This is a genomic window from Paenibacillus liaoningensis, from assembly GCF_059609455.1.
Map to the genome: position 1 here is coordinate 57,672 of NZ_JCAALU010000006.1, position 325,342 is coordinate 383,013.

293 protein-coding genes, 1 tRNA gene, 1 pseudogene, 3 riboswitches and 1 other annotated feature (1 of these 299 running past the window's edge) are annotated in these 325,342 nt (G+C 49.2%); of the genes and pseudogenes, 80 read left to right on the plus strand and 215 right to left on the minus strand.

The window, feature by feature from the left end; genetic code table 11:
• On the minus strand, positions 1-538 hold the start of the coding sequence (locus AC6B99_RS09830; RefSeq protein WP_056039945.1) for an ABC transporter substrate-binding protein. 1,037 nt of this gene lie to the left of the window's left edge; the window shows 538 of its 1,575 coding nt (coding positions 1-538); the start codon lies at positions 536-538; its stop codon lies off the left edge, out of view.
• A gap of 282 nt (positions 539-820) precedes the next feature.
• Positions 821-1,083, minus strand: a riboswitch (cobalamin riboswitch).
• 225 nt (positions 1,084-1,308) lie between these two features.
• Here AC6B99_RS09830 and AC6B99_RS09835 point away from each other — a divergent pair.
• A complete protein-coding gene (locus tag AC6B99_RS09835) occupies positions 1,309-2,340 on the plus strand; it encodes a hypothetical protein (protein WP_494865647.1) in 1,032 nt (343 codons plus the stop codon).
• 78 nt (positions 2,341-2,418) lie between these two features.
• On the opposite strand, the gene AC6B99_RS09840 is transcribed toward AC6B99_RS09835, so the two are convergent.
• From AC6B99_RS09840 to rplU, 12 genes are all read right to left on the minus strand, one after another.
• Positions 2,419-4,347: a LysM peptidoglycan-binding domain-containing protein gene (locus tag AC6B99_RS09840; protein WP_496663278.1), complete on the minus strand. Its 1,929-nt coding sequence runs from the start codon at positions 4,345-4,347 to the stop codon at positions 2,419-2,421.
• Between the two features lie 261 nt (positions 4,348-4,608).
• Positions 4,609-5,502, minus strand: a complete 894-nt coding sequence (gene pheA, locus AC6B99_RS09845; protein WP_056039941.1) for a prephenate dehydratase — start codon at positions 5,500-5,502, stop codon at positions 4,609-4,611.
• Positions 5,499-6,479, minus strand: a complete 981-nt coding sequence (gene thrB, locus AC6B99_RS09850) for a homoserine kinase (RefSeq protein WP_494864022.1) — start codon at positions 6,477-6,479, stop codon at positions 5,499-5,501. The genes pheA and thrB overlap by 4 nt, the downstream gene beginning before the upstream one ends.
• Before the next feature lie 35 nt (positions 6,480-6,514).
• Positions 6,515-7,801, minus strand: coding sequence for a homoserine dehydrogenase (locus tag AC6B99_RS09855; RefSeq protein WP_494882789.1), 1,287 nt, complete (start codon positions 7,799-7,801; stop codon positions 6,515-6,517).
• Positions 7,802-7,846: 45 nt separating this feature from the next.
• On the minus strand, positions 7,847-8,284 hold the full coding sequence (locus AC6B99_RS09860; protein ID WP_056039935.1) for an ACT domain-containing protein: 438 nt from the start codon (positions 8,282-8,284) through the stop codon (positions 7,847-7,849).
• 217 nt (positions 8,285-8,501) lie between these two features.
• Positions 8,502-9,068: a hypothetical protein gene (locus AC6B99_RS09865; protein WP_494882787.1), complete on the minus strand. Its 567-nt coding sequence runs from the start codon at positions 9,066-9,068 to the stop codon at positions 8,502-8,504.
• Between the two features lie 208 nt (positions 9,069-9,276).
• The gene (locus AC6B99_RS09870; RefSeq protein WP_496663279.1) at positions 9,277-9,804 is read right to left on the minus strand and encodes a hypothetical protein; all 528 of its coding nucleotides are present in this window, start codon (positions 9,802-9,804) and stop codon (positions 9,277-9,279) included.
• Positions 9,805-10,067: 263 nt separating this feature from the next.
• Positions 10,068-11,387 carry a GTPase ObgE gene (obgE, locus tag AC6B99_RS09875; protein ID WP_496663280.1) on the minus strand — a complete coding sequence of 440 codons (1,320 nt, stop codon included), beginning with the start codon at positions 11,385-11,387 and terminating at the stop codon, positions 10,068-10,070.
• Between the two features lie 13 nt (positions 11,388-11,400).
• Positions 11,401-12,138 carry a Spo0B domain-containing protein gene (locus AC6B99_RS09880; protein ID WP_494882783.1) on the minus strand — a complete coding sequence of 246 codons (738 nt, stop codon included), beginning with the start codon at positions 12,136-12,138 and terminating at the stop codon, positions 11,401-11,403.
• Positions 12,139-12,264: 126 nt separating this feature from the next.
• Positions 12,265-12,576: a 50S ribosomal protein L27 gene (gene rpmA / locus AC6B99_RS09885; RefSeq protein ID WP_046229372.1), complete on the minus strand. Its 312-nt coding sequence runs from the start codon at positions 12,574-12,576 to the stop codon at positions 12,265-12,267.
• Positions 12,577-12,590: 14 nt separating this feature from the next.
• Complete coding sequence (locus AC6B99_RS09890; protein WP_494864027.1) at positions 12,591-12,926, minus strand: ribosomal-processing cysteine protease Prp; 336 nt, start codon at positions 12,924-12,926, stop codon at positions 12,591-12,593.
• 10 nt (positions 12,927-12,936) lie between these two features.
• A complete protein-coding gene (rplU, locus tag AC6B99_RS09895; RefSeq protein ID WP_056039921.1) occupies positions 12,937-13,248 on the minus strand; it encodes a 50S ribosomal protein L21 in 312 nt (103 codons plus the stop codon).
• A 357-nt stretch (positions 13,249-13,605) separates the two neighbouring features.
• On the opposite strand from rplU, the gene AC6B99_RS09900 reads away from it, so the two are divergent.
• Positions 13,606-14,469, plus strand: a complete 864-nt coding sequence (locus AC6B99_RS09900; RefSeq protein WP_496663281.1) for an AraC family transcriptional regulator — start codon at positions 13,606-13,608, stop codon at positions 14,467-14,469.
• Positions 14,470-14,653: 184 nt separating this feature from the next.
• Here the strand turns inward: AC6B99_RS09900 and AC6B99_RS09905 are convergent, their stop codons facing one another.
• The 36 genes from AC6B99_RS09905 to AC6B99_RS10080 all read right to left on the minus strand — a co-directional run bounded on the left by AC6B99_RS09905 (position 14,654) and on the right by AC6B99_RS10080 (position 56,453).
• A complete protein-coding gene (locus AC6B99_RS09905; RefSeq protein ID WP_496663282.1) occupies positions 14,654-15,895 on the minus strand; it encodes an Rne/Rng family ribonuclease in 1,242 nt (413 codons plus the stop codon).
• An 86-nt stretch (positions 15,896-15,981) separates the two neighbouring features.
• On the minus strand, positions 15,982-16,863 hold the full coding sequence (locus AC6B99_RS09910) for a M50 family metallopeptidase (RefSeq protein ID WP_056039915.1): 882 nt from the start codon (positions 16,861-16,863) through the stop codon (positions 15,982-15,984).
• On the minus strand, positions 16,856-17,794 hold the full coding sequence (locus AC6B99_RS09915) for a peptidoglycan DD-metalloendopeptidase family protein (protein ID WP_496663283.1): 939 nt from the start codon (positions 17,792-17,794) through the stop codon (positions 16,856-16,858). The genes AC6B99_RS09910 and AC6B99_RS09915 overlap by 8 nt, the downstream gene beginning before the upstream one ends.
• A 158-nt stretch (positions 17,795-17,952) precedes the next feature.
• The gene (locus tag AC6B99_RS09920) at positions 17,953-19,098 is read right to left on the minus strand and encodes an FtsW/RodA/SpoVE family cell cycle protein (protein ID WP_056039911.1); all 1,146 of its coding nucleotides are present in this window, start codon (positions 19,096-19,098) and stop codon (positions 17,953-17,955) included.
• Positions 19,099-19,105: 7 nt separating this feature from the next.
• A complete protein-coding gene (gene minD / locus AC6B99_RS09925) occupies positions 19,106-19,897 on the minus strand; it encodes a septum site-determining protein MinD (RefSeq protein WP_046229380.1) in 792 nt (263 codons plus the stop codon).
• A gap of 3 nt (positions 19,898-19,900) precedes the next feature.
• Positions 19,901-20,566 (minus strand): septum site-determining protein MinC, encoded by a 666-nt coding sequence (locus tag AC6B99_RS09930; RefSeq protein ID WP_442952551.1) that lies wholly within the window; start codon positions 20,564-20,566, stop codon positions 19,901-19,903.
• Positions 20,567-20,628: 62 nt separating this feature from the next.
• Positions 20,629-21,162: a rod shape-determining protein MreD gene (mreD, locus tag AC6B99_RS09935; RefSeq protein ID WP_081418971.1), complete on the minus strand. Its 534-nt coding sequence runs from the start codon at positions 21,160-21,162 to the stop codon at positions 20,629-20,631.
• A complete protein-coding gene (gene mreC, locus AC6B99_RS09940; RefSeq protein ID WP_235533255.1) occupies positions 21,159-21,992 on the minus strand; it encodes a rod shape-determining protein MreC in 834 nt (277 codons plus the stop codon). The genes mreD and mreC overlap by 4 nt, the downstream gene beginning before the upstream one ends.
• Positions 21,993-22,091: 99 nt before the next feature.
• On the minus strand, positions 22,092-23,126 hold the full coding sequence (locus tag AC6B99_RS09945; protein WP_056039909.1) for a rod shape-determining protein: 1,035 nt from the start codon (positions 23,124-23,126) through the stop codon (positions 22,092-22,094).
• A gap of 42 nt (positions 23,127-23,168) precedes the next feature.
• Positions 23,169-23,858 carry a RadC family protein gene (radC, locus tag AC6B99_RS09950; RefSeq protein WP_056039907.1) on the minus strand — a complete coding sequence of 230 codons (690 nt, stop codon included), beginning with the start codon at positions 23,856-23,858 and terminating at the stop codon, positions 23,169-23,171.
• Positions 23,859-23,898: 40 nt separating this feature from the next.
• Positions 23,899-24,507: a Maf family protein gene (locus tag AC6B99_RS09955; protein WP_056039905.1), complete on the minus strand. Its 609-nt coding sequence runs from the start codon at positions 24,505-24,507 to the stop codon at positions 23,899-23,901.
• 25 nt (positions 24,508-24,532) lie between these two features.
• Positions 24,533-24,775 (minus strand): DUF4321 domain-containing protein, encoded by a 243-nt coding sequence (locus AC6B99_RS09960; RefSeq protein WP_056039903.1) that lies wholly within the window; start codon positions 24,773-24,775, stop codon positions 24,533-24,535.
• Positions 24,776-24,838: 63 nt separating this feature from the next.
• The gene (locus tag AC6B99_RS09965; RefSeq protein ID WP_496663284.1) at positions 24,839-26,302 is read right to left on the minus strand and encodes a hypothetical protein; all 1,464 of its coding nucleotides are present in this window, start codon (positions 26,300-26,302) and stop codon (positions 24,839-24,841) included.
• A 330-nt stretch (positions 26,303-26,632) separates the two neighbouring features.
• Positions 26,633-28,033 carry a UDP-N-acetylmuramate--L-alanine ligase gene (gene murC, locus AC6B99_RS09970; protein WP_056039899.1) on the minus strand — a complete coding sequence of 467 codons (1,401 nt, stop codon included), beginning with the start codon at positions 28,031-28,033 and terminating at the stop codon, positions 26,633-26,635.
• 7 nt (positions 28,034-28,040) lie between these two features.
• The gene (locus AC6B99_RS09975; RefSeq protein ID WP_494864033.1) at positions 28,041-29,414 is read right to left on the minus strand and encodes a glutamate ligase domain-containing protein; all 1,374 of its coding nucleotides are present in this window, start codon (positions 29,412-29,414) and stop codon (positions 28,041-28,043) included.
• Between the two features lie 29 nt (positions 29,415-29,443).
• Complete coding sequence (locus AC6B99_RS09980) at positions 29,444-32,104, minus strand: valine--tRNA ligase (protein WP_056039896.1); 2,661 nt, start codon at positions 32,102-32,104, stop codon at positions 29,444-29,446.
• Positions 32,105-32,180: 76 nt separating this feature from the next.
• Positions 32,181-32,413: a binding site (T-box leader), on the minus strand.
• A 156-nt stretch (positions 32,414-32,569) separates the two neighbouring features.
• Positions 32,570-34,132 carry a LysM peptidoglycan-binding domain-containing protein gene (locus AC6B99_RS09985; protein WP_496663285.1) on the minus strand — a complete coding sequence of 521 codons (1,563 nt, stop codon included), beginning with the start codon at positions 34,130-34,132 and terminating at the stop codon, positions 32,570-32,572.
• 131 nt (positions 34,133-34,263) lie between these two features.
• On the minus strand, positions 34,264-35,238 hold the full coding sequence (locus AC6B99_RS09990) for an RluA family pseudouridine synthase (protein WP_056039892.1): 975 nt from the start codon (positions 35,236-35,238) through the stop codon (positions 34,264-34,266).
• Positions 35,239-35,292: 54 nt separating this feature from the next.
• Positions 35,293-36,594: a glutamate-1-semialdehyde 2,1-aminomutase gene (gene hemL / locus AC6B99_RS09995; RefSeq protein WP_496663286.1), complete on the minus strand. Its 1,302-nt coding sequence runs from the start codon at positions 36,592-36,594 to the stop codon at positions 35,293-35,295.
• A 3-nt stretch (positions 36,595-36,597) separates the two neighbouring features.
• On the minus strand, positions 36,598-37,596 hold the full coding sequence (gene hemB / locus AC6B99_RS10000; RefSeq protein ID WP_056039889.1) for a porphobilinogen synthase: 999 nt from the start codon (positions 37,594-37,596) through the stop codon (positions 36,598-36,600).
• A gap of 102 nt (positions 37,597-37,698) precedes the next feature.
• Positions 37,699-39,246 (minus strand): uroporphyrinogen-III C-methyltransferase, encoded by a 1,548-nt coding sequence (gene cobA, locus AC6B99_RS10005; protein ID WP_200931659.1) that lies wholly within the window; start codon positions 39,244-39,246, stop codon positions 37,699-37,701.
• 2 nt (positions 39,247-39,248) lie between these two features.
• The gene (hemC, locus tag AC6B99_RS10010; protein ID WP_496663287.1) at positions 39,249-40,223 is read right to left on the minus strand and encodes a hydroxymethylbilane synthase; all 975 of its coding nucleotides are present in this window, start codon (positions 40,221-40,223) and stop codon (positions 39,249-39,251) included.
• A complete protein-coding gene (locus AC6B99_RS10015; protein WP_494864039.1) occupies positions 40,224-40,868 on the minus strand; it encodes an NAD(P)-dependent oxidoreductase in 645 nt (214 codons plus the stop codon).
• 16 nt (positions 40,869-40,884) lie between these two features.
• Positions 40,885-41,697, minus strand: coding sequence for a cytochrome c biogenesis protein CcsA (gene ccsA / locus AC6B99_RS10020; RefSeq protein ID WP_056039882.1), 813 nt, complete (start codon positions 41,695-41,697; stop codon positions 40,885-40,887).
• A gap of 46 nt (positions 41,698-41,743) precedes the next feature.
• A complete protein-coding gene (gene hemA / locus AC6B99_RS10025; RefSeq protein ID WP_056039880.1) occupies positions 41,744-43,126 on the minus strand; it encodes a glutamyl-tRNA reductase in 1,383 nt (460 codons plus the stop codon).
• A 189-nt stretch (positions 43,127-43,315) separates the two neighbouring features.
• The gene (speD, locus tag AC6B99_RS10030) at positions 43,316-43,714 is read right to left on the minus strand and encodes an adenosylmethionine decarboxylase (RefSeq protein WP_056039878.1); all 399 of its coding nucleotides are present in this window, start codon (positions 43,712-43,714) and stop codon (positions 43,316-43,318) included.
• 197 nt (positions 43,715-43,911) lie between these two features.
• A complete protein-coding gene (locus AC6B99_RS10035; RefSeq protein WP_494882768.1) occupies positions 43,912-44,604 on the minus strand; it encodes a DUF4309 domain-containing protein in 693 nt (230 codons plus the stop codon).
• 228 nt (positions 44,605-44,832) lie between these two features.
• Entirely contained in the window at positions 44,833-45,423 is a 591-nt protein-coding gene (locus AC6B99_RS10040) for a hypothetical protein (RefSeq protein WP_056039874.1), read from the minus strand.
• Between the two features lie 278 nt (positions 45,424-45,701).
• Positions 45,702-46,289, minus strand: coding sequence for a ribosome biogenesis GTP-binding protein YihA/YsxC (gene yihA, locus AC6B99_RS10045; RefSeq protein ID WP_046229401.1), 588 nt, complete (start codon positions 46,287-46,289; stop codon positions 45,702-45,704).
• Positions 46,286-48,817, minus strand: a complete 2,532-nt coding sequence (gene lon / locus AC6B99_RS10050) for an endopeptidase La (RefSeq protein WP_496663288.1) — start codon at positions 48,815-48,817, stop codon at positions 46,286-46,288. Before lon ends, yihA begins: the two co-directional genes overlap by 4 nt.
• 37 nt (positions 48,818-48,854) lie before the next feature.
• Positions 48,855-50,558, minus strand: a complete 1,704-nt coding sequence (gene lonB / locus AC6B99_RS10055) for an ATP-dependent protease LonB (RefSeq protein WP_056039871.1) — start codon at positions 50,556-50,558, stop codon at positions 48,855-48,857.
• Positions 50,559-50,859: 301 nt separating this feature from the next.
• Entirely contained in the window at positions 50,860-51,972 is a 1,113-nt protein-coding gene (gene ispG / locus AC6B99_RS10060) for a flavodoxin-dependent (E)-4-hydroxy-3-methylbut-2-enyl-diphosphate synthase (RefSeq protein ID WP_056039869.1), read from the minus strand.
• 94 nt (positions 51,973-52,066) lie between these two features.
• The gene (gene clpX / locus AC6B99_RS10065; RefSeq protein WP_046229405.1) at positions 52,067-53,323 is read right to left on the minus strand and encodes an ATP-dependent protease ATP-binding subunit ClpX; all 1,257 of its coding nucleotides are present in this window, start codon (positions 53,321-53,323) and stop codon (positions 52,067-52,069) included.
• Positions 53,324-53,346: 23 nt separating this feature from the next.
• Positions 53,347-53,931 carry an ATP-dependent Clp endopeptidase proteolytic subunit ClpP gene (clpP, locus tag AC6B99_RS10070; RefSeq protein WP_056039867.1) on the minus strand — a complete coding sequence of 195 codons (585 nt, stop codon included), beginning with the start codon at positions 53,929-53,931 and terminating at the stop codon, positions 53,347-53,349.
• A gap of 217 nt (positions 53,932-54,148) precedes the next feature.
• A complete protein-coding gene (gene tig, locus AC6B99_RS10075; RefSeq protein WP_056039866.1) occupies positions 54,149-55,456 on the minus strand; it encodes a trigger factor in 1,308 nt (435 codons plus the stop codon).
• Between the two features lie 88 nt (positions 55,457-55,544).
• A complete protein-coding gene (locus AC6B99_RS10080; protein ID WP_442952548.1) occupies positions 55,545-56,453 on the minus strand; it encodes a hypothetical protein in 909 nt (302 codons plus the stop codon).
• A gap of 292 nt (positions 56,454-56,745) precedes the next feature.
• Between AC6B99_RS10080 and AC6B99_RS10085 the strand changes: the two genes are divergently transcribed.
• A tRNA-Arg gene (locus AC6B99_RS10085) sits at positions 56,746-56,819 on the plus strand.
• Between the two features lie 165 nt (positions 56,820-56,984).
• Here the strand turns inward: AC6B99_RS10085 and AC6B99_RS10090 are convergent.
• From AC6B99_RS10090 to AC6B99_RS10105, 4 genes are all read right to left on the minus strand, one after another.
• Positions 56,985-58,571, minus strand: a complete 1,587-nt coding sequence (locus AC6B99_RS10090; RefSeq protein ID WP_494882761.1) for a trypsin-like peptidase domain-containing protein — start codon at positions 58,569-58,571, stop codon at positions 56,985-56,987.
• 214 nt (positions 58,572-58,785) lie between these two features.
• Positions 58,786-60,045: a TraB/GumN family protein gene (locus AC6B99_RS10095; RefSeq protein ID WP_496663289.1), complete on the minus strand. Its 1,260-nt coding sequence runs from the start codon at positions 60,043-60,045 to the stop codon at positions 58,786-58,788.
• A gap of 337 nt (positions 60,046-60,382) precedes the next feature.
• A complete protein-coding gene (locus AC6B99_RS10100; RefSeq protein ID WP_257790761.1) occupies positions 60,383-60,517 on the minus strand; it encodes a hypothetical protein in 135 nt (44 codons plus the stop codon).
• Positions 60,501-60,881: a hypothetical protein gene (locus tag AC6B99_RS10105; protein ID WP_056039857.1), complete on the minus strand. Its 381-nt coding sequence runs from the start codon at positions 60,879-60,881 to the stop codon at positions 60,501-60,503. Before AC6B99_RS10105 ends, AC6B99_RS10100 begins: the two co-directional genes overlap by 17 nt.
• A 160-nt stretch (positions 60,882-61,041) precedes the next feature.
• Here AC6B99_RS10105 and asnB point away from each other — a divergent pair, with 160 nt between their 5' ends.
• Together asnB and AC6B99_RS10115 are read left to right on the plus strand one after the other, a co-directional pair.
• Complete coding sequence (gene asnB, locus AC6B99_RS10110; protein ID WP_496663290.1) at positions 61,042-62,889, plus strand: asparagine synthase (glutamine-hydrolyzing); 1,848 nt, start codon at positions 61,042-61,044, stop codon at positions 62,887-62,889.
• Between the two features lie 117 nt (positions 62,890-63,006).
• Positions 63,007-63,747, plus strand: coding sequence for a glycosyltransferase (locus AC6B99_RS10115; RefSeq protein WP_494882759.1), 741 nt, complete (start codon positions 63,007-63,009; stop codon positions 63,745-63,747).
• 70 nt (positions 63,748-63,817) lie between these two features.
• On the opposite strand, the gene rdgB is transcribed toward AC6B99_RS10115, so the two are convergent.
• The 3 genes from rdgB to AC6B99_RS10130 all read right to left on the minus strand — a co-directional run bounded on the left by rdgB (position 63,818) and on the right by AC6B99_RS10130 (position 66,424).
• Positions 63,818-64,453, minus strand: coding sequence for an RdgB/HAM1 family non-canonical purine NTP pyrophosphatase (rdgB, locus tag AC6B99_RS10120; RefSeq protein WP_494882754.1), 636 nt, complete (start codon positions 64,451-64,453; stop codon positions 63,818-63,820).
• Positions 64,453-65,202 (minus strand): ribonuclease PH, encoded by a 750-nt coding sequence (gene rph / locus AC6B99_RS10125; protein ID WP_056039848.1) that lies wholly within the window; start codon positions 65,200-65,202, stop codon positions 64,453-64,455. Before rph ends, rdgB begins: the two co-directional genes overlap by 1 nt.
• Before the next feature lie 160 nt (positions 65,203-65,362).
• Positions 65,363-66,424 (minus strand): GerMN domain-containing protein, encoded by a 1,062-nt coding sequence (locus tag AC6B99_RS10130; protein ID WP_494882749.1) that lies wholly within the window; start codon positions 66,422-66,424, stop codon positions 65,363-65,365.
• A 139-nt stretch (positions 66,425-66,563) separates the two neighbouring features.
• On the opposite strand from AC6B99_RS10130, the gene AC6B99_RS10135 reads away from it, so the two are divergent.
• Positions 66,564-67,103, plus strand: a complete 540-nt coding sequence (locus tag AC6B99_RS10135; protein WP_056039845.1) for a phosphatidylglycerophosphatase A family protein — start codon at positions 66,564-66,566, stop codon at positions 67,101-67,103.
• 590 nt (positions 67,104-67,693) lie between these two features.
• Positions 67,694-69,520 carry an APC family permease gene (locus tag AC6B99_RS10140; protein WP_056039843.1) on the plus strand — a complete coding sequence of 609 codons (1,827 nt, stop codon included), beginning with the start codon at positions 67,694-67,696 and terminating at the stop codon, positions 69,518-69,520.
• On the opposite strand, the gene AC6B99_RS10145 is transcribed toward AC6B99_RS10140, so the two are convergent.
• Positions 69,505-70,494: an MBL fold metallo-hydrolase gene (locus AC6B99_RS10145; RefSeq protein WP_494864046.1), complete on the minus strand. Its 990-nt coding sequence runs from the start codon at positions 70,492-70,494 to the stop codon at positions 69,505-69,507. The two genes, AC6B99_RS10140 and AC6B99_RS10145, sit on opposite strands and share 16 nt — an antisense overlap.
• Positions 70,494-71,243 carry a class I SAM-dependent methyltransferase gene (locus AC6B99_RS10150; protein WP_056039838.1) on the minus strand — a complete coding sequence of 250 codons (750 nt, stop codon included), beginning with the start codon at positions 71,241-71,243 and terminating at the stop codon, positions 70,494-70,496. Before AC6B99_RS10150 ends, AC6B99_RS10145 begins: the two co-directional genes overlap by 1 nt.
• A gap of 194 nt (positions 71,244-71,437) precedes the next feature.
• On the opposite strand from AC6B99_RS10150, the gene AC6B99_RS10155 reads away from it, so the two are divergent.
• Genes AC6B99_RS10155 through AC6B99_RS10165 form a run of 3 tightly spaced genes read left to right on the plus strand, consistent with a single transcriptional unit; the run spans position 71,438 to position 74,969 of the window.
• Entirely contained in the window at positions 71,438-72,769 is a 1,332-nt protein-coding gene (locus AC6B99_RS10155) for a spore germination protein (protein WP_056039836.1), read from the plus strand.
• Positions 72,766-73,866, plus strand: coding sequence for a GerAB/ArcD/ProY family transporter (locus AC6B99_RS10160; RefSeq protein ID WP_056039834.1), 1,101 nt, complete (start codon positions 72,766-72,768; stop codon positions 73,864-73,866). The genes AC6B99_RS10155 and AC6B99_RS10160 overlap by 4 nt, the downstream gene beginning before the upstream one ends.
• Positions 73,863-74,969, plus strand: a complete 1,107-nt coding sequence (locus AC6B99_RS10165; RefSeq protein ID WP_494882741.1) for a Ger(x)C family spore germination protein — start codon at positions 73,863-73,865, stop codon at positions 74,967-74,969. The genes AC6B99_RS10160 and AC6B99_RS10165 overlap by 4 nt, the downstream gene beginning before the upstream one ends.
• A gap of 39 nt (positions 74,970-75,008) precedes the next feature.
• On the opposite strand, the gene fni is transcribed toward AC6B99_RS10165, so the two are convergent.
• On the minus strand, positions 75,009-76,088 hold the full coding sequence (gene fni, locus AC6B99_RS10170) for a type 2 isopentenyl-diphosphate Delta-isomerase (protein ID WP_496663291.1): 1,080 nt from the start codon (positions 76,086-76,088) through the stop codon (positions 75,009-75,011).
• 166 nt (positions 76,089-76,254) lie between these two features.
• Here fni and nagB point away from each other — a divergent pair, with 166 nt between their 5' ends.
• From nagB to AC6B99_RS10185, 3 genes are all read left to right on the plus strand, one after another.
• On the plus strand, positions 76,255-76,980 hold the full coding sequence (gene nagB / locus AC6B99_RS10175) for a glucosamine-6-phosphate deaminase (protein ID WP_056040131.1): 726 nt from the start codon (positions 76,255-76,257) through the stop codon (positions 76,978-76,980).
• Position 76,981: 1 nt separating this feature from the next.
• Entirely contained in the window at positions 76,982-78,175 is a 1,194-nt protein-coding gene (nagA, locus tag AC6B99_RS10180) for an N-acetylglucosamine-6-phosphate deacetylase (protein WP_496663292.1), read from the plus strand.
• 297 nt (positions 78,176-78,472) lie between these two features.
• Positions 78,473-79,870, plus strand: a complete 1,398-nt coding sequence (locus AC6B99_RS10185) for an ArnT family glycosyltransferase (RefSeq protein WP_496663293.1) — start codon at positions 78,473-78,475, stop codon at positions 79,868-79,870.
• A gap of 133 nt (positions 79,871-80,003) precedes the next feature.
• Here AC6B99_RS10185 and AC6B99_RS10190 read toward each other — a convergent pair whose 3' ends face one another.
• The 9 genes from AC6B99_RS10190 to AC6B99_RS10230 all read right to left on the minus strand — a co-directional run bounded on the left by AC6B99_RS10190 (position 80,004) and on the right by AC6B99_RS10230 (position 89,833).
• A complete protein-coding gene (locus AC6B99_RS10190; protein ID WP_056039824.1) occupies positions 80,004-80,576 on the minus strand; it encodes a TetR/AcrR family transcriptional regulator in 573 nt (190 codons plus the stop codon).
• Positions 80,577-80,720: 144 nt separating this feature from the next.
• Positions 80,721-81,518 (minus strand): DeoR/GlpR family DNA-binding transcription regulator, encoded by a 798-nt coding sequence (locus AC6B99_RS10195; protein ID WP_056039822.1) that lies wholly within the window; start codon positions 81,516-81,518, stop codon positions 80,721-80,723.
• A 2-nt stretch (positions 81,519-81,520) separates the two neighbouring features.
• The gene (locus tag AC6B99_RS10200; RefSeq protein WP_056039820.1) at positions 81,521-82,477 is read right to left on the minus strand and encodes a sugar kinase; all 957 of its coding nucleotides are present in this window, start codon (positions 82,475-82,477) and stop codon (positions 81,521-81,523) included.
• An 80-nt stretch (positions 82,478-82,557) separates the two neighbouring features.
• Positions 82,558-82,989 (minus strand): hypothetical protein, encoded by a 432-nt coding sequence (locus AC6B99_RS10205; protein ID WP_056039818.1) that lies wholly within the window; start codon positions 82,987-82,989, stop codon positions 82,558-82,560.
• Between the two features lie 239 nt (positions 82,990-83,228).
• Positions 83,229-85,433, minus strand: a complete 2,205-nt coding sequence (recQ, locus tag AC6B99_RS10210) for a DNA helicase RecQ (RefSeq protein ID WP_496663294.1) — start codon at positions 85,431-85,433, stop codon at positions 83,229-83,231.
• Positions 85,434-85,616: 183 nt separating this feature from the next.
• A complete protein-coding gene (gene mdh / locus AC6B99_RS10215; RefSeq protein WP_496663295.1) occupies positions 85,617-86,558 on the minus strand; it encodes a malate dehydrogenase in 942 nt (313 codons plus the stop codon).
• 29 nt (positions 86,559-86,587) lie between these two features.
• Complete coding sequence (gene icd / locus AC6B99_RS10220; protein ID WP_496663296.1) at positions 86,588-87,883, minus strand: NADP-dependent isocitrate dehydrogenase; 1,296 nt, start codon at positions 87,881-87,883, stop codon at positions 86,588-86,590.
• Between the two features lie 48 nt (positions 87,884-87,931).
• Entirely contained in the window at positions 87,932-89,044 is a 1,113-nt protein-coding gene (gene citZ, locus AC6B99_RS10225) for a citrate synthase (protein ID WP_046229430.1), read from the minus strand.
• A gap of 450 nt (positions 89,045-89,494) precedes the next feature.
• A complete protein-coding gene (locus AC6B99_RS10230) occupies positions 89,495-89,833 on the minus strand; it encodes a hypothetical protein (RefSeq protein WP_056039810.1) in 339 nt (112 codons plus the stop codon).
• A gap of 198 nt (positions 89,834-90,031) precedes the next feature.
• Between AC6B99_RS10230 and ppx the strand changes: the two genes are divergently transcribed.
• The gene (gene ppx, locus AC6B99_RS10235) at positions 90,032-91,567 is read left to right on the plus strand and encodes an exopolyphosphatase (RefSeq protein ID WP_056039809.1); all 1,536 of its coding nucleotides are present in this window, start codon (positions 90,032-90,034) and stop codon (positions 91,565-91,567) included.
• 88 nt (positions 91,568-91,655) lie between these two features.
• On the opposite strand, the gene ppk1 is transcribed toward ppx, so the two are convergent.
• The 9 genes from ppk1 to AC6B99_RS10280 all read right to left on the minus strand — a co-directional run bounded on the left by ppk1 (position 91,656) and on the right by AC6B99_RS10280 (position 103,835).
• A complete protein-coding gene (gene ppk1 / locus AC6B99_RS10240) occupies positions 91,656-93,716 on the minus strand; it encodes a polyphosphate kinase 1 (RefSeq protein WP_155973388.1) in 2,061 nt (686 codons plus the stop codon).
• 86 nt (positions 93,717-93,802) lie between these two features.
• Positions 93,803-94,195: an FxsA family protein gene (locus AC6B99_RS10245; RefSeq protein ID WP_496663297.1), complete on the minus strand. Its 393-nt coding sequence runs from the start codon at positions 94,193-94,195 to the stop codon at positions 93,803-93,805.
• 46 nt (positions 94,196-94,241) lie between these two features.
• A complete protein-coding gene (locus AC6B99_RS10250; RefSeq protein WP_056039803.1) occupies positions 94,242-94,718 on the minus strand; it encodes an acyl-CoA thioesterase in 477 nt (158 codons plus the stop codon).
• 197 nt (positions 94,719-94,915) lie between these two features.
• Complete coding sequence (pyk, locus tag AC6B99_RS10255; protein WP_056039801.1) at positions 94,916-96,670, minus strand: pyruvate kinase; 1,755 nt, start codon at positions 96,668-96,670, stop codon at positions 94,916-94,918.
• Positions 96,671-96,893: 223 nt separating this feature from the next.
• Positions 96,894-97,970, minus strand: a complete 1,077-nt coding sequence (locus tag AC6B99_RS10260) for an acetyl-CoA carboxylase carboxyltransferase subunit alpha (RefSeq protein ID WP_056039799.1) — start codon at positions 97,968-97,970, stop codon at positions 96,894-96,896.
• On the minus strand, positions 97,960-98,832 hold the full coding sequence (gene accD / locus AC6B99_RS10265; RefSeq protein WP_496663298.1) for an acetyl-CoA carboxylase, carboxyltransferase subunit beta: 873 nt from the start codon (positions 98,830-98,832) through the stop codon (positions 97,960-97,962). Before accD ends, AC6B99_RS10260 begins: the two co-directional genes overlap by 11 nt.
• Before the next feature lie 40 nt (positions 98,833-98,872).
• Complete coding sequence (locus AC6B99_RS10270) at positions 98,873-99,061, minus strand: hypothetical protein (RefSeq protein ID WP_046229439.1); 189 nt, start codon at positions 99,059-99,061, stop codon at positions 98,873-98,875.
• A 98-nt stretch (positions 99,062-99,159) separates the two neighbouring features.
• Entirely contained in the window at positions 99,160-99,660 is a 501-nt protein-coding gene (locus tag AC6B99_RS10275; RefSeq protein ID WP_081418968.1) for a phosphatidylglycerophosphatase A family protein, read from the minus strand.
• A gap of 512 nt (positions 99,661-100,172) precedes the next feature.
• Complete coding sequence (locus AC6B99_RS10280) at positions 100,173-103,835, minus strand: DNA polymerase III subunit alpha (RefSeq protein ID WP_496663299.1); 3,663 nt, start codon at positions 103,833-103,835, stop codon at positions 100,173-100,175.
• Positions 103,836-103,961: 126 nt separating this feature from the next.
• Between AC6B99_RS10280 and AC6B99_RS10285 the strand changes: the two genes are divergently transcribed.
• The 3 genes from AC6B99_RS10285 to AC6B99_RS10295 all read left to right on the plus strand — a co-directional run bounded on the left by AC6B99_RS10285 (position 103,962) and on the right by AC6B99_RS10295 (position 105,219).
• The gene (locus AC6B99_RS10285) at positions 103,962-104,288 is read left to right on the plus strand and encodes a YtrH family sporulation protein (protein ID WP_056040129.1); all 327 of its coding nucleotides are present in this window, start codon (positions 103,962-103,964) and stop codon (positions 104,286-104,288) included.
• Between the two features lie 3 nt (positions 104,289-104,291).
• A complete protein-coding gene (locus AC6B99_RS10290) occupies positions 104,292-104,807 on the plus strand; it encodes a sporulation membrane protein YtrI (protein WP_056039790.1) in 516 nt (171 codons plus the stop codon).
• 115 nt (positions 104,808-104,922) lie between these two features.
• Positions 104,923-105,219: a YtpI family protein gene (locus tag AC6B99_RS10295; RefSeq protein WP_056039788.1), complete on the plus strand. Its 297-nt coding sequence runs from the start codon at positions 104,923-104,925 to the stop codon at positions 105,217-105,219.
• A 93-nt stretch (positions 105,220-105,312) separates the two neighbouring features.
• On the opposite strand, the gene AC6B99_RS10300 is transcribed toward AC6B99_RS10295, so the two are convergent.
• Together AC6B99_RS10300 and AC6B99_RS10305 are read right to left on the minus strand one after the other, a co-directional pair.
• The gene (locus AC6B99_RS10300) at positions 105,313-106,653 is read right to left on the minus strand and encodes a DRTGG domain-containing protein (protein ID WP_056039787.1); all 1,341 of its coding nucleotides are present in this window, start codon (positions 106,651-106,653) and stop codon (positions 105,313-105,315) included.
• A gap of 34 nt (positions 106,654-106,687) precedes the next feature.
• Complete coding sequence (locus AC6B99_RS10305) at positions 106,688-107,176, minus strand: hypothetical protein (RefSeq protein WP_056039785.1); 489 nt, start codon at positions 107,174-107,176, stop codon at positions 106,688-106,690.
• 180 nt (positions 107,177-107,356) lie between these two features.
• Between AC6B99_RS10305 and AC6B99_RS10310 the strand changes: the two genes are divergently transcribed.
• Positions 107,357-107,704 (plus strand): helix-turn-helix domain-containing protein, encoded by a 348-nt coding sequence (locus tag AC6B99_RS10310; RefSeq protein WP_046228758.1) that lies wholly within the window; start codon positions 107,357-107,359, stop codon positions 107,702-107,704.
• 69 nt (positions 107,705-107,773) lie between these two features.
• On the opposite strand, the gene AC6B99_RS10315 is transcribed toward AC6B99_RS10310, so the two are convergent.
• Together AC6B99_RS10315 and AC6B99_RS10320 are read right to left on the minus strand one after the other, a co-directional pair.
• The gene (locus AC6B99_RS10315) at positions 107,774-108,055 is read right to left on the minus strand and encodes a hypothetical protein (protein ID WP_056039781.1); all 282 of its coding nucleotides are present in this window, start codon (positions 108,053-108,055) and stop codon (positions 107,774-107,776) included.
• Between the two features lie 70 nt (positions 108,056-108,125).
• On the minus strand, positions 108,126-108,461 hold the full coding sequence (locus AC6B99_RS10320; protein ID WP_496663300.1) for a YlbF/YmcA family competence regulator: 336 nt from the start codon (positions 108,459-108,461) through the stop codon (positions 108,126-108,128).
• Positions 108,462-108,609: 148 nt separating this feature from the next.
• Between AC6B99_RS10320 and AC6B99_RS10325 the strand changes: the two genes are divergently transcribed.
• Genes AC6B99_RS10325 through AC6B99_RS10350 form a run of 6 tightly spaced genes read left to right on the plus strand, consistent with a single transcriptional unit; the run spans position 108,610 to position 115,353 of the window.
• Positions 108,610-109,974 carry a YheC/YheD family endospore coat-associated protein gene (locus AC6B99_RS10325; protein WP_056039777.1) on the plus strand — a complete coding sequence of 455 codons (1,365 nt, stop codon included), beginning with the start codon at positions 108,610-108,612 and terminating at the stop codon, positions 109,972-109,974.
• A gap of 11 nt (positions 109,975-109,985) precedes the next feature.
• Positions 109,986-111,173: a YheC/YheD family endospore coat-associated protein gene (locus tag AC6B99_RS10330; protein ID WP_496663301.1), complete on the plus strand. Its 1,188-nt coding sequence runs from the start codon at positions 109,986-109,988 to the stop codon at positions 111,171-111,173.
• The gene (locus AC6B99_RS10335) at positions 111,170-112,546 is read left to right on the plus strand and encodes a YheC/YheD family endospore coat-associated protein (protein WP_056039773.1); all 1,377 of its coding nucleotides are present in this window, start codon (positions 111,170-111,172) and stop codon (positions 112,544-112,546) included. The genes AC6B99_RS10330 and AC6B99_RS10335 overlap by 4 nt, the downstream gene beginning before the upstream one ends.
• Positions 112,546-113,700, plus strand: coding sequence for a YheC/YheD family endospore coat-associated protein (locus AC6B99_RS10340; RefSeq protein ID WP_056039771.1), 1,155 nt, complete (start codon positions 112,546-112,548; stop codon positions 113,698-113,700). The genes AC6B99_RS10335 and AC6B99_RS10340 overlap by 1 nt, the downstream gene beginning before the upstream one ends.
• Positions 113,700-114,203: a GNAT family N-acetyltransferase gene (locus AC6B99_RS10345; protein WP_155973386.1), complete on the plus strand. Its 504-nt coding sequence runs from the start codon at positions 113,700-113,702 to the stop codon at positions 114,201-114,203. Before AC6B99_RS10340 ends, AC6B99_RS10345 begins: the two co-directional genes overlap by 1 nt.
• Entirely contained in the window at positions 114,160-115,353 is a 1,194-nt protein-coding gene (locus AC6B99_RS10350) for a YheC/YheD family endospore coat-associated protein (protein ID WP_063892628.1), read from the plus strand. Before AC6B99_RS10345 ends, AC6B99_RS10350 begins: the two co-directional genes overlap by 44 nt.
• An 82-nt stretch (positions 115,354-115,435) precedes the next feature.
• Here AC6B99_RS10350 and AC6B99_RS10355 read toward each other — a convergent pair whose 3' ends face one another.
• Entirely contained in the window at positions 115,436-116,116 is a 681-nt protein-coding gene (locus tag AC6B99_RS10355) for an HAD family hydrolase (RefSeq protein ID WP_496663302.1), read from the minus strand.
• Between the two features lie 350 nt (positions 116,117-116,466).
• Between AC6B99_RS10355 and AC6B99_RS10360 the strand changes: the two are divergent.
• Positions 116,467-116,643: pseudogene (locus AC6B99_RS10360) on the plus strand (transposase family protein); the annotation flags it as partial.
• Positions 116,644-116,679: 36 nt separating this feature from the next.
• Positions 116,680-117,342: a hypothetical protein gene (locus tag AC6B99_RS10365; protein WP_496663372.1), complete on the plus strand. Its 663-nt coding sequence runs from the start codon at positions 116,680-116,682 to the stop codon at positions 117,340-117,342.
• 1,279 nt (positions 117,343-118,621) lie between these two features.
• Here AC6B99_RS10365 and yfkAB read toward each other — a convergent pair.
• The 3 genes from yfkAB to AC6B99_RS10380 form a co-directional block, all read right to left on the minus strand.
• The gene (gene yfkAB / locus AC6B99_RS10370) at positions 118,622-119,785 is read right to left on the minus strand and encodes a radical SAM/CxCxxxxC motif protein YfkAB (protein WP_081418966.1); all 1,164 of its coding nucleotides are present in this window, start codon (positions 119,783-119,785) and stop codon (positions 118,622-118,624) included.
• Between the two features lie 132 nt (positions 119,786-119,917).
• On the minus strand, positions 119,918-121,042 hold the full coding sequence (locus AC6B99_RS10375) for an HD-GYP domain-containing protein (protein WP_056039766.1): 1,125 nt from the start codon (positions 121,040-121,042) through the stop codon (positions 119,918-119,920).
• A 68-nt stretch (positions 121,043-121,110) separates the two neighbouring features.
• On the minus strand, positions 121,111-122,565 hold the full coding sequence (locus AC6B99_RS10380; RefSeq protein WP_494882709.1) for a 5'-nucleotidase C-terminal domain-containing protein: 1,455 nt from the start codon (positions 122,563-122,565) through the stop codon (positions 121,111-121,113).
• A 134-nt stretch (positions 122,566-122,699) separates the two neighbouring features.
• On the opposite strand from AC6B99_RS10380, the gene AC6B99_RS10385 reads away from it, so the two are divergent.
• A complete protein-coding gene (locus AC6B99_RS10385) occupies positions 122,700-123,458 on the plus strand; it encodes a molybdenum cofactor biosynthesis protein (protein ID WP_099516517.1) in 759 nt (252 codons plus the stop codon).
• A gap of 206 nt (positions 123,459-123,664) precedes the next feature.
• Positions 123,665-124,720, plus strand: a complete 1,056-nt coding sequence (locus AC6B99_RS10390; protein WP_056039761.1) for an HD-GYP domain-containing protein — start codon at positions 123,665-123,667, stop codon at positions 124,718-124,720.
• A 92-nt stretch (positions 124,721-124,812) separates the two neighbouring features.
• On the opposite strand, the gene sufB is transcribed toward AC6B99_RS10390, so the two are convergent.
• From sufB to AC6B99_RS10420, 6 genes are all read right to left on the minus strand, one after another.
• Entirely contained in the window at positions 124,813-126,210 is a 1,398-nt protein-coding gene (gene sufB / locus AC6B99_RS10395) for a Fe-S cluster assembly protein SufB (RefSeq protein ID WP_056039758.1), read from the minus strand.
• Between the two features lie 29 nt (positions 126,211-126,239).
• Complete coding sequence (sufU, locus tag AC6B99_RS10400) at positions 126,240-126,665, minus strand: Fe-S cluster assembly sulfur transfer protein SufU (RefSeq protein ID WP_056039756.1); 426 nt, start codon at positions 126,663-126,665, stop codon at positions 126,240-126,242.
• On the minus strand, positions 126,652-127,878 hold the full coding sequence (locus tag AC6B99_RS10405) for a cysteine desulfurase (RefSeq protein WP_496663303.1): 1,227 nt from the start codon (positions 127,876-127,878) through the stop codon (positions 126,652-126,654). Before AC6B99_RS10405 ends, sufU begins: the two co-directional genes overlap by 14 nt.
• Positions 127,875-129,182: a Fe-S cluster assembly protein SufD gene (gene sufD, locus AC6B99_RS10410; protein WP_494882706.1), complete on the minus strand. Its 1,308-nt coding sequence runs from the start codon at positions 129,180-129,182 to the stop codon at positions 127,875-127,877. The genes AC6B99_RS10405 and sufD overlap by 4 nt, the downstream gene beginning before the upstream one ends.
• A 21-nt stretch (positions 129,183-129,203) precedes the next feature.
• The gene (sufC, locus tag AC6B99_RS10415; protein ID WP_056039751.1) at positions 129,204-129,983 is read right to left on the minus strand and encodes a Fe-S cluster assembly ATPase SufC; all 780 of its coding nucleotides are present in this window, start codon (positions 129,981-129,983) and stop codon (positions 129,204-129,206) included.
• Positions 129,984-130,169: 186 nt separating this feature from the next.
• Complete coding sequence (locus tag AC6B99_RS10420) at positions 130,170-130,757, minus strand: DUF1802 family protein (protein ID WP_496663304.1); 588 nt, start codon at positions 130,755-130,757, stop codon at positions 130,170-130,172.
• Between the two features lie 239 nt (positions 130,758-130,996).
• On the opposite strand from AC6B99_RS10420, the gene mtnK reads away from it, so the two are divergent.
• Together mtnK and mtnA are read left to right on the plus strand one after the other, a co-directional pair.
• Complete coding sequence (gene mtnK, locus AC6B99_RS10425; protein WP_494864144.1) at positions 130,997-132,214, plus strand: S-methyl-5-thioribose kinase; 1,218 nt, start codon at positions 130,997-130,999, stop codon at positions 132,212-132,214.
• A 39-nt stretch (positions 132,215-132,253) separates the two neighbouring features.
• Positions 132,254-133,309, plus strand: coding sequence for an S-methyl-5-thioribose-1-phosphate isomerase (gene mtnA / locus AC6B99_RS10430; protein ID WP_056039749.1), 1,056 nt, complete (start codon positions 132,254-132,256; stop codon positions 133,307-133,309).
• A gap of 60 nt (positions 133,310-133,369) precedes the next feature.
• On the opposite strand, the gene AC6B99_RS10435 is transcribed toward mtnA, so the two are convergent.
• Positions 133,370-133,675: a YunC family protein gene (locus AC6B99_RS10435; protein ID WP_056039747.1), complete on the minus strand. Its 306-nt coding sequence runs from the start codon at positions 133,673-133,675 to the stop codon at positions 133,370-133,372.
• Positions 133,676-133,840: 165 nt separating this feature from the next.
• Between AC6B99_RS10435 and AC6B99_RS10440 the strand changes: the two genes are divergently transcribed.
• Positions 133,841-134,395 (plus strand): hypothetical protein, encoded by a 555-nt coding sequence (locus AC6B99_RS10440; protein ID WP_494882702.1) that lies wholly within the window; start codon positions 133,841-133,843, stop codon positions 134,393-134,395.
• Between the two features lie 77 nt (positions 134,396-134,472).
• Here AC6B99_RS10440 and AC6B99_RS10445 read toward each other — a convergent pair whose 3' ends face one another.
• Positions 134,473-136,386, minus strand: a complete 1,914-nt coding sequence (locus AC6B99_RS10445; RefSeq protein ID WP_056039742.1) for a putative bifunctional diguanylate cyclase/phosphodiesterase — start codon at positions 136,384-136,386, stop codon at positions 134,473-134,475.
• A gap of 89 nt (positions 136,387-136,475) precedes the next feature.
• Positions 136,476-136,862 carry a DUF423 domain-containing protein gene (locus AC6B99_RS10450; protein ID WP_494864062.1) on the minus strand — a complete coding sequence of 129 codons (387 nt, stop codon included), beginning with the start codon at positions 136,860-136,862 and terminating at the stop codon, positions 136,476-136,478.
• 85 nt (positions 136,863-136,947) lie between these two features.
• On the opposite strand from AC6B99_RS10450, the gene AC6B99_RS10455 reads away from it, so the two are divergent.
• Positions 136,948-137,487 (plus strand): hypothetical protein, encoded by a 540-nt coding sequence (locus AC6B99_RS10455; RefSeq protein WP_496663305.1) that lies wholly within the window; start codon positions 136,948-136,950, stop codon positions 137,485-137,487.
• A 54-nt stretch (positions 137,488-137,541) separates the two neighbouring features.
• On the opposite strand, the gene AC6B99_RS10460 is transcribed toward AC6B99_RS10455, so the two are convergent.
• Positions 137,542-140,634 carry an AAA family ATPase gene (locus tag AC6B99_RS10460; RefSeq protein WP_496663306.1) on the minus strand — a complete coding sequence of 1,031 codons (3,093 nt, stop codon included), beginning with the start codon at positions 140,632-140,634 and terminating at the stop codon, positions 137,542-137,544.
• Positions 140,631-141,806 carry an exonuclease SbcCD subunit D C-terminal domain-containing protein gene (locus tag AC6B99_RS10465; RefSeq protein WP_494882696.1) on the minus strand — a complete coding sequence of 392 codons (1,176 nt, stop codon included), beginning with the start codon at positions 141,804-141,806 and terminating at the stop codon, positions 140,631-140,633. Before AC6B99_RS10465 ends, AC6B99_RS10460 begins: the two co-directional genes overlap by 4 nt.
• A gap of 83 nt (positions 141,807-141,889) precedes the next feature.
• Between AC6B99_RS10465 and AC6B99_RS10470 the strand changes: the two genes are divergently transcribed.
• The gene (locus AC6B99_RS10470) at positions 141,890-143,188 is read left to right on the plus strand and encodes an amidohydrolase (protein ID WP_496663307.1); all 1,299 of its coding nucleotides are present in this window, start codon (positions 141,890-141,892) and stop codon (positions 143,186-143,188) included.
• Between the two features lie 375 nt (positions 143,189-143,563).
• Here AC6B99_RS10470 and AC6B99_RS10475 read toward each other — a convergent pair whose 3' ends face one another.
• Positions 143,564-145,726 carry a rhamnogalacturonan lyase gene (locus tag AC6B99_RS10475; RefSeq protein ID WP_162241925.1) on the minus strand — a complete coding sequence of 721 codons (2,163 nt, stop codon included), beginning with the start codon at positions 145,724-145,726 and terminating at the stop codon, positions 143,564-143,566.
• Between the two features lie 516 nt (positions 145,727-146,242).
• Here AC6B99_RS10475 and yhbH point away from each other — a divergent pair.
• Positions 146,243-147,394 carry a sporulation protein YhbH gene (gene yhbH, locus AC6B99_RS10480; RefSeq protein ID WP_056039733.1) on the plus strand — a complete coding sequence of 384 codons (1,152 nt, stop codon included), beginning with the start codon at positions 146,243-146,245 and terminating at the stop codon, positions 147,392-147,394.
• Between the two features lie 123 nt (positions 147,395-147,517).
• Here the strand turns inward: yhbH and cysC are convergent, their stop codons facing one another.
• From cysC to AC6B99_RS10495, 3 genes are all read right to left on the minus strand, one after another.
• Complete coding sequence (cysC, locus tag AC6B99_RS10485; RefSeq protein WP_056039732.1) at positions 147,518-148,132, minus strand: adenylyl-sulfate kinase; 615 nt, start codon at positions 148,130-148,132, stop codon at positions 147,518-147,520.
• 10 nt (positions 148,133-148,142) lie between these two features.
• Positions 148,143-148,982: an alpha/beta hydrolase family protein gene (locus AC6B99_RS10490; RefSeq protein ID WP_496663308.1), complete on the minus strand. Its 840-nt coding sequence runs from the start codon at positions 148,980-148,982 to the stop codon at positions 148,143-148,145.
• A 99-nt stretch (positions 148,983-149,081) separates the two neighbouring features.
• Entirely contained in the window at positions 149,082-150,119 is a 1,038-nt protein-coding gene (locus AC6B99_RS10495) for a glycoside hydrolase family 53 protein (RefSeq protein WP_496663309.1), read from the minus strand.
• A 422-nt stretch (positions 150,120-150,541) separates the two neighbouring features.
• On the opposite strand from AC6B99_RS10495, the gene glsA reads away from it, so the two are divergent.
• The 11 genes from glsA to AC6B99_RS10550 all read left to right on the plus strand — a co-directional run bounded on the left by glsA (position 150,542) and on the right by AC6B99_RS10550 (position 160,957).
• The gene (glsA, locus tag AC6B99_RS10500) at positions 150,542-151,459 is read left to right on the plus strand and encodes a glutaminase A (protein WP_494882793.1); all 918 of its coding nucleotides are present in this window, start codon (positions 150,542-150,544) and stop codon (positions 151,457-151,459) included.
• A 17-nt stretch (positions 151,460-151,476) separates the two neighbouring features.
• Positions 151,477-151,878 (plus strand): DUF4265 domain-containing protein, encoded by a 402-nt coding sequence (locus AC6B99_RS10505; protein ID WP_056039724.1) that lies wholly within the window; start codon positions 151,477-151,479, stop codon positions 151,876-151,878.
• A gap of 275 nt (positions 151,879-152,153) precedes the next feature.
• A complete protein-coding gene (locus tag AC6B99_RS10510) occupies positions 152,154-152,819 on the plus strand; it encodes an RraA family protein (protein ID WP_496663310.1) in 666 nt (221 codons plus the stop codon).
• Positions 152,820-154,424 carry an ABC transporter substrate-binding protein gene (locus AC6B99_RS10515; RefSeq protein WP_496663311.1) on the plus strand — a complete coding sequence of 535 codons (1,605 nt, stop codon included), beginning with the start codon at positions 152,820-152,822 and terminating at the stop codon, positions 154,422-154,424.
• Positions 154,425-154,506: 82 nt separating this feature from the next.
• Complete coding sequence (locus AC6B99_RS10520) at positions 154,507-155,316, plus strand: carbon-nitrogen hydrolase family protein (RefSeq protein ID WP_496663312.1); 810 nt, start codon at positions 154,507-154,509, stop codon at positions 155,314-155,316.
• Positions 155,317-155,360: 44 nt separating this feature from the next.
• Positions 155,361-156,293: an ABC transporter permease gene (locus AC6B99_RS10525; protein ID WP_496663313.1), complete on the plus strand. Its 933-nt coding sequence runs from the start codon at positions 155,361-155,363 to the stop codon at positions 156,291-156,293.
• A 2-nt stretch (positions 156,294-156,295) separates the two neighbouring features.
• Positions 156,296-157,210 carry a nickel transporter permease gene (nikC, locus tag AC6B99_RS10530; protein WP_081418965.1) on the plus strand — a complete coding sequence of 305 codons (915 nt, stop codon included), beginning with the start codon at positions 156,296-156,298 and terminating at the stop codon, positions 157,208-157,210.
• A 16-nt stretch (positions 157,211-157,226) separates the two neighbouring features.
• On the plus strand, positions 157,227-158,210 hold the full coding sequence (locus tag AC6B99_RS10535) for an ABC transporter ATP-binding protein (protein WP_496663314.1): 984 nt from the start codon (positions 157,227-157,229) through the stop codon (positions 158,208-158,210).
• A complete protein-coding gene (locus AC6B99_RS10540) occupies positions 158,207-159,178 on the plus strand; it encodes an ABC transporter ATP-binding protein (RefSeq protein WP_056039715.1) in 972 nt (323 codons plus the stop codon). The genes AC6B99_RS10535 and AC6B99_RS10540 overlap by 4 nt, the downstream gene beginning before the upstream one ends.
• Positions 159,179-159,249: 71 nt before the next feature.
• Entirely contained in the window at positions 159,250-159,999 is a 750-nt protein-coding gene (locus AC6B99_RS10545) for a creatininase family protein (RefSeq protein WP_056039714.1), read from the plus strand.
• Between the two features lie 22 nt (positions 160,000-160,021).
• A complete protein-coding gene (locus AC6B99_RS10550) occupies positions 160,022-160,957 on the plus strand; it encodes a dipeptidase (RefSeq protein ID WP_496663315.1) in 936 nt (311 codons plus the stop codon).
• 460 nt (positions 160,958-161,417) lie between these two features.
• Here the strand turns inward: AC6B99_RS10550 and AC6B99_RS10555 are convergent, their stop codons facing one another.
• The 5 genes from AC6B99_RS10555 to AC6B99_RS10575 form a co-directional block, all read right to left on the minus strand.
• The gene (locus AC6B99_RS10555; protein ID WP_496663316.1) at positions 161,418-162,587 is read right to left on the minus strand and encodes a stalk domain-containing protein; all 1,170 of its coding nucleotides are present in this window, start codon (positions 162,585-162,587) and stop codon (positions 161,418-161,420) included.
• Between the two features lie 38 nt (positions 162,588-162,625).
• A complete protein-coding gene (locus tag AC6B99_RS10560; protein ID WP_235533251.1) occupies positions 162,626-163,291 on the minus strand; it encodes a hypothetical protein in 666 nt (221 codons plus the stop codon).
• A gap of 283 nt (positions 163,292-163,574) precedes the next feature.
• Positions 163,575-164,810: a hypothetical protein gene (locus AC6B99_RS10565; RefSeq protein WP_496663317.1), complete on the minus strand. Its 1,236-nt coding sequence runs from the start codon at positions 164,808-164,810 to the stop codon at positions 163,575-163,577.
• A gap of 57 nt (positions 164,811-164,867) precedes the next feature.
• Positions 164,868-165,425: an SLOG family protein gene (locus AC6B99_RS10570; RefSeq protein WP_056039706.1), complete on the minus strand. Its 558-nt coding sequence runs from the start codon at positions 165,423-165,425 to the stop codon at positions 164,868-164,870.
• Complete coding sequence (locus AC6B99_RS10575) at positions 165,422-166,204, minus strand: RNA ligase family protein (RefSeq protein ID WP_056039704.1); 783 nt, start codon at positions 166,202-166,204, stop codon at positions 165,422-165,424. Before AC6B99_RS10575 ends, AC6B99_RS10570 begins: the two co-directional genes overlap by 4 nt.
• 119 nt (positions 166,205-166,323) lie before the next feature.
• Between AC6B99_RS10575 and AC6B99_RS10580 the strand changes: the two genes are divergently transcribed.
• Positions 166,324-166,533, plus strand: a complete 210-nt coding sequence (locus AC6B99_RS10580; RefSeq protein WP_494864075.1) for a hypothetical protein — start codon at positions 166,324-166,326, stop codon at positions 166,531-166,533.
• 226 nt (positions 166,534-166,759) lie between these two features.
• Here AC6B99_RS10580 and AC6B99_RS10585 read toward each other — a convergent pair whose 3' ends face one another.
• The 3 genes from AC6B99_RS10585 to AC6B99_RS10595 all read right to left on the minus strand — a co-directional run bounded on the left by AC6B99_RS10585 (position 166,760) and on the right by AC6B99_RS10595 (position 169,121).
• Entirely contained in the window at positions 166,760-166,948 is a 189-nt protein-coding gene (locus tag AC6B99_RS10585; protein WP_056039699.1) for a CsbD family protein, read from the minus strand.
• An 88-nt stretch (positions 166,949-167,036) separates the two neighbouring features.
• Entirely contained in the window at positions 167,037-167,621 is a 585-nt protein-coding gene (locus AC6B99_RS10590; RefSeq protein WP_496663318.1) for a GerMN domain-containing protein, read from the minus strand.
• Positions 167,622-167,663: 42 nt separating this feature from the next.
• Positions 167,664-169,121 (minus strand): N-acetylmuramoyl-L-alanine amidase family protein, encoded by a 1,458-nt coding sequence (locus AC6B99_RS10595; protein ID WP_235533250.1) that lies wholly within the window; start codon positions 169,119-169,121, stop codon positions 167,664-167,666.
• A gap of 810 nt (positions 169,122-169,931) precedes the next feature.
• Here AC6B99_RS10595 and AC6B99_RS10600 point away from each other — a divergent pair.
• Positions 169,932-170,792 carry an IS3 family transposase gene (locus AC6B99_RS10600; RefSeq protein WP_494883715.1) on the plus strand — a complete coding sequence of 287 codons (861 nt, stop codon included), beginning with the start codon at positions 169,932-169,934 and terminating at the stop codon, positions 170,790-170,792.
• Between the two features lie 419 nt (positions 170,793-171,211).
• On the opposite strand, the gene AC6B99_RS10605 is transcribed toward AC6B99_RS10600, so the two are convergent.
• Genes AC6B99_RS10605 through AC6B99_RS10615 form a run of 3 tightly spaced genes read right to left on the minus strand, consistent with a single transcriptional unit; the run spans position 171,212 to position 174,059 of the window.
• Positions 171,212-171,787 (minus strand): RNA 2'-phosphotransferase, encoded by a 576-nt coding sequence (locus tag AC6B99_RS10605; RefSeq protein ID WP_496663319.1) that lies wholly within the window; start codon positions 171,785-171,787, stop codon positions 171,212-171,214.
• 3 nt (positions 171,788-171,790) lie between these two features.
• Entirely contained in the window at positions 171,791-173,209 is a 1,419-nt protein-coding gene (locus AC6B99_RS10610) for an RtcB family protein (RefSeq protein WP_496663369.1), read from the minus strand.
• Between the two features lie 58 nt (positions 173,210-173,267).
• Positions 173,268-174,059 carry a nucleotidyltransferase domain-containing protein gene (locus AC6B99_RS10615; protein ID WP_496663320.1) on the minus strand — a complete coding sequence of 264 codons (792 nt, stop codon included), beginning with the start codon at positions 174,057-174,059 and terminating at the stop codon, positions 173,268-173,270.
• Between the two features lie 395 nt (positions 174,060-174,454).
• Between AC6B99_RS10615 and cysK the strand changes: the two genes are divergently transcribed.
• Positions 174,455-175,393: a cysteine synthase A gene (gene cysK / locus AC6B99_RS10620; protein WP_056039682.1), complete on the plus strand. Its 939-nt coding sequence runs from the start codon at positions 174,455-174,457 to the stop codon at positions 175,391-175,393.
• Between the two features lie 18 nt (positions 175,394-175,411).
• Here the strand turns inward: cysK and AC6B99_RS10625 are convergent, their stop codons facing one another.
• The 3 genes from AC6B99_RS10625 to AC6B99_RS10635 all read right to left on the minus strand — a co-directional run bounded on the left by AC6B99_RS10625 (position 175,412) and on the right by AC6B99_RS10635 (position 178,590).
• A complete protein-coding gene (locus tag AC6B99_RS10625; protein ID WP_056039679.1) occupies positions 175,412-176,530 on the minus strand; it encodes a slipin family protein in 1,119 nt (372 codons plus the stop codon).
• A 19-nt stretch (positions 176,531-176,549) separates the two neighbouring features.
• Positions 176,550-176,780, minus strand: a complete 231-nt coding sequence (locus tag AC6B99_RS10630; protein WP_496663321.1) for a hypothetical protein — start codon at positions 176,778-176,780, stop codon at positions 176,550-176,552.
• Positions 176,781-177,135: 355 nt separating this feature from the next.
• Complete coding sequence (locus AC6B99_RS10635; protein WP_496663322.1) at positions 177,136-178,590, minus strand: RtcB family protein; 1,455 nt, start codon at positions 178,588-178,590, stop codon at positions 177,136-177,138.
• Between the two features lie 221 nt (positions 178,591-178,811).
• On the opposite strand from AC6B99_RS10635, the gene AC6B99_RS10640 reads away from it, so the two are divergent.
• The 3 genes from AC6B99_RS10640 (at position 178,812) to AC6B99_RS10650 (ending at position 181,452) form a co-directional block, all read left to right on the plus strand.
• On the plus strand, positions 178,812-180,131 hold the full coding sequence (locus tag AC6B99_RS10640) for a WCX domain-containing protein (RefSeq protein ID WP_494864083.1): 1,320 nt from the start codon (positions 178,812-178,814) through the stop codon (positions 180,129-180,131).
• Complete coding sequence (locus AC6B99_RS10645) at positions 180,118-180,927, plus strand: WYL domain-containing protein (RefSeq protein ID WP_056039671.1); 810 nt, start codon at positions 180,118-180,120, stop codon at positions 180,925-180,927. The genes AC6B99_RS10640 and AC6B99_RS10645 overlap by 14 nt, the downstream gene beginning before the upstream one ends.
• A 144-nt stretch (positions 180,928-181,071) precedes the next feature.
• Complete coding sequence (locus tag AC6B99_RS10650; protein ID WP_494864084.1) at positions 181,072-181,452, plus strand: DUF4190 domain-containing protein; 381 nt, start codon at positions 181,072-181,074, stop codon at positions 181,450-181,452.
• Between the two features lie 98 nt (positions 181,453-181,550).
• Here AC6B99_RS10650 and AC6B99_RS10655 read toward each other — a convergent pair whose 3' ends face one another.
• The 4 genes from AC6B99_RS10655 to AC6B99_RS10670 all read right to left on the minus strand — a co-directional run bounded on the left by AC6B99_RS10655 (position 181,551) and on the right by AC6B99_RS10670 (position 185,089).
• Positions 181,551-182,477: an HNH endonuclease gene (locus AC6B99_RS10655; protein WP_235533248.1), complete on the minus strand. Its 927-nt coding sequence runs from the start codon at positions 182,475-182,477 to the stop codon at positions 181,551-181,553.
• Between the two features lie 97 nt (positions 182,478-182,574).
• Positions 182,575-183,531: a 3'-5' exoribonuclease YhaM family protein gene (locus AC6B99_RS10660; RefSeq protein WP_056039667.1), complete on the minus strand. Its 957-nt coding sequence runs from the start codon at positions 183,529-183,531 to the stop codon at positions 182,575-182,577.
• Positions 183,531-184,091 (minus strand): HD domain-containing protein, encoded by a 561-nt coding sequence (locus tag AC6B99_RS10665; protein ID WP_056039663.1) that lies wholly within the window; start codon positions 184,089-184,091, stop codon positions 183,531-183,533. Before AC6B99_RS10665 ends, AC6B99_RS10660 begins: the two co-directional genes overlap by 1 nt.
• Before the next feature lie 287 nt (positions 184,092-184,378).
• A complete protein-coding gene (locus AC6B99_RS10670; protein WP_056039660.1) occupies positions 184,379-185,089 on the minus strand; it encodes an S-layer homology domain-containing protein in 711 nt (236 codons plus the stop codon).
• Between the two features lie 567 nt (positions 185,090-185,656).
• Here AC6B99_RS10670 and AC6B99_RS10675 point away from each other — a divergent pair.
• From AC6B99_RS10675 to AC6B99_RS10685, 3 genes are all read left to right on the plus strand, one after another.
• Complete coding sequence (locus tag AC6B99_RS10675) at positions 185,657-188,533, plus strand: 2-oxoglutarate dehydrogenase E1 component (protein WP_496663323.1); 2,877 nt, start codon at positions 185,657-185,659, stop codon at positions 188,531-188,533.
• Positions 188,534-188,538: 5 nt separating this feature from the next.
• Positions 188,539-189,792, plus strand: coding sequence for a 2-oxoglutarate dehydrogenase complex dihydrolipoyllysine-residue succinyltransferase (gene odhB, locus AC6B99_RS10680; RefSeq protein WP_496663324.1), 1,254 nt, complete (start codon positions 188,539-188,541; stop codon positions 189,790-189,792).
• A gap of 305 nt (positions 189,793-190,097) precedes the next feature.
• Complete coding sequence (locus AC6B99_RS10685; protein WP_056039652.1) at positions 190,098-190,571, plus strand: C40 family peptidase; 474 nt, start codon at positions 190,098-190,100, stop codon at positions 190,569-190,571.
• A gap of 105 nt (positions 190,572-190,676) precedes the next feature.
• On the opposite strand, the gene AC6B99_RS10690 is transcribed toward AC6B99_RS10685, so the two are convergent.
• The 6 genes from AC6B99_RS10690 to AC6B99_RS10715 form a co-directional block, all read right to left on the minus strand.
• Entirely contained in the window at positions 190,677-191,585 is a 909-nt protein-coding gene (locus AC6B99_RS10690) for an ArsR family transcriptional regulator (protein ID WP_494864088.1), read from the minus strand.
• A gap of 110 nt (positions 191,586-191,695) precedes the next feature.
• Positions 191,696-193,204: an arabinosylfuranosidase ArfA gene (gene arfA, locus AC6B99_RS10695; RefSeq protein WP_494864089.1), complete on the minus strand. Its 1,509-nt coding sequence runs from the start codon at positions 193,202-193,204 to the stop codon at positions 191,696-191,698.
• Positions 193,205-193,423: 219 nt separating this feature from the next.
• A complete protein-coding gene (locus tag AC6B99_RS10700; RefSeq protein WP_496663325.1) occupies positions 193,424-194,686 on the minus strand; it encodes an ATP-binding protein in 1,263 nt (420 codons plus the stop codon).
• A gap of 206 nt (positions 194,687-194,892) precedes the next feature.
• Positions 194,893-195,804, minus strand: a complete 912-nt coding sequence (locus tag AC6B99_RS10705; protein WP_496663326.1) for an ornithine carbamoyltransferase — start codon at positions 195,802-195,804, stop codon at positions 194,893-194,895.
• A 131-nt stretch (positions 195,805-195,935) separates the two neighbouring features.
• The gene (locus AC6B99_RS10710; protein ID WP_496663327.1) at positions 195,936-197,114 is read right to left on the minus strand and encodes an oxalate decarboxylase family bicupin; all 1,179 of its coding nucleotides are present in this window, start codon (positions 197,112-197,114) and stop codon (positions 195,936-195,938) included.
• 151 nt (positions 197,115-197,265) lie between these two features.
• Positions 197,266-197,862, minus strand: coding sequence for a Uma2 family endonuclease (locus AC6B99_RS10715; RefSeq protein ID WP_056039637.1), 597 nt, complete (start codon positions 197,860-197,862; stop codon positions 197,266-197,268).
• Positions 197,863-198,009: 147 nt separating this feature from the next.
• On the opposite strand from AC6B99_RS10715, the gene AC6B99_RS10720 reads away from it, so the two are divergent.
• On the plus strand, positions 198,010-199,446 hold the full coding sequence (locus AC6B99_RS10720; RefSeq protein ID WP_056039635.1) for a SpoVR family protein: 1,437 nt from the start codon (positions 198,010-198,012) through the stop codon (positions 199,444-199,446).
• 666 nt (positions 199,447-200,112) lie between these two features.
• Positions 200,113-200,511: a RidA family protein gene (locus tag AC6B99_RS10725; protein WP_056039632.1), complete on the plus strand. Its 399-nt coding sequence runs from the start codon at positions 200,113-200,115 to the stop codon at positions 200,509-200,511.
• Positions 200,512-200,568: 57 nt separating this feature from the next.
• Here AC6B99_RS10725 and AC6B99_RS10730 read toward each other — a convergent pair whose 3' ends face one another.
• Positions 200,569-201,024 (minus strand): hypothetical protein, encoded by a 456-nt coding sequence (locus tag AC6B99_RS10730; RefSeq protein ID WP_494864094.1) that lies wholly within the window; start codon positions 201,022-201,024, stop codon positions 200,569-200,571.
• Positions 201,025-201,264: 240 nt separating this feature from the next.
• On the opposite strand from AC6B99_RS10730, the gene AC6B99_RS10735 reads away from it, so the two are divergent.
• Complete coding sequence (locus AC6B99_RS10735) at positions 201,265-201,978, plus strand: AAA family ATPase (RefSeq protein ID WP_056039628.1); 714 nt, start codon at positions 201,265-201,267, stop codon at positions 201,976-201,978.
• Between the two features lie 157 nt (positions 201,979-202,135).
• Positions 202,136-203,782 carry an Ig domain protein group 2 domain protein gene (locus tag AC6B99_RS10740; protein WP_496663328.1) on the plus strand — a complete coding sequence of 549 codons (1,647 nt, stop codon included), beginning with the start codon at positions 202,136-202,138 and terminating at the stop codon, positions 203,780-203,782.
• Positions 203,783-203,932: 150 nt separating this feature from the next.
• Here the strand turns inward: AC6B99_RS10740 and AC6B99_RS10745 are convergent, their stop codons facing one another.
• From AC6B99_RS10745 to AC6B99_RS10765, 5 genes are all read right to left on the minus strand, one after another.
• Positions 203,933-204,823, minus strand: a complete 891-nt coding sequence (locus AC6B99_RS10745) for a transglutaminase family protein (protein ID WP_496663329.1) — start codon at positions 204,821-204,823, stop codon at positions 203,933-203,935.
• Entirely contained in the window at positions 204,820-205,824 is a 1,005-nt protein-coding gene (locus AC6B99_RS10750; protein WP_056039625.1) for an alpha-E domain-containing protein, read from the minus strand. The genes AC6B99_RS10745 and AC6B99_RS10750 overlap by 4 nt, the downstream gene beginning before the upstream one ends.
• Before the next feature lie 97 nt (positions 205,825-205,921).
• Positions 205,922-207,379 carry a circularly permuted type 2 ATP-grasp protein gene (locus AC6B99_RS10755; RefSeq protein ID WP_056039623.1) on the minus strand — a complete coding sequence of 486 codons (1,458 nt, stop codon included), beginning with the start codon at positions 207,377-207,379 and terminating at the stop codon, positions 205,922-205,924.
• A gap of 248 nt (positions 207,380-207,627) precedes the next feature.
• Complete coding sequence (locus AC6B99_RS10760) at positions 207,628-208,638, minus strand: globin-coupled sensor protein (RefSeq protein WP_056039620.1); 1,011 nt, start codon at positions 208,636-208,638, stop codon at positions 207,628-207,630.
• A gap of 270 nt (positions 208,639-208,908) precedes the next feature.
• Complete coding sequence (locus AC6B99_RS10765; protein ID WP_056039617.1) at positions 208,909-210,804, minus strand: PrkA family serine protein kinase; 1,896 nt, start codon at positions 210,802-210,804, stop codon at positions 208,909-208,911.
• A gap of 269 nt (positions 210,805-211,073) precedes the next feature.
• Between AC6B99_RS10765 and AC6B99_RS10770 the strand changes: the two genes are divergently transcribed.
• Positions 211,074-211,898 (plus strand): DUF2161 domain-containing phosphodiesterase, encoded by an 825-nt coding sequence (locus AC6B99_RS10770; protein ID WP_496663330.1) that lies wholly within the window; start codon positions 211,074-211,076, stop codon positions 211,896-211,898.
• A gap of 84 nt (positions 211,899-211,982) precedes the next feature.
• On the opposite strand, the gene AC6B99_RS10775 is transcribed toward AC6B99_RS10770, so the two are convergent.
• From AC6B99_RS10775 to trmL, 3 genes are all read right to left on the minus strand, one after another.
• Positions 211,983-213,182, minus strand: a complete 1,200-nt coding sequence (locus AC6B99_RS10775) for an aminotransferase-like domain-containing protein (RefSeq protein WP_496663331.1) — start codon at positions 213,180-213,182, stop codon at positions 211,983-211,985.
• A 344-nt stretch (positions 213,183-213,526) separates the two neighbouring features.
• Positions 213,527-213,775, minus strand: a complete 249-nt coding sequence (locus AC6B99_RS10780) for an AbrB/MazE/SpoVT family DNA-binding domain-containing protein (RefSeq protein ID WP_046228684.1) — start codon at positions 213,773-213,775, stop codon at positions 213,527-213,529.
• A gap of 214 nt (positions 213,776-213,989) precedes the next feature.
• Positions 213,990-214,454, minus strand: a complete 465-nt coding sequence (trmL, locus tag AC6B99_RS10785) for a tRNA (uridine(34)/cytosine(34)/5-carboxymethylaminomethyluridine(34)-2'-O)-methyltransferase TrmL (RefSeq protein WP_056039608.1) — start codon at positions 214,452-214,454, stop codon at positions 213,990-213,992.
• 177 nt (positions 214,455-214,631) lie between these two features.
• Here trmL and AC6B99_RS10790 point away from each other — a divergent pair, with 177 nt between their 5' ends.
• Entirely contained in the window at positions 214,632-215,351 is a 720-nt protein-coding gene (locus AC6B99_RS10790) for a response regulator (RefSeq protein ID WP_046228682.1), read from the plus strand.
• An 81-nt stretch (positions 215,352-215,432) separates the two neighbouring features.
• On the opposite strand, the gene serC is transcribed toward AC6B99_RS10790, so the two are convergent.
• The 11 genes from serC to liaF all read right to left on the minus strand — a co-directional run bounded on the left by serC (position 215,433) and on the right by liaF (position 228,212).
• Complete coding sequence (gene serC / locus AC6B99_RS10795; protein WP_056039606.1) at positions 215,433-216,518, minus strand: 3-phosphoserine/phosphohydroxythreonine transaminase; 1,086 nt, start codon at positions 216,516-216,518, stop codon at positions 215,433-215,435.
• Positions 216,519-216,790: 272 nt separating this feature from the next.
• Positions 216,791-218,215, minus strand: a complete 1,425-nt coding sequence (glnA, locus tag AC6B99_RS10800; RefSeq protein WP_056039603.1) for a type I glutamate--ammonia ligase — start codon at positions 218,213-218,215, stop codon at positions 216,791-216,793.
• Positions 218,216-218,461: 246 nt separating this feature from the next.
• A complete protein-coding gene (gene aroF, locus AC6B99_RS10805; RefSeq protein ID WP_056039600.1) occupies positions 218,462-219,523 on the minus strand; it encodes a 3-deoxy-7-phosphoheptulonate synthase in 1,062 nt (353 codons plus the stop codon).
• Between the two features lie 205 nt (positions 219,524-219,728).
• Positions 219,729-220,706 carry a 4-hydroxy-3-methylbut-2-enyl diphosphate reductase gene (locus AC6B99_RS10810; RefSeq protein ID WP_056039596.1) on the minus strand — a complete coding sequence of 326 codons (978 nt, stop codon included), beginning with the start codon at positions 220,704-220,706 and terminating at the stop codon, positions 219,729-219,731.
• 31 nt (positions 220,707-220,737) lie between these two features.
• Positions 220,738-222,246: a sensor histidine kinase gene (locus tag AC6B99_RS10815; RefSeq protein WP_056039593.1), complete on the minus strand. Its 1,509-nt coding sequence runs from the start codon at positions 222,244-222,246 to the stop codon at positions 220,738-220,740.
• 6 nt (positions 222,247-222,252) lie between these two features.
• Positions 222,253-222,942 (minus strand): response regulator transcription factor, encoded by a 690-nt coding sequence (locus AC6B99_RS10820; protein WP_496663332.1) that lies wholly within the window; start codon positions 222,940-222,942, stop codon positions 222,253-222,255.
• Between the two features lie 113 nt (positions 222,943-223,055).
• On the minus strand, positions 223,056-224,681 hold the full coding sequence (locus AC6B99_RS10825; RefSeq protein WP_494879982.1) for a trypsin-like peptidase domain-containing protein: 1,626 nt from the start codon (positions 224,679-224,681) through the stop codon (positions 223,056-223,058).
• A gap of 201 nt (positions 224,682-224,882) precedes the next feature.
• Entirely contained in the window at positions 224,883-225,293 is a 411-nt protein-coding gene (locus tag AC6B99_RS10830; protein ID WP_056039584.1) for a YugN family protein, read from the minus strand.
• A gap of 121 nt (positions 225,294-225,414) precedes the next feature.
• Positions 225,415-226,080 (minus strand): response regulator, encoded by a 666-nt coding sequence (locus tag AC6B99_RS10835; protein WP_056039581.1) that lies wholly within the window; start codon positions 226,078-226,080, stop codon positions 225,415-225,417.
• Positions 226,077-227,111 carry a sensor histidine kinase gene (locus tag AC6B99_RS10840; RefSeq protein ID WP_056039579.1) on the minus strand — a complete coding sequence of 345 codons (1,035 nt, stop codon included), beginning with the start codon at positions 227,109-227,111 and terminating at the stop codon, positions 226,077-226,079. Before AC6B99_RS10840 ends, AC6B99_RS10835 begins: the two co-directional genes overlap by 4 nt.
• A 6-nt stretch (positions 227,112-227,117) precedes the next feature.
• Positions 227,118-228,212, minus strand: coding sequence for a cell wall-active antibiotics response protein LiaF (gene liaF / locus AC6B99_RS10845; protein WP_496663333.1), 1,095 nt, complete (start codon positions 228,210-228,212; stop codon positions 227,118-227,120).
• Between the two features lie 267 nt (positions 228,213-228,479).
• Here liaF and AC6B99_RS10850 point away from each other — a divergent pair, with 267 nt between their 5' ends.
• Positions 228,480-229,778 (plus strand): ammonium transporter, encoded by a 1,299-nt coding sequence (locus AC6B99_RS10850; RefSeq protein WP_496663334.1) that lies wholly within the window; start codon positions 228,480-228,482, stop codon positions 229,776-229,778.
• 104 nt (positions 229,779-229,882) lie between these two features.
• On the opposite strand, the gene AC6B99_RS10855 is transcribed toward AC6B99_RS10850, so the two are convergent.
• The 14 genes from AC6B99_RS10855 to AC6B99_RS10920 form a co-directional block, all read right to left on the minus strand.
• Positions 229,883-230,260, minus strand: a complete 378-nt coding sequence (locus AC6B99_RS10855) for a hypothetical protein (RefSeq protein ID WP_056039570.1) — start codon at positions 230,258-230,260, stop codon at positions 229,883-229,885.
• Between the two features lie 168 nt (positions 230,261-230,428).
• Positions 230,429-230,560 carry a hypothetical protein gene (locus tag AC6B99_RS10860; protein WP_268795458.1) on the minus strand — a complete coding sequence of 44 codons (132 nt, stop codon included), beginning with the start codon at positions 230,558-230,560 and terminating at the stop codon, positions 230,429-230,431.
• A gap of 65 nt (positions 230,561-230,625) precedes the next feature.
• Positions 230,626-231,261: a 3D domain-containing protein gene (locus AC6B99_RS10865; protein WP_056039567.1), complete on the minus strand. Its 636-nt coding sequence runs from the start codon at positions 231,259-231,261 to the stop codon at positions 230,626-230,628.
• A 75-nt stretch (positions 231,262-231,336) separates the two neighbouring features.
• Entirely contained in the window at positions 231,337-233,274 is a 1,938-nt protein-coding gene (gene thrS, locus AC6B99_RS10870) for a threonine--tRNA ligase (RefSeq protein WP_056039563.1), read from the minus strand.
• A gap of 437 nt (positions 233,275-233,711) precedes the next feature.
• Entirely contained in the window at positions 233,712-233,915 is a 204-nt protein-coding gene (locus AC6B99_RS10875; RefSeq protein WP_496663335.1) for a hypothetical protein, read from the minus strand.
• Positions 233,916-233,940: 25 nt separating this feature from the next.
• Positions 233,941-237,192, minus strand: coding sequence for an efflux RND transporter permease subunit (locus tag AC6B99_RS10880; RefSeq protein WP_056039554.1), 3,252 nt, complete (start codon positions 237,190-237,192; stop codon positions 233,941-233,943).
• Positions 237,193-237,275: 83 nt separating this feature from the next.
• Positions 237,276-238,652 carry a HAMP domain-containing sensor histidine kinase gene (locus AC6B99_RS10885; protein ID WP_496663336.1) on the minus strand — a complete coding sequence of 459 codons (1,377 nt, stop codon included), beginning with the start codon at positions 238,650-238,652 and terminating at the stop codon, positions 237,276-237,278.
• On the minus strand, positions 238,645-239,328 hold the full coding sequence (locus AC6B99_RS10890) for a response regulator transcription factor (RefSeq protein ID WP_496663337.1): 684 nt from the start codon (positions 239,326-239,328) through the stop codon (positions 238,645-238,647). Before AC6B99_RS10890 ends, AC6B99_RS10885 begins: the two co-directional genes overlap by 8 nt.
• A 163-nt stretch (positions 239,329-239,491) precedes the next feature.
• Positions 239,492-240,433 (minus strand): putative sporulation protein YtxC, encoded by a 942-nt coding sequence (locus AC6B99_RS10895; protein ID WP_496663338.1) that lies wholly within the window; start codon positions 240,431-240,433, stop codon positions 239,492-239,494.
• Between the two features lie 105 nt (positions 240,434-240,538).
• Positions 240,539-241,528 (minus strand): DMT family transporter, encoded by a 990-nt coding sequence (locus AC6B99_RS10900; RefSeq protein ID WP_496663339.1) that lies wholly within the window; start codon positions 241,526-241,528, stop codon positions 240,539-240,541.
• 132 nt (positions 241,529-241,660) lie between these two features.
• Positions 241,661-241,809: riboswitch (FMN riboswitch) on the minus strand.
• Positions 241,810-241,882: 73 nt separating this feature from the next.
• Positions 241,883-242,455: a hypothetical protein gene (locus AC6B99_RS10905; RefSeq protein ID WP_496663340.1), complete on the minus strand. Its 573-nt coding sequence runs from the start codon at positions 242,453-242,455 to the stop codon at positions 241,883-241,885.
• Between the two features lie 39 nt (positions 242,456-242,494).
• Positions 242,495-243,031, minus strand: coding sequence for a 3'-5' exonuclease (locus tag AC6B99_RS10910; RefSeq protein ID WP_496663341.1), 537 nt, complete (start codon positions 243,029-243,031; stop codon positions 242,495-242,497).
• Positions 243,032-243,278: 247 nt separating this feature from the next.
• On the minus strand, positions 243,279-243,434 hold the full coding sequence (locus AC6B99_RS10915) for a hypothetical protein (RefSeq protein WP_496663342.1): 156 nt from the start codon (positions 243,432-243,434) through the stop codon (positions 243,279-243,281).
• A gap of 54 nt (positions 243,435-243,488) precedes the next feature.
• The gene (locus tag AC6B99_RS10920; protein WP_496663343.1) at positions 243,489-244,988 is read right to left on the minus strand and encodes an MFS transporter; all 1,500 of its coding nucleotides are present in this window, start codon (positions 244,986-244,988) and stop codon (positions 243,489-243,491) included.
• Between the two features lie 131 nt (positions 244,989-245,119).
• Here AC6B99_RS10920 and AC6B99_RS10925 point away from each other — a divergent pair, with 131 nt between their 5' ends.
• Positions 245,120-245,944, plus strand: a complete 825-nt coding sequence (locus AC6B99_RS10925) for a MerR family transcriptional regulator (RefSeq protein ID WP_496663344.1) — start codon at positions 245,120-245,122, stop codon at positions 245,942-245,944.
• Between the two features lie 128 nt (positions 245,945-246,072).
• Here AC6B99_RS10925 and mqnC read toward each other — a convergent pair whose 3' ends face one another.
• From mqnC to metA, 4 genes are all read right to left on the minus strand, one after another.
• Positions 246,073-247,209: a cyclic dehypoxanthinyl futalosine synthase gene (gene mqnC / locus AC6B99_RS10930; protein ID WP_496663345.1), complete on the minus strand. Its 1,137-nt coding sequence runs from the start codon at positions 247,207-247,209 to the stop codon at positions 246,073-246,075.
• Between the two features lie 194 nt (positions 247,210-247,403).
• Positions 247,404-248,576 (minus strand): aminotransferase class I/II-fold pyridoxal phosphate-dependent enzyme, encoded by a 1,173-nt coding sequence (locus tag AC6B99_RS10935; RefSeq protein ID WP_494879975.1) that lies wholly within the window; start codon positions 248,574-248,576, stop codon positions 247,404-247,406.
• A 4-nt stretch (positions 248,577-248,580) separates the two neighbouring features.
• Positions 248,581-249,744, minus strand: coding sequence for a PLP-dependent transferase (locus AC6B99_RS10940; protein WP_496663346.1), 1,164 nt, complete (start codon positions 249,742-249,744; stop codon positions 248,581-248,583).
• 26 nt (positions 249,745-249,770) lie between these two features.
• Positions 249,771-250,688 (minus strand): homoserine O-acetyltransferase MetA, encoded by a 918-nt coding sequence (metA, locus tag AC6B99_RS10945; protein WP_496663347.1) that lies wholly within the window; start codon positions 250,686-250,688, stop codon positions 249,771-249,773.
• A gap of 101 nt (positions 250,689-250,789) precedes the next feature.
• Positions 250,790-250,896, minus strand: a riboswitch (SAM riboswitch).
• 387 nt (positions 250,897-251,283) lie between these two features.
• On the opposite strand from metA, the gene corA reads away from it, so the two are divergent.
• Positions 251,284-252,219, plus strand: coding sequence for a magnesium/cobalt transporter CorA (gene corA / locus AC6B99_RS10950; RefSeq protein WP_494864112.1), 936 nt, complete (start codon positions 251,284-251,286; stop codon positions 252,217-252,219).
• A gap of 493 nt (positions 252,220-252,712) precedes the next feature.
• Here corA and AC6B99_RS10955 read toward each other — a convergent pair whose 3' ends face one another.
• Entirely contained in the window at positions 252,713-253,966 is a 1,254-nt protein-coding gene (locus AC6B99_RS10955) for an MFS transporter (RefSeq protein WP_496663348.1), read from the minus strand.
• Between the two features lie 249 nt (positions 253,967-254,215).
• Here AC6B99_RS10955 and AC6B99_RS10960 point away from each other — a divergent pair, with 249 nt between their 5' ends.
• From AC6B99_RS10960 to AC6B99_RS10970, 3 genes are all read left to right on the plus strand, one after another.
• Positions 254,216-255,118, plus strand: coding sequence for a LysR family transcriptional regulator (locus tag AC6B99_RS10960; RefSeq protein WP_430154855.1), 903 nt, complete (start codon positions 254,216-254,218; stop codon positions 255,116-255,118).
• 37 nt (positions 255,119-255,155) lie between these two features.
• Positions 255,156-255,965, plus strand: a complete 810-nt coding sequence (locus AC6B99_RS10965) for a histidinol-phosphatase HisJ family protein (RefSeq protein WP_494864115.1) — start codon at positions 255,156-255,158, stop codon at positions 255,963-255,965.
• Between the two features lie 273 nt (positions 255,966-256,238).
• The gene (locus tag AC6B99_RS10970) at positions 256,239-257,093 is read left to right on the plus strand and encodes an EamA family transporter (RefSeq protein WP_494864116.1); all 855 of its coding nucleotides are present in this window, start codon (positions 256,239-256,241) and stop codon (positions 257,091-257,093) included.
• Positions 257,094-257,235: 142 nt separating this feature from the next.
• Here the strand turns inward: AC6B99_RS10970 and AC6B99_RS10975 are convergent, their stop codons facing one another.
• Positions 257,236-257,634 carry a DoxX family protein gene (locus tag AC6B99_RS10975; protein ID WP_496663349.1) on the minus strand — a complete coding sequence of 133 codons (399 nt, stop codon included), beginning with the start codon at positions 257,632-257,634 and terminating at the stop codon, positions 257,236-257,238.
• 201 nt (positions 257,635-257,835) lie between these two features.
• On the opposite strand from AC6B99_RS10975, the gene AC6B99_RS10980 reads away from it, so the two are divergent.
• Entirely contained in the window at positions 257,836-258,144 is a 309-nt protein-coding gene (locus AC6B99_RS10980; RefSeq protein ID WP_056040108.1) for a winged helix-turn-helix transcriptional regulator, read from the plus strand.
• 297 nt (positions 258,145-258,441) lie between these two features.
• On the opposite strand, the gene sdhB is transcribed toward AC6B99_RS10980, so the two are convergent.
• The 3 genes from sdhB to AC6B99_RS10995 are packed head-to-tail and all read right to left on the minus strand — an operon-like array spanning position 258,442 to position 261,662.
• Positions 258,442-259,206, minus strand: coding sequence for a succinate dehydrogenase iron-sulfur subunit (sdhB, locus tag AC6B99_RS10985; protein ID WP_056039506.1), 765 nt, complete (start codon positions 259,204-259,206; stop codon positions 258,442-258,444).
• 2 nt (positions 259,207-259,208) lie between these two features.
• Positions 259,209-260,966 (minus strand): succinate dehydrogenase flavoprotein subunit, encoded by a 1,758-nt coding sequence (gene sdhA, locus AC6B99_RS10990; protein ID WP_056039503.1) that lies wholly within the window; start codon positions 260,964-260,966, stop codon positions 259,209-259,211.
• Between the two features lie 24 nt (positions 260,967-260,990).
• Positions 260,991-261,662: a succinate dehydrogenase cytochrome b558 subunit gene (locus tag AC6B99_RS10995; RefSeq protein ID WP_056039501.1), complete on the minus strand. Its 672-nt coding sequence runs from the start codon at positions 261,660-261,662 to the stop codon at positions 260,991-260,993.
• A 216-nt stretch (positions 261,663-261,878) separates the two neighbouring features.
• On the opposite strand from AC6B99_RS10995, the gene AC6B99_RS11000 reads away from it, so the two are divergent.
• Complete coding sequence (locus AC6B99_RS11000) at positions 261,879-262,769, plus strand: LysR substrate-binding domain-containing protein (RefSeq protein WP_494879971.1); 891 nt, start codon at positions 261,879-261,881, stop codon at positions 262,767-262,769.
• Between the two features lie 65 nt (positions 262,770-262,834).
• Here AC6B99_RS11000 and AC6B99_RS11005 read toward each other — a convergent pair whose 3' ends face one another.
• On the minus strand, positions 262,835-263,497 hold the full coding sequence (locus tag AC6B99_RS11005; RefSeq protein ID WP_056039495.1) for a potassium channel family protein: 663 nt from the start codon (positions 263,495-263,497) through the stop codon (positions 262,835-262,837).
• Positions 263,498-263,515: 18 nt separating this feature from the next.
• Positions 263,516-264,859 (minus strand): TrkH family potassium uptake protein, encoded by a 1,344-nt coding sequence (locus AC6B99_RS11010; RefSeq protein WP_056039493.1) that lies wholly within the window; start codon positions 264,857-264,859, stop codon positions 263,516-263,518.
• Between the two features lie 341 nt (positions 264,860-265,200).
• On the opposite strand from AC6B99_RS11010, the gene AC6B99_RS11015 reads away from it, so the two are divergent.
• A complete protein-coding gene (locus tag AC6B99_RS11015; protein ID WP_496663350.1) occupies positions 265,201-266,823 on the plus strand; it encodes a CPBP family intramembrane glutamic endopeptidase in 1,623 nt (540 codons plus the stop codon).
• 90 nt (positions 266,824-266,913) lie between these two features.
• Here the strand turns inward: AC6B99_RS11015 and uvrC are convergent, their stop codons facing one another.
• Positions 266,914-268,947 carry an excinuclease ABC subunit UvrC gene (uvrC, locus tag AC6B99_RS11020; protein ID WP_496663351.1) on the minus strand — a complete coding sequence of 678 codons (2,034 nt, stop codon included), beginning with the start codon at positions 268,945-268,947 and terminating at the stop codon, positions 266,914-266,916.
• 169 nt (positions 268,948-269,116) lie between these two features.
• Here uvrC and AC6B99_RS11025 point away from each other — a divergent pair, with 169 nt between their 5' ends.
• Complete coding sequence (locus AC6B99_RS11025; protein WP_099516602.1) at positions 269,117-269,263, plus strand: YqzM family protein; 147 nt, start codon at positions 269,117-269,119, stop codon at positions 269,261-269,263.
• A 283-nt stretch (positions 269,264-269,546) separates the two neighbouring features.
• Here the strand turns inward: AC6B99_RS11025 and AC6B99_RS11030 are convergent, their stop codons facing one another.
• From AC6B99_RS11030 to AC6B99_RS11085, 12 genes are all read right to left on the minus strand, one after another.
• Complete coding sequence (locus AC6B99_RS11030; RefSeq protein ID WP_056039485.1) at positions 269,547-269,792, minus strand: YezD family protein; 246 nt, start codon at positions 269,790-269,792, stop codon at positions 269,547-269,549.
• Between the two features lie 40 nt (positions 269,793-269,832).
• Positions 269,833-270,714 carry a sulfate ABC transporter permease subunit CysW gene (gene cysW / locus AC6B99_RS11035; protein WP_494864121.1) on the minus strand — a complete coding sequence of 294 codons (882 nt, stop codon included), beginning with the start codon at positions 270,712-270,714 and terminating at the stop codon, positions 269,833-269,835.
• 5 nt (positions 270,715-270,719) lie between these two features.
• Positions 270,720-271,586: a sulfate ABC transporter permease subunit CysT gene (gene cysT, locus AC6B99_RS11040; RefSeq protein ID WP_056039478.1), complete on the minus strand. Its 867-nt coding sequence runs from the start codon at positions 271,584-271,586 to the stop codon at positions 270,720-270,722.
• 43 nt (positions 271,587-271,629) lie between these two features.
• Entirely contained in the window at positions 271,630-272,724 is a 1,095-nt protein-coding gene (locus AC6B99_RS11045; RefSeq protein WP_056039475.1) for a sulfate ABC transporter substrate-binding protein, read from the minus strand.
• 401 nt (positions 272,725-273,125) lie between these two features.
• Positions 273,126-274,055: an ABC transporter ATP-binding protein gene (locus AC6B99_RS11050; RefSeq protein WP_056039472.1), complete on the minus strand. Its 930-nt coding sequence runs from the start codon at positions 274,053-274,055 to the stop codon at positions 273,126-273,128.
• Positions 274,056-275,123, minus strand: a complete 1,068-nt coding sequence (locus tag AC6B99_RS11055; RefSeq protein WP_056039469.1) for an ABC transporter ATP-binding protein — start codon at positions 275,121-275,123, stop codon at positions 274,056-274,058. It abuts the gene before it with no gap.
• A 16-nt stretch (positions 275,124-275,139) separates the two neighbouring features.
• Positions 275,140-276,057, minus strand: coding sequence for an ABC transporter permease (locus AC6B99_RS11060; RefSeq protein WP_056039466.1), 918 nt, complete (start codon positions 276,055-276,057; stop codon positions 275,140-275,142).
• Positions 276,058-276,059: 2 nt separating this feature from the next.
• Positions 276,060-276,995 (minus strand): ABC transporter permease, encoded by a 936-nt coding sequence (locus AC6B99_RS11065; RefSeq protein WP_046228634.1) that lies wholly within the window; start codon positions 276,993-276,995, stop codon positions 276,060-276,062.
• 178 nt (positions 276,996-277,173) lie between these two features.
• The gene (locus AC6B99_RS11070; protein ID WP_056039463.1) at positions 277,174-278,844 is read right to left on the minus strand and encodes a peptide ABC transporter substrate-binding protein; all 1,671 of its coding nucleotides are present in this window, start codon (positions 278,842-278,844) and stop codon (positions 277,174-277,176) included.
• 630 nt (positions 278,845-279,474) lie between these two features.
• The gene (dnaI, locus tag AC6B99_RS11075; RefSeq protein WP_056039460.1) at positions 279,475-280,431 is read right to left on the minus strand and encodes a primosomal protein DnaI; all 957 of its coding nucleotides are present in this window, start codon (positions 280,429-280,431) and stop codon (positions 279,475-279,477) included.
• A 19-nt stretch (positions 280,432-280,450) separates the two neighbouring features.
• Entirely contained in the window at positions 280,451-281,959 is a 1,509-nt protein-coding gene (locus AC6B99_RS11080; protein WP_056039456.1) for a replication initiation and membrane attachment family protein, read from the minus strand.
• A 345-nt stretch (positions 281,960-282,304) separates the two neighbouring features.
• On the minus strand, positions 282,305-282,592 hold the full coding sequence (locus tag AC6B99_RS11085; RefSeq protein WP_056039452.1) for a YuiB family protein: 288 nt from the start codon (positions 282,590-282,592) through the stop codon (positions 282,305-282,307).
• 162 nt (positions 282,593-282,754) lie between these two features.
• Here AC6B99_RS11085 and hemQ point away from each other — a divergent pair, with 162 nt between their 5' ends.
• Positions 282,755-283,501 (plus strand): hydrogen peroxide-dependent heme synthase, encoded by a 747-nt coding sequence (gene hemQ, locus AC6B99_RS11090; protein WP_494864122.1) that lies wholly within the window; start codon positions 282,755-282,757, stop codon positions 283,499-283,501.
• Positions 283,502-283,599: 98 nt separating this feature from the next.
• On the opposite strand, the gene AC6B99_RS11095 is transcribed toward hemQ, so the two are convergent.
• Both AC6B99_RS11095 and AC6B99_RS11100 read right to left on the minus strand, forming a co-directional pair.
• Positions 283,600-283,866: a hypothetical protein gene (locus tag AC6B99_RS11095; RefSeq protein ID WP_056039445.1), complete on the minus strand. Its 267-nt coding sequence runs from the start codon at positions 283,864-283,866 to the stop codon at positions 283,600-283,602.
• Complete coding sequence (locus AC6B99_RS11100) at positions 283,866-285,059, minus strand: NAD(P)/FAD-dependent oxidoreductase (protein ID WP_056039442.1); 1,194 nt, start codon at positions 285,057-285,059, stop codon at positions 283,866-283,868. The genes AC6B99_RS11095 and AC6B99_RS11100 overlap by 1 nt, the downstream gene beginning before the upstream one ends.
• Before the next feature lie 279 nt (positions 285,060-285,338).
• Here AC6B99_RS11100 and AC6B99_RS11105 point away from each other — a divergent pair, with 279 nt between their 5' ends.
• Positions 285,339-286,355: an NAD(P)/FAD-dependent oxidoreductase gene (locus tag AC6B99_RS11105; RefSeq protein ID WP_081418961.1), complete on the plus strand. Its 1,017-nt coding sequence runs from the start codon at positions 285,339-285,341 to the stop codon at positions 286,353-286,355.
• A 116-nt stretch (positions 286,356-286,471) separates the two neighbouring features.
• On the plus strand, positions 286,472-286,711 hold the full coding sequence (locus AC6B99_RS11110; protein WP_150131491.1) for a hypothetical protein: 240 nt from the start codon (positions 286,472-286,474) through the stop codon (positions 286,709-286,711).
• A gap of 4 nt (positions 286,712-286,715) precedes the next feature.
• Here AC6B99_RS11110 and sda read toward each other — a convergent pair whose 3' ends face one another.
• The 3 genes from sda to AC6B99_RS11125 all read right to left on the minus strand — a co-directional run bounded on the left by sda (position 286,716) and on the right by AC6B99_RS11125 (position 289,882).
• Positions 286,716-286,859: a sporulation histidine kinase inhibitor Sda gene (gene sda / locus AC6B99_RS11115; protein ID WP_056039437.1), complete on the minus strand. Its 144-nt coding sequence runs from the start codon at positions 286,857-286,859 to the stop codon at positions 286,716-286,718.
• Positions 286,860-287,173: 314 nt separating this feature from the next.
• Positions 287,174-287,848, minus strand: coding sequence for a YheC/YheD family protein (locus tag AC6B99_RS11120; protein WP_056039434.1), 675 nt, complete (start codon positions 287,846-287,848; stop codon positions 287,174-287,176).
• 126 nt (positions 287,849-287,974) lie between these two features.
• The gene (locus tag AC6B99_RS11125) at positions 287,975-289,882 is read right to left on the minus strand and encodes a beta-L-arabinofuranosidase domain-containing protein (RefSeq protein WP_235533245.1); all 1,908 of its coding nucleotides are present in this window, start codon (positions 289,880-289,882) and stop codon (positions 287,975-287,977) included.
• A 139-nt stretch (positions 289,883-290,021) separates the two neighbouring features.
• Here AC6B99_RS11125 and AC6B99_RS11130 point away from each other — a divergent pair, with 139 nt between their 5' ends.
• On the plus strand, positions 290,022-290,891 hold the full coding sequence (locus AC6B99_RS11130) for a helix-turn-helix domain-containing protein (RefSeq protein WP_494879963.1): 870 nt from the start codon (positions 290,022-290,024) through the stop codon (positions 290,889-290,891).
• A gap of 214 nt (positions 290,892-291,105) precedes the next feature.
• Here the strand turns inward: AC6B99_RS11130 and AC6B99_RS11135 are convergent, their stop codons facing one another.
• The 3 genes from AC6B99_RS11135 to AC6B99_RS11145 form a co-directional block, all read right to left on the minus strand.
• Entirely contained in the window at positions 291,106-292,131 is a 1,026-nt protein-coding gene (locus AC6B99_RS11135; protein ID WP_496663352.1) for a dienelactone hydrolase family protein, read from the minus strand.
• Between the two features lie 254 nt (positions 292,132-292,385).
• Positions 292,386-294,551, minus strand: a complete 2,166-nt coding sequence (locus tag AC6B99_RS11140; RefSeq protein ID WP_496663353.1) for a DNA topoisomerase III — start codon at positions 294,549-294,551, stop codon at positions 292,386-292,388.
• 96 nt (positions 294,552-294,647) lie between these two features.
• Positions 294,648-294,968 (minus strand): YnfA family protein, encoded by a 321-nt coding sequence (locus AC6B99_RS11145; protein ID WP_099521380.1) that lies wholly within the window; start codon positions 294,966-294,968, stop codon positions 294,648-294,650.
• A 152-nt stretch (positions 294,969-295,120) separates the two neighbouring features.
• Between AC6B99_RS11145 and AC6B99_RS11150 the strand changes: the two genes are divergently transcribed.
• Positions 295,121-296,272: a metallophosphoesterase gene (locus AC6B99_RS11150; RefSeq protein WP_494879960.1), complete on the plus strand. Its 1,152-nt coding sequence runs from the start codon at positions 295,121-295,123 to the stop codon at positions 296,270-296,272.
• A 183-nt stretch (positions 296,273-296,455) separates the two neighbouring features.
• Here the strand turns inward: AC6B99_RS11150 and AC6B99_RS11155 are convergent, their stop codons facing one another.
• The 4 genes from AC6B99_RS11155 to AC6B99_RS11170 form a co-directional block, all read right to left on the minus strand.
• On the minus strand, positions 296,456-297,004 hold the full coding sequence (locus tag AC6B99_RS11155; RefSeq protein ID WP_496663354.1) for a hypothetical protein: 549 nt from the start codon (positions 297,002-297,004) through the stop codon (positions 296,456-296,458).
• Positions 297,005-297,029: 25 nt separating this feature from the next.
• Complete coding sequence (locus AC6B99_RS11160; protein WP_056039422.1) at positions 297,030-297,848, minus strand: substrate-binding periplasmic protein; 819 nt, start codon at positions 297,846-297,848, stop codon at positions 297,030-297,032.
• A gap of 37 nt (positions 297,849-297,885) precedes the next feature.
• Positions 297,886-298,749, minus strand: a complete 864-nt coding sequence (locus AC6B99_RS11165; RefSeq protein ID WP_235533244.1) for an SDR family oxidoreductase — start codon at positions 298,747-298,749, stop codon at positions 297,886-297,888.
• 244 nt (positions 298,750-298,993) lie between these two features.
• Positions 298,994-299,797: an alpha/beta hydrolase gene (locus tag AC6B99_RS11170; RefSeq protein ID WP_056039418.1), complete on the minus strand. Its 804-nt coding sequence runs from the start codon at positions 299,795-299,797 to the stop codon at positions 298,994-298,996.
• A 226-nt stretch (positions 299,798-300,023) separates the two neighbouring features.
• On the opposite strand from AC6B99_RS11170, the gene AC6B99_RS11175 reads away from it, so the two are divergent.
• Entirely contained in the window at positions 300,024-301,220 is a 1,197-nt protein-coding gene (locus AC6B99_RS11175) for a copper amine oxidase N-terminal domain-containing protein (RefSeq protein ID WP_056039415.1), read from the plus strand.
• A gap of 123 nt (positions 301,221-301,343) precedes the next feature.
• On the opposite strand, the gene AC6B99_RS11180 is transcribed toward AC6B99_RS11175, so the two are convergent.
• The 7 genes from AC6B99_RS11180 to AC6B99_RS11210 all read right to left on the minus strand — a co-directional run bounded on the left by AC6B99_RS11180 (position 301,344) and on the right by AC6B99_RS11210 (position 309,653).
• Positions 301,344-302,816, minus strand: coding sequence for a gluconokinase (locus tag AC6B99_RS11180; protein ID WP_496663355.1), 1,473 nt, complete (start codon positions 302,814-302,816; stop codon positions 301,344-301,346).
• A gap of 111 nt (positions 302,817-302,927) precedes the next feature.
• The gene (locus AC6B99_RS11185) at positions 302,928-303,692 is read right to left on the minus strand and encodes an ABC transporter permease (RefSeq protein WP_056039409.1); all 765 of its coding nucleotides are present in this window, start codon (positions 303,690-303,692) and stop codon (positions 302,928-302,930) included.
• Between the two features lie 38 nt (positions 303,693-303,730).
• Positions 303,731-304,501: an ABC transporter ATP-binding protein gene (locus AC6B99_RS11190; RefSeq protein ID WP_496663356.1), complete on the minus strand. Its 771-nt coding sequence runs from the start codon at positions 304,499-304,501 to the stop codon at positions 303,731-303,733.
• Entirely contained in the window at positions 304,498-305,847 is a 1,350-nt protein-coding gene (locus AC6B99_RS11195; protein ID WP_496663357.1) for an LLM class flavin-dependent oxidoreductase, read from the minus strand. Before AC6B99_RS11195 ends, AC6B99_RS11190 begins: the two co-directional genes overlap by 4 nt.
• Before the next feature lie 6 nt (positions 305,848-305,853).
• Entirely contained in the window at positions 305,854-307,197 is a 1,344-nt protein-coding gene (locus AC6B99_RS11200) for an LLM class flavin-dependent oxidoreductase (RefSeq protein ID WP_056040097.1), read from the minus strand.
• A gap of 23 nt (positions 307,198-307,220) precedes the next feature.
• Positions 307,221-308,330, minus strand: coding sequence for an aliphatic sulfonate ABC transporter substrate-binding protein (locus AC6B99_RS11205; protein WP_496663358.1), 1,110 nt, complete (start codon positions 308,328-308,330; stop codon positions 307,221-307,223).
• Between the two features lie 102 nt (positions 308,331-308,432).
• The gene (locus AC6B99_RS11210; RefSeq protein WP_496663359.1) at positions 308,433-309,653 is read right to left on the minus strand and encodes an aminotransferase-like domain-containing protein; all 1,221 of its coding nucleotides are present in this window, start codon (positions 309,651-309,653) and stop codon (positions 308,433-308,435) included.
• A 220-nt stretch (positions 309,654-309,873) separates the two neighbouring features.
• Between AC6B99_RS11210 and AC6B99_RS11215 the strand changes: the two genes are divergently transcribed.
• Positions 309,874-310,764 (plus strand): LysR family transcriptional regulator, encoded by an 891-nt coding sequence (locus tag AC6B99_RS11215; RefSeq protein ID WP_056039393.1) that lies wholly within the window; start codon positions 309,874-309,876, stop codon positions 310,762-310,764.
• 134 nt (positions 310,765-310,898) lie between these two features.
• Here the strand turns inward: AC6B99_RS11215 and fabF are convergent, their stop codons facing one another.
• A complete protein-coding gene (gene fabF, locus AC6B99_RS11220) occupies positions 310,899-312,143 on the minus strand; it encodes a beta-ketoacyl-ACP synthase II (protein WP_494864146.1) in 1,245 nt (414 codons plus the stop codon).
• A 149-nt stretch (positions 312,144-312,292) separates the two neighbouring features.
• Here fabF and AC6B99_RS11225 point away from each other — a divergent pair, with 149 nt between their 5' ends.
• Together AC6B99_RS11225 and AC6B99_RS11230 are read left to right on the plus strand one after the other, a co-directional pair.
• Positions 312,293-313,144, plus strand: coding sequence for a helix-turn-helix transcriptional regulator (locus AC6B99_RS11225; protein ID WP_496663360.1), 852 nt, complete (start codon positions 312,293-312,295; stop codon positions 313,142-313,144).
• Between the two features lie 44 nt (positions 313,145-313,188).
• Positions 313,189-314,256, plus strand: a complete 1,068-nt coding sequence (locus AC6B99_RS11230) for an outer membrane protein assembly factor BamB family protein (protein ID WP_496663361.1) — start codon at positions 313,189-313,191, stop codon at positions 314,254-314,256.
• Between the two features lie 57 nt (positions 314,257-314,313).
• Here the strand turns inward: AC6B99_RS11230 and AC6B99_RS11235 are convergent, their stop codons facing one another.
• From AC6B99_RS11235 to AC6B99_RS11290, 12 genes are all read right to left on the minus strand, one after another.
• Positions 314,314-314,802, minus strand: coding sequence for a hypothetical protein (locus tag AC6B99_RS11235; protein WP_056039382.1), 489 nt, complete (start codon positions 314,800-314,802; stop codon positions 314,314-314,316).
• A gap of 401 nt (positions 314,803-315,203) precedes the next feature.
• On the minus strand, positions 315,204-316,358 hold the full coding sequence (locus AC6B99_RS11240; protein WP_496663362.1) for a suppressor of fused domain protein: 1,155 nt from the start codon (positions 316,356-316,358) through the stop codon (positions 315,204-315,206).
• A gap of 75 nt (positions 316,359-316,433) precedes the next feature.
• Positions 316,434-316,880, minus strand: coding sequence for an SUKH-3 domain-containing protein (locus AC6B99_RS11245; protein WP_056039377.1), 447 nt, complete (start codon positions 316,878-316,880; stop codon positions 316,434-316,436).
• Positions 316,881-316,931: 51 nt separating this feature from the next.
• Positions 316,932-317,399 (minus strand): Imm30 family immunity protein, encoded by a 468-nt coding sequence (locus tag AC6B99_RS11250; RefSeq protein WP_056039373.1) that lies wholly within the window; start codon positions 317,397-317,399, stop codon positions 316,932-316,934.
• A 136-nt stretch (positions 317,400-317,535) separates the two neighbouring features.
• Positions 317,536-318,852: a group II intron reverse transcriptase/maturase gene (gene ltrA / locus AC6B99_RS11255; protein ID WP_496663363.1), complete on the minus strand. Its 1,317-nt coding sequence runs from the start codon at positions 318,850-318,852 to the stop codon at positions 317,536-317,538.
• Between the two features lie 527 nt (positions 318,853-319,379).
• The gene (locus AC6B99_RS11260) at positions 319,380-319,847 is read right to left on the minus strand and encodes a DUF6985 domain-containing protein (protein WP_496663364.1); all 468 of its coding nucleotides are present in this window, start codon (positions 319,845-319,847) and stop codon (positions 319,380-319,382) included.
• 13 nt (positions 319,848-319,860) lie between these two features.
• The gene (locus tag AC6B99_RS11265; protein WP_496663365.1) at positions 319,861-320,130 is read right to left on the minus strand and encodes a hypothetical protein; all 270 of its coding nucleotides are present in this window, start codon (positions 320,128-320,130) and stop codon (positions 319,861-319,863) included.
• Between the two features lie 261 nt (positions 320,131-320,391).
• Positions 320,392-321,177: a hypothetical protein gene (locus AC6B99_RS11270; protein ID WP_496663366.1), complete on the minus strand. Its 786-nt coding sequence runs from the start codon at positions 321,175-321,177 to the stop codon at positions 320,392-320,394.
• A 4-nt stretch (positions 321,178-321,181) separates the two neighbouring features.
• The gene (locus tag AC6B99_RS11275) at positions 321,182-321,580 is read right to left on the minus strand and encodes a hypothetical protein (protein ID WP_496663367.1); all 399 of its coding nucleotides are present in this window, start codon (positions 321,578-321,580) and stop codon (positions 321,182-321,184) included.
• A gap of 148 nt (positions 321,581-321,728) precedes the next feature.
• Positions 321,729-322,133 carry a hypothetical protein gene (locus AC6B99_RS11280; RefSeq protein WP_056039363.1) on the minus strand — a complete coding sequence of 135 codons (405 nt, stop codon included), beginning with the start codon at positions 322,131-322,133 and terminating at the stop codon, positions 321,729-321,731.
• 119 nt (positions 322,134-322,252) lie between these two features.
• Positions 322,253-322,852, minus strand: coding sequence for a hypothetical protein (locus AC6B99_RS11285; protein WP_056039360.1), 600 nt, complete (start codon positions 322,850-322,852; stop codon positions 322,253-322,255).
• A 382-nt stretch (positions 322,853-323,234) separates the two neighbouring features.
• Positions 323,235-323,600 carry a hypothetical protein gene (locus tag AC6B99_RS11290; RefSeq protein ID WP_056039357.1) on the minus strand — a complete coding sequence of 122 codons (366 nt, stop codon included), beginning with the start codon at positions 323,598-323,600 and terminating at the stop codon, positions 323,235-323,237.
• A gap of 413 nt (positions 323,601-324,013) precedes the next feature.
• Here AC6B99_RS11290 and AC6B99_RS11295 point away from each other — a divergent pair, with 413 nt between their 5' ends.
• Entirely contained in the window at positions 324,014-324,973 is a 960-nt protein-coding gene (locus tag AC6B99_RS11295; RefSeq protein ID WP_496663368.1) for an IS30 family transposase, read from the plus strand.
• Between the two features lie 276 nt (positions 324,974-325,249).
• Here the strand turns inward: AC6B99_RS11295 and AC6B99_RS11300 are convergent.
• Positions 325,250-325,342, minus strand: a 93-nt coding sequence (locus AC6B99_RS11300; protein WP_496663370.1) for an IS3 family transposase, incomplete at its 5' end; no start/stop codon positions are given.

The following is a 325,342-nucleotide window of genomic DNA, read 5'->3' on the forward strand; positions in this document are numbered from 1 at the left end:
TGCTTGGATCAGCCAAGCTGGAAATGATCGCCGAGTTCGGCTGTGTCGTAATCATTTTCAGCTCGTCAGGCGCAAGCACTTCAATATCTTTAACCAGAAGCAAATCCTTCGCCAAATGGCTGTTCGCAATGGAACGCAGCAGCGATGCTTTTACGCTTTCAGCATCCATTTTTTTGCCGTTGTGGAACGTTACGCCCGTTTCCAGCTTGAACGTCCACGTATTAGCATCCTCCTGCTTCCATTCCTTCGCGAGCCAAGCGGATGGCTGCAGCTGCTCATTCAATTTAATCAGCGTTTCCCCTGCGCCCGAGCGCATAACATCCCAGCTATCGTCGCCATGCGGATCAACGCCTGCAGGGTTCCAAGTGTACGCCATTGTTAGTGTTTTTTTAGCGGCAGCAGCGTTGTTTCCCGAGGCAGCATCCGTGCCCTGCTCTGCGTTTTGGCCAGCATTCGTGCTGCATCCTGCAAGGACCAGCATCAAGCAAACGATCATCATTCCAAGTGACAAGCTAAGTGGCTTCTTCGTGTGGTTCATTTTTCTTTTGTCTCCCCTTCTAGTAAGCGTAAACGGCCGAAAGCCGTCCTGTGGCGGCAAAGCTACCGTTTCGCGTAGAAATATAGAGAAAGGATAGAAAAATCATATCTTTTCTCTATATTTAAAAAAAGCATCCCCGACCCTTAAAAAGCAGTCAGAAATGCTTTTATGTTAAATAACTAAACCTTATCTGCGTCTGCTCGCCATGAAGCAACAAATAATCGTTAGACATTTTGCAATAAATGGGCATAACCAACCACCTCCCTAAGCACCGTAGGTCAAACAGTGATGTTAAAACAGGCAGGTCTCCTGACTTGGGGCCTCCCTCTCTTCCCTTCCCAGCTAGGGTAAGCATCTGCTATTCGTCTTGCGACGAAAAGAAGCTCATCAGCCAGTGGCTTATTTGTGAGGGGAGCGCAGCCTGTGTAAGCTGCTGCCCTTTACAGTGGCGGGTCCGTGTCGGCCTTTAACCGAACTTCCCTTTTAAGCGAACGAAGACGTATAAGTTCCAGCCAACATTTCGCACCTATTTTCATTCAAGTATGAAGTTTTGCAGGCTCATAAGCCCGTCCTGTCCGTAATCCATTCTTAATCATAGGGAGGAAGCGGGAATCTGTCAATGGCTTTAATTCGAAAATGAAAGTGTTTTCAACATAAAACTTTCATATTTTTTCCAGTAATGTTATATTGAAATTACTTCACGCATGATGAGCTTATTTATTAAATTAATCCAATAGATAACCTAATCAAATAGAAAAGGAATGATCACAGTGACGGTGAAAATCCTTCCAGTTGAAGAAAAGCAAATTATTGATTCATATTGGTTTTACAGTGATTTTTATTCTATTATCTCGCGTGTGGACTCGAAAAAATTATGGTTTATGAATAATTATATTAATTTATTCGATATTCCTGATCCAAACCAATTATATACCTTTTTCTTCAACGGTTATTATAGAGATAAAATGGTTGAGTTTTATGACTGCCCTTTTATTGATTTTCAGCGGATAGCGTTAGACAGGCAAAGCTCAACGATTTTAAATAACGAGCTGTTTGATTTTATTAAAGCATCGATTGATGGCGGCTATTATGTAATCGTTATGATCGATCGTTTTCATATTAAAGAGTATGAAATTTCGGCAAAATCCCCACATGAAGTCATGATAAATGGGTATGATGATGCAAATAAAAAGCTGTACTTTTGTGACAATAATGCCAACGGAAAATATTCAACGAATATCACCTGTGATTACGAAGCTTTTCATAGAGCATTTCATATATTAGAAATCGATGCCCATGATTTTAAAGACCATCTTTATTTATTGAAGCCGCTCGAAAATACCGATTATACTTTTTCTCTAACCTATGTGAAAAATACGATGAATGCCTACCTCTTGTCTAAGGCACATACGGATGAACATTATAACCAAGCTTTAGGCACACCCGGGCTAACCTTCGGTATTAATGTTTACGACAAGGCCTCCGAGTATTTAAAATATTTGGCTCAAGAAGAGGTAGTATTTGATATTAGATCGTTCCACCTGCTTTACGACCATAAGAAATGCATGACCATGCGATTAAACTACATGATTAATAACCATCATTTGATTGATGATAATCAAATTTTAAGCAGATGGAAAAATCTGGAGGCTGCTGCGCTGGCTGTAAGAAATTCCATCTTAAAATATTGGCTTACTCGAAGCTCGGATACGTTGTACAAGCAAATGGAGCAGCTGCAAAAATTGAAGGAGACGGAAAAGATTTTGCTGCAGGAGATTGTAGATCAGTTGAAGGATGGTTAGATTTATTAACAAATCAGAGAGCACCTCTTCTCCGTTATGAAGAAAAGGTGCTTTGCTATTAACTTATTAATTTAAAAACTAGCGGCTAATCCAAGGGCTGCTGTTTTGCTTGCTCGTTCTAGAACGAGGGGCAACGGTGCGAATTACCGCTTTTTTATTGGATTTGCGCTGCGCATTGTTTTTGCCGTTTTTCACATTGATTGTCGTTGTTTCTTTTACTTGCTCATCCTCTTCGCGCTTATCCTTGCAGCCGCAATTGCATGGCTTTTGTGACTCAACTCCTGCGGTTTGCATAGGATAATATCCGTAAGGCGGGAACGGAGGAAATGCTGAGACGGGATAGCCGTTGCAGTTGTTGCCGATTGGCGACACCATTCCGCCATAACCGTAGCCTTGTGTGTTTGCTGGCGATACGGCTCCACCATAGCCGTAGCCTTGCGTTTCTGCCGGCGATACCATTCCGCCATAGCCTTGCGTGCTTGCTGGCGATACGGCTCCACCATAGCCGTAGCCTTGTGTTTCTGCCGGCGATACGGCTCCACCATAGCCGTAGCCTTGTGTTTCTGCCGGCGATACGGCTCCACCATAGCCGTAGCCTTGCGTTTCTGCCGGCGATACGGCTCCACCATAGCCGTAGCCTTGTGTTTCTGCCGGCGATACGGCTCCACCATAGCCGTAGCCTTGCGTTTCTGCTGGCGATACCATTCCGCCATAGCCTTGCGTGCTTGCCGGCGATACGGCTCCACCATAGCCGTAGCCTTGCGTTTCTGCTGGCGATACCATTCCGCCATAGCCTTGCGTGCTTGCTGGCGATACGGCTCCACCATAGCCGTAGCCTTGCGTCTCTGCTGGCGATACCATTCCGCCATAGCCGTAGCCTTGCGTCTCTGCCGGCGATACCATTCCGCCATAGCCGTAGCCTTGCGTCTCTGCCGGCGATACCATTCCGCCATAGCCGTAGCCTTGCGTCTCTGCCGGCGATACCATTCCGCCGTAGCCGTAGCCTTGCGTTTCTGCTGGCGATACCATTCCGCCATAGCCGTAGCCACTGCTCATACCGCCTATCGGATACATCCCAGGAGGACACGGATTATAGCCTCCTCCTTGGCTCACAGGGCTGACCATAGTTGGCTGCTGCCAATGACCGTAACCGCCTGTTTGTGCAGGTGATACCGTTGTAGGCATGCTGTAGCCTCCGTATTGCGGCAAAGAAGGAGCCGTTGCAGCGGGCGATACAACTGTTGTCGGGTAAGTCGATGAAGCTTCTACCGCAGGTGTACCGTATTGCATAAACAAGTCAACGCTTTGCTGATGATGGGAATAAACCGGGTACGTCTTTTTCTCCACTGGCTTCTCAATCGGCAGCGGTTTTGGCTGCGGTACAGGTTTTGCCTCCGGTATCGTAGGTGTCACAATAGGAGCAGTTGGTGTCTTCGTTATTGGCGCAGTTGGCGTCTTCGGAATCGGAGCGGTTGGCGTTTTTTCGGTTACTGGCGCAGTTGGCGTTTTGCCAGGAATTTGCCCTGTCGGCTTTTTACCGCCAACCCATTGCTGCACGCCTTGCATAACCGACAGCGGATGAAGAGCATGATGTCCTGTATGACCGCCTGTTCCCGCTGCCGTCGTCCCCATTCCTGCTGCAGTTCCCGTTCCTGTAGACGGTGTAGTCGTCATATGGCCCGCTTTAGGCACATTGACGATTTCGCCCGTCATGAGCACATTGGGATTTTTAAGTTGAGGATTCGCTTTGATCATATCTGCGAGTGGAACTCCCCATGCTTTGGACAGCTTCCACAGCGTATCCCCCTGCTTCACCACGTATTGGTGCATAATGTCCATTCCACCCGTTTCATGGGAAGAAGACGGGATTTTAATTTTCATCCCCACCTCAATGACGTCTGGATTCGTAATGGAAGGATTAAGCTTCAAAATCTCCTCAACCGTAACATGGTGCTTCTGACCGATTAAGTAGAGGGAATCGCCTTTCTTCACTACATAAATTTTCACTTGCCGACAACCTCCTGTCACGTTCTTTAAATAACTAGCATGATTGCTGCCGTGCATGCATGCTTGCTATCAATCTTTATATTCTATGCAGCACATGGGCAGGTGTCCCCAACTTTGAAAAAAAAATAGCGAGCCGCAGCCAGCTTACCAGAAGCTGTGCGTCTCGCTATTAGCAAAATACAATACCATCGGCCTAATCCTGCCGTTTAAACTAACCTTACAATCAGTATGACATGTGTTAATTTGCCGCATATCCATTAGTTACCCATTCGACTGCTGAAGCTGCTCGTACGTAAAGCTTGGATAACAACCAAGCACGCGCACCTGACAACCGATCGCTTCAATTTCAGCAATCGCTGCCGGCAGCAGCACCGTATCAAGCGACATCTCAATGTCGATATAAAAATAAGAATTGCCCAGCTTCTTCTTCGTCGGGCGCGATTCAATCCGCGACAGATTGATGCGGCGCCATGCGAACGCTGACAACACCTGATGCAGCGCACCTGGATAGTCATCCGGCAAATTCACCAAAATACTCGTCTTCTTGAAATCAGAATGCCGCGCGGTATAAGGCTGCTCGCCAACGAGCAAAAACCGCGTATAGTTGTTGCTGTGGTCGGTAATGCTCGCCTGCAAAATATCCAGCTCATTGTTCGCCGCCGCTCTTGAAGTACCTATTGCCAGCCAGCCTGCTCCCGGGTTGTCGCGTACGATACGCACCGCTTCAGACGTACTGCCGACATGCTCCGTCTCAGCATGAGGGATTTCGCTTCTAAGAAACTGCAAGCACTGCGCCATAGCAACGGGATGGCTGATTACTTTTTTCACACGGGAATAATCTACGGTGCCATACTCATTCGTCAGCTCCGAACGCCGGCCGATTAAATTTTGTATCGAAGGATATACCCATTCGGCCTGAATCGGCAAGTCCACTTCATGAACCATCCAGTCCATATGCAGGCTAACCGAGCCTTCAATGGTGTTCTCGATCGGGATAATGCTATAGCCGCTTTCCCCTTTAACCGTCGATAGGAACACATCGGCAATGAGCCGATGATGCTTCCACACTACTTCTTCTCCTGCAAAAAGCTGCCGTGCCGCTTCATCTGATACAGAGCCTGCCGGCAGCAAAGCAACTGATTTTGTCGTACTCATACGGCCTCTCCTCTAATCCGCTCAAGCAAACCTAGCGATTTTGTGCCAGCCTTTGCCTGCTCTATAGTCACGCTCGGTCCTTCCGCACATGGCTTCAGCCATAGCGTCTGGGCCTCAATTCCTTCCTGCTTCAACGTCTCCAGCAGAAAATGCTCCAGCTCCTGCTTGCGAGGGCTGTCCGACTCTACAAAAGCGATCAGCGTCGGGCCTGCGCCGCTTAAAGCGGCCCCCAGCGCGCCATAATCGGCTGCTTTGTCCAAAATCTCAGCCATGCCGGGAATAAGCGCTGCCCGGTAGGGCTGATGCAGGCGATCCCGCATCGCATGGCGAATGAGCCCAAGCTCGCCGCTGGCAAGAGCCGCAACGAGCAGCGAGCTGCGGCTCACGTTAAAGACCGCATCCTGCATGCTGATTTGTTTCGGCAGCGCATGGCGCGCCTTCTCCGTAGACAGCTGGAAGGAAGGAATCGCAACGAGCGCCTCCAGCTTCTCATGCGGCTCCAGACGAACATAATCTGCCCGCTCTCCATCCCGCCAAGCGGATACGACAATGCCGCCGAACAGCGACGCGCCTACATTGTCCGGATGGCCCTCCAGCGCTGTTGCCATCTGAAACAGCTTATCATCCGACAGCGGACTGCCGATTAACGCATTGGCGGCAACCAGCGCACCAACGATAGCTGAAGCGCTGCTGCCAAGTCCGCGTGTAAGCGGAATATTGCTGTACATCGCAATGTCCAGTTCTGGTACTTGTACGCCCGCTTCCTTGAATACAAGCTGCGCCACTTTATAAATCAAGTTTGACTTATCCTCAGGGATACCTGTCATTTCGTCTCCGTACAAGCGAAAAACCGTATGCTCAGCAACCGACATTTCAACCCAAGCATACAGGGAAAGCGCCATGCCCAGCGTATCGAAGCCTGGACCCAAATTAGCAGTGCTCGCAGGCACCTTTACGATTACACGACGGTTATTCATAACGTTATAAAGCTCCTTCGATTGCTAGTGTTGGCTTAACCTTCAACGCGATACACGCTTTTCACCTTGCGGATAACATCCAGCTCTTCAAAGGTTTGCAATACCTTCTGCATCGCTGCTTTATTCGCATCATGCGTAATGACGATAATTTCCGCCTCTGGATTGACAGGATTCGGCTGTTGCAGAACCGATTCCAAGCTTACCTCAAAGTCTGCAAATACTTGAGTAATGCGCGCTAGCACGCCTGCGCGATCTGCTACATGGAGAAGCAGGAAATATTTTGAGGAGATTTGCTCATCGGTTTTGAGCTTCTTCTCCTTATAGGTCATAATATTTTGCTTGCCGTTAACGCCAAGCTTCAAGTTTTTCACAACGGCAACGAGATCGGCAACAATCGAGGTAGCCGTAGGCATGCCGCCAGCGCCCGGACCATAAAACATCGTTTCTCCAACCGCTTCGCCATGAACATATACGGCGTTGAATACGCCATTGACTGACGCGATAGGATGCGAATGCTTAACCATCGTTGGCTGTACGCTAATGCTGAATTCGTCATCTTGACGCTCTGCGATGCCAAGCAGCTTAAGCTCATAGCCCAGGCGCTTCGCATATTGGATGTCTTCACGGCTGACCGATGAAATCCCTTGAACGGATACATCATCCAAGGCCACATTGGCACGGAAGCCAAGCGTCGCCAAAATCGTCATTTTGCGCGCAGCATCCAGTCCCTCAACGTCAGAGGTCGGATCGGACTCCGCATAGCCGAGCGCTTGGGCTTCCTTAAGCACATCGGAGTACGAAGCGCCTTCCTGGCTCATCTTCGTCAAAATATAGTTCGTCGTGCCGTTAACGATACCCATAATTTTAGTTATCCGGTCGGAGGAGAAGCCTTCGATTAAAGTGCGGATAATCGGAATGCCGCCAGCTACGCTCGCTTCATAAAGCACATCGCAGCCGTACTCCTGAGCAACAGCCAGTATTTCCGTTCCATGCAGCGCCATCAAATCTTTATTGGCAGTCACTACATGCTTGCCGCGCGATAAAGCTTCAATAATATATTGCTTCGTCTGTTCAATTCCACCCATTACTTCGACGATCACATCAATGTCCGGATTGTGGATAATTTCCCAAGGGTCCTCTGTCAGCTTGGACGGGTCGATCGAAATGTCGCGCGCTTTGCTTTTGTTGCTGACCAGCACCTTCGCAATTTCAATTGCCGAACCGGTCTGGCTTTGCAGATCCTCCTGATGTCCTTCCACGATGCGGACGACACCTGTTCCTACTGTTCCAAGCCCTAACAAACCTACTTTAATTGGTTTCATATGATTCCCTCCATTTATCCTTCAATAATATAACGTTCTATTTCATCAGCCTTGCCCGATTACGGCGGCTTTACGTACGCCCTGCTGGCTGCGAATAACATCCATTAAAGAGTCCAAATCCCCGCTGAGCTGGGAAACGTCAACTGAAATGACCACATGGGCAAGTCCTTGCAGGGGAATGCTTTGGTTCATAGTCAGCACATTGCCTTCATGCGTCGCCACGAGCGACAGCACCTTTGACAGCACGCCCGAACGATGCTCCAGCTCCATAGAAATCGTCACCAGCCGCTCACGGTTAATCTGATGCATCGCATAAACGCCATCCTTATACTTATAAAAAGCGCTCCTGCTCAGGTTCGCCTTCTCGGCTGCCTCATGCACCGTTGCCGCTTCGCCTCTGGCAAGCATTTCCTTTACCTGCAATGTCTTGAGAATGGCTTCCGGCAGCATATCCTCCCGTACAGCAAAATACCGCTGCGTCACTTCCGTCCCCCCTAAAAAGACATTTGTTCTTCTATAAAGGACATTATAGCGGAATCATAAGGCTGGGGCAATAGGTTTAAATGATAATCCGCTTTTAAACGGGAATAGTATTCAAAAAAAAACGTTCCCTGCAAAGACAAGCTTCGCAGGGAACGGATTCAATTACATATAACGGGCCGTTATCACGGCAAAGCGTCTGGCTCGCATGCAGCGCGGTCTACTGCTCTGTCCAACTTACAGTCAGCTCGGAAACTCCTTCTTCTGAAGCTAGTTTACCGCCGATGATTGAAATAAATTCGGAGCCGGAAATCGTTCCTTGAATAATAATATTTTTATCATCGATCGTCTGGGCGCCGTCCTCCAGCCCTTTTTCATTTACATAATCTTTATAGGATTGGCCTAGCTTGGCGAAGTCTTCCTTCGTCTTGAAAACAAGCAAAACCGATTTTTTGCCGTTATCGATATTTTCAGTCGAATTTGTAATAACCGCATCATCGGGAATCGGGAAATCGGCAGGCAAATAATCGGGTCTTGCACTTGCAGACGATTCTCCGTCACCCTTTGTTTCTGTCTTTCCCTCATCTGAAGGAGCTGGTGATGCAGCAGCATCGCTTGGCGTCGCTTCCGCTCCAGGGCTTGCGCTTTCCGCTGTATTTCCCGGCGCTACGCTCGCTGTTTCCTGTGGAGCTGTATTGGTTCCACCAGCAGCATTATTGCCGCAGGCGCTTACGACACCCGCTATAATAACAACAGACAATAAAGAAAACCATCTATTTTTTTTCATGTTTTAACATCCTCTCATTTCATATGAAAATCTTCATGACAGCAGCAGCTTCCTGTTTAAAATAAGCATGACAATAAAATCGTTAAGCTCATTAATGGCGAGCAAAAGCAATATTACCACATAAAGCAGGAGACGGCCAGCATTCACCATTTCCAAATATATCAATGACGCGGTTTCAGCCAGTCCTCGTAGCTGAGGCTCAACGCAGTCAATTTTCCGACCAGGTCACCGTAATTTGTGAAACGCCGGCTTCTGAAAGTGTCGTACCCAACAGCCAAATGGAATCTGTTTTATCGATTGAGCCCTCAATCATAAGCTTCGAATCTGCAAACGTCACACTGCCGTCTTCCAGCTTTTTATCTATCGCATAAGCTTGATAAAGGTCAGCTAGCTCATCCATCGACTTTTTCGTCGTAAAATTGAACAATATCACTTTTTTGCCCTCATTTACCGATTTCGAGGAAGTCATGAAAACAGCATCATCGGGAATCGGAAAATCGCTTGGCAGATCAGCCGGTCTCGCAATAGCCGATGACGGTTCACTGCTCTCTGGCAGCTCGTCTGCCTCCGGCTCCGAAAGCGCTTCTTGCGGATCGGCTGCTGCCATCTCGGGCCATGTCTGGTCCACTGAAGCTGGGGCACTGCTCCCTCCATCCCCCGCCTCCTCGCTGCAAGCTCCAAGCCATACGGAAATACTCACCATTGTAATTAAGGAGAGTACTTTGCTTCTTTTCATTACGTTTAACATCCCTTCAACTGCTATTTTCCTTGGCATCGCAGCTTCTGCTGCCTAAGCCATGCATTCTACTGATTCAGCATACCTCCCAACACTTTTCTCTACTTGCATATGCCTCATTTACGCCGAATCAATATGTTGCTCTGTATAGCTATTACACCTTTTTGAGCAGGTTGTAACAGCTTTAGCGCCAATTTCTGAAAATACAGCTCAATGTGCACAAAAAAAGACGGCTTGCGCCGTCTCCTTGTGCCAATATTCGATTAAGCCATATAGTCGCTGCCTTCGAAAAATTCAAAGGTGAAATCGCCGATTTGCACCGTGTCGCCATCTTTGGCGCCATGCTTGCGCAGCGCTGCATCCACACCCATTTTCCGCATAATTTGGGCAAAACGCATGACCGAGTCATACGAAGTAACCTTCATACGCTTCAAATATTTCTCGATGCTTTCGCTCTCGACAACGTACAGCTCGTTCTCCTTGCGAATCGTATAGCTGGATTCCTCGCGTTTCTCGAACGTAAACACCTTACGCTCGGTAACATCCTTCACTTCTTCGATTTCCAAATCATCTGGAACCGACTCCAGCGTATCCATCGCCTTGTACAACAGCTCCTGAACACCCTGCTTCGTCAAAGAAGACATCGGCACAATAAGGTATTCCTTCTCGCCGCGCACTTCCTCCAGCTGCTGCTTGAACATCTCCAAATGCTCGGCCGCTTCCGGCATATCCATCTTGTTAGCCGCAATAATTTGCGGACGGTCGGCCAGCTTCTCATTGTAGAGCACCAGCTCTTCATTGATTTGCAGCCAATCCTCAAACGGATCGCGCCCCTCAGAGCCGGACATATCCAGCACGTGGATGATTACGCGAGTACGCTCGACATGGCGTAAAAACTCATGCCCCAGACCTACGCCCTCATGCGCGCCTTCGATTAATCCCGGTAAATCCGCCATTACGAAGCTGCGGTCATCGCCAACGTCTACAACCCCTAAATTCGGCGTTAGCGTTGTAAAATGATACGCGCCGATTTTCGGCTTGGCCCCGGATACGACCGACAGCAAGGTGGACTTGCCTACGCTTGGGAATCCGACTAGACCTACGTCTGCCATTACCTTAAGCTCAAGCACAATCCAGCGCTCTTGGCCTTCTTCACCCGTCTCGGCAATATCCGGAGCCGGGTTGTTAATCGTTGCAAACCTTGTATTGCCGCGTCCGCCGCGTCCGCCCTTTGCTACAATAATTTCCTGGCCATGGCGTGTCATGTCGGCAATGATTTCCTGCGAGTCATCGTCAATAATGATCGTGCCGGGAGGAATGCGTACGATCATATCATCCGCACCTGCACCATGCATGCTCTTCACTTTGCCGCGCTCGCCGCGCTCGCCTTTAAAATGCTTCTGATAGCGGAAATCCATCAGCGTGCGCAAGCCTTCATCTACACGGAAAATAATATTTCCGCCTTTACCGCCATCGCCACCGGCAGGTCCGCCCTCCGGTACGTATTTCTCACGACGATAGGAGACGATGCCGTCGCCGCCGTTGCCGCCTTTTACAAATATTTTCGCTTTATCGACAAACATGTTGTGCCCCCGTTCAAGCGCGCTTTTCCGCCTTAAGCCGTATTTCCTCCTGCGGATGTTCAATATCGACCGCCTGCAGAGTCGCGCCTTTCAACTGCTGTTTTATTTGATCCTTCAATTGTTGCTCGTCAATTAGCTCGCCTTCCAGATCGAAAGCAACGTGGAGCTGCTGCCCGTCCCAATCCAGTGCCAGCGTAAGTACGGCGACTTCGCCAAAACCAGGCTTAACCGCCAGACGATAGCCATTCATTATGCCAATTAATGCTTCGGAGATTTCGGTGCTGGCAAGCGGCAGCTCAACTAAATTCAAATCCTGCTCAATGTCCACCTTCAGCTCAAGCGAGCTTGTCAGTGTACGAAAGCCCTGGATGTAGCTGACGAGCGCTGGCTCCCCAAGCTTTGAAATTTGGCTCTCCGTAAGCATCTTTGCCCTTATTTTCTCCACATATTCCACCGTTTTATCCGGTTTCTGCATCCGTGTGTAGCCATATAGCACTTGCAGGTCGTTCATCCAGTCATGCCGATGATGGTTAAGCGTCCTCATCCCCGCGGCCTGCAGGCTGTGTATCGTAAGCGCGAGCTGCTTCGCGTGCTCACGCCGCTCCGAGCGAATCCAGATGGCTGCAACAGCCGCAAACCAAAGCATGAAAAGCACAAGCAGCCAGACTGACGAAGGCCATACAAGCATAGCCACAGCCGGAAGCACAATAGAAAAAGCCGCGATGTGCTTTGCCGATTTAATGCGATCCATTCATTGATCCCACTTTCTTCCGCATGTTTCCCAGCTAATTCAGTATAACATGTCGCTGCATTAGCCGATAGGTCTTTAAGCAGCAAATGCCCCGGCCTACACGCGAGGCCGGGGCATTTGCTGCTATTATGCTTCTACTGCTGCGGCTACTGGAGCCAGGTCCACTGGATACACGCTCACTTTTTTGCGATCGCGTCCCCAACGCTCAAACTTCACAACGCCTTCGACTTTCGCATAAAGCGTATCGTCTTTGCCGATGCCTACGTTAGTTCCTGGGTGAATTTTTGTTCCGCGTTGGCGGAACAAGATGCTTCCAGCAGATACGGTTTGACCGTCAGCACGTTTAGCGCCAAGACGCTTCGATTGACTGTCACGTCCGTTCTTTGTGGAACCTACACCTTTCTTCGAAGCGAAAAGCTGAAGATTCAGTTTCAACATGAGATTTCCCTCCCTCATTCAAGAGATTGTTGTTTAATCACAACATATTTTCCGTAGGACTCTGCAATCGTATTAAGCATCACGATCATCGACTCCAGCAGCAGCTGCACCTTAAGAGCGGTTTCCTGATCAGCTAAAACCGGAATATCCGATGATAACCATCCATTGTCCATTGCATAAGGAAGCTTCACCTCTGCCAGAGCTTCAATCGAATTGACCGTACCGACTGATACAGCCGATACGCCAGCGCAGACAATGTCTTTGCCGAGCTTCGCATACTTTGCATGACCTTTAATCTTAAACGATGTAATCCGCTTGTCAGCATTTCGTACAATCGTAACCGTGATCATAATAATCCTCTTACGCTTGGATTTTGCCGATCGTTACTTTTGTGTACGGTTGACGATGACCTTGCTTACGACGGTAGTTCTTTTTGGCTTTGTATTTGTAAACGATGATCTTTTGGCCTCTGCCTTGTTTTTCAACAGTAGCAGAAACAGTAGCGCCGGAAATAACTGGAGTACCAGTTACAAGACCGTCAGCACCGGATACAGCCAACACGCGATCAAACGTTACGCTTTCGCCTGCATTGGCGTTCAGTTTTTCGATGAAAAGCACATCGCCTTCCTGAACTTTGTATTGCTTGCCGCCAGTTTCGATAATTGCGAACATTGTGAGTGCACCTCCTTATTGTCGAAGACTCGCCTAATCCAGGTGAATGGCAGCATGGGCTGCTATTGCTTGTACCCGATCGGAGCGGTATCTGCAAGTCCGCTGTATACAACAATCAGACATACTTGAACATTTTAGCATACAAAATAGAATCAAGCAACCTCCTTTCTCCGCAAATGTCTAGCAATAAAACGATTTCTCCCGCTTCATTGTCCCAATAATTTTAATTTTGTATAATGAGGCCAGTCTTATCGAACGCTTTTTATGCAAAAGCATCTGTCTGAGGCGAGCACGCAATGACAGGCAGACGGCTCATCGTTCATGCTACCATTTAAAAGCAAAGGAAGGTTTTGCGGCATGGATGCCATACTTCGAATGAAAGATGCGCTCGACCTCATGGAGCAAAAAATGGAGGAGCGCCTCGACATCACCGAAATCGCCAAAGCCGCCTATGTATCGCCATTCCATTTTCAGCGGATGTTCCACATGCTGACGGGAATGACGGTAGCGGAATATATTCGCAGGCGCAAGCTAACACTCGCGGCACAGGAGCTGACGTCAAGCGCCATTAAAGTCGTAGATGTTGCTTTAAAATACGGCTATGATTCCCCAGAATCATTTTCCAAGGCGTTTCGCCGCATTCATGGCATTTCGCCGTCGGAAGCGAGAGCACTAGGCGTTTCATTGAAAGCCTTCCCCCGCATTTCATTCCAGCTATCATTGAAAGGAGACAAGGACATGGATTATCGGATCGTGGAAAAAGAAGCTTTTCAAATTGTCGGCTTGTCCTATGAAGTAAGCTGTAAGAACGGACAAAATTTCATCGACATCCCTAAACTATGGGAGGCATTCAACCATAGCGACGCGCCCGCCGAGCTGTACTCCAAAGGAGACGGGGCTATTATCGGTGTCTGCCTGGACGGCCAGCCCGATAAAGAAACCTTTACCTATATGATTGCCACTAAAGTGACGCCTGATGAAGCTGATTCTGAAAAGAAATATACTGCCCGCACCGTTCCTGCGGCTACATGGGCCATATTCACTTCGACCGGTCCTCTGCCGGATTCGCTTCAAAACGTATTCCGCCGGATATTCCAGGAATGGTTTCCCGCAACTGGCTATGAGCATTCTGGAGGCCCGGAGCTGGAGGTTTATTTCGAAGGCGATACTTGCGCTGAGGACTACCACTGCGAAGTGTGGATTCCGATTATGAAAAAATGATCCGCTCACAATGATGCGAATCACTAGTCACCGCGCGAACTAGTCATTGCGCGTTATACTTGCAGGTGAACAACCAAATTAGCTTCAGCCTGCTGAAATCAACAAAAGCGACCACTGGAGGGGAGGCCCTTCAGTGGTCGCTTTCTTCATTTGCACATACCATCTTCATAATGTTATTTCATGCTTAAGCCTGCGACTTCCTGCCGCTTCCTCCGCAGCACGGGCAGCGCTCTGTCAGCTGGCCCGCCGCACCCTCCCGCGCCTTTTTGCGGGTCACTTCCATAAGCCCTAGCCTTGTCCAGCCAACGACCGAGCATTTTGTCCGGTCCCGCCTCGCCCATTCATTCAGGCGCGCCATAATCCGCTCGCGGTTTGGTTCGTTTTCCATATCGATAAAATCGATAATAATGATGCCGCCCACATCACGCAGCCGCAGCAGCCGGGCAATCTCATCAGCCGCCTCTAAATTCGTGCGGAAAACCGTATCTTCTAAATTCGTAGCACCTGTAAATTTGCCCGTATTCACATCAATAACAGTTAAAGCTTCCGTCTCTCCCCATATGAGAGAGCCGCCGCTTGCGAGCCGAATATTCGGCTGGAATGCTTCATGGACCTGCCTAGTGACGTCAAAAACGTCAAAAAGCGCAAGCGAGGCATTCTTGTCATACAGCTTGAGCCGTTTCTCGAGCTGGGGTGTCATTTCCCTCAGCAGCGCAGCTGCTTCCTGCAGACGGGATGCATCATCAATCCATACCTCTTCCACTTCCATATCCAGCGTATCGCGGACAATTCGCCGCAGCAGCCCGGCTTCCATATGAAGGCCCATTGGTGCTTTGGCTACCTCTGCCTGGGTTATTATACGTTCCCAGTTAGCGCGAAGCTGGGCAACATCAGCGGCAAGCGACTGCTCGGTTTCTCCCGAGGCCGCTGTCCTAAGGATGATGCCTTCCTCGCCTTGCAGCAGCTGTTCGCCAACATTGCGCAGTCTGGCACGCTCGCTGTCGGCAGCAATTTTTCTCGAAACGCCTACATATCCAGCCTGCGGCATGAGTACCAGCCAGCGCCCCGGCAATGTAAAATGGGTCGTCACCCTGGCCCCCTTGCCGCCAAGCGGCTCCTTCATCACCTGTACAATAAGCTCTTGACCTGGCCGAACGAGCTCTTCAATCGAGGGTTTCGTTTCTGGCTGCTTTTCCAAATTGGGATGCAATAAATCATCTATATAAAGAAAAGCATTTTTGCCAAGGCCAATATCTACGAATGCCGCCTGCATGCCAGGCAATACGTTAATGACACGCCCTTTGTAGACATTGCCTACGAGGCCGCTTTTCTCCGACCGTTCCATAAAAAATTCCATGAGCCGGCCATCCTGCAAAACAGCTGTTTGAAGCATTTCTCCATCACTGTGCATCAACATTTGCTTCATCTCTCAAACATCACCCGCCAGCTCTCACGTTTTCTTTTATATTAACACAAGTCGCGGCGACAGTTCCTTATCTGTTTTTGGATTCCTTAAGGCAGCAGCTCAATAACAGGCCGGTTCGGGTTGCGCTCAAGCAAATAACGGTCCACAATACGCTGCTCCGGAGCCACCCTGGCTATGCTGGAGCCGCGCTCCATTATATAAAACAGGTGATACCGCTCGCGCCACAGCAAACGAACGGCATAAACCGCAGAGTGCCTGCCATCCACCACGATAGGGCTGGCAAGCACGCCTTGCGCCATTTTACGGATGGCTACCTGGTCGCGATGCATGAGAAAGCGAAGGAATAAATACGGGATGCTCCGATTATAGGTCCAGTTCGTCATAAACAGAAACGTTCCAATGACGAGCAGATTCATTTGAATACCGCCGCCGGGACGCAGCAGCCCCAGCAGTGAAACGCTGATCATCAAGCTGCTGAGCACAAGGCTGATGCGTGCCGTCCAGCGCATGACGCTGTAAAAGCTCAAGCTATAGCTAAGGGCAGCCTGCAGCAGCTTCCCGCCATCAAGCGGATAAATCGGCAATAAATTGAATAAGCCAATCATCATATTGGCATTAACGACATAGGCCGACCATTCGGAATCCCACAGCCCCAACTGGCCGAAACCCCAGGCAGCTAGTCCCATCCATACATTTTGCAGCGGTCCGGCTATCGCTACGAGTGCATCCTCTCCTGCTGGCAGGCTGCCCGCATCCTCCACTTCAGCCACACCGCCGAAAGGCAGCAGCTTAACTTCACGAATATGCCAGCCGAAATAACGCGCTACCAGCACATGACCAGCTTCATGGACAATAACGATTGAAAACAAGGTAAACAGCTCGACAAAATAACCTGTTAATACCGAGGCCGCCATTACCAGCACAAACAACGGATGCACCGACCAGCGAATGCCCCTCCATTTAACCAAGCGGGATCACGCTTACCGGATCAATATAGCGGTCGTTTTGCTTAATTGCAAAATAAAGCAGGCTCGGCTCCTCGCCGCTTGCTCTGCGCAGGCTCCCGATCTGGTCGCCCGCTTCCACCCAATCATTCACGCCAACCGATGCATATCCTAGCTTGCCATATACGCTGACTCGTTCATCCGCATGCTGAACTACGACGGTTACTCCATCATCCGATGGCTCCGAGACTACAAGCACTCTGCCCGTTTCCACCGCATTTACCGCTTCCTCCGATGACCCTGCAAGCTCAACACCATTCAGCAGCTCGGCAAATGTACGTACGATAGCACCGCCCTCAAGCGGAGCAACGATAGGCAGCTTGACAGTCCCTTCGGCAGCCGTTGCCTCCTTCTGCTCCTCTTGAAAAATCGGAATAAACGTCGGCGCTCCTGCAAACGTTTCTTTATACCATTTGGCCGCACTTGCAAAATCCAGCTCATCATGAAGCGCCTGTGCCACATATGTTCGGCTCTCCAATGACCACTCCTCATCGGTCTGGTATAAGCCCCATATGCCGGCGAACAATACAGCAGCCGCAATCATTTTCCAGCGCAGCTCACGAAAAAATGGATGTGGTCGTCCCCCTTTTGGCGGTTCCGCATACGGCGGTTCTCCCGGCTCATTTCTGTATCGATAATCGATACGGCTCGTCCGGCTTCGCTGATCATCCTGTATCTGCGTCCAGCCATCCCAAGGATTTGGGCTCTCTTTCCACAATTTCTCCGGATCCCTCTCCTCCTCATCCAACACGGGATAGGACGGCGGCACAGCCGGCACACTGTATTCCACTCTTGAAAGCCGCTCTTGCATGAATCCATCCCGAACGGGCTGCTCCATCAATCGTCTAATTTTCTCTTCTCGGCGCTTACGCACCGCTTCCTTCGTATCCATCATCCGTTCCTCCCCCTCTCGCTTGTCAGAGAGCTTGTTTCCTTCTACATCCTTATGAGGAAACACGGACAAGTATGCAAATCCAGCAGGCAAAAAGAAAAAGAACGCCGCCTTCTCTTCACAGAGAATGGCAGCGCCCTTCCAAGCAGCAGCTTATGTGGTTATTCAGCCAGCTCATACACTTCCTGATGGGCCTTTATACTGAATACGATACCAATACAAATCATATTCAGCAGCAGTGAAGTGCCGCCGTAACTGATGAATGGCAGCGTGATGCCGGTAATCGGCATTAGGCCGATCATCATGCCGATGTTTTGGAAAATCTGGAATACGAACATCGATGCGATGCCTATCGTCATATAGGATGCCCGTAAATCATGACATTTGAAGGCGATTATTATAATTCGATAAATGAGCAGGAAATACAGCAGCAATAATACAGCTGCCCCCTGAAACCCAAACTCCTCGCCGATGACAGCAAAAATGGAATCCGAATACGGGTAAGGAATGAACTTCCCATTTTTCATCTCGCCCTGAAGATAACCATCCCCCGTAAGCCCGCCGGAGCCTATTGCAATTTTAGCATTTTGGGATTGATAGCTTGCATCAGCAGATGCTTCCTCAGGATGCATAAACGTATTAATCCGATTATACCAGTGCGTTAATTCTTTTTCTTTCAAATAAGTATATATTTCCGTATTGAACATATTAAACAGCGTCATGAACAAGATCAAACCGCCGACAACGACAGCAAGCCCTACAAGAACATGCTTATATTTAACATTTCCAATCCAAAGCATTCCGAGCACAATAACCAAATAAATAATCGCATTTCCTAAATCGGGCTGCATCATTACAAGCGCAAACGGCAATAGGGAAAAGGCTGCTATCGGTAATAAATCTTGAGAAAAGCCTAATCTATCGCCTTTTCTTCTTCCCATAATGTAGGCAATACCGATAATCAAAAAGATTTTCATGATCTCTGCCGGTTGAAAGGAAAAACTGCCGAGCTTAAACCAGCCTTTCGCTCCATTGATGACAGAGCCGAAGAAATATACCATTATGAGCAATGTAACACCAAATCCGTACAATATATGCCAGGTTTTCAGTAAAATACGATAATCAAACAATGCGGCAAAAATAGCAATAAAAAAGCCTACTGCATAAAATATCATCATTTTATTTTCTGAACCAGCATAATTCGTATCATGAAAAGTTGCACTATGGATAACAAACAAACTAATAACCATCAGACAAACCAGGATTGCAATAATACCCCAGTCAATTTTTTTGAATTTATTTAGCACAAGGCAATCATCCTATTCCCAAAAACTTGCGGAACCGTTTGAAGGCGCCTGCCTTCTCGTCTAGCAGCATGAGCGGAACCATATCACCCAAAATGCGGCGGGCAATGTTGCGGTAAGCAATCGCCGCGCGCGAGGAAGGGTCCATTACGGTTGGCTCCCCCGTATTTGCGGATTTAATAACCTTCTCATCGTCCGGCACGATACCGAGCAAATCAACGGCAAGCACCTGACAAATTTCATCAATATCGAGCATTTCGCCGCTCTTCACCATGTTCTGGCGAATGCGGTTAATGATGATTTTGGCGGCAATGCCTTCTTTTTCAAGCAGACCAATTACCCGGTCTGCATCGCGAACGGCAGCATTTTCTGGTGTTGTAATGACAATAGCGCGATCCGCACCAGCAATCGCATTACGGAAGCCCTGTTCAATTCCGGCTGGGCAATCAATAATGACATAGTCAAATTCCTTCTTTAGCTCCAGCACCATGTCTTTGACCTGTTCGGGCGATACATCATTTTTGTCCTTCGTTTGGGCAGCTGGCAGCATGTACAGCTCGTCAAAGCGCTTGTCCTTGATCAGCGCTTGATTCAAGCGGCAGCGGCCTTCTGCCACATCGATAAGATCATAAATAATGCGGTTTTCCAGTCCCATAACCACATCCAAATTACGCAGTCCGATGTCGGTGTCAACCATACATACCTTCTTGCCAAGCAGAGCCAGTGCCGTTCCCAGATTAGCGGACGTAGTCGTCTTGCCAACGCCGCCTTTTCCAGATGTGACAACAATCGCTTCTCCCATAAGTTACACCCCTCTTAACATAATCGGATTATTGCGTAAACGGTATAATTGCGAAATTTTATCCATTTGCATCGTTCCCTCATTCAAAAAAGCAAATTCCATCGCCGGATCGCCCGACATCCATTCCTCCGGTGGCCTGCTAATGATATCTGCTATGCGCAATTGCGTCGGCCGCATCAGCGATGCCGCAATAATAACGTCCGTTCGGCCGTTCACACCCGCATGAGCAACGCCGCGCAGCGCGCCCATCACATAAATATCGCCGGTGCTTATAATCGTTCCTCCCGGGTTTACATCCCCCGTCAGCAGCAAATCGCCTTCACGCTCCATCGTTTGGCCCGATCGAATAATTCCGCTAATGAGCTGAATGCCCGGCGGCGGCGGCGGCAAGCTGCCTTCCGCGGACTCCGATTCCACCGATTGTACAATCAGATTGCCCTGCGCGCGAATGACCGATCGAATCCGTTCTTTATCCTCATCGCCGAGCTGCCTAGTTCCCAGCTTGACATGGACGTGTACGAGCGGGCCGGTGAGCAGCTGCTGATGGGTTTTCTCAAGCTTGTAGTGCAGCTCATCAAGTAATAAATCAAGCTCACAACTATCGTCGAGAAGGAACACGAGACCTTCCTTGACGCCTTTAATCATAATATGCTGCTTTTCGGCCACGATTGTCCCTCCCCAACGTATTGCATTCTTTTCGAAACAATCGAATTCCTGCTTTTTCCGCCAATTTATTCCTCATCCTGGTCCTGATTAAGCTTCGCATCCTGCTCATACAGCTTTCGAACAGGCACATAAATAATCAAGGCAAAGGCAAGCTGCAAAAATAAGCTAGGCAAAATATGATCCAGCAGCGCGTATGCATACGACTCCTCCGTCAACCGGAAAAGCGAATAAATGAAATAAACGGCTGAATCGTATGCGATGCATGCAAAGCCAATGACGGACAGGCAAGTGAGCAGCGTGCTGCGGCGGCGATCGAACAGCAGTCCGGCAAAATAGCCAATCAGCCCCATCATAAACGTATGAACGCCGAGCAAATGACCGTAATAGACGATATCCTGAATAAGTCCGATACCTAAACCAAACAGCAATGCGCGATGGCGACCGCTATACAGAGCAGCATATAAGATAAAGACAAAACTGAAATGCGGGATAATTTTACTCGAATAATCCGCCGGAATGATCCAGGGCATAACGCTGCCTTCTATAATAAAAAGCAGAAACAACAGCAGGATAAGCCGATTTGTGCTCATCATACTCATTTGCCCGCATCCTCCGATGCAGTGACCTCGACGACAAACACCTCTTTAAGCTGGTTCAAATTAGCTGCCATCTCAATAGAAGCCGTATATGTCAAGCCAAAGTTGCCTTCTTCCTTCGTCTCTACTGTTCCAATTACAAGACCACGCGGATAAACGCTGTCGCTCCCTGAAGTAACAACCAGGTCACCCACAATCATTTTGTCGTTCTCGGCGATTCTCGTCATAATTAACCGCTGCGTCTCATCATCATAGCTGGTAACCATGCCGAAAGAGTCGCTTTTGCCGAGAATAGTCGCCGCAATCGCATTGGAAGTCGGCGACTTGTCATCCAGCTCCGTAATCGGCATGACGGTTGCCGTATTCGGCCTTACTTGGCTGATGATACCGATAATGCCGTCAATTGTCGTAACCGCCATATTCTGCTTAATGCCACTCAGCGAGCCTAGATTGATTTCCAGCGTCTTGCTGTACGGATTATTGTCAATAGCAATGACATGGGCAATCCGGTAGTTGTAATTGTTAATTTTTTTCTGCTGCTCGGTAAAATTCAGCTCTTTCTGCAAACGCTCATTTTCTTCCTGCAAAAAGTTATAGCCGATTTTGTCGCGGGCATAAGCCGCTGCTGTCAGTCTAAGGTACTCATTCTCCTCATAAATCGACCGGAGTTTGCCAATATCCTCAAAGAAACCCGCTATTGAAGCAGCGGGCACATAAAACCATTGCTGAACGAATCCGACTGAATCTCCGATAAACTTCTCCGGCATACTCAGCTCCTTACGGTCACTTAGCGAGAAGCCGATGACCACAATGAACAGAATAAACCCGAACATAAGCATAAACATGCGCTTATTTCTAAACAGCTTAAACAGCTCGATCACCTGCCTGTTCTAATCACATTTTCATTTTTGCCTAATGGACGGAAAGCTCTCCTAGCGTCTCGAACGACCGCCTGAGCCGCCTCTGCTCTTGAACAAATGAATATGGTCAAGCGAACGGCCGGTACCTATAGCTACGCAGTCAAGCGGGTTGTCCGCAACAATGACCGGCATGCCTGTCTCGCGCTGCAGCAGCTTGTCCAGATTGCGAAGCAGCGCTCCGCCGCCCGTCAGTACAATGCCGCGATCCATAATATCCGCAGATAGCTCTGGCGGGCATTTTTCAAGTGTAATTTTAACAGCATCCACGATAGCTGTCACCGTATCCGCAAGCGCTTCGCTTACTTCATCCGATGTTATCGCAAGCGTCTTAGGCAGGCCGGATACGAGATCACGACCTCTAATTTCCACCGATTCCGGCGGATCAAGCGGCATTGCTGTACCCAGATCCATCTTAAGCTGCTCCGCCGTACGCTCCCCAATCATCAAATTGTAAAAGCGTTTAATATATTGGATAATCGACTCATCCATTTCATCCCCAGCGACGCGAATCGAACGGCTTGTTACAATGCCGCCAAGCGAGATTACTGCAACCTCTGTCGTTCCGCCTCCAATATCAACGACCATGCTGCCCGTCGGTTCCCAAACTGGCAGATCAGCGCCAATCGCTGCAGCGAACGGCTCTTCAATCGTATAGGCTTCGCGGGCGCCTGCTTGCTTCGCAGCATCTTCAACAGCACGCTTCTCAACTGCAGTAATGCCAGACGGCACGCAAATCATGACGTTCGGATGGCGCGGAAACAAAGATTTCTGCTTTTGCGCTGAACGGATAAAATATTTAATCATCGTTGCTGTCGTTTCAAAGTCGGCAATTACGCCATCTTTCATTGGACGTACTGCGCGAATATTGCCCGGCGTTCTGCCGATCATTTTTTTCGCTTGCTCGCCAACTGCTTCTATCGTTTTCGTATCGGTACGCAGGGCTACCACAGACGGCTCCCTCACGACAATTCCTTTTCCTTTTACGTATACAAGAGTATTAGCTGTTCCCAAGTCAATGCCAAGATCTTTCGATAAACCACCAAACATGTTAGTGCTCCCTTCTGAAATGCCACAATCCTTCTTATTATATTACATGTAGCCTTGTTCCTTCAAACTAATAAACCTTCCATCACCAATCACCAAATGATCCAGCACTTCAATGCCTACCAGCTCGCCAGCAGAGACGAGCCGCTTCGTCAGCGCAATGTCTTCAGCACTGGGCGTAGGATCGCCGCTCGGATGGTTATGCACGCAAATGAGCGAGGCGCTGCTGCATTTAATAGCCGCACGAAATACTTCTCGCGGATGAACGAGCGACGCATTCAGCGTCCCCATCGATAGCGTCTCTTGGGCGATAATGTGATTTTTCGTATTTAGAAAAAGACAGACGAAATGCTCCTTTTTCAAATGACGAAGCTCATCCATGACATAATTCGCCGCATCCTCTGGCCTCCGCACCGTAACAACGTCGCCATTGCCTGTACGAGACACTCTGCGTCCGAGCTCAAGTCCTGCGCGCAATTGAATCGCTTTCGCCGGGCCAATGCCGCGAATCGCTGTCAGCTCTTCCAGACTCATATCCATCAAGTTGCGCAAATTGCCACATTCCTTCATGATATTACCCGCAAGATGGACAACTGATTCCTTTTTTGTACCCGTTCGCAAAAGAATGGCCAATAATTCCGTGTGACTGAGCGCTTCGGCCCCATATTTAATTAATCGCTCTCTTGGACGTTCTTCCTGTGGGACATCACGAATAAATTGGCGCTGCGACTCCATGCCCATCCCTGCTTTCGTAAGTTAGCTTGAAGTACGTGGATCAAAATACATATATGCGATACGCCGCCAGCATATCTGACAGCAGTGACAACGGCAACCCGACAACGTTGAAATAACAGCCCTCGATCCGCTCAACAAGCGTAGCCCCATAACCTTGAATACCATAAGAACCGGCTTTGTCATGCGGCTCTCCAGTAGCTATATACCGATTAATCTGGTCTTCCTTAAGGGGCCTCATATGCACCTTCGTCATGCGATGAGCCGAGGATTGTTCACCATTATGCGTTAAAACACAAGCTACACCTGTATATACTTCATGAGCTCTGCCTTGTAGGCTGCTCAACATCGCAAAAGCATCTGCCTCATCTGCTGGCTTGCCCAGCACATGGCCATCCACAACGACAATCGTGTCCGCGCCAACGACGATAGAGGGTTCCGTATTCCCCTGCATCCGCAAAAGCTCAGCCGTTGCCCGCGCCTTGCGCAAGGAAAGCTGTTCTACAATTTGCTCGGGGCTCCAATCGGAGGGCACACTTTCGTCCGCTTCCGAGGACAAAATATAAACCGGCAAGGAAAGGTCAAGAGAGGCGACCAGTTCCTTCCGGCGCGGAGACGACGATGCCAGCACGAACTGGCTGATCGGATTCATAGGTATAGCGCTCCTTCGTTTAAACTTACAGTTTGCGATAAAGCCATATAGCCACTATAACACCAATAATACTGAATAAGCTAATTTGGAAGTTAATCGTCATTGTAAAGCTCAGTACATACAAATCAACGGCAGGAGACCACGAAGCCTCAATCGCTTTGGTCAAGAAAGTTATTCCCGGTATCGACTCCAGCCAGCGTGCCACCAAGGCCCCCGCAAGCAGACCGAGCACTAGGAAAAGCAATAACATCCAGCCGTTTTTCTTCATTGTTCAACGCCTCTCGCCAAGTAATGACAACTGCTCTCTATTATACCTTAGTATGATTTCCGTTTACAATGCGCGTATAGTCTCAAACCACGATTTTTGTGTCAGGATCGCTTCCATTAGAGCTCGCTGCACCGACCACAAGTGCGCCTGAGAAGGATTTTTATCATATTCCGTAAGCGACGAAGCCGCTGTATTTACCGCTTGAACAACCGCACCCATCGACGCTTTACCCGCCTCGTCTTGAATCCCAGACTCCATCGCCTTTATGCTGAGCGTCCATTTTTGATGCTCCGTCCGCCAAGCCTTCGCCGCATTTTCGCCAAGCGGCGCAAGAACCGGCTGCTCCAGTTGGGCCAGCGCCAAATCATCCAGCATGCTTATCAAGGCATTCGTCTGCTCAAAAAAACTGCTTGCAGCTGCCGCCTTCCCCGTAAAAGGAAACTGCTCTGGTGCCTGAACAATAAGCTCTTTCACATATACCTCGGTACCAGGCAGCATTTTGCTCAGCGCAATTGCCCTGCTGCGATCGCCCGCCATCCCCGCATATACCCGAAAGTCGTCTGCTGTTGTCGCAGCAGCAGAAGCAAGTCCCCTGCTAGCCAGCTCCTCCATTGCGGCATCTCTGCCCTCTGAGTTGCTAAATACGCCATATTGCAGCAAATGGTAGGCCTGTGGCTGAATGGCCAGTTCCACCGTTTCAAGCGGCGCAGCTGAGCTTCCGCTATTTCCCGCACCTGCTCCCGTGCCCAAGCCATTTCCCGCATTTTGGGATGCTGGATTCCCGCTGACCGCGCTCGACTGCCCGCCCGCTGGATTAGAAGAGCTAAGCGAGGAGGAATCCAAAAATAAAGACAACAGCAAATAACCGAATAAGGCTCCCGTTGCCAGCGCCCCTGCTACCGATAAAAAAACATTGATCCAAGATGGCGAATGTCCAAGCCTGCGTATCGAGCGAACCGGACGGTTGCCTAAATCAAGCTCAGGCGAATGCCGCTGGCCGTCATCAGCCCATCCATAGCGGGTATTTTCTGGCCCATGCTCCATTGCATCGCTATTGCGTTTTGAGCCGCCGAAAGAAGGAGCCTGCTGTTGAAGGTCATTAAATACTCCCTTCTCCTCCACTCTTTGCTGCTCTTCAGAAACGAAAGCAGGCGGCTCATTGTCTGCGACATGTCTGGATGTTTTCGATGCTATGGACGAATCGGCAGGCGAATAGGTACGATTAACAGTCACTGTATTAGATTCGTCAGGCAAGTGATGATCCGACTCGCGAATCAACTGCTCCAGCTGATCCATCTCCTCATCGACCTGGGTGCTCCATGGACTGAACTGCGCATCTGAATAAGAGGCTGTATTTTTATATAAGGGGATGACTCTCGCAAAATCTCCCTGCTTCGAAGCACTAGGCTGCGCAGCAGCAGCTGGAACTTCCACAGCTGGCTCCGCTGCGGCCATCTGCTTGTTTTCGGAGCGCGAAGCTTGTCCGGCTTGGTCGAAACGGTACGTAATGCGGTTTTTTGAGTTCATGTCATTCTCTCCTTGTCTCATTCTTCTATTCCTACTCTATGAGACAATTAAGAGATTTATGATTATGAACAAACGGATACGTAAATAACATTCGCAGCTTACCTCAAGTTTCGTACAGTCGACAACCTTTTTTGCTATAAAAATCTAAGGGAATTGTATCCAGCCCCTCAATGCTGCGCTAGCTCATTGGAAAACTTTATTTAAATGGCGTCAAAGACATTGCCATCGTTTGGGTGCAGCTCCTTCTTATTACGCAACAAAAAACGCTGGAAAACGATTTTCACGTTTTCCAGCGTTTAATGGAGCTGCCTCATGCAGTGGATACCTGCTTTATTTACGGCCTGCCTTTAACCATTTAGCCAAAGCATCCGCTGTTTTCCAAATATCGCCGGCTCCCATCGTGATGACCAGATCGCCAGCCGAAGCAGCTGTCTTCAAATACTCCAGCACTTCTTCCTTTGTTGCAATAAAAGTCGTATTCGCATTGCTGTTCGTCTTAATAAGCTCAACCAGCTTCTGCGAGTTGACGCCCTCAATTTGCTGCTCGCCAGCTGGCGAATAAATGTCGGTAATGATGACCTCGTCCGCTTCCGGAAACGCCCGGCTGAACTGGTCGAGAAGGAAATAGGTACGCGTGTAGCGCTGCGGCTGGAACACAGCTACAATCCGTTTGCCCGTCGCTTTGGCAGCACTGATCGTCGCGCTGATCTCGGTTGGATGATGGGCATAGTCGTCAATAACGAGAATGTCCTCTACTTCGCCGAGCACTTGGAAACGACGCTTGGCCCCAATGAATTCACGAATAGCGCCCGCAATTTGTGCAAATGGCAGCCCTGCTTCCAGACAGGTAATAATAGTAGCCATCGCATTATATACATTATGTTTACCTGGTACAGACAGTTCAACCTCGCCCAAGAGCTTCCCTAGATGGGTTAATTGGAACGATACTTTACGGTCACCCAGTACGACTTGCTCCGCTTTGTATTGGGCCTCGCCATCAATGCCGTAAGTAACGAGCTGAGATGGATCGAGCGATTGACTTGCATACAGCTTGCTAATGATCTCGTCAATATTGTCATCGTCAGCACATACGATAGCTTTGCCATCCGGCTTTACCTGCGACAGAAATTGAACGTAGGCATCTTTCAGCTTGCCAAAATCACCGTCATAATTTTCCAGATGATCCGGCTCAATATTGGTTACAATCGCAATCGACGGATGGTAATGCAGGAAAGAGCCATCGCTCTCATCTGCCTCCGCTACTACGTATTCGCCGCTTCCGGCTTTTGCATTCGTACCCACGTTTACGATCTCGCCGCCAATAATGTAGGTTGGATCCGTTCCGCAGTTTTCCATCACAAGGGCAATCATCGACGAGGTCGTCGTCTTGCCATGAGCGCCTGCAACGGCAACGCCTTTGCCTTCATTCATCAGCTGGGCAAGCATTTGGGAGCGATGCAGCACCGGAATATTTAGCGCCTCCGCTGCGCACCGCTCTACATTGTCTTTGGTCAGTGCTGTGGAGTAAACAACAAGCTCCGCACCTTTAATATTTTCCGGTTCATGACCGATATAGATTTTTGCGCCTTTCGCCACCAGCTTCTCTGTGAGTTCCTGACGAGCGACATCAGAACCAGTTACCGTATAGCCCTTCTCCAGCATGACGCGGGCGATAGCACTCATCCCGTAACCGCCTATTCCGATGAAATGAACATGTTTTGCTGTATTCAAAGACGGTTCACCAACCTTTTTCAGAATCCGAGTTGTACAATAAGCGGGCGCGAACGTCCGCTATTAAATAAAGCGTTCCGGTCACAACCCCAAGGTCTGTTTCCCCGGTCAAATGCTGCAGCTGCTGAAGCGCCGCTTTCCAGTCAGGCTCTACAATCAGCTCAAAAGCCTCTTTCCCCTGCACAGAACGTATGAGATCAGCCAGCGCCTGCGCATCTTTTTTGTTGCGAAAATCAGGCTCGGTCACAATTAGCGTATCTACTATTGGCAGTATATGCTTCATAACCTCACGATGATTCTTATTATCCAGCATACCCATCATTAGGATTAAACGATCATAGCGATAGGTTGTTTTTAGCGCAGCAGCAAGCGTCTCCGCCCCTTCAGGATTATGCGCTCCATCAATGAGAATACGCGGGGAATGCGACACCATTTCCAGACGTCCAGGCCATGCCGCAAGGCGCAGCCCCTCCTCCAGCGCATCATCCTCCACGATGAGAGCCGCATATTGGCGAAGCACCTCAAGCGCCATCACTGCAACCGCTGCATTCGTGCGCTGATGGGCGCCGTTCAGCGTGATCGTCAGCGGATGGATAGGGCGGAAAAGCCCATCGAAACGGAACGTTTGCTCATCCTCGCGAACCGAAAGCGCCGTCTCGCTGAACTGCTCGCCTAATAAATACAGCGAGCTTTTGCTATCAATCGCCTTTTGCCGAATAACTTCGATCACTTCTGGCTGCGTAACCGCACTCACGACAGGAACGCCAGGCTTAATAATGCCCGCCTTTTCCGCCGCTACCTTCTCCAGCGTATCGCCAAGGCGATCCATATGGTCATGCCCGACATTGGTAATGATGGAGAGAACGGGCGTCACAATATTTGTAACGTCCATTCGTCCGCCGAGCCCCGTTTCCCATACGACATAATCGGGATACGTTACCTTCGCGAAATACAAGATGGCCAGCGCCGTAGACACCTCGAACATCGTCGGAGAGCCCTGCTCGGTTGCCGCAATTTCCTCAACGACAGGCTTTAGCACATTCGACAGTTCAAGCAGTGTCTGCTCTTCAATATCAGCGTTATTATATTGAAAACGATTCGTAAACTTCGTAATGTATGGCGATGTAAACGTACCTACATCATAACCGCATTTAATAAGCGTGCTCGTCAAAAAAGCACAGGTAGAGCCTTTGCCGTTCGTTCCAGCCACATGGATAAATTTCAGTCTGCGATGTGGATTACCCAGCCGCTCCATTAAGAGCAGGACTCGCTCAAGACCAGGCCTTATCCCGAAAGGAATAAGACCATTTATCCAATCTACTGCTTCCTGGTACGACTGCAGCCCGCCGCTTTCCGGCTGGCCCGAGAGCTGATTCGTCATCGTAGAAACGCCTTCTTTCTTCCCGGTGTCTATCCGCGTAAATCCGCGATTCTTGCTTGAACCTTATCGCGTTTGTCCGCATAATCCTTCATTTTGGAGCGTTCCTCTTCGATGACCTTCGCAGGAGCCTTCGCTACAAAGCCCTCATTGCCGAGCTTCTTCTCAATGCGGGTTACTTCGCCGTTCAGCGTCGCAAGCTCTTTCTCAAGGCGGGCAATTTCCTGCGAAATATCAATCAGCCCTGCTAGCGGGAAGTACAGCTCTGCGCCCGTAACAATACTGCTCATCGCCTTATCCGGAGCTGCTAACGCAAGACCTGCCTCCAGCTTCGAGGTTCCGCAGAACCGGCGGACAAACTCATCATTGCGGGTCAAAATGATCGCCTCGGCTTCGCTCGTCGGCTTAATCATCAGTTCGATTTTTTTGCTCATCGGCACGTTTACTTCCGCGCGAACGTTACGCACCGAACGGATAATATCCATCAGCAGCTCCATTTCCTTCACCGCTTCAGGCGCTTCCAGCGCAGCATCGTATTCCGGCCATGCTGCAAGCGTAATCGTCTCGCCTTCATGCGGCAGATGCTGCCAAATTTCCTCACTGATGTAAGGCATAAACGGATGAATCAGACGCTGCGTGCGATCAAGCACATAAGCGAGTACCGATTTAGTCGCTTGTTTCGCTTCTTCATCGCTGCCATAAAGGTTAAGCTTCGCAAACTCGATGTACCAGTCGCATAGGTCATCCCAAATGAAGTTGTACAACTGGCGGCCCGTTTCTCCGAACTCGTAGTTGTCCATCAAGCGGGTTACTTCGCGAACGGTTTCGTTAAGACGGTGCAAAATCCAGCGATCCGCCGTACCCAGCTTGCCGGTAATATTAATGTCGCTTGCGGTGAAGCCTTCCAAATTCATCAGTGCAAAGCGCGACGCATTCCAAATTTTATTGGCAAAGTTGCGCGACTGCTCCACCTTTTCAAAGCGGAAGCGCAAATCCTGCCCCGGTGTACTGCCTGTCGATAGCATATAACGCATCGCATCTGCGCCGTACTGTTCAATGACTTCGAGCGGATCGACGCCGTTGCCAAGCGACTTGGACATTTTATTGCCGTTCGCATCGCGTACAAGACCATGAATCAGCACGTCCTTAAACGGCTTTTGATCTGTGAACTCCAGTGCAGTAAATATCATTCGAGATACCCAGAAAAAGATAATGTCATAGCCCGTCACCAAAACATTCGTCGGATAGAAGCGTTTTAAGTCCTCGGTTTGCTCTGGCCAGCCAAGCGTCGAGAATGGCCATAGACCCGAGCTGAACCATGTATCCAAAACATCCTCGTCCTGGCGCAGCTCCGTGCTGCCACAAGAAGAACAGCTCGTTACATCTTCGTCGGAAACATGCATTTCACCGCAAGCGTCGCAATACCAAGCAGGGATACGGTGTCCCCACCACAGCTGGCGGGAAATACACCAGTCATGTACATTTTCAATCCATTGCAAATAAATTTTCTCAAAACGGTCTGGAACGAAGTTTACGCCTTCGCCGGATTTTTGCGCATTAATCGCCTGCTCCGCGAGCGGCTTCATTTCAACGAACCATTGCGTGGACAAATACGGCTCAACGACCGCACCGCTGCGCTCGCTGTGGCCAACCTGATGCACGTGATCCTCGATTTGAACGCACACGCCCTGCTCCTGCAAATCCTTCACGAGCTGCTTGCGGCAGTCGAAACGGTCCAGTCCCGCATAAGGGCCAGCTTCCGCATTCATCTTGCCGGACTCGTCCATAACGATAATTTGCGGCAAATCATGACGAAGGCCAACCTCGAAGTCATTCGGATCATGGGCAGGCGTAATTTTTACAGCGCCGGAGCCAAATTCCTTGTCAACGTATTCGTCGCCAATAATCGGAATCTCGCGTCCAATGACCGGCAATACGATCATTTGACCAATGAGGTGCTGGTATCGCTCATCTTCAGGATGAACGGCAACCGCGCTATCGCCCAGCATCGTTTCCGGACGCGTTGTCGCAACCGTAATATGCCCTGAGCCGTCCTTCAAAGGATATTGCAAATGATACAAATGACCGTTCAGCTCTTTATGCTCAACCTCAATATCGGACAAAGCCGTTCTAGCAGCCGGATCCCAGTTGATGATTTTTTTGCCGCGGTAAATGAGGCCCTTCTTGTAAAGCTGTACAAACACCTCGCGCACAGCCTTCGACAGCCCCTCATCAAGCGTGAATCGTTCGCGCGAATAATCAAGCGACAGCCCCATTTTTGCCCATTGGCCGCGAATCGTTCCCGCATATTGCTCCTTCCAATCCCAGACCTGCTCCAAAAAAGCCTCGCGTCCCAGATCGTAGCGGGATTGTCCTTGCTCGCGGAGCTTCTGCTCCACTTTCGTCTGTGTCGCAATGCCTGCGTGGTCCGTTCCTGGCAGCCACAAAGCATCAAAGCCCTGCATCCGCTTAAAGCGAATGAGAATATCCTGCAAAGTGAAATCGAGCGCATGCCCAATGTGCAAAATTCCCGTTACATTCGGCGGGGGAATAACGATCGTATAGGTCTTGGCTTCCGGGCGCTTGCCCGCTTCAAAAAATTTTCCATCCATCCAGAAGTCATACCACTTCAGTTCAGCGGCTTTCGGGTCGTAGGTCGTCGGCATCGCCGGCGTCGTTTGATTTTCAGACATAAGCTCCATCCTCCACATATCGCATAATGGCATCATTACTTTAATTTTGAATACAAAAAAACCTTCCGCCCTTATAGCAAAGGACGAAAGGTTAGCTTCCGTGGTACCACCTTTGTTCCGCGCGTCTTGCAGCTGCACGGCACTCAAACAGATAACGGCTGTGGCCGGCTTGAATTAACGAATAACAATCCGCTTGATTCAAGCAACTCCAGGGCGACTTGTACGAGTAAAATCCTGCGGAACTCTCAGCACTAACGGCTCCGCTCTCTGAAGGCTTGGCTGCGTACTCTTCCCCTTCAACGTCGTTCGTTGACTTTAAGACATATTTATTTAATAATACCCTCTTTGTGAAAAAAAGTCAAACAACAAGGCACATTCAAGCTCTTTTATACTTGCTGGGCACATAAAAAAGAGCTTTGACTGTTATTTCACAGGTCAAAGCTCCTTTTATTTAACAGCCTGCTGCTACGGAATATAAAGCAGCTGCCCTTCCGATACCGCCGACTCATTCAAGCCGTTGTACAGCAAAATCTCACGCGGGTTCAAGCTGTAGCGCACTGCAATGGACTCCAGCGTCTCGTCGCGCTGCACGATGCATACCCGGATTTTACGGAATTCATGCTCATCGGATTGCTTCAAAAATAAATTGCGCCACTCGATTTCATCGCCTGCCGGCTGCTGAGCCTTCGTCTGCTCAAGCGCATAATCCGCCGCCTCCTGCTCAGCCTGCCGCGCTAATTGCTCGCGCTTGCTCGTTTGCAGCAGCGTCACAAGCCCGACGCCTGATGCAGGAGCTCCAGTTGCTTCCGGCGCCTTGCTGCCAAAGGCAATGCGCATCTCCTGCTTCTCCGGCTCCGCTTGCTGCTCCGCACCAGCTTCCTCCCCCTCCTGCCATTCGTTCAAACGCTCCAGCTCGCTATCCTGCCACGGGGATGTGTCGTAGCTGCTTTGCTCTGCCCCCGCCGGAATGTAAGTTTCCTCTGCCTGCTGCGGTTGTCCCCCTGGGCTCCAGCCAAAGTCCTCCGCCTGTTGATAGGCAGAAGCTCCCTGCTGCCTTTCCTGCGCAATGCCATGACCAAGCCCAGTTACGACTGGCTGCTGTGCAAAAGCAGGCGGTGGATTGAAATTAGCGTTAAAGTTCGGCTGTGCCCCGGAATGATCCTGCCCCTGAAACCACTCTGCTGCTGACAAGCCTGCGTCACGCGGCGAAGGCGAGATCGTAACGCCAGCCTTCGGCCCTTCTGCTTCCGCGCTTTCATCAGCCGCTTCATACGTCCGCTCATTATATGCATTACTAGCATTGTAAGCCTCAATCTCGGATTCAGACTCAGCGAACTGTTGAGCCCCAATAAACACTTGAGCCTCATTATACTCTTGTGCCTCATTATACCCTTGTGCCTCATTATACTCTTGTGCCTCATTATAACCTTGATTCTGTTCCTGCTCCCCCCTGAAAGGCAATTGTCCTTCCTGTCCAGCAAAATAGGGTTCAGCTTGCAGCCCATAAGCGGCCTGGTCCGCCACCTGCGCCTCGTCAGCAGCAAATGGTTCGCCGCCGCTACGCTGAAGCTCCTCATCGTACGAAGCCTGGCTCGTATCTACGCGATCATGGACGACGGTGAATGGCTCCTCGCGCCACGCTTCCTCCACTTCCTGCTGCGGCTCCACAAGAATGCCGCGCAGCGACAACACACCGGTAATGTTAAGCGTTCGCGAGGAAAGCAAATCCACGTCAAAATTATCAATTTCCACCGTCACATCGTCCAGCCGTGAAATCCGGTTCATCGGCATCGTAATTTCGACGGGAATGAAATGCTCCAATGCCTGAAGCGGAGCGGCTTCGTTCGTACTGCGATATACCCCGCTTAGTAGCAGCTGGCCTTTCAAAACCGCATGGTCCCCCTGCTCAACAACCTGAATGCGAGGCACAAGCTCAATTTCTTCCAGTTCATCGATATCGGCAACTTCATCCGACAGATGCACGCGTTCATACACGTCAAAGCGCAAGCCTTTCGTTTGATCCGTCACGCTCAAGTCCTCCCTCCCTATACTGACCCATTTCGTCGCAGTCTCTTAGACAATGCTTGGGCTAAAAATGCTACTCTCACTAATTATCTATATGGGCAAAGGGGGGAGAGCATGACTATCTTTTGCAGAGGCTATAATTTAGCTCGCAATTCGGGAAGCCAAGCGGGCTCTGGCGCCGCAACTTCCACAGGCGAATCTGTCCACGGGTGGGCAAAAATAAGGCGTTCGCCATGCAGCGCCTGCGTCTTCAGCAGCTGCACAGAGCCGCCATAAAGCGAATCCCCAATCAGGGGATGGCCCAAGTGGCTCATATGGACGCGTATTTGATGCGTACGTCCCGTCTCCAGCTGCAAACGGACCAGCGTCGCTCCGGCATACATCTCGGCCGTTTCATAATGGGTAACAGCGGCATCGCCGCCCTGGGTCACACGCCGTCTGGAGCGATGATGGCGGTCCTTGCCAATCGGAGCGTCAACGGTTCCCGCAGGCGGACGCAGCCGTCCTTGAACAAACGCCATATAGCGGCGGTCGATCGCCTTGCGGCGCATCGCTTCGTCCAGCTTCCACTGGGCGAAATCATTTTTGGAATAAAGCACGGGGCCCGATGTATCATCATCGAGACGATGGATATGACGGACAGGCAGCGGATCTCCTTGCAGTAGCATATGACGAGCCGCCGCTTCATCCAGCGTTCCCGCCTGATTGGCACCTGTGCCATGCACAGGCATCCCTGCCTCCTTATAAAGCACGAGGCAAAAATCATCCTCGAAAAGAACGGTTGGAACGGGATTGCCTTGCGACAGCCTCGCTTGACGATACAAGGGATCGCTAAGCGGGTCCGCAGCGGGAAAGGCGAGCAAGCCCAGACGCTGCCCATCAAAGCGGATGCCGCCAACGGAGAACAGCCGATTGATCCATTTTTCTGGAAAAAGAGAACGGGCCAGCAGCCACTGCCGCACTTGATGCGGATGACTGCCGGCCTCTAATGTTCCGGTGCGTTCTCCAGGTTGCCCGTCATAATTTGGTGCAGACCATGAGCCTTCTGACAGCTGCTGCCAATCGAGCTCAAGCCACTCCCCCGCCCGCTTATAGTGAAGCATTGGCATGGAATGAAACCTCCTATTTTCGAATGCAATCGCCTAAATTGCTGCTTGCTAGAACTACAACCTGCTCAAAGCAGCCCTGTTTGCAGCAATCGTTGCATCAATATCTTCATCGGTATGGACAGCTGACACAAACATGCCTTCGAACTGCGATGGAGCGACGCTCACGCCAAGCTCCAGCATAGCGGCAAAATACACCTTGAAGCGCTCTAAATCCGCTGTTTTGGCTGTATCGTAATTAATGACATGCGTTTCGGTGAAAAACGGGCAAACCATCGAGCCGACACGGTTGATCGTGGAAGCAATGCCAGCCGCCTGCGCATTCGCTTCAAAGCCGCGCTGCAATCGGACCGCTTGGCGCTCCAGCAGCTCATACGTTTCCGGTGTCAGCAGCTTGAGCGTCGTATAACCAGCAGCCATCGCCAGCGGGTTGCCTGACAGCGTGCCCGCCTGATAAATCGGACCGCTCGGCGCCATAAGCTCCATCAGATCGCGTCTGCCGCCGTATGCGCCGACAGGCAGTCCGCCCCCAATCACCTTGCCGAAGCAAGTGATATCCGGCTTAATGCCATACAGACCTTGCGCACTGCTGTAGTGGACACGAAAGCCCGTCATCACTTCATCAAAAATAAGCAGGCTGCCGTATTGCTCCGTAATGTCGCGCAGTCCTTGCAGAAAGCCCGGAAGCGGCGGGACAACGCCCATGTTTCCGGCAATCGGCTCGACGATGACACAGGCAATTTCCTCGCCGTACTTTTCAAATACGAGCTTAATCGACTCGATATCATTGTAAGGCACCGTAATCGTCTGGGAGGCAATGCTTTCCGGAACGCCGGGACTGTCCGGCAAGCCAAGCGTCGCCACACCGGAACCCGCTTTAATGAGCAGGCTGTCGGCATGTCCGTGGTATGAGCCTTCAAACTTGACGATTTTGCTGCGCTTCGTAAACCCGCGAGCGAGACGCAAGGCGCTCATTGTCGCTTCCGTGCCGGAGTTGACCATCCGGACCACATCTACCGAAGGCACACGCTCGCACACAAGCTCCGCCATCAGCGTCTCCAGTTCCGTTGGCGCCCCAAAGCTGGTGCCTTTTTCCGCGGTACGCTTGATCGCTTCAACGACCTCTGGATGCGCATGGCCCATAATGAGTGGTCCCCATGAAGCAACGTAATCGATGTAGCTGTTGCCGTCGATATCAAATACGCGGCTGCCTTGGCCGCGCTCCATATAAACCGGGTTCAATCCTACGGATTTAAAAGCGCGAACCGGACTGTTCACGCCGCCCGGAATCACTTGCTTGGCCCGCGCAAATGCCTCGCGTGAGCGAATATCGCTTCTGCCTGAAGATGAATGACTCATCAACTATTCAGCCCCTTTCAACCAACGTGCAGCATCCTTCGCATGGTACGTAATCAAAATGTCCGCGCCCGCGCGCTTCATTCCGGTCAACGTCTCCAATACGACAGCGCGCTCGTCAATCCAGCCATTTGCCGCTGCCGCTTTTACCATTGCATATTCGCCGCTCACATTGTACGCCGCCACTGGCAGATCAAAATGCTCCTTCAGCAGGCGAATAACGTCCATATACGCAAGCGCTGGCTTAACCATCAGCATATCCGCTCCTTCAACGACGTCGGACTCCGCTTCCCGCAGCGCTTCGCGCGCATTGGCAGGGTCCATCTGATACGTCTTGCGGTCGCCGAATTGCGGCGTTGAATGTGCCGCTTCGCGGAACGGGCCATAAAAAGCTGAAGCATATTTGACCGAGTAGGACAAAATCGGAATATGAGTAAAGCCCGCTTCATCCAAACCTTCGCGAATAGCGCCAACGAAGCCGTCCATCATGTTGGACGGAGCGATCATATCCGCGCCTGCCTCAGCTTGTGAAACCGCTGTGCGAACGAGCTGTACCAGCGAAGCATCGTTATCGACCTCTGCATTGCCTGTACGCTCATGCACATGGATAAGGCCGCAATGACCATGATCTGTAAATTGGCATAGGCAAGTATCTGCTACAACGAGCAGCTCAGGCGCCCAGCCCTTTACAGCACGAATAGCCTCTTGCACAATACCGTCAGGAGCAAATGCGGAAGTGCCTTCGCTATCCTTCGCAGCAGGAACGCCAAACAGCATGACGGATGGAATGCCTAGAGCAACAACTTCCCTGATCTCCTCTTCCAAGCGGTCTAATGAAAAATGATAAACGCCCGGCATCGATGTGATCTCTTCCTTCACGTTCGTGCCCACCGTCACAAAAATCGGATAAATAAAATCATTAGCAGAAAGCGCCGTTTCCCTCACCATACTGCGAAGAGCGGCGGATTGCCGCAATCTCCGATGTCTTACGACAGGAAATGCCATCTTCCATTCCTCCTCCAACTGTTTTGTGAAGCTTGTGTCGCGCCAATTACAGCTTGTGCCCTTGCCTCAACTTATAAATGCTTATATTAAAATAATAATGCCTTATCCCCGTTCCGCGCTGCGGAACTTAATCATCGCATCGATAAGCGATGGTATAGTCGCCTGCTCGGCCTCTGCGGCTACACGCAAGCCTGCTTCCTTCATCGTAGCTGACGTCAGCGGCCCTATGCTGATCGCCGGAATGTCCAATATCGCCTGTACAGGATCGCTAATGCCGCTGCGGCGCAGCTTCTCCAGCAGATTCGTTACGGTCGAGGAACTGGTGAACGTAATCATATGAATCTGCTTCTCGTCGATCCATTCCAGCACCTGATCATCCTGCGTATCGGCAAGTACCGTCTCGTACACGTCGATTTCCGTTGGCAGCAGCCCCTTGGCCGCCAATTCGCGCGGCAGCACCTCGCGTGCCAAATCACCGCGCGGCAGCAGTACCCGCTCGCCAGCTTGCAGCTCTCCTGCAAGCTGCTCCAGCAGCCCTTCTGCCTGAAACTTGGCCGGCAGCAGCTCGGCAGTCAGCCCGCGATTTTCCAGCGCTTCGGCTGTTCTCGGGCCAACGGCCGCGATTCTAGCCTTATGGAAGCGCCGAATATCGATTCCGAAACGCCGCAGCCAACGATAGAAATAGTCCACGCCGTTTACGCTCGTGAACATCAGCCAGCTATATTGCTCCGCTTCCGAAAGCGCAGCGCGCAGCGTAGCGACCGCTGCGGCCTCCTCAGGCTCGCGGATATCAATGACAGGGTATTCGCATGGCTCACCGCCCAGCTCATCTACCAGGTCAGCCAACTCGCTTGCCTGTGCTCTCGCTCTCGTCACCAGTACGCGCGTACCGAACAGCGGCTTGCTTTCGTACCACTGCAATTGCTCGCGCTGCAGCACGACATCGCCAACGACAATGACAGCCGGCGGCTGAAAATTCGCCTCGCGCACAATTTGCTCGATCGTAGCAAGCGTGCCGACAACCGTCTGCTGCTCGACCCTCGTTCCCCAGCGCACCAGTGCAACTGGCGTTGTGTCAGGCTTGCCATGCTTCATGAGCTGATCGGCAATATAACCAATCTTGGCTACGCCCATCAGAAAAATAAGCGTTCCTGTCGCATTCGTTACCTTGTCCCAATAAATCGAGCGATCCAGCTTATCGGGGCTTTCGTGTCCCGTTATGATCGAAAGGGAGGATGCAAAATCACGATGCGTAACCGGAATGCCAGCATAAGCAGGCACAGCGATCGCCGAAGTAATGCCCGGCACGATTTCAAAACCTATGCCGTTTTCCTTAAGCAGTCCCGCTTCCTCGCCTACGCGGCCAAAAATCGTCGGATCGCCGCCCTTAAGCCGCGTCACCACCTTGCCTTGCAAAGCAAGGTCCACAAGCAGCTGGTTAATTTCCTCCTGCTTCATCGTGTGGCGGTCGGGAAGCTTGCCTACGTATACTTTCTCGGCACCCGGCTTCATATGCGCAAGCAGCCTTGGGCTTGCCAAGCGGTCATAGACGACAACATCGCTTTTCTTCAAATATTCCAAGCCGCGCAGCGTAATCAGCTTGGCGTCACCCGGACCCGCCCCAACCAAATAAACGATACCTTTCCCCATCACTACGATCCCCCGATTTCCGCTAAAATGCGGTCCGCTCCTCTTGCTATGAGCGCTGCGGCCACTTCCTTGCCCAGCACCTCTGGATCGCTGCCTGTCTTGATTTCCTTCAGCAGCACTGCTCCATCCGCCGATCCTACAATTCCCGTCAGCTCCAGCTCAGCGCCTTCCAGCGTGCCGTCTGCCCCTTTATGCACAACCGCATGGGCGCCAATCGGAATTTGGCAGCCGCCATTGAGCGCGCCGAGAAAGCTCCGCTCGGCCCGAACCGCATAAGCGGTTTCGCTGTCATTAAATAAATCAAGCAGCTCACGAATCTGCCCGTCATTCCCCCGGCATTCAATGCCAAGCGCGCCTTGCCCAACAGCTGGCACAGACACCTTTTCCGGCAAAAAGGCAGATATGCGGTTTCCCCAGCCCATTCTGCTAAGCCCGGCTGCAGCTAGAACGATCGCATCGAAGCCTTCCGTTTCCAGCTTGCGAATCCGGGAATCAATGTTGCCTCTAATGGATTCCACGACTAGGTCAGGGCGCAAGTTTTTGAGCTGAGAGGAACGGCGCAGACTGCTCGTCCCAACCTTTGCGCCTTGCGGCAAATCAGCGAGACTTTCGCCCTGCTTCATAATGAGGCAATCCCGCGGATCCACGCGTTTCGGAATCGCACCATTCATTAATCCCTCAGGCAGCTCGTACGGCATATCCTTCATGCTGTGAACCGCCATATCGATTTCGCCATCCAGCAGCGCTTGCTCGATTTCCTTGACGAATAATCCTTTACCGCCAACCTTCGATAAGGTCACATCAAGAATTTGATCGCCTTTTGTGACGATTTTTCGAATTTCAAACGAATAGTTAAAGCCATGCTGCTCGCTGATTCGTTTCAGCTCGTCAATCACTTGTCCCGTTTGCGTAAGCGCGAGTGCGCTTTGGCGGGTTCCGACAATAATGGTACGCTTATCCTTATTGTTTGCTGCCATTTATGTATTCCTCCTGTCAGTTGCTGCGATGAGCCGCTCAATCCATACGTCTATATCGCCGTCTTCCTCGCTTTGTCTTGGAGCTTCGCACGCCGCAAGCTTCAGTACTTCGCTGCGCAGCCTGCGGTCGCCAATGGTGAGCTTCACCCGTTCACGAAGCTCTTTCAGCCTAGCTGTGCTGCCGATATATTCCGGACCATACTGCCGCGCCAGCTCCTCCCGAATACGTGAGGACAATGCCGGGCTAGCCCCGGATGCCGACACGGCAACGACCAGCTCGCCGCGCCGCACAACCGACGGATTAATAAAAGTTCCAGCCGAGGCCTCATCTGCCCGATTAACCCAAATGCCCGCCTGCTCGCCATCCAGCGCTATTTGGCGATTCAGCTCCGCCTGATCAGTAGCGGCAAACAGCAGCCGCGCCGCCTTCGCGTCCCCGCTCGCATAAGCTCTTGCTTTTGTCTCGATGTGGCCGCCACGTGCAAGCTCCTCCAGCTGAGGAGTGAAATCAAGCGCAATGACCGTCACCTGATCGGCTCCCGCTTCAAGCAGTCCTAGCACCTTGCGCTCGGCAATCGGGCCGCCGCCGACCACGATGCAGCGGCACCCCTGAAGCTTTAGCATGACCGGATAGTAGCCGTTCATAAACCTCACCTAACTTCTAATGAAAATTAGATACGTAGCTTGCCAGCAAATTGAGAACTAGAAAGCTGAACGCCACAATATGCAGCTTTGCAAGCTGTGTGCTCGTGCGATTAAGCAACGACCGATTTACAACAAAAATAATATATACAATTAGAGCGAGGAAAGAAGTAATAACTTTCCAATCCAGCAGCAGCATCGAACGCCCCTCAATGAGCAGCAGCGTCACTGCAAGCGACAGCGACAAAGCAAGCAGCGGAACGCCGATAATGACAGCGCGATCAGAATATCGCTCAATTTTATCAAGGCTGGGGAGCCTTCTTACATATTTGGACCAGCGTTTCTCCTTCAGCTCCCGATGCAGGAAAATGTACATCCCGGCGAAAAGAACGCCTATCGTCAGCGACACATAGGAAACAAGCACGAGGCTAATATGCACAATCAGCAGCTCTCTTGCTGTTGTGGAAATCGCGAACATCGCCTCATTGCCCGGCTTGCTGTAAAGATTAAGCGCCAGCACGGAAAATCCAATGACGTTTACGAGAAATACAATAAACTCTATTTTGAAAAAACGGCTGATTACAAGCGATATAGAGACCAAGAGCCAGCAAAAACCCAGCCAATATTCAAAGGTTGATATCGTCGCCACTTCAAAATGCGACACAATTCGCGAAATGAGAAACAACGTCTGTAATATCCATACAAAAATAAGTAGCCCTGTACCCATCCGTTTCGCTCTCCGGCTTGCGTCCATAAAATCGGAGAAATAAAACAGAAGGCTCAGGGCGTATACATAAAGTATCGCGTCATACAACCAGTTTAGCGTTGCCATAAATGCCTCCACATCGCCGCCCTATGCGTCTGTCAAGAGCGTGCTTCTACCGAAGGGCAGAAGCCAATGCTGCCGTAGCTGCAGGTGATTGCACATTTTTCATTTTTGCTGCAGCCGCCTCGGCAGCTTCCGCTTTAAGCTCAGCTTGCTGCGACTTGTCCAATTGCTCTTCCAGTGCAAAAAGCTTTACAAACATGTCCATCGCTTCTTCAGCACGTCTTTCTCCGGCCATTTCCTTAATCCGCAAAATAGGGTCCTGCATCATTTGATTGACAATGCTCTTCGTCAGCTTTCTGATTACTTTAAGCTCATGCTCGTCCAGATCCGGGAGCTTGTTCGTCAAGCTGTTGAACGTCTCCTCATGAATCTCTGCCGCTTTCGTCTGAAGCGCCCGAATAAGCGGCACGACTCCCAGCGTTTTGTACCATTGCTCAAACAGATCCATTTCCTGAGCGATCATTGTTTCGATTTTGGCGGCTTCCTTGCGGCGCTGTTCCAAGTTACTTTCCACAATGCCCTCCAAGTCGTCGATGTCATACAAAAAGACGTTGTCCACCGCAGCAATCGTTGGATCAAGATCCCTAGGAACCGCGATATCAATCATGAACAGCGGCTTTGATCTCCGGCGCTGCATGGCGCTTGCGACAACCTGACGCGTAAGCACGAAGTTGTCAGCTCCCGTCGAGCTGATGACAATATCAGCTTCATGCAGCCTATTCGCCGCTTCGTCCATCGAGCAAGCTATTCCGTTAAACTTGTCCGCTAATTGAACGGCACGTTCATACGTCCGGTTCACGACGATAACCCGGTCAGCCCCATTCGCATACAGATGCTTCGCTGTCAGCTCGCCGGTCTCGCCAGCCCCAATCAGCATGACCGTCTTTTTGGAAAATTGGCCGAATATACGCTTGCCCAGCTCAACGGCAGCATAGCTGACCGATACGGCAGATTCGCCAATCGTTGTCTCCGAATGCGCCCGCTTCGCCATCGTAATCGCCTGCTTAAACAGCGTATTGAAAAGCGTTCCCGTCGTTCTTTGCTGCTGGGCTAGTGCGAAAGCATCCTTCACTTGTCCGAGAATTTGCGTCTCGCCGATAATCATGGAATCCAAACCGCTTGCAACGCGGAATAGATGCTCAATCGCCTTCTCATCCTCGTACATATATAAATGATTCGTAAATTCTTTCCTTGGCAGGTTGAACCACTGCTCCATAAAGCTGCGGATATAATGCCCGCACAAATGATGCCTGTCCACCACCGCATACAATTCTGTCCGATTGCAGGTCGCTACAATGACACATTCCATAATGCTGTCTGTATTCATAAGCTGTTTGACAGCTTCTGGCAGCTCTTTTTCCGAAAACGCAAAACGTTCTCTCACTTCTACTGGAGCTGTACGGTAGTTAAGACCTACTGTAATAATGTGCATATGTGTCACCTGCCTCCCTTATCAAATTGCCGCGTCTCATTCTTTCTACGCCATTATAGCACAGTTCGACATTCATACTTCCTTCATTTATGAATAAAGTTTGAACCACAAATCCATTATTCCCTAATCATACAAAGAAATAACCATGGAAGCTTCCATGGTTATTTCTGTATCATACATGTGAGAGCTTTAAACGAGCTCGATTTGTTTCATTTTCGGTTCTTCAACTTGCAATTCGCCCATACCGCGTATCAGCTTCTTTGCATGAGTTGTTGTTGGCTTCAGCACAGCAATCATATAATCGATAGCCACCTGTGGATCCACGGTTTCACCGCAAGTATAACAATCAAGCGCGGCGAATCCTCTCTCAGGATACGTGTGAATAGAGAGGTGACTCTCTGACAGCAACACGAGTACGGTTGCTCCTTGAGGCTCAAATTGTTTGGATTGCACCGACATTACAGTAGCGCCACAGCTTTCAGCAGCCTCCACCATTTGGGCTTGCAAAAATTCAGCGTTGTTCAGTAGATCGAAATCTACTCCCCAAGTATCAACAGCAACGTGTCTTCCGAAAGTTGAGTATTCCATCTTCCGGTTCCCCCTTCCTAGGAATAAAATGTTTAAAAATTTCATCCGCTAGGACCTACGTCATTCACTTCCCGAGGGAATAATCTCTCGCAACATAACCATGTCCTGAGTGAATCCTGGTTCCTATTATTGTGTTAAACGATGTTTTCAACGAGATTAAAAATAACATCTATCCGTCAGAATTGCAACCTTTTTTTTCAGCCGGCCATATTATTTTTTGCATCCTGCGGACTGAATACGGAAATATGGTCGACCTTTCCGGTTGCTTTCGGGATAATGAATTTGAGCTGGTATTGATCATTCACCTTGTACACATAAATCTGATCGTCGCCATTCGTCGCTGTTTCATCGGCTTTGCCCAGTGACTTCTCAATATCAACGTAAGACAACTGCTGCAAATTGGCCGCGTAGGAACGCATATCGAACACCTTCATGCCTTTGTTGAAGCCGATCGTAACGCCCCGTTTTGTATAGGCTGCGTAAATCCCTTTTCCCGCAGCCTCCGTGCTGTCAGCCTTACCCCAATCCTGCTCAATCTCGTCGAACAGCGCAATATGCGCTGCGTATTTCACCTCGGGAATTTTACCTTCCTTCGCCAAATCAACAAGCTGGCCTATGCTGGGTGTTTCGCTCGCTTGCCCTGCATGTGCCGTCTGACCTGCTTGTCCAGCATCAGACGAGCTTGCTGGCGCTGTTTCCTGACCGTTAGCGGATGTTTCCTGGCTATCTGATGTTTGTCCAGCCTGTTGCTGGCCATCAGGCGTGCTGCTTTGAACGGCAGAGGTAGCAGTCGGTGCAGTATTCCCCGCTCCGCTGCAAGCAGCCAGCAGCAGCATAGTTGCGGCTGCCGCCATACAGGCAAACGATTTGAATGCCGTTGTTTTTATCATGCTGTATACCTCCAGATTCACGTGAAGCTCCTGCTTCTTTTACTCGTAAAAGATTGTCCTTCGTTATTATGGACTGCTTCTATCCTCTAAATGTTGCAGTATGCAATCAAAACCAAAAATTACCACTTCATAGTTCTGCCTCAAGCAGCCCTTCCTGAAAATAAAAAAAAGAAACCGCAGCAGCGATTCCTATAAGCTTATGTTTACTGTCTGCAAGCCATGGCATCATTACGCCTCAAGCACAAACAGCTTCTGCGTATGCGAGGCCAAACGCTCATCAATTGCGGCGATTTCCGTCTGATTTTTCGTCTGATTCCGAAGATCAAGCAGCTCGTTAATGGCATTATTCACCATCGAAATCTCGCGTTCAATCAAACGGCTGCGGAATACCCGCTCCAGTTGCCCGATCGTATCCTTGTATTCGAACACAACACGTGCGCCGCTCTTCGTTGTTTCAACGATTTTACGAACGGCTCCCTGTATATAGTGGTAGGTCATTGTATAATGGCTGTAAATGCGATTAACAACGGCGTCCCCATGGAAAGCTGAAACAGCTTTGCGCATAGCATTGGTTAGCTTCTGGTGAACAAGGCGGCAGGTGAGCACACAAACGTAACGGTCTTGTTGACGCTCAAAGATCAGTCTGATCTCTTCCCTCCCTGCTACGTCTTCGAGAACCAGCTCCTGATTGCCGTTATCGAGCACCATCACTTGTAGGTGAAGCTGCTGATCATCAAAAAAACGGACAAATTGGGTCATCTCTTCATTCGTTAACTGCAGTTTGGCATTTACATACTCTGTGGCTAGCCGCTGAGCCATAAAAATCTCCTCAATTCTTTAAACTTGCAATTGGATGCTACAATCAATTCTATTCTTCTATACCCGCTTTGCGTAAATTTGAAACGAATCCGTCGTCCAATGACCATTCGCCCTTTCACGCTTGCTTACCTATATTATACGTGATTGCATCCATTTATTCCTGCCGCTCAGTGCCGAAATTCTCGCATATTTCAGAAAAAACGGGAAAATTATGCGAGGAGACCCACATATCTTCCTGTATTCTCTTTCTTATGTGAAAAGTTGCCGCACTTGCTCCCTTATGTGGATATCGTCTCCGTAATAACGCTCCATAATTCATCGCGGCCTTGGCCGGTCTCCGAGGAATAGAGCACTACTTTATCACGAGGGTCTGCTTGCAGCGTCGTCTTGATCATTTTAATATGCTTGTCCCATTTGCCTTTAGGGATTTTGTCCGCTTTCGTTGCAACAATGCAGGTTGGAATATTGTAATGCTTGAGCCAATTGTACATAAGCTGGTCATCCTTCGATGGCTCATGGCGAATATCGATAATAAGCAGTTGCAGCTTAAGCTCCTTGCGATCGCGAATGTATCTTTCAATCATTTGACCAAAAGCTTCGCGCTGGGTTTTGGAAACTTTGGCATAGCCATAACCGGGAAAATCGACAAAATAGATGCTGTCATTGACGCGGTAATAGTTAAGCTGCTGGGTTTTACCAGGCTGCGAGCTTGTTCTTGCCAAGTTTTTACGCATAATCATTTTATTAATTAATGAGGACTTCCCGACATTCGAACGCCCTGCCAGAGCAATCTCTGGCAAGGCATCCTCCGGGTATTGGTGCGGCTGAACCGCGCTTATAATAAAATCTGCTTGTGTAATCTTCATAATATAGGTGTTCCTGCTTTCTCTTCTGTGTTGGCCGGAAGCAGCGCATGCAGGAGGACTTCATCAATATGCCCAACCGGGACAAACGTTATCTCGCTCCGCACACTGTCTGGAATGTCGCGCAGATCGCGTTCATTATCCTTCGGCAGCAATATTTTCTTAATGCCTGCGCGGTGGGCGGCAAGCGATTTCTCCTTGAGTCCGCCGATTGGCAGTACGCGTCCGCGAAGCGTGATTTCCCCTGTCATCGCGACCTCTTTGGACACATAACGTCCAGTCAAAGCCGATATCAGCGCAGTGGCTATCGTGATGCCTGCAGACGGTCCATCCTTCGGAATCGCACCTTCCGGAATATGAATATGAATATCATTTTTCTCATGAAACTGCGGGTCAATGCCAAGCTCCAGCGCCTTCGAACGCGTATAGCTGAACGCAGCCTGCGCCGATTCCTTCATGACATCTCCGAGCTGCCCCGTGAGTGTCAGCTTTCCGCTGCCCGGCATAACGGTAACCTCAATAACGAGCGTATCGCCGCCAACCTCCGTCCAGGCCAGGCCTGTAACGGCACCGATCTGATTTTCAGCCTCAGCCATGCCGTAGCGGAACTTCGCAGGTCCAAGCCACTCCTTAAGCAGCTCCAGATCAACGTTGAGCGTCTTCACCTCAGCAGGCTGCTCTTTCTCTGATTGCGGCTCAGACTGCAAGGCAGCCTCTTGCTGCTTCTCTAGACGCCCAGATAGGGATGCAGCTTCTCCGCCCTCGCCAAATGCCGCTTCCAGCACATTCAGAGCAGGCTCATCCTGCTCAGCAGCTTCCTCTGCCTTGATCGGAACCGTGCCCGATGCGACAATTTGCTTCGCTGCCTTGCGGCAAATCGCAGCCATTTGCTGCTCCAAATTCCGCACGCCGGATTCGCGCGTGTAATCGCGAATAAGCTGAAGCAGCGTTTCTTCGCTCACATGCAGCTGCTCATCAGTAAGGCCATGCTCCCGCTTCTGCTTCGGCAGCAAATAACGCTCAGCGATTTTCAGCTTCTCAAGCTCGGTATATCCGGGAATGTATAGCACTTCCATCCGGTCCAGAAGGGGACGCGGAATGTTATGCATGGCATTCGCCGTCGTTACGAACATGACGCTCGACAAGTCGAATGGAACCTCAACAAAATGATCGCTAAACGTATTATTTTGCTCCGGATCCAGCACCTCAAGCAATGCAGAGGCCGGATCGCCGCGGAAATCCATTGCCATCTTGTCGATTTCATCGAGCAGAAATACCGGGTTGCTTGAACCGGCCGTCTTCATGCCTTGAATAATGCGCCCTGGCATAGCACCCACGTATGTACGGCGATGCCCGCGAATTTCTGCCTCGTCCCGCACCCCGCCAAGCGATATGCGAACGAATTTGCGCCCGAGCGACTTCGCAATGGACCGAGCGAGCGACGTTTTACCAACGCCTGGAGGGCCGACTAGACACAGAATCGGTCCTTTAAGCTTTTTCACAAGCTGCTGGACCGCAAGGTATTCCAGTACCCGCTCCTTCGGCTTTTCAAGCCCGTAATGATCCTGATTGAGAATGTCTTCCGCCTTGGATAGACTGAGATCATCTTCAGTCTCCTTGTTCCATGGCAACGATAAAAGCCAATCGATATAATTGCGTATAACGCCGCCTTCAGCCGAGGTGGTCGGCATTTTTTCCAGACGGTCAATTTCTTTCTCAATCTTTTCTTTCACTTGGTCAGGAACGCCTGCCTGCTCCAGCTGGCTGCGCAGCTCCTCAACCTCGCCGGCGCGTCCTTCCTTCTCGCCAAGCTCCTTCTGGATCGCTTTCATCTGCTCACGCAAATAATATTCCTTCTGCGTTTTCTCCATCTGCTTCTTGACGCGCTGGCTGATTTTGCGCTCCAGCTCCAGCACTTCCCGCTCATTGTTCAAAATATCGAGCAGACGCTCAAGCCGCTGACGGACATCGATCGTCTCCAAAATATCCTGCTTGTCTTTAATCTTGAGCGACAGATGGCTCGTAATGACATCGGCCAGACGCCCTGGATCATCGATATCCGAGACCGCAGCATGCGTCTCTGGCGTAATTTTTTTGGACAAGGAAGTATAATGCTCGAATTGGCTGAGCACCGAGCGCATGAGCGCATCAACCTCAGGGTCGGTTGTTTCCTCTTCCGGGAATTCCTTAACCATAACCTCATAAAATTCTTCTGTCGGCAAATAATCCATAATTTCCGCGCGCAGGACGCCTTCCACCAGCACGCGGATCGTTCCGTTAGGCAGCTTAAGCATCTGCCGTACCTTCGCAATCGTACCGACTCTGTAAATATCTTCCTCGGTCGGCTCCTCTATGTTCACTTCCGATTGCGAGCAAAGCAATATCATATGATCGTCAACCATCGCGCGCTCTAGCGCGCGAACCGATTTATCCCTACCCACATCAAGGTGTAGCACCATGCTGGGATATACCAGTAGCCCCCTGAGCGGAAGCAAGGGCAGCCGACGGTTTTTCGTTTTTCCGGGTCCCACACCAGCACCTCCAAAAGTTCAAGTCTCCCTTATTTTATCATTCTGCGGAATCAGCCTGCAAATAGGGAACAGCCGCCCCCATATACCGTTCGTTTGGAACGTGGTTTTCCACTTCGTTTACGATCGTATTTCCTAGAGGGAACACCAGATTAAATACTTCATCTACACGTTCCACAGGAATGACCTTCAAACCTTTCAGATCAGCAAAAATGGCCTGCCAGTTTTCACGCGGAATAATGACCGTATCTGCCCCTGCCTGAAAAGCAGCCTCAACCTTCGCCAGCACGCCGCCTACAGGCTTGACGTCGCCATGGATGCCAACTTCCCCGGTCATCGCCAGCTTGTTGTCGATGGTCTCGTTTTTGATCGCTGAAGCAATTGCCGTCGCCATTGCAACCCCAGCAGACGGGCCATCAATCGGCGTTCCGCCAGGGAAGTTGATATGCAAGTCATAATCCTGCGGATTGAGACCATACCGGCGCAGCATCGTCAGAACGTTTTCGACAGAGCCTTTCGCCATGCTTTTGCGGCGCAGCGTACGCGAGCCTCCGCCAAGCTCTTCCTCCTCGACCACTCCAGTAATCGTATATTGCCCTTTGCCGCTGGCAGCTGGAATAGCACTGACCTCCACTTCGAGCAGCATGCCCATATTCGGGCCATAGACGGCAAGACCGTTGACAACGCCCACTTGCGGCGCCTCCGGCACCTTGCGCTCTGGACGCGGCGGAATTTGGCTGCTGTTCACAACCCATTCTACATCGGCTGCTGTAATGCGATCTCGTTTCTCGGACAAAGCAACGCCTGCGGCCAGCTGAATGACGTTTACCGCTTCACGGCCATTTGTCGCATAGCGCTGCACGACCTCTACTGCTTCAGGGCATGGGGAAAATCCAATTTTCCGAATCGCATTTTCGGCAATGGAGGAAATTTCACCAGCAAGCAGCGGACGAAAGAAAATTTCCATGCAGCGCGAGCGAATCGCGGGCGGCAGCTCCTGCGGCGAACGTGTCGTTGCACCGACAAGACGGAAATCGGCAGGCAGGCCATTTTGAAAAATATCATGGATATACGAAGGAATGTTAACGTCCTCGGAATTATAATAGGCGCTCTCCAAATACACTTTGCGATCTTCGAGCACTTTTAACAGCTTATTCATTTGGACGGGATGCAATTCTCCGATTTCGTCAATGAACAAAATACCGCCATGCGCCTTCGTTACAGCGCCAGCCTTCGGCTGAGGGATACCAGCAACGCCCATTGCCCCCGCGCCTTGATATATCGGATCGTGAACGGAACCAATCAAAGGATCTGCAATGCCGCGCTCATCAAATCTCGCAGTAGTTGCATCGATTTCCGTAAACTTCGCTTCAGGCAAAAACGGCGAGGACGCATTTTTCTTCGCTTCCTCCAGCACAACGCGAGCTGCCGCTGTTTTCCCGACGCCCGGCGGTCCATAAATAATGACATGCTGCGGATTTGCGCTGCACAGCGCGGCTTTGAGCGCGCGCAGGCCATCCAGCTGGCCAACGATATCCTGCATCGCCTGCGGCCTTGTCTTCTCGGCAAGCGGCTTCGTCAGCGAGATGGAACGCAGCTTGCGCAGCTTATCCATTTCCTTGCGGGACTCACGGTCAACCGCAGACCGATTCGTTTTTTGATTGCGCAGCAAATTCCAGAAATACAAACCGATAACCACTGCAAAAAACACTTGAATCAACATCAAAATAATACTTAAATTCATTTGTTACCCGCTCCTCTCAAAGGCACACTCCGGCAATAAAGTTCATAACTGGTAGTATTGCCTCATCAGGAGAAAAATAACCATCTATATAAGCGTAAACGGCGTTGCCTTCCGTTGGCGGCAACGCCCGTTTTGCACAGATATAGAAGCTGATTCAAGATGAAACGGCTGTCGCCATCCTTTGGCGGCGCGGCGAGTTTCATTCCGAGAAATTAAGAGAAGGTATCGCGCAATGCTATACTTTCCTTTATTTTCAAAAAAAACCGTGCCGTCGTTCACATGAACAACAGCACGGCCATGTTTATAAGGCAGGCGTATGATGCTTGCGGCCAGGAATTTCTCCTGTTTCTTCAAAAGCGTGAACGATAATATCAATTTCCTTCTTCAGCTCATTCAGCAGCTCAGCTTCCGGAACTTTGCGAACCAGCTCTCCGTAACGGAACAGCATCCCTTCGCCTCTAGCTCCTGCAATACCGATATCTGCTTCACGCGCTTCACCAGGACCATTGACGGCACAGCCAAGCACTGACACCTTGATCGGCACCTTGATTTTCGAAATATATTCCTCGACCTCATTGGCGATCGTGAACAAGTCAATATCAAGCCGTCCGCAAGTTGGACAGGAGACGAGCGTTGCCGCATTCGTAATAAGTCCAAATGTTTTCAGCAGCTCGCGAGCTACCTTTACTTCTTCCACAGGATCAGCACTTAGACTAATACGCAGCGTATTGCCGATGCCAAGCGTCAGCAGCGCGCCAATGCCAGCAGCACTTTTGATCGTGCCCGTATGCAGTGTGCCTGCTTCCGTAATGCCAAGGTGAAGCGGGTAACGGATCTTCTCCGCAGCCATCTTGTAAGCAGCAATAGCCATCGGAACGTCAGAAGCTTTGAGCGACACAATAATATCGTGGAAATCCAGCTCCTCCAAAATGCCAATGTGGAACAAAGCGCTCTCCACCATTGCTTCAGGCGTCGGATAGCCGTATTTCTCCAGCAAATGATTTTCTAAGGAGCCTGCATTTACACCGATACGAATCGGAATGCCTTTTTCCTTGCAAGCTTTCACGACCGCTTCAACACGCTCGCGGCGGCCGATATTGCCGGGATTGATTCTAACCTTGTCAATGCCGTTTTCAATTGCAGCAAGCGCGAGCCTATAATCAAAATGGATATCGGCAACAAGAGGAATATGAATCCGCTTCTTTATTTCCTTAATCGCTTCCGCCGCTTCCTTATTGTTGACGGTCACGCGAACGACCTGACAGCCCGCTTCCTCGAGCCGAAGTATTTCCGCAACAGTTGCCTCTACGTCTGCCGTTTTGGTCGTGCACATACTTTGAATGATGACTTCGTCGCTGCCGCCAATCGTCAAGTTGCCGACTTTGACAGGCACCGTATCTTTACGTGTGTACATACAGTGATCTCTCCCATGAACGTCAAAGTCCACCCTCTTGATGCGAGCTATGAAGCCGCCCAGCGGGTGGAACAGTGACGGTGATGAATATTATTTAGGCGCTTTCTTCCTTCTTCTTGCCCTTCTTCGCAGTCAGCTCAGGCATAATTTTGTCCCGAACAGCCTGCTCCGTAACGAGGCAAGTGTTGACATCATCGCGCGATGGAATTTCATACATCACATCAAGCATAATGCCCTCAATAATGGCACGAAGGCCGCGGGCACCTGTATTGCGCTTGATTGCTTCCTTAGCGATCGCTTCCAAAGCGCCTTCTTCGAAGTCCAATTTTACATTGTCCATCTCCAGCAGCTTCTGGTATTGCTTAACGAGCGCATTTTTAGGTTCGGACAAAATCCGTACCAAAGCCGGCTCATCAAGCGGCTCCAAAGTCGAGATAACAGGCAGACGGCCGACAAACTCGGGGATAAGACCGAATTTGAGCAAATCTTCCGGCAGTACCATCGACAAGTATTCGCCTGCTTTCAAATCCTTCTGTACTTCGCCAGTAGAATTGAAGCCGATCACTTTTTTGCCGATACGACGTTTGATTAGCTGCTCCAGCCCATCGAAGGCACCGCCGCAAATAAACAAAATGTTCGTCGTATCAATTTGGATGAACTCTTGATGTGGATGCTTGCGTCCGCCTTGTGGCGGTACAGAGGCTACCGTGCCTTCAAGAATTTTCAGCAGGGCTTGCTGAACGCCTTCACCCGATACATCGCGTGTAATTGAAGGGTTCTCGGATTTACGAGCAACCTTATCAATTTCATCGATATAAATAATGCCGCGCTCCGCTTTCTCAACGTCATAGTCTGCCGCCTGAATAAGCTTGAGCAAAATGTTCTCAACGTCCTCGCCCACATAACCCGCTTCAGTAAGCGAGGTTGCATCAGCAATTGCGAATGGAACGTTCAAAATTTTAGCCATTGTCTGCGCCAGCAGCGTTTTACCCGAGCCTGTAGGGCCAACGAGCAAAATGTTACTCTTTTGCAGTTCAACGTCTTCGATTTTGCTTTGAGAATTTACGCGCTTGTAGTGGTTGTAAACAGCAACTGCAAGCGACTTCTTAGCAAATTCCTGTCCGATCACATAGGAATCAAGAATACCGCGAATATCTTGCGGCTTCGGAATGTCTTTCAGGTCCAGCTCTTCTTCATGACCTAGCTCTTCCTCTACAATCTCCGTGCAGAGCTCGATACATTCATCGCATATATAGACGCCGGGACCGGCAACCAATTTACGCACTTGCTCCTGCGATTTGCCGCAGAATGAGCATTTCAACTGGCCCTTCTCATCGTTGAATTTAAACATGGAATCACCCCTTCATCAAAATCTTATATCGGCGTGGTAATAACCTTGTCGATCAAGCCGTATTCCAACGCTTCCTGCGCACTAAGAAAATAATCGCGATCTGTATCGCGGTCGATTTTATCATAGGGCTGACCGGTACGCTCCACATAAATATTATTCAGCTTATGCTTCGTTTTAAGAATCCAGTCGGCATGAATTTTAATATCCGTAGCCTGACCTCTTACGCCGCCAAGCGGCTGATGAATCATAACTTCGCTGTTAGGCAGCGCAAAACGCTTGCCCTTGGCTCCCGCTGTCAGCAGAAGGGAACCCATGCTCGCAGCCATACCTACACAAATCGTAGACACGTCCGGCTTAATATATTGCATCGTATCAAAAATGCCCATGCCAGCCGTTACAGAACCGCCAGGGGAATTGATGTACAGATGGATGTCTTTCTCAGGATCGTCGGCCGTTAGAAAAAGCAGCTGTGCAATGATGGAGTTTGCAACATCGTCATCAATCGCACTTCCGAGAAAAATAATTCTGTCCTTGAGCAAACGCGAGTAAATATCGTAAGACCTCTCCCCGCGATTCGTTTGTTCGACTACGATAGGTACCAGATTCATCCGACCAACCTCTTTTCGTTTATGGCTTAATTTCCAACTTTATTGTAACACGCCAAAAGCTCACTGTCATTTTTCACTACTACCTTATGCGAACGGCGATGCTTGATATGTACGGAGAACTGCCCCGCGCTTGGTTGTACCATTATGTAGTTTGAAAATAAGGCACGTGGGTAGACGTGCCTTATTCTCAAGTTAATGCTTATATTCAGTTGATTGATTAAGCTTCCTGAGCCGCTTCAACAATCTTGCTGTTGTCATTCAGGAACTTGATTGTTTTGCGAAGTTGAACATCTTGCTTCAGGCTGTCAATGTTGCCGTTCTTCGTGAAAAGTTCACGAAGCTCTTCAACTGGACGGTTGTAAGAAGTCGACAGCGTTTCAAGCTCAGCTGTCAAATCCTCGTCTGTAATCTCGATGTTTTCTGCTTTAGCAATCGCTTCAAGAACCAGGTTGTTGCGAACGCGTTTAGCTGCATCGCCTGCCATTTGCTCACGAAGCACGGACTCGTCTTGGCCAGAGAACTGGTAGTACAGGTCCAGCGTCATGCCTTGCATGCGAAGACGGTTTTCGAAATCGCGAAGCATGAAATCCACTTCCGTATCAACCATTGGCTGTGGAATTTCCACTTGCGCAGCTTCGCTTGCTTTTTCAACGAGTTGAACTTCAAGCAATTGCTCTGCATCTTTAGCTTTCTTTTCTTTCAGCTTGCCAGCAAGATCTTGCTTGTACTCTTCAAGCGTATCAAATTCGCTGACATCTTTAGCGAACTCATCGTCAAGAGCAGGCAGGCTTTTGCGTTTGATTTCGTGCAGCTTCACTTTGAAAATCGCTTGCTTACCAGCAAGGTTCTCAGCGTGGTACGCTTCCGGGAAAGTCACTTCAACATCTTTAAAGTCGCCGATTTGCATGCCAACGACTTGATCTTCAAAGCCTGGAATGAACGAATTCGAGCCTAGCTCAAGCGAATAGCCTTCGCTTTTGCCGCCTTCGAACTGCTCGCCATCTACATAACCATCAAAATCAATGACAGTTGTATCGCCGTTCTCAGCTGGACCTTCTTCAAGAACAGTCAGCTCAGCATGACGTTGCTGCAGGCGCTCCAGTTCAGCAGCGATTTCTTCTTCGCTAACTTCTGTGCTTGCAGCTGTAACTTCAAGGCCTTTGTACTCGCCAAGCTCAACTTCTGGCTTAACGATAACTTTAGCTTTGAATTTGAACGTTTGGCCTTTGCCAAATTGTTCAACATCGATTTCAGGACGGTCAACCGGCTGAAGATCGTTTTCTTCGATTGCGTTTGTGTAAGCTTCAGGCAGCAAAATGTCGATTGCATCCTGATAAAGGCTCTCTACGCCAAAGCGCGATTCGAACATGCCCCGTGGAACTTTACCTTTACGGAATCCAGGAACGTTAACCTTTTGAACGACTTTCTTAAACGCCTCATCCAGTGCTACTGCTACTTTCTCAGCACCAACCTCAACATCGATGGATACGATGTTCTTGTCTATTTTTTCCCAAGTTGCTTTCATTTTATGCTTTCCCCTCCAAAAATACGCATACATCCGTAGATTTCACGTTTCATAAACCATTCTATTATAATAGTATTGAGCTTTTTTATCAAGGCTCGGGATCTTCATCCCCTGGCTGCGGTACAACGGCTACCTGACGAAGCGTCCGGCAAGCCTGTTCGTAACGGAATCTAAGTGCTTCTGTAATGCCGTATGTATCTCGAATATCATCATCATTGACGGTGCCATATACGGTAATTAACAAAGTCTGGTGCAGCGCTCCTGCGTAGCAATCCACCGTCTCCTCATCATCCCGCAGCATCCAAGTGTAAGCGGTCGTGCCGTATAAAAATTGCAAGCTATCTTTCCACAACTCTCTTGCAAAATGTGGAAGCGATGGATCATCCGCCTCCGTAATGCTTTCCACGCGCTCCAAAATGCGATTGACAGGCTGCGGGAAATCATCCATTGCAAGCGGCGTTGCCTCAATCTCAAGCTCTACTTGCTCGCCTAGCCTGTCCATAACAAGCCGTCCGGTCGCTCCTCGCTTGCGCAAGCATTGCAGCGCCTTGAACTGCACGATAGGATGAACGTCTGACGCCGTAGTGAGCCACTGTGAAATGATGTCATCCACCTCGGTTGCCCGAATGAATACCGCCCGCTCCAGCGCCAAAATCTGCTGATCAATCATCGGGTGATGCTTCATAATGTAGAGCACCTGTTTCACATAGCCTTCATCCTGCTCAGCAGGATTGAGCAGATCTTCACGTATCGCTTGCTCATCCGCTTCCTGCTCTGCTGGATTCATCGCGTCCTCTTCACCTGGCACGCGATATTCCGGAAAAGCCATGTCTAGCCAGGAAAGCAAGCTTTCCCATTCCTCATAGTGGCGCTCGTCCTCACCTTTGCAGGAAAGCAGGAACTGCAGCAGCCGCTTGGCTTCACCGTATTGCTCGGCTTCAAGCATCCGGGTCAATTGAATTTGATACTGATCCAACATTCGCGGGAACAAATACACGTTTTTTCCTGTGCCTTCATTATGCGAGTCATTGGGAGTTGTAATGGTACCACCACCTTGTCGGTCAAACTCCAGCTTCGTCTGTCCATTGCTTGCGATAGATTATACCATGGAAGCGAGCAATATAAAAATATACGTTTATCCGGCAGCATAATTTCAAAAAAAGCTTGCCCTGCTCATTGAAAATGTGTATATTAATTCATGTGGCTTTTTTACCCAACTGATTTCAAACAGAAACATGAAATTGCCTATTGCGTAAATGCAGGCCGCCATGCTATACTCATTCTTACGTGTCCCAGTAGCTCAGCTGGATAGAGCAACGCCCTTCTAAGGCGTCGGTCGGGAGTTCGAATCTCTCCTGGGACGTACTTCAATTCCATTTATTTCAATTAGATAAAGCAACGAAAGCACACCGTTTTTCAAAAATGTGCGCTTTCGCTGCTTTTTTATTTGGAATTTAAACAAAAGAGTGGCTTCTCAATTTGAGAAGCCACTCTTTTGTTTTTAATACTTGTAGCTCTTACGAATACATTAAATCCGAATGCTTTCTAGATCTTCATCCCCGTAAATATCTAATGAGTAATACATTCTCTTTTCTTTATAATCGAACATTCCGAAAATAAAATTATGGAATACGCGGTACCCCGTTCCTTCTCTTTCAATGGATTCGACAGGGTAAGCGCTAGGATAGGTTTTTGAATACGTATCGAGGTATAAACCGACGGCTGCTTTTTCAACATTTAAGTTATCGTGCAGTTCTTCCGCAATATAATACATCAGATCCGGTATAACCATATCATCCTTTTTTTGCATTTTCATCAGGCTGGAATAATCAGCAGCATCCGTAATGATTCCACCAATTACAATGCCCTTGGTATCCTCAGAATACGAAACAAACCAAGTGAACTCAAGATCTAAACCATCCTGGGTCAAGTAGCTATACTCATCATTCAGAAAATTTTCAATTTGCTTTACCGTTGCAGCTTGAGCACTTCCAGACGTTGTTTCTCCTGGTGCTGCCGCAGTATAAGATTTAGATTGCTGAGGCTTCTTCAAAAATGTGCTTACATCAGTAGATGGAATTGCTAAATTAATGGCCGCAGAGCTTTCTACAAGCGCAGTTGTAATGCCCACCAGCTCGCCTCTCAAATTAAATAAAGCCCCGCCGCTGCTGCCATGATCGATAGGCGTAGAAATTTGAATATAATTTTGACCGTCGACCGTTCTGCTCTTCGAACTAACCACGCCGGAAGTAAGAGAATTAGTAAAGCCTAGCGGCGATCCGATCGCCACGACCGATTCGCCCAGTTTCAGCTTGGAGGAATCACCAATCGTAACGGTTGGCAAGTTCAAATTAGACGAATCTATTTTAATCAAAGCCAGATCTCTATCCTTATCAGCATTCAAAACAGTGCTGGATACATATTTTGCTTCATCACTTGTATAAATGACCGCTTTATGAGCACCTTCGATAACATGATAATTCGTTATAATTTCACCTTTTGCACCGACAATTACGCCGCTGCCGCTTGCGATTGCTTGATTATTTTGATCGACTACCTCAATATACACAACCCGGTCGGACAGCTCGCCTATTTGCTCAATCGTCATATCCCCCGTTTTCGCAGGATCGGTTGGGGTTGGGGTAGGTGCCGGCGTAGTGGTCGGAGCAGGCGTTTCCGTCGTTGGCGCCGTTGCATTTCCAGCATTCAAATATATTTTTTTGCTTTTCACTTCAATGCCATAGCCTAACGTTTCACTTACAAAACGAAGCGGCACATACGTTACACCCGATATCGCCTTAGGTGCCACATTTAATTTAAAGGATGCCCCATTTGAATAAGCTATCGGATTATTGATCGTTAAAATAATTTCTGTGCTATCTTTTTTGGCATTGATCGTTTTGGTTTTGCCATTGTAGCTAATCGTTGCCCCTAAAGCTTCAAATAAATTGCGGAAGGGCACTAGCGTCGTGCCTTCACTAACAAATGGAGAATTGCTGAATGTCAGCTCTGTACCATCCAAATATACTTTCCATTTCCCTTCTGCTGCATAACTTGTTGTAGCACTTGGAATAAATAACGAAATCATAAGGATAAAAAATACTATTTTCTTCACTTCAAACATCCCTTCAGTTTATATGCTTCCTGCTTATTGAAGTATATTACAACATAGCTATGTAAGTAAAAGATTAATTTTTAAAATAAAAATATTTTTACGAAATTATAGCATTCATTATCCACACGGAAAAAGAAAAGACACCACTTCTTCCCCAATTAACAGGAGAAATGGCGTCTTTAATTCCTAATCATTCAATTATAGCAACGATTTACTACTGTCTTTCAACGGTAAAGCCATCTTTCTCAAGCACCGTCACGATACCGTCAGGGCCCAACATATGCAATGCTCCTACTACTACAAAATAGGTCGATTTATCAGTGCCGTTCAAAAACCCTTTTACTTGATCCGTCATGCCTTTATTGCGGTCTTTAATCAAAGCATTGTAATATTCAGGCTCTTTGGCAACTTCTTCTGTCATTGAAACGAGTACATCATCGCTGCCGCTTACCCACATATCCGTTAAAGCATCAATGCCTGTAGGCTCCGAAGGTGCTTGCTGGCTTACTGCATCTAGAGCTTCAACCAGCTGCTTCTCCTGCAATGCATCAGAAAAACGATCAAACATCGACAACTGGCCTTCTGCTGTCTCAAGGGAAATGACAGGGACATTCGCTTTATTCGCTTTTTCTGTAAAATAAAGATCTATGCCATTGCTAGTCTCATAGCCAGTACCCTGCATTTGCAGCGCAGCAATAGTTTGTGTTACTGCCCAAGGCTTATAAGGATCAAATGCATTTTCCTTTAATTTATTAGCCTTCAACAAGGCAACGATTTTCGCATACGTTTCAGCCGAGACATGATCCTTCAGCGTCGTGCCATCGGAGTAAGTACCCAGTTTGTTTGCATAAGTTTGCAATGCAGTTGCATCCAGCTTAGTCAAGTCTACTTCTACTGCGAGATGCTGTGCGGTTTTGAATGCCTCTTCAATTTCCGGGCGAAGCGGATACATGCTGTCTTTCGCCACGTGAATCGAACCAAGCAAGTAAACGGTATTGCCGTTCTTTTCTACTTTCCACAGGAAGCCTTTGCTGCCTTCGGCATTGACCTTAACTGTGAACGTAATCGTGCGAAGCGCTTTGCTCCAGTCTACTTGATAGCCAGCTGCCTCACCAATGAAACGAAGCGGAATGTACGTTACATTTTTGATTGTTTTTGGAGCCACTTCAAGCTGTTTTTTCTCGCCGTTGACCGTAGCCGTTTTGTTGCCAATTTGCAGCGACAGGTCTACGCCCTCTTTGGTAGCGGTTACCGTTTGGGTGCTTTTATTCCACACGACCTTCGCATCAAGCTCTTCCAAAATCGGACGCATTGGCACGAGCGTGCTGCCCTTCTCAATAACAGGCTCGAAATTGTCAAATTTGACTTCGTTGCCATTAATAACGACGCTTATTGGCTTCTCAGCCGCATGTACAGGAGTAAACAGGGAAAAAGCTACAAATAATGACATGATTAAAGCACTAATTTTTTTCATTTGGACTCCTTATAAAACCGTATTGGTAGAGAAGAATGCTGCTTGCCCGTTGTAAAAGCCTAAAAGCCCCCTTTCACACTTTTACATTCCATCCCTCTTGGTAAGTTTACCCTCTTCACCCACAGGTTTCAATACCCGCCACCGCTGCGTTTTTCAATTAAATCCATATTTAAAGCCTATGGTTTTCTTGAAAAATAAAAAGCGAATGCTTACCGCATTGTACACGCCTTAACCATTCGCTTATTGGCGAATCCGTAAGGCGAAGCAGTAAAGCATTCGCTATCAGGTTATTAAAATGTTCGCATACAGCTTTTGGCTAGCTAACGTCAAAAATAGCTTATCTTTGATTGCCGCGACGTTTGCCAGTCGGATTATTTTGCGCATCATGCTTAGGATTTTTATCGACGACCTGCTCGGCAAACTTTGGGTTTACGTCAAATTTCAAGCTTTTATCCTTAGGTGATTGACTCATCTTCTGCTCCCCCTCCCATTGTCGCCTCATGAAGCGGCAGTCCCATCTGCTCGATATGACGTTTCGTTGATTCTGTGCCATACTCATGCAGAAGCTGATAAATTTGGACAATTAAAGAATCGTAGCCGTAGTTCATTTCTTCATCACTAGCTGGGCTGAACGGCGTTTTGGCAAAATGGAACGTCTGCAATTCATCCATGCTCGAAAGCTCCTCAAATAGCTCCTGCAAGCGGATAAACTCCCGTTCGTTCGCCATAATCTCCAGCTCGTAGGCTGCTGCGCCTTGATCCTCAAGAATTTGCCCAGCCTGGACGGATACATAATATTTTCGGCGGGTTTGATCCAATCCATCGCCTTGTCTCATTTGCAAGCTGACACTCCCTTCCGAATTTATGCCGCAAACACAGCTGCTTGCCGCGCCGCCATCCCTAGCTTCCCCAGATGGACAGACATTTTATGCCTTTTTTCAGCATATGACTATTATTATCGCGACTGGAGTCCTGCAGAAGAGAGGGATGAGGGCAATGTGTGGAATAACCGGCTGGATTGATTGGACGCGCGATCTAACCCATGACAGCAGCACTTTGGAAAAAATGACAAAAACATTGGAGCTTCGCGGGCCTGACGCCTCAGGCACTTGGATATCAGCGCATTGTGCGCTTGGACACCGGCGGCTTAGTGTCATCGATCCGGAAAATGGCGCCCAGCCAATGATTCGGCGCACTGAAGACGATGATCTATTTGTCATCGTCTATAATGGCGAATTATACAACGCAGGTGAGCTGCGCAAGGAATTGGAGGCTGCTGGAAGCAAATTTACAACGACCTGCGATACAGAGGTGCTGCTCCTTGCTTTTATGCATTGGGGCAAAGCTTGCGTCGAACGGTTTAATGGCATATTCGCCTTCGCAATATGGAATGTGGAAGAGCAGGAGCTTTTTTTGGCTCGCGACAGACTTGGCGTCAAGCCCTTGTTCATTAGTCAAGCCAGCGGGCTGTTTTTATTCGGCTCAGAACCAAAGGCCATTTTAGCACATCCTGACGTGCTGCCGGAGGTCGGTGCAGAAGGGCTTGCTGAGCTGTTTATACTTGGTCCTGCACGGACGCCAGGCCATGGCGTCTATAAGCATATTACCGAGCTGCTGCCAGCCGAGTGCATGACCGTGTCACAGGCGGGCATCCGCAAAGCGAAATATTGGAGCCTTGAAAGCTCCCCACATACGGAAAACGTTCAAGAAACGGCCGAGCATGTCCGCGACCTGCTCCGTGATACGACCGAGCGCCAGCTCGTATCGGATGTACCGGTGTGCACACTGCTGTCTGGCGGGCTGGATTCCAGCGCCTTGACGACGCTTGCCGTGCAATATTACGAGCAGACCGGGCAAGGGAACGTTCATACGTTTTCGGTCGATTATGCGGATAATGCCAAGCATTTTAAAGCTCATGCGTTTCAGCCAAACAGCGACGCCCCTTGGATCGAGCGTATGACCACCTACCTCGATACCGTCCATCATTCGGTGCAGTTTGATACGCCGGAGCTGGTAGCCGCTTTGCGGGATGCCACCTTCGCCCGTGACCTGCCAGGCATGGCAGACGTCGATGCTTCGCTGCTTTTGTTTTGCCGTGAAATTAAAAAAGAAGCGACCGTCGCCATTTCTGGTGAGGCGGCCGATGAAATTTTTGGCGGCTATCCATGGTTCCACCGCGAGGATGCGCTGAACGCGTCCACCTTCCCATGGTCGCTCGCCTCAGATATGCGCTCCAGCCTGCTCGCCCCGGATGTAGAAAAATGGATTAAACCGCTCGATTATATCGGCGACCGCTACGCCCAAGCGGTAGCAGAGGTGCCCCATCTGGACGGCGAAAGTGAGGCTGTACGCAAAATGCGGCAAATGTCTTACCTCAACATTACCCGCTTTATGCCAACGCTGCTGGATCGGAAGGATCGGATGAGCATGGCTGCCGGACTGGAAGTCCGGGTGCCATTTTGCGACCATCGCCTCGTACAGTATGTATGGAACATTCCCTGGGATATTAAAACATCTGGGGACCGTGAAAAAGGCATTTTACGCAAGGCGCTCCGCGGCGTATTGCCAGATGATGTGCTCACTCGCAAAAAAAGTCCGTATCCGAAGACGCATAATCCGAATTATTTGGCCGCTGTCAAAGGGCTGCTGCTTGACCTATTAAACGACTCCTCCTCCCCGTTGCTCCCGCTCATTGATGTCAAAAAAGTGCGCGAGCTCGCCGAGTCTGCTGACGCCAGCTCCAATATCCCCTGGTTCGGCCAATTAATGTCTGGCCCCCAGTTGTTCGCTTACTTGTATCAAATGAATCTGTGGCTGAAGGAGTACAGCATTCGTATTAAATGATGCTACCATTGTCGAATGGCTGGTTTATTGTATAATTAGAGCAGCGAATGTTACAAAATGTGGAACCATTGTTGGCTGCATCCTTTCATTCGTGAATTCAAGCTGGAGGATTAATTCATGGGCGTATCGGCCGCAATGATCGTGAAAAACGGAGAAAGATCAATAGAACGTGCAATAAACAGCATTATGGATGCAGTAGATGAAATTATAGTCGTTGATACGGGTTCAACAGACGAAACTCTTCCCATTCTCAATCGGCTGGCTGGGGAACATGAAAAAGTACAGCTGCACCATTTTACGTGGATAAATGATTTTTCGGCGGCCCGAAACTACTCGCTTTCTCTCGTCATGCATAAATGGACATTCGTTGTAGATGATGATGATGTACTGCCGCTTGATCAAATTCATAAACTAAGACAATATACTTCTGAAATGGATCAGCAGGGACGCGAGGTCGGCATGTACGTCCGTTATAATAATACTGTAGATGGTGTCGTTAATACCGTTCATGAAAAAGCATATTTACGACTATTTCCAAGCAGATTGCGCTATAAAGATATGATTCATGAAATTGTTGATACACAGGGCATGGAGCTGCTGCAATCCGATATTGATATTTTGCATGACGGGTATGATAACAATGTAGTCGATATGAAGCAAAAGGCCGTTCGCAATCTCACCTTGCTGCAGCAAAATTTAAAAGTAGATCAAGGAAATGCCCGCCTCTGGATGCAGCTTGGAAGGGAAATGAAATCGTTTGACCCCGCCAAGGCGCTTCATTTTTTAAATCGCGCAGAGTCGCTTACAACAAATGAAGGTCTGCTGAAATGGATACGTGAAAGCAAGAACGGTCTATAAAAAAAGGAAGCGACACGCCGCGCAGCGTGCTCGCTTCCTTTTTAGTTATGAGTAGCCCTATATGTGCCACTTAGACCAGCTTCGGCAAAAGCTCCTTAAGCGCATGGCCGCGATGGCTGATCTGCTGCTTCTCTTCCTTGGACAGCTGCGCCATGCCGCGATTAAGCGTTGACAGCCAAAACAATGGATCGTAGCCGAAGCCGCCATCGCCGCGCGGCTTGTCCATAATAAAGCCGTCAACGGTTCCTTCGGCTTCCATAAACTCGCCCGTCGCTGGATCATACAGCGCCAGCACGCATACAAACTGCGCACGGCTCAGCAGCTTCGTGCCATCCTCCAGTGCCTCCGCCGCTTCAGGCAACGCCAAGCGGTTCAGCTCCGCAAGCAGCTTCGCATTATTCGAGCTGTCCGTAGCTCCTTCGCCAGAATATCTGGCCGAATATACGCCCGGAGCACCGGCAAGCGCTGCTACGCTCAAGCCGGAATCATCGGCGAGCACCGGCACCTGAAAGGCATCGCCCGCCGCCTTCGCTTTAATTCGCGCATTTGCCGAGAATGTATCGCCATCCTCCACAATATCCGCAAACTCTGGGTATGCGTTCAGGCTGACTACACGCTTTCCAAGCTTCGCGAAAGCGTGGGCAAATTCCTTGACCTTGCCCTCATTTTTCGTAGCAATCAGAATGATCTCGCTGCTTAGCTCCATTATTTCTCTGCTCCTCGTCCGATCAGACCTGCTGCTTCCCCAAGCACCTCGCGCTGCTTTGCAATCAGCTCAGCAATGCCGCCCTCCGCCAGTTCCAGAAGCTCATTCAGCTCCTTGCGGGAAAATGGCGCGTCCTCGCCTGTACCTTGAAGCTCCACAAATTGGCCGCTCCCTGTCATTACGACGTTCATGTCCACCTTGGCCTTGGAGTCCTCGTCATAGGCAAGGTCCAGCATCGGCTGATCTTGAATAACGCCCACGCTCACCGAAGCCAAATAATCCGTAATCGGATATTTCGTAAAGGTGACGTTCGTCGACAGCTTGTTCACTGCCAGACAAAGCGCGAGAAAAGCGCCAGTTATCGAGGTCGTGCGCGTACCTCCATCCGCTTGAATGACATCGCAATCGAGCGTAATCGTTCTTTCTCCAAGCGCCTGCAAATCTACGACAGACCGCAAAGCTCTGCCAATGAGACGTTGGATTTCCATCGTACGGCCCGTCAGCTTGCCCTTAGCCGCCTCCCGATGATTGCGCGAATGGGTTGCTCTGGGCAGCATCGAATATTCCGCTGTAATCCAGCCTTTGCCCTGATTTTTCATAAAAGGAGGCACACGCTCCTCCACGCTTGCTGTACAAATGACCTTTGTTTCTCCGACCTCAATTAGGACGGATCCTTCCGCATATTTATTTACGCCCGCCGTAATTGTAACCGGTCGCAGCTCATTGGTTTGACGTCCATCTGTTCTCATCGTAATGCAGCCTCCTAGCCTATGTTTCAACACAATACTACCCATTTTACCAAAGTAAAACTAGAAAAGCATCCGTAACCGCAAAAAGAGAGCGCCCATGCGCCCTCTCCCTGCCTCGAAGCCATCACGTTTGGCTCCATGCCTTGCTTAAATTTTACTTTTATGACTTCATCGCATTCACATGATGCGGTCTGCCGACTGGCTCGTTGTAAGAAGTATTTTGATCATCTACAACGTTCGCTTCACCGTTCAACCGGATTTGAACTTTCGCTGCTCCTGTATTTTCCGTCACAGATAAGACGACGGCCTGCAGCATTTCAGCAGGAGCATTTTGACCGCTCTCATAGGCGGTATCTTGAAGATCTACCGTTACGGTATCATCCTTCTGCTCAATACTTGTAACCTGAACATCATTGGTCATCACGCCATTCAGCTGCTTGCGGTTAAGCGGGCCGGCAATCAGCTCCTCCACCGCTGCCTTCACCGTCGACTCAGGCCTTGCGATCAGCCTTGTAACGGGAACATAATATTGCTCTTCATTGGATGTTTGGGAGGAGAAATACAGCGTAACTGGTGTTGAGTAAGCCGAGCTGACGCCATCCGCTGTTTCCAGGTTGATGCCGACTGAGCGAGTAAGCGGACGGTCCAGTGGGAAACCATCTACCGGCATTTCGCTCAGCTTGCTGCCCTCGTACCATAGCTCCACCTTTTCAATTCCGGTCATCGCCGTCAGCGTCCACGTAATGGCTTCAACGATTTCCCGCTCTTTCGTTGCTGTATAATCTGCAAAAGGAGCGGAAAACTCTACTGTAGCCATCTTCAACTGTGGATCAACATGGTAGGATTTAATTTGAGTACCTTGTGGAATCACAGCCTGAAAATCTTCCGGAAGCTGGCTCGCATAAGCGCCGCCATCGACCATCATTTCCAGCGCCTTCTGCCCGGCAGCTTCTTTGCCGCCAAGCGTCGTAAGCAGCGAGATTGGTGCAAGGTATCCATTTTTGTCCTCTAAGTATACGGTCAACTGCGTTTCTTCTCCCTGTGGATTTACGCTGCTTGTCTGTCCTGTATTCGTACCGTCAATGACGTTGGTTGATTCCGTCTGAGGCGGGTCAATCTCCTTGCTTGTCTCCGTTGAGAACAGCCCGCACCCTGCGGTCAGCAGAGGCACAACCATAACACCGCTTATCGCGGCAAGGCGAATCCATTTCGTTTGAACCATTTTGTTTTTTCCTCCTCTAGTGATTTTTGCCGCATGCGGCTTTGTACAACTCTCATTTTGTAGTAATATGTATACGAGCCCTTCCCCGTTTTAGACCAGTTTTGTCCACAAAATTACATCCAATAAGGGGGACACCAAGATGACAACACCACAACCATACAGCTTGAACAGCCGCAAGGTTGCCGAAGCGACGGAGGAGTGGCTTGTAAAGCGCGGCATTACGAAAATCGCCGTAGCCCAGCTCGTGCATTTTTTGCAAAAGGATTATTTCCCAGAGCTAACAATCGATGAATGCATCGTAAATGTTGACGCTGTTTTATCCAAGCGCGAGGTGCAAAATGCAGTGCTCACCGGCATCCAGCTCGACATGCTCGCCGAAGAAGGTAAGCTGCTGCCGCCGCTTCAGGAAATGATTAAAAACGATGAAGGGCTGTACGGCTGCGATGAAATTCTCGCCTTGTCCATCGTCAATGTATATGGAAGCATCGGCTTCACAAACTTCGGCTATATTGACAAGCTGAAGCCCGGCATTTTGAAAAAGCTTAACGATAAATCGAGCGGCGATGTACACACTTTCCTCGATGATATTATCGGTGCTATTGCAGCCTCAGCTGCAAGCCGCATTGCTCATCGAAAGCAAGCGGAGCGTGAAGGAGCAACTAATCCCCCGCTCGATTAAAAGTCGGATAGATAACGAACAGGCGCCGCGTCTTGCTAAAGATGCGGCGCCTGTTTGATGTCTAAACAAATGCTTTGTGCTTTGTGCTTTGTGCTTTTTGATTTCTCGTTTGGCCATGCAAATTAGACACTATAATTTTTGCTTTATGCTGTTATCCCCTTAGCTCAGAAACCAGGTTTTCATTTGCAATTCCCCTTTTCTGAGCTAAGGGGATAACTCCCCAAAGCGAACAAAAGACAATATTTATTTCCCCTTCACGCTCAGCCATTCCTCACGCTTTCATTGCCCGGAATAGGCAATAATCATTCCTACCGCAAGCTACACCTCGCGCTGCTAAACAGCGTTCATTTGTAATCGCTTACATGATCAAAAGAGAACCTTTCCGCCTCTTTTCAGCTGAAAACGAGATTTTACAAAAAGCATGCCTGGGGACTATGATCATTGCACCTGCCTCAAACCGAGTCGCCTGCGGAGAGATCAAGTAGCTTTTTTTTCCATGGTGAAAAAACTTATAACAGGAGATAGTAGCAATAACGTGCTCTGCAAAAATGCTTTTCACTCTTACAACTAACTGCTGGCGGTGACCTGAAATGATGACTTTTTTAAAACGGCTTGTAATCGGACGGCCGCTCAAATCCAATGAACTTGGCGACCAGAAGCTGATCAAGCTGAAAGCGCTGGCCATTCTTTCGTCGGATGCTCTATCCTCCGTTGCCTATGGACCGGAACAAATTTTGATTGTATTAATAACGGTAAGTGCTGCTGCATTCTGGTATTCCGTACCGATTGCCGCGTTCGTGCTCATTTTGCTGCTGGCGCTTATTCTGTCTTATCGGCAAATTATTTTCGCCTATCCGCACGGCGGGGGCGCATATGTCGTATCCAAAGAAAATCTCGGCATTTTCCCCGGATTAATTTCAGGCGGCTCCTTGCTAGTGGACTACATATTGACGGTAGCGGTCAGCGTCTCCGCGGGAACCGACGCCATTACGTCGGCTTTTCCCAGCCTCCATGAGCATAATGTGTTGATTGCTGTTATTTTCGTCATTTTGATTACGATATTGAATTTGCGTGGCGTGACCGAGTCGGCATCCATTCTCGCCTACCCGGTGTATTTGTTCGTTCTTGCGCTGTTTATTTTAATCGGAGCAGGTATTTACAATATTGCAACCGGCCATGTGCCGCCTGAGCTGCATACGCCGATTGGGACGCCAGTTGCAGGCATCAGCTTGTTCCTGCTGCTGCGCGCCTTTGCTTCTGGCAGCTCCGCGCTCACAGGGGTAGAAGCCATTTCCAATGCGATACCAAACTTTCGCGACCCGGCTCCCCGAAATGCTGCGAAGACGCTCTCATCAATGGGCATTTTGCTGGCTATTCTCTTCTCTGGCATTGTGTTCCTGGCCTATTATTACGGCATTAAACCGGCGGTAGAAGTAACCGTCGTTTCCCAAATTGCTGAGCATACGTTTGGACGGCATTTTATGTATTTCTTCATTCAGGGCACTACGGCGCTGATTTTGATATTGGCAGCTAATACAGGCTATTCGGCTTTTCCGCTGCTCGCGGTGAATTTGGCTAAAGACAAGTTTATTCCGCGGATGTTTACGGTCAGGGGCGACCGCCTTGGCTATTCCAATGGCATTATCAGCCTTGGCGTGCTATCCATCCTGTTGATTATTGCTTTTGGCGGTCAGACCGAGCATTTGATTCCGCTTTATGCGGTCGGGGTATTCATTCCATTTACCTTGTCCCAGACGGGGATGATTGTGAAATGGGTCCGCCAGAAGCCGAAGGGCTGGGTCGTGAAGCTGCTTATAAACTCGGCAGGGGCGCTCATCAGCTTGATCGTCACAATGATGTTCTTTTTGACGAAGTTCGCGCAAGTATGGCCTGTGCTTGTGTTTCTGCCGATTATTATTTATGTGTTTCACCGGATTAAAAAGCATTACAACGCCGTCGGCGAACAGCTGCGGCTCACAACGTGCGAGCCTGCGATGCCCATCGAAGGCAATGTGCTGATTTTGCCTGTGGCCGGAATGACACATGTTGTTGATAATTCCATTGCCTATGCCAAGTCATTGTCCGTGAATCAAATTATTGCGGTGTATGTGCCATTTGAGCGAGAGGAAGGCGAGGCGTTCGAGGAAAAATGGAAGGATTGGCAGCCGGACGTGCGATTAGTCGTATTGCATTCGCCTTATCGTTCGGTCATGCAGCCGCTGCTGAAATTTATTGATACGGTGGAGCGCAAGGCCAGCCAGTCCAGCTACCGCGTGACGGTGATTATTCCGCAATTTATCCCGAAACGCGGCTGGCATAATATTTTGCACAACCAGACGAGCTTTATGATTCGCGCCCTGCTGCTCCACCGCAAAAACGTCGTAGTTACGACCGTTCCCTATCATCTCAAAAAATAAATAACGCCCGCACGCTCCGTTCGCGATATCCGGCCCGAATGCTCCAGCTCATACAAATGGGCGAGCGTCTCGGCCATTGCAAAACGGTGCTGATGCGGGCTTTGTTGTGCCCGTGCACCGAAAGATCGTCCACACACCTCAAAGCCTGTGAGCGGCTCCTGCAGCATCATCAGCATTTGCTCCAGCCGCTGCACATGATGCTGCTTAATTTCTGCGATTCGGCTGGCAAATGTCGTGAACGAATCATAATGCCCTGGAAAAGCGCGCTTAACCTCATATTCGCTTAAGCGATCCAGACTTGCCAGAAAATCGCCAAGCGGATTCATCTCCTCGCCAGGAACGACGCTAATATTGGGGGTTATGCGCGGCAGCACCTGATCGCCGCATATCATCCATTGTTTATTGGCTTCATAGAAGCAGAGCTGGCCATAGGCATGTCCTGGCGCATCAAGCAGCTCCCACTGTGAACCGCCAAGCTCAAGCGTCTCGCCAGCCTCTATATACATGATTTGATCTTGCTGGGGCTGCGGCGAAACTTTTTCCTGGAAACTGCTTAAGTTGCTGCTAATTTCGTCAATGTAGTGCTGCGGCATGCCATGCAGAGCAAATAATTCAGCAAGCTCTTCTGACATCGTGCTGCCCTCTCCCCATAAGTACCTAACATAGCGATGGGCACGCCGGGACATCAAGACCGGTGCGCCGCTTAGCTCGGCAAAATAACCCGCGAGACCGTAATGATCGGGATGCTGATGCGTAAGGACGATGCGCGAAATTTGCTCTGGCGCAATCGAATGGTCCGCAAATACCGCTTCCCAGACCGCAAGCGTCTCCTCCGTTCGGAGACCAGGATCGATAAGCGTATATCCTCCCGCAGGCTCAGTAAATACGTAGCTGTTTACTGTTTTTAAGGCAAAGGGCAGCGGAAGCTTTACTTGCAGCAGCCCGTGCTCCCATTGCACCGCTTGAGCCGCCATTACGCATTAGCCCTTCCAAGCATAATAAGGCGCGGCGAGTTCAGCTCATCATAGGCTGAGCCATCGACGTTGCCAAATGTTTTCTCCAGCACAAGGCCTGCCTCGGCGAACGCCTGCTCAAACCATGTGAGCGAATACAGGCGAACCTGCTCATCATAATGGCGATTGTCTGCCTCATCGCTGCTTACGGCAATTTCTATATGCTTTTTGACCCAGCCATCTTCAATTTTACGCTGCTCGCGAATGACCCAGCCGGACTCTGCATCCTTGCGCTCCGATGCCGGAACGAGATTACGCTCTACATAAGCCGGATTCAGAAAATCAATTAGAAATGGCGCACCTGGCTTCAGCATGCGGCGAATTTCCCGCAGCACCTGCACGTTCTCTTTTTCATCTGCAAAATAGCCAAACGACGTAAATAAATTAACCGTTCCCTCGAACGCCCCCGATTCGAAAGGGAGCTGGCGCATGTCGCCCTGCACCCAGGTTACGCGCTGCAACGCATCATGCTTCCTCGCTTCGTTAAGCAGCGGTTCCGACAAATCCATCCCCGTCACTTCATAGCCGCAGTCTGCCAGTGCCAGCGCATGGCGTCCCATACCGCAGCCGATGTCCAGCACCTTTGCCGTAGCCGGAAGCTGGAGCCACTGCGCCATCAGCTGTACCTCCTTGTAGGCGTTATCCCAATCCCGATGCTTATAAACAACCATATAATCGCTTCCAAAACTCTGCTCAAACCAGTTGGACATATGTATTCTCCTCTACCCTTGCAATTCACTTCTCATCCCTTCATTGTACTGCACTTTATGCTACTTAGGCAAAAGGATGCCCTGTAATGATTCACTCCAATGGGTATAATTACAGGTCGCTTGGCGCACCTTAAGCCCGTGAGCGACAAGCTGGAAGCTCACTTTGCCCATTTTGCTGCTAAGGAGGAAGCTCTATGATCGACCACATCCGCCTGCTGTTTGCCCAATCGGTTGATTTAAAGGTGCAACAGCTCAAAAATGACGATTTAATTATCGAAATTGCCTATATCTCCTCTTTATGCGACGAGCAAATGATCAGCAATTATGTGCTAGTACCTTTTATGAAGGAAGAGGTGCCTTACGATAAACAGCTGCGTACGATTAGCGACTATCTAGTCGTTGATGATCCAGCTACGTGGACCGATTTGCTGCTGAAAGGCAATATTTTAATAGAAGCTCAAGGCATCGTTTACTCGCTTTACACAGCGAAAATTATTAGTAATGAAAGTACCCAAACCCAAGTAGAAAGTGCAATTCAAGGACCGCAGCTTGCGTTGAACGAAGATTTGAAAAAATCGCTTAACCTCATCCGCAGCATGTACCACTCTCCTGAGCTGTGTGTAGAGGAACACACCGTTGGGTCGCTGTCGAAGACGGAAATTATTGTTCTGTTCGATCAGCGCCGCGTCGATCCGACTGTATTGAATCAGTTAAGGCAAAGACTGACGAAAGCGCAAACCGAGATGCTGCAGGCCGCAGGCGAGCTGGAAACGATTTTAACCGGAAAGCAGTGGCATCTGTTCCCTACTGTCCTGATTACCGAGCGCCCGGATCGCATTACGACGGCTATCTCCAATGGTAAAATCGCCATTCTCATAAAAGGAAATATGTTCGCTCTAGTGCTGCCTGTCACCTTTTTTGACTTTATGCATGCGGTCGAGGATAACTACGAAGCCTTTTGGATGACCCGCACGCTTATCTTACTGCGCTATGTTGCGGTTGTATTGACCATTACGCTGCCTGCCCTCTATGTATCCATTATCTCTTACAATCCAGAGCTCTTTCGGGTACAGCTGGCACTCTCCATCGCCGGAAGCCGCTCGGCTGTACCCTACCCGTCCTTTATTGAGGTAATGGTTATGCTATTTATGATCGAAGCGCTAATTGAGGCTAGTATTCGGCTGCCCCGCTACATTGGCTCAACGGCTACAACCGTCGGCGGTCTTATTTTGGGACAAGCAGCCCAGCAGGCCGGTCTCGTCAGCAGCATTATGATTATTGTGACCTCCGTCGTCGCCATTTCCAATTTTGTCGTTCCGGTCAATTCCTTGTCATTTGCTATCCGCTTTTTGAAATATCCACTTATTGTGATGGCTATCTTTTTCGGCATTACCGGAGTTACCGTCGGCTCATTCATGTACGTGGTCTATTTATGCAATTTGCGAAGCTTCGGCAAGCCTTATTTCCGCATGTTTGCAGGCACAAAATCACAGTCAGGGGACATTGGGCAGGTAAAGGTGGAATGACACGCTACTTCTTTTACAACTTTTTTCTGACCAGCTTCGTCAACTTGATGCTGTATGTGCCGCATATTCTAATCGAACACCGTTACAGTGGCGCCGTCTCCTCGATGCTGATTTCCGGGGCCACCGGAACTTTGCTCACCTATGCCTATACTGCTGCGCTAGCGCATTTTCCCGGCATGGGGCTGCCTGAAATTTTACGGGCCTATTGGCCGCGGTGGCTCGTCTCGCCCATTATGGTTTATGTAGCGATTATTTGCTTCGTATCGTCTACTATTGTCGTGGCCGCCTTTGCGATCATGATCAACCGCTTTTTCAATCCGGAGCTGAATCCGCTGGTCATTTTATGCCTGCTTGTTATTGCCTGCGGCTATGCGGCCTCACGCTCGACGTTATCCGTACAGCATATTATCGAGGTTGGGCTGCTGCTCAATGCGCCGATTATTTTTTTCGTGCTGTTCAAAATGGTGAGAAGCCCGCAGTTAAATTGGGATGCCATTCATACTGTCGCCAATTTTGTGATGGTGCGCCCAGAGCTTGGCTCTATTGCCGCCGGGGTATTTGTATTCACCGGATTTTTCAATCTGTCGATATTTAATCGTCTACTGCCGCCGAATTTCAGCTATACGTATCGCTGGCTCGTACCGATATTTGGCATGATTATTTTGAGCATTTCCTTCTTCGTGCCTATCGGATTCCATGGTACTGAAGCGGTAGATGAATACCTTTATGTATGGAGCATGACTGCTGACTCGATTACACTGCAATACGGTTTTATCGAACGGGTATTGTTTCTGTTCCTGATTGTGTATCTAAATCTATCGCTCATTTATACGATGAGCTGCTGGCATCAAGCGATGGAATTTATTAAAAGCTGCTTCCCCAAGCTGAAAATGGCAACCGACTTCGAGGAAACGCCCGTTATCAACTATATGATTTGCGGTGTGTTTGCTGTAGCTGCCGTAATTTATTTGTTTTTCAGCGATGAACGCTTAGAGTTTATGTTTACGCGCTATTGGCTGACGGCGATGCTGTTTTCTTATATAGCCATCGTGATTTCCGTGTTCATGCTTAGCCGAAAGGAGCGTAAATCCGCATGAAGATGCGCTCGTTAAAGCTCACGCTGCTAGCTTTGTGCATGCTGTTGGCCTGTACAGCATTAAGCGGCTGCGGCTTTAAAGATATTGACAAACGTTATTTTATCGTGGCGATGGGTATCGATTACAGTGGCAAAAAACAAAATCCTTTTCTCATTACGCTGCGCCTGGCCATTGCCTCACCGAAAATCGAGCCCGGCGCTGGCAAAGCGCAAGTAGAAACAATTGAAGCCGCAAGCATCGCCGAAGGTGTGCGTATGCTGAAAGCCCATGTGGACAAGGAATTGGACTTTGGCCATTGCAAAATTTTTCTCATCGGTGAGCGCGTTGCTTATAAGGATTATTCCCCTGTGCTGGATTGGATGAAAAGACGGCGGGATATACAAAGTATTGCGAATTTGGCGATTGGCAAGCCGGATGCCCGGACGATTTTGAAAATTAATCCCCAGGCGGAGCGCTATCCGGGAAATGCGCTGTTTCTAAGCTTCAGTGCAGATGGAACGGACAATCCCTATACGTATGTAGAAAATCTTTCGGATCTGACGAGGCGCGTCATGGAAAAAGGTTTGGACCCCATCATGCCGATTATTCGCAACGAAGGCAACAGCGGCTATGTTATTAACCACACGGCGCTGCTGGATAAAACGAAAATCAAGCTCGTCCTAAAGCCGGAAGAATCACAGCTATTTAACCAGTTGGCTCAAAACTACGAGAAGTCTTCGATTCAAGGAAGTTTCTCAAACAATCGGATTGTGGGAGCCATCAGCAAAATTAAAAGCCATTATCACTTTAGCGAGCATAATGGCAAGCTTCAATTAAACATGGACGTTCGCATAAAAGCGCTTATGGAGGAAGCACCTCCACATTTGTTTGACCAGGGCTGGGGACAGGTGGAGCAAAAGCTAAGCCAAGATTACTCCAAATTGACGGATAAGCTGCTGATAAAAATACAGCAGGCTGGCGTCGATCCTTTCGGCTTTGGCCTGCATTACCGGGCGACTCATGCTGGCGAAGCAGCCTGGCAGCAATGGCAAAATATTTACCCGACGCTGCAATTCGCCGTCAATGCCCGAATCAAAATCGAAGGGACCGGCCTGATTAAATAGGCTGCGGTCCCTTCGTTTGTTATGTAGGCTATGTCATGATTAGTCGGCTTTCGAAGCAAGCCGATCCGTCTGGCGAAGCTGCTCAATTGTGCGGACGCCAATGCCGAACATCGCCGCCTTTAATTCAAACTCAATTCGCTCAAACTGCTGGGTAAGCTGGCGAATTGACAGGTCGGTCGTCCCATGCACCGCTTGCGGCAATAAGACACGCCCAAAGCCAGCGAGATTCGCTCCAAGCGCAATCGCTTTAGCCGCATCAACACCATGCCTTAATCCGCCGCTCGCTATAATGCTCATATGCGGCAATGTGCTGCGAATCGCGCTAACGCTTTCCGCTGTCGGAATGCCCCAATCGGCGAATGCCTCCGCAGCTTGCCGGCGCAATCCATCACCCGCCCGGTATTTCTCGACCTGGCTCCATGAAGTGCCCCCCGCTCCAGCGGCATCAATAAAGGAAATGCCTGCATTCGCAAGCATTGCGGCGGTACCCGCATCAATGCCCCAGCCTACTTCCTTCACACCGACTGGCACAGGGAGGGCGCGGCATACTTGCTCAATTCGCGTCAGCAAGCCGCGAAAGTCCGTGTTGCCTTCCGGCTGAAAAACCTCCTGCATGCTGTTGACGTGAAGCACGAGGGCATTCGCCTCTGCTATGTCAACTGCACGCAAGCAATCATCGGTACCGAAGCCGTAATTCAGCTGTACCGCTCCGAGATTGGCGATGATCGGTACCGAAGGCGCCTCCATTCTGATATGAAAGGAGGCGGCCAAGTCCTCACGCTCAATAGCGGCCCGCATGGAGCCCAGACCAATCGCCCAGCCTCGTGCCTCGGCAGCCTCTGCCAGGCGGCGGTTAATAGCCCCAGCCTCCGAGGTGCCTCCGGTCATAGAGCTGACGAGCAGCGGCGCTTTCATCGACGAATTGAACCACTCCGTCTTAAGTTCAATTTCCTCAAATGACAGCTCAGGCAGCGCATTATGACGGAACCGCAGTCGATCAAGCCCTGTATCGATATGCTGGCCGTTCACTTCCTCCTGCAAGCAAATGCGGATATGCTCATTTTTGCGTTTCGCGGTTTTCGCCGCTTCCTCCGCCTCCGTACGCTGCGTTGTCGTCATTGCCTTTACCTCCTGCAAATATTCTATCCGTCCATCATAACATACGCTGTGAGTACATGTTAAATTGATTGTAAAAATCATTAATATGAACTTTACAATCAAAATTATTGTTAAAAAGATATTTTTAGTTTAAAATAAAATCATAACCTGAAGGAGGCGCTTCATGATGCAAATCATTCACTTTAACGACTGGGAACTGCTTGACGCTTATGCGGCTCAAACCATTATTAATAAAATCCAAGAGAAGCCAAATGCGGTGCTAGGGCTCGCTACAGGCTCGACACCTCTAGGCATCTATGCCAAAATAATAGAAGCATATCGCAGCAAGGAAGTCTCGTTCGCCCAGACGACTACCGTCAATTTGGACGAATATGTAGGCCTGCCTGCCGAGCATGAACAAAGCTATGCTTATTATATGAAGCAGCAGTTATTTTCCCATATTGATATTGCAGACGATCATTATCATTTGCCTAATGGGCTGGCTGAAAATTTGAAAGCCGAATGCGACCGTTACGACCAGCTGCTGGAGCAAAATCCAATCGATATTCAGCTGCTTGGGCTTGGACATAACGGACATATCGGCTTTAATGAGCCTGATGCGTTGCTATCCGCGGGTACCCATGCCGTCCAACTGAAGGCGGCAACGCTGGAAGCAAATGCCCGGTTTTTCTCATCGGCCGCAGAAGTTCCGAAGATGGCGCTGACGATGGGTGTCGGCTCCATCCTGAAAGCACACACCATTATACTCGTGGTTCGCGGCGCAGATAAAGCGGAGATCGTAGAGCAAGCGTTGACCGGCCCTATTACAACTGATGTGCCAGCTTCGCTGCTCCAGACTCATCCCCGGGTTATCGTGCTTCTCGACCGCGAAGCCGGAAGGAAGCTGAAGTAATATGAAAAACTCGCCCTTCTCATGGGTGATTCATCACGTCCATATCGTCTTGGAAGACCGGATCATTGCTGGCAGTGCTGTTATTAAAAATGGCCTCATTTACCGCCTGCTGGAAAATGCTGCTGTTCTTAGTGCTGAAGAACAGGCGCTGCCCGCTATAGATGGAGCCGGCGGCTATTTATTGCCAGGCTTTATCGACGTCCATGTGCATGGCGGCTTTGGCGCCGACTTTATGGATGCCAGCCGCAGCAGCTACGACACGATTACCCGTTTCCACGCCTCCCAGGGCACAACGGGTATGCTGGCGACGACGATGACCGCTTCTAAAGAAGCGATCGAGTCGGTTCTGCATGCAGCAGCGGATTACAGAAGCGGCGACATGCCCTATGCCGCACTGCTTGGTGTCCATCTGGAAGGACCGTTTCTGAATGAAAAATGGATCGGTGCGCAAAATCCCGCTTACCTCTCGCCTCCTCGGCAGAACTGGCTGGAGGCATGGACTGCAGAGTTTCCCGATTTGATTCAAATTTTGACACTTGCGCCTGAACGGGAAGGCTCACTTCCGCTCATTGCCTGGCTTGCTGAAAATAATATCGTCGCCGCTTGCGGCCATACCGATGCCTCCTTCGCGGATATCGAAGCCGCAGCAGACGCTGGACTGTCCCACGCCGTCCATACGTATAATGCGATGCGTCCGCTGCATCACCGCGAGCCGGGAACCGTTGGCGCTGTTCTCAGCGATCCGCGAATATATGCCGAGCTCATTGCCGATGGTCATCATGTCCATCCGGGAGCAATCCGGCTGCTTGCAGCTGCCAAATCGGCAGACAAGCTTATTCTCATTACCGATGCCATGTCGGCAGCGGGCATGCCCGACGGGAATTACTCGCTTGGCGGCTTGGCCGTCGAGATGAAAGATCAGGTTGCCCGCCTGCAAGGCAGCGGCAGTCTCGCAGGCAGCAGTCTGACGATGCTGCGTGCCTTCCGGTACATGCTGGCCAACACTGCGCTGTCTGTCGCCGAAGTCAGCCGCTGCGCCAGCGGTAATGCGGCTAAGCAGCTCGGTATCTACGAGCAGACGGGCTCTATCGCATGCGGCAAGCAAGCAGATGTCATTTTGACGGATGCTGATTTCTCCGCAGTGAGCCATACTTGGGTAGGCGGCAAGCTTGTATTCGATGCTTCCCGGAATTAAACTATCTTCTCTATTAATAAAGCCGTCCTTGCCTAACAGCAGGGGCGGCTTTATTCGTATGGAATATCCAGCATAAGCTTCGCTTTAATTAAGCTTATTTCCGGCAGATGAATCCAATTGCAGCTCACAGCTAGCCTCTTTAACCTATTTCGGATAAAATTGGATAAGTCATTCCGCTTAAAGAAAGGAGAAGCTATGCGCTTATTCCACTCATTCCAATCGATACGTTCTTTTTCTGCTCAAACGCTCACTTTTATAGGAGGCTTATTTTTCGTTGTCGTTTTCGCTGCTTCCTTTATGAATACAGCGCAGCTGCTCCAAAGTCCCTTGCTTGCCGCTAGCGGTGTTTTCCTTACGCTCATCCTTATACTTGCCGCCTCCTGGTTGCTTGGACGCCAAATATCGGCTAAAAGCTATTTGCTCGCACTTATAGCGATCAGCCTGCTGTCCCGGCTCGGCTGGATTATTTGGATCGATACACCTCCCGATTCCGATTTCCTGTTTATGTATAATGCTGCCAAGCTAGCAGCAGCAGGCGATTTTTCATTTAATCAGGATGAATATTTTCTCAGCTGGGTGTACCAGTTTGGCTTTACGATGTATGAAGCAGGTATGATCAAGCTATTTGGCGGAGCAGCGCTGTTCATGCTTAAGCTAGTTAATGTGCTGTTCAGCGCAGCGACCGTGCTGCTCGTTTATTACGCTGCCCTAGAGCTGTTTAACGAGCATACGGCGCGAATTGCGGGGCTGCTGTATGCGCTCTATATTCCCAATATCATCATGTGCTCGGTACTGACGAATCAGCATTGGTCGACATTCTTTTTCACACTCGGCTGCCTGCTCATCATTAGTAAAAGCTTCGAAAACAAATATGGCTGGCTTCTAATCGGCCTCGCCTTCGGACTTGCGAACTTGATGAGACCGCTAAGCCTCGTGTATTTAGCTGGCTTTGCTGCCTTTCTACTGCTATTTCGCTTGTTCAAAGCTAAATCGGGCGATTACAGGCCTGCCGGGCTATCGATTGGAAAATCCACTACATTATTGCTTGCCCGTGCCGCCGGCGTGTTTATTATTTTTTATATGGTGCAAGCTTTAGCCAGCTATGCACTCGTGCAAAGCGAAGCCTCGCAATACCCGTTATCTAACCGGGAGCCTTATTGGAAATTCGTCGTAGGATTAAATGCGGAAACAGATGGCAGATGGTCGCTTGAGGATGGCAAGTACGTGCTGCAATTTAAGCTTGGCGAGGAGCGTGACGCAGCAGAGCTGGCATTGATCAAGGAGCGTCTCGCCGATCCGGCCGCAGTCGCCTCACTGTTTGCGCGCAAGCTCGCTATTTTTTGGGGCGAAGAGGATTCGGCGGTTATGTGGAGCTTGAAGGATATGAATCAGGAACAGCTTGCTGCCGTCCTAAAAATAGCGGAGCGCTTCCTCTTCACTGCCATGAGCGCAGCAGGAGTCTATTCGCTGTACAGCTTATGGCGCAGCCGGTTTGCCGAGCAGCATAAGGCCGGCCACATGCTTTTTCTGATTTTACTGCTGGGCTATGCGTTCGTGCAGCTTTGGATTGAAATACAAGCAAGATATCGGCTCGATCTGCTTCCATGCTTTATTTTATTGCAGAGCTACGGTATCTATATGATGCAAATGAAACGAATAGCGCTGCGAAAAATAAAGGCCGACTCCCTGAATTAAAGGCAGCCGACCTTTAAATATTGAGCAGCAGCAGTGGAAGTTGCCATTGTCCGTGTACTTATCGGCACGATTCCGCTGCTTTATATTTAATTAATGAATGATCATTCATTAAACTTAAAAAAAATTTATCGTTTTATCGCTTTATCGCGTCCCAACTCATTTTAATCGCGCTATCCAGCTTTTCAGGCGTAAACTCAAAATCACCTTTAAACTGCTCTTTAACCAGCTCGGCTACCGGCAAAATGGAATACGTAATGAGCATATGATTATCTACATCCTTGAACAGCTGCTGCTGCTTGCCGCTCTCAAAAAACTCAAATATAGGCATATACAGCGCTGCGCTTTCTTCCAAGCACCAATTTTGCAGCAGTGGCGAGTTCGAGATTTGTTCCATAAACAAAAAATAAGATTTGTGCTCCTGTACAAATTGGATAAAATTGCGAATGTACAGATTAAAGCGCTGCTCGATCGGTGCCGAATGGTCTACCCCATTAAACAGCTTATCGCTCATTATTTTTTTCGCTTTTAAATACGTCTTGCCGAGCATATCCTCCTTATTCTCAAAATAAATGTAAATCGTAGCCGCAGACACATTCGCCCGCTTGGCGATTTTAGAAATGGACGTTTCCGAAATGCCAATTTCGTTAATCAACTGAATCGTAGCTTCAAAAATTAATTCTATTTTATTTTCATCTCTTAGTCTCATGCGTCAACAATAAACGATCGTTTATTTATTGTCAATACTAAACGACAGCTGGCAGATTGCCCCCCCATTTTATGCGACAAAGGCTAGGAATGTAAAAAACAGGCAGCAGGAGCCACTTTCCATGCTCCTGCTGCCTTACCATTGCTAACTATTCGTTTCTGCTACGTAAACGTCAATATTGAGCTGCTGTGCCGCCAGCTTAAGCTCGCCTTCAATCGGCTGATCGGTAATGAAAGCTTGCAGCGCTGCAAGCGGCGAAATCGAGAACAGTGACATTTTGCCAACCTTCGTCTGATCGAACACCGCATACGTCTCAACGGATCGCCTAATCAGCGCTTTGGCAATTTGCGCTTCCTGTTCCGAATACGTCGTAATGCCCCCGCCTGCCGATACACCATCAACGCCAATGAACATTTTGCCAATATTCAAATGATCGACCATGCCTTCTCCCAGCGGCCCGCAAAGCTCAAAGCTGTTGTGGCGCATAATGCCGCCCGTGACAACGACTTGAATCGGGCTCCCCGCCAGCTCCATCGCAATATTCACTGCATTCGTCACGACGGTAATGCCGCTTCTGAGTTTAAGCTGCTTGGCAATCAAATAATTGGTCGTGCCGCCGGACAGGCCGATGACATCGCCCTCCTGAATAAGCGATACCGCCTTCGCGGCAATTCTTTCTTTTTCCAGGTACGAAATATCCTGCTTTTCCGAAAAGCCCATATCACGAACGACGCTGAGCCCATCATACATCGCCCCGCCAATCGTGCGAATAATCGGATAGCTGGCTTCCATTTGCTCTAAGTCTCTTCTTGCGGTCGCTTCCGAACAATCGAATTGCTCCACAATCTCGGAAATCGTAACGCGCCCCTGCTGCTTAAGCAGCTGCAGAATCGCCTCGCGGCGGCGCTGTCCTTTAGACGACGGAACATTCGCTTCAGCCATAATTAACGCTCCACCCATGCTTTATCGCTCATTCGCTGCTCGACAACGCTCCATTCTGGAAGCGCCTCCCAATCTCCACGCATTTGAACGACGAGTGAGCCATTGATGCTCGCAAGCTTTACAGCTTCGACAGGCGTCATTCCCTTCATAATCCCTGCCAAAAAGCCAGCGCAAAAACCATCGCCCGCTCCGACCGTATCAATAACCTTGTCCGCCTTATAGAAAGGAACAGCCGTTTCCTCGCTGCCATCCAGCACGATCGTCGCATCATCTTTGCCTTTAATGATCTTCACCGCATCCAGTTCAAGCAGCTTTTGCTTTACAACATCATAGCTATCTGTGTTGTAAAGCAGCATCAGCTCATCCCAGCCCGGCAAAAAGTAATCCGCATCAGCCGCAAAGGGCAGCAGCACCTCCCGCGCTTCTTCGATCGACCAAAGCTTCAGCCGCAAATTGGGATCAAAGCTTACTTTGACGCCAGCATCCTTTGCAATGTCGATGGCTCTCCGCACCGTCCGGCGGCAATTCTCGCTAAGCGCCGCTGTAATTCCCGTTACATGCAGCAGCTTCGATCCTTGAATGTACGCCTCATCAAGATGCTCTGGCTCCATCCGGCTTGCAGCAGAATGCTTGCGGTAATAATGCACGGCCATGCGGCCTGCTACCGTCTCGCGGAACATCATGCCCGTTGGCGCTTCTTCGCTCAGCCTGACGCGGGATACATCTACCCCTTCCCCGCGAAGCGTTTTCAATATAATCCGCCCGAAAGGATCATTACCAAGAGCGCCGAACCAGCCTACAGAGCTTCCTAAGCGGGAAAGGCCAATGGCGACATTGCTTTCCGCCCCGCCGAAGCCCTGCTCCAGTGTAGTCGCCCGTTCAATCGCCTTATGCTCCTGCGGCATAAATAGCGCCATCGATTCTCCGAATGTAATGATGTCTGGTGATGCTTGTCCCACATTCTCCGCCCCCTGCAACGTTGATTTGAGTTCGCTTTCCTTCCATAATCAAACAAACACGGTGTTCACTTGCCGACTTGCTATACTGTAGCAAAAATCGGGAAACGCATAAAATAAATAACAACCAGGTACAGCACCAGCACGATTAGGCTCATGACGCGAGCTTTGCCGATATGTGCGGAAGCGCTTTGTCCTTCACGAATAGAAGAAACGATGCGCTTCAGCGGCTTCGTAATAATACCGCCCAATGCAGCAATCCCCAAAAACAAAACCGTTACAATAATCATCCAGATTACGGCATAATCGCCTTTCGACATCATGTAGCCGCCTGTCAGAAGCTGTACAATGAGAAAATATTGTGCGACCCGGTTTGCCGACAGCAAGCCATCAGCCAGCCCTTCCTGTCCTACTCCTGCAAGCTTCGATGCCCGGCCAATCATAATCGGCAGCACAATATAAAAACCCATCCCTACAGCGCCCAATAAATGCAGCAAAACCATTACGTTATACATTCAGCTTTCCTCCTAAAAAAATTTGCGGGGCAGCAAGCGCAAGGCAAGCATCGGCTTAATTCTCACATGGCAAAGCTTGCGCTTAAATGCGCAAGCTTTATTGTAGCGATGCGATGAGTGCCCGCCAGCGCTGCATTAGCACCGTTTTTCTACTAAACACAGTATACTAAATGAACCTAGCAAATACAAAGAACTTCCATAAACCCATTAACTTACTCCGTTAAAAAACTAGCCTTCGCTCAATCCTCTGCCTTCAGGCCGTATTTAAAAATAACGGCATGGATCGCAAAATAATCGACATCGTCCGGCAGCGCATCTTTAATCGGACGCAGCTTCTCGGGACCCAGCTCCATAATGGCTGCTACAATTTCCTCTTCGCGATGGGCGGGAATAATTCGGCTAAAGTCCAGCTCATAGCCCTCCTCCGCACAGCGGATAATATGCCCTTCCACTGTTACCCGGCTGAGGCCGCGCTCTGCGGAAATGGCCTGCGGCGATTTGCCTTCATTAAACAGCTCTAAAGACAGCACATGGCTAGGCGTTTCATCATTCCCTCCCCTGCTGGAAGACTCTGCGGAAGCCGTCCTTGACTGCCCAACAGCAGATGCCTGCCCTGAAAAGGAAGCTGCCCCTCCTGCTGCACCGCCAGCTGCTTCGTTAGGCTTGCCTGCATGCTCGCCAATAATAGCCAGCACCTCGGCACCATATTTCCGCGCCTTGGCTGCGCCAATCCCTTTCGTTTGCAGCAGCTCATCTTCCGTTAGTGGTCTGGCATCAGCAAGTTCTTTGAGCGTTGCATCAAAAAACAGCATAAACGGCGGCACATTTTCGCGGGCTGCCGTCTCTTTGCGCCACTGCTTGAGCGCATCGAACAGCGGAGAAGCCATTCCGCGCTGCCCCGAATCTCTGCGTTTTACCGTTGTCCGCAGACGCTGCATGACCGTCTCCTTGCCTTCCAGAACAGGCAAAGCATTCGTCGTGAGCGAGACGGTCGGATATTGCCCATCACTCATCCGCAAGTAGCCCTCGGCGACAAGCCAATATAGCCAATCGGTAATTTCCTTCTCTGGCCAGCTGCTGAGCAGCCCATATGTAGTGAGCTCATCCAGCCTGAACTCCAGCAGCCGTTTGTCGCGTGAGCCTTTAAGAACTTTAGCTGCCATCGTCACGCCAAACCGACCGCGCATTCTGCCAACGCAGGAAAGGGCCTTCTGCGCTTCCGACGTTCGATCAACCAGCTCGCTTTTGTCGAGGCAATTGCCGCATTTTCCGCACGGCTCTACATTTTTCTCGCCAAAATAATCGACGATAAACTGCTGCAGGCAGCGATGCGTCCGGCTGTAGTTCATCATCGTATTCAGCTTGGACAGCTGAATCGACTTCCGTTCTGTATCGCCGACGCCCTGCTCGATAAGAAACCGCTGCACCTGCACATCCTGAGGCTCGAACAGCAAAATGCATTCGCTTTCCTCGCCGTCGCGTCCCGCCCGGCCCGCTTCCTGATAATACGACTCAACGTCGCCGGGCATTTGCCAGTGCAGCACATAACGCACGTTAGGCTTGTCAATGCCCATGCCAAACGCATTCGTGGCGACCATTACGCGCAGTTCATCGAAACGGAAGCGCTCCTGAGTCGTCGCTCGCTCCTCGTCGGACAAGCCGCCATGATATTTGCCTGCGGCAATCCCTTTGCGTACAAGCTGATCATGCACGGACTCGGCTTCTTTGCGCGTAGCCGTATAAATAATGCCCGACTGCTCTTCGCGCTCGGTTATAAACTTCTGCAAAAATTTCTTTTTGTCCGCCCCGCTAATGACCGACAACGATAAATTCGGCCTAGCAAAGCCGCTCACAAAAATATTCGGATCATGCATGCCCAGCATAGCCGATACATCCCGCGCCACCTCGTCCGTTGCCGTTGCGGTAAAGCCTGCAACTAGCGGACGGTTAGCGAGCTGTCCAATCCAGCCTGCCAGCTGGCGATAGCTTGGGCGGAAATCATGCCCCCACTGCGAGACACAGTGGGCCTCATCAATGGCGATCATCGGAATTTCCATCTGCTCGCTAAGTGAGCTGAACATTGGCGCATCAAGCCGCTCTGGCGCCACATACAGCAGCTTGTAATCGCCTCTGAACGCGCTTCGCAGTACTTCCCGGTATTCTACAGCTCCAAGCGAGCTGTTCAAAAATGCCGCTGGAATGCCGAGCCTGTTCAGCGCATCGACCTGATCCTTCATAAGCGATATGAGCGGAGAAACAACAAGCGTCGTTCCATTCAGCAGCAAGGACGGTATTTGGTAACAGACGGACTTGCCTCCGCCAGTCGGGAGAATGGCAAGCGTATCCCGGCCTTCCAGTATTCCTTGAATAATGGCTTCCTGTCCAGGTCGAAACGAGTCATAGCCGTACACCCGTTTCAGCTCGGCTCTAGCTTGCTCCAGCATGCTTCTTTCCCTCCCTTTGCACATTAAGCATCCTAAAAAATAGACCCATTACAAATATAAGCCCATTATAAGGGGGAACCTTACAACTTCTTATATTTCAAACGGAAAAACCCTGCCAGCAAAGTGTCAGGGTCCTCCCGTACTAAATCTTTTATATAAGCCAGCTTGCTTTAGCTAAGTCCATTAAGCAGTTACGATTTGGATAACATTTCGAACCGATTGCGCTGATTGATCAAGCGCAGCCTTTTCTTCTGCCGTCAAATCAAGCTCCAGCACTTTCTCAATGCCATCGCCGCCAATAACCGCGGGTACGCCCATGAACAGATCGTCATAGCCATATTCGCCTTCAAGGTAAGCGATAACTGGAATAATGCGTTTTTTGTCCTTCAAGATCGCTTCCGTCATTTGCACAAGCGCTGCAGCTGGCGCATAATATGCGCTGCCGTTGCCGAGCAAATTAACGATTTCGCCGCCGCCAACACGAGCGCGCTGTACAATCGCTTCAATGCGCTCAGCAGAGATCAGCTTATCGATAGGAATACCGCCAGCGTTGGAATACCGAACAAGTGGAACCATATCATCGCCATGACCGCCAAGCACGAAGCCGCGAACATCTTCCACGGAAACGTTAAGCTCTTGCGCAATAAATGTGCAGTAACGAGCAGTGTCAAGAACGCCGGATTGGCCGATAACGCGATTTTTAGGGAAACCAAGCGCTTGGTAAGCAACGTAAGTCATAGCGTCAACCGGGTTGCTAAGAATAATGACATAAGCGTTAGGGCTTGTTGCCTTTACGTTCTCACAAACGGATTTCACGATACCCGCGTTGGTGTTAACAAGATCGTCACGGCTCATGCCGGGTTTACGGGCAATGCCCGCAGTAATTATAACGACATCGGAATCCTTCGTATCTGCATAGTTAGAAGTCCCGATAATGTTAACATCAAGGCCTTGTACTGGTGTCGATTCAAGCATGTCAAGCGCTTTGCCCTTTGTCGGGTTTTCCAATTGTGGAATATCGACGAGCACAACGTCGCCTAGCTCTTTTTGTGCTGCCATCAGGGCAGTTGTAGCGCCTGTGAAGCCTGCTCCAACAACAGTAATTTTTCTGCGTTTGATTGCCATTGTCTCATTACCTCCAGCCATTGTTGGTTCTAGAAGTTGTTAATAACCTCGTCAGCGAACTCGGAGCATTTCACTTCTTTAGCGCCATCCATCAAGCGGGCAAAGTCATAAGTTACTGTTTTGTTGTTGATCGATGCTTCCAGACCTTTGTAGATCAGGTCAGCCGCTTCCTGCCAGCCAAGGTGCTCAAGCAGCATTACGCCGGAGAGAATAACCGAGCCTGGGTTAACAACGTCTTTATCTGCATATTTAGGAGCTGTACCATGCGTAGCTTCAAAAATAGCATGTCCAGTCAAGTAGTTGATGTTTGCTCCTGGAGCGATACCGATACCGCCAACTTGCGCTGCAAGTGCATCGGACAGGTAGTCGCCGTTCAGGTTCAGCGTTGCGATTACGTCAAAGTCAGTCGGTCGAGTCAGAACTTGCTGCAAAGCGATGTCCGCAATAGCGTCCTTCACGATCAGCTTGCCTGCTGCTTCCGCAGCTGCTTGTGCTGCATTTGCAGCTTCTGTGCCTTCTGCTTCTTTAATGCGGTCATATTGACCCCAAGTGAAGGTTTGCTCTGCAAATTCTGTTTCAGCTACTTCGTAGCCCCAGTTTTTGAAAGCTCCTTCTGTAAATTTCATGATGTTGCCTTTGTGTACCAGTGTAAGCGACTTGCGGCCATGCTTAAGCGCATATTCAATTGCTGCGCGGGCAAGGCGCTGCGAACCTTCTTTGGAAACCGGCTTGATGCCGATACCGGAAGTTTCAGGGAAACGGATTTTGTTAACGCCCATTTCAGTTTGCAGGAAGTTGATCACTTTTTTCACTTCTGCGGAACCTTCTTGGTACTCGATACCTGCATAAATGTCCTCTGTGTTTTCACGGAAAATAACCATGTCAACCAGCTCAGGGCGTTTTACAGGGGAAGGAACGCCGTCGAAGTAACGAACAGGACGCAGACATACGTACAGGTCAAGCTCTTGGCGAAGCGCTACGTTCAGGGAACGGATGCCGCCGCCGATTGGCGTAGTCAAAGGACCTTTGATTGCTACGATATATTCACGAATCGCTGTCAGCGTATCAGCTGGCAGCCACTCGCCGTATTCATTGAATGCTTTCTCGCCGGCAAAAACTTCGTACCAAGCGATCTTTTTGTCGCCGCCGTAAGCTTTCGCTACAGCTGCGTCAAGCACGCGTTTCGAAGCACGCCAGATGTCGCGGCCTGTGCCGTCGCCTTCGATGAAAGGAATGATTGGATTGCTAGGAACGTTCAGCACACCGTTGTCGATAGTGATTTTGTCGCCTTCAGTAGGTACTGCGAATTTTTCGAATTGAGCCATTGTTTATAATTCCTCCTTTAATTTGTGTAACGGTACTAAAAGCAGCGCTTAGCGCTCGTCGATTGGAATATATTTCGCGTTGACTGGACCGATATAGTCGGCGCGAGGACGAATCAAGCGATTGTTCTCGTATTGCTCAAGAATATGAGCACTCCAGCCGGAAACGCGGCTAATCGCAAAAATTGGCGTAAATAGATCACGAGCAATGCCTAGTGTCGTATAGACGGAAGCAGAGTAGAAATCTACATTTGGCTTAAGGCCTTTTTGACCGGTAACGAGCTCTTCGATCTTGATCGACATTTCATAAAGCTCCAAATTTCCAGTCAGCTTGCCGAGCTCTTGCGACATCTTTTGCAGATGCTTGGCGCGTGGATCGCCGTTTTTGTAAACGCGGTGACCGAAGCCCATAATCTTCTGCTTGTTCGCAAGCGCATTGTTGATATATGGCTCAACATTGGCAAAGGAGCCGATTTCCTCCAGCATAACCATTACCGCTTCATTAGCGCCGCCATGCAGCGGGCCTTTGAGCGCGCCGATTGCCGAGGTAACACCGGAATAAATGTCAGATAAAGTCGCTACCGTTACACGTGCCGCAAATGTAGATGCGTTAAGCTCATGGTCAGCATGCAGCACAAGTGCCTGATCAAGCGCTTTCACTGCAACCTCTTCAGGATCTTTGCCCGTAAGCATGTACAGGAAATTATGGGCGATGGATACGCCTTTCTTCGGAGCAATTGGATCTTTGCCTTCACGAATGCGAGCGAACGCTGCTACAACGGCTGGCAATTGCGCCTGCAACTTAATCGCTTTCAGCTGATTAGCTTCAGCAGTCATTTCATTAGCCGACTCATCATATAGAGCAAGGCTTGAAATGGCTGTACGAAGTGCCGCCATCGAATTCGTGTCCTTCGGGTACAGCTTAATTTGCTGGATAACGCCTTCAGGAATTGCTGTGTATGCATCTAACTGCTCTTGCAGTTTTGCTAGCTCGGAACGATTAGGCAGTTTGCCATACCATAACAAATAGGCAACCTCTTCAAATGTCGCATTTTCTGCCAAATCATCAATATCTATACCGCGGTATGTCAACACTCCGTCAATAATCGAGCTGATTGACGAAGAAGCGGCGACAATTCCTTCCAGACCTTTAGTTGCTGTCATCGTTCTCTCTCCTTTAGCTTGGAAATTTCACATCGCAAAATATCATTCGAATCCATGTCGTCCGTATAATCATAAATGATTTTGACAACAAAGTGAACAAAAGCACATATAAAAATGCTTTATCAGTAAGAAAGAAAATTGTGATGGGGTTGCTGGCATGTGAAATAACCTCACCTTTCGACACCCTGACAGATCTGGTACCTGCTTATGTAGTTAGATGTAAACGCCTGTCTTCTATCTTAACAGAAAAACAGGCAGAGTACTAACCGATCACGATACAAGCTTTAATAATCGTTTGTAAATAGACGAAACGACCGCTCCCCGGCAAAATACCGGGAAACAGCCGCTGCTTCATTTTTGCTTTTATTGATTGATGCCGAAATGACAAGGGCCTGCTGCGCAGCAAGTTTTCTTCCCTATAATAGGCTAAAGAAACAAATGGCTTGAAGGTTAATGATTTAACTCTCCAAACGATGAGCCTTGGTACTGTGGCTGCTGATAAGCAAAGGATTGGTTCGCATTTGAACTGGAAATTTGATTGCAAATGCTAGAAATTTGCTGCATTTGCTGCATCGCCTTTTGGTGACCTTGCAATGAGGTTTGGATAATATGGGCCGCTTGATGCTCACGCTGAGCAATTTGCTCCAACTGGGCGGCATTCGCTTGTTCTTGCTTCAACAATTGCTGATACATGCCTGATGCTTGCTGTGTTTGCTGCATCAGCTGCTGTAGAAGATGCTCGCATTGTGAAAGCTGTTGGCTAATATTCGTTTGTGAAAACTGATTCATTCGTAAAACCTCCAGATTGTTTAATAAACTGCCTCCTTTAATATGTCTTACACATCCATTTTTATTCTTGATTCGACAAATCTCGAATATCGTGATTCGCAACCCTAGAAGCTTGCTTTGAATGTCGCCTTACGCATCTTAGGACATTCTTCATCTGCTATGTTAAAATAAATTATTGCAAAAAATCGGAGGTTCGCTATGAATGAACATCGCATTGGTATTATAGATATAGGCTCCAACTCGGTGAGGCTCGTTGTTTATGAGCGAACAGCACACGGAGCACACCGCGTCATTGATGGGAGCAAACGCCCGGCGCGTCTAAGTGAACGAATTGACGATCAGGGCAATCTATCAGCTGAGGCAATGAGCGAGCTGCTCGGCACACTCAGCCATTTCCGCTTAATTTGCGCCCATAACCGAACTGGAGAAATCCGCGCAGTGGCAACAGCGGCAATTCGCAACGCTTCGAACCGCGCGGTTATTTTGGAAGCGATAAAAGCCGAAACCGGCCTTGATATAGAACTGCTTAGCGGCGAGCAAGAGGCAGCCTTTGGCTTCCTTGGGATGATTAATGCGATGGACCTGGAGGATGGTCTATTAGTTGATATTGGCGGCGGCAGCACGGAGGTATCGCTGTTTCGCGGACGCAAGCTGCAGCACTCCGTCTCCTTTCCTTTTGGCTGCGTGAGCCTGAATCGGCGTTTCGCATCCAAAGGCATGCTCAGCGACGAGGCTTTGCGCGCGCTGGACAATGCAGCGCTTGAAGCCTTCAAGTCCGTTCCATGGCTCGCCAAAGCGCAGGGACTGCCCATGATTGGCGTCGGGGGCACCGCTAGAGCGCTGGGCAAAATCCATCAAGCGGCGACGAACTACCCTTTTCATCAAACACATAATTATGCGATACCCGGAGGGGACGCCGAAATGGTGTTTGATCAGCTGCGGGCCCTGCCGCTGGACAAGCGCAGCAAGTTTCCCGGCCTGTCCAAAGATCGGGTAGACGTTATTGTGCCCGGCTTAGCCGTGCTGCGCCAGCTTTACAAGCTGACTAAAGCTTCAGGCTATATCATTTGTGGTGCCGGATTACGCGACGGCATTTTTCATGATACACGATTTTCGCAAGAGTCTACTCATCAGGATGTGCTGGGCTTCAGCCTGCATAACATCAGCATGCTTCATCCCGCTGCACCGATGCAGCATGTATCGCAGGTAAACCGGCTTGCTTTGCAGCTGTACGATGAGCTGAGGGAACTGCACCAAATGCCATCGCGAGCGCGGATTTTGCTTGATGCCGCTTCCAGCCTGTTTCGAATTGGCGCTTCCATTGACTACTACGACTACGCCAAGCATACGTTTTATTTAATCGTCAACTCGCATCTGAATGGATTGTCCCATAAGGAAATTTTGATTACGGCTTCGATCGCATCTTATAAAAGCAAAAGTCGGGCACGGCAGCAGCTCCGTCCCTACAAAGAGATGCTTGTCGAATCCGACTATGAGTTAATCTGCAGGCTGGGCACACTACTGCAGCTCGCCTCAGCGCTTGACCGCAGCGAGACACAGGCGCTAAGCAGGCTGGCCGTCTCTCTTACGCCTGAGCAGCTTAAGCTGCATGCCGTACGTCCTAGCAGCTCGCTGACCGTTGAGCGTCTGGAGGTAGGCGAGCTCGCTCCCGAGTTTTCCAAGCTGTGGAAGCTGACTCCTGTGCTCGAACTGCCTGATTATATTCAGGCATAGAAATCGTTGCTTTCCTTAAATATTTTCATAAAAAATAACGCGGTGAAAAAGGAATGGAGCATTCCTTTCTCACCGCGTTTTTCTTTTTTTATACTTGTACTTTCCAGCCTGGGATATGTCTAGCCTCGAATTGACTGCGGAACGGTTTATTTTCATTTTCAACATGAACATAAGTGCCGTTTGACTGCAGTTTCCTAGCTTTGACATTGTCATTCAAATTCAAGTTCAGCATGTTGATGAGCGTCTGGCGCAAATGCGCGTCGTACACTGGACACATCAGCTCCACCCGCTTCATCAGGTTGCGCGTCATCCAGTCGGCACTGGATAAATAAACTTCCTCTTCCCCGCCATTGTGGAAATACATGACTCTTGCATGCTCCAAATAACGGTCCACAATGCTGATTACCTGAATGTTCTCGCTTCGGCCAGCAACACCAGGACGCAAGCAGCATACGCCGCGGACAATCAAATCGATTTTCACGCCTGCCTGCGAAGCCTCGTACAGCTTATCGACCATCTCTTGATTGGAGAGCGAGTTCATCTTCGCAATGACACGGCCCTTCTTCCCAGCCGCCACATGGGCGATTTCCCGGTCAATAAGGCGGAACAGCTTCTGCTTGAGATCCGTTGGAGCTACGCCAAAAGCTTTCCAGTCATATGGATCGGAATAGCCCGTCACCTCATTGAACAGCGCCGATGCATCGCCGCCGATTGTCGGATGAGATGTAAACAGACCGATATCAGTATACAGCGTCGCTGTGCTGTCATTGTAATTGCCTGTGCCCACATGCACATAACGGCGCAGCGTGTCCTGCTCCCGACGCACGACGAGCAATATTTTCGCATGGGTTTTCAATCCAATCAGACCGTAGACGACATGGCAGCCCGCTTTCTCCAACTGGCGCGCCCAAGCAATATTGCGCTCCTCATCGAATCGCGCCTTCAGCTCGACAACAACGGTCACCTGCTTGCCAGATTCGGCTGCTTCAGCCAGCGCCTGAACGAGCGCTGACTTGCCGCTGACCCGATACATCGTCATTTTAATCGCAAGCACATCTGGATCGGTGGCCGCCTGAAGCACAAAATCATTAACCGCATCAAACGATTCATACGGATGGTACATGAGAACGTCCCGCTGGCGAATCACTTCAAACATGTCGTCGGTGTCGTCAAATTCCATCGGATAGACCGGCTCCATTTTGTCATAACGCAAATGGTCGTAGCCTGGTATAGCCTGAGCGAACTTCATCATAAAGCTTAAATCGAGCGGTCCATCAATTTCGATCAGGTTATCCTCGATTTCCAGCTCATCCTTGAGAATATCCAGCGCATCCGGATGCATGCCGCGAGCAACCTCAAGCCGTACGGAGATACCCCAACGGCGTTTGCGCAGCTCCTTCTCAATTTCCTCCAGCAAATCCTCGGCATCTTCATTGAGCGTAAAATCAGCATTGCGCGTCAAACGAAACGCATGCACCGCATAAGCTCCATAGCCATTGAAAAGGGTATCGATAAATTGCTCAATCAGATCCTCCAGCAGCACATATTCGCGCTTCTTGCTATTCGGGCGTTCAGGCAGCGGGACAAATCTTGCTAAAATCGATGGTACCTGCACCATCGCGAATAGCGGGTCTTCATCAGGCGCGGCTTCCGGGTGGCGCAATAAAACAGCTAAATATAATTCCTTCGTATGTACAAGTGGAAAAGGCCTGCTCTGATCGACCGCCATCGGTGTCAGGACAGGAAATACAATTTCATGAAAATACTCCGATACGGCCTTGGACTGCGTCATATTCAGCTCGCTCATTGAACGGATGGCAATGCCTTCCCGTCCCAAGCCGCGCAGCACGTCCCGATAAGATTTATATTGATCATGCACCATTTGATTCGTGCGTTTAATTAATCGTTTCCATAAGCCCGCGGGCGTATAGCCTGTAAAATCAATTTTAGAATAGCCTGCTTTAATTTGCTCTTGAATGCCCGCTACACGCACACTCATAAATTCATCTAAATTACTGGATACAATGGCTAGAAACTTGGCCCGCTCAAGCAGCGGATTGTTTACATCCTGCGCCTCTTGAAGCACTCGGCAGTTAAATTCGGCCCAACTTAAATCTCTGTTAACATAGTGGGACAAATGTTTTGTCATTTTGTGCGCCTCCCTCATATATGCCCCTATTATGCGCTACAACTATTCGTGTCGTATTATTAATTTGTAAAGCTAATGTAAACATCTTAGAACTTGCGTATGGAAAAAGATCCTCCGCGTATCCGTTTCTCCAGCCAGTGCAGCATGATCTGCTGATAAAAAGAACGGGTAAACGGCAGCAGAAAGGTCAGACCGATGATATCGCTGAAAAAGCCGGGAATAAGCAGCAGCAAACCGCCAGACAGCACACATAGACCCTCCAGCAGCTTGCGTCCGGGTATTTGGCCCTGCTGCAGCTGAAGCTGCGCTTCTGCCCACACTCTGCGTCCCTCCGCCAGCGTCAAATAAGCCCCGACCATACTGAACAAAACGATGAGCCCAAACGTCTTCCACCCGCCAAGCCAGCTGCCCACTTGCACGATGCCCCAAAACTCAATCAAAGGCAATATAATCAATGCTGCGATGAGCCATTTTTTCATTATTAATTCCTCCCGTCCAGTTTATGCTGGCAGCAGCCGTCACCATTCAGCTTGTTATCTGCCTCATTAAATCATACAGCGCGGGGAGCCCTTTGTCCAAACGCATAGGTCGCCACTCCTTATTTACCCACACATGCTTGGTTCCTCCCGTAACGAGCCGCTCCCCCGGAAGGCTTTCCTGCTGCTCGTAAAAAGCGGGCTTAAACGACGCCTCATCTACTTTGCGAATTTCCGATTCAAAGGATAAACGCACGGAAGTGAAATCTGAAATGCGCGTGCAAATAAGCAGTGTGTCGTCATAACGCGCCGGCAATGCATAATGGCAATGCAAATCGATGACAGGCAGCAGCATGCCGCTTTGTTCAATAGATTTGTAGTCAAAGCCTGCTGATCGTATCAGCTCGGTGCGCCCAATTTCAAACCAGTTCAAATAGTTCGTGTGAAACACGACCCCCATTTGATCCGTTTCCTGATAACGGACGCGCAGCGGATGCGCGAACCATCCAGACAACGGGCTGCTCATCATGTAAACCTCCCTTTAAGTTCAACAAAAGCGACGGTGAAATCACCATCGCTTGTTGTTGCTCTGTCTATACGAGCAGAGAATATGCAGTTAAGGTGAAACGGCCGAAAGCCGTCCTCTGGCGGCGCGCGGCGTTTCAGTCCGAGAAATATAGAGAAAGTATGACGAAATCATATACTTTCCTATATTTTTGAAAATTATACAGACTTGGATTGGCCGGAGTAAATAACGCCTGTTTCGCCGTAAAGCGTAACTTCCATGCCATCTTCCAAAATAGTTGTAGCATTAGAAATGCCCAGAATAACTGGAATTCCGAGGTTGATGCCGCAAACAGCCGCATGGCTAGTAATGCCGCCTTGCTCCGTTACGACAGCAGCCGCTTTCTCGAATGCAGGCATATATTCTTTATCGGTCGATACGGTTACCAGAATCGAACCTTGTTTTGTTTTTGCAATAGCTTCTTCAGGCGTGCGGGCAACGACTACTGTACCAGTAGCTGTTTGGCTGCCGATGCCTTGTCCATTTGCCAGAAGCTCGCCAATGTGGTGAATTTTGATTAGGTTTGTTGTTCCAGAGCGGCCTACTGGCACACCAGCCGTAATAACGATTGTATCGCCAAGAGCAAGCAAACCAGTGCTGAGTGCGCCGGTTACTGCATTTTCGAACAAACCGTCTGTGGAATCAACGAGTGCGCCTTTAACCGGAATAACGCCCCATACAAGTGCCAGGCGACGCATAACCGTCTCTTCTGTTGTTACCGCAATGATTGGCGCTTTCGGACGGTATTTGGATACCATACGGGAAGTGAAGCCGCTTTGCGTCGAAGTAACGATCGCTTTCGCTTTCAGGTCAAATGCGGAATTAGCTACCGCTTGGGAGATTGCTTCCGTTACGCTTGTTTGCTGTGCATTCGCTTGTTTCGTGAAAATTTCACGGTATTCAAGAGCCGATTCTGCACGCTCAGCGATACGAGCCATCGTTTGTACCGATTCAACTGGATATTTACCAGCAGCTGTTTCGCCGGAAAGCATGATCGCATCTGTACCGTCGAAAATCGCGTTCGCAACGTCGCTCGCCTCAGCACGAGTCGGACGCGGGTTGCGCTGCATCGAATCCAGCATTTGTGTTGCTGTAATAACGGGCTTGCCAGCGCGATTACATTTTTGAATCATCGATTTTTGTACGAGCGGTACTTCTTCTGCTGGAATTTCAACGCCAAGGTCGCCGCGGGCAACCATCAGGCCGTCGGAAACTTCCAAAATTTCATCAAGGTTGTCTACACCTTGCTGGTTCTCAATTTTAGAAATAATTTGGATATGACCCGCATTGTGACGCTCCAGAAGCTCGCGAATTTCCAAAACATCGCTTGCTTTACGCACGAAGGAAGCCGCGATGAAATCTACGCCTTGCTCAATGCCGAAGACGATGTCGTTCGCGTCTTTCTCAGTAATACCAGGAAGCGAGATGTTTACGCCTGGTACGTTAACGCCCTTCTTGCTTTTAATTTGACCGCTGTTGACGATGCGGCAAATGATTTCTGTTCCTTGCACCTCTTCAACCGTCAAGCCAATTAGGCCGTCATCGATCAAAATGGTCGAACCAACCGAAACGTCGTTAGGCAGATCCGTATAAGTAATCGGAATACGCGTTACGTCGCCAAGAATTTCTTCTGTTGTCAAAGCGATTTTCTCGCCTTGCACCAGTTCAATTGGCTCTTCTTTCAATTTGCCCAGACGAATTTCCGGGCCTTTCGTATCAAGGAGAATGGCAGTTGTTTTGCCGAGTTCGATATTTGCTTGACGAATATTCTTGATGCGGTTACCGTGCTCTTCAAAATCGCCGTGGGAGAAGTTCAGACGAGCGACGTTCATGCCCGCTTGAATAAGCTTCTTCGTGTTTTCAAGTGATTCGCTGGATGGTCCGATTGTACATACAATCTTTGTTTTACGCATGTTTAGTTTTCCTCCGTTATATTGCCTGCTTGAATGGTAGGCCTTGCTAGTTAATATTCTTTTAAAAATATAAGAATTTATAAGTTGTTCACATATAAATAGGCTTATATTTCTCGGACTGAAACGCGCTGTGCCGCCATAGGACGGCGAAAGCCGTTTCACCTTGACCACAACTTAAATTACACGATTACGAGCAGCTTGTACAGTATAAAATATTTGTAAACTATACCTGCGCCGATTCCGGCTGCGCTGCTTTCTCAGTGCTTGGTTCTCCGCCTACTGCTGCTGCCTCGGAAGGCTCGTCTGCCAGCTCAGCGGTTTGCTGCTCTTCTGCCAGCGCCTGCTGGGCAATCTGGAACTTGCCGATTTTGCGGAATTTGCAGTAGCGGTCCTCTTTCAGCTCTTCCGGCGTCATGGCGCGCAGCTCCTGCAAATGGCTCCACAGCTTGGTCTTCAAGTGCTCTGCTGTAAAAGCAAGATCACGATGCGCACCGCCCTGCGGCTCCTCTACAATGTCCTCGATGACTTCAAACGCGAGTAAATCTTTGGCTGTAATCTTCATCGCTTCCGCCGCCTGATCAGCTTTCGATGCATCCTTCCAGAGAATCGAAGCTGCTCCATTCGGCGAAATCGCAGAATAGATCGCATTTTCCAGCATCAGCACCCGGTTGCCTACGCCAAGCGCAAGTGCACCGCCGCTGCCGCCTTCGCCAATAACGACGCATATGATCGGCACGCCGAAACCAGCCATCTCCCGCAAATTACGGGCAATTGCTTCCGATTGGCCCCGTTCCTCAGCAGTATTGCCAGGATAAGCGCCTTTCGTATCAATAAAAGTAATAATGGGACGATTAAATTTATTAGCTTGCTGCATGAAGCGCAGCGCCTTGCGGAAACCTTCCGGGTGGGGACTTCCGAAGAAGCGGGCGATGTTGTCGCGCGTATCCTTGCCGCGTTGGTGTCCGACAACCGTTACCGGTACGCCGTTCAGCTTGGCAAGTCCGCCTACGATAGCCAAATCATCGGCAAACAGGCGGTCGCCATGCAGCTCGATGAAATCGGTAAACACCGCCTGAATGAAATCCAGCGTCGTCGGACGCTGATGGTGGCGCGCTACATGCATTTTTTGCGCAGGGGTCAGCTCCTGGTACATTTCCTGTTCCAGCTGCTTGCAGCGCTCCTCAAGACGGGCAATTTCCTCGGAAAAATCCATGCCATTGCCCGCCGCGAGCGTTTCCAGCGTCTTTATCTTTTCCCTTAAATCACTGAGCGGTTTCTCGAACGGAAGCTCACCCGCCATTAGACAATCCCTCCCCTGCGGTATGCATATCAAGCAGTTTGGTCAGCATTTGCTTCATGTCGTTACGGTGTACAACCATATCAAGCTGGCCATGCTGCAAATTGAATTCCGCCGTCTGGAAGTTGTCCGGCAGCTTCTGACGAATCGTCTGCTCGATTACAATGCGGCCTGCAAAGCCTACTAATGCGCCAGGCTCGGCCAAATTGTAGTCGCCAAGACTTGCGAAGCTCGCCGAGACGCCACCCATCGTTGGATCGGTGAATACCGAGATAAACAAGCCGCCCGCTTCATGAAGCTTGGAGAGCGCTGCGCTTGTTTTCGACATTTGCATAAGGCTCAGAATGCTTTCCTGCATGCGTGCGCCACCCGATGTGGAAAAAATAATAAGCGGCAGGCGCTTGTCAAGCGCCGCTTCTACAGCCCGCGTTATCTTTTCACCTACGACCGAGCCCATGCTGCCGCTGAAAAAGTCAAAGCTCATGACAGCGACAACGACAGGAAGACCGCCGATAGTTCCTTCGCCGGTAACAACTGCTTCACGCAAATTCGGATTTTTAGCCAGTTGCTGCTCCAGCTTGCTTGCATAACCAGGGAAACCAAGCGGATCTTCCGATACAAGGTCCGTATCGTATTCCGTCAGCTGTCCTTCATCAAGCGTCATGGCAATGCGCTCCCAAGCCGAAAGGCGGAAGTGATAGCCACAGGAGGAGCAGACCTTCAGATTCTTCTCCAGCTCTTTGCTGTATTGAATCGTTCCGCACCGCGTACACTTATTCATCAGTCCTTCTGGAATGTCGCGTTTAGGGCGCTCCGAAGGTACTGTCGCGTATTTCTTCTTCGTAAACAAGTCCTTAATTTGCACGTATGACACCTCTCAAGGCGCAATCGAATAAGGGAATCCGTTACGGCTGAAACAAGGAGTTAAACACTTCTTGAACTTCCTCCAGCTCACCCGACGGCACCAATATTTCAAATTGCTGTTTAGACAGATTGACTGGACGGATCTTCACGAGAAATCCTTCTTCCGTAAGCCGTTTCTTGATATTCTCTGCGATTTTTGCTGTTGGCGCGATATAAATGACCGTCCACATTATGGTACCTCCTGAAAACTTTGCTACGGGCAAAGTTTACATCTTAAACATAGCTAAGTCCCGTTAACAGGTCATATGATCTTATAATAGTATCATAATCATGGGGAATCGGGCAAATGGTATTGCTGCGCTTTCGGGTCCTGATGTGCAATTCTTGCCGATGCGGCCGCCGCAAGTCCCGCAACGAGATCATCAAGGAACACATGAATATGCCGCCCTTTTATATTAAGCTGATTAATAATGCCAGGCTTCACTTTATCCAAATAACCAAAACTCGTCAAGCCGATCATCCCGTACACGTTCGTAATGCCAAGCGCCAGCGTCTCATCCACCCCATACAGCGACTCATCATTTTCCATAATCGCCTGCAGCGGTTCAGGCAATAGCTTGCGCTCCGCCAGCTCGTCTAAAGCGATGCCCGTATAAAGCACATACTGCACCTCGCGCTTGCCCAGTACAGCCCGAACGCTGTCCTCGCATTCCTTCATGCATAAGCTCGCATTGTAAGGACGCTGCAGCGTATACACAATCTCAGCAATATCATCGACCTTCACTCCGCGCTTGCCCAGCCACGCTTCAATCTTGGATGTCGAAGCCATGTCCATCCCTCCCATGCTTGTACGCTGTTATGCAGCGTAAGCAGCGGCAATGCGGCTTTCGGGGCCCTAATAACGATGCTGCCTTTCGCGGAAGCTGTATCCCCATAGCCCGCAAGCAACAGCTGACCTCCCGCATTTCTCCGCTTGTATCCCTAAATGTATGCGGATAAAGAAAGATATGTGCATCATTTTGAATTCGCTTGCGCAAGAGGTCGCAGGGTGAAAACTTAGAAAGCGGAGAGGACGAAATAAGAGAAGAAAGCCCGAAATGCGAGGAAAAGAGGTTAACGAAGTAAAAGAAATAAGAGAAGTAAGAGAAATGGGCAGCAATGGCTTGAAAATAGGGCTGGCCTTCGCTGTAGACAGCTAAGGCCAGCCCTATGAGAGATCGCTTTGCCATGTTTAAGCTTCGCGATTATTAAATAAAATCAAACGTTCTAACCTTTGCAGGAGTCCTGTCTACCTAGCTATGAACTCCAGTAATTTATGCTTGCGCCGTATGCTGCTTGCTCCTATTTGACGACGACAGCCCCTTCGCCGAACAGCTGCTCAATCTCGCCGAACAACTCCGGCGACGGCTTGACGCGGTAGCTGTCGCTAAGGGCGATCAGCTTCTGTTCACGCTCGTAGAACAGAACGGTGTCCAGCTGGCCGGGGTGCTCGGCCAGCAACTGCTTGAGCCGCTCCAGCGCGGCAAGCTGCTCGCGCGCGGCTGCGAGCTTGATGTAAACCCGCTGGCGCTTACGCCCAGCGGGTTCCTGCCGCGGTGCCCGCGGAGGCAGCTGCTGCGCTTCGCCCGCAGCAGCAGCGCCGGGCCCGCGGCCCGCCGGGGCGGCTGGCGCTGCCGCCCCGCCCTTGCCCTGCCCGGACGGCTTCGCCCGCCCGGGACCGGGCCACGCGCCTCTCGCGGCGCGGGCTTGCGCTTGCCGTTGCAAGCGCTGCGCCTGCTCTGCGAGCGGCGCCCCTGCCGCAGCAGCTCCGCCTGCGAGCGGCACAACATCCTCCAGGATGAGCTTAAACTCCTCATCCTGATGCTGCACGGTCGCCTGCACAATGGCGAGGCCGCCCTTTTCCAGCTTATCCGCGCAGCGTTTCCACACTGCCGGGAACACAACGGCTTCAACGCGGAGGATGCGATCCTCCAGCTCCAGAAACCCCATCGCATTGCCCTTCTTGTTCGTGAACGGCTTCAGCGACACAATATGCACCGCCGCTACCGCCGGCGCGCCTTCCGCGCTATCCGCCAGCTCAAACAGACGGTCGAGCCCGAGCGGCGCAAGCTGCTCCTCCACTGCATCGAGCGGATGCCCTGACAAATACATGCCGAGCAGCTCGCGTTCAAACTCCAGCTGCTCAGCTGTTGAGAACGGCCTGATGTCCGGCAGCTCCACATCCCAGTTCTGCACCTCATCGAAACCAAACAGCTCGATCTGCAGCTCGGCGCGCTCCTTGCGCCATTTCACCGCCGCTTCGACCGTCTCCTCCAGGGCACCGAGCAATTGCGCCCGGTGCCCAGGCAGCGAGTCTAAGGCGCCAGCCTGGATGAGCGACTCCAGCACGCGCTTGTTCACGACGCGCAAATCGACGCGGCGGCACAGGTCGAGCAAGCTTTCAAACGGCTTGTCCGCCCGTTCCTTGCGCAGCGCTTCAATCGCCTGCGTACCGACATTTTTCACCGTCGCCAGCCCAAAGCGCACGGCCCCTTCAATCGGCGTGAACGTCACGCCGCTCTCGTTGACATCGGGCGGCAGCACCTGAATGCCCATTCGGCGGCATTCATCGACGTATTCCGCCGTTTTCCGCTGGTTGCCGTTCACGGATGCCAGCATCGAAGCCATAAAGGGAACCGGATAATGCGCCTTCAGCCATGCCGTCTGAAAAGCCAGTACGCCATAAGCAGCCGCATGCGCCCGCGGGAATCCATAGTCTGCAAAACGCACGATCATATCGTAAACGAGATTCGCCTCGTCCTCTCTGTAGCCCTGCGTCACACTGCCCTTCACAAAATGCTCCCGCTGCTCATCCAGCACCTCGCGCTTTTTCTTCGAAACGGCACGGCGCAGCAAATCCGCTTCGCCCAGCGAGAAGCCGGCCATGCTGGAGGCAATCTGCATAATTTGCTCTTGGTACACGATAATGCCATACGTATCGGATAGAATCGGCTCAAGGGACGGATGAGGGTATTCCACCTGCACCTCGCCATGCTTGCCTTGAATATATTTCGGAATAAATTCCATCGGACCAGGGCGATACAAAGCAAGAACCGATACGATATCCTCGAACTCCGACGCCCTCAAATCCCGCAATACGCGGCGCACACCGGAAGACTCCAATTGAAAAATGCCCGTCGTCTCGCCGCGGCCGAGCATCGCATACGTTTCTGGGTCATTGTCGGGAATCGTGCGAAAATCAATCGTCTCGCCATACTGCTCCTTCACCCAATTCAGCGTTCGCTCCAAAATCGAAAGGGTACGCAGTCCCAGAAAGTCCATCTTGAGCAGCCCAATCGCTTCCAGATGCTCCATCGAATATTGGGTTAAAACAGCCCCTTCGCCGCCCGCTTGCAGCGGCACATACTCCGTCAGCGGCTCGCTGGCAATAACAACACCAGCTGCATGCGTAGAGGCATGGCGCGGCATACCCTCTACCTTAAGCGCCATATCCAGCATCGCCGCCGTCTTCGGCAGGCGCTCCGCCGCCTCGCGCAGCCCTTCAGTCGTCCGCAGCGCCTCGGCAAGCGTAATGCCGAGCTGGCGCGGAATGAGCTTCGCCGCGCGATCCACCTCGGCAAGCGGCACATTCATCGCGCGTCCGACGTCGCGGACCGCTGCTTTCGCCGCCATGGTGCCGAACGTAATAATTTGAGCAACATGCCCTTCGCCGTATTTTTGGGCGACATAGGCAATGACTTCATCCCGGCGCTCATCATTAAAGTCGATATCAATATCGGGCATTGATATGCGCTCCGGATTCAGAAACCGCTCAAAGAGCAGCTTGTATTTCAGCGGATCTACATCGGTGATCCGCAGTGTATAAGCAACTAGAGAGCCGGCTGAAGAGCCCCGTCCCGGGCCTGTACGAATGCCCTGCTCATGGGCAAAACGGATAAAATCCCAGACGATTAGAAAATAATCGCTAAAGCCCATTTTTTCAATAACAGACAGCTCATAGGCTAGCCGCTGCTCTGCCTGCTGGCGGAAGTCCGGCTCCTGCATCCACTCCGGCAGCTGGCTGTATCTTGCAAGCAGTCCTTCGCTGCATAGCTGCTGCAAATACCCTGCTGAGCTTGCTCCCTCTGGCACGGGATGAAATACCGGAAGCGGCGCCCGTCCAAAAGCCAGCTCAAGCGTGCATTTATCCGCGATGGCTGCCGTATTTGCAATAGCCTGCGGCACATGGCGGAATAGGGCCTCCATCTCCTCCCCGCTCTTTAAATACATTTGGTCCGTCTGCATTTTCATACGGTCCTCATCATCGACGGATTTGCCTGTCCCAATGCAAATGAGTACATCCTGCATTTCTGCGTCAGCCGCAGTAATATAATGGACATCGTTCGTAACCGCCAGCTGAATGCCGGTTTCCTGCGCCAGCTCAATCATCGCTAAATTCACTTTTTTCTGCTCCAGCAAATGATGATCCTGAAGCTCCAAATAAAAATCATCGCCGAAAATGTCTCGGTACCGCTGTGCCGCCTTGCGCGCTTCATCGGGCCTGTCATGCAGCAAATGCTGCGAAACTTCGCCTCCAAGGCAGGCACTCAGGCAGACGATGCCTTCCGCATGCTTAGCCAGCATTTCCGGATCGACGCGCGGACGATAATGAAAGCCTTCCAAATGGGCAATCGAACTCAGCTTCATGAGATTGCGATAGCCTGTTTCATTTTTGGCAAGCAAAATTAAATGATAGATCGGGTTTTCTTTGCGCGAGCCCTTCTCAAACCGCGAGCTTGCGGTCATATACATCTCACAGCCTACAATCGGCTTAATACCATGCTGCTGGCAGGCACGGATGAACGGAATGGCTCCATACATGACGCCATGGTCCGTAAGCGCCAGCGCCTGCATTCCCAGCTCGGCAGCGCGGGCTGTCAAATCGCGAATCCGTGCCGCGCCATCAAGCAAGCTATATTCACTATGAACGTGCAAATGCACGAATGGCGACTCTTTAGCGGTCATTGCGCCTCGCCCCCTCAGGTGTTCCATCTCTATTTGTCTATTTTATCATAATCGCCAAGGCACCGCCCATACAATGATAATAGGAGCCGGACGGGCTCCACTTGGCGAAGAGAGCTGGTGAGCGAAGTGAATTATTTTTTGATGAAGGCAGGGCTCGATTTCTTTATTGCCTTTGGCGTCGTATTAGGCGGCTCAATGCTCGCTGGCATTGGATCGGTTTTTCTGCTGATGCCCCCCACCTCCATGATGGTCAATACAGCGGCAAATTTAAAAATATGGGCTATAGTAGCCGCAGTAGGCGGCTCCATTGATCCGATGCGCGTCATAGAAAGCAATATTATGGAGGGGCATCTGTCCCCAGCGGCACAGCAGGTTGGCTATATTATCGCTGCTTTTCTCGGGGCTCATATGGGCACGGAGCTTGTGAGGCTCATTTGCAAAGGGACGGGCTAAGCGATGCGGCTGCCACCGTTTGACAAATATATTAAAGGGCTGCAAATGTTCGGCATGCTCCTGCTCGGCATGGTTGTCGGCGCGGTCGTTTACAACTCCCTCTACCAAGCACAATTTGAGGCGCTTGTCAGTCTCAAAAGCGAGCTCGAAATTCAATTGGAGCAATATGAGCAGGACATTGGCAATCTTAAAGAGTTCAAGCATCAGCACACGGTTATCAAGAGCATTTTGCCGAGAATTGAGCTGGAAGCCGGGCAAAACGCAGGTCGTCCGCAGCTCGACAAAATGACAGAGGCTGAGCTGATTCGGCGAATCAAAGCCGATCTGTCCGTTTTTATCGGGCAAAGCATTTACGAGATTGATTCCAATGCGCAGTTTGCAAGAAAGCTGCTGAGCAAGAGAGTTTACAACGGGGTACTGGAGAAGGATTACGAGGTCGAGGTCAAAACGATGCTTGTCGTCGATAATGTGCTGCAGCTGTGGGTTAAAGTCCGCCTGCATGATCGCGGACCGAGTTAGCGTAAAGACACCCGCTGCGCTGCTTCTGTTTATGTCCCTATTCATGCTACAATAGCAGCAGAAATGCGGAATAGAGCACAATCATTCCGCTTGCAAAGGAGCTGCTTTAGAACGAATGGACTCACTGCTGCAATATTTATTCGCACCCGTCATCTTCCTCACCCTGCTGCTGACCGTTATTTTCAGCTACAGATCCCGCAGAGCAGCTGATGGTGCAAAGCGTATGCTGTACGGGGCCAGAATGAATATAAGCATGGGCGTCATGCTCATATTTATTGCCGGCGTTCAGCTGTTTTTGTCCAATGAATCCACTGTGCGCATCGTCATCGGGGCGCTATTCATGGTCATTGGCCTATTCAATCTTTTCGCAGGACTGCGCAATCTTAGTATGCTGCGCACGACGCGACGCTAAAAAAAGGCAACGGCGAACGCAGCGCTATTACAGCTTAGCTCCGTTCACTCCGCTTGCCTTTTTTTCAGAGCGACCGCCCTGGTTGCTTTATGTTTAAGGATCAATCATTTGGGCTGACATCATCGCTTTCGCTGCCAGCCCGCCCCGATCCCTCACTTCAATTTCCAGCTTCGTTGATTTGCGGCTCATCTCCATCGCCCGCGGTATAATCGTTATTTCACTGTCCATTTCTACTGGCTTCACAAAATAAGTCGTCATGCTTTCGAGCAAATAATCGCGTTTCCCCGTCTCGCGAATCATTCTCCTGCCAGCCTGCGTCATAAGCGTAACGAGCACGCCTTCCGATATCATGCCAAGCGAGCCTGACATTTGCGGCGTTACGACCCCTTTATAAACAAACTCGCCAGCCGCATCTTCACTAGCCATAAATCTTGACCACATTAAATCATCGAACGTTTCGCCCGATTCGGGCTGTTTGCCCGCAAACCGCAGCGCATCAATCACCTGCTGGCGGCTAATGACACCAAGCAGCTTGCGATGCCGATCAACGATAGGCAGCAAATCAATCCCTTCCGCCGCCATCGTATGAGCAGCGGATGTAACGGTAATATTCGGTGCTGCCGTAATCGGATGGCGGGTCATCAGCTTATCGACAGTCTGCTCATCCAGTGCGCCGGAGGCATCCTTTGCCGTCATCATGCCAATGACTTTGCCGCGGTCATCCACCACGGGAAAACGCGAATAACCTGTTCTGCGCCGCAGTTCCTTGAAGCTGCCTGCCGTATCTCCGGGATGCAGCACATCGGCTGGTCTGCTGAACGTAACCAAATCTTCAATCAACATCACTTTTCGCTTAATGAGACGGTCGTACATAGCGCGGTTGATCATGGACGCAACGGTAAACGTATCATATCGCGAAGAGAGAATAGGCAGCCCCTTCTCATCCGCAAGCGCTTTAACCTCTTCGCTCGTCTCGAAGCCGCCTGTAATGAGCACACCTGCTCCTTGCTCCAGCGCCCGCTTATGCGCACCGATCCGGTTACCGACAATAAGCAGGCTGTCTTCATCGATATAACGCAGCATAGCATCGAGCTCCATCGCGCCGATAACGAACTTATGCAGCGTTTTTTCAAGGCCAGATGCGCCACCAAACAGCTGGCCTTCTACAATTTCCGCTACTTCGCCAAACGTAAGCTGGTCGAGCGCCTCTTTTCTTTTACGGTCGATGCGCACCGTCCCAATTCGTTCCTTTGTGCTGACGAGTCCGGTTGCTTCCGCTTCTTTAATGGCTTTATAGGCTGTTCCTTCACTGACTCCCAACGTTTTTGCAATCACTCTGACCGAGATTTTCGTTCCGATCTTCAGCTCTTGAATATGTGCAAGAATCAGCTCATGCTTGGTGCTGGTCTCTGAACCGGAACCGACTTTAGACACACCTGTACCTCCCTCTGGCTTTCAACACTGCTGGCTAACTATTAATGTTCTCATTATACCAATCCACCATAACGGCGGCGACCTTAAGTTTCGCGTCTATTTCCTTGCCCTGCTTGTCCACAAAACGATATTTATCGAACACAGGCTGCAATACGCCTTTGCTTAAAGCTGTACTCATGCCTTCAATAATAAAAGCTTGCCAATCGTAAACAATCGGTACCGAATAACGTAATTGATAAGCAGGCACATCCGTCATCTTAACCGATTGCTGCGGAATTTCCTCGTAAATGGTGGAAAATAAAATCGTGGCCTTCTCGCTATAAGGGCGCGATGCGACTTCCGATTCCAAGCTGATACGATATTCAACCAGTTGTGAATGAGGCTCAACCCGGCAGCGCAAAATACCATGCGCGAGCAGAAGTTTCTCTTTTTTATGAAAAATCGTATAGCTCAAACGCACGTGGAATCGCACTTGACGATAATGCAGCTGAACTTTGCGGAAAAACTCAAATTCTTCTACCATCTCCCAATCTCCTTGTAAAAAGAACCTTTTAAGTAAAAAGAAGTTTAATAAGGACCATTTTACATAATTATAATAAAGTCAGGTATTTCCGTCAATGACTTTAGTCATTATATTTAATAGGTTCTATAGAACGTTGTTGGTTGGCATCTAAAGCTCTATCTTTAGGCTGAGGTGAACAATTTGAGTAAATTTGCCCGATACATAGGAGATAACATCCGCACACTGCGCAAAATGAGAGGCCTTAGCCAGGAGCAGCTGGCGCTCAGAGCGGACATTAATGCTTCGTATATGGGGCAAGTCGAGCGAGGAGAGAAAAGTCCTACCGTCGATGTTCTCGGCAAAATTGCCGCAGCGCTCGACTCTCCGCTGGAACAGCTTGTTCATTTGGATGCTTCGCAGCAGACAAGCCCAGAAGACAATAGTTACGCCGACAAAATCGCCCATCAATTACATGGACTAACCGTCAAAGAACAAGAAGCGGTTTACAAATTCGTAAAGCAGCTCGTCCAGTTCAAAGAATTGGATTAATGTTTGAAAAACAAATAAGGCTCAGCGATCATCGCTGGGCCTTATTTGTTTTTGTTTCGCTTTTGCTAGCTAGCCCCGCGCGCGCCGCCCGGCAACAACCTGCTGCAGCTTGCGCTCCAGCGCCCGGCTTTTGGCACGTTTAATGCGCTGCATCTGCTGCCGCCTCGCTTCGCCTTGCATCAGCGCATCGATTTGCGCCGCCACAATGACAAGCGAGAACACCAGCCAGACGATGCCAAATAAGCTTGTCCCGCTCCAAGGAGCGCCCAAATCCAGTCTGGGCACCCCGTAGACTAGCATCGCTACCGCAGCTAGCAAATATAATACATGACGGCTCCTGCCTTTTCTCATATCCCTCAGCTCCTCTGGTAGCACTTCCTCACATTATATGAAGCAAGGACGAGGGTTATGACCGCCGGCGTTAATCAACGATGGATTTTAGCACATCGGACATAATGCGGTTTATGTCCTCAAAAACGATGGAGAAGCGGCGCTCAGCCTCCATCAAGCCGCTGACGAGCGGATTTAGCGAAATGACCTCATACAGCTTGTTCAGCGTATCCATATCGACCGCGGAAGGCTCCTCGCCCGCCATCATTTTCTGCTGAAGCTCGTTTTGGCGCTCGCGAAAATCATCAAGCATCCGTTTTGCATCTGGATCAGCATCTGCAGCCTGCTTTGCTTTTTTGAGCAAACGCGCTTCCTCGCTGTCCTTTAACGCTTTGGCCAGTTCATACGTTTTGTCGTAAACATTCATGGCTTTTCCCCTCCATTATTTGCGTGAACAGCTGTTAGTATCTAATCACCAAGGGATAGATGTCCTCATATGATGAATTAATTCGTGCAAAACACCCAGCGGCTGTTACCCGCTTGCCGGAATCCTCCTGCTTGGAAGGAGATTTACGATGCTCAAATCGAAAGTAGCCGTCCAGGTTATCAGCTCAGGCATGCTCGCCGAGGATACGCTCATGCTGGGCGAAGCCTATATGAAACAGTGGAAGATCCCTCAGGGCCAGCCTGTAGCGATGACCTTCGGCTCACTTAAGCAACATGTCAAAGTATTGCCCGTCACACGTTATGACGGTATTCGAATTAGCCAAAGTCTAGCACGCAAGATGGGCATTTCGAATGGCGCTGCCTTAAGAATCAACTATAAATCCGGATCAGCGACGCTTTCACTTGGCCCGCTTATCGGTATTCTGATCAGCAGGGATTATCCAGGGACGCCAGATAAGCCGTTTGGCTCGATCACCATGTTCTGCAAGGAGTTGGTTGACGGCTGCGCTGCACAGGGCGGGCATGTATGTTTTTTCACCCCCGGCCAACTATCTGGCGGGCAGCAAACCGTGGAAGGATGGATCTATGCGGGCGGCTGGCAAAGAGCGTCGCTTCCCATTCCAAATGTCATTAACAATCGACTAACTTCCCGAAAACTAGAGAACAAACCCAGCGTACAACATTTTTTCAAAGAAGTAAAATCCAGGTTTCAGACAACTGTTTTCAATGAAAAGTTCCTCGATAAAACGGAAGTTTTCGAAGCGCTCAAGAAGGACGAATCCGCCCTTCGCTATTTGCCAGAGTCTTATTCACTGCGCAGCTTTGCCACCTTTAAAGCCATGTGCAGCAAACACGCCAACATCTTTTTGAAGCCTGTCACAGGAAGTCTTGGCAAAGGGATCATTCGAGTATCAAAGACTGAAACGGGCGGCTATCAGGCCCAATTTACGACAACGACAGGCTCGCGCAAGCAGCTTTATCCAAACCAGCTCAAAGTCTATTCCGCCATCTCTGCAAAAATGAAAACCGTCCGCTACCAGGTGCAGCAAGGCCTCCAGCTGATTGAAATCCAGAAGCGGCCCGTCGACTTCCGGGCGCTCGTACAGAAAAATGTCAGCGGAAAATGGAAAATCACTTCGATTGTAGCCCGAACAGCTGGCGGACAGCATTTTGTTTCCAACCTCGCGCGGGGCGGCACATTAAGCACGGTTAGCGAGGCCATTTCTAAATCCAACTTGACGAGCGGCCGAGCGGATACTTCGAGCAGACTGCAGCATGCAGCGCTCCTCATTGCCAAAGGAATTGAGACGCATATTCCCGCCCACTTCGGTGAGCTCGGCATCGATCTGGCTATTGATACGAGCGGCAGGGTATGGCTGCTGGAGGTCAACTCCAAGCCTTCCAAAAATGACAATACGCCGCTGAATGACAACAAAATTCGTCCCTCAGTTCGCATGGTTATTCAATATTCCCGTTTTTTATCGGGCTTCTAGCGGAGGCGCCTATGACAGCAGAAGGCATGACGATCGGATTATATGTTGCTTCCATTGAGATGCATGCCACGCAGGAGGAGCCGCGGCTTCCAGAGCCCGCCTTTTACAAGCAGCTTGCGGAAACCGCTAGAAGGAAAAAAATTGATTTTTACGTCTTTTCTCCCTGCGAATTTAATGAAGTTAACGGTCAGCTCCAGGGCTATCGCTATCTGAATCAAAGATGGGAGAAGGGCCTCTGCAAGCTGCCCGATATTATTTACGATCGGCGCTTCTGCAAAAACACGGAAGAGCAGCTTGCTTGTCGCAGCGCCCTGCAAGCTATTGCAGCGTGCAAGCCGCATATCATTTTGAACGGCAGCCTCCCGTCCAAATGGGAGGTTTACGAAGCGCTGGCGAGCAATGAGCGTATCGAGCCGCTTCTGCCTACTACCCAGCGTTATAGCCATGGCGCTATGCTGCGCAGCCGTCTTTCAGCTCCAGGCGCAGGGCTGTTTCTCAAGCCCGCTTCAGGCATGCAGGGCAAAGGCGCCTTGCTGCTCAGGCGGCATACCGAAGGGTATTGGACCGTTTCAGGACGCAGCAAAAGCAATTTACCTTTTCAGAAGCAGCTCCTTAGCTTGAAAGAGCTGGAGCAATGGCTAGCCCAGTTTATCGGAAATGCCAGCTACATTATTCAGCCGTATTTGCAGCTACAGCTAAAAACAGGCGAACCTTTCGATATAAGGGCTTTGGTACAGAAAGATGCGCATGGACGCTGGCAAGTAACGGGCCTTGCAGCCCGCTGCGGACAGAGCGGCTCGATCACCTCCAACCTCCACGGAGGAGGCGGGGTCAGATCTGCGAAGGAACTGCTTATAGCGGAATACGGTGAAGCCATAAATGATCTTTTATTGAAGCAAATTCACAAAATAAGCCTGTATGCAGCCGAGCAGCTTGAACAGCGCTTCGGCAGACTAGCTGAGCTTGGACTTGATTTTGGCATTGAGCAGGGCAGACGATTATGGCTTCTGGAAGCGAACTCCAGACCAGGAAGATCGGCGTTTAGGCGACTTGGCCTTGAGAGATGTGCTGCACAATCTCTTGAGCGGCCAATAGGCTATGCCCAAATGCTGGCCCGCCGTCTCCATACGCCGTTAATTACTCCATCACCCGTATTAGACCGTTCTCGGTATGACAACGTTCAGGAGGTTCTTCCATGAGTTTGACAACTTGCAACGTACACTTTTCCCAACAAACCGATCGAGTCGTCTATCTGTCCAGTCCGCTTCTTAAAGAACTGAAGCTGTCAGGCAAAAAAACGATGCTCCTCAAGCTAGGCAGAGAAGTCATTACAGCTGCCATCCGCCCAGTCAAGCGCCAAGGCAACCATCTGTATTTATCGGCGGGTGTCCGCCAGTCTATCAAAGTACCGAAGACTGGCAATATTTATTTGCTTCAATCCGAAAATAATGAAATCCAGCTGGGGCCCTTGGTCGGTATCTTAAGCGATATTGGATCCCCTTCCTCCGATAGTGCGCCATTTGGCGCAAGAACCGGCTTCATTAAGCAAGTCATCCGGTCGGGAGAGCGCAAAGCATATTTGTTTGGCTTTACGCCAAACGACATCAACTGGCAGCAGGAAACCGTCAATGGCTACTTTTTGACCGCCCAAGGCAACTGGTATCGCAAAACGGTTCCGCTTCCTGACGTTGTCTACAATCGGCTTCCCAGCCGCAAAGCGGAAACCTCGACCATGATCAACTCGCTGCGCGAGCGGTTTGTAAGGAAGAAAATCCCGTTTTTCAATTGGAGCTTCTTCAATAAATCGGATGTCTACAAGCTGCTCGATAAAGACCCAGAGGCCCTGCAGCATTTGCCTGAATCGGTGTCAGGCCCTACGCCGGAGAAAATCAAGGAGATGCTGGAAGAGCATCATTTCTTATATTTCAAGCCTACAGCCGGAAGCCTTGGCATTGGCATTTATCGCTTGACCTATCACCCTAAGCGGGGCTATTTCGCAAGGTACCGCAAAGGGAATCAAAATGTGCTGCTGCGCTTTACTAACTTCCAGAGCATGATCCGCATGCTGCATGCGCGCCACGGCAGCTCGTTAAATAACTATGTCGTCCAACAGGGAATACGGCTCGCCGAAATTGACGGCTGTCCGCTTGATTTCCGTTTTCATATGCATAAAAACGGCCAGAACGAATGGGTGCCCGCAGGAATTGGCGCAAAAAAAGCCGGGCGGGGCAGTGTCACTACCCACGTCAAAAACGGCGGCTCCCTCATGACGCCGCAGCAGGCGCTAAGCCGGACCTTCGGCAGCGAGGCTGCCGATGTGCTCGACAAAGCGAAGCAGGTAGCCATCAACCTTTCGGAAGCCATTGAACGCAACTATCCGCACCGTCTTGGCGAGCTGGGGCTTGACATCGGTATCGATAAAAATAGCGAGATATGGATGTTTGAAGCTAATGCCAAACCTGGCCGTTCTATTTTCAAACATCCTTCCTTAAAATCGGAAGGTCGCGCCTCACTGGATTATATCATTGAACATTGCCTGTACCTCAGCAAGTTCCAAGGGGGTGACAGCTGATGGAGCAGCTGGTTAAAGAACAGGAATCAACAGCGGAGATCCGGGCCGGAAGGCCCGTACTCGCTATTTTGACTATAGAGGATGATATTCAACTTTTTCGCGGCAACCGCAGCAATTTTGCTGATTTAATCCGTGTCGGCCGGCAGCAGGGCTTTATCGTTTACGTGCTCACTGCCAAAAATCTATTTTTAAGCCGGACCAGTCTGAAGGGCTTCATTTTTGACGAACAGCAGGAAATATGGCAGCAGCGCCTGCTCCCTTTTCCGGACATTATTTATAATCGTATCCCTCAACGGGAGGATGAGCTGCTGCCAGCCGTCAAAAACAAAATCAATGCCTGCATTAAAGATCCCAGAGTGACATTATTCAACCCCTTTTTTTTCAACAAGTGGCATTTATTCGAATGGCTTCGCCAATCCAAAACGACTAAGCCTTACATCCCTTTGACTCGCAAGTTAATGTCTCTCAACGGGCTGGGCAAAATGATGCAAAAACATTCCTTTTTATATTTGAAGCCAGAGAGCGGCAAAGCAGGCAAAGGCATTATGACGATTACCCTTAAAGCCGAGAAGCAGCTGCCCTATCGTTTAAAAATCCAGGAAGAGCGCAAAAGTGCTACCTATAATTGCGCCACGATAACGAAGCTGTGGAGCCGCATCCAAAAGCAAAGCTCAGGCGAGGCCTATATCGCTCAGCAGGGTATCCAGCTTGCTTCCTTCAATGACCGCCGCTTCGACCTCCGTGCCCTTGTCCAGAAGAACGGGGACGGCAGATGGGAAATGACAGGAATCGGCGCAAGGGTCGCCGGCTCCTCGAGCATTACGACTCATGTACCTCGCGGCGGAATGATTGAAGATCCGGAGAAACTGCTCATTAGTTCTTTTAATGCAGAGCAGGCGCGTAGAATACTTCTGAAAGCTAAACGTACCGCCTTGCTGATAGCGAGGCAGATCGAGCGCGGCTCTGGGCAAACGCTTGGCGAGATGTCGATGGACCTTGGAATAGACAGCTTGGGCAGCGTTTGGTTTTTCGAGGCCAATTCCAAGCCAATGAAATTCGACGAACCTCATATCCGTCAAAAATCGCTTGAGCGCATTTTTCAATACGGCTTATATTTAACAAATAAAAAAGCTGGCAAGGCAGGAGGCGTGTAATGATGGAAGTGCAGCTGCTCACTCCGAAACAATGGAACTGCTATCGCAATCGACTGGCTGATTTTGCTGTTCAGTATAGCGATAAGAGATTGACAGCTGCCTCCATTCAAGCCTTTCGCGCCTTGAATTCTGCCCAACTCGTCCCATCAGTTGATGCTGCATATTCCGAGGCGGCCGTTTCAATCGCCAGGCAAGGCTCACGTTTACTTGGCGTGGGCTTCGCAACAAATGGCAGCAAGCAGGAATGCTTTTTCGTCGTCCATCCAGAAGCCCGCGAGCTTGGCGTCGGAACGACTGTCGCTCGGAGTCTAATTAGCAGATTGGGCCAATTAACCTGTCATGTTGCGGTCGACAACATTCCGAGCATGGCACTATGCTTCCGCATTGGAATGAGCGCGGTATCTATGTTCACCGGACCGACCGGCAAGCCGACGCTCCGTTTTGAAAGGAGAACTTTTAATGACGCAGCCTGTACTCGGAATATTGACGTTATACCTCAATGAGAACGGTATGCTTGAAGAACGGGATATTTACCGTAAAATGACAACTGCTGGCCGCAAGCTGGGTCTCGACATTATTATTTTCACCCCTCAAGATGTCAACTACAAACAAAATCGCATTCATGCGTTAATTTATAATGAAACATCCAAAAAATGGTCGCGGAAATGGACCTCGTTTCCGCACATGATTTTTGACCGCTGCCGCATTCAACGTACTTATCGGTTCGATCAACTGCTGCAATTCCGATCCCGCTATAGCCATCTCAACTTCCTCAACCGTCCGCTTCGCAACAAATGGACGATACATCGAACATTGATAAAGGACGCCCGATTTAAAAGCTATCTTCCTGCAGCACGCATTGCAGAAAATGCCCAAGTCGTATCCGAGATGCTGCGCAAACATCCGCTTATTTACCTTAAACCGATTAACGGCACAGGTGGCAGAGGCATTTTGCGCATTGAGCGAAAACAAAGCGGAAACCTTCTCATTCAAGGCCGCGATCAAGCAAGACGAATTATTAGCCCGCAAAAAATAAACGCCGCCTCCTTAAGCGGCTATTTATCCGCATGGGATTTAAAAGGTACCCGTTATATAGCCCAGCAGGGCATCCACCTCAAGCTTCCGAGCGGACGCGTGCATGATTACCGCATGCTCGTCCAAAAAAACGGGGAAGGCGCTTGGAGCGTAACAGGCTGCGCGGGCAGAGTAGGACCTCTCGGCAGCGTAACCTCCAACCTTCACGGAGGAGGCCATGCTGTTCCCATGAATGAACTGCTGCAGCAATGGGTAAGCGATGCCTCACTCGTTAAAGAGATCGAGGCGGACGCCGAACAGTTCAGTATTAATGTCGCCAAACATCTCGAGCAGGTTTATGGACAGCTTTGTGAGCTTGCTCTCGATCTGGCTATTGACCGCAAGGGCCAAATCTGGCTGCTTGAAGTCAATCCCAAACCAGCAAGGGAAGTATTCGCCCAAGCGGGCGAGAAAGAGGCTTACAAACAGGCGATTATTAAACCTTTAGAATATGCCCTATGGCTTTATCGGCAGAAAAAAACTGGAAAAGCCAAAAATACCATTACAAATACCAACAACAGCAGCAGCAGCTTGACCCATATGGATGGCTTAAGCAAATCCTCGACCGATTCCGCCTAATGATTCACATAAAAAAGAACCTGGCTGTGTGACGTCATCTACGAGACGCCATCATAACCAGGTTCTTATTATTACAATTCGTTTAAGCCTCAGCCAACAGCTCTACGATATCCGGCAACTTGGCAATCAGCACATCTGCTCCAGCAAGTTCGGTATCTCGTCCATAGCTTGCATAAGCGCAGCCAATTACTTTAAGCCCGTTTGCTTTTCCCGCCTCCACATCAGAAGAACGGTCCCCAACCATCCATGCCGATGCAATTTGATGATCTTTCAATAATTGAGCAACCAAATCTACTTTCGTCGCCGTTTGGTACTCCCCTGCACTATACAATCCGTCAAACAAATCGTAAATGCCCTTGTAGCGAGCCACACCACGCACATATTCTTCCAGCCCGTTGCTGGCTACGAACAGCTTGATGCCTTGCTCCTTAAGCTTTCTCAGCACTTCTTCCGCTTGAGGATACAATCTGCCTTCCCCTGCTTCCAGCTGTTCCAGCTCATAACGCAGCATCAGCTCGTCAGCGCGTCTATGAGCCGCATCTGAAGCGTCAGGCATAACTTTACGCCAAATATCTTCCAGCAACATGCCAAGGCAGCTGAGCAGCCGCTCAATAGGCGGTGTTGGCTGATTATACAGACCTTCTTCACGCAGCGTTTGAAACAACCGCTCGTGAACAGATACTAACAGTGTATCCGTCTCAAACAACGTTCCATCCATATCAAAAATAACCGCTTCCGGCTTCGTCCATTTCTCCCCCGCCATATGTAAGTGCCTCCTCGAATTATGTGTCCTTATCATACTAATTATGCTGAGCCCCCGCAAGTACTAACGCGTTAGGCCCTTACTCTGCTGCCTAAACACACCATACCTCTGACTCTTTCTAAACCCTTTTAAAAAACTATAACGCCGCATCAAGTAATGGTTATATTTCAAACTTAGAGTCATTCAAGAAAGCGGCTCTGTCCTAGAGAGACTCTGCTGTTTTTGTTGCTTACAGGCATTATCCCCTTAGCTCAGAAAATTTTTTCCATCTACCATCCTAACTAATTGACTTCCTATCATCATTTCGATAAAATAAGAACATAAGTTCTCATCGGAGTGAGGTGTTAGCGATGCCTGCCATTTCTGAGTCTATTGCAAAGTTCGATAGTTGCTTTTCCACTAACGAAGCATGCTATTCTTTTTTCTATAGTATTAAATGGCCGGAAGGTTTTCGCTGCCCTCGTTGCAATCACCATGCAGCCTATAGGATCACTTCGCGATTCTCTGATTTATATCAATGCTATTCCTGCCGTCATCAGACGACACTAACCGCTGGAACTCTCATGGTAAAAAGCCGAACACCATTGCGCAAATGGTTGCTTGTGTTATTTCTAATCTCCCTGCACCAATTTCAGATTAACGCTGTTCAAATATCAATAGCTCTGCATGTAACTTATAAAACAGCCTGGGGCATGCTCCACAAAATTCGCCAATTTATAAGCCAAGCCGATGAACATGAAAAGTTATCTGGTGTTATTAAAGCTGCAGTGGAGTTATATGCTAGAAAGCAACATTCATCCAATCATGACTCACCTAAAGAGCGTTCAATTATTATAGCCTGCTCTTCCAGCTTTTGCTCTGCTTCATACTTTAAGTTCAAAGTTATCCCATCTGCTCATTTGAATGAAAGATGCTTATTACGTTCAGGTGTAGCTGCTTTTGCTCGCAACTGCGTTAGCGATTCATACGTTAATAATATAATTATTCAGCCATTGTACCGTATGGCAGATTCGAGATTACTTAGATCACAATATAAACGTTCCATCATTAAATTAAATGCTTGCTTTAAGGGAATTGGCGCTACTCATTTGCAGTCTTATCTGAACTACCTTTGCTTTTTCCTGAATAATCCGAGCCTAGACCCGCATTCTCTCTTGCACGAACTTACATCATTATGCTTGGGCAGACCCTTATCAAAAAACGCCCTATTGCCACTGGCACAGTAAACTCTCCAATTTTTTCATATTATACTATAACCATAAATCAGTTCCTCTTTAAAAATTGCAATCACAGTCTAACCAATTACACCTTTTTGTTAGGGCCCACTCTTTCTCAATGTTTTTGAATTCTTGAAACTTCAATATCACCAATAAAAGATTGAATTTGTCTTTTCTCGCAATCAAATATTACACAGATGTTTTGAGTTTAGTTATTCAGTCTCTCTCTGACCCAATAAAATATTAGATTTTGGCACAAGTTTTCTATTAAATTTTTGTCTTCACTAGTACTATTCTTTAGCATTCCCCTTTATTAATTCAAGGTTTTCATTGACAACAAGTTCAATTCATCCTACTTCCTCTGAAAAAACAAAACAGTTCCTCTCCTCAGTAGCACTTCCATTCCAAAAGTTCGGAACTCCCAAAGCACGAGCTTTCGAGCTTTTTCTATTTTTCTACGATATTTTATAATCTATTGATTTATCAATCGATGCTTGGATGGGCTAATGTTCTACGTTCTACGTTCTACGTTCTACGTTCTACGTTCTACGTTCTACGTTCTACGTTCTACGTTCTACGTTCTACGTTCTACGTTCTACGTTCTACGTTCTACGTTCTATGGTCCATGCTCGATGTTCTACGTCCACGATCTTGATCTACACTCTTTGTTCATGCTCTAGTTTAACGCTCTATGTTCACACTCTTGGTTCTACGCTACACGTTCATGCTCTATGTTCTACGCTCTATGTTCACACTCTAGATTCTACGCTACATGTTCACACTCTTGGTTCTACGCTCCATGTTCATGCTCTAGGTTCTACGCTCTATGTTCATGCTCTAGGTTCTACGCTCTATGTTCTGCGTTCTATGTTCTGCGTTCTACGTTCTGCGCTCTATGTTCTGCGTTCTAGGTTCTGCGTTCTATGTTCTGCATTCTATGTTCTGCGTTCTAGGTTCTGCGCTCTAGGTTCTGCGTTCTAGGTTCTGCGCTCTATGTTCACACTCTAGGTTCTACGCTACATGTTTACACTCTAGGTCCTACTCTACATGTTCATGCTCTATGTTCTGCGCTTATGTTCTGCGCTCTATAAGGCTACAGGTTTAGTGGTCGTTTTTCTGAGCTAAGGGGATAATGGGCTAAAGCAAAATTTATAGTGAAGGCATCATCCAAAAATCAGAGCTTTTGCAAACATTAATATTTCCTATATTTATGTGCAAGCACGCAAAAATGACTGGCACACGCAAAAGGGTGTCAGTCATTTTTGTTCGTTTTTTATTCATAGCAGCTTTAATCGAAGCGGGCCGTGCGTTGGTGGAAATCTACTTCTTTGTAGTACATGTCTTTTACCAGTAAGTTGGGGCCACAGCAAGAGGCAGCAGGGCAATAGCAGTTTACGTCTTGTGCTAACGGATGATCCAGCCATTTTGTGAACAAGTCATCTAGCTTAGAGCTCGCTATGTTTCCAAATGATGGAACATCTGAAAAGTCGGTGACGAATACTTCTCCCGTAAATAAATTGACGTTTAGACGGTTCCGTCCATCTGGGTCATTGCGTACTGTGACATTTGGCTCAGCGGCCAGACGGCTAAGCAGCGCACGTTCCTCTGCATGATTGCTGCACTGATAAAAAGGCAGCGTTCCAAACAACATCCAAACTGACGGGTCGCGGTTATCCAATAACCGCTCAATGGCTTGTCGCATTTGCAAACGAGTGATGACCGGCAAATCTTTAGCAAATGAACTTGGATACATAGGATGCACTTCATGACGCTCGCAGCCCATTTCTACAATGAGTCGGTGAATTTCATCGATTTTATCATGTGTGCGGAAATTAATCATGGACTCCGCAGATACTAATACGCCTGCTTTGCTTAAAAGACGTGCATTCTCAATCATTCGTTCATACAGCTTAACCGAAGCTTCGTAGGAAACATGATGACCAGCTTTAGCAAAGCCTACTTGGTGAAAATCATCCGCATTCGTATAGTTAAATGAAATGTGCATGACATCCAAATAAGGAATAATCGCCTCGTAGCGACTGAATGGTAAAGTTACATTAGAGTTGATTTGGGAACGAACACCACGATCTCTGGCATATTGAAGCAGCGGCAGCATATATTCCTTGACCGTTTTAGCCGAATAGGAGGGCTCTCCGCCAGTAATGCTTATCGTCTGCAAATGTTCAACTTCATCCAATCGTTTGAGCATATCCTTTAAAGGCAATTTGGCTGGCTCCGACATAACTAGCGTATCGCCAACCGCGCAATGCTCGCAGCGCATATTGCATAAGTTTGAAATCGTCATTTCCACGCTCGTCAATTGGTGCTTGCCGAACTTCTGGATTGAACGAATAGGATCCCATGGGTCGTTAACTGGGGTTAGCTGCGGCAAAGCCTTGAGGCTGCCACTCATAGCTAATGGATTTGTTACTATAGCATTCAATGTATTCATTTTATCAACACCTGATTTCTGCATCTTTCGATTGTATAATTTCTAGTACCATTGTAATGTTCGAATCCGAAAGAAGCAATAAATAGGCATGAAAAAGAATAAAGAGCCCCAAGTAGCAGGCTCCTCATGCTATTACCCATTTTTAGCTGATAGTACAGGCAAATCATTTTGTTCATCATTTACGCTTATAATCATAATGCTTAGCTGCTTCGACATGTCGATTTCATAGGGCACAGCGAGATCTTCCCCAACCTCGTTGCTTAATATACGAATAATCGGTCGATGTGGATAGGCATGATTAAAATCCACTACTACACCTGATTCGCCTGTATTGATTTTCACTGTAATACCAATAGGATAAATGGCTACCTTATCTCGAAATAATTGTACCATATGCTGTTCGTATAAGGTTCCAGTTCCTGCATACAGAAGCTCAATAGCATGATGCGGCAGCATCGGGGCGCGGTAAATCCGATTAGTCGTCATAGCGTCATATGAATCAACTAACCCGATCCACTTTGCATACTCATGGATTTCATTGCCTTTGATTCCTCTTGGATATCCGCTGCCATCCAGCCGTTCATGATGCTGATAGGCACAATGAGCCACAATTAGCGGCAGATTGGGCTCATCCTTTAATAGCTCAAAGCCAAAACGAGCGTGATTTTTCATCATGATGAATTCATCTGGAGTTAAAGCTCCTGGCTTTTGAAGGACATCAATTGGAATTTGTGTTTTTCCAATATCATGAAGCAGCGCCCCCATCCCGAGAGTCATTAGTTCTTCATGTGAATAATTGTAGGCTATGCCAAGAATGGTCGTGTAGACGCACACATTTAAAGAATGCTGATATAAATAATGATCTACCGTTCCCATATTCATCAGCATAATCATCGCATCCTTATGGGCGGACAAATCATCAATAATCAAATTCATCATTTGTTTGAAGGTTTGGCCAATATACGGATACGTAACGCCTTTTTTACGCTTTGGTCGATCCATCATATCACGAAAATTTGTACGGATTTCCTTTAAGGCAACTAGCAGCGTTTCCTCGCGAATGATCTCTGGCATCATAATATCATCGGTTTTCGGATCAAGAATATATATATACTGTATTCCACATTGTTTGAGCCGGGTAATAAGCCGACTGGTCAGCTCAACATTTTCCCCTAACAGCACTAAACCATCATGTGAGAAAATCTTTTTGGCCAATCGCATGCCGGGCTGAGTCTTTGTTATAGGCATCAAACGCATTTTCTCGATCCTTCCTTGACTGAGTGGTTTCTTCTTAATTAATACATCGGATAAAATTAATAAAAATGTTATATCGTTGATGCTATATTATTCCACCTAAGCAGCTTGCAATCCACAATATTTGCCTGTTCTTTCAATGCTTCAGCCAATACGTCTCGAATAAATTCCGGCAAAAAATAATCTATATTGACTCCTTGTCCTAATGACAAATAGCCGATATGGAACGTGAACATGTCAATGGAAGCTACATTATACCATTTATCTTCCATTAGAGTTTGTCCATTGACCAATATCTTAACAATTCGGTCCAGCGGAGGCCGCTCGGAATCAAAAATAATTTGGAGACCGTCTACTGCAAGTGTTCCTAATACTTCGCCGCGAAACCCATAACCTTTAATTCGCTTATCCATATACTCCGGCAGAAGGGATTGCTCAAGAGCCTCCTTGATATGCCTGCCAGTAAGCTGCATTTTGCAAGGGTTTATTGGAGACGGGCATAACGCATGCAACTGTCCAGCTGTCACTTCTCCCTGCTGCAAGCCGCCTAGCAATTGTCCGGTATTTACAATCGCGATTTCTGCTGCAGTATGTCTCTTTAGACCTGCTGCAAGCAAATTGGCGAGCGGCGATTCTCGCGCAATAGCCGTCGAAAGAGGCTCATCAATACATGCGACTGTACGATTGAGTCGTGCGAGCCCTTCTTCTTTATATTTTGCAATAATAGCTTCAGCTTCCGGTTGTTCCTCAAAAGCAGCAGTCGGTACACAAGCCGCCTTTACTTGCGGTTTGGCAGCAGCAGTCCCCAGTGTAATTTCGATACGCCCAATATGCTCGCCAAATTTCCCAGCTGCACAAATCGAAGTATGTTTTACTTGCAGTGCTTCCTCAAGCAAATGATGGGTATGAGCACCTAATACCAGGTCAACACCTGTCAATTCTTGCGCTATCCGCTCATCATTCGCCAGCCCTAGATGGGACAACACGATGATCAAATCCACTTCTTCACGCAATTGCTCTACTTGTTTTTGAATTGCCTCGAAAGGGTCCGTCGCATTCCAACCGAGCAAAACATAAAAATCCGTAAAATTTGCCGTAACACCAATTAAACCAATTTTTATATGGCCTTTATTTACAATAATATGAGGCAGTAGCCACGGCGGTTGCTTGTTCGTTGCCGCATCCAACATATTCGCCCCTAAAACGGCAAATTTGGCATGTTGGCCATATAATTCGGCCAGTCTTTCCTTGGAATACGTTAGCCCTTCATTATTTCCAATAGTTACCGCATCATAACCTGCTTCATTAAGCAGTGCAACATTCACCATGCCGTCACTGCCTTCTGTTTCACTTCTCATTCTGTCCATATGGTCGCCGATATCGAGGACTAACAAGTTGTCCTTACCGTGAACGCGACGTTGATCAGCTATATAGGAAGCAATTCGTGCAGCATTTTCCAAGCGACTATGAATATCATTGGTGTGTAAAATAACAATATTTTGCTCTAATCGTGGTTTGGAATCCATGCCTGCCTCCTCTAAATTTAAAAGTTATAAACGTCCGCCTAACTGTCTTAGGCTGTCTCTTTAGCATAACATTTTTCTATAGATTATGGTATGCTGTTATAGTACATCTATATCATTACGTGAGGTTAAATAACATGATTACGCAATGGAAAATTGATTTATTTGCAGGTTTGTCAGAGCGCTTTGGTGTGCGTTCTCTTATTATAGAGACTGCTGAGCAAAATATGACGGTGGCAGAGCTGAAGAAGCACTTGATTGCTTCGTATCCCGAGCAAGTTGATATTTTAAGCATCTCTTTTCTTGCCTGCAACCACGCTTACGCTCAAGCAGACAGCATCGTAAACGCCACTGATGAGCTTGCGCTTCTCCCCCCCGTTTCGGGAGGACAAGCTGAACACTCTAATGAAGATGAACAAAAATCTCCTCTAGAACAATTGTACATGCTAACTAATGAGAAAATTACGACAGAGGAGGTTTTAGCCAAAGTTATTGTTCCGGGGCATGGTGCTTCCATTGCTTTTGTCGGAACGACGCGAGAGTGGACGCAAGGGCAGCGTACCATTCGCTTGGAATATGAAGCTTATGAACCGATGGCTGTTAAAATGATGAAGCAAATCGGTGATGAACTTGAACAGCAATGGCCAGGAACATTGTGTGCCATTACACATCGGCTTGGCATTGTCGACATCGCAGAGACTAGTGTAGTCATTGCTATTTCTTCGCCGCATCGCGCTAGCTGTTATGACGCCAGCCGGTACGCGATCGAACGATTGAAGCAAATTGTTCCGATCTGGAAAAAAGAAATTTGGGAGGATGGTTCAGAATGGAAAGGCCATCAGCTTGGCCCTTGGAATCCTGATACACCGTTAGCAAACTCTCCAGATGAAGCCTAAAATAAAACGCTTATCAAATATTTCCATTCAAAAGCGTGAAAAATAGGTCTTAAGACTACTTAGAACATTATCAAGATAAAAAAAGAGCGTTTTTTGTCGAAATTGGTGGGTATTTAGACTCAAATTAAAGTTCCTCATATTGCCATACCCTCAAATCATTGCTACTATACTACTTAAGTGATCAACTATTCAATAGAGGTGCAGCGATGAAGGTTCACGTAACTGATTTAAAAACGGGAGACCGTTTATTAAAAGATACCTTTAATGGATACGGTCTGCATGTGCTTTCTAAAGGCACCTTGCTGGAAAATAAAGAAATATCAAAGCTGCTTCAACATCAAATCGATTATGTTGAAGTCGAATCTGTCCCTATTGTTAATTTACCGGATCGCACATTGGAGCAAACCGTTAGTCCCAAGTGGCTTCCTTCTGTACAACCGGATTATGATAATGCGATTCAAGGCTTTCATAATCTTTTTGCCAAAGCAAGCGAGGACCAGACCATTGATGAGCAAGAAGTCGAGGATGCCTTCCAGCCACTGATTAAGCATCTTAACATGGAGCGAGACGTCGTATCTATGCTGCTGCTGCTTAACACGAAAGACGACTACACGTACCAACACTCCGTACAAGTGGGCATGCTGGCCTATTATCTGGCTACCTGGCTCGGCTACTCCGTAAAAAAATCGGTGCAAATTGGTAAAGCCGGATTCCTTCATGATATCGGAAAAAGTCAAATTCCTGAATCCATTCTTAACAAGCCCGGCAAGCTTACAAAGGAAGAGTTCGATGAAATCAAAAACCATACGACATATGGCTATGACATTATAAAAAAATCCTTTGATGAACGCTACATAGCCTTAAGTGCGTTGGAGCATCATGAGCGTAATGACGGCAGCGGTTATCCGAAAGGTCTTAATGGCGACCAAATTGAGCCTGTTTCTAAGCTTATTTCAGTTGTCGATATTTACAGCGCTATGATTTCCGAACGGGTTTATCAGAAAAAACGCGATTTATTTTATGTATTGAAGGAACTTTATAAGCTGAGCTTCAGAGAGCTGGATCCACATATTGCACATACATTCATAAAGCATATGATCCCCAACTTCATTGGAAAAAAAGCTTATTTGGAAACTGGTGAGACAGGTATTATTGTCATGACTCATCCAACCGAATTTTTCAGGCCGTTGCTGCAAATTAATCATGAATTTATAGATTTGACTGTTGAACGCCATCTCAAAATCAAAGAAATTTTCGTATAACAAAATGCCTGTTCCCTTAGCTGATTGAAAGCAACCAGTGAGGGAACAGGCATTTTTGCCGTTTATCCGTCTAAATCGTCAAGCTTGTATGCTTAACCGATAGAACCTTCCATCTCAAACTTGATAAGACGGTTCATTTCTACCGCATATTCCATCGGCAGCTCTTTCGTGAATGGCTCGATAAAGCCCATAACGATCATTTGTGTTGCTTCCGCTTCCGACAAGCCACGGCTCATCAGATAGAACAATTGATCCTCGGAAACTTTGGATACTGTAGCTTCATGCTCCAAAGTGATGTTATCGTTCATGATCTCATTGTATGGAATTGTATCCGAAGTGGATTCATTATCCAAAATCAATGTATCACATTTAATGTTAGATTTCGCACCATCCGAATTACGACCGAATGAAGCAAGACCGCGGTACGTTACTTTACCGCCATGCTTACTGATCGACTTGGAAACAATCGTCGACGTCGTATCTGGAGCAAGGTGAATCATTTTCGCGCCTGCATCCTGGTGTTGGTTTTTACCGGCTACTGCGATTGATAATACCATACCTTTCGCACCGCGGCCACGAAGCACAACAGCCGGATATTTCATCGTCAATTTGGAGCCGATGTTGCCATCTACCCATTCCATTGTCGCGTTTTCATCAGCAACTGCACGTTTTGTAACGAGGTTGAAAATGTTTGGAGCCCAGTTTTGAATCGTCGTATAACGAACGCGGGCATTTTTCTTAACCAAGATTTCAACGACCGCACTGTGCAGCGAGTTTGTGCTGTAAACTGGAGCTGTACAGCCTTCAACGTAGTGAACGAAGCTATCTTCGTCAGCAACGATAAGCGTACGCTCAAATTGTCCCATGTTTTCGGAGTTAATCCGGAAATAGGCTTGCAGCGGAATTTCGCATTTTACGCCTTTTGGTACGTAAATAAAGCTGCCACCAGACCAAACCGCACTATTCAAAGCAGCGAATTTATTATCATTCGGTGGGATGATTGTGCTGAAATACTCACGCACGATTTCAGGATGTTCACGAAGCGCCGTATCCATATCAGTGAACAATACGCCTTGCTTTTCCAGATCCTCTTGCATGCTGTGATAAACAACCTCGGATTCATATTGTGCAGATACACCAGCAAGAAACTTTTGTTCCGCTTCAGGAATACCGAGCTTGTCGAACGTTTCTTTAATTTCAGCAGGAACCTCTTCCCACGTCTTGCCTTGCTTCTCAGAAGGTTTTACATAATACTGAATATCATTGAAATCCAGATCATCCATATTGCCGCCCCAATTAGGCATTGGCATTTTGTTGAACTGCTCCAGTGATTTCAGACGAAAATCGAGCATCCATTCCGGCTCGCCCTTCATTTCCGAAATAGTGCGAACGATTTCAGGCGTCAAGCCTTTTCCTGATTGGAAAATCGACTTATGCTCATCGCGGAAACCATACTTATACTCTTCCATTTCCGGCATTGTTTTAGCCATCGTATTCACTCTCCTCTTTCATAATGATGTTACTCGTGCTGTTGTTCGATACCTTTACGCAAAGCGTTCCACGAAAGGGTGGCACATTTGATGCGGGCTGGAAACTTGTTGACACCAGATAGCGCCTCAATGTCCTCATAATCTTCAAATTCGACTGGTTCGCCTTTCATTAGCGCAGAAAATTTATCCGCTAGCTCCAGCGCCTGATCGAATGTTTTGCCTTTAACGACTTCCGTCATCATGGAGGCGGAGCTCAAGCTGATGGAGCAGCCTTCTCCACTAAACTTCGCGTCCGTGACTAGACCGTTCTCCACTTGAAGCTGGAGCGCAATGCTGTCGCCGCAGGTCGGATTGTTCAGTTTAATCGTGACGGCATCGGCTTCCAATGTTCCATGGTTGCGTGGATTTTTATAGTGATCCATGATGACTCTACGGTATAAATCATCCAATTGCATGACCGAAGAACTCCTTTGTTTTGAGCAGTCCAGCAATAAGCTGATCAACGTCCTGCTCGGTATTATATAAATAAAAGCTTGCTCTTGCTGTCGAAGAAACGTTCAAAAAACGCATAAGCGGCTGGCAGCAATGATGTCCGGCCCGAACAGCAATGCCCTCTGAATCAAGAACTGTCGCCACATCATGTGGATGCACATCGCCCAGATTGAACGTAACGAGGCCCGCACGATCTGCCTTAAGGCCATAAATTGTGACCCCTTCAAGCTCTGACAAGCGGTCATAAGCATATGCCGCCAGTTGACGCTGGTGCTTGTCAATCTCATCCATGCCAACCTCTTGCAGAAAATCGATTGCTGCGCCCAGCCCTACGGCGTTCGCAATAATCGGCGTCCCGCCTTCGAAGCGGTACGGAATGTCCTTCCATGTTGACTCATATAAGTCAACATAGTCGATCATTTCTCCGCCGAACTCAATCGGCTCCATCTTCGAGAGCAGCGCCTTCTTGCCATACAAGGCGCCAATTCCCGTCGGGCCGCACATTTTATGGCCCGAGAATGCATAAAAGTCACAATCCAAATCACGAACGTCAACACGCATATGCGGCGTACTTTGCGCGCCATCGACGACCATTACGGCGCCATTGCGATGTGCAATAGCCGCAACTTCCTTAATGGGGTTGACGATGCCCAGCACATTCGATACATAAGTCATCGCAACGACCTTCGTATTCGCTGTAATCGTCAGCTCAGCATCGGCTAGCGTGAATGAACCATCTGGCTGAAGCGGAATATATTTCAGCGTCGCGCCAGTTGCTTTCGCAACCTGCTGCCACGGGATGAGATTGCTGTGATGCTCCATTTGCGTAATAACGATTTCATCGCCAGGTTTACATGTATTTCTTGCATAGCTTGAAGCAACCAAATTCAGCGCGGTTGTCGTACCCCGCGTAAAAATAATTTCTTCCGGCAGTGCCGCATTCAGAAAAGAAGCCACTTTCTCCCTTGCGCCCTCATAAGCGTCAGTCGCCCGCGAACCAAGCGTATGAACACCTCTATGCACATTGGAGTGGTCCTTCTCGTAATAGCGATTAATCGCATCAATGACGGAGCGCGGCTTCTGGGAAGATGCCGCGCTGTCCAGATAAACGAGCGGATGCCCGTTTATCTCTTGATGCAGAATCGGGAACTGCTCCCGAATTGCTGCTATATTCATCCTTCGAGCTTCCGCACGAGCAATTTCTCAAGCTGTTCGCGTACCGCATCAATCGGAATTTCAGAAACAACAGGAGCAAGGAAGCCGTAGATTACAAGGCGTTCCGCATTCTGCTTGCTAATACCGCGGGACATTAGATAGTAAACCTGCTCAGGGTTAACTTGCCCAACACTCGCTGCATGGCCTGCAGTAACATCATCTTCATCAATTAGCAAAATCGGATTCGCGTCACCGCGTGCTTTCGGGCTCAGCATCAACACTTTTTCGGTTTGAACACCATTAGCTTTCGTAGCGCCCTTCTCGATTTTAGTGATACCGTTAATAATCGCCGAAGCAGAATCCTTCATAACTGCACGCGTAACCATGTTGCTGTCTGAGCGAAGGCCGAAATGTACAGCCTGCGTCGTCAAGCTCATTTGCTGAGCGTTTTTGCCAATGCTGATTACTTTAGCATCCGATTGCGAACCGTTGCCTTTCAGCACGGACTTCGTGTCCGACAGCGTAGAGCCATCGCTCAAATCGCCAAGTACCCACTCCATTACACCATCGTTATCAATGATAGCACGGCGAACTGTGAGGTCCACTCCGCTGCCACCAAGATGATGGATGGAGCCGAAACGAACGTGAGCGCCTGCTTTTACATAAACTTCGACTACCGAGTGGTAAACGAAAGGCTCCGTAACAGCGCCTGGTTCAGTAACGACATAATCGACATACGTAACGCGGCTGTTGCTTTCCGCTACGATCACGATATGCGGTGCAAAGGAGGCCTCTGCTTTTGTATTAAATAGAATAGCCTGCAGTGGAATTTCCACCTCTACATTGCGAGGAACGTATACGAATACGCCACCATTCCATAATGCAGCATGCAAAGCTGTTAATTTGTCTTCATCCTTGGCAACAGCTTGGAACAGGTACGGCTTAACAAGATCGCCATGCTCCTTGCAAGCTGTCTCCAAATCGGTAAAAATAACGCCCTTTGCTGCCAGTTCAGCAGATAGCTGCGTCCATACCGGGCTCGAATTTTGCTGAATAACGAGGTTTTCAGTACCTTCAGCAACCAATTCACGTACAACTTCTGGCAAATCGGTTAATGCATTTGCTGGAGCTACCTGATCGTAGCTGCCTACAGCTGTCAGGTTCCAGCGTTCAATTTTGACTTTCTCCGGCTTTGGCCATTCTAATGTACCAGCAAGCTCAGCCGCTTCGCCGCGCAAATCTACCAGCCAATTAGGCTCGTTTTTGCTACGGGACAAAGCTTCTGCAGATTGGCGGTCCGTCGGAGTCGATAGTTGTGTACTCATCCGTTATCCCCCTTTCTCCGCTTAGGCCTGGCCAACCGTTTCGTCCACGATGCCCAGTTCTTCTTTAACCCAGTCATAACCTTCATTTTCCAAACGCTCAGCAAGTTCCGGACCACCGGATTTCACAATGCGACCTTGCATCATAACGTGTACAAAATCAGGTGTAATATAGTTCAGCAAACGCTGATAGTGAGTAATGATAAGGAAACCGCGATCTTCGGAGCGCATTTCGTTAACGCCTTTGGATACGATTTTCAGGGCATCGATGTCAAGACCCGAGTCAATCTCGTCAAGTACGACGATTTTCGGATCAAGCAGCGTCATTTGCAAAATCTCGTTACGCTTCTTCTCGCCGCCGGAGAAGCCTTCGTTCAGATAACGATGTGCGAACTCAGGGTTCATTTCCAAAGCTTTCATTTTGCCTTCCATTTGGCGAATAAATTTAATGAGGGAAATCTCGCTGCCTTCCTCACGACGAGCGTTAATCGCACTGCGCAAGAAATCGGAGTTCGTTACGCCAGGAATTTCGCTCGGATATTGCATAGCAAGGAACAGGCCAGCGCGTGCTCTCTCATCTACATCCATTTCAAGCAGGTCTTCTCCATCCAAAAATGCGCTGCCTTCTGTCACTTCATATTTCGGGTGGCCCATTAGAGCGGAAGCAAGCGTACTTTTACCAGTACCGTTTGGTCCCATAATCGCGTGGATTTCTCCACCTTTGATTTCAAGGTTAATGCCTTTCAAAATCTCTTTTCCTTCGATAGCCGCTTTCAGGCCATCAATGACAAAATGCGTTGCCATAATATGCTGATCCCTCCATGGTTGGTCTATTTACCTAATCACCTATAATCAAAAATGCTTCTATTATAATGTGATTCAATATTATTCTCAATGTCTTCTCAATAATCATTTTATTATAAGTTTTGTTATAAAGCAACGCCGAGACCACTCAATGTGCAAGAAACCGCCATAAATCGGGCTTAATCTCTATTCCTGATTCAGCGCAGCTTGAATTTGGGCAACTTGCGACGCGAATTCTTCATCAGAAAGAACAGGAACCATTGCTGCCTCTGATAGATCACTTTCAAGCTTTACCCAAGATTTGCAGCCGGTATAGGCAGGGAGCATCTCAAGCTCAGCAGGCGCTGCAAGACGGTACACGCGGAGCAGAAGCAAATGCAGCGGCTTCGTCCGCTTCCATTTTAGCCTTTCTTCGGAAAATTTATCCGTCCAAATGTGAAATTCCCGCAGCCGGTCAAGCGTTTCCTGATCGTTGATCTCGATATCATGAACGGCCTCCGCATAGGCGCCAAGCGTAATGCTGTCCATATCAGGCGACCAGCCTTCCATTATCCTTTCGATTCGGCCTTGATACGGCGCCTTAAGCAGATGCTCCTTCTGATGCTCATATGCGGGCATTAAGTAGAAGCCTTTGCTTACCAATTGAAAATCACGTGTTTCCTCTTCGATTCCGCCTTTGCGCAAAACCATAATAAGCTCGCCATCACGCAATGCGTTAACGGTTACGGCCCACTCCTTCAGAGCGACCGGCTCCCGCATCATGCTGTTATTCATGCCAAATTCCTCCACTCCAGCAGATCCGCCTAGCCCCTCGTTGCCTTTCGAGCTTAGAGACTGCAACGAAATAAAGTACCGTAAATTTCCGCGCAGCTCCTAAGCGGACAAAAACCTTGCCTACTTTACGTAACATTATATCATTTGTTATCATTTGTAGGTATTCCAAGTCGAAATAATATTCGATATACTAAGCTTAAATGCTTATATTTTTAAAAATACAGTCGGAGGTGGACAAACTGTCTGCTTATCATCCTTTAACCGAGCAAGAAGCTATTGAATTTTCCCGCTCCATACCTGACTTTTTCCCTGCGGGAGCTGAGCTTTCGTCCCGTGAGATCGGCGATGGCAATTTGAATTTGGTCTTCCACATTACCGATCCAGCTAGCGGTAAAGGGCTCATTGTCAAACAAGCGCTCCCTTACGCTAAAGTTGTCGGAGAATCATGGCCGCTTACGCTTGACCGGGCACGCATTGAAAGCGAAGCGCTGATTTTGCAAAATGAGCTGGCTCCGGGACTTGTGCCAACCGTATATCAATATGATGCGGAGCTTGCCCTCACGGTAATGGAAGATCTAAGCGATCATGTGATTATGCGCCAAGGCCTCGTGGACGGCAACAAATATCCGAAATTCGCTGAGGACATTTCCACCTTCATGGCGAATACACTCTTTTTCACTTCCGATCTGGGCATGAACCAGCAGGACAAGAAAGAACGCGTCAAAGAGTTTATTAACCCGGATTTGTGCAAAATAACCGAGGATTTGATTTTTGATGATCCGTATACAGATTCGCCAAACAATAACTTTGAAGCAGCGATTGCCGATGCTGCAGAAGCTCTTCGCAATGATGATGCCCTTCATCTTGAAGTCGCTATTTTGCGCAACAAGTTTTTAACGAATGCCCAGGCGCTTCTCCACGGCGATCTTCATACCGGCAGCGTATTTGTTACCGCACAATCGACGAAAGTGATCGACCCTGAATTTGCTTATTATGGCCCTATGGGCTTTGATGTAGGGGCAGTTATTGCCAATCTGCTGCTCAATTATGCTGGACAAGCCCACTGGATTAAAGACGAGGCAGAGCTGACCGATTTCCGCAGCTACCTGCTTGGCAGCGTACGCGAAATTTGGACCAAATTTGAAAACAAATTTGGCGCTTTGTGGGATGAACACAACGTGGATCGCCTGGCCTCAAGCGCTCCAGGCTACAAGCAATATTATTTGAACAAGCTGCTTCAAGACTCGATCGGCTTTGCTGGCTGCAAAATGGTACGGCGCATTGTAGGCCTTGCCCACGTTGCTGACATTGATCGTATTGAGGATGCTGCGGAGCGCGAGAAAGCACAGCGCTTGGCACTCGAAATCGGCACCTCGCTCATTCACCTGAACCGTCAGGCGATTTCAATAGAGCAAGCGATTGATATTGTTTTATCTGCAACGGCAAAACACGGTTAAAATAAATCCCAATGTTTCAAAAAGAAAGGAATTTGCATAATGACTAGCCAGAATGCCCCCTTGCAATCCGTGATTTGGGCGGAAGACCGCCTGGATTTGCTGGATCAACGGCTTTTACCTGAGGAAATCGTATATTTGCCGCTTGTTACTTCGGAGGATGTATGGGAAGCAATTCGCCATTTGAAAGTAAGAGGAGCTCCAGCAATCGGCATTTCCGCTGCATACGGCGTCGTGCTCGGCAGCCGAAATGAAACGACGCTTAAGCGCTGGCTTGAGGAAGTGCTGAATCAAGCTGAATATTTGGCAACCTCCAGGCCAACCGCTGTCAATTTGTTCTGGGCTCTGGATCGAATGAAAGCTCGTGCGGAGCAGCTTGCTGCAGCCGATTTATCGCTTGATGAAGTGAAGCAGGCTTTGCTTAATGAAGCGCTGGCGATTCACAGTGAAGATGAAGAAACTAACCGTTTAATCGGCGAGCATGCGCTAACGCTGTTTGAGGATGGCATGGGCGTGCTCACGCACTGCAACGCCGGCGGACTTGCAACTGCTAAATACGGTACCGCGCTAGCACCGTTTTATCTTGCGCTTGAGCGCGGCATGTCGCTCCGTGTATTCGCCGATGAGACGCGTCCTGTACTGCAAGGAGCCAGGCTAACCGCTTTTGAACTGCAGCAGGCTGGCGTCGATGTCACATTGATTTGCGATAATATGGCGGGCATGGTTATGTCCAAAGGCTGGATTCAGGCAGTCATTGTTGGGACTGACCGCGTAGCCGCTAATGGAGATGTCGCCAACAAAATCGGCACTTACAGCGTTGCTGTTCTAGCCAAGGCTCACGGCATTCCCGTATATGTAGCCTGCCCCTTGTCCACGATCGACCTCAATACGCCGACAGGCGCAGAAATTCCAATTGAGGAGCGCAGTGCCGAGGAAATTACCGAAGGGTTTGGCAAACGCACTGCGCCGCAAGGTGTGAAAGTGTACAACCCGGCCTTTGATATTACACCGAATGAATATGTAACAGCGATTATTACGGAAAAGGGCATCGTTCAAGCACCTTATGATGTCAATCTCAAAAAGCTTTTTAACGAATAAACCATAAATCAAGAGCCTCTATCCCATCCTTCCAGAAGATAAGGATAGAGGCTCTTCGTATTATGCCATTAAGGAAAGGGCATCTGTCCCCTTCATCCCGACATGAATTCCCATCGCTTCCGCAGTTGTTGTAACCGATTCCAGAGGTGCAACAAGCAGTTCCTCTAATGTGCGTACGCCAACGGCTCTCCCGGCGATAATCCCACGATTTTGCAACCGTTCGTTCAGCAAGCCAACATCAAGCGCACCACACATGATATACCCTTTATCCGTCGACCAGGCAAGCAATGTCGTTTTAGGAAGCTTGACCTCAATTCCAAGCACGGTCAGCCCATTTTGCAGTGTGGCAGGAACCATCCGCATCATTTTACGCTCACCTCCTTTGCCATCAATTAGCTGCCAAAGCATTATATGCAAAAAAGTTTTTGTCGAATTGGACGATTAGCAAATTTTAGCACTATATATCTATTGTGATTAATGGTATAGTAATTATGCAAAAATTAACATTAGGTCGGAGGAACTATAGAACAGATGCAGAACACACAAAAACAGTCATACGTACTCCAAGTAGAATTGCTAGTAGAGAACATTAGCAACGCTGCTGCCTTGGAGCAGGTCATTCATGCCTTAAATGCTGGCGGATTTGTGGATTATCGGATTTTATCAGGTGTTCAGCTGGGACAAGTTATCGATCAACGCAAAGCTGATGCTGCTGTTCAAGTTCCTATGGAGATCGATTTTAAAGGGCCAACGCAAAATGAAAAACAAAGCAATAAATCTGCAGCAAATGGCAAGTCTGTACCGTCTGCTAAAGACAAAGACGTTCCATCTGCCAAAGCAGCTAAGCCTAAGGTTGTTGAACCTTCACTCTCCGATCCCTATGACGGATTTGCAGACATTCGCGGTTTTATGAAAAGCAATAAACTCATTCGTCTTATTGTAAATAAGGGGCTTGGCATTACGCTCAGCATTCCATGCCGTATTCTAAATGTGGATGATACAACGAATATGATTACGGTCTATCACGTAGATGAGAAGCAAGTCTACACATTCAAGCTTAATGAAATTGAAGACTATATCTCCTGATTATGAGGCAGCACAAATTGAAAAGGTCCGTTTGAATGAGCCGGAAGTGTTCCCAGCCATTCAAACAGACCTTTTTTCTACATGTAATAGCCGCCCAGCATTTGCTCAATATTGTCGCTTGGGACTGGCGCACTCCAGAAATACCCCTGCATTTCATCGCAGTTGTGCTTGCGCAAAAATTCAATTTGCTCCTGTGTCTCCACACCCTCTGCAATAACCTGGATGTTAAGATTATGTGCCATGGCAATAATAGCTGCTACAATTTCCGCATCGCTTGGGTCCTGTTGGATATCGCGAACGAAGGAACGGTCGATTTTGAGCCGATCGATCGGGAAGTTTTTCAAATAATGAAAGGAGCTGTAGCCTGTACCAAAATCGTCAATGCTTATGCCAACGCCAAGTGCCGTCAAATCCAGCAGGCAGCGCGATACATGGTTTACATCCATCGTCATGGACTCCGTAATTTCCAAATCCAAATATTGCGAATCTAGTCCGGTACGAGTCAGCACGTCTGCAACCTTGCTAGCCAAATCATGCTGGACGAACTGCCTAATAGACAGGTTAACCGATACAGGCATAGGCGGCAAGCCTGACTCCTGCCAGCATTTATTTTGGCGGCAAGCCTCTTCCAGCACCCAATCGCCAATTTGCACAATCATGCCGCTCTCCTCAGCCAAAGGAATAAAATCGCCCGGAGGGATCATTCCCCGGATCGGATGCTTCCAGCGCACCAGCGCCTCGACGCCGATCATCCCGCCAGAAATCATATCATATTGCGGCTGATAATATAAAATGAACTCCTTGCGCTGAATAGCTCGATACATTTCATGCTGCATCGACAAATGCTCAAACGAATAATTGCTCCAGCTTTCGGAATAAAGCAGCGCATCGTTTCGACCATTCTGCTTCACCTTCATTAACGCCATATCCGCTTTATTAAGCAGCGCGTAATCATCGTCCTCGCCCAGACGGCTCGTGACCGCACCTATGCTCGCTGTAATTTGGATCGGAAAGCCTTTAAGCTCGTAAGGCTCCTCAATCGCTTGCAGCACCATGCGGGCGCGGCTCAGCAACTGCTCCTCCGACTCCAAATCCTTAAACAGCAGAGCGAACTCATCGCCTTCCATTCTGGCAGCAAAATCCTGCTCCGACATGACGCTTGTAAAACGCTCCGCCACCTGCATGAGCAGCATATCGCCAAATTCGCGGCCGAAGGAGGCGTTGACAAGCTTAAACCGATCCAAATCCATATAACACAGCCCTACAAGCTGGTTATGATCATGAGCATAAGCAAGGCTCTCATTCAATCTCATTTGAAAAAGCGTCCGATTCGGCAATCCCGTTCTATCATCGTAATAGGCCATATAACGAATCCGTTCGACATTTCGCTTGCGATCGCTCAAATCATGGCTGACCACCATCGTTCCGATGACCTTCTCATCCTGCACCATGGGGGCGCATACGAGATGCAGCTCAAGCGGATAGCCTGACCGGTGTATAATATGAATGTTACCCTGCTTTGGACAACCGGTAAGCGAATGCTCCAGCATCGTATGTAAGGCATCCCGGCTGCCTGCATCTACGAAAGAGGCCAGCCAATTTCCCATTAACTCCGCGCGTTCATAGCCAAAAGTGCGCTCTGCGCCTTCATTTAATTCCATAATGACGCCCTGTGGATCAATGATAGCGAGCGGGACCGCTTCCGAGCGAAGCAGCGCCTCGACCATTGGTTTATGATAGCTGAGCGTATTCGCCGCCTTGGACTGCCTGACCATTAGGACGAAGCTTCCTAGCAGGATTACCATAGTCAAACAAGAAGCCAGCCAAATGAAAAGCGAAGGTATTGCTGTAACTATCATCGCTGCCACCCATACTCCTATGATAATGAGCAGCAAACCGCCTTGCAGCCACGGAATCCACAACTTGGACAACCATTGTGTAAGCGCGTTACGTGGCGGTCTATCAGGCCGACCAAACGTTCGTTTCGTCACGCACTAACTTCCTTCCTACATTCGAATCCAATAAGGTTAGCCTTATTATAATCGAAACCACCGTTCCGGCATAGAAATATTATGCAAAATCAAACGGCTTTTTTTCGCGACTTGAGGGTCGCGACGATGACGCAAACCCAGCCCGCTAGAAAAGCTACGCCGCCGATTGGTGTAATGGCTCCCAGCACGCGAATATCGCTTAAAGCGAGGACGTAAAGGCTGCCGCTGAAAATAATCATGCCCGCAAGCAGCAGTCTTGCTCCGGACAGCAGCAATTTGCTCTCGCCCAAACGATCCGCAAGCAGAGCAACCAGCATAAGGCCAAGCGAATGATACATATGATAGCGTACGCCCGTTTCGAAAATAGCGAGCAAATCAGCTGGCAGCGTTTCCTTTAAACTATGAGCGCCAAAAGCTCCTAATGCGACTGCAAGAGCGGCACCAATAGCGCCGATTGTGAAATATTTTTGGAACATCCGTTTTCATTCCTTTCAAAATTGAGTATAATTTACTGTAATTGTGTTTTAAGATGAGTTACCTATACTGGAGGAGAATATTTTAATGGAAGAAAATAAAAACAATTCCACACCGATATCCTTTACGAAATCGGATACGGACCATACCCAGACACCGGATTATAATCCATACGGGTCTGCACCATCGACGGGATTTTCCGATCCCTCACCTTTTCAGCCCAGCCAGCCGCTTAAGCATTCCGGCCTTGGCATTGCTTCATTCATTATGGCCATTGCATCCATTATTATAGGCGTCATTAGCATCATAATGTTTTTTGCAGCCATTGGCAGTCTCATTTCTACCGGAAATGAATACTTAATTGAAGACCCTGCCTACCTTGAAGACATGATTACTGGAAGTGCTGGCTCCTTCATGGCAACAATTGTAGCGGTTGTTCTCAGCGTTGGCATTACGTTTGTCGGCCTGATTCTTGGTATTATTGGTGCCTGCTCCAAGCAGCGCCGCAAAGTTTTTGCCGTTATCGGCATTATACTGAACGGACTTGGCGTAATGGGCACTGCTCTCTTTTTTATTTTTGCCATTGCTGTAGCATCTGCTGGAGCAAGCGCATTATCCGGCTACTAGCATTCAGACAGATAGGCAGGAAGCAACGTACGCGTTGTTTCCTGCCTTTTTCTATTAACGGACCGTTACGGCCGTGCGGCTGTAGCCTTCCTTCGTCTTATGAACTTCAAGGCAGGCGGGAAAAGCCTGCTTGAGCTCCTGTACATGCGAAATGACGCCAATCATGCGGCCGGCGCGCTGCAAATCGACCAAAGCCTCAATCGCCTTGTTCAGCGCCTCCTCGTCCAATGAGCCAAATCCTTCGTCAATAAACATCATTTCTATCGAAATTCCGCCTTGATGTGCCTGAATAACATCAGTCATTCCCAAAGCAAGGCAGAGAGACGCATTAAACTTTTCCCCGCCGGACATCGTTTTCACATCGCGATTTTGCCCTGTATAAGCATCGTACACGTCCAGTCCAAGGCCGCTTTGCTTCCCTCTGACCTCCAAACGGTCGCTGCGCTGCAGCATAAACTGCCCGCCCGAGAGCCGCTGCAGACGTACATTTGCTGCCTGCAAAATTTGCTCCAAAAACTCAATCAATATATAACGTTCAAAGGAAATTTTAAGTGCATTGTCGCCTTTGAGCATCTGATAAATATCGAGCACCTGCTCCAGCTCCGCCTCAAGCTGCTTCACGCGCTCGCTCGTTGCAGTGAGCTGACGAATCAGACGAGCAGCCTCCTCGCCATGCCTTGCAGCGGTTTGCAGGTCTGCAACAATCGACTCCAGCTGCTGCTTAAGCTCCGCGCCCACCGCTTGCATCTGCTGAATATCCGCAGGCTGCTTTCCTGCCAGCTCCAGCTGCATATCTGTTACACGGCTCGACAGTGCCTGAACGGCAGACTTATACGCGTCCAGCTGTTCCTTAAGCGCTTGCCGCTCCTGCGGCGTTTTTGCGGCGGCGTGATAGGCCTCCAATGAATCAAATGCAGCTGTCCTTAGCTCGCTCAGCAGCCGTTCCTGCGCTTCTACCCTATTTCGCTGCGCTTCTTCCAATTGTTCGCGGGCCTGCACCGCATGAACGGAAGCTTCCGTCTCCTTAAGCTGCGCCTGCTGTAATTGCTTGACAGCAGCCTGCCAGGCATCTGCATGCTGGCGAACTTTCACCTGCTGGTCGGCCAGCGCCCGCTGCAATTGTTCGGGCTCGCGAAGCGACTCTGGAATGCGCTCCAGCTCTCGGGCGAGCAGCGACTCCTTCGCTCCCAGCTCAATTTGCACCTGCTGATACGCCGCTTGCCGCTGTTCTTTATCCCGGATGAGCCGCTCCAGCTCCGCTTCCCGCTTCTCCGCCTGCTCTTTAAGCAGGCGCATTTCTTCATTTTGCTGCAGCAGCCGCTCGGTCTCGTCCTTCAACTGCTTCCACTTCGTGCGCAGGTCAGCCTGCTGCTCAGCGAGATGCTCGGCAGAGGCGCCGTATTCCGCAAGCTCGGCGGCGCTGCTTTCCCAGCCGGAACGGGCTGCCGCTACTTGCAGCCTTGACGCATGCAGCTCGCGCTCGCAGGCAGCAAGCTGCTCCTTTGCCTGCGCGAGCTGCTCGCGTGAAGGCACGTCGGCGGCCGTTTGTATTTTGCCGGGATGCTCGACGCTGCCGCATACCGGGCAAGGCTTGCCGTCATGCAAATGGGCGGCGAGCAGGCCTGCTTGGCCTTCAATCCATTGCTGCTCCAGCCCGTCATGCCGGGCACGGACGGTCGAAAGCGCCTGTTCCTGGCTCGCTTCCAGCCGATTGAACTCCGCGAGCTCCTGCTCCAGCTTGATTAGCTTGGAGACATATTTGCCCTGCTGCTCGACGCGCCTGAGCTGCTCCTGCTTCGCTTGCAGCTGCTCGCCATCGCTCTCCATGAGCTTCAGCCGCGAAGCGCTAAGCTGCTTCGCTTCCTTCTCCGCCGCAATAGCCGCTTCTTCGCGCTCGAGCTGCGCCTGGCCCTGCTTCGCCCGTGCCCGCAGCTCCGTCACCGCCTGTCGCTGCTCGCCGATCTGCTGCACCGCTGGCGCCAGCTCCTCCAGCCGGCTCAGCTCACGCTCCGCCTCCCGCCGCTCGGGCTCACGCTGCTCCTCGCTCGCATGCCGCTGCTCAGCCGCAGCCAGCGCTTGCTTCGCCGCCTCCGCTTCGCGCTGCTTCGCCTCGCTGGCCTGCTGCTTCGCCTCCGCGTCCTTGCCAGCGCGGCTCGCTTGCTCCTCATAAGGCGTGAGCAGCGCTGCCCGCTCAGCCAATTGCAGCTCGCGCCCCTTCGCTTCCTGCGCGGCGCGGCCCAGCTCCAACTGCTCGAGCTTGCTTCGCTCCGCCGCAAGCTCTTCGAACCTTGCGTTCAGCGCGAGCGCAGCGCGCAGCCTCTCTTCCTGCGCATGCAGCTGCTCGCCCATCTGCTGCCGCTGCACATCGCCTTGCTGCACCAGCTCGCCGTAATAAGCAGCCTCCTGCTCCAAACTAGCAAGCAATTGCGCCGCGTTATACACCTCTTGGCTCAGCGTCGCAGCCAGCAAGCTCCCCTCGCGCTGAGGAAGAGCATCGCCCGATTGCTTCATATACATGTCATTGCGCAGCCGCGCTTCCTTGAGCGTTTCATTCAGCTCGCGGTTTTGCTGCTGAAACTTAAGCTCCAGCTTTTCATACAGCTCCGTGCGAAAAATCCGCCGCAAAATCTCTTCTTTATTATCGGTATCTGAAGTAAGCAGCTTGCGAAACTCTCCCTGCGGCAGCATTACGATTTGATTAAATTGCTCTTTCGTAAGGCCAATGATCGATTCCAGCTTGGCATCAACGTCGCGAACTTGGAATCGGTCGACAAGCGGCACAGCTTGTCCATCAACAAGCTCATACAGCTCTGCCTTGCCGCCCGTCTCGCTTTTGTTTGAGCCTTTTCGATGCGGAAGCTGGCGAAATACTTGGTATTCCCGCTGTGCAACGGCAAAATGAAACTCAACCGACGTATGCGTTTCATCTCCGGCAAAATGGCTCCGCAGCATGCGTGCCTCCGAGCGGTCCTCCCCGCTCGCCGCGCCATAAAGCGCAAAGCAAATCGCATCAAAAATCGAGGTTTTCCCCGCTCCCGTACTGCCGGAAATAACGAACAGCCGATGCTCGTCCAGCTGGGCAAAATCAATCGTTTCCGCATCCCGGTACGGGCCGAATGCGTTCATAATTAGCTTGAGCGGTCTCATGCGCCTCCTCCTTCCTCATGCAGCAGCCGCCCGAACACATCGGCGAAGCGCTGACGTTTACTCTCACTGAGCGGGCTGCCCTTGACCTCCTGATAGAAGGAAGCAAATAAAGCTACCGGATCAGCCTCCCTGCGGCCAGCCGCCTCGATTGCACCTTCAGCGAAAGCCTCTGCTTCTGCCAGCAGCACCGCTTCAGGCCTGCGCTCGACATGCAGCGCATTCGGATAAATCGCCCGTACCTTCTCCATCGGAAACAGCACTGGATTTTCATTCAGCAGCGTAACAAATACATAATCCTCGCTCATTGCATGCTGCTCAATTTCCTCAATCGTTCCGGAAACGCGGCGCAAATCGCGCAGCGGCTGGAATAACCGTTTTTCCACAGCTACCGCGCCTTTGTCATCCATCTCCACTACATAATAGCCTTTGGCGTGATGCTCCTCGGAAACGGAATATTTAAGCGGCGAACCCGCATATCTGATTTTATCGTCGCTGACATTATGCGCCTGATGCAGGTGGCCGAGCGCCGTATAATGAAATGGCGCAAAATAACCGGCACGCACATGCTCCGCCCCGCCAATCGCCAGCGGACGCTCCGAATCGCTCGTATTCGGCTCCGCCTCGCCAGTTGCCGTAACAAAGGCATGACCGACAAAAACATGGCGCGCAGCAGGATCAAGCTGATCTCGCAGCCGGTCCGTCAAAGCTTTCATCGCATCATCATGCGTACGAATACTCTCATCGTCCAGCACGTAACGCACATATGCAGGATCGGCATAAGGCACGAGGTGAAAATGCACCTCGCCATGCTCATCGCGGAGAATGACAGGCTTCTGCTCCCGCTTCATTCTTCCCGCAATATGCAGCCCCCGGCTCGCCATCATCGCTGTGCCAAAATCAATCCGATCCGGACTGTCGTGATTGCCAGACACAGCAAGCACCGGCGTTTCAAGCTTAATAACAATATGCTGCAGCACCTCATCGAGCAGCTCTACTGCATCAATGGGCGGAATGGCCCGATCATACAAATCACCAGCAATAATAACGGCATCCGGGCGTTCGCGTTCAATATCAGCAATCAATTGCTCCAGCACATAACGCTGGTCTTCTGTCATATAAACACCTTGAACCAGCTTGCCTAAATGCCAGTCTGCGGTATGGAACCATTTCATAATGGCGAAACATCCTTTCTTGCCCTTGACCTTCACGCAGCGTCAACGATTATCCTCCTAAGTATACCAAGGAGGGGACAAGGATGAGAACACTAATTCAAAACGTTCATATTTTAACAATGAAAAAAGGAGAAAAGCTTTTTCAAGGCGAGCTGCTGATCGAAAATGACCGCATTGCGGCCATTGGCACAATTTTGCCTGAGGATAAGGCTCAAGCAAGCAAAATCATCGACGGCAAAGGCATGCTGGCAATGCCTGGCCTCATTAATGCTCACCAGCATACGCCAATGAGCTTGCTGAAAGGTTTTTCCGATGATTGCAAGCTGATGGAGTGGCTGGAGCATAAAATGCTTCCTGCCGAGGCGCGGATGACGCCTGAGGATATTTATTGGGGAGCCAAGCTGGCCATGGCGGAAATGATCAAATCCGGCACCACGGCATTTGCCGATATGTATGTGCATATGAACGAAATTGCCGCTGCTGCCTTGGAAACAGGGATGCGCGCCTCCTTAACACGGGGACTTGTATTTATGCAAAATGACGGCGGCAAACGGCTAACCGAAGCGCTCGATCTCATTGACCGCTGGCATGGCCAGGCCGACGGGCGAATTACGACGATGTTTGGCCCCCACGCCCCCTATACTTGCCCGCCAGAACCGCTGGCAGAAATCATTAAGCTCGCCGCCGAAAAGGATTTGCCTATCCATATTCATTTGGCGGAAACGGTAGAGGAAGTCGCCAAGATCAAAGCCAAATACAGCTGCTCGCCAACCGTTTATTTGCACAATCTCGGGTTATTCACCGAGGCCCATGCTTTGCTTGCCCATGGTGTCCATCTTACACATGAAGATATTCAGCTGCTTAGAGGCATGAAAGGCGGCGTTGCCCACAATCCGGTCAGCAATTTGAAGCTGGGCTGCGGCATTGCTCCGGTGGCAGCGCTTATCGAGGCTGGCGTTACGGTTGGGCTGGGCACGGACGGATCAGGCAGCGCTTCGACCGTTGACATGTTTGAGGGGATTAAGGCGGCGGCCTGGATGCAAAAAATGGCGGCAGGCGACCCGTCCGTTTTCCCGGCCCATCAGGTGCTGGAAATGGCGACGGCTGAAAGCGCCAAGCTGCTGCGCCTTGATCAGGAGATAGGAACGCTTGAGGCTGGCAAAAAAGCCGACCTTATTTTAGTCAATATGAATAAGCCCCATTTGCAGCCGGTCCATAATCGGGAATCTCTGCTCGCCTACGCCGTGAATGGCAGCGATGTCGATACGACCATCGTCAATGGCAAGCTCTTGATGCAAGGGCGCGAGCTGCTGACCATAGACGAGGAGGAACTGCTTAAGCAGTCGGCGATTCGGGCTCGGAGAATCGTGGACGGTATTTAGAGCAGCAAGCATGCGGCAGCGCGGCTGCTTTTTTCGCAATCTGCCGCGCATGCGCATGCCTGCTGCCGCAGAATGACAGCTCTATTTTTCAACTATGGCTTGTATTTGTTATTCGTAACTGTGTTCAATATGGCTAATCTGCCACTCGGGTTGTGCGGTTCCTGCTCCTTATGTCCGTTATCCCCTTTGCTCAGAAAAGCCGCTTAAACGGCCGCATCCGGCATCAGGCCTGATCAAACCGTCCAAACAGCTCCCTTTAGCTTCCCTCGAACAAAAGGGTTACTTATTACTTTTCTTTACGCTGCTATTCTATAAAATGTTTTGGACAGACTCCGATCCCCCTGTTTCTGAGCTAAGGGGATAATACCCCAAGCGCTATAAAATAGGAGCAGCTTGTCCAAGCAGAGCGCGCATTGCTGCACCTGAAGCAGCTTGAGCGGCTGCACTTGGATCAGCCGGGCCCGTTGGCACACTATTGTCTGGCTGCTGCTCAGGAGCGGGCGTCGTTTCCGGCTCTGTCTGAGGGTCTGTTTCCGGCCCCGTTTGCGGAGCTGGCTCCTGCTCAGGGGCAGCCGCTGCTTCTTCCATAGCAGCCTGCTCTGCAAGCAAAGTATTGGCAGTGCTTACTTCTGTAAACGATGCCTGTGGCAGCGTCGTGTACATGCTTGGCGCAGGTGGCGTGCTCATGCCATCTCCGAGGAAATAGCTCGTATGCGGCGGCTGGTTGTAAGCTACATTTTGCCAGGCCACACCAAGGCGATATACTGCATCATGCATCAGCGTGTAGAGACGATATGCCGTGACATCTGTCGTCGTATACAAGCGCAGCTTGGTGCTGTCCTCTGTGCGCCACAATACTTCCTCACGCCAGTCGCCAATCAGATCGGCCTGCAAGCTTGGCGTACCTTTTGTCGAATTGTTTGAGTAAGTTCCTGTTGCCGTCAGCAGGCGGCTTACTGCACCGGTATTGTAATTCCATTTTTCAATTTTGCCGACGCCAACCCCAGCGCTTCCTGACCATACATGATCAAGCAGCTCGCGCAGCAGGTCGCCGTCCCACCAAATGCCGAAATTTTGCGAGGATGGAGGCGTGCTGGAAATGAGCTGCCCCGTAATCGTCCTCAGCCCTACACCACTGCCAGCCCAAACCTCAGCTCCCGGGTAACGGGGATCGATGTCGGCCGCCATGCCGCGTCCCGTATCAGCCCCCGTATACACACCCCATAAAATTTGACCAGTAGCAGCATCATGCACTTGGGCGCCATAAGGCTTGCTCGTATCCTCATTTACCTTGAACACCTCAAAGCCAGCGCGATTCGGATTCAAATCGCTGACATGCATCGCATCGCCATGCCCCATATTTGTGTTATAGAGCTTCTGGCCATTATCATCAACCGTCATCGCGCCGAAAACAATTTCATCCTTGCCGTCATTGTCTACATCCGCCACACTAAGGCTGTGATTGCCTTGCCCCGCGTAAGCAGAATTGCCGGAACTGTTCGTATCAAACGTCCATCGGCTCGTTAGCGAGCCGTTCCGGAAGTCAAACGCAGCAATGACCGTTCTCGTATAATAGCCGCGCGACATAACAATGCTTGGCCTAACGCCGTCCAAATAAGCAACGCCAGCTAGGAAGCGGTCGACACGGTTGCCATAGCTATCTCCCCAGCTTGATACAGTGCCCCTTGCCGGCACATAGTTGGTTGTCGCAAGCGCTGCTCCGGTCTGCCCTGAAAAAACAGTCAAATATTCCGGGCCAGACAGCACATAACCTGAAGAATTGCGGTAATCGGCAGTCGAGCTGCCTATCACTTGTCCTGTTCCGTCCACGGTGCCGTCCGCAGTTTTGATGACCACCTCGCCTTTGCCGTCGCCGTCAAAATCATAGACGAGAAATTGCGAATAATGGGCGCCTGCACGAATATTTTTTCCCATATTAATGCGCCACAGCTTCTGGCCGTTCATTTTGTAAGCATCAAAAATTACATTGCCGGTATACCCCGATAGGGAGTTATCCTTAGAGTTCGACGGGTCCCATTTGAGGACGATTTCGTATTCGCCATCTCCGTCAAGGTCGGCTACGCTCGCATCATTTGCGCTATAGGTGTAGCTTTCACCGCTCGGTGTTGTTCCGCCAGCAGGCTTGTCCAGCGGAATATCTTTATAATTGCTCGCCCATACGGTTGCCGTATTGGAGGCCGGGCGTTCAACGCCATTAACAACGGCGCGGACATAATAGGTAGAGGAGCTGCTTCCACTAGCATCAAGTAGATTCGTACTTGTCGTAATGACACTGCTGTTGACCTTCGTCCCGTTGCGATAAACGTTAAAGCCCGTATTAGCTGCCTCGCCGCCGAGTAGCCGCCAGCTGACAAATACGCCTCCGCTTACTTTTACCGCAACGACTCCTCTCGTTAAAGCCTCCATCTGCCTTGGGGCAGCAGCACTGACCTTCGGATCAACAACAATAGCCGGAATGACCAGCAAAGCAGCAACAGCGAGCATAATCGTTTTGCGAAATACGTTTTTAAAGTTCATCTCTTCTTATTCAGCTCCTTTTCGCAAATGATATTTTATCAACACTCACAAATGAAAGCGCTACCAAATTATTCGAAAAATAAGTCTGCTTCATGCCTTGAATTCCCAGAATCACGAACCATTAACCATTCGGGCAGGCATCCACCTCCTTGATAAATCATACGTTTTTATGAATCAAAACCATAATTTGGAACCGCTTTCATTGTCGATGATAGACTGTGTTCCGACATTTTACTACTTAAAAAACAGAGTTTTTTGTTTAAAAAACCGAGATTCATTCGATTAATTAGCTAGAATCAGATCGCTTTTGACTCACATATCCGCCCCAGACTTGAATATATTGAATAACAAGGTGAAACGGCTATCGCCGTCCTTTGGCGGCAAGGCGCGTTTCACTCCGAGAAATATAAGCCTAATGATAAGTATGAAACTTATAAATTCTTATATTTCAACGAAAAATTAGATCCCCTGGCCCTGATCCAGCTATTATTGATGAAAGATGGGAGTGTAACGCTCATGGCAGAACCGTTATTTATCGTGTCACAAGAGGATTGGTCCTTGCATCGCAAAGGTTACGAAGATCAAGCCCGGCACCAGGAAAAAGTAAGAGAAGCTGTTCGGCAAAATCTCCCCGATATTGTAACCGATGAAAGCATTGTATTATCCGATGGCAAGCAGACGGTGAAAATACCGATTAAAAGCATTGATGAATCCCATTTCGTCTACAACTACAACAAGAAGCAGCATGTTGGACAAGGCGATGGCGATTCACAGGTAGGGGATGTGCTCGGCGTTGATCCTGGGGCGGCCAAAGGTTCTGGCAAAGGACAGGGTGCAGGCGATCAGCCGGGCGAAGACTATGTGGAGGCGGAAATTAGCATTGACCAGCTGGAGGATATGCTCTTCGAGGAGCTGGAGCTTCCTAATCTGGAGCAAAAACAGAAGGATGTTATGGAAACAACCGAGGTCGTCTTTCACGACATCCGTAAAAAAGGAATCATGTCCAACATCGACAAAAAACGGACGCTCATTCAAAATTTAAAGCGCAATGCCAATGAAGGACGTTCAGGAATTGGCGGCATCTCGCCGGATGATTTGCGTTTTAAAACGTGGAATGAAGTTGTGAAGCCCCAATCCAATGCCGTCGTATTGGCGCTCATGGATACTTCAGGCTCTATGGGGTCTTTCGAAAAATATTGCGCCAGAAGCTTCTTCTTCTGGATGACTCGTTTTCTGCGCCGGAAATACCAGCATGTCGAGATGGTATTCGTAGCACATCATACGGAAGCGAAGGAAGTGACTGAGGAGGAATTTTTCACTCGGGGCGAAAGCGGCGGCACCATCTGCTCCTCTGCCTATCAGAAGGCGCTTGATATTATCGACAGCCGTTATCCATCTGCCAACTGGAACATTTATCCTTTCCATTTTTCCGATGGCGATAATTTGACCTCCGATAACGAGAAATGCGTGAAGCTAATCGACAAGCTGCTGGAACGGGCCAATCTGTTCGGCTACGGCGAGGTTAATCAATATAATCGCAGCAGCACCTTAATGTCGGCATATAAAAACATAAACAATAAAAAATTTATGTATTCGATTATAAAAGATAAAGGCGAAGTGTATAAGGCGCTGAAAACCTTTTTCTCCAAGCCCGCAAGCGGCGCTTAGCAGCAGACATTAGTAAAAAGCTTCCTCTTCGAGCGTTCCCGAAGAAGAAGCTTTTTTCACATCATTTTATATCATGTGTTGGTGTTGCATTAGTATAAGCTGTCGCTTGCCATTTGCCGGTTACTAAACCTGCTTGGCTATAATACCGCGCTGCTGCAAGCAGCGGATAACGGCCTCAGCCGCTGTCTCCGCATCTCCTTCGCCTGAAAACAGCTCCAGCTCTGGAGCTAGCGGCTTCTCATATGGAGCAGATATGCCCGTGAACAGCGGAATTTCTCCTCGCCGCGCCTTGCTGTACAGCCCCTTCGGATCACGCTGCTCGCATATCGCAAGCGGACAATTCACATATACCTCCACATAGGGAAGCGGAGCTGCTATCGCTCGCGCCAGTGCGCGGTCCGCCTCAAGCGGCGAGACGAGCGCCGCAATGGCAATGCTTCCACTGCCGGCAAACAGCCCCGCCACCTCTGCGGTGCGCCGCACATTTTCGCGGCGATCCTCTGAGCTAAAGCCAAGATCGCGGTTTAGTCCATGCCGCAAATTATCGCCATCCAGCACCGTCGTTCGCACACCGCCAGCTTGAAGCTGCCTGTGAAGCGAGGCAGCAATAGACGACTTTCCCGAGGCAGGCAGCCCTGTTAGCCATACGATACAGCCGGAATAGTCCCATTGGCCAGACTGCTGCAATCCGCCAAGCTCATACGAATGCCACTTTACATTCGGGGATTTTTGATCCATCCGGCACCCCCTATTTTAGTCGCTCATTTAGAAAAAGTACCGTCAGCCGAAGCGCTTCCTCCAAATCCGCAGTCGTGCCGATAAATGGATGCTTCGCGCCAAAGGTATGGTCCGCTCCTGCCAGTGTAACGAACGTATGCTGCGGTGCAGCCTCGCGCATTTGTTCGTAGCCTGATACAAGACGCTCTGAATCTTGATCCCCCTGTATGAGCAGTGCCGGAACCGCGAGGGAGCCCAGCACCTTCTTAATATTAAAAGCTTCTGCATTGTGCTCCAGATCTTCAAAAAATACTGGCGATATCGGCATTTGCTGCTTCGTACGCATATTTGGCACATAACCGACGCCATGGCTCAGTACCTCCTGCCGAAATGCCTCCGTAAAGAGATTCACGTCAGCTATGCCGTTCCATGTTACAACTGCCTTCAGCTGCGGGTATCTCGCAGCAGTCAAAATCATATTTCCGCCGCCACGGCTATGTCCAAGCAGGGCAATCCGGCTCGTATCCAGCTCCTCGGCAAAGGGAAGCTTCTCTTCCAGCAGATGCGCGATGATGGTATCAAGATCCAGCTGCTCACGGGAATACGTGTTCACCGCGAATTTTTCCAGCTCGTCAAAGTCCGTCTCCGCTACGCCATTGCAGCTGAAATTAAAGGAAATGACAGCAAAGCCAAGTCTTGCAAGCTGCTCGCAGGCATAGGGCATAAATCCCCAATCTTTAAACCCTTTGAAGCCATGGGCCACGATAACAACCGGCTTCTTCCCCGGTTCGCCTGATACTCGAACGTCCCCTCGCAGCGTCAGATTTGATTCCAGATCAATGGTAAAAGGTTTGCTATTTATGGCTTCCACCTACAAACTCCCCCGTTTCTCCAAATAGATTCGTCCTGCTTTCTATTATAAGGGAAGGAACAGGGGAATGAATAGCAGGGCTGCTTCGGCGCAAGCTTGCTAGTTCAAGAAACCTTCCAATGCAATCGTCGGCTGGCCGTTTGCCTGCCAAGCTCCTTTATTGTAGCCGCCATTGTAGCCTGGAGGCGCCTCCGGCTCCCAATAGAAGACACCTAGACCCTTGCCGCCAGAAATGTTGCGAACCTTCGTTTTAATCGCGGCAACAAAGCTCTTCGTAGCGGCTGGCTGGTTATATTCAAGGCCAATTTCGGAAATGATAACCGGCTTGCCGTACCGGGCAATCATATCATCGGCATTGCTGATCGTCTGGTCAACCTTGGCAGACCAATCCGTAGCCGATGGATACAGCGACATGCCGATAATATCAAAGGTAGCGCCATTGCTGATCAGCCCCCCGATATTCCAAACGAATAAAGCATTATCATTGCCGCCTGCCAAATGCACAATCGTCTTCGTACCGGAAGAGATCGATTTTACTGCATTGTTGCCGGTATTGACCAGCCATGCATAGTTTTGCATGCTGACGGTCGCTTTCCCGTCATTCCACAGCATACCATTGTTCGTCTCATTGCCGATCTGTACCCAATCCGGCGTCACGCCCTTCGCCTGCATCGCCGTCATTACCGCCCGCGTATGGTTCCATACCGCGTCCATCAACTGTTGGAACGTGTAGCTATTCCAAGCAGCAGGCTTTGTCTGTTGGCCTGGATCGGCCCACGAATCGCTGTAATGCAGCGTCAGCATAATGCTCATGCCTGCATTTTTTGCCCGCTGCGCCAGAGCTGCGGCACGGTTCATATCCAGGTAACCGTTTGCATAATTGCTCGAAGGATTTACAAATACGCGAATCCGCACTGAATTAATCTGATAGTCATCCTTTAAAATTTGAATGATATCCTTGGTCGTGCCGTTTTTGTCCTTCCAGGTGTAGCCTTGCGCCTCAAGACCGGGAACCCAGCTTATGTCCGTCCCTTTCGCAAAAGCAGGAGCCGCCTCGGCCTGATTAAGCGGCAGCTGTACGGTAATAAGGGCGACAATCATCATAGCAAAAACGAACAGCCTTAGTCTTTTTTTCATTTTCAACATTCCCTCTTCCTTTAATAGTTTGCCAGACTTAGCGCCGATTGGGCGCACAACCAATGATGTATCCGCTTACATAAATGGGTTTCAACAAACGTCCCCTAGCAGCGACAGGCTTTCAAGCTTATGGTGAAGAAGCATCAGCAGCTTGTGCAAATGGGGGGACTGCCGATTCCTTCACCACATCTTTTCCATCGATTACTACGGGATACGCTTATGATTATAAATTCCCTTCACACAGAAAAACAGGATACAATGTGAATATATTGGATGATTTTACAACATTTACTCTTCTCTTCCCTTCTGATCACTGTGCGTTAGCCTGATGCGTTTCACTACCAAAATGTATTATAATAGAGCCATTCATGCCAAACTGGCGAGCAGGAGGAAACGAATTGACGAATAGCGAGCTTAAACATATGCAAACCCTGCTGCCCGAATGGGTAGAAACGTCCCGCCAGCAGGCTCTTCATGGCAAAGTGGCCTCCTACATACCTGAGCTTGCAAAATCCCCCAAGGACGCCTTGGGCATTCATATTGTGGGTGCAGAAGGTCAAGTAGCATCTGCTGGAGATTGCGGCATATCCTTTACTATGCAAAGCATTTCCAAAGTCTTCACGCTCATTCTGGCGTTAATGGATAATGGCGAGGAAGCGGTTTTCGCCAAGGTTGGCATGGAGCCGACCGGGGACAGCTTCAACTCCATGCTCAAGCTGGAGCTTGTGCAGCCCGGCATTCCCTTCAATCCGCTGATCAATGCTGGAGCGATTGCGATTTCTTCGCTGATTGCCGGAAGCAGCCGGGAGGAGAAATCGGCCCGCGTGCTCGATTTTTTCCGCAATCTCTCAGGCAATGTTACGCTGGATTATGATAACGAGGTATATTTGTCAGAAGCCAAAACGGCAAATTTGAATCGGTCGATGGCTTATTTTCTAAAGGATAAGCAGGTGCTGCAGGGGGAAGTCGAGGAAGTGCTCGACGTGTATTTCCGGCACTGCTCAATCAGCGTCACCTGTGCGGATTTGGCTCGCATGGCGCTTGTGATGGCGCATAACGGAACCGACCCCGTTACCGGAACCCGGCTGATCCCACGGCGTTATGTGCAGATCGCCAAAACCTTTATGATTACTTGCGGCATGTACAACGCCTCGGGCGAATTCGCAATACAAGTTGGTTTGCCGGCCAAAAGCGGCGTATCCGGCGGCATTTTGGCGATCGTTCCCGGTCGTTATGGCATCGGCGTCGTCGGTCCATCCCTGCATCGCAAGGGCAACAGCATTGCAGGTGTCCATTTGCTGGAAACGTTGTCGCGAACGTTTGACCTAAGCTTATTTTAACGAAGAAGGTGCCCATTATGAATCCATCTGTTGAGCTTGGCATTTCCTTTCATTCCTCCGGGCAGGAGATTGAAATGCTCAAGGTAACGCCGATTGACGATCAGCGCTACCGCATTGAAGAAAATCCATTATTTACGGAAATGGTATCATTCGGTGATATTGTCAAGCTGGAGCAGCAAGGCAACATTTATTTTTATAAAGAGACCGTCCGCAAATCCCGCTTAAGAAGATATTCCTGGCTGCTCAGTCAGGACGTTGCCTCATCCGAGGAGCTTGCCGATTTCAAAAATCGCGTCGCCGACAGCGGCGGCAACTGGGAAACGATTTTTGGAGGCATGCTCATAATCAATGTGCCGAGCCATATTGACTTTGATCCCGATGTGGAAATTAACAATATTACGGTGAGCAAGGACCGATAAGATCCTTTTCAATACCATTACCCTATGGCATCCAATATCGATTTGGATGCTTTTTTTGTTTTTCTGGTTCTATTGTGAAAGGAAAAGGCGCAGCCTGTCCATTCCATCCTCCTATGGCAACCCTATAGTTTTTTCCAATTAGCTATTGAAATTATCTATATGCGTTTACATTGACGGTAGAGAACGAGTAATGCTATTGTTTTCAACAAGTTAAAACATACTAATCACATCAGATTTATCAAGTTAATGTTTCGAGTGAGGGGAGAACACATCTAATGTTTCGCATCGAACCAAGAGTACAAGGAGTAACGGCTGAGTTGCTTGAGCTTTATGAACACATCAGCCCTTCAACGATTGGCCATTTGACGGATTTCGGGTTTCTCACCGGCCTGCAGCCGCTGTTTCGCCCGATTCGCCTCTTAGGCAACGCAGTCACCGTACGGATTCCTCATATTGACGCTTCCGCCATTCGGCATGCTTTCGAGCTCGCGCAGCCAGGCGATATTATCGTGGTCGATATGTCCGGTGATGAACAGCGTGCCTGCTGGGGAGAATTTGTGACGTATGCTGCACTGGACAAAAAGATTGCTGGAGCCATTATATCCGGCTGCGTCACCGACGTACGGCCGATCACACAGCTTCGTTTTCCGGTCTATTCCAAGGGTATTAGCGCGCTGACTACCCGCTCGCTCCAGCTCGAAGGCGAAGTCAATACACCTGTCAGCGTCAGCGGCGTCAGCATTCAGCCAGGCGACCTCATCGTCGGCGATGATGATGGCGTATTCGTCATCAATCCGCTTCATGCCAAGGAGCTTGGGCTCATCGCCCAAGAAAAGCAGCTCAAGGAACAACAGCGCCGGAAGGAACTCGGCTACGATAAACGGCTCGCTGGATGTACAGACCAGCTAGCGGCAACCAACAATCAAGGGGGAAACAACTAGATGAGAAGGAATCTTTTCAAAAACAAGCTGGGCCTTGCCCTTATAGCCTTATCCCTGTTCGCTGCTGGCTGCGGCAATGGCGGCGGAGCAAACAGCACTGCAAATACGAATACCGCAGCGCCGAATACAGCGTCAAGCAGCACAGGCGCAGCTTCCGATACAGCGGCAGCGAAAAGCCTGACGATCGCCTTGACGGGCGATGCCATTGGATTTGATCCACAAAATGCGACTGACTCTATCTCCAGCTTTATTAATTATCAAATCTATGATCGTCTTGTCACCTTCAACGATAAGCTTGAAATCGTTCCTCAGCTTGCAGAAAGCTGGAAAGCCTCGGCAGACGGCAAAACATGGACCTTCCAGCTGCGTCAAAACGTGACTTTCCAAGATGGCGCCCCTTTTAATAGCGAAGCGGTGAAAACTAATTTTGAACGCCTGATCAACCCGGATAAAAAGCTGTCCCAATATGCGACCTTGGGCCAATTCATTGAATCCGTCAGCACGAACGGCGATTCCGAAGTCATTTTTCAGCTCAAAGAGCCGCAGGGCGCTTTCCTTAACAATATTGCCGTCACTTCCGGGAGCATCATTAGTCCTAAATCGATTCAGGAAGATGAAGCAGGCATTGCTAAAAAGCCAGTCGGCACAGGCCCCTTTAAGCTCAAAAGCTGGAGCTCCGGCAACGAGATTGTACTGGAGGCAAACGATCAATATTGGGGCGGCAAGCCGGGCGTAAGCAGCATTACGTTCAAAACGGTAACCGAAAATGCGGCTCGCGTTATTATGCTTGAATCCGGCGAAGCGGATCTCATTGACAAAGTGCCGGGGACAGACGTTGAACGCTTGTCAAATGACAGTAAGTTTACCGTCAATACTCGCTCTACCAATCGCGTTGGCTATATCGGCATCAATACGAAGCATGCTCCTCTGGATAATGTGTTGGTACGCAATGCGCTCAATCTGGCGATCAATCGTGAAACGCTGGTCAACAAGCTTTATGAAGGCAGATTTGAGGTTGCCACTTCGTTTATTTCAAAAAATTCATTTGGCTACACCGATGTGGGCGCATACGCCTATGATGTGGAAGCGGCGAAAAAGCTGCTGCAGGAAGCTGGCGTGAAGGAAGGAACGTCGCTGCGAATTGTGCTTGCGGCAAATGCCGTGCAGGATCGCCCGGCCGCCGAATTTGTGCAAAACAGCTTGCAGCAGTTGGGCTTCAAAGCAGAGCTGCAGGTGCTGGAGCTTGCTTCTTATCTCGATGTGCTGAAAAATCCGGACAGCTATGATTTATTCGTCCGGGGCGCGTCTTCCGTTACAGGTGACGGCGATGCTCTGCTGCGCGACAGCTTCCTTTCGACGAGCAAGTCCAATTATGCCTTCTATGCCAATCCCAAAGTAGACGAGCTCATTCTTGCGGGAGGCCAAGCGCTTGACAAGGCGGAACGCCAGAAAAATTACAGCGAAGCTTTACAGCTCATAAAAGCGGACGCGCCTTGGATTCCTTTGTTTGAGGATACCGTCCAAATTGCATATTCCAGCAAAATTGAAGGCATCACCTTTCTGCCTTCCTTGCTCTGGGACCTGCGCGGCGTGAAATTCAAGTAAGCATGATGGTGCTGCGCGAGCGGCACCATTCGCATGGAAAGCCCGCTTTTTCAAAAAATTGGATACAGGAGTGAAAGCAGCTATGACCTTTCAAATCGTAATGGCACAGTTCGGTTCTTCAAGCAGCAAGCAGGAAAATTTGGACAAGGCGGAAAAGGCGCTGCAGGACGCGACCTCGCTGCACCAGGCCGATCTGGTCGTTTTCCCGGAAGCCTTTATGAGCTTCTATCAAATCGGCACGCCAAGAGAACGCAAGCTGGAGGATGCAGAGCCGCTGGAAGGGCATTTCGTTGCGACGATGCAGTCGCTGGCCAAGCGTTATGGCGTATGGGTCATTTTCGGTACGCGGGAGACTACGGAGGATTCCGCGGATGACCGCGTATACAACTCCACGGTCATTATTGACTCGGACGGCCAAATCGTCGGCCATTATCGCAAAACGCATTTATATGATGCATTCGGCGCGCAGGAATCACGCGATATCAAACCCGGCACGGCGCTCTTCGAGCCGATTGATACGCCATTCGGCAAGCTGGGACTTTTCGTCTGCTATGAGCTGCGCTTCCCGGAAATCGCCCGCTACCAGGCGCTGCATGGGGCCGACGTGATTATTGTGCCATCCGGCTGGGTACGCGGTCCGGTGAAGGAACGCCACTGGGAAAATCTCGTTACGACGCGGGCGCTGGAAAATACCGCTTATGTCGTTGCCGTTAATCAGGTCAACGAGTTTTACATCGGCCAGAGCCTGATCGTTGATCCGATGGGCGTTGTCGTAGCACGCGGTGCAGAAACGGAGACGCTTATTCCCTACCGGATTGATCTGGCGCGCGTGCGCGAAGTCCGCACCAAGCTCCCGTCGCATATTCATCGGCAGGCGCATTTGTACGGCTAATCGCTTGGCCGCTTCATTTTAGTGGTCAGGAAGGAGTTTTCCCCTTGTTTAACTATGTACTAAAACGATTGCTGCAAATGATCCCGACGCTAATCGGCGTTTCCCTGCTCTCTTTTATCATATTGCAGCTCGTGCCTGGCGATCCCGCTGAATTAGTTGCTGGTCTAGACGCCAGTCCCGAGGAAGTGCAAATCATCCGGGAGCGGCTCGGAACCGACCGTCCGCTCTACGAGCAATATATCGATTATAATTGGCAGCTGCTGCAAGGCGATTTCGGCACTTCGCTGCGATCGGACAATCCGGTGCTGCAGGAAATTATGGAGCGGTTCCCGAGCACGGTGAAGCTGACGATTTTGGCTACGCTGGTTACCGTTGTCATCGGGCTATTTTCCGGTATTTTCGCTGCAACCAAACCCGGCAGTGCCCGCGATCATGCGGCCATGGCTTTCTCTTTGTTCGGCATATCGATGCCCGTTTTTTGGCTGGGCATAATTCTCATTCTTATTTTTGCCTATTATATTCCCATATTGCCTTCCGGAGGCAGCAGCGAGCTGAAGCATTTTGTGCTTCCGGCACTCGTTCTCGGCATTTCCTCTGCCGCTGTGCTCGCACGGCTTACACGCTCCAGCATTCTTGAGGTCATTAATCAAGACTATATTCGTACTGCAAAAGCCAAAGGGGTCCGTCAGTGGCTCATCATTTACAAACACGCGCTTAAAAATGCCTTCGTTCCGATTATTACCGTCATCGGTATGGAAATCGGCAATCTGCTCGGCGGCGCAGTGCTTACGGAGACCGTCTTCTCCATGAATGGTCTGGGCCGCTATATCATTCAATCGATTCAGTTTAGAGATTATTCGGCTGTGCAGGGCAGCATTTTATTCGTTGCGCTTATTTTCGTCATCGTCAATCTGCTCGTTGATTTGTGTTATGCCGCTGTCGATCCGCGAATCCGTTATGACCGGAAGGAGGCCTAACGATGAGTGAACCCAAAGCTGCATCCCTGCTTGCCCAAAGCATTCCATCGGCTTATGACGATGGGCCTGCCAAACGAGAGGCCCTTTACAAGCAAGTGCTCAAGCGGCTCATAAGCAACAAGCGCTCTCTGCTGGGCCTATGGATCGTTGGCCTCTTTATTTTTATTGCCATACTGGCACCTTGGATCTCCCCTTATGATCCACTCGAGCAAAACATGGATATGCTGCTGCAAGCGCCATCCCTTAGCCACCCATTCGGAACGGACGAATATGGGCGGGATATTTTGTCACGGATATTTTATGGGTCGCGCATCTCGCTCATGGTAGGTATTGTCGGCGTCGTCATTTCTGTCGTTTTTGGCGTAGCCTTCGGCACAATAGCGGGTTATTTTGGCGGCAAAATCGAATCGGTCATTATGCGGATCACCGATATTTTCATGGCCTTTCCCGGCTTTCTGCTGGCTCTTGCCATTGTAAGCGTGCTTGGTCCCGGGATGGTGAATCTCATGATTGCCATCGGCATTTTTTCCGTGCCGTCGTTCATCTGGATTACCCGCAGCGCTGTACTGTCGGTTAAAAACAAAGAATATATTGAAGCCTCGCGCTCCATGGGCGCCAAGCACAGACGCATTATTTTGAAGCATATTATTCCGAACAGCATTGCTCCCATTATTGTGCTTTCGGCGCTGCGCGTAGCTACCGCCATTTTATCGGCATCAGGGTTAAGCTTCCTTGGAATGGGCGCACAACCGCCATCTCCGGAATGGGGGGCCATGCTGAGCGCAGGCCGGGAATTTCTTCGCACCGCGCCCCATCTGTCCATCGTGCCGGGCATCGCTATTATGCTCGTTGTCCTTGGGTTCAATCTGCTCGGCGATGGGCTGCGCGATGCCCTTGATCCAAAAATGAAGGTTTAGCTAAGGAGGGCCCGCATTGAAACGCAAGCTACTGGAAATAAAGGCGCTCAAAACGTATTTTCATACTGGCGATGGCGTCATTCCCGCTGTAGACGGCATTGATATTACGATTTATGAAGGCGAGACGGTCGGTATTGTCGGAGAATCCGGCTCAGGCAAAAGCGTGACATCGCTGACCGCCATGCGTTTAACGCCAGGCAAAGTCGTCGAAGGCTCCGTCACCTTCGATGGCCGGGATATTCTTGCGCTTTCCGAGAAGGAAATGCGCAGCGTGCGCGGCAATGACATGGCAATGATTTTTCAAGAGCCGATGACCGCGCTTAATCCCGTGTTTACGATCGGCGAACAGCTGCTTGAAGCCATTCGCATTCATATGAAGCTCAGCCGCTCTGAGACGAAAGCAAGGGCAATTGAAATGCTGCGTCTGGTTGGCATTCCTCGCCCCGAGCAAATGCTGCGGGAGTACCCCCACCGCTTGTCCGGCGGCATGCGGCAACGGGTTATGATCGCCATCGCGATGGCCTGCAATCCCAAGCTGCTCATTGCCGATGAACCGACGACCGCACTAGACGTTACGATACAGGCCCAAATTCTGGAGCTAATGCAGCAGCTAAAAACGAGCCATGGCACCTCCATCTTGCTTATTACGCATGATCTTGGCGTCGTTGCGGAAATGTGCGACCGCGTAGCCGTTATGTATGGGGGACAAATTGTCGAGGAATGCGACGTGCTCACCCTTTTCACAAGTCCCAAGCATCCCTATACACAAGGCTTAATGAAGTCGATGCCCACGCTTGAAACGGATGAGCGCAGACTATATTCCATCCCGGGCAGCGTTCCGCCGCCCGGAAGCTTGCGGGAAGGATGCCGTTTCAGCCCCCGCTGTGAATTTGCGCAAGCGATTTGCCATGAGCAGCATCCGCAGCTCGAAGCAGTAGGGGCTGGGCATTCAGCCAGATGCTGGCTCCATGCATCCGAAGCAAAGGAGGCGTTCCAATGAATGAACCGCTGCTTGAGGTAAGCCATTTAACCAAATATTTTCCGATCAAAAAAGGGCTGTTCAATCGGACGGTAGGACATGTGAAGGCGGTCGATGGCCTGCGATTTACGATTTTCAAAGGCGAAACGCTGGGCCTTGTGGGTGAAAGCGGCTGCGGCAAATCTACAACAGGCCGTACGCTGCTGCAATTGCTTCGTCCAACGGCAGGCGAAATTAAGTATGAGGGCCGCAATTTGGTCGGCCTTCCGGTGGAGGAGCTGCGCAAGCTGCGGAAGGATATGCAGATGGTGTTCCAGGACCCATACGCCTCGCTTGATCCCCGTATGACGGTGGGCGAGCTCATTGCCGAGCCGCTCGACATTCATCAAGCAGCAACCGGCAAGGAAAGGACTAGACGGATCGATGAGCTGCTGGAAACCGTCGGCTTAAACAGCCGTTATGCGGATCGCTATGGCCATGAGTTCAGCGGCGGGCAGCGGCAGCGGATCGGCATTGCCCGCGCACTTGCGCTGAACCCCAAGCTGATCGTCGCAGATGAGCCCGTCTCCGCTCTCGACGTTTCCATTCAATCGCAAATTATTAATTTGCTTCAGGATTTGCAGGAGCAGTTCAAGCTTACCTATTTATTTATCGCCCATGATTTAAGCGTAGTCAAGCATATAAGCGATCGGATCGGCGTAATGTATTTGGGCGGAATTGTAGAGCTGGCAGGCAAACGCGAATTGTTTGCAGAGCCGCTGCATCCCTATACGCAGGCGTTATTGTCCGCCGTACCCACCCCTGATCCGCTTGCCAAAAAGAGCCGCATTGTGCTGCCGGGCGATGTGCCGAGCCCGGCGAGCCCGCCTCCCGGCTGTGCTTTTCATACGCGCTGCCATGCCTGCATGGCCGTTTGCCGTACCGACAAGCCTGAGCTGCGGGATGTCGGCGGAAGGCAGGTCGCCTGCCATTTGTACAACCAAGCTTAGACAGGCCCATCTTTGATGGAGCGAGATTCATCAGTTATATTTTAAAATTCATACAATTGGGAGAGCGCATTATGACGAAAAGCCGCAAATTAAGAGACATCAGCTGGACCGTCTTCGAGGAATACAAAAAACAAACGGAGCTGGTCATTGTTCCTGTAGGCGCAATCGAGGTATATGGCCCTCATCTGCCTCTTGGCTCGGATGGGCTGCTGGCAGCCAAATTGGCAGAGCTCGTTGCCGAGTGTGTTGGCGCACTGATCGGACCAAACGTAGAGGCTGGAGATTCCACCGTACTAAATGATTTTCCCGGAACCATTACGATTCGCCCCGAAAGCTTAAAAGCTTATCTCGGCGACATAGTAACCAGCTTGTTAAAATGGGGCTTCAAACGTATACTCTTCATTAACGGCCACGCTGGAAATGTATCGGTTATTAATCAAATCGTGCATCAGATCAAGGAACAGCATAGCGATGTATTGGCCGCCCAAATCGATTGCTGGCGGTTCATCAAGGCGCAGGATGACGGCATTTCCGAATCTGGAAAATTTTCAAACGGCCATGCTGGTGAAATCGGCACCTCCGTCCTGCTTCATCTTTACCCTCAGCTTGTAAACCAGTCCATTATCATCGATGAACAGCCCGCGTTTGAAGATCCTTTTCCCGAAATCATCAAATACAACCGTCTGTCTTCCATTTCCAAATCAGGCGTCGTTGGACATCCATCTTTTGCGACAGCCGGGAAAGGCGAAGCCTTAGTGCAGCGCTCTGTTGACCGTATTCTCGCTTTCCTAAGCGAAGCTTGGGACATTAAACCGCTGTAAATGCCGGTGAAAGGAGTTTTAAATGAACATTATCGATTTGCATTGCGATGCTTTAATGAAGCTGGGGGAGAAGAAAGGCAGCCTATCCTTCAACGATGCACCTGAGCTGGATACGAACAAGCAGCGCCTGCTTACTGGGGGCATCAAGGTACAAGGCTTCGCCATTTTCGTCATGCCGAACTTGACTGATCAAGAGAAGTTTCAATCGGCGCTCGACCAGGTGCATTATTTTTACGAGGAAGTATTAGGGAAAAATCCGGACATGAAGCACATCAAGGAATGGAAGGATATCGGCAAGCTGGCCGAGCACGAGATTGGCGCTTTTCTGACGCTTGAAGGCGTTGATCCGGTCGGTAATGACTTGCATAAGCTGAATATTTTTCACCGCCTTGGCGTGTTGTCGGTCGGCCTGACCTGGAATTTCGCCAATCTTGCTGCTGATGGGGTGCTGGAGCCTCGCGGAGCGGGACTTTCCTCCCTCGGCCGCAAAATGGTACAGTTCCACAATGAGCACCGGATTTTGACCGATGTGAGCCACTTGAATGAGCAGAGCTTCTGGGACGTCGTGGAAACAGCCGATTATTTGATCGCCAGCCACTCGAACGCCAAGGCCGTATTCGATCATCCGCGAGGGTTGTCTGATGAGCAAGCGCAAGCGCTGTTCGCCAAAAATGCAACCGTTCATGTCGTCTATTATCCTGAGTTTATTAAGCCCGAATCGGACGGAATTACGACAATCTCCGATCTAATTAAGCATATTGACCATTACTGTGCCATTGGCGGCGTTCATCATGTTGGCCTTGGCTCCGATTTTGACGGCATCAACGCTTACGTGCATAATCTCGAAAACGCCGCAAAAAGCCAAAACCTGATTAATGAGCTGCTTAAGCATTACTCTGAGGAGCAGGTGCGGGGCTTTGCCCATAATAATTTTCTGCGCCGGGTTTCCTCCCTTTAATGCAAAAGACACTTTTCGAAAATATTATAGTTCTCTGATTAAAAGAGCGTAGCAAGCCCCCACCTTTCACTGGTGGGGGCTTCTCGGTGTTTAGTATAGTATATTTGCCACTTTCTCTGCGTCTTGAATACCTCGTTCCGAAAGAGGTCTCCCCAACTCATCAGGGTTATAGACTGAATGAGCATGACGAACAAAATATATGTTTGTATCCATTTCTACACGCTAACCTGCCTTTCTACAAGCCCGTTTAGAACTTCGTGCGGAATGACCTGTTGCCCCGTTCACTTTATGAATCCTCAAAACCAAACATAGATGCGCCTAGCATCATTATTTTAGAAATCAGTAAAAAAAGACGCCGCAGCGCTGCTTTCCTCCCTTGCGGGCAGGCGATACAAACGCTGCGGCGTTTTCTTTTTCTTTTTCTTTATCCGGCTTAACCTTCTGCTTGTTTGTTCAATTATTATTTACGTTTCCAGACAGAGCCGTCGGAGTATGCAACCCGATCAATTTGAATATTTTTGAGCTTGGTTGTGTCGCTGTAGGAGTAGAGATCCCATGTGAATATGTGACTATAACCGCTCAATACTTTAACATTGGCACCTTTTCCGTAGAAACGGTTTGTGTACGGATAACCACCCTTTACCGGGTCGCCGTAAGCGTCATAGGTGCTAAAAGAAAGCTCGAATGAAACTATCGTTTTAGCTGTCAAATTCCATAGCTCTATATTCACTTCCGGATATCCTAATGAATCATAAGTAATGCTAGAATCAACAACTTTAAAAGGAACATTATTATTTTTCTTAAGCTCCTCTTTCAGCTTCTTCTTGTAGTCCTCTTCCTTCTGTTTGTAGAGAGCTCTCATCTGCTTTTCAATCGTGCCGCCATTGCCATAAAGCTGTTTAGCCAGCTTGTAGCTTTTGCTTACCGTTTCTTCTTCTCCCACCACTATGCTATAAACGGTTCTGCCGAAAAAGGTATAGTTCGTGCCATTCGAATCAAAATTTTCGCCTGGCTTTACGGTCGCATTGTTAAAAGCGGCTTTGCCGCGCGCATTCAACGATGCTGTAAAATCATAGGCCTGCACAGCGCCACCGGCATAATAATATTCCACATAATTAACAACGATTTTTTCCGTGCCTAGATTTTTCACAGCGGAATTCGTAATTTGCAGCGGCAGGCCTGTATAATATTTGCTTTTGCTTGGGTCTACCGTTTTAATGCTGATTTGGTTGCCTTTCGTTTCCATAGAAGCGCCTAGACCATCTGTCAACAGGCGAAGCGGAACCATGGTGCGGCCATTTCGTTCTACAGCGGGCGTTCCCAAAAATATAGAAATGCCATTAACCGTAGCAACGGGCTCATTCAAAATAATCGAAATCGTCATTTCGCCGCTTGAAGCGATGATCCGCTTGTTGCCCTTGTCCCAGCTGAAGGCGAGGCCAAGTGCTTCAATCGTTTCTTTTGCCGATACAAGCGTTGTGCCGTTCTCGCTTATTGGTGCCTGCGCGTAAGCGATTTTCTTGCCGTTTACAAAAACGCTCTGGCTCTCCGCCTTAGCGGCCGAAAGCCCCGTTGGGATTGCCAGCAGCATGACCATAGCCAGCAAAACTGTAATTACTTTCTGTTTCATATTTCATTCTCCCTCTATTTATATATTTCGCGAAGCGGCTATTCGCTGCGCAACGAGTAGACGTATTCCTTGCCTTCAATCGTAACGATAATATCAATCGGCTTTTTGTCTTTGGCCGCTTCCTTAGGCAGCTCAGCGATAAAGTGAAGAACTCCCGTTTTTAATGGTTCAATATTCGTTATGTTTGTATAGGTAAAGTTGCCTCCACCCGACTCTTCAATTGCAGAAAAGCTTTCGTACTCGTATTTGCTATCATATTTCACTTGTACATTGGCAAATTCATCTGCGCCTTTGGACGAGCTGAGCAAGCTTTTGAACTTAAGAACGATGTCCAAATAAATATTTTCGGCATCCTTTATCTCGTAGTAATTGTAGAAGCTGTCAGGCTTCGGCGGAACGACTTTGGACGTAAACTCTGTCTTCGTGAGCGTAACCTCTGCAAAGTCGGCAATAACGAGCGCTTTTTTCAATTCTAGTACACTGCCTGCGTCAGCGGATGGCTCCGGTGCCGGCTCCGAAGACGCCTCGCTTACCGCAGCAGTATTAGCGGCCTCGGCAAGCTCTGCCTTCAGCTTCTCATTTTCAGCACTCAACTGGCTTACTTGCTCCTTTAATTGACTTACCTCTGTGGAAAAATCCTCCGTTTGGCCGGCGCAGCCAGCCATGACGAGCATAGCAGCAACTGCAAAAATAGCTTTTTTCATAATGGTAAATACCCCCTATCATCTTTAGCTATTAAATTTTCTACATAAAGTGCTAAAATCCTCTAAAATCATTTCATTTTACTGAAAATTCATCATTTATTTTTTCGATCTCTGTCATATTTTATCGAACTTCAATCATTAACTGCTCCAATAATGATTTCAAACTGCCATAACAAATTTACCAAAATAACGGACAAGGCTTTTGCAAACAAATAAAAAACGTTGCTTCCGCAAGGGGAAACAACGTTTAAGCAACATATCATCACTCATTATGCTTATCAATTTACAAGATCAAATCACCGAACAGGCCAAACAACAATAAGTAAGCACAAACCGAAAGAACGATATACGACCACAGCTTCTCCTTCGTCACCTGGCTTGCCACCGATGCGCCGACCAAGGAAATGCCAAGAGTAGACAGCAGTGCCGCCGCCATTACAAAAAAGCCCAGCTTAAAGCTAATGAGCGAAACGACGCCCGCTATTAAAAATCCAGCTCCAGAAGCGAGCTGCATCGCTCCAATCGACGTAATGAAAGCTCTGAGTGTTAGACGCTGCGTCGCTCTCCACAAGCTGATTCCCCATAAAGAACCGAGGAAGGCAATCGTCGATATTAGCGACAGCAGCAAGATTTTGCCGAATAGCGCTGCGCTCATGCCGCTTCCCTCACGCAATAGATCGGATACCCCATAGCCGAAAAATAGCTGGATGGCACTGCCTGTAAGCAGCCAGAACAAGAGGAAACCTATTATCGCACTGACAATCCCGATTATACCGTAGCTCAAATCTTTGGCCGGGTTTAAATTCAGCCCCTCCAGCGGATTTTTCAGCAGCTTCAGCAATATTTGCATATCGATCTGCTTAACCGAGCCGGATATATTTTGCAGCAGCTTGTTTGCAGCCCCTGCTGCTCCGCTTTTGGCTCCTGCTCCTGCACTTGCGCCAGCACCAGCGCCCGCAGCGCCTGCCATTCCGGCAGCTTCATTTCTCACTGATGCAGCCGTTCCAGCTGCCTCATTTCTTGCTGTCGCCGCCGTAACAGCTGGCTCAGCATCATCTGCATCGTATTCGCTATTGTCATCGCCGTATGCGTCATATTCCCCATACTCGCCGTAACGTTCCCGTTGTCCCGGCTCTTCCTCCAAATCCTCGCGCTTCTGCAAAGCGGCTTGCTCCCGCGTCGCCTCAAGCAAGCGCGCATCTTCCTCTTGGCGCGCCAGTTCCTCCTGCCGTGCTGCTTCCGCACGCCGCAAAATCTCTTCCTGCCTCGCCGCCTCTGACTGGCGGGCAACCTCCGCCTGCCTTGCCGCTTCCGCTAGGCGGGCTGCCTCGGCCCGCTGCGCCGCTTCTTCCCGCGCAGCCTGGGCTGCTGCTTGCGCTGCCGCCAGTGACTGCTGCGACTCCCGCGGCTGGCGGAACACATGCACCGCCTGGCTAGCTGGCTCGCTCTTTTCTAAATCAAACGGCCGCACCTTTTCCGAATGCTGCTCTTGCTGCTTTTTATCATCCTGATCATCCATCTCTGCATCCTCCTCTTGCTGTCAAAAACCGCCCTAACGAGTGGCAGCCTTATTATGCTAGTCCATATCCCGATAATTCGCCTCATCCGCAATGCTCTGAATATCATCCGAGCTGATGCTGATGTAGCGATAACCATCGGCCTGCTGCCGGCGGAGCGCACGCTCCTTGAAGTAGCGCGGACTTCCTTCCCCCGCATCCTCATCGTACACGAGCAAAATACCCTCGGTTTTGCGAAACAGCAGCTCATCCCTCGCCTGCAGCTGCCAAATGCCGTCATAAGGCTTGTCGCTGACCGACGCATAATAATCGACGCCCTTCAGCACCTGCTCATAATATTCCTTCTTGTCATCCTTCCACTTCTCTTCCGGATTGCTATACGCCGTAATAATAGAAAGCCTGAGCTGCGGGTATTGCGGCTTAAGCGCGATGACGGCTTCACACGCCCATAGATCAACGCCATATTGGCCGGGAGTAATGACCCATTGCAAGCCATCATCAATAAGCGGCAGCAGCTTATTCGTAATCGCCTGCTTAATATAGGCAATGCCTTCATGCTTTTGATTAAAAATGTTCAGCTCATGCGCGCGGTAGCCCGACACTAGCAAATTGTTCATGCCTTCGGCGCATTTCTAAAGGTTCGTTCGTAATCCTCGAACCGGATTTTACGAATCATTTTGCGATCAGCCGTTCGTGCAATAATTCCTTCTGACTTTCCGGATGCATCCATTCCTACACGCGTGGCCGCAAAATCGCTGAGAAAACGGCTCGTCTCCTCCAGCCCGACCGGAAACGCAGCTCCACCCAGCTCAGCCAGCAGCGGCGCAGCGTCGAGGCTCCAGCGCTCGATAAATGCTGCTTTCTCCGCCTCTTTATAAAAAGGCTGGCCGCCATGATCGCGCCACTTGGCAATTTGGTCAATCGGCAGTTCCAGCAAATGCTTAAGCTCCTCATGCGTCAGCGAAAACAGATCGAATACCCGGTAGCCTTGGCTGCCGCTGGACGTATAATTTTTGGCCGCCTTTGTTTTACCGCCATAGCTCTCCTGATAAATAACGGTAAGTCCAAGCTTACCATCCGCCAAGCTGGCCTGCATCCGCTCCGCAATCGGGGTTAGCAAAGCCGCCATATTGCCATAGGGATTGCCAATTCGGTCCCCCTTGGCAAACAGCAGCTCCTCTCGTGAGCCAATAAAATAGTCCGTCCCGGCTTCATTATGAAGCAAAATTATGCGCGCATTTTCCCCGTCTACTTTTTCATAAACATAAACGGGCTTATCCGAATCGAAGGCCTCACCTTCGGTTAATGTGTCGTTTAAACGGCCGCGTTCCCCAAGCTGGTGATAGGTGAGGATACTCGGATATTTCGTTAAGGAATTCAGTTTTGTAAAATCCATTATTCATCTCCTGCATCTTAATAAGTCTGTTCTCCCATCATAATACCATCGTTTCCCGCTCTTGGTTAGTCCGAAGGCAAGTTTGGGTAAGTAAAGAATAAGCGAGAGGAGGGTATATGATGTCTATTCATAACGAAAAGCCGATCGATTTACCAGAGCCGAATCCAGACAAATCGCCGGAACTCATACCGCCGAACCCACCTGAGATTTTGCCCGAGCAGCCCGCGCCCGAAATGAATCCCAGCACTCCAACACCCGAGATTGAGCCTGTGCCTGCACCGAATGTCGAAACGGACTTCCCAACCGAAATGCCGCCTGACCACTTTTAAAATAGCGTAAAGCAAAGGAGCGTTTGCCGACCTGCACAGCAGCGGCGAATGCTCCTTTACTTTGGTTAGCCATGCATTACTGTACCTTGCAATTATCTTGCAATGCTTTGCGGGTACGCTCGCCTCCTGCCTGATCGTTATGCGCCGCAAGAAGCCAGCCTCCACAGACTGTGAGGGCTGGCTTCTTGATGAACGATGCGGCTATAGCCAAGCTTGCAGCCGCCATCTACCTGCTGATTTTATTTTTGAGCTCGCCGATTTTTTCTTGGGCGATACCTTTGGCTTTATCCAGCTTGCCTTCTCCTTGCAGCGATTCATTGTTCGTCGCTTTGCCGATCTGGTCTTTAATCTCGCCTTTTACTTGATTGACTTTGCCTTTTATTTTATCGCCTAAACCGTTATTTGAAGCTGTCATATGATCATCTCCTCTTTGGTTATATGTCTCTTTACCTCTTAAAAGAGATTATGAAACATAGCGATGCAAGTATCAGCTTTCATCAAGCTTATTTCCCTCTCGTAATGGGATGCTCCAAATCGGCATGTCCCATTAAGCTTTCCAGTTGCTCCCCGTCGACGAGCAAATCAATTGTTTTCACTTCTACGAATTGAAATAGCGTCCATGTTAAAGCATCCAAAGCGAATATTTCACTGCCAGATCCGAGACGCGCCGTGTCAGGCATATGAATGTCGAGCGTGAGCGCTCCGTTTTTAAAATGGACGGATTTCAGCTCGATCTCCTTCGACCAGAGTGGTATCAGCTCGGCATTGTCGCTTTGCTGCAAAGCTTTAAAGGCTTCTGTATATTTTTCTACAGGTGTGGAAAAAGAAATCTGCACACCCGCTTTATCAAGCTTTTCCCCCTGCGGGTCTGAGAAAAAAACTTCAATTGTCCGCTTCTTCACTTCCGCAGCAGATACCGGAGCCTCAGCCGTTTGCTGCGGCTCCACGACTGTGGCTGCTGTGACCGTCTTGGATTGGGTAGCATCTAGAGTAACCTCTTGCGCCGGATGGGCTGATGACTTGTCCGCGCAGCCGGCTGTCGTCATAACGATTAATAGGAGCGCCGCAATAGCAATCTTTGTGTTCATTCAAACTCCACCTCCCTCAGGAATTGAAAGAAACAAGCTGTACTATTTAATACCCAAATATTCTTTAATTCCCTCAACGATGCCTTTTGCCATACGCATTTCCACCGTTTCATTCGTAATAACCGCCAAATCCGACGCATTGCTCATAAAGCCTGTCTCGAGCAGAACCGCCGGCATCGTTGTCTCTCGTATGACGTGATAGTTGCCATATTTCACTCCGCGATCTCTCAGACCAGTCGCTTCCACCAAATAGCGATGAATCGTCTTAGCTAATGGTATGCTCGAATCCCGCGCATAATACGTCTCTGTGCCTGAAGCTGTGGTTGTCGTGTAGCCGTTGGCATGCAGGGAGACGAACAAATCGGCATTCAGTGCATTTGCCAGCTTCGCACGATTCGAAAGACTAAGTGTAGTATCATCCTTTCGCGTCATCACCACATTAATGGCAGACACCTGCTTCAGCAGCTGCTCGACCTTCAAGGAAAGCTTCAGATTGATTATTTTTTCCTGCAGCCCTGTCAGCGCCACCTTGCCTGGCTCAACACCGCCGTGGCCGGGATCAATGACGACGATTTTTTTGCCGTCTGAACTGATTGGCGGCACAATCGGCGGACCGCCTACGTCGCCGTCCACATTAAGGTCTACGACATAAAGGCCAGAATCATCGCTGACAAGCTGATAGGAGGTCGCCTGTCTCAAATCCAAAACGATGCGAATAGCCGACGGCTCGCGGGTAAACAAAGAATAACGCACCTTCGTAACATCTGAGCTGTCCGTAATGACAAGCTCGCCCATCTGGCTGCCATTCAAAGCTTGTCCATCGCCAAACGACGGTGCAAAAGCCGAATTTGGCAAATCGATGACGAGGCGATCCGGCGCCTTCATCGCGAAAATTTTCGGCCCTACTTTGCCGCTTGTCGTGACGATAAGGCGGTTGTCATTAAAGCTGATAGCGCTTACTGTTGACACGCCACTCGGGATAGCTCCATCAATAATGGTGCCTCCCGTGCCGGAAGAGGGCGGAATAACCGGGTCCGTTTCCCCCTCATCGATGACCACTTCTGGAATCGGGCTCGTTAAAGTGACCGTCTTCGTCGTATTGTTCCAGCCAACCTTGAGATTCATCTGCTCGCCTACGAAGCGCAGCGGAACGAGCGTTGTTCCTTTTTTAATCACAGGAGGAGCATCTATTTCTATGGCAGCCGTATTGATCTTTGCCGCTTTCTGGCCTACCGTCATTTCAATGAGCGTGCCTTCCTTGCTAATCGTGACCGTCTGTGCCTGCTTATCCCAGAGCACATCGTAGCCCAAGCTTTCCGATACGATCCGAATTGGGATCATGACTTTTTTGTCAATGATTTCGGCTTTCGTATTTTCCGGCTGCACAAGCTCTGTTCCGTCCAAAATCACCTTCGTATCCACCGCTGCTGCAAAGCTATCGTTTGGGAACGCCACTAAAAACATAAATAATACCATTAAGAACCCTATCTTCTTCATCATACTCTCCTGACATTGTGTCTTTTTTTGAATCATTGCAACCTCTCTTCTCTTTACAATTTCAATTTTTTCCATAAAAGAATAGACGATATAGTTTGGTAAAAGTTGCATAGAAAAATAAAAGAAACAATAGCGTTATTCATCGTTTAGCATAGATAGAAATTAATAGAAAACTAGGTTCTACGCATTAACTTTAAACGTAAAGCTGCCTAGCATTCGATTAGCTGCAAAAAAACACCTCGTTATGCTCATTTCTATCAACGAAATTTTTCACATACAGAATGAAATAAAGAAAGGCGTCTTTCGAGAGGCCACATAGCCACTTTGAAAGACGCCTTAAATTGGCGGACACAGCGGCCGCTATTTCAATCGAATCACGCATTATGGCAGAGGCTGCGGACTCAGTGTAACTAGAATAAAAAGTGGACACAGCGTTAAGGAACGCCTAATAATAGACGTAACGAAAAAGAAGAGGTGTCCGCGAGTGGGAGAACAACGGCAACGATACAATGAAGAATTCAAAAGACAGACGGTTAAGTATGTACAAGAAAAGACCAAGACCATAGCCGACATTTGTGAGTAGCTGAATATTCCCAAAAGCACCCTGCATCAATGGATCGGTCAATATCGAGCGTTCGATCAGGAGGAGGTCAACTATCCGGAAAAAATCCGTAAGCTCGAACAAACCCTCAAAGAAAGGGAAGCGGAAACCCGCCGTAAAGAGCGGGAAATGGCGGATCTGAAAGAAGAAATGGCGATTCTAAAAAAGGCGCTGCACATCTTCAGCAAAGAAAAGAACTAAGGTTCTCCTTCATCGAAGATCATCGCTCCGAATTTCGAGTGGAGAAGATGTGCCAGGTGCTTCACGTATCCAGGAGCGGCTATTACAAATGGCGCACAGCAGCGCCGTCCGGAAGGCAGCAGCGAAAAGAAAAGCTCACCCAGCGAATCACGTGGCACTATGATGACTCGCTATTCCGTTATGGAAGCCCCCGTATCTACAACGAGCTTCTTAAAGAAGGCTGGATCGTATCGGAGCGTACGGTCAGCTTTATTATGCGCGAAAAGGGGCTGCGTTCCTGCATGTCACGCAAGTTCCGCGTCACCACAACCGATTCGAATCACGAGTGGCCGGTCGCACCGAACGAGCTGCAGCAAGATTTTTCGGCGACCAAGCCCAATGAGAAATGGGTGGCGGACATCACCTACATTCCCTGTCGCCAAGGTAAGCTCTATTTGGCGAGCATCCTGGATCTCTACACGAAACAAATCGTAGGCTGGCAATTAAGTGATCACATGACAACGGATCTGGTACTAGACGCCCTCAAGCAGGCTTACGCGGCGAAAAAGCCAGAAAAAGGACTCATCCACCACTCCGATCGCGGATCGCAATATGCGTCAAAAGCCTACCGTGAGCAACTCAGCACCTACCAGATGAAGGCCAGTATGAGCCGGAGAGGAAACTGCTACGATAACGCTTGTATTGAAGCCTTTCACAGTATCCTAAAACGTGAATTGATTTACTGTAATCCCAAATTTAAGACCAAGCAAGAAGCCTATGAGCAGTTGTATCGGTATCTGGAGTTCTTTTATAACCGAAAACGTTCAAACAGCACGCTTGGCTACATGTCACCCTTGCGTTTCGAACAGCTTTATTACGAAAAAATAGCATAATGGGCGTGTCTACTCTATTGACAGAAGAGCACAGGTGACGCTAATGCGCTGCTTAATGTTATTTTGATGGGAGAATGAAGAAAATAACGGCTTTCCTGTCCGCTTACGACCCCAAATTGTCTCAAAAGCCAGAATAGCGGAACCTCAGTCCGTAAAAAAATGGCGGTAGCGGCTCGAGCTATGTGTTTCCTGCAACACTCGGATGCAACGGTACCTTATACCTTGAACAGTCAGATGAGATTGGTATCGTATAAACGGTAAGTAAGGAGTAGCAGCCCGAGTATGGTTTGCATACACATTCAAAATCGACAACACACGACATTTTCTGAGGTGCGAATTTCCTAGGGAATTCACGGAAGCTTCACATTCGCACCAAAAAATGGCTGCGATTACCTCAGCGAAAATTGTAATTCTTTTACCTAATTTTTCACCGTATCAATCGGCAAATCATATTTCCGGCAGCATGCCGCCGGAATTTCCTCAGCCAGCCACACCTCATTGCCAGCATAATAAAAAACAACCCCGAGCTCCGCAGCAAGCTGCGTATCCACTGCCAAAATCACCAGCTTGCCCCTTCGGCTACCAGCAAGGGCCGCAAAATCCAGCCTCTCCGACAGATGGCAATACTGGCGGCCCATCGCTTGAATGCCTTCGCGCAAAATAGCCGCCACCACCGCTTCATTCGTGCCATGATACAAAACTTCCGGCGGCACCGCAGCCGGATAGCTCACCTTTTGCACGCTATGCCCATAACGGGCGCGGATGCGCCCGTCTGCAAGCTCAAAGCGCTGCTTCGAGGAGCGCTCCACAACATAGCGGATATGCGCTTCCGTCATGCTGCTCCAATCCGGCTGCCGATTAATGGCGGCCAGCAGCTCGCTAAGCAAGCAGGAGCCATCCGCTTCATCAAGCAGGATGCCGAACTTTTCGGGCGCGTGCCGCAATATTTTGGTCATCATCTTGCTGAGGCTTTTTTCCCGTTTATCCGTTAACATCGCTTAAGCCCCCTTAATCGTCGCCAGCGGCTTGCATTTGGCCACAACCTCGGCAAGTCCGGCTCCAACGACGCTCTCAATAATTTGATCTACATCCTTGTACGCCTGCGGCGACTCGTCGACCATCGACTCCAGCGAACGCTGGTTGAGAACAATTTCGTCCTCCATCCCCACCCGCATTGATGCGGCAAACTCTTCAACTGTAATGAGCCGTTTGCTCGCACTCCGCGAGCGGATGCGCCCAGCTCCATGGCAGATGGAGTGGTAATTGTCGCGTCCTCCTGGATTGCCCACCATAATGTAGGAGGAGGAGCCCATCGAGCCGGGAATGAGCGCTGGATGCCCCGTTTCCTTGTATGGCTCAGGATTATCCGGATGGTGTGCAGGAAGCGCTCTTGTCGCCCCTTTGCGATGGACGAAATACGAATGCCCGTCATGCTCTTCCTCCCATGCATAATTGTGCATGAGATCATACAGCGTCGACATTTCAAATTTGCTGCCAAAAACATCCTTCCCCGCCTCGCGAATTGCATAAGCGATGAGATGGCGGTTGACGACCGCATAGTTCAGAGCGGAGTACATCAGCTCCACATAATCTTTGCCGAGTTGATGTGCAAGCGGCGCGAACACCAGCTTTGGATCGGCGGTGCCCAGCCCTTCCGCTTTCATCATTTTAGTCATATTGCTGCTGCAATATTGGCTGACCGAGCCGCCCCATGCACGCGAGCCGGAATGAATCATAATGACGACCTGGCCATCGGTCAAACCCCATGCTTCCGCAATTTCGCGGTTTTCCTCGGGAATTTCAATCGCCTGAATTTCAGCAAAATGATTGCCCCCGCCAAGCGTGCCAAGCTGGCGATGCGAGCGATGCCATACCCGTTCCGGGAATAAGCCCAGCGCGCCGCCATCCACATAAAATTTGCTGCTTTCCACATGCGTCAGCGAAGTCGCTTTGCGCGGTGTATAAGCATCCGGAATATATTTTTTCGGCAAGCCGTGCAATCCTTTTTTCACAACATGCTCTAAGCGAATATCTGAAAAATGGCCCCGCCCATGCTCTTCCATCGGCAAATATTTCTCAATCGCCTTCACCAGCTTGCGGCGAAGCTTCACATCCTTCAATTCATCCTTATGCAAATTGGTCAAATGAACCCGCATGCCGCAGCCAATATCGCTGCCTACAATCGAAGGCGAGACGTAGCCATCCTCCATATTCCATACCGCCGTCGTTCCAATGCACGTACCTACGCCAACATGAACGTCAGGTGTGTAGCCCATATAAACTTGATTCGGTATTTGCAAATTGTTGTTGGCAAGCTCAAAAACTTTATAATCCAGCGCAGCAAACAGCTCCGGCCCCGCATATACATGCACCTGCCCCGATGGCAGCTTCACTTGTTGATAATAGTTGTGTAACATCAATTAAATTTCCTCGTTTCTTATGCTGCGGCTGCACCCTGCCGCCTTGCCTGCCGCTCTATTCCGCGCCCGGCCCCCATACTTCCCGGAGTGCCGAGCGAAATAGTTCATCCAGCGCTTGATCCTGCTTCTGCCCCGAAGCTGGCGCTTGCTTTGCCACTTCCTCGTAATAGGCGATACGCCTAGCGAGAAAATCGTTAATTACGCTGATTTTCGGCTCCAAATCCAGCTCGATGCCCGCTTTCTTGCGTTCAAGCAGCGTGAGCACCTCGCGTTTAAGCGACGAATCCGGCAGCAGCTCATGCACCAGCTCCTCAAATGACAGAGGAGGTACGGTGCCTCGCTCTTCAACCCATTGGCAGGCGAGCACCGGGCGCAGCACGTAGAAATATTTTTTAATTTTCACTTGGTCGCCCTGCAAATACTCGCGAAAGTTCCCTTTCGCCATATGCAAATAATGATAGATGCTGGAGCGCGGCGAGAAGCTCGCCGGAGCAGCCTCGCGAATTTGCTCCGCTACCGTCGTCTCCTCCATATAGTTGATTGGCGACTGCAGCCATTCCAGCAGCGGCGGATTCGATTTGCGGAATAAATTCAGCGCTTTTTTCAAATCCCAGCCGTTAATATCGAGCATGTCGCTGATTGGGCGTTCAATCACATCGCGCTGCTCAAAAATCGATAAATACCAATTTGTCTCCCGTACATAAATAAATCTTACATCGTAATCACTGTCCTTCGACGGGAAGCCCCATGCGCGGCTGCCTGACTCACAGGCATACACGATACGCACGCGTTCCTCCGCTTCTATTTTGCGCAGCTCCGCTGCTATTTTAGCTTTATAATCGCTCATCCGAAGCCCTCCTTTGTTTTTTTGGCAACAAAAAAGAAGCTACGGACATTCGAGCATCGTCCATAGCTTCTTAAGTAATTAGAGCTATTGCAAGTCAGTATAGACAGCGCACAGCTGACCTATAATCCTTCGACTTACAGCAGTTGGTTCCGCTGAGGCCGACCCGCATGGACGTTAGCTATGAAGTTGGTTTGTCGGATAATCATCATATTTACGGACATTTGTTTCGGCCTCCCTTCAAGTTATTTCGTTCATCTTACTCGCGTACCCAGCAATTGTCAACCCATTTTTAACTAATTCACGATCGATACTGTTCTATTGCAAATCATTTGATTATTTAGTACTGTTTAAATCACAGTTAAACAGTAGGATTAAACAAAGCAGGAGGAGAAAAATTGGCTAATATTCATAAAAATTTAACCGAACTAATTGGAAATACGCCGCTGCTTGAGCTTGTTAATTTTAGAAATTCACAAAACTTGCAAGCAACTGTAATCGCAAAACTGGAGTATTTAAATCCAGCTGGAAGCGTAAAGGATCGTATAGGCTTTGCCATGATTAAAGATGCCGAAGAAAAAGGTCTCATTCATAAAAACTCGGTCATTATCGAGCCAACGAGCGGCAATACCGGAATCGGGCTAGCGTTTGCCGCCGCAGCTCTTGGCTATAAGCTAATCATTACCCTTCCTGAAACGTTCAGCATTGAACGGCGAAAGCTGCTGCTTGCGCTTGGTGCCGAGCTGATTTTAACACCGGAAGCGGAAGGCATGACGGGCGCCATTAGACGGGCCGAGCAGCTTGCTGCCGAGACGCCAAATTCTTTTATCCCCCAACAGTTCAACAATCCTGCCAATCCGGAAATTCACCTAAGCACAACCGCAGAAGAAATTTGGCGCGATACGGACGGTGAAGTTGATATTTTCATCGCTGGTGTAGGAACAGGCGGTACCATATCTGGTGTAGGACGGCTCTTGAAGGAACGCAAGCCCGCTGTGCAGATCATTGCGATCGAGCCCTACGATTCGCCTGTATTGTCTGGAGGCAATCCGGGTAGACATGCTATTCAGGGACTTGGAGCCGGATTTATTCCAGACAATTTCCACAGCCAATATGTCGATGAGATTTTTAAAGTTAAAAAAGAAGATGCATTTGCAACTGCACGACTGCTTGCAAGAACCGAGGGCCTGCTGGCCGGAATCTCCTCCGGCGCCGCTGCATATGCAGCAGCACAAATTGCCAATCGGCCAAGCAATGCTGGCAAAACCATCGTCGCTTTGCTTCCAGACAGCGGAGAGCGTTATTTATCTACATCGCTATTCCCTTCTATCGATTAGTAAAAGGGCTTCACCTTATCATTCTTGCTTTGCACTCAGCAGCGAATTGAGCTGCTCCAGCATGTTGCCGCCGCTGGACAGCGAAATCGTGCCGATTTTCTCGCAAATTTTTTCCATGAACTCAAGCTCTTTGAGGCGGTACAGCGTCGTATTTTCATCCATCAGCTTCGCTGTGTTCAGCAGGCTGCGGGTAGAAGCCGTCTCCTCGCGGCGGGTGATGAGATTGGCTTGCGCCTTCTTCTCCGCAATGAGCACCGTGTTCATAATATCCTTAATATCGCCTGGCAAAATAATGTCCTTCACGCCTGCCGACAGAAACTGGACGCCGTAATCGTCGCCCTTCTCATTGAGCCGGGAAAGCACGAATGCGGCGATTTCCTGCTTCATCTTCAGCAAATCATCGAGGCGCAGCGTACCGACATATTCCCGCAAAATCAGCTGCAGCACAATGTACACCTGATCTTCAAACGATTTAATCATCAGCACTTTAATCGGATCGGTGATTTTGTATTGGCAGACGAAGTTAAGCCGCAGCGTTACCTTGTCCTCCGTCATCATTTCCTGTCCCGTCAAATCAAGCTGCTGCTGGCGCAAATCCGTCTTGCGGACGAGCACCGTCGTCGGGCCATTCCAGAAATAATATTTGCCCGGCGCCAGCTCCCGCTGCATCACATTGTTATAAAACAGTGCCGCTGTCTCATAATTCGCGACCTCCACGCACTGGTAGTAGCCATTAAGCTTAGACATAATCGCGAGATTAATGTCCTTGCCGATCTCAGGCTGGCGAATATCCGCATGAACGAACGTATGCTTTTTCAGCACATTCCAGAAAATATGCTTGCCTGCCGTCAACAAGGAATTAAATTTCCCATCTACATAATGCAGCACATATTCAAAATCCTGCACCTCAACGATAGTAAGCTGGGCGAGCAGCTCCTGATCATGCAGAAACATATCGGCATCCTTGCCCGTAACTTGAAAACGCTTCGTCACATTCAGTACAGTCGCCGTTTCCTCGCGCCATGCGGACAACCGGTATTTGCCTGGCTGCAAAAGCTTGATATATCCGCCTTTACGGAACAGAAGCGCGCGCTCATCATCCTGTATAATCAATGGATTTTTAAATTTAGTCGTCATATAAGCCACCTCATTCAGGTTAGTTAAACGTTAGATTGATTGATTTGTCATTTGAGTCGTTGTGATTCTTACAATCAGGAATGCTTCCTGCGGTTAAAGCGGAATCAGGCTTAAGAGCATCATCAAGCGCAGCAATTTGCGCGGTGCTCTGCGAAGCATAGCGGCCGTGTTCAACTTCAACCGGCCGATCCTTCGCTTTGCTAACCGCAAAATATACCCGCTTTCCCTGCTCGGTATCCACCGATTGCATAGCCGTGCCGCAGCGCCGCCGTAAAGGCCGGCATGAGCATTCCTGCTGCAAGAGTCTCTCATTTTTTTGCTCCTTGAAAGGGAGTTGATGTGTGCTATAGCGTAGCTACAGCTGCTCCAATGCTCCGTATAAAAACGGTTGGGATTCGAACCCGATTCTAAAGCTGGTGGGGCCCAAGCTTCATGCGCTTTGCAGCACACAAGCGCACAGTGTACGCCCGTACTGCTGGATCATACTGAAATCCATGCCATGGCAAGCCATAAGCTATGCAGCCCAATCTATTATTGAAGTTATCTTAAATAGCAAAGTTAAGGAGCTGCGAGGAAATTAGCGGTACTTTATTTCGTCGCAGTCTCTAAGTGCCTTTAATGGCAGCCATCGGCTGGCATTTGGCAACGACAGCCGCAAGCGAAGCGCCGACCACACTATCGATAATTTGATCCACGTCCTTGTAAGCCTGCGGACATTCATCGAGAATATCCTTCAATGAGCGGTGGTTGACCAAAATTTCATCGTCGCTCCCGACACGCAGCGATTGCTCAAATTGATCGACGGTGACGAGTTCCTTCGTCGCCCGTCTCGATCTGGCGCGCCCCGCCCCATGGCAGATGGAATAGAAGTTTTTCACCCCTTCATCCTTGCCGACCATAATATAGGATGCCGTTCCCATCGAGCCTGGAATAAGAGCAGGATGCCCCGTCTCCTTATAAGCAGGCGTATTTAAAAAATGGTTCGGCGGCAGCGCACGCGTCGCACCCTTCCGATGAACGAGCATCGGCTGCTTGCGGTGAAACTCCTTGAGCGCGTAATTATGCATCAGATCATAAAGCACAGGCAGCTCCATCTCCGGGCCAAAAACATCCCGGAACGCTTGCTGGACGCCAAACGCAATCATATGGCGATTGCTGACGGCGAAATTCAGCGCCGAATACATGAGATTCAAATACATTTGTCCCTCGCGGCTTTCAATCGGTGCATACACCAGATTTGGATCAGGGTTGCTAATTCCCCACTGGTACATCGCTTCTTTGATGACCTTGTTATATTCACGGCCAACGGCAGCGCCCCAGGAGCGCGAGCCGGAATGGATCATGACGACGACCTGGCCGTCGAACAAGCCCCATTTTTCCGCCAATTCGCCGTATTCGTCGTTGATGTCCAAATATTGAATTTCAATAAAATGGTTGCCGTTGCCGAGCGATCCTAACTGCCCATGGGCATTACGCATAATACGGGGCGGCAAATGCTCCAGCGCAGCATGGTCGAAGGCGAATGCCGCTTGCTCGACATGCGTCAGCCATTGCTCATTAGGCACATACTGGGCCGGAAGCCCTTTTAGCCCGTGCTGCACAACGCTCATAATATCGATATCCGCGTAATTTGTATTCGTCCGCTCGTGGGTTGGCACGTATTGTTCAATCGCTCTAATTAGTGCGCGGCGCACCTCTTTATCCTGAATATCGCGCTTATGCAGCGGCGTTGTATGCACCCTCATGCCGCAGCCGATATCCGATCCCACAATCGACGGCGAGATAAAGCCATCCTTCATATTCCAGACGGCCGTCGTTCCAATGCACGTTCCTACTCCAATATGCGCATCCGGCGTATAACCCATATATTGATTGCGCGGAATGCGCAAATTGTTGTCAGCCATTTGATATACATTAGGCTCAAGTGATGCAAACACTTCATCATTTGCGTATACATGCAGCTTTCCGTTTGGAAGGCTGAGCTCGCGGTGATTGGTTCCTTTAAGCTGAATCGTCTTCTGCAGTACTTGTTTCGTCATGTCATTCATTGTGTTGATCATTGCTGTTCCTCCTTCATTCTGCCCTGCGTCACTGACGCTCCGTAGCCGCTCTTATGGATCTGATTTTGCCTTAAAAATCCCCCCTCGAACATGGCGAAAGTATTACGACCAGGAAAAATATAACTTTTTTCACGCCTATGGTCTTTTTTGACAACGCTACTAATCCTTCATAGAATAAAACAATAGAAAGCGAGAGTAAGCTGGAAGGCAGGGGACCACCGTTGGCTAAAGAAAGCTTCGATAAAGAGATTCAGTTTCTGCGCATGCTTGTGTTAACAAGCGGAGCCTATAATCGGCAGCAATTCGCAGATCGGCTCGGCATCTCCATTCATACATTTGATAAAACGATTAAAAAGCTCAAGGAAATTGTAAACGCCGTCTACCAGCAGCTTCCTGAGGAACAGGGCAAGGAATTTGCAGAGACCGTTCGTTATAGCTATTTTGATTCCGCCGATCCTATGCTGCTCTTTCTATTCCGCGCCAAGTCGCTGAAGGAAACCGAGAGCAAGCGTATTTCCCTGCTGCTGGAGACGCTGCAAAGCGGCAGTGCCATGACCGCCATGGAGCTGATGGACGCTTGCTGCGGCAATATGCCCGCTGAGCTGGCGCCACCGGATGAGAAAACGGTGCGCAGCGATCTGAAATATTTGGAAGAGGTCGGCGTCATCCGCAAAGAACCGGGGCCTCGTCCGTACCGCTACCGGCTGGCAAACGAGCTGGTGCAGGAGCTGACGGAGGAGGAGCTGCTGGATTTATACGATTTTGCCGACGTCATGGCAAATACGCATGTTCCATCCGTGCAGGGCTACATGCTGCGCGACAGCTTGAAAAAACATTTGCAGCGCACGCAGGAGGACAACGCCACGCTGGACGCTTTTTTATATAAATATCACTTTTACTCCCGCCTGCTGGATGAAGCTCATTTATTCAGCCTGCTGGCCGCCATTCGCCAGCGCCGGAAGGTGAAATTTCTTTATTTTTCACCGAAAAAAGAAACCAGCTATGCCTCTCGCAACACGAACCCTTTGTTCGAGCGCGATACAACGGGCAAGGAAGAGGTCGCCATTCCGATTAAAGTCGTATATGACCACCAGTATGGACGCTGGTATTTGCTCGGCTTTCGTTCAGACAAAGTTATTGTGAAATACAGGATGGAGGGCATGACGCAAATTGAGGAGGGCGAGGCTGTGCCGCAGGAGCAATTTGAGCAGCATTTGGCACAGCTCGAAGCGCGCACGGCGCAAAGCTGGCTCATTGATACGGGAAGAACCGTTACGGTGCGTGCCCGTTTCTTTCACCCTGTAGGGGCACCGCACAACTTCATTAAGGAACGCGTGTTGCTGCAAGGCCAGTGGGGACGCATTATCGAGGAGGCTGGCGCAGATTCCTTCATATATGAAATCGAAGTGAACGGCACGTTCGAAATCAGGCCTTGGCTGCGCAGCTTCGGTTCAAGCTGCGAGGTGCTGGAGCCTCTCCGTTTGCGCAATGAGATGATTGACGAATGGAAGGAGATTGCTGGTTACTATGAATCCGTTTGAGAAAATATTCAACTATCAGCTCATGTCCCGCCTTGAAGACTCCGGCACCTTTATGGTGACGGGGAATGAACGAAGCTGGCTCAAGGCGATGCTGCAGCATCCTGAAGCGGTGCAGGCTTTTGCGCCCGGAACACTCGCGAAGCTTGAAAGCCTGCTTGAGCAGGACAGCGTTATGGAAACAGCCGGTCCGCTCATTCAGAAAGCCGCCAGCAAAGAGCTGCAAGTGTACCACCCGCTGCTGCGCCAGCTTAGACGCTCAATTATGCATCGCAACCAAATCAAGCTGAGCTACATGATCAAAAACGGCAGACAGCACGAACAACAAGCCGGCGTGCCCTATAAGCTGGAATATTCCATGGTGAAAAAAGAATGGTATTTGCTCTGGTATCACCAGCGCCACAGGACATTAATGAGCACGAAGCTGCAAACGATTCTCGCCATTCAAGATATGCCTTGCGAGCCTGAGCGTTATGTACAGCTTTCCGCCTCTATTGAGGCGCTGCTCACTAAGCGCAGCACGAGTGCAGTCATTCAGGTTATGGAAACGTATAATGCGGAGCTGTCGCGAATTTTGTACGCTTTTTCCTGCTTTGAGAAGGTTGTGTCCTACGATGACCAGCTCAACCGTTATACGATTAAGCTGACGTTTCCAAGTAATGAAGCAGAATATGTTTTGTCAAAAATCCGCTTCCTCGGCAAGCGAATTAAAGTGACCGAAGGCGATTATTTGCAGCGCCGCATGCGTGAGGCATCGTCCCTTGCGCTCGCAAGATATGGAGCGTCGCCAGATCAGTAAGCACTCCAAATCGTTCGATTGGTTCAAAAAACGGATTAGATGTCCCTCTCTTTACCAAGTAATGTATAGCCTTCGGGTAAAAAGAGACGTATAATAATGGAAACCCTGATTTCATCATATTTCCAAGCTTAGGAGGAACCATCCTTGAACGACTATAACAATGGGCATAATTATCAAAACCATGCGCCATTCCAGCCACCAGTGCAGAAGACGAACGGTGCTGCAATTGCCGCGCTCGTGTGCGGCATTACATCCTTCATCCCGTTCATCGGTATACTATTAGGCATTGTCGCTGTCGTAATGGGCATCGTTTCGCTTAACCAAATTCCAAAAACGCGAGAGCAAGGACGCGGCATGGCGATAGCCGGCCTCATTTGCGGAGCTATTAGCCTATTCCTCAGCTTGCTGGTGTTTTTACTTTTTATAATTGGCATCATGAGCTACGAGGACAGCATGTATAACTATGGCTGGAACGAAGGCTACTACAATGCCTCGATCCAGCTTGTCAACGCACTGAACTTGTAGAAGCTGTTCCACGTCTAACTTTTTCCTACACAAATAAGCGCCAACATACCGTGCAGCATGGCTGCCCGCTCGTATGTTGGCGCTTTTTGTTAATGGGACTATACTTCCCGCATAAAATCCTCCAGGTTTTTGTCTGCCTTCGACTGGTTGCACATATGGCAAGCGCAAACACAATTGTCCGGCGTCGTATGGCCGCCCTTGGCGCGCGGAAGCATATGGTCGATCGTATCGCCATACTGCTTGCAGAAAAAGCAAGTATAATTATCCCGCGTTAAAATATATTTACGAAAATCTTTATTGCTGAATAGCCTGCGAATCGTCCGGCGATTCACGACAACGGCGGCATGCTCGTTAACGAGTATAACGGCCAGCTCCAGTTCAATTTCCTGATACCACTGCCTGCCCTTGTCGGTTTTGCCTCTCATCCATACCGTGCCTTGCCCGGAAGGACGCAAATAGGCAGGGTCCGTCGGCGAATGATTAGACGGCTTCGGCAAAGGACGCTGCTTCGGCGAGCGGGCAGCCGTCTTCGCCCGCGGTGCCTTCTTCTCCAGCTTGCGAACGACGCCTGGCCTGCTAATTGCGCCGGCTTCCTGCACCACTGCCGCCACTGCTGAATCCGCTCCTGGCGGCTGGGCGCCTGCTCTCGGGGCAGCTGCGCTGGCTTTCGCCGCTTCCCTGCCGCCCGTTTCCTTCGCCGCTTGCTCAGCTGCGGCGGCTACTGCCGCTGCGGCCTTCGCCCGCCTTCTTCTCCCGCCGCGCTTCCGGCGGGACTTCTTCTGGACGCCAGCAGCCGCCGCTTCCAGCCTAGACTCATCCGCGGCGCCTGCTTGTACAACTGGCGCCTCCACAACAGCTGCTGGCGCGGCCTGCGAGCTCGCCCGTTCTTTCCTGCAGGAGCGGCAGGCGCCGCGCCGCGAGTCAGGGCCCGAGCGCCGGCCGGTACGGCGCAAAAAATCGCCAAGCGGCTTGTCTTCGTTACAGTACGCGCACTGCTTAATCGGCGTTTGTATGATTTCTGCCATTGGTATTGAACGGGCCTGGCAAGCATGAGCCTGCGTACCCGTTATTGTCACCTCAAATTTTTATAGATATGTTTGTTCCCTGTTATTCTAAGCAGAGTTACAGCTTCATCCGATAAATAGGCTTATTTTCGAGCCCGCGAATAAAGGGTGTCCACGGTTCCGTGTCCGGCGTCGTGTCCAGCGCATCCTCGACCATTTGCAGCTTGGCATCCATGGCATCAATATGATGCAGCGCGACCGCTTCTGCTGTCTGAGGCTGCACCGGGCTGCCCCATTCACCCAAATTGTGATGGGAGAGCACCAAATGCTGCAGACCGAGCACCTTTTCCGACTCCAGATCAATGTCGCAGCGAATAGCCGCTTCCGTAATCCAGTTGGATGCGAGCGAAATATGCCCCATCAGCTTGCCAGACAGGCTGTATTCGGATACGATCCCTAGCTGGGCAACCATCTCCTCCGGCTTCGCAATATCATGCAGCACAATGCCTGCCTTGATTAAATCGGCATTCAAGAATGGACGCTGCTTGCAAATAAAAGCGCCTATTTCCAGCATCCGTACAATATGATAAGCAAGACCGGCAAAATAAGCGTGATGATGCGTTTTCGCAGCCGGATAATGCATCAGTCTGTCCTCGACCTTATCAACGCAATACGTGACGATGGTTCTAATTTCCTGATCAGCAATGCTCTCCGTTACCTGTTTAATCGTATGCACGAGATCGACTGGACGAACCGGCGCCGAGCGGATGAAATCCGTCAGCGCTACCCCGTCCTCTTCCGTAACCTTGCGCATGCGCGAAATTTTTATTTGCAGCTTCTCCCGGTATGTATGAGCGTTGCCTTGGATTTTTACCAATCCCATTGGGAAAAAGGTTTCCTTATCCGCACTCGATACGTCCCAATATTTAGCGGAAAGCTGGCCGCTGGCATCGCATAATACGATGTCAAAATAATCTTTCGGCGTTGCCCCGTTGGTCTGCTTCACTTCCAGCTCTCTAAGCAAATAAAATCCGGTAAAATCGTCTCCGCTCACCAGTTGGTTAATCAATGTCATTATGCCCTGTCCCCGCTTTCCCTTTGACCAAACATCGCCTCAATTTTTTGATTTAAAACGTCCAGCAGCGGAAAGCTGCCTTCATGGCCGAGGCTGTCCGCCACCGCCTTGTAATACCATTCCTGCTGCTCCCTGCCGCGGTTGAAGCGTTCCCATACCTTCTCGCCCTCCCGCTCATAAGCAGCAAGCGTCGAGCCCATATTATGCAGCTTATCCGCGCAGGCTACCGTCTTGATGTCTAGCGGCGCCTTTTTCAAATAATCCAGTTTATATTGCTTGCGCTCTTCCCAAGACAAGGATTTGTCGGGCTCCGTACAGCCGACGACAATTCGCGTCACTTCCGGGCCAAAAAGCTCCAGCAGCGCTTCCTCCGTCGCCTCCGTATCTTCGAGCGTATCATGCAAAATGCCCGCAGCCACCCACTCCGCTTGGCAACCCGCCTCCATTAATATCATACCCACACCGAACGGATGTGAAATATAAGGAATATTTGACCCTTTGCGAAGCTGATTCCCATGCAGCACCGCTGCATAATCAATTGCTTTTTGAATCAGGCTCATGAATGTACACCTCCAGGTTCAAGATCGTCCTGCTTTTATCTATAGATGCATCGTGATTTCACGCAAGCTGCTTTTGATTTTTTATGTTTGAAAAGCCGGAGTTATTCAGATAAATTCCCTACAACTTTAGTCTAGCATCTTCCTGTATATGCAAACAAGCACGCGTTTAGGCCTGAACCAAAAAATCCGTCAATAAAACAGCGTTTTCATGGCATAAACGAAAAAAAACCTCCGAACCCGCTACTTACAGTAGGGTTGGAGGTTTCTATGCTGCATTTAAACGTTTATTACTGTGCTGGCTTTACCCCTTGCTCTTCTAGAGATTGGTCACCAGTCTCTCCTTCAAGCTGCTCGTTATGTTCCTTAATAAATTGATGCGCATTGTACAGCATCGCTGTGGATTCAGCACGGTTTAAAATTTGCTGTGGATGGAATTCGCCTTTATCATCCAATGCAGTAAGCTTGTATAGCAAAGCGCGCTGAATGGTGCCTTGATATTCAGTCGTAATGTCGCTCTCGTCCGAAATGACGACATACATTTTGATCAGCGGGTATTGTCCGGTCTTTTCCAGCGCCTGCACGAGGTAATGCGTGAACTGCTCGCGTGTCATTGGGGCATTCGGGTCAATATCAGCTGGAATGTCGAGTTCGTTGTAGTGCGCGATGATGAAGCTGTCCGCGTACCAGGCATTATTTTTCACATTGCTAAAAATGCCTTCTGCTTCTGGAGCTTTATTAAATGAAATGGCGGCAAGGCTAATTTGCGTCGTCTTTACAATAAGCGAAATACCTTGTGCATTTGTTAAGTTTTCTTCCGGCTGGAACAGCGATTGCGATACGCCATTTACAATTCCGAGCCCTTGAAGCGTCTCAATTTGCGCCTTTTGCGGGGAGGTTGCGATATCCGTAAATGAACTTGCTGCGAAAGCCTGACCTGTCAGCGCTACCGATAGAGCCACGGCAGCAGAAATAGATGCTGTTGCGATACGTTTCTTCATTAGAATCAATCTCCTTTAGTTGTTGAACGCGTTCTATTCCTATAAACGATGCCTGTTTCAAAAAGGTTGCAGCCTCTTCCTTTCGCTTTGAGCCATTATCCCCTTAGCTCAGAAACAGCTCGCCGCTTGCAGCACAAGCAGCGCAAACCATCCAAACCGCCTAAACGCCATCTTCATCTGAAATAAAGCGCTGATGAGATAGTGATACGTTAATAAAAACCCACATCGTCCCACCCTTTTCTGAGCTAAGGGGATAACCGGCAAAAGAGAAATTTACCGCTGCCCCTAAGAATGGACAATTGAAACTTTAGGCAGGCTGCTTCGTATAAATTGAAAGGGCATACATTTTTTGCTCAAAGCCCTTAACAATCGGTTTTGAATAACCGATAAATGGGAGAGACTGAGAAGATGGACTAGCGGCTCACCGATTGATCTATTTTCAAGATAGTTATGATACATAATCGTTATTTAAGTTTCCATGTCGTTCTGTACTATAATGAAGTCATATGCTAGTTCTGATTCCGTCCATAAACTTACAAAATTCAAAGACGGAGGTATCTGTCGAAAATGTCGATTGGCAATGAAACTAACCCAAACCCGTGGGAAGGCTATTATGGCCCCAACTATGGGTACATCCAAGAACAATATGAGCTATTTAAACAAAACCCTGAAACCGTAACATCTGAATACCGCGATTTATTTGCCCGCTTTGGCGAGCCGCCTGCTTATGCAGCAGGTCAAACTGCCGCTGCACCACAAACGGTGGGCGCTGCTTCAATCGATGCGAAAACGCTTCAAAATTTGGTCGCTGCCGGCAAGCTTGTATGGAACATCCGCGCTTTCGGTCATTTGGCGGCTGATATTGATCCGCTCGATATCGGACCTAAATCAAATACGAAGATGCTAAGCCCGGAAACGTATGGCATCACTCAGACGGATCTGCTGGCTCTGCCTGCTGAGCTCGTATGGACGAATGCCCCTTCCGATGTTGCTAATGCATGGGAAGCCATCCAGAAGCTGCTTAAAGCTTACACAGGTACGCTTGCTTTCGAATTCAGCCATGTGCATGATGAAGCGGAGCGTGCTTGGCTCAAGAAGCGCGTTGAGCGCGAGCTGCCTTCTGCTGCACTCAACAAGGAAGAACGCAAGAAGCTGCTCGTCAAGCTATTTGAAGCAGAGCAATTTGAAGATTTTCTGCAGCGCACCTTCGTCGGTCAAAAACGGTTTTCCGTTGAAGGCAACGACGTGCTTGTAGCCATAGTCGATGAATTGGTTCACGAGCTGTCAAATGACGGTGTGAGCCAAATTGCGATGGGCATGGCACACCGTGGGCGCCTTAATATTTTGGCGCATGTACTGGGCAAGCCTTATACCAAAATCTTCTCCGAGTTCTACAATTCGCCGAACAAGAAGCTTATTCCGTCCGAAGGCTCGATCGGCATCAACTACGGCTGGACTGGCGATGTGAAGTACCACTTGGGCGCCAATCGTTCGTTCAAGACTGGCGAAACGGTTGAAACTCGCATTACGCTTGCGAACAACCCGAGCCATCTTGAATTCGTCAACCCGGTTGTCGGCGGCTTTGCTCGTGCAGCACAGGATGATCGCAGCAAGCCTGGTTATCCGGTAACAAACCTGGACACAGCTGCTTCTATTGTTATGCATGGTGATGCAGCATTCCCTGGCGAAGGCATCGTAGCGGAAACCTTGAATATCGCTCAGCTGAGAGGCTATACCAGCGGCGGTACGCTTCATGTGATCGTCAACAACCGCATTGGATTTACTACAGAAAGCCATGATTCCCGTTCGACGCAATACGCAAGCGATGTGGCTAAAGGCTATGAAATTCCAATCGTGCACGTTAATGCTGATGATCCTGAAGCTTGTATTTTTGCAGCGCGGATGGCCAGCGAATACCGGACTCTTTTCAAGAAGGATTTCCTAGTTGACCTGATTGGCTACCGTAAATATGGACACAATGAGACGGATGATCCGGAAACGACTCAACCTCTTATCTATAAGAAAGTACGGGCTCACGCAACGGTAAGCAAAATCTACTCTGATAGACTGATTGCAGCTGGCGCTATTACAGAAGCTGAAGTAGCGGAGCTTAAGCAAGGCGTCGTAGACCGCCTGAAATCTGCTTATGACGAAGTGAAGGCACGTGATGGCCAAGAGCCTGTTCATCAGACACAAGGACTGCAAGGAGAAAAGGATAACACGACTTCCGTTTCCCCTGTATCCATTGAAACCTTGCAATCGATTAATACCGAGCTGCTTCGTTTCCCTGAAAGCTTCACTGTATATCCGAAGCTGCAGAAGATTTTGGAGCGCCGCACAAATGCATTGAACGAAGGCGAGAAGCTTGATTGGGGCCATGCGGAGACGCTTGCCTTTGCTACGATTCTCGCTGACGGCAAGCCGATCAGACTTAGCGGCCAAGATGTCGAGCGCGCAACATTTGCTCATCGCAATCTCGTGCTGCATGATGCTGAAACAGGCGAAACGTTCTGCCCGCTGCACCAAATGCCGCAGGCGAAAGCATCGTTCGCAATCCATAACAGCCCGCTTTCCGAAGCTGCTGTTCTAGGCTTTGAATATGGCTATAACGTACACGCGCCGGAAACGATGGTTATTTGGGAAGCGCAATATGGCGATTTCACCAACGTCGCGCAAGTGCTTATTGACCAGTTCATTTCCGCAGGCCGTTCGAAATGGTCGCAAAAATCCAGCATCGTTATGCTGCTGCCGCATGGCTATGAAGGTCAAGGACCTGAGCATTCCAGTGCGCGTCTGGAGCGTTTCCTGCAGCTGTCAGGCGAAGAAAACTGGACGGTTGCCAACTTGACGAGCGCTGCGCAGTATTATCATATTTTGCGCCGCCAAGCTTCCATTACGGAAAGCGAAGCTGCACGTCCGTTGATTATTATGGCTCCTAAGAGCTTGATTCGTAACCCGCGCGTCGCTTCCAGCGCTTCCGAGCTTAGCAATGGCTCGTTCAAGCTGGTCGTTGAGCAGCCGAGCCTAGGCAGCAAGCCGGAGCGCGTAGAGCGCCTGATTTTGTGCACAGGCAAGATTGCAATCGATCTGGAAGATGCAATCGAGAAGGAGCAAGGGAAAGACCTGGATTGGCTGCACATTATTCGTGTCGAGCAGCTGTATCCTTTCCCTGAGAAGGAAATTGCTGAAATTATCGCCCGCTTCCCTCAACTGAAGGAAATTGTGTGGGTTCAAGAAGAGCCGAAAAATATGGGCTCGTGGCATTATGCCGATCCGCGCATCCGTGCGATTGCGCCAGAAGGTACAAGCGTAAGCTACATTGGACGCCCAGAGCGTTCCAGCACAGCGAGCGGCTTCCAGCAAGTACACGCTTTTGAGCAGCAGCATATTATTTTGCAAACATTGAAACATAGTCCGTCATTGACATACAACTCAGGGAGGTAGCCACTGTGCAACAAATTATAGTACCCGCAATGGGAGAATCGATTACGGAAGGCACGATTTCCAAGTGGATTGTTAAGGTAGGAGATTCGGTTAAGCAAGGCGATGTGCTGCTGGAGCTTGAGACAGATAAAGTCAACATCGAGATCAGCGCCGAGCAGGATGGCACGATTCAAGAGATTACACGCAGCGAAGGCGATACCGTTCAAATCGGCGAAGCTATTGGCTCCATTGCAGCAGGCGGAGCGGCTCCGTCCGCCCCTGCTGCTGAGCCAGCGAAAGCAGCTCCTGCTGTTGAAGCACCTGCTCCAGCGCAAGCGGCACCTATTGCGCCTCCTGCAGCAGAAGCAGACAGCAAAGGCGGTCAAGTTGCCGCTTCCCCTGCTGCAAGAAAGCTTGCAAGAGAAAAAGGAATCGACCTGACGCAGGTTCAATCCCGCGATCCGCTTAGCCGCGTTAGCTCCGATGATGTTCGCTCGCACGGCACACAGCCGGCAGCGCCGCAAGCACCGGCTGCTCCTGCTGCTAAAGCGCCAGCTGCACCTAAATTCCAATCGGCTAAGCCTTACGAGCGCAAAAAAATGTCGCGTCGCCGGGCAACGATTGCGAATCGCCTGGTTGAAGCTCAAAGAACAGCAGCTATGCTGACAACGTTCAATGAAGTGGATATGACCGCAATTATGGACATCCGTAAACGCCGGAAACAATCGTTCTTGGACAAGCATGAGGTTGGTCTTGGTTTTATGTCCTTCTTCACGAAAGCTGTCGTTGGCGCACTGAAAGAATTCCCGCTGCTAAACGCTGAAATTGAAGGCGAAGATATTATTGTGAAGCAGTTCTACGATATCGGTATTGCCGTATCAGCTAAGGAAGGTCTTGTTGTTCCGGTTGTCCGTGATGCAGACCGCCTGAGCTTCGCTGAGATCGAACGCTCGATCGTTGACCTTGCTGGCAAAGCCCGTACGAACTCGCTCGGATTGTCTGATCTGCAAGGCGGCACATTCACAATTACGAATGGTGGCACGTTCGGCTCGCTGCTGTCCACGCCAATCATTAATGCACCGCAAGTTGGTATTCTGGGCATGCACAAAATTCAGCTTCGTCCAGTTGCGATCGACGCTGAGCGCTCTGAGAACCGTCCAATGATGTACATCGCCCTTTCCTACGATCACCGCATCGTAGACGGCGCTGAAGCGGTACGCTTCCTCGTTAAAGTGAAAGCCATGCTTGAAGATCCAGAAACGCTTCTGCTTGAAGGTTAATAAGCAGAACTGGTGAACGAATAAAGGAAAACACGCATAACCCCCATGACCTTAAAGGTCATGGGGGTTATTTTTTACTTACAAAAAATAACTAATGAATGATTACGCATTCATTTCCCTTCTCATTTTAGCCTGGAATTGAATGAGAAGTTTCTCATCTATTTTTAACAATTGGTATCAAAACACCATTAAATCTAGTTTTAAGGTCTCAGAGGAAATTACTCTCAATTTTAATTGTGGTATTGTATAGCTATAAACATATAAATAGACAAGCTATCAACCCAGAGAAGAGAGGCATTCACATCATGAAAAAACTTCGTTTTGGCAAAATGGCTGCATCCCTTGCACTTGCCGCATCACTTACTTTATCTGCTGTTCCTTTTACACAAGCACCGGCAGCTTATGCGGCATCCGCTTCCACCCAATCCAAAATCGTGTCAGTGGCAAAAGGCTTTATGGGAACTCCTTATCAATTCAGCGCTCCCACTAGTTCGACTCGCGTTTTTGACTGCTCTTCCTTCACCAAATATGTTTTTGCTAAGGTTGGCGTTTCTTTGCCTAGAAGCTCGAAGGATCAATCGAAAGTCGGTTCGTTCGTATCTCGAAGCAATTTGAAGGTTGGCGATCTCGTTTTCTTCTATTCCCCTATTCATCACGTCGGCATTTATATCGGCAATAATCAGATCATTCATACATACGGCGCTCCTGGAGTGACCGTTACGAGTTTAAGCTCCAGCTGGTGGAGCAAAAATTACGCAACTGCACGTCGCGTGCTTTAGCACAAGTTTGTTCTAACTCACACAAACGCCTCTAATAATAAAAGCCGTATCGCAATCGTCAGCGTTTCCCCCAACCTGACTGCGATACGGCTTTTATTCATTTGCTTATTCCTCGTAATAAACCCGAAACATCATATCCTGATTGTAATTGCCAAAGCCTTTGCCATACAGGGTAAGGCCGCCTACATGCGCAGCATCCTTATCTACCGCGATACGCAGCGTCCAGTGATTGCGATCCAGTGTAATCTGCTGCACGCTAGTGTCGCTTACCTGCTGCCCATCTACAAAGGTGCCATCCTCCTGCACGCGAATGACTTTGAGCAAGCCATATTGATTCAGGTTGCTATGCCACCAGGAAGGAGAAAACTTGCCGCGGGTACCCCCGTAATCACCAGGGCTTGTCCACTTGCCAATGGTCGTTCCATTCAGGCTGAAGCTGATATCAGACAGCCAGTTCGGATTATAGCCTGGAGCCTCGGAGCCCAGCTCCAGCACAAGCTCGAATGCGCTCGGGCGCTGCCCCGGCAGCAAATAATTAGGGATTTTATATTCGACGTATCCTCGGCCAAACCATAAAATGCCCGCATTCATCCGCTCCGGCTCTAGAAAAAAGCGCGGGTCATCGAATTGGCCAATGGCCTTCTCCACCGTCGCGATGCCGCAGGTCGGATGCACTTCATATTCGGTGTAATGTCCAATCGGCACCGTGCTCTCATGCATTTTTTTCACTTCGCGTGTGTGATGGGGCAGCTCGATTTCAATATGCTGCTCGGCGAGCGTACATATTTTATGTGTGCCTCCCTGCTTGCGCACCATCTTCGTCTCAATGAGATGCGCCTTCTCCAGCTTGCGGATATGCATTGTTACAATCGCGCTGCTGAGCCCCAGCGCCTCTGCAAGCTCTTTGACATTCATCGGGCTTACTGCCAGCAAATCTATAATATGAAGCCGCACATGGCTCGACAGCGCCTCATAGAGCGGCAGCCAAGCTATATCTGTATTGGCTTTAATCATTGTGTTCCCCCTCCTTCCTCTTATCATCGCATAAAATGAAACGAGAGGGAACAACCGCCTGATTAGCCCGTCTCACCCGAGCTAAGCTTGCGATTGTTCCCCATTAGCCTTTACAGTTTAATTCGAATGACATTCCATGACGCTTTGTTCAGTACAGCTTGGATTTGGCCTTTATCCGTTAATGTCGCGCTGCCATTCGTGTGCGGCGTTACGCGGTTAGGCGCATCTGCTGTATTGGAAGCGGACAAATCCTCATTTTCCAAAACAATATGCTCCAAAATGCGTCCTTGACCGAAGCTGCGCAGGTCGATATCGAACGAAATGCTTTCTTCCAGATGACGATTCACCGCAAAAACGGTAACCTCTTGCTTCTCTTCATTATGCACCGCTACAGCTTCAATATAAGGCACATCTGTAAAATCTTTAGTGTCATGCTTAGGCGAGCTCATGAGCGGCACTAGCACCTCGCCTCTGCCAAACAGGCTTGCGTGCATATACGGATAATAAATCGTCTGCTTCCATGCGTCTCCGCCGTTCGTCGTCATAATAGGAGCGATGACATTGACGAGCTGCGCGATACAAGCCATCTTCACTCGATCGGCACGCTTGAGCAGGCTGATCAGCATACAGCCAACGACCAGCGCATCCTCCTGCGTATAAATATCTTCCAGCTGTGGAGGGGCAATTTGCCAAGGATCAAGCTTTTTGTCCGATTCATTGGAATGGAACCACACGTTCCACTCATCGAAGGAAAGGTTGATCTTTTTCTTGCTGCGTTTCTTCGCCTGTACGAAGTCAGCTGTCGAAATGACCGTATTAATGAAGGAGTCCATTCCCACGGATTGCGCAAGGAAATTCGCCGTATCCTTCTCGCGGTTGCCGTAATACTGATGCAGTGAAATATAATCCACGTCATTATAAGCTAAATCAAGCACCGTCGCTTCCCAATCCGGGAAGGTCGGCATGCCGATCGCTGAGCTGCCGCAAGCGACAAGCTCGATCGTTGGATCAACCCAGCGCATAACCTTTGCAGTCTCGCTGGCGATACGTCCATACTCGACGGCGGTTTTAGCGCCGATCTGCCAAGGGCCGTCCATTTCATTGCCGAGGCACCAGGTTTTGACGTTGTGCGGCTCCTTGTAGCCGTGCTGCACGCGCAAATCGCTCCAATACGTGCCTGACGGGTGATTGGAATATTCGAGCAGGTTGCGCGCCTCATCAGGGCCTCTCGTCCCCAAATTGACCGCCATCATCGCGTCCGTATTCGCTTTGCGGCACCAGTCCATAAATTCATTAAAGCCGATCCAGTTCGGCTCAATGGTGCGCCAAGCAAGCTCCAAACGCCGCGGACGCTGATCAAGCGGGCCTACGCCATCCTCCCAGTTGTAGCCTGAGACGAAGTTGCCGCCGGGATAACGCACAATCGGCACATCCAGCCCTTTTACAAGCTCCAGCACATCGGAGCGAAAGCCCTGTTCATCCGCCTGCGGATGGTCCTTTTCATAAATACCGCCATATACTGCCCGGCCCAAATGCTCGATAAACGAGCCATAAATTCTTTTATCGACTTCACCTACTACAAAATCCTTATCAACGATCAGCTTTGCTTGTTTGGACATGTTCAGCTCACCTCATAAGATTAATGTTTTTGTTAACCGACTAATAAAATTACAATGTATAATTTCATTAAACACTATGCAGCAGCAGAACGCAAGCACGAATTCATAACGCTTCCAACCTTTTTGTCCCTATGAAAAAACGGTTGAAAGAGCTGCCTTCGCAGCCTCCTTCAACCGTCTTTATCCGTTATTCGCTTCCTGCCAAACTTGCTTGCTTCATCATTCAGGAGCAGCAGCCCGCTCGAGCTGAAGCTCGCATATCGTGCCTTGATTCATTTTACTGTGGAAAAAAATTTTGCCGTTCATTTCCTTGACCATATTCATGACAACCATTAGCCCGAGCCCGGTGCCGCGCTCCTTCGTCGTATAATAGGGCAAGCCTAACCGCTTAACCTGGGAGCGATTCATCCCGCAGCCCGTATCGCGGACGAGAATTTGAATTTTATTGCGCACCAGCTCGGTCTGCACCGTCAGCTTGCCTCCTTCAGGCATAGCCTCAATGCCATTTTTCATGATGTTGAGCATACACTGCTGAAATTTCTTGACCTCGCCGCAAATAATGAGCGGCTCCTTCGATAAATGATACACCTCAACGGATATGTTCGACAGCGCCGAATAAGGCTTCAGCCAAGGAATGACTCCGTCGATTTCATCCTTCACATTCAGCAGCCGCTGCTCTTCTTCACTAGGCTTCGAAAAATTCAAATAGTCGGTAATAATGGCATTGGCATGATCGATCCCTTCAAAAGCATAGGTGCGGTAGCGCTCGAACGTCTCGCGGTCGAGCGGCTCCTTGCTCATTAGTTGCAGAAAACCTCGCGTCGTAGTAAGCGGGTTGCGGATTTCATGCGAAATAGAGGCAGCGAGCTGGCCAACGATTTGATTTTTTTCGGAGATGATGAGCATTTGCTCGTACCATTCCCGATTTTTCACATTAAAATAAATAAAGCTGATCAGCAAAGATGAAAAAGCCGCCCCAACAGCAATTATACCGAGCTGCAGCACATTTAAAGCATGTCCAAGCGCCAGAGAAACGCCAATATAAGCCAGCATGTATAACAAGACTAGGAATAGATTAACAACGCTTAGCTTCTGTTGGGTATTTGGCTTTATTTTAAAGTGGAACAGCAATCCTGTCAGCAGCAGCACAGTGATAGCTATTCCTGTTGGCAGCCAGTGGTTGCCATAGAGCAAAGTACCGCCAAAGAATAACACCATTCCCGTAACTACGCCTGGGAGCAATCCTTCATAAAGCACAGCGAGCGCCAGAGAGACGGAGGTCAGATGCAGCGCATAGACAAGGGAGTCAATTTCCTCCAAGCTCAGGAATACCGTTGTAAATACGACGAGCAGTCCCAAAAAAAGCAGCCTCCGCTTCAATGTAGAGGCCAGCGATCTAGGGGTAAAAACAATAAACATGAGTGCAGCCGCCATAATATACAACAGCCCGTGAATGATCGATTCTAACGTAAGATGAAGCACAATTTTATCCTCATACTCTCTCTCATATAATAATTTCTTACAAAAATTGTATTTAAGAAATTTGATAAGATCACAATTTTATATTACTATACATAACCTTTCATTGCCAATGGCAGCTTGTTTCAATTATAAAAAAATCCGGCTCGCCAGCAGGATATGCCCTTCAACTTTATTTGAAGGCATGTCCCGCTGGCGAAGCCGGAAACTTATGGAAGGAGATGAAGCAGCAGCGCTTTTTGAGCATGCATCCGATTTTCCGCCTGCTGGTAAATGACCGAATGCTCCGATTCTACCAGCTCCTCTGATATTTCAAAGCCCGGATGAATCGGCATATCATGCATAATGTAAGGCGTGCAGCCCGCAAGAGTGCTGCTGCTTAATTGATACGGAAGCATCACCTTAATGCGGCGCTGCTTCTCCTCCTGATAAAACTCCTCTTGATAAAACTCCATATCAATCCATGTATCCGTGTATACAAATTGAGATTGTGCGGCAGCATCCTGCAAGCTGTCGAGCTGTTCCACCCAGCCGCTTTGCAGCGCGTTATCCATCAGCAACTGATCCCACGATGGTTCATTAATGATCGGAGTAACAAGCAGCAGCTTAATGCCGAGCAGCATGCAGCCTTCCACAAGCGAATTGGCCACATTGTTGTGAATCCCCACATAGGTGAGCGTTACACCAGAAAACGTACCCGCCACCTCATAGATCGTCATCAGATCAGCCAGAGCCTGGCATGGATGATATTTGTCACAGCAGCCATTGATGACCGGGACGGTTGCATAACGTGCCAGCTCCAGCAAATCGACATGATTTTTGAGCCGCGCCATAATGATATCGCTGTTTCTTGAGACGTAGCGCGACTCGTACTGAATGGCCGACAGGCTGAAGTTGCTGCTGTTCCAGTCCATCGGAACGACATAGCCGCCAAGCTGGTTCATGCCGGATTGAAACGAAAGATTCGTCCTTGTCGAGCTTTTTTGAAAAAGCATCAGCAGCCCCTTATTGTCGGCCGCCTTGCTGTAGACTTGCGGATTGCGCTTTATTTCAACCGCCTGTTCAATGATACTCTGAAGCTGCTCCTTCGTTATGTGCTCAAAAGATAAAAAATGCTGCAAACACAACACCCCCTAAATGGATAAATATCCACTTGTTTGAATTATTATTCATAATAGCGAGTTTGCCTGCTTTTGTCCAGCCTCTTCCATAAGCCAAGCTCAGCCGGACATAGTCCAGCCCTAGTCCGGCTTTAAAAACCCGGATATTTGACCACCGGCCATTTCTCTTTGCGCAGCTTGGATACAAACGCGTCCCCTACGTTGAGATTGCTTTTTACAAGCTCGGTTGGAGTGAGCGCCATCCATTGATTAAGGGAAACGTCGGCGAAGCGGTCGCTTTTGAACATTTCCAGAAACCATAAAGTTGTGTTTCCGGTATTTTGCACATAATGACCGCAGGCAAACGGCACATATCCCACATCGCCAGCCCGCACATCATACGTTCGTGCATTTCCATTGCCGGTAAATACAGTCATTCGGCCTTGGCCCGATAAATAATATTGCCACTCGTCGTTATTCGGATGCCAATGGAGCTCGCGCATAGCGCCAGGCTTAATTTCTACAAGTGCTGCTGCAATCGCTTTGGATGCTGGAAAGTTGGAAGAATCGACGATTCTTACACTGCCTCCTGGCGTAAGGATAGGCGTCTGCTTCAACAACTCAAACTTAAAGGACTGCGGGATTGTTCCGTATGGAGATTCTACCTTCTGGCTCTCTATGGAACCGGGAACCGCGCCTTTATAAATATAAACCTGATCATCGGGAATATGGTCAAACTCACTAACAGGTACGCCAAAATTGGCCGACAGCACTTCCTTCGGCGTATGGGCAAACCAATCGGAAATCGACAAGGTGTTTAAATCCGAGAAATTCCCATCGTCAAACACGAGCAGAAACTCGCAGCCCCCTTCCAGTCCTTGAATGGAATGAGGAATGCCCGGTGGAAAATACCACAAGTCGCCCGGCCCGATATCAGCTATGAAATTTTTTCCGTTCTGGTCCACCGCTGTAATCCTCGCATTTCCAAGCAGCATGTAGGACCATTCTGCCTGTTGATGCCAATGCATTTCTCTGACCCCGCCCGCTATTAGCGACATATTGACACCTGCCAGCGTTGTCGCAATCGGCAGCTCTCGAGCCGTTACCTCACGGGACCAGCCCCCTTGATTCAACTGCATATGGACATCCGAAAATGAAAATTTCATATTGGGAACGAGACCTGCATCCGTTACAGGCGGAACTAGCATATCCGGATTTTCCAAATCCCGCATCACATCGCGCGGCCCTAAATCCGGACCTCCAGCACCGTCACTCCGAATCGGCTGAGGGATGTGCGGGTATTTGGGTCTCGTATTTTCAGATTCGCTCATTAATGACCATCCTCCTGTACATAGGTAGACTGCACCAGCAGTCACTATCTGCCAATATATGCTTGGAGACTGAAATTATGAGTTTTTCAATAAAATCGCTGTAGGCAAAAAAAAACCGGCTAGCGCAGCTCCAACCGGTTTTAACTATAAATTACTCCATATGAAACAGCTTGTTCATCGGCACTTGTAAATCTTTAAAGACACTGGACTGAACCACTTCCTGCTCCGTAAACAAATGACGCACCTGATAGCTGCCGTCCTGCAGCGCATAAACATGAACCGTCCGGTTTCCCGGGTCGACAATCCAATATTCCTGCACCCCAAATTTTTGATAGAGATTGAACTTTTCATTAAAGTCCTTCAATGCGGTTGATGGTGACAGCACCTCAATGATTAATGCGGGAGCACCATTACAACCCCTCTTTGAAATTTGGTCCTTGGAACAAACGACTGAAAGGTCCGGCTGCACGATATGATCAGGTGATTGAAAATCCCCGCTTTCACTGAAAAACACATCAAAGGGTGCCATAAATACATAGCAGTTCCGATTTTGAAAAAACGTACGAAGGGCAAAATAAAGCTCCCCGACAATATATTGATGCAGCGAGGTCGGAGCCGGAGACATATTAAAGACTTTCCCATCAATAAGTTCCCATGATCCATCCCAAGTTAGCCAATCCTCGTAGGTATGCGTTTTTTTCTCATCCGGATGTGACAAGATACTCGCCCCCTCAACTAAAACGTTCATTATATCTTTCCTATATTAGTATTGTAGCATGTTCCCGGCTCTAACCAAAATCCATCTTTACAAGCATCTCCCCCTTCCCGTCATAAACTTGGCCCACTGCACATACCTATGGTATGAACGGTATTATCAAGTACGGGGGGATGGCTGATGAACCAGGATGAGATCCGCGCATTGGAGCGGTCCATCGATGAAATTACGGAAATCGCTCAAGGCTTTGGCCTCGATTTCTACCCGATGAGGTATGAGATTTGCCCAGCCGACATTATTTATACGTTTGGCGCTTACGGCATGCCGACGCGCTACAGCCACTGGAGCTTTGGGAAAACCTTCAACAAAATGAAGATGCAATATGATTTTGGCCTTAGCAAAATTTATGAGCTCGTCATTAACTCCAACCCCTGCTACGCCTTCCTGCTGCAGGGCAATTCACTTATTCAGAACAAGCTGATCGTCGCGCACGTACTCGCCCATTGTGATTTTTTCAAAAATAACGCTCGTTTCAGCACTTCCAACCGCAATATGGTCGAGAGCATGTCCGCTACAGCTGAACGCATTCAGCAATATGAAATGGATTATGGCCTGGAAGCCGTCGAAAAATTTATCGATGCCGTGCTTGCCATTCAGGAGCATGTGGACTCCGCGATTATTAAGCCATACCAGCTCGATAAAACCCGTTATATTGAAATGCTGACGACGGAGCAGAACCGTTCGGTCATCACGGCTATCCCTTCCGAATACGAGGATCTATGGGGGCTTGACCCGGATGATGCCAATCGTCAGGATCAAACGCCGCCGCCAAAACATTTTCCGCCAGCACCGGAAAAGGACTTGATCTGGTTTATTGAGGAGTACTCGCCTCAGCTTACGGACTGGCAGCGCGATATTATGTCGATGATGCGCGATGAGATGCTTTATTTTTGGCCGCAGCTGGAAACGAAAATTATGAACGAAGGCTGGGCGTCGTACTGGCATCAGCGCATTATTCGCGAGCTTGACCTGACAAGCGAGGAAACGATTGAATTTGCCAAGCTGAACTCCTCCGTCGTCGTGCCTTCCCGGCATACGCTGAATCCGTATTATTTGGGGCTGAAAATTTTCGAGGATATTGAGAAGCGCTGGGATAAGCCAACGATAGAAGAGCAGCGGCGCTTCGGGCGCGTACCGGGCAAAGGCCGGGAAAAAATGTTCGAGGTGCGCGAGCTCGATTCGGATATTTCGTTTCTCCGCAACTATTTGACCAAGGATTTGGTCAAGGATTTGGACCTGTATGTTTTCGAGAAGAAGGGGCCGGAGTGGAAAATAACCGATAAATCGTGGGAAAATATCCGCGACCAGCTTGTTTACTCTAAAGTAAACGGCGGCTTCCCCAGCCTCTTCGTCACAGATGGCGATTTTAACCGTGTAGGCGAGCTCTACCTGCTTCACAAGTACGAGGGCATGGAGCTCGATCTGAAATATGTTGAGCGCACGCTGCCGCATGTCGTCCATCTCTGGGGCAAATCGGTCCATCTCGAAACCGTCGTCGAGGACAAAAAGATCGTATTCAGCTGCGACGGCAAAAAAACGAGCCGCAAGTTTGTGTAACTTAATGGCGCTTAATGGCGTTTAATGGCGTTTGGGAGCAAAAAGGCGAGAAGCTGCTTTGGGGCAGCTTCCCGCCTTTTTTTATAAATTGAAAGCTCAGTCCGACCGCGCGTCGGCTCTCCCCTATTTCCTCTGCCCCTATCTATACCTATCCCCATAACCAGAACTTTCTCTTTCTCTTTCTCTTTCTCTTTCTCTTTCTCTTTCTCTTTCTCTTTCTCTTACCTATTCGTTTTGCTTTTGCAGGTTATCCCCTTAGCTCAGAACGAGCGTCGCTCCTTACATCGGAGATAAAAAACCTTTCTCGAGCAGGCCATTAACCTATTTGCAATTATCCAATTCGCGTTTCTGAGCTAAGGGGAACCCTCCCCCTCTGTAGCCCTCTATTATTCCGGATTTATTAAACAGCAGATAGATTGATTTGGCTTTAGAGATCACTGGAATTTGACTTCGTATTTTGTTTCGCTTAAACTTTACCATAGATTACATCTTCCTAATTTTAAGAGAAAGGAGTGTCCGTTCATGAAGAAACGATCCTTGCATTTCATATCCTCTGGCTACGGATACTCGACTGCTGTTTTTTTCTAAAATCCATTTAACGGGTGAAGTGTGCCCAAAAGAATTGGTTGAAAATGGCAGAAATCTTAAAATGAGAGGCGAAGATACATGAATAATTTAGGGATCACTAGAAAAAATCCAGCAGGAATGCCCAGTCCAGTAGGGAATTACAGCCACCTTACAAAAATTCCGAGAAACGCTGAGCTGTATGTTACTTCTGGCCAAATCGGAACAGACCAAAACGGCAGCATTCCAAACACGTTGAATGAACAAATCAACAATACGTTTGCAAATATCAACATTTTACTGAACTCCGAACAATTAACCTCCGATCATATTATTAAGGTGAACATATGGGCCACTGAAAAAATAGACTGGGAGCATCTCTACGAAAAATGGGCGGAACTTTTTGGCATTCACTATCCATCTATGACGATTGGTTATCTTTCGGAATTAGGGCTGCCAGAAATAAAAATAGAAATTGAACTATGGGCGGCTAAAGCTTAAAAACAGCAGCAGCAGACTAAGGCTATACTTAGTCCGCTGCTGTTTTCTTATATTTGATTAGGGTAATTCCGCTTTTTGCCGTAATGACTCCAAATAACCTTTGTTTTGCAGCACTCTGGGGTCCTCTGGACGGAAAGTTCGGTCAGCCTCATTATGCCGATAGGCCAGCTCGTATTCACCTAGACGAGCGTAGCAGACGCATAGCTGAAGATGCGGCAGCCAGGTGGAGCAGGCCATATTGACAAAGCCCAGCCGTTGGTCGGACTGCCCACGCTCAATTGCGAGGTTATACCAGAAACCAGCCGTCTCGAAATCTTTTTGCTGCAAAAAATAATACCCTAGCCGGCAGCAAAATTCCGCCCGCGGACTGCCATATTGAAACGATCTTAATATCGATTCAAGCTCCCGCTCTGTATCTCCAAGCCGGTTAGAGCAATCCGCCAGCTTGCCGCATGTCGCAGCATTATCCTCCACCCACCCTTCGCCCATCGTAAGAAATTTTTCATAATACAAAATCGCTTGTTCATATTTCTCGTGGTAAGGCTAATATGGGTAACGGCACTATCGCTGCTTTCAATGCTTCCCCACACCTCCAAATACTCTTGCACCTCTATTAGGTCATATGTTTGCCAGACCTTGGACTATCACAATAAGTCGCAAATTGCTCCTCTCCCTTCCCACTCCACATGCGCCCAAACATTCCACATGTTAAAATAAAAAAAACGACCTCTTCTGCCAAAGGAGCTGAACGCCTTGTATTTACGGAGTGCAGAGCTGCTCAAGGAGCGCATTCCCAATTACAGCAAGTATCCCTTTTCCATTCCTGTCATCCAGTCAATGAGCAAGCTTCATTTCCATACCCATATCACCTTCTTTGTAGGCGAAAATGGTTCCGGCAAGTCCACCTTTCTAGAAGCTATAGCCTATCAATGCAGCTTTAACACTGCTGGCGGAGGGCGCAACAACAGCTACGACGTAGATGCCTCTGAATCTGCACTAGGTCCCTACGTTCGGCTTTCCTGGATGCCCAAGCTCACGAACGGCTTTTTTCTGCGCGCAGAAACGTTTTACCAATTCGCCTCTTACCTCGATACAGTGCCTGAAAGCTTGCCCTATTACGGCGGCAAATCGCTGCATGAGCAGTCGCATGGCGAAGCCTTTCTATCGTTGTTCAAGCACCGTTTTGGCAAAAAAGCGATCTATTTGCTCGACGAGCCCGAGGCCGCGCTTTCTCCTGCCCGTCAGCTCGCGCTGCTTCGCGTCATTAAAGATTTGGAGCGCGATGCCCAGTTCATTATTGCGACTCACTCGCCTATTTTGCTTGGATATCCGAACGCGCAAATTTACAATTTTGACGCCAAGCCCGTTGAAGAAATTCGCTACGAGGACACAGCACATTACCAGCTAACTCGACGCTTTCTCGAAAACAGAAAAAATGTATTGAACGAGCTGTTCAGCAACGACTAGCAACTCTTTCAATATTCCTTACATAAACTTAACACAATATGTACCGGTTTTCTTACGCGAATCTATTTCTATTATTTAGAAAAAATAGTACAATTGCCTTGTGCTTCCAAACAAGGAAGCCACTCTAATTAAACCAACTACTAGAAGCGGAGGTTTGATGATGAAGGGTAATTTTTTGAAGCGATTGACGGCAGGAGCACTCATCTTTGCAATGTCTTTATCGGCAGGCACAGCAGTTTCCTTAGCGGAGGGGCCGTCTGATCCGGCTCCCGTCCTACAGCCCGCAGGAAGCGCCAATGGCAAAAAAATTCTGTTCGACAACGCCCATGCCCAAACAGCAGGTGCGGCAGATTGGGTCATTGACGGCGGCTTTTCCGATTTTGGACAAGCTCTTGCAGGCAAAGGCTATTACGTCAAGGAGCTTCGCAAAAGCGGCCCTATTACGCTGGCAGACTTAAGCAGCTATGACGTCTTCGTTATTCCTGAAGCGAACGTGCCGTTCAAGACGAGCGAGCAGCAGGCTATGCTTTCGTATGTGCAGGGCGGAGGCAGCATTTTCTTCATCGCAGACCACTATAACGCAGATCGAAATAAAAACAGATGGGATTCCTCTGAAGTATTCAACGGCTATAGACGAGGAGCTTGGTCGAATCCCGCGCTGGGCATGAGTACAGAAGAAGCCAGTTCAGCTGCTATGCAGGGTGTAGCCAGCTCCGACTGGCTGTCGAACAACTTCGGCATGCGCATCCGTTACAATGCACTAGGCAACGTAAACTCAGGAACAATCGTTCCTTCCTCGCAATCTTTCGGCATTACTAGCGGCGTTACTTCCATGACGATGCATGCCGGATCGACCATCGCCATTACAGACCCGACTAAGGCAAAGGGAATCGTATACATGCAGCAGACTTCTGCCGCTTGGGGCAATGCGGTGGATCAGGGCGTCTATAATGGTGGAGGAATTGCTGAAGGACCTTATGTCGCGATCGGCAAGAATAGTCTTGGCAAAGTAGCCGTGATCGGCGACTCTTCCCCTGTCGAAGACAGCACGCCTAAATATTTGCGCGAGGAAACAGGCGGCTCCAAAACGACGTACGACGGCTTTACAGAAGCGAGCAATGGCGCACTGCTCGTACAACTAGTGGACTGGCTTGCTGTTAAAGAAAGCTACACGGCACTGAATCAAGTAAGCGGCCTTACGCTTGACAATGCAACAGCTTTGCTTGCTATAGAATCGCCACAAACGTCAACCCAACCGCAAGCTGAGCCATGGGCAGCACCAGCGGCAGGCTACAAATGGTGGGACAGCTCCACCTTCAAGCAAGGCTCCTACGGCTATGCCTCAACGTCGCAGCCGCCAACCTCTGGCGCTGTAAACGAAACCTTCGAGACAGGCACGAAAGCAGCCTATACAGCCGCTTCGGTTACGCTCGGTTCAGGCTCGTGGACCTTCGATAATGCGCTGCTTGGCGATCTATCTACAGACAAGAAAAATGGCACCAAATCCGCACGAGTCAGAGCGGCAGGCTCCATCTATATGAATTTCAATGTGACAGGCGGCGCGACTACCGTCAAGGTGAAGCATGCGAGCTTTGGCAGCGACACGGGAGCGACATGGAAGCTTCAAAAGTCGCTTAATAGCGGCTCCACCTGGACGGATGTCGGAAGCACCTACTCCAGCAGCCAGTCATTGACGGAGCAGACGATTACTGTAAATGAAACCGCAGCGGTACGCTTCAAAATTGTAGTTGCCGGCACATCCGGCAGCCGCTTGAACTTCGACGATTTTACAATCGTCCAGTAATTCCAGCCTCCCAAGGAAATACAACAAAATACAACAAAGAAGCCCTTCAGGCACTTGTGCAGCTGCATGAAAGCTTAAGCAGCCAGCCAGCGCCCGAAGGGCTTTTTTTCTCATTGAATTTTTCATTGAATTTCTGATGGATATTCCGCTTCATTCCTCTACCTTGCGCACATCTACCGTCACCTTCAACGTCTGCTGCCCGCTACCACGATACACGCCCTTTACCGGAACGATATCTTTATAATCGCGTCCATGGCCCAGCTTGACGTAACGCTCGCCGACAGGAGCTTCATTCGTCGGATCGAAGCTGCACCAGCCAAGCGACGGCACGTAAGCCTCCACCCATGCATGGGACGCCTGCTCAAAATCTGCCGTTCCGCCTTGCAAATCGCCAACAAAGTGGTAGCCGCTCACATAGCGGGCCGGAACCTGCTGCGAGCGGCAGCAGGCAATCATGAGATGGGCAAAATCCTGACAGACGCCGCGCCTGCGTTCGAACATGTCGCTCGCCTTCGTATCCACCGTTGTAGCATCCGGATCATAGACGAACTCGTTGCGGATTTTTTGGGATAGCGCTAGCAGCCAGCCATATACGCTCATGCCGTCGTTTTTCCGATCCTCTACGCCCACTGCATATGTCTCCACTTCCAGGCTGAGCGCCGTGTAAGCAGTAGGCAGCAGAAACTCTACGAAACGATTACCCGCATCCTCTGATTGCAGCCATTCCCAAGCGACTTCAGCCGCTCCGCCGCCATTCAGAGCAGCTGCCTGCTGCTCTGGTGTAAGAGCCTCCTTCGTCACAACCGTCATTTGCGAGCGGATCGTCAGCTTGCGGTGCGAGCCGTTCACCGAAAACGAATGCACCCGATTGCCGAAAAAATCCTCATAGCTGAACAGCGGTGCATTCGGCTCTACCGCAATGGATTGCTGGTAGCAGGACTGGCGTTCATCTGTACTCGGCGTCAGACGAATTTCATTGACACTGTCCGTAACCGGCTTCCCATAATCGTATTGCGTCACATGCGAAATATTCAGCTTCATGCGCTGGCCTCCCCCATGCGAAAAAAGGTTTTGGCGAAGGTGCCGCCCAGCGTCTGGCAAGCCTCCAGCAAATGACCGACAATGGCCCCTTCGCGGTCCAGCAGTATATCTTCCCGATCCAGGCAGGCGAGATCCGCCTTTACCTTGCTTACTTGGCGAATAACCTTGTCATGCGCTGAGCGCAGCTGCATATCCTGAAAGCGGATATACCGCATATGCTCATCGAGCGTATGCAGCGCGAAATGCACGGACCTTGGAAACACTTCATTTAAGATGACAAAATCAACAATGGACTCCACCGACATGCCATCGGCATAATAGCGCCGGAATACCTGATAGCCACTCAGCGAACGCAGCATAGCCTGCAAGTACGAGTATGCGCCAGACGCATTGCTCCAGCTCTCGCCGCTCGCAAGAACCGTATTATAAGCGGCTTTAATAATTCGCAGCGTATTTTCAGCCCGTTCCAAATAACGGCCGCATTCAATAAAATGCCACTCATTCTCACGAGGCATGACGGACTGGCTGATGCCTTGGAACAGCGCCGTCCATTCCTTGATTTTGCCGAAAAACAAATGCGGCGATTCCGCCATTAAATCCTCGGGCTGCTTCTCCCGCAGCCACAAATAAAAGCCGTTGACCGCATCCCACATCTCGCTCGGCGCCTTCTCGCGCAGCGTGCGCAGATTGCCCCGCGCATGGCTGACGCAGGACACAAGCGAATTCGGATTGTCGCGGTCAAGCGTCATGTACCGCAGCACATCCTGCTCGCTGTAGCTGCCATATTGCTGGACATAGGACTCTCTGCTGCCCAGCGCATCTACGATGCGCGACCATTTGCAGGTCGGAGCTGCCATTCCTTGCCCTTGCTCGGCCGCCTCCGATTCTGCGCCATCCTCCGCTTGCAAATGATAGTGAACATCGATCAATCGCGCATGGTTTTCCGCCCGCTCCATGTAGCGTCCAATCCAAAACAGCGCCTCCGCATTCCGATTAAGCATAGCCATCCCTCCGATTATTAGGCTCCCCGCCTCATTGTTCCGTGCCGGCTTACCGGCTTAGCAGCTTTACCGCTTAGAGGCTTCGAAATATATGGGCCTAGCGGCTGAGCACCCACGTATCTTTAACCCCGCCGCCTTGCGATGAATTCACGACGAGCGAGCCTTCCGTCATTGCGACACGCGTCAGCCCGCCCGGTATGACATGCGTCTCCTCGCCCATCAACGCAAAAGCTCTTAAATCGATATGGCGCGGTGCCATAATGCCATCCATCATTACCGGCGCTCGAGAAAGCCTCATTGTCGTCTGGGCGATATACCGCTCTGGATCGAGCTTAATCGCCTCAGCGAACGCTTTGATTTCCGCTGGCGTCGCGCTAGGGCCAATTAACATGCCGTAGCCGCCGGAAAGCGAGGTTTCCTTGACAACCAGCTCCGCGAGGTGGTCCAGCACGTATTCCCGCTCTTCCTTGCGCGACAAAATATAGGTTGGCACATTATGCAAAATCGGCTCTTCGCCCAGATAATAGCGAATCATATCCGGGACATACGCATACACCGCCTTATCGTCGGCGACCCCGGTACCTGGGGCATTAGCAATCGCCACATTGCCTGCGCGATACGCATTCATCAGCCCTGGAACCCCAAGCAGGGAATCCGGCTGAAAAGCAAGCGGATCTATAAACTCATCATCGATCCGCCGATAAATAACATCCACTTTGCGAAGCCCGCGCAAGTCCCGCAAATAAATGTTGTGATCCTTATAAACGAGATCGCGGCCTTCCACAAGATGAATGCCAAGCTGCTGAGCGAGGAAAGTATGCTCGTAATAGGCCGAATTGTAGGAGCCCGGCGTAAGCAGCACTATAAGAGGATCTCTTTTGCCGCTTGGCGCAAGAGAGCGAAGCGAGCTGAGGAAGCAGTTGAGGCTGCGCTCGATGCTTTGGACAGACGAGGACAAATACAGGTCATGAAACAGCTCGCTCATTAGCGTTCTGCCCTTGAATAAGTAAGAGAAGCCGGAAGGGGAACGCAAATTGTCCTCCAGTACAAAATAACGCCCCTTCTCATCTCGGATCAAATCGATGCCAGAAGCTGTAATGTACACGCCTGACGGCACATCCAGCCCAACCATTTCCGGGCGGAAATAAGTATTGGACACGATCATTTTGCGGGGGATAACGCCATCTTTTACAATGTGCTGTTGGTGGTAGATGTCATGGGTGAAGGCGTTCAGCGCGCGGATGCGCTGGCGTACGCCGCGGTCAATATTGTCCCACTCATGCCGGGGAATGACACGGGGAATATAGTCGAACGGAATCGTCCGCTCCAGAGGCTCATTTTGATTGCTGCTGTACAGCGTGAAGGTAATACCTTCCTCCATCATTCGCTGATTAAGAGCATGCTGGCGAATACCTAGCTCAGAGGGCTTCATTTTTCCGAACATGCGATGAACGCTTTCATAGTGGGGACGAACTGAAAAATCCTTTTCAAACATTTCATCATAAAAAGATTGTGAATCGTAAAAATGCGACTGCGACTGTCTGGCCGTCGACATGCCAACCGCCTCCTCCAAGATGGCTCAACCTCACATGTAAATCCTGTAACAATAATGATCGTTTTTGATCCAACGGCAGATTAATGTTAGTTTTTATGACGTTAAATTTCATAAAATCGTCCATTTCTGTAGCTCAATCATACTAAAACCGAATATTCATGTCAACTTATATATCATACAAAAAAGCCGAAATCCTCAGACGCGAGAATTTCGGCTTCTTCTTAATGTTATCTACTATAAAATGCGGCCTATGAAGAGGTTGCATTAAGCTTGTTCAAATCTTTGGCGACATCATCGACCATTTTCACAAAAGCAGCAAGCTCCTGTGATTTTGCCGCTTGATTACGCGCCTCCGCCGAAGTCTGATCGGACTCCCTCCGAACCGAATTAACCTTTTTCTCAATTTCACTAAGCTTATTTTGAATCGTTTCTTGTGCTCCTCGTGACGATGCAGCCAGCTTGCGCACCTCATTGGCAACAACCTCGAAGCCCCGACCATGATCTCCGGCTCTTGCTGCTTCAATGGCCGCATTCAGCCCAAGCAAATGCGTCTGATCGGCAATTTCCCGAATCATCGTACCCATTTCTGTAATGCCATCCAGCTCGCCCTGCAGCTCGCCAAGCAAAGAATGCGCTTTCTCTTGTGAATCTGAAGTAGACAATGCTGTAGCTGCAATCGATTGGGCGCCTTCTTCCAGCTCAACCATTAAACCAGCCAGCTGCTGCACCGCTTCCGTTACAGTCGACAGCATCGTTGCACGCTCATCCGCCAGCTCCTGCACCTTCGTCTGCTCTGCGCGGTTATACGCTTCAAGCACAAATTGCGAGTCCAAATTGAACATTTTGGACAAGGAGTGAATAACCGGCTTCCATCCATCTGGAAGCACACGCTCAAATACATCCGTCGCAATGTTCAAGTAAGTCATGTATGTACCTAAATACCAGTCGGTTGTCAGGCCAATCCGGGAATGCACAAGCCCGATTTTTATCCGGTTTTCAATAAATGCTTCATCAATAACGCCGTCCGCAAGAGACAGCCAATATTCGCGCTGCGTCCCTTTCAAACGATCCACATTGCTAAATTTCTTCATTAAAGCTACCATTTCGGGATAGAGTCCCACATTATCATAGAAACGATCAACAACCTCGTCGACTACCTGCTTAAAAATAGGCCTGCACTCCGCGAGCAGCTGCAAATCCTGTTCCTTGATTCCTGTATAGTCCAACTGACGCTTACGTTCTACTGTGACATTAATCATTGAACAACCCCCAGTCTCTAAATAAATACCAACTGCTATATTAAGTATATCGGCATTCAGCTTCATAAAGGTAGACATTTCTTTAATAATTCAAGAGAATTTGTTGAGATCTCTACAAAATTCACCGAAAAAGCTGAATCCATAGTCCCATTTTTCCAGTCCTCCTAACCTATTCTAGCTTATTCGTGCTTTATTTTCACCCAGACAGCGACAAGAAGTTCGGTGGGCAGCTGCTCCACCGAACTTCTTGATCTTCTCTTATTTGGATCGTTAGCGATTAAGCAGGCTGCCTACATAACGCAGCAGCTCATTAGCACATACGGGGCAATAACCGTGGTCATCAATCAACCGCTTCGTCACTTCGTTTATCCGCTTGAGCTGGATTTCATCCGGCGTCTTCGTGGAGGTCGTAATTTTCACGATGTCCTTAAGATCGGTGAACAGCTTTTTCTCCACCGCTTCACGCAGCCGCTCGTGGCTGGTGAAATCGAATTTTTTCCCTTTCCGGGAATACGACGAGATGCGAATCAAAATTTCTTCGCGGAACGCTTTTTTCGCATTTTCAGAAACGCCAATCTGCTCCTCAATGGAACGCATCAGGCGCTCATCCGGATCAAGCTCCTCGCCGGTGAGCGGATCTTTGATTTTAGCCCAGTTGCAATAAGCCTCAATGTTGTCAAGATAGTTTTCGAACAACGTACGCGCCGACTCCTCATAGGAATAGACGAATGCCTTCTGAATTTCTTTTTTGGCCAGGCCATCGTATTCCTTGCGCGCAACCGAAATAAAGTTCAAATAACGCTCCCGCTCCTCCTTCGTAATGGATGGATGCTGGTCGAGGCCGTCCTTCAAGCCGCGAAGCACATCGAGCGCATTAATGCACTGCATATCCTGCTTGATCAGCGCGCTCGAAATCCGGTTGATGACATAACGCGGGTCGATGCCGGACATGCCTTCCTCGGTATATTCGGTCTGCATTTCCTTAAGATCGGCATCCTTGAAGCCTTCGATTTCCTCGCCGTCGTACATCCGCATCTTCTTCACCAAATCCATGCCCTGCTTCTTCGTCTCCTTCAGACGGGTAAGTATGGAGAAAATAGCAGCAGCGCGAAGTGCATGCGGAGCAATATGAATATGCTTCATGTCGCTCTGGCCAATGAGCTTCGTATAAATTTTTTCTTCCTCGGACACCTTCAGGTTATATGGAATCGGCATGACGATCATCCGTGACTGGAGCGCTTCATTTTTCTTATTGCTAATGAAGGATTTGTACTCCGTCTCGTTCGTGTGGGCTATAATTAATTCATCAGCGGAAATAAGCGCAAATCGCCCCGCTTTAAAATTGCCCTCCTGCGTCAAGGACAGCAGGTTCCACAAAAACTTCTCGTCGCATTTCAGCATCTCCTGAAACTCCATAAGCCCCCGGTTCGCCTTGTTCAGCTCGCCGTCAAAACGATAAGCACGCGGATCGGATTCCGAGCCAAATTCTGTAATCGTGGAAAAATCGATGCTGCCGGTTAGATCGGCAATGTCCTGCGACTTTGGATCAGATGGGCTGAACGTACCGATGCCCACGCGGTTATCCTCCGAGATGAATACGCGCTCCACCTGAACATTTTGAATATCGCCGCCGTATTCGGTTTGCAGCCTCATCTGGCAGGAGGGGCATAGATTGCCTTCAATCCTAACGCCAATCTCCTGCTCAATCTCGCCTCTCAGCTCATGCGGAATGAGATGCAGCGGCTCTTCGTGCATCGGGCAGCCTTTAATCGCATAGACGGCGCCGCGTTTCGTTCTGGAATATTTCTCAAGCCCCTTTTTGAGCATCGTAACCAGCGTCGATTTCCCTCCGCTGACAGGACCCATTAGAAGCAAAATCCGTTTGCGCACATCAAGCCTTCGCGCCGAGGAGTGGAAATATTCCTCCACCAGCTTTTCAACAGAGCGGTCCAGCCCATAAATTTCTTGCTCGAAAAATTTGTACCGCTTCTTCCCATCCCTCTCCTCGACTCCATAGGATTCAATCATTTCATAGACACGCGCGTGCGCCGTCATGGCCGGGGTTGGATCCTGTCTCAGCAGTTCAATATAATCCTTGAAAGATCCACTCCAGGCCAGCTTCTCACTCTCTGCTTGATATTCCGATATTCGCTTGAAAATGTCCATGCCGTGCCTCCTCCCATCGCTTCCGCAATACGCAATTTTTCACTTCGCTCGGCATTTGCTTGCAAGAACCTCAGCGAGTGGAACTAACTTTATTGAAGTATTACATGTCTATGCTTATTCCGCGTGGAAATTGACCACTATTTTAGGCGGTAATCATGCATATTGCGACAAATACGCTTGCAGCGCGGGTTTGCTTGGACAAATAGATTCGATCTGCCCGCACTCCCTATCCTTTGTTATAATAGTTAGAAGAAAGTGGGGGAATGCACGTGGCAGTCAGTAAGGAAGAGGAGCTTTACGGCCCGGTAAAAGCTTATTATGAAGCGCGCGGCTTCGTCGTCAAAAGCGAGGTGCTGCACTGCGATCTCGTCGCGATGCACGCGGATACCGAAGAAACCATTATCGTGGAAATGAAAAAGACGTTCAATCTCGCCCTGCTGCTGCAGGGGATTGAACGCCTTCGTATAAATGATCAGGTTGTGCTCGTAGTCGAGCGCAATCGTAAAAAAAACGGCGCGCACAACCAGCGCTTCGGTGAAATTACCGAGCTGTGCCGCATGCTCGGCATCGGCCTTATGACCGTCACCTTCTTCAAGACGAAGGCGCCTGTCATTGATGTGCTATGCGAGCCCGGCGAGGCGCCGCAGCGCGGAACGCGCCGCAAGAAGCAGGCGAGGCTGCTTCTTGAATTTCGCGAGCGCAGCGGCGATTATAATGTAGGCGGCAGTACCGGCCGCAAGCTGGTGACCGCCTATCGCGAGAAGGCGCTGCGCTGCGCCTACGCGCTCCAGCAGCTGGGAGAGGCGCACTCGCCTAGCCAGGTTGCTGCGCTGACGAGCTTCCCGCGCAGCGGCGCTGTGCTGCGCGACAATTACTATGGCTGGTTCGAGCGCCAGCAGCGCGGAAAATACCGCCTGCTGCCTGCCGGAGCAGCCGCCTTGACCGAATACGCCGAAGTCATCGCCGATTGGGTGGCCGCTTTGCCAAGCAATCAAGCGGGGCCAAGCACAACTGCTGCACCTGGCGAATCGCAGGCAGCTTTGGTTAACCGCGACCCTCGCCGTCCTAGCAAGCGGCGTTCATCGTCCCGCTAATGGCCAAGACATCGGGCATCATGTACTGGGCATATTGGCATCGGGCATGCAACCGCAAACTCGATGCTTCTGCGAGCTGCAAGGTTAGGAGCGGGCCGTAAACTCGCGGATCGCTTCCGCAAAGCGCTCTACGCCGAGTGCTGTCTTGGCTCCGATGTTATAGGTAAAGTTAAGCCGCGCCGTATTACGCTGCGGGTCATAAGCATAGAAGGAGCTTCCGGGTACGAAAGCAACGCCCTTCTGAACGGAAGCCCGGAGAAGCGCCTCTGCATCAAGACCTTCCGGCAGCTCCACCCATAGGAACATGCCGCCCTTCGGCTCAATCCAGCGCAATCCTTCAATATGCTGCTGCACAAGCAGCCCTTGCATTTCGCGCATCCGCTCCCCGTAGGAAGCAGAGATAACTTTAATATGCTCATCGAGCGGAAAGCTATCCAGCAGCTCGCTGACGATTTGCTGATCAATCGCGCTGGAATGCAAATCTGCCGCCTGCTTCGCTTTAGCCATCATAGCAATGACTTCCGCTGGACCCATTGCCCAACCTGTGCGCAGCCCTGGCGCAACCGTCTTCGAAAAGGTGCTCGTATAAATAACCGAGCCTGAACGGCCCGCTTGCTGATCAAGCGCAAACAATGTCGGATAAACGGCATTTACATCATATTTTATTTCCCCGTATGGATCATCTTCCAATATAGGTATACCATAAGAACTGCAAAGCGCCAGCAGCTGCTGCCTGCGCTCCGTGCTCCAGACGCGCCCCGTCGGATTGCCGAAGGTAGGCACGGCGTACACTAGCTTTGGACGATGCTCGCGAATAAGCCGCTCCGCATCCTCCGCTACAATGCCATGCTCATCGCTGTCCGCAGCAATGACATTTAAGCCATTCATCTCAAACACCTGCAAGCAAGCGAGATATGTCGGCCTTTCTACCAATATCGTATCGCCAGGCTCGGTCAGCACTTCAACAATGAGGCTGATCGCCTGCTGGGAGCCTGTCGTCAGCAGCATTTCGTCAGGGCGTACGTTCATGCCCTTATGTCCCATACGCTCGCACAGCTGTTCACGCAGCGGCATAAAGCCCTCGGTCAATCCGTATTGCAGAGCGCTTGCGCCCTTCGTAAACACGCGATCGGCAGCATCGCGAATCGCCTGCACCGGAAACAGCTCCTCGGCCGGCAGCCCTCCAGCGAATGAAATCATATCCTTGCCCTGCGTCAGCTTGAGAATATCTCTTACGACCGATGATTTGAGAGCGGTCACTCGTGATGAAAAACGGTAATCCATGGTTCGACTCCTCCTAAGATACAAGCTTTAACGCTTATAGTTCTATGTTATCAAGGTACAGCCCATATTTAAAGTTTTCTTTTTCGGGCAGGTTGGGTATAATGAAAACAGTTGCATGAGGATTTTGGAGGTGCCATTAATGTCCATCACATTCATTATTGTAATGACTGTATTCGTCTTGTTCTTGACGGCTATGTTCACGTCTTCTTACAACGATGACAAAACCAAAGGCCTGTAAGCTGAACTATCAGCTTGCACCAAAAGAAGCTTCTCCGAAGGAATGCAGCTAAGGCTGCTCCATGGGGAAGCTTCTTTTTGATACTACCTATTATGCATGTATGAGGTTAGCGGGCGAGCTGGCTCATTTCAGCCACACAAACGCCGCATAAAAAACGTTCTTTAAACTCGCGGACTTCTTCCATAGAACCACAGAACACACATTTCGGACGGTAACGCTCCAAAATAATATGGTCGCCCTGCACTAAAATTTCAACCGGATCTCCCTCATTCATCTGGTAACGTTTACGCAACGATTTTGGAAGAACGATACGTCCGAGTTGATCTACTTTTCTTACTACACCTGCTGGTTTCATCGTTGTTCACCTCTCCTGTGTCTAGTTTGCAAGCCTTTTTCGTGAAACCCCGACAGTTCATTTCTTTAACGCTCTGCCTCTGTTTCCCCATTCTGCTTCTCTCTTTAGGTAATGCTTTAAGTAATTCCTAAATTAAACCCTTAAGTAAATTCTTCACCTTGCCGCCAAGCTTTGAATCTGCTAGAACTAAAACTGTTCGTAAGCCGCCTCTATTTTAAGACAGTCCTGGAAAATCGTTCTGTCTAAGCGCCTCGTACACGATGATTGCCGCCGAATTGGATAAATTAAGCGATCTGACCTTATCCGTCATTGGCATCCGAATGCATGTACTTAAATTAGCTTCAATCAGCTCTTGAGGCAAACCTTTCGTTTCCTTGCCGAATACGAAAAAATCCCCATCCTGGTATTGAAACTCATTATAGGCTTTGACCGCCCGCGTGCTGGCATAGAAATACCGCCCATCAGCATACTGCTCCTGCAGCTCCTGAAAGGAATCATGGTACTCGACATGAACCGCATGCCAATAATCCAGGCCTGCGCGCTTCAGCGTCTTGTCATCCGTTTGAAAGCCCAGCGGACGCACCAGATGCAGATGCGCACCGGTTGCCGCACATGTCCGCGCAATATTGCCCGTGTTAGCGGGTATTTCCGGTTCTACTAACACAATATGAAATGCCATCTTCTTGTTGTCACCCCTTGTCCCTTGCCTATTATACATGAATTACTATTTTATTTAAAATAGGAATGAAATTTTACATCCCGTTAACGTACTCTTAATCCCTACTTGAACGTCTAACTTCATAATGTAGTCATGAGCAAAGACATGTTTAGGATAAGGGAGGCTTAATAAGACAACATGTTGAAGAAGAAAATTCTCGTCGTCGATGACGAGCCCTCCATCTCCATGCTGATTGAATTCAACCTGAAGCTAGCCGGATACGACGTCAGATGCGTAGATGACGGAGAAGCCGTTTTTGATATGCTGCGCCCCTTTCGGCCAGATCTCATCGTTCTCGATTTAATGCTGCCGAAGATGGATGGCATTCAAGTGTGCCGCGAGCTGCGCAAGCAAAACAACGCCGTTCCCATCGTCATGCTGACCGCCCTGCAGGATGTTACCGATAAAATTGCTGGCCTCGATAATGGCGCTGACGACTATATGACCAAGCCGTTTAGCCCGCAGGAGCTGATTTCGCGCATCCAAGCGATTTTCCGCAGACTGCAATCGCTGCCTGGCGCAGCACCGTCAAGCGCCATTGACATTGGCCGCATGTCGGTACGTCCCGATGAACGAGAAGTGCTGATTGATGGCAAGCTGATCGAGCTGACGCCGAAGGAATTCGAGCTGCTCGTCTTCCTCTGCAAGCATAAAGGCAAGGTGCTGAGCCGCCAGCAGCTGCTTCATGGCGTATGGGACTATCACTTCCTCGGCGATACCCGTATCGTAGACGTCCATATTAGCCATCTCCGCGATAAAATCGAAAAAAACGCCCGGACCCCCGAATATATTATGACCGTTCGTAACGTAGGCTATAAGCTGCATGGCCCAAGCGCTCTGGAGCAAACCCTTGCCTAATTACACGAAAGAACCGCCCGTTCCTTTCATAAGCGAAAGGAGCGGGCGGTTTTTCTATCTTTTAATTACGGACAGCCGCAATTAGCCGTTGTTTTTTTGGAATTCTGCCATAAACTCAGCAAGCGCCTTGCAGCTTTCCAGTGGAACCGCATTGTAAGTCGAAGCGCGAAGCCCGCCAACATCACGATGTCCTTTCAAGCCAACAAAACCTTCTGCTTCGGATTGCTTAATAAATTTCTTCTCAAGCTCTGCATCCTGCAAGCGGAATGTAATGTTCATAAGCGAACGGCTCTCTGGAGCAGCAAAGCCATAATAGAAACCGCCGCTTTGATCAATCGTATCGTAAATGAGCTTTGTTTTGTCGCGGTTGTATTGATTGATTTGGGCGACTCCGCCTCTTGCTTTAATCCATTTCAGCACCAGATTGACCATATAAACCGAGAAGGAAGGCGGCGTGTTGTACAACGAGCCTGCTTTCGCATGGGTATCATAGCGGAAAATAGCTGGAATCGTCTTAGGGCTTTCTTTAATAAGATCATCGCGAACGATGACAACCGTCACACCCGAAGGACCGAGGTTTTTCTGGGCGCCTGCATAAATCAGACCAAACTGGCTGACATCTACCGGACGGCTCAAAATATCACTCGACATGTCCGCGATTAGTGGAACATTGCCCGTTTGCGGGAATTCAGCAAATTGCGTGCCGCCAATGGTCTCATTTGTCGTAATGTGCAAATAAGCAGCTTGATCTGGCAGCTGAATGTCGGAAAGTGCCGGAATGCGGTTGAACTTGTGAGCTTCGGAAGTAGCAGCTACGGCTGTCTCGCCAAGAAGCTTCGCTTCCTTGATTGCTTTCTCTGCCCATGCGCCAGTCATTACATAAGCGCCGACTTTGCCTGGGGTAAGGAAATTCATTGGAATGGTTGCAAACTGCGTACTTGCGCCGCCTTGCAGCAGCAGAACATGATAATTGTCAGGAATGCCGTAAATTTCGCGAAAAAGAGCCTGTGTCTCATTGTTAACTTGCTCATACAGCTCGCTGCGATGCGACATTTCCATAATGGACATGCCAGCGCCTTGATACTCCACGAATTGCTGCTGAGCCTGCTCAAGTACTTCGAGCGGTAAAGCGGCCGGTCCTGCATTAAAATTGAATGCTCTCTTCATCTTCGGATAACCACCTTTAGTTATTAACATGATAACGCTATAATAGCAATTTTAAAGGCCCGCTTCAAGTAGTCTGGTGTCTTTTCGTGACAAAAGTCGAACACTTTATTATTGATTTCTTGTTAATATTCGGTTTTCTTCAATAAAAGGTGTTTTGCTGCCGCTTTCATTATTAACGGCGTGAGGCGATAAATTAGACTTTTTGTCATTTCACTCTAGCGAATAGGCAGAAAAAAAGAGCCCCCATATAGGGAGCTCCTTCAACGTTCATTCTAGCAATCGAAGTACAGGCTGTACTCGTGCGGATGAACACGGATCGATACTGTTTTTGCTTCATTACGTTTGAATGCAACGTAGTTAGCGATGAAATCTTCAGAGAATACGCCGCCTTCAGTCAAGAATTCGGAATCTGCTTCCAAAGCGCTAAGCGCTTCGTCAAGCGTACCTGGTACGCTGCGGATATCCTTCTTATCTTCTTCTGGCAATTCGTAAATGTTTTTGTCGAAAGGACCATAGCCCAAAGCAACTGGATCAAGCTTGCGCTTAATACCGTCAAGACCTGCAAGCAGCATAGCTGCAAACGCGAGGTAAGGGTTGGCAGTGGAGTCAGGCGTACGGAACTCGATACGACAGCCTTTAGGTGTAACGGAAGCGATTGGAATACGAATCGCAGCCGAACGGTTACCTTTGGAGAACACCAGGTTAACTGGAGCTTCGTAGCCAGGAACCAGACGTTTGAACGAGTTCGTGCTCGGGTTAGTGAGCGCGATCAACGCTGGAGCGTGGTGCAAAATTCCGCCGATGTAGTTCATAGCCAGCGGGCTCAGGTTGCCGTAAGCACCTTTTTCAAAGAACAAAGGCGTGTCGCCATCAAAGATGGAGGAGTGAACGTGCATACCGCTACCGTTATCGCCAAACAGCGGCTTAGGCATGAAAGTTGCAACTTTTCCATATTGGCGAGCTGTGTTGTGAACAATATATTTGTATTTCATCAGGTTGTCAGCTGTTTTAGTCAGCGTGTCGAAACGGAAGTTGATTTCTGCTTGACCAGCAGTCGCTACTTCGTGGTGATGACGCTCAACGCGAAGACCTGTTTCTTGCATCAGGCGAACCATTTCGCTGCGGATGTCTTGTTGGGAGTCAACCGGAGCTACTGGAACGTAACCGCCTTTAACTGGAACTTTAAAGCCAAGGTTTCCGCCTTCTTCTTTGCGGCCGCTGTTCCAGCCAGCTTCTTCGGAATCAACCGAATAGAAGGAAGTGTTCATCGAGCTTTCGTAGCGAACATCGTCGAAAATGAAGAATTCGGATTCCGGAGCGAAAAATGCAGTCGTGCCCACACCGGATTTTTGCAGAAACTCTTCCGCTTTTTGAGCGATGCTGCGCGGATCGCGCTCGTAGCGTTCGCCATCAGGCGTATGAATGTTAGACATTACGTTTAGAGTTGGGTGATCAGTGAAAGGATCGATAAATACCGATTCAGGATCTGGCATCATAACCATATCCGACTCTTCGATTCCACGGAAACCCGGGATCGAGGAACCGTCAAAAGCTACACCATTTACGAAAGTATCGGCGTCAACTTCTGTCGAAGGAAGGGTAATGTGGTGCGCATGACCAAAAAGATCCACGAACCGGAAATCTACAAACTGAATGTTGTTTTCTTTAATTGTGTCCAAAACATTTTGAACTGACATCAGATATTTCCTCCATTTCCGAACATTTGCTTAGTATTGAACGGGTAACGTTCTCCTATCGTTCCAAACCATGACGTTATTATAAAACTACGATATTATCATCGTCAATAGTTATGTGAGGTATTTTTTATTCGCATGTTAGCTATACTTACAGGTTTACACATTTGTTCACAATTCCTCCTACACGGCAAAAGGAAAAGCCGTAATCCCCTTATTTACATAGGAATTAACGGCTTTATAGGTCGATTATATTTTCCACTCTTTGAAAGCTTCTGCTGGCGCCTTCTCCGTGTTAAATTCTTTCCCAACAATTGGTGCGAGCTTTTCCAAATCCTTTAATAAATTAGCGAACTGGTCCGGAAACAGTGATTGTACCCCGTCCCCAGTCATCGAATTATCTGGATCTGTATGCATTTCCACGATCAGTCCATTCGCTCCAGCGGCTACTGACGCCTTCGACATTGGCTCTACAAGCTCGCGGCGGCCAGTGCCGTGACTTGGGTCAGAGATGACTGGCAAATGGCTGAGGCTTTGCAATACAGGAATAGCTGACAAGTCAAGTGTATTTCTTGTGTAGGTCTCGAATGTTCGGATTCCGCGTTCACACAGCATAACGTTCGGATTGCCTCCAGCAAGAATATATTCCGCTGCATTTAGGAATTCATCGTACGTTGAGCTGAAGCCCCGTTTCAGTAAAACAGGCGTTTGAATCGTTCCGAGCTTGCGGAGCAGGTCGAAATTTTGCATATTGCGCGTGCCGACTTGGAGAATATCCGCATATTCGGCGCATACATCTACGTATTCCGGCGTCATTACTTCGGTAATCGTCAGCAAGCCATGCTTGCGTCCCGCTTCCGCCATCATAACCAAGCCTTCAACGCCAACGCCTTGGAAGCTGTATGGGCCTGTGCGAGGCTTAAAGGCTCCACCGCGAAGCACCTGGCCGCCAGCCGCTTTAACCAGTCGGGCGATTTCATCAATTTGCTCTGGTGTTTCGACTGCGCATGGGCCGCCCATAATAACTAAATTATTTCCGCCAATTTTAACGCCTTTAATGTCAATAATGGTATCATCTGGGTGAAAATCACGGCTTGCAAGCTTGTAGGACTTGGAAATTTTAATAACATTTTCAACGCCCTTGAGCTGGCGAAGATGCTCGGCTAATGTAGGTGCTGCACTCCCAATAATACCAATTACGGTACGGTCTGTTCCTCTTGATACATGGGCTTGAACGCCTGCTGCTTCAATATGGGTAACAATTTCAGCAATTCTTGCTTCTTCAATATGCGGATTAGTAATTACGATCATGTCAATCTCCCCTTTTCCACTTAAACGCTTGTTCGCTTCGACGCTTCTATGCTTTGTGGCTTTTATGCTTTTACTCGTTAAAGTGATTATATAAGAAGCAGCGCTGCCCGTCAAGCAAAAACTTTAGGCCCGCGCTCTTCCCGTTTCATGCCATTTTCCCTCGCTAATAACGTGACTGATAACGGAACTATAGAAAAAAGACGCCTTACGGCGTCTCTGGCACTTCTGGGCGCGCAACAACTGACTTTTTGCGGGCATTGGGAAGCAGCTTCTCCATATTGACGGTACGAACGATTTCCCACGTTGTAGGGTCATCGTCGTTGTATTGCTCCAAATACGTAATAACTTCCTTGGTAAGCGGCGTAGGAGTCGAAGCGCCGGAAGTTACCGCCACACGTTCAATGCCAATAAGCCATTCCCGTTTAATCTCAGATACATCTGCGACACGGTAAGCAGTAACGCCTGCAATTTCCTCCGACACCTGGGCAAGGCGATTGGAGTTGTTGCTGCGCGGATCACCAACGACAAGACAAAGCTGGGCCTCGCCAGCCTGTCCGGCTACGGCCTCCTGGCGAACCTGGGTTGCCAGGCAAATTTCATTGTGGACTTCCGCCGTTGGAAACTTTTCAATCAGCTTGCTTATAATATGGCGGATATCCCATTGCGACATCGTGGTCTGATTTGTGATGACGATATTGCCTTCCGGCACTTCTAGCAAATCGATATCCTCGACACGCTCGATGAGATGAACGCGATCTGGAGCGACGCCAATGGCACCCTCTGGCTCAGGGTGATTTTTTTTGCCAATATAAATAATATGGTAGTCCTCGGCCATTTTCTCGCGAATCAAATCATGCGTGCGCGTCACGTCAGGACAAGTGGCATCGACAACCGTCAATCCCTTGTCCTTGGCACGTCTCCGAACTTCGGGGGAAACGCCATGGGCAGTGAAAATAACCGTCCCCTGCTCGACCTGCTCCAATATTTCCAGACGGTTCTCCCCATCCAGCGTAATAACGCCTTCCTGCTCGAACGCTTCCGTCACATGCGCATTGTGCACAATCATTCCCAAAATATATATTGGCCGCGGCAGCTCGAGATTTCTAGCTGTTTGCAGTGCGAGTACCATAGCGTCAACAACGCCGTAGCAATAGCCCCGCGGTGAAATTTTAACAATTTGCATGTAGGTGCACCTGCTTTCTGAACCGTGGGCATTAGCCCAAAGTTCGATCCGTTCCTTCTATTATAGACGAATCTGCCGTCTCAGAAAAGACTATGGGCAGCCAGATCGTAAACTCCGACCCTTCACCCGTGCGCGTAAGCACTTCAATGGAACCGCGATGCTCATCTATTATCCATTTTGCAATAGATAATCCGAGCCCCGTTCCAACCGTTTTGCCGCGCGATTCGTCCACCCGATAGAAACGGTCGAATATATGCGGCACTTCCTCAGGGTCCATCCCCATGCCCGTATCACTGACCGTAATCCCAACTTGATTGTCTTTGCTGCGCACGCTAAGCTCAATATGGCCTTCTACCGTATACTTGAAAGCATTCTCAATAAAAATGAACAGCAGCTGCTGCAAATAATCCTGATTGCCTCTGACCTCAATGCCGCTGAGCGGAGACAGGTCGCCTACGCGCCATTCAGCGGTACGCGGGAGCAGCTGGGCACGGCGTGCCACCTCTTCGACAAGCGGCTGCATCGATACTACTGTTTTCTCCATTTCATAACCGGCATCCGCACGGGCGAGCGCCAGCAAATCATTAACAAGCGTCGACATGCGGCGGGATTCCGCTGCAATATCCTGCATCGCCTCAACCGTAAGGCCAAAGCGCTGGTTATCAAGCGCCAGCACGATGCCGTCAAATGCATCCGGGTCCTTCGTTTTTTCCCACATTCGCTGAAGCAGCTCAATATTGCCCCGAATCGTCGTCAGCGGCGTCCGCAGCTCATGCGACGCATCCGAGACGAACCTTCGCTGCGCCTTATAGGATTCATCCAGCTCATTGTAAGCTGTCTCCAAACGGGCCAGCATGACATTCAAGTTATAGACAAGCCTGCCGACTTCGTCATTAGGGCCATCCATTGGAATGCGTACACTAAGATCAGAACCGTTTTGAATTTTCTCCGTTGATTTAATGACACGCTCAATTGGACGAAGCACCTGACGGGCCAAAAGCAAACCTGTTGTAAAGGCTATTAAGACAGCGATAAGCGATGCGGTAAACAAAATCGTCCGCAAAGCTTTCAAATAACTTTCCTCACTCGTAACAATTGCGCCTACCTGAATAAGACCGATTAAATCGGTTTTCGCACTATCGCTGTAAATAGGACGTTGATAAATTAAAAAGGTTATATTCGCATCATTCACCTTAATGTTAGCCTTTATAAAGCCAGCCTGCACATTATCCTTAACATCAGGAATTGGATATTTTATGCCTGTACTAAGCAGCTCCTTGCTCGCATTAATAATGCCCTCTTTATATCTGACAATTTGCAAATAAAAGGAACGCTCATAAAACCGCCCTTGCGAAGGGGCAATCAATAAGTTGAGCTCGTTGACAACTACATTGTAGCTATCCGCTTCGCCCTTCAGCTGATCTTTCATCTGCCCGTACGTATTGTAATTAACAAATATATAGATGGCAAAACCAAATATCAGCAGCGTCATCGCAAGCAAAGCTGAATACCACAAAGTTAAACGCAGCCGTATGGTCATAGCTGATCAGCCCTCTCCCCGCAGCACATAGCCTGTACCACGAACGGTTTGAATCATGCGCTTGCCGCCGCCCTCCTCCATTTTCTGGCGCAGCATCGCAATATAAACTTCTAGAACATTCGACTCTCCGCTGAAGTCGTAGCCCCATATTTTTTCCATAATGACATCACGGGTCAATACGCGGCGCGGGTTCTGTATAAAGAGCAGCAGCAAATCATATTCCTTTGCCGTAAGCTCAATACGCCGGCCGCCCCGAATCGCTTCGCGGGCATCTTGATCAAGCGCAAGATCCTCATAGACGATTTTGCTGCCCGTATCCTCGATTTTATCCGGCTTGCGACGCAGCAGCGCACGAACTCTGGCAAGCAGCTCTTCGAGTGCAAATGGCTTCACTAGATAATCGTCAGCTCCTGTATCCAGCCCTTTCACCCGATCGGCAATATCATCCTTCGCTGTCAGCATCAGAATCGGAACCGTGCTTCCTCCTTCTCGCACTCTACGGCATACTTCCCAGCCGTCTACATGCGGCATCATCACGTCGAGTATGAGAAGCTGTGGCTCCGCTGTCATTAGCAGCTTCAGCCCTTCCAAGCCATTGCTTGCAGTCGTCACTTCATATCCTTCAAAAATCAGGCTCCGCCTTAATAAAGAGGTGATTTTCTCATCGTCATCTACAACTATAATTTGTGTTCTCATCGGTACGCCCCCATGTTCTTTAGCTTCATAAAAACAGACGCAGAGAGATTGTTCGCCTCTGCGCCTGATTGTAACCATTCAGCACCAGCTGCACCGATATGCTGGCTGCTTCATTATTCTGCGTTGAACTTATTGCGGTCGCCTATGGTGACCGACAAATCCATTTTCGCACCTTTGCGGATAATATTCAACTGTACTTCATCGCCAACTGCTCTCTTCTGAATCGCCTTGATCAAGTCCTGCGTATTGTTGTACACTTTGCCGTCAATGCCGATGATAACGTCAAATTGTTTCAGATCGCCCAGGTAGGCAGGAGAGTTGTAATACACATTGCTGACGATGGAGCCTTCCGCTTTATCCATGCCTAGCTGCTTCGCCATAGCATCCGTTACATCAGCTAGTTCCGCACCGATGAAAGGAATCGGATCTTTCGGAACCTCAACGTTATTTTTCAAATTCTCCAATACGCCTTGGATTGTGCTCGTTGGAATCGCAAATCCAATTCCTTGCGCCTGCGAGCTTACAGCTGTGTTAATGCCGACCACTTCACCATTTACGTTGAGCAGCGGTCCGCCAGAGTTGCCTGGATTAATCGATGCGTCCGTTTGCAGCAAATGCTCGTAGTTGCGTGTTCCTTGCTCATCCGGAATGGAAATCGGGCGCTCCTTCGCGCTAAGCACGCCAACGGTAATCGTATGGTCAAAGCCATAAGGATTGCCGATTGCTGCGACCCAATCACCAATTTTGATGCTGTCGGAGTTTCCTAGCTTCAAAGTAGGGAAGGCTTTCGTATCCGTTACTTTAAGTACAGCCAAATCCAGATTATAATCAGAGCCCAGCAGCTCCGCTGTTAGCGGCTTGTCATAGCCTTGCACCGTGACTTCGATTTTCTCTGCTCCGCCAACGACGTGCTGGTTCGTCAAAATGTAACCGGTGGAGTCAAAAAAGAATCCGGTACCGCTGCCTGTTGCTTGTAATCCATTGCTGTTATTGTTTTGCTCCTGGCTGCCTGCTCCCGGATAATCCTGGCCGAAAAACTGTTCGAAGAAGGAATCAGCCGATGATCCGCCATTGCTTCTTGTAGGCGAAGCAAAGGTTTCAATTTTCACAACAGCCGGGCTTGAAGCCTCGAACAGCTTAGCAATATCGTCCGGCCTGTCAGATGCTGCAGTTAGCCCGCTGTTTTGTCCCGTTGCTGTAGCCGTTCCCTGCTGAGATACAGTCGCTTCCGCCGGCTTGCTGAACCAATTGTTCACATCCGAAGCATACATTAAAGATCCAACTACTAGAACCCCAGCAATAAACGAAGAAAACATCGCTTTGAATGACGTTTTGCGCTGCGGCTCCTTCACCTGCCAACCGCCTCTGGCGGATGACTGCGATGAGCTGAACGGCCTTACTGGGGCAGGAGGCATGCTTTCAGCGAAGTTTGCCTGTTCACCCTGCTGCTGGCTGTACGGCTGGGATGCGGCAGCTGATTCCTGGCTGGATGTTGGTGCCGGAGTTGACATAGAATGATTGCCTGCTCCAGCGCTATCAGACAGCGTATGATTGTCCGGTGCGCCTGACTTAAACGGTCCGTAAGAATAGTAGTAGGAAGGCTTGCTTGCCTGTTCAGAAGAATCAGCTGATGCTTCATCAGCGTGGGCTGGCTGAACGTTATCCTCCTGCTTCCGCTGCCCATCCTCACGATTTTGGAAAAAATCATCAAAGCCGTTCTTTTTATTCTGATCGTCCATTCCCGTTTCCTCCTCATCGGTATACAATGAAGCAATTCAGTCTCTAAAGGCTGCTTGCTGGTTAATTGTTGTACTCCTATCATGCACATTCTACCTTAAAACAATCTTAAAAGACATTTAAACATACATAAAAAAACTCCCTATCACTGGTGACAGAGAGTTTTTCATCCACTATTTAAGTTTCAAAAGACTGCTTTAAGCTTATGCCAATGCCCGTTCTACCTGCTGCATAATGTCCTTGGCCCGCTCGACCCATTCGCTTTCAATGTCAGCATCGGGATCAGTCGGCGCTTGAAATTGGTCGAATAAGGCGCCTACCAGCCGCACCGAAGCTTCCTCATCATTGCCTTCTTTATATAAATGCTTAAGCACATATGGCGTTCCCAGCTTAATAGTGGCATCTGTATCCGAAGAGCTATTATCGATGGCGCCATCCGTCACTTCAAAAGGAATCCGCAGCCATACTTTATGGGCTTCATCCAATGGGCGATCGAACGAACCAGCTGCATAATCCCAATTGCCGCCTAAAGCGAACGTATGCTGCGTCAGCATATCGCGGGTTTCAATGAAGGATTGATGGCTGGCTTCCAGCTCTGATGACAGCAAAATCATAGCAAGACGCTCCTTTTATGTACGCTTTAGTGCGGCTCATCTCGCCGCTGTACATCGTTAGTATAGCCCGCCTTTTGCTGCAATATGTGATAACTAATAATGTGATTTGGTTTATTGTTGATTATAAGCTTTTGGCCCAGCCTTTGCGATGAGCAAGCACCGCCAGCTGTGTCCGATCATCCAGCTCGCATTTCATTAATAAATTGCTGACATGCGTCTTGACCGTCTTAATGCTGATGTGGAGCTCTTCGCCAATTTCCTTGTTTGACCGTCCCTCGGCAATAAGCAGCAGCACTTCCTTCTCCCGCTCCGTCAGCCCTTCATCTCCTGATTGTGCTGTACGCTGCCGAAGTCCACGCGTCAAAGCCTGAGATACATCAGCTGTCATGACAGGCATGCCTTTCGAAGCGCCGTTCAGCGCATAAATCAGCTCCTCCGCCGATACCGTCTTCAGTACATAGCTGACCGCCCCTGCCTCAATGGCAGCATACACTTTATCATCCTCCAAAAAACTCGTCAGCATGACGATTTTCACATCCGGATATTTCGCCATCACGCGCCTCGTCGTCTCAATGCCATCCATGCCGGGCATCATTAAATCCATCAGCAGGACATCAGGCATCCCTTTCGGTATGCCGGCTTCAAGCTTATCAAGCGCAGCCTGCCCGCTGCCCGCCTCTGCAACAACTTCAAATTTCGGCTCCAGCATTAAATAAGTGCGCAATCCTGTTCGAACCATATCATGATCATCAATAATCATAATTTTCAACATTTCCTGGCTGCTCATTTTTTATCGCTCCCCCGCCATATTTTTGGAATAGACACCTTGACCCTCGTTCCACTGCCTGGCTTGCTTATAATTTCTGCCGTTCCGCCAAGCTTCTGGGCACGCTCGTGCATCGTTGACAGCCCGTAGGAGCCTCGTTTGACCTCATCTACTCGGAAGCCCGTTCCATCATCCTGCAGGCTCAGCACAATTTGCCGTTCATTTTCCGATAACGTCAGCGAGCAGCCCTCTGCTTTTGCATGCTTGACGATATTAGCCAGTCCCTCCTGCACGATGAGAAAAAGCTGATGCTCCTTCGCTTCCGACAGCGGCTCAACCAGCCGCCATTCCAGCTGCCCTTGCAAATGGTTTTGCCGGCAATAATCAGGAAACCACTTATCCAGCGCTTGGAGCAGCGTTCGGCCTTCAAGCTCCATTGGGCGAAGCTGAGCGATGAACGTGCGCATTTGCTTCTGGGCAAGCGTGGACATCTCAATTAACTGGCCCAGCACCTCAGCCGCGCGTTCGCTATCCACCTGCTGAAGCTTAGGCAGCGAAGAGGCGCACATATGCATCGCAAACAATTGCTGGCTTACCGTATCATGCAAGTCGCGAGCGAGCCTTTTGCGCTCTTCCAGCACCGCTTCTTCATTAGAGGCAGCTTCGGCCATCACCTGCTCCTCGCCCGTACGCTGGATGTAAGTCATCCGCTCCTCCATTTGCCTCGCAAGCACATTAAATTCCTCATAAAGCTCGGTAAAGGACAAGCCGCCCCGCTCGGCAATTCGAATTTCAAAGTTGCCGTTAACGGCCTGTTTCATCGCGAGCTGGAGCGTATCTACTCTGCGCTGTATGCGCCTGCCGGCCCAATAACCGCAAGACGCAGCAACAAGCAGGAAGACGGCTGCGGCAGTCAGCCACATTTCCCATCTCCCTGCATGAGGCATAAGCCCATAAGCGATTATCGCCGCTGCTCCATAAGCCAGAGCAGCAGCGAACACAAACATAGAAATCAATTCCCATTTTCCACTGCGAAGCAACCGAACCATCATAAACGCTTATCCCACCCTCGTCACACGCACATCGCCAATAAACGAGCTAACGACCAGCCTGATTTTTTTATCCGCATCTGCATAGGAAGGGGAAGCCATATCCATCGACTTGAACATGCCGTGCTCCTTTTTGCCAAGAAACTTCACATCGCCAATAAAAACGCTGCTCTGCACATGGATGCCCACCTCATAATCATTAGGCACATACACTTTCACATCGCCGATAAAAGAAGATACCGTAATCTTCGTTTCCCCGTAAGCGATTTGCGCTTTCGTTAAATCAATGACGGTGTCGCCGATAAAATGTGAAATGTTGATTGGCTGCAGCTCCCAATAATCATGGCCAATATGAATATCGCCTATGAAATTGGAGCGGGTCTGCGTATTCGGATCATTGTTCCACCACTCGCTTTTGCCGCTGTAGTGATTTTTTTCATTTTTCCACTCTTTGCGCTGTTCCCGAAATTGCTGCTTCCATTCTTTACGTTGATCGCGGTAATGCTGCTTGGCCTGTTCTTTCCATACGTTGCCTATAGGCTGTTCCTTCTCTAAATTCACTTTAGATTTCCCGCCTTCAAAGCTGTTTTGCTGAAACGGCGCCCCTTTAACAGGCCCAGCTTGTTCTTGCGCATGCTCTGGAGGAAAAGGATCCGTTGGGCCGGGATGCAGCGGCGGCGCTGGAGGAATTTCACCTTCCGTATAACCATCATAAGACTTCCAATCATCGGATGGCGGCTCATGCTTCTTCCGCTTGCTTCGGCTCGGCTTACGCAGCATATTGATGCCGACTAAAATAATAATAATCGGCCAAATATACGGAATAATATCGCCTAAGGACCAATCCGACCAGCCCATGTTCCGGGCAAGAAACACGACGCCAATAATCATCATCACCCAAAATCCTCCGCCATGCTTGTAGGAGTCTCTCGAGCATATTCCTTTTAGCCCAATAACGATTAAAATAAGCGGCCAGAAGTTGGAGATGATTTCTCCAATGCTGAGCTGGGTGGAAATGATACCCGTTTGATTGAGAAAAAAGACAACACCTATCGCAATAACGATGCCAGCTGTTATAAATCGATTGAAAAAGCTGCCATTCATGAGATCATCAACTCCTGCCTTCAATTGGTTCTATTCTTCATACGTCTAAGTATAACGGACCCGCCAAACACAAGAAAGGGACGGCCGATTGAAATCCAGCTCGGTCTCTAGACTGAGACAAAGGAATATTACACCAGACAAACCTGACATGCGTCACTAAACATTACATAAAAGCGTTGACATTGTTAACTCGAAATCATTATAATGATCAACGAATTAGCAATGTAACATCATTTTATATCTGATTATAAGGGGTTGGCCTACACAATGGAGTTGTCAGAACTGTCGAGAGGTCTCGATACAATCTGGGTTGTCTTGACAGCGGCTATGATTTTGCTGATGGAGGGCGGCTTTGCGCTGCTGGAGGCAGGTTTCGTCCGCCAGAAAAATGCCGTCAGCATCATTATGAAAGTGTTCGTTGATATCGCATTCGGAGCTCTCGTTTTTTATTTTTTTGGCTTCGCTATTATGTACGGCAAAGATGTAGGCGGCCTGCTTGGCACCAGCGGCTTCCTGCTAAGCGGCGACCTTTCTCATATTATACTTAATATTTCCCATGAAACGTATTGGCTGTTCCAATGCGCGTTCGTTATCGCGGTCATCTCCATCGTATCCGGGGCCGTGGCTGAACGCATCCATTTCCGTGCCTACATTTTGCTGACGATCGCCATGACCGGACTCATTTATCCGCTAGCGGGCCACTGGGTATGGTCAACCGGCGGCTGGCTTGGCAAGCTTGGCATGATCGACTTTGCCGGTTCAGCTGTTATCCATGCCCTCGGCGGATTTGCCGCCCTGGCTGCTGCGATTTTCGTCGGGCCCCGCATTGGCAAGTTCAGCCCGGATGGCAAGGTGAACATCGTTTCGCCATCCAATTTGCCGCTCGCATCCGTTGGCGCCTTCATCCTTTGGTTCGGCTGGTTCGGCTTTAATGCCGGAAGTACGCTGAGCGCCACGAACACATCGATCGGGCATATCGCCGTAACGACGATGCTGTCCGCTGCAGCGGGCGGAGCCACCTGCATATTGTTTACGATGTTTCGTTATAAAAAAGCTGATCCTCCGATGGTTATTAACGGCTCGCTAGCTGGACTTGTCGGCATTACCGCTGGCTGCGCTTTCGTCTCGGACGGCGCTGCAATCTTCATCGGCGCGCTTTGCGGCATTATGATGGTTCTCGCAACCGAATACATGGAGAGCAAAAAAATCGATGATCCCGTCGGCGCCTTCGCCGTACACGGCATTAGCGGCAGCATTGGTACGCTGGCACTCGGATTATTTGCCAAGCCAGAGCTCGCTAGCGAGGTCGGACAAGGCTATTACGGCTTATTTTATGGCGGCGGCTTGAAGCTGCTTGGTGTACAAGCACTTGGCCTCGTCACCGTATCTGTATGGGGCTTTGTCTTCACATGGGCCGTATTATGGCTCATTCGCAAAATCATGCCGGTACGCGTCTCCAAAGACGAGGAGCTAATTGGTCTTGATGTAGGCATTCACGGCGTTCCCGCTTACAGCTACGATACGGATTTTCTTGATGTAGACCACCTGAAGAGCGGCAATTCATAGCTATATAAGTTTAACAAAAAACCTCCACATTCCAGCGATGCCATGCATCCGGGAATGTGGAGGTTTTGTTTTATTTGAAAGGAATGAAGCTTCTCTTCTATGTCTTAGAGCAAATCATTCGCCAGCTCGAAGGGAACAGTGACCATATCCGTTGGAGCTGAGCTGTTCTGTATCTTACGTACATTTTCAATTTCAAGCTTTAGCGCACGAACTTTCTCCATCGGCTTGCGAACGAAATGGATATGCTCCACGGCCAAATGATGATCCGGCTTCTTCCCTGACAACATGCGCCTGAAAGCAGACATCGATTGATAAGCCCGCTCTTCCTTGAGACGGCGCTTCTCGTAACGCTCAACCATTTGCTCGATTTCGATAATTTCCTGTTCCTTCTTGCCGATATAAGCGTCAATGAACGGAAGCACCTCAGCAGCTCTGCGATGCTCGGAAGCCGAATAGTTTGTGAATGTTATAGGATCAGTCATGAGAGTTCACCTGTCTTATCATGTGATTATTCGTTACACCGTAATCATACAATAAAACAGGTTCGTTTGAAAACTGTTTTTTATCTCCTTATTTCTATGCCTAGCCGTCAGGTTAGAGAAAAGGAGCCGTAGCGGCTCCTTTTCTCACTTCTTTATTGGGACAGCCTGTTACTTCTGCTTTTTTTGTGTCGATTTAGCGGCTGTGTTGCTCGTTTCATTATTTTGTCCAAATTCTTCTGCAAACTCGGTATTCAGCTTTTGGTTCGATTGAGCTGCTTTATTGTTTTTGTTCTTAGCCATGTTGGTTTTTCACCTCCCCGTCCATGTTAGTATGGCGGGTTAAGGTTCTAATATGCATGCTGTTGTTACGATTCCAGATAAGCCTCAGGCAAGCCTTTTCCTGCCTCCGCGGCCTTGTTGATCTTATTTAGCCAAGCCTGAGACAGCTTCCCGCTGCCTTTGCGAATGACTTCAACCTCCACTGTGCGTTTGCCCCACTGCTTGAATACATCCGCCGTCGTCTCGAAATACAAATCGATTCGGCTGCCTTTAATAGCCGATCCTGTATCTGCGACGACGCCATACCCGTATCCGGGAATATAAAGCAGAGAACCAATCGGAAACAGCTTCGGATCAGCTGCAATCGTGGAAACCATATCCCGGCGAACCTTCACGCCTGAATACGTAATGCCATAGCTCGGATGGCCAGGCCGCTTTCCTGTCGATTCAATTCCGGCTGTGTAGCCCGTTGCAACGACCTTCACTTTATCATATGCCGGTTTTTGCGGCGTTAGCTGCTGCTTGACGGTTTCAGTACGTTCTTCGTGAACTAATGCCGCTGTCAGCTTAACCGATTCAGGTGCGACAATGACGGGCATATGCTGCAGCGGGGCTTCCTGATTCATCGTCTTGCCCGGGAAAGGCTTGAAACAGATCGCAAGCAATACGAGCGCCGCAATTGCGAGCAGCATTTTTTTATAATGAAAAAAGCTTGTAACCATTTGGGCACTTCCTCCTCTGAAGAAGATTACCCAAGTGGTACAAGCTTTATGCAGACGAGCCGCTGTTAGCTGCTCTTATAACGCTTTTGTTTTGATCTCTTGCTCTAACATTTCCGCTGTCTCGGCAATCGATTTTGCCCCGATATCGCCTTCGCCGCGCTTGCGGATTGAGACCGAGCCTGCTTGCATTTCGTTCTCGCCAACTACGAGCATATAAGGAACTTTCTCAATTTGCGCCTCGCGAATTTTATAGCCGAGCTTCTCATTGCGAAGGTCGCTTTCTACACGAATGCCCGCTTCCTGCAGCTTCTCAGCCACTTCACGCGCATATTGCTCATATACAGTGGACACTGGAATAACCTTCGCTTGAATCGGCGACAGCCATAGCGGCAAAGCGCCAGCAAAATTCTCCAGCAGGAATGCCGTCATGCGCTCCATTGTGCTGATGATGCCGCGGTGAATAACGACTGGACGGTGCTTCTTGCCATCTTCGCCGATGTATTCCAGCTCGAAGCGCTCTGGAAGCAGGAAGTCCAGCTGAGCTGTGGAAAGCGTCTCTTCTTTGCCCAGGGCGGTTTTGATCTGAACGTCCAGCTTCGGACCGTAGAAAGCTGCTTCGCCTTCTGCCTCGAAAAATGGCAGGTCAAGCTCCTCGACAACTTCGCGAAGCATACGCTGCGACATTTCCCACATTTCATCATTTTGGAAATATTTCTCGGTATCCTGCGGATCACGGTACGATAAACGGAAACGGTATTCCTTAATGCCAAAATCTTCATATACTTTGCGGATGAGGTTGACCACACGCGCGAATTCTTCCTTGATTTGGTCCGGACGGCAGAAAATATGCGCGTCATTCAGCGTCATCGCGCGAACGCGGTGCAAGCCAGTCAAGGCGCCGGACATTTCATAGCGGTGCATCGTACCCATTTCGGCAATACGCACCGGCAAGTCGCGGTAGCTTCTCATATCGCTTTTGAAAACCATCATATGATGCGGGCAGTTCATAGGGCGAAGCACGAGCTCTTCGTTATCCAGCACCATCTTCGGAAACATATCCTCGCTGTAATGCTCCCAGTGGCCGGATGTTTTGTACAGCTCTACGTTTGCCAGAACAGGCGTATAAACATGCTCATAGCCCAGACGCTCTTCCATATCCACGATGTAGCGCTCCAATGTACGGCGAACTTTCGCGCCATTCGGCAGCCATAGCGGCAAGCCTTGACCAACCTCGCGCGAGAATGTGAACATTTTCAGCTCGCGTCCCAGCTTGCGGTGATCGCGTTTTTTCGCTTCCTCTAGGAAGTGGAGATGCTCATCGAGCTGCGCTTTTTTCGGAAACGCTGTTCCGTAAATACGCTGAAGCATTTTATTTTTGGAATCACCGCGCCAGTAAGCGCCTGCTACGCTGAGCAGCTTGAATGCTTTAATCCGTCCTGTAGACGGAAGGTGAGGCCCACGGCAGAGGTCGAAAAATTCGCCTTGATCGTAAATGGTAATTTCCGCTTCCACAGGAAGGTCGCGGATCAGCTCCAGCTTGAGCGTATCGCCAATATCGGTAAATACGGCAATCGCTTCATCACGGCTGACGACGCGGCGGCGGATATCGAGATTTTGCTGGACAATTTTATCCATTTCCTTCTCGATTTTAACCAAATCTTCCGGCGTGATCGACTGTTCCATATCGATATCATAGTAGAAGCCATCCTCAATAACGGGGCCAATACCGAGCTTAAGCTCTACATCAGCATACAGGCGCTTGATCGCTTGAGCCATCAAATGCGCTGTGCTGTGACGGTAAACTTCCAGCCCGTCAGCTGAATCCAAAGTGACGATTTCAACCTTTGCATCTTCATTAATAGGTGTATAAACATCAACGGTTTTTCCGTCAATTTTACCTGCGATTGCATTTTTGCGCAGTCCGCTGCTGATCGAGCCAGCCACCTCTTCAATTGTTGTTCCTGCAACATATTCCCTTATTGCGCCATCCGGCAAAGTTACTTTAATCGCCATTGTTATCATCCTTTCCATTCGCTAAGCTTCCAAGCTGCTGCGTTCTGAACGCAAAAAAAGCACGCATCCCGCGAAGGGACGAGTGCTTGTAAGCTCGTGGTTCCACCCTAATTCGATTGCTCGCCTAACGCTAATCAGCGTATTTCATCCCGGCAGCAGCCAATCCTTAATTTATCTGGTAACGGAGATTTCCGGTACAGCTTAATGGCGCTTCACAAATGGAAGCCTGTTCGGCTATACAGCTACAAAGGGGTATATTTACATATATCTGGAAGGAAATTGCAGCCTTGTTTCCTCTCTCTGGACCAGTTGAACGTGTAAATACATGTCTTTATCATTGCTTTTTCAGCATATATCAGCATAATTATAGTCCTCAATAGCAAGCAGGTCAAGAGTTAAGACATACATTGCCATAAGCCCCTTTTATCCCGCTGCGCTCACGACAAGCCTTTTCCTTTATATATGCTGCGGCGGCGTACGCGAACGAATCTGTATACGCTGATTGCAAGCAGAATGAGGAAGAGCGGCATCAGCGCCACCTCGCTGCCCTGCCGCGTCGGCACCTCAGCGAAAGCAGCCCCTAGCATCAGTACAGCAAATACGCCCCACATCATAAATCTTCTTCCTTTACGTCCATTCATTGGTTTCACTCCCTCTTCCTCATTCCTAGTCATTGAATATATCTGCTTCATTAACCTTGTGCTTTTTCCACACCATTTCATAAATGACTGGCATGACGATCAGAGTGAGCAGCGTCGAGCTGAACAGCCCGCCAATAACCGTGATCGCAAGGCCACCTGAAATGAGGCTAGTCGAGGAGCCCGATAATGCAAGCGGTACAAGCGCAAGCATTGTCGCAAAAGCCGTCATTAGAATCGGTCTTAGCCTTGTTCTTGCCGCCTCCACGATTGCTTCGGTAATCGGTATGCCTGCTTTGCGATTTTTCTCCACCCGATCAAGCAGCACGACCGCATTGGTGACGACGATGCCGACCAGCATCAGCATGCCAATCATGCCGCTCATAGACAGGGCTTGCCCTGACAGAAGCAAAGCGCTGAGTGAGCCAATCGGAATAAACACCAGCGAGGCTAAAATAATAAGCGGCGTCCGCAAACCACCGAATGTCATGCTCATAATAATAAATACAAGGCCTATCGCTGCCGCCATAGCGATACCGAGGCTTGAGAAGCCGTCATTGATCATTTGCAGCCCGCCGCCGACCTTAAGCTCTACTCCAGAAGGCAGCGTCAGACTATAAATATCCGCCTGCACGAGCTTTGTAACAGCTGATACCGCACTGTCATCCTTCACCGTTCCACTGACAAGGGCATACATTTTGCCATCATCGTGGCTGACCTTGATCCAAGCTTTCTGCTCCGTAATGTCTGCGATATCCTTCAGCTTCTTTATGCCCGCTGCAGTAGGAATCTGGATATTTTCCAGCTCCTGCTTTGTGGCAATTTGCTGTTTATAAGATAAGGTTATCGCTTGTTCCTTATTATCGATTTTGTAAGTGCCAGCATCGACTGGTCGCAGCTGCTCGCCGGTCAATTGCATAATGAGATAAGGGCTAATATTGGCATCGATTCCGCTTTGGTTAAGGGAAACGACCCATTTTGGCGTTACCTCATCCATATTGTTTGTAATATCCTTTAAATCGCTGCTTTCCTTCATTAGATTTTCAACTTGAAGGGCAGTTTGCGCCAGCTTGTCCGAACTGTCCGCATAAATGCTGACATCAATATTGTTTCCCGATGGCGGCCCCTGCTGTTCGCCTGCTTTAATATTGAGCGTTGTCCCTGCCTGCTTCGCAGTGACGACTGCCGGCAGTTCGGTCTGCAGCTTCGAAGTCAATTGCGCCATATCGCTTCCTTCAGCAAATTGGACCGTAATAGTCGCTTTATTATTGCCGCCGCTGGACTGCAGCGGGTTTGCCCCCGCACCGCCAACGGAGACCTCATAGCTCTCTACGTTTTCCAGCTTACTTAAATAGGCCTCCACCTTGCCGCTGACTTCGTCTGTCTGCGTCAAGCTGCTTTGCGCTGGCAATGCAACATCAATAGCTAAGCTCGGAGTCGCACTAGTCGGCAGAAAAGCAACGCCGATTAAAGGTATCATCCCTAGCGAGCCTATTAGCAGCACAACAGCTGATCCTAATACGAGCGCTTTGCGCTTTAGAGCGCTGCGAATGATTTTTTCAAAACCGTTCGAAAGTCTGCTTTCCTTCGTATGCGGCTTCACGCTTCTGAAAAAGCGGCCGCCCAGCACAGGAATCAGCATCATCGAAACCAATAGCGAGATCGTAATGGAGAGAACGACAGCAATCGAAAACGGACGGAAAAACTGTCCAATGATCCCACTGACAAAAGCGAGTGGTGCGAAAACGACGATTGTCGCCGCCGTGGATGAGGCTACCGCCCCGATCACTTCGCGGGTTGCTTGGTAGGCCAGCTCCTTGCCGCTCATTTTCTCGCCTTTTTCCTGCCGCCATCTATATATATTTTCAATAACGACGATGCTGTCATCGACGATCCGTCCGACGGACACGGCGATGCCGCCCAGCGTCATAATGTTAAGCGTATAGCCCATTTGATCCATAATCGCAATCGTGGCAAAAATAGAAATCGGCAGCGACAAAATCGAAATAATCGTCGCCCTTACATTGCGCAAAAACAGGAAAATAATGAGCACGCAAAACAATGTGCCATACAACCCTTCACGAATGAGGCCGGATACGGATTCTTTAATTTCCTGCCCTTGGTCAACGATGACATGATAGTCCAGCTCGCCTTTGCCTTGATAAGTGCTGAGCAGCTCGCTCACATTGTCAGACACATCCGCCGTGTTGGCATCCTGCGTCTTCTGAATCGAAATTACAAAGCTCGGCTCGCCATTAAAGCGGGTAATTTCATTTTGCTCAGATACCGTCTTAATGTCGGCAATATCACCAAGCGTGATAGCGGCTGCGGCACCCACGCCGCCTGAAGCTACAGAACCATTTGATGCTCCTGCGCCTACAGCGTTTCCTGATGCAGAACCTGCGGCACTGCCAGCAGCGGCTTGATTGCCTGCATTGCCCTGCATAGCACCTGCACCCGCTCCGCCTGGATTGCCCTCCACGCCACCTGCACCCGCTCTACTCGCACTGCCTGTTGCAGAACCTGCGGCTCCGCCGCCAGTCGTTGCCGTCAGCTTCAGCGCTTCAAGCTGCTTCAAGCTGTCTAGGCTGCCGGTCAGCCTGATCGGTATGACCGTCTCCTCCTGCGACACCGAGCCCAGTGGCAGGGCGTAATCTAGCGACTGAAGCACCGTGCGGATGGAGCTAAGCGTAATGCCATGCTGCGCCGCTTTATTTTTATCTACAACAATGCTTAGCTCATTTGACGTACCGCCCTTCAGTGTTACGTTTCCTACTCCGGCTAGCTTTTGCAGCTCAGGAACGACGCTGTTTTGCAGCTCATCAGCCAGCTTTGCCGAATCTCCTTCGGCAGCAAATACAGCCGCTTGATAAATAGGCTGGCTATTTGCCGACAAGCGCTGCACCGTTACACTCGCATTATCAGCCAGCTTCAGCTTGTTCACCTCAGCTTCAACTTCGCTGTATTTTTTGTCCATGTCGGTGCCGAAGGGAAACTGGATAAAAATGCTGGCTGCATTTTCAGAAGAGGTGCTCGTTAGCGACTCATAGCCCTGCACGCGCTTCAAATTGTCTTCAATCGGCTTTGCAACGTCCGACTCGATTTCCTCCGTTGAGGCGCCGGGCTGAACCGCCTGCACGAATACGGCCGGGAAATCCAAATCCGGAAACGTCTGCTGCTTAATTTGCGTGGAGGCATACAAGCCATACCCTAGCACCAAAGCGCATAATAAAATGACGGCAACGCTATTTTTCAAACTAAATTTGGTCAATCGATTCACTGTGTATCTCTCCTCTCGCTGTATAACCTCCTTCATCATAACGAGTAATTTTGTACTAATTATGTACAGGGCCGCCGTCTGCCCTAATTGGATTTATCTGGTGGAGCGAGCGGCAGCACAACGGTCATCGTCGTCCCTTTGCCCACTGTACTCTCTACCCTGATTTCCCCCGCATGGAGCTCGACAATCCGCTTAACGATCGAGAGGCCGATGCCATTTCCGCCAACGGCACGCTCGCGGGCTTGATCTATTTTATAAAAGGGTTTGAAAATATGGTGTAGCTCCTCCTCCGGAATGCCCACTCCACTGTCGGCAACCGACACGGTCACGCTATGCTGGCTTACCGACAAGTGAATCGCAATGACGCCTCCAGCTCCAGTGAACTTAATCGCATTGCTCAGCAGGTTCGTCCAAAGCTGGCTCAGCTTATCTTCATCAGCCGAAATCGTTACGGGCTCCAGGTCCAAATCGAGCTGAATGTTCTTGTAAAACCAAAGCGGCTCGCTGGCAATCATGACATCTTTAAGCTGCTCATCCAAGCGATATTGGCTCATATTCGGCTGAATTTGGTCATGCTCGAGCGCGGACAGCTTGAGCAAATCCTGTGTCAGCCGGGAAAGGCGGTCGCTTTCCTCCTCGATAATGGTGAGCAGGCGGAGACGGCTTTCCTCATCCATTTTTTTCTGCTTAAGCGCCATTGTGAAGCCTTTAATCGAAGTAAGCGGAGACTGGATTTCATGAGAAACGTCCGAGACGAACTGCCTTCTCACCCGCTCCAGCGAATCGAGCTCCTGCGCCATCTGATTGAAGCTTGCTGTCAGCTCGCCGATCTCATCCTTGCGTTTCGTAGCAAGCCTGATGCTGAAATCGCCTTTTGCCATTTTGCGCGTAGCCAAGGTTAAATGCTTCAAAGGCCGCACCATATAACGGGAGGTGACGATAACGAGAAGCGTTCCGACTAATAGCACCAAAATAAGCTGCATGCGGAAATAGCCGAAAGCCAGATTGGCAACGCCATTCGTTTCAGGCTTTATAAACAAGGCATAAGCATGTCCTTCAATTTGAAAAGGAAGCCCTACGACGAGCCGGTCATAATCTTTATCCATTCCGCCCCGGTAAACGCCGCCGTTCAGCACGCTGCGCAGACTTTCCCCCTCTACGTGCAGCTTATGATTGGCAACCTTGTCGGTTTCATGAAGCGGTATGCCTTGTTCGTCATAAACGATAAAGGTAAAAATCGGCAGCGCAGTAATCCCCTCCATTAAAGCATCCAAATTGTTCGGATAAGAGTGTTTGTAGGATTCGATAATCGTTTTGCCGCTGGCGATTAAATTGTCCTGTACGTAGGTGCGAAGCTTGTAGCTAAATAAAAAATGGGTCATGAAAAAGCTTAAAACGACGCTCGCCAAAACCGATGCGACAAACACCAAAATTAAGCGGACATACAGCGATTTAATCACGGTATACCTCCAATCGGTAGCCCAGCCCCCAGATTGTCACGATTTTAAAATCCTGATCATACGGGGTAAAACGCTCCCTCAGACGTTTAACATGCGTATCCACCGCCCGCTCGTCGCCCTCGTAATCGTAGCCCCATATTTGCTCAATTAACGCATCGCGCTTGAACAGCTTGCCCGGATAGCTTGCCAGCAAAAACAGCAGCTCAAATTCCTTGAGCGGTATGGACTCACTTGAGCCCGTATCCTTATAGCGGATTTGATAGCTTGTTTTATCGAGCGTCACTTGGCCAAGCCTGACGATTTGCGAGATTGAAATCCGGTAACGCTTCAGCAGCGCCTTCACCCGCATGACCAGCTCCATCGGGTCAAAAGGCTTCACCATATAATCGTCGGTGCCCAGCCGAAAGCCTTTAATTCGCTCCGGCGCCTCCCCTTTGGCGGTAATCATCATAATCGGCTTGTCCCCCGCTTCCCGCACCCGGCGGCAAAGCTCCCAGCCATCCATCTTCGGCATCATAATGTCCAGAATAATGAGATCAACCGGATGATTGCAAAAATAATCCCATGCGTCCGCTCCGTTGCCTTGCTCTATAATTTCCATGCCTTCATCCTCCAAATACAAACGGAGCAGCTGGCGGATATGCGGATCGTCATCTACTACGAGTACGGTCGTCATGCGGCTACCTTCTTCCCGATTTTAAGTACAGTTCTATGTCATAGTGTAATACACATTTTTGTATTTTTTATGTAGGAAGTGAAAAAAACTCGCCGTTGATCGGCGAGCCTGCAGCTAGTTTATTTGGCTAGTTCATAATGCTGATTCATATTACTGATTTATTTTAAGGCTGAGTAACACCATCATTCCATTCCCCCATTGCGTGGGAGCACAATACACAATCACTGCACACCGACACCCGGTTGTCAAAAATCGTTTCAATCGTCCGGATGACCTGCATATCGACATGCTGCGTATGAACGACAATTTGCTTCGGTGATGCAGCAATTAGCGAGCTGATGACCATATCCTCAATGTTCATTTCCGTTTCCAGCATTTCGGCTACCAAGCGATCGGAATGCGGCTTCGGCTCAAACAATTGAAATTTGTCATTATACAAAATAAATTCATGGTTGCCTTTATGAACCAAATGGACCATGGCGACCTTCGATTGCTGCAGCCCAACAAAATATTTGAGCAGCGAAATAAACTCCTGATATTGCTTATCCAGCACATATTCATCCAAGGCATATTCCACAATATCGCCTAGCTCGTGACGATATCCATGAAGTCTGAAGGTGGCGATACCGCCAAGGTCGAGCTGTGTATTTTCACTTAAATACAGTTCGATTTCCTCGGCTACCTTAAGCTTGCGGCGCTTTCTGTCCGCATCCAGAAACTTGGCATTCAAGCCATCCAGATCGGTATCCTGCATCAGCTGGCTGCAATATTTTTCGATAACGGAGATGTCCGTGGAATGGCCGCCCTGATATTTTTTCTTAATGATGCTGATGAGCATTTCCGATTCCAAATTGGTTACAACAAATTCAGCAAGCGCTTTGGCTGCACTGTGGTACAGCATTTCTCCATGCTTATTCAGTTGAAAATAAGGCGTTGCCGACTGGCACATAATGCTGCCCGCAGGCTGCAGCTCGAACTGCACCAAACGCCCCTGTGATGCTGCTTCAATATGTAGATCCTCATTCGTATATTGCGCCATTAAGGCCGCTAATCCAGCTGCCGTAGATTGAAGCTTGGAAGGCAGCGTAACGGTGAATAGTTCCATAAAAAAGCCAACCCCTTTCATTCCCCTCTAAACAGTATATGGTGCACGAAGCAACGATATACGATGAAGACATTGGGAATGAAGGGGGCTATGAATGTGCTGGATTTAAGCGGCAGCTTGTGGCTGCTGAACAGCCTGTTCATTGCTGCTGCGGCTCATAAGCCATAAGGTCAGCCAAATGAGCAGGAAGCCGCTAAGCTGCCCTAACGTCAGCGTCTGGCCAAATACGAGCCAGTTAATCAATACGCCGACGGCAGGGAAGGAAAGCTCAGCAAGCGTCGCGTATACAGCTTTAGTTGAGGAAAGCCCTTTGTAATATAGAAGCATGCTGATTAAACCTGGGAAAAAAGCTTGAAACAATAAATTGACGGCAATCAGCGACAATTGGCTGCCCTCAGCATTGAGGCTCCACGCGTCGCCACTTGCCAGCAAAATGACGCTGAGCAGCGGCAGGGCAAGCAGAAACCTGAGGGACGTCACTATGGAAAAGGACAATTTCTTTTGCAGCAAATATTTGCCCATAACGGTTGAGCCGCCCCACAATGCCGCTGCAATTATTGAGAATAAGCAGCTGAGCAAAGCAAGATCATGCAGGCCCACAGTCGGAGATCCAAAGCCGAAGGTCAGCAAATAGGTGCCTGCGAGCGCCGCCAGCAAAAAGACGAAAAACTTTCGCGGCAGCTTTTCCTTCAGCAAAACTCTGGCGAGCAAAATCGCAAATAAAGGCTGGAGCTTCTGAAGCAGCAGCACCGCATTAGCACTGCCATGGGAGAAGGCTGCGGTGAACAGCACCGTCGCTACAGCTGAGCCGCCCCAGGAAATGAACAGCAGCGCCCCGATGACGCCAATTGACAGCTTGCCGACTAATGTACGGCGGAATTTAAACAATACGGGGACTGCGTAAAAAGCGAGCAAAATATGCTCAATAAATACAATTTGCGCCGAGGTAAAGCTTTTGAGCAATAAAATACGGAACAGCGGGTCAAGACCCCAAAGTGTCGCGCCAAGCGCCACATACCATATCCCGTTAATGCCTGCAATGCGTGATGTTCGCCAGCCTGCTTTCTCGCTAGCCAGCTCTAATGTGTTCTGCAATTCAAAAACCTCCTGAGAAAGTTTTGAATTGAACCTTCTTTTCACTATGAAAAAGAAACAATGCCCCTGTCAGTAAACTGACAAGGGCATCATCAACAAACCTGATAAATGAATGTCATTTAACAAGCTGGTTCTGATCTTCTCCCGTCCGGACTATACCGTCGGCTCTGGATTCTCACCAGATCAGTCCCGGCTGCAAGCAGCTAGGAGTCGCGGGCTCTGGATGCTCCGAACGCATCCTTACCGCCGGTAGGGAATTGCACCCTGCCCTGAAGATTCATATTCGATTAAATCGTATTGTAACACAAAAGATTACAGTTTGAATAGTCTATTGGTTTGGAAATTTCAAAACTATTACTTAGCTTCCTCTTGTGAGAAGCCTAGCTCTTTTTTCAATAATTCTAAATCAGTAGTCGCTCTTAGCATAATGTCGTAAGCCACATCTGTATTAGCGTTAAAGCTTTGGAGCATTTCTGGATCACTATCTTCAAAAGCTAACGAATAATAAAACATGGCATTGGATTTGAATTTGTACATTTGCGCAAAGTCCGCTTTAATCTCAGTAAGCCGCTCTTCTCTTTCTTTCGTCAAGCCTTTAGGAATTTCAATATCTTCCATACGAATAGAGATCGAATTGTTGGTTTTTTCCGCTTTTTCAATAAGTTCTAAGTCTGGCATTTCATAGTTTGCAATTTTCAATAATTCTTTTGACACCTGCTTATTTAGGCCGTCCGCTTCTTTATCCAGCGCATTTACTTTCTCTTCAAAATTTTGAACGATAATAAGTTGCTCTTCCACAGTCCCTACACCCATTTTATGGACAAGATTATTACAGCCTCTAACTCCGGCAACCGCAAGGCATAAAACGATAACGCCAACTAGCATGGCTAGGCTGCTGCCACATCCCTTATTTCCACTATTACTCATTATAAATCGTATCCCCTCTTTACTAATCATTCATGTAAATTATTTAAATGTTAAGTGATCAAAAATTTTAATAAATATCTTCGAGATATTTCGAGCATCATCAATTCCTCTGTGATGTGTCCCCTCCAAAGGAATTTTCAGCATTTGAAGCGCTCGTTCCATTCCCACTCCCCGCTCATTTCCAATCCTTTTTCCATGTTGATGTTTGATGCTGATATGATTTCTAGTCCACTCTGCGCGAACCTTATGTAAATCACAGTCTTTCTTCAGTTGGCTTTTATCGTAAAAGCCCCAGGAACACAAAAAATAGTCTTCTTCCCCAATCCAATCTTGAAATTTATTAAAGACTTGTGGAAAATATGAGGTAGCATTAACATCCTCTTGAGAAATTGAAGTAAGTTTCTTACAAAAATCAGATAATTGCGGGTTTACTTTCGGTTTAATGAATGCCTGAAACTCACTGATCATTTCAAGTTTATCATTTATTTTAACCGCTCCGACTTCAATAATCTCGTTTTGCTTAGACCTATCATTCTCCCAACAAGTTGCTTCTAAATCAAATACAATATAGTTCATTCATTTTCCTCTTCCCCTTTTTCTAACTAATGTACAGTTCTACTTGATAGGCACTATCGAGATAATACATCTTAATCCAATTGTTTCTAAAACGATATATATCTTTATGTAATAGTATATCAAGTTTTAATAAAAATTTAAATAAATATAAAAAAACTTAAATCATCCCCATGAAATGGAGAAATGAATTTAAGTTTTTTGGGTTAGTCTATCATTTAAGCTGATCTGCTTCTAAAATATCTATCACTCAACCAACCTTCATCCGTTCCTCGTCCCTTTGCTTTAACTTTTCAAGCAGCAAATCATGTTGCATGCTGTCTTCTTTAATGATGTTTCTGCCTGCAAGAATGAAATAGGCGATCCCGCCTACCATGCATACAATCACTATTATTTGATTAATCATCTACGAACCTTCCCCTCGCCACAATTAATAACCCTACCTTGCTGCTTAACCGGATCAGGACCGAGCGGAGCTTCTTTTCTTAGAACGCGTTCTTGTCAAACCAACGCTGACCGAAGCTGCCACTAAAAATACGGTTACCCCCGCAATAATCGCGAAAAAGGACTGATCAAAAGCAGCATGGCCTGCTGCTTTTAGCGCCTCGGCAGCCTGTGCAGGCAATCCTTCTGCAACCACAAGCGCTTCATCCAAACTATCTTTCACATTGCCTGGAACTTGGAGTCCAGTAGGGATTTTCATAGTCAAAGTGTATACAAGGCCTGACATACTTCCGATGATCGCAATACCCGACGCTCCGCCCATCTCATAGGCTACTTCCTCAATCGATGCCGCCATACCCGCTTTCTCAGGGGGAGCATAGCTCATAATAGAATGCGATGCTGCTGTCATCCCTGCCCCCAGGCCTGCACCAAGGAGAGCCAGTCCAACAATCTGCCCGGCAATGCCCGAATCAAATTGCAGAAGATACACACCCATTCCCAGCGCCGCGATTAGAAGGGCGGCGCTCTTAATACGAATGACATCATAGCGATGCAGAATCGATCCAGTCAGCGGACCCGCAATGAGTGCTGCTAGCGGTATGCTTAACGTATACAGCCCCGCTAGAAGCGGACTCAGGCCTTCCACCAGTTGAAGACGCTGGGTCACCATATACTGAACCCCCATCTGCGCAAATGTACCTACCAAAGCCGTAATAAATGCAGCCGAGAAACCATTTATTTTAAATAGCGAAAGATCAATAAGTGCATTTTCATTTCTATTTTGCCGACGAATAAAGATGATTAAAGCCACGATGCCGATAACAGCCCCTATGACCGCAAAAGTCAGCGACCCTTCGCGCCGAGCAAACTCTTTAATGGAATAGATAATGGCTACCATCGCTATCATAATTTGAATCGAACTAATTAAATCCCACTTCTTTTCTTTATTGCCCGGATGATTTGGCACATATAGCAGTGTCAATACAAGTGCAATAATGGCGATAGGAAGGTTAATTAAAAACACTGAACCCCACCAGAAATGCTCCAGAAGAAGTCCGCCTACGATGGGACCTAGCCCTGCACCTCCAGAAGCAACAGAGCCCCAAATGCCGATTGCCAATCCAAGCTCGCGTCCATCTGTAAAGGTAATTCTGATAATCGACAATGTGGCAGGCATCATCATGGATGCTCCGACGGCAAGCAGAACCCGTCCCGCCACTAGCACATAGGGAGCGGGAGAAAAAGCGGCAAGTAGTGAAGCGGCAGTAAAGACGAGCAAGCCGGCGGAAAAGATTTTTTTATGCCCCCAGCGGTCGCCTAATGTTCCCATTGCAGGAAGCAGGCCCGCCATAACGAGCGAATAGCCATTCAAAATCCACAATTTTTCCGATGCGGACGCACCGAGATCGTGGGTTAAGCTGGGCAATGCCGTATACAGGATGGTCATATCCATCACAATAAGTAAAAGTGCGCTTGAAACGATAACCAGAACCAACCAACGTTTGAATTTAGACATGTTATTCCTCCATGAAACCAAGTTAACTTGCTTCAAACACTAAAGTATCGGGTTACCCTATAGTCAACCTTAAATTGTTAGGCTACAATAGGGTTGATTCATTTTGTTAGCTTATAACGGAGGAATGAACGATGTTCGAGAGCCGCAGCTTATATCTTACGACCAGCGAATTTGCCAAAACTTGCGGGGTTACCAAACATACCCTGTTTCATTATGATGAGATCGGGCTTTTAAAACCAGAATATGTAAACTCAAAAGGTTATCGTTATTACTCCGTTCAGCAATGTTACGTACTGGATATTATCAATGTACTGAAAAAAGCGGGGAGCTCCCTACAGGAAATCAAAGGGTTTATTCAGAATCAGAACACTCCTCTGTTCATAGAACTGCTCAAACAGAAACTGCATGAACTAGAGATGGAACAGATTAGAATACAAAGGATGCAAAGACTTTTGAAAGGCGCCATCGAAATGTCGGAGCAAGCTGCAGGATTACTTCAAGAGGGACCGTCAGTGGCGGAAGGTGAAGAGGAATATTTTATTGTCACACAACTGGAACAGGGTGATGGTGACAAGGAGTTTGCTCACAAATTAAATGAACATCGCAGCTACTGTGAAATTCACTTGATTGAGACCGAGTTTCCGATTGGGACTATTTTAGGCAAGGATCATTTTGAATCAGGCGATTATTATGGGGACTTCATTGCCAATAAGCTAAAAGCTCCGATAGTAGGAGATCGAATAATCATCAAACCCAAGGGGCTTTATGTTGTCATGAATCATCGAGGATCTTATGAATCGATGTCCGAAACGTACGCTATCATAAAAACTTATATGAAAAAAAACGGCTTGGCCATATGCGGAAATGCGTACGCGGTAGAAGTGCTCAGCTACCTTTCGGTAAAAAATCCGAACGACTATATTATACAAATATCGGTTGAGGTATCTGAAGTGTGAAATGCTGCTTTAGAGGCAAGAACACAAAAACGCTTGTCTAATATCTATCCTGTAACGGATAAAATATTAGACAAGCGTTAGTAAGTTTAATTACCGAAAATAGCTCCGAATTAGCTGATCGCTACAATCTAATTCTGCATCACAAAATCCTGCTCAGCCTTATCGCTTTCATTGTACATCCGCAAAATTTCATAGCGCGTATTGCGCTGCGCCGGAACTTTACCCGCTTCACGAATAAGCTTCAATATCAGCTCAATGTTGACCTTATGCGTCGTGCCCGCAGCGGACACTACATTTTCTTCAATCATTGTGCTGCCGAAGTCGTTGCAGCCATAGGCTAGCGAAAGTTTACCCATGTCAGGTCCCATCGTTACCCAGGACGATTGCAGGTTGTCAATATTGTCGAGGAAAATACGGCTTACCGCGACAATTTTCAAATATTCCTCCGGCTTCGCTTTCTCCATCGGCATTCTCGTATTGTCTGGCTGGAACGGCCAGGAAATAAAGGCTGTAAACCCTTCGGAGTCGTAGCCATTCGCTTTGCATTCATCTTGAACGTCACGAATGCGCAGCAAATGCAGGGCGCGCTCCTCCATCGTTTCTCCAAAGCCATAAACCATTGTAGCCGTCGTATTCATGCCATGGCGATGAGCCGACTTCATCACGTCGATCCAGTCCGTATAAGAGCCCTTCTTACGGCTGATTTTACGGCGTGTACGGTCATCGAGGATTTCCGCGCCGCCGCCTGGCAGCGAATCCAGTCCCGCCTCATGCAGCTGGCGAACAACCTCATCCAGCGACAATCCATCTGATACTTCCTTCATCTTCTGTATTTCCGCAGGCGAGAAGGAGTGCATCGTAATGTTCGGGAAGCGCTGCTTGATTTCCTTCAGCAAATCCGTGTAATAAGTAAAAGGCAGATCCGGGTTCGTTCCGCCCTGCATCAAAATTTCGGTTCCGTTAACGTCAATCGTTTCTTGAATTTTGTTCATAATCGTCTCGTTATCGAGCACATAGCCCTCTTTGGAGCCTGGGGCACGATAAAAGGCGCAGAACCTGCAATAAACGTCGCACACATTCGTGTAGTTGACGTTTCTTCCTACAACGAAAGTCGTTACAGGCTCGGGATGCTTGCGCAGCATAATTTCATTCGCGACTTTACCCATTTTCTCAATCTCGTCGGATTCGAACATAATAATACATTCTTCCAAGCTGATTCGTTCACCCCGCAGGGCCTTATCCAATATCTGGTCCAACGTTGCCATTACGCAAGACCTCCTTATCTATAGCTGTAGTTTTGATGTTGCGCTTTTTTTCACAAACTAATTAAGTATAGGCCAATTTTATCATACTATGCTCATATTCGTCATCTTTCGTTTACAGTCATTATAGCCGCTAAAAAGGAAAAACACGGCTTGTCAGTAATGACAGCCGTCTTTTCCTCCACTTTACGAGGCTGTTAGCCGCGCAAAGCCTGATCCAAATCTGCGAGCAAATCGTCGATATGCTCAAGGCCTACCGAATAACGGACAAGACCGTCCGTTATTCCGCGTTCATGGCGCACTTCCTTCGGCATTGCCGCATGCGACATCATGGCCGGATACGATAAAATGCTTTCTACGCCGCCCAGGCTGACAGCTACAAGCGGCAGCTTCACACGGCCAAGCATCGCTTTCGCCCGCTCGCCGCTGCCCACATCAAAGGACACGACTGCGCCATAGGCGGAGCATTGCTGTTCATGAACCTCACGGCCCGGATGATCGGCAAGGCCAGGATAATAAACCTTCGTTACCTCTGGATGGTCATTCAGCCATTCCGCCAGCTTGCGCGCGCTGCGCTCGCTATGCTCCATGCGGGCTTGCAGCGTCTTAATGCCGCGCATAAGCAGCCAGCATTCATGGGAGCTCAGTACAGCGCCGAGGCCATTTTGCAGCTGATACAGCCTGCGTCCCAGCTCTGGATCAGCCGTTACAGCAAGGCCCGCAAGCACGTCGCTATGCCCGCTCAGAAACTTAGTCGCGCTGTGCACGACTATATCTACTCCAAGCTCTAGCGGACGCTGGTAATAAGGCGTCATAAACGTATTGTCCAGAATCGTCAGCAGGTTATGCTCCTTCGCCCACGAAGCCACCTCCGAAATGTTGGTGATTTTCAGCGTCGGGTTGGAAGGGGTCTCGATAAATACCGCTTTCGTATTTGCTTTATATGCCGCTTTAACAGCTGCAAAATCCGTCATATCGACGAACGTCGTTTCCATGCCTAAACGGTTCAGCACTGTCGTAAGCAGACGGTATGTACCTCCGTACACATCCTCTGTCACAATTACATGGTCACCCGCCGACAGCAGCAGGAATGTCGTTGAAATCGCCGCCATGCCGGATGCAAAGGCAAAACCTCGCGTACCGCCCTCCAGCAGCGCAATTTGATCCTCCAGCGCCTGCCTGGTCGGATTGCCGGACCGGCTGTAATCGTAAGGCGGATTTTGGGACAAATCGCTTTGATGGAACGTAGATGCCTGAAAAATCGGGGTACTGGATGCACCCGTCTGCTCATCAAAGGATCCTTCAAAATGAAGCAATTTCGTTGCAAAATGACGCTTGGCATATTCCTCTTTGTTATGTCTGTCGCTCATGCTGCTATACCTCCCCAATCTCTTGCTTAGCTGCGGCAAGCGCCTGCTCCAAATCGGCAATCAGGTCATCTGCATGCTCAATGCCAACAGAGAAGCGAAGCAATTTATCATCAACGCCGACTGCAAGGCGAATTTCTTCAGGAATATCGGCATGCGTCTGCACAGCCGGATAGGTCATCAGCGATTCAACGCCGCCCAAGCTCTCAGCGAAAGCAATCAACTCGATATGGCGCAGAATGGGTTCAATGTAACGGGCGTCCTTCACGCGGAAGGAGAAAATGCCGGTATTGCCCGAAGATTGGCGGTTTTGCACCTCATGTCCGGGATGATGCGGCAAAGCCGGATAATAAACCTCTTCAATAGAAGGATGCTCCAGCAAGTAGTTGGCGATTTTAGTTGCATTATACTCATGACGCTCCATCCGCAGCGCTAGTGTTTTCATGCCGCGCATTAACAGCCACGAATCCTGCGGTCCGAGAACGGCGCCAATGGAGTTATGCAAAAACGCCATTTCCTGCGAAAGCTCTTGTCCCTTCGTCACAATAAGGCCAGCGAGCACATCATTGTGGCCGCCCAAATACTTAGTCGCGCTGTGGACAACGACATCTGCCCCCAGCTCAATTGGACGCTGGAAAAACGGCGTCAGCAGCGTATTGTCTACAATCGTCAGCAGTCCTTTGGACTTCGCCCATGATGCGACACGCTCAATGTCGGTAATCATCATTAACGGATTGGTTGGCGTCTCGATTAGTACCGCCTTCGTATTCGGTGTACACAGCTCGCTCATCGCATCAATATCGTTCGTATCCACGTAGGATGCTGTAACGCCATATCTCGACATAATCTTCTCCAGCAGGCGGTAAGTGCCGCCGTACAGATCAAGGGATACAATTAAATGATCGCCTTGGTGAAACAGGCCGAATACCGTTTGCAAAGCGGCCATGCCTGAGCTGCATGCGAAGCCAGCGTCGCCAGACTCTAGCTTGGCAGCTGCCTCTTCCAATACGGCACGGGTAGGGCTTTTTGTACGAGCGTAGTCAAAGCCTGTGCTTTGTCCAAGCTTTGGATGGCGGAATGCCGTCGCCTGATACACGGGGAAGCTTACGGCTCCGGTTTCCGTATCCTTTTGCGAACCAATTTGCGCTAATTCACTTTCGATTTTCAACATGGGCTGTTGCTCCTTCTATTATATAGTTAGATGTTTGCTCCCAAATCAAATGGCGTCTGCTGGTACACGTAATAGTTGAGCCAATTCGAGAAAAGCAAATTCGCATGCGCCCTCCACGAGGAGTACGGTATCGCTTCCGGGTTATCACCCGGGAAATAGTTTTTCGGCAATGCAATGTCGAGCCCTTTCGCCTTGTCGCGGTCATACTCGTTTTTCAATGAGAAGGGATCGTATTCCGAATGTCCGCTGACGAAAATTTGACGGCCATCCTTGGAAGCGACAATGTAAACGCCCGATTCCGCCGATTCCGACAAAATTTCCAGACGTTCAACCTTTTCAATATCTTCGCGACGCACTTCCGTATGACGGGATTGCGGCACGAGGAACGCTTCATCAAAGCCGCGAAGCAGCTTGACGTTCTGCTTCTCGATCGTATGATGAAACACGCCGAAAATTTTATCATCCAATTCATATTTCGGAACGCCATAATGATGGTAAAGTCCTGCCTGCGAGGCCCAACATATATGGAAGGTCGAAGTAACCCGCCGTGCGCTCCAGTCCATAATGTCCTTCAGTTCCTCCCAATAGTTCACGTTTTCAAAATCAAGATGCTCGACAGGAGCGCCTGTAATGATTAAGCCATCGTAAAACTCATGGGAAATTTCGTCGAACGTTTTGTAAAAGGCATGCAGATGCTCGTAGGACGTATTTTTCGACGTATGCGTCTTCGGACGAAGCAGCACAACCTCCACTTGCAGCGGCGTGTTGCCGATCAAGCGCAGCAGTTGGGTCTCCGTCGTTTCTTTCTCAGGCATTAAGTTCAGAATCGCTATACGCAGCGGCCGAATATCCTGATGGTAAGCAACGCTTTCGTCCATGACGAAAATGTTCTCACTGTTTAATATTTCTTTGGCTGGCAAATGGTCAGGAACTTTAATTGGCATGCAGAATCACTCCTTTAATGAGATTATCAGCATTCCCAAATATAAAAAGACCCTTTCTGTCGAGAGAAAAGGTCGTTTGCTCAAAAAATAAGCGGTCGCCTCTCTCATCTCTCAGAAACATCGAAATGTCTCCGCAAGAATTAGCACCGTGCTTACGCCGGTTGCCGGGCTTCATCGGGCTAGTCCCTCCGCCTGCTCTTGATAAGAAAGTAGTTCTATTCAATTATGGAATTGCTGCTTATAAGCCTACTTTAATGGATTCGGGCAGGCGCGTCAAGCCTGTGAACTGCATATACTATAGAAGGCTGATCTTTCGGCTTCATTTACGGTTTTTTCGCTTGAATGTAAAGCTGCTGCGGGAGTATACTAGACAAGGATTGAAACGCCGAGTGAAAAAATTGGTGTTTTTTATCCCAAAATCCACATGATAAAGGAGTGCATACGGACATGGAAGGCGACCGACCAAGGCCTGAACACAACCGAATATGGCGGCTGCCCAGCCACTGCGTAATGCGCCCTGTTTTTCTATAAATAACAGTGCTCTGTGCAAGCGGCAAAGGCGGCCTCCTGTCCATTTCAGAGAGGAGATGCACAGATGAAAATCCGTCTGGTCAACAACGGCTTGTTTACACCTATTGAAGATATTGCTGATACACTCATTCCATCGCCGGAGGGCTTTTATTGGATTGATGCCGATGTGGAGGATTTGGCTGTATTGCAGCCGCTGTTCCACATGCATGACCTCGCGGTAGAGGATTGTCTCACCGAGGAGGAGCAGCGCCCTAAGATCGAAATTTATGAAAGCCATTATTTTATCGTAATTAACAGCATTCGTTTTGATGATGAGGAAATTTTCCTGCGCGCGCTGAACATTTTTCTCGGCCGCCATTATATTATTACCGTTACGAAGCAAAAAATTAATGAGCTGCGCTCCCTGAAGCCTGTCCTGTGGGAGCAGGAAGTCAGCCGTCCCGATTATTTTTTATACAATCTCGTCGATATTGTCGTCGATAACTACTTCCTTGTCGCGGATCGAATCGATACGCGGATCGAAACGCTGGAAGAAGATATATTAATGCACACGAAAAAATCGCACCTGAACGAAATTATCGGTTTGCGCGGTGAAATTTTGTGGCTCAAGAAGGTGCTTGGTCCGCAGAAGGACGTTATTGCTACGCTGAACAAACGCGATCTTAAGCTGATTGATGATCAGCTGCAAAAATATTTTAGCGATATTTATGAAAATGCCGTCAAAATCGCCGAGACATTTGATACGTTCCGCGAGCTGATGGGCAACTTGCGAGAAGCTTACCAGTCCAGTATATCGGCGCGAGCCAATGAAATTATGCGCGTGTTTACCGCGATGACGACGATATTCATGCCGCTGACCTTCATAACCGGTATTTACGGAATGAACTTCGACTTTATACCCGGCCTGCATATGCGAGGCGGATCGTATATTTTGCTCGGCATTATGCTTGCGCTGGGCTGTGGGATGTTTTTTATTTTCCGCAAAAAGGAATGGTTGTGACCGTAGGGCACAACCATATAAATGCTATTAAGACCTTGTCGTAGAAGCCTGATGGAAAAGATCCGTCGCTGCGTAAAAAGTTTGGATTCCGGGATGCCTCTGCATTTTTCTGAATGGATACCGCGCTGCGGTAAAAATGCAGATGCAAAGGCGAACGCTGCGCTCCTCCATCTCAAACCTTTTACTCCGCTCGCCTTTTCCATCAGGCTTCTACTTTTTTTACGGCTTAAAAGCTTTTATTTGCTTTTGTGCCGGTTATTTATGGAGTGCATTCGCTTTTTTTACATAGGCTCATGACCAACCTCGATTACAAAATCATCGTACAAACCCCAAATCTTATGCTGCAAACTCCCCTCCTATTGCTGTAAAAAATCATCGAGTCATGAATATGTACTTAGGTAATGCTGGCAGCAGCTTTATAGTTCTTTTGAAAATAAAACGCAAAGCCCGGCGGCCAGTCCTTTTCATTGGATTAGCGCCGGGCCTCGTATGTTCATGCTTCAGCTGCCCCATCATCCCCTGCCAGCGCCTCTGCTCTGCCCTTCGTCAAATTGACGAACATGAGCAGCACAATGCCGATGACGAATAACGCAATTAGCGAGAGGATGGCGATACGGGTAGAGCCTGTAACCGTCGCGACCACCGAGAACAACAGTGGTCCTACGACGGAGGAAAACTTGCTGGACAGCGAGAGAAAGCCAAAAAATTCACCCGATTTGGACGGCGGCACCATACCCGAATAAATCGAGCGCGAAATCGCCTGGCTGCCGCCCTGCACGACGCCAACCATAATCGCGAGCAAATAAAAATGCAGCGAGGTCGTCATAAAATAACCTAAAATGACAATAACGACGTAGAACCATAACGACACATATAACAGCTTTTTCGAGCCAAAACGCGCGGCCAGTCTGCCAAATACAATCGTACACGGAAAACCGACAAACTGCGTAATTAATAGCGCCTTGATCATATCATCCGTATTAATGCCGATCCCTTGGCCATAAATCGTTGCCATAATAACTACCGTATTAATGCCATCGTTGAAAAATAAAAACGAAGCCATATATTTAAGAAGCTCCGGATATCGCTTAAGCGTTCGCAGCGTCCCGCGCAATCGCGTGAAGCCTTTGCCAAGCGCGGTGCCGAAGCCAACTTTGACCTTTTTCACAGGCTCCTTGACCGAACGAAGCAGCGGCAGCGAGAACACAAACCACCAGATGCCTACCGTAATAAACACCATTTGGGTCGCAAAGGTTTTGGTAGGGAAACCGAACAGCTCGAAATTTTGAAGCATTAAAATATTAACTAGCAGCAGCAAGCCGCCGCCCATGTAGCCATAAGCGTAACCCCGCGCGCTCACGACATCCCTGCGCTCCATCGGCACGCCGTCCGCCAGCAGCGCATCATAGAAGGTGTTCCCTCCTGCAAACCCCATCGTTCCTATAATGAGCAGGATGGAGGCGAGCAGCCAGTCCCCCTCCCCAACAAAAGCCATCGCTGCACAGGATGCAGCTCCCATTAGCATAAACATCGTCAGAAATTTGATTTTGGAGCCCATATAATCGGCAACTGCGCCCAAAATAGGCGACAGCACCGCTACGAACAGCATCGCAATACTTTGGGTGTAACCCCAATAGGCTTCCGCCTTCGTACCTGATAAATTAGACGCTGCCACACCTGAATAAAAAATCGGCATGACGGTCGCCATCATCGTTGTCGCAAACGCCGAATTGGCCCAGTCGTACATGAGCCAGCCTCTTATTGCTTTCCTGTCCAGTCGTAACGCCTCCCTAAATATGTACCTTCGTCCAACACACTTCGACAACGCCACTTCATATCCTCTTTAAATAATACGTAAAGCTTCTTCTCCTTTTTGCCGTTGTGCCGGATTTGCTTTATAATAGTAAGCAAAGCTATCACGAGGAAAGGCATCTACGCCTGCAAGCCTATTTCAATAAGCGTGTAATCGCTTCACTTAACCTGGAGGGGGATTGTAGTGAATATTAGCCAACTTGAAACACTCCTCACCATTTCCAAAACGATGAGTTTCCGCAAGGCGGGTGAGCTGCTTAATTTGACCCAGCCTGCTGTATCCGCACAAGTCAAAACGCTTGAAGAGGAATTCAAGACGGTTCTGATTGACCGCAATCAGCCTGTGACCCTCACCGACCATGGACAAGTTTTTCTGGAGCATGCCGAGAGAATTTTGCTTATTGTCGAAGAGCTTAAGGCTAAGCTTTCAGACCTCAACACGACGCCTCAAGGCCATATTTTGCTCGGGACAACTTCTTCCATTGCGATTCAAATTTTGCCGCGGGTATTAGCCTACTTTCAAGACCAGTTTCCGCTGATCAAAACAACGATCCATACGATGCCATCATCACAGGTGACCGCAAGCGTCGAAAATGGCACAATTGACATTGGTATTTCTTATTTATTTGAGAAAAATCCAAACCTGCACTCGTCCACTCTTTATTACGATACGTTTGAGCTTGTTGTATCTCCGGAGCATCCGCTGAGCGATTTGAAGCATACTACCGTAGAGGCACTCAAGGATATTCCTATGATCATGCTTGCACCCGACACACTAGGACGGCGCTTCGTAGACAAAATTTTTCGCCAGTACAACATTCAGCCGAACATTATGATGGAGCTTTCGAGCAGCGAAGAGGTTAAGCGCATGGTTGAAATTAATCTTGGCGCCGCCGTCGTCTCCAAACTTTCCATTGCCGAGGAGCTGCGGCGGGGCTCGCTCAAGATGATTAAGGTGAATGAGCTCGAAATCAGCCATCCGGTCGGCGTCGTCTACAAGTCCGGGAGATATTTAAATACGGCGATGCAGCAGTTTTTAAGCGATCTCAAGGGCATGCCGGAGCATCAATTTATTAGCAGCGAATAGACTGACAGCGCATTTTCAACTCAAGGAGGAAACAGCTATGAAATTTGATCTGCACACCCATCACGAACGTTGCGGCCATGCCGACGGAACGATTGAAGACTACATTATTGCCGCTTTGGACGCAGGTTTGCAGGCCATCGGCATTTCTGATCATTCGCCTTATTTCGGCCATAAGGACGACCGTCCTTTTCCCGGCATCGCCATGGCTCAATCCGAATTTGACAACTACATAAAGGAAGTACTCGAGCTTAAAGCTAAATATGAGGGGCGTATTGAAGTACTGCTCGGCATGGAGTCAGACTTTTTCCCTGAACGGCTTCCAGCTTATCGCGACGCCTATGAAGGTGTACCATTCGACTACATTATCGGCTCTGTCCATCAGGTAAGCGGAGTGAGCATTTTTAATCGCAATCGCTGGGAAAAGTTGACCGAGAAGCAGCAATTTGAGGATAAGCGCCGTTATTATGACCTCATCAGCCAATCGGCGCGCAGCGGCATGTTTGATGTGCTGGGGCATATCGATGCAATGAAAGGTTATTACCCCGCTTTCTCTGATATTAAAGCCGATGCCGAAATTGATGATACGCTCCGCATCATTGCCGAAAACGACGTTTCGATTGAAATTAATACGTCCGGCAGCACAAAATATGTAGGCGGCTGGTATCCGTCCGATGAAATTTTGGAGCGTGCCCATCATTTCGGCGTTAATGTGACCTTTGGCTCCGACGCTCACGTTCCAGCAAGGGTCGGGGACGATTGGGATCGCGTCAGCAAGCGCCTCAAGGAAATTGGCTTCAACAAATGGGTGTTCTACCGCCAGCGCAAGCAGATCATCGTACCGCTTTAAGCCGTCTGCTTATGGAATCTGAACAAATCATGCTGCTTTGCTGTTTATCAGCAGAGCAGCCTCTTTTTTTGTATGGAGAACGTATGCGGAACGCCGCCATCGAACAAATGGACAAAAAAAGTGGACCTGCACCGAGCGCAGGTCCGAATTCGATATATTAAAAGGGGGTCTTGTTTATTATAATAACCGAGTATTGTAATAGGGGTATAACAGAATCATTTCATTTGTGTAACAAATGCAACAATATCGCAAACAATCAGGGAGTTGAACATCATGTGGCTAACGGTTGCCATCTCTAGCGCCATTTTATTCGGATTAGCCGGCTGGTGGATGAAAAGAAGCCAGATGAGCGGCGGTACGACCTCGGCGCTGCTGCTCGGGCTTTACGCCTCTGGTACAGTCGGGTTTGGCGTGCATGCCGTCTTTGAGGGATCGCTCGCTTCGTTAGCCGATTACCGAATCTGGATTGCTGGAGCGATCATTGGAGCAGGTTCAGCCATCGGCAACGCGGTCTTTATGAAGGCACTGGATTATGGTCCGGCAAGCCTGACCTCTCCACTGACGAATATGAACATCGTGCTCGTTGTTGCATTAGGCACGCTTGTATATAAGGAACCTTTGCATTTTACGCAAGCTTGCGGCATTTTGCTGCTGCTGCTTTCCGTTGTACTCATTTCTTATAAAAAACAGGTACAAACCGCACCTGCCCAGAAACAGTGGTTTTTCTACGTTGGCGCTGCGGTCGTCTTCTTCACCTTCCGCAATGGCGGGCTCAAGGTGACGGAAGAATGGGGATTATCCAGCGCTCCGATTTTATTCGTGGGCTATTTGCTGTCTTTTCTATGGTTCGCCTTGTTAAGCAAAGAAAAAAACAGCAGCAACCGCAAGCCCGCCTATCGGACAGGCTTGCTTTACGGACTGCTCGCTGGCCTCTTCTCCTACGCCGGCCTCCAGCTTTATGCAACTGCGCTGGCAACTGGGCCCGCTAATCTAGCCGCGCCGATCTTCGCCACAAACAGCCTCGTCGTCGCGGCAGGCGCCATCCTGATTTACAAGGAAAAACTAAATGCCGCCCAGTGGGCGGCATTCGCATGCATGATGATCGGGCTTGTTGTCATCCGCTTATAGCGGCTGGCAGCAGGCTTTTTTTAAATATAGGAAAGTTTATGATTTCGCCATACTTTCTCTATATTTCTCGGACTGAAATTCGCTACGCCGCCAAAAGACGGCGACAGCCGTTTCACCTTGCAATACAGAACTGCTTCTTCCCTTATTTAAGCAAGGCGTCGATGGACAGCTCTCCCGCACCGGTCAAAGCAACGCCGACAAATACGGCGATAAGCACCATGTTATATTCGTAGCCGTTCTGCGTTGACCACAACCCATTAGCGCCATGCACCTTCACAATCGCCATAATCATTGGGATGATCAGCAGCACCGCGCCAACCCATGTCCACAAGCCTGCTGCAAACAACAAGCCGCCCACCGCTTCGCTTAATCCTGCTGCCAATGCCATCAGTACGCCAGGCTTAACGCCTATCGAATCCAGCCATCCCCCAGTGCCTTTCAAACCATAGCCACCGAACCAGCCAAACAGCTTCTGCGCTCCATGACCAACCATCAACAAGCCTAATACTACCCGAATAATCAATAATCCTGTGTCCAACATTTTAACCTCACCCTTCGTCTTTTGTTTGGTTTCACAGCTGCAACACTTGCTCGCTGTTTCATGAACCCATCTTAATATATAAACTAACTTTTGTAAAGTAAATATTTAAAATAAAGTTAAATGGCGATATGGTGTTTATATGCACTTACTTTTCCAAAGTAGATATGTTATAATGGGTTAAGAAGAAACGGGGTGATCAGGTTGGATTATTCAACAATGTGCCCAAAGTATGAAGCAGCGGCCGAAATTTTAGGCAAGAAATGGACCGGTCTCATCATTCGGGTGCTACTAGCTGGACCAAAGAGGTTCAAGGAGATCAAGGAGCAAATTCCGGATATGAGCGACAAGATGCTTACCGACCGGATGAAGGAACTTGAACAACTTTCCATTATTAAACGAACGGTATATCCAGAAATGCCTGTTCGCATTGAATACGAATTAAGTGACAAAGGCCATCATTTAGAGCCTGTCATTGAATCGATTCAAAAGTGGGGCGAAGAGTGGCTGTAACAAGCCAGCTTTAAGAGCTACTAGTAGGAAATGCATAAAGGCAGCAAAAAAGAACCGTGAGAGCGGTTCTTTTTTGCTGCCTTTATGTCGTATTCGCGGCTGATCATTGACAAGTGCCATAATCTCTTTTATTATTGATACTGATTATCATTATTACAATCGTAAACGGCTGTCGTCGTCCTCTTGCGGCAAAGCTGCCGTTTCGCGGTGAAATATAAGCTGATTATAAAAGTAAAACTTATAAATGCTTATATTTTTAAAAAAAGCCTTCCACCGCTAAGGTGGAAGACCGTATATTTAAAATCCAAGCCATTTTTTGAACAGATGCTTCGTTGTATCTTTGTTGATTGCCGCAATTGACGTCGTAAGCGGAATGCCTTTCGGACAAGAGCGAACACAGTTTTGCGAGTTGCCGCAGCCCTCGATGCCGCCATCCTCCATCAAGGCTTCCAGACGCTCTTCCTTGTTCATTTCTCCCGTAGGGTGAACGTTGAACAAGCGAACCTGAGAAATAGCCGCTGGGCCAACAAAGCTGTTGCGATCGTTGACGTTCGGGCAAGATTCCAGACATACGCCGCACGTCATGCACTTGGACAGCTCGTAAGCCCATTGACGCTTCGATTCAGCCAGGCGCGGGCCAGGACCGAGATCATAAGTGCCATCGATCGGAATCCATGCCTTAACGCGTTTGAGGGCGTTAAACATGCGCTCGCGATTGATGACAAGGTCACGAACGACCGGGAAAGTGCGCATCGGCTCCAGACGTACCGGTTGCTCCAATTGATCGATCAGTGCGCTGCAGGCTTGGCGCGGCTTGCCGTTAATGACCATGGAGCAGGCGCCGCAAACTTCTTCCAGACAGTTGGATTCCCAGCATACTGGAGCTGTATTGCCGCCATCCGCCATCGTCGGATTACGCTGAATTTCCATAAGTCCGCTGATGACGTTCATATTCGGGCGATACGGAATTTCAAATTCCTCTTTGTAAGGCGCAGACTCCGGTCCATCCTGACGGGTAATGATGAACTTAACGGTTTTTGTAGCAGTAGTCGTATCAGCCATCTTTATTCTCCTTTCTTCTTGTTCGCTGTGTAGTCACGTTTACGCGGTGTAATCAGGGAAACATCGATGTCCTCGTACGAAATTTGCGGACCTTCCTTCGTCCAAGTCGCAATCGTTGATTTCATGAACTTCTCGTCGTTGCGCTCTGTGAAATCCGGCTTGTAATGCGCGCCGCGGCTTTCGTCACGGAGCAGGGCACCCAAGGTCATAGCTTCGGACAGCTCGAGCATGTTCCATAGCTGACGAGTGAAAGCAACGCTTGAGTTGTTCCATTTCATCGAGTCATTGATGTTGATATTGTTGTAACGCTGCTTGAGCTCTTTGATTTTGTTAATCGTTGCTTCTAGCTTGTCATTGAAACGAACAACCGTCATATTGTTGGTCATCCATTCGCCAAGCTCCTTGTGCAGAACGTAAGCATTTTCTGTACCGTTCATGGCAAGAATGCTTTCGTATTTATCCGTTTGGCGTTTTTGCTCACGGTCGAATACGGAGGAAGCCACGTCAGCGGAAGCTTTCTTCATACCTTTAATGTACTCTACCGCTTTCGGTCCTGCGACCATACCGCCGTAAATCGCCGACAAGAGCGAGTTCGCACCGAGACGGTTAGCGCCATGGTATTGATACTCGCATTCGCCTGCTGCAAACAATCCAGGGATGTTCGTCATTTGGTTGTAATCTACCCACATGCCGCCCATCGAATAGTGAACCGCAGGGAAAATTTTCATCGGCAGCTTCCGTGGATCATCGCCCATGAACTTCTCATAAATTTCGATGATGCCGCCGAGCTTCACATCAAGCTCCTTCGGATCTTTATGGGAAAGATCAAGGTAAACCATGTTTTCGCCATTGATGCCGAGCTTCTGATCGACACAGACGCTGAAAATTTCACGAGTCGCAATATCACGCGGCACAAGATTGCCGTATGCTGGATATTTTTCCTCAAGGAAGTACCAAGGCTTGCCGTCTTTGTAAGTCCATACGCGGCCGCCTTCGCCACGAGCTGATTCGGACATCAAGCGCAGCTTGTCATCGCCCGGGATCGCGGTTGGGTGAATTTGAATAAATTCGCCGTTCGCATAATTAACGCCTTGCTGATACACCGCACTTGCTGCTGTACCTGTATTAATAACCGAGTTCGTCGTTTTGCCAAAAATAATGCCAGGGCCGCCCGATGCCAATATAACCGCATCGCCCACGAACGTCTTCACTTCCATCGAACGCAAATCCTGTGCAGATACCCCGCGGCAGATGCCTTCGTCATCCAGAACGGCGCCAAGGAATTCCCAGTGCTCGTATTTCGTTACGAGGCCGGCTGCTTCCCAGCGGCGAACTTGCTCATCCAAAGCGTATAGCAATTGCTGTCCAGTTGTGGCACCTGCAAATGCTGTACGGTGATACTGTGTGCCTCCGAAACGGCGGAAATCGAGCAAGCCTTCCGGCGTACGGCTGAACATAACGCCCATACGGTCCATTAAGTGGATAATGCCTGGTGCTGCTTCACACATTGCTTTAACAGGAGGCTGGTTAGCGAGGAAGTCTCCCCCGTATACCGTATCGTCAAAATGCTCCCAAGGCGAGTCGCCTTCACCTTTTGTATTAACCGCCCCGTTAATGCCGCCCTGCGCGCAGACGGAATGGGAACGCTTCACCGGCACGATCGAGAACAGATCAACGTGCATGCCAGCTTCTGCTGCTTTTATCGTAGCCATAAGACCGGCAAGGCCGCCGCCTACGACGATTATTTTATTGTTAGCCATCACGCTTCACTCCTTGTCTTCAAACTATCCGATAGTATTCCAAGCCAATGCGAGATCGGCTGCTTCCTTGAATTCGTCGCCGCGGAAGGCAACCAGCGAAAGAATAAACAATGCCGCTACGACTACAAAAACACCCATGCATACAATGGATGAAATCCGCTGTGCACGAGGCCCTACTGTAATGCCCCAGCTGATCAAAAATGCCCATAGGCCATTGGCAAAGTGGAACGTAGCTGCCAATACTCCGACCACATAAAATACAAAATAAAGCGGATTAGTCGCAATATTGTGCATCGTGGAGCCTAGCTCTTCATGTGTGATATAGCCCAAGTACACTTGAAAACGGGTTTGGTATACGTGCCAGAACACGAAGATAAACGTGATAACACCCGTTAAACGCTGTGCTGTAAACGCCCAGTTGCGGCCATACTTGAAACGACCCAGGTTGCTGTCTGACTGATAGGCTACATATAAGCCGTACACGCCATGGAAAAGCAGCGGGAGGTAAATACCGAAAATTTCAAAAATCGGCAGCAATGGCAAGCTGTTAATGAGACTAACGCCGCTGCTGAACCCCTCTGCCCCCCTCTCGAACGATTGATAGTTCGTAAGCGCATGCACAACGATAAACATTCCGAGCGGAATGATACCAAGCAGCGAGTGAAGCTTACGGGAAAAATACGAATTTCCTTTCATGCCTTTGTGTCTCCTTTCCAGACTGTGGTTACGCTTTCCTCAAATGCTTGTCTACAAATCATTCTACATTTTACTCTTCGGTTCTTTCTCCGTCAACAAAAGTTGACACAGTTTAGTCACACTTCCCATCGTACTCCTTTTCGGCTTATAATGGAATTGCTTATTTTTTATAATTTGTTATAACAATTTAACATAAGCAGACTGGAGCTGGCTATTTTGATTGAAGAAATGCATATGTTTGCCGCCATCGTCGAGCAGTCCAGCATGAACAAGGCTGCAGCGCTGCTGAACCTGTCCCAGCCTGCCCTCTCCCGTAAAGTAGCCAAGCTTGAGCAGGATATCGGCTCGCAGCTGTTCCGGCGCATCGGCAAGCGGCTGGAGCTGACACCGATCGGCCAGATGACCTATGAATACGCACTGGAGCTGCGCCAGCTGCACCGGCGCTACCTGCAGAAGGTTGCCGATTATGAGTCGGCAGGGCGGACCTCCATTACGATTGGAGCGAGCCTGACGACGCTGCAAACGACGCTGCCCGATTTTATCAAGGCGCTCAATAGCAGCCATCCTGAATTCGATATTAAGGCGGTCACGGGCAAAACCCATGAAATCGTTACTTATGTAAGAGAAGGCAAAGCCGATATCGGCATTGTCGCCTCACGGATTGAAGATGCCCAGCTGCACTGCGTCCCGCTGTTCGAGGATCATCTGCTGCTCGTCCTGCCGAAAAGCATGGTGGTAACGGACAAGGGCATGCTCGGTATCCAGGACCTCAACGGCTTGCCGATTCTCCTCTTCTCCAAAGGAACCTGGTATCGCATGCTAACCGACGAGTTGTTTGCCAAATACAATCTCCAGCCAGATGTACGCATGGAGATTGACTCTTTCGAGGCGATCGTCCGGCTTCAGCACACTTGCCGGGCTGCGACGCTGCTTCCCCAATCTTATGTGCGTGAACAGCTGCTGGCCGACAATGATCTCACCGTCATTCCGATCAGAGAGCTGGCGGAGACGAAGCGAACGACTTCGCTCATTCATGCCGACCCGGCCCAGCTGCATCCAGCCGTCCGTCTGTGGATTGAGGAGCTTGCCTCCCGCTCGAAGGCCTGAGCAGCGAAACAACAAGAAGACAGCAGCGCAGGTGTGAATAGCCGCATGCGCTGCTGTTTTTATTGTCACCTTGTTGCTGCCTCTTCAAACTGCTCAATCTGCTCATTCGTCCCGATAATGACCATGACATCACGCTCGTGCAGCACATCGGCTGCTGTCGGGGCAATAATAATGCCATTGGGCTTATTAATCGCTACAATGCTGCACCCGAAGCGGGCGCGCAGGTCGAGATCGCTGAGCGTCTTGCCATGCATTTTGCCCGTGACGACAATCTCGGCAATCGTATAATCCTTGGACAGCTCGATATAATCGAGCAGATTCGGCGATACCAGCTGATGTGCGACTCGAATGCCCATATCCCGCTCTGGATAAATAATGCGGTCCACGCCGATTTTTTCCAATACCCGCCCGTGCAGCTCGTCCACCGCTTTCGCCACTACGGTCTTAACACCCAAATCCTTAAGCAAAATCGTCGTCAAAATGCTCGCTTGAATATCATTGCCAATCGCGACAACACCAACATCAAAATTCCGTACGCCAATCGAGCGCAGCGTCTCCTCGTCTGTGCAATCGGCTGATACGGTATAGGTGAGCTCATCGCTTAGCTCCTGAACGGCTTCCTCATCCTTATCAATGCCTAGCACCTCATAGCCTAGCTGAATTAACTCTCTGCCCAGACTTGAGCCGAAACGCCCAAGCCCTACGATGACGAACTGGTTCTTTTTCATAATAAATCTGTGTTTCCCCTATCCAATTGTAATTTTGCCCTCGGGATACCGGTAAAGCTCTTTGCTGGTTTTCGGATTGAGCGCATAAGCAAGCGTCAGCGGGCCTAGACGACCAGCGAACATCGTAATCGAAATAATAATTTTCCCGAAATCGCTCAGCTCTGGCGTTATGCCCATCGACAGGCCTACCGTCCCGAAGGCGGATGTTGCTTCAAATAAAATTTTAATAAACCGCTGATCCTCGGTCGCGGATAATAGCATCGTTACGACGACGACCAGCGCCAGCGACAGCATCGTAATCGTAAGCGCCTTGAGCACCCGCTCCTTGCCGAGGCGATAGCGGAACAGTACAATGTCCTCTTTCCCCCGAAACATTGCGACAACCGCCCCTATGAGCGTCATAAACGTCGTCGTTTTGATCCCGCCCCCCGTTGAGCCGGGAGATGCGCCGATAAACATTAATATAATGGTGAAAAATAAAGTCGCCTGCCGCAAATCGGCATAGTTGAGCGTATTAGCCCCCGCCGTCCTCGGAGAGACGGACTGGAAGAAGGATGCAAGAATTTTCCCGCCCCAGTCGAGCGAGCCAAGCGTTCGCGCATTCGAAAACTCAAAAATAAATATTACGACCGCCCCGACTGCAATGAGCGAGCCAGTCATCACCAGCACCACCTTGCTGTGCAGGGACAGCCCTTTGCGGCGGCGGAATTCCAGCAAATCCGAGATTACGATAAAACCGAGGCCTCCGGATATAATAAGCAGCATGGCAGTCAGGTTCACAATCGGATCATCCACATACATCGTCAAGCTGCGGTAGTCGCCAAAAATATCAAACCCTGCATTATTAAACAGCGACACAGCATGAAACACGCCGAAATACAGCGCCTTACCAAACGGCATATCATAGGCAAAGCGCATCGTGAACAGCAATGTGCCAACGAGCTCAAATGATAAGGAGTAAACAATGACCTTGCGTATGAGCCGAATAATGCCTTCCATGCTGCCTTGATTCATGGCTTCTTGCAAAATAAGCCGTTCCCGCAGCGAAATGCGCTTTTTCAGCACAAGCGCGAACAGCGTGCCCATCGTCATAAAGCCGAGCCCGCCAATTTGAATAAGCAGCATAATAATAACCTGACCAGCCACCGAAAAATAAGTGCCAGAATCCACGACTACAAGCCCCGTCACGCTAGTTGCCGAGGTAGCCGTAAACAAAGCATCCAGAAAACGCAGCCCGCTTCCGTCGGCCGATGCAAAAGGCAGGGATAGCAGCAGAGCTCCCAGCATAATAATAATCGCAAAGCCAACGACCAATATGCGTGGCGGGGACCATTTTAGTAACGAAAAAAACGAAATATTCATTGCATCCACCTTCATATTGCCTATTATTCTTTTCACTTGCAGCACCTGTATTTCCAATTTCCATTACACATGACTTAACGATTATAAGCTTAAAGCACACTGCGTATAAAACAGCCTTTTGCAATAAAAACAGCTGATTTCATTCAAAAACAGCCCTGCGAGGAGGATAGCCGCCCATTAGCTTGCCGGATATCGTTATTTCTCTGTTTTATGAATGCGGACAACGCTGACAAGCCTTCTAAAGGGTGACCAAGCTGTTAGATTGGCGATGATATGGTTTAATATGGTATCGTATGAGTACTATGCTTAATTTTTCGATTAAACAGAAATTGAGGTGAGTTATGATTGAATTTATTGCTCCACGCGAGTGGAAGAAATTTGTATGGGCCGCCGTTATTAGCGCTGTCGTTTTTATATTTTTGCAAATCATCCCTATGCTTGGCGGTCCTGATTCAGGCGCATCGGAATCCCAGGGCAACGTTATAGGAAATGAAGCAGCCCTGCAAAAAGCAACGGAATTTGCCGCCAAGCAGTTCGGCGTTAACGTTACGGACGCTCATACGGTTTATCAAACTGACAGCGATGAAACCGGCTATTTGATAAAGGAAAAGCTGTACGAGGATTATGCGTCCAAATATATGCAGCAGTTTCCGCTCGACACCTATCAAACGCAAGTAACGCTTGACAATGGCAGCACCGCGTTCGTCTACCTCCATATGCAAAGCGGCAGCGTTATCGCTTGGAATCTCCTTGGAGCAGGCTCGGGCGTGAACACCATTAATGAACAGAAGCAGCTTCTCGATGCAGCGGCCAGCTTTGCGACTACGCAAGGCTTTCAAGCCAAAGATTTGAACGACGCTGCCGTTAACTCGCTAGGACAGGTCGTCATTCATCCAACAGGGTATGCAGCAGGCAGTTCCCAGCTTGAGCTTCGTGTGGGCTTTAGTCAAAATGGCGACAAAACCGTCATTTCTACTTATAAGCCAGCCTTTATTCCACCCGCAGACTATGTAGCCAATATTGAGCAGCAAAAAAGCACGGCCGACGCTTTATCGATGATCAGCCTCATTTACATGACTTTCATTACGCTGGTGCTAGCTATTATCTATGCGATATTATACCGCCGTCATACGACATTCAAACGCGGGATCGCCATCAGCCTTATTTTCACCGTTTTTTATATTATTAACAATCTTGGCATTATGGACGGCGTTATTGCCCAGCAAGGCGAACAGGTAATGGGCGATGCCCAGGTGTCCTTTATGGCATGGTTTACTGCGCTTCTGCTCATCCCGGTTGGCGCAGCCGTCTATTTCTCCTTCGTGGCCGGTGACGGCATGTGGCGCTCGTGGAAACGTCCGATATGGCCTGGCTTCCGCGAAAAAAATTACGGCGAGCATGTTTGGCGCAGCATGGGACTCGGTTATTTGATTGCCCTTATTTTGCTAGGCGTGCAGTCAGTCATTTTTCTAGTGCTCGAAACGGCGATCGGCAGTTGGAGCACAAGCGATGCGACTCAGTCTCCCTACAATATCAAATGGCTGTGGCTCATGCCGATGCTGGCTTGGTGCGCTGCGATTTCCGAGGAAGCCATTTACCGATTTTTCGGCATTGCCTTGTTCCGCAGATGGTTCAAAAATATTTATGTCGCCGCCTTGATTCCGACCATCTTGTGGGCGCTTGGTCATGTCTCCTATCCGATCTTCCCGTACTACACCAGGCTGATTGAGCTAATTATTATTGGGATGATCTTCAGCTACATTTTCCTGCGTTACAGCCTCATTACCGCCATATTCGTTCATGCGATATTTGATTCGCTGTTAATGGGCTTCTCACTCATTTCTGTAGGCGGTGCTTTAAATATCGGAGCAGCGATCTTCTACGCTGTTCTGCCTGTTCCAATTGCCTATATCATTCGGGTATGGCATCGTAAGAAAAACGCCTGGCGGCGTCCTTCCTATTAGACGCCATCGTTTTGGCGAAACGTATAGAGAAAGGATGAGAACATTCATATCCTTTCCTATACGTCAAAAAAGGAGGAAGGCCGCCGCAGCTTACGGCGACGCCTCCTCCCCAAGTGCCGCAATAATTTGTGCGGCAAGCTTATCTCCTATTGAAAGAGGCCGGAAATCTTCCACCGTGGCCTCTTTTATTTTTTTAATGGAGCCAAAATGCTTAAGCAGCAGCTTGCGCCGCTTCTCGCCAATGCCCGGAATAGCATCGAGCTGTGAGACGACCATCGACTTGCCGCGCTGCTCGCGGTGGAACGTAATCGCGAAGCGGTGAACCTCGTCTTGTATGCGCTGCAGCAAATAAAACTCCTGGCTGTCGCGCGGCAGCGGAATAATTTCAGCGGGATCGCCGGTCATGAGCTGTGCGGTCCGGTGTTTGGCATCCTTGACGAGACCGCATACCGGGATAAACAGGTTCAGCTCATTTTGCAGCACATCAATCGCTGCGGAAATTTGCCCCTTGCCGCCATCGACGACGATCAGATCCGGAGCAGCCAGCTGATCCTTGAGCACGCGCTCATAGCGCCTGCGGATGACCTCGCGCATCGTCTCATAATCATCTGGCCCGACGACCGTCTTGACCTTGTATTTGCGGTATTCCTTGCGATCCGGCTTGCCGTCCGTAAATACGACCATAGCCGATACGGGATTCGTACCTTGTATGTTGGAGTTGTCAAACGCCTCAATTCGGGTTGCCTGCGGCAAACCAAGCCATTGGGCCAGCCCTGCCGCCGCCTTGACGCTGCGCTCCTCATCCCGCTCGATGAGCCGGAACTTGTCGGCAAGCGTTACCTTGGCATTCTCCGTCGCCATCGAGACGACCTCGCTCTTGCGTCCGCGCTGCGGCAGCAGCACCTTGACCTTAAGCCAGTGGTGCAGCGCAGCAGCGGCCTCCTCCGCAACGGACAGCTCCTTCTCTTTGGGCGGCTGGGCTTCCCCTTGCGTCTCTTCGTCAATCACAACGACTAGGCTCGCTGCATCGACCATATCCCTTACTGCTTCATTTGCGCTTGGCGCTGCTTCCTGGTCAAGATTGGCAGCAGTCGTCTCCTGCTTCCCTGCGGCCAGCTTGCCCGCTGTCTGTGCGCTCTCCGCCTGCTCTGGCGGCAACGGCAGCAAAATCTGCTTCGGCAGCGCAGGATTTTCACTGTAGTATTGGGTTACAAAGGTCATAAAATCATCGTACTCTTCGCCATAATAAGGGAAGGTCGTACCATGGCGCTCAATAAGCTTGCCTTGGCGCATATAAAGAATTTGGACGCACATCCAGCCCTTCTCGACCGCATAGCCGAAAATATCGCGGTCCAAGGCGTCAGACATCGTAATTTTCTGCTTCTCCATCACCGCATCAATCGCAATGATCTGATCGCGGTACTCCTTCGCCCGCTCGAACTCCAGCTGCTCGGCGGAAGCCTCCATTTTGCGCTGCAAATCCGCCCGCACCACATCATGGCCGCCATTGAGGAAACGGGTAATTTCCTGAACCATCGCCTCATAGGTGCCGGGTTCAATCTCATATTCACAAGGCGCAATGCATTGCCCCATGTGATAGTACAGGCATACCTTGTCAGGCAGCGTCTTGCATTTGCGCAGCGGATACAGCCGGTCCAGCAGCTTCTTCGTCTGCTGGGCGGCATAAGCATTCGGATAAGGGCCGAAATATTTCCCCTTATCCTTGGCCATCCTGCGGGTTACCTCGAGTTTCGGATGCTGCTCATGCGTAATTTTTATATAAGGAAAGGACTTGTCGTCCTTCAGCAAGACGTTATAGCGCGGGTGATACTGCTTAATGAGATTGCACTCCAGAATGAGCGCCTCCATGTTGCTCTTCGTCAATATAAAATCAAAATCGCGGATTTCCGCAACGAGGCGCTGCGTCTTGCCATTATGAGAGCCGTTGAAATACGAGCGGACGCGATTTTTTAATATTTTGGCTTTGCCGACGTATATGATTGTGCCTTCGCTGTTTTTCATTAAATAGCAGCCAGGCTGGTCCGGAAGCAGCGCTAGCTTATGACGAATTAATTCCGCTGCTTCAGCCTGGCTGGCTGCCTGTTTCCCCTCATGCTGATTCATTTCCAAACCTCCCTTGCGGACATTTGTTCCCATGCCTTATTGTAACATAGATTGGTGCCGGCAGCCGAGTCCTCAAGTTTACAATAGTTGCCGTGTTTTGCTTTACAATTATTCGGATAGTTGGGTATACTGTTGATAGCTAAATCGTTTTCAAGGGAGGACGCTTGTTATGGAGAACGTTAGAGACCCGCGCGAGCATTATAATGAAGAACCGCGCCACGACTTGATGGACGTAGTGTTCGGCTTCGGCGGCATGCTCGGTCTAATGACTGTCATGTTTGCTGCTGCTGTTATCGTGAAATTTATCATATCGTAAACAAATAGCAAGCTTTGCAGCCAAGGTGAAACGGCTCTCGCCGTCCTTTGGCGGCGTGGCGCGTTTCATTCCGAGAAATAGAGAGAACGGATGGCGAAATCATATCCTTTCCTATATTTCAAGGTGAAACGGCTCTCGCCGTCCTCTGGCGGCGTGGCGCGTTTCATTCCGAGAAATATAGGCCATTTATAAGAGAGAAACTTATAAATGACCTATATTTAAAAGAAAGAACCTTCGAACCCGCTATTAGGCGGATGATTCGAAGGTTCTTTTCTTTATTTATTCAGGCCGATTGGTGCTTGTTGCTGTTGGTGTTACTATTATTATGGCTATTGCTTGCCTGCTGCTTGACGCTTTGGGATTCCTGCTGCTTGCTGGAGGGCTGATCGTAGCGCGTCCGCTCGGTCCGGTCAATCTGGACGATTCTGCCGTCATGCACCGTAATATTCACACTTCCATATTGCAGCCCGCCCACCTGATCCGCAATCCGCTTAAGCCACTGCTGATCAATTTCCAAAGGTTTTGCCATTGTCTTCTCCTCCTTTTTTTAATCCACCTTATCGTAAGTGTCAGGCATTTTGGGCAGAAGCCCGCTTGTTCATTTGCCATTCCATCAGCGACTTGACGATAAGCGTAATAAACGCCAGCATGACGAGCAGCGATGCCACGGCAAACGAAGCTGAAAATTGGTATTCGTTGTACAAAATCTCAATATGCAGCGGCAGCGTGTTTGTCTGCCCGCGAATATGGCCTGATACGACAGACACTGCTCCAAACTCGCCCATCGCCCGGGCATTACATAAAATAATGCCGTACAATAGGCCCCACTTTATGTTCGGATAGGTGACCCGCCAAAAAATTTGCCAGCCCTTTGCGCCAAGGCTTGCCGCTGCTTCCTCTTCTGCCACTCCCTGCGCCTGCATGAGCGGAATGAGCTCGCGGGCAATGAAAGGCACCGTTACGAATACGGTCGCCAGCACGATGCCCGGCAGTGCGAAGACGAGCTGAATGCCATGGGAATCGAGCCATGGGCCGAAAAAGCCCTGCGCGCCAAACATCAAAATATAAATAAGTCCAGATATGACCGGAGATACGGCAAACGGCAAATCAATGAGTGTAATTAAAAACTGCTTGCCGCGAAAACGGAACTTGCTGATCGCCCACGCAGCGGATATGCCGAACAGCGTATTCAGCGGAACGGCGATTACAGCTACGAGCAGCGTCAGTCTCAGTGCCGATAAAGCATCGGGATCGGTGATCGCGGCACGATAAACGTCAAAGCCCTTCTTAAAAGCTTCAACAAATACAGAAACGAGCGGCAGCAGGACGACCAGCGCGAGGAAAATAAGCGCTACCGTTATGAGTACAATCCGTACGATTGCCGGTTCCGTAATATGCTTAGGCCGCTTGGAGGCCTCGCTCGATAAATGCGTTGTAATTGCTCCAGCCATCTTGCTTAGCCTCCTTCTACGACGCGGCGGTTAATCCGCCACTGCATGAAATTAATGAACAGCAGCAGCAGGAACGAAACGACGAGCATAACGAGCGCGATTGCGGTAGCCCCTGCGTAATCAAACTGCTCCAGCTTCGTCATAATGAGAAGCGGGGCGATTTCGGTTTTCATCGGCATATTGCCAGAGATGAATACGACGGAGCCGTATTCCCCAATTCCGCGAGCAAAAGCTAGAGCGAAGCCCGTAAGCAGAGCCGGCATCAGCTCAGGCAAAATCACTTTCCAAAAAGTTCGCATCCGGTAGGCGCCAAGCATAACCGCGGCCTCTTCTATTTCTTTATTGAGATCCTGCAGCACAGGCTGCACCGTGCGGACGACGAAGGGAATGCCGATAAAGATAAGGGCTATTGTAATGCCCAGTGGCGTATAGGCTACCTTGAGTCCGAGAGGCTGGAGCAGCTTGCCTACCCAGCCATTCGGCGCATAAATAGCCGTCAGTGCAATTCCCGCTACCGCTGTCGGCAGCGCGAATGGAAGATCGACGAGGCTGTCGATAAATTTTTTGCCGGGAAAACGGTAGCGGACCAGCACCCACGCAATGAGCAGGCCGAACACCATATTGACGGCTGCGGCGCTGAAAGCGGTAAAGAAGCTGATGCGATAAGAAGCCAGAACCCTTGGATTCGTTACCGTGCCCCAAAATTCGGCAAAGCTGAGTCCTGTCGTCTTAATAAATACGCTGGCCAGCGGGATTAGAACGATCAAGCTCAAATACACAATTGCAAATCCCATTGATAGGCCGAAGCCGGGCAAAACGTTTCGCGCTTTGCCGCCTCTGCTTCTTCCTTTGCTCCTACTGGAACCTTTCATGTGAAGTCAGCTCCATTCCACATTTTGCTGTGCCTAGCGATCATTACGAGCCTGGCGTGTAAATCTTTTCGAATATGCCGCCCGCATTAAAATGCTTCTCCTGCGCCACTTTCCAGCCGCCAAAATCTCCGTCGATCGTCAGCAGATCCAGCTTTTTGAACGTATCTGCATATTTTGCAGCAATCGTCTCATTAATAGGACGGTAGTAGTTTTTAGCTGCAATCTCTTGGCCTTCATCCGAGTACAAATACTCCAGATATGCTTTGGCTACTTCTGTCGTTTTATTGGCCTCGGCATTTTTATCAACGACCGCTACAGGCGGCTCCGCCAAAATGCTGACCGAAGGATAGACGATTTCGAATTGATCAGGTCCAAGCTCCTTGATGGACAGGAACGCTTCATTTTCCCAAGCCAGCAGCACATCGCCAATTCCTTTTTCTACAAAGGTCGTTGTTGCTCCGCGCGCACCTGTATCGAGCACTGGCACATGCTTGAACAGCTGTGTGATGAACTCCTGCGCTTTCGCCTCGTCATTGTTGTTCTGCTTGAGCGCATAGCCCCATGCTGCAAGATAGTTCCAACGCGCTCCACCCGACGTTTGCGGGTTTGGCGTAATGACCTCTACACCGTCTTTAATCAGATCATTCCAGTCTTTAATGCCCTTCGGGTTGCCCTTGCGTACAAGGAACACGATTGTTGACGTATACGGCGAGCTGTTATGCTCGAATTTGGATTGCCAGTCTGCACTCAGCAGGCCCGGCTCCACCAAGGAATCAATATCGTAGCCAAGCGCCAGCGTGACGACATCTGCTTTCAGACCGTCAATGACTGCGCGGGCTTGCTTGCCTGATCCGCCATGGGACTGGCTAATCGTTACGTCCTGGCCGGTTTTATTTTTCCAATACGTTGAAAAAGCTTTATTATACTCCTCGTACAGCTCACGAGTTGGGTCATACGATACATTTAGCAGCTTGACTGGTTCTGCTGGCTTCTCTCCTGCGGCGCCCGCTTCTGTTGATGCAGCTGGCGACTCTCCTGCTCCTGCTCCAGTTCCCTGGTTGCCTCCGTTTGCTCCGCAAGCGGACAAGATGAGCACCAATACGAGCAATAATGAAACCGACCATTTCCCCTTTAACATAAATCCTCACACCCCTGATTTTTTTCTTTTTGCTCCTGCAGTCCTGGATAAATGAGTAACGTTTTGCCGCCGGTGGTCCGGTAGATAAAATATTATTCCTACCCGCTTAGTTGGTTATGGAAGGATTCTACCAGCGTGATTTTGTTTAGTCAATAGCGTTTTCGAAATTAGGTTTATGAATTGATGTTAATACCATTTTGGTAAAAAGCTCGCTTTTTGTGTGCTGTTTCTGCCGCCTTCCAACCTGAAGATAACGATAGGAATCGAGAGCTCTCCACGCAAAAAAAGGACTGCCCTCAAACCAGTGCAGCCGTAAGGCTTTACTGATTTGGAACAGTCCTTTCTACTAGAGCTGCAAGCTGTATTCATGCAAGCTTTAAGCCCAGTGGCTTAAACCCATTTTAATGAGAAGCTTGCAGCTGCTCCATCTCGCGTTTCGAGCAATACACAAAATGTCCAGGCTTCACTTCACGAATTTCCGGAAGGTCCTCCGGTGTATACTGATGCACATTCGGATCATAAGGTGTCCGTTTGCGCACGCGCTCCGTCTCCGGATCGGGAATTGGAATGGCCGACAGCAGCGACTTCGTATAAGGATGCATTGGATTGTTGTACAGCTCATCCGCAGTAGCAAGCTCAACGAGCTTGCCAAAGTACATCACGCCAATACGGTCGCTAATATATTTAACCATAGACAAATCATGGGCAATAAACAAATAAGTCAGGTTTTTCTCCCGCTGCAGCTTCTTCATCAGATTGATAATTTGCGCTTGAATCGATACGTCCAGCGCGGAGATCGCCTCATCGGCAATAATAAAGTCAGGATCGACCGCAAGCGCGCGGGCAATACCGATCCGCTGGCGCTGTCCGCCGGACGCTTCATGCGGGTAGCGGCTCGCATAGTCCTTGTGCAAGCCTACTGTCTCCAGCAGCTCATGCACTCTCGCCATGCGTTCCTTATTATTTTTCGCAAGCCCATGAAGATCAATGCCCTCGGCAATAATATCGCCAACAGTCATCCTCGGGTTGAGCGAGGCATATGGATCTTGGAAAATCATTTGCATTTTGCGGTTCAGACGCTTCAGTTCGCTTCTAGACTTGTGTCCGTGAACATTCTCACCGCTGAACAGCACTTGGCCGTCCGTCGCGTCATACAGCCGTAGAATCGTTCTGCCGGTCGTTGATTTGCCGCAGCCTGACTCCCCAACGAGACCAAGCGTCTCGCCTTCATAAATATCGAAGCTGACGTCGTCGACAGCTTTCACCATATTCGGGCGGCCTTCATTGAAATATTGCTTTAGGTTTTTGATTTCTAGCAGCTTCTTCGCCATTTAAGCCTCTCCTTCCGCAAGCACCGGCTTATCGAAAGACGCTGCCAATTTACGAACTCTCCGTTTAACCTGCTCCGGCAGCTCCACCTTCGGCGCATCCGGGTGCAGCAGCCATGTTTTGGCATAATGCGTTTCGGATACTTGGAACATCGGCGGCTCTTCCTCGAAATCAATCGCCAGCGCGTAGCGGTTGCGTGGGGCAAACGCATCGCCCTTAGGCGGATTCGTCAAATCAGGAGGCGTGCCTGGTATGTCCAGCAGCTCGGCTTTATCTGTCATATCAAGGCTCGGCATGGACGCAAGAAGTCCCCATGTGTAAGGATGGCGCGGATCGTAGAAAATTTCATCCACAGTTCCAACCTCGACAATTTGCCCCGCATACATAACGGCTACACGGTCAGCTACATTTGCAACAACGCCCAAATCATGCGTGATGAAAATGACGGACATGCCGATTTTTTGCTGCAAATCTTTGATCAGCTCCAAAATTTGCGACTGGATCGTTACGTCAAGCGCCGTCGTCGGCTCATCGGCAATGAGCAATCTTGGATTGGCCGCAAGCGCAATCGCAATCATCGCCCGCTGGCGCATACCGCCGGAAAACTCATGGGCATATTGGTTAATCCGCGTCTCCGGCATCGGAATACCGACGAGACGAAGCAGTTCAATCGTACGTTCTTTTGCAGCGGAGCCGGAAAGCTTTTGGTGCTTCTTCAGCACCTCCATAATTTGCGGTCCGATTTTCATTGTTGGATTGAGCGAGGTCATCGGATCTTGGAAAATCATACTAATATCCTTGCCCCGTACCTTCTCCATTTGCTTATCGGTCTTTTTCACCAAATCGTCGCCATCAAACAAAATTTCGCCATTGGTAATTTTGCCTGGCGGCATCGGAATGAGCTTCATAATCGTTTGTGAAGCGACACTTTTGCCAGAACCCGATTCCCCTACGATGGCAAGCGTCTCGCCCTTGTACAGGTCAAAGCTAATGCCTCTTACCGCCTGTACCTCGCCGCCGTGCGTACCGAAGGAAACGCACAAATCTTTTACTTCGAGCAGCTTTTCCATTTATGCTTCCCTCCTATTATTTGCGCATTTTCGGATCGAGAGCGTCACGCAATCCGTCGCCAATTACGTTAAATGAGAAAATCGTTACACAGATCATAATGGCCGGGAAGAACAAACGCCATGGATAATATTTAAGCGCAGGCAATCCATCGGATGCCATTGTACCCCAGCTCGCAATCGGCGGAGTCAGGCCTAGACCCAAATAGCTCAGGAACGACTCTGTAAAAATCGCCGATGGAATCGTCAGCGTCATCGTAATCAGAATAGGGCCCATCGCATTCGGAATCAAATGCTTTCTCATAATCCAAGGCATCGTTGCGCCCAGTGTACGAGCGGCTAACACATACTCGCGGTTTTTCAGCGACAACACTTGTCCCCGAACGATACGCGACATATTAATCCAGCCCGTTATAGTCATCGCTACAATCATCGTTCCCAAGCTTTGCCCGAATACGACCATCAAAATAATCGCCAGCAGCAAATAGGGAATACCGTAGAGAACGTCGGCAAAACGCATCATGCCTTCGTCTACACGTCCGCCCTTGTAAGCGGCAATTCCGCCCCAAAGGACGCCAATAAACAAGTCGATAAGTGCGGCCGCAAGTCCGATAAACAGGGAAATTCGTGCACCCTCCCAGACACGGGCAAACATGTCGCGTCCCAGATCATCCGTGCCGAACCAGTGTTCAGCAGACGGTGCTTGATTTTTGTTGCCTAGATCGTTGGAACGGTAATCAAATTCGGTCATTAATGGGCCAAACGCAGCCATAAAGACCAAAATAACGAGCAGCACAACCCCGACCATGGCTAGTTTGTTTTGTGCGAAGCGCCGAACGACATCCTGCCAGAAAGTAAGGCTTGCCTTCGCCACATTATCTGTTCCTTGCTGCTGCAAGCCTACCAGCTTAAAGCGGTCTTTAGATATTGGTTCCATCGTCAAGCCCCTTTCTTCCCGCGCCCAAGTTTAATACGGGGATCAATTAATCCATATAAAATGTCAACCAAGAGTACGCTAAAGAGAAGGATAATACTATAGAACACCGTAACACCCATAATAACCGTGTAGTCACGGTTACCGATACTTACAACGAAGTGGGAGCCAAGGCCCGGTATGCCGAAAATACGCTCAATAACAAAGCTTCCTGTAATGACACCAGCCGACAGCGGCCCCATATAAGAAACGACAGGCAGCAGCGCATTGCGAAGCGTATGTTTAATTGTAATCATAAACTCGCTCAGGCCCTTGGCCTTCGCAGTCTTAATATAATCATTGCTAAGTACTTCAAGCATGCTGGAGCGCGTCAGACGAGCGATAAATGCCGTGGGCGTGGAAGCGAGTGCAATCGCCGGCAAAACCGTATGCATGAACGTTCCCCATCTTGCGACAGGAAAAATGCCAAATTTAATGGCAAGCACATATTGCAGCACCGTTGCCATAATGAAGGAAGGCACCGAAATCCCCGCCACCGCAATAATCATCGCGGTATAATCCTGCCAGCGATTATGCTTGAGCGCAGCAATAACACCTAGAATGACACCAACGGCAAGCGCCAGGAAGATCGCTTCCAAGCCAAGCACGAGTGAAACAGGAAAACCGGTATTGATCAAATCATTAACGGTCTGGCTTTTATACTTGAATGAAGGACCAAAATCCCATTGCAGCACTTTCAGCAAATAATCGCCATATTGCGCATACCACGGTTGATCCAGACCATAGTGAGCCAGCAGATTAGCTTTAATCTCCGGCGGCAGCTGCTTCTCCGACGTAAACGGGTTACCCGGAGCAAGACGCATCAAGAAAAAGGTAGCTGTAATAATCAGCCACAACGACAAAAGGATATACAGCAAACGTCTGCCAATATATTTCACCATAATAGTCTGGCACCTCCTATTAGTTTCGAGCTTTATTTACATATAAGGGGAGTATAGCCCCGCATTTTCATAACAAAGGAACACCCCGAACCACTTGAAAATGTGATCCGGGATGTTCCGCCCACCATACCGCTGCATCCGGTTATGGTCGACTATTCTTTTTTACATCCTACCTGTATTAAGCTTCAATATAGGCCCATTTGTAAGTTACGTCGCCTAGACCGCTGATTACAACGTTTTTCAATTTTTCATTTTGAACCCAGTTCATCGTATAGAAATAAATTGGCGCTACAGGCATATCTTCCATGAAGATTGCTTCTGCTTGTTTCAACATTTCCGTACGTTTCGCAGCATCTGACTCAGATGCGGAATCAATCAGCAATTTTTTGTATTCTGCATTTTCCCAGCCTGTATCGTTGTTGCCGCCATCAGCATCGCGGTACAGCTCAAGGAAGTTAATTGGATCATTGAAATCTCCAAGCCAGCCCAGACGGCCTACTTGGTAGTCGCCAGCATGCAATTTCTCGATATATACAGCCCACTCAGCGTTATCAAGCGTTACTTCTACGCCAAGGTTTTTGGACCACATGTCTTGAATGGCTTGAGCGATTTTTTGGTGCGCTTCATTCGTGTTATAAGAAATAGAGATTGGAGGAAGCTCAGATGCGTCTTTCAGGCCCATTTCCTTCAAGCCTTCAGCCAAATATTCTTTTGCTTTCGCCATATCGTTATCGGCAAAATAACCTTTTTCGTTTTCAGCAAACATCGTCGGAGGCACCATTGCCATCGCTGGCAATTGCTCGCCTTGTGTAATGTTGTCGATCAGTTCTTGGCGGTTCATCGCATAAGCGAATGCTTTACGGATGTTTTTGTTGTCGAAAGGAGCCACTTTCGTGTTGAACTTGTAGTTGTACACACCAGCAATTGGTTGTGTATGCAAAGAGCCTTGGTCTTTCAAAGCTTGCATGGCATCAACTGGCAATTGGCCGTTAGGCTGTCCAGCCCAGTCCAGCTCGCCATTGTCAAACATCGAAAGCTCAGTATTGAAATCATTGATCATCGAGAAGTTGATTTTAGTCAATTTCACGTTGTCTTTATCCCAATACGTGTCGCTTTTCTCAATAATAAGGTTGTCGCTGTGTTTCCATTCGGTCATGTGGAAAGGACCGTTCGTTGTGTATTGGTCGCCTGCATCGTTAGCCCAATCTTTGTTGGCTGCAGCAATTTTGCTGTTTACTGGCAGGTATGTGTAGAATGCTGTCAATTCAAGGAAGAAAGAAGTCGGGTTAGCAAGCGTAACTTCAAGCGTAGTGTCGTTGACCGCTTTAATGCCTACATCTTCAACTTTTCCTTTGCCGAGGTTAGCAGCCTCTGCTCCTTTAATATAATAAAGCTGATAAGCGTAATCTGCTGCGTTAGCTGGGTCTAGAACCCATTTCCATGCATATTCAAAGTCTCCGGCAATTACTGGATCGCCATTGGACCATTTAGCGCCGTCGCGAATAGTGAATGTGTATACCGTTTGGTCAGGAGAAACTTCAACTTTCGATGCTACTGCATTTTCAGGGTGTCCGTCTTGTCCAATACGTGTCAAACCTTCGAACGTTTGGCGCAAAATCGTACCGGATGTGGAGTCGCTTGCTTTACCAGGGTTAAGTGTCGGGGGCTCAGATGCAATGTTCACGCTGATCTCTTGATTATCAGCCAATTTCACTTCGGTTGCGGTAGCCTCTGGGCTAGCCTCTCCCGGATTATTGGTGCCTGTGTTAGTGCCTGCATTGCCACAAGCGCTGATGATCAAAGTCATGACAAGCAACGTGCTGAGTAAAAACGAATACTTCTTTTTCATGCGTTTATTTCCTCCCAATTAATATTTCAATATGAATCTCTATTATTCTTCCTTTGTTCCTTATACAGTGAACATACGTTCATGTTTGCGTAGAACCGAAATAAAAAAATATTATCCACTGAATGTAAGGATGAATATATATTTGGCATAAGGAATAATTATGAATAGTTTGAGATTCTCTATTTGATGCTAGAGATTATAGCATAAAATCAGACTTAATCAACTACCCATTTCGGTAAAACTGAGCAATATCACATACTACGGCTGTTTTGCGTAAGGTATTATGTCCGAAAATACGGCATTTGATTAAAAACGACACAAAAAATTAATTTAAAAATTTTTTAATGAAAACGCAAACATTTTTAATTTAAGTTACGTATAAATTAACAATTACTACCAATAATGCGTTTACATTTTTAGAGCGAAAATTCGCTTCATACACTTTTATTCATTTGCCATGAACCGTTGTATCCCAGTCTTTTGGGTATTGCCCCCGCGATTGCACCATCATTGATTATTCGTTATAAAAGTAAAACATTTATAAATGTTTACAGATGCAAAAAAACCTGTCGAATCGTTCTCGACAGGTTTAATAGAGTAACCTAAAGGCTAAAATTTTAAACAAATTTTTTATTTTAATCCTCGCTTATTGTCGCCTGTGACCATAATCACATCGACATAGGGCCGAATCCGGTCCATCAATCGCTGCCCTTTATACACTTCATCGCCATCCTTGCTTGTGAAGCTAAAATGCCGCTCAAGCCCATCAAGCTCATAATTGGACGTATACAGCGTCGGCTTGCGGTTCATCCGATAATTCAATATGGAGCCAAGCACATGATCCCTTGCCCAAGGATTCAAGTTTTCGGCGCCGATATCATCGAAGATAAGCAGGTCGGTTTCCTTCATCATCTCTACCGTCTCCCGCAGCTTCGCCGGCTCGTGCATCATCGACTTCAAATCCTCGACAAAATCAGGCATGTAGACGATGACGCCGGAATAATCGGCTTTCGCCAGCTCATGCAGCAGGTAGCACATAAGAAACGTCTTCCCTGTGCCAAACTTCCCGGCTAAATACAGGCCGTTTGGCTGAAGGCCCTGCTCCTTCGTCCGGTCAATATATTCAATGACGCGGTAAGCTGCTTCAGCCCGGGTAGGGTCCTTGTCCAAAATTTCGAGCGCCGAATAGCCGCTCTTGAGCGCCCGGTCATCTACATAGAAGCTGCGAATCCGTTTCCTGATCCGCTCCTCGCTCCTGCGGGCAATCATTTTCTTGCAGGCCACTTTGCGGTCATGCAGCTGTACGCGCTCCTGCACGATATCGCATGAAAGCAGCGTATAATGGCCCTCAAAGTCATTCGGGCATTGGTCAAGCCCCGGACAGTTCGTACAGTTCCGATATTCCGTTACATATTGATAGACCCGGTTCAAATTAAGACGAACCGCCTGCTCATCCAGCTCGGGATGCTTCTCCCGCAGCCGATGCACAAGCGGATCGGCAAGCAGCTCTTCCAGCTTGCGGTCCGCCTGATCCGTTAATGACTTGCCCGCAGGCCATGCTTTCAGAAGCTCACCCAGCGATTCCATTCTTAATCACCCCGCAATCTTATTTTCCATCCAGCTTCCTTGCCAGCTGTCGCATTTCTTCAAGCTTCTCGGGCGATACTTGGCTAGCCGATTCCGTATCCTGCACAATCGGGATGCTTGGCTTACGGGAAGCACCGCCTCTTGCGCCAGCACGGGACCCTCCGCGCCCCGTTGCGCCCACAGAACGCGCATTTTCTTGACGCTGTTCCTTGCCCTCTTCAACCTTCCCTTGCTCGCGCACGTAGCCAACAGCCTTCTCAAACGTATCTATCTGCTTGACGAGCATATTGGATACGACCGCTTCAACGAAGGTTTTCGTCATCCGATGGGCGTCGTTCATGCCTATAACATAATGAATGAGTACATTAATAACAGGAGCAGGCAGCCGGTAATTGAGATCGATGCGCTCGAAGGAGCGTTCAATCCAATCCGGTACAGCCCCAGGGAAAAAGCGCTGCATAAAGCGGGTATGCGGCTCATTGCGCATCAGCATATTGTACTGATGAATGTCGCATCTGCCATCAAGCAAGTTAGGCACGCTTAAATAATATTCTTCCTGAACGCCAAACTCTTCAATATTGTCTTCAGTTACTTCCGCCTGAGACTGCTGCACGCGGGCAATCGTACGCTGGCGATCCCCTTCGCGCTTCTTATCCTGGCGGTACATTTGATTGGCCCGCATTTGCAGCTCGTCAATGAGCAGCAGCCCGTCAGGCGCAAATACGCCATCCTCATCCAGCAGACGGCAAAGATCGCTCGCATTTAAGCTGTATTTGTAAGCGACGTAATTCAGCTGCCCAAGCTGCTCGCCATCGCCGCGCAGCCGCTCTACATAGCTGCGGTTAGCGGAATTGCGCGGAAACCGCAAAATAATTTCCCCATAAGGAATGCCTGCCGTCTCCTGTTTAAGCCTAGGTGCTGCTTGCCGAGATGGCGCCACCTCGCTTAATGCCTGCTCCAGCTCCGGGTCCACGGATTGGGGATTAAGCTGAAACAGCTCATAGAACGGTACGGAAATGTTCTCCTTGCTCAGCTGTACGCTGGCCAGCTCGTCCGGCTCCTGCGCGCCAAATGATTCCCTTAACGCAATTAGCGCGTATTTCCCAACCTTGTCACGAAGCAGCATAACCAAATGCTGGGTTTGAAAAAACTCGCCCGGCGTGAGCGGCTTAGCCAGCTCATATTCATAAATCAGGTCGCTTTGCTCCGGCAGTGCCAGCCGCGACGTTTGCAGCAGACCAACTGCCTCGAGGCGCGACGCCTGCTCGACAAGATGCTTGCGGCCGCGCTCATTCATCTCAAGTCCCAGCCCGAGAAACAGCTTGCGCTGCGGCTCCAGCGAGGAATAGCCGGAAGCCCCATCCGATATGCCATGGTACAGCTGCTGGTACAACGCAACCGCGAAGGCGCCAATCATCGGCTGATAGATGAGCGATAATATTTTATAATCCAAACTGCTTAATGAAAAATCACGAAAAATATAATAGCGGTGATGCTCCGTATACTGCAATAAGTTACCGATGCGCATGGCATCTACTCCATCCTGTCCATACTTTCTATCAGTTTAACACAAGGTGAAACGGCTGTCGCTGTCCTTTGGCAGCGCAGTGCGTTTCAGTCCGAGAAATAGAGAGAAAGGATCGCATTAAGATATCCTTTCCTATATTTCAAGGTGAAACGGCTGTCGCCATCCTTTGGCAGCGCAGTGCGTTTCAGTCCGAGAAATATAGAGAAAGGATCGCATTAAGATATCCTTTCCTATATTTCAAGGTGAAACGGCTGTCGCCATCCTTTGGCGGCGCGGCGCGTTTCATTCCGGGAAATAGAGAGAAGAATAGAAAAAATCCCCCAAGTGAGGGATTTGCTTATACGCTTAAAACATCTTGTAGCCGCCCTTGCGCAGCGCTTGAATCGTCCAGCCGCTTAAGTATGCGCCAATTAATGCGCCAAATACTGGAACTAAATCAATGAAAGTAAAACTCGTAAAGTTTTCGGAAGCGGAGAGCGTCTTATCCCACGTACTCCACACATAGAACGGCACAAGAACAATAATAAACATATAAATGGGAAACCATGTTGTTTTCAATAGCATATTCAGAATAAATCCGATGCCGAACATCATGACCAAAAACAGCACCGTCGCAATAATCAGTTGAAGCATGTACGATTCCCCTCTCAGACTCTCGATAACATTTTAATGAAACCGCTTAAGGAAGTCAATTCCGATCTGCCAATTGTCACAAGTCCGACATTTGCCCTACCGCCCTAAACTACGATACAATGTTCACAGCAAAATATGCCAAAGATAGGGGTTATCGCTGATATGAGTGAAGTAGCAATTACACTAGAAGGCTGGTACTGCCTCCATGATTTCCGCAGCGTCAATTGGGCTGCCTGGAGACTGAGCACCACCGAAGAGCAAAACCGCATGCTCGACGAGCTGAATACGTTTCTGAAGCAATGGTCAGATGTCGAGGAAAGCAAGCAAGGCAGCACAGCTGTCTACTCCATCGTTGGACAGAAGGCTGATTTTGTATTCATGCACCTGCGCGAAACGCTGGAGGAGCTGAATGAAATCGAGACGGCTTTCAATAAAACAGCGTTCGCTTCCTTTACAACGCCGACCTATTCCTATGTAAGCGTTGTGGAGCTCAGCAACTATGTGAACCAGCCAGGCGTTGATCCGATGGAAAATCCGGAAATTCTCGCCCGCCTCAAGCCGATTTTGCCAAAAGCGCGCCACATCTGCTTCTACCCGATGAACAAGCGCCGCGATGGCAGCGACAATTGGTATATGCTCGGCATGGACGAGCGCCGCACGATGATGCGCAGCCATGGCATGATTGGCCGCAAATATGCGGGCAAAGTGAAGCAAATTATTAGCGGCTCCGTCGGCTTCGACAATTGGGAGTGGGGCGTTACACTGTTCGCAGAGGACGCACTGCAGTTCAAGAAGCTGATCTATGAAATGCGCTTTGATGAAGTCAGCGCGCGTTACGGCGACTTTGGCGACTTCTACGTCGGCAATTTGCTCGATTCGGCGAAATTCACCGCTCTGCTGAAAGTGTAGACCTTTTTTCTTTCTTCTGAAAATAATGCATAACCGCCCCGGCACGCTGACGAATGCTCGTCACTGTGCCGGGGCGGTTGTTTGTTTATTCGCTTCGCCTAATCTTCTTCCTCGTCGTCCTCTTCATCAAGGCCTAGGCGCTTCGCTTCCAAATACTCCTGCGTCGCACGGTCGCGCTCGCGGCCCTTATCCTTCAACCGTTCAATGGCCGGCTGGATGAGCAGGTCGACTTCCTTTTGTACCGGATAAGCCAGATCATACCGATTTTGCGACTCTAGAAACGAGCCTACTTCCATTAGAGCATTATAGCGATCCAGCTCATCCCGCGTCAGCAACCCCCGAACCTGCACGCTGCAGTGACGCATTAGAAAAACTTCCCTTTGCGCAGAACGAGCGGAATGCCGCCGATAATGAACAGATAGCGCAGGTCGATCATTTTCTTCAGCCATGCCGCTACCCGGCCTTTATATTTTTTGCCAAAAGCAAGGCCGATCGCTTCGCCTTTGCCAAGGGACGCTACTGTACCTTTATTGCTGAACGCGAATGCTTTAAGCGGCTGGTTGCGAATCGAAGCAACCAAATTATGTGCGCACACGACGCCCTGCTGCATTGCAATTTGCGCAGTTGGCGGATATGGACGGCCTTCCGGATTAAACATGAGCGAGTTGTCGCCCAAAATGTAAATATTCTCATGGCCTGGCGCGCGCAGCTGGTCGTCGATTTTCACGCGTCCGCGCATCGTTTCAAAGCCTGCATCCTCAATCAAGCGATTGCCGCGGATGCCGCCCGTCCAAATAACCGTTGCCGACTTGATCTCTTCCCCTTCGCCAACAACGACGCCTTCTGCCGTGCACTCTTTTATCGCTGTGCCAATTCGGAACGTGACGTTTTTCTTCGTCAGCACATTCATTGCATATTCGACAAGCTCTGGATCAAAGCCTGGCAGCGCCGTCGGAGCCGCTTCAATATTGTAGATTTTCACAAGCGCCGGGTCCACATCGAACTGCTTGCACAGCTCAGGAATGCGGTCGGACAGCTCGCCGACGAACTCAATGCCGGTAAAGCCTGCTCCGCCTACAATAAACGTCAAATAATCGGTGCGATGCGGCTCGCGCTTGAAGCGGGCAAATTGATATTCAATATGCTCGCGGATAAGGCGGACCGAGTTAATGCTGCGAATGTTCATCGCATGCTCGCCAAGACCAGGAATGCCGAACGTTTCCGGCTCGCCGCCCAGCCCCACAACCAAATAATCGTAAGATAGCGTACCGTCTTCCAAAATGACCTTTTTGTCCTGCGGGCGAATTTGTACAACAGTCGATTTCACGAAATCAATTTTAAATTCATCAATCAGCTTCGAGATGCTGACACGGGCATTTTCAGGATTATCGGTTCCTGCCGCCGGCATATGCAAATGAGTGGTAATGTAATGATAGTCATGCTTGTTTACCAATGTAACATCTGCTTCGTTGTAGTTAAGCTCCTTCTGCAAACGCAACGCCGTCAGTACTCCGCCGTATCCCGCACCCAGAATAACAATCTTAGGTATGTTGCTCATCGTATGATCCCTTCCATTCCTATGCGTTTAATTATATTGTGAAAAATTACACAAACCTCTTTCTACATTTATGATCTACGAGGATTAAATGTGCAACTTAGTCTCCCTTTAATTAGCCAATTTCCAGCTGTACCAACCTTAACATACAACAGACATACTACAGAGTTTTAAACAAAAGTTCAATGGCATTTTATACGAAAAAGTTTAGAAGGGCATACAAATTAGTTATTTCCTTCTTTGTCTCCGTAAGTTTATAATAATAAGGATAGATACAAATATATGGAGGTGCCTACGTTGTCTCAAACTGAACTACCTGAAAACATTGTCGATATCGCAATTATTGGCGGCGGTCCCGCTGGCCTGTTCGCTGCTTTTTACGGCGGCATGCGCCAAGCATCCGTTAAGCTTATTGAAAGCATGCCCCAACTTGGAGGACAACTGGCTGCTCTTTATCCAGAGAAATATATTTATGACGTTGCAGGCTTTCCGAAAGTTACGGCGCAAGAGCTTGTTGACCGCCTTGTGGAGCAGCTCAACCATTTCAAGCCTGAGATTTGCCTGGAGCAAAAAGTTACACAGGTCGTCAAAAAAGATGAGCGCCTGTTTGAAATTACGACTGATACAGAAACCCATTATGCGAAGGCCGTTATTATTACAGCTGGCGTAGGCGCGTTTGAGCCGCGTCGTCTGGAGCTTCCAGAGGCTGCCGCTTACGAGAAGAAAAATCTGCATTATTTTGTCGGCGATCTGCAGCGCTTTAAAGACCAGAACGTCCTGATCAGCGGTGGCGGCGACTCCGCGGTTGACTGGTCGCTTATGCTGGAGCCGATTGCAAAGAGCGTGACGCTCATTCATCGCAGAGACAAGTTCCGCGCGCATGAGCACAGTGTGGAGAACCTGATGAATTCCAAGGTCAATGTGCTGACTCCGATGGAAATTACCGCGCTGCATGGCGAGGACCAAATCGAGAAAGTAACGCTTGCCCATGTGAAAACGAAAGAAACGACAGAGCTTAATGTCGACGCCGTTATTGTCAACTTCGGCTTCGTTTCCTCCCTTGGCCCAATTGCCGAATGGGGCATTGAGATTCAGGGCGGCTCCATCGTTGTGGATACCCGCATGGAAACGAATATTCCTGGATTGTTCGCCGCAGGCGATATTACGACTTACCCAGGCAAGCTCAAGCTGATTGCTGTCGGGTTTGGAGAAGCTCCAACAGCGATTAATAATGCTAAAGTATATGTAGATCCGGAAGCGAAGCTTTCCCCGGGCCACAGCAGCAATATGAAGCTGTAAGCCGGAGACGCTCGCAGCCTTCCATACATGCAAGGAAGTAAATACACACAAATAAGGGTATTCTACCTTGGAGCGATGCATAGCATTAAGCGGTGCATGCCAAGGAGGATACCCTTATGTTTTGTCCAGTCTGCAATGGCATCAAGAGAGTGGAAGTAAATTGTGACAAGTGCAATGAAGCGATGAACGATTGCGGGCGTACGCTGGAATGGAGTGATCCTTATGCTCCATACGAGCCTGTATCCATCTCCGGTTCCGCTCGCAATCAGATAGGCGATGCAAGTTGTTTACATACGGCACTGTGCCCAAGCTGCGCGCATACGATAGAAGTGTGCATAAGTGAATGGCAGGAATAACGTCTCAGGCTGTAATGCGCACATCCTCGTCTGTCAATTGCCTTCGCTTCATTTCATAAAGCAGCATTTGAATAAATTCCTGATCTAGCTTAGACTGGACCGCCGCATAGTAGGTGTCCTTAAGAAAATCGTCGGACATAAGCTCCATAATCGGCACTTCCTTTCTTGGCTTTTCTAATGCTTCACCATATTATCACGGGTATAAACGATAGAACAACCGTTCTGGTTATACACAACTGCTTGTGGACAGGGTGTGCATGGCGTGTGTATAAACGTCGAATCTTGAGGATTCGCGCTGTGTACATTGTGGATACGGTTATACACAGTCTCAAATTTTACCATTTCCATAAAAAACTTTAATTACAATCTCTTAATCTATCAATCTTATCGTTTAATGCCATTAGTTAATTTTCCCTCTTATGGAAATTCAGTTAGGAAGCAAAAAAATAAACCCTTTCGGGTTTATTGCGGCCGCGTATTCACCTCGAAAATCCATATCTTCCCGCTCTTGTCGATGCCATAATCGAAGCCCAGCTGTCCAATGCCCGGAAACCGGCTTTCCAGCAGCTGTGTCGCCTGCACCGTCAATTCTCTCATCTTCGATTTTTTTGCCCGAACGACTGTACCGGAAATCGAGCGCCTGATGCCTTCTGCCGCGCTAACCATCGTTCCGCCTCGACAGAGGTTCGTTACGAATAAGCCCTCTCTAGCAATTCTTCCTACCATGGAGCGATAAACCCAGCCTCTATCGGTCTTTACATATTTCACGCGGTAATCGATCGGCCTGCTGCCGACGGACGCAAGAAGGATGCCTTTTTGTATAATATAAGCCCTTCCCTTGCGTTGTTTATCAAGCGCGCTCTTCAGAGCATTAAAGCTGCTGAATTGCTTTTTCTTTGCATAGTAGGTGTAAGAATAGCTTGCGCTTCCATCCTGCGTCACCTTAATAACCCCGTGCCCGCCTGCTCCGCAAACCGGCTTGATGACAACCATTCGATGCGTTTGCAGCATGCTCCTCAAGTTTTCCCCAGTATACCGTCTGGTAGGGGGAATATGCGGGGCAATACCCGCGTGTGACAATAATACGGCCGTCTTCGCCCACTTGCTCGCCAACTGCCTGCCCTGATGCTCGCTCAAAAACTACCAGCTCCTTTCCTGCTTCCTCCTCCATAGCATATGTCGGCAAGACGTCTGTCTCTTGGATGATTGACGCAGGTAAGAAGCCCCTCTTGTAAAGGCTGCGAATGCCAGCTAGACCTTTATTTAGTTTGGCTTAATTGAAAAATAAACCGTATACGCCTCTTCCTTAACCTCGTACAGCGGGATGAACCGAAAACCGCGGTCGATGCCTGCCGTCCGGTAATAGCCGCTATTCCACCAGCTGTGATTGCGCTCGCGGTCAGGCGTCAGCAGCGCAGCCGGATGGGCTGGATCACCAGCAAGATGGCGCTCCTCCGCTGTCAAGCCTGCAAGGACGACAGGACCATCGAGAAAAGCAACTTTTCCATCGTCGCCCGGAAGCGGCTCAGCCTTCAGCTCCTTCGGCAGCTCTACCGTGATGATATCTCCATCCTCCCACTGGCGGGCCAGCTTAACGAAGGAGGAAGGCGCATATAAGTCCGCTTCTGCTGGGCGCCCATTAATAGAAATGCTCGCTTGCCCGCCCAGCCACCATGGCATACGCAGCTTAAGCGCGAAGGCGATGGGCTGCTCCGTGCGGATAGTCAGCTTATACTTCATGGCATTCGGACGATGGATGGGCAGCGGCGGGGTATTTACTTTTGTAATAGCCTCCATCCCCGTAACCGACCAATTATTCAGCGGATAGTCCCCATATTGACCATCTTGCTCAAGCTGAAGACGAATGGCACAGCCCTCCCATTCATAGACCAGCTCCGATGAAAGCCACTGGCATACCGATATCCCCTCCTGATCTGCCAGAAAAATCTGCGAAGCGTAGGCAGCATTGGCCTGCACCAGCGTCCCGTGGCAGCACCAGAAATGCTGAGTTGGTGATCCCCACGCCTTTTGGCTGCCCGCTCCCATGCCAAGAAAATAGGAAACCATGCCAGTATCGCCATGCTGGTGCGCCAGAACACCATTTACAAAACGCCGTTCCCAATAATCGGCATACGCTGCCTCACCGGTCCAGCGCAGCAGCGTATGGGCCAGCCGCATCATATTGTAATTGCAGCAATGCTCTTGACCGACGCCAAGCCTTGCCCCCATGTCTCCAGCAGGCATCCACAGCTCGCCATTATCACCCGCACCCGTTGCCACATATCCTCTATCCGTTACCGCGTTTTTCCAGAAGGCTTCAACTATTTTGCGATATCTTGCCTCGCCCGTTACCTCCCATGCCCGCGCAGCACCCAATATTTCAGGAATTTGCGTGTTGGCATGCTTGTTCGTCAGCACGTCCTGCCCTTCAAGCAGCGCATCGAAAAATCGCCGCCGGTCATATTTTTTAATGAGCGCCAGATGCTTCGGATCACGAGTAATGCCATACAGATCAGCCCATGCTTCCAGCATGCCGCCCGTCTCCAAATCAAGCAGCTCGTCCATTTCCTGCTCGGAAAAGCGTGCCGTCCATTTGTGGAACCATGCCGCCAAGCCATTCATAATGGTCAATGCCTTCTGATTGCCAGTCAACACGTACATCTCGTGCAATCCCATAAGCAGCTTGTGAATGGTATAATGCGGCGCCCACACAAATCTTCCTTGTGCCATGCGATTCATATACGTTTGGGGAAAAGCGGCCAGCCACTGTCCTTCATTCGCCTGCTGGCATCTTTCAAGCTCCGCTACAATAAAATCGGCTTTCGCTCTCACCTGAGCATCTCCCGTCTGCGAGTAGATCCGGGCAGCTGCAGACAGCCAGTGCCCCATCATATGTCCGCGCAGCTCGCAGGTTGGCGATTCCCAGCCCCAATGCCAATGCTCAGGGCCATCGCTGCTCGTCGTAGTCGCGCTCGTTGTACCCCCATTCCCGCTATAGCTCCACAGCCCGGCTTCCAAATAAAAATTGCGGAGCAGATTCTCATCCGTGAGGATCATTATATATTTCTTGTTCAGCTCAAAGCGGGCTTTAAGCGGCCCCGGAGATAGCTTCACTTTGCCAGCGGCAAATTCGCTCAGCGCATGCTTGGCAGATAAGTTCCTCTTATTCATCGTCTGCACCCTTCCAGCACAATATTTGTTTTTCCTCCTTAGTCTAAAACGATATAATAAAAGGCGTACATGCACATCGATTAGCAAAACCTATCCTTTTTTTGTGCCAATCAAATAAATCGAACATATGGAGGCTTCTATGGATGCCCACCTTACCTTAACAGCCGATCGTTTTCCATTAGTACGGGACATTGGCTGGAACCAGACAGAGGAGCTATACACGCATCCCGATCGCACGCTGGATTATCATGTTTTTTTGTACGTGGCAAGCGGCAGCATGCAGGTGGAGGAGGAGGGAGTACCCTTCCTAATCCAGGCCAAGCAATATTTATTTTTGAAAAAAGGACTTCATCATTGGGGACGGCATAAAACGGCTGCGGGTACGCAGTGGTATTGGATTCATTTTAATATGGAAAATAGTGAGGATCATGAAAATACCCCTTATAAAGAAAAGGCCCCGCTGCCGGAGCTGGCCCTTTATTATCCCGATCATTATCAATATAGGCTCACTTTGCCAAAGCAGGGCACTGCCTTTCCAGGCATGGAAAACCGTTTGAACGCGCTGATGAAGATGCCCCAGAAGGTGCGATCTCATCAAATGACGAGAACTAGCCTCAGCGTATACGAGCTGCTTCTGGATCTTCACCAAGCGTCTACACTGGAAAGAAAAAGCACAGGGGCTGAGGAAATTTCCGAGCGGATTATCGCTTTTCTGGGGTCGCATAGCTGCGAGCCTTTTTCAGCCAGTCATTTGGCAGCTGCCTTAAACTTGAATTACAGCTATCTTTCCGCTACATTCAAGCGCGTAACCGGACAAACCATCATTGAGGCGCATACCAGACTAAGGCTCCAGCACGCCGTAGCGCTAATGCGCAGCAGTTCCTTAAACATTTCTGATATTAGCGATCGGCTCGGGTATCAAAATCCATTTTATTTCAGCAGAGTGTTCAAAAAAATGTACGGCGAATCTCCCTCCTCTTACCTAAAGCAATTTTACCGTCCCTATTAAGGACAATGTCGATGGTATTGTCCATCCATTGCAGGGCGGCTTTACGCATGTAGGCGTGTAGGCATGTAGGCATGCAGCCGCTATTCACTGGCTGGCGGAAAGAACAAAGAGGCAGCCCGGCGGCAGCCTCTTTGTTCTTTCTAAATGGTCTATTTTGATGGGTAGGATAGCATTTTTCGCTTATACTTTGCCTATATTACCCTTTCACCCTCCCCTACATGGATAGCGTTTCACGCAGCCAATTATAGGAAACCCGCCCGCTAATTTCATGGACACCCGGGAAAATATCGGATTGCAGCTGCCCCGGCACGCCTTCGCGTTCATAAATGGCCTGAAGCTCTGCTGCCGCTTTTTTAAAGCCCTCAACCGGGAAAATCGGATCGTTTTGCCCAGATTCCAGAAACAGTGGACGCGGCGCAATTAGCCCGATCAGCTCGGGAAGCTCGGCGTAGGCCAGCAGGCCTGGCGTATAATTGTCGATACAGTGATGCACCGCAAATATGCTTTCCTTAAACGTATTCGTAAAGCCAGTCAAAACAACGGCCTTTATTCGTTCATCCAGCGCTGCGGCTACATATGAGATAAGTGCTCCGCCGGAAAAACCCATCGCCCCTATGCGGGCTGCATCTACCTCTGGCCTGCCCGCCAAATGGTTAAGCGCTTCCAACACTTCGGCCGTCCGAAGGCCCGTTAGCGTTTTGCCCAGCATCATGAGCTGGGTAGACAATCTATAGCAGGAGCTTGGGGCGTCGGAATTTTCCTGCAAATCCGCATCCAGCCTCCGTTCACCGAAGCCGACGACATCGGGCGCAATAACAACCATGCCTCGCTTTACCAGTTGGACGGCAAAATGCTGATGAATGTTAGGCTCTCCATGGTCTTCCGTCCCGTCCGGAAGCAAACCGACGATTTCCCTGCTGCCATAACCATGCCCATGCACCGCCAATACACCGGGCAGCTGCCCGCTCTTTGCGCCGTCTGGAATGAGCACATACGCTGCGAAGGACAGCCCCGGTGTAGCGGATAGCTCCACCCGTTCCCTCGTATATCCATCGCATTGGACCCGTTCGAGCACGACAGGCTCATGCCCAGAGTTTGATTCAAAAGAACCTATCGCTGATGCAAGCTCTCTCTTTAATTGCAGCCTTCTGCCTTCCCTGCTCTCTGCTTCCGCCGCTTCACGATGCGCTTCAACCGCTTCCTCATAAAGCCGATTTAATAGCTGATCCGCTTTCCACATGAACGTTCCTCCTGCCACTGCCAAAATAGTTGCTTCACAACCGCGTTCTTTCTCAAAGAAAACGCTTACGAAAACGATTATATTCCCTATGCCCCTATAACGCTAAAGCCAACGATAACACTAGTCAAGCCTATTTATAAGAAAAAAGCTTCCAGCCTGCTTTTTTATCGCAGGCCGAAGCTTTTTGGGGTTATCCCCATACTTATTTGCTGGCTATCTTGTTTATTAGCTTGCTCGCTAACTTGCTTGATTCCTTACTTGTCGTCTTCCTGCTTGCTCATAGCTGCCTTGAGGGCATCCGCCAAGCTGTTCGAGAGCGACACATTATCGCTGAATTGATTGATCAGTTTTTTCTCCTGATGCTTATTAATCCGGCCGCCCTGTTTATCGCCCAGCATTTCAATGACGTTGCATGGTCGGCACTGTGCGTATTTTCCGGCTTTGCCGTCATGAATTTCCATCTTCTTGCGGCATTGCGGGCAGCGCTTGTTCGACAGCGCCGGCTCAGCCGAGCGGCGATAGCCGCATTCCCGATCTGGACATACAAGCGACTTGCCGCGCTTGCCCTTCACTTCCATCAAGTGCTTGCTGCATTCCGGGCAGCGCGAATGCGTCAGATTATGAGGCTTGTATTCCTTTGTCTCATTTTTCACCTCTGCCACCCATTTGCTCGCCTGCTCGCGAATGCCCGCCATAAATTTCGCTGGGTTGCCCTTGCCAAGCGCAATCCGCTCCAGCTCCCGCTCCCACTCAGCCGTCAGCTCTGGCCGGCGAAGTTCCTCGACGACAATTTCGATCAGCTGCCTGCCTTTTCCCGTTGGCGACAGCTGATTGCCCCGACGCTCAATCGTGTCGGTTCCGAGCAGCTTCTCAATAATATCCGCGCGCGTCGCTGGCGTGCCCAAGCTATGCTTCTCCATTCGGCCAAGCAGCGATGCTTCCGTATATCTTGCAGGCGGCAGCGTCCGCAATTCCTTGAAGCGGGCTTGCTTAATCGGCAGCGTCTGCCCCATGCTCATGGCCGGCAGCAGCTGCTCCGGCTGGCGATCCGCCTCGCTGCGTGCTTTATCGTCGTCTTCATCGTCATCGTCGCTAAAGCTTCCGCTGCCAGCTCCGCTGTAAAGCTCTTTCCAGCCGCTTTCCTTCTGCACCCGGCCTTTGGCGTACAGCTTATCGCTGCCAACCGCCAGCGTAACGCTCGTCTCATCATAGCGGTACGCTGGCGAGAACAAGGCTAGAAAACGGCGGACGATCAGATCATACAGCTTGCGCTCCTCCGCGCTTAACGCAGACAAATTAACGTATTGCTCCGTTGGAATAATCGCATGGTGATCGCTCACCTTGCTGTCATCAACGAATCGCTTCGTCACAGTTAGCGGGCCGCGCAGCAGCTTGCGGGCAAAAGGCGCATAAGGGCCGACCGCCACGCTTTCCAGCCTGCTTTTGAACGTCGGCACGATGTCGCTCGATAGATAGCGCGAGTCGGTACGCGGATAAGTGACGATTTTATGCTGCTCATACAGCTTCTGCAGCACAACCGACGTCTGCTTCGCCGAGAAGCCCAGCCGCTTGTTCGCGTCGCGCTGCAGCTCCGTCAAGTCATAGGCGCCCGGATGCGGCTCCGACTTTTCGACTGTACGCAGCTTGTCGACCTTCGCGCCCTTTCCCTGCAAGCGGGCGACGACCGCTCCTGCTTCATCACGGCCCCATACACGTCCATCATGGCCATCCTGCTCGCGCCATACCGCCTGGAAAGTGCCCATATCGGCAGATACCGTCCAAAACGGCTGGGACTGGAACTGCTCAATTTCCTTCTCCCGGTCCATCAGCGCAGCGAGCGTCGGCGTCTGCACGCGTCCTGCCGCCAGCTGTGCATTGTATTTGGTCGTCAAGGCACGGGTGACATTCAGTCCAATTAGCCAGTCCGCCTCGGCGCGGCATACCGCAGATGCATACAAATGGTTATATTCCGCTCCCGGCTTCAGCCTGCTAAAGCCATCCTTGATCGCTTTATCCGTCTGCGACGAAATCCAGAGCCGTTTAAACGGCTTGCGCCAATGCACCAGCTCCATAATCCAGCGGGCAACCAGCTCGCCCTCACGCCCGGCATCCGTTGCGATAATAAGCTCGCTAATATCAGAACGCTTGCACAGCTGCGCTACCGCCTTGAACTGATGCGACGTTTCCTTCATCACCTTCAAGTTCATTTTAGGAGGCAGCAGCGGCAAATCCTCCAAATTCCAGGCGCGGTATTTCGGATCATATTCCTCCGGCTCCGCGAGGGTAACCAAATGGCCAAGTGCCCAGGTTACCACATATTTCGGGCCTTCTATGTAGCTTTTATTTTTGTTCGTACAGCCGAGCACACGGGCAATTTCCTTTGCCACGCTTGGCTTTTCCGCGAGCACTAATGATTTCATCTCTTCCATTCGCCCCATTCGTCCAGCTTGTAAAGCTATATTATCCTTACAAATGCTAATGTTGTCAAAAATAGTTCAAGCATGACGCCTAAGCAGCTATCCTCGCGGCGCCCACAAAATAATCGATACGCCGACCAGACATACGGCAGCGCCAATCCAATCGTAAAGATCAGGCGTCCGCTTGTCTACGAGCCACCCCCAAAGCACCGCCATTGCGACAAACACGCCGCCATATGCCGCATACACTCTGCCAAAGGTCGGAAACGATTGCAGCGTAGGCAAAATCCCGTACAGCACCAAGATCCCACTGCCCAATATGCCGTACCAATAAGGCTTTCCTTCGCGCAGCCAAAGCCACACCAAATAGCCGCCGCCGATTTCTGCAAGCCCAGCAGCAATAAACAATAAAATTTGCATAATTAAAGGCAACGCTAAAGCCCCCTTTTTCCCTCTAGTCTATGACTCTATTTTACCTGACAATTGCCGTTATGCTATAGTATTGTCACCATGAAGGATAATAGATGCTTTGACTTAATCTCATGCACAATGATAATGACTGGGGAGTGCAAATGTTGAAACCGCGTTTGATCGGTACAATCGCTTTAGTATTATTTATTTTTGTGGCTATTAACGCTTATATTGGCTGGAATGGATGGGTTTATTTATCGGCCTTGACTTCTCTGGACAATCCTCTGCCCTATGCCTTCGCTGTCGCCATTATTTCTATCTCTTATATCATTGGAAGACTTCTTCAACCTGTAGCACCTCTGCGCAAAATAGGGCGTGTGTTCAAGCTCATCGGCTCCTACTGGCTCGCGGTAATGGAATATGCGGTGCTGCTGCTTCCTCCAGCAAATCTGATTTATTGGCTGCTGACGAAGCTTGGTATCTCCGCCTCTACAGCTCTGCTTGCAGTAGGCAGCGCAGTCGCCGTTATCATGTTGGCCATTTTGCTGCGCGGGAGCTGGAATGCGTGGTCGCCGGTCGTTCGCACTTATTCCATTACGATTGCCAAGCCAGCAGGACCACGCACATCGCTGCGTATCGGCATGGCCTCTGACATCCACCTCGGCACCATCGTCGGCAAACGCCATTTGGCGCGGCTTGCGAAGGCTATGGAGCATATGAAGCCCGATTTGATTTTGCTGCCTGGCGACGTCATCGATGATGATATTGCCCCCTATTTGGATGACAATATGTCCGAGGTCATGAAGCGTCTGCGTGCGCCGCTCGGCGTCTACGCTGTGCTTGGCAATCATGAATATTATGGCGGACACATTGCCCGCTTCATTGCGGAGATGGATGCTGTCGGCATACGCGTCCTGCTGGACGAGAGCGTGAAAATTGACGACGGCTTTTACATCATTGGCCGCAAGGACTTAACCGCGAAGCGATCAGACCCGGAAGGCCGTCAATCCGTGAAGGAGCTCGTCGCAGCGCTTGACGCTACCCTGCCGCTCATCATGATGGATCATCAGCCCTCCGATCTGGAGCAGGCTTCGCTGCAGGGCATTGATCTTTCCTTGTCCGGCCATACCCACCGCGGTCAAATGATGCCGAACCACTTGTTCACAAGACGGCTGTTCGAGCTGGACTGGGGCTTTTTGAAAAAAGGACAGCTGCATGCCATCGTCTCCTCCGGCTTCGGCACTTGGGGACCGCCGCTTCGCATCGGCAGCCGCGCCGAAATTATTCAGCTCAACGTCGAATTTCGTCCATAAGCAACACTCGCTTAACGCTATACATTACCTGCTGGATTTTGCCTGATGGATTGCTGCTGACTTTAGCAAAAAAACAAAAAGACTGGCGATGACCTTATCGGGTGCCTTCTTGCACAGCCCGATGCGTCGCCAGTCTTTTTTATGCCCATGCGTTTATTGATTGCACGCTTATTGATCATTCGTTTATTGGTTGTTCGTCCGAACCTGTTGAAAGGTGCGCCCCACCCAGCCAAAAATAACCTGTGTTTTAATGATTAACAGTAATCCTAGCCCCAGCTTCACTATGCATTCCATTATGACAGCCCAGTTGGAATAAAGAAACGGCTGCGTTACTGTATAGCTCGTTTCATTAACTTGCAGAAGCTGAATGATCGTTGACGCGAGCGTAGGCAAGGTTAGCACAATAAGGATGACGCCTGTAAGCGACAACGCAAGCTTGTAAAGCTCGCCGCTGGCGAATCGAGTAGCTGGAAGCGCCTCTGCGGCGTCTTCTACTTGGCCTTGCACAATACGCAGTACGAGGCCTTCTGCCTTCGACCATAGAAAAACGCTTGCCGCCACATAAACGAGGCCTGGCAGTACCAGAGACAAATACGCCCACGCCGATACATGAGCATCGCTGCCGCTCAGCATAATAGGCGCTACTACATCCATCAGCCTTCCAATGCCTGCTACCAAAAAATAAATCGCCAACACGCGAATAGCTGTAAAAGCAAATTGCCGTTGTTTCATGTGTGTTCCTCCTTCGTTTTCCCCATTATTGCAGCCATTTGCTGTACAGCACATCCGCATCGCCATTTTCCTGCAGCCTGTGTATGACCTGATTGACGACCTGAAGCAATTCGGTCTGCCCTTTGACGACAGCTATCCCGAAGCCTTCTTGGGTAAATGCGCCGCCTACCAGCTCCAAGTGTGCCTCGGGATAATGCTGATTGTAGCTGACCTGCTTTAAATAATCGTTAAATACGATATCTACCTCGCCAGAGCGCAATGCTTCCATACATTCCGCTACCGAAGCATACGATCGTATTTTAATTTCTTTGCCCTGCGCAATAAGCGCTTCTGCTTCCCGTTCGCTGGTCGCCTGCGTTTTTACACCAATCGTCTTGCCAGTCAAATCATTAAGCGAGCGTACCGAATGATCGCTCATCCGCTTGACGATTGCCATGCCGGAATCCAAATATTTATCCGACATATCGACGGTGCGTTCCCGCTCCTCGGTAATATACATACTGGCTATAACCATGTCGGCTTTACCCAGCTGCAAGGCGTTAAGCAGCTCAGCAAAGGGCATTTTTTTCCATTCAATGTCTACGCCAATTTCGTCTGCAATCGCTTGCGCCAAATCCACATCGTACCCTATAAACTCGCCTGTCTCTTCATCCGTATATTCAAACGGGTAATTTTCGGTTGTGGCGATAACCAGCTTGCCCGACTGTTTAATGATTGGCAGCCATTGCAGCATGGCAGGGTTGCTTCTCTCAGGCTTCGGCGCATCCTTCGTACAGCCAGCCAGCATGAGGCTAAACAACGCAAGCAGCGCGATAGCCGACTTGACAGCTGCTTTCTCAAACATTCAAACAACCTCCCACGATAACGCCCCCCAGCTCGCTTTATTTCGCTTGCTTTCTGTGTTCAAGCTGCTGCTCGCTCCATTCCCAAAGCCGCTTGGCAGCCTGCTCATCCATTGCTTTAGCAGACACTTCCTCCCTTTTTTGCTTATAAAAATAGTGCCCGCTTACCGCTCCGCCTTCCTCCGAGCTCGCCAAATACAGCGCCGTCTGCGCCCCCTGCAGCGAAGTTAAGAAAAAAGGCCGCAGCAGCGCATGCATGCTTTTGCCGAATCCCGTCTGGCGGTTAACGCCGAGCGACGTTCCTACCGCTCCTGGATGCAGGCAATTAACCGTCACCTTCGTATGCGCCAGCCGCCTAGCCAGCTCCTTGGTGAACAAAATATTGGCCAGCTTCGATTGGGCATAACCCTTTACTACACTAAAGCCTCGAGTCAGATTTATGTCTTCAAAATGGATTTTCCCCGCTTTATATGCGCCCGAGGATACATTGACTACTCTGCCCTGCGGTGATCGCTCCAGCAGCTCCAATAGCGATGTCGTCAGTAAAAAATGGCCCAGATGATTAACGCCGATCATGCTTTCATAACCATCCTTGGTTAGCTCGCGCTTCAGCGATACAACGCCTGCATTGTTTAGCAGCACATCCAGCCGGTCGTACCGCTGCTTGAAAGCTTCGCAAAAGGCAGCAATGCTCGCAAAATCTCCAAGATCACAGGCCATCAGCTCAATATGCGCAGCACCGCTTGCGGCAAGTGCCTGCTGCCTTGCGGCTTCGCCGCGCTCCAGGCTGCGGCAAGCCATAATAACGTCCGCGCCAGCCTTAGCCAGCTCCGTAGCTGATGCCAATCCCATGCCCGCATTTGCTCCGGTAACAAGTACGATTTTCCCTCTCATTTGCATCATGCTTCTCAGCTCCGCTTCTCTATCTATATCGTCATAAGCCGATTATAAGGGTGACGCTTATAATGGCTTATATTTATAAAAAGGCCTCCGGCTTTTCCCGGAGACCCTGTGACTGCTGCTGCACCAAATGCCCAAGCCCATAGCAGCAGGCCAGCAAGCCCTTAGGACCAATCGTCAGATTGAATGAATAATTCGCTCCTGCGCCCTGCTGCTGTACTCATGCTGTTCGCTATTGTAGCTATCGTTACTGAACCTCTAAATCTTCCGTAAAGCCGCGTTTTTTCAGCCAGTTGCCGCAGCATAAGCTCCAAGTATGCGCTTCAGGATGGTCATAGGCAAGGCCGATGCCATGTCCGCCGCTCTCATAAATGTGCATTTCATAAGGAACGCCGCTGCTAGCAAGCGCTGCTGCAAACATTAAGCTGTTCTGGACCGGAACGGCCCCGTCATCTGCGCAATGCCAGAGGAAGGTCGGCGGTGTCTGCTCCGTAACTTGCAGCTCGTTCGACAGCTCCCTGCGAAGCTCCTCAGGCGCATCATCACCAAGCAAATGGACCAAGGAGCCATCGTGACGGAACTCCCCTAGCGAAATAACCGGATAACACAGAACCATCGCATCTGGGCGGCTGCTTGCACGTTCGATCGGATCGGAGCTGCTGCTGTCTCCGGCATCAAAATGCGTGCCGACTGTGGAAGCCAGATGACCGCCAGCCGAGAAGCCGAGTATGCCAATACGCGCGGGATCAATGCCGAACTCAGCTGCCTGGCTTCTGACGATCCGCATGGCGCGCTTCGCGTCACCGAGCGGAATAGGATGCTTATGCGGAGCTACACGGTAATGAAGAACAAATGCATGCAAGCCTAAATCATTTAACCACTTAGCAATTGGCTCTCCTTCATGATCGGCACGATAGCGATAACCGCCGCCTGGAAGCACGATGACTGCTGCTAGTGGCTTACCCGACTTGATAAGATGAGGCACTAAATACGGGCGCTCACCTTCCACATTTTCATAAGCTGATTCTGGCCATAATGCTATTTCCGTCATATGCGAAACCTCCGAATTAACATTTTATGCTAATGATAGCCCTTGCTTCAAAGCCATTATACATGAATTCCACTTGGAGTATGTCAATTCCTTCATCACGTTAGACAACTAAATCGAATTTTATTCAGCCAAAATTGTAACTATTTGTAGTGTGGCTGCGTCTTTAATTTTAGACTAAGCTTAGAAGGCATAGCAATAGCAACGACCTTAAATAGGAGGAATAAGGATGAAACGTTTACGCACTGCTTTTACAGTCATTCCAGCAATCAGCCTCGCAGCTTCGTTAATGGGAGCGCCTCTTGCATCAGCAGCACTTCCAGCAAGCAGCAGCGATTACATAACAGCGGCGGCAGTTGCACCAGCCGCCAAGAAAATAACGCTTAAGGTGAACGGAAACTCCTATGTGACCGAAGCAGCTCCTTTTATATCACAAAACTCGGTGTATATGCCGCTTCGTGAGGTTGGCGAGCTGCTAGGAGCCCTAGTGTCTTGGGACGCAGCCGCCAAAGCCGTCACGATGAGCTACCCGGGACATCTGGTTACGTTGAAGGTCGGGTCCACGGAGGCGATCAACAACGGCAAGCAGATCAAGCTGAACACCCCGCTGCAAGTGATTAAAGGCCATGTCTACGTACCGCTGCGCTTTTTCTCGGAATCCATTGGGGCAAGCGTGACTTGGAAACAGGCCGATAACACAGTAGGGATTAACCAGAAGGTCACTTATCAAACGGGTGGCAGCTTGCAATCCGGCGCAGCATGGCTAGATACGGCAACTGGCAATCTGTATACGGCGCTTGGCAAATCCGATATTCCCCAGCTTGCGGGCAAGCTTAAGCTGGATGCAGACATCGCCGGCTACTGGGGCCTTTCAACTAAAGCAATCGGGACCAGCGGCCTTATGGTATCCATTCTCTTCAACTATGGCGAGCCTAGCGTTCAGTTCCAATCCCACGCCGCTTATATTAAAGATCATAAGCTGGTCAAGCAAGCTGCTGCGAAATACTTCAAGCGCTATGAGCCTAACATCGTCGCCATGAACAACAACCCTTTGCTGACGGACGGCAAAACGTTATCTCTGCTGGACAGCAGCGGAGCCACTTTGGAGGAATATGATCTTCCCAAGCTGGGTGGCAAAGATGAAGTGTATGCCGTGCTAGGCATGGGCCAAGGCTACCTAATTATTCGTCCTAACCAAACAGGGCTGCTTACTTTAGTCGATTTGAAGACGGGCAACGCTACGCTTCTTTATAAACAGTTCTTGTCTGCTGCCGAGCAGGAATATGCGGAAAAGAACGACATTCCTTATTATGGCGATGAGCTTGCTTTCACTGGCGAAACGTCCAAAGGCGTCCTCAGCTTCTCCTATCGCAGCGCCCTCGATGGCAAAAGCTATACCTACAGCTATTCGCTGAATAAAGCGTAAACGGCTAATGCTTATGTTTAAATAATAAAACAAGCCCCGATAGCGATTTATTACCGCTGCGGGGCTTGTTTTTTTGGCGGCTGCCCGCCTATAAATGGTGCGGCTTAATGATTAGGCTGCCCTTTAGAAAAAGGCTGCCATCGTCTTCGCCAGCTTTTCATAATTCGCATAAATTTCTTTGTAGCGCTTGCTCATCTCCGGGTTCGGCACAACAGGCTTGTCCATTGGAATATGCTGCTTAATTTCCTCATAGGAGCTCGCATAGCCAGTTGCTACTAGTGAAGTCCAAGCGGCGCCCCATGCGGCGCTATGATGGTTTTCCGAAACGTATATTTCGGCGTCGAAAATATCCGCCATCATTTGCAGCCAGAGCGGCGAGCGGGACAGCCCGCCGTTCACATACATTTTTTGCGGCGCGCCCGCCAGCTTCTCCAGCGCCTTGCCAATTTGATACAGGTTGAACGTTACACCCTCAAGCACCGCGCGAATTAAGTGTGCCCGCTCATGGGTCATCGTTAAGCCGTAGAAATTGCCCTTCGCCCGCTGATTCCACAGCGGTGCCCGTTCGCCGTTCAAATACGGCAGGAAAAGCAGGCCGTCCGCGCCGGGAGCAATCTTTTCAGCCTCAGCCAGAAAAGCCTCGTAGCCGCCCTCATAATTCAGCGTATCCTTCAGCCATTGCAGCGCAATCCCGCCATTGTTCGTCGGGCCGCCGACGATATACGTGTCCTTCGTAAAAGAGTAGCAGAACGTCTCGCGGCTATCGCTCACCTTCGCCTGATGCGTAAGCTGGCGGATTGCCCCGCTCGTCCCAACAGATACGGCAACCTCGCCGGGAAGAATCGCGCCAATGCCGAGGTTAGACAACTGCCCATCCGCAGATCCAATCGCGAAGGGCAGGTCCCTTGAGACGCCCATTTGCGCAGCAATATCCGCATTCAGCCCCGAGAGAATTTCCGTTGGCGGCACGATTTCGGACAGCTGCGCTGCTGTAATGCCGGTTAACGCCAGCAGCTCTGGCTCCCAGTCCAGCTTGGCTGGATTGAATAAGCCGGTTGCCGAAGCCATCGCATAATCGATTTTGCGTTGTCCGAACCAACAGTAGAGCAAATATTCCTTAATCGACATAAAATAGCTCGCTTGCTCATAAGGCTCATAGTTATTTTCTTTCATCCACAGCAGCTTCATGAGCGGCGTCATCGGGTGAATCGGCGTTCCCGTCGCCTTGTACACCTGCTCCCCGCTTGCTTCCAGCAGCGCTTCCGCCTGGCCCGCGCTTCTTCCATCCGCCCAAATAATCGCCGGAGAAGTCGGATTCCCAGCTGCGTCAAGCGTCAGAATCGCATGCATCGCCGCCGAAAAACCGAGCGCCAGCAGCTCGCCTTCCTCTACCTTCGCCTTCTCAATCGCTTCTCTAATAGCGAGCACGGCCGAGCGCTCGATTTCCACCGGGCTTTGCTCCGCCCAGCCCTGCTGCGGGTAGTAGAACGTATTCATTTTCTCCACATCTGCGACCAAATGGCCGTTTCGATCAAAAATACAAGCTTTCACGCTGGTTGTCCCCAGATCAAGCCCGATTACCAGCTCTCTTCCCATCTCTCATCGTCCTTTTCGTCTCCAGCTCCGAAGGGCCGTATTTTCCGCTTGCTATCGTTTTATTATAACTGATTTGCGGGACGAATGAGCGGTATGGGTTGTTTTTTTGCATTATCCCCGGTAGTTATCCTGCCACTTCAGCAGTCTGCGCTCCAGCAATCGTACGGCTGAGTCGGCCAGCTTGCCAACAGCGGCAAACACGAAAATGCCAACGAACACGGCGCCTGTCCGCACATACGATCTGGCATCCTGAATCAGATAGCCGACGCCGCTGTCGGCTCCCATTAATTCAGCTACAACGAGGCACAGCCAAGCTATGCTGAGCGATAGGCGAAGGCCCAGCAACACGTTGGGCAAGGCGGCGGGGAGCATCAGCTTCGTCACCTGCTTGTAACGGCTAAACTCAAGCACGCGCGCTACGTCGAACAGCTTTTTATCGACACCCCTGACACCGAGAAAGGTGTTCACATACAGCGGGAAAAACGCACCCATTGCAATCAACAGCACCTTGGACAGCTCGCCAAAACCAAACCACAAAATGAACAAAGGAGTAATTGAGAGCAAAGGCACGGTCCGCAGCATCTGTACGGTAGGATCAACCAATTCCTCGACTTTTACATACATGCCAACCAATAAGCCAATAAGCAGCCCCAAGCTCCCGCCCAGTAAAAAGCCGAGCGCGGCGCGCACGACGCTAATGCGGATATGATAGTACAATTCCCCTGAAAGGAGCATCGCGAACAGATCCCCAAAAATGGAGCTTGGTGCTGGAAAAAGCTTAGGGTCTGCCGCTCCCGACCAAGACGCCCACTGCCATAGAAGCAGCACGCAGACCGGGATAACAGCCCCTTTCCACCATTTTCCTGATTGTTTCATATTATCTCCTTCATGTTGGTATCACGATGCCTCTAGCTTTAAATGACCCAGTTTTCCTCTGGCTCCTCCTGCTTCTCCAGCACTCGCATGACTTGAGAACGCAGCTCTTGAAAGCCTTGGCTATGCCGCGTGCGCGGATAGGGCAGATCATTGCGAACAATCTGCTTGATTCGCCCTGGCCGAGCATCCATAACTACGATTCTTTCGGATAAAAAAACCGCTTCGTCGATATCATGAGTGACGAGCAGCATCGTCGCCCGATTATTGCGCCAAATGTCCAGTAGTGCTTCCTGCATATGCGTGCGGGTGAAGGCGTCGAGCGCGCCGAAGGGCTCATCCAGCAGCAGCACCTGCGGGCTTTGCATAAGTGCCCTTGCAATAGCGACCCGCTGGGACATCCCGCCAGACAGCTCCTTCGGATACGCCTTCTCAAACCCTTCCAAACGCACCAGCTTAATCATTGCATCCACCTGCCCGCGAACGTCTTTGTTTCGCAGCGATTGATTGGCGGCAATATTCCGCTCTACCGTGAGCCACGGGAAAAGGCGATGCTCTTGAAAAATAAACCCTTTGTCGCGGCTGGGCTTGCCTGCATCGACCCCACCAAGCAGCACGGAACCCTCGTAATCGGCATCGAGTCCGGCGATAATTTTGAGCAATGTGCTTTTGCCGCAGCCGCTCGGCCCGATGATGGTAACAAATTCGCCGGGACTCAGACTCAAATGAATGTCAGCGAGCACATGATTCTGCTTTTCCGCCCTGAAGGTTTTGTCCACCGCAATCAATTCCAGCTTGCCGCTGCCGCTCATGCGTCCACGCCGCTTTCTTGCCGGGCATAGCGGCTGGCAGGACGACGCAGCCCCAAGTTTTCGCGCAAGGTGCCGCCTTCATATTCCGTGCGAAACAAGCCGCGCCGCTGAAGCACCGGAATAATCTTTTCTACAAAACTATCCAGTCCGCCAGGCATGTAGGGCGGCATAATGTTAAAGCCATCTGCCGCCTCCTCGCGCAGCCATGCTTCCATCTGGTCCGCAATTTGTTCGGGCGTTCCAATCACGGTAAGATGACCCCTTGCCGAAGCAAACCGCAAATAGACTTCCCTCACCGTCAAGCCTTCTCTTCTAGCCGTCTCCATCACCAGCTGAAAACGGCTGCGAGTGCCGCCAGCCTCCTGCAGCTCTGGGAACGGTTCGTCGTCGCCATAGCCCGAAAGATCAATATTATCGAATACGCCGCCTAGCAAGGCAGTACCGATTTTGCGGTCCACCAGCTGTTGAAGCTGCTGGTAGTTCGCTTCGGCTTCTTCCTGTGTGTCCCCTATAATAGGGAACAAGCCGGGCATTATTTTAATGTCATCACGGGAGCGGCCGTTTGCTTCCGCGAGTTCTTTTACTTGCTTATAAAATTTCTTTGCGCTGTCCAACTGATTTTGCACCGTGAATACGACATCGGCATTTTTTGCCGCGAATTGCTGCCCAGTCCCGGATGATCCCGCCTGAATAATGACCGGACGCCCTTGCACGGGACGGGCTACGTTCAGCGGCCCCTGTACGGAGAAAAATGTCCCTTGATGGTTCAGCACATGTACTTTATCCAAGTCAAAATACTCGCCGCTCTCCTTATCCGCCTGCACCGCATCCTCATCCCAGCTATCCCATAAACCGGACGCCACCTGGAAAAATTCATCCGCCCGCTCATAACGAAGCTCATGATCAAGAATTTCATCCTGGCCAAAATTGTGGGCTTCGTCATTCAGCGCCGACGTTACGACGTTCCAGGCCGCCCTGCCATCGCTAATATGATCAAGGGATGCGAATTTGCGCGCAGCATGATAGGGCTCATTAAAGGTAGTCGAGAAGGTAGCCGCGAGGCCGATATGCTCCGTTACAGCAGCCAGATTCGACAGCAGCGTCAGCGGCTCCAGCTTGCCATAGCGGTCGGTCAAGGCCGATTTGTATGGCAGCGGAACGGCGAGATCATCGGCCAGAAACATCAGATCAAACTTCCCTCGCTCTGCCGTCTTGGCAAGCTGTTGATAATAGCGAACGTTGTGGCTTTGGAGCGTAGCCGTCTCAGGATGCCTCCATGCAGCGGCGTGATGCCCCGTGCTTTGAATAAACAAGCCCAGCTTTAATTGTTTTGGCGTATCGCTCATTTTCAGCTATCCCTCCTTCGCCGTATTGACGGTTGCTGCGAACTGGCTGATTGGACGGCGGAGCCCCAGGTGGTCCCGCAGCGTATTTCCCGCGTATTCGGTGCGGAACAAGCCTCTGCGCTGCAGGACGGGAACGACCTGATCGACAAATTCTCCCATGCCCCCCGGCAGCAGCGGCGGCATAATATTGAAGCCGTCGCAGGCTGCGCTGCGGAACCAATCCTCCATGACATCGGCAATTTGCTCCGGCGTGCCTCGCACCTTCATATGTCCACGGGCTACGGCAAAATGCAAGCCAAGCTCGCGAATCGTCTGCTTCGTTCTCCGCGCCGTCTCCACGATGATTTTCGCCCGGCTAGTATTGCCCTCAAGCGGGATATCCGGCAGCTGCTCATCAATGGAATAGCCCGATAAATCCACATTCAGCATTCGTGATAAATACGTGACGCCTGCGGATGGCAATATCAGCTCGTAAAACTCCTCTTCCTTCGCCTTTGCCTCGGCTTCAGTCGCACCTACAAAATACATCAGGCCGGGCAATATTTTCACATCGCTTGCCTCTCTCCCGAATTCGGGAAGCAGCCCCTTCACATGCTTATAGAAGCGGATCGATTCTTCTTTATCCTCGCATGCTGTAAACACAACATCCGCCCCGCTTGCTGCGAACCGTGATCCAGCAGGGGAAGTCCCTGCCTGAATAATGACCGGGCGTCCCTGCGGAGACCTTGGAATATTAAGCGGCCCCAGCACCGAGAAGGACTCGCCGCGGTGCTCCAGCAGATGCACCTTCTCCTTGTCAGCAAACAAGCCTGCTTTCTTGTCCCATAGAAGGGCGTCATCCTCCCAGCTATCCCATAGCGCATTCGTTACATCTAAAAATTCCCGCGCTCTATCATACCTGCTGCCATGCTCCGGCAGCCTCTCCATGCTGTAATTCAGCGCGTCTCCCTCCTTGGTCGAGGTGACCACATTCCAGGCGGCGCGCCCTTTGCTGAGATGATCCAGCGTCGAAAACCGACGTGCGACATTGTAAGGATCATTGAATGTCGTAGATACGGTTGCCGCAATGCCGATTTTATCCGTGATCGCAGCGAGCGCGCCAAGCACGGCAGTCGCTTCCGGGTAGACGAAGCGGGCGCTCGATTCCGCATCGCTCAGCGGGATTGATCCGGAATCCGCCAGAAACAGCATATCCAGCTTGCCGCGTTCCGCGCTTGCCGCCAATTCCTTGTAAAAATCCATACTAATGATTTCATTCGTATCCGTACCCGGATGGCGCCAGGCCGCAAAATGATGGCCAAAAGTAAACACAAAGGCGCCCAGGTTCATTTGTTCGTTCAATTGCTTCATGTCATTGCCACTTCCATCCTGCATTATTTATTCACTGCTGCCTTTATATCTGCCAATGTTTTCGTAATGAAGGTGTTATCAATAACTTTGGACACATCAACCTTCGTTTTAATTTCACCCAGTTCGAACATGAGGTCGGCCGTTTCCTGCTGAAATTTCGTCGCTTCCTCCGAAATCGGAAGATTTGTCGGCTCAGAGCTTGGATTCGCCATGGATGCCCGAATTGTATCCTCGCTCACATTTTTGATTTTGGCGTTCAGGGCAACCGCCTCGTCCAAATTCGCTTTTTGCCAGTCAATTGATTTCTGGTAGGCTTTGAGAAAAGCCTCTACAAGCTCAGGATATTGGTCCGCGAATTCTGTTCGAGAAATGACATAGCCCGGGGTAAACAAGCCGATTGTGGACGACTCGGCTACGATTCGGGATGACCCGCTGCTCGTTTCCTGGCTCCGGTACGGTTCAAAAATAACCCAAGCGTCAACTTGTCCGCCTTGGTACGCCGCCTGTGCATCGCTAGGCTGAAGGTTGACCAGCTTGACATCATCTGGCGAAATGCCTTCTTTCTTGAGCGCATGCTGGAGCAAGCCCCATGAGCTGCTTCCTTTCGCAACAGCGATCGTTTTACCCTTCAAATCTTTAATGGATTGAATGCCGCTTGCCTGCGGAACAAGAATCGCATCAGGTGCTCCGCTGCTGCCTTCGGCAATGGACTTGAAGGCAATGTCGGCCGCTTGAGCTGTAATTGTGCCAATATAGCCTGTACGGACGATATCCAGTCTGCCCGCCGCCAATGCCTCATTGTATTGGGACGCGCTTGCAAGCGTCTGAAACTCGACGGTTGCGCCGTATTTGCCGATCTCTTCCGCGAACCAGCCCTTTTCCTTGCCTACGATCATGGGGCCGACCTGGCTGCCCTCAAGGTGGACGACAACGCCTTTGTATTTATCTGCATCTTGCTCCGTCGCAGCAGATGATGAAGTCGGCTCCGCACTTGCAGGTGCAGCGGATACCTCTGCCGAAGCCGCAGCATTCGTACCCGCCGCTTCCTGCTGCTGGCTGCCGCATGCCGCTAGCAGCAGCACCATAGCTGCAAAAATTAAATAGCTCATTCTAGTTGTCCATTTTGCTTTCATTTATAATTCCTCCTGATTTGCTGGCTGAAACGCCGCCTTTGGATGTAGTAAATTCTGTGTCAAAACTTATACTTTGTATGCTTTTTAAATTTTTCAAGCTTTTCAAACGGTTTGAGCTGCCTGATCGTCTCGATAATCCTGATACGCTTCGGCTAGCCGGATAATGCCGAGCTCAAGCGCATCCCCATCGCAGTAGCTGAACGATAATCTGGCGTAGCGCTTCCCGTCCTCCGGCGATAAATAAAACTGTTGGCCATCAATGAAGCTGACTCCGCGCTCAGCGGCATACTTCACGAGTTCCCCGGTATCTACCTCTTCCTTAAACCGAAGCCAGACGAAAAATCCGCCTTCGGGCACCGCATATTCCACCGCGTCTTTTAAATGCTTGTCCAGTGCAGCAAGCATGCTGTCACGCTGCTCCCGGTATCGGGTAATGAGCTGCTCGATATGCGTCTCAAGCGAACAGCCGCTTAGTAAATTTCCGATAATCTGCTGGGTAAATGCGCTGGCCCGGCTTCCATGAAAGAAGGAGCCCAGCTTGCCTGCGGTATCCTGCGACGCGATCGCCCAGCCCAACCTTATGCTTGGAGCAATCGTCTTTGAGAATGTGCCCAAGTAAATCGTTCTTTGCGGGGCAAAGCTATAAATAGCTGGCAAATAGACAGCTCCAAAATTCAGCTCCGAGTAGGCATCATCTTCCAGAATGAAAAAATTATAGGCCAACGCCAGCTCGGCAAGGCGCTTGCGGCGGGAAAGGGATAAGCTGATTCCGCCCGGATTATGATAATTCGGAATGCAGTACAGCAGCTTCGGAAGCGGCAAATTTGCACGGGCCGACTGCTCAAGCGCTTCCTCCACCAAATCGACTCTGAGGCCCTGCTCATCAATGGGGAACGAGGTAAGCACCGCCTCGCTGGAGCGAAACGTATTCAGAGCACCGAAGAAGGTTGGGGCCTCTACCCAGACATGATCCCCCGGCTCCAAAATAGCCCGGCAAGCAAAATCGATCGCCTGCCCTGAGCCGTAGGTGACGAGCACCTCCTGCGGAGCGGCATGGATTCCCCGCAAGACGGATCGCTCGGCAATCCATTGTCGAACGACAGCCGGGCCATCCGCTCCCGAATATTGCAGGGCAGCGTGGCCTTGCGTCAGAATGGCATCAGATGCCGCCTGCTGGAGCGCATCATAGGGAAATGATGCCGATGCTGGAGAGCCGTAGGATAACGGAACGACATCGGTGCGATTGGACGCTTGCGCCGCCCCCATCGGCGCCTGCTGCGGCACTCTTTTGGCAAAACGAAAAGGAGCAAGTTTGTCTCCCATAACTATTTTTCACAACCTCTCTAATGAATGTCATGCTGCTGAATGGCTGCCAGTCTTGCGTTTTCCTGTTAACAGTCTTAAGCCTTATCGTAATTTTGTAATTTCCGATTGGATTGCAAGGATTTATTAATTGAAATGTTACACATTCCTAATTACAATGTAAAATATATAAAAACAATGTTTCCATAACCCGAGCTTATGACAGAAGAGGTGATCTAATATGCGTATTGAACAATTGAGATATTTAGTCGAGGTAGCGCATAGCGGTTCCATTACTCTGGCTGCGGAGAAGCTTCACTTGTCGCAGCCCAACATCAGCAACTCGATAGCCGCCTTGGAAAATGAGATCGGCCTGGCGATTTTTACCCGCACCCGCTCGGGAACCCGCCCGACTGCTGTGGGCAATAACCTGATTCAGATGGCTGAGGATATTTTGTCGCGCTGGGATAACTTCACAGAGACGGCCAAGCTGAACAGCTCGCTTCTGAACGAACGGCTTGTCATCGGGGCGACCTTCGGGGCTTGCACCAGCTTTTTGCCCAAGCTGCTCACCCATTACTCGGAGAAATATCCGCTTGTTGAGCTGGAAATTACAGAAAGCCATCCGAGCGAAATAGAAGAACGGCTGTTGAGCGGAGATTGGGATGTGGGACTTATTGGAACGCCGGAGGAAATGTCCTTTAAAAATCTGGTCGCCGAAAAGTTTTTAACATGCAAAATTATGGCATGCGTTGGGGGCAAGTCGCCTTTGGCCTACAAAGAGAGCCTTTCCATGGAGGAAATTGGGAAGCATTCGATTATCAGCACCTCGGAGCGTATGAAGGAGGAGCTTCAGGCGTATGGCACGAGCCGGGAAATTTTTCATTCCAAGCATTCCGAGGTTTCTAAACGGGTCATCAGCGAGGGACTCGGCATCGGCTTTTATTTGGATATTTCCTTGAAAAATGACCCTTACGTCATGACCGGGCATATCGTTCCGATCCCGCTTCAGGTCGAGCATCCCGTCGATTTTTACTGGCTGCATGCCAAAAAGAAGCAATCGCTCGCTTGCGAAGCTTTTATTAAAGAGCTGAATGTGCTTATCCCCCAATTTATGCGGATGAATGCTTGAAGAAATAAAGAGCCCCCAATGAGCAGCAGGCGATTCAGCCGCTGCTCATTGGGGGAACAAAAAAATCATATAGAAGCTCAGCTTGACCTTGCGCTACAGCTGTTCATTTAGAATATTTCTCCTAGTGTTTATGGTTACTCCTCAAATTTGCGCATCGCAATGACCGCATTATGGCCGCCAAAGCCGAAGGAGTTCGTGAGGCCGACCTTTATATTTGCACGGCGCGCTTCGTTCGCTACGATGTCTAAATCTCCGCAGGCCGGGTCCGCCTGCTCGTAGTTGATCGTCGGCGTAATGACGCCTTCCTGCAAGCCTTTGGCGAGGGCAATCGCCTGGGCGCCTCCCGATGCCCCGAGCATATGCCCCAGCATCGACTTCGTCGCCGTGACAGCTGGCGGCTGCTTGCCATCGGCTGCAAACAAGCGGCGAATCGCCGAAGCCTCCGAGCGATCGCCAACCTCAGTACTAGTGGCATGCGCGCTAATCACATCCACATCCGCAGGTGCTAGTCCCGCTTCCTGCAGCGCAAGCTTCATTGCCCGGTAGGCCCCATCTCCATCAGGCGGGGTCGCTACGATATGATAAGCATCCGAGGTCGCTCCATAGCCTACTACCTCTGCATAAATGCGTGCTCCTCTGCTTTGCGCATGCTCAAGCGATTCCAGCACCATAATGCCCGCTCCCTCCGACATCACAAAGCCATCCCGGCCGCTGTCAAAAGGACGGCTTGCCCGCTCCGGCTCTTCGTTGCGAGTTGAAATCGCGGTCGCATTGCCGAAGCCTGCAACCGCAATATCCGTTACGGCTGCCTCTGAGCCTCCGGCAAACACAACGTCCGCCCAGCCGCCGCGAATGAGGCGGAACGCCTCGCCAATGGCGGTATTGCCCACAGAGCAGGCAGTTACTGGCGCAAGCGTCGGGCCGAGCGAGCCAAGCCTAATGCTGATTTGCGCAGCTGCCATATTGGCAATCATCATTGGCACGAGCAGCGGACTGACCCGGCCTGGCCCGCGCTGGCGCAGCTGCCCTTCGTTATCCTGCAGCGTTTGCAGGCCGCCAATGCCAGAGCCGACATATACCGCCAGCCGCTCACGGTCCAACTGCTCCAGCTGCAAGCCCGAATCGGCAAGCGCCTCTTCCGCTGCCGCGAGGCCAAACTGGGTGAAGCGGTCCATTTTGCGGGCTTCTTTTTTCCCAAACCGCTCCTCCGGATTAAAATCCCGCACTAGACCGGCGAAATGCGTCTTATGGTTCGATGCATCGAATGTATCGATAGGGCCAATGCCCGATTTTCCCGCAAGCATTCCTTGCCAAAACGTCTCTACTCCTACTCCTAATGGCGATACGACACCAAGCCCTGTCACAACGACTCTATTCATCATTTGTTCCCCGCTTTCCAATCATAAACTGCTTATCTCGATTGATTGTATTATGGCAAACGAATTATCCTATTACAAGTTGTCGTTTATCCTAGTATTGGCTATACTACAATAATAAATAACAGCGTAATGGGAAGGGTTTGAGAGTTTTGTCCGATCGTATTCGGCTAGAAGCGCTTGCGTCTTTTCTGAAGGCGAAGCGCGCTGGAATTAAGCCGCAGGCGGTGGGCTTGCCGGCTGGCATTCGCCGTCGCACGCCGGGACTGCGCAGGGAGGAAGTGGCGCAGCTCGCGAACGTCAGCGCAACCTGGTACACGTGGCTGGAGCAGGGGCGTAACATTCATGTGTCCACCCAAGTGCTGGAGTCGATTGCAAGCGCGCTGCTGCTGACAGCGGATGAACGCGACTATATTTTTGGGCTGGCGTTTGGCCATCATGCGGGGACGGGCGGAGGCGGCTTGAAGCTGGAAGAGGAGGAGCTTAAGCTTAGCCCTTCGTTGCAGCGAATCTTAACGGAGCTTCGCTATTGTCCAACGATTATTTCCGATCGGCATTGCCATATTGTCGGCTGGAACGAGGCTGCGGCGCATGTATTTGTCGATTTCAAATCGATTCCCTATGCCGAGCGGAACCTGATTCGCCTCCTGTTTACCCGCAAGGAGCTGCGCAGTCTGGCCGTCAATTGGGAAACGTTCGTGGAAGGCTACCTTGCGATCTTCCGCACCTATTACGGCCAATATATGGGCGATGAATGGTATGACCATTTTATCGTGGAAATGTCGCGGCTCCATCCTGAATTTGAAGCATTATGGCAGCGCAGCCAGGTCAGCCGCTCACCGGAGGTCACGATCGAATTCCGCCACTCCAAAACGAGCAAAATGCTGTTCGCGCTGACGTCCTTCCAAGTGCTCGGCAGCGTAGACCTGCGCTGCACCGTCTATACCCCGTTGGAAGGATCAGGGACGGAGGAGAAGCTGCGGCGATTATTGGGTACTTCATAATATCCCCTTATTTTCGATGGATAGGAAAGGACTGATCGTGGAGCATGAACGTATTTCAGATTTCGCTAGTTGGAGATAACGATGACTTTTGTGAGCCGTCTTATTTTACGGTAGATGGAGACATCATTTATGTCGCTTTGAACAAAAATAAGCCGCAAGCGCCCCAAGTGCTTGCTGGCGAGCTTGCCGCTGTAAATAGGCTGACTGGTGAAATCGTCTGGCGTTATACGCTGCCGAATCATGCGGGATTATGTGATGAAATCAACGCAGCCCCTCTTCTGTTTGAAAATAGGATCATCATCGCTTCCCGCTACAGCTGGAGCTCACTTGATCGTGAAAACGGTGCCGTCCTTTGGTCCAAAGCTTTTAAAGAACTTAATAGCAATAACCTGTCTTTGATTGATGGAACACTATTCTGCTGCCGCGGCACGGAAATCCAAACCGTTGACCCGTTGACTGGCAAAACGCTGTCTAAACGAAAACATCGGGTTAAATGGCTGGACTCTGCTATTCAAAAGCATCAAGGCAGATACTTCGCAGCTACCGGAAGCTCCAAAATCATTGAGATCGTCCCAAACCAATGGGACATCGCCCATGAATTCAAGTATGCGGGCGGCTGGGCGATCGCTGCAGCTCCGCATTTTCACGGGCAGCTGATGGTTTCCAGCAGCTATGCGGGCGAGATTATCGCTTTCAATTTGGAGAGCAATGAGCCCGAATGGAAAATGAAGAAAAAGGTCGGTTCGCGGCCGCAGCAAGCTTTTTTCGCAGGACAAGCGTTGTTCTACGACGGAAATACGGATCATAGGCTCCAGTCTGTGGAGCTATCTCCGAAGAAAAAGCTTTGGTCCAGACAGCTGACCCGCATGCAGGCTTGCCATATTCGCAGTGAAGCCGAATTTCTTGTCGTATGCCAAACGGCTGATCGAACCTTTAACCTAGGGCGCTTTGACATGCTGACCGGCGAGCTTATCTGCTACGTCACCTCGTTTGGAGAGGGCGACTGGAGCCTGTATCCGTATGATCTCTGGAGCGGCGTTGCCATTTATGAGGATGAACGCTGCATCGTTACGAATTTCAGACCGAATGAGCTCATTGTCATCAACAAATAGCCAGCTTGCTATAATCCACTAAAATAATAAATTGCCAAAACACTAAAATACTAAATTCTAAAATACTAATAACTGGCCTTCTGGCCATTTTCCTTTCCAGCCGCATGGGATATGACCTGATTGATATACTTTTAACAGTTGCGTATAAAATCCAGGCTTGATATAAGGGCTATAGGCATGCTCCATCATAGCTGCAAGCAGGTCCCACTCCACACTTTCATATACCGATTCGTTTAGATGATTATTTTTGGCGTACAAGGAGATATCATTCAAGACTCCATTTTTCAAAAGCTTTTTGGCTTCAATTGTTATGCTATTCCACTGTCTATAGGCGTCAAGATGTTCCTTATGCAGAGCTACGGTTAGACCGTTTCTAATTTCTAATTTGAAGTTATCCCATCTAGAGTTGAGGCTTTTCTCTGCCTCTCTCCAGTTATTTAGACAAGAATACTCATAATGGAGGGTAAAATCCGCCCCTTCCCCACACTTGCTAAACCAAGCTATTTCAGCAATTTGTTCATCGTAGAATTCTTTTACTGTTTTCATAAATGCTCCTTTGATTTCGATTTTATTGTTTTAGGGTGTGTATGCAAAACGGAGACGGTCTGCTGCTGGTTGCTTAGTTCTAATTCGAGGCCAATCTCATCTGACGTTTCTTGGCTAAAGGGACCGCAGCTTGCATTTGTTGCTGAGATCAATGGGGCGGTGGCTATATTTGGGGCTAACATCACGCAGTTCGGGAGGCTGCCTGCTTTTTTGGAGGACTGAGGTTCCGCTATTCTGGATTTTAACCCAATTTTAGGCTGTAAGCGGACAGGAAATCCGTTATTGCCCTCAATTCCCCTTCAAAATGGCTTACGGCAGCGTATTAGCGGCCCCTGTGTCCGCAGCCTGTGCCTTCACCCCTGATTCGGTTGAAATAGCTGCCGCTGTGTCCGCCAAATTTTTCATGTAATACTCACATTTTCTCTGTAAATATCAAGAACATCCGTTATTCCTTTTTCTAACAATAAGCCGATTAAATAATCGCACCCTTTTTCCAAAGCAAGCTTTCTTTCCTCTTCAAATATAGGCACTAACGTATAAAAATGAATTAATCTCCCTTGCTTATCTAATAAATTTTCCAACCCTTGTTCCTGAGGATTGCAAACCATCATACACGACAATTTTGTATTGGCTGAAAATGGCTGGGGAGGCTCTCCATTAGGCAATATAACGCCATCCGTTAACCAACCATCATACATATGTGGGATATGCGCTGTTTTTCTTAACCACCCTAATGGCCAGTATTGATTAGGATCACTCATTGCCTTTTGATTTATGGTCCAATTTAACGGCAGCTTCAGTAACAATTCTGCATATTTAAAATCTTTAGCCTCATCGGAATCATCCATAGGCAGATCGCTCATACCTGTTGTAAAAAGAGTTGCGAAATCTCTTTCATTAGATGGCGGTATTATATGGATATTGATGGCTACTCTGCTTCCGGGCACAATTTCGCTAATGGTTTCCATGGTCTCTCCGAAAAATTCGGATACATGCTTAATGATTTCATCATGACTATTTTGCTCGATCATAGTAGTGCTATCTATTTCATTTTCATTGATATCGTTAACGTTTAATAAATGAACAATATCCGTTTGTCCCATTTTACGTGCAAAAGCTAGGGCATCTGTGTTTTTCATCACTTCACCACTATACTTGACACTAGTATCCATGCCACTCTCTATTAAAAGTTTTGCAATATGTACATGTCCATTACTAATGGCACCGAACAAAGGATTTTTCTCTGGCTCACTTACATCTAAATCAGCACCATTAGCTACGAAATATCTAACTATCTCAAAATGTCCATTTGAGGCGGCTTCATTTATGGCCCCGCCATTAAATACCCCGCCTTGCTTGTTCATATCAGCACCAATGTCTATAAGTCGCTTAACAATTTCAAGCTGTCCTTTGGATGCAGCTACGTGAAGCCACGTTCCAAAAGGAGTCATCATATGAAGTAATTCAGCATTTGTCCCTATTAACTCCATTACTCTTTGAGTATCTCCACGCTTGATTGCAGAGCGTATTTCTTTTCCGATTTGAATTTTATCCATATGTGTTACTTTCTCCTTATTAGTGTTAGAGAATTTATATATTAATTTGCATATCGGTTAATTTATTTAGAAATGCTATACCTCGTTAATTACTTTTAATTGTCGACCTTCACATAAATGATTTAGTGCTTCAAAAATATGATCACCAAACTTCCAAATATAATAATCATCCCTAACACCGTAAATTTTACCAGATTCCGATATAAACATCGTTGCATTCTCGTCATAGGCTAAACCAATTACAACCAAAGGCTCTCCGATTATTTTTTCATACCTGGCATAATGTTTTCTTTCTACGCCATCTCTCAAAAACTCTGGGCCTATTTGAAAATCATCAGACTCATCACTAGGTACCAAATACTTTAATCCTCCAAACTGTTCTAATACTTTTTTGGCGCAATCAAATACTTCAAAATTTTTATTCTCTAAAAAGATCACAGTAGAGTCTATATAGATCTTGCGCCCGGGTGTCCATCCAGCTTTGTTCAATACAATGAGAGTTGCTGCTGTTAAATGCCCCATTAACTCGCCCTGCTTTCTAGTTTTTGAGTAATTTATCCATTTGATGAATTATCAATCAACTTGATCCAAAACAAACTTTACTTTATTAGAAAATAGATCCGGATGCTTAGCGCTTATTTCATTTAAAATTTCTTTCACTTCTGCTTTTTTTGACGCGGATGCATCCTTTAACACTAAAATATATGTATCCATTAAATCTTGTGAATTTAACATCATTTTATAAATTCTATTAACGCTGTATCTAGCCTCAGGCAACATACTAGTTATTCCTTCGGTTAGTTTACGCAAACCAACCTGAAGACCATTCCTCTCAGCTATAATAAAAATAGTTTCAATCATATCATTTGTAATATATGGTTCGATTGAATCATGAAAAACGGTACAAAAATCAAGAATAGCTTCGTTATTTGCAGTAGTTGCTATCTCATTCAAAATATCTTCAACCCTATCGATATCTCCATCCTCTTGATCAAGAAAACGAATTCTTTTAAGTGTAGATATCTGTTGCTTTATATACACGGGCCTGTTCCTCCAAATTCCACATAAATGTTTCCTATTGTAGAGTAGAAGAGCGCCTTTCCTTATAGGATTGTACGCTCCCCCCTCGCAGAACCGTGCTTGCGCTATTTACGCACACGGCTCCTCATCAGAAGATTCACACGAGAACCCTACTGTTAAACACGCTCGAATATATTTTCGGTCTCGGTAATGGTTTTGCTTTCATTAGCAATAGAAACTTGTCCCAAGTATAGCTATTTCGTTGACTTCTCCGATTCATCCATTTAAATAGCAGCTTCATTGTGCTGTACCAATAACTCGACAGCATGGGGCCATTGTCGGTGATACCGTAGTATCTGTAGTGCCCCGTGAGTTTGGCTTTAAGCTGTTCGAGTAGCGATTGAACAGGAAGGGTCCGGTTTGTCTTTATCCATGCCTTCATTCGTTGAACAGCTGAATGGAATTTCTTCCTGCTCGTTCTTCTCTTCACTCTAAACTTCCCATTCCTGCTTTTTCCACAGTAGTGAGTAAAGCCCAGGAAGTCGAACGTTTCCGGCTTGCCTGTTCTACTGTTCTTCCTGTTTTGTTCAGCGAATTGACCAAACTCTATGATTTTGCTTTTATCTGGAGCGATCTGCAAGTTGAACTTTTCCAGCCTCTCCTGCAATTGTAGATAGAAGTTTCTAGCCTCGCCTTCGGATTGGAAACAGCATACAAAATCATCCGCATATCGAACCATATGCGACTGGCCTCTATACTGCTTCTTCATTCGTTTTTCAAACCATAGATCGAGTACATAATGCAAGTAGACATTCGCCAGTACCGGAGAAATAATTCCGCCCTGCGGCGTGCCTTGTTCGGTTTGCCGACGAGTTCCCTCTTCCATTATTCCCGCCTTAAGCATGCGCTCAATCAGTTGCAACAGTTTGCGATCCTTGATTCGAACCTTCAGGCATTTCATCATCCATTTATGGTCTACGTGATCGAAGAACCCCGCTATATCAGCATCTACAAGCCAGTTCGTTTTCTTCGTCATGATGATCGTATTTACCTTTCTCAATGCATCATGGCATCCGAGTCCGGGGCGAAATCCGAATGAAGATTCCAAAAAGTCCTGTTCGTATATCGCGGACAGGATTTTACTTACAGCTAGCTGCACAATCTTATCTTCGTATGCTGGAATGCCTAGTGGTCTCATCTTATGGGTTCCGGGCTTTGGGATATACACACGTCTGACCGGTTGCGGTTTGTACGCCATCCTACGCAGGGATTGATGGAGATCCTTTATATTCACACTTAGATTCTCCTCGTACTTCGCTTTCGTTACTTCGTCCACTCCGACGGCTTTGTTCCCGTTTAACTCCCGGTGACACATGAATAGCGATTCTTCATCCAGCAGATGGATCAGACTTGTGAATGGCTCTTTGGGCTTTTCTTTGGCTAATTGTGCTATCTTAACAAGTTTCGTTTTCAATTCGTTTCCACCTCTGCGTGTGGCAATTGTGTCCTTCGTCAAGACCTTCTGATGTGGCTGCCTTCTCTCCACTGCCATTTCGCAGCTTCTTTGATACTACTCAGCCATCCGACTCCCTATCTCTCATTTGCTTTCCTTGCTTGGTTTTCGCTTGTACGGCATACCCGCTGCTTTGAGGAAGAGATAGGGTCTCCCGGGTTGCCATTCATTCTCGATCTGTAACGTGCCAAGCTCTAAGACCCCGGAGTGCCCGTTCAAGCTCACCTTATCGCTTGAACCGATTCTGCCTTCTGCATGTGTAACTACATCGGCCTGTCTCCACGTATTTTCGGGGCTCAATCACTTCAGCTTGCGCTTTCGGCCCGTTATATTGCCGTTCTACGCTTAAAACCAACCGTTACCGATTAGCCTCCAAGAACTAGCTACAGGACTGCTGGTTAGGCTTTATCCTGATGGGACTCCCACCCACTAGAATGAACGACCTTGCCCGGCCGCACTACACAAAATCCTTGATAGCCTCTTCACCTTCAAATAGCAACATCTTGATAGCCAACTTCCGTTACTACTTCGTCCAACAAACGGAGTCCTAGTCCATTTTCCATATCCCACGTACATTTAAAAAGTATTCCCATAGCTCGGCCTTCATAAATACCTGCATATGAAACAACAATTCCGTCCAAACTAATCATTTCAAGAATTTTATCAGTTGTTTCTACCAAAGGATAATTCTCTTCAAAAGCTATATCATAACCGAGCTCATGTCGCTTTTCTTGATAATATTCTAAAATAGGCTGTAAAAAGCTGCGCTGCAATTTGTCCCATTTTTTTACAAACGATTGATATGCCTTATACTGATCGTCCTCAAATTCACCGTCTTCAACACCTTCAATAATGAGCGATACTTCGACTTCTTTTCCGAAAAAATTAATGGTAGCATCCTTAGACCAAATGTAGTCATATTCGAGTTTACCAAAAATTGGATCGTTTATTTTCAACTTTAAATCCCCTTTAATTATTAAGTAGTGGATTGTCAACAGAATTAAAGCCCCTTACACTATAGCCAAGTTTTTTAAAAACAAAGTCCGCTAGTTTTTCTCGACTGTTTGTAATTACTTCTTCCCATTCAACAAGATCATCATATTCTTCTGCTTCTTCCCATCCAGCAACGTGCTGAACAGCACATGATAGTCTCAAATTCTCCTCCTTACCACAGTTAATAAACCAAGTGATGTATCTAATATCGTTTAATATCTCTGAACTAACGATTACTTCTTTCAATTAGTATCAACTCCATTGTAAATACTTTGTAATTATCCAGCTTACCCTACACAACGATACCATGGATTTTAAGAACTCGAGAGTTCATTTACTTCTTTGAAAATCATCATTTATGATGTTTCAAATACACTCTGACATAAAGAAGCTTATTCCAATTTCTTCACATGGAATAAGCCTATAAATTCATATTAGTTTTATATTTTCGATTAAAATGTTTCTAACAAAGCACCATAGTCACGCTTAAAACAATTAGTTACTATTCTACTCAGGCAAAGTAAAAATTACATCAAACGGATTTTTTTCTCCAAAAAATTCTTTGTATAGATTTTCTTTTTCTTCTTCATTTAAACTACCACTTAATATTTCTCCTAATTTAATCAGCAAGTCAGCTTCCTTTTGAGTGACTATTTTCCTTCTAACCATATTTTCCGTACTTTTTGGAGTTACCCATGCCCAATCATTTACTACTGCCTCCTTGTATGGGTATCCAAAGGACATTGAACTAATATGTGCATATTCTGAAACTAAAGGATGGACAATTAATATAAAAGCTGCAATTACTCCTGAACGATATCTTATTCTTTGTGCTTTATGGACTTCCTGAGCAAATGCCACTAGGTCACCAGGTATATCTCCCCATTCAAAACGTCCCATTGAAACAAGTAATTCAACAGCAAATTCATTTTCTACGTTTCTGGCTATCTTTAGATAGATTTCATTATTCGTAAATCCAGAAGCAGTAAATGCACCTAAACATCTTGCTGCACCTTTAACATTAGTTGCACCTTGTGAAATCAGTTTCACATATTCATCTAATCGATCACTATCTCTAACAAACTCAGGAGACTCAGCAATAGTTTCTATTAAAAGCGCCTTTATACTTTCATCCTTAACTAAAGGAATCATTCTAATAAGCTGATTATAATAGTCACCTACTAATTCTTCTAAATTGCAATCATTCTTTAATAGCTTTAATGCAGAGATTATAATATCATCATCTTTTCTTGAATACGCATTAGTTATCAATTCTATTATTTGTTTAAACATTTTACTATTCCTTTCTCACACTTAATGAAAACGAATGTAGGCCAGACTTGGGCAGCAAATCATGTACCCGCTCCAGTATGATTGGATTGTTAGTCATCATATGTTTGCTGTCTGGAGTCGCAAAACTTCTTAGCGTATCTATGCATATTTCAAAAAGTTCCTCATCCTCAGTGTTAAGCAATGATAATAGAATCTTTAGTTCATATATATTACAGCTGCTATCCATACAATAGGCTAATTTTCTCTGCCATTCTAATGGCTTAGCAAGCGCTTTACTTGATAATTCCTCCCAATCCTCTGGGCTGAACTCAGACAGCATATCACCTGCAAATATAAAACCATCATCGTACCAGGAATCCGCTGTCGTGTGAACTGACAATAAACGATCCAGTTTTTCAAACATGTATTTCACCTCTCAGTTCTCATAAGTTTTAAAACAATGTTGCCTCAGGCTCGATCTGCTATAGTTAATTCATTCTTTTTATAATCCCCCATTAAGTGGAACATGCCTTTAATTACTATTCTTCTTTCTATAGAGAGAAGATCCTTAATTAATCGTAAATTATAAACACTCTACTTCCGCTTTCATTTGCCTGCTCTAAAAAAGTAATGATATCAACTGAAAGTAAAGGAAGCATAGCAGTTATATTTTCTGAAGCTCGGTTTTCATCTTCTTTTAACTCACGCACAGCAAACGATTTAAATAATTGCAGCGCCCCCTCGACATCCTGGATTTCCCAAGGACTCTCATCATACCAACCTTCATGTATATAGTATTCATGTAAAATTACATTTTGAACTGGAACTTGTTCCAACAAACAATCTAAAAAGGTTTCAAAGTATCCGTTCCATAGTCTTAACTCGTGCCTCCCAATTAGGCTTTCATACATAAATACTATTTCAGGTTCTCCTTCAAATCCAATATAGTAGGAATCATTTATCAATACTTCTTTCATACTGTTACTCCTTCCAATGTCCTTGATCTAAAACTCTAACTTGCTCCGGCATGGCAGTTCCTGCTTTTCGAGCAATACCGAATACTCTTCTATATTACAATCCGTCAAATTACGGAAGACTATTCGCTTTTGACTACTTCTCTGCCTGAGCCCAGATATTCTTGAAAAAAGCCGAAGTCAAATAATTTCCCTTGTGAACTAGTATGTTCATACTTTGTTCTATTTAAATGTGCATTTTCTATACTGCTACTATTCATAAAATCAATTGGAACCGTCTCTTCGGTATTAAAAGTTATTGTGATTTTGGGTTTATTTTCAGTCACCATAATAATGGAGACATAACTGTCAGTGAGGAAAGACAGATTCCCCCCACATTTACAAATAATATCTCCCTTATTTAGCGTATACGGCCAGGTATGATATTGTTTTCGACCAGTAAGAAAATCACCTTCGGTTATCTTAAAATCTGCCCCTTTGACTCCCTCTATTCGCACCTTCATTTTTCCAAATACAAAGAGCGAGTCGTCCTCTATACAAAATCCTTGATTTATTATTTGTTCTTTAAAATCATAGATGTTTATAATTGAATTAATAAGTTCAAACTCATAAGTCCCCTTAATATTACTTGGAAAATTTAGAAATATGGTAGGAGTAACTTCTGCATCAACATCAACTATCCCGTCAAATTCTGCATTACTTATATCAAGAGTAAGTTTCATAACTGTATTCTCACTTTCTTACAATAGTATATTGATCCAGCATTTCTGATTTGATATTATCACCCGTAGCAGTTTTATAGCTTCCATCATTGGTTATTTCTCCTTCCACCTTTTATTTTCAATTCTTTTTCATCTAACGTCCTCAATATTTTGTTCATGTTTGATCGAGAAACAGTAATTATAATCGTCCATTTTTCCGAAAAATCTTTAATACTTCACGATTTAATGGATCATAACAATAACGGTTATCAATGATGATGATGTCGGTTTTACGCTTCATTTTATTAAAAAAAGCTTATTTCTACTCAGATTTTCAAGTCGGAATAAGCTTTTAATAGTGAATATGACATACAGATATTGTAATTATCCAACAAAATACAAGCTATTCATCAACGATCCATACATCTTCATTAAGATTCATGGAAACCAATAGCATTTGACAAACCTCAATAAGCAGTTCCTTTGCCTCCTTATTCAATTGATCTGATTCTATTTTTTTCAATTGCTTTAGTACTACATCTATATCCGGAATTCTCCACGGCTCCTCACACCAAGGTTCTTCAACATTGTAGTAATATGCTAGACCGGTCCATCCGTGTTCTTCAGGCTTAATTATTCTAATAATTTCATCAAAATATCCATCCCAGATTCTTAGAATATATCTATCACCATTAGAAAGATATCTTATGAATTGGATCTCTCCTTCACCTTCATACCCTTCATAATATGTACTATTTATTATCTCCATGAACTCATCTCCTTATTTGTTCCCTCACTATGTTTAAGTATCTAATAATATAAAACAAAGCATATCCAACTTTTAATGAAGTTGAATATGCCTTGTTTTTATTTCCCTTTTGTATATTAGAGATTCCTTCAAAATGAAGGATTTCTTTTTATTAATCCATGTAGCTCTCAGCAACTTCTATATGTCTCTTTAAATCCAAATCAGGATATCTTTTATCTAATGAATATAATAGTTCAATATATCTTTTACTTTGTAAATTATATGCTATCTCCTCAAAAACTTCACTTAAAAACATGAGTTCCGTTTTAGTACATGACGGATTGTAATATGAAGTGCGACACCTAAAAATGACCCATGACCGATTCGTGTGTAGAATGAAGTTACCACACTACCCCTACACAGGAGAATCAGCCATGAGCTACCAACATCTTACCACAAGAGAGCGAAGTCAGCTAGAATTACTCCATCAATTGGGATGGTCGGCTAGAGCGATTGCACGTAAGCTCGGGCGTCATCATTCCAGCCTATCCCGTGAGCTCAAGCGTCAAGGAACAGAAGAGTCTTATTGTGCAAATCGAGCCCAGACATCGTATATAACCAAGCGAGCTCGTTGTAAACCTTCGGGTAAATGGAATGCTGAAAGGCAACGTTACATCACGATGAAACTCGCAGAGACCTGGTCGCCGGAACAGATTGAAGGCAGGATGAAACGGGACGAGCCCCATCTTCGTGTATGCCATAAAACGATCTACCGATGGCTGTACCAAGGAAGGCTTGTTAAAGGAAATACAGCCTTTCTAAGGCATAAAGGAAAACGTCGTCAACCGCTGGAGAAGCGCGGACGTTTTACAATCGGGTTGTCCATTCACCAGCGTTCCAAAGAGATACGTAAGCGTGAGGCCTTCGGGCACTGGGAACTGGATACGGTTGTTTCTAGTCGTGGAAAAAGCAAAGCCTGCGTAGCTACATTCGCTGAGCGTAAAACAAGGTTCTACCACGCGATTAAAATGCAGGATCGTACAGCCTCTTCCATGGAGATGGCTTATAAACAGGCTGTCCTATCGATCCCGGCAACGGCCTTCGTAACGGCTACCGTTGATCGTGGTAAAGAATTTGCCTGCCACGAACGCCTAACTGCTTTACATGGCATGAAGGTGTATTTTGCCGATCCTTATTCCTCTTGGCAGCGAGGTACGAATGAAAATGCCAACGGGTTGTTAAGAGAGTTCTTTCCAAAGGGCTATGATTTCGCAGACATTACAGAAGAGGAATTAGCGTGCGCTTTGTTCCTTATTAATAACCGTCCTCGAAAGTGTCTAGGATGGAAAACCGCACACGAAGCTTTTCAGGTTGAAGTGTCGCACTTGGCTTGACAATCTGTCACATACCTGTATAAAGCCTAGTGTTAAATTTTCATCTCTACTGAGTATTTCTGTTAACTCCTCCCATTTAGATTCAATTCTCGGATCATTATCATCAAGTAATGCTCGTGCCCCTAAGATTGCCCTCACTTGTTCATTAAACATAAAGTAATAACCTCCTACAATTTATGGTTGCGACATATTGTCAGGAAATATCGTTCCAATCTCCCAATTAGTTTTAATTCCCCCTACTCTTACACCTTTATATATTGGATTGTCAACAGTAAATCAGACAACTTTTTTAAGGGCTTCTTGGCGATACTGAACAGGCGTCATATAGTCTAAGGTTCCATGGATGCGATGCTTGTTGAACCAGTTGAC

Bases quoted from the DNA above. Each gene is read 5' to 3' on its own strand.
- AC6B99_RS10915 (WP_496663342.1), bottom strand. From the start codon at position 243,434: ATGATTAATCAAATAATAGTGATTGTATGCATGGTAGGCGGGATCGCC.
- AC6B99_RS10935 (WP_494879975.1), bottom strand. From the start codon at position 248,576: ATGAGCGACAGACATAACAAAGAGGAATATGCCAAGCGTCATTTTGCA.
- AC6B99_RS10555 (WP_496663316.1), bottom strand. From the start codon at position 162,587: ATGAAACAGAAAGTAATTACAGTTTTGCTGGCTATGGTCATGCTGCTG.
- sdhB (WP_056039506.1), bottom strand. From the start codon at position 259,206: ATGGCTGATACGACTACTGCTACAAAAACCGTTAAGTTCATCATTACC.
- AC6B99_RS10765 (WP_056039617.1), bottom strand. From the start codon at position 210,804: ATGGACATTTTCAAGCGAATATCGGAATATCAAGCAGAGAGTGAGAAG.
- AC6B99_RS11125 (WP_235533245.1), bottom strand. From the start codon at position 289,882: ATGAATAAGAGGAACTTATCTGCCAAGCATGCGCTGAGCGAATTTGCC.
- AC6B99_RS10840 (WP_056039579.1), bottom strand. From the start codon at position 227,111: ATGATGGTTCGGTTGCTTCGCAGTGGAAAATGGGAATTGATTTCTATG.
- AC6B99_RS10250 (WP_056039803.1), bottom strand. From the start codon at position 94,718: ATGAGCAGCCCGTTGTCTGGATGGTTCGCGCATCCGCTGCGCGTCCGT.
- AC6B99_RS09880 (WP_494882783.1), bottom strand. From the start codon at position 12,138: ATGGATCGCATTAAATCGGCAAAGCACATCGCGGCTTTTTCTATTGTG.
- AC6B99_RS10755 (WP_056039623.1), bottom strand. From the start codon at position 207,379: ATGTCGACGGCCAGACAGTCGCAGTCGCATTTTTACGATTCACAATCT.
- sufU (WP_056039756.1), bottom strand. From the start codon at position 126,665: ATGCAATTGGATGATTTATACCGTAGAGTCATCATGGATCACTATAAA.
- AC6B99_RS10390 (WP_056039761.1), top strand. From the start codon at position 123,665: ATGAAGGTTCACGTAACTGATTTAAAAACGGGAGACCGTTTATTAAAA.
- AC6B99_RS10725 (WP_056039632.1), top strand. From the start codon at position 200,113: ATGAATAATTTAGGGATCACTAGAAAAAATCCAGCAGGAATGCCCAGT.
- AC6B99_RS10350 (WP_063892628.1), top strand. From the start codon at position 114,160: ATGACGCAGCCTGTACTCGGAATATTGACGTTATACCTCAATGAGAAC.
- AC6B99_RS09890 (WP_494864027.1), bottom strand. From the start codon at position 12,926: ATGATCACGGTTACGATTGTACGAAATGCTGACAAGCGGATTACATCG.
- AC6B99_RS10635 (WP_496663322.1), bottom strand. From the start codon at position 178,590: ATGATCAACACAATGAATGACATGACGAAACAAGTACTGCAGAAGACG.
- AC6B99_RS10995 (WP_056039501.1), bottom strand. From the start codon at position 261,662: ATGAAAGGAAATTCGTATTTTTCCCGTAAGCTTCACTCGCTGCTTGGT.
- AC6B99_RS11280 (WP_056039363.1), bottom strand. From the start codon at position 322,133: ATGAAAGAAGTATTGATAAATGATTCCTACTATATTGGATTTGAAGGA.
- AC6B99_RS10615 (WP_496663320.1), bottom strand. From the start codon at position 174,059: ATGAGCGATTATAAAGCTAAAATAGCAGCGGAGCTGCGCAAAATAGAA.
- AC6B99_RS10335 (WP_056039773.1), top strand. From the start codon at position 111,170: ATGAGTTTGACAACTTGCAACGTACACTTTTCCCAACAAACCGATCGA.
- AC6B99_RS10790 (WP_046228682.1), top strand. From the start codon at position 214,632: ATGTTGAAGAAGAAAATTCTCGTCGTCGATGACGAGCCCTCCATCTCC.
- AC6B99_RS10850 (WP_496663334.1), top strand. From the start codon at position 228,480: ATGGAGTTGTCAGAACTGTCGAGAGGTCTCGATACAATCTGGGTTGTC.
- radC (WP_056039907.1), bottom strand. From the start codon at position 23,858: ATGGAGTCGCAGCGCCAATTTATTCGTGATGTCCCACAGGAAGAACGT.
- AC6B99_RS10375 (WP_056039766.1), bottom strand. From the start codon at position 121,042: ATGCGTTTGATGCCTATAACAAAGACTCAGCCCGGCATGCGATTGGCC.
- AC6B99_RS10875 (WP_496663335.1), bottom strand. From the start codon at position 233,915: ATGAATGGACGTAAAGGAAGAAGATTTATGATGTGGGGCGTATTTGCT.
- AC6B99_RS11055 (WP_056039469.1), bottom strand. From the start codon at position 275,123: ATGGAAAAGCTGCTCGAAGTAAAAGATTTGTGCGTTTCCTTCGGTACG.
- AC6B99_RS10385 (WP_099516517.1), top strand. From the start codon at position 122,700: ATGATTACGCAATGGAAAATTGATTTATTTGCAGGTTTGTCAGAGCGC.
- AC6B99_RS10655 (WP_235533248.1), bottom strand. From the start codon at position 182,477: ATGGCAGAAATCATACAAACGCCGATTAAGCAGTGCGCGTACTGTAAC.
- sufC (WP_056039751.1), bottom strand. From the start codon at position 129,983: ATGGCAACGCATTTTGTCATTGATGGCCTGAAAGCGGCTATCGAAGGA.
- AC6B99_RS11295 (WP_496663368.1), top strand. From the start codon at position 324,014: ATGAGCTACCAACATCTTACCACAAGAGAGCGAAGTCAGCTAGAATTA.
- AC6B99_RS11175 (WP_056039415.1), top strand. From the start codon at position 300,024: ATGAAACGTTTACGCACTGCTTTTACAGTCATTCCAGCAATCAGCCTC.
- AC6B99_RS10690 (WP_494864088.1), bottom strand. From the start codon at position 191,585: ATGATTAAAGCCAATACAGATATAGCTTGGCTGCCGCTCTATGAGGCG.
- serC (WP_056039606.1), bottom strand. From the start codon at position 216,518: ATGAAGAGAGCATTCAATTTTAATGCAGGACCGGCCGCTTTACCGCTC.
- AC6B99_RS10830 (WP_056039584.1), bottom strand. From the start codon at position 225,293: ATGATTTTGCTGTCATCAGAGCTGGAAGCCAGCCATCAATCCTTCATT.
- AC6B99_RS10920 (WP_496663343.1), bottom strand. From the start codon at position 244,988: ATGTCTAAATTCAAACGTTGGTTGGTTCTGGTTATCGTTTCAAGCGCA.
- fabF (WP_494864146.1), bottom strand. From the start codon at position 312,143: ATGAATAGAGTCGTTGTGACAGGGCTTGGTGTCGTATCGCCATTAGGA.
- AC6B99_RS11100 (WP_056039442.1), bottom strand. From the start codon at position 285,059: ATGAGCAACATACCTAAGATTGTTATTCTGGGTGCGGGATACGGCGGA.
- AC6B99_RS10905 (WP_496663340.1), bottom strand. From the start codon at position 242,455: ATGAGTAATAGTGGAAATAAGGGATGTGGCAGCAGCCTAGCCATGCTA.
- AC6B99_RS10565 (WP_496663317.1), bottom strand. From the start codon at position 164,810: ATGGATGATCAGGATGATAAAAAGCAGCAAGAGCAGCATTCGGAAAAG.
- AC6B99_RS10450 (WP_494864062.1), bottom strand. From the start codon at position 136,862: ATGTTCCAAAAATATTTCACAATCGGCGCTATTGGTGCCGCTCTTGCA.
- AC6B99_RS11235 (WP_056039382.1), bottom strand. From the start codon at position 314,802: ATGAAAACAGTAAAAGAATTCTACGATGAACAAATTGCTGAAATAGCT.
- AC6B99_RS09855 (WP_494882789.1), bottom strand. From the start codon at position 7,801: ATGAAACCAATTAAAGTAGGTTTGTTAGGGCTTGGAACAGTAGGAACA.
- AC6B99_RS10975 (WP_496663349.1), bottom strand. From the start codon at position 257,634: ATGTTGGACACAGGATTATTGATTATTCGGGTAGTATTAGGCTTGTTG.
- AC6B99_RS10185 (WP_496663293.1), top strand. From the start codon at position 78,473: ATGAATACAGCGCAGCTGCTCCAAAGTCCCTTGCTTGCCGCTAGCGGT.
- AC6B99_RS11015 (WP_496663350.1), top strand. From the start codon at position 265,201: ATGATTGAATTTATTGCTCCACGCGAGTGGAAGAAATTTGTATGGGCC.
- yhbH (WP_056039733.1), top strand. From the start codon at position 146,243: ATGGCAGAACCGTTATTTATCGTGTCACAAGAGGATTGGTCCTTGCAT.
- AC6B99_RS10970 (WP_494864116.1), top strand. From the start codon at position 256,239: ATGTGGCTAACGGTTGCCATCTCTAGCGCCATTTTATTCGGATTAGCC.
- ppk1 (WP_155973388.1), bottom strand. From the start codon at position 93,716: ATGACAAAACATTTGTCCCACTATGTTAACAGAGATTTAAGTTGGGCC.
- AC6B99_RS10095 (WP_496663289.1), bottom strand. From the start codon at position 60,045: ATGAAAAAAATTAGTGCTTTAATCATGTCATTATTTGTAGCTTTTTCC.
- AC6B99_RS10715 (WP_056039637.1), bottom strand. From the start codon at position 197,862: ATGAACGTTTTAGTTGAGGGGGCGAGTATCTTGTCACATCCGGATGAG.
- AC6B99_RS10505 (WP_056039724.1), top strand. From the start codon at position 151,477: ATGAATCCATCTGTTGAGCTTGGCATTTCCTTTCATTCCTCCGGGCAG.
- AC6B99_RS10895 (WP_496663338.1), bottom strand. From the start codon at position 240,433: ATGGAACTATTCACCGTTACGCTGCCTTCCAAGCTTCAATCTACGGCA.
- AC6B99_RS09990 (WP_056039892.1), bottom strand. From the start codon at position 35,238: ATGCCAATGCTTCACTATAAGCGGGCGGGGGAGTGGCTTGAGCTCGAT.
- AC6B99_RS10455 (WP_496663305.1), top strand. From the start codon at position 136,948: ATGGAAGAAAATAAAAACAATTCCACACCGATATCCTTTACGAAATCG.
- ppx (WP_056039809.1), top strand. From the start codon at position 90,032: ATGAATGAACATCGCATTGGTATTATAGATATAGGCTCCAACTCGGTG.
- AC6B99_RS10660 (WP_056039667.1), bottom strand. From the start codon at position 183,531: ATGACATTGATTAACCAACTGGTGAGCGGAGACGATTTTACCGGATTT.
- AC6B99_RS10135 (WP_056039845.1), top strand. From the start codon at position 66,564: ATGACAACACCACAACCATACAGCTTGAACAGCCGCAAGGTTGCCGAA.
- AC6B99_RS09955 (WP_056039905.1), bottom strand. From the start codon at position 24,507: ATGAATCCGATCAGCCAGTTCGTGCTGGCATCGTCGTCTCCGCGCCGG.
- AC6B99_RS10420 (WP_496663304.1), bottom strand. From the start codon at position 130,757: ATGAATAACAGCATGATGCGGGAGCCGGTCGCTCTGAAGGAGTGGGCC.
- AC6B99_RS09900 (WP_496663281.1), top strand. From the start codon at position 13,606: ATGGATGCCATACTTCGAATGAAAGATGCGCTCGACCTCATGGAGCAA.
- AC6B99_RS10275 (WP_081418968.1), bottom strand. From the start codon at position 99,660: ATGGCTTCGACATCCAAGATTGAAGCGTGGCTGGGCAAGCGCGGAGTG.
- AC6B99_RS10745 (WP_496663329.1), bottom strand. From the start codon at position 204,823: ATGAAGCTGAATATTTCGCATGTGACGCAATACGATTATGGGAAGCCG.
- corA (WP_494864112.1), top strand. From the start codon at position 251,284: ATGAAAATCCGTCTGGTCAACAACGGCTTGTTTACACCTATTGAAGAT.
- AC6B99_RS10165 (WP_494882741.1), top strand. From the start codon at position 73,863: ATGAAGATGCGCTCGTTAAAGCTCACGCTGCTAGCTTTGTGCATGCTG.
- AC6B99_RS10825 (WP_494879982.1), bottom strand. From the start codon at position 224,681: ATGGACGATCAGAATAAAAAGAACGGCTTTGATGATTTTTTCCAAAAT.
- AC6B99_RS09870 (WP_496663279.1), bottom strand. From the start codon at position 9,804: ATGAAAAGAAGCAAAGTACTCTCCTTAATTACAATGGTGAGTATTTCC.
- sufD (WP_494882706.1), bottom strand. From the start codon at position 129,182: ATGAGTACACAACTATCGACTCCGACGGACCGCCAATCTGCAGAAGCT.
- AC6B99_RS09980 (WP_056039896.1), bottom strand. From the start codon at position 32,104: ATGTCTGAAAATCAAACGACGCCGGCGATGCCGACGACCTACGACCCG.
- AC6B99_RS09905 (WP_496663282.1), bottom strand. From the start codon at position 15,895: ATGAAGCAAATGTTGATGCACAGTGATGGAGAAATGCTTCAAACAGCT.
- AC6B99_RS09945 (WP_056039909.1), bottom strand. From the start codon at position 23,126: ATGTTTGGTGGTTTATCGAAAGATCTTGGCATTGACTTGGGAACAGCT.
- AC6B99_RS10290 (WP_056039790.1), top strand. From the start codon at position 104,292: ATGCGGCTGCCACCGTTTGACAAATATATTAAAGGGCTGCAAATGTTC.
- AC6B99_RS10230 (WP_056039810.1), bottom strand. From the start codon at position 89,833: ATGAATCAGTTTTCACAAACGAATATTAGCCAACAGCTTTCACAATGC.
- hemQ (WP_494864122.1), top strand. From the start codon at position 282,755: ATGAGTGAAGTAGCAATTACACTAGAAGGCTGGTACTGCCTCCATGAT.
- speD (WP_056039878.1), bottom strand. From the start codon at position 43,714: ATGGAATACTCAACTTTCGGAAGACACGTTGCTGTTGATACTTGGGGA.
- AC6B99_RS11215 (WP_056039393.1), top strand. From the start codon at position 309,874: ATGCGTATTGAACAATTGAGATATTTAGTCGAGGTAGCGCATAGCGGT.
- AC6B99_RS10625 (WP_056039679.1), bottom strand. From the start codon at position 176,530: ATGACGACTAAATTTAAAAATCCATTGATTATACAGGATGATGAGCGC.
- AC6B99_RS10590 (WP_496663318.1), bottom strand. From the start codon at position 167,621: ATGAACACAAAGATTGCTATTGCGGCGCTCCTATTAATCGTTATGACG.
- AC6B99_RS11150 (WP_494879960.1), top strand. From the start codon at position 295,121: ATGTTGAAACCGCGTTTGATCGGTACAATCGCTTTAGTATTATTTATT.
- AC6B99_RS10890 (WP_496663337.1), bottom strand. From the start codon at position 239,328: ATGACGACCGTACTCGTAGTAGATGACGATCCGCATATCCGCCAGCTG.
- AC6B99_RS11205 (WP_496663358.1), bottom strand. From the start codon at position 308,330: ATGAAAGCAAAATGGACAACTAGAATGAGCTATTTAATTTTTGCAGCT.
- AC6B99_RS10820 (WP_496663332.1), bottom strand. From the start codon at position 222,942: ATGAGAACACAAATTATAGTTGTAGATGACGATGAGAAAATCACCTCT.
- sdhA (WP_056039503.1), bottom strand. From the start codon at position 260,966: ATGGCTAACAATAAAATAATCGTCGTAGGCGGCGGCCTTGCCGGTCTT.
- AC6B99_RS11045 (WP_056039475.1), bottom strand. From the start codon at position 272,724: ATGTTAAAGGGGAAATGGTCGGTTTCATTATTGCTCGTATTGGTGCTC.
- hemA (WP_056039880.1), bottom strand. From the start codon at position 43,126: ATGCACATTATTACAGTAGGTCTTAACTACCGTACAGCTCCAGTAGAA.
- AC6B99_RS10550 (WP_496663315.1), top strand. From the start codon at position 160,022: ATGAACATTATCGATTTGCATTGCGATGCTTTAATGAAGCTGGGGGAG.
- AC6B99_RS10545 (WP_056039714.1), top strand. From the start codon at position 159,250: ATGACGAAAAGCCGCAAATTAAGAGACATCAGCTGGACCGTCTTCGAG.
- AC6B99_RS10630 (WP_496663321.1), bottom strand. From the start codon at position 176,780: ATGCAATCGGTGGATACCGAGCAGGGAAAGCGGGTATATTTTGCGGTT.
- rpmA (WP_046229372.1), bottom strand. From the start codon at position 12,576: ATGTTGAAACTGAATCTTCAGCTTTTCGCTTCGAAGAAAGGTGTAGGT.
- AC6B99_RS10965 (WP_494864115.1), top strand. From the start codon at position 255,156: ATGAAATTTGATCTGCACACCCATCACGAACGTTGCGGCCATGCCGAC.
- AC6B99_RS10260 (WP_056039799.1), bottom strand. From the start codon at position 97,970: ATGGCGGGTGAGCTTCCGTTCGAGAAACCGCTCAGTGATTTAAGGGAA.
- minD (WP_046229380.1), bottom strand. From the start codon at position 19,897: ATGGGAGAAGCGATTGTTGTCACATCTGGAAAAGGCGGCGTTGGCAAG.
- mtnA (WP_056039749.1), top strand. From the start codon at position 132,254: ATGACTAGCCAGAATGCCCCCTTGCAATCCGTGATTTGGGCGGAAGAC.
- AC6B99_RS11155 (WP_496663354.1), bottom strand. From the start codon at position 297,004: ATGAAACAACGGCAATTTGCTTTTACAGCTATTCGCGTGTTGGCGATT.
- icd (WP_496663296.1), bottom strand. From the start codon at position 87,883: ATGGCTCAATTCGAAAAATTCGCAGTACCTACTGAAGGCGACAAAATC.
- AC6B99_RS10750 (WP_056039625.1), bottom strand. From the start codon at position 205,824: ATGCTTAATCGGAATGCGGAGGCGCTGTTTTGGATTGGACGCTACATG.
- AC6B99_RS11185 (WP_056039409.1), bottom strand. From the start codon at position 303,692: ATGAAACAATCAGGAAAATGGTGGAAAGGGGCTGTTATCCCGGTCTGC.
- AC6B99_RS11190 (WP_496663356.1), bottom strand. From the start codon at position 304,501: ATGAGCGGCAGCGGCAAGCTGGAATTGATTGCGGTGGACAAAACCTTC.
- AC6B99_RS11230 (WP_496663361.1), top strand. From the start codon at position 313,189: ATGAACGTATTTCAGATTTCGCTAGTTGGAGATAACGATGACTTTTGT.
- AC6B99_RS10910 (WP_496663341.1), bottom strand. From the start codon at position 243,031: ATGAACTATATTGTATTTGATTTAGAAGCAACTTGTTGGGAGAATGAT.
- AC6B99_RS10585 (WP_056039699.1), bottom strand. From the start codon at position 166,948: ATGACAGCTTCAAATAACGGTTTAGGCGATAAAATAAAAGGCAAAGTC.
- AC6B99_RS10560 (WP_235533251.1), bottom strand. From the start codon at position 163,291: ATGAAAAAAGCTATTTTTGCAGTTGCTGCTATGCTCGTCATGGCTGGC.
- nagA (WP_496663292.1), top strand. From the start codon at position 76,982: ATGAAAAACTCGCCCTTCTCATGGGTGATTCATCACGTCCATATCGTC.
- AC6B99_RS10305 (WP_056039785.1), bottom strand. From the start codon at position 107,176: ATGGTAGAAGAATTTGAGTTTTTCCGCAAAGTTCAGCTGCATTATCGT.
- AC6B99_RS10925 (WP_496663344.1), top strand. From the start codon at position 245,120: ATGTTCGAGAGCCGCAGCTTATATCTTACGACCAGCGAATTTGCCAAA.
- AC6B99_RS10815 (WP_056039593.1), bottom strand. From the start codon at position 222,246: ATGACCATACGGCTGCGTTTAACTTTGTGGTATTCAGCTTTGCTTGCG.
- lonB (WP_056039871.1), bottom strand. From the start codon at position 50,558: ATGAATTTAAGTATTATTTTGATGTTGATTCAAGTGTTTTTTGCAGTG.
- AC6B99_RS11200 (WP_056040097.1), bottom strand. From the start codon at position 307,197: ATGAAGCAATTGAACGAACAAATGAACCTGGGCGCCTTTGTGTTTACT.
- AC6B99_RS10105 (WP_056039857.1), bottom strand. From the start codon at position 60,881: ATGAGACAAGGCGATGGATTGGATCAAACCCGCCGAAAATATTATGTA.
- mdh (WP_496663295.1), bottom strand. From the start codon at position 86,558: ATGGCAATCAAACGCAGAAAAATTACTGTTGTTGGAGCAGGCTTCACA.
- ispG (WP_056039869.1), bottom strand. From the start codon at position 51,972: ATGTACACACGTAAAGATACGGTGCCTGTCAAAGTCGGCAACTTGACG.
- AC6B99_RS10860 (WP_268795458.1), bottom strand. From the start codon at position 230,560: ATGGCTAAGAACAAAAACAATAAAGCAGCTCAATCGAACCAAAAGCTG.
- sufB (WP_056039758.1), bottom strand. From the start codon at position 126,210: ATGGCTAAAACAATGCCGGAAATGGAAGAGTATAAGTATGGTTTCCGC.
- AC6B99_RS10685 (WP_056039652.1), top strand. From the start codon at position 190,098: ATGAAAAAACTTCGTTTTGGCAAAATGGCTGCATCCCTTGCACTTGCC.
- AC6B99_RS10440 (WP_494882702.1), top strand. From the start codon at position 133,841: ATGCAGAACACACAAAAACAGTCATACGTACTCCAAGTAGAATTGCTA.
- AC6B99_RS10645 (WP_056039671.1), top strand. From the start codon at position 180,118: ATGAATCCGTTTGAGAAAATATTCAACTATCAGCTCATGTCCCGCCTT.
- AC6B99_RS10205 (WP_056039818.1), bottom strand. From the start codon at position 82,989: ATGTATAACGTAATGGTTTTGCTGCATTTATTGGGCGCTGTAGGGATG.
- AC6B99_RS10355 (WP_496663302.1), bottom strand. From the start codon at position 116,116: ATGGCGGGGGAGAAATGGACGAAGCCGGAAGCGGTTATTTTTGATATG.
- thrB (WP_494864022.1), bottom strand. From the start codon at position 6,479: ATGAATAACCGTCGTGTAATCGTAAAGGTGCCTGCGAGCACTGCTAAT.
- tig (WP_056039866.1), bottom strand. From the start codon at position 55,456: ATGAAAGCAACTTGGGAAAAAATAGACAAGAACATCGTATCCATCGAT.
- nagB (WP_056040131.1), top strand. From the start codon at position 76,255: ATGCAAATCATTCACTTTAACGACTGGGAACTGCTTGACGCTTATGCG.
- AC6B99_RS10325 (WP_056039777.1), top strand. From the start codon at position 108,610: ATGCTCAAATCGAAAGTAGCCGTCCAGGTTATCAGCTCAGGCATGCTC.
- AC6B99_RS10155 (WP_056039836.1), top strand. From the start codon at position 71,438: ATGATCGACCACATCCGCCTGCTGTTTGCCCAATCGGTTGATTTAAAG.
- AC6B99_RS09915 (WP_496663283.1), bottom strand. From the start codon at position 17,794: ATGATGGATACGAAGGAAGCGGTGCGTAAGCGCCGAGAAGAGAAAATT.
- AC6B99_RS11245 (WP_056039377.1), bottom strand. From the start codon at position 316,880: ATGGGGCATTTAACAGCAGCAACTCTCATTGTATTGAACAAAGCTGGA.
- AC6B99_RS11180 (WP_496663355.1), bottom strand. From the start codon at position 302,816: ATGGGAAGAGAGCTGGTAATCGGGCTTGATCTGGGGACAACCAGCGTG.
- yihA (WP_046229401.1), bottom strand. From the start codon at position 46,289: ATGAAGATTACACAAGCAGATTTTATTATAAGCGCGGTTCAGCCGCAC.
- AC6B99_RS09975 (WP_494864033.1), bottom strand. From the start codon at position 29,414: ATGACGAATCAGCTCTCGGGCCAGCCGGAAAGCGGCGGGCTGCAGTCG.
- mreD (WP_081418971.1), bottom strand. From the start codon at position 21,162: ATGAGTATGATGAGCACAAATCGGCTTATCCTGCTGTTGTTTCTGCTT.
- AC6B99_RS11085 (WP_056039452.1), bottom strand. From the start codon at position 282,592: ATGCTTCAACTGATTATTGCGACGGTGCTGTTTTTGGTCATGATGTTC.
- AC6B99_RS10280 (WP_496663299.1), bottom strand. From the start codon at position 103,835: ATGACCGCTAAAGAGTCGCCATTCGTGCATTTGCACGTTCATAGTGAA.
- AC6B99_RS10435 (WP_056039747.1), bottom strand. From the start codon at position 133,675: ATGATGCGGATGGTTCCTGCCACACTGCAAAATGGGCTGACCGTGCTT.
- AC6B99_RS10720 (WP_056039635.1), top strand. From the start codon at position 198,010: ATGAACCAGGATGAGATCCGCGCATTGGAGCGGTCCATCGATGAAATT.
- AC6B99_RS10740 (WP_496663328.1), top strand. From the start codon at position 202,136: ATGATGAAGGGTAATTTTTTGAAGCGATTGACGGCAGGAGCACTCATC.
- AC6B99_RS11025 (WP_099516602.1), top strand. From the start codon at position 269,117: ATGGAGAACGTTAGAGACCCGCGCGAGCATTATAATGAAGAACCGCGC.
- AC6B99_RS10345 (WP_155973386.1), top strand. From the start codon at position 113,700: ATGATGGAAGTGCAGCTGCTCACTCCGAAACAATGGAACTGCTATCGC.
- AC6B99_RS11005 (WP_056039495.1), bottom strand. From the start codon at position 263,497: ATGAAAAAGAACCAGTTCGTCATCGTAGGGCTTGGGCGTTTCGGCTCA.
- AC6B99_RS10130 (WP_494882749.1), bottom strand. From the start codon at position 66,424: ATGGTTCAAACGAAATGGATTCGCCTTGCCGCGATAAGCGGTGTTATG.
- metA (WP_496663347.1), bottom strand. From the start codon at position 250,688: ATGCCAATTAAAGTTCCTGACCATTTGCCAGCCAAAGAAATATTAAAC.
- glsA (WP_494882793.1), top strand. From the start codon at position 150,542: ATGCAAACCCTGCTGCCCGAATGGGTAGAAACGTCCCGCCAGCAGGCT.
- AC6B99_RS10295 (WP_056039788.1), top strand. From the start codon at position 104,923: ATGGACTCACTGCTGCAATATTTATTCGCACCCGTCATCTTCCTCACC.
- AC6B99_RS10460 (WP_496663306.1), bottom strand. From the start codon at position 140,634: ATGAGACCGCTCAAGCTAATTATGAACGCATTCGGCCCGTACCGGGAT.
- sda (WP_056039437.1), bottom strand. From the start codon at position 286,859: ATGGAGCTTATGTCCGACGATTTTCTTAAGGACACCTACTATGCGGCG.
- AC6B99_RS11285 (WP_056039360.1), bottom strand. From the start codon at position 322,852: ATGAAACTTACTCTTGATATAAGTAATGCAGAATTTGACGGGATAGTT.
- AC6B99_RS11140 (WP_496663353.1), bottom strand. From the start codon at position 294,551: ATGAAATCATTAGTGCTCGCGGAAAAGCCAAGCGTGGCAAAGGAAATT.
- AC6B99_RS10145 (WP_494864046.1), bottom strand. From the start codon at position 70,494: ATGGCGGCTCAAGCGGTGCAATGGGAGCACGGGCTGCTGCAAGTAAAG.
- rdgB (WP_494882754.1), bottom strand. From the start codon at position 64,453: ATGGAGCTAAGCAGCGAGATCATTCTGATTGCTACGAAAAATGAGGGC.
- AC6B99_RS10955 (WP_496663348.1), bottom strand. From the start codon at position 253,966: ATGTACGACTGGGCCAATTCGGCGTTTGCGACAACGATGATGGCGACC.
- clpP (WP_056039867.1), bottom strand. From the start codon at position 53,931: ATGAATCTGGTACCTATCGTAGTCGAACAAACGAATCGCGGGGAGAGG.
- AC6B99_RS10190 (WP_056039824.1), bottom strand. From the start codon at position 80,576: ATGAGACTAAGAGATGAAAATAAAATAGAATTAATTTTTGAAGCTACG.
- fni (WP_496663291.1), bottom strand. From the start codon at position 76,088: ATGACGACAACGCAGCGTACGGAGGCGGAGGAAGCGGCGAAAACCGCG.
- AC6B99_RS11105 (WP_081418961.1), top strand. From the start codon at position 285,339: ATGGAGGTGCCTACGTTGTCTCAAACTGAACTACCTGAAAACATTGTC.
- AC6B99_RS11010 (WP_056039493.1), bottom strand. From the start codon at position 264,859: ATGAATATTTCGTTTTTTTCGTTACTAAAATGGTCCCCGCCACGCATA.
- AC6B99_RS10855 (WP_056039570.1), bottom strand. From the start codon at position 230,260: ATGACTGATCCTATAACATTCACAAACTATTCGGCTTCCGAGCATCGC.
- AC6B99_RS10140 (WP_056039843.1), top strand. From the start codon at position 67,694: ATGATGACTTTTTTAAAACGGCTTGTAATCGGACGGCCGCTCAAATCC.
- AC6B99_RS10245 (WP_496663297.1), bottom strand. From the start codon at position 94,195: ATGAAAAAATGGCTCATCGCAGCATTGATTATATTGCCTTTGATTGAG.
- AC6B99_RS11290 (WP_056039357.1), bottom strand. From the start codon at position 323,600: ATGGAGATAATAAATAGTACATATTATGAAGGGTATGAAGGTGAAGGA.
- AC6B99_RS11145 (WP_099521380.1), bottom strand. From the start codon at position 294,968: ATGCAAATTTTATTGTTTATTGCTGCTGGGCTTGCAGAAATCGGCGGC.
- AC6B99_RS11050 (WP_056039472.1), bottom strand. From the start codon at position 274,055: ATGGCGAAGAAGCTGCTAGAAATCAAAAACCTAAAGCAATATTTCAAT.
- AC6B99_RS11275 (WP_496663367.1), bottom strand. From the start codon at position 321,580: ATGTTTGAAAAACTGGATCGTTTATTGTCAGTTCACACGACAGCGGAT.
- AC6B99_RS10100 (WP_257790761.1), bottom strand. From the start codon at position 60,517: ATGAGTCAATCACCTAAGGATAAAAGCTTGAAATTTGACGTAAACCCA.
- AC6B99_RS10270 (WP_046229439.1), bottom strand. From the start codon at position 99,061: ATGTGGACGGTCATTTATATCGCGCCAACAGCAAAAATCGCAGAGAAT.
- pyk (WP_056039801.1), bottom strand. From the start codon at position 96,670: ATGCGTAAAACAAAGATTGTATGTACAATCGGACCATCCAGCGAATCA.
- hemL (WP_496663286.1), bottom strand. From the start codon at position 36,594: ATGAGTCATTCATCTTCAGGCAGAAGCGATATTCGCTCACGCGAGGCA.
- cobA (WP_200931659.1), bottom strand. From the start codon at position 39,246: ATGGGGAAAGGTATCGTTTATTTGGTTGGGGCGGGTCCGGGTGACGCC.
- clpX (WP_046229405.1), bottom strand. From the start codon at position 53,323: ATGTTTAAATTCAACGATGAGAAGGGCCAGTTGAAATGCTCATTCTGC.
- AC6B99_RS10015 (WP_494864039.1), bottom strand. From the start codon at position 40,868: ATGAACGGCTACTATCCGGTCATGCTAAAGCTTCAGGGGTGCCGCTGC.
- AC6B99_RS11135 (WP_496663352.1), bottom strand. From the start codon at position 292,131: ATGTGGAAAGCGGATCAGCTATTAAATCGGCTTTATGAGGAAGCGGTT.
- AC6B99_RS10675 (WP_496663323.1), top strand. From the start codon at position 185,657: ATGTCGATTGGCAATGAAACTAACCCAAACCCGTGGGAAGGCTATTAT.
- hemC (WP_496663287.1), bottom strand. From the start codon at position 40,223: ATGGCAGCAAACAATAAGGATAAGCGTACCATTATTGTCGGAACCCGC.
- AC6B99_RS10340 (WP_056039771.1), top strand. From the start codon at position 112,546: ATGGAGCAGCTGGTTAAAGAACAGGAATCAACAGCGGAGATCCGGGCC.
- rph (WP_056039848.1), bottom strand. From the start codon at position 65,202: ATGAGAACAGATGGACGTCAAACCAATGAGCTGCGACCGGTTACAATT.
- AC6B99_RS10465 (WP_494882696.1), bottom strand. From the start codon at position 141,806: ATGAAATGGTTCCATACCGCAGACTGGCATTTAGGCAAGCTGGTTCAA.
- pheA (WP_056039941.1), bottom strand. From the start codon at position 5,502: ATGAGTACGACAAAATCAGTTGCTTTGCTGCCGGCAGGCTCTGTATCA.
- AC6B99_RS10760 (WP_056039620.1), bottom strand. From the start codon at position 208,638: ATGATTAATGTCACAGTAGAACGTAAGCGTCAGTTGGACTATACAGGA.
- AC6B99_RS11165 (WP_235533244.1), bottom strand. From the start codon at position 298,749: ATGATGCAAATGAGAGGGAAAATCGTACTTGTTACCGGAGCAAATGCG.
- AC6B99_RS11210 (WP_496663359.1), bottom strand. From the start codon at position 309,653: ATGGGAGACAAACTTGCTCCTTTTCGTTTTGCCAAAAGAGTGCCGCAG.
- AC6B99_RS11110 (WP_150131491.1), top strand. From the start codon at position 286,472: ATGTTTTGTCCAGTCTGCAATGGCATCAAGAGAGTGGAAGTAAATTGT.
- AC6B99_RS11070 (WP_056039463.1), bottom strand. From the start codon at position 278,844: ATGAAAAAGAAGTATTCGTTTTTACTCAGCACGTTGCTTGTCATGACT.
- AC6B99_RS10365 (WP_496663372.1), top strand. From the start codon at position 116,680: ATGGTAAAAAGCCGAACACCATTGCGCAAATGGTTGCTTGTGTTATTT.
- AC6B99_RS10035 (WP_494882768.1), bottom strand. From the start codon at position 44,604: ATGATAAAAACAACGGCATTCAAATCGTTTGCCTGTATGGCGGCAGCC.
- glnA (WP_056039603.1), bottom strand. From the start codon at position 218,215: ATGTCAGTTCAAAATGTTTTGGACACAATTAAAGAAAACAACATTCAG.
- rplU (WP_056039921.1), bottom strand. From the start codon at position 13,248: ATGTTCGCAATTATCGAAACTGGCGGCAAGCAATACAAAGTTCAGGAA.
- recQ (WP_496663294.1), bottom strand. From the start codon at position 85,433: ATGCTGGAGCAAGCTAGAGCCGAGCTGAAACGGGTGTACGGCTATGAC.
- AC6B99_RS11195 (WP_496663357.1), bottom strand. From the start codon at position 305,847: ATGAGCGATACGCCAAAACAATTAAAGCTGGGCTTGTTTATTCAAAGC.
- AC6B99_RS10575 (WP_056039704.1), bottom strand. From the start codon at position 166,204: ATGGATTTTACAAAACTGAATTCCTTAACGAAATATCCGAGTATCCTC.
- AC6B99_RS10670 (WP_056039660.1), bottom strand. From the start codon at position 185,089: ATGAAGAAACGTATCGCAACAGCATCTATTTCTGCTGCCGTGGCTCTA.
- AC6B99_RS11060 (WP_056039466.1), bottom strand. From the start codon at position 276,057: ATGGAACCAATATCTAAAGACCGCTTTAAGCTGGTAGGCTTGCAGCAG.
- AC6B99_RS10810 (WP_056039596.1), bottom strand. From the start codon at position 220,706: ATGCAAATTGTTAAAATTTCACCGCGGGGCTATTGCTACGGCGTTGTT.
- cysW (WP_494864121.1), bottom strand. From the start codon at position 270,714: ATGGCTGGAGCAATTACAACGCATTTATCGAGCGAGGCCTCCAAGCGG.
- AC6B99_RS10115 (WP_494882759.1), top strand. From the start codon at position 63,007: ATGGGCGTATCGGCCGCAATGATCGTGAAAAACGGAGAAAGATCAATA.
- citZ (WP_046229430.1), bottom strand. From the start codon at position 89,044: ATGACAGCAACTAAAGGTCTGGAAGGAATTGTCGCCGCTTCTTCGTCA.
- AC6B99_RS10605 (WP_496663319.1), bottom strand. From the start codon at position 171,787: ATGTTAACGGATAAACGGGAAAAAAGCCTCAGCAAGATGATGACCAAA.
- AC6B99_RS10330 (WP_496663301.1), top strand. From the start codon at position 109,986: ATGACAGCAGAAGGCATGACGATCGGATTATATGTTGCTTCCATTGAG.
- aroF (WP_056039600.1), bottom strand. From the start codon at position 219,523: ATGATCGTAATTACTAATCCGCATATTGAAGAAGCAAGAATTGCTGAA.
- AC6B99_RS09960 (WP_056039903.1), bottom strand. From the start codon at position 24,775: ATGAAGAAAAACGGCTGGATGTTATTGCTTTTCCTAGTGCTCGGTCTG.
- AC6B99_RS10940 (WP_496663346.1), bottom strand. From the start codon at position 249,744: ATGTTGAAAATCGAAAGTGAATTAGCGCAAATTGGTTCGCAAAAGGAT.
- cysT (WP_056039478.1), bottom strand. From the start codon at position 271,586: ATGAAAGGTTCCAGTAGGAGCAAAGGAAGAAGCAGAGGCGGCAAAGCG.
- cysC (WP_056039732.1), bottom strand. From the start codon at position 148,132: ATGGATCAAAAATCCCCGAATGTAAAGTGGCATTCGTATGAGCTTGGC.
- AC6B99_RS11030 (WP_056039485.1), bottom strand. From the start codon at position 269,792: ATGGCAAAACCTTTGGAAATTGATCAGCAGTGGCTTAAGCGGATTGCG.
- AC6B99_RS10160 (WP_056039834.1), top strand. From the start codon at position 72,766: ATGACACGCTACTTCTTTTACAACTTTTTTCTGACCAGCTTCGTCAAC.
- trmL (WP_056039608.1), bottom strand. From the start codon at position 214,454: ATGGCATTTCATATTGTGTTAGTAGAACCGGAAATACCCGCTAACACG.
- AC6B99_RS10780 (WP_046228684.1), bottom strand. From the start codon at position 213,775: ATGAAACCAGCAGGTGTAGTAAGAAAAGTAGATCAACTCGGACGTATC.
- AC6B99_RS10405 (WP_496663303.1), bottom strand. From the start codon at position 127,878: ATGAATATAGCAGCAATTCGGGAGCAGTTCCCGATTCTGCATCAAGAG.
- AC6B99_RS10320 (WP_496663300.1), bottom strand. From the start codon at position 108,461: ATGAATGTTTACGACAAAACGTATGAACTGGCCAAAGCGTTAAAGGAC.
- AC6B99_RS10540 (WP_056039715.1), top strand. From the start codon at position 158,207: ATGAATGAACCGCTGCTTGAGGTAAGCCATTTAACCAAATATTTTCCG.
- AC6B99_RS10510 (WP_496663310.1), top strand. From the start codon at position 152,154: ATGTTTCGCATCGAACCAAGAGTACAAGGAGTAACGGCTGAGTTGCTT.
- AC6B99_RS09865 (WP_494882787.1), bottom strand. From the start codon at position 9,068: ATGAAAAAAAATAGATGGTTTTCTTTATTGTCTGTTGTTATTATAGCG.
- AC6B99_RS10665 (WP_056039663.1), bottom strand. From the start codon at position 184,091: ATGAGCCTGATTCAAAAAGCAATTGATTATGCAGCGGTGCTGCATGGG.
- AC6B99_RS10865 (WP_056039567.1), bottom strand. From the start codon at position 231,261: ATGGTTACAAGCTTTTTTCATTATAAAAAAATGCTGCTCGCAATTGCG.
- AC6B99_RS10580 (WP_494864075.1), top strand. From the start codon at position 166,324: ATGTCTATTCATAACGAAAAGCCGATCGATTTACCAGAGCCGAATCCA.
- AC6B99_RS10195 (WP_056039822.1), bottom strand. From the start codon at position 81,518: ATGGCTGAAGCGAATGTTCCGTCGTCTAAAGGACAGCGCCGCCGCGAG.
- mreC (WP_235533255.1), bottom strand. From the start codon at position 21,992: ATGTTCGGGTTTATTCTGTTCATTGTGGTCATCGGCTTCTCGCTAAGT.
- AC6B99_RS10520 (WP_496663312.1), top strand. From the start codon at position 154,507: ATGACCTTTCAAATCGTAATGGCACAGTTCGGTTCTTCAAGCAGCAAG.
- yfkAB (WP_081418966.1), bottom strand. From the start codon at position 119,785: ATGAATACATTGAATGCTATAGTAACAAATCCATTAGCTATGAGTGGC.
- AC6B99_RS10570 (WP_056039706.1), bottom strand. From the start codon at position 165,425: ATGAACAATTTGCTAGTGTCGGGCTACCGCGCGCATGAGCTGAACATT.
- AC6B99_RS10150 (WP_056039838.1), bottom strand. From the start codon at position 71,243: ATGTCCAACTGGTTTGAGCAGAGTTTTGGAAGCGATTATATGGTTGTT.
- AC6B99_RS10495 (WP_496663309.1), bottom strand. From the start codon at position 150,119: ATGAAAAAAAGACTAAGGCTGTTCGTTTTTGCTATGATGATTGTCGCC.
- AC6B99_RS11240 (WP_496663362.1), bottom strand. From the start codon at position 316,358: ATGGATAAAATTCAAATCGGAAAAGAAATACGCTCTGCAATCAAGCGT.
- AC6B99_RS10040 (WP_056039874.1), bottom strand. From the start codon at position 45,423: ATGGCTCAGCGGCTAGCCACAGAGTATGTAAATGCCAAACTGCAGTTA.
- AC6B99_RS10710 (WP_496663327.1), bottom strand. From the start codon at position 197,114: ATGAGCGAATCTGAAAATACGAGACCCAAATACCCGCACATCCCTCAG.
- hemB (WP_056039889.1), bottom strand. From the start codon at position 37,596: ATGGCATTTCCTGTCGTAAGACATCGGAGATTGCGGCAATCCGCCGCT.
- thrS (WP_056039563.1), bottom strand. From the start codon at position 233,274: ATGGCGATTAAAGTAACTTTGCCGGATGGCGCAATAAGGGAATATGTT.
- AC6B99_RS11080 (WP_056039456.1), bottom strand. From the start codon at position 281,959: ATGCGCATCGGTAACTTATTGCAGTATACGGAGCATCACCGCTATTAT.
- AC6B99_RS11270 (WP_496663366.1), bottom strand. From the start codon at position 321,177: ATGTTTAAACAAATAATAGAATTGATAACTAATGCGTATTCAAGAAAA.
- AC6B99_RS11130 (WP_494879963.1), top strand. From the start codon at position 290,022: ATGGATGCCCACCTTACCTTAACAGCCGATCGTTTTCCATTAGTACGG.
- AC6B99_RS10835 (WP_056039581.1), bottom strand. From the start codon at position 226,080: ATGAGCAGCCAGGAAATGTTGAAAATTATGATTATTGATGATCATGAT.
- AC6B99_RS10595 (WP_235533250.1), bottom strand. From the start codon at position 169,121: ATGATGAAGAAGATAGGGTTCTTAATGGTATTATTTATGTTTTTAGTG.
- ccsA (WP_056039882.1), bottom strand. From the start codon at position 41,697: ATGGCAACGCTAAACTGGTTGTATGACGCGATACTTTATGTATACGCC.
- AC6B99_RS10515 (WP_496663311.1), top strand. From the start codon at position 152,820: ATGAGAAGGAATCTTTTCAAAAACAAGCTGGGCCTTGCCCTTATAGCC.
- AC6B99_RS10475 (WP_162241925.1), bottom strand. From the start codon at position 145,726: ATGAACTTTAAAAACGTATTTCGCAAAACGATTATGCTCGCTGTTGCT.
- liaF (WP_496663333.1), bottom strand. From the start codon at position 228,212: ATGAATGGCAGCTTTTTCAATCGATTTATAACAGCTGGCATCGTTATT.
- AC6B99_RS10315 (WP_056039781.1), bottom strand. From the start codon at position 108,055: ATGAGAAAAGGCAGGAGCCGTCATGTATTATATTTGCTAGCTGCGGTA.
- asnB (WP_496663290.1), top strand. From the start codon at position 61,042: ATGTGTGGAATAACCGGCTGGATTGATTGGACGCGCGATCTAACCCAT.
- dnaI (WP_056039460.1), bottom strand. From the start codon at position 280,431: ATGGAATCGCTGGGTGAGCTTCTGAAAGCATGGCCTGCGGGCAAGTCA.
- AC6B99_RS11065 (WP_046228634.1), bottom strand. From the start codon at position 276,995: ATGGTGAAATATATTGGCAGACGTTTGCTGTATATCCTTTTGTCGTTG.
- AC6B99_RS10775 (WP_496663331.1), bottom strand. From the start codon at position 213,182: ATGGATTACCGTTTTTCATCACGAGTGACCGCTCTCAAATCATCGGTC.
- uvrC (WP_496663351.1), bottom strand. From the start codon at position 268,947: ATGAATCAGCATGAGGGGAAACAGGCAGCCAGCCAGGCTGAAGCAGCG.
- AC6B99_RS11160 (WP_056039422.1), bottom strand. From the start codon at position 297,848: ATGTTTGAGAAAGCAGCTGTCAAGTCGGCTATCGCGCTGCTTGCGTTG.
- mqnC (WP_496663345.1), bottom strand. From the start codon at position 247,209: ATGGCAACGTTGGACCAGATATTGGATAAGGCCCTGCGGGGTGAACGA.
- AC6B99_RS11095 (WP_056039445.1), bottom strand. From the start codon at position 283,866: ATGCGTCACTGCAGCGTGCAGGTTCGGGGGTTGCTGACGCGGGATGAG.
- arfA (WP_494864089.1), bottom strand. From the start codon at position 193,204: ATGTCCAAACAAGCAAAGCTGATCGTTGATAAGGATTTTGTAGTAGGT.
- AC6B99_RS11170 (WP_056039418.1), bottom strand. From the start codon at position 299,797: ATGACGGAAATAGCATTATGGCCAGAATCAGCTTATGAAAATGTGGAA.
- AC6B99_RS09965 (WP_496663284.1), bottom strand. From the start codon at position 26,302: ATGAACTCAAAAAACCGCATTACGTACCGTTTCGACCAAGCCGGACAA.
- AC6B99_RS10380 (WP_494882709.1), bottom strand. From the start codon at position 122,565: ATGGATTCCAAACCACGATTAGAGCAAAATATTGTTATTTTACACACC.
- nikC (WP_081418965.1), top strand. From the start codon at position 156,296: ATGAGTGAACCCAAAGCTGCATCCCTGCTTGCCCAAAGCATTCCATCG.
- obgE (WP_496663280.1), bottom strand. From the start codon at position 11,387: ATGTTTGTCGATAAAGCGAAAATATTTGTAAAAGGCGGCAACGGCGGC.
- AC6B99_RS10610 (WP_496663369.1), bottom strand. From the start codon at position 173,209: ATGTTACACAACTATTATCAACAAGTGAAGCTGCCATCGGGGCAGGTG.
- AC6B99_RS10470 (WP_496663307.1), top strand. From the start codon at position 141,890: ATGAGAACACTAATTCAAAACGTTCATATTTTAACAATGAAAAAAGGA.